At 71.7% G+C, this 330,201-nt stretch carries 266 protein-coding genes, 4 tRNA genes and 2 riboswitches (2 of these 272 running past the window's edge); of the genes, 139 read left to right on the top strand and 131 right to left on the bottom strand.

Annotated features, from left to right (window positions below; translation table 11 throughout):
- Positions 1-4,724, top strand: partial view of an Lhr family helicase gene (locus WMF11_RS22050; RefSeq protein ID WP_437978796.1) — the 3' portion only. The gene continues 178 nt to the left of window position 1, outside the view; only the last 4,724 of its 4,902 coding nucleotides appear in the window; its start codon lies beyond the left edge, outside the window; it ends in the stop codon at positions 4,722-4,724.
- Positions 4,725-4,969: 245 nt separating this feature from the next.
- Here WMF11_RS22050 and WMF11_RS22045 read toward each other — a convergent pair whose 3' ends face one another.
- Entirely contained in the window at positions 4,970-5,284 is a 315-nt protein-coding gene (locus WMF11_RS22045; RefSeq protein ID WP_437554545.1) for a KGG domain-containing protein, read from the bottom strand.
- A 733-nt stretch (positions 5,285-6,017) separates the two neighbouring features.
- On the opposite strand from WMF11_RS22045, the gene WMF11_RS22040 reads away from it, so the two are divergent.
- From WMF11_RS22040 to WMF11_RS22030, 3 genes are all read left to right on the top strand, one after another.
- Complete coding sequence (locus WMF11_RS22040; RefSeq protein ID WP_437978795.1) at positions 6,018-7,352, top strand: hypothetical protein; 1,335 nt, start codon at positions 6,018-6,020, stop codon at positions 7,350-7,352.
- A gap of 430 nt (positions 7,353-7,782) precedes the next feature.
- Positions 7,783-9,273 (top strand): pre-peptidase C-terminal domain-containing protein, encoded by a 1,491-nt coding sequence (locus WMF11_RS22035; RefSeq protein WP_437978794.1) that lies wholly within the window; start codon positions 7,783-7,785, stop codon positions 9,271-9,273.
- A 292-nt stretch (positions 9,274-9,565) separates the two neighbouring features.
- On the top strand, positions 9,566-9,838 hold the full coding sequence (locus tag WMF11_RS22030; protein WP_012236596.1) for a hypothetical protein: 273 nt from the start codon (positions 9,566-9,568) through the stop codon (positions 9,836-9,838).
- 86 nt (positions 9,839-9,924) lie between these two features.
- Here the strand turns inward: WMF11_RS22030 and WMF11_RS22025 are convergent, their stop codons facing one another.
- On the bottom strand, positions 9,925-10,563 hold the full coding sequence (locus tag WMF11_RS22025; protein ID WP_437554539.1) for a response regulator: 639 nt from the start codon (positions 10,561-10,563) through the stop codon (positions 9,925-9,927).
- Between the two features lie 360 nt (positions 10,564-10,923).
- Between WMF11_RS22025 and WMF11_RS22020 the strand changes: the two genes are divergently transcribed.
- Entirely contained in the window at positions 10,924-11,850 is a 927-nt protein-coding gene (locus tag WMF11_RS22020) for a lysophospholipid acyltransferase family protein (protein WP_437978793.1), read from the top strand.
- A 164-nt stretch (positions 11,851-12,014) separates the two neighbouring features.
- Here the strand turns inward: WMF11_RS22020 and WMF11_RS22015 are convergent, their stop codons facing one another.
- The 3 genes from WMF11_RS22015 to WMF11_RS22005 all read right to left on the bottom strand — a co-directional run bounded on the left by WMF11_RS22015 (position 12,015) and on the right by WMF11_RS22005 (position 15,922).
- Positions 12,015-12,752: an ABC transporter ATP-binding protein gene (locus WMF11_RS22015; RefSeq protein ID WP_437554535.1), complete on the bottom strand. Its 738-nt coding sequence runs from the start codon at positions 12,750-12,752 to the stop codon at positions 12,015-12,017.
- 76 nt (positions 12,753-12,828) lie between these two features.
- Positions 12,829-14,424, bottom strand: a complete 1,596-nt coding sequence (locus tag WMF11_RS22010; protein ID WP_437554533.1) for a hypothetical protein — start codon at positions 14,422-14,424, stop codon at positions 12,829-12,831.
- Positions 14,425-14,668: 244 nt separating this feature from the next.
- Positions 14,669-15,922 (bottom strand): alpha/beta fold hydrolase, encoded by a 1,254-nt coding sequence (locus WMF11_RS22005; RefSeq protein WP_437978792.1) that lies wholly within the window; start codon positions 15,920-15,922, stop codon positions 14,669-14,671.
- 551 nt (positions 15,923-16,473) lie between these two features.
- On the opposite strand from WMF11_RS22005, the gene WMF11_RS22000 reads away from it, so the two are divergent.
- The 6 genes from WMF11_RS22000 (at position 16,474) to WMF11_RS21975 (ending at position 22,731) form a co-directional block, all read left to right on the top strand.
- Positions 16,474-16,701, top strand: a complete 228-nt coding sequence (locus WMF11_RS22000) for a hypothetical protein (RefSeq protein ID WP_437554529.1) — start codon at positions 16,474-16,476, stop codon at positions 16,699-16,701.
- Positions 16,702-16,909: 208 nt separating this feature from the next.
- Positions 16,910-18,670 (top strand): serine/threonine protein kinase, encoded by a 1,761-nt coding sequence (locus WMF11_RS21995; protein WP_437910467.1) that lies wholly within the window; start codon positions 16,910-16,912, stop codon positions 18,668-18,670.
- Positions 18,663-19,277 carry a hypothetical protein gene (locus WMF11_RS21990; protein ID WP_437978791.1) on the top strand — a complete coding sequence of 205 codons (615 nt, stop codon included), beginning with the start codon at positions 18,663-18,665 and terminating at the stop codon, positions 19,275-19,277. Before WMF11_RS21995 ends, WMF11_RS21990 begins: the two co-directional genes overlap by 8 nt.
- Before the next feature lie 107 nt (positions 19,278-19,384).
- Positions 19,385-20,746: a glutamine synthetase family protein gene (locus tag WMF11_RS21985; protein WP_437978790.1), complete on the top strand. Its 1,362-nt coding sequence runs from the start codon at positions 19,385-19,387 to the stop codon at positions 20,744-20,746.
- Complete coding sequence (locus tag WMF11_RS21980) at positions 20,743-21,897, top strand: iron-containing alcohol dehydrogenase (RefSeq protein ID WP_437978789.1); 1,155 nt, start codon at positions 20,743-20,745, stop codon at positions 21,895-21,897. Before WMF11_RS21985 ends, WMF11_RS21980 begins: the two co-directional genes overlap by 4 nt.
- Positions 21,898-22,092: 195 nt before the next feature.
- Positions 22,093-22,731: a sterol desaturase family protein gene (locus WMF11_RS21975; RefSeq protein WP_437978788.1), complete on the top strand. Its 639-nt coding sequence runs from the start codon at positions 22,093-22,095 to the stop codon at positions 22,729-22,731.
- 252 nt (positions 22,732-22,983) lie between these two features.
- Here the strand turns inward: WMF11_RS21975 and WMF11_RS21970 are convergent, their stop codons facing one another.
- Positions 22,984-23,304: a hypothetical protein gene (locus WMF11_RS21970; protein WP_437910463.1), complete on the bottom strand. Its 321-nt coding sequence runs from the start codon at positions 23,302-23,304 to the stop codon at positions 22,984-22,986.
- Between the two features lie 290 nt (positions 23,305-23,594).
- On the opposite strand from WMF11_RS21970, the gene WMF11_RS21965 reads away from it, so the two are divergent.
- The 5 genes from WMF11_RS21965 (at position 23,595) to WMF11_RS21945 (ending at position 28,849) form a co-directional block, all read left to right on the top strand.
- Positions 23,595-24,137: a hypothetical protein gene (locus WMF11_RS21965; RefSeq protein WP_437978787.1), complete on the top strand. Its 543-nt coding sequence runs from the start codon at positions 23,595-23,597 to the stop codon at positions 24,135-24,137.
- Between the two features lie 166 nt (positions 24,138-24,303).
- Positions 24,304-24,376: transfer RNA gene (locus WMF11_RS21960), tRNA-Gly, on the top strand.
- A gap of 305 nt (positions 24,377-24,681) precedes the next feature.
- Positions 24,682-26,130: a flippase gene (locus tag WMF11_RS21955; protein ID WP_437910462.1), complete on the top strand. Its 1,449-nt coding sequence runs from the start codon at positions 24,682-24,684 to the stop codon at positions 26,128-26,130.
- 386 nt (positions 26,131-26,516) lie between these two features.
- Positions 26,517-27,893 carry a serine/threonine-protein kinase gene (locus tag WMF11_RS21950; protein WP_437978786.1) on the top strand — a complete coding sequence of 459 codons (1,377 nt, stop codon included), beginning with the start codon at positions 26,517-26,519 and terminating at the stop codon, positions 27,891-27,893.
- A gap of 233 nt (positions 27,894-28,126) precedes the next feature.
- A complete protein-coding gene (locus tag WMF11_RS21945) occupies positions 28,127-28,849 on the top strand; it encodes a hypothetical protein (RefSeq protein ID WP_437978785.1) in 723 nt (240 codons plus the stop codon).
- Here the strand turns inward: WMF11_RS21945 and WMF11_RS21940 are convergent.
- Positions 28,810-29,073, bottom strand: coding sequence for a GlsB/YeaQ/YmgE family stress response membrane protein (locus WMF11_RS21940; protein WP_437538714.1), 264 nt, complete (start codon positions 29,071-29,073; stop codon positions 28,810-28,812). The genes WMF11_RS21945 and WMF11_RS21940 overlap by 40 nt on opposite strands.
- A 489-nt stretch (positions 29,074-29,562) precedes the next feature.
- Positions 29,563-31,407, bottom strand: a complete 1,845-nt coding sequence (locus tag WMF11_RS21935) for a protein kinase domain-containing protein (RefSeq protein WP_437978784.1) — start codon at positions 31,405-31,407, stop codon at positions 29,563-29,565.
- Between the two features lie 252 nt (positions 31,408-31,659).
- Between WMF11_RS21935 and WMF11_RS21930 the strand changes: the two genes are divergently transcribed.
- Positions 31,660-32,739, top strand: a complete 1,080-nt coding sequence (locus WMF11_RS21930; protein WP_437910457.1) for a hypothetical protein — start codon at positions 31,660-31,662, stop codon at positions 32,737-32,739.
- Positions 32,740-32,765: 26 nt separating this feature from the next.
- Here WMF11_RS21930 and WMF11_RS21925 read toward each other — a convergent pair whose 3' ends face one another.
- Complete coding sequence (locus tag WMF11_RS21925; RefSeq protein WP_437978783.1) at positions 32,766-34,265, bottom strand: protein kinase domain-containing protein; 1,500 nt, start codon at positions 34,263-34,265, stop codon at positions 32,766-32,768.
- Between the two features lie 274 nt (positions 34,266-34,539).
- Between WMF11_RS21925 and WMF11_RS21920 the strand changes: the two genes are divergently transcribed.
- Entirely contained in the window at positions 34,540-37,071 is a 2,532-nt protein-coding gene (locus tag WMF11_RS21920; RefSeq protein ID WP_437978782.1) for a hypothetical protein, read from the top strand.
- Between the two features lie 25 nt (positions 37,072-37,096).
- On the top strand, positions 37,097-39,274 hold the full coding sequence (locus WMF11_RS21915; protein WP_437978781.1) for an ATP-binding protein: 2,178 nt from the start codon (positions 37,097-37,099) through the stop codon (positions 39,272-39,274).
- 37 nt (positions 39,275-39,311) lie between these two features.
- Here the strand turns inward: WMF11_RS21915 and WMF11_RS21910 are convergent, their stop codons facing one another.
- The 4 genes from WMF11_RS21910 to WMF11_RS21895 all read right to left on the bottom strand — a co-directional run bounded on the left by WMF11_RS21910 (position 39,312) and on the right by WMF11_RS21895 (position 42,680).
- Positions 39,312-40,499 (bottom strand): phosphodiester glycosidase family protein, encoded by a 1,188-nt coding sequence (locus tag WMF11_RS21910; protein ID WP_437910453.1) that lies wholly within the window; start codon positions 40,497-40,499, stop codon positions 39,312-39,314.
- A gap of 159 nt (positions 40,500-40,658) precedes the next feature.
- Positions 40,659-41,150 carry a hypothetical protein gene (locus tag WMF11_RS21905; protein ID WP_437910452.1) on the bottom strand — a complete coding sequence of 164 codons (492 nt, stop codon included), beginning with the start codon at positions 41,148-41,150 and terminating at the stop codon, positions 40,659-40,661.
- A complete protein-coding gene (locus WMF11_RS21900) occupies positions 41,147-41,653 on the bottom strand; it encodes a hypothetical protein (RefSeq protein ID WP_437910451.1) in 507 nt (168 codons plus the stop codon). The genes WMF11_RS21905 and WMF11_RS21900 overlap by 4 nt, the downstream gene beginning before the upstream one ends.
- A gap of 244 nt (positions 41,654-41,897) precedes the next feature.
- Positions 41,898-42,680 carry a hypothetical protein gene (locus WMF11_RS21895; RefSeq protein WP_437978780.1) on the bottom strand — a complete coding sequence of 261 codons (783 nt, stop codon included), beginning with the start codon at positions 42,678-42,680 and terminating at the stop codon, positions 41,898-41,900.
- A 136-nt stretch (positions 42,681-42,816) separates the two neighbouring features.
- On the opposite strand from WMF11_RS21895, the gene mutY reads away from it, so the two are divergent.
- Positions 42,817-44,133, top strand: a complete 1,317-nt coding sequence (gene mutY / locus WMF11_RS21890; protein WP_437978779.1) for an A/G-specific adenine glycosylase — start codon at positions 42,817-42,819, stop codon at positions 44,131-44,133.
- A gap of 381 nt (positions 44,134-44,514) precedes the next feature.
- A complete protein-coding gene (locus tag WMF11_RS21885; protein ID WP_020736650.1) occupies positions 44,515-44,670 on the top strand; it encodes a hypothetical protein in 156 nt (51 codons plus the stop codon).
- Positions 44,671-44,748: 78 nt separating this feature from the next.
- Here WMF11_RS21885 and WMF11_RS21880 read toward each other — a convergent pair whose 3' ends face one another.
- The gene (locus WMF11_RS21880) at positions 44,749-45,312 is read right to left on the bottom strand and encodes a hypothetical protein (protein WP_437554492.1); all 564 of its coding nucleotides are present in this window, start codon (positions 45,310-45,312) and stop codon (positions 44,749-44,751) included.
- 189 nt (positions 45,313-45,501) lie between these two features.
- On the opposite strand from WMF11_RS21880, the gene WMF11_RS21875 reads away from it, so the two are divergent.
- The 3 genes from WMF11_RS21875 to WMF11_RS21865 are packed head-to-tail and all read left to right on the top strand — an operon-like array spanning position 45,502 to position 47,617.
- The gene (locus WMF11_RS21875; RefSeq protein ID WP_437978778.1) at positions 45,502-46,179 is read left to right on the top strand and encodes a hypothetical protein; all 678 of its coding nucleotides are present in this window, start codon (positions 45,502-45,504) and stop codon (positions 46,177-46,179) included.
- On the top strand, positions 46,176-46,586 hold the full coding sequence (locus WMF11_RS21870) for a hypothetical protein (protein WP_437910446.1): 411 nt from the start codon (positions 46,176-46,178) through the stop codon (positions 46,584-46,586). Before WMF11_RS21875 ends, WMF11_RS21870 begins: the two co-directional genes overlap by 4 nt.
- A complete protein-coding gene (locus WMF11_RS21865) occupies positions 46,583-47,617 on the top strand; it encodes a hypothetical protein (protein WP_437978777.1) in 1,035 nt (344 codons plus the stop codon). Before WMF11_RS21870 ends, WMF11_RS21865 begins: the two co-directional genes overlap by 4 nt.
- Positions 47,618-47,660: 43 nt before the next feature.
- Here the strand turns inward: WMF11_RS21865 and WMF11_RS21860 are convergent, their stop codons facing one another.
- Positions 47,661-49,088 (bottom strand): sulfatase, encoded by a 1,428-nt coding sequence (locus tag WMF11_RS21860; protein WP_437978776.1) that lies wholly within the window; start codon positions 49,086-49,088, stop codon positions 47,661-47,663.
- A gap of 167 nt (positions 49,089-49,255) precedes the next feature.
- Here WMF11_RS21860 and WMF11_RS21855 point away from each other — a divergent pair, with 167 nt between their 5' ends.
- Together WMF11_RS21855 and WMF11_RS21850 are read left to right on the top strand one after the other, a co-directional pair.
- Positions 49,256-50,353, top strand: coding sequence for a hypothetical protein (locus WMF11_RS21855; protein ID WP_437910443.1), 1,098 nt, complete (start codon positions 49,256-49,258; stop codon positions 50,351-50,353).
- Positions 50,354-50,377: 24 nt separating this feature from the next.
- Positions 50,378-52,462 carry a hypothetical protein gene (locus WMF11_RS21850; protein WP_437910442.1) on the top strand — a complete coding sequence of 695 codons (2,085 nt, stop codon included), beginning with the start codon at positions 50,378-50,380 and terminating at the stop codon, positions 52,460-52,462.
- Positions 52,463-52,549: 87 nt separating this feature from the next.
- On the opposite strand, the gene WMF11_RS21845 is transcribed toward WMF11_RS21850, so the two are convergent.
- Complete coding sequence (locus WMF11_RS21845; protein WP_437910441.1) at positions 52,550-54,436, bottom strand: aconitase family protein; 1,887 nt, start codon at positions 54,434-54,436, stop codon at positions 52,550-52,552.
- 608 nt (positions 54,437-55,044) lie between these two features.
- On the opposite strand from WMF11_RS21845, the gene WMF11_RS21840 reads away from it, so the two are divergent.
- The 5 genes from WMF11_RS21840 to WMF11_RS21820 all read left to right on the top strand — a co-directional run bounded on the left by WMF11_RS21840 (position 55,045) and on the right by WMF11_RS21820 (position 61,848).
- Positions 55,045-55,404, top strand: a complete 360-nt coding sequence (locus tag WMF11_RS21840; RefSeq protein ID WP_012236555.1) for a roadblock/LC7 domain-containing protein — start codon at positions 55,045-55,047, stop codon at positions 55,402-55,404.
- Entirely contained in the window at positions 55,401-55,868 is a 468-nt protein-coding gene (locus WMF11_RS21835) for a type II 3-dehydroquinate dehydratase (protein ID WP_437748006.1), read from the top strand. Before WMF11_RS21840 ends, WMF11_RS21835 begins: the two co-directional genes overlap by 4 nt.
- Before the next feature lie 57 nt (positions 55,869-55,925).
- Positions 55,926-56,432 (top strand): acetyl-CoA carboxylase biotin carboxyl carrier protein, encoded by a 507-nt coding sequence (gene accB / locus WMF11_RS21830; protein ID WP_437554477.1) that lies wholly within the window; start codon positions 55,926-55,928, stop codon positions 56,430-56,432.
- Between the two features lie 21 nt (positions 56,433-56,453).
- On the top strand, positions 56,454-57,800 hold the full coding sequence (gene accC / locus WMF11_RS21825; protein WP_437554476.1) for an acetyl-CoA carboxylase biotin carboxylase subunit: 1,347 nt from the start codon (positions 56,454-56,456) through the stop codon (positions 57,798-57,800).
- Positions 57,801-58,017: 217 nt separating this feature from the next.
- Entirely contained in the window at positions 58,018-61,848 is a 3,831-nt protein-coding gene (locus tag WMF11_RS21820; protein ID WP_437978775.1) for an FAD-dependent oxidoreductase, read from the top strand.
- A gap of 136 nt (positions 61,849-61,984) precedes the next feature.
- On the opposite strand, the gene yhbY is transcribed toward WMF11_RS21820, so the two are convergent.
- Positions 61,985-62,287: a ribosome assembly RNA-binding protein YhbY gene (gene yhbY / locus WMF11_RS21815; protein ID WP_437554472.1), complete on the bottom strand. Its 303-nt coding sequence runs from the start codon at positions 62,285-62,287 to the stop codon at positions 61,985-61,987.
- A 371-nt stretch (positions 62,288-62,658) separates the two neighbouring features.
- On the opposite strand from yhbY, the gene WMF11_RS21810 reads away from it, so the two are divergent.
- The 3 genes from WMF11_RS21810 (at position 62,659) to meaB (ending at position 64,961) form a co-directional block, all read left to right on the top strand.
- Positions 62,659-63,453, top strand: coding sequence for an arginyltransferase (locus WMF11_RS21810; RefSeq protein WP_437300935.1), 795 nt, complete (start codon positions 62,659-62,661; stop codon positions 63,451-63,453).
- A gap of 62 nt (positions 63,454-63,515) precedes the next feature.
- Positions 63,516-63,818 carry a hypothetical protein gene (locus WMF11_RS21805; RefSeq protein WP_437978774.1) on the top strand — a complete coding sequence of 101 codons (303 nt, stop codon included), beginning with the start codon at positions 63,516-63,518 and terminating at the stop codon, positions 63,816-63,818.
- Positions 63,819-63,884: 66 nt separating this feature from the next.
- The gene (meaB, locus tag WMF11_RS21800; protein ID WP_437978773.1) at positions 63,885-64,961 is read left to right on the top strand and encodes a methylmalonyl Co-A mutase-associated GTPase MeaB; all 1,077 of its coding nucleotides are present in this window, start codon (positions 63,885-63,887) and stop codon (positions 64,959-64,961) included.
- Positions 64,962-65,012: 51 nt separating this feature from the next.
- Here the strand turns inward: meaB and WMF11_RS21795 are convergent, their stop codons facing one another.
- The 3 genes from WMF11_RS21795 to WMF11_RS21785 form a co-directional block, all read right to left on the bottom strand.
- Positions 65,013-65,309, bottom strand: a complete 297-nt coding sequence (locus WMF11_RS21795; RefSeq protein ID WP_437978772.1) for a hypothetical protein — start codon at positions 65,307-65,309, stop codon at positions 65,013-65,015.
- Positions 65,310-65,450: 141 nt separating this feature from the next.
- Complete coding sequence (nth, locus tag WMF11_RS21790; protein WP_437978771.1) at positions 65,451-66,212, bottom strand: endonuclease III; 762 nt, start codon at positions 66,210-66,212, stop codon at positions 65,451-65,453.
- Between the two features lie 160 nt (positions 66,213-66,372).
- Entirely contained in the window at positions 66,373-67,566 is a 1,194-nt protein-coding gene (locus WMF11_RS21785; RefSeq protein WP_437978770.1) for a Fic family protein, read from the bottom strand.
- Between WMF11_RS21785 and WMF11_RS21780 the strand changes: the two genes are divergently transcribed.
- Positions 67,547-68,584 carry a hypothetical protein gene (locus WMF11_RS21780; RefSeq protein ID WP_437910432.1) on the top strand — a complete coding sequence of 346 codons (1,038 nt, stop codon included), beginning with the start codon at positions 67,547-67,549 and terminating at the stop codon, positions 68,582-68,584. The two genes, WMF11_RS21785 and WMF11_RS21780, sit on opposite strands and share 20 nt — an antisense overlap.
- On the opposite strand, the gene WMF11_RS21775 is transcribed toward WMF11_RS21780, so the two are convergent.
- Positions 68,521-73,818 (bottom strand): protein kinase domain-containing protein, encoded by a 5,298-nt coding sequence (locus WMF11_RS21775; RefSeq protein ID WP_437978769.1) that lies wholly within the window; start codon positions 73,816-73,818, stop codon positions 68,521-68,523. The genes WMF11_RS21780 and WMF11_RS21775 overlap by 64 nt on opposite strands.
- A gap of 319 nt (positions 73,819-74,137) precedes the next feature.
- On the opposite strand from WMF11_RS21775, the gene WMF11_RS21770 reads away from it, so the two are divergent.
- The 4 genes from WMF11_RS21770 to WMF11_RS21755 all read left to right on the top strand — a co-directional run bounded on the left by WMF11_RS21770 (position 74,138) and on the right by WMF11_RS21755 (position 79,891).
- Complete coding sequence (locus tag WMF11_RS21770; protein ID WP_437300928.1) at positions 74,138-74,437, top strand: FtsB family cell division protein; 300 nt, start codon at positions 74,138-74,140, stop codon at positions 74,435-74,437.
- A 279-nt stretch (positions 74,438-74,716) separates the two neighbouring features.
- Positions 74,717-76,351 carry a hypothetical protein gene (locus WMF11_RS21765; protein WP_437910430.1) on the top strand — a complete coding sequence of 545 codons (1,635 nt, stop codon included), beginning with the start codon at positions 74,717-74,719 and terminating at the stop codon, positions 76,349-76,351.
- A gap of 489 nt (positions 76,352-76,840) precedes the next feature.
- A complete protein-coding gene (locus tag WMF11_RS21760; RefSeq protein ID WP_437978768.1) occupies positions 76,841-78,409 on the top strand; it encodes a pre-peptidase C-terminal domain-containing protein in 1,569 nt (522 codons plus the stop codon).
- Positions 78,410-78,721: 312 nt separating this feature from the next.
- A complete protein-coding gene (locus WMF11_RS21755) occupies positions 78,722-79,891 on the top strand; it encodes a DUF1566 domain-containing protein (RefSeq protein ID WP_437978767.1) in 1,170 nt (389 codons plus the stop codon).
- Between the two features lie 97 nt (positions 79,892-79,988).
- On the opposite strand, the gene WMF11_RS21750 is transcribed toward WMF11_RS21755, so the two are convergent.
- From WMF11_RS21750 to WMF11_RS21740, 3 genes are all read right to left on the bottom strand, one after another.
- The gene (locus WMF11_RS21750; protein WP_437978766.1) at positions 79,989-80,867 is read right to left on the bottom strand and encodes a class I SAM-dependent methyltransferase; all 879 of its coding nucleotides are present in this window, start codon (positions 80,865-80,867) and stop codon (positions 79,989-79,991) included.
- A 45-nt stretch (positions 80,868-80,912) separates the two neighbouring features.
- Positions 80,913-82,481, bottom strand: coding sequence for a serine/threonine-protein kinase (locus WMF11_RS21745; protein ID WP_437978765.1), 1,569 nt, complete (start codon positions 82,479-82,481; stop codon positions 80,913-80,915).
- 365 nt (positions 82,482-82,846) lie between these two features.
- A complete protein-coding gene (locus WMF11_RS21740) occupies positions 82,847-85,249 on the bottom strand; it encodes a DEAD/DEAH box helicase (protein WP_437978764.1) in 2,403 nt (800 codons plus the stop codon).
- 642 nt (positions 85,250-85,891) lie between these two features.
- Between WMF11_RS21740 and WMF11_RS21735 the strand changes: the two genes are divergently transcribed.
- From WMF11_RS21735 to WMF11_RS21715, 5 genes are all read left to right on the top strand, one after another.
- The gene (locus WMF11_RS21735) at positions 85,892-86,245 is read left to right on the top strand and encodes a DUF4398 domain-containing protein (protein ID WP_437554450.1); all 354 of its coding nucleotides are present in this window, start codon (positions 85,892-85,894) and stop codon (positions 86,243-86,245) included.
- Positions 86,246-86,271: 26 nt separating this feature from the next.
- Positions 86,272-86,739, top strand: a complete 468-nt coding sequence (locus tag WMF11_RS21730) for a DUF4398 domain-containing protein (RefSeq protein ID WP_437910423.1) — start codon at positions 86,272-86,274, stop codon at positions 86,737-86,739.
- Between the two features lie 191 nt (positions 86,740-86,930).
- On the top strand, positions 86,931-87,614 hold the full coding sequence (gene lspA / locus WMF11_RS21725; RefSeq protein WP_437554446.1) for a signal peptidase II: 684 nt from the start codon (positions 86,931-86,933) through the stop codon (positions 87,612-87,614).
- Positions 87,615-87,881: 267 nt separating this feature from the next.
- A complete protein-coding gene (gene lspA / locus WMF11_RS21720) occupies positions 87,882-88,553 on the top strand; it encodes a signal peptidase II (RefSeq protein ID WP_437978763.1) in 672 nt (223 codons plus the stop codon).
- Between the two features lie 2 nt (positions 88,554-88,555).
- Positions 88,556-89,494 (top strand): prolipoprotein diacylglyceryl transferase, encoded by a 939-nt coding sequence (locus tag WMF11_RS21715; protein WP_437910421.1) that lies wholly within the window; start codon positions 88,556-88,558, stop codon positions 89,492-89,494.
- Between the two features lie 271 nt (positions 89,495-89,765).
- Here the strand turns inward: WMF11_RS21715 and tatC are convergent, their stop codons facing one another.
- From tatC to rlmN, 3 genes are read right to left on the bottom strand one after another with little or no spacing between them, the layout of a single operon-like run.
- Entirely contained in the window at positions 89,766-90,656 is an 891-nt protein-coding gene (gene tatC / locus WMF11_RS21710; RefSeq protein WP_437910420.1) for a twin-arginine translocase subunit TatC, read from the bottom strand.
- A complete protein-coding gene (tatB, locus tag WMF11_RS21705; protein WP_437978762.1) occupies positions 90,653-91,363 on the bottom strand; it encodes a Sec-independent protein translocase protein TatB in 711 nt (236 codons plus the stop codon). The genes tatC and tatB overlap by 4 nt, the downstream gene beginning before the upstream one ends.
- A 44-nt stretch (positions 91,364-91,407) precedes the next feature.
- A complete protein-coding gene (gene rlmN / locus WMF11_RS21700) occupies positions 91,408-92,649 on the bottom strand; it encodes a 23S rRNA (adenine(2503)-C(2))-methyltransferase RlmN (RefSeq protein ID WP_437978761.1) in 1,242 nt (413 codons plus the stop codon).
- A gap of 51 nt (positions 92,650-92,700) precedes the next feature.
- On the opposite strand from rlmN, the gene WMF11_RS21695 reads away from it, so the two are divergent.
- The gene (locus WMF11_RS21695) at positions 92,701-93,003 is read left to right on the top strand and encodes a hypothetical protein (protein ID WP_437910417.1); all 303 of its coding nucleotides are present in this window, start codon (positions 92,701-92,703) and stop codon (positions 93,001-93,003) included.
- Positions 93,004-93,077: 74 nt separating this feature from the next.
- Here the strand turns inward: WMF11_RS21695 and WMF11_RS21690 are convergent, their stop codons facing one another.
- The 3 genes from WMF11_RS21690 to WMF11_RS21680 form a co-directional block, all read right to left on the bottom strand.
- Positions 93,078-93,605: a hypothetical protein gene (locus WMF11_RS21690; protein ID WP_437978760.1), complete on the bottom strand. Its 528-nt coding sequence runs from the start codon at positions 93,603-93,605 to the stop codon at positions 93,078-93,080.
- Positions 93,602-95,194 carry a hypothetical protein gene (locus tag WMF11_RS21685; RefSeq protein WP_437978759.1) on the bottom strand — a complete coding sequence of 531 codons (1,593 nt, stop codon included), beginning with the start codon at positions 95,192-95,194 and terminating at the stop codon, positions 93,602-93,604. The genes WMF11_RS21690 and WMF11_RS21685 overlap by 4 nt, the downstream gene beginning before the upstream one ends.
- Before the next feature lie 76 nt (positions 95,195-95,270).
- Positions 95,271-95,627 carry a DUF6531 domain-containing protein gene (locus WMF11_RS21680; RefSeq protein ID WP_437978758.1) on the bottom strand — a complete coding sequence of 119 codons (357 nt, stop codon included), beginning with the start codon at positions 95,625-95,627 and terminating at the stop codon, positions 95,271-95,273.
- Positions 95,628-95,674: 47 nt separating this feature from the next.
- Here WMF11_RS21680 and WMF11_RS21675 point away from each other — a divergent pair, with 47 nt between their 5' ends.
- Positions 95,675-97,138, top strand: a complete 1,464-nt coding sequence (locus WMF11_RS21675) for an alkaline phosphatase D family protein (RefSeq protein ID WP_437910413.1) — start codon at positions 95,675-95,677, stop codon at positions 97,136-97,138.
- 103 nt (positions 97,139-97,241) lie between these two features.
- On the opposite strand, the gene WMF11_RS21670 is transcribed toward WMF11_RS21675, so the two are convergent.
- The 3 genes from WMF11_RS21670 to WMF11_RS21660 form a co-directional block, all read right to left on the bottom strand.
- The gene (locus tag WMF11_RS21670; RefSeq protein ID WP_437978757.1) at positions 97,242-98,624 is read right to left on the bottom strand and encodes an OmpA family protein; all 1,383 of its coding nucleotides are present in this window, start codon (positions 98,622-98,624) and stop codon (positions 97,242-97,244) included.
- A gap of 238 nt (positions 98,625-98,862) precedes the next feature.
- The gene (locus tag WMF11_RS21665) at positions 98,863-99,780 is read right to left on the bottom strand and encodes a trypsin-like serine protease (protein WP_437978756.1); all 918 of its coding nucleotides are present in this window, start codon (positions 99,778-99,780) and stop codon (positions 98,863-98,865) included.
- Between the two features lie 195 nt (positions 99,781-99,975).
- Positions 99,976-100,104: a hypothetical protein gene (locus WMF11_RS21660; RefSeq protein WP_437978755.1), complete on the bottom strand. Its 129-nt coding sequence runs from the start codon at positions 100,102-100,104 to the stop codon at positions 99,976-99,978.
- Positions 100,105-100,215: 111 nt separating this feature from the next.
- Between WMF11_RS21660 and WMF11_RS21655 the strand changes: the two genes are divergently transcribed.
- Positions 100,216-100,428 (top strand): hypothetical protein, encoded by a 213-nt coding sequence (locus tag WMF11_RS21655; RefSeq protein ID WP_437978754.1) that lies wholly within the window; start codon positions 100,216-100,218, stop codon positions 100,426-100,428.
- A 63-nt stretch (positions 100,429-100,491) separates the two neighbouring features.
- Here the strand turns inward: WMF11_RS21655 and WMF11_RS21650 are convergent, their stop codons facing one another.
- Positions 100,492-100,632, bottom strand: coding sequence for a hypothetical protein (locus tag WMF11_RS21650; RefSeq protein ID WP_437978753.1), 141 nt, complete (start codon positions 100,630-100,632; stop codon positions 100,492-100,494).
- Between the two features lie 158 nt (positions 100,633-100,790).
- Positions 100,791-101,017, top strand: a riboswitch (cobalamin riboswitch).
- 243 nt (positions 101,018-101,260) lie between these two features.
- Here WMF11_RS21650 and WMF11_RS21645 point away from each other — a divergent pair.
- Positions 101,261-103,255: a TonB-dependent receptor gene (locus tag WMF11_RS21645; protein ID WP_437978752.1), complete on the top strand. Its 1,995-nt coding sequence runs from the start codon at positions 101,261-101,263 to the stop codon at positions 103,253-103,255.
- A complete protein-coding gene (locus WMF11_RS21640) occupies positions 103,249-104,481 on the top strand; it encodes a hypothetical protein (RefSeq protein ID WP_437978751.1) in 1,233 nt (410 codons plus the stop codon). Before WMF11_RS21645 ends, WMF11_RS21640 begins: the two co-directional genes overlap by 7 nt.
- A 34-nt stretch (positions 104,482-104,515) precedes the next feature.
- Here the strand turns inward: WMF11_RS21640 and WMF11_RS21635 are convergent, their stop codons facing one another.
- Positions 104,516-105,472: a ribonucleotide-diphosphate reductase subunit beta gene (locus WMF11_RS21635; RefSeq protein WP_437555444.1), complete on the bottom strand. Its 957-nt coding sequence runs from the start codon at positions 105,470-105,472 to the stop codon at positions 104,516-104,518.
- 59 nt (positions 105,473-105,531) lie between these two features.
- Positions 105,532-107,994: a ribonucleoside-diphosphate reductase subunit alpha gene (locus WMF11_RS21630; protein ID WP_437978750.1), complete on the bottom strand. Its 2,463-nt coding sequence runs from the start codon at positions 107,992-107,994 to the stop codon at positions 105,532-105,534.
- 252 nt (positions 107,995-108,246) lie between these two features.
- A riboswitch (cobalamin riboswitch) is annotated at positions 108,247-108,454 on the bottom strand.
- 127 nt (positions 108,455-108,581) lie between these two features.
- On the opposite strand from WMF11_RS21630, the gene WMF11_RS21625 reads away from it, so the two are divergent.
- Entirely contained in the window at positions 108,582-109,448 is an 867-nt protein-coding gene (locus tag WMF11_RS21625; protein WP_437978749.1) for an NAD-dependent protein deacetylase, read from the top strand.
- 42 nt (positions 109,449-109,490) lie between these two features.
- On the opposite strand, the gene WMF11_RS21620 is transcribed toward WMF11_RS21625, so the two are convergent.
- Positions 109,491-110,066 (bottom strand): prolyl hydroxylase family protein, encoded by a 576-nt coding sequence (locus WMF11_RS21620; RefSeq protein ID WP_437910396.1) that lies wholly within the window; start codon positions 110,064-110,066, stop codon positions 109,491-109,493.
- A 123-nt stretch (positions 110,067-110,189) separates the two neighbouring features.
- On the opposite strand from WMF11_RS21620, the gene WMF11_RS21615 reads away from it, so the two are divergent.
- Positions 110,190-113,093 carry a helix-turn-helix domain-containing protein gene (locus tag WMF11_RS21615; RefSeq protein WP_437978748.1) on the top strand — a complete coding sequence of 968 codons (2,904 nt, stop codon included), beginning with the start codon at positions 110,190-110,192 and terminating at the stop codon, positions 113,091-113,093.
- Between the two features lie 193 nt (positions 113,094-113,286).
- On the top strand, positions 113,287-114,603 hold the full coding sequence (gene traA / locus WMF11_RS21610) for an outer membrane exchange protein TraA family protein (protein ID WP_437978747.1): 1,317 nt from the start codon (positions 113,287-113,289) through the stop codon (positions 114,601-114,603).
- A gap of 60 nt (positions 114,604-114,663) precedes the next feature.
- On the opposite strand, the gene WMF11_RS21605 is transcribed toward traA, so the two are convergent.
- Positions 114,664-115,152 (bottom strand): type II toxin-antitoxin system RatA family toxin, encoded by a 489-nt coding sequence (locus WMF11_RS21605; protein ID WP_437978746.1) that lies wholly within the window; start codon positions 115,150-115,152, stop codon positions 114,664-114,666.
- Positions 115,153-115,201: 49 nt separating this feature from the next.
- Here WMF11_RS21605 and WMF11_RS21600 point away from each other — a divergent pair, with 49 nt between their 5' ends.
- The 5 genes from WMF11_RS21600 to WMF11_RS21580 all read left to right on the top strand — a co-directional run bounded on the left by WMF11_RS21600 (position 115,202) and on the right by WMF11_RS21580 (position 123,280).
- On the top strand, positions 115,202-115,795 hold the full coding sequence (locus tag WMF11_RS21600) for a Uma2 family endonuclease (protein ID WP_437978745.1): 594 nt from the start codon (positions 115,202-115,204) through the stop codon (positions 115,793-115,795).
- A 401-nt stretch (positions 115,796-116,196) separates the two neighbouring features.
- Entirely contained in the window at positions 116,197-117,582 is a 1,386-nt protein-coding gene (locus WMF11_RS21595) for a serine hydrolase domain-containing protein (protein WP_437978744.1), read from the top strand.
- Between the two features lie 227 nt (positions 117,583-117,809).
- Complete coding sequence (locus tag WMF11_RS21590) at positions 117,810-119,258, top strand: serine hydrolase domain-containing protein (RefSeq protein ID WP_437978743.1); 1,449 nt, start codon at positions 117,810-117,812, stop codon at positions 119,256-119,258.
- 186 nt (positions 119,259-119,444) lie between these two features.
- Positions 119,445-120,956 carry a metallophosphoesterase gene (locus WMF11_RS21585; RefSeq protein ID WP_437978742.1) on the top strand — a complete coding sequence of 504 codons (1,512 nt, stop codon included), beginning with the start codon at positions 119,445-119,447 and terminating at the stop codon, positions 120,954-120,956.
- A gap of 239 nt (positions 120,957-121,195) precedes the next feature.
- Positions 121,196-123,280, top strand: a complete 2,085-nt coding sequence (locus tag WMF11_RS21580; RefSeq protein WP_437978741.1) for a hypothetical protein — start codon at positions 121,196-121,198, stop codon at positions 123,278-123,280.
- A gap of 63 nt (positions 123,281-123,343) precedes the next feature.
- Here the strand turns inward: WMF11_RS21580 and WMF11_RS21575 are convergent, their stop codons facing one another.
- Both WMF11_RS21575 and WMF11_RS21570 read right to left on the bottom strand, forming a co-directional pair.
- Complete coding sequence (locus tag WMF11_RS21575; protein WP_437554370.1) at positions 123,344-123,733, bottom strand: response regulator; 390 nt, start codon at positions 123,731-123,733, stop codon at positions 123,344-123,346.
- Positions 123,730-126,660, bottom strand: a complete 2,931-nt coding sequence (locus WMF11_RS21570; RefSeq protein WP_437978740.1) for an ATP-binding protein — start codon at positions 126,658-126,660, stop codon at positions 123,730-123,732. The genes WMF11_RS21575 and WMF11_RS21570 overlap by 4 nt, the downstream gene beginning before the upstream one ends.
- Positions 126,661-126,739: 79 nt before the next feature.
- Between WMF11_RS21570 and WMF11_RS21565 the strand changes: the two genes are divergently transcribed.
- The 3 genes from WMF11_RS21565 to WMF11_RS21555 are packed head-to-tail and all read left to right on the top strand — an operon-like array spanning position 126,740 to position 129,686.
- A complete protein-coding gene (locus tag WMF11_RS21565) occupies positions 126,740-126,862 on the top strand; it encodes a hypothetical protein (RefSeq protein WP_437538562.1) in 123 nt (40 codons plus the stop codon).
- Positions 126,859-127,845, top strand: coding sequence for a hypothetical protein (locus tag WMF11_RS21560; RefSeq protein WP_437978739.1), 987 nt, complete (start codon positions 126,859-126,861; stop codon positions 127,843-127,845). The genes WMF11_RS21565 and WMF11_RS21560 overlap by 4 nt, the downstream gene beginning before the upstream one ends.
- Positions 127,842-129,686, top strand: coding sequence for an ArnT family glycosyltransferase (locus WMF11_RS21555; RefSeq protein WP_437978738.1), 1,845 nt, complete (start codon positions 127,842-127,844; stop codon positions 129,684-129,686). The genes WMF11_RS21560 and WMF11_RS21555 overlap by 4 nt, the downstream gene beginning before the upstream one ends.
- 6 nt (positions 129,687-129,692) lie before the next feature.
- On the opposite strand, the gene WMF11_RS21550 is transcribed toward WMF11_RS21555, so the two are convergent.
- The 4 genes from WMF11_RS21550 to WMF11_RS21535 all read right to left on the bottom strand — a co-directional run bounded on the left by WMF11_RS21550 (position 129,693) and on the right by WMF11_RS21535 (position 133,193).
- Positions 129,693-131,162 carry a hypothetical protein gene (locus WMF11_RS21550; RefSeq protein WP_437910384.1) on the bottom strand — a complete coding sequence of 490 codons (1,470 nt, stop codon included), beginning with the start codon at positions 131,160-131,162 and terminating at the stop codon, positions 129,693-129,695.
- Positions 131,163-131,226: 64 nt separating this feature from the next.
- Positions 131,227-131,442 carry a hypothetical protein gene (locus WMF11_RS21545; RefSeq protein WP_272099673.1) on the bottom strand — a complete coding sequence of 72 codons (216 nt, stop codon included), beginning with the start codon at positions 131,440-131,442 and terminating at the stop codon, positions 131,227-131,229.
- A 118-nt stretch (positions 131,443-131,560) separates the two neighbouring features.
- Positions 131,561-132,577 (bottom strand): tetratricopeptide repeat protein, encoded by a 1,017-nt coding sequence (locus tag WMF11_RS21540; protein WP_437554358.1) that lies wholly within the window; start codon positions 132,575-132,577, stop codon positions 131,561-131,563.
- Between the two features lie 163 nt (positions 132,578-132,740).
- Positions 132,741-133,193, bottom strand: coding sequence for a hypothetical protein (locus WMF11_RS21535; protein WP_437554356.1), 453 nt, complete (start codon positions 133,191-133,193; stop codon positions 132,741-132,743).
- Between the two features lie 183 nt (positions 133,194-133,376).
- Here WMF11_RS21535 and WMF11_RS21530 point away from each other — a divergent pair, with 183 nt between their 5' ends.
- Entirely contained in the window at positions 133,377-133,709 is a 333-nt protein-coding gene (locus WMF11_RS21530) for a hypothetical protein (RefSeq protein WP_437554354.1), read from the top strand.
- A gap of 121 nt (positions 133,710-133,830) precedes the next feature.
- Here WMF11_RS21530 and moeB read toward each other — a convergent pair whose 3' ends face one another.
- A complete protein-coding gene (gene moeB / locus WMF11_RS21525; RefSeq protein WP_437554352.1) occupies positions 133,831-134,994 on the bottom strand; it encodes a molybdopterin-synthase adenylyltransferase MoeB in 1,164 nt (387 codons plus the stop codon).
- 198 nt (positions 134,995-135,192) lie between these two features.
- Positions 135,193-136,743, bottom strand: a complete 1,551-nt coding sequence (locus WMF11_RS21520) for a hypothetical protein (protein ID WP_437978737.1) — start codon at positions 136,741-136,743, stop codon at positions 135,193-135,195.
- Between the two features lie 97 nt (positions 136,744-136,840).
- On the opposite strand from WMF11_RS21520, the gene WMF11_RS21515 reads away from it, so the two are divergent.
- Positions 136,841-137,554 (top strand): cob(I)yrinic acid a,c-diamide adenosyltransferase, encoded by a 714-nt coding sequence (locus WMF11_RS21515; RefSeq protein WP_437910382.1) that lies wholly within the window; start codon positions 136,841-136,843, stop codon positions 137,552-137,554.
- Positions 137,555-137,575: 21 nt separating this feature from the next.
- Here the strand turns inward: WMF11_RS21515 and WMF11_RS21510 are convergent, their stop codons facing one another.
- The 3 genes from WMF11_RS21510 to WMF11_RS21500 form a co-directional block, all read right to left on the bottom strand.
- A complete protein-coding gene (locus WMF11_RS21510; RefSeq protein WP_437978736.1) occupies positions 137,576-138,373 on the bottom strand; it encodes a CDP-alcohol phosphatidyltransferase family protein in 798 nt (265 codons plus the stop codon).
- A gap of 240 nt (positions 138,374-138,613) precedes the next feature.
- The gene (locus WMF11_RS21505; RefSeq protein WP_437978735.1) at positions 138,614-139,759 is read right to left on the bottom strand and encodes a hypothetical protein; all 1,146 of its coding nucleotides are present in this window, start codon (positions 139,757-139,759) and stop codon (positions 138,614-138,616) included.
- A 356-nt stretch (positions 139,760-140,115) separates the two neighbouring features.
- Positions 140,116-140,532: a MarR family winged helix-turn-helix transcriptional regulator gene (locus WMF11_RS21500; RefSeq protein WP_437910379.1), complete on the bottom strand. Its 417-nt coding sequence runs from the start codon at positions 140,530-140,532 to the stop codon at positions 140,116-140,118.
- A 319-nt stretch (positions 140,533-140,851) separates the two neighbouring features.
- Between WMF11_RS21500 and WMF11_RS21495 the strand changes: the two genes are divergently transcribed.
- Positions 140,852-143,599, top strand: coding sequence for a transglycosylase SLT domain-containing protein (locus WMF11_RS21495; protein WP_437978734.1), 2,748 nt, complete (start codon positions 140,852-140,854; stop codon positions 143,597-143,599).
- 207 nt (positions 143,600-143,806) lie between these two features.
- On the top strand, positions 143,807-145,177 hold the full coding sequence (locus tag WMF11_RS21490) for a hypothetical protein (protein ID WP_437978733.1): 1,371 nt from the start codon (positions 143,807-143,809) through the stop codon (positions 145,175-145,177).
- 111 nt (positions 145,178-145,288) lie between these two features.
- Here the strand turns inward: WMF11_RS21490 and WMF11_RS21485 are convergent, their stop codons facing one another.
- Complete coding sequence (locus WMF11_RS21485; RefSeq protein ID WP_437978732.1) at positions 145,289-149,719, bottom strand: protein kinase domain-containing protein; 4,431 nt, start codon at positions 149,717-149,719, stop codon at positions 145,289-145,291.
- A 258-nt stretch (positions 149,720-149,977) separates the two neighbouring features.
- On the opposite strand from WMF11_RS21485, the gene WMF11_RS21480 reads away from it, so the two are divergent.
- Both WMF11_RS21480 and WMF11_RS21475 read left to right on the top strand, forming a co-directional pair.
- Positions 149,978-150,424, top strand: a complete 447-nt coding sequence (locus tag WMF11_RS21480; protein ID WP_012236479.1) for a response regulator — start codon at positions 149,978-149,980, stop codon at positions 150,422-150,424.
- 103 nt (positions 150,425-150,527) lie between these two features.
- A complete protein-coding gene (locus WMF11_RS21475) occupies positions 150,528-151,298 on the top strand; it encodes a carbon-nitrogen hydrolase family protein (RefSeq protein ID WP_437978731.1) in 771 nt (256 codons plus the stop codon).
- A gap of 60 nt (positions 151,299-151,358) precedes the next feature.
- Here the strand turns inward: WMF11_RS21475 and WMF11_RS21470 are convergent, their stop codons facing one another.
- Positions 151,359-152,300: a pyridoxal-phosphate dependent enzyme gene (locus tag WMF11_RS21470; RefSeq protein WP_437978730.1), complete on the bottom strand. Its 942-nt coding sequence runs from the start codon at positions 152,298-152,300 to the stop codon at positions 151,359-151,361.
- Between the two features lie 81 nt (positions 152,301-152,381).
- Positions 152,382-153,629, bottom strand: a complete 1,248-nt coding sequence (gene hemW / locus WMF11_RS21465) for a radical SAM family heme chaperone HemW (protein WP_437910373.1) — start codon at positions 153,627-153,629, stop codon at positions 152,382-152,384.
- A gap of 259 nt (positions 153,630-153,888) precedes the next feature.
- Here hemW and WMF11_RS21460 point away from each other — a divergent pair, with 259 nt between their 5' ends.
- Positions 153,889-156,063, top strand: coding sequence for a RelA/SpoT family protein (locus WMF11_RS21460; protein ID WP_437554329.1), 2,175 nt, complete (start codon positions 153,889-153,891; stop codon positions 156,061-156,063).
- Positions 156,064-156,073: 10 nt separating this feature from the next.
- Here the strand turns inward: WMF11_RS21460 and WMF11_RS21455 are convergent, their stop codons facing one another.
- A complete protein-coding gene (locus tag WMF11_RS21455) occupies positions 156,074-156,676 on the bottom strand; it encodes a YkgJ family cysteine cluster protein (protein ID WP_437910372.1) in 603 nt (200 codons plus the stop codon).
- Positions 156,677-156,965: 289 nt separating this feature from the next.
- Between WMF11_RS21455 and amrB the strand changes: the two genes are divergently transcribed.
- Positions 156,966-158,234 carry an AmmeMemoRadiSam system protein B gene (amrB, locus tag WMF11_RS21450; RefSeq protein ID WP_437978729.1) on the top strand — a complete coding sequence of 423 codons (1,269 nt, stop codon included), beginning with the start codon at positions 156,966-156,968 and terminating at the stop codon, positions 158,232-158,234.
- A gap of 112 nt (positions 158,235-158,346) precedes the next feature.
- Here amrB and WMF11_RS21445 read toward each other — a convergent pair whose 3' ends face one another.
- A complete protein-coding gene (locus tag WMF11_RS21445) occupies positions 158,347-159,576 on the bottom strand; it encodes an FHA domain-containing protein (protein WP_437554323.1) in 1,230 nt (409 codons plus the stop codon).
- Positions 159,577-159,987: 411 nt separating this feature from the next.
- On the opposite strand from WMF11_RS21445, the gene WMF11_RS21440 reads away from it, so the two are divergent.
- Positions 159,988-160,062 (top strand) — tRNA-Gly (locus WMF11_RS21440).
- Positions 160,063-160,237: 175 nt separating this feature from the next.
- Positions 160,238-161,401, top strand: coding sequence for an AAA family ATPase (locus tag WMF11_RS21435; RefSeq protein ID WP_012236471.1), 1,164 nt, complete (start codon positions 160,238-160,240; stop codon positions 161,399-161,401).
- On the opposite strand, the gene WMF11_RS21430 is transcribed toward WMF11_RS21435, so the two are convergent.
- From WMF11_RS21430 to WMF11_RS21420, 3 genes are all read right to left on the bottom strand, one after another.
- Positions 161,313-162,452: a pseudouridine synthase gene (locus WMF11_RS21430; RefSeq protein WP_437978728.1), complete on the bottom strand. Its 1,140-nt coding sequence runs from the start codon at positions 162,450-162,452 to the stop codon at positions 161,313-161,315. The two genes, WMF11_RS21435 and WMF11_RS21430, sit on opposite strands and share 89 nt — an antisense overlap.
- A 227-nt stretch (positions 162,453-162,679) precedes the next feature.
- Entirely contained in the window at positions 162,680-163,459 is a 780-nt protein-coding gene (locus tag WMF11_RS21425) for a hypothetical protein (protein ID WP_437978727.1), read from the bottom strand.
- A gap of 1 nt (position 163,460) precedes the next feature.
- Positions 163,461-164,318: a hypothetical protein gene (locus tag WMF11_RS21420; protein WP_437554316.1), complete on the bottom strand. Its 858-nt coding sequence runs from the start codon at positions 164,316-164,318 to the stop codon at positions 163,461-163,463.
- Positions 164,319-164,632: 314 nt separating this feature from the next.
- Between WMF11_RS21420 and WMF11_RS21415 the strand changes: the two genes are divergently transcribed.
- The 11 genes from WMF11_RS21415 (at position 164,633) to WMF11_RS21365 (ending at position 177,817) form a co-directional block, all read left to right on the top strand.
- Positions 164,633-164,842, top strand: coding sequence for a ribbon-helix-helix domain-containing protein (locus WMF11_RS21415; RefSeq protein ID WP_012236467.1), 210 nt, complete (start codon positions 164,633-164,635; stop codon positions 164,840-164,842).
- Between the two features lie 255 nt (positions 164,843-165,097).
- Positions 165,098-166,900, top strand: a complete 1,803-nt coding sequence (gene lepA / locus WMF11_RS21410; protein ID WP_437554314.1) for a translation elongation factor 4 — start codon at positions 165,098-165,100, stop codon at positions 166,898-166,900.
- An 80-nt stretch (positions 166,901-166,980) separates the two neighbouring features.
- A complete protein-coding gene (locus WMF11_RS21405; protein WP_437554312.1) occupies positions 166,981-167,628 on the top strand; it encodes a hypothetical protein in 648 nt (215 codons plus the stop codon).
- Between the two features lie 23 nt (positions 167,629-167,651).
- A complete protein-coding gene (locus WMF11_RS21400) occupies positions 167,652-169,094 on the top strand; it encodes a M16 family metallopeptidase (protein ID WP_437978726.1) in 1,443 nt (480 codons plus the stop codon).
- A complete protein-coding gene (locus WMF11_RS21395; protein WP_437910365.1) occupies positions 169,091-170,455 on the top strand; it encodes a M16 family metallopeptidase in 1,365 nt (454 codons plus the stop codon). The genes WMF11_RS21400 and WMF11_RS21395 overlap by 4 nt, the downstream gene beginning before the upstream one ends.
- Before the next feature lie 334 nt (positions 170,456-170,789).
- Positions 170,790-171,794, top strand: a complete 1,005-nt coding sequence (locus tag WMF11_RS21390) for a collagen-like protein (protein ID WP_437910363.1) — start codon at positions 170,790-170,792, stop codon at positions 171,792-171,794.
- 65 nt (positions 171,795-171,859) lie between these two features.
- Positions 171,860-172,384 carry a hypothetical protein gene (locus WMF11_RS21385; protein ID WP_437978725.1) on the top strand — a complete coding sequence of 175 codons (525 nt, stop codon included), beginning with the start codon at positions 171,860-171,862 and terminating at the stop codon, positions 172,382-172,384.
- A gap of 100 nt (positions 172,385-172,484) precedes the next feature.
- The gene (locus WMF11_RS21380) at positions 172,485-173,885 is read left to right on the top strand and encodes a tetratricopeptide repeat protein (protein ID WP_437978724.1); all 1,401 of its coding nucleotides are present in this window, start codon (positions 172,485-172,487) and stop codon (positions 173,883-173,885) included.
- A gap of 167 nt (positions 173,886-174,052) precedes the next feature.
- Positions 174,053-175,588 (top strand): protein kinase domain-containing protein, encoded by a 1,536-nt coding sequence (locus WMF11_RS21375; RefSeq protein ID WP_437910357.1) that lies wholly within the window; start codon positions 174,053-174,055, stop codon positions 175,586-175,588.
- 37 nt (positions 175,589-175,625) lie between these two features.
- The gene (locus WMF11_RS21370) at positions 175,626-176,612 is read left to right on the top strand and encodes a hypothetical protein (RefSeq protein WP_437978723.1); all 987 of its coding nucleotides are present in this window, start codon (positions 175,626-175,628) and stop codon (positions 176,610-176,612) included.
- Entirely contained in the window at positions 176,612-177,817 is a 1,206-nt protein-coding gene (locus WMF11_RS21365) for a lipoprotein receptor (RefSeq protein WP_437910353.1), read from the top strand. The genes WMF11_RS21370 and WMF11_RS21365 overlap by 1 nt, the downstream gene beginning before the upstream one ends.
- Before the next feature lie 54 nt (positions 177,818-177,871).
- On the opposite strand, the gene asnB is transcribed toward WMF11_RS21365, so the two are convergent.
- The 7 genes from asnB to WMF11_RS21330 form a co-directional block, all read right to left on the bottom strand.
- Positions 177,872-179,884 carry an asparagine synthase (glutamine-hydrolyzing) gene (asnB, locus tag WMF11_RS21360; RefSeq protein ID WP_437978722.1) on the bottom strand — a complete coding sequence of 671 codons (2,013 nt, stop codon included), beginning with the start codon at positions 179,882-179,884 and terminating at the stop codon, positions 177,872-177,874.
- Position 179,885: 1 nt separating this feature from the next.
- A complete protein-coding gene (locus WMF11_RS21355; RefSeq protein ID WP_437873186.1) occupies positions 179,886-181,475 on the bottom strand; it encodes a class I adenylate-forming enzyme family protein in 1,590 nt (529 codons plus the stop codon).
- Between the two features lie 19 nt (positions 181,476-181,494).
- Complete coding sequence (locus WMF11_RS21350) at positions 181,495-181,755, bottom strand: acyl carrier protein (protein ID WP_012236454.1); 261 nt, start codon at positions 181,753-181,755, stop codon at positions 181,495-181,497.
- A 383-nt stretch (positions 181,756-182,138) separates the two neighbouring features.
- The gene (nadE, locus tag WMF11_RS21345; RefSeq protein WP_437554291.1) at positions 182,139-183,113 is read right to left on the bottom strand and encodes an NAD(+) synthase; all 975 of its coding nucleotides are present in this window, start codon (positions 183,111-183,113) and stop codon (positions 182,139-182,141) included.
- Positions 183,114-183,302: 189 nt separating this feature from the next.
- The gene (locus WMF11_RS21340; protein ID WP_272099608.1) at positions 183,303-184,268 is read right to left on the bottom strand and encodes an aspartate carbamoyltransferase catalytic subunit; all 966 of its coding nucleotides are present in this window, start codon (positions 184,266-184,268) and stop codon (positions 183,303-183,305) included.
- Between the two features lie 8 nt (positions 184,269-184,276).
- Positions 184,277-184,840: a bifunctional pyr operon transcriptional regulator/uracil phosphoribosyltransferase PyrR gene (pyrR, locus tag WMF11_RS21335; protein ID WP_437554289.1), complete on the bottom strand. Its 564-nt coding sequence runs from the start codon at positions 184,838-184,840 to the stop codon at positions 184,277-184,279.
- Positions 184,841-185,005: 165 nt separating this feature from the next.
- Positions 185,006-186,358, bottom strand: coding sequence for a hypothetical protein (locus WMF11_RS21330; protein WP_437910347.1), 1,353 nt, complete (start codon positions 186,356-186,358; stop codon positions 185,006-185,008).
- A gap of 107 nt (positions 186,359-186,465) precedes the next feature.
- On the opposite strand from WMF11_RS21330, the gene WMF11_RS21325 reads away from it, so the two are divergent.
- From WMF11_RS21325 to ribD, 9 genes are all read left to right on the top strand, one after another.
- The gene (locus tag WMF11_RS21325; protein ID WP_437910345.1) at positions 186,466-187,197 is read left to right on the top strand and encodes a YceD family protein; all 732 of its coding nucleotides are present in this window, start codon (positions 186,466-186,468) and stop codon (positions 187,195-187,197) included.
- 4 nt (positions 187,198-187,201) lie between these two features.
- Positions 187,202-187,396 (top strand): 50S ribosomal protein L32, encoded by a 195-nt coding sequence (gene rpmF / locus WMF11_RS21320; RefSeq protein ID WP_012236448.1) that lies wholly within the window; start codon positions 187,202-187,204, stop codon positions 187,394-187,396.
- A gap of 88 nt (positions 187,397-187,484) precedes the next feature.
- Entirely contained in the window at positions 187,485-188,480 is a 996-nt protein-coding gene (locus WMF11_RS21315; protein ID WP_437554284.1) for a beta-ketoacyl-ACP synthase III, read from the top strand.
- A gap of 159 nt (positions 188,481-188,639) precedes the next feature.
- Positions 188,640-189,581, top strand: coding sequence for an ACP S-malonyltransferase (gene fabD, locus WMF11_RS21310; RefSeq protein ID WP_437554282.1), 942 nt, complete (start codon positions 188,640-188,642; stop codon positions 189,579-189,581).
- Positions 189,582-189,587: 6 nt separating this feature from the next.
- The gene (locus WMF11_RS21305; protein WP_012236445.1) at positions 189,588-190,334 is read left to right on the top strand and encodes a 3-oxoacyl-ACP reductase family protein; all 747 of its coding nucleotides are present in this window, start codon (positions 189,588-189,590) and stop codon (positions 190,332-190,334) included.
- Positions 190,335-190,480: 146 nt separating this feature from the next.
- The gene (gene acpP / locus WMF11_RS21300; protein WP_012236444.1) at positions 190,481-190,735 is read left to right on the top strand and encodes an acyl carrier protein; all 255 of its coding nucleotides are present in this window, start codon (positions 190,481-190,483) and stop codon (positions 190,733-190,735) included.
- A 127-nt stretch (positions 190,736-190,862) separates the two neighbouring features.
- Entirely contained in the window at positions 190,863-192,107 is a 1,245-nt protein-coding gene (gene fabF / locus WMF11_RS21295) for a beta-ketoacyl-ACP synthase II (protein ID WP_437910342.1), read from the top strand.
- Positions 192,108-192,131: 24 nt separating this feature from the next.
- Positions 192,132-192,593, top strand: coding sequence for a transcriptional regulator NrdR (gene nrdR / locus WMF11_RS21290; RefSeq protein WP_012236442.1), 462 nt, complete (start codon positions 192,132-192,134; stop codon positions 192,591-192,593).
- A 16-nt stretch (positions 192,594-192,609) separates the two neighbouring features.
- A complete protein-coding gene (gene ribD / locus WMF11_RS21285; protein WP_437978721.1) occupies positions 192,610-193,755 on the top strand; it encodes a bifunctional diaminohydroxyphosphoribosylaminopyrimidine deaminase/5-amino-6-(5-phosphoribosylamino)uracil reductase RibD in 1,146 nt (381 codons plus the stop codon).
- An 18-nt stretch (positions 193,756-193,773) separates the two neighbouring features.
- Here the strand turns inward: ribD and def are convergent, their stop codons facing one another.
- Positions 193,774-194,286 (bottom strand): peptide deformylase, encoded by a 513-nt coding sequence (def, locus tag WMF11_RS21280; protein ID WP_437978720.1) that lies wholly within the window; start codon positions 194,284-194,286, stop codon positions 193,774-193,776.
- A 135-nt stretch (positions 194,287-194,421) separates the two neighbouring features.
- A complete protein-coding gene (locus WMF11_RS21275) occupies positions 194,422-196,632 on the bottom strand; it encodes an ATPase, T2SS/T4P/T4SS family (RefSeq protein ID WP_437978719.1) in 2,211 nt (736 codons plus the stop codon).
- 921 nt (positions 196,633-197,553) lie between these two features.
- On the opposite strand from WMF11_RS21275, the gene WMF11_RS21270 reads away from it, so the two are divergent.
- The gene (locus tag WMF11_RS21270; protein ID WP_012236438.1) at positions 197,554-197,760 is read left to right on the top strand and encodes a cold-shock protein; all 207 of its coding nucleotides are present in this window, start codon (positions 197,554-197,556) and stop codon (positions 197,758-197,760) included.
- 165 nt (positions 197,761-197,925) lie between these two features.
- Here the strand turns inward: WMF11_RS21270 and WMF11_RS21265 are convergent, their stop codons facing one another.
- Together WMF11_RS21265 and WMF11_RS21260 are read right to left on the bottom strand one after the other, a co-directional pair.
- Positions 197,926-198,870: a metallophosphoesterase family protein gene (locus tag WMF11_RS21265; protein ID WP_437554272.1), complete on the bottom strand. Its 945-nt coding sequence runs from the start codon at positions 198,868-198,870 to the stop codon at positions 197,926-197,928.
- Between the two features lie 132 nt (positions 198,871-199,002).
- Entirely contained in the window at positions 199,003-199,968 is a 966-nt protein-coding gene (locus WMF11_RS21260) for a formylglycine-generating enzyme family protein (RefSeq protein WP_437554270.1), read from the bottom strand.
- 213 nt (positions 199,969-200,181) lie between these two features.
- Between WMF11_RS21260 and WMF11_RS21255 the strand changes: the two genes are divergently transcribed.
- The 3 genes from WMF11_RS21255 (at position 200,182) to fxsT (ending at position 205,802) form a co-directional block, all read left to right on the top strand.
- Positions 200,182-201,681, top strand: coding sequence for an SIR2 family protein (locus WMF11_RS21255; protein WP_437554268.1), 1,500 nt, complete (start codon positions 200,182-200,184; stop codon positions 201,679-201,681).
- 26 nt (positions 201,682-201,707) lie between these two features.
- Positions 201,708-202,784: an ATP/GTP-binding protein gene (locus tag WMF11_RS21250; RefSeq protein ID WP_437554266.1), complete on the top strand. Its 1,077-nt coding sequence runs from the start codon at positions 201,708-201,710 to the stop codon at positions 202,782-202,784.
- Between the two features lie 147 nt (positions 202,785-202,931).
- Complete coding sequence (gene fxsT / locus WMF11_RS21245) at positions 202,932-205,802, top strand: FxSxx-COOH system tetratricopeptide repeat protein (RefSeq protein WP_437554264.1); 2,871 nt, start codon at positions 202,932-202,934, stop codon at positions 205,800-205,802.
- Position 205,803: 1 nt separating this feature from the next.
- Here fxsT and WMF11_RS21240 read toward each other — a convergent pair whose 3' ends face one another.
- From WMF11_RS21240 to WMF11_RS21225, 4 genes are all read right to left on the bottom strand, one after another.
- Positions 205,804-207,123: a pyruvate dehydrogenase complex dihydrolipoamide acetyltransferase gene (locus tag WMF11_RS21240; protein ID WP_437554262.1), complete on the bottom strand. Its 1,320-nt coding sequence runs from the start codon at positions 207,121-207,123 to the stop codon at positions 205,804-205,806.
- A gap of 39 nt (positions 207,124-207,162) precedes the next feature.
- Complete coding sequence (locus WMF11_RS21235; protein WP_437554261.1) at positions 207,163-208,146, bottom strand: pyruvate dehydrogenase complex E1 component subunit beta; 984 nt, start codon at positions 208,144-208,146, stop codon at positions 207,163-207,165.
- A complete protein-coding gene (pdhA, locus tag WMF11_RS21230) occupies positions 208,143-209,120 on the bottom strand; it encodes a pyruvate dehydrogenase (acetyl-transferring) E1 component subunit alpha (RefSeq protein ID WP_437554259.1) in 978 nt (325 codons plus the stop codon). The genes WMF11_RS21235 and pdhA overlap by 4 nt, the downstream gene beginning before the upstream one ends.
- Before the next feature lie 198 nt (positions 209,121-209,318).
- Complete coding sequence (locus WMF11_RS21225) at positions 209,319-210,725, bottom strand: protein kinase domain-containing protein (RefSeq protein WP_437910331.1); 1,407 nt, start codon at positions 210,723-210,725, stop codon at positions 209,319-209,321.
- 179 nt (positions 210,726-210,904) lie between these two features.
- Between WMF11_RS21225 and WMF11_RS21220 the strand changes: the two genes are divergently transcribed.
- On the top strand, positions 210,905-211,960 hold the full coding sequence (locus WMF11_RS21220; RefSeq protein ID WP_437910329.1) for a hypothetical protein: 1,056 nt from the start codon (positions 210,905-210,907) through the stop codon (positions 211,958-211,960).
- Positions 211,961-212,077: 117 nt separating this feature from the next.
- Here WMF11_RS21220 and WMF11_RS21215 read toward each other — a convergent pair whose 3' ends face one another.
- On the bottom strand, positions 212,078-212,650 hold the full coding sequence (locus WMF11_RS21215) for a hypothetical protein (RefSeq protein ID WP_437978718.1): 573 nt from the start codon (positions 212,648-212,650) through the stop codon (positions 212,078-212,080).
- 366 nt (positions 212,651-213,016) lie between these two features.
- Between WMF11_RS21215 and WMF11_RS21210 the strand changes: the two genes are divergently transcribed.
- Positions 213,017-213,892 carry a M48 family metalloprotease gene (locus WMF11_RS21210; RefSeq protein ID WP_437747267.1) on the top strand — a complete coding sequence of 292 codons (876 nt, stop codon included), beginning with the start codon at positions 213,017-213,019 and terminating at the stop codon, positions 213,890-213,892.
- Between the two features lie 116 nt (positions 213,893-214,008).
- A complete protein-coding gene (locus tag WMF11_RS21205) occupies positions 214,009-214,338 on the top strand; it encodes an FKBP-type peptidyl-prolyl cis-trans isomerase (protein ID WP_437978717.1) in 330 nt (109 codons plus the stop codon).
- A 104-nt stretch (positions 214,339-214,442) separates the two neighbouring features.
- Here the strand turns inward: WMF11_RS21205 and WMF11_RS21200 are convergent, their stop codons facing one another.
- Together WMF11_RS21200 and WMF11_RS21195 are read right to left on the bottom strand one after the other, a co-directional pair.
- A complete protein-coding gene (locus tag WMF11_RS21200) occupies positions 214,443-215,678 on the bottom strand; it encodes a Stp1/IreP family PP2C-type Ser/Thr phosphatase (RefSeq protein ID WP_437978716.1) in 1,236 nt (411 codons plus the stop codon).
- Positions 215,679-215,731: 53 nt separating this feature from the next.
- The gene (locus WMF11_RS21195; protein WP_437978715.1) at positions 215,732-216,529 is read right to left on the bottom strand and encodes a hypothetical protein; all 798 of its coding nucleotides are present in this window, start codon (positions 216,527-216,529) and stop codon (positions 215,732-215,734) included.
- Between the two features lie 148 nt (positions 216,530-216,677).
- Between WMF11_RS21195 and WMF11_RS21190 the strand changes: the two genes are divergently transcribed.
- The gene (locus WMF11_RS21190) at positions 216,678-218,129 is read left to right on the top strand and encodes a sigma 54-interacting transcriptional regulator (protein WP_437978714.1); all 1,452 of its coding nucleotides are present in this window, start codon (positions 216,678-216,680) and stop codon (positions 218,127-218,129) included.
- Between the two features lie 36 nt (positions 218,130-218,165).
- Here WMF11_RS21190 and WMF11_RS21185 read toward each other — a convergent pair whose 3' ends face one another.
- Both WMF11_RS21185 and WMF11_RS21180 read right to left on the bottom strand, forming a co-directional pair.
- Positions 218,166-219,533 (bottom strand): hypothetical protein, encoded by a 1,368-nt coding sequence (locus tag WMF11_RS21185; protein WP_437910317.1) that lies wholly within the window; start codon positions 219,531-219,533, stop codon positions 218,166-218,168.
- 1,540 nt (positions 219,534-221,073) lie between these two features.
- Positions 221,074-221,490, bottom strand: a complete 417-nt coding sequence (locus WMF11_RS21180; RefSeq protein WP_437910313.1) for a YbjN domain-containing protein — start codon at positions 221,488-221,490, stop codon at positions 221,074-221,076.
- A 213-nt stretch (positions 221,491-221,703) separates the two neighbouring features.
- On the opposite strand from WMF11_RS21180, the gene WMF11_RS21175 reads away from it, so the two are divergent.
- Entirely contained in the window at positions 221,704-223,515 is a 1,812-nt protein-coding gene (locus tag WMF11_RS21175) for an N-acetylmuramoyl-L-alanine amidase (protein WP_437978713.1), read from the top strand.
- A 55-nt stretch (positions 223,516-223,570) separates the two neighbouring features.
- On the opposite strand, the gene WMF11_RS21170 is transcribed toward WMF11_RS21175, so the two are convergent.
- Both WMF11_RS21170 and WMF11_RS21165 read right to left on the bottom strand, forming a co-directional pair.
- Entirely contained in the window at positions 223,571-224,158 is a 588-nt protein-coding gene (locus tag WMF11_RS21170; protein WP_012236418.1) for a response regulator, read from the bottom strand.
- Positions 224,159-224,161: 3 nt separating this feature from the next.
- Positions 224,162-225,154: an NUDIX hydrolase gene (locus WMF11_RS21165; RefSeq protein ID WP_437978712.1), complete on the bottom strand. Its 993-nt coding sequence runs from the start codon at positions 225,152-225,154 to the stop codon at positions 224,162-224,164.
- Positions 225,155-225,606: 452 nt separating this feature from the next.
- On the opposite strand from WMF11_RS21165, the gene WMF11_RS21160 reads away from it, so the two are divergent.
- Positions 225,607-225,969, top strand: a complete 363-nt coding sequence (locus WMF11_RS21160; protein WP_012236416.1) for a TraR/DksA family transcriptional regulator — start codon at positions 225,607-225,609, stop codon at positions 225,967-225,969.
- A 126-nt stretch (positions 225,970-226,095) separates the two neighbouring features.
- On the opposite strand, the gene uvrA is transcribed toward WMF11_RS21160, so the two are convergent.
- Positions 226,096-229,089, bottom strand: coding sequence for an excinuclease ABC subunit UvrA (gene uvrA / locus WMF11_RS21155; RefSeq protein ID WP_437910308.1), 2,994 nt, complete (start codon positions 229,087-229,089; stop codon positions 226,096-226,098).
- A 245-nt stretch (positions 229,090-229,334) separates the two neighbouring features.
- On the opposite strand from uvrA, the gene WMF11_RS21150 reads away from it, so the two are divergent.
- The 10 genes from WMF11_RS21150 (at position 229,335) to WMF11_RS21105 (ending at position 239,408) form a co-directional block, all read left to right on the top strand.
- A complete protein-coding gene (locus WMF11_RS21150; RefSeq protein WP_437978711.1) occupies positions 229,335-230,393 on the top strand; it encodes an SUMF1/EgtB/PvdO family nonheme iron enzyme in 1,059 nt (352 codons plus the stop codon).
- Between the two features lies 1 nt (position 230,394).
- Positions 230,395-231,384, top strand: a complete 990-nt coding sequence (locus WMF11_RS21145; protein WP_437978710.1) for a formylglycine-generating enzyme family protein — start codon at positions 230,395-230,397, stop codon at positions 231,382-231,384.
- Between the two features lie 279 nt (positions 231,385-231,663).
- A tRNA-Ile gene (locus tag WMF11_RS21140) sits at positions 231,664-231,737 on the top strand.
- Positions 231,738-231,772: 35 nt separating this feature from the next.
- Positions 231,773-232,528 (top strand): zinc ribbon domain-containing protein, encoded by a 756-nt coding sequence (locus tag WMF11_RS21135; RefSeq protein ID WP_437554222.1) that lies wholly within the window; start codon positions 231,773-231,775, stop codon positions 232,526-232,528.
- A 13-nt stretch (positions 232,529-232,541) separates the two neighbouring features.
- Positions 232,542-233,813, top strand: a complete 1,272-nt coding sequence (locus tag WMF11_RS21130) for a serine/threonine-protein kinase (RefSeq protein WP_437978709.1) — start codon at positions 232,542-232,544, stop codon at positions 233,811-233,813.
- Between the two features lie 162 nt (positions 233,814-233,975).
- On the top strand, positions 233,976-234,497 hold the full coding sequence (locus WMF11_RS21125; RefSeq protein ID WP_437718717.1) for a hypothetical protein: 522 nt from the start codon (positions 233,976-233,978) through the stop codon (positions 234,495-234,497).
- A 153-nt stretch (positions 234,498-234,650) separates the two neighbouring features.
- On the top strand, positions 234,651-236,924 hold the full coding sequence (locus WMF11_RS21120; protein WP_437554216.1) for a PrkA family serine protein kinase: 2,274 nt from the start codon (positions 234,651-234,653) through the stop codon (positions 236,922-236,924).
- Between the two features lie 8 nt (positions 236,925-236,932).
- The gene (locus WMF11_RS21115) at positions 236,933-237,727 is read left to right on the top strand and encodes a TatD family hydrolase (RefSeq protein ID WP_437910300.1); all 795 of its coding nucleotides are present in this window, start codon (positions 236,933-236,935) and stop codon (positions 237,725-237,727) included.
- A 66-nt stretch (positions 237,728-237,793) separates the two neighbouring features.
- A complete protein-coding gene (locus WMF11_RS21110; protein ID WP_437978708.1) occupies positions 237,794-239,182 on the top strand; it encodes a TonB family protein in 1,389 nt (462 codons plus the stop codon).
- Positions 239,183-239,331: 149 nt separating this feature from the next.
- Positions 239,332-239,408, top strand: a tRNA-Met gene (locus tag WMF11_RS21105).
- Between the two features lie 59 nt (positions 239,409-239,467).
- Here the strand turns inward: WMF11_RS21105 and WMF11_RS21100 are convergent.
- Positions 239,468-241,027: a L,D-transpeptidase gene (locus WMF11_RS21100; protein WP_437978707.1), complete on the bottom strand. Its 1,560-nt coding sequence runs from the start codon at positions 241,025-241,027 to the stop codon at positions 239,468-239,470.
- 293 nt (positions 241,028-241,320) lie between these two features.
- Here WMF11_RS21100 and WMF11_RS21095 point away from each other — a divergent pair, with 293 nt between their 5' ends.
- A complete protein-coding gene (locus tag WMF11_RS21095) occupies positions 241,321-241,935 on the top strand; it encodes a protein-tyrosine phosphatase family protein (RefSeq protein ID WP_437978706.1) in 615 nt (204 codons plus the stop codon).
- Here WMF11_RS21095 and murJ read toward each other — a convergent pair.
- Positions 241,904-243,559, bottom strand: a complete 1,656-nt coding sequence (gene murJ / locus WMF11_RS21090) for a murein biosynthesis integral membrane protein MurJ (RefSeq protein ID WP_437978705.1) — start codon at positions 243,557-243,559, stop codon at positions 241,904-241,906. The genes WMF11_RS21095 and murJ overlap by 32 nt on opposite strands.
- A 60-nt stretch (positions 243,560-243,619) precedes the next feature.
- Positions 243,620-245,134, bottom strand: coding sequence for an alkaline phosphatase family protein (locus WMF11_RS21085; RefSeq protein ID WP_437978704.1), 1,515 nt, complete (start codon positions 245,132-245,134; stop codon positions 243,620-243,622).
- A 78-nt stretch (positions 245,135-245,212) separates the two neighbouring features.
- Between WMF11_RS21085 and WMF11_RS21080 the strand changes: the two genes are divergently transcribed.
- The 3 genes from WMF11_RS21080 to WMF11_RS21070 all read left to right on the top strand — a co-directional run bounded on the left by WMF11_RS21080 (position 245,213) and on the right by WMF11_RS21070 (position 248,529).
- Positions 245,213-245,473: a hypothetical protein gene (locus WMF11_RS21080; RefSeq protein ID WP_437978703.1), complete on the top strand. Its 261-nt coding sequence runs from the start codon at positions 245,213-245,215 to the stop codon at positions 245,471-245,473.
- Positions 245,474-245,596: 123 nt separating this feature from the next.
- Positions 245,597-246,520: a hypothetical protein gene (locus tag WMF11_RS21075; protein ID WP_437978702.1), complete on the top strand. Its 924-nt coding sequence runs from the start codon at positions 245,597-245,599 to the stop codon at positions 246,518-246,520.
- A 308-nt stretch (positions 246,521-246,828) separates the two neighbouring features.
- Positions 246,829-248,529 (top strand): sigma 54-interacting transcriptional regulator, encoded by a 1,701-nt coding sequence (locus WMF11_RS21070; RefSeq protein ID WP_437978701.1) that lies wholly within the window; start codon positions 246,829-246,831, stop codon positions 248,527-248,529.
- Between the two features lie 9 nt (positions 248,530-248,538).
- Here the strand turns inward: WMF11_RS21070 and WMF11_RS21065 are convergent, their stop codons facing one another.
- Together WMF11_RS21065 and WMF11_RS21060 are read right to left on the bottom strand one after the other, a co-directional pair.
- Positions 248,539-250,053 carry a phytoene desaturase family protein gene (locus tag WMF11_RS21065; RefSeq protein WP_437978700.1) on the bottom strand — a complete coding sequence of 505 codons (1,515 nt, stop codon included), beginning with the start codon at positions 250,051-250,053 and terminating at the stop codon, positions 248,539-248,541.
- Positions 250,054-250,069: 16 nt separating this feature from the next.
- Complete coding sequence (locus WMF11_RS21060; protein ID WP_437554197.1) at positions 250,070-250,966, bottom strand: isoaspartyl peptidase/L-asparaginase; 897 nt, start codon at positions 250,964-250,966, stop codon at positions 250,070-250,072.
- Positions 250,967-251,236: 270 nt separating this feature from the next.
- Here WMF11_RS21060 and proS point away from each other — a divergent pair, with 270 nt between their 5' ends.
- On the top strand, positions 251,237-252,793 hold the full coding sequence (gene proS, locus WMF11_RS21055) for a proline--tRNA ligase (RefSeq protein ID WP_437978699.1): 1,557 nt from the start codon (positions 251,237-251,239) through the stop codon (positions 252,791-252,793).
- An 87-nt stretch (positions 252,794-252,880) separates the two neighbouring features.
- Here proS and WMF11_RS21050 read toward each other — a convergent pair whose 3' ends face one another.
- The 10 genes from WMF11_RS21050 to WMF11_RS21005 all read right to left on the bottom strand — a co-directional run bounded on the left by WMF11_RS21050 (position 252,881) and on the right by WMF11_RS21005 (position 262,152).
- A complete protein-coding gene (locus tag WMF11_RS21050; protein WP_437978698.1) occupies positions 252,881-253,966 on the bottom strand; it encodes a hypothetical protein in 1,086 nt (361 codons plus the stop codon).
- Complete coding sequence (locus WMF11_RS21045) at positions 253,933-255,576, bottom strand: serine/threonine protein kinase (protein WP_437978697.1); 1,644 nt, start codon at positions 255,574-255,576, stop codon at positions 253,933-253,935. Before WMF11_RS21045 ends, WMF11_RS21050 begins: the two co-directional genes overlap by 34 nt.
- Positions 255,577-255,713: 137 nt before the next feature.
- Positions 255,714-256,361, bottom strand: a complete 648-nt coding sequence (locus tag WMF11_RS21040; protein WP_437554190.1) for a hypothetical protein — start codon at positions 256,359-256,361, stop codon at positions 255,714-255,716.
- Between the two features lie 97 nt (positions 256,362-256,458).
- Entirely contained in the window at positions 256,459-257,385 is a 927-nt protein-coding gene (locus tag WMF11_RS21035; protein ID WP_437910273.1) for a PfkB family carbohydrate kinase, read from the bottom strand.
- A gap of 232 nt (positions 257,386-257,617) precedes the next feature.
- A complete protein-coding gene (gene mtnP / locus WMF11_RS21030) occupies positions 257,618-258,505 on the bottom strand; it encodes an S-methyl-5'-thioadenosine phosphorylase (RefSeq protein WP_437910271.1) in 888 nt (295 codons plus the stop codon).
- Positions 258,502-259,140: a guanylate kinase gene (gene gmk / locus WMF11_RS21025; RefSeq protein WP_012236392.1), complete on the bottom strand. Its 639-nt coding sequence runs from the start codon at positions 259,138-259,140 to the stop codon at positions 258,502-258,504. The genes mtnP and gmk overlap by 4 nt, the downstream gene beginning before the upstream one ends.
- Positions 259,141-259,149: 9 nt before the next feature.
- Positions 259,150-260,019 carry a YicC/YloC family endoribonuclease gene (locus WMF11_RS21020; RefSeq protein WP_437555443.1) on the bottom strand — a complete coding sequence of 290 codons (870 nt, stop codon included), beginning with the start codon at positions 260,017-260,019 and terminating at the stop codon, positions 259,150-259,152.
- A gap of 27 nt (positions 260,020-260,046) precedes the next feature.
- Positions 260,047-261,093 (bottom strand): SDR family oxidoreductase, encoded by a 1,047-nt coding sequence (locus tag WMF11_RS21015; RefSeq protein WP_437978696.1) that lies wholly within the window; start codon positions 261,091-261,093, stop codon positions 260,047-260,049.
- Between the two features lie 23 nt (positions 261,094-261,116).
- Positions 261,117-261,434 (bottom strand): hypothetical protein, encoded by a 318-nt coding sequence (locus tag WMF11_RS21010; RefSeq protein WP_012236389.1) that lies wholly within the window; start codon positions 261,432-261,434, stop codon positions 261,117-261,119.
- A gap of 205 nt (positions 261,435-261,639) precedes the next feature.
- Entirely contained in the window at positions 261,640-262,152 is a 513-nt protein-coding gene (locus WMF11_RS21005; protein WP_012236388.1) for a DUF507 family protein, read from the bottom strand.
- 232 nt (positions 262,153-262,384) lie between these two features.
- Here WMF11_RS21005 and WMF11_RS21000 point away from each other — a divergent pair, with 232 nt between their 5' ends.
- Positions 262,385-263,125, top strand: coding sequence for a Crp/Fnr family transcriptional regulator (locus WMF11_RS21000; protein WP_272099495.1), 741 nt, complete (start codon positions 262,385-262,387; stop codon positions 263,123-263,125).
- A gap of 250 nt (positions 263,126-263,375) precedes the next feature.
- Here the strand turns inward: WMF11_RS21000 and WMF11_RS20995 are convergent, their stop codons facing one another.
- From WMF11_RS20995 to WMF11_RS20970, 6 genes are all read right to left on the bottom strand, one after another.
- Positions 263,376-264,467 carry a TIGR04552 family protein gene (locus tag WMF11_RS20995; RefSeq protein ID WP_437978695.1) on the bottom strand — a complete coding sequence of 364 codons (1,092 nt, stop codon included), beginning with the start codon at positions 264,465-264,467 and terminating at the stop codon, positions 263,376-263,378.
- A 93-nt stretch (positions 264,468-264,560) separates the two neighbouring features.
- Positions 264,561-264,740, bottom strand: coding sequence for a hypothetical protein (locus WMF11_RS20990; RefSeq protein ID WP_012236385.1), 180 nt, complete (start codon positions 264,738-264,740; stop codon positions 264,561-264,563).
- 507 nt (positions 264,741-265,247) lie between these two features.
- Positions 265,248-265,691, bottom strand: a complete 444-nt coding sequence (locus WMF11_RS20985) for a hypothetical protein (protein ID WP_437978694.1) — start codon at positions 265,689-265,691, stop codon at positions 265,248-265,250.
- A gap of 6 nt (positions 265,692-265,697) precedes the next feature.
- Positions 265,698-266,147, bottom strand: coding sequence for a c-type cytochrome (locus tag WMF11_RS20980; RefSeq protein WP_437978693.1), 450 nt, complete (start codon positions 266,145-266,147; stop codon positions 265,698-265,700).
- 218 nt (positions 266,148-266,365) lie between these two features.
- Positions 266,366-266,989, bottom strand: a complete 624-nt coding sequence (locus WMF11_RS20975; RefSeq protein ID WP_437554177.1) for an OmpA family protein — start codon at positions 266,987-266,989, stop codon at positions 266,366-266,368.
- Between the two features lie 466 nt (positions 266,990-267,455).
- Entirely contained in the window at positions 267,456-268,529 is a 1,074-nt protein-coding gene (locus WMF11_RS20970; protein ID WP_437910265.1) for a hypothetical protein, read from the bottom strand.
- Positions 268,530-268,773: 244 nt separating this feature from the next.
- On the opposite strand from WMF11_RS20970, the gene dnaE reads away from it, so the two are divergent.
- Positions 268,774-272,412: a DNA polymerase III subunit alpha gene (gene dnaE, locus WMF11_RS20965; protein WP_437978692.1), complete on the top strand. Its 3,639-nt coding sequence runs from the start codon at positions 268,774-268,776 to the stop codon at positions 272,410-272,412.
- Here dnaE and WMF11_RS20960 read toward each other — a convergent pair.
- The 5 genes from WMF11_RS20960 to WMF11_RS20940 all read right to left on the bottom strand — a co-directional run bounded on the left by WMF11_RS20960 (position 272,405) and on the right by WMF11_RS20940 (position 276,528).
- Positions 272,405-273,406 (bottom strand): AAA family ATPase, encoded by a 1,002-nt coding sequence (locus WMF11_RS20960; protein ID WP_437978691.1) that lies wholly within the window; start codon positions 273,404-273,406, stop codon positions 272,405-272,407. The genes dnaE and WMF11_RS20960 overlap by 8 nt on opposite strands.
- Positions 273,407-273,484: 78 nt before the next feature.
- A complete protein-coding gene (locus tag WMF11_RS20955; protein ID WP_437978690.1) occupies positions 273,485-274,096 on the bottom strand; it encodes a D-glycero-alpha-D-manno-heptose-1,7-bisphosphate 7-phosphatase in 612 nt (203 codons plus the stop codon).
- A 7-nt stretch (positions 274,097-274,103) separates the two neighbouring features.
- Complete coding sequence (locus tag WMF11_RS20950) at positions 274,104-274,724, bottom strand: D-sedoheptulose-7-phosphate isomerase (protein ID WP_012236377.1); 621 nt, start codon at positions 274,722-274,724, stop codon at positions 274,104-274,106.
- A 65-nt stretch (positions 274,725-274,789) separates the two neighbouring features.
- Positions 274,790-275,785, bottom strand: coding sequence for a GHMP family kinase ATP-binding protein (locus WMF11_RS20945; protein ID WP_437910258.1), 996 nt, complete (start codon positions 275,783-275,785; stop codon positions 274,790-274,792).
- A complete protein-coding gene (locus tag WMF11_RS20940) occupies positions 275,782-276,528 on the bottom strand; it encodes a nucleotidyltransferase family protein (RefSeq protein ID WP_437910256.1) in 747 nt (248 codons plus the stop codon). The genes WMF11_RS20945 and WMF11_RS20940 overlap by 4 nt, the downstream gene beginning before the upstream one ends.
- Positions 276,529-276,652: 124 nt before the next feature.
- On the opposite strand from WMF11_RS20940, the gene WMF11_RS20935 reads away from it, so the two are divergent.
- The 6 genes from WMF11_RS20935 (at position 276,653) to WMF11_RS20910 (ending at position 281,530) form a co-directional block, all read left to right on the top strand.
- The gene (locus WMF11_RS20935; protein ID WP_437554164.1) at positions 276,653-276,925 is read left to right on the top strand and encodes a hypothetical protein; all 273 of its coding nucleotides are present in this window, start codon (positions 276,653-276,655) and stop codon (positions 276,923-276,925) included.
- A gap of 344 nt (positions 276,926-277,269) precedes the next feature.
- On the top strand, positions 277,270-277,866 hold the full coding sequence (locus WMF11_RS20930; RefSeq protein ID WP_437910252.1) for a hypothetical protein: 597 nt from the start codon (positions 277,270-277,272) through the stop codon (positions 277,864-277,866).
- A 305-nt stretch (positions 277,867-278,171) separates the two neighbouring features.
- Positions 278,172-278,747 carry an ATP-binding protein gene (locus WMF11_RS20925; RefSeq protein WP_437554160.1) on the top strand — a complete coding sequence of 192 codons (576 nt, stop codon included), beginning with the start codon at positions 278,172-278,174 and terminating at the stop codon, positions 278,745-278,747.
- A complete protein-coding gene (locus tag WMF11_RS20920; RefSeq protein ID WP_437554158.1) occupies positions 278,744-279,310 on the top strand; it encodes a SpoIIE family protein phosphatase in 567 nt (188 codons plus the stop codon). Before WMF11_RS20925 ends, WMF11_RS20920 begins: the two co-directional genes overlap by 4 nt.
- A 7-nt stretch (positions 279,311-279,317) precedes the next feature.
- Positions 279,318-279,884, top strand: coding sequence for an STAS domain-containing protein (locus WMF11_RS20915; protein ID WP_437910248.1), 567 nt, complete (start codon positions 279,318-279,320; stop codon positions 279,882-279,884).
- A 140-nt stretch (positions 279,885-280,024) separates the two neighbouring features.
- Positions 280,025-281,530, top strand: coding sequence for an HAD-IG family 5'-nucleotidase (locus WMF11_RS20910; RefSeq protein WP_437554154.1), 1,506 nt, complete (start codon positions 280,025-280,027; stop codon positions 281,528-281,530).
- A gap of 27 nt (positions 281,531-281,557) precedes the next feature.
- On the opposite strand, the gene dusB is transcribed toward WMF11_RS20910, so the two are convergent.
- Positions 281,558-282,559: a tRNA dihydrouridine synthase DusB gene (dusB, locus tag WMF11_RS20905; RefSeq protein ID WP_437978689.1), complete on the bottom strand. Its 1,002-nt coding sequence runs from the start codon at positions 282,557-282,559 to the stop codon at positions 281,558-281,560.
- Positions 282,560-282,997: 438 nt separating this feature from the next.
- On the opposite strand from dusB, the gene WMF11_RS20900 reads away from it, so the two are divergent.
- On the top strand, positions 282,998-284,653 hold the full coding sequence (locus tag WMF11_RS20900) for a serine/threonine-protein kinase (protein ID WP_437554150.1): 1,656 nt from the start codon (positions 282,998-283,000) through the stop codon (positions 284,651-284,653).
- Between the two features lie 378 nt (positions 284,654-285,031).
- Here the strand turns inward: WMF11_RS20900 and WMF11_RS20895 are convergent, their stop codons facing one another.
- The 9 genes from WMF11_RS20895 to WMF11_RS20855 all read right to left on the bottom strand — a co-directional run bounded on the left by WMF11_RS20895 (position 285,032) and on the right by WMF11_RS20855 (position 295,367).
- The gene (locus tag WMF11_RS20895; protein ID WP_437978688.1) at positions 285,032-285,538 is read right to left on the bottom strand and encodes a hypothetical protein; all 507 of its coding nucleotides are present in this window, start codon (positions 285,536-285,538) and stop codon (positions 285,032-285,034) included.
- Between the two features lie 936 nt (positions 285,539-286,474).
- The gene (gene leuB / locus WMF11_RS20890) at positions 286,475-287,539 is read right to left on the bottom strand and encodes a 3-isopropylmalate dehydrogenase (RefSeq protein WP_437554146.1); all 1,065 of its coding nucleotides are present in this window, start codon (positions 287,537-287,539) and stop codon (positions 286,475-286,477) included.
- Positions 287,536-289,182 (bottom strand): citramalate synthase, encoded by a 1,647-nt coding sequence (gene cimA, locus WMF11_RS20885; protein ID WP_437910240.1) that lies wholly within the window; start codon positions 289,180-289,182, stop codon positions 287,536-287,538. The genes leuB and cimA overlap by 4 nt, the downstream gene beginning before the upstream one ends.
- Before the next feature lie 83 nt (positions 289,183-289,265).
- Entirely contained in the window at positions 289,266-290,960 is a 1,695-nt protein-coding gene (locus tag WMF11_RS20880; RefSeq protein WP_437554141.1) for a 2-isopropylmalate synthase, read from the bottom strand.
- A gap of 34 nt (positions 290,961-290,994) precedes the next feature.
- Positions 290,995-292,008, bottom strand: coding sequence for a ketol-acid reductoisomerase (gene ilvC / locus WMF11_RS20875; RefSeq protein WP_012236362.1), 1,014 nt, complete (start codon positions 292,006-292,008; stop codon positions 290,995-290,997).
- A 93-nt stretch (positions 292,009-292,101) separates the two neighbouring features.
- Entirely contained in the window at positions 292,102-292,650 is a 549-nt protein-coding gene (gene ilvN / locus WMF11_RS20870) for an acetolactate synthase small subunit (protein WP_437554138.1), read from the bottom strand.
- 137 nt (positions 292,651-292,787) lie between these two features.
- Positions 292,788-294,497 carry a biosynthetic-type acetolactate synthase large subunit gene (gene ilvB, locus WMF11_RS20865; RefSeq protein ID WP_437554136.1) on the bottom strand — a complete coding sequence of 570 codons (1,710 nt, stop codon included), beginning with the start codon at positions 294,495-294,497 and terminating at the stop codon, positions 292,788-292,790.
- Positions 294,498-294,590: 93 nt separating this feature from the next.
- The gene (locus tag WMF11_RS20860) at positions 294,591-295,031 is read right to left on the bottom strand and encodes a hypothetical protein (RefSeq protein WP_437554135.1); all 441 of its coding nucleotides are present in this window, start codon (positions 295,029-295,031) and stop codon (positions 294,591-294,593) included.
- A 105-nt stretch (positions 295,032-295,136) separates the two neighbouring features.
- Positions 295,137-295,367, bottom strand: coding sequence for a hypothetical protein (locus WMF11_RS20855; RefSeq protein WP_437554133.1), 231 nt, complete (start codon positions 295,365-295,367; stop codon positions 295,137-295,139).
- 412 nt (positions 295,368-295,779) lie between these two features.
- Here WMF11_RS20855 and WMF11_RS20850 point away from each other — a divergent pair, with 412 nt between their 5' ends.
- The 4 genes from WMF11_RS20850 to WMF11_RS20835 all read left to right on the top strand — a co-directional run bounded on the left by WMF11_RS20850 (position 295,780) and on the right by WMF11_RS20835 (position 300,285).
- Positions 295,780-296,814, top strand: a complete 1,035-nt coding sequence (locus WMF11_RS20850) for a hypothetical protein (protein WP_437978687.1) — start codon at positions 295,780-295,782, stop codon at positions 296,812-296,814.
- A 148-nt stretch (positions 296,815-296,962) separates the two neighbouring features.
- Positions 296,963-298,423, top strand: coding sequence for an amidase (locus WMF11_RS20845; protein ID WP_437910233.1), 1,461 nt, complete (start codon positions 296,963-296,965; stop codon positions 298,421-298,423).
- A gap of 37 nt (positions 298,424-298,460) precedes the next feature.
- Positions 298,461-299,657: a saccharopine dehydrogenase family protein gene (locus WMF11_RS20840; RefSeq protein ID WP_437910231.1), complete on the top strand. Its 1,197-nt coding sequence runs from the start codon at positions 298,461-298,463 to the stop codon at positions 299,655-299,657.
- 43 nt (positions 299,658-299,700) lie between these two features.
- Positions 299,701-300,285 carry a gamma-glutamylcyclotransferase gene (locus tag WMF11_RS20835; protein ID WP_437978686.1) on the top strand — a complete coding sequence of 195 codons (585 nt, stop codon included), beginning with the start codon at positions 299,701-299,703 and terminating at the stop codon, positions 300,283-300,285.
- Between the two features lie 21 nt (positions 300,286-300,306).
- On the opposite strand, the gene gyrA is transcribed toward WMF11_RS20835, so the two are convergent.
- The 5 genes from gyrA to WMF11_RS20810 all read right to left on the bottom strand — a co-directional run bounded on the left by gyrA (position 300,307) and on the right by WMF11_RS20810 (position 305,642).
- Positions 300,307-302,955, bottom strand: coding sequence for a DNA gyrase subunit A (gene gyrA, locus WMF11_RS20830; protein WP_437978685.1), 2,649 nt, complete (start codon positions 302,953-302,955; stop codon positions 300,307-300,309).
- A 435-nt stretch (positions 302,956-303,390) separates the two neighbouring features.
- Positions 303,391-303,966: a hypothetical protein gene (locus WMF11_RS20825; RefSeq protein WP_437978684.1), complete on the bottom strand. Its 576-nt coding sequence runs from the start codon at positions 303,964-303,966 to the stop codon at positions 303,391-303,393.
- A gap of 224 nt (positions 303,967-304,190) precedes the next feature.
- On the bottom strand, positions 304,191-304,607 hold the full coding sequence (locus tag WMF11_RS20820) for an HNH endonuclease (protein WP_437978683.1): 417 nt from the start codon (positions 304,605-304,607) through the stop codon (positions 304,191-304,193).
- A complete protein-coding gene (locus tag WMF11_RS20815) occupies positions 304,604-304,837 on the bottom strand; it encodes a hypothetical protein (protein WP_044965251.1) in 234 nt (77 codons plus the stop codon). Before WMF11_RS20815 ends, WMF11_RS20820 begins: the two co-directional genes overlap by 4 nt.
- Before the next feature lie 79 nt (positions 304,838-304,916).
- Positions 304,917-305,642, bottom strand: coding sequence for a hypothetical protein (locus WMF11_RS20810; protein ID WP_437978682.1), 726 nt, complete (start codon positions 305,640-305,642; stop codon positions 304,917-304,919).
- A 134-nt stretch (positions 305,643-305,776) separates the two neighbouring features.
- On the opposite strand from WMF11_RS20810, the gene WMF11_RS20805 reads away from it, so the two are divergent.
- Together WMF11_RS20805 and WMF11_RS20800 are read left to right on the top strand one after the other, a co-directional pair.
- Positions 305,777-307,327 (top strand): protein kinase domain-containing protein, encoded by a 1,551-nt coding sequence (locus tag WMF11_RS20805; protein ID WP_437910219.1) that lies wholly within the window; start codon positions 305,777-305,779, stop codon positions 307,325-307,327.
- Positions 307,328-307,413: 86 nt separating this feature from the next.
- On the top strand, positions 307,414-308,352 hold the full coding sequence (locus tag WMF11_RS20800) for a sugar phosphate nucleotidyltransferase (protein ID WP_437978681.1): 939 nt from the start codon (positions 307,414-307,416) through the stop codon (positions 308,350-308,352).
- A gap of 53 nt (positions 308,353-308,405) precedes the next feature.
- Here WMF11_RS20800 and WMF11_RS20795 read toward each other — a convergent pair whose 3' ends face one another.
- The 3 genes from WMF11_RS20795 to WMF11_RS20785 all read right to left on the bottom strand — a co-directional run bounded on the left by WMF11_RS20795 (position 308,406) and on the right by WMF11_RS20785 (position 311,600).
- Positions 308,406-308,702, bottom strand: a complete 297-nt coding sequence (locus tag WMF11_RS20795; RefSeq protein ID WP_437978680.1) for a lipoprotein — start codon at positions 308,700-308,702, stop codon at positions 308,406-308,408.
- Positions 308,699-310,264: a phytoene desaturase family protein gene (locus tag WMF11_RS20790; RefSeq protein WP_437910214.1), complete on the bottom strand. Its 1,566-nt coding sequence runs from the start codon at positions 310,262-310,264 to the stop codon at positions 308,699-308,701. The genes WMF11_RS20795 and WMF11_RS20790 overlap by 4 nt, the downstream gene beginning before the upstream one ends.
- 241 nt (positions 310,265-310,505) lie before the next feature.
- The gene (locus WMF11_RS20785) at positions 310,506-311,600 is read right to left on the bottom strand and encodes a DUF72 domain-containing protein (protein WP_437978679.1); all 1,095 of its coding nucleotides are present in this window, start codon (positions 311,598-311,600) and stop codon (positions 310,506-310,508) included.
- Positions 311,601-311,724: 124 nt separating this feature from the next.
- Between WMF11_RS20785 and WMF11_RS20780 the strand changes: the two genes are divergently transcribed.
- Together WMF11_RS20780 and WMF11_RS20775 are read left to right on the top strand one after the other, a co-directional pair.
- Positions 311,725-313,005: a hypothetical protein gene (locus tag WMF11_RS20780; RefSeq protein ID WP_437910211.1), complete on the top strand. Its 1,281-nt coding sequence runs from the start codon at positions 311,725-311,727 to the stop codon at positions 313,003-313,005.
- Positions 313,002-313,640, top strand: a complete 639-nt coding sequence (locus tag WMF11_RS20775) for an ATP-binding cassette domain-containing protein (protein WP_437910209.1) — start codon at positions 313,002-313,004, stop codon at positions 313,638-313,640. Before WMF11_RS20780 ends, WMF11_RS20775 begins: the two co-directional genes overlap by 4 nt.
- Before the next feature lie 42 nt (positions 313,641-313,682).
- On the opposite strand, the gene WMF11_RS20770 is transcribed toward WMF11_RS20775, so the two are convergent.
- Positions 313,683-314,435 carry a class I SAM-dependent methyltransferase gene (locus WMF11_RS20770; protein ID WP_437978678.1) on the bottom strand — a complete coding sequence of 251 codons (753 nt, stop codon included), beginning with the start codon at positions 314,433-314,435 and terminating at the stop codon, positions 313,683-313,685.
- 2 nt (positions 314,436-314,437) lie between these two features.
- Positions 314,438-315,301 carry a bifunctional methylenetetrahydrofolate dehydrogenase/methenyltetrahydrofolate cyclohydrolase FolD gene (folD, locus tag WMF11_RS20765; protein WP_437978677.1) on the bottom strand — a complete coding sequence of 288 codons (864 nt, stop codon included), beginning with the start codon at positions 315,299-315,301 and terminating at the stop codon, positions 314,438-314,440.
- Positions 315,302-315,447: 146 nt separating this feature from the next.
- Between folD and WMF11_RS20760 the strand changes: the two genes are divergently transcribed.
- Together WMF11_RS20760 and WMF11_RS20755 are read left to right on the top strand one after the other, a co-directional pair.
- Positions 315,448-316,830, top strand: a complete 1,383-nt coding sequence (locus tag WMF11_RS20760) for a nicotinate phosphoribosyltransferase (protein WP_437978676.1) — start codon at positions 315,448-315,450, stop codon at positions 316,828-316,830.
- Positions 316,831-316,896: 66 nt separating this feature from the next.
- The gene (locus tag WMF11_RS20755; protein ID WP_437978675.1) at positions 316,897-317,580 is read left to right on the top strand and encodes a cysteine hydrolase family protein; all 684 of its coding nucleotides are present in this window, start codon (positions 316,897-316,899) and stop codon (positions 317,578-317,580) included.
- Between the two features lie 54 nt (positions 317,581-317,634).
- On the opposite strand, the gene WMF11_RS20750 is transcribed toward WMF11_RS20755, so the two are convergent.
- Positions 317,635-319,641, bottom strand: coding sequence for an EAL domain-containing protein (locus tag WMF11_RS20750; protein WP_437978674.1), 2,007 nt, complete (start codon positions 319,639-319,641; stop codon positions 317,635-317,637).
- 298 nt (positions 319,642-319,939) lie between these two features.
- On the opposite strand from WMF11_RS20750, the gene coaE reads away from it, so the two are divergent.
- From coaE to WMF11_RS20735, 3 genes are all read left to right on the top strand, one after another.
- Complete coding sequence (gene coaE / locus WMF11_RS20745; protein ID WP_437555441.1) at positions 319,940-320,590, top strand: dephospho-CoA kinase; 651 nt, start codon at positions 319,940-319,942, stop codon at positions 320,588-320,590.
- Positions 320,591-320,655: 65 nt separating this feature from the next.
- Entirely contained in the window at positions 320,656-322,209 is a 1,554-nt protein-coding gene (locus tag WMF11_RS20740) for a ribonuclease H-like domain-containing protein (RefSeq protein ID WP_437978673.1), read from the top strand.
- Positions 322,210-322,333: 124 nt separating this feature from the next.
- Positions 322,334-322,984 (top strand): DUF72 domain-containing protein, encoded by a 651-nt coding sequence (locus tag WMF11_RS20735; RefSeq protein ID WP_437554090.1) that lies wholly within the window; start codon positions 322,334-322,336, stop codon positions 322,982-322,984.
- Between the two features lie 191 nt (positions 322,985-323,175).
- On the opposite strand, the gene lnt is transcribed toward WMF11_RS20735, so the two are convergent.
- A complete protein-coding gene (gene lnt / locus WMF11_RS20730) occupies positions 323,176-324,891 on the bottom strand; it encodes an apolipoprotein N-acyltransferase (protein WP_437978672.1) in 1,716 nt (571 codons plus the stop codon).
- A 386-nt stretch (positions 324,892-325,277) separates the two neighbouring features.
- Between lnt and WMF11_RS20725 the strand changes: the two genes are divergently transcribed.
- Together WMF11_RS20725 and WMF11_RS20720 are read left to right on the top strand one after the other, a co-directional pair.
- Entirely contained in the window at positions 325,278-326,549 is a 1,272-nt protein-coding gene (locus WMF11_RS20725) for a hybrid sensor histidine kinase/response regulator (RefSeq protein ID WP_437554086.1), read from the top strand.
- Positions 326,549-327,721: a cysteine desulfurase family protein gene (locus WMF11_RS20720; RefSeq protein ID WP_437910192.1), complete on the top strand. Its 1,173-nt coding sequence runs from the start codon at positions 326,549-326,551 to the stop codon at positions 327,719-327,721. The genes WMF11_RS20725 and WMF11_RS20720 overlap by 1 nt, the downstream gene beginning before the upstream one ends.
- Before the next feature lie 476 nt (positions 327,722-328,197).
- Here the strand turns inward: WMF11_RS20720 and rlmB are convergent, their stop codons facing one another.
- The 3 genes in view from rlmB to WMF11_RS20705 are tightly spaced (at most 19 nt apart) and all read right to left on the bottom strand, a layout consistent with a single transcriptional unit that may run on beyond the window.
- Positions 328,198-328,944 (bottom strand): 23S rRNA (guanosine(2251)-2'-O)-methyltransferase RlmB, encoded by a 747-nt coding sequence (gene rlmB / locus WMF11_RS20715; protein ID WP_437910190.1) that lies wholly within the window; start codon positions 328,942-328,944, stop codon positions 328,198-328,200.
- The gene (pyrF, locus tag WMF11_RS20710; protein ID WP_437910188.1) at positions 328,941-329,723 is read right to left on the bottom strand and encodes an orotidine-5'-phosphate decarboxylase; all 783 of its coding nucleotides are present in this window, start codon (positions 329,721-329,723) and stop codon (positions 328,941-328,943) included. The genes rlmB and pyrF overlap by 4 nt, the downstream gene beginning before the upstream one ends.
- Before the next feature lie 19 nt (positions 329,724-329,742).
- Positions 329,743-330,201, bottom strand: the 3' portion of a protein-coding gene (locus WMF11_RS20705; protein WP_437554078.1) for a hypothetical protein. 306 nt of this gene lie beyond the right edge of the window; 459 of the gene's 765 nt are visible here — the last part of the coding sequence; its start codon lies beyond the right edge, outside the window; its stop codon occupies positions 329,743-329,745.

Here is a 330,201-nt window from a genome sequence, read left to right as displayed (position 1 = left end):
CCGCCTTCCTTGCGGCCATCGACCGGCTCATGGCGTCGCCCGAGCCCGAGGCCGCCGAGCGCTGCCGCGTCGTCTACGTATCGCCCCTCAAGGCGCTCGCGATCGACGTCGAGCGCAACCTGCGCGCGCCGCTCGCCGGCATCGCCGCCGCCGCCGAGCGCCTCGGCCTGCCCTACCGCGTCCCCCAGGTCGGCGTGCGCTCCGGCGATACCGCGCCCGAGGACCGCGTCCGGCTCGCCAAGAGGCCGCCGGACATCCTCATCACCACCCCGGAGTCGCTCTACCTCCTGCTCACCGCGGCCGCGCGCGATCGGCTGCGCGCCGTCGAGACCGTCATCATCGACGAGATCCACGCGCTCGTCGCGACGAAGCGCGGGGCGCACCTGGCCCTGTCCCTCGAGCGGCTCGAGGCGCTCCGATCCGCGCCGCGGCCGATGCAGCGCATCGGCCTTTCCGCCACGCAGCGGCCGCTCGACGAGGTCGCGCGGCTGCTCGGCGGCGGCGAGACCGACGGCGCCGGCGGGCGCTTCGCGCCGCGGCCGGTGACCCTCGTCGACGCGAGCGCCCCGAAGGCCCTGGAGCTCCGCATCGAGGTGCCCGTCGAGGACATGACCAAGCTCGGCGAGGCCGCCCGCGCTGGCGAGGGCCCGAGAGGGGCGCCCGCCGAGCCGGCGCAGCGCTCGATCTGGCCGAGCATCCACCCGCGCCTCGTCGAGCTCGTCCGCGCCCACCGCACCACGATGATCTTCGTGAACAGCCGGCGCCTCGCCGAGCGCCTCGCCGCGGCGCTCAACGACACCGCCGGCGCCGAGATCGCGCTCGCGCACCACGGATCGATCGCCCGCGAGCAGCGGCAGCAGATCGAGGAGCGGCTCAAGGCGGGCCTCCTGCCGTGCATCGTCGCGACCTCGTCGCTCGAGCTCGGCCTCGACCTCGGCTCCGTCGACCTCGTGATCCAGCTCGAAGCGCCGCCCTCGGTCGCCGCCGGGCTCCAGCGCGTAGGGCGCGCGGGGCACGAGGTCTCCGGCACGTCGCGCGGCGTCGTCTTCCCGAAGCACCGCGGCGATCTGCTCGCGTGCGCCGCCGCCGCGTCCCGCATGCGCGAAGGCAAGGTCGAGGCGACCCTGTACCCGAGGAACCCGCTCGACGTCCTCGCCCAGCAGATCGTCGCCATCGCCTCGATGGACACCCTCCACGTGGACGCGCTCTTCTCGCTCGTTCGCCGGGCGGCGCCCTTCGCCGAGCTGCCCCGCGCGAGCTTCGAGGGCGTGCTCGACATGCTCTCCGGCCGCTACCCCTCCGACGAGTTCGCCGAGCTCCGGCCCCGCATCGTCTGGGACCGGGTGGGCGGCGCCGTGCGCGCCAGGAAGGGCGCGAAGCGCCTCGCCGTCGTCAACGCCGGCACCATCCCCGACCGCGGCCTCTACGGCGTCTTCCTGGACACCGGCGGCGACGCCGCGCGCCCCGGCCGGCGCGTCGGGGAGCTCGACGAGGAGATGGTCTTCGAGGCCCGCGAGGGCGAGGTCTTCCTCCTCGGCGCCTCCTCGTGGCGCATCACCGACATCACCCATGACCGCGTCCTCGTCGTCCCCGCCCCGGGCGAGCCGGGCAAGATGCCGTTCTGGCGCGGCGACCAGGCCGGGCGCAACGCCGAGCTGGGCGCCTCCATCGGCGCCCTCGCGCGGCGCCTCGCCGCGCTGCCCGACGGCGAGGCCGAGCGCACGCTCGCGGACGAGCATGGCCTCGACGAGCGCGCGGCCTCGAACCTCGTCCGGTACGTGCGCGACCAGGCCGCGGCCACGGGCGACGTCCCGAGCGACCGCACCCTCGTGATCGAGCGGTTCATCGACGAGGTCGGCGACCACCGCATCTGCCTCCTCTCGCCGTTCGGCGGCCGCGTCCACGCGCCGCTCGCGACCTGCATCTCCGAGCGGTGCCGCCTCGAGCTCGGCCTCGCTGTCGACACCGTGTGGACCGACGACGGCATCGTCCTGCGGCTGCCCGAGTCGGAGTCGCCCCCCGACGCGAAGCAGCTCCTGCCGCAGGCCGACCAGGTGGAGGAGCTGCTCGTCCGCGGCCTCGGCGACACCGCCCTCTTCGCCTCGCGCTTCCGCGAGTGCGCGGGCCGGGCGCTGCTCCTGCCGCGCAAGTTCCCCGGCAAGCGCTCGCCGCTCTGGGCCCAGCGCAAGCGCGCCGCCGACCTGCTCGCCGTCGCGTCGCGATACGGCTCGTTCCCCATCCTGCTCGAGACCTACCGCGAGTGCCTGCGCGACGTCTTCGACCTCACGGCGCTCGAGGATCTCCTCAGGCAGATCGCCGCCCGAAAGGTCCGCGTGGTCACGGTCGACGTCCGCGCGCCGTCTCCGTTCGCGGCCACGCTGCTCTTCACCTACGCCGGCAATTTCATCTACGAGGGCGATCTGCCGCTCGCCGAGCGAAGGGCGCAGGTGCTCACCATCGATCACAGCCGCCTGCGCGAGCTGCTCGGCGAGGCCGAGCTGCGCGAGCTGTTCGACGCGGACGCCGTGCTGGCCCTCGAGGCGTCGCTCCAGCGCCTCGACGGCCGAGCGCCGCTCAAGCACGAGGACCAGGCGCACGATCTCCTGCTCTCGCTCGGCGATCTCACGCGCGACGAGATCGCCCGGCGCGCGGTCGGTCATGACGCCCCGCCCGAAGCGGCCCGCGAGCGCGCCGCCGCCTGGATCGACGAGCTCGTCCGGGATCGGCGCGCCATCGAGGTCCAGATCGGCGGCGAGCGCCGCGTCGCCGCAGCCGAGGACGCGGGCCGGCTGCGCGACGCCCTCGGCGTTGTGCCGCCGCTCGGCCTCCCGATCGCGTTCCTCGAGCCCGTCGCGGACCCGCTCGGCGAGCTGGTTGCCCGCTACGCGCGCACGCACGGGCCCTTCCGCGCCGACGACGTGGCCCGGCGCTTCGGCCTCGGCCCTGCGCCGGTGCTGGCCGCGCTCGCGCGCCTCGCCGAGCGAGGCCGCGTGGTCGAGGGCGAGTTCCTCCCCGGCGGCCGTGGCCAGGAGTTCTGCGACGCCGAGGTGCTGCGCTCGCTGAAGCGCCGCTCGCTGGCCCGGCTGCGCGCCGAGGTCGAGCCGGTCCCGCCGGAGGCCTACGCCCGCTTCCTCGCCGACTGGCACGGCCTGCACCGTCGCCGGCGCGGCCTCGACGGCTTGCTCGCGGCGCTCGAGCAGCTCCAGGGCGCGCCCCTCTCGGCCTCCGCCCTGGAGGCCGAGATCCTGCCCGCCCGCGTCGAGGGCTACCGGCCCGGTGATCTCGACGCGCTCTGCGCGGCCGGCGAGGTCCTCTGGCGCGGCGTCGAGCCGGTCGGCGACGGCGATGGCCGCGTCGCGCTCTACCTGGCCGAGGCCTTTCCGTACCTCGCCCCGCCGCCTGGCCGCGCCGAGGGGGCGCTCGCCGAGGGCATCCGCGCCGCGCTCGCGCGCCGCGGCGCGCTCTTCTTCTCCGACCTGTCGCGCGAGACGGGCGCCTTCGGCGCCGACCTGCTCGCCGCGCTCTGGGATCTCGTGTGGGCCGGCGAGGTCACGAACGATACGCTCGCCCCGCTGCGCGCCCTCGGCCGCGCGTCCGGATCGAGCGGCCGGCGGCGCGACCGCGATCGCGCTGCGTCCAGCCGCGGCCTCGCGGCGCTGCGGGCGCGCCGGATCGGCCCGCCGGGGAGCGAAGGGCGCTGGTCGCTGCTGTCGTCTCCCGGCGCGTCCGGCGCTGCCGGCGGCGCGCCCTCCGGCGCGCCTGGCGAGACCGAGCGACGCGCGGCGCTCGCCCGCGCGCTGCTCGAGCGCCACGGGGTGCTCACGCGCGAGGCGGCGGCGGTCGAGGGGCTCGCCGGCGGCTTCTCCGCCGTGTACGACGTGCTCCGCGCCATGGAGGAGGCCGGTCAGGCGCGGCGCGGCTATTTCGTCGCCGGGCTGGGCGCTGCGCAGTTCGCGTTGCCCGGCGCCGACGATCGCCTCCGGGCCTGCCGCGAGCCGTCCGACGATCCCCGGACGCTCGTCCTCGCTGCCACGGATCCGGCGAGCCCCTGGGGCGCCGCCGTCCGCTGGCCCGAGCTCCCCGCGCCTGTCGACGGCGGCACCGAAGGCGCCGTCCGCGGCCCGGTCCGGCCGCAACGGGCCGCGGGCGCCCTGGTGATCCTGCACGACGGCCGGCTGCTCGCCTGGATGGGCCGCACCGAGCGGAGCCTCACCACGTTCCTGCCGGAGGCCGAGCCGGAGCGCGGCGACGCGATCCGGGCCATCGCCTCGGCGCTCGGGGCGCTCGTCGACGAGGGGCGGCGGCGCGCCGTGCTCGTGGCCACGATCGACGGCGAGCCTGCGCACAGCTCCCCCCTCGCGCGCGCGCTTTCGGACGTGGGCTTCACCTCCGGAGCGCACGGCTACCTCAAGCGGGCCATCACGCCCGAGGGGGGCGGGTGGCGGCCGCGGCACGCGCCGCCCGCGAACGCGCCCGACTGGGCTCGCCGCGCGGCGGCGGCGGGCCTCGATGCGCCGGAGGACGAGGTCGACGGCTTCAGGCCGCCGCCCGGGCTCCGCTCGTGGCCATCCGGCCCTCCGACCGGTGGATGGAGGATGTCGCCCGCCAGCGCGACCGAGGGCGGCGCGCAGGCGGCGGACGGCGGCGCGCCGGACGAGAGCGACCTCGACGACGACCCGGCGATGTTCGAGGACGGTGCGGGGATCGACGACGGCTCGGAGTAGCCGAGGGGCTGGAGTGGCCCTCTCCGAACCAGTGATTCCGGGTACTGGCGTCTGGGTTAAAGCCATCACCCACCGTCGACCGGGGGGCGGGCGCGGCGGAGGGAGCGCTGCGGCGTCGCGCGTCTCGACAGCGCCAAGAAGGACCGCCGAGCAACCGTGAAAGGGGGAATACCTTTCGTGGTTCCTCGGCGGCTCTTCGTGGTCCTCGCGCCCTCGGGCGATCCCGAGCGGCGCGCCGGGACGGTCTAGTTCTGTTGGGGTTGTTCGTCCGCCTTCACCTGTTGCTCATGGCTTCCGCCGCGGCCCTTCCGGCTCCGGCCCTCGCCGTTCGTCGCCAGACTCCGCGCCTCGGCGCCCTTGCGCCCGATCTCGGCCATGTGTTCGCGGTTCTGACTGACAGCCTCGCCCCCCTTGCGGCCCGCTGCGCGCGCCTCCTCGGACGTGAACTCGTGCGCCGTGCCCTTCTCATGAGCTGCCTTGCCGCCCTGACTCGCGATCTGGCGCTGCTGATCCGCGTTCATCGCTGCGAAGCCTCGCTTGCTCTCGCTGGTCTGTCCCATGAATCACTCCTCGGATGGATTGCCTCGTGAACGCCACTCGACGACCGTGGCTACCTGCTGCTGCTTGGCCACATCAGGCCGGCGGTGCCGGCGACGCCGGGGCCATGCTGCAACGCGGGTGCCAGGCCGGGGAGCTCGGACGAATCTGCCGATGCGTCGAGGCCGGACAATTGATGACCATCGGGTCGCCAGGGTGTCGTCTCGAGGGCTCGCTGTGGCAAATTGCCTCACTGTGCGCTCCGCCGTGTCTGGTCGCCCCAGTCTGCGGGCTCCGTCGTGACAGGCTCACTGGAAGCGGCCGGTCGTCCGGATCGTCTTCTGTGGCTATCCTCTGATCGAACGAACCAGCGAGACCACTGCTACCATCGCGCAACACAAGAGCTCACGGTGGCCCTTTCAGGGTTCACCTGCGCGGCCGCCGCTGCTCACGATCGAGCGCCCGGCACCTCCGATGGCTCCCTTGCGCTCTGTCGACTCAGGCGAACCCGCTGGATTCTCGTGTGGTTGTTATTCTGCTGTGACATGGCTGAATCTGGATGGCCGAGGGGCCACCTTGACGGTCTTGTGACGGGCAGCCTTCAGGCGGGGCGTCGAAGGGCCGCGGCGCTGGCGCGTCGCGTCTTGACAACACGATGCCGCTGCCGCTCTCGTTGCACTGCATCATCACCTTCAGCGCCCGGCCCGACGACGAGGCTTCCGGGCGGCCGGGGTGACGACATTGCAGGAGATTCACATGGCGCTTGCGATCCAGGGGGCTCGTCTCGATGGGGGCCAGCTCTGCTCACCGAACATGACATCATGGCCGCGCCGCGCGCGCGGCCGCGCTCCGGGCTACGCGCGTGGCGCGGGCCTGGTCGCGCTCTCGCTGGCGCTCCTCGCGGGCTGCGGCGGCACCAGCGGCGCGGCGCCCGCGGAGAGCCCTGAGCCGGGCCCCGCGCCCGCGGCGAAGGAGCCTTTCGACATCGAGGAGGCGCTCGCCCGCGAGACAGGCGAGCTGCCCGCCCGGGAGCTCCGCGCCGCGGACTGGTCGGCGCGCGCGTTCGGGGCAGGGGAGGCGAAGATCGAGCCGAAGGAGAAGCTCGTCGCGATCTCCATCCCCCTCGGCACGGACACCCATGTCGAGTGCTTCGTTTACAACACGATGCTCGACTCGGGCGAGGTGATAAGGAACTTCATCGAGCTGCTCGACCCTGCGAAGGTGGAGGTCGCTCGCGTCGTTCCCTGGGAGGTGAGCGTGCACCGGGAGAGCCCCGCGGTGTTCGTGCAGGCCCTCTACCTCGTCCCGACCGCCGGCGGGAAGGCGGCCGGCCTGCTCAAGATCGCGCTGCACGCGGACAGGGCGCGCCCCATCGCCTGCCTGCATGACGAGGTCGGGTATGTCCGCACGTTCGAGCGGCTCGCCAAGGGGCTCTTCGACTCGTTCGAGTCGAAGAGCGCCGCGCCGAAGCCCGAGTACACGGACACCGTCATCCTGCGCCTCGACAAGGTCCCTGTCGGCTTCGAGACGAGCGATCTGCTCAAGGACGAGGGCGGCCAGCGGCGATGGTTCTCCCGCTCGGCCACCTTCCTGCCGCGTGACCCCAAATCTCTGCACATCGAGGATGAGGCGTCGAACGTGCTCATCGATCCTCAGGGGCAGATCAAGGAAGGCGTCTGGATCGAGACGTCGGGAGGCAAGGCGAACCACCGTATCGAGCTGTCCCAGAAGAAGAACTTCGAATACGAGTACTCGGGAGAGGTCGAGGGCAAGAAGGTCCAAGGGACGTTCACGCCGGCGGCCAAGGCGTGGCTCGCCTCGCCCGTCGCCACCGCCTCGGCGCTCGCCCGGCTCCTCAAGAAGAAAGGCTCCTTCGACCTGAAGCAGCAGGAGTACATGCCCAGCGTCGATCCGACGAAGCCCGTCGACGTCCAGTACCTCCGCGACGCCTCGGGCGCCGTCACCGTCTCTCTGAAGACGATGCGCCTCGTGGGCAGCCTCGCTCCGGACGGCCGTCCGGAAGCGTTCGAGATCTCCGCCGGTCCTCCCAAGCTGACGATCCAGCGAGCCTACGTCAGGGGCAAGCTGTAAGATCGCCCGCGGATGCGCTCCCGGGCCTGTCCGGGAGCGCCAAGGCGCTCGCCGACGGCCATGCGCGGCGGGCCTTGCCGGTCGGACACCATCGAGCGCAATCGCCAGCCGGCGCCGTCGGGGGGATTTTTGTGGAATTGGAAAATTTCCGTACCAACAAAACGCTGTCGGTTGCGCTGGATGGCTGCAGCGCTTGAGTATCGTCGTCATTTTTATTGATTCATGACGATTTGGTGATCCTGCCTCGCTCGGATCAGGTTATATAACCTCCCGGTCGGCCGAACGACTCTTCGCTGGAACAAAGAATCATTTTTTCGAGCGGAAGGAGCTCTCAATGCGCTCTGTGAGATCGCGTAGATCGCGTGTCTGCGGCTCGGCCAGCTTCAAGCTTGGCGTAATGACCGCGGGTGTATTCGCGCTTACGGCCTGCGTGTCGGATCTCGAGGATGAGCCGGTCGAGGACGTCGGCAGTAGCCAGGAAAGCTTCGAGGCGTTCGAGAGGGCCGCGTTCCGCGAGCCTGGCTCTGGTGTTTACATTGTCGATGGGGACACGCCCGTCGCCGACATCAAGCATCTCCAGGAGTTCTGGGAGACGTACGTACGAGATGGCGCTCTCAGCGTGCAACGCAGCGGCGGCAGCGATGTCGTCTGGTCGGCGGTCCAGAAGAAGAGCATCACCTACTGCGTGAGCACGACCTTCGGCGCGCGCCATGCCGCCGTCGTGGCGGCCATGGCTGCCGCCACGGCATCCTGGGAGAGCGCCGCGGATGTCGATTACATCTACCAGAGCGCTCAGGACGCGACCTGCACTGCGGGCAACAGCAACGTCGTCTTCGACGTGAGGCCGACGAACTCCGGCGGCCAGTACATCGCGCGGGCGTTCTTCCCCAACGATACGCGATCGGTGCGGAACGTGCTGATCGACTTCAACGAGCTCCAGGTCTCTGGCGTCGCGCTCGAGGCAGCCCTGCGGCACGAGCTTGGCCACACGCTCGGCTTTCGGCACGAGCACACGCGCCCCGAGGCGGGGGTCTGCTTCGAGGACAACGCGTGGCGCGCGCTGACCACCTATGACTCGGATTCCGTCATGCACTATCCCCAGTGCAACGGCACCGGCGACTGGAACTTTGTGCTGACCGCAAGAGACATCCAGGGCGCCCAGGCGCTCTACGGCCCGCCTGGCGGCGCCGGTGGCGCCGGCGGCAGCGGCGGAAGCGGCGGCGCTGGTGGCGGCAGCGGCGGTAGCGGCGGCGCTGGTGGCGGCAGCGGCGGCAGCGGCGGCAGCACGACGGTGACCGAGAACTTCACCAGCAGCGTCAACGCAGGTGCATTCGTGGACATCGGATCGAGCGCCGGTTTCGCTGTCACGCCGGGGACGGGCCTCAAGGTGGTGATGACCGGCACCGGCGATCCCGACCTCTACGTGAAGTTCGGATCGGCGCCGACGACGGCCTCGCACAACTGCCGCCCGTACCTCTCCGGGGCATCCGAGACGTGCACGTTGACCGTGCCGACAGGGCAAACCAAGGCGTACGTCAAGGTCAGAGGGTACACCGCGGCCACCTGCAACGTGGCGGTGACCTATACCCGACCGAGCGGCACCAGCAGCGGCGGCGGTGCGGCCACGTCGGCCACCTTCAACGGCAGCGTCGCGGCGGGCGCATCGGCGGCGCACGGGCCCCTCTCGGTGGTTCCTGGCACGAGCCTCCGGCTTGTGATGACCGGCACCGGCGACCCTGATCTCTATGTGAGGTTCGGCGCGGCGCCGACCCTGACCTCGTACGACTGCCGTCCGTATCTGGACGGCGCCGCTGAGACCTGCAATCTGACGGTCCCGGCGGGGCAGACGCAGGCCTTCCTCTCGGTGAACGGCTTCGCGGCCAGCACATATCAGCTGAGCGCGACCTACACGGCTCCTTAGAGCGGAGCCCCGCTGGCGCGCCGAGCCATCCGAGGGCATGGATTGGCCGAAGGGTCGCCCAACCGGGTGTGCCCGCACCCATCGAGGGCGTCATTTCGGCGTGACGCGACGCGCCTCTGCTGGCGGCGACCTGGACACCACCGCTGACGAGCCCTCGATACGGGGAGGTGGGTATCAGGCGCAGGATGAGCAGAGTACGGAGAGCCCATCGTCCAATCTGCGAGCGACATCTCGCACAAAAATCGTCGCCGAAAACTGGGCACCTCAAGGGAACCCTTCCTAGGGTGCTCTCATGGACAAGAAAATTTTAGCCGCAACTCTCCTGCAGGCTCTGGCCATGGCGCAACGCGAAGGACGCTCCGAGACACTCGACTCGCTGGTCGAGAAGCTGCGCGTTCGCCGCCGGGATATCCGCGGCACGCTGACCCTGCTCCACCGCCAGGGCATGCTGGACGTGCTCCACATGCGACTCACGCTCTCCGGGTTCGCCATCGGCTCGGCGCTCATCGGAAAGACGCTGCCGGCGCTCCGGGCAGCTCCGCGGGCTTCCACCGCGGCGGCGTGAGCCAGCGCCGCGCTGCACGCCGCGCGCGGTGACGGCGGCGCGCGAGCTCCCGGCGCTCGCCGGGCGCTCCCGCGCGACGGCGCCGCCTAGGCCTCGACGAGGCCGGCTCGCACGGCGAGGCGGGTCAGGTCGGCCACGCTGTGCGTCGCCACCTTCGCGCAGAGGCGCGCCCGGTGCGTCTCGACCGTCTTCACGCTGATCGAGAGCTGGGCGGCGACCTCCTTGGCCGAGAGGCCCATCGCGAGCAGCCGCAGCACCTGCCGCTCCCGGTCGCTCAGCGCGGCCACCATGTCGCCCCTGGCGGCGGCGTCGCGCCGCTGGAGCGCGCGCACCATCGCGGCGCTCACGTCCGGCGATACCGCCGTGCGCCCCCGGACGACGGTGCGCAGCGCCTCCACGAGATCGGCGAGCCGGCTCTGCTTCGAGAGATATCCATCGGCGCCGGCCCGCATCGCCTCGGCTACCCGGAACTCGTCGCGGTGCATCGAGAGCACGATGACGCGGAGCTCCGCGACGCCCTTGAGCTCCCGGATGAGGTCGACGCCGCTGCGGTCAGCGAGGCCGAGCTCGATCACCGCCACCTGACAGCGGTGGATCTCCTGCGCTCGGAGCGCCTCCTGCCCGCTTCCAGCCTGAACGACCTCGCTCACCCCCGGCTGCGACGTCAGCGCGTACGCCAGCGCTTCCCGGACGACGTTCTGGTCATCGACGAGCAGGATATTCATGTCGAAGGCCCCCCTTATCAAAGGGCCTTGTAACAGACTACTTTGAGCTCCATGAACCTGTTTTATCGGTAAGGATTCGCCTGGCGACGGCGATTCGGTTCCTGTGATGCTGGACTGGGCTCCTCGCAGAGCGCCTTGGACGAGCGCAGGAGAGAAATCGGCGTCGGGCCGATGGCCCTGGAACGTCGTTTCATCCGAGCGGGGCGTTGTGCCTCGGTGGGGGCGCATGCGCTCCAGCAGCTCGCAGCCCGCAGCCCGCGCGTCTCGTGACGAGCCCTCGGCAGGCTCGCGAAGGCGGCGCGGGGCCCGCGCCCGATGCCTCTCCCTCGGCCGTTATGTTTGCGGTAGATAGGCTGCCGCATGCCTCGCCCGCGCGGAGCGCTCTTCTCCGGTCTACGCCATGACTCGGCCTTCTGGCGCCGCGCCCTCGCCGCGGGCGTCAGGCGCGGGCCGGAGCCCTTGGTGCGCCATAGCCCGCCGGTCTTCGGCGTGCTCTTCGCGGCCGCGCTCCCCGAGCTGCGCCGGCGCGTCGAGCAGAACCTCCGCCGCGTCCGCGGGCCGCGGTCGCGCCTCGTCGACCTGCTCGACAGCAGCGCGGTGTTCGCCGCCTACGGATGCTGCATCGCCGAGGCGCTGCTGCTCGCGAGCGATCGCGGGTACACGGTGGCGCGGCGCTCCCGGGGCGTCGAGCACTACCACGCGTGCGCTGCAGCGGGCCGGGGGGTCATCATCGTCACCGCGCACACCGGGGGCTGGGACATCGCCGGCCAGATCCTCGGCGCGGTGCATCCGGCGGGCGTCATGCTGGCGATGCAGCGGGAACGGGACGCCGAGGCGCGCGCGATCCAGGATGCGGCCCGGCAGCGCGCTGGTGTCCAGGTGGTGCACATCGGCGATGGACCGCTGGACGCCCTGCCGCTCCTCAAGCACCTGCAGCGAGGCGGCGTGGTCGCGATGCAGATCGATCGCGCGCCGCCCGGGATGCGCAGCCGGGAGGTCACCTTCCTCGGCGGCCGCTGGCGGGCGCCCGAGGGGCCGATCGCGCTCGCCGCGATGAGCGGCGCGCCGATCTTGCCCGTGTTCACGCACCGCCTGGGCTTCCTGGACTACGAGGCGGTCGTGGCGCCGCCGATCCGGCTCGCCCGCCGGGCTACCGAGGAGGAGCGGGACGCGGCCGCGGCCGAGATGATGGGCGCCCTGGAGCGCTTCGTCCGGGCTCACCCGACACAGTGGTTCCACTTCACCGGCGGCGGCCCGGTCGCGCCGGCGGAGGACGGGACGGGTTGAGCTGAACAGCGGAGAAGACCGCAAGTGGGCCGATCAGCGCAAAGGCGGAGAGGCGGAGGCGAGCCGAAAGAACGCCAGAGACATCGAGAGAAGAGATTTCTCTCCGTGTCCTCTTGGCGTCTTTGTTTCTTGTCCCAGCGCGCCTTGCGCGGCGCGGCGCCGCTCTACAGCGGCCCTTCGGTCAGCCCGTGGACGAATTGCTTCACGCGCGGGTCGTCGCTCGCCTTCGCTTCTGCGGTGGTGCCGTCGAAGATGAGCCGCCCGCGGTAGAGCATCCCCACCCGGTCGGTGACCGTGAGCAGCCGGTCGAGATCGCTCGAGACCATCACCACGGTCGCGTTCATCGCCCTCTGCTCGGCGCGGAGCAGGTCGAAGATGCGCTGCGACGTGACCGGGTCGAGGCCGGCCGCGGGCTCGTCGTAGAGGACGATCTCGCCGCGCGCGATCGTGGCGCGGGCGACGCCGACGCGCTTCTTCTGGCCGCCGGACAGCCCCGCCGGCGTCCGTCCCTCGAAGCCCGCGAGAGACACCGCGCGGAGCCGCTCCGCGACCCGCTCCTCGATCTCGTCCTCGCTGAGATCGTAGAGCCGGCGCAGAGGGAACGCGATGTTCTCCCCGACGGTCATGTAGTCGAACAGCGCGTTGTTCTGGAACAGCATCCCGAACTTGAGACGGAACGTCTGGAGCTCGAGGTCGCTGAGCGCGTGGACGTCCTTCCCGTCGACGAGCACGCGCCCGCGATCCGGCCGCAGGAGCCCGGTGATCATCTTGAGCAGCACGCTCTTGCCCGAGGCGCCCGGCCCGATGAGCCCGTAGAGGCAGCCGGCAGGCACGTCGAGGTCGACGCCCCGGAGTACCGGCATGCCCCCGAAGCTCTTCGTCAGCTGCTCGATCTGGATCATCGGTCGCGTGGACACGGTCGCCGGGGAGGGGCGCGCCGGCCTCGTTGCTCGGCGGGGAGGGGCGCGCGGGCCTCCTTTACTTGAACGTCGTCCGGGCGACGTCGAGCCGCGGGTGGGACGGGAACGACATCCCGCGGATTTGCCCCGAGATGCACGAGGCGACGCTCGGGTTCGACGGGCTCGTCGTGACGGTGACCCCCACGGCGCGGCCGTTCTGCACCGCGGCGCAGACGTTCACCTCCATGCTCGAGGGCACGTTGCACGCATTCAGGTACGTGCCGCGGTTCAGCACGTTGCCGTAGGCGCCCGCCGTGAGGTCGGCCGGGCCGTTGTTGCCCATCTTGTACTCCTCGACATAGCGCGCCTGCGCCGCCTCACAGCTCAGGCCAGTGCCGAGCGTCGGGTAGCTGCCGCCGCCGCTCGGCCGCGCCCCGCCCCCGGCGCGCCCGGTCTTGCCGCTGCCGAGGCCGGCGTCGACCTCGATCGCGACGCGGTCGGTGGCGCCCTGCACCGCGAGCTCCTGCTCCTTGTGGCTGCGTTCGCGGTACCACCAGCCCGCGCCCGCGGCGAGGATGACGCCCATCAGGGCGAGACCGAGCAGCGCCTTGTACTGCGTGCCCTGCTTCTCGGCCGACACGACGGCGTCGAGCGCGCGCTTCTCCTGCACGATGTCCCGGTTCAGCTTCGCCTGCTCGGCGAACGGGGCGAACTCCTCCCAGTCCTGGATCGCGCGCTCCTCCGCGGAGAACGTGTCGCGCAGCACCTGATCGCCTGTGAAGGAGCCGGACGCGATCTGCTGGAGCAGCTCCACGGACGAGAACGGCCCATGGTCCATGCCGTCCTTGATGACGACGTACCGCGGCCGAGGATCGGACTCGAGCGCGGCCTTGAGATCCGCGAGCTTGCGGGTCGGATCGTTGCCGTGCAGGCGCTGCGGCTGGTTGATCGGGATGGCGACCGCGAACGGTCCGTCCCCGGAGACCGCCTGGATCCTCGGCACGGACGGCGCCGACGGGACGCGCGCTTCCTCCTGGTGCCCGGTCGGCGGCATCATCGAGAGGTTGACGTCGACCTCGAACTCGCCGTCGGCATCGAGGTGCGACGTGTCGGCGCTCGGGGGCATCGACGAGGCGCTCGGGACGATCTGGTAGAGCGCCTGCGCGAGGGCGGCGAGATCCGCCGGGCGGTGCTTCGGATCGGCCACGAGCGACTTGCCGAGCACCGTTTCCAGCGCGGGCGGCAGGTCCGGGATCACGTCCGCCGGACGCCGCATCCCGGGACCGACGCTGCTGTTCGTGAGCATCTCGTAGAGGATGGCCCCCACCGCGAAGACGCTCGCGCGCGCGTCGCCTTCGTTGCCCTTGCGCTCCTCGGGCGCCAGGCAGGCGCGGTCGCGCGGTAGCAGAGGAGGGGTGTGGGCGAGCTCCTCGATCAGCTGGATGGTGCCGTTCGCGCCGTGACCGAGGCACGAGGGGTGCACGAACATGGTCCGCCCCTGCGCGTGCAGCTCGTGCAGCTGGGTGCAGAGCGGCACGGCGAGGCCGATGGCCTCACGGATGTCGAAGCGGCGACCGGTCGCGCGGCGCGACTCCATCTCGGCGCGGAGCGTGCCGGCGGGGATGGACATGCCGGCCGGCAAGGGGGTGAGCAGGGGCTGGACCTGAGCGGACATCGGGGACGAACACTACGACAACACGCCGGGTCCGCTCAACGCCGCACCGCAACGTTGCAGTGTCGACGTGCGGCGAAGCCAGGTGCATACGTGGGACGAGCAGTGCGGGCGTGCGCTTGCGGCGTCAGCGTTCGTCAGCGCTCGTCAGCGCGTGTTTGCGTTGGCTTGCGTCCGCTGGTGTCGATCAGCGTCCGCGCGCGTCGGTCAGCGCGCGTTTGTGTTGGTCTACGTCCGGGTGCGTCGGTCAGCGCGTGCTGGTGCCGGTCTGCGTCCGGGGGCGCTGAGCGGCCTCGGCCGCGGCGGCGTCCGCGCCGAGCGCAAGGACGTGCCCTGCGAAGAAGCGGAGCAGGTCGGTCTCGCGCGACTTCGGCCAGCGGGCGTGGTTGATGGCGCCCTTCTTGGCGGAGCAGCGGTTCCGGAGCGCGCAGTGGGGCTCGTCCCTGCCGGCCTCGTCGAGGCGCAGGAACGAGGTGTGCGCGGAGAGCGCGTCGCGCGCGCGCAGCCATCGCTCGACCGACTCACACGGGAACGTGTCGTCGCACGCGCGGTAGACCGCCATCGCGGGCGGGGGAGGGCCGGGGCACGCCCACTCGGCGGGCGGCGCGTCGCTGCCGAAGGTGGCGAACGCCGCGACGCGGTCCGCGCGCATCATGGCGTACGTCGCCGCCATGTGGCCGCCGTAGGAGCCTCCGAGCGCGTAGACGCGCCGCCGGTCGACGAGCTTCTTCTCGAGCAGCTGGTCGACGAAGGCGTCGACGGTCGCGACGTCGACGTTGCCCTCGCCGGTGAACTCGACGTCGAACGGCGCGGTCGGCGTGTACATCTTCGTGCCGCGCTCGCGCTCGGCCTGGCTCGGCGTCTTGAAGGCGCGGCCCTGGGGCGCGAGGACGATGAAGCCCGCGTGGGCCGGGTCGCCGGTCAGGTTCCACGTGGCGCCGAGCTTGCGCAGGCCCGTCTCCTTGTCGACGCTCGTCGGGTTGTCGCCGTCGGCGTGGAAGAAGACGATGAGCGGCAGCGGCGCGCGCGTCTCCACGCCGCTCGGCGCGATCACGCAGGCGTAGCGGGGCGACCCCTCGGCGTCGCGCGTCTCCAGCACCTGGGCGCCGCGGCACGGCGGCCTGCCGAGCGTCTTGCGGAGCTCTCGCCCGGGGCGCCCCTGCTCGGCGACGCAGCTCCCTTCGCTGGGAAGCCTGGCCTCGGGCGGCTTCGTCGGCGGCGCCGCCGCGCTGGCCGGACCGGCCGCGCGGGCGCCTGCGTCCTGCCGGGCCGCCGAGGGCCGCGGCTGCCCGCCGTCGGCCACGGCTGCGCCGGCGTCCTGCTCGAAGACGCCGAGCAGGTCGCCGCCGTCGACCCCCGACGACGGCGTGGAGCACGCCGCCGCGATCCACGCCGCGGCGCCGGCGAGCGCGGCGGCGAGAAGGGCGCGGCCGCGCCGGAGGCCGGGAAGGTCCAGCGTCGAGGTTCGGTGCGGGCGGCGCCGGGGCTGGGGTTGAGGCACGCGCGCACTGTAGTACGTGCAGCTGTCGCGCTGAACCAGCCCGGCATGGCTCGACGGGTCGAACCGGGGCGCGAGCCGAGGTACACCGGACACCTCACGGCGCATCCCGCGGCTCAGCTGGGTTCGGCAGAGCCGCTTCCATCCCGAAGACCGGTGTCGCGGGCATCGAGCGCCTCATCGAGCTGGCCTCGCCACATCACCCGTGAAGCAGACGAGATCGATCGGTATCCCATCCTTCGCAAGATCATCGAGGTTCCTGGTTGTCTGGATACGGTCAGAAGGAGCAGGCCGCGGGCCGCAGCGGAGGCAGGAAGTGCCACTGAAGGCGATCGGAGCGAGTTGGAATACGGCGCGGTGACCCCGGGCGGCCATCGAAGTAAGATGTCTTACCTATCGAGCGCTGCCGGGAGGTGATCGGAGCGAGCTGGAGCGGCGAGTCGCCCCAGCCCTCCGGTGCGTCGGCTCCGTGCCCGCCGGGGACGAAAACGCGACGGCAGACGCCGCTGCCTTGCGGGGAGGCCCTTCATGGCTAGGCTGTCCGCGGCCCACCCATGACGCTCTTCGATATCCTCGTCGGCGCCGCGCTCGCGGCGGTCCTTGCTTTCCAGGTCTACGTCACCGTGCGCGTCTTCCGGAGCCGCGTCTACGAGCCCAAGCAGAAGGTCTGGCAGGCGCAGCTCGTCTGGCTCCTGCCGATCATCGGCGCCGGGCTCGTGTTCACGATCCTCCAAGAGGAGGACCGGGCCCACCGCGACGCCTCCTCGCACCTCCGGAGCTGAGCCGGCGCCTCCCGGCCGCGCGGCCGCCTTGCGGCCACGTGCGGTCACGCTGAACCGTCGACCTCGCTCCCTTCTCCGTCCTCTACGCCCATCTGGTCACCCCGGCCCCTCCCCAACGCGGGGGGACCGGCAGACCTGGGACGATCGAACAGGAAAATTAGGTTTCACCCTTCGGTCCAGCGGCCCCGTGCGCTATGGCTCAGGGAGCATGGCGGACGACGTCTTCGGCATCGTCGGGACCACGCAGGCGGGTAATTTCCACGTCGAGCAGGTGGTCGCGGAGGGAGGATTCGGCGTGGTGTACCGCGCGCTCCACGCCGGCTTTCGTGCGCCTGTCGCCTTGAAATGCCTGAAGGTGTCCGAGGCGAAGACGCCGCGCGAGCGGCAGCTCTTCCTCGAGAAGTTCCGCGAGGAGGCCCAGCTGCTCTTCCGGCTCTCGGCCTCGATCCCGGAGGTCGTCCGCCCGCTCCACGTCGACGTGCTGCACCTGAAGCGAGGGGAGTTCGTCCCCTTCCTGGCCCTCGAGTGGCTGGAGGGCGAGTCGCTCGACAAGGTCATCGATCGACGGAGGCTCAAGGGAGAGCCGCCCATCCCGCTCCACAGGCTGATGAAGATGATGCGCCCCATCGCGCAGGCGATCGCGCGCGCGCACCGCTTCCCGAGCCCGAACGGCACGGTGTCGATCATCCACCGCGACCTCAAGCCCGAGAACATCTTCATCACGACGCAGGAGGGGACGGAGCGGCTGAAGATCCTCGACTACGGCATCGCGCAGGCGAAGACGCTGGCCGAGCAGGCGGTCGGACGGGTGACGAACGGCGACCCGCTGAACGCGTTCTCCCCGGCGTACGGCGCCCCGGAGCAGTGGGCGCCGAAGCGGTTCGGGCAGGCGGGAACTTGGACCGACGTCTGGGGTCTGGCGCTCACCATGGTCGAGGCGCTCGTAGGGCGGCAGGTGATCGACGGCGAGGCGCAGGCGATGATGGGGACGGCGCTCGACGTGAAGCGCCGGCCCACGCCCCGGGCCGAGGGCGCCAACATCCCGCCCGAGGTCGACGCGGTGTTCGAGCGCGCGCTCGCGGTGAGCCCGCGCGACCGCACGCGCGACATCGAGGCCTTCTGGACGGAGCTGGAGGCGGCGATGGGGCTCCCGGCCACCTTCGGGCGGACCTCCGCGCAGGACGACGCGTACTCCGTTCCGCCGCCTCCGTCGTCGTCGATGCGCGCGGCCCCGCAGGTCAAGCGCGCCGCGCACGTGTGGCTCGACACGCCCAGCGACGCCGGGTCGCTCGAGCTCGACCTCGACGTGGCCCCGGCCTCGATGCGCTCGCCGAGGGGAGGGCGCCGCGAAGGTCCCGCGAGCAGCGTGCGCCCGCCGCCGCCCTCGGATTCGGCCGGGCTCGAGATGGACCTCCCCGAGGCGCCGCAGAGCGCGCGGGGCAGAGGCATGGGCGTGATCGTCCCGGAGAGCATGCCGACGAGCGCGCGAGGCCGCGCCGGCTTCGCGGAGTCGACGCCCGTGGGCGCGCTCCCGCGCGGCGGCGGCATGGAGAGCGCCCCGCCGAGCATGCTCGCGCGCGGGGGCGGGATGATCGAGAGCACGCCGCCGCTCGAGATGGCGCTCAGCGTCGCGCCGCGCACGACGTCGGTCGCGCCGGCCGCGGTGCGCGCGCTGTCGGACATGCCGTCGAGCAGGTACCGGCCGACGGCGCGTCCGCCGGCGGACGTGCGGCCGCGCCCGCCGGACCCGAAGCCGCTCGGCGGGCCGACGCTCCTCCAGCAGCTCGGGCTGCCCGTGGCCTGCATCGTGTTCGCGTGCGTGGTCACGGTGGCCGACCTCATCATGAAGCAATCGGGCGAGGCGCTGAGCTTCGGCCCGGTGCGCTCGTTCTGGGTCGCCGGCGTGCTGCTCCTGTTCGGCGTCGGGCTGTTCTTCTGGCGCATGCTCGGAGATGCTGGAGATGCCTGATCTGACGCACGGGAGCGCCGCCGCGGGCGAGCGCGCCGATCAGAGCGTGTCGGCCCGCTTCACGCGGCTGATGAACGCGTCGACCTCGCGGTGGGGCGTGCTCACCGATCCCCCGCTCGTGGCGCTCGCCTCCGGCGTGTTCCTGCTCGTCTTCCTCGGGGCGCTCGGCCGCGACGCGGGCCCCGAGGTCGCGCGCGCGCTCGGGGTCCTCGTGTTCGCGCCGATCTCGGTCGCGCTCGCCGTCAGCGTGGCGCTGCGCGGCGCGCGTCGCGCCGTCGTCGCGTGGCTCGCGCGCCAGCCGTTCCCGGTGGAGAACCTGAACGCCGTGCTGAACGGCCTGGGCGAGGCGCTGGAGGTCACCTTCGTCGGCGCGGCGCCGGAGGCGGCGGAGCTCAACGTCGAGCTCGACAAGGTGCACCCGGACGCGTTCGTGACGGGGGGCGTCGAGGACGCGCGCACGCTGGACATCCGCATCGGCGTCGTCGACTCGAAGCGCAATCCGGCCGCGACGAACCACCAGCGCTACGCGCGCGTCCGCGAGCTCGTCGAGCGCGTGCTCGTGCCGCTCGCGGAGCGCTATCCGATCCAGGTCGTCCGGGTGAAGTGAGCGCGCGCCGGACGCGCGCATCCAGACGGCGGGGCGCCCTGCGGTCGTCGCGCGCCTCGCGCGGGCGCTTGCCATGTCGCCCCGTTCCCCTGCTATCGTCGCGGCCCATGACCGCCTCGACCTCCGAGAAGCTCCTCTCCGATCTGGAAGCGCGGGGCATCACCCGCGCCAAGATCGGCGGCTTTGACATCGACGGCATCCTGCGCGGGAAGTACGTCTCCATCGAGAAGCTGAAGAGCGCGCTCAAGAGCGGCTTCGGCTTCTGCGACGTCATCTTCGGCTGGGACATCGCCGACGTCCTCTACGACAACGCCAAGGTGACCGGCTGGCACACCGGCTACCCGGACGCGCACGCCGTCCTGGATCCGAGCACGCTGCGCGACATCCCGTGGGAGCCGGGGACCGTCGCGATGCTCGCCGACTTCCGCGACGAGCGCGGCGGCCCGCACCCCGCGTGCCCGCGCTCGCTCCTCCGGAGCGTCATCGCGAAGGGCGAGCGGATGGGGTTCTCGGCGAAGTTCTCGTGCGAGTTCGAGTTCTTCCTCTTCGAGGAGACGCCGCGCTCGCTGCACGAGAAGCGGTTCGCCGGCCTGACGCCGCTCAGCCCCGGCATGTTCGGCTACTCGTGGGTCCGCGAGGGGCAGAACAAGAAGCTCATGGCCGCCATCCTCGATCAGATGCAGGCCTTCGACGTCGAGATCGAGGGCCTGCACACCGAGACCGGCCCGGGCGTGTACGAGGCGGCGATCCGCTACGACGACGTGCTCCGCGCCGCGGACAAGGCCGCGCTCTTCAAGGTCGCCATGAAGCAGATCGCCCACGAGCACGGCCTGTCGGTCACGTTCATGGCGAAGTGGAACGCCGATCTCCCCGGATCGAGCGGCCACCTGCACCAGAGCCTCTGGAAGGATGGCCGCAACGTCTTCGAGGACGCGTCGTCGCCCGATCGGATCCCGGCGGCGCTGCGCCACTACGTCGGCGGCCAGATCGCCCTGATGCCGGAGCTCACGGCGATCTACTCGCCGACGATCAACGCCTACAAGCGGTACGTGCCCGGCGTCTGGGCCCCGCTCACCGCCAGCTGGGGCGTCGAGAACCGCACGGCCGCGATCCGCCTCATCGGCCTCGGCACGCCCGGCGCGCGCGTCGAGTACCGGCAGACGGCGGCGGACATCAACCCGTACACCGCCATGGCCGCGTGCCTCGGCGCGGGGCTCCACGGCATCGAGAACGGCGTCGAGCCGCCGGCGCAGGCCGCCGGGGACGCGTCGTCCGCCGAGTCCTCGCGCCTGTCGCTGCCCCGTACGCTCGCCGACGCGACCCGGATGCTCGCGGGCAGCAAGATGGCCCGCGAGATCCTCGGGGAGAGGTTCGTCGAACACTATGTCCTGACGCGCGACTGGGAGGTGCGGCAGTACGAGCGCGCGGTCACGGATTGGGAGCTGAAGCGTTACTTCGAGGCGGTGTGATCATGAGCCAGTTCACGGTTTGGAGCTTTCCCACACGCATCCTCTTCGGCGCCGGCGTCGTCGAGCAGACAGGCGCCGAGGCGCGCCGGCTCGGCGCGGCGAGGGCGCTCGTCGTCACGGACAAGGGCGTCGTCCGCTCGGGGCTGCTCGAGCCCGTCGCCGCGTCGCTGCGGAAGGAGGGCCTCGAGGTGGCCGTCTTCGACGACGTGCTCGGCAACCCCATCGAGAAGAACGTGCACGACGGCGTCGCCGCGTTCCGCGCGGCCCGCGCCGATCTCGTCGTCGCCCTCGGGGGCGGCTCGCCGCTCGACGTCGGCAAGCTCGTGCGGCTCGGCGTGAACCATGATCGGCCGCTCGTCGACTACGACGACGCCACGGGCGGCGACCGCTTCATCACGCCCAACGTCCCGCCGATGCTCGCGATCCCCACGACGGCCGGGACCGGCAGCGAGGTCGGCCGCTCGGGCGTCGTGACGCTCGACGTGAACCACCGGAAGACGGTGATCTTCTCGCCGCACCTGCTCGCGAACGCCGCGCTGCTCGATCCGGTGATGACGCGGTCGATGCCGGCCTTCCTCACGGCGGCGACGGGCTTCGACGCGCTCACCCACTGCATCGAGGCGTACGTCGCGAAGGGCGATCACCCGATGGCCGACGGCATCGCGCTCGAGGGGATCCGCCTCGCCGCCGCGCACCTCTCGCGGGCGGTCACGAACGGCGACGATCTCGAGGCGCGGGGCGGCATGATGAAGGCGGCGATGATGGGCGCGGTCGCGTTCCAGAAGGGGCTCGGCGCGTGCCACTCGCTCGCGCACCCGCTCTCGAGCGAGTGCGGCCTGCACCACGGCCTCGCGAACGCCCTCTGCCTCCCGCCGGTCGTCGAGTTCAACGTCGCCGCGGCCGCGCCGCGCCTCGCGCGCGTCGCGGCCCTGCTCGGCGCGCCCGAGGACGCCGCCGCGTGCGCCGACGCGATCCGCGCCTTGCGCGCCCGGATCGGGCTCGCGGCCGGCCTCGAGAAGGCAGGCGTTCCGCGCGACAAGCTCGACGCGCTGGCCGACCTCGCCGCCCAAGACGCGTGCCACACGAGCAACCCGCGCCCCTGCTCGCGCGACGATCTCCGCCATCTCTACGAGGCGTCCTTCGCGAGCTGATCGCGCGCCTGCCCCGGGCCGGGCGCGGCTCGCGGCGGACGCCGGGTTGACGCGCACGCGTCGCCGCCGCGGAAAGATCGCGCCGGCGAGCGCCTGCCGTGACGGGATCATGGTCATTTCCCGGTGTCCAGCGGGCCGTTGGGCGCCGGCCTACCGCTGGCCGACAATGGATAAATGCGGTACCAGGGGTGCACGATGACCGTCACCTCCACCGAGCGCACCGCGCGTCCAGCGACATGCCAAATGTTCGAGACGCCGCTCATCGAGCGGTTTTCGCGGATCCATCCGATCACACCGTTCGTCTTCTGGCTGCCGGTCTACGGCTATCTGGGCCTGCGCGCCGCCCGGCATGGTGTCGGCCTCCTGACCGGGCTCGGGCTCGTGCTGGTCGGCCTGTTTCTATGGACGTTCGCCGAGTATGTCCTGCACCGATACGTGTTTCACTACGTCGGGCCGCGCCTATGGCAGCGCCGGATGCATTTCGTTCTCCACGGGGTGCACCATGATTTCCCGCAAGATGCGGACCGGCTGGTGATGCCGCTCGGCGCGAGCATCCCCCTCGGCATCGTGTTCTACACGCTGTTTCGCGTCGTCTGTGGCCCTGTTCCGGCGGATCCGCTGTTCATCGGCTTCGGCCTCGGATACCTGGCATACGACGGTACGCACTATGCCATTCATCACTTCCGGATGAGCTCGCGCTGGGGGAAGTGGATCAAGCGTCATCACATGGTCCATCACCACACGGGAGAAAATGCCCGGTGGGGCGTGTCGTCGCCGCTCTGGGACTGGGTCTTCGGCACAATGGGCACGTCGCAGGCGGGAAAAGGCAGCTGAGCGGGACAGCGGCGCGCTCCGGAGCGCGCCGGCGCTGATCGTCGACAGGGTGGGAATGGGCCCGGAGCGCGGCGGGTTGAGGGGCCATGAAGCGGTCGCGCCCGGACGCTGGTGCTTGCGCGGGAGATGCTGCGCAGCAGCGCCGCGCGGGGCCGCGCGGCCGCGATCGCACGGCGCCTGCCCAGGCTCAGGCGCGCGGCGGATGGATCTGCTCGACGCGCGGACCGAGGAGGTCGCGGCGCGTCGCGGGCCTCACGGCGAGGAGGCGGTGCCGGGAGGAACGAGCCCTGCCGCAGGCGAGGCGCTCGCCGCAGGCAGCCGCCTCATGGCGCCCGCATCGAAGGTGCGGAGCGTGTTGCGCCCGCAGTAGGGGCACAACCACGCCACGTCGAACCGGTCGAGGTGAGCGTTGATGCTGTGCGCCGGCGCGAGCTCCTTGTCGGCTTCACCGGCGGCCGACCGGCCGCGGGGACTCCGGGTGGCCCACCCGGCGGTGACGTGCCGGTGCTCGTCCAGGGTGGCTGACAGGCTTGCCTGGCACTCGCAAGGAGTGGAGATGAGAAACCGACTCATGCGTGACCGTCCTTCGTAGATGTTTCCGTAGACCTTGCTGGCATGCCGCATCGCGGCGTGCTTGCGGGCGCCGCGGCTGCGAACCGCGAACGAGACGCGGCGAACGAGAACCGAGACGAACGAGAACCGAGACGAACGAGAACCGAGACGAACGAGAACCGAGACGAACGAGAACCGAGAACCGGCGACGAGGAAAGAAGCGCGCCCTCATATAAAGGTTGATCAGTTTGAGCTCAAGGGGTGTTAGTCTGGGGCACGGTTGCCCTGATGTAGCTGAGGAAGGGGAGTCCATGACCGTTCGACGTGCACCTCGTGAGCGCGAGACGCCGCCCTCGGGCAGGTTGCAGGTCGTCGAGGCCCGCCGGCCTGGGCCGCGCTCGGTGCGCGGCTTCAGGATCCTGCTTGCGCACGACGCCCGCGCCGCGACCTGCGACGCGCTCGCCCGCGCGATCGAGGGTGCGCTGACGAACGTCGAGATCGTGGACGCTTCGTCGATCGACGACGCCCTGCTCGCGTCGGCGACCGAACGGTTCGACGCATGCCTCGTCTGCCTGGATCTTCCGCCGGCCCCGCTCGGCGGCGCGCGCCTCGCGAGCGAGCTCGTGGACAGCAACCACCCGGTCGTGCTCGTCACGCGGAGCCTGCGCTGGCTGCCGCCGGACAGGCCCGTCCTGCACCAGCTGCCCTGGATCCCGCCGGACGCGGGCACGATCGAGATCTCCAGCGCGATCGCGGCGGCGACCAGCGACTGCGACAGCGCCATCCGCGTGCGCTCGCCGCTGCCGGGCGAGACGCGCGGCGCGCCGGCGCTCCGCGCGCGCGCGCGCCGGTAGCTGCGCGGCTGGGCCGGGCGCGGCGTGGAGAGGGCGCCGAGCCCCGCCTCCGGTCGAACCGGGCGAAGACGTTGAAAACGCGAAGACGTGAAGACGTCGGGATCGAAAACGAAATGAAGGGGTTGCGAAGCGGCCCCGGATTCGGTAGAAGCTTCCTCCACCTCGCGCGGGACTAGCTCAGTTGGTAGAGCATCAGCTTCCCAAGCTGAGGGTCGCGGGTTCGAATCCCGTGTCCCGCTCCGAGGATCGCCGACCCCCTTTTGCGCTGGCGATCCTCCTGCACCTCGGGTGCTTCGAGGTTGAAGGACGTCTCGCGTTGGAGCGCCGTTTCAAACGGCACTTCGTGAGCGAACGGCCTATCGGACGGCGCTTCGTGCCGAGCTCGGGCGACGGCGCTCGCTGAGCGAGCGCCTACGCTCGCGCCGCCGGGCAGCGCTCGCTGCGCGAGACGGACGCGCTCTGGGGGCGCACGACGCTCCAATCGAGGCCGGTCCCGCTGCGCGGACAGCGGCGCCCGACAGCATGGGGACACCGGGAGGTGTTCATGAAGGATGGCCGGCGCATCGCGCTGAACGCGGCGCTGATGCTCCTGAAGCAGGCGATCATGGCCGTCCTTGGCGTCGTGTTCGTCGGCTATCTCGCGCGGAAGGTGGGGGTCGCCGCCTGGGGGGAGTTCCAGGCGTCGCTCGCGATCGCGGGGATCGTGACGATCGCCGCCGGCGTCGGGGTGAGGGGATACCTGGCCCGGGAGGTCGCCGTGAAGCCCGAGCTCGGGCCGCGTCACCTCGGCGCAGCGCTCGCCATCCGGGGCGTGACCGGGACGGTGGTGCTCGGCGCGACCGTGGCCGTCGTGCTGGCGACGCGCTCGGGGCTCGGCGCGCAGCTCATCGTGCTCGCCGCGGCTTCCCAGCTGGCGACGCTGCTCTACTCGACCATGTGGCTCTCGTTCGAGGCCCACGAGCGGTTCCAGTACATCCTGTACGCGGAGCTCGGCGCGCGGCTGTTCGTCATCGCGCTCTCGGCGGCCTTGCTCGCGCTCGGCTTCGGCGTCGTCGCAGCGGCCGTGGCGTTCCTGCTCGGCAACGTGCTGGAGCTCGCCATCACCTCGCATTATCTCCGCGCCCGCCTCTACCGGCCCGAGCTCACGACGCCGCCCGCCGAGCTCTGGCAGATCGCGAAGCGCAGCCTGCCGATCGGCGCGCTCGGGGCGCTCTCGAGCGCGCTGCTCCAGATCGACCGCGTCATGCTCCGCGCCCTCTGCGACGAGCAAGCCGTCGGGGTCTACAGCGCCGCCTTGGTGCTGAGCGAGAACTTCAGGATGCTCCCCGACGTCCTGCTCGGCGCCGCCTTCGCGGCGGGCATGCGCCTCTACGCCCAGGATCGCGACGCGTTCGGGCGCCTCTACGGCGGTTGCATGCTCGTCGCCGCGCTCTTCGGGCTGCCCGTCGCCGCCGGCATCTTCCTGCTCGCGCCAGACGTCATCCAGCTCGTCTACGGAGGGGCGGGCGACTACGCCCCGGCGGCCGACGTCCTCCGGATCCTCGCGTGCGGCGTCCCCGTGACGTTCGCGTTCCAGGTCGTGACGCTGCCGCTGCTCGCGGCGAAGCGCGAGGTCGCGATGGTGAAGCTGCTCGCGCTGGCGCTCGTCGCCGACGTCGCGCTGAACCTGCTCCTCCTGCCGCGCTACCGCGCCATGGGCGCCGCGTGCGCGACGCTGGCCGTGAGCGCCGGCGCGCTGATCGCGTCGTGGGGGATCTCCGCGCGCTGGGCCCACGTCGTGGAGCTCGGCCGCATCCTCGCGGTCCTCGCCGCGACGGCGGTCATGGTCACCGCGGCCTACGTCGCGCGCGTCCTCGCCGGCATGTGGGCGTCGATCGCGGTGGGCGTCGCTGTCTACGCCGTCCTCCTCCTCGCGTTGCGCGTCGTCTCCTTCCGCGAGCTGCGCGCGCTGCTCGCGCGCCGCGTCCGCGCCTCACCCGCCACCGCGGCTTGACCTGCGTTCCATCGCGGGCGGGCCCGACGCTGCGCGCTCTTCTGCGCCGCTGTGTGGAACGCGGGGCCATCGAGTTTTCCGCATTTTCCGCCGGGAGCAGCGCTCGCCGTGGCTCTCCAAGGCTGCCGACATGCGCTCTCATCCGGCGGGATCGACGCAGAACCGCGCGATGCCCATGGCTCGGAGGTGACGCTGCCGCGGCACTTTCCGTGGCATGCAGCGTGAATAGCGAAGGCGCGATGTGGCGGCGCGGGCAAGTCCGGGGGCTGGCCGGGGTGGGGCGACTCCGGCAGTGGATGGCGCGGCGGCCGTCCTCGCTTCGTGCGTTCGGGATGCCGGCGCGAAGCGAGGGGGGCGCGGCAGGGCTGCCGTGGAGATATCGAGAGATGGACCTGCCCATGGGCGACGGCGGCTATGCGTTGCTCGCGCGCCTGTCGGCAGGCGGCATGGCGGAGCTGTTCCTCGCGTGCCGGCGCGGGTCGGCAGGTATCGCCCACCCCGTCGTCGTGAAGCGTCTTCGCCCCGAGGCGAGGCGAGATCCGTCGATCGTGCGGATGTTCCTCTGGGAGGCCTGGATCAGCGCCCGGCTCCAGCACCCCAACGTGATCCGGTTCCACGACTTCGTCGTTCACGAAGGACGCCATCACCTCGTGATCGAGTACGTCCCGGGCTGCGATCTGGCCGCCGCCGCGCGCTCTCTCTTCGCGGAGGGGCGGCCGTTCCCGCTCGAGGCGGCCATCGAGATCGGCCTGGGCGTGCTGCGGGCGCTCGGGCACGCGCACGGGCTCCGCGACGACGGCGGGAAGCTCGTCGGCCTCGTGCACCGCGACGTGAGCCCGCAGAACGTGCTCCTCTCGCTCGAGGGTGAGATCAAGCTCATCGACTTCGGCGTCGCGCAGATGACGGCGATGAGCGGCATGGAGGAGGCCGGCCCATTCGGCTCCCCGTGCTCGTCCGACGACGCGGCCCCGTCGAGCGGCGGCGGCACGGTGAAGGGAAAGCTCGGCTATGTGGCGCCCGAGCAGCTGCGCGGGCAGAGGGTCGACGCGCGGGCCGATCTCTTCGCGGTCGGCGTGATCCTCTTCGAGCTGCTGACGGCGCGTCGCCTCTTCCACCGCAAGGACGACGGCGCGACGATGGGCGCGGTGCTCTCCGGCGAGGTGCCGGCGATCGCGCCGCTGCGCCCCGCGTGCCCGGCGCTGCTCGAGGAGGCGATCCGGCGCGCGCTCGCGCGCGATCCCGAGGGCCGCTTCGAGACCGCGGCGCAGATGGAAGAGGCGCTCGCCGAGGTGCTCGCCTCGCTGCGCCGAGCGCCGAGCGGCGGCGACGAGCCGAGCTCGAGCGAGCGCGGGCTGCTCGCGGGTCAGGAGATCGCCGCGCTCGTGCGCGAGGTCGCGAGCGGGCGCGATCGGCACCGGTCGCTGCTCGTGCGGGGCTGCCGGAGGTCCGTCGGGGCTCGCGGGCGCACGGGCGCGCGGCGGATCGCCGCGGGCCGCTCAGGGGACGATCGCGGCGAGGTGACGCCAACGCTGCGCGGGACAGACGCACGCCCCTCTGCGCCGGAAGGAGGGAGCGAGCGCAGCGAGGCCAGGAGCGCCGTCACGCCCCACTGGAGGGACGCGCGCCCGCTGCGGCGCGTTCGGCTCCTGCCCTGGCTCGTGATCGCGGCGGTGACCTTCGCCGCAGGGGCGCTCGCGGGCAGGGCGATCGGCGCCTTCGACGGCGGCGTTGCGCCGGCGAGCCGCGGCGCGCCCCGCGACTGACGAGCGATCCGACGCCGGCGCCGCGGCGCGGAGAGCCGCGAGACCTGGGAGATCTCCATTCGGCGCCCCGGTCGTGAGGCGTCGAACGCGAACGGCCGTTGGTGTTGGCGCGGATAGCGACGGGCTCGCTAGCCTTGTCCGGCCTGATGCCCGTCCGGAATCTCCTGAGTCGTTCCCTCCCGATCGCTGCGCTGGCTGTCCCGCTCCTCGCGAGCTTCACGAGCAGAAGCGCGGTGCCGTGCCCGGTCGCCGGTGCGCCGGCGGAGCCGACGGAGCTCGGCGCGGCCATCGAGCGGCAGCCGATCTGTGTCGGATCGACGGTCGCGAGCGCGGGCGAGCTCGGCGACGTCCTGTACTACCGCAGCTCGGTCGGAGAGCACGGCGAGGTCTCCGTCGGGTATTACGCGTTCTTCTCGGAGGAACGGCCGTGGGGCAACAACTGGCTGACCTGGACCGTGCTGCCCGCGCTCGCGGTGGACCTCGTCTACACGCACGCGCTGCTCTTCGCTCCGGGAGTCCAGCGCGCCGTCTACGGCAAGGGCGATGTCGAGGGGTTCAGGATCGTCTACAGCGTCGGCGAGGGGGGGCAGCTCACCGCCAAGCACGGCGCAGCGGACCGCGGTGATCACGGCGAGGTGCAGCTCGAGCGCTCGGATCTGCTCTCGATCGATCCCGAACGCCCTACCGTCTACTCGCGGTGGTGGAGCCACCAGCTCGGCGGGCGGGGCGCGGGGCCGGGCGATCTCGTCTATCACCGCTGCTTTGGCGCGGGCGCCATCCGGCCGCTGCCGCCGGAGGTCGCGCTCGATTTCCGTCTGGATCGCCGCGCCGCGCCGGCCCGCGTGGTGCCTGCCGCCGCGCTGCTCGGGCGGCGCTCTGCCTCGCGGCGGGGCGAGCCCGTCGAGGGCGGGAGCGATCAGGGCCTCGTCGCTCGCCGGCCGATCGTCGCGTTGTAGATGGCGAGGATGACGATGGCGCCCAGGATCGACGTGAAGAAGCCGCCGCTCGACTGATACGACGGATAGAGCCCCAGCGCCCTGCCGACGAAGCCGCCGAGTAAGGAGCCGGCCACGCCCAGCAGCGCTGTGACCACGAAGCCACCCGGGTCGCGGCCAGGGGTCAGCAGCTTGGCGATGACGCCGACGATGAGGCCAAACAGGATCCACAACAGCACGGACATGGTTCGCTCCTCTCGACACCGCGTGACGCCGAGGCCCGTCCTCCCGCGTCGACGTGGAGGCCAGCGTCCAGCGTTTCGTCCGGCTCAGCGTCTGCAGACGACGTGCCGCGCGCGGTGAGCTCCGTTCGCACCGCCATGAAGCGGAGACCCGGTGGCCAGCGTGAACTGCGTCGCCATCGGGCGCGCTGCGCTGGGCATCGGCTGTACATCGGCGCGCAGCGGCGCGCGCGAGATCGAGGTTCGCGGCGCGCTCGGCGCGCTCGGGGCGCGGGGTGAGCGCTTCGTTCGCACCGCGCGCGCCTCAGCCCTCGCCGTCGGTCTGCTTGTTGTCGTTCCTCGATCGCTCCGAGCTCGATCCGGGCGTCGCGTCGGCAGGCGCTGGCGCGTCGCCCGGGCCCGTTGGCCCGCCGTGTCCCGGTGCGCACCCGCGCCCGCAACGCGCGCACACGAGCAGCGCCGCGGACCCGGCGTGCGGCCCGGCTGGGGCGTTCACCGTGGCGGTCCCGCAGGGCAGGTGGGGTCCGGCTCCGGGGCGCGCACCGGCGATGCGCGCCCCTCGGCGGTCGGGGGCGCCTCGCCGCCGCGCTCTGGCGATGGCGAGGTGAGCGTGGCGAGCGCGGCGCTTGCAGCGTTGAAGAGCAGGCACAGCGATCCGCCGAGCACCGTGGCAGCGACGGTGCCGATCACGACCGGAGCGAGACGCCCGCGCCGACGTCGGCGCAGCGCGACCAGGCTCCGCGATCCGCTGGATCGGTGCGCTCGAAGCAAGAAGAGCGGCTCGAGCGTCGGAGTGCGCTGGGCGCTGGCCGGAGCGTGCGCGGGAGGCGACGCCTCGGCGGGCGGGGGTGCCGCGTGCACCGGCGGCGCGCCGTCCGGCGCCGGGGGCGAGGCCGCCTCGACGAGCGCGGCCGGGGGGCAAGGCGTGGAGCGATGGCCGACCCACGTTGGAGCGGGCGAGTCGTCTCGCCGCGTCGTCGGCGGAGAGCAGGGCCGATCGAGGTGCGCGCTCTCTGGCAGAGACGGCGAGCGATGGCCCACCCATGTCGAGGCTCCCGCGGAGCGCGCCGTGGCGGCGTCCTCCGCGGAGGACCTCCAGGGCGACGAGGACGCCGTCGCTTGGCGCGCGCCCTCCGACGGGCGCGGAGAGCGGCTGAGCGCGGCGTGCTCGTCGGCGGCGGAGCGCGCCCGGCGAAGCGCGATGTACCCGAGCGCCTCGCGCAGAGCGCGCGCGCTCTGCGGGCGATCGTCTGGATTTTTGCGCAGGCACTGGAGGATCAGCGCCTCGAGATCCGGATCGAACGCCGGACGGAGCGCGCTCGGTCGGGGCGGCGGGGACTCGACGTGCGCGGCGGCGAGCGCGACGGGCGTCGGGCGCTCGAAGGGGAGCCGCCCTGTCGCCATCTCGAAGAGCAGCACGCCGCACGCGTAGACGTCGCTCCGCGCATCGACACGCTGCCCTGCGGCTTGCTCCGGGCTCATGTAGGCGGGGGTTCCGATGACGAGCCTGCCGCCGTCCTCGTCGGGTACGGGGAGCAAGGGCGAGCCGCCGAACGCGCCGGACCGGTCGTCGTGGATCAGCTTTGCCGTCCCGAAGTCGAGGAGCTTCACCTGCTCGAACGGCGCCCCGTCGTCGTCGATGCGGGGCACAAGGCGGATGTTCTCGGGCTTGACGTCGCGGTGGATGACGCCCGCGTCGTGCGCGTGCTGCAGCGCGGAGCACAGCTGGCGCATGATCGAGACGATGCGCTCCGGGGGCAGGATCGGCGTGGCGTTCAGGAGGTCGATGAGGTCCTCGCCGTCGAGGTGCTCGGTGACCAGGTACCAGAGGCTGGGCGGGGCCGCCTCGTGGCCGCCGGAGGTCGCGCCGGGCGCGCCGTGTAGAGTCACCGGCTCGCAGCCGAAATCGAGGACGCGCACGATGTTCGGGTGATCGAGCCGGCTCGCCGCCAGCGCTTCGACGTGGAACCTCAGCACCGCGTCTCCGGCGCGGACGCCGCCGGAGCGCGACCTCTCGTCGGAGCGCGACCTCTCGCTCACGCCGCTCGATCCTCGGTGGCTGGCGCCCTCTCCGCGCGGCGACGCCGCGACGCGCGTCGTGCAGACGCGGTGGCTCGCTCTGCCGCCGGCGCGCGGCGCGGCGACGCGCTCGTGGATGACCTTCACCGCGCACGCGCGCCCGAGCCCGAGGTGCCGCGCGCGGTAGACGCGCCCCATCGCGCCGGCGCCGATCATCTGCTCGACGAGGTACCGCCCCCCGAGAAGGCGTCCCCTGAGGAATCGCTCCGAGGACGGGAGTCCCGCGTCGAGGGGCGCGGAGGCGCGGAGGCAATCCATGGCGCGTTCCACGCAGCAGAATGGGTGCCATCGCGCTGTGCGGACGGTTCACAGCGGCCGCGACACGGAGCGTCGGGCGCGGCCGCGCCGCGGGCGCCCTGCGCCGGCGCTCGCGGCGCGGCTCCGAGCGGACCGCGCGCCGCGCGCATTTCGCCCGGGAAAACCCCGCCTCCGCCCGGGCAGCGGCGCCGCGAGGGCTGATTTGTTCCGTTGTCGACGGCGTGTGATAGCGTGGCGCGCGAGGAGGCCTGAGTGCTCTTGAGACGATGCGTTCCGTTCGCTGCGGCGCTGTTCCTGCTGCTCCCGACAGGCGAGGCACTTGCGCAGTCGGACCAGGACAGAGCAGCGGCCCGGTCGCTGGCCACGCAGGGCGCCGAAGCGTTCACGTCCGGCCGCTTCGAGGAGGCGATCGATCTGTTGGGTCGCGCCGAGGCGCTCGTGCACGCTCCGACGCACCTCCTGCTGACGGCGCGCGCACAGGTGCGCCTCGGTCGGCTCGTCGCTGCGAAGGAGACCTACCTGAGGATCGTCCGCGAGGAGCTCCCGCCCACCGCGCCGTCTCCCTTCAAGAGGGCGCAGCAGGACGCGCGGGAGGAGCTCGCCGCGATCGATCCCAGGATCGCGTCGCTGCGCATCGCGCTGGAGGGCGCCGCCGGCCGGAAGATCGGCGTGAAGCTGGACGGCCAGCCGGTCGCGGACGCGCTGCTCGGCGTGCATCGCCCGATCGATCCGGGGAATCACGTGGTCACCGTGGTTCCGCCGGGCCTCGCGCCGATCGAGCAGGGGGTCACCATCGGCGACGGGGAGCGGAAGGAGCTGAAGATCCCGGTCCCGGAAGGCCCGGCCGTGGTCCCCCCGCCGGGAGGCTCGGTCGAAGGGCAGGGCACCTGGGGCGGTGGGCAGACCGAGGTCCCCCCTGTCGCCCCGCCTGGCACTTCGGAGCGAAAGACGAACGCGGCGATGCTGGGCGGAGGCATCGCGGCCACGGCGCTCGGGCTCGGCGGTGTCGTGGTGGGCTCGGTGTTCCTGGCCAAGAGCAGCGGGACGCAGAAAGAAGCGAACGACCTCAGCGCCGAGCATGGGTGCGAATCGCAGAGCATTGCCGGCGGGGAGTGCAGCCCGGCGATCCAGGCCCAGATCAAGTCGCTCGACGCCAATGCTGCGTCACAGCAGACGATCGGTGCGGTCGGCCTCATCGGGGGCGGCGTGCTGCTCGCCGGCGGCGTGACGCTGCTCGTACTGGAGCTGACGTCCAAGCCGGAGCCCTCGAGCTCGGCCTGGATCGCCCCCTACGTAACGCCGACCGGGCTCGGGGTGCGCGGCGCGTTCTGATCCGATCGCTCTGCGTGGCGCCGGCGTCAGTAGCCGAAGTCGCCCGGTACCCCCGGCTTTTGCGGCTTCGAGGTGCTCGGCTTCGTCGACGGCGTCGTCTGCGGCGGCTTCGTGACGGGCAACGGCTTCGTCTGAGGAGGCTGTGGGCGCGGCGGGAGCGGCTTCACCTGGGCCGAGGAGGACGTCGGCGCCGCGACGGGCTCGGCGGTGACGGGCGGAGCGGGCCCTGTGGCCGTGGCGCTCGCGGTGACGATCGGCTCGGTCGGCGGGGCGGTCGGCGGCGTGGGCGGCGGGGGCGTGGGCGCCGGGATGGCCGTCGCGCCGACCGCGCTCGGATCCGCGGTCGCCGCGCCCGTCGTCCCGCTGTGTCCGAAGGCGAGCCAGACGGCGACGCCCGCGCCCAGCAAGCTGACCGCCCCGGCGAGCGCGGCGAGGAGCGGCATCCTGGACGGCGGGCGCGTCGAGCGGCCCGTGACCCCTGACGAGGCGCCCCACGAATTCGCGGTCAGCTGCGGCGTCTGGCCCATGCCGGGCATGGCCGGCGCATTCTGGCCACCCCACGGCGTCTCGGTGCGGGTGGGCGGAGGGGTGGCCGTCTCGGGCTGGGACGGGAGCGACAGCCGGGGGAAGGACGTCCGCCCCGTGGTCAGCAAGGCCAGGCTGGGCCGCGCTGCGGCCCAGGCGAGGAGCGCGTTCTTGAACTCCGCGCAGCTCTGGAAGCGGCTCCCCGGCTCGCGCGCCATCGCCTTCTGGATGATCCCGGAGAACTCGGCGTCGAGGTCGGGCACGAGCTGCTGGGGCAGGGGGGCCGGCTCGAGCACGATCTTGAAGAGCAGCTCGTTGAAGGTCGCCGCATCGAACGGCACCTGCCCGGTCGTCGCCTGAAAGAGCAGAACGCCCATGGCGTAGATGTCGGTCCGCTGATCCACGGGGCTGGAGCCGCGCGCCTGCTCCGGCGACATGTAGTACGGCGTCCCGACCACCGCGCCCGTGCGCGTCATGCTCATCTCCGAGCCGGCGAGCTGCGAGAACTTCGAGACGCCGAAATCGAGCACCTTCACGAAGTTGCTGAGGCCGGCCTTCGACGGTATGACGAAGATGTTGTCGGGCTTGAGATCGCGGTGGATGATCCCCGCGGCGTGCGCGGCGCCGAGCGCCTCGAGCACCTGCACCATGAGCGGCACGGTGAGCTCCGGCCCGAGCCGTCCCATCCGCTCGATCTTGGCCCCGAGGGTCTCTCCCTCAAGGTACTCCATGACCATGTACCGCGTGCCGTCCGGCAGCACGCCGAGGTCGAGCACCTCGCAGATGTGATCGGAGCCGATGCGCGCCGCGGCCTGGGCCTCGCGCTCGAAGCGCGCGACGGACTCGGCCTGGCTCGAGATGTTCGCGTGCAGCAGCTTGATGGCGACGCGGCGCCGGATGCGCAGGTTCTCGCCTTCGAAGACCGCGCCCATGCCCCCCTGGCCGAGCAGCCGGACGATCCGGTACTTGCCGTCGATGATCTCGCCGACCAACGGATTCATGACAGCGTTCCCGGTCCGGAGAAGCAAATCACGCCGCCAGGCTAGCACGGTCGCCCGAGGCCGGCCTACGCCCTCGCAGGGCGACGACGGGCGTCGCCTTCACCCGCCGCCGTGCGGCGTGGACGCCCCCACACGAGGAACGAGGATCGATGGCGTCGGCGCGCGGCCGCCTGAGCGCCTGAGCGCCTGAGCGCCTGAGCGCCTGACAACGAACGCCCCGCTGCCGCGATCCCCGGGCCGGCGCAGGGGATCTTCGTGATAACGTCGCCCACGTATGCCGGTTTACGAGCTGTCCGTCGATGGTGCGCTGGTCCGCGAGGCAGAGAAGATCGTCTCCCTCGAGGGCCGCGCGTTCCCGACGCTCGTCATGCGCTGGGAATCGCGCCTCTTCGACCAACCTTGGCTCACGACGCTGGTGCTCGATTACGTGATCGCGTTACCGCCGCTCATCGTCGGGCAGGCGACGTTCAACGAGGTCAGGATTGCCGCCTTCACCGGGGGCGCCGGCACGAAGTTCATGTACTTCGGCACCGAGATGAGCGCGAGCGTGCCTCGCATCGCGCCCGAGATGGAGAACACGATCGCCCCGACCGCGCTCTACCAGGAGTTCCGCCTGGACGAGCAGACTTGCCCGATCCCCTATCTGAAGCTGATCCAGGTCAGTCCGCGCATCTACGGTGAAGGGCTCCAGAACTACTACTCGCCGCCGATCAAGGTCGAGCGCTACGACGGCGTGGCCTCGCCGGAGCAGATCGCGGACTTCTTCCCGAAGGTCGTCGCGAACCTCGATCCGGTGAAGGGGACGACGCTGGTCGATCCCGCGCAGGGCTTCTGGACCGGCGCGCGCTTCCTCGGCGCGACGTCCATCGCCATCCTCCGACAGGGCCGCGTGGTCGGGCTGCACCGCCGCACCGGAAAGACCGACAAGGATCCGATCCCGCCCGAGGTGAAGCGGCGCGATCCGCGGCTCGACGTGCGCGCCGACTGGGTCGCCGTGGACGTCGGCGCGGCGTCGACGGTCGTCGCCGTCCGGGGCGAGCGCGGGGGCGCCGAGTTCGTCCGGATCGGCGCCGACGCGCCGATCCGGGTGTCTGCCGACAACGAGAACCCGAGCGAGGTGGCGTTCGAGGCGCTGGCCCGGACGACGAAGGCCTGGCGCGATCGGGTGATCCTGCCCATGACGCGCTGGGGCGACGTGCTCGTGGGGCACGCAGCGCGCGACATGCGCGTCCGGCCGGGCGCCGACGTCCACGAGCGCGCCGCGGCCTCCCTGCCGGCCCTCCCGCTCCTGCGCGAGCGGACGGAGCGCGGCGAGCCGTTCCGCCTCCGGGGCAGGAGCGACCCCGACACGACCGAGGCGCTGAAGAAGCCGGCGCCGCCCATCATCGACGAGGAAGGGATCGGCGCGCACGACCCGTTCGATCCGCTGGAGCTCTACGCGTACTACGTCGGCCTGCACCTGAACCAGCGCTCGCGGGGGCTCTCCACGCGCTACGCGATCACGATGCCGACGGGCTGGTCGCCCGAGCGCCGCGAGAGCGTTCTCGTCGCCTTCCGCCGCGGCATGTTCCGGAGCCTGCCCGCGGGCCTCTGCGAGTACCACGACCTCGACGGCCTGCAGGTCGTCGACGGGGGGCCGTCCGCGATCGCCTATGCGGTGCAGGCGTTCCGGATGTTCGGGATCCAGCCGCGGGACGGCGGCGTCCCGTTCTGCGTCATCGACGCCGGAGCCAGCGAGGCGGGGCTCGCCTTCGGCATCCTGCGGAGCGCGAAGGCGCACGAGGCCGCCCAGGGGCTTGAGCGGATGGTCGAGTACCTCGAGCCCACGGCGATCCCCTGGCTCGGGGGCGAGCGGCTCCTCCACCGGATCGCCTACAGGGTGTACTCGTCCAGCCAGGCCGCGATGCGCGATCGCCGGATCCCCTTCGAGCGCCCGCCCGAGGAGGAGCCGATCGACGGCGCGGAATGCCTGCTCGCTCCGTCCCCCGATGGGCGCGCCAATGCGTGGGCGCTCAAGGAGCTGCTGCGGCCTCTCCTCGAGGGGGGGCCGAGCGCGACGGTCGCGGAGCGGCTCTCGCTGGTCGGGCTCGACGGGGAGCCGGTCGTCGTGCCGCTCTCGATCGACCGCGGCGCGCTGAGCGGCGCGCTCGACGCGTGGTTCCGGGACGGGGTCGAGGTGGTCCGCCGGCACCTCGAGGGCGCGGTGGCGAAGATCGGGCGGGAGCCGGATCCTTACCAGGGGCTCAGGATCCTGCTCGGCGGGCGCCTCGGGATGAGCCAGCGCTTCGCGGAGCTGCTCGCAGGCGTGCTGCCGGCGGGGGTGCAGGTGCACCGCTTCAAGGAGCCGGACAAGGCCAACCTGGGCGCCCCCACAGTGAAGATGGCGGCCGCGCTCGGCGCGCTGTCGCTCCGGTTCGATCGGATCGGGGCCACGCTCCGCGCGGAGAAGCGCGACGCGTTCCGCTACCGCGTCGGGCGCGCCCGCCACGGGCAGCTCGCGGACGTCCTGGATCCGTCCGTCGACTACGACGTCTGGCGGGAGGTCGGCGCTTGCTTGAAGCCCGAGGTCGAGCTCCTGTTCATGGCCGCCGACGACGAGGGGGAGGTCGCGGCGGACGATCCACGCGTGCGCCGCGCGGTCTGCGCGCTCGGGCGCGGCGCCGTCGGACAGCGGCTCTATGTCCGGGCCGTCGGGCCGGCCCGCGCGGAGATCAGCGTGGGGCCGCCCGGCGGTGAGCCGGCCTCCGGCGCCGTCTGCTGGACGGTCCACCTCGATAGCGGCGCCGCAGAGAAGACCGGCGGCTGAGCGCATGGGGGCTCCGCGGCTTCACGTGCCACACGACGATCTCGATCCCGAGGGACAGGTCCACGCCGGTGCAGCGCCAGGCGGCCTGGCCGAGGTCCATCAGGCCGAGGCCCGGCTGGCCGCGCACCTCGCGACGACGAGCGCGCTGTGCGAGGCGGCCTCGCTGGCGGAGGCTGCTCCGCGTGTGCTCGCCGCGCTGCTCGACCACCTCGGCTGGGACGTCGCCGCGCTCTGGCTCGCGGAGCCGGAGCCGAGCGCCGCGGGCGACGCGCCGCGGTCCGCGGCGAGAGCGAGCGCGCTCCGCTGCGTCGCGGCCCGGTCGGCGGCGCACGGCGATCGCGAGGCGCTCGCGGAGGTGCTCCGCGATGGGTCGAGCCTCGCCGCCGAGTCCGATCTCGTCGGCGACGCCTTCCGGCGCGGCGCGCCGGTGTTCCGCGCCAGCGTGGGCGACGTCGTCGAGCATGCCGCGCGCGCGCCGGGCTGGGAGCGCGCGGCGTGCGCCGTCCCGATCCCGTGCGGCCCCCGCGTCGCCGGGGTGATCGAGCTGAGGAGCCGCGCCCCGCACCGCGGCGACGAGCAGCTGCTCCGCGTCCTTGCGTCCGTGGGCAGCCAGATCGGGCAGAGCATCGAGCGGTGGCGCGCCGAGCGGGAGGGCGCGCGCGCCGCGGGCGAGCTCCGCGCGCTATTTCAGGCCATCCCCGATCTCTGCTTCCGCCTCGACGCCGAGCTGCAGATCGTCGACTACAACCAGCCGCGGCTCTCCGAGCTCCACGTCGCGGCGGAGGCGCTGTCGGGCAAGCGCATGACCGAGGTGCTCCCCCTGGAGCTCGGGGAGCGGCTCGAGCGCGCGAGCCAGGAGGCTCACGAGGCGGGCGCCGTGGTCGCGCTCGAGCACGCCGTCGCGAGCGCCGGCGGAGAGCGGCACGTCGAGGCGCGGGTGATGCCGTTCCTCGAGGGGCACGTCCTCGTCCTCGTCCGCGACATCACCGAGCGGCGGCGCACCGAGGAGGCGCTCCGGCAGCGCGAGGAGCGCTCGCGCGAGTCGCAGAAGATGGAGGCGCTCGGCCGGCTGGCCGGCGGCATCGCCCACGACTTCAACAACATGCTCATGGTGATGCTCGGCTACGGCGAGCTCCTCATTCGCCGCCTCGGGCCCGACAGCGCGCTGCGGCGCGACGCCCTCCAGGTCACGAAGGCCGGGGAGCGCGCCGCGGCGCTCACGCGGCAGCTCCTCGCGATGAGCCGCCGCAAGGCGCTGCAGCGCGAGGTGCTCGACGTCAACGCGGTCGTGCTCGACATGCAGACGATGCTGCAGCGCCTCATCGGCGAGGACATCGATCTGCAGACGAACGTCGGCCGGGATCTCGGCTCGATCAAGGTCGACAAGAGCCAGCTGGAGCAGGTCGTCCTGAACCTCGTCGTGAACGCGCGCGACGCGATGCCGAGGGGCGGCAAGCTCGTCGTCGAGACCTCCCTGGGCGAGCCTGGCGAGAGCCCAGCGGCGAGGTCCTTCGCGCCAGCGGAGCGCGACGACGACGACGCGCCCGCCGCTGGAGGCCCCCCCTACGTCGTGCTCTCGGTGACCGACAGCGGCAACGGGATGGATCACGACACGCTCTCGCACCTGTTTGAGCCGTTCTTCACGACGAAGGCGCGAGGCAAGGGCACGGGGCTGGGCCTCGCCACGGTGTACGGGATCGTGAGCCAGAGCGGCGGGCTCATCGAGGTCGAGAGCGAGCTCGGGCGCGGCACGACGTTCCGCGTCTACCTCCCGCGCGTCGAGGAGCGCGCCGAGGTGGCGCCCGCTCGGGCGCGGCCGTCGCCCGCGGGCGGCGACGAGACGGTGCTCGTCGTCGAGGACGACGACGCCGTCCGCAAGCTCATCGTCGATGTGCTCGAGCGGCGTGGCTACGGCGTGCTCTCGGCCGCGAGCGGCGAGGAAGCGCTGGCGATGCTCGCGCGGGAGGGGGAAGACGCGGTGGACCTCCTGCTCACCGATCTCGTGATGCCGGGCATGAACGGCCGCGAGCTCGCCGAGCGCGCCGTCGCGATCCACCCGCGCGCGCGTGTGCTGTACATCTCCGGCTACGCCGAGGACGTCCTCGCGGGCGCCGAGCCCGATCGCGAGCTCGCGCTGCTGCAGAAGCCGTTCACCCCCGAGACCCTCGCGCACCGCCTGCGCGAGGTGCTCGATCGCCGTTAGCGACGCGCGCTCTCCCGGGCGCGGCGAGGGCCGGTGGTCACCGCCCGCCGCGCTCGAGGGCGTCGCTTTCGGGCGCCGGATCGGCGATCCCGAGCGGCGCCGAAGGCCGACGGCGTCGCAGGTAGAAGAAGTCGCGCTGCGCCGGCTCCGCGACGTACTCCTCGGGCTTGAACTGCACGTCCGGGATCAGCGCCGAGCTGGCGCGTGGACCCGCTCCGTCCGCGCCGCGACCGTACAGGAGGAAGCGCGGGTAGGCGTGGTTGACGTCGAGCTCCGCCACGTCGTGCGCGCCCGCGGCCTTCATCCCGCGGGCGAGGCTGCGGGCCGTGACGGCCTCGCCGAGCCCGTAGAAGAGCAGCTTGCCCGTCGCGTCGACGCCGAGCGCCGAGCGCCGGATCACCGTCTCGCCGCTCACCGTCGCGCCCCAGTCCCGGTTCGAGTCGTACAGCGCGTGGTGGAGCTCGCCCTGCTCGACCAGGCAAGGCGGCGTCTGCCGGTACGCGGCCATGCGGGCCTCGCCGTCGCGCAGCTCGGGCCAGGTTCGGATCCGCACCGCGCCGCTGCGGTAGAGCGCGATCGTGCACGCCCTGTCGCGCGGCGGCAGGAACGTGTCGCCGTCGAGCATCATCCCGTAGTGGCCGTGCATCGCCTTGAAGCCCCCGTTGAAGGCGGCGACGAGCTCCGCGGCGTGGCCTCCTGGCACGAGGCCAGGGCGTCGCTCTGCCGGGATGTCCGGCGAGAACGGCTCCTTCGTGCCCGCGACCAGCCGGAGGTCGACGCGCCCGAGATCGATCGCCACGACCGCGATGGCCGCGAACACGCGCTTCGGGTCGGGGTGCACGACGCTCTTCCAGAGCACCTGCGCCTCGCCAGGCCGGGCGGCGCTGTCGGCGATCGGCGTCCAGACGCCGTCACCGGTGGCCGCGACCTCGGGGAAGGGCGGCTGGAACGAGGCGGGCGACGTGACCGTCTCGGCCTCCGGGCCCTCGGCGCCCTGCACGGCCTCCGCGGCGGCGGGCGGGGGCTCCCAGAAGGTCTTCGGGGCCGCGTCGCGGTAGACGGCCCGGTTCAGCCGATCGGCGACGCCGTAGGCCACGTCCTCGGCCCACGCGACAGGCGCAGGGCCGACCACGGCGCGCACGCCATCGGCGAGGGCCGGGCCGAAGCCGCGGACCTCGTGGATACCGTACCAGAGCGCCTCGACGGCGATCGCGCAGATCGCCACGCAACGCAGCGCGCGCTCGGGCCAGCGAGCGCGGGATCGCCGCCTGCGGAGGGACCCGCTCGCAGAAGGGGGCGAAGGGTTGTCCAAGGCGATACCGAGGTTACCCGATCGCGCGGGCAGCCCCAAGTTTCGGGCTTCGAGCGAGCGCCGCGGCGCTCGTTACGGCTGCCCGTGCGCCATCGTCCGAGGGCCATCCTTGAACAGGATCTCGATCTTGCCCCGATCGATGACCTTCGCGACCACGCCGTCGCCGAACTTGCTGTGGTGGATCAGCTCGCCCTCGCCGAAGGTCAGCGTGATGCGGTACGGCTTGAACGCCCCGGACGGCTGTCCCGCGATGGCGCGCTCCCACGCGAGCGTCTGATCGCGCTCGGCGCGCTGTGCGGCCGTGAGGCGCTCCGCGCCGCCGCCGCGCGGCGAGCTCGACGCCGCCCGCGGCTCGTTGCTGCTCCGAGCGGCGGCGCGCGCCGCCGCGCGGTTCTCCCGCTCGCTCTTCGGCTGGCGGTAGAGGTGGTGCGACATGCACGTCTTGCACTCGACCTTCTTCACCACGTCGCCGACCATCGCGATGATGCGATGGGTGAGATCGAGGCGGCACTTGGTGCACCAGGCGTCGACTTCGCCGCCCGTCCTAAGCTTTTTCGTCGTCACTTCTCCTCACGGCGCCGGTCTCGCCCGGTCTCTTTGCTTCGGTCTTTGACGTTCACCTGAGCGGTGACCTCCGGCTTCGGCAACCCGGTCCTCGGCTCGTCCTGGCTGTCGTCTCTCTTGGCCGCTTCGTTGGGAATGAAGCGGATCTCGGTCTTGATCTCGAAGGAGAGCTTCGTCAGCACCTTCGTGATCTCGTCCGCAAACTGGGTGTGCTCGAGCACGTCCCGGATCTCCTTCGCGACGACCCGGTAGAGACCGTTCTTGGTCTCATCGATCTGGGTGTAGAGGTAGTGGAGGACCTCTTTGGGCAGCTTGAGGTCGCCCACGAAGTGTCGGAGGTTCTCGGGCCCCTCGCTGAGCTTGTCGATGCCGCTCTCGACGGCGCGCTCGACCACGCGCTTGAAGAGCTCCGGGATAGCGCGCTCGAAGAGGCGTTTCTTCTCGCCTTCGCCTTCCACCTTGTCCCCTTCGTCCTCGCGGAGCGGCTCGGTGTCGTCGGCCATGGCTCGGGCTCCCCTAGCGGGACGGGGCGGCCACGTCAATGCAGGGGTGCGTGCAGGGGGCCGGCGTCGCGCCATGGTCCATGGATCTGCCGGATTTTGATGACGATGGGGAGCCTTTCGCGCGCGTCCGGCAGACGAGAAAGCTCTGCCTTTGATCGCTCGGCAGCGGACACTGCAGTGACCCGGACGGAAACCGTGCGTCCGCGATGTGCGTGGATCGGGCGATGGTCGAAGCGGCGCCAGCTCAGAGCTCCTCGTAGGCGTCCGTCTCGCTGTTCATTTCGTACGTCTCGTCCTCTCCCGCTTCCGTGCCGGCATCGCCTTGGCGCGCTCGTTTGTAGGATTTCAGCATCCAGACCTCCGCTGCGAACCGGCCGCTGCCGCGGCGGGCGCTGATCTCCACGGTGGCGTTGTCGTCCTCGAGCGGGCAGAAGGGCCGATCCGGCTGGACGATCGGCCATGCGTCCTCGGTGCCGTCGCTCGCGATCATCGCCCCGCGGCTGCTCCGCACGGCGACGTCCAGGTTGAGGACCCCCGGTCCGCCGACGGCGAACACCCGGTAACACGCGCCCCGGACCGCCTGCAGCTTCTCCGTGACGATCGCGCCGCCTTCGGCCACCTGCCCTTCGATCGGCTTCGGCGAGATCCGGCGCATGCCGTTCTCCGGGCCGCAGAGCAGCGACAGGCGCGTCACGTCCTTCAGCGGATCGCCGCTGATCCTGAAGTTCCCATAGCAGCGTACCCAGGGACCTCCGACGCGCACCGGGAGGACCGGCAGATCGAGATCCGTGCGCGCGCCGGCGTCGCCCTCGCCCTGTCCCGCGTCGGCGTCCGCGAGCCCGCCGGTCCCGATCGTCGCGGCTGGGTGCGGCGGCGCTGCCGAGAGCACGACCGCGGGGCCTGGCTTGCCCTCCCAGGGGCGCGGCTCGTCGCGGCACCCAGGCGCGACGAGCCCGAGGAACAGCGCGGCGCAGAGGCGCGCTGCCCGAGGGAGCAGCTGGGGTGGGCAGGGGCGCCGGGACGACACCGCGGTCGGCTCTTGCGCTAGAGTCCCGCGCGATGGAAGCGTTTTCTGAGCACCGCGAGCGGCAGCCGCGCAACCTCAGCGATCCGTGCGACCTCGGCGATCCGCGTCGACAGCGCAGAGGCAGGGCCTTTCGCGCGTGAGCACGACGTCCCGGCCGCCCGCGCGCAAGCGCGCGGGCGCAGACCAGCAACAACCCGCGCGCAAGCGCGCGGGCGCAGACCAGCAACAACCCGCGCGCAGCCGTGCGAGCGGGGGCGAGGATGATCAGGCGCGGCAGCGCTCCCCGCGCCGCCGCGCCTCGTCCGGTGAGCAGGGCGCGGCCGCCCCGCCGCCCGCCGCGCCGGACCCGGGCGAGCGCGACCGGGAGATCGCGGCCGCCCTCGGGGCCTGGTTCAGCCGCGTCGCGCGCGACCTGCCGTGGCGGAGGACGCGCGACCCCTACGCGATCTGGCTGAGCGAGGTGATGCTCCAGCAGACCCGCGTCGAGACGGTGATCCCGTACTACGAGCGCTTCCTCGCCCGCTACCCCACGGTCTTCGCCCTGGCCTCCGCCGAGATCGACGACGTGCTCTCGCTCTGGAGCGGCCTCGGTTACTACCGCCGCGCCCGCGTGCTCCACCTCGCCGCGCGCGAGGTCACCGCGCGCCACGACGGCGCGCTTCCTCGCGACGTCTCCGCGCTGCTCGCCCTGCCCGGCGTCGGCGCATACACCGCGGGCGCGATCGCGAGCATCGCGTACGATCAGCCGGTGCCGCTCGTCGACGGCAACGTCGCCCGGGTGCTCTCCCGCATCGAGGGCATCGACGACGACATCCGCAGCGCCTCGGGCACGCGCAAGCTCTGGTCCACGGCCGAACGCCTCGTGCGGGGCTCGGCGGACCACGTCCATCCCGGACGCTTCAACCAGGCCTTGATGGAGCTCGGCGCCACCGTGTGCACGCCCCGGAATCCCCGCTGCGATGCCTGCCCCGTCGACGGCGCGTGCGTCGCGCGCGCCACGGGGCGGCAGGCGGAGTTGCCGGTGATTGCCCCGAAACGCGACGTCCCGGCGGTCGCGATGGTCGCCGCGGTGGTGCGGTCAGGCGATCGCGTGCTCTTCGTCCGGCGCGCCGAGGGAGGTCTCTTCGGCGGGCTCTGGGAGCCGCCCATGGTCGAGGCGCGCTCGCTCGCGGACGCCCGCGCGCTCCTGGAGCTGGTGGGCGTCACACGTGACGCGGCGCTCCGCGAGGTCGGCCGCGTGCGCCACATCCTCACGCACCGGCGCCTCGACGTGACGGTGGCGCGCGCCGAGGTGGCGGCCCCCTGGCGCTTCCGGGCAAAGCTTGCCTCCCCCTACGAGAAGTCGGCGTGGCTCGATCCGGGCGCGCTGGATATCGGCGTTTCCAAGCTCGCGCGAAAGGTCCTGTCCGTGGCATCGGCGCCGGACGCCGGAACGGCGCGAAGACCGCGATGACCGCGCGCGGGCGGGCTGAACGCCTGCGCGCCTCGCCCGTCGGCGAGGCCGGAGACGGCTCGAAATCGCGGTGTTGCGGCGCTCCCGGCGCGCCGCGCTCCGCTGCGGGCGTGGAGCGGCGCCGCTTGCGGCCGAGCCGCAGCGACGCAGCGGCGCGGGCCAGGGCGAAAGCCATATGTCGCCGTGGAACGCCGCGGACCCGGGCGCTGCTGCGCCAACGTTGTGGCATGGAAGGCGCTTGGTGAGATGACGGGCAGGCCCTCTAGCCTCGCGGCGCCGGCGGTGGCCGGAGCTCGATTCAAGCCTGGGAGCTCAAGCGACATGGATGCGCGACGACGGACCACAGAGACGCTGCCCACGGCGAGCGCACCTGTGCGATCCATGACGGTGATGGCGGACGACGGCGCGCTGTACGTGCTGCCGCTGTGCGAGCGGATCGTGCTCGATGTGCTGGCCTACGAGGACGAAGGCCTGCTGGCCTTCATCCGCATCGACGGAGAGGTGGTGGCGGAGCTGCCCGTGCTCGGTCAGGCGTGACCGGGTCGGACCTCGTCGCGCGCCGCGCGTGACGGCGCGCCGCGACCTCGCGCGGTCACGCGCGGCGCGCGCTGCCTGTCAGCCCGCGTGCCGCCGCATCCGCTGGGTCACCGGTTGCTCGTCCTCTGCTTCGGCGTCCGGTTCCACGGACTCGACGTCCTCGTCTTCCAGGAGATAGGGCAGATCGCCGTCGTCGTCGTCGTGCGACATCACGACGTCGCTGATGTCCTGGCCCCTCGTCGCGCCTTCCAGGAACTCAGCCCCGAGGTCGCTCGCCAGATCCGCGGCGGCGTCGGCGGCGTCGGGGTTCACCTCGAACTCGGTGCTGCCGGCGTCGTTGGGGTGGTGGTGGTAGCCGCGGACCTCGTCGTCGAGCGTCGGGATCACGTCGCTGATCTCGCTGCGCGGGTTCACCTTGCCCCGCAGCGGCGGCGCCGCCGCCGCGTCGAGCATGTCGACGAACGGATCGTCCAGCTCGCTCGCGCCGGCCCACGTCGCGGCCTCATGGGCCGGCTTGCGCGGCCTTCCCGGTTCGCTTCGATCTTCTCGTTCTCGACGCCGCGTCGTGCTGGCGCGCGGCGCGCGCAACGCCGACGGCTGTGCGGCGGTGCCTTGCCTGCCTCGGGTGCTTGAATTGCTCACGGTGGTCTCACCATGCAGGGTCCGGTCCGCAGGTGAAGCGGGCGGATACGCAGCGGTGGCGAGCGCCGTGCCGGGGGCGCGCGGCGCCGTCGCCGGGCGGCGATGCCGTGGAGAGGCTCGCGCGGCGCGCGGCCGGGACGCAATTGAGCGTGCCAGCGGGCGCTGCCTCGGGGTAGAAGGCTCGTGGCCATGCTGGAACTCCGGACCGGGCTCGCGCTGGTGGCGGTTCTGCTCGGGGCATCCTCGGGGCGCGCCGCCGCGGCCCAGCCAGCCGCAGACCGCGGCGCCGAGGGGGCTGCGGCGCCGCTGCCCGGCGAGGATCGCGGCGGCGCCGAGCTCGACGCGTACCGCGCGCTCGCGCGGCCACCGGGGACGGCGGGCCGGGTCGTGTCGACCGTCGCGATGGGGAAGGGGATCCGGTTCAACAACCCCTACCGCCTGCAGACGCAGCTCGGCGAGACGGCGGAGTCGCTCTCGCTCACCGCGGGGTACCTCGATCTGGGGGTCGCGCTCGCGCTGGGGCCGGCCGACGGCGTTCAGCACGGCGGGGCGCTGCGCTTCTCGGTCGCCGTCGGCGGCGTCCCGCAGGAGTCGCTCACGCCGAGCTACTTCGTCGCTTACCGCGGCCTCTCGCGCGTGCTCGGGTACGGGCGGCTCGGCCCGGCGATCCTGATCGAGCCCGACGTGAACGTCGGCGGCGAGCTCGCCCTGGGGCTCGGGTATTCCCTGCTCGCGGGCGTCGCGCTTTCGGGCGAGATCGTCGGGGATCTCTTCTATGGCGCCGCGACGTACGACGCGGCGTACACCGTCTATCCCGTCGTCTCGGCGCAGCTCGGGCTCATGATCGATCACGAGCTCTTGCCATGAGCTTGCCGGAGCGCGAGCGTCGAGGCGGGCGCCCCCGGGCGAAGGAGATCGCCGGCGTGGCGGCGCTGCTGCTCTTCGTGGGCATCGCGCCGGTGGTCGGCGACATCGGCAGCTGCGGGCAGGCGCCGGAGGAGCTCGACCCGTACAAGTTCTTCGCCCTGAAGGCGCAGATCGACTGCGCCCGGTGTGACGAGTGCGGCCTGCTCACGCGCGCCTGCGACGCCGCCTGCGCCTTCGAGGCTGCGCCGGAGCTCCCGGCCGGCTGCTATCCGCTGGTCCACGACGGCGAGGTGTGCCTGCACAAGCTCAAGTTCGCGAGCTGCGACGAGTACCGCGGCCACATGGCCGACGAAGGCGCGTCGACCCCGACCGAGTGCAATTTTTGCCCACTGGAAGAGGCGCCATGAGCGGGCGTGGCGCAGTCGCTTCCCGCCGGCGCCTTGCGATTTCCGCTCGGAGCTTCTCGTTCGCGGCGCTCGTCGCGGTCCTGTCCGGGTGCGCCTCGAAGCCGGCGCTCCTGGCGAGCTACGACGACTACGCGGCGTACCGGGCGACGCGCGTCTCGAGGACGCTCGAGGGGCGGCTCTCGGCGGCGTCGGCCTACCTGGAGCGCCATCCGCGCGGGGCCTTCGCCGGCGAGGTACGCGCGTACCTCACGCGGGCCGAGCCGATCTACTACGCAGCGAAGCGCAGGACGGCCGCGGGCCTCACCGCGTACCTCGCGACGCTGCCCAGGGGCGCGTTCCGCGATGAGGCGACCCACCGGCTGCGCGAGCTCGTCCGCGAGCGCAGCGCCGGCGACGTCCTCTCGCGCGCCGCTCAGGAGACGGAGGCGCAGCTCGCGACGCAGCGCGCGGATCGCGCGCGGGTCGGCGAGGAGGTCACCGCGTGGCTGCGCCGGTTCCTGGACAGGGGGGCCTGGGGGCGGCCCCTCGCAGAGGCGCCGGCGGAGGTGATCGTCCCGTTCAGCCTGGCGCTTCCGCCTCCCCGCTGCGCGCCCGCCGACGAGCGCGCAGGCCCGGGCGCAGCGGTCTGCGCGAAGCGGATCCCGCTCTGGTTCGTCGTGACGGCCGAGGGCGAGAGCGCGCCGCGGCAGGCGGAGATCGAGGTCGCCGTCCTCGAGGACGCGGCGGGCCGCCCGATCGAGGTCGCGATCCGCGGGCCTGCGCTCTTCACGCGTCTCGAGGAGGCGCGCTCGGCGCGCGAGGTCGCCCCGGACGACGCGATGGGCCGCATCGGAGGCATCGCCCTTGCGGTCGAGCTCGCGCGCAGCGCCTTCGCGGCGCGCGTCTCGAGCGATCCGTCGTGCGGCCGCCAGGCGGTGGCGCCCGTCGTGCTCCACCTCGAGTGCGAAGGCGCCCGCCTCGTGGCGCGCGCCGGGATCGAGGAGGGGGAGGACGACGTCGTGACGCTCACCGTCGCCCCGCCGGCGCGCTAGCGCTGCTCCTCAGCGGTGGCAGCGCGCGGCGCGGCGCTCCGCGCTAGCACCGCTTGTTGCTCTTCTTCCCCTTGAGCTTCGCCGTGTTCTTCGGGCACACGTCCTTGATGGCCGCGGAGCGCTCCTTGTAGAGCGCCTTCATCTCCTCGAAGACCGGCGCCTGCGTTCGCTTGAGATCCTTCGTCTCCCCCGGATCCGCGACGACGTCGAAGAGGTCGAACGCGTCGTCGTCGCCGTACGCGATGAGCTTGTACTGCCCGTGGATGAGCGCCCTGCGCCGGTCGTTGTCGCTCGTCCGCGGAAGGTCGACGATGACGTCGCGCGGCTCCGGCGTCGCGCCGTGGAGCTCGGGCACCAGGCTCTTGCCGGGGAAGGACGGCTCTGCCGGCGCGCCGGTCAGCTCCAGGATCGTCGGCGCCAGGTCGATCGAGCTGCGAGGCACGTCGATCCGGCGCGGGGTGATCCCGGGCGCCTGGATCATCAGCGGCACGTGGGTGAGCACGTCCCACACCTCGAAGCCGTGGCGGAACATCTTGTGCTCGCCGAACGCCTCGCCGTGGTCCGCGGTCACGATGATCGCCGTGTCCTTGCCCCACGGCTGCTGCGCGACGAAGTCGAGCAGCTTGCCGACGTGCATGTCGGTGAACCTGACCTCCCCGTCGTACTTGTCGCGGGCGCGCTTGCCGAACGTCGGGATCCCCTCGTGCGTCATGTACACGTCGTGCGGATCGAGGAAATGGAAGTACGCGAAGAAGGTGCCCGAGGTGTTCGCCTTGTCGGAGAGCATCTTCATCGCGAGCTCGAGGTGCCCCGGGCTCGTGACGTTCCGGTCGGTCGTGTTGTCGGCCGAGAGCCCCGGCACGATCTCGTACACGTCGAAGCCCTGACGGAAGCCCGCCTTCTGGTCGAAATAGAAGTGCGCGTGCGCGCTCATCGTCCGCACCCCGGCCTTCTGCAGGAGCTCCGGGAACATGAGGACGCTGTCGGGGTAGTTGCCGAAGAAGTAGCCGCTGCGATCGACCTCGCTCGGGTACCGCCCGGCGAGGAAGCCGCCGACGCTCATCGAGGTGTACGACGAGATCGCGTAGTGGCGGGTGTAGCTGACCGACTTCTTCTCGAACGCGGTGAGCACGGGCGCGATGTCGCGCTCGTAACCGTTCCACGGCATGTCCGCGCGCAGGCTGTCGATCGAGACCACGAGGACGTTCAACCTCTCGCGCTGCCCTGCCGGCGCCCCCGCGGCGCCGTCCTTCCTGTCCGTCGCGGCGGTCGTCCCGGCGGTCTCTGCGGTGGCGGCCGGCGCCGCCGCCGCGGGCTCCTGCCGTGCCGCGGGCTCCGGCGTGCGCGCGGGCGGCGGCTGTCCGTCGCCGTCGCGAGAGCAGCCCGCTCCGGCGCTGGCGAGCGCGAGCGCGAGCGCCGCCGCGAGGCGCGCCGCCGCGAGGCGCCGGTGATCCAGGCGCGGGGGCGCCATGGACGAGAGGGCCGGCGAGGAGGGCGCCCGAGGGCCTTCCGGTCCCGAGGCGCACATGGGTGAAGCGAGCGTGTGCATGGCCGCGTGCATGGCCGCCGTCTTACTCCGACTCGCGCCGCTCCGCCAAAAGCGCACACCACGGGCGAGTTCCGCTATGCTGTCGGGTCATGGCCCCGGTCCCTCGGAACCCTCCGCCGCTGCCGCCCTCGGGCCGATCGCAACCGGGGGGGAGGCCGGCGTACGAGCCGCCGAGGCCGCTCCCGCCCGACGCGCCGCGGCGCGTCGGCGAGCACGTCAGCCAGGCGCTGAAGGACCACATCACCGAGATGGCGCTCGGCCTGCTCGAGGAGCAGATGCAGGCGCGCATCGTCCACTACCGCGCCGATCTCGAGACCAACCCCGAGCTCGACGCGGTCACCGCGCAGGTCGTCGCCCAGCTGAAGGTGATCCAGGCGTCGGCGGGCGCCGCGGATCGCGGGGCGAAGAACCGCGATGCGATCCGCGACGCGCACGAGAAGACCCTCTGCGCCCTGCTCGAGCGGGTCATCCGCGAGGACGGCATCTCGCTGCTCGTCGAGCGGCGGCTCAAGAAGATCCACAGGAACCTCGCCCGCCTGTTCTTCCAGTCCGAGCTCCACGAGAAGACGCGCGGCCGCGACGGCGCGCCGAAGGTGATCCACCACGGCGAGCAGGCGCTCTTCTACGTGCTGACCCGCTACAAGAACCGGATCGAGGTCGAGCTCGACGGCTTCGAGTTCGCGTCCGAGGACGCGCGGGAGCAGTCGTTCGAGCTGCTCGCGAAGCTGACGAAGGACATGCAGGACGCCTTCCTCGCGCGCCGATCCAGCGAGCTCAGGCGCATCGTCTCGGTGGTCCACGCCGTGCTCGTCGACTTCTTCAGCGTGCAGCTCGCCCAGAGCCTCGGCGAGATCTCCGCGCGGGTCGTGCAGGACGCGCGGACGTTCGAGGGCAGGGCGTACTCGTACAAGCTGACGAGCGAGGCGTTCCCCCGCTTCCGCGCCGCGTTCGAGCGCCACCTCATGGTGATGCTCGTCGGCTTCGCCGAGGACGAGCTGGTCGCCCAGCTCGCCGACACCGCGGGCGCCGAGCGCGACGAGACGATCCTCTTCATCACCGATCCCCACCTCTTCAGCATGATCTGCGGCGAGGTCTGCGAGGGGCTCTACGAGTTCCTCTGCAACGAGGGCTTTCTCGACCTGCCGCCCGACTGGCGCCGCGCCTCGGCGGCGCCCTCCGACAGCTGACGCAAGCAAAACCCAGGGACATTCATGAGACGGTACGACGTCGCGCGGGCGGGCTCCGGCCTGCTCCTCGCTCTCACGCTGCTCGCCGGCTGCGCGCGCGGCCCCGATGTGGACGCCTCGGGGCTCGCGCTGCGGCGCGTGGTCATCTACAGGAACGGCGTCGCGTATTTCGAGCGGCGAGGGCTCATCGACGCCGATCAGGTGACCTTCCGGGTCCGCAAGGAGAAGGTCGGCGACTTCCTCGCGACGCTCGCGGTCATCGAGGCCGGCGGCAGCAGCGTCCGGAGCGCGTCGTTCCCTGTCGAGGTCGACGACGGATCCGGCGAGGACGAGGCGCCGGAGGAGCTCGAGCCCGAGGTGACGCCGACGCCGGCGCCGAAGGACAAGGGCGCGGCGGCGGCGAAGAAGCGCGACGACGAGCACGAGAAGGTGAAGCTCACCCTCGACGGACGAGAGCACGATCTCGTGGTCGGCTACGTGGCGGAGACGCCGGTGTGGAGGCCGTCGTACCGGCTCGTGATGGGGGCCGGTGGGGCGCAGGGCGCAGCGCCCCGCGCGGACTCGAAGCAGGCGCACCTCCAGGCGTGGGGCATCGTGCAGAACCTCTCGGGCGAGGACTGGAAGGGGGTGAAGCTGTCGCTCGTGGCGGGCGCGCCGCTCGCGTTCCAGGCGACGCTCGACCAGGCGGCGATCCCGCCGCGCCCTGTCGTCAGCGACCAGGGCGAGGTGATCGCGTCCGTGCCGACGAGCGAGACGACGCTGGCCACCGAGGCCGCGCCGCCGCCACCGCCGCCCGTCGCGCCTGCGCCCGCGGCGCCGGGCGACGACGGCGAGGGGTACGCGTTCGCCGACGAGGTCCAGGCCGAAATGGAGAAGGGCGGCGGCAGGCTGCGGTCCACGAGGCCGAGCGCGGCTGCCACGGCGCCCGCCGCGAAGCCGATGCCGAAGCTGAGCGACCGCGACGAGGCGCGCGCCGCCGGGCAGCACGCGGGGCCGCAGTTGAAGCGGTCAGCGGCGGCGCAGGCGCCGCCGCCCATGGTGATGAACCCCTCTCCGCCGCGCAACATGAGCGCGCTCGCCGCGGTCGCGATGGAGGCGGGCACGACCCGTTACGACATCCCGTTCCCTGTCGACATCCCCGACAAGAGCGCGACGATGGTCCTGCTCCTGGCCCGGCAGGTCCCCGGCGAGTCGATCTTCCTGTTCGCGCCCGACGGCGGCGTGCCCGCGTCGAGCTCTCACCCGTTCCGGGTGGCGCGCTTCACGAACGACACGAAGGGGCTGCTGGAGCGCGGCCCCATCGCCGTCTTCGAGAACGGCGCGTTCCTGGGGCAGGGCATGGTCGAGCCGCTGCCGCCGGGGGCCACGACGACGGTGCCGTTCGCGCTGGAGCGGGGCCTCGCCGTCGACACGACGCGCGACGAGAGCGCGGAGGGGGCGCGCCTCGCGAAGATCGAGGGCGGCGCGCTCGAGATCGAGCGCGACTGGGTCACGCACACGAAGTACGCCGTCCGCAACGGCGGCGACCTCGCGGCGAGGACGCTCGTGAAGCACCCCCGCTTGCACGGGACGCGGCTGCACGCGCCCCCGAAGGGCACGGAGGACAACGTCGGCACGGGCAGCGCGCTCGTTCCGATCGACGTGCCGCGGCGGGGGACGGCCGTGCTCGACGTGGACGAGCGACGGCTCTTCCGGCAGCAGATCGACTGGCTCGACCAGCTCGCCGACGACGCGGTGCAAGGCTACCTGAAGGACCCGCGCGCCGACGCGGCCGTGGCCAAGCAGCTCGGTCAGGCCTGGGACATCCGGGGCAAGCTCCGCCCCGCGATCGACGAGCGCGACAGGATCCTCGCCGAGCAGCAGCGCCTCGAGCAGCAGAGCCACGAGCTCCGCCAGAACCTCAGGGCCATCGAGAAGAACAAGACCGCCGACGAGCTCCGCCGCGACCTCACCGATCGGCTCGCGAAGGCGTCGGCGCGCCTCGACGAGATCACGAAGCGCGTCATCGTCCTCGAGATGCAGATCAACGAGCAGCAGATCCGCTTCCGCGATCTCACGAACGAGATCAAGCTCCTCGCCCCGCTGGCCCCGGTGCGCGCGGCTCCCTGAGCGCTGCTGTCCGGCTCCCCGGTTCCCGGTGGAAGGCGGCTCCTCGCTCCTGCGGGGGGCTGCCTCGCCACCGGGATCCCGGCCCGGCTACCTCGCTGGTTTGCCCGCGCTGGGCGGCTGCCGCACGGTGCCTGCGTGGGTCCAGCTCCGCTCCATACCGGTCGCGAGCCAGGCGATCTCGACGCGCTCGCTCCCGAAGATCGCCGCGACGCGATCGCCCCACTGCGCGGGGGCGGGGAGCTCCACGCTCTTCTGGTCCTTGATGCTGCCGAGGGCCTCCGTGCCGACGAGGAACGTGGCGATCCCCTCGCTCGCGAACGCCGACACCGCGGTGCTCGGGACGAAGGGCGCGACCACCGCGCGCACCGTCGAGAGATCGGTCGCGCGCTCCGCGACCGCCCGCACCTCGTCGAGCGTCGACAGGACGAGCGCCACGCCGCCGGCCGCCTTGCCCTCGGCCGGCGCTGCCTGCCCCTGCGGGTCCGCGGCGGCCGCCGCGGGCGCCTCGGCCGGCGCAGGGGCGGCGCGCCCGCGCGCCCCGACCGCGGCGTGCCCGTTCACCTTCGGCACGCCGGCGAGCACGTCGAGCGTCAGCGGCCCCTTCCACGGCACCGCCGCGGGCGCCGGCGGCGGCTTCTTCGTGCTCACCTGCTCCCCCTTCTTGTCGCGGAGGATCAGCACGTCGTCGGTCGGCAGCGCCCGCGGCACGGTCACCCGCACCGGCCGCTTGAACGACCGCGGATCGCCGACCGCGCCCGTCGCCACCGCGTAGGCCAGGGTCTCCGCCGAGGCCACGACGAACGACGGCGCCCCGGCGATGCGGGGCTCCGGATCCGCGGTGCGCAGCGACAGGCTGCCGGGCGGCGGCGGGTAGATCTCCGACGTGACGACGCGCCTGTCCGGCTCGACGATGCGCGCGCCCGTAGCGACGAGATCGACGAGCGCGCCCGACTGCGCGAGCACCTCGAGCACCTGCCGCGACGGCGGCGCGACGAGCAGGTCGAGCCGCGACGGGACGCGCTTCGACTTGAGCAGCAGCGCCGCCGCGAGCATGTCGCGCAACGTCACGCCGGAGTCGCCCCCGAGGACGACCTGCGCCACGGGCTTGCCGGCGAGATCGCGGACGGGCCGGACCACGCCCTCCTCGTCCATGAGGAGCGGATCGACCGTGCCGAGATCGATCGAGACGACCTCCTCGCACGGCGCGCCCGGGTCCGGCACGAGCGCGCGGTGGGCCTTCGATCTGCGCTGATCGCGGAGGAAGACCTCCGTCTTCTCGTCGCTCACGAACAGCGCCGCCGCCGCGCCGACCTGGGGCGCGATGCCGCAGAGCACCGCGCGGTCGCCCACGGAGAGCAGCCGCGCGCTCGGCCCGGCGAACTCGAGGATCACCGGCGCGTGGTGCTCGCCTTCGATGCGGCGCACCACCTCGTCGAGGTTCCTGCGGAGCAGCTCGAGGGCGACGTCCCGCGCGCAGACGAAGGGCCGCACCCTGCCCGAGAGGTGGATCTGCACGCTGCGGGGCGGCCGGAGCCAGACCGAGCCCGTGGCGAGCGCCTGCCCGAGCTGGCTCGGCGAGACGACGAGCGACAGCATGCCGATGCCGCCGACGGTCGTGAGGCGCGGGTCGTCCGTGAGGGCGAGCCGCGCCGGCGCCGCGAAGCGCTCCAGGTGAACGGGCGCAGGGAACCCGATGCCGGGCCGCGCGATCGGGATGTTGTAGGTCGGGAACTCGGGCGACACCGAGTGCGGGCTGCCCTCGTCGATATCCGCGAGCGAGCTCGCGTCGGCCACGCAGGTGCCGTCGTAGGCGACGGCGACTTCGACCGGCGTCTTCTTCATGCCCGTGGCGATGGCCTCGGCCAGCGCGCGCGACGGCGCCCTGGAGAGGATCACCTGGTCGACCTTGACCTGGACGAGATCACCGCGCAGCTGAGGATCCGTCGCCCGCCCGGCAAGGATCTTCTGGGGCATCGTGCGGGGGGGATCCCCGGCTCGAGCACGCATAGATGTTGGGCCGTCCTTGTTTTTCTTGATGAGATGGCGGGTACGGCGCACGCCGCTCCCGACCACGTTTGACGTCGGCCCCCCGGCGAGACGCGCCGGTGGGATCCGCCTCCGGACCTTGCCGCGAGGCGAAAGAACGGCCGCACGTTAGCCGCTCGCCTGGACGAGGGTCAAGGCGTGCTTTGGAGCGGGCCCCCAGGGGCGGGAATCGCCCGGCTGGGACCAGGATGCAAGAGGCAAAGCGCCCGCCCGGTCCAACGTTTCGCCGCGCTTCGCCTGTCGCGTCGTGTCGCGTCGTGTCGCGTCGTGTCGCGTCTGTTGCGCTGGTCCACGATGGCAGGCGGCCGGTACGAGCCTTCGCGGCGCTGCCGCGCAGTGCCATCTGTCGTCGACGCCGTGCGCGCCCGTCTGCCATGGGCCTGGCCGCGTGCGTCCGGCTGCCATCGGCTCGGGCGCGCGCGGCCGAGCGGGTCGGGCGACGATGAGGAGCGCCGGCTCTCCCGCGCCGCGGCGCGAGATGCCGGGCCAGGTTCGTTTGTTTTCCCGATCGTGCCGCGCTTGGGTAATCTCGGCGCATGTTCCAGGCCGTGCTGAAGGAAGTCGTAGAGAACACCGAGGGCGGCATCGCGACCCTTCTCATGGATTTCGAGGGGATCCCGGTCGACAGCTACTCCAAGCCGGGGGCCGCGTTCGACATCACCACCATCGGCGCGGAGTTCAGCGTCGTGTTGAAGTCGATCCAGCGCGCCGCCGAGATGCTCGACGCGGGCAACGCCGCCGAGATCGCGATCCAGGCCGAGAAGGTCACGACCCTGATCCGCGTCGTGAACAACTCGTACTTCGTGGCCTTCTCGATGACGCCCGACGCGAACATCGGCAAGGCCCGGTACCTCCTGCGCACCAAGGTGCCCGTGCTGCTGAAGGAGCTCGCCTGAGCGGCTTCAGCATCTCGGTCATCTCCGGGCCGAACCTCGATCGACTGGGCAAGCGCGAGCCAGCGATCTACGGCACGGCCACGCTGGATGACGTTCACCGCGCCGTCGAGGAGGCCGCGAAGGCCCGCGGCGCCTCGGTGTCGTGCATGCAATCGAACTGCGAGGGAGAGCTCGTGACCGCGATCAGCCACGCTGGCGATCGCGGCTTCCACGGCATCCTCCTCAACGCCGGTGCCTACACGCACACCTCCATCGCGCTCTATGACGCGATCCGCGCGAGCGCGCTTCCTACCGTCGAGGTGCACATCTCCAACCCGGACGGCCGTGAGCCGTTCCGCCGTCGCTCCCGCATCGCGCCTGCGTGCATGGCGCGCGTCGCGGGTTTCGGTCCGAGCTCGTATGTCCTTGGGCTGATCGGGCTGCTCGGGCATCTGGAGAAGCTGCGATCCGACGAAAGAGGTTGAACATGCGCCGTCACTCTGGTTGAAAGGCGGCAAACATCGATGGCCGAACGTCCTTCCATGAACATCAACCTCAAGCAGTTGCGGGCGCTGGTACGCATCTTAGAGAAGCGCAACGTGAACGACTTCGAGTTCGAGGACGAACACGTTCGCATTCGCCTCACGCGCGGAGGCGTCATCCCGCAGGGCGCGGCGCCGCATCTCGCGCCCGCCGCCTTCCAGCTCCACAGCGCGCCGGTCGCGCCGCCGCCGGCGCCGCCCGCGGCGGCACCTGCGCCGGCCGCCGCGCCCGCGCCGGCGGCCCCTGCGGCGGCGAGCGACGAGGGGATCTCCTATGTGACGTCGCCGTTCGTCGGCACGTTCTACCGATCGCCGTCGCCCGATGCGCCCCCGTTCGTCGATGTGGGCAGCGCGATCCGCGTGGGTCAGGCGCTCTGCATCATCGAGGCGATGAAGCTGATGAACGAGATCGAGGCGGACTCTCCGGGCACGATCGTCGAGATCCTCGTCGACAACGGCAAGCCGGTCGAGTTCGGGCAGCGTCTCTTCAAGGTGCGGGGCAGCTAGCGCTGCCCTGGCGAGGGTGCCGTGTTCCAGAAGATCCTGATCGCCAATCGCGGCGAGATCGCGATGCGTGTCATCCGCGCCTGCCGCCTGCTCGGCATCCGCACGGTAGCCATCCACTCCGAGGCGGACGCAGCGGCGCTGCACGTCCGGTTCGCGGACGAGGCCGTGTGCGTCGGTCCGGCCGAGGCGTCGAAGAGCTACCTCAACATCCCGCAGATCATCGCGGCGGCGGAGGTCACGGGCGCCGACGCCATCCACCCAGGCTACGGGTTCCTCTCGGAGAACGCGAAGTTCGCCGAGCTTTGCAAGAAGTGCCGCCTCACCTTCATCGGGCCGACCGCGGAGGCGATGCGGACCTGGGGCGACAAGGTGTCCGCGCGCGAGGTCGCCAAGCGCTTCGGCATCCCCATGCTCAGCGGCACGGGCGTGCTCAAGAGCGCGGCGGACGCGGCCGAGCAGGCCGAGCGCGTCGGCTATCCGGTGATCCTGAAGGCCTCCGGCGGCGGCGGCGGCAGGGGCATGCGCATCGTCCGCGAGGCCGGCGAGGTGCAGCGCTCGTTCGAGATCGCGACGCAGGAGGCCCTGAGCGGCTTCAAGAACCCGGACGTCTACCTCGAGCGCTACGTCGAGGCGCCGCGCCACATCGAGTTCCAGGTGCTCGCGGATCAGCACGGGGGCGTGTGGACGCTCGGCGAGCGCGAGTGCTCGCTCCAGCGCCGGCACCAGAAGGTGATGGAGGAGTCGCCCAGCCCGGCGATGGACAACGAGAAGCGCTCCCGGATGGGCGACATCCTCCGGGGTGCGATCCTCGAGACCGGCTACACCGGCCTGGGCACGCTCGAGTTCCTGATGGATGAGCGAGGCGAGCTCTTCTTCATGGAGATGAACACCCGCGTCCAGGTCGAGCACCCGGTCACCGAGATGGTGACCGGCGTCGATCTCGTCGCGCAGCAGATCCTCGCCGCTGCAGGCGAGCGCCTCTCGCTCCCCGACACGCGGCCCTGGAGCTTCCGGGGCCACGCCATCGAGTGCCGGATCAACGCCGAGGATGCGCGCTCGTTCGTGCCGTGGCCGGGCCTCATCACGGAGTACCACTCGCCCGGCGGCGTCGGGATCCGCGTCGATTCCGGCGTGTACGGCGGTTTCCGCGTTCCCAGCTCCTACGATTCGCTGGTGGCGAAGGTGATCGCGCACGGCGCGAACCGGGCCGAGGCGATCGCCAGGCTCCGGTGCGCGCTCGACGAGTTCATCATCGGCGGCATCCGCACGAACATCCCGCTGCACCAGGCGTTGCTGCGAGATCCAGAGGTCGTCGCCGGCAACATCTCCACGCATACGATCGAGCGCGTCGTCTCGCAGGGATTCTGACGCGACGCACCGGCGCGGTTGACGTGTCGATGCGCGCAGCGGTTGCGTGATCGAGTGCTCGACGCGCTGACCAGCGCAGCGCGAGCTCGATTGAATGTTGCTCGAGCACCAGGTCGAAAGTGCGACCTGGTGCTACTTTACGTCGCTCTCGAGGCTGCGCGGGCAAGCCCTCGTCGGGTGAGCGAACCCCTTGAACTAGAAAGCATTTGCCGCGGGTATGGAAGCGAACGCTGGAGTGCAGGCTGACTTCTCTTCGTGGGTGCAGGCGACCTCCGATGCCTCCGAGCTCGAGCTCGGGCTCCCTGGCTTCGGCTACGCCGATCTCTTCGACCCTGCGAAGCTCGCCGAGCTGACGGAGCGGTTCGAGGAGTATTTCCACGCAGCAGACGAAGGCGCCTACGCGCGCTTCGACGCTTACCGGGCCTCGCTGCGCGCGGCGCAGGCGGACGCCTCCGGCGCCGGCGCGGGCCGGCCTGCGCTCACGCCGGAGCAGGTCTCCGAGGCGCTCCTCGCGGCGGCGCCCCACGTCGGCCGCTTCGTGGCGACGCTCTTCCGGGTCGAGCGGGAGACGCAGGCGCAGATCGACGCGACCCTCGAGCGGAGCGCGCTCTGGGACTTCAAGCGCGAGTTCTCGAAGAAGCGCCTGTTCAAGCCGAACCCGGGGAAGTCGTGGCGGGGCACGCACGTCGAGGCGGCGCACGCGGCGCGGCGGTCGCTCGCGGCCATGGGCGCGCCTGCGAGCGCGCTCGACGGCGGCTCCGCCGCGGAGGAGCTCGCGATCGCCCGCGCGACGCTCGCCCTGATCGAGGTCGACGAGATCGCCCGCAAGGCCGCGAAGGCCGGCGGCGCGAAGTGGACGGACGAGCTCCGCGAGCGGGCGGCGAAGGTGCGCGCGGCGCTGCGGGAGGACCCGGCGCTCGCCGAGGGTGTGGCGCCGGCGGCGGCCGTCGCTGGCGCGGAGCCGACCGAGGCCGAGGACGGGGCGGTCGTGGCGCTCGCGCTCGACGCCGTCGAGGCGTGGCTCGCGGCGCGCCGCGCGGACGAGCACGATCCGGCGCGTCGGTGGCCGACGCTGAAGGCGCCGCGCACGCTCGACTACCAGGAGCTCGTGCAGCTGCAGAGGAAGGGCGCGAACGGCAGCCCGGGCGCCGCCGAGCTCCTCGTCGGCCCCGAGCACGAGCGGAGGGACCGCGACGGCTTCACGCTGACGGACCGTCGCGCGCCGCCCCGCGAGGTCGAGAGCCAGGTCGACTACTGCCTCTTCTGCCACGATCGCGACAAGGACTCGTGCTCGAAGGGCCTGCGCGACAACAAGACCGGGGCGATCAAGGCGAACCCGCTCGGCGTCGAGCTGAACGGCTGCCCGCTCGACGAGAAGATCAGCGAGATGCACACCATGCGGGGGCGGGGCGAGTCGATCGCCGCGCTCGCGCTCGTCTGCCTCGACAACCCGATGTGCCCCGGCACCGGCCACCGCATCTGCAACGACTGCATGAAGGCGTGCGTCTTCCAGAAGCAGGAGCCGGTGGACATCCCGCAGATCGAGACCGCGGCGCTCACGGACGTGCTGTCGCTCCCGTGGGGCCTCGAGATCTACGGGTTCCTCACGCGCTGGAACCCGCTCGACGCGCTGCGGCCGCACGCGCTCCCGTACAACGGCAAGAACGTGCTCGTCGTCGGCCTCGGCCCGGCCGGCTACACGCTCTCGCACCACCTCACGCGGCAGGGCTTCGCGTGCGTGGCGATCGACGGGCTGAAGATCGAGCCGCTGCCGGTCGAGCTCACGGGCGACGAATCGCGCCCGCCGCGCCCGGTCAAGGATTTCAAGCGGCTCTACACAGAGCTCGACGAGCGCGTCCTCCTCGGCTTCGGCGGGGTGAGCGAGTACGGGATCACGGTGCGATGGGACAAGAACTTCCTCACCGTCCTGTACGTCACGCTGGCCCGGCAGCGGCTGCTCCGGATCTACGGCGGCGTGCGGTTCGGCGGGACGATCGATCTCGACGACGCCTTCCGGCTCGGGTTCCACCACGTCGCGATCGCGGCGGGCGCGGGGCGCCCGACGATCATCCCGCTCAAGAACAACCTCGCGCGCGGCATCCGCAAGGCGTCGGACTTCCTGATGGCGCTCCAGCTGGCCGGAGCCTACAAGCGCTCGGCGCTCGCGAACCTCCAGGTGCGCCTGCCGGCGGTGGTGATCGGCGGCGGCCTCACGGCGATCGACACCGCGACGGAGCTCGCCGCGTACTACGTCGTGCAGGCCGAGAAGACGGCCGACCGGCTCGACGCGCTGATCGCGGAGCGCGGAGAGGCCGCCGTCCTCGCGATGTTCGACGAGGAGGAGCGGGAGTTTTTGGCCGAGCAGCGGCGCCACGCGGAGGAGATCCGCGACGAGCGCGCGCGCGCCGCGCGCGAGGGGCGCCCGCCGCGCTTCCAGGACCTGATCGACGCGTGGGGAGGCGTCTCGCTGGTCTACCGGAAGCGGCTCATCGACTCGCCGGCGTACCGGCTGAACCACGAAGAGGTCGCCAAGTCGCTCGAGGAAGGGATCCGCTACGTCGAGAACCTCGCCCCGGTCGAGGCGGTGCTCGACGAGCGCGGGTGCGTCTCCTCGCTCGTCTTCGATCGGCAGGAGATCGTCGACGGCAAGTGGCGGAGCGCGGGGCAGGCGGTCTCGATCCCTGCCCGCACCGTGTGCGTCGCGGCCGGGACGAGCCCCAACGTCACGTACGAGAAGGAGCGCCCGGGCTCGTTCGTGTTCGACAAGTGGCGGCAGTTCTTCCAGCCGCACCGCGCCTACGTCGATGAGGGCGGCGCGCTCAAGGTGGAGCCGGCCAAGCCGCGGGAGGGCTTCTTCACGAGCTACAACGACGGCGAGCACGCGGTGAGCTTCTACGGCGACAACCACCCCCACTACGCGGGGAGCGTCGTGAAGGCGATGGCGAGCGCCAAGGACGCGTACCCGTCCGTCGTCGCGCTGTTCCGCCACGACATCGCCCGGCTCGGCGAGGAGCCGCAGGCCGCGCGCGACGCGCGGCGGCGCGACCTCTTCGCCCGCCTCGATCACGACCTCGGCGCGGTGGTCGAGCGGGTCGAGCGGCTCACGCCGACGATCGTCGAGGTGGTCGTGCGCGCGCCCGCGGCGGCGCGGAAGTTCGAGCCCGGGCAGTTCTACCGGCTGCAGAACTACGAGGTGCGCTCGCCCGTGATCCGCGGCACGCGGCTCGCGATGGAGGGCCTCGCGCTCACGGGCGCGTGGGTCGACAAGGAGAAGGGGCTGCTGTCGCTCATCGCGCTCGAGATGGGCGCGTCCTCCCGCCTGCTCGCCGCGCTGCGCCCGGGCGAGGAGGTCGTCGTGATGGGGCCGACCGGGACGCCCACGGACATCCCCGAGGGGGAGACCGTGCTGCTCGCCGGCGGCGGGCTCGGCAACGCCGTCCTGTTCTCGATCGCGAAGGCGCTGAAGGCGCGCGGCGACCGCGTGATCTACTTCGCCGGCTACCGGCGCGGCGAGGATCTCTTCAAGCAGGACGAGATCGAGGTGGCGACCGACCAGGTCGTCTGGTGCACGGACGGCGGCGCCGAGATCCCGCCGCGGCGCGCGACCGACCACCACTTCCGCGGCAACATCGTCCAGGCGATGAGGGCCTACGCAGAGCGCCAGCTCGGCGGCGAGCTGGCGGCCCTCTCGGAGGTCCGTCGCATCATCGCGATCGGCTCGGACAAGATGATGAACGCCGTGCGCGAGGCGCGGCACGGCGTGCTGGCGCCGCACCTGGATCCGAAGCACGTGGGCATCGCGAGCATCAACTCGCCGATGCAGTGCATGATGAAGGAGGTCTGCGCGCAGTGCCTCCAGCGGCACGTGGACCCGGAGACGGGCAAGGAGACGCTGGTCTTCTCGTGCTTCAACCAGGACCAGCTCATCGACCACGTCGACTTCAAGAACCTCGCCGCGAGGCTCCGGGCCAACACGGTGCAGGAGAAGCTGTCGAACGCCTGGCTCGATCACCTGCTGGCCGAGCGCCCCACGCTCCGGCACGTGTGACGCAGGCTCGGGCCTCGGCGACCCGAGGCCTCGCCCCCGCGGAACGCGGGAAGGCGGCCTCGGCAGCGCCTCGTCGACTCGAGGCGCCCGAGGCCGCGCAGGGTGGGGGTGCGCGGCCGCGCGCGGCCGTTCGCGGTCAGCTGCCCGCGGGCAGCTTGATCTTCGGCTCCTTGGGGTGGCGCCGGTACAGCAGGATCGTCCGCCCCAGCGTCTGCGCCACGGCGGCGCGAAGCCGCCCGGAGAGGGTGTCGGCGACGTCGTCCAGCTCGTCCGGGCACTCGGTGCCCAGGCGTACCTTCACGAGCTCGTGCCGCTCCAGGGCGGCGTCGACGGCCGCGACGACGCCGTCGGTCAGGCCGGCCTTGCCGAGCTGCACGACCGGTTCGAGGTGATGCCCCAGCGCGCGGAGGTGGCGGCGCTGCTTTCCTGTCAGATCCAAAGCGTTCGGCCTTTCTTGAGGCGGTCGCGCGATTCGGGCGCTCGATGGTCGAGGGACGTCCCTGTCGCGGTCGCGCGCGCGGTCATACTGGCCTCCGGGCCAAGCGAAAAGGGCGCGCCGCGCGGGCTCTTCGCACAACGCGTGATCGCTCAGGCGCCAGCGCCGGTAAACCGGAGCATGCAGCATGTGTGGGGTGCACGTGGGTTTTCATGGGTAGATGTGCGATAAGGCCCAGCGCGGCGCAAGCGGTCGGAGCTCCCAGGGGGACCCGGGCGCTCTGGGTTTTGCTTGACGTGGCCATGCAACAGGCATCCCCTTGATCTAGTGGCCGGCAGCTCGAGGGGGGCTCGAGCGCTCGGATCGACACCGACATGGGCTCATCGAGCGAGCGAGATGCGGTAGCGGGGCAGGACGCCGAGCTCCCTCGGCTGGATGAGGGAGCGGACCCGATCGAGCTCACGGTCCATGACGAGGTGAGCCCCTGTCCGTACCTGCCTGAAGCCGAGGCGCGGATGCCGCTGCGCGTGCCCATCCGTCCGCTCACGCGCGCGGAGTTCGACCAGCGGCTCGTCGCGGGCAACCGCCGCCATGGCAAGCTGCTCTACCGCACCCAGTGCCCCTCCTGCCGGGCGTGCGAGCCGATCCGGATCGTCGTTCGTGACTTCGTCCCCGGCCGCACGCAGCGCCGGGTGCTCCGCCGTGGAGAGCGGGTGGTGGACGTCGAGATCGGCCCGCCCGTGACCACGCGGGAGAAGATCATCCTGTACAACCGGCACAAGCACGGCCGGGGGTTGATGCGCGATGACGGTCCGCTCGGCGCCGAGGGGTACGAGGCGTTCCTCGTGGACAGCTGCTGCGAGACGTTCGAGATGCGCTATCGCGTCGGCGGCCGTCTCGTCGGGGTTGCCGTCGTGGATCGGGGGCAGGATTCGCTGTCCGCGGTCTACTCGTTCTACGAGCCCGAGCTTGAGCCGCTGAGCCCCGGTGTCTTCTCGATCCTGAAGCAGCTCGAGCTGTGCCGTTCCTGGGGCCTCCGGTACCTGTACCTCGGCCTGTACGTCGAGCGCTGCTCGCGCCTGGTCTACAAGGCCCAGTACCTGCCGCACGAGCGGCTCATCGATGGCCGCTGGCGGCGCTTCGAGCGGCAGCCGCCTGCGGCGCCATGACAGGAGCACGCCGCTGGATTTCGCGAGCGCGCCGCTCGGCGTCTCGTGGCAAGGACGTACCCATGTGGAATCGCGCTCTCGCTTTCACCTCGTGCGCTGCGCTCTGGGCTCTCTTCGTCGTCGCGTGCGGCGACACGAGGCCGATCTTCGACACCGCCGCCGGGGGCGCCGGGGGCGCCGGCTCGTCGGCAGGCGGGGAGGGCGGAGCAGGCGGCGGTGAGGCCGGCGGCGGCGGTGAGGCCGGTGGCGGCACGGCCGGCGGCGACGGTACGGCCGGCGGTGGCGGTACCGGCGGCGGTGGCGGTACGGCCGGTGGCGACGGTACGGCCGGCGGTGGTGGCAGCGGCGGTGGCGGGGCAGGGTAGGTAGGCCGGCGCCGCGTTGCCCGCGGGCCGGTTGTGTTCCGGCATCGCCGGGCCTAAGCCGCTCGCGTGCATCCGCTTGCAGACAAGGTCCTCGCCCGCGACATGCGCGCGACGGCGCGGGCCTGCCGGCTCGTCGACGACCGCGTCGGCGACCATGCCGCGATCCTGAAGGATCTCTTCCCCCATACCGGCCGCGCCTGGGTCCTCGGCGTGACGGGGAACCCGGGGGCAGGCAAGAGCACGCTCACCGATCGGCTGATCAGCGTATTCCGGGGGCAAGGTCGCCGGGTCGCCGTGGTGGCGGTCGATCCCACGAGCCCGTTCACCGGCGGCGCGATCCTCGGCGACCGCATCCGCATGCAGGCCCATTTCGACGATCCCGACGTGTTCATCCGGTCGCTGGCGACCCGGGGCGCGCTCGGCGGGCTGTCGCGCTCGGTGGTGGACGTCGTGCGGGTGCTCGACGCCTGGGGCGCGGACGTCGTGGTGGTCGAGACCGTCGGCGTCGGGCAGGACGAGCTCGAGATCACCCGGATGGCGCACACCACCCTGGTCGTCGCCGCGCCGGGGATGGGCGACGAGGTGCAGGCGATCAAGGCGGGCATCCTGGAGTGCGCCGACGTCTTCGCCGTGAACAAGGCCGACCGGGACGGGGCCGACGCGGCGGTGCGCGATCTGGAGCTCATGATCGCGCTCGGCGGCGAGGTGGCTGCGGCCTCCGGACGGGCGCGCGGGCACAGCGCCGCGGCGCTCCACGCCCGCGCGCAGAGGGCGCCCTCTCCAGGTGGCGAGCCCGTCGAAGGTCCCTGGGAGCCCGTGATCGCGCGGACCGTGGCCACACGTAACGAGGGCGTGGCGGCGCTCGTGGACAAGCTGGAGGGGCACCGGGCGTGGCTGTTCGGGACCGAGGCCGGCGCTGCGCGCCGAGAGGAGCGCCTGCGCGAGGCGATGCACGTGCAGCTCCGCGACGCGCTCACCGACGCCGCGGTCGCCGCGCTCGGTCCCGCGCTCGAGGCCGCGGTGCATGCCGTCGCGCGGCGCGAGGTCGACCCCTACACCGCGTCGGAGCGGCTCGTCGCGGCCTTCCGCAGCGCAGGCGCCGTCACGGCTGGCGCCGCCGTCGCGCCCGGCGGCGAGACCTGAGCGGCGGCCAGGAGGCCGGGGCGGCCAGCTCAGATCGGCCGCGCGGCAGCGCTAGTCGATGCAGCGATCCAGCGCGTCTTTCTCGGGTTTACAGGACGTACTCCACTTGTCGTCGCGGTTACACATCCCGGTGTCGTCCTCGCACTCCAGGAGAGCGTCGTACTGGTCGACGCAGCCGCGGCGGTCGGCGTCCACGTACCTGTCATCGTAGCGATCGAGGCAGTCGCCGTACTCGCGGTCGCTGCACCCCTCGCAGTCGCATTTGTAGTCGCAGAGATCGTCCTCCAGAGGGCTGCACGCCGCGGTGAAGAGGCAGGCAAGGCTGAGGATCATGTGCGAGGCCTTCATCGGCCCAAGGTTATCCCGCGTCCTCGGCTCCAGCGCGATAAACAGCTCGCTGGGCGCCGAGCGACGATGAGCCGCGCTCGCCTGCTTCCCACCTTCCGCCGGTGCGCTCGACACCCACTTTGCGCGCAGCGCGGCTGGCGCTCACGGCGCGGCGCCGCGGCGGCGTGGCGGCTTGCGCCCCACGTTCTCTGCGCGGAACGCGCTCGGGCACGCGTCGCTGATCCCGCAGCCTCCGCACGCTGGCTTCCTCGCGAAGCAGATCCGGCGGCCGTGGAAGATCAGCGTGTGGGACAGCATATCCCAGTCGCGCCGCGGGAAGAGCGCCACGAGGTCGCGCTCGATCTGCTCTGGCTTGTCGCTGGTCGTCCACCCGAGCCGCTGCGACAGGCGCTGCACGTGGGTATCGACCACGACGCCCTCCGGCGCTTCGAAGGCGACGCCGAGCACCACATTCGCCGTCTTGCGCCCAACGCCAGGCAGCTTCACGAGCTCGGCGAGCGTCCTCGGCACCTCGCCGCCGTGCCGCTCGATGAGGCCTCGCGCGAGACCCACGATGTTCTTCCCTTTCTGGTTGAACATGCCCATCCCGAGCCGCTTGAGGAGCGCGCCCACCTCGGCGGCATCGGCGCTGGCGAGGGCGCGGGCATCGGGATACGCGCCGAACAGGTGGGGGGTCACCTTGTTGACCAGCACGTCCGTCGTCTGGGCGCTGAGCACCGTCGCGACGAGAAGCTCGAACGAGGATCGATGAGCCAGCTCGCAGTGGGCGTCCGGGTGCAGCGCCCGCAGCCGCGCGAAGGTGGCCGGAGGCGTGCTCGGCGCTGCGCGCGCCGGCCTCGGCCGAGCCGCGTCGGCGAGCGCTGTCGCCTTCTTGGACCTCGACGCGCGCGTCGTCGCCGCCATCGGAGCACCCCCGCGAGCCGCCTTGTCCGGCCGCTTCACCGGGGGTGCGACGCCCTCGTCTCGATGTTTGTCTGCGGGATCGACAGCGACGGACGCGGGCGGTCGGCGCGCGCCTCGCCCCGTCAGGACGAGGTCTCGCGCGCGACCGCCCTCTGCCGTTTCAGCTGACGAAGGCGCGCTTCCGCGTCTCATGCTCATCGAGGAGCTTCTCGACGCTCGCGAGCGCGTTTTCCACCGACTCTTGCACCATCTGCAGCACCGTCGTCGCCGAGCCCTTCAGCGCCTCGTAGTAGCGCTGCCGCTCGGTCGAGTGGATGATCGACGGAGGCAGGCCCGTGCGGAGCAGCAGCATGTTCATGAACAGCCTCGCGACCTTGCCGCTGTCGTTCGGGAACGGGTAGACCCGCAGCAGATCGTAGTGCGCGCGCGCAGCGATCCGGATGCCGTTCCGCGTCTTCCGCGTCTCGGGGTCGTTCAGCCAGTCGATGATCTGACGCACCTTGTAGGCGATCTTGTCCGGCGGAGCGTACTCGTGGAAGTAGAGCCGGTGCTGGGGGATATCCTTGCGGTATTTCACCGTCTTGAGGTCCCCCTCCTCCGGATGGAGGATCAGGTACAGCTTCTTCATGCAGTCGAGCGTGAGCGGGGCCCGCTTGTTCTCGCCCTGCTCGCGCACGTACGCGATGGCCTCCTTGTGCCGCCGGATGTCATCGTACGTCGGCTGAAGGCTCGAGTCCGTCACGAGCGGCGCCGGGCCGGCGAGGGCCGCGCGCAGCTCGTCGAACGTGTAGACCACCCCTTCGAGCGCGCTGTCGTGGTAAATCCACGACATATCGAGGCTGTCGATGTAGCGCCGCCGGAAGTCCTCCGACTGCGCGCTCAACCGCTGCTCGATGATCGCGCTGCGCTCCTCGATGGTGGCGCGCCGAGGCGGCGGCAGCATCGGCAGCGGCAGGGTGACCACCCGCGGCGCCTCCCGGAGCGGGGCGCGACCCGGACGGCGCTCGATCGACGCCCCGGCGCTCTTCCCCTTCGCCACGCCCGGCCGCGCGCTCTTCTTGTCGACGACCGGCTTGTCGCTCGTGCGTGACGGCCTGTCGCTCGTGCGCGACGGCCTGTCGCTCGCCCGGCGCGGTCGCTCGGCCTCACCCGGCTCGGCCTGCTCCCTGACGTCCTTGAGCTTCAGCTTCTCCTTGAGCTTCAGCTTCTCCTTGGGCTTCGGCTGGTCGTCGAGCCTCAGCTTCAGCTTCTTGCGGAGCTTCGTCGGCTCCGCCGCCGGCGCCGCGAGCGCCCGCTCGGAGCGCGCCGCGATCTTTCTCCGGACGAGCCTCGGCTTGGCGGCCTTGACCCGCACGAGCCTCGGCTTGGTGGCCTTGGCCCGCGCGACCTTCGTCTTCGCGGCCTTCGCCTTCCGCGCGCGCCCGGCGACCGCCCTGGTCTTCGCGGCCCTGGCCTTCGCGGCCCTCGGCTTTGCGACCCTGGCGCGGGTCACCCTGGCCTTCGTGGCCTTGGCCCTCGCCGTCTTCGCCCGCGTCGCCTTGGCCTTCGCCGCCCTCGCCTTGACCTTCGTGGCCCTGGCCTTCGCCCTGGCCTTGGTGGTCCTGAGCTTGGCGGCGGCGCGCGTCGACCTGGCCTTCGTCCTGGCCGCGGCCTTCTTCGCCTTGGAAGCGCTTGTTCGCTTCGCGGCCGCGCGGGTGGCCTTCTTCGCCCTCCCGACCGCCGTTTTCTTCCTCGCGCCCGCACGGGTTGCCCGCGCCGGTGCGCGCGCCGCCTTGCGCCGCGCCGGGGCCGCCGACTTGCGGGCGGTCGCCCGTTTTGTCGTGGTTTTCCGGCGCTTTGCCGCCTTCACGGCAGCGGTGCGTCGCGCAGCAGGACGAGAGGACGCGGCCTTCCGCTTCGGCTTGCGCGCGGCTGAGCGGGCGGCAGGCTTTGCCTTCCGCGTCCGCGCTGTCGAGGCTGCTCGCCTCGAGCTTGCCGCGCTGGCCTTGGTCGCTCTCTTCCGGTCTTTTTTCGAAGTTTTTCGGGTCTTCTTTGCCGCCATGGGCGTGCTTTCACACAATCGCTCAGGCTGCCCGCTGCCACGCTGCGGCGAGCTAACATACGATCGAAAAGGCCTAATGCCGGCCAGCAGCCTAGCAATTTGGGGATTTATCCGTCAACCAGTCCGGTGCGGAAGTGGGCAGGAAGCGACATCCCGCAGCTGGATCGTCAATGATCCAGTTGACCGGCTCTGCCAGATCGCGCGCGCGGTCCTGCCTGGCGTAGCTCGAGGCCGGGCGCGAGCGCTCCGCGACCGAGGGGCCGGCCCTCAGCTGTCGATGTTGATGCCGAGCCGCTGCCGGACGGCGAAGTATTCCTCGCTGGCCGCGTAGAGCGTGAGCTCCTTGAGCCTCTCCTTGTGGGGGAGGGCGGCGCTCGCCTCGTCGGTCGCCTTGATCATCTCCTGCGCCAGCTCGAGGTCGTTGGCGAGGAGGAAGCCCGCGCGGTCGGCCGTCAGATCGACGCCGGACACCCAGCGCTTCAGGTCGATGGCGCCGGCCTGGAGCAGCTTCGTCACGGCGCTCGCGAGCTGATCGCGCGCAGGCCCGACGAGGATGGGCTCCAGGACCGCCAGGTCCTCCATCACCGGCCCCTCCAGCTCCTTCGCGATCGGGAACGTGGGCGAGATGAGCTTGATCGCCGCGAACAGCCAGGCGCGCAGGCCGGTGCCCGTCGGCACCAGGTGCCGGAGGTACATGCCCGGGCGGTAGTAGGTGAGGTGGCGGGCCGCGATGAACGCGGCGGCCTGCGTGGGCAGGTCCATCTGGAGCGCCGCGGCGCCGAGCACGATCGCCGGGACGTGCGCGTGGAGGAACGAGACGCCGCCGCCGTCGTTCGGATCCTGGAACGTGAGCGGCGGCGCGAGGCCCAGCACACCCGCCGCGTAGTAGAGCGTCTGCGACATCGGGTAGGGGTGGCGCGAGAGATCGAGCTGGTAGGCGAGCTGGTAACCGAGCTCCTCCAGCGGCTGCCCGTTCTTCCTGAGCACGGCCGGCTCGATGACGCCGAAGACCGCGGTCAGGAGCGGATCCGCGTCGGGGTGGACGAGCGTGGTCGCCCACGCGTGGTCGTCGAGCGGCTGCTGCGCCGCCGCGGCCGTGTCGGGGCGCAGGCGCCGGAAGAAGCGCTCCTCGTCCGGCTCGGCGGCGCTGAGGCAGCAGAGCACCTGGCACAGACAGAAGGCCGCGTCGGCGCGCTTCGCCTCGGTGTACATCTTCCGGAGCAGCCGGTACGCGTCCGGCTTGTACGGGTTGCGCCGCAGGATCGGGGCCTGCGCGGCCACCGCCTTGTCCAGGTACTCCGCCGGGTTGCTCGCGTAGAGGTTCGCCAGGAGCTCGTTCCGCGCCTCGCTGTCCGGATCGAGCGTCTGCGCCGCCTCGTAGGCGTCGATCGCCTCGCTGATCCAGCCGAGCTTGTCCTTGTAGACGGCGCCCAGCCGGTCGAACGTCTCGAGCATCTTCGCCGTGTCGTTCTCCTCGGTCGCCCTGTCGAGCTCGACCTTGAGCAGGCGCTCCACCTCCTCGTGGTCACCCTTCTCGCCGCGGAGGTCGATCGCCTCCGCGAGCGCCCGGGTGAGGGACGGGTCGAGCGCCAGCACCTCGTCGTAGAACGTGGCGGCCCGGTCGAGATCGCCGAGCTGCCGCGCGCTCACGATCGCCGCCGTGTGCAGGTACTTCGCCTTCTGCCGGCTGTCGTCGATCTTGGCGGCGAGCTTGAGGACGATGTCGACGAGCTTCGACCAGTCCTTCTCCTCGCTGTAGAGCTGCATCAGCTTGGTGAGGATCTTCCGGTCGTCCGGGCGCTCGTCCAGCGCTGCCACGTAGCTCTTCGCGGCGCGCGCCCGGTCGTGGAGGTGCGCCGCCAGCAGGTCGCCGATCTCGAGCAGGAGCGCGCTCCGCTCCTCGCCGGTCACCACGTCGAGCCGCCGGTGCTTGACGCGCACGACCTCCTCCCAGTCCCCCTTGGCCTCGAAGACCCTGGAGAGCAGGGCGAGCGGGGCAGGGGACTCCGGGAGGAGATCGGCGGCGCCGTTCAGCGCGGCCACCGCGCCGTCCGGGTCGCCGGCCGCGAGCCTCGCCTCGCCGAGCCCGAGGAGCGCCTCGGCCCGATCGCGCTCCGGCAGGCCGGCGCCGAAGCGGTCCACGAGGCGGCCGTAGAGCTCCGCGGCCTCCTTCTCCCTGCCCGCGTCGAGGTTGACCCTTGCGGCCCGCGAGAGCGCCGCCGGATCGTCCGGCGCGAGCGCGAGCAGCGCCTTCACGGTGCCGATCGCCTTGCCGCTCGAGCCGCTCTTGCCGAGCGCATCGACATAGCGGAGCAGCAGCTTGAGCCCCTGCTCCTTCGGCAGGACGTCGACCCGGCTCGCCAGGAGCTCGTAGTGCCGCGCCGCCTCGAGGAAGCGGCCCGCCTCGAACGCGAGATCGCCCGAGATCATGAGCCCGAGCACGCCCGTCGGATCGAGATCGACCGCCCTCGTCGCCGCCTCCGCGGCGCGCCCGTCGTCCTTGAGGCGCTCGCGGAGGAGCAGCGCCATCTCGCCGTACAGGCGGCCCTTGGCGAGGTTGCCCTCCGCGACCTCGGCCTCGCGCGCGATGAGCTCGACGGCGCTCGTCGCGTCGCCCCGGGCGAGGTAGGCCGCGCGCAGCGCCGAGGACGCGCCCGCGTTCTGCGGCTGCGCTTCGAGGGCCATCTTGTAGCGCTCGATCGCCCCGTCCCGATCGCCCTTCTCCTCGAGCAGCTTCGCCGCGCGGATCCAGAGATCGGCCCTGCTCTCCGCGGTCTTCGCCGTCGCCGCGAGCGACTCGATCGCGCTCAGCGCCGCCGCGGCGTCGCCCGTCGCGGCCCGCACGTGCGCGAGCGACTCCAGGGCCCCGGCGTGGTGGGGATCGATCGCGAGCACCCGCTCATAGGCCTTGCGCGCGCGCTCGGGCGAGCCGACCTGATCGAGGAGCACGCGCCCCATCGCGAGCAGCAGCTCCTCCCGGCGCTTGTCGTCGGGCACGATGCCGAGCTGCCGCTCGTAGAGCGACACCACGTCCTCCCAGCGCTCGAGGGCGCGGTAGTGCCGCCCGAGCGCGGCGAGCGAGCCCTCGTGCGCGCCGTCGATCCTGAGGATCGCCTCGAGGGCCTCGGCCGCCTTCGCGTGATCGAGGAACTCCTCGTCGTGGATGCCGGCGATCCGCTCGTAGAGGTTGATCTTCTGGCGCGGCGTCGCGCTGACGTCGATCTGTCGCGCCAGGTTCTGGAGGAGCGCCGCGTAGCTGCCGGCGCGGCTGTGGATGCGATCGAGCCCGCGCAGGGCGGTCAGGCTGGCCGGATCGAGCTCGAGCGCCGCCTCGTAGCGGCGCGTCGCCTCGCCCAGGTCGCCGAGCCGGTCCTCGTAGAGCTCGGCGAGCTTGCACATCGTGTCGACGCGCTCCTCGCCCCGCAGCGCCTCCGCGCGCCGCTCGAGGATCCTGGCGTAGCCCGCGTGATCCTCGGCGCGCCGGTAGATCCTGAGCAGCGCCTCGCACGTCCTCGTGTGCCCGGGGTCCTCGGTGAAGATCTGCTCGTAGAGGTCACGCGCGCGGCCCGCGTCGCTCAGCTTCGTCTCGAGGAGCTCGGCCGCCGCGGCGCGGAGGTCGCGCGCCTCCCCCGGGGTCGCGGCGCGATCGGCCCGCGAGAGCAGCACCTGGACGAGCTCCTGCCACTGCTGGGCGCGGCGGTAGACCTGCGAGAGCCCCTCCAGCGCCTCCTCGTTCGCGGGGTCGAGCCCGAGCACGAACTGGAAGCACGGGATCCCGAGGTCCGCCCGCGCGATCTTCTCCGCATACCAGGGCCCGAGCCGGTTGAAGAGCGCGAGCTTCGCCTCGGCCGGCATCGCCTCGTCGGTGCTCGCCTGGCTCAGGATCTGCAGCGCCTCGGACCAGACCTTCATGTCGTTGCCCGCCGCGCGCTCCAGGTCGACGGCGTACGCGTCCTGCTCCGGATCCTGGGCGAGCGCCTGGGCGAAGGCGAACACCCCCTGGTCCTTGTCGTCGAGCTCCCGCACGTACAGGTGCCCGATCTCGTTGAGCGCCCGGGCGCGCTCGCCGGCGGTCTCGGCGCGCTCGCTCCGCTGGAGGAGCATCTCCACGAGCTCCTCGTGCTTGCCCAGCGCCTTGCGGAGCTCCTCGAGCGCGCTGAAGGCGATGTCGTCGCCCGGGGCGAGCTCGAGGAGGCGCAGGTAGACCGCCTCCGCCTTGTCGTGCAGCCGCCCCTTCTCGTAGATCCTGGCCGCCCGGAAGTGCAGGAGCTTCTTCGCCGCGACGGCCTGGTCGTCGCTCTGGCCTGGCGCCGAGCCCGCGTCGATCTGCTCCGAGGCCATCACGAGCGCCTCGGCCACGCGCCCCGGGTCCGCTCCCCGATCGACGGCCGCCTCGACGGCGAGCGCGAGCTCGGTGTCCGTGGGGCTCGCGACGAGCCGATCGATGAGGTCGTTCAGCTGCGCGCCCTCGATCGCCGACTCCTGCTGCTGCGGCTTGCCCAGCGGCTCGATCGCGTCGAGCACCGCGCGCGTCCCCCTCGGCCGGGCGTCCTGCGCTTTCGCGAGCAGGCGCCCCGAGAGCTCGTCGATGTCCTTGCCCACCCAGCCGCGCGGCGCGACCGCGCTCGGCGGCGGCGGCGGCTCGATGAGGTGGGCGACGGCGATGTCGACCGCGGCGGCGCCCGAGAACACGGGCTTGCCCGTGAGGAGCTCGAAGAGCAGCGCGCCGAAGGCGTAGAGATCGCTCGCGGGGCCGACGCTCTCGCCGCGCAGCTGCTCGGGGCTGGCCGCCTCGACGAGCTCCGGGCTGGACCACCCGGCGCCGAGCCGATCGCCGCCGACGTCGACGAGGATCGGGAGCGGCTCCCCGTCCTCGCCGCGGGCCACGACGACGTTCTCGAGCTTGAGCGCGCCGTGGACGAGGCGCTGCTCGTGGAGCGCGGCGAGCCCGCCGAGGATCCCGCGGAGCAGCGGCTTCGCCTCGTTGATGTGGAGCGGCCCCGAGCGCGCGAGGCGCGCCGAGAGCGGCAACCCGTCGACGTGCGCGTACGCCACGAACGCCCGGCCGCCCACGATCCCCGCGTCGATGCCGCTCGCCAGGTTCTCGTGGTGCACCTGCGCGGCCAGGCGGACGTGGGTGAGGTACCTGCGCACCGCCCGGCTGTCCCGGGTCGCCTCGCGCCGGAGCACCTTGAGCGTCCGCGGCTCGGTCCCCCGGGTCGCCGCGTAGACGAGGCCCCGGGGGCCCTCGCCGATTTTTCTCGTGACGATGTAGTCGCCGAACGCCTCGCCGGGCCCGATCTCCTCGGGCAGGCCGAGCCCATGGACGCCGAGGGCGCGGACGCGCGCGTCGACCTCTGCGCGTGAGGCGATGACGGCATCGATCAACGCATCGATGGCGTCGCGCTCGACGCAATGATCCGTGAGGGCGCGCGCGAAGGAGGCCTTGGAGGCGCTGCCCCCGATCTCGGCCGGGCTGAAGCCGAGGAGGTCGGACGACAGGGCCATCAGTTCATCGAGCGAAAAGAGGCGCTCGAGCTCGCCTCGGACGATATCAATCGACATGGGACTCCTCGGGCCGAGCCCTCGTGCCGGCGTTGCGCGCGCAGCGGACCTGCCGGACGGCGGGGGACGTGGGTCATGCTAGCGAAGCTTGGGGCTCCATGCGACATCCGACGAGCGCCTGTTTTGCAGGGGGATCCGGCCGCGCGCGGCGCGACGGCGGCGCTCGACGTGGGCGCAATCGACGTCGATCGACGTGGCGTGCGGGGCCCTGCTCACCGCGCCTGCCCCGCCGGGAGGCCGGGTAACCGGGTAAAAGATAACGCGGAGTTGCAGGAACCCTGGAGGAAAGTTGACAGGAGCGCGGAGGACGTGCGAGCGGATGTCTGTGCGTCGAATAGCCCAGTTCCTGGAGCGGACCCTCCCCATCGCGGTGCTCATCGTCGCCGTCGTGGGCGCACCGATCATGATCTTCTCGCCGCAGGGGCTGCCCCGCCTGCGGGAGCTCGAGAGAGAGCTCGCCGACGTCGAGGAGGAGAATGCCGAGCTCGGGCGGCAAATCGAGGCGCTCCGCGGCAAGGTGGCGCGCCTGCGCGACGATCCGACCGCCGTGGAGAGGATCGCGCGCGACAACCTGGGTCTCGTGCGGCAGAGCGAGGTGGTCTTTCAGTTCTCCCGCTGAGGACTCCGGGTCTCTCGGTCCTCCCCTGGCCTGCTGTCCTATCGGCCACACGGCTCCGCCGCGGAGGCGCTCGGCGCCAGGACGTGAGCCAGCGCTCGGCGCGAGCCCATGAGCTCGCCTGGCTCTCTCCCTCGCCCAGCGCGCGCCACCCGGCCGCCTGGGGTGGTGAGGGAGCGGGCCCGCTGGCCGCTCGCCGCCCGTCCAGAAGGAGCAGCGTCCGTCGTGATCGGATGCGGGGCGCTGCACGCTGGCAGCGTCCTTTCTGGTATTGTGCAGCGAGTGTCGCTAGACCTGGGCCGCCTCCTCATCGCCGCCGGCGCCGTCTCCAAGGCTGAGGTCGAAGCCGCCCTCTTCGTGGCGGTCCTGCGGGGCATCCCGTTCCCTCGCGCCCTGATCGACCGCGCCGCCCTCAGCGAGCGCGCCCTGGAGGAGGAGCTCGATCGCAACGGCGGCCTCGCGCTCCGGCAGGTCGTCGGCGCCCGCGATCTCGTCGCGCGCTTGCCGCGCGCCATGTGCCGCCGCCTCGGCGCCGTCCCGATCCGCATCGATCCCGGCGTCGGCACCATCGACGTCGCGGCGGCCGATCCGCTCGATCGCCACATCGCCGACGAGTTCAGCTTCCACCTCGGCGCGCCGGTGCGCATCTTTCGCGCGCCGATCACGGCGATCGAGGAGGCCATCCGCGCCCTCGATCTCGACGAGCGGGAGCAGGTCCCCGCCCGCGCGCGGCGCGCGACCCCGGCGTTTCCGCACGGCGCGCCCCAGTCGACCATCCCGCCGCCGCCGTCGTCCGAGGTGCCCATCCCGCTGATCCGTCGCTCCTCGGTCCCGTCGTTCGACGAGGCGAGCCTGGTCGATGCGCCGAGCGGCAAGCATGGCCACCGCGGAGCGGCGCAGAACGGTCACGCTCAGCGCGCGGACACGCCGGCGGCGCACGAGGACGCGATCCTGCCGCTCCGCCAAGCCAAGGCGGCCCCCGGCGCGCGCGGCTCTCCCTCGAGCGCACGCCGCTCAGCGGACGCCGAACGCGGCGCCGGCGGGAGGGCGACCGGGCGTCAGGCGGCCCTGCGCGCGCCGGCGGTCGAGCCGCCGGCCGTCTCCTTTCCGCCGCCGCCCGTGGAGATCTCGCCGCCCTTCAAGCTGCTCGCCTCGATCCTGCCCCAGGCCTCGCCCGGCCCCGACCGCGCGCCGGACAGCGCCGGGCGGGAGCCGGCCCCCTCGACGCGGCGCCTCGGCCGGCTGCCGCTCGACGCGCCCTCCGGCCTCGCGCCGCGCTCGCGCCGCCGCTCCGTCGATGCGGAGGCCCCGTCGCCTGGAAGCGGCAGGGCTCGCCCGGAGAGCGCCGCGCCGCCGTCGAGCAGGCGCTCCGGGCGGCTCCCGGCGCTGCCCCCCGCGCCCGAGCCGGAGCTCGGCGATCCTCTCGACGACGATCCGCCGCCGCAGCCCTTCGTCGATCTGAGCGACGTCATCGACGCGCTGTACCTCGCGCGCACGCGCGACGACGTCATCCGGCTCGCGCTCCGGGGGCTGCGGCTGTTCGCCGGGCGTGTCGCCATCTTCGCCGCGCACCGCGGGGTCTTTCGTGGGTTCGCGTGCAACGCGGAGTTCGGCGACCAGGAGGCGCTGCGCAAGCTCTCCCTCCCGATGGATCAGCCGAGCGTGCTCGCCACGGCCGTGGCGACCCACCTCTACGTCGGCCCGATCCCCGGCACCCCCACCCACGCGCCGCTGCTCGACGTCATGGTCAACCCGAGCCTCGACGTCGCCGCCGTCGCCGTGCAGGTCGTCGGCCGGCCCGCGATGATCCTGGTCGCCGATCGGATCCTCGACACCTCGAGCGGCTCGCGCCGGATGGTCGAGCTCGCGCGCGCCGTCGGCGAGGCCTTCAGCCGGATCCTGTCGGCGCGCGGGTGAGCGCCCGCCGTCCTCCCGCGCGACGAGCGCTGCGCGCCGTCCCGACGCTGCCCTGAAGGATCGCGCCGCGCTCGGCGCCCGCGGAGGTGCCCGCGCGCCGTCGGCTGCCGCGGCGCTCGCAGCTGCGCCCGCGCTCGCCGCGTTGCAGCCGTCGCGTTGCATGCGTGCGTTCCGCGCCTTTCATCGGCGCAACGGAGGCAGGAGGATCCTGATGCCGCCCTGGTGCAAGTACGCGTCGCCCGATCTCAAGATGTGTTGTTTTCCAGTGTGTCTGTCCGACGTGATCTGTTCGCTTCGCGTGTTACGGGAATTTTCTCGTACCAAGGGAACCGTGTCCGCTCTCTTCGAAATTTTTTACAACCCTGAACCCTTTTTATGAACGGCGGTCAGATTTGGCTATCCGACTGAGGGTCAAATCGGGTTAAGGCATTTGGGTCTCATCGAGTTCGCGTGGACAGCGTGATTCGCCTCCCCCGAAAGGAGCTCCAAATGCATCCTGCAAAGACGCACGAGAGCAATGTGATCGCCCGTAAGCTCGTTCTGGTGATCGCTGGTTTGACCGCTGCCGCGGCCGGTTGCTCGGCAGACGTCGGCGGCGCCGACACCGAGGAAATTGGCACGAATCAGCTGGGATTTGAGCGATTCGAGCGGACGGTGTTCCGGGAGCCGGACACCGGCATCTACATTGTTAACGGGGACACGCCGGTCGTAGATATCAAGCATCTGCGCGAGTTCTGGGAGGCGCATGTGCGCGGTGGTGCGCTGATCGTCAACCAGGAAGGCGGGGAAGACGTCATCTGGACGGCGGAGCAGCGGCACAACCTCTCGTACTGCGTGAGCACGAGATTCGGGGACAAGTACGAGGAGGTCGTGACGGCGATGGCGGATGCCGTCAAGGCATGGGAGGACGTCGCGGACGTCGACTTCATCCATGTCGAATCTGCCGACTCGCGCTGCACCTCGAGCACCAGCGAGGTCCTGTTCGACGTGAACCCCGTCAGCGCCGGCGGCCAGTACCTGGCGCGCGCCTTCTTCCCCGGCCAGTCGAGGTACTCGCGGAACGTGCTGATCGACAGGACCGCTTTCGACAGCACGCGGCCCACGATCACCGGCATTCTCCGCCACGAGCTCGGCCACACCCTTGGCTTCCGTCACGAGCACACCCGTCCTGAGTCGGGCACCTGCTTCGAGGACGACAACTGGCGTTCCCTCACCGAGTACGACGGCGCGTCCGTCATGCACTATCCCCAGTGCAACGGCACAGGCGACAGCACGCTCGTCCTCACGGAGAAGGACGTCGCGGGCGTCCGGTCGCTCTATGGCACGTCGAGCGGAGACGGCGGAGACGGCGGAGACGGCGGAGGCGGCGGGGAGCCGCCGACCGGGGAGCCGCCGGCCGGGGAGCCGACCACCGAGAACTTCAGCGGCCGCGTCGCCCGGGGAGCCTTCGATGCGGTCGGGCCCGCCGAGGGGTTCGAGGTCGTGGCCGGGACGACCCTCACCGTCGTCATGACCGGGACCGGAGACCCCGATCTCTTCGTGAAGTTCGGTGATGCGCCGACGGCGAGAGCGTTCGATTGCCGGCCCTACCTCAGCGACGCCAACGAGACCTGCACGCTCGATGTGCCCCAGGGCCAGACGAGGGCCTTCGTCAAGGTGCACGGCTTCACGGCCTCGACCTACGACATCGAGGTGCGCTACTCCGCGCCGAAGGCGCCCGGAGGCGAGCCCGGAGGTGAGCCCGGAGGCGGCGGCACCGAGACGTCGACGAGCTTCGACGGCAGCGTCTCGCGGCGCGAGACGGCGTCCCACGGGCCAATCTCGGTGGTCCCGGGCACGACCTTCCGGGCCGTGATGAGCGGCAGCGGGGATCCCGATCTCTACGTGCGGTTCGGCGAGCAGCCCACCCTGAGCGCCTTCGACTGCCGGCCTTACCTCGACGGCGCGGATGAGACGTGCGAGCTGACGGTCCCGGAAGGGCAGTCGGAGGCCTTCCTCCTCGTGCAGGGGTACGCGGAGAGCACGTACGCGGTGAAGGTCGACTACACGACGCCGTGACGCGGCGGACCCTCGGCCCGCAAAGGCGGAGAGGGCGCCAGACGCAACCTGCGTAGAAGAGGTCGACGCGGCGGAGAGGCACCGAGGTGCACGGGATCAACCCCACTCTCCGCCGCGCGTCGTTCTTCCATCATGCTCGCTTCGCCTCTCATGGACTGACCGGCCCGCGCGGGCGGCGCGAACGCCGCCGACGCGGGCGCGGGCGCAGGCAACCGCGCGCGGGGGGGAACGAAGCGGCGGGCGGGCGGCGGGCGGCGGTGATGCGAGCCTGCAGCGCGAGGCGCCTGCGAGGAAGTCGACCCCCGCGCCCCGGTGAATGATAGGCTGCTGGCCCGGATCCTCTCCTGGCGCCGCCGCTTGCCCATGCCGAACGAGACCCCTCACGCCCTTCGCTTCACCTGGCTGTTGGCCGCGCTGCTCGTGGAGTCCGTCACGCTCGCCGGATGCATCGGAGAGCCCTTTCAGTTCGGCAGCAGCGGCGGCGGCGAACCGATCGGCGGTGGCGGCAGCGAACCGATCGGCGGCGGCGGCGGCGAGCCGATCGGCGGCGGGGGCGCCGGGGGAGGGACCGGCGGCGGAGGGCCGCCGCCCGTGCCGGTGACATGGCCGGACTCGCCGACCACGCGCTGCTCGAACGGGACCACCGTGCTCGAGGCGTGCCCAGGGCCCTCGGCGCCCTTCTTCGGACAGGACGGGAACTACGAGATCGCCGTCCCCTCCTACACAGAAGCCGACGGCGCGGTGGAAGACTCGGTGACCGGGCTCACCTGGGAAAAGGTGGTGGAGAACGGGATGTTCACGCTGGTCGGCGCGCAGGAGCACTGCGCGGCGCTCAGCGCTCAGGGCATCGGCGGCCTCTCGGACTGGCGCCTGCCGACGCGGCTCGAGCTCGTCTCCATCCTGGATTTCGGCCATGCCACGGCGTTTCCCGATATCTTCTTCACGTCCACCCAGGACAGCTTCTACTGGTCCGCGACCGACGTCGCCGCGGACAGCTCGTTCGCCTGGGGGGTGCTGGCCAGCGATGCGTCCCTCGGCTTCTTCCCGAAGGACGACACGGCCGCCGCGCGGGCGCTGTGCGTCGGAGGTGTGAAGGGGATCGCGCCGGCCGATCTCTCGCCCGGCGAGGACTGGGTGCTCGATCGCTCGACGGGGCTCGTCTGGCAGCGCCACGCCTCCCAGACCCGGTTCATCTGGAGCGACGCGCTCGCGCACTGCCAAGACCTCGGCCTCGCCGCGAAGAGCGACTGGCGGCTGCCGAGCGCGAAGGAGCTGCTCTCGATCGTCGATGATCGGCGGTCCGGGCCGGCGATCGACCTGGCGGCCTTCCCGGGGACGCCGTCCGACGTCTTCTGGTCGTCGACGCCCGCCATCGGCAGCGCGGAGAAGGCCGTCCTCGTCAACTTCACGAACGGCGCATCGCAGGACCACACGGTCCGCGATCGGCGGCTCGTGCGCTGCGTTCGCTCCGACGACGGGTGAGCGCCGCTCAGGCGCCGAGGGGCGGGGCCGATGGCGGATGGCATGCGCCGCCGCCGCCCCCCCGCTGCCCGCGATGAGCCCAGGCCGCGGCGGCGGCTCAGCCCCCGGGCTTGACGAACTTCAGGACGAAGCGGTCGCTCGTGCCCCGCTTGTCGCCAGCCACCATCGGCGAGGCGTTCCAGTCGCGCGTGTCCGCGGGGCTCCGGAGGAAGGTCGCCTCGGCCGCGAGCCGGAAGCCCGCCCGCTCGATCTCCTCGCGCACGATCTTCTCCTCGATGCGGTGGAGCGTCTTCACCTCGGTGACGCCCGTCCCGGCGCGCCCGGCATGATCGACGATCGCGAACACGCCGCCGGGCTTGAGCGCGCGGAAGACCGCGCGGTTCATCGCGGCCCGGCCCGCCTCCATCCACACCGTGTCGTGGTAGAAGAGCACGAGGAAGACGGCGTCGAGATCCCGCGCCTCGGGCGGCAACGGGTCGTCGAGCTCGCGATCGACCCGGACCACCGACTTCATCACGGGCTTCCTGAGCCGCTCGCTCCACGGCTTCTCGGCGAAGCGCTCGAGGACGAAGCGGTTGTTCTGCGCATAGACGACCCCTCCCGGCCCGACCGCCCGCGCCAGGAGCTCGGCCGAGTAGCCGCCCCCCGCCGCGAGCTCCGCGACCTTCATCCCCGGCTGAATGCCGAAGAATGCGAGCGTCTCCGCAGGCTTACGGCCGGCGTCGAGCGCCCGGTCGGCGTCCGCGCGATCGGCGGCATCGACGACGGCGCGCAGGGCAGCAGGCACCTCGACCGAGGCGACCGATAGCGGCGCCGGGGCGACCGCGTCGCCCGGGGCGGGGGCCGCGGCAGCGGGCGGCGCGTCGGGCTGAGCCGGCGGCGCGGCCGTCGGAGGCGGCGGAGCTGCGGGCGGCGAGGCGCTACACCCGGCGAGCGCGGTCAGGGCGAGGACGAGGAGAACGTGAGGGCGTCGCATGCCGCGCTGCTAACCGAGCGGACCGAGCGCCGCAAGCGATGCGGCTCACGGGGGGGCCGCGGCCGGCGCGGTGGCGGGGGCGGTGCCCGCGGCCGGCGCGGCACCTGCGGTAGAGCCCGCGGCCGGCGCAGCGCCCTCGGCGGGGCTCGCGGGAGAAGGAGCTCTTCGCAGGGGCAACAGCGCGGCGTGCACGGCGGCGGTGATCTGCGGCTGCACTGCCCGAACGGCGCGCTGCACGGCCGCGGGGGAGGCTGCGCTCGGTCCGCCGCGGCCGACGCGCACGCTGGCGACCGCGATCCCCGCCAGCGCTGCGCAGGCGATCGCCGCCGCGAGCAGGCGCTGCCGCGTCGCCCCGGCCGGCGGCAGGACCGCGCCCGGCGCCGAGGAAGGCGGCCGCGCCTCGTCGCGCGGCCTCGGCGTCAAGGAGACCGCCCCCCTCAGGCTCGACGCCTGGAGCGGCTCGAGCGAGCTCTCCTCGACGGACGCCGGCGCCACGGCGTGGAACCCGCCGCTCACCGGGGCGCTCGACGGCGCCGGGAGCGCCGCGTCGATGCCATCGAGCGCATCGAGCGCCTCGGCCTCACCACCGAGCACCTGCGACGCTGGGCCGGGGCGTCGCGTCGCGCGCAGGGTGAAGGGGCTGTCCGCGTCGGCGCGCGTCAGCTCGCCCCCCTCCAGGTCGTCTTCGTCCTCGGGGAGCTCGGGCGTGTGGGGGCCCGGCGGACGCGACTCCGGCGACTCCTTCAGCGCGGCGCTCACGAGCGCCCCGAGGTCCTCCGGCGTGCCGATCTCGTGGCCTGCCTCGCGCAGCGCCTCGATCGCCTCCAGCATCGCGCGCGCGTCGGGGAAGCGGTCGTCCCGGCGCGGCGCGAGCGCGCGCGCGAGGATCGCCTCCAGCGCGGGGCTCACCTCGGGGCGCAGCTCGCTCGCCCGCAACATCTGCCCCTCGCGCGCCGCCGCCATCCGCGAGGCGGCGCTGCTCCCGGGGAAGGGCCGCGTCCCGGTGAGCATCTGGAACAGGACCACCCCGAGGGCGAACACGTCGGCGCGCGCGTCGACGCGCTCGCCGTCGAACTGCTCGGGCGGCATGTAGCTCGGCTTCCCGACCAGGTCGCGCCTGGCGGTGTCCCCCACGTCGCCCCGCGTGGCGATCGCCACGCCGAAGTCCGCGATCTTCACGACGCCGCTCAGCGAGATGAGCACGTTTCCAGGGCTCACGTCGCGGTGCACCATCAGCCGCCCCTCGGCGGCCGAGCGCTCGTGCGCGTAGCCCAGCCCCTCGAGCACCTGGGCGGCGACGAAGAGCGCGATCGGCACCGGGACGGACTCCCCGCGCGCCCAGAGCCCCTTGCAGAGCCGCCCGAGATCCGTCCCGGACACGAGCTCGAGCACGAGGTAGAAGTCGCCCGCGTCGTCGACGCCGAAGTCGAGCACCTCATCGATGTTGGGGTGCTTGAGGCGGGTCATCATGCTCGCCTCAGCGATGAAGAGCTGCCTGAGATCGTCGCTGCCGGCGTGCATCGGGACGATTCGCTTGATGGCGACCGGGACCTCCTCGCCGTCCGGCCCGAGCGCGACCGCGCGAAACACCTCGCCCATCCCGCCGCGCGCCATCCGCGGTCCAATGGCGTAACGCCCCAGAACAACCCCCCTCGATGGCGCGCTCTCCACGGTGCCCCGACTCTAGATTGCACCGAGGGGCGGGGTAAAGGGGCGACAGCGCTCAATCTCCAGAGACGCTGCGGTCGATTGCAGAAATCGACTCGTGGTGTTCCCCTCTGCGCCGAAACATGGCTGTCACATCGCCAGCGCGGGCGGCGGCGACACGTCCACGACGAGCGCCCATCGCGAGCGTGGCAGGGCTCAGGGGCGCAGAGCGAGGTGGATGTCGCTGGATCTGCGTGGGCCGGGTACCCGTCCGCTCAGGACATGACGCGTGGCGCGCCGCTGCGAGCGCCCGGAGACGCTCGGCGCCGGGCTCACGCCTGGTGGAGCAAGATCGCGAGGAGCCCGAGCGACGCGCGCTTGCGCTTCGCGTCGATGCTCTCCGTGGCGCCGACGCAGAGCGGACAGCCGGCCTCGTCGCAGCGGCAGCCGGCGATGAGCTGCCGCGTGCGCGCGAGGAGCTCGTCGCGCTGCTCGTAGATGCGCTCGGAGAGCCCGACGCCGCCTGGCACGTTGTCGAACAGGAACAGCGTCGGATCGAAGACCCCGGCCGCCTCTCCGCCGGCCGGGACCTCCCGCGCCTCGCTCCCGTCCTCGAGCGTCTGGCCGATATCGCGCGGATCGCACATGAGCGAGAGCGTCGCGACCGTCTCCAGCGCCCGCGCGATCCCGCGCAGGCCGTCGATGGCGGTCGCGCGGCCGAGGCCGAGCTCCTCGCAGAGCGGCTCGGGCACGGTGAGCCAGAACGAGGTCGTGTGCATCTGGATGTCGGGCAACCGCACGTCGCCGTATCCCGTGTTCTCGTGCGTGTAGAACTTGATCTTCTTGTACCCGACCACCTTCTCCACGATGCTCACCTCGCCGAAGGCGGCGGTCGCCCGGCCGAGCGGGGCGGCCGCGCTCTCGTCGAGGATGCTCACCTTCCGGTGGGTGAGCGCGGTCGTGAAATAGTCGGGGACGACCTTCGTCACGAAGGCCTTGTGGTTCTCGTAATCGAGCCGCTCGACCTGGTACTGCTCTCCGTCGTGCTGGTAGATGGCCTGTTCGTGGAGCATCGTCGGCGCCGCGCGCCAGTCGAGCTCCGCGAGCGTCTTGCCAAGGGCCTTGTCGATGATGACGAAGTTGTCCCAGCCCACCGAGCGCAGGCTCACGTGGTTCGCCGGATACGCGTCGGTCGCCCAGTGGAAGCGATCGTTCGACTCGTGCACGACCCCGTTGTCCTGCAGGAAGCGGAGCGCCGCCACGGTGTCGTCCGGCGGCATCGCCGCGTAGGGCTCCCCCTTGAGGAACGGCAGCTCGAACGCCGCGCACTTGAGGTGCTGCACGAGGATCTCGGTGTTCTGCGGATCGATCCGGGCCGACTCGGCCCCGCGCTCCAGCAGGTAACCCGGGTTCCTCGCGAGGTACTGGTCGAGCGCCGCGCTGGTGGCGCACAGGACCGCGATGCTCGTCTTGCCGCGCCGGCCCGCGCGGCCGAAGCGCTGCCACGTCTCGGCGACCGACCCGGGGTAGCCGGCGCAGATCACCGCGTCGAGCTCGCCGATGTCGATGCCGAGCTCGAGGGCGTTCGTGGCCACGACGCACAGGATCTCGCCCTCGCGCAGCCCCCGCTCGACCCGCCGGCGCGTCTCCGGGAGGTAGCCGCCGCGGTACGCCATGATCGCGTCCTCCGCCCCGATCTCCTTGCCGACGCCCTCGCGCAGGTACTTCAGCATGATCTCGACCGAGTTGCGCGACTGGCCGAACACCAGCGTCGGCACGCGGGCGCGGGCGAGATCCCCGGCGAGGCGCACCGCGCTCTTCAGGGTGCTGGCGCGCACCCCGAGCTCCGCGTTCACCACCGGCGGGTTGTACAGGAAGAAGCGCCGCGGCCCCCGCGGGGCGCCTGACTCGTCGATGAGCTCGAGCTCGTCCTCGGCGATGCCCAGCAGGCGCGCGGCGTGCGCCCGCGGGTTGCCGATCGTCGCCGTCGCGCATAGGAAGGTCGGGCTCGATCCGTGGAACGCGGCGACCCGGCGCAGCCGGGCGAGGACGTGGGCGACGTGCGACCCGAACACGCCGCGGTAGGTGTGGAGCTCGTCCAGCACGACGTAGCGCAGGCGCTGGAATGTCCGCGCCCAGTGCGCGTGGTGCGGCAGGATCCCCGCGTGGAGCATGTCGGGGTTGGTCATCACGATGGGGCTGCGCTCGCGCGCCGCCCGCCGGGCGTCGCCCGGCGTGTCCCCGTCGTACACGATCGCCGGGATCGTGAGCCCCGCCTCGCGGATGAGGGCGTGCAGGCCGGCCTCCTGATCCCGGGCGAGCGCCTTGGTGGGGTACAGGTAGATCGCGCTGCCGCCCTGGCCCGACGCGGCGCCCTCGGCGAGCGCGTCGAGCACCGGGAGATGGAAGCAGAGGCTCTTGCCGCTGGCGGTGGGCGTCGCGACGACCACGTGCCGCCCCGCCCGCGCCGGCTCCGCCGCGGCGCTCGGGCCTGCCGGCGTCGCGCGGGCCGCCGCGAAGGCCCGCGCCTGGTGGTCGTAGAGCCGATCGATGCCGCGCCGCTCCAGGGCGCCACGGAGCGCCGGCGAGAGCGCGTCGGGCATCGGCGCGGTGCGCGCGTCGGCCGGCGGAAGCTCGCGATCCGCGGTGAAACAAGGGCGGACATAGCCGGAGGCAAGCCACGACGAGATGACGGTCTCGACGCCGGTCTCGATCTTCCAGGGGGGCGACGGCATGACGCAGGTATACTAAACAGATGCGCCGTGTCACTCAACCGGATCGGGCGCGACGCACACGTCGGCCGCCGTGGCGCGGCGCTGGCCTGCGCGGCCGGGATCTCGGAGGCGGCGCGCGGGTGAGGGGAGGGCGGCGCGCCGCGGGTGAGGGGAGGACGGCGCGCGGGTGAAGGGCCGGCGCGGCAGGCGCGGCGGATCGGCGCGGCAGGCGGGCGTGGCGGGCCGGCGCGGAACGCGGTCGCGGCGGGCTGCCGCGGCAGGCGGGCGTACAGCGGAGAGGGGGCATCTCCCGTCCTCGAACGAGATCCGGTGTCTTGGGCTCTCCTGTGGTCCAGTTGCCGCACGCGACGCACACGGGGGCTCCGGCGAATGGCTCGTTTGCGCGCAACGGATGGGAAGCGCGGATACGGCGCGTGAGGCGATGTCTCAGTGTCGTCGTGATTCCTTCTGCACCGACGGACGCAGGGCGGCGCCTCTCGCGTGCGCGCTCAGGCGCCGCCCCGAGGCCGTCGGCCCTGGTGTGCTGGTTGCCTGAGGACGAGCCGATCGACGACGGAGATCCGGAGTCGATGATCCCATCCGCTCTCTCACCCGCCTTCTCCGGGCGACCTCTCGTCCGGGGCTGGCAACGAGGTGTCGCACATGAAAAACGCAGTGTTCTTGACGCTCTTCGGCGCGTCGCTGGCGGGGTGCGCCGCGTACGCTCCAAGCTTCGGCGAGCGGCTCGGCGCGTCGGAGGCGATGATTCGAGCCGCCGAGGAGGTCGGAGCCGACGAGGAGCCGCGGGCGGAAGCCCACCTCCGCCTCGCCCGGGAGCAGGTGCAGCGGGCGACGCGGCTGTCGGAAGGCGGCGTGCCCGACCGGGCGCAGCGCATGCTCCTGCGCGCGCAGGCGGACGCGGAGCTCGCGCTCGCCCTCACGCGCGAGGCGCAGGCTCAGGCCCGCACGCACGAGGCGCTCGAGGAGGTCGGATCCATCCAGCGGCAGCTCCGCTAGGGCTCGCCGAGAGGAGGCGCGGAATCATGCGAACCAATCACGGGACAGTGGCCATTCTGCTCGTCGGCGGTCTCCTGGGGTGCGCGAGCGCCCCGCTCCCGCCGAAGGAGCTCATCGAGGCGAGGAAGAGCTACGAGCGCGCCCGGGCGAGCGCGGCGGCAGAGCTCGCGCCCGCGGACCTGCGCGGCGCCACCGAGGCGATGGAGCGCGCGGAGCGGGCGTTCGCCGGGGGGAGCGAGCTCGCCGAGGCGAGGGATCTCGCGTACCTCGCGGGGCGCCGGGCGCAGCTGGCCGAGTCGCTGGGGCGCGCGGCGGCCACGGAGCGGCAGCGCGGCGCGGCCCTCCAGGCGTACGGTGAGGTGCACCTCGCGCTGCGAAGGAGGGGGGCACCGGCGGTCGACCCGGCCGGTCCGACCGATCCTCCCGGACGGGAAAAGGCGCCGGTGCGACCGCGCGCCCCGGAGCGTCCGGTGGTGATCCTGAACCAGCGGTGAACCGGCGCGGCGATCGGCGGAGGAGGCGCGGGCGAGCGCGGAAGACGGAACCGGAAGGCGCGAGGGGGAAAGCGGACGAACAGACGAACGGACGAACGGACGAACGGAAGAGCAGAAGACGACCGCCGCCGGGCATCGCTCTGCTCGCGGCTGTTTGCTCCGTGCCACGCCATCGCGTAGAAGCGAAGACGATGTCCTCGGACGCACCGCAAGCGTCGCCCGTCGCGCACCTTCCCGACGACCTCCCCAGCGAGGAGCGCGCCTCGCTCCGCTTCTTGGCCGTCGTGGCGCTCGTCTCGTGCGCCGCCGACCTGGTGACGAAGGGGTGGGCGCACGCGCGCCTCGCCGGGTTCGACCCGAAGCGGTCGGGCGCGAAGGTCCTCACGATCATCCCGGACCACCTCGATTTCATCTTCGCGCAGAACCCCGGCGGCGCCTGGAGCTTCCTGCGCGGCCTCCCGGACGGCCTGCGGCGGCCGTTCTTCCTGTTCGTCTCCGCCGCGGCGATGGTCTTCATCTTCTCGATCTACCGGCGCGTCCACAGGGACCAGACGGGGATGAAGTGGGGGCTCGCGCTGGCGCTCGGCGGCGCGATGGGCAACCTGGTCGACCGGATCCGCTACGGCTGGGTCATCGACTTCATCGACGTGTACGTGATCCGCGGAGGCCGGGAGTTTCACTGGCCGACGTTCAACGTGGCCGACATCGCGATCGTCGCGGGGGTCATCCTGATGTCCAAGGACATGATCGTCGCGACCCGCAGCGCGAGCGCGCCGTCTCCAGACACTCGCGGCGCCTCGGAGGGCCCGGCGGGCGGCGACCCCACACCTCCGCTATCGACGGAAGCGCCTCCGCCTGTGCCGCCGGCCAGCTGAAGGACGCGAGCGGGCGGCTCGGCCGGAGCAGACGGCGCGCGGCGCGGTGCCCGGGGGTGGCGCGGCGCGGCGCGCCCAAGTCACGCACGTCACGTGACACGCGCAAGGCGTGAAAGACGCGCGCGGCGGCGCCTGCGGAGGGAAGCCTTTGCCGGAGCGCTCGGTTTGTCGTAGAGGAACGCGCTCCGCATGACTGAAGACGCGACGCCGCGAGACGCTCCCGTTGAGACCGAAGGTGCCCACGCGGAGTCGCATCGCTCCGCGCCCGTGAATGCGCCGGCCGGCGAGCCGCCGGCCTCCGCCGGGGAACGCGACAACGAGGGGCGCGGCTCCTCGCAGGAGGGGGACGCCGACGACGTGGTCGCGCCGACGAAGCCCGCCTACCGGCCGTCGTACGTGTTCCTGATCGTCGTCGCGGCCATCACCCTGGCCGCCGATCTCGGCACGAAGTGGTGGGCCAAGGACCGGCTGGAGCCGCAGGCGCTCACGGACCTCACCGCCGCGCGGCCGCTCTCGTTCCGGAAGATCGAGGTGATCAAGGATCACCTGAACATGATCTTCGCGAAGAACCACGGCGGGGCGTGGGGCATCCTGGGCGACGAGAGCGAGGCGATCCGCCGCCCGTTCTTCCTGGTGGTCTCGCTCGCGGCGATCGTCTTCATCGTCTCGCTGTACCGCAAGCTCCACCCCTCCCAGATCGCGCTCAGGTGGGGGCTGCCGCTCGTGCTCGGCGGTGCGCTCGGGAACCTGGTCGACCGCATCCGTTACGGGTACGTCATCGACTTCATCCAGGTCCGGCTCACCTCGACGTTCGTGTGGCCGACGTTCAACGTGGCCGACATCGCGATCGTCGTCGGCGTCGGGCTGATGGCGATCGACATGTTCTCCCCCCACCGCCCCGAGCTCAAGGCGTCCGGCGCGAAGGCGTCCGCGGGCTGATCATGCGGCCCGAGCTGTTCCGCCTGCTCGACGTCGCGTTCCCTGCCTACTTCCTTCTGCTGCTGACCGGCTTCCTCTTCGCGACGGCCATCGGCGCGCTGTGGGCGCGGCGGATCGGCGAGAACCCGGATGTGATCGTCGACCTGGGGCTCGCCTGCCTGCTCGCGGGCGTCGTCGGCGGCAGGCTCCTCCACGTCGTCGCCGACGGATACTTCTGGGATTACGTGCACCTCTGCACCGACCCGTCGCTTGTCGACTGGAAGGTCGAGCAGGCGCTCTGCGCGTCGCGGTACCACGGCGTGTGGGACGCGGCGAAGGGGGTATGCCACCCGATCGAGCGCGATTGCCTGGCGTGGGCGAAGTTCTGGGCCGGCGGCCTGACGTACTACGGCGGCTTCGTGGGCGCGTCGGCGATGGCGTACTGGCTGCTCAAGCGCGATCGGTTCCCGTTCTGGAAGGCAGCGGACATGGCGGGCTTCGCCGTCCCGCTCGGCCTCGGGTTCGGCCGGATGGGCTGCCTGCTCGCCGGCTGCTGCTTCGGCCTGCGCACCGACGGGGCGTTCGGGCTCTCGTTCCCGCCGAACAGCCCCGCGAGCGAGGCGCAGTTCAAGCTTCTCGAGCTCACGAGCCCGCGCCTGCCGTCACACCCGGTGCACCCGACGCAGATCTACGAGTCGGCGATGTCGTTCGCCATCGCGGCGATCTGCCTGCTCTACGTGCACGGGCGCAAGCGGTACGACGGGCAGGTCTTCGCGACGTTCCTCGGCCTCTACGCGCTCGGGCGCTTCGTGCTCGAGTTCGCGCGCGCCGACGACCGCGGGGGCTTCGTCGGCCTGTCCACGTCGCAGCTCATCGGGCTCGCGATGGCCGGCGCCGCGGTCGCGATCCACGTGGCGCGGAGCCGGAAGGCAGCGCCCGCGGCGGCCGCGCCCGCCGCCTGACCTGCGCCGCGGCGGAGGACGGCGCGCGGAAGGAGCAGCGCAGCGGTCTGCTGTGCGCCACGCCGCGGCGGAGGATGGCGCGTGAAGGAGCCTGCGCCGCGGCGGAGGACGGCGCGCGGAAGGAGCAGCGCAGCGGTCTGCTGTGCGCCACGCCGCGGCGGAGGACGGCGCGCGAAGGAGCAGCGCAGCGCTCTGCCGTGCGGCGCGCCGCGGCGGAGGACGGCGCGCAGCCGACGCCGCGCAGGAGGCCCGGCCGGCGCCGCGCCGCCCGTCAGCCCTTGGTGACTTCCTTCTCCTTGCGCGCCTTGTACGCCGCGCGCTGGGCGTCGGTCGGCGGCTTGCCGAAGAGGTACGCGAGGCCGATCGAGAGCACGTAGAGCAGGCACATCGGCACGGCCATGACGAGCTGGCTCGTGATGTCCGGCGGCGTCAGGACGGCGGCGAGAATGAAGGCGCCGAACACGAACCAGCGGCCGAACAGGATGAGCTGGAGGTAGTTGACGATGCCGGCGATGGAGAGAAAGAGCACGATGAGCGGGATCTCGAAGATGATCCCGAAGCCGAGCAGGAGCTGGGCGACGAAGTCGAGGTAGTCGCCCATCATCACGGTCGGCGTGATCGTCACCCCGTCGCCGCCGACCGTGCCGGCCAGGCTGAGGAAGTAACCGAACGAGATCGGGAAGGCCGCTCGCCAGCCGAACCAGCCGCCGCCGACGAACAGGATCGTCGAGAACAGGACGAACGGGATGACGTACCGCTTCTCTTTGGCGTAGAGGCCGGGCGCGACGAACGACCACAGCTGGTAGAAGATGAACGGCGAGGCCATCGCCGCGCCGCCGATCATCGACAGCTTGAAGTAAGCGACGAACGCGGCCGCGGGCGCGCCGAAGTGGAGCGAGGGGTTGCCCGACAGGTTCTGCTCGCGCCACGCCTGCACGAACGGGACGGTCAGGAAGTGCAAGAGCTCCTCGCGCACCTCCCACCCCACGACGCAGGCCGCGAAGAAGACAAGGATGCTCCGGACGAGCCGCTTTCTCAGCTCGTCGAGGTGCTCCCAGAACGACATCGGCTTGTCTTCGCCCGGATCCTCCGCGGCGTCGCTCGGCGCGCCCTCCGCGCCCGGGGAGCCGCTCTTCACCGCCGCCGCCTGCTCCTGGCTCATGACGTCGCTCCGTTTCCGGTCGCCACGCCCTGCGTCGCCGCGGCGGTCTGTGCGGTCGCGGTCGCTGTCGCCGCGGTGGTCTGTGCGGTCGCGGTCGCTGTCGCCGCGGTGGTCTCTGCGGCCACGGGCGTTGTCGCCGCGACGATCTCTGCTGTCGCGGGCGCTGTCGCCGCGGCGGTCTCTGCGGCCACGGGCGCAGTCGACGCGGCGGACTCGACGCCGACCGTGGCGTCCGCCTCGTTCGCGGTCTCCGTGGGGGTCGCGCTCTCTGGTGTGGCCGGCAGGCCGGCGGCGCCGTCCAGGGCCGCGTCCAGCGTCACTCCGTAGGCGTCACAGCCGAGGACGGGGTACTCGCGCTCGCGGGGCGGGTTCACGACGGGCGGCGGCGGCTCGGGATCCGGCGGCCTCACGCGCGGCGTGGACGAGGCGATCGCACCGGCGGTCACGGCGCCGACGACGGGGTTCACCAGCGTCTCGATCACATTGACCCGCGACAGGGCGCGGAGCTCGCGGAGCTCACGCTCGAGCCCCTCCTGGCGGATCAGATCGTCGATGCCGCTCTGCGTCCGGAGATCCGTGCTCAAGCGGCGGAGCTTGGCGATCCAGCTCCCCGCCGACCGCATCATGGCAGGCAACCGCCGGGGACCGACCACGATGATGCCCACGATGGCGAGCACCATGATTTCGCCGAAGCTGAAGCCGAACACGCGCGCAAGCTAGCGCGCGTGGGAGCAGGGATCCATAGCGACGCTCACGCTGGCCTGGGCGGCGCGCTCGGCCCGACGTCGGCTGCGCCCGCGGTCGCCCCGGCGCGGGGCGGCGCCCGGCGGCCGCCCGGTCGCCGCGCCTCCGCCGAAGGCCGCGCGAGCTGCCCGCACGCCGCGCCGACGTCGCCCCCGCCCGAGTAGCGCACGATCGAGCCGACGCCGGCGGCGGAGAGGACCGCGCGGAAGGCGTCGAGCCGCGCCGAGCGCACGAACGGATCGGCCGACGCGCCGCGTTCATCGCCGCCGTCCGGCGAGGGCAGGGGATCGTCGGGCGCGCCGATCGCGTTGTAGGGGATGAGGCTGAGCCGGGGAGAGATGCCGTGCTGCGCCGCGAAGCCGCGGGCGAGCGCGGCCAGGCACGCGGCGTCCTCGTCCGTGTCGTTCTGGTCCGCGAGGAGCGTGTACGCCCACATCGGCGCGTGCCCACTCGCGCGCGCGTGCTCGCCCACGGCCGCGAGGACCTCCTCGAGCGGGTGCGCGCCGTCGATCGGCATGAGAAGGCGCCGTTTGCCGGGGCGCACCGAGCCGAGCGACAGGCCGAGCCGGACCGCGGGGACCTCGGCCGCGAGCCGCCGGATGCCGGACGGGAGCCCCGCCGTGCAGACGGTGATGTTGCGCATGTCGATGGCCTGCGCGCTCGGCTCGGAGAGCACCCGGATCGCCTGGATGACCCGGTCGGCGTTGGCGAGCGGCTCGCCCATGCCCTGGAACAGCACGCCGTGGACGCGCGCGCCGCCGCCCACGGTGGCGTCGAGATCGCGACGGATGAGCCGCACCTGCTCGACGATCTCCCAGGCCTCCAGGTTGCGCGTGAGGCCCATGCGCCCGGTGGCGCAGAAGGCGCACGCGAGCGCGCAGCCGACCTGCGAGCTCACGCACGCCGAGTACCGGCCCGGCCGCTCGAGCGGGATGCGCACCGACTCGACCGTCGCGCCGTCCTCGAGGCGGAAGGCGTACTTCACGAACGGATCCTCGGCGCTCGCGCGCCGCTCGACGAGCGCGAGCGTCCTGATCTCGCCCGCCGAGCGCGCCGCGTCGAGCGCGGCGCGCCGGACGGTCGCGGGCGCGCGGGCGGGCAGCTCGCCGAGGCGGTGCGCCAGGGAGACGATGCGGCGCGCGTCGGTGAGGTCGATGCCGCACGCGCCGGCGAGCTCCTCCGGCAGCACGGCCTGGAGCGCGAGGCGGGGGCGGCGTTCGTCCGGGCTGCTTCGAGGGCTGGGATCCACGGCGGATACCGACTAGCGCGCCAGGGCGGCCCAGTCTACGGCCGCGCGCGCATGTTTCGGCGGATCCACCGGAGGGGGCGCGGGGTCGCGCCGTTCCTTACGTCGGGGCTCGCCCTCGCGCGGCGCGGCGCGAGCTACGACGTCGGCGCCTTGTCGCTGGGGGTGGGCGTCGTCCTGAACCGGCCGCTGGAGGAGCTGCCTGGGTCGCTGGGGATCGACCTGCACGGGCAGCTGTCGGTGCTGCCAGAGGTGGCGGTCGAGAACGACAACCCGGCGGATTTCGTGGGGGATTACCGGGCCGACGGGACGATGCTGAATCTGGGGGGCGACGGTGACGGCGGCGTTCTGAGGTGATGTTGTGCGAGGAGCGAGCCTCTGCGGCATGCCCGTCGGCGTGCCAAGACGATTGAGCGCAGGCCCGTACTACCTCAATTATCCCAAAAGGTCGTCGCCTTCCATCCCCCTGTCTCGCCGTCCAGAACCTGGATGTGCTCGTGGCGGGCCGTGTCGCTCAGCTCAGTCAAGGCCTCGTCGCTGCCAGAAATCGCGACCTTTGTGGTTGTCCAATGTCGCTTTGCCCATTGGACAACAGGGATCAGCTCGCGAGAGCTGCGCGCCCGTAGCTCGACTACGGGCGTACTGTGTGGTGGGGCGGACTCCCAGACAGTGTATGTTGAGGAGACATACAGTCTTGCTCTCGGATCGCTGCACTCTGGCACGAGCGGGACGTTGAAGTGCCCAGGGAGATCGTGCCATGCTCTGAGCGGAATCGTCAGGAGCGGGCTCTCGTGTGACATCGCGTCGAGATGAGAGTTGAACGCGATGCGCTCTAGCCATGAGATCGTACTTCCGCAAACAAAGCCGAAGTGGCCGTAGGCTACGTCGCAGAGCCAGATCGCCCCGGTGGCGTCGCGCAGGTAGGATTCAAACTCCGGGCCACCTCCGAGACAGATCATGTCGATATTCTCCCACGTGTAGAAGGGCCATTCGACCCGAACGATCCGAGATGATCCAGGCGCGACGACGACGTTCTGGGGAGCCGCTTGCCGCGCGGCGCGCGGAAGATCCTCGAGGCACCAGAGCCCAAGCCACATGTCCCCCTCGCCAGGTCGAAGGAGCAGGGTTCGCCCGAGCTGCCGCACATCTTCGGGCACGCTTGATGTTCCCCCACCCACGCAGGCTCGCCCGGCCGCACCACCGGCCCTGCCTGCGGGCTCATCACCCTCACCCCCGCGACGAGCCCATCCGGTGTCACGTCCTCGGCGATGCGTCCGCCTGCCGGCAGCGCCCGCTCCACCAGGTTGCCCGCCGGATCGTAGGCCAGGCGCAGGGCCCCCGCCGCGCCCAGCACGACCTCGACCACCCGCCCCGCCGCGTCGCGCGCGATGTCCATGGTCCCGAACGGACCCGCCGTTCGCATCGCGTTACCGAGGGCGTCGTACGCCGTCTCCGTCATCGTCCGCTGGTTGCCGCGCGGGACGGTCTCGCGCACCACGCGCCCGCGCGCGTCACGCGTGTACTCGCAGCTGACCTCTCCGCTCGTCACGTACTCCATCCGGCCGAGCGGGTCATAAGCGATCTCGTCCCTTCGCCCGTCCGAGAAGCTGCGCTCGATGAGCCGCCCGCACGGGTCGTAAACGAGCTCCACGTGACCCGCGCCGTCCCGGATCTCGGTGATCCGACCCATCGCATCGTGGCGGTAGGTGATCCGTCGTCCATCGAACGTCTGCTCCTCGACGATGCGCCCCTCGCCCCGGCGCACGTACCGGTGCTCGTCGCCTGCCTCGTTCACCACGCGCACGAGATCCTGCTCGCGATCGTGGAAGTACCGCACCGAGCTGCCATCGGGCCGGACCACCTCGGTCACCACCCCGATCCCTCCCCAGCGCAGCGTGGTCACGCGCCCGTCGGCGTCGACGATGCGCGAGAGGCGGCCGTCGGCGTCGTGATCATAGCGCTCCGTCGCGCCGCTCGGCCGCCGCGCGGACACGAGCCGCCCGCACGCGTCGTAGGCGTAGGCCGTCTCGAGCCCCCGCTCGTCCACGAAGCCCGTCACCCGTCCCAGGAAATCGTACCGAATCCGCCGCGTCGACCCGTCGGGTTCGATCACGGTCACGCGGTTGCCGAGCGCGTCGTACTCCATCCGGGTCACGCCGCCGTTCGGGAGGGTCGCCTCGACCAGCAATCCCCGCGCGTCGTAGCGGAACGCCGCCACCAGCCCGAGCTCGTCGGACACCTCAGCGACATCCCCTTGCGCGTTCCGCTCGTAGCGGGCGATCCCTCCGAGCGCGTCCCGCACCTCGGCGATGCCGCCCAGCTCGTCGTAGGCGTAGTCCGTCTTCGCGCCCATCGGATCCACCTCTGCGCGCAGCCGCCCGATCGCGTCGCGCTCGCAGCGCCACGCGTGCCCGAGGGCGTCGCGGTACTCGAGCACGTTGTCCGCGGCGTCGAACCGGTACGAGTGCAGGCCCCCCTGCCACACGACCTTGTCCGCCTTGTCCAGGGGATTGCCCTCGATGCGCCGCTTCGACCGCGAGGTGATCACCTCGGTGAAGACGCCGTGATCCTCGATCTTGACATGGCAGAACCCCCTCGCCCTGGTCTCGCCGTCATCCAGGGTGTCAGGCAGCTCGCGGTCGAGCGCGTCGTTGCCGGGTCGCTCGCACCACGTCTCGACGCAGCGGCCCCGGTCGTCGTAACGAAATTGCGCGACGAGCCCCCCGGGCTCCCGGCGCCGGATCAGCCGGTGCTCCTCGTCGTGCTCGTTCCGACGAGTAGCTCCGCTCGATGAACAGCGGGATGGGCCCCGGCAGCGCGAGATCGACGACCTTGGCCGTGTAGACGCGCCCGGTCACGGGATCGACCGGATCCCCCGCCGACGTGCCTCCGCCGCGCCTCGCGAGCGCCTCGGGCGAGCCGAAAAACTTGCGTCCGGCCGCCCGCGACGAAACATAGGGGAGAGTGCCCGCCAGGACCACGACGCCTCTTCCCTCAGCCTGACGAGCTCTCGCCAGAGAGGCGGACCATGGCGTTCAAAAGCGCAGTCATCGGACACACGACGCAGACAACCAGCAGGATCTTGGCCGTCTTCGAGAGGCCCAAGGGGAGGGCGAGGCTGGCGTTCGCGGACGACAACGGCGTTCGCACGCTCGACGTGCCGATCAACAGCGCGCCGCCCTTCGGGCTCGCCACGTTCGAGCTGAGCGGGCTGAGCGGCGAGAGGGTTCGTTATGGCATCGTGGAGCACGACGCAGGAGATCCGCTCCCCACACCCGCCGACAACCTGAGCATCAACGGCTCCGCCTTCCGGACCGTCACGAACGGGCCGATTCGAATCGGCCTCGTGAGCTGCAACGACATCGACAACCACGAGTTTCCCAAGGAGCGGCGCGGGGCGATGTGGCGGGCGCTCAAGGCCCTCGTGGACGAAGGGAAGGTGAACCTCCTGGTTCACGCCGGTGACCAGATCTACGGCGACGGTGATCCCACGGGCTGGTCGGCCTCGGAGGGGCGCACCGCCGCGTACCGCAGGCACTACGTGCAGACGTGGTCGCACCCTGACGTGGCGGCGGTGCTCGGGAGCTGCCCGAACGTCATGATGTGGGACGACCACGAGATCTACGATGGCTGGGGGTCGAACAACAACGACGGCACCCCGCAGGCCGTGGAGCGCTACAGGGCCGCGGAGCAGGCGTTCAAGGAGTTTCAGGTGGCGCTGAGCCCGAGGGACCGCTTGAGCAGCTCGGGGTTCGGCTGGATCGCGAAGCACGGCGACATCGCCATCCTCGCGGTCGATGGGCGGTCGCAGCGCTCGTGGAAGAACGGGGCGATCCTCGGCAAGCAACAGCTCGACGACCTCGAGCTCAGGCTCAACGAGCTCGCTGCGCTCGATCTCAGGCACCTCTTCGTCGTGGTCGGCACGCCCGTCGTCTATCTGCCGCTCGCGGCCGCCGAGGCCCTCACGAACACGTTCAACATGGCCTCCATCGACGACATCCGGGACGGCTGGGCTGCCTCCAACAACCAGAACGAATGCAGGCGTTTCCTTATGTCTCTCATGAATTTCGCCGGCTTCAGCCCTCGCACCCAGGTGACGCTCATGGGCGGCGACATCCACGTCGGCACGATGGCGCACATCGACACGGTCCTCGGATTCGGGAAGCCGCGCTCGCGACCGCGCCTCTATCAGGTGACCGCATCCGGCATCGCGCGCCCTGCCCCCAAGGGGATGTCCCGCATCATCCTCTCGCTGCTGACGAACGGCGGCAGTCAGAACCTGTTCAACGGCGACATCAAGGGATTCCTCCGGGAGATCTCGGGGGCCGATCACAGGTACTGCGTCACCCATCGCAACTTTGCGATCCTCGATCCGAGCGACGGCGCAGACGACTGGGACAAGAACAACAACCTGGTGGTCCGCTTCCACGTGGAGAAGGACAACGGCGGCGTCGGCGTCCTCGAGCAAGTCCTCCCGAGAGTGCACACGTAGGCGCCGGCCGGGCATGCGCCGGCCTTCTGACGGCGCCGGTACCCTGCTTCCGCAGGCCGGCGCCGGTACCTTGCTCCTTCCGTGGAGGGGGTGAGTCGCCGCTTCAGAGGCTCAGGACCATGACGTCGATCCGGCGGTTCTGCGCGCGTCCGCCGGCGGTGTCGTTCGACGCCACCGGTTGCTCGGCGCCCATCCCGGCCACCTCGATGCGATGGGGAGCGATCTGTCGCGCGGTGAGCTCGTTGCGCACCGCCTGGGCTCGCGCCAGCGACAGCGATCTGTTCCCCTCGGCGCCGCCCACGGCGTCGGTGTGCCCTTCGATGCGCACCCGCGCGGAGGGATAGGCGTCGAGGATGACGGCCAGCGCTTCGAGCTTCGGCCGCGAAGCTTCGGTCAACTCCGTGGTCCCGAAGCGGAAGCTCACGCCTTCCATCGAGAAGCGCTTGGGGCCATCCGTGGCTCCGGCGTCGAGGTACCGCGCGATCTCCGCCTCGGAGCCGTGCTCGTCGACGGAGAGGACCTTGCCGCCCGGGAGCGTCATCTCTCCGGCCGTGATCCTGAGCTGCTCGACGATCTCCGGCGCGTTGGACGGCGCCTCGCCGGGCGCCTCGGCGCGCGGCGCCTCGACCTGTGGCGGCGGTTCGGCCTGCGGCGGCGCGGCAGGCTGAGCGAGGTCCTCCCTCGGAGCCGCCGCGATCGGGGCTTCGTGCGTGGGCTCGGCGGCGGCGCGCTCCGCCCTGCGTTCGCGGGCGAACGCCCAGAGGCCTCCGAGCACCGCCGCTGCCAGCAAGGTCGGGAGCAGCCATTCTCGCGTCTGACGCTGACGGGCAGGCCCTTCGCGCGAGGGGAGCGGCGTTGACGACTCCGTCGTTCGGGACGGGACGGGCGATACCGCATCGTGCGGCCGTTCGCGCGCCGCCGCCGCGACGAAAGGAGCGCTCGCCGCCATCGAGGGAGCGAGGAACCCGGCGAGGCCCGCGGGGGCGCGCGGATCGTCCTTGAAGGATTGCTTGTGGTGAGAGAGCAGATCGGCGAGCCCTCGCGCGGTCAGCCCTCTCGACCTCACCTCGCGGCCGAGGACGCACGCGACGATCGGAGCGACCAGGCCGAGCATCGCGGTCGAGCACCGCTGCTCTGCGCCGGAGGAGCGGGAGATGAGATCGATCATCCCGCTCGCGCGGTCGCCGAACAGGCGGGCGATCATCGACTGCCCATGGTGCGAGAGCTCCTCGGCCTGCTCGGCGCGGAGGGGACCTGCTCTCCCGAGCAGACCTTCGTAGTCCCGCTCGGTGATCATCCTGAACAGCTGCGCTGCGCCGCTCTCCGAGGAGGCGACCTGAGCCATTCCGGCGAGCAGCGTCGGCACCGAGCTCTCCGCGGCGCCGCGCACGTTCGTCGGCGATTCATCGCTCAGGCCCAGCCCCTTCGTTGCGGCCGAGATGAGCTCGGGCGTCAAGAAGCCCCTGGTGGTGTCCAGCAACGACATGGTTCCGATCCCTCCGGGAAGTGGTCATCGGCGCGGGCGAGGCAGCGTCATCGCGCACGCGACCCTGCCCGCATGAGCGTCGATGCCGTGCCTGTCTTCCGCTGACTCCGCGCGATGCGAGCGACGTGCCGGCACGCCCGCGCATCGCGCGCTGTGCCGCGGGTGCACACGGCCTGCACCTGCCGCGTCCTGCCCCTCGCGCTCGGCGAGGCGAGCCGGCGGCGATGGCGCGCGGCGCTCAGCGTCGTGCGAGCGCGGCCGTGCGGGCCTCGGCCGTCAGCGCGGCGAAGGCGTCCGTGCGCGTATACACGTGGTTGCCAGCCGCGGTGCACCCCGCGCCTCGCGACGTGACGCCCACCACGTCGCCGCGGTCGGCGTCGATCACCGGACCTCCCGAGTCGCCGGCGCAGGTCGCCCCCTCGATCTCGAACTCGCGCGGACCGAGGACCTTGCCCGTCGCCGGATCGGCGCGGGGCCCGACGGCGGCGACGAGGCGCGGACCGCGCGCGGCGCGGACGCCGAGCCGATTGGACGCTCCGCCGCCGTACCCGACGGCGACCACGCTGTCGCCTGGATCGAGCGCCCCGACCTCGCGCATCCGCAGGGGCGCCACGTCGGTGAGGGGCCGATCGAGCACCAGATAGGCGATGTCCGCGTCGCAGAGGACGCGCTCTTTCCCGTGCAGCGTGGCCACCGCGCGCGCCCGCGCGGCGTCGCGGGAGACGTCGATATGGTCCCCGGTGTAAATGGCGATCTCGGAAGGATCGATGTCTCCGCCGACGTGATCGCCGTTGTGCGACTTGCCCGAGCGATCGCAGCGAGGGGCCGCCGTCAGGTTGCGCGAGATGCAGTGACGCGCCGTCAAGACGAGGTTGGGCTCGACGAGCGCGCCGCTGCACAGGCTCACGCGTCGCTCGCCGCCCCGGGGATCGCGGTGCGATACGGCCACGGCGACGACGGAGCGCGCGGCGCCGTCGATGAGGGGCTCAGGCGCGCCCTTCGCGCGGGGCGAAACCTCGGTGATCGGCGCGACCGCCGCCGCCGGAGGAGGCGAGGCTTCGGCCGGGATGACGGCGACGACGATGCGTGGGACGAGGGCCGCGACGAGGCAGCCAAGGCATCCCGCGAGGCGCGGGACGACAGACGGAAACACCATGGATGAGGTCACCGACAAAGAGCATGCGAGGAGCGGCCGTGCAAGCCGACCCTGGAGCTTTTCTCCAGCATCAGAAGGGGAGGTGCCCCCGATGGGGTGTTGTTCCCACAGGGGAGAATCAGAGATGGAAACCAGGTCAGTCAGGTGAGCGGCGCCCGGCTGGAGGCGCGCTCTCTGGACTCTCGCGCTCGTCGACTAGCCCCGGCCCTCCAGCGCGGGCGCGGCGCCGGCGCCGCTCGACGCGCCGAGGGCGACGTGTCGCTCGATCACGAAGATCAAGCACGACGACGCGAAGGCGGCCGTGACGCCCGAGCAACGCTCCATGGACGTCGTGAACGCTCTCCGGCGGCTTTTGCTTGACAACGTTGTTGGTACCATGGCAGGTTCCGGATTGAAAGTGAAAGTGACTTTCATTATTGAAAGTGGGGTTCCACGATGGACAACGTGATGTCGAAGGCGACGGCTCCGCTCGACCGCCGGTGTGATCACTGCGGCGTTGCTGGACGTGCCGAGCCCAATTCCGTGCGCTGCGGCTGCGGCAGCCTGCTCGCCCGGTATGTGCCCGGCGGCGTCGAGCTGAAGTGCCGGCGGTGCAAGCGCGTCGTCGTCGTCCCGGTCCCGGCGGCGACGGAGGACGTGAGCGGCTGAATCCCCCAGAGCGCTGACATGGCAGGTCGCGGCGGCGAACTCTGGCCAGCGCGGTTCGCGCCATCACCGCATCAGGCCCACCGCCGTCTCGACGCCGCGCACGTAGTCGCGGGGCTCGGGGACCTGGCGCAGCTCCTGGATGGTGATCGGCAGGTGCGATCTCGGGGATCCCGACGTGCGGTTGACAGGTCTCGGGTCGCTCATTATTGATAAAGAAAATCAATTTTAAATTGTGCGTGATACGCGCGTGCAAGACTGTCAAGGGACTCCCGATTCTGTCTCGGGTGTGCGTCGCCGGTGGGCTCGCGGACGGGGCGCTCCGGGCCTTCGCTTCAGCATTGACATCCTGCGTGACGGGTGCGACGAGTCGCCCCGCCATCGGTGCTCGTCCGGCCATCCCCTGGCGAGCTGAAAAGGGAACCCGGTGAGAATCCGGGACTGCCCCCGCAGCGGTGAACGGGAACGACCATCACCAAGAAGCACTGGGCATGCACCAGAGCAGCCTGGGAAGCGGTGATGTGTAGGAGAGCGACCGGCGACGGCCGCAGCGCCCGTGAGTTCGAAGACCTGCCGAAGGTGCGCGCGCCGGTGCTCTGGCGCGCGCTGACCTGAGCCTTCGAGGGGAAGGCGTCCAGGCTCTCGACCACCTCGCTCGCGCGCGGTGCCGTGGCCCGTCACGCAGCCCCCTCGCTTCGGCTCTCAGCTCACCCGGAGCAGCGCTGGGTCGACGCGGGCAGGCGGCGCGTGAATGGTTGATTCCTCTGATCGTCGGTCGCGTCGGCGCCGGAGCGCCGGCGTGGCGTGCTGGCTCGCGCTCGCCGCCTGCAGCGCAGTGGCAGCCTCGCCTGCCGCCCGCGCCGAGGATCCGCGCCGGCCTGCGGGCGCGCCGGGGGATGATCCCGCTGCTGCTCGACCGGGGACAGACCCGCTGGAGGTGCACGTCGAGGGGGATCGCCTGCGCGCGCCCGCGCCGCCCAAGGACAGGTCCGTCGCGGGGTCGGTGCTGGGCCGCGAGCGCCTCACCGGCGCGGGGCTCGGGGCGGCGGACGTGCTCCGCACGCAGCCGGGCGTCCTCATCATCGAGTCGGGCGGCTTCGGCGGGCCGGCGACAGCGGCCCTCCGGGGAGCGACCGCCACGCAGACGCCGGTGTACCTCGCCGGCGTCCGCCTGAACGACGACGTCGTGGGGACGGCGGATCTCTCCCTCGTGCCCCTCTGGCTCATCGAGCGCATCGAGATCTACCGCGGCCACGCCCCCATCGAGGCCGACCGCCTCGGCCCCGGCGGCGCGATCTTCTTCGAGCCGCGGCGGCCTTCCCGGACGACGGGCGGCGCAGGCGTCATGGCGGGCTCGCTCGGCGCGCGGCGCGGGTGGGCGTTCGCCGGCGCCAGCGCGGGCCCGGTGAGCGCGATCGTCGGGGTGAGCGCCGAGGCCGCGGAGAACCGCTACACGTTCGTCAACGATGGCGGGACGCTCTTCGACGAGAGCGACGACACCGTGGAGCGCCGGCAGAACGCCGACGTGCGCACGATCGACGCGTGGGCGCTCGCGCGCGTCGAGCTCGGCGGCGGCGCGATCGTCGACGTGATCGCGAACGGCACAGGCCGCGAGCAGGGCGTGCCGAGGCTCGCGCTCCTGCCGTCCCGCGAGGCGCGGGGGGAGTCGCGGCGCGTGCTGGCGTCCGTCGCGGCGCGCGTGCCTTTCGGCGGAGAGGCGCAGCACACGCTCGAGGCGCGCACCTCGTTCATCGAGGCGCGGTCGGAGGTCCACGACCCGCTCTTCGAGCTCGCGCTGCAGACGCCTGAGCTCCGCCTCGCCGGCCGCCGCCTGGAGCAGACGCTCGGGGCGACGCTCTCCTTCGCCGACCGGCTCCGGGTGCGGCCCGTGCTCTCGGTCGCGCGCGAGGGCATCTCACGCGCGCCGGACGACGTCCCGCTCGCCCGGGCGCGGCGCTCGCTCGCGCGCGGCGCCGTCAGCGCGGAGGCGCGCCTCGGCGAGGGGCTCGCGCTGCACGCCCTCGCGAGCGGGGAGTGCCACGCCACAGGGGCCGACCGCGAGCGCCCGTGCGACGTGCTCGTCCCGACCGGGCGGGTCGGCGTCGAGGCGGGGAGCGACAGGCTCCGGCTCCTCGCGACCGTGGGCCGCTACGTCCGCGTCCCGACGCTCGGCGAGGTGTACGGCGTCTCCGGCGTCGTCCACGGCAACGCGGAGCTCGAGCCGGAGTCGGGCGCCACGATCGAGGCCGGGATCCGGGCGCAGACGGGGCGCGGCGCCGTGCTGCGCGGCGCCTTCCTCGACGTGTTCGCGTTCGGGAGCGCGGTCTCCGGGCTCGTCGCGTACGAGAAGTCCGGTCAGGGCTACGTGAGCCCGTACAACGTCGGCCGCGCCCGCGTCGTGGGCGCGGAGCTGCTGGCCGGGGTCGAGGTGACCCCGTTCCTCCGCGCCGAGATCGCGGCGACGCTGCTCGATCCGCGGGACACGACGCCGGGGCGGACGACCAGGAACGACCTCCTCCCGTTCCGCTCGCGCCTCGTCGTCGCGCCGCGCCTGCACGCCGAGTGGAAGCGCCCGGGCGGCGCCGTGTTCTCGGGCGCGTCGGGCGAGATCCGGGCCGTGTACCAGTCGAGCCGGTACGCCGATCCCGCCGGGCTCGGCGTGATCGCGGAGCAAGCGACCCTCGACCTCGACGCGGAGGCGAGGTGGCTCGGCGGGCACCTCGCGGTGAGAGGTCGCGTCGCGGACCTCCTGGACGCGCGGCGCACGGATGTCGTCGGGTTTCCGCTCCCGGGGCGGAGCGTGTTTTTCACACTGGAGTCAACATGGTGAAGATCAGTCTGTTTGCGTTCGCGATCTCGATCCCGATCCTCGGGTGCAACGTGGATTCGCCGCCGCCGTCGACGGGCGGCGTCCACGGCGGCGGCGACGGCGACGCGTGTGAGAGCGGCGTGGTCATCGTGACGAGCGACTACCAGTCGACGAACATCGCTGTGTCGGAGCTCGACGGGACCACCCTGTCGCCCTCCTTCGTGTCGAGCGGCGCGGCGAAGCCGGGGCTCAGCCTCGCGCTGTCCGGCGACGTCGACGTCCCGAGGGCGGCGCCGCCGTCCGGCCGCGTGGTCCTGCTCGATCGGTTCGGCACGAACGTGATCACCTGGATGGATCTCGAGACCGCCGGGGTCCTCGCGCAGCTCCCGGTCGGGCAGGGGTTCGAGTCGAACCCTCAGGACTACATCGAGGTGGGGGCGGACCGCGCGCTCGTGTCGCGCTACGGGAGCAACCCGAGCCCGGGCGTGGAGCCGTTCGACGAGGGCGGCGATCTCCTGATCGTCGACACGAAGGAGTACTCCATCGTCGGGCGCATCGCCCTGCCGGAGGAGGAAGAGGGGCTCCTGCCGCGCCCGTCGGGGATGGCGCGCGTCGGTGACGACGTTGTCGTGGCCCTCGGCCGGCTCGCCGCGGACCTCTCGACCGTGGGCGAAGGGCGCTTCGTGGGCGTCTCGCCGGAGCAGGGCGCTGTCACATGGACGGTCGACGTGCAGGGGCTCTACGGCTGCGGGCGTCTCGCCGTGTCGCCCTCGGGAGAGCGGCTGGCGGTCGCCTGCTCGAGCCGCTTCGACGCCGAGGCGATGGAGTACGATCCGGCGACGAGCGACGTCGTGATCTACGACGCTCGCACCTCGCCCCCGGAGGAGATCAAGCGGCTCGGCGTGGCCAGGGCGCTCGGCGCAGCGGTCCAGCCCACGCTCGCGTTCGCCTCCGAGGACGTGCTCCTCGGGGCGGCCTACGCGGGCAGCGCGTCCGCCGGGGACCGCGCCTTCTCCGTGAGCATCACCACGGGCGAGGTCACGACGCTCGCCCAGGCGACCCAGCCCTACGCCTTCGGCGGCGTCCACTGCTCGCCCGGCTGCGGCGATGTCTGCCTGCTGAGCGACGCGGAGAGGAGCAAGCTCCGCCGCTGGAAGGTGGCGGCGAACGGCGCGCTCGAGCCGCTGGAGGACGCGACCGTCGACACCGAGATCGGGCTCCCGCCGCGAGGGATCGGCGGGCTCTGATCGGCCCCGCGGGCGGTGCGTCGGTTGATCGGCGTCAGAACGCGGCGTCGAGGACGACCTCCCCGGAGACGCCGACCTGGTACGCGGAGACGCGGCGCTCGAAGAAGTTCGTGACCTCCTGGACGTCTTGCAGGTCCATGAACGAGAACGGGTTCTTCGCCCCGTAGCGCTTCGGCATGCCGAGCGTGGCGAGCCGCTGGTCGGCGCAGAACTCCAGGTAGCTGCGCACGTCGCGCGCCGACATGCCCGCCACGCCGGCGCCGAGGAGATCCTCTGCGAACCGGGCCTCGCAGGCGATCGCCTCATCCATCATGTCGAGGATCGACCGCGAGAGGCCGGCGTCGAAGAGCTCGGGCTCCTCGCGCCGCGCCGTGCTCACGACCTCGAAGGCGAAGCGCATGTGCGCGCTCTCGTCGCGGAAGACCCAGCTCGTCCCCGCGGCGAGCCCGTGGAGCAGGCCGCGCGAGCGCAGGAAGTACACGTACGCGAACGCGCCGAAGAAGAAGAGCCCCTCGACGCACGCGGCGAAGCAGATGAGGTTCAGGAGGAACCGCCGCCGCTCGGCGCGCGACTCCAGCCGCCCGAGCGACTCGACGGAATCGAGCCACCGCATGCAGAAATCGGCCTTCTGGCGGATCGAGGGGATGTTCTCGACGGCCGCGAAGGCGCGGTGACGGTCCTCGGGATCGGGGATGTACGTGTCGAGGAGCGTCAGATAGAACTGGACGTGGAGCGCCTCTTCGTAGAGCTGCCGTGACAGGTACATCCGCGCCTCCGGGGCGTTGATGTGCCTGTACAGGTTGAGCACGAGGTTGTTCGCCACGATGGAGTCCCCCGTGGCGAAGAACGCGACGAGGCGCTGCACGAGGTGCCGCTCCGCGTCGGTCATCTTCCGCAGGTCGCCCACGTCCGTGGAGAAGTCGACCTCCTCCACGGTCCACGTGTTCTTGATGGCGGAGCGGTACATCTCGAAGAAGGCCGGATAGGCCATCGGGCGCAGGGTGAGGCACTGGCCCGGATCGAGGAGGCGCGCGGGGCGGCTGACGCGGCTCACTGGCAGGCCTCGCACGCCTCGGGGTTCTCGAGCGCGCACGCCACGTCCGCGGCCGCCTTCGCCGGCGCCGCCTCCACGGTCGCCTTGGTGATGCGCGTCGCGGGGCGCGATCGCAGGTAGTACGTCGTCTTGAGCCCCTTCTTCCATGCGTGGAAGTACATGCTCGAGAGCTGACCGATGGTGGGGTTCTCGATGAAGAGGTTCAGCGACTGGCTCTGATCGATGAAGGCCCCGCGATCCGCGGCCATGTCGATGAGCGAGCGCATCGGGATCTCCCACGCCGTCCGGTACACGGCGCGGAGCTGCTCGGGCAGCTCGTCCATGCCCTGGACCGAGCCCTCCGCGAGCTTGAGCCGGGCGCGCACCGCGTCGTTCCAGGCGCCGAGCCGCTTGAGCTCCGCGACGAGGTAGCGGTTCATCTGCAGGAAGTCCCCCGAGAGCGTCTCGCGCTTGAAGAGGTTGGACACCTGCGGCTCGATGCACTCGTAGCAGCCCGCGATCGACGCGATGGTGGCCGTCGGCGCGATGGCGACGAGCAGCGAGTTCCTGAGCCCCTCGGCCTGGACGCGCGCGCGGAGCCCCTCCCAGCGCGCCGCGTCCTCCGGGACGGCGCCCCACGCGTCGAACTGGAGCTCTCCGCGCGCGGCGCGCGTCTCGTCGAACGCCGGATGCGGCCCCTTCTCCGCCGCGAGGTCCGCGGACGTCGAGAGCGCGTGGTAATACACCTCCTCCGAGATCCGCCTGGAGAGCTCCCGCGCCGCCGGGGCGTCGAAGGGCAGGCGCATCTGGAAGAACACGTCCTGCAGGCCCATGAGCCCGAGCCCGACGGGCCGCCAGCGGAGGTTCGATCGCCTCGTCGAGGGGATGGGGTAGTAGTTGAGGTCGATGACGCGGTCGAGCTGGCGGACCGCGGTCCGCACCGTGCGCGCGAGCTTCTCGAAGTCGAACGCGATCGCGCCGTCCGCCAGCGTGACCGTGTGGCGAGCGAGGTTGATCGAGCCCAGGTTGCAGACGGCCGACTCCTCGTTCGAGGTCACCTCCAGGATCTCGGTGCAGAGGTTCGAGAGGTGGACTACCCGGCCCGGCAGCGCCGTCTGGTTGCAGGCGCGGTTCGACTTGTCCTTGAACGTCATCCAGCCGTTGCCTGTCTGCGCGAGCGTGCGCATCATCCGCGCGTAGAGCTCGCGGGCCTTCATCGTCTTCTTGGCGAGGCCTGCCCGCTCGGCCTCGACGTACCGACGATCGAACTCCTCACCGTAGAGATCGGGGAGATCGCGCACGTCCTTCGGGTCGAACAGGCTCCATTCGCCGTCGGCCTCGACCCGCTTCATGAAGAGGTCCGGGACCCAGCTCGCGAGGTTCAGGTTGTGCGTGCGCGCGGCCTCGTCGCCCGTGTTGTCGCGCAGCGAGAGGAACTCCTCGACGTCGGCGTGCCACGGCTCGAGGTAGACGCAGCAGGCGCCCTTGCGCTTGCCGCCCTGGTTCACGGCCGCGACGGACGCGTCGAGCGTCTTGAGCCACGGCACGATCCCGCTGGAGTGCCCGTTGGTGCTCTCGATGAGCGAGCCGCGCGAGCGCACCCGGTGGTAGGCGAGCCCGATGCCGCCCGAGAACTTCGAGAGCATCGCGACGTCGGTGTAGCGCTGGTAGATGGTCTCGAGGTGATCGTCCGGCGAGTCGAGCAGAAAGCAGCTCGAGAGCTGCTCGTGGCTCGTCCCGGAGTTGAACATCGTCGGTGAGCTCGGCAGGTAATCGAGCGACGAGAAGAGCCGGTAGAGCTCGATCGCCTGCGCCGCCGTCTCGGAGAGCGCGCACGCGATGCGCAGGAAGAACTGCTGCGGCGTCTCGATGACGAGGCGCGTCTCGGGGTGCTTCAGCAGGTAGCGGTCGTAGAGGGTCCGCAGGCCGAAGTACTCGAGCTCGTGATCGCGCCTCGGCTCGATGGCGTCGTTCAGCTTGCGGGCGTTCTGCGCCACGAAGCCGTGGAGCCGATCGTTGATGAGGCCCAGCCGCCGCCCCACGGCGATGGACTGCGAGAAGGCGTGGATCTCCTGATTGCGGACTTCCTTGTCGATGTACGTGGCGAGCAGGCGCGCCGCGAGCTTCGCGTACTGGGGTTCATCCGCGATGAGCGACGCCGCCGTCTGGATGGAGAGCTGATCGAGCTCGCGCGTCGTCGCGCCGTCGTAGAGGCCGCTGATGGTCTTCGTCGCGACGCGGAGCGCGTCCACGTCGGACAGGGCCGCGCAAGAGCGGCTCACCGCCCGGACGATCTTGTTGACGTCCACGGGCTCGCTCGACCCGTTCCTCTTCTTCACCCGCATCGTCGTGTGCGGGGGCGCCTCCTCCGCGCCGGCGCTCGTCATGGCGGGCGCATCAGGTGCGTGGGGTGCGTGGCGTGCGTGGAGCGCGCGCAACGGCGCCGCGCCGTTGCTCTTCATCAACGGTTCGTTCAGCATGGCATCCTCCTCGTGCTCGTTCCGAGCGGTCCCGGACCGCTCGCGTCGATGCCGCGAGAGCGAAGAGGCCAGCCGATGCGCACGGGTGCGCCAGGCTCTTTGGAGGAGCCCTCGGACCGACCGCTCGCCCCCGCGGGCGAAAGGAAGACAGCGCGGGAGGGGGTCGGAACCGGGACAAGCGCGAGAGTCTGCGCCAGCTCGGACCTACCCGCCTCCCTCGAGGCTTCCAGGTCAAACCGGCGCCGGATGTCTCCCCAGCGCAGGATGTTGGCAGGTCTTCGGGCTCACGAGCGCTCCGGCTCTCGCCGGATTCCTACGGTCCACCGCTTCCCAGCCCGGGGGCCAGTGCTCGTCGTGGAGATCGTTCTCGCTTACCGCTGCGGGGCAGCCCCGGATTCACACCGGGTTCCCTTTTGAGCCCCGGGCCGAAGCCCGAGGCACCAACACGGGCACTACATATGGTGGTGCAGTGAGCCGGTCAAGCGAGATGTTGTGGGGGAGCTCCGTTGCTCGGTTGCTTGCGTGGTTACGCGGTCGACACACGCTGGCCTGGCGGTGCCCGCCGTGGCGGGCCACAACCCGGGCCTATGCCGCTCAGCGAAGCGCGTCCGGCCGATCCGCTCGACGACCTCATCGCGCTCCTGCGCGGCAAGCGGATCGTGGCGCTGACGGGCGCGGGGTGCAGCACCGAGTCCGGCATCCCCGATTATCGAGGGCCCGAGACGCGGCGCCGCGCGCGGAACCCGATCCAGGGGCGGGAATTTTGCCGCTCGGCCGAGATCCGGCAGCGCTACTGGGCGCGCGCCGTGATCGGCTGGGAGCGGTTCTCCAGGGCCGAGCCGAACCCCGCTCACCGCGCCCTCGCGCGGCTGGAGCAGGCGGGGCAGCTCGATGGCCTCATCACGCAGAACGTCGACGGGCTCCACCAGGCCGCGGGCAGCCGCCGCGTCATCGAGCTGCACGGGACGCTCTCCGAGGTCGCCTGCCTCGCGTGCGGCGCGATGGAGCGGCGCGCCGCCCTCCAGGAGCGGCTCCTCGCCCAGAACCCCGGCTGGCTGCGCCTCGCGGCCGACGTCGCCCCCGACGGCGACGCCGACCTGCCCGCCGAGCACGTGGCGGGCTTCCGTGCGCCGCCGTGCCTCCGCTGCGAGGGGCCGCTCAAGCCGCGCGTCGTCTTCTTCGGCGAGAACGTGGCCCGGCCGATCGTCGACGCGGCGTTCGCGCTCGTGGACGCGGCGGACGCGCTCCTCGTCATCGGCTCGTCGCTGGCGGTCTTCTCGGGCTACCGCTTCGTGCTGCGCGCCGCGCAGCGAGGCATCCCGATCGCCATGATCAACCTCGGCTCCGCGCGCGGCGAGGAGCTCGGCGCGCTGAAGATCGAGGCCCGCGCCGGCGAGGTGCTGCCGCGCCTCGCCGAGGCGCTCGGCGCCGGCGCGACCGCGGCGCCGCGCTGAGGCGTCGAGGCGCTCGGCGCCGGCGCACGCGCGGCGCTGGCATCACCCGCGCCGGTACATCACGTCGCTGCGGAGGACGTACTTGCTCCCCCGTGTCACGGCGGCGCCGCGGTGGAGCCGGCGGTGCTCGAACAGGAGCGCCATCCCGCGCCGCGGGGCGATGCTGCGGCCGCCCCAGAAATCGGTCGTGCCGCCCTCGAAGTCGTCGTTCAGGTAGACCATCGCGGTGAACAGGCTCCGCTCGCCGTCGGATCGCACGAACGACCCGTCGCCGTGCCAGTTGAAATATTCGCCCTCGGTGTAGCGATAGTAGCGGAAGCGCTCGTTCAGCCCGACGGCGCGGTGGAGGCCGAAGCTCGGCGGCATCCAGGGCGCGAGCCGCTCCCAGAGGTTCGCGGCGAGGCCCGGATCGTCGATCATGACGCGGCCGTTCCTGCGCACCTCGAGGTTGATCACCTCGCCGCCCCCGATCGGCGCCTGCTCGAAGCCTCGCGCCTCGGCGAGCGCGATGAAGCCCTCGCACTCCTCGGGCGACAGGACGTTCGTCACCGTGAAGATGCGGAGATCGTCGGTGTAGTCGGTGCACTGGGCGGTCCGTTCGGCGTGCAGGGTGCTCATGCGTGAAGCGTGGGTCCGGGCGGCCCGGATCCGGAAGGGCGGGACCCGGGCAGGACCGGGCAGGACCGGGCAGCGCGGTGGACAGGAGAGCGCCGCATCGCCGATGATCGAGCGCTCGCACCGATGGCACGGGTCTCCAGGGCGGGCCGCAGCGCGGAGCCCGCGGTCCGCTTCAACCACACGCTCCTCCAGCGGGCGCGGCTCGATCTCGACCTGACGCAGGAGCAGGTCGCCGCGTCGATCGGCGTCGACGTGCGGACCTACCGCCGCTACGAGTCGGGCGCCGTCAACGATCCGCGGCTCGGCTTCTCGGTCCGGAGCCCGTCCCGGCGGCGCATCATCGAGCGGCTCGGCGCCGAGCTCGGCCTCGCCGAGGCGGAGCTGCTCGTCGTCGAGGCCGAGGCCGATGCCGCGCCGGCGGATCGCGCCGCAGAGGGAGCGGGTGCGGCGAGCCAGGCCGTGGAGGCGCCCGACGAGGCGGGGGAGGCGCTCGCGGGGGAGGAGAGGGCGCTCGCGGGGGCGGGGAGGGCGCCCGACGAGGAGGCAGGCGAGAAGGCGCCCGCCGGCGCGCCCGCGCCGCCGCAGGGAGCCGCCCCGGCGTGGCGCCCGCTGCACGCGCACACGCTCCAGCGAGCGCGGCACTTCGTCGGGCGCGCCGACATCGTCGATCGGCTCGCCGCGTGGGCCGACGGCTCGCCGCCGTCCCCCCGGGTGATCGCGCTCCTCGGCGTCGGCGGGGCGGGCAAGACCGCGATCGCCGAGCGCTTCCTCCAGGGGCTCGGCGACGCCCCGCGGCCCGGTGGGGTGCTCGTCTGGAGCTTTTACGACGACCCCAGGACCGAGGCGTTCCTCGACCAGGCGGCGGCCTACTTCGCGCCGGGCGCGGGCGCCTCGGGCCCGGCGGCGCCGCGGCCTCAGGCGGCGCCCGGAGAGCAGCTCGCGCGGCTGAAGGAGGCGCTGGGGCAGGGGCCGCCGCACCTGCTCGTGCTCGACGGGCTCGAGACCGTGCAGGCCGAGGGGGGCGCAGGGCGCGCGCACGGCGAGCTCCACGACGCGCTCCTCCGGCGGCTGCTCTGCGCGATCGCGTCCGGGCTCGGCGGCGCGCGGGCGCTCGTCACGTCGCGCTTCGCGCTCGCGGATCTGTCCGCCTGGGCCGAGGGCGGGCTCGCGACGATCCGGCCCGAGCCGCTCTGCGAGGGCGACGCCGCGTCGCTCCTGCGCCGCTGGGGCATCCGCGGCGACGACGGCGCCCTCGAGGCGCTGTTCGAGACGACGGGAGGGCACGCGCTCTCGGTCGCCGTCGTCGGCTCCTACGTGGGCGCGTTCCTCGGCGGCGACGCGGGGCGGCTCTCCGCGGCGCAGGCGGCGCACCTCGCCGAGGCCGAGCAGGACGACGTCCTCGCCCGCCGCCTGAGCTCGGTGCTGTCGGCCTACGCGCGCGCGCTGCCGCCGGGCGAGCGGGACCTGCTCGCGCGCCTCTCGGTGTTCCCCGGCGGCGCGGGCGAGGAGGCGCTGCTCCAGCTGATCCGGGCCGGCGGCGAGATCGCGGGCGCCATGGCGGGGTGGGGCGCCGCGGAGCTCGCGCGCGGGCTCGCCCGGCTCGAGCGGCTGGGGCTCGTGTTCGCGGCGCGCCCGGGCGAGCGCTGCTACTCGACGCACCCCTTCGTGCGGCAGCACTTCAAGTCGCTGCTCGGCGTGCCACCGGAGCGCGTCCACGCCGCGGGGAGCGCCGCGCCGCCGCGCCTCGACGAGGCGCCGCGCCGGGCGCCGCGGGAACGCGAGGCCGTCGACGCGTACGAGGCCATCCTCACCGAGCTGCTCGGCGCCGGGCGCGCGGGCGAGGCGTACGACATCTACGCGCTCGCCCTCGGCGGCTTCGCGCACCTCGGGCTCAAGCTCGGCGACATGGCCCGCGGCGCCCGCATCCTGCGCGCGTTCGCCGGCGGCGACGACCCCCGCGGCATGCCGGCCTCGCTGCCCGCGCGGGTGCGCGCGTCGCTCGCGTACGACGCGGGGCTCTACGCGGGCGCGCTCGGGGATCTCGCGTTCGCCTGCGCCTGCTACGAGGCGCACAACGAGATCGCCGGGGCGCTCGCCGACCCGGCCCCGATCGCGACCGGCCTGCGCACGCTCGCGTACACGGAGCGGCTGCGGGGCGACCTGACCGGCGCGCGCCGCCTGCTCGAGCGGTCGGCCGAGATCGCCGGCGGCGCCGCGGGGAGCGCCCGTCGCGCCGCGGCCCACGTGGACCAGGTCCACGCCGTGCGCGCGCTGGCGCTGCTCGCCGCGGTGCTGCACGACCTCGGCGAGGTCGACGCGGCGGGCGAGCGCTTCGCGCGCCTGCGGGCGCTGGGCGACGCGCCGGTGGCGCGCCGCGCGCTCTGGGAGGCGGAGCACGCGCTCGCGCTCGGGCGCCGCGGCGAGGCGCGCGAGGCCACGGAGCGGAACATCGCCGAGTGCAGGCGGCGGGGATGGGAGGGGCACGTCGCGCACGGCCACACGCTGCTCGGCCTCGCGCTGCTGGACGGCGGCGAGGGCGGCGACGGCGACGTCACGACGGCCGAGGCGCACCTCGTCGAGGCGCGCCGCTGGGCTGCCGCGACGGGCGAGGTGGAGGTCGCGCTGCGGTGCCACGAGCTCGCGGCGCGCATCGCGCTCGCCGCTGGCCGGCTCGACGACGGCGCGCGGCAGGCGCTGGAGGGGCTGCATGTCGCGGAGGCGTGCGGGTTCGGCCCGTTCCGCGCCCGGCTCGCGGTCGTGGCCGCGCGGTGCGCGCTGGCGCGCGGCGCGGGCGCGGCGGCGTCCGCGACGGCGCTCGCCGACTCGTCGGTGGCGTGGGCGGGTGAGGACGCGTGGGCGAGGGCGGACGCGCTGCACTGGGCGGGCGTGGCGCGCGCGGCGGCGGCGCGCGGCGAGGAGCGCGCGCGAGGGCGGGAGCTGCTCGCCGAGGCGGCGGCGCTGCGGGCGCGCCTGCGCCACCCCGGCGCCGGAGCGTCGCGGGAGGCGCTCGCGCGGCTGGGCGGATGAGGGCCGGGCGTGCGGCGCGCGCCGGCGAGTGGAACGGCGAGGGCGGACACTCCGCTGCTCGCCGTCGGGATCGTGCCGTGAGGGGGATTTCCGGGCTCCGCGTTACGAGCGCGGGATAACGTGACGTGACGTCCGCCGCGGGTCGCATGCGAGCGGCCGCGTAGTTGCGCGGTTTTCCTTGCCAGGAGCAACCATGTTCCACCGACGTCCCAAGCTGACGATCTCTTTCGTGCTCGCCCTCTCCACGGCGCTGGGAGCACCGGTGTCCGCGAACGCCGAGCCAGTGATCATCGAAGGCGGTCCTGTGGCTCCGCTCCCCGCCGAGGGAGGAACGGGCCTGTGCGGCGCGCAAAGGTTATCGTCCGAGCCAGATGTCGACTTCTGGGTTTCAACGGGCGACAGCGCGGACTTCATCGAGAAGATGAGCACGTTCTTCGACGCGGGGCAGGAAGAACTCGTGAGCTCCGTGGTGCGCACACCGCTCGATCTCTCGAACAAGTACGACGCCGGGAGCGGGGCGAGCTTCGGCGATTTTCTGGACGCTGTCTCCGACTGCCCGGCAGGAGGGTGCGACTTCGACGCGAACGAGCCCGACGTGGCGTTCGGCATGCGCCTGCGCGGGTACCTGGCCGTGCCGTCCGACTACGTCGAGCAGCCTGTCCACTTTGGCATTTACGCCGACGACGCCGTGGCCCTCGTGATCTACGACTCGGCGCAGGCCGCCTATCCGGTGCTGGTGCAGCCACCCGCGCTCGGCGCACCCAGCTGGCGAATGACGAATACCGTCACGTTCGCCGAGGAGGGCCTGTACCCCGTCGAGATCCTCTATGCCGCGATCGTCGAGCATTCAGAGCTCGAGGTGTCGGTTCTGGTAGGCGAGTTCCAGGATTTTCAGCTCAATGCCGGCCAGGTCGGCAGCCCGAACCTCGCCGGGTCCGGCTTCACGCTCCTCGAGCCGGCGGCGTTCCATCGGAGCGTGGCGGGCGACGCCTCCGCGCCGGACGAGGACGCCTGTGCGCAGTGCGGCCGCGAGCTCGTCGGCCAGAGCGAAAACACCGGCTGCGAGGCGGGCTCCTACTGCAACGACGCCGCGCTGTGTGCGCCGTGCGTCGTCGACGCTTTCTGCGGGCCTTCGTGCAACCCGTGCAGCGCGCAGGCGCCGCGCTGCGCCCTCGTGGAGGGGACGCCGGCGTGCGTCGCGTGCGTGAGCGATGCGGACTGCGATGACGGCGAGGCCTGCGACCTCGAGGCGCACGCCTGCGCGGTGCCGCCCGGCCCCGACGCGGGCGCCAGCGGAACCGGCGCGGGTGAGGGCGGCGCGGGTGGGGGCGGCGCGGACGCGGGCGGCGGTGGCGCGGCGTCCGGGCCAGACGCGGAGGGCGACGACGGTGGCTGCGGGTGCCGGGTCGGCGGTGAGGGGCGGCAGGGCGGCGGGCTCGCCTTCGCGCTCGCGGGGCTCGGGCTCGCGCTCGCGGGCGCTCGTCGCCGGACGCGCGCGGCCTCACGGTGAGCGGGTCCACCACGGAGCGCGGCTCGCGCTGAGCTTCCTGCGGCGCGGCCTCGCCGCGCGTCAGACGGCTGCCGGGCCGCGCCTCGGCAGCCGCAGCAGGATGTCCGTCGTCTCGGCGCTCTGCTTGAGCCCGGCGAGGCGCTGCTCGATGTCGCGCCTCAGCACGGCCGCCATCATCGGCTCCAGCACCGGGGCGAGGGCCTGCGGGCGCGCGGTGAAGTTGTAGCGGAACGTGACGCGGGTCCGCTGCGGCGACAGCGCCTTGAAGAGCCATGCGCCCGAGAACTGGCGGAAGATCCGTGGCCCCTCGACCATGATGATGGCCACCTGCTCCGGCGGGTTCAGGGTGATGTAACGGGCCTCCATGGACAGCCCGTTCTTCGCCCGCACCCACACCCGCACGCCGACGGCGGGCTCGGTCGCGCCGTCGCGGTAGCGCATCTCGCGGAGGAACGGATCCCACTCGAGCCGGAGAGCGTAGTCCTGGGACAGCGCGAAGAGCTCGTCGGAGGCGGCGTCGATCTCGGCGGTGCTCTGGATCGTGGGCATGGCGCTGAGGATAGGGGCGCGACGCGCTGGCGTGGCATACTGCGGGACCATGAACGAGGCGGCGCGCAGGATCGTCTGGACATGCGCCGAGTATCTCGAGCAGGAGCGGGCGAGCCCGACGAGGCACGAGTTCCTGAACGGCGAGATCTTCGCGATGACCGGCGGGACGCCGGAGCACGCGCGCCTGTGCCTGAGCGTCGGTGCCGAGCTCCGGGCGCAGCTCCGCGGGCGGCCCTGCGCGGTCTACTCCGCCGATCTGCGCGTCCGCGTGCAGGCGACCGGGCTCGCCACGTACCCTGACGTCAGCGTCGTCTGCGGGAGGCTCGAGCGCGATCTCGCAGACAACGACGCGGCGCTCAACCCGATCGTCCTGGTCGAGGTCCTCTCCGAGAGCTCGGAGGCCTACGACCGTGGGCAGAAGTTCGCGCACTACCGGCGGATCCCCTCGCTCCGGGAGTACGTGCTCGTCTCGCAGCACGAGCAGCGCATCGAGGTGTTTCACCGCAACGAGGACGACTCGTGGACCCTCCGGGAGGCCCGCGCTGGAGAGGGCGTGCACCTCGAGGCGATCGGGTGCGCTCTGTCGGTCGATGAGGTTTACCGAGACCCGTTCGCCGAGGTCGCGACGAAGGCAGAGGGGTGACTCCAGTATTCGTGATGAGCCTCGCTGCATCGGCTGGATGATCGGCTTGAGCGAGTGGTTGCTCGACACCCTCAACCCCGAGGGGGCTCGCGCGTCGTCGCCGTAAGCGGCGCGCGGCCTGCCGCGCCGCGCGGCCGAAGTCCTTGCGCTGCGGCGAGGTCGATGGGGAACCTGCCGCGGTGATGCGCCATGGCGCGGAGGGCGTTCCAACGTCCATCACCCGCCATCGACGGCATCCTGAAGAGAAATTTCGTCTCCGGACGTGAACGAACCTCACGAGGCCGGGAACAGAGCTCCGAAATCGAGCGGCGCTCTTCGATCAACGTGGCGATGCCCGGGGGCGTGAGCCGCCGGTCCGCGACGGTGATTCGAGGGAGCCGGCACACGACCAGGAGCCCATCGTGAACTTTCCACACCATCGCTTCGCTTCCCCGACAACGTCGATCGCCCGCGCAGCATCCATGCGCCTGCGAAGCGCGCTCTCGACGGTCCTTGTCTCGGCGCTGCTCGGGTCTTCAGCCCTGCTCGCGGGCTGCTCCGACGGCAGCGGGGCGCCGGCGACGCCGGACGCCGCGAGCGGCGCGGGCGGCGGTGGCGCCGGCGGTGCGGGTGGAGACGAGAGCGGCGGTGGCGGCGAAGACGCCGGCAGCGGTGGAGACGGAGGCGGAGGAAACCCGTCAGGTGAGTGCGCCGGCGATCCCACGCTCCACGCCAACACCGATCCCGACGACGTCGTGCAGCAGGGCGCCGACCGTCTGGTGCGCGACGACGAGTTCCCCGCCGTCCTGGTCGCGGTCCTTGATCGCGACGGGCAGACCCGCCACTACACCGCCGGCGTCGGCGACCTGGAGACCGGCGCGAGCGTGCCTGTCGACGGGCAGGTGCGCATCGGCAGCAACAGCAAGCCCTTCACCGCGGTGGTCGTCCTGCAGCTCGTCGGCGAGGGCAAGGTCGACCTCGACGCGCCGATCGAGACGTACCTGCCGGATCTCGTCCGTGGCGATGGCATCGACGGCCGCGAGATCACGGTGCGTCAGCTGCTGCAGCACACGAGCGGCCTGCCCGATTACGTCGGGCTGGCCCTGGGCGACGACGTCTTCGAGGTCCTGCACACCTACTTCCAGCCCCGCGCCCTGCTCGACCTGGCGCTGACGCAGCCGGGGAAGGCCGCTGGCGCCGAATGGGCGTACAGCAACACCAACTACATCGTCGCCGGCTTGATCGTCGAGAAGGTCACCGGCCGCCCTCTGGCCGAGGAGATCACCCGGCGGGTCATCGATCGCATCGGGCTGCGCAGCACCTATATCCCCGACGTCGGCGAGCAGGGCATCCGGGGGTGCCACCCGAAGGGCTATCACGCGGCGCTCGGTGAGCCGCTGCGCGACGTCACGGAGCTCGACCCGTCCCAGGCGGGGGCCGCCGGAAACATCGTCTCCACGCCGAGCGACGTGAACCGCTTCTTCTCGGCCCTGCTCGGCGGCGAGCTCCTCGACGCGGCGCAGCTCGAGGAGATGCGCGCGACCGTCGACGCTTCCAGCATGTGGCCCGGCTACCGGTACGGGCTCGGCCTGAGCAGCAGCCCGCTGCGCTGCGGCGGCGTCCTCTGGGGTCACGGCGGCGACATCTTCGGCTACGAGACCAGCGGCGGCGTCACCGAGGACGGCCGCGCCGTCACCGTCGCCGTCACGGCGCTGCCCTCGGCCGTGCCGAGCGTCCACACCCGCGAGGAGGCCTACGCCGCGTACGCCAACGTCCTCGCGCTCGCCGACGCTGCGCTGTGCGAGTGAGCCCCGGGCGCGCCCCCGCGCCGGTGGTCACGACCGCCGCGTCGGCACGATCCGGAGGATGAGTTCTTGCGACAGACTCGCAGGAGGCATGAACGAACCTCACGAGTCCGGGAACAGCGTTACGAAAAAGAGCGGCGCTCTCCGATGAACGCGGCGATGCCCGGCGGCGCAAGCCGCCGGCTCGCGGCGGTGAACCGAGCGCGCCCGCACGCGACCAGGAGCCGATCATGAGATCTCTGCACCGTCATTTCACTTCTCCGAGAACCCGGGCTGCCAGCGCAGCAGCGATGAGCTTGCGAAACGTCTTCTCGATGGTCCTCGTCTCGGCGCTGCTCGGGTCCTCAGCCCTGCTCGCGGGCTGCTCCGACGCCGGTGGGATGCCGGAGAACACGGGCGGCGGTGCCGGCGTGGGCGGAGACGCCGGCAGCGGCGGTCAGGACACCGGCAGCGGGGGTCAGGACACCGGCAGCGGGGGTCAGGACGCCGGCAGCGGCGGCCAGGACGCCGGCAGCGGGGGCCAGCACGCCGGCAGCGGCGGCGAGGATTCGGGCAGCGGCGGCGGAGGCGATCCGTCGGGCGAGTGCACCGATGGTTCCACGAGCGGCGCCAACACCGATCCCGACGATCCGGTGCAGCAAGGCGCCGATCATCTGGTGGGCGACCTCAAGTTCCCCGCCGTCCTGGTCGCCGTCGGAGATCGCGACGGGCAGACCCGTCACTACACCTCAGGTGTCGGCGATCTGGAGACCGAGGCGAAGGTGCCTGTCGACGGGCAACTGCGCATCGGCAGCAGCAGCAAGACCTTCACCGCCGTGGTCGTCCTGCAGCTCGTCGGCGAGGGCGATGTCGACCTCGACGCGCCGATCGAGACCTACCTGCCGGACCTCGTGCGCGGCGACGGCATCGACGGCCGCGAGATCACCGTGCGTCAGCTGCTGCAGCACACGAGCGGGCTGCCCGACTACGATGATGTGCTCCTGGCCGAGGGCGTCTTCAAGCTCCAGCACACCTACCTCGATCCCCACGCGCTGCTCGACATGGCGCTGGCGCAGCCGGGGAAGGCCCCCGGCAGCGAATGGGCATACAGCAACACCAACTACGTCCTCGCCGGCATGATCATCGAGAAGGTCACCGGCCGCCCTCTGAACGAGGAGATCACGCGCCGGATCATCGAGCGCATCGGGCTGCGCCACACCTACCTCCCCGGCGTCGGCGAGCAGGGCATCCGCGGGTGCCATCCAAAGGGCTATCACACGGACGTGCCCGGCGAGCCGCTGCAAGACATCACCGAGCTCGACCCGGGATGGGGATGGGCCGCCGGCCAGGTGATCGCGACCCCGAGCGACCTCAACCGCTTCTACACCGCCCTCTTCGGCGGCGAGCTCGTCGAGCCCGCGCAGCTAGAGGCGCTCCGCACCACGGTCGACGCCCCCGCCATGTGGCCCGGCGCCCGGTACGGGCTCGGCGTGATCAGCACCCCGCTGAGCTGCGGCGGCCTCGTCTGGGGCCACGGCGGCGACATCCCGGGCTACCACACCCGCGGCGGCGTCACCGAGGACGGCCGCGTCGTCACCGTGGCGATCACCGTTCTCCCGTACTTCGTGTTCTGCGAAGAGGGCGCCGAGCAGGCGTACATGGACGTCCTCGACCTCGTCGATACCGCCCTCTGCGAGTGACCGCCCGGGGGCGCTCGCGCACGCCGAGCGGCGGCGAGCCGGCGGGCGAGTCGCTGCCGGCTGAGCCGTCCGCTCGACCGGCGCTCGCCCGCCTGCGAACCGTCGCGGCACGCGGCTTGCGACGCACGCGGGGTGGGGGACGCGGCCGCCTCTCATGGCGGGATCGCTCGACCCTGGAGCAGGGCAATGCTGGATGTCGCAGCCAGGGATATCTTCGTCATCAGCGATCTGCACATCGGTGACGGCGGCGCGCGCGACAACTTCGAGGCAGGCAAGAAGACGTCGCAGCTGCGTGCATTCCTCGACCACGTGGGCAGCGAAGGAGGCGAGCTCTTCATCCTCGGCGACCTCTTCGAGCTCTGGCAGATGAACCTCAGCCTCCTGTTCGTGAAGCGGCGGGCGCTCCTCGACCAGCTCGCCGCGCTGAGGCTCGTCTACGTGCCCGGCAACCATGACGTCGATCTCGTGCACTTCATCGACACCGACCTCCTCAAGCACCCCTTCTTCGCGTGCATGCGCGTGCCGTTCACCCGAGCGCTCGGCGGCAAGCGGTTCCGCTTCTGCCATGGGCACGAGACCGATCCATTCAACGCCGGGGACGAGCCTGGCTTCGGCCGCATGTTCTCCATCCTGGCCGGCGTCGCCGAGGACGAGAACGGCTCTCCTCTCCTCAAGGGCGGCGAGAGCGTGGAGGACGTCCTCGAGCAGTTCGGCGACTCGATACTGACGATCTGGAAACGCACCCTGGCGACGATGAGCCAGCGCGCGACCGAGGGGGACCCGTCCCCCCCCGGGGCATTGACGCCGGCGCAGAACCCGGACCGGCTCGGCGAGCACGTGGTCGGGGTCCGCGCGGAGCTCGACACGGGCGCCTACGACGTGGCTGTCCTCGGGCACACCCACAAGGCAGGCTCCATCGGTGACTGGTATTTCAACAGCGGTTCATGGGCTGGGCCTCTCAACTCGTTCCTTCGCATCTCTCCGGACGGACATGTCCGCTATCTGGAGTGGAAAGACGGTCGCGCCGTCGAGCGCGGGATGCCCCTCGTGCTCCCGGACGCGAAGCCCGATCGCGCACGTCCGGCGACGAAGAGCCCGGTCGCCGCGGCCCTCTCCGCCGCGAGGACGATCTTCCCGAAGCCGACGCGCCCGGAGCGCTCCCGGTGGATCCTCATCGCGCAAGGCGCCCTCGCGCTCTCGGTGGGCGCCGGCGCGCTGACGATCTCCGTCGGTCAGGGTTCCTCCGCGGGGTGGCGCCTGCTCGTCCTGGCCTTCGCTGCCTACGCGCTCGTCGATGGCGCCCTGTCGCTCGTCGGCGCGTTGCGGGAGCCGCCCATCCGACGCCTCCTCTCCCGCGTGCGCGGCGTGGCGAGCCTCCTTCTGGGCCTCGTCGTGCTTCGTCGCGGTTACGTGGTCGAGATGTTCGTGGTCCTCGTGGGGTTCTTTGCGTTCATCTCCGGCGCGCTGCGCGTCGCGGCGTCGATCGTGCTCAAGGGAATGGTGGAGTCGAAGTGGCTCTTCGTCGTGGGCGCTGGCTCGACGCTCGCCGGCCTCGTCCTGCTGCTCTTGCCCGCGTCGGCGGTGCCTCTCAAGTTCGTGCTGGCCGGCTATCTCTGTTACTACGGGGCAGGGGAGCTCCTGGCAGGCGTCTTCGGGCAGCGGCTGCCCAGGGCGGCGGGCGTCCGTCCCTCCTCATGAGGCCGCTCCCGCGCCGCCGGACAACGCTCCTTCCTGCCCGCGCGTAGAAACACCCCCTCTCCGGGCGTCCTTGATCTACGCTCCTGCGCGTCTGGCAGTCCGGCGGCCGATCGCGCGGGGAGGCGTTCTCGCGGCGCGACCAGGGTGCCGGGCGCTCTCGCGGCGCGCCTCCTCGCTCTCGCTGGCCTCCCGGCCGCCCCGCGCGCATCGCAGGTCAAGGGCCCCTCGGAGCTCCAGCCATGAAGATCTCCCTTCCGATCCCGCCGTCCCGCCGCGCCCCGCTCGCCGCCCTCGCCGCGGGCGCCGCCCTCGCCGCGGGCGCCGCCTGCTCGGCTCCGCACCCGCCTCTGCCGCCCGAGCCGCCGCCGGTCGCTCCCCCTGCGCCCACGCCCACCCAGGCCGCGCCCCAGGCCCCGCGCTTCGATCAGATCCCCCGGATCGAGCTCAACCGCATCGCCGTGGAGCTCGATCTCCCGCTGTTCTGGATCGCCGATCGCAACGGCTCGGGCGCCGTCGACCCCGACGAGGTCTCCGCCCTCTGGCGCCACACCCCGGCGCCGGCCTGGGTCGCCTCCGGGGCCTTCACCCCGGCGTTCACGTCGGCGTATGCCGCGATGACCAAGGTCAAGGCCGAGGGCCACCTGCGCGCTGGCCTCGACGAGGCCGAGGTGCGCCGCCGCGATGCCGTCCTCGCGGAGCTCGCGGCCGGCCGCCCCTCGCTCCTCCGGTCCGACTTCCGCGGCGCGCCGGCCGAGGATCGCGCCATCGTCGGCCACCTGCTCAAGGTGGCCGAGCTCATCGAGCAGATCCACGCGAAGCAGCTCGGCTCCGCCGGCATGGCCGACAAGATCCCGGCCGACGACCCCGCCAGCCGGGCGTTGTTCTGGCGCAACCAGGGGCCCTGGTGCCAGCAACCCAGGACGCGCGACGATCCGAGCTGCAGCGCGCTGCCGAGCAGGCCGCCCCGCGTCACGGGCGTCTATCCGGCGCGCCTCCAGCAGGACAAGAAGTTCTGCGCCGCGCTCGAGGCGCGCCCGGATCAGAAGGCGCTCCTCTCTCCCTTCACCGTGGTGGTCGAGGAGCGCGGCGCCCTCAAGGCCGTGCCTTACAGCGAGGCCTACAAGCCCGAGATGGAGGCGGTGAGCCGGGAGCTCAAGGCGGCGGCCGAGGCGATCCAGAGCCCGAGCGAGGCCGCCTTCAAGGCCTACCTGCTCGCGGCGTCGCAGGCGTTCCTCGACAACCGCTGGGAGGCCGCGGACGAGCCCTGGGCGAAGATGAACGCCGAGAACTCGGCGTGGTACCTGCGCGTGGGGCCGGACGAGACCTACTGGGAGCCGTGCAGCCGCAAGGCGGGCTTCCACGTGAGCTTCGCGCGGATCAACCAGGAGTCGCTGACCTGGCAGAAGAAGCTCGATCCGGTGAAGTCCGACATGGAGACGGCCTTCGCGGGCCTCGCGGGCGCGCCGTACAGGGCGCGCAAGGTCGCTTTCCACCTGCCCGATTTCATCGACGTCCTCCTGAACGCCGGCGAGTCGCGCGCCGCGACCGGCGGGACGTCGGGGCAGAGCCTGCCGAACTGGGGACCTGTCGCGACCGAAGGCCGCGGCCGCACCGTGGTCATGGTGAACCTCCTCCAGGACGACGACAGCCGCGCCGCGCTCCGGGAGGCCGCCGCGTCGCTCCTCTGCAAGACCACGATGGAGAGCGTCTCCCTCGAGCGCCCCGTGGCCGCGCTCGGGACGGTGCTGCACGAGGCGGCCCACAACCTGGGCCCGGCGCAGGGCTACAAGGTGCAGGGCAAGACCGACGACGAGCTCTTCGGCGGGCCGCTCGCCGTGATGCTCGAGGAGCTCAAGGCCCAGACCGGCGCGCTCTTCTTCACCGGCTGGCTCGCGCAGAAGGGCGTCCTCGACCCGGCGCTCGCCCGCATGTCCGAGGTGAGGGACGTGATCTGGGCGCTGGGGCAGGCGGGGCAGGGCATGTACACAGCGGGCGGCGAGGCGCGTCCTTACGGCCAGCTCGCCGCGATCCAGCTCGGCAGCCTGCTCGACGCAGGAGCGATCGGCTTCTACCGCGGCGAGACCGCGGCGAACGGCGCGGACAAGGGGTGCTTCTCGATCCAGTCGGACAAGATGCCCGCCGCGGCGGAGGCGCTCGCGAGGACGGTGCTCGGGATCAAGGCGCGCGGCGACAAGGCCGGCGCGCTGCGCCTCCGCGAGACGTACGTCGAGAAGGCCGGCGCCTGGAAGGCGCTCCGCGGCGTGATCGAGGAGCGCATGCAGCGCATGCCGCTCGGCAGCGTCGTCTACGCGATCGAGCTGTAGCGGGTCGTCCCCCTGGGCTGCGCGCTGGCATCCATGCCGAGCCGCGCGCTGCCTGCCGCGCGCTCAGCGGACCGCAGCCCTGACCAGCCGCAGCAGATCGTCGAGATCGACGGGCTTGCGGACGATCCAGAGCGCTCCCTCCTTCATGCAGCGCGCGGCGGCCGTGTCGGAAGCGTGCGCCGTCACCACGATGACCGGCAGGTTCGGGTGGAGCCGCTTCAGGGCGGCCAGGGTCTCATCGCCGCCCATGCCTGGCATCCGCAGGTCGGTGATCACCAGATCGAACGGCTCGCCCTGGACCTGCTCGACCGCCGCTTCGCCGGTCGCTGCGGTGGCGACCTCGTACCCTTCGAAGGACAGGAACGTATCCAGCGTCTCTCGGATGTCTGGCTCATCGTCGATCACCAGGACCCGCGGCCTGTTGCCCTGGGGCTCGCTCAGCTGGTTGTTCACGGCGTGTCCCCGTCGCGGCCTTGCACGTGAGATGCGGGCAGCCACATGCGGATCGTCGTCCCCGCGCCGAGCTCGCTCTCGACGCGGATGTCGCCGCCGTTTTCCTGGATGAACCGATGCGTCAGCGAGAGCCCGAGGCCGGTCCCCTTTCCCGGCGGCTTGGTGGTGAAGAAGGGCTCGAAGAGGCGGTCCAGGTGTTCGGGGCGGATACCAGAGCCGGTGTCGTGCACCTCGATCTGCACGCCCTCGATGTCCCTGTGGCGGAGGGGGTGAGCCTCGACCTCGACGGTGCCGCCGCGCGGGGTCGCGTCGATCGCATTGCCGATCACGTTGAGCAAGGCGGAGTCCAGCTGCGCCGGATTCACGAGCACGGTGGGCAGCGGCGCCGCGGTGGAGCTGTTCACCTTGAGGTGGACGGCGCGCCCGCGCGCCCGCGGCGTGGAGAGCTCGTACGCGCGGCGGAGCGCGGTGGACATGTCGCACGTCTCCCGGCCGATCGTCTTGCCGCGCGAGTAATCGAGCAGCGCTCGCGTGAGGTCGGAGCAGCGGTGGGCCTGCTGCTCGATGGTGCGCAGGACCTTGAGCAGCAGGCGCTCATCGGGCATCCCATGGCCGTCGCGCTGCCGCTTGAGGACGAGCTGGGCGTTCATCAGGATGATGGCGACCGGGTTGTTCAGCTCGTGCGACAGCCCCGCGACCAGGGTCCCGATCGCCGCCATCTTGCCGGCCTGGACGAGCTCTTCCTGCGTCTCCGAGAGCCTCTTCAGGGCCGTCGCGAGCTCGATGTTCTTCGCCTCGAGCTCCTGGTAGGCGCGGTGCAGGCGCTCGGCCGCGCGGACCCGCGCCTTGAGCTCCAGCGGATCGAACGGCTTGACCAGGTAGTCATCGGCGCCGACCTCCAGCCCCCCCACCGTTTCGGCGCGGCTCGCCTTGGCCGTCAGGAGGATGATCGGGATAGAGCGGAGGCCGGGCTCCCGCTTGAGCCGCCGGACCAGCTCGAAGCCGTCCATTTCCGGCATCATCACGTCCGATACGATGACGTCGGGCCGGCTCGCCTTGACCGCTTCGAGCGCCTCGCGGCCGTTGGTCGCCAGCGCGATCTCGTACTCGGCCAGCAAGATGTCCTCGATGTAGGACCGCATGTCCGGGTTGTCTTCCACCACGAGCAGGCGCGGCGCGGGCTCGGTCCGCCGCACCCCGGCGCCGCTCGCGCCCATGGCGCGCAGCTCGGGCTGTTCGAAATCGCCCGCGCTGGCAGGCGCTCCATTCGCGCTCGTCCGCGCCGGCGAGCCGGGGGGCGGCGGCGCGATCCGAGGGCCCGCAGCGCGCGGCAGGCGCACGAAGAAGCGAGAGCCAACTCCGGGCTCGCTCTCCACGCCGAGGGTGCCGCCCATCAGCTCCGTGAGCTCTTTGACCAGCGACAGCCCGATCCCGGTCCCCTCGTGCTTGCGCGTCATCGACGCGTCGATCTGCTGAAACCTCTGGAACAAGAGGTGCATCTTGTCCGACGGGATGCCCGGACCGGTGTCCTCGACGCAGAGCTCGACTACGCCGTCGCGCGGCCGCAACCCGACCGTGACCCGACCGCCCGGCGGGGTGAACTTGAGCGCGTTGCCCAGCAGGTTGAGCGCGATCTTCTCGAATTTACGCCGATCGAGGGGGACCGTGCCCAGCGCGGGGTCGACCTCTAGCGCGAGCTGCAGGAGGCCCCGCTCCGCCGCTGGCCGCGCTTCTTCCACCAGGTCGGCGACGAGCGTCGTCACGTCGACCGCCTCCCAGTCGAGCAGCATCTTGCCGGCCTCGATCTTCTGGTAGTCGAGCACGTCGTCGACAAGCCGGTGCAGCCGCCGCCCGCTGCGCTGAATGCGCTCCAGGTGCGTCCGCACCTTCGGCGACAGCGGCTCGTCCGGGCTCGACAGCAGCGACTCGAGCGGCCCGAGGATCAGCGACAGCGGCGTCCGCAGCTCGTGGCTCATCATCGTGAGGAACTCTCCCTTGGCGCGGGCAGCGGCGTCCGCGGCCTCCTTGGCCTTGTGCAGGTCGAGCTCCATCTGCTTGCGCTCGGTGATGTCGGCGTAGATCCCGAGCAGCCCCGTCACCTCGCCGCTCTCGTCGCGGATGGGCACCTTGCTGGTGAGCAGGACCCGCCGCTGGCCGTCCGGGCGGAGCAGGGGCTCCTCGATGTCGAGCATCGGGACGCCCCGCTCCATGACCTCGCGGTCGATCTTCACGAAAGCGGCCGCGTCCTCCCCCGTGCCCCAGACGTCGAAATCGGTCTTGCCCAGCAGGTTCTCCAGGACCCTTGTGTGGGTGTCGTTGAGGAAGTTCTGGTTTCCTCCGAGAAACCGGCCCTGGCGATCTTTCCAGAAGATCGCGTGCGGGACATTGGCGATGACGTATTTCAGCACCGCTTGTTGCTGGTCGAGCGCGTCCAGCGCCCGCTGTCGTGCGGTGATATCGATGCACGTGGCGAGGGCGCCAGTGACCTTGCCGGCCGGGTCCCGCAGCGGGATGTAGCGAGCCTCCAGCCAGCCTTCCGGCATCTGCCCGACGGTCGTCACCGCTCGTCCCTCGAGGGCATGGCGCGCGTTCTCGGTGACGCACGGGTAGGCGGCGAACACGTGGAACACCGAGCGGCCCACGCGCTCGCCAGGCTTCAGCCCCAGGGCCTCGAGCCCGCGCCCCTCGAAGAGGGTGATGATCCCGCGCTCGTCGAAGGAGAAGAGCGCGAGCGGCGCATGGGTGAGCACCGTGCGCAGCCGCGCCTGGGCATCCACCGGCGTCGGGGCCCGGGAGCTCGGTCCACGGGCGGCGCGCGTTCGGGGGGGGTCGAGATGGCCGACCTCGGCGGGTTGGCGGCAACGGTACGACATGGTTTGTGGGGCAACCAACATAAGGCCGGCGCCAGGGACGTTGAAGCTCCACACCGCCAGAAAACCGGCCGCGGGGCCGGCGCCATCCGTCGCGTTTCCTCCATGATTTCCATCGTGTAGGGCTACCGACGGGATGGATCTCATCCGCCGCGCCGCGCTCGCACCGTCGTGCTACAGGCCCGAGCCGGTGATCGCCGTCTCCGCGCTGCTCTTGCCGGCGGCACGCGCCGATCGGCTCGCCCGGAGGACGGCGTGACCTCGGCGCAGCTCCATGAGACGGCCTCGCCCGCGGGCGAGGCGGCGAGCGCGCGCGGCCGGCGCCGCGCCCTCGGCCTGCTCGCCCTCCTCGGCCTGCCGGCGCTCGGCCTCGGGGAGCTCGTGGCGCACGTGTACTTCAGCGAGAGCGCTCCGGATTTCGACGCCTGGCGCGAGGTGGGGGCGCCCCTCGCGGCGATGAAGCAGCCGGGGGACCTCGTGGTCGTCGCGCCCGGATGGGCCGATCCGGCCGCGCGCCGCGCGCTCGGGGACGAGCTGATGCCTTTGCGCGACGCCGCCCGGCCCGACGAGAGCCGCTACGCGGCCGCGGTCGAGATCAGCGTCCTCGGCCAGCGCGCCGAGGAGCTCGCGGGCTTCCGCGAGGAGGCGCGGCAGGAGCGCGGCCCCTTCGTGCTCCGGCGCCTCGTGAACCCGTCGCCCGCGCGCGTCGTCTACGACTTCGTCGACAACGTCGCGCCGGCGTCGGCCGACGTGCGCGTCACGGATCCTCCGGCCGCGTGCCGCTGGAACCCGCGCGCGCGGATCGCCGCCGGCGGGCTCGGCGGGAACCCGACGTTCCCCGCCGAGCGCTTCGAGTGCCCCGGCGGCCCGTTCTTCAACGTGGGCGTCACGGTGATCGCGGACGAGGAGTTCCGCCCTCGCCGGTGCATCTGGTCCCACCCGCCGAGGGACGGCGAGATCGTCACGCGCTTCCGCGGCGTCCCGCTCGGCTCGGTGATCCGAGGGCACGCCGGCATGTACTGGATCATCGAGCGGGAGCGGCGGGGCGCGCCGGTCACGCTGTCCGTGCGCGTGAACGGCGAGACCGTGGGCGAGGCGACGCACGCCGACGGCGACGGGTGGGCGGCGTTCGAGTTCCCGCTCGCTGCCCACGCGGGCGCGGCCGGGGCCGAGGTGGAGTTCGCCGTGAGATCCGCCGACTTCACGCACCGCCACTACTGCTTCGAGGCGGACACCCGATGAAGCGCTCGGCGCCCCTCGCGCCCGCCGACGGCCTGATCGCGCTCGCGTTCGCGGCGGCGTACGTCGCCCTGCTGCTCGCGACCGCGGGTGATCTCGGCTACGCGCGCGACGAGGGCTTCTACTTCTTCGCCGCGGACCGCTACGGCGCGTGGTTCCAGGCGCTCCTCGAGGCGCCGCGCGCGGCGCTCGATCCGCACCGCGTCGACGCCGCCTGGTCGGTGAACCACGAGCACCCCGGCCTCATCAAGTCGCTCTTCGCGCTCTCCAACCTCGTCCTGCACAAGCGGCTCGGGCTCTTCGCCATGGAGGGCACGAGCTACAGGTTCCCCGCGATGGTCCTGTCGGGCGTGGGGGTGGCGCTCGTGTACCTCTGGGGCACACAGGCGCGCGATCGGCTCGCCGGCGCGTCCGCGGCCGTGCTCTTCGCGATGCTGCCGCGGTACTTCTACCAGGCGCACCTCGCGTGCTTCGACGCGCCGATCGTGACCGTCTGGGCGCTGTGCGCCTACGCCTACTGGCGCTCGCTGCGGGACGGCGGGGCGCTGTGGCCCGTGCTCACCGGGGTCGCCTTCGGCCTGGCGCTCGACACGAAGCACAACTCCTGGTTCTTGCCGATCGTCTGCGTCTCGCACGCCGTCGGCATGGAGCTCAGGGACCGGATCGTCGCGCGCGCGATCGCGGCGAGGGCGGCGCCCGCCGCCGCCGCCGCGGCGTCGCCTGCGCGGCCCGGAGGCGCCCGGCGACCTCTGGCCGCGCTCGCCGCGATGGCGACGATCGGCCCTCTCGTCTTCTACGCGCTCTGGCCGTGGATCTGGCGCGACACGCTCCCGCGCCTCCGCGAGTACGCGTCGTTTCACCTGAACCACGAGTACTACAACATGGAGTTCCTCGGCCGGAACTACTGGACGCCTCCGATGCCGAGGGCCTACGCGCCCGTGATGACGGCGGCGACGGTCCCCGTCGTGACGCTGGTCCTCTTCGTCGCCGGGCTCTGCGCGGCAGCGCGTGAGCGCCTCCTCTATCCGCTCGCGTGCGCGGCGGCGCGGCTCGCCCCGGGAGGCGGGCGGCTCGCGCTCGCCGCGGAGCGGGCGCTCGCCGCGCGGCTGCGTCCGCCCGCGGACGACCCTGGCGGCACGGCGCTCCTCTGGTTCCTCGCCATCGCCGCGGTGTACGGCGCCTGGCTCTCCCCGAGCACGCCGATCTTCGGCGGCACGAAGCACTGGATGACGGCCTACCCGTTCATCGCCCTGTTCGCCGGCGCCGCGTTCTCCGGCGCCGTGCGGCGCGCGCGCGTCGGTCTACGCGCGCTGCTGCTTTCCCGGCGCGCGCGCGGACCCCGCGCGCGGGCCGGCGCGAACACCGCGCGCGCGGCCGCGCTCCCACGCGGCCCGCTGGTCCCGGCGCTGCTCGGGGCGGCGGTGGTCGCGGCGCCCATCGCCGAGACGCTGCACGCGCACCCGTGGGCGCTCTCGAGCTACACGCCGCTGGTCGGCGGCGCGCCGGGCGCGGCGAACCTCGGGCTGAACCGCACCTTCTGGGGGTACACCACGGGCGCGGTCGTCGCGTACCTCAACGAGCACGTCCCGCCTCGAGGGACTGTGTACATCCACGACACCGCTGGCCCGGCGTGGGAGATGTTGCTGCGCGACGGGCGCCTGCGAGAGGACATCCGCGGCGTGGGGGCGGTCGCGGGCGCGGACTTCGCCCTCTACCACCACGAGAAGCACATGCTGGGGCAGGCGTACCAGGCGTGGGTCGCGTTCGGGACCACGAGCCCGGACCACATCGCCGGACCCGATGGCGTCCCGGTGATCCTGGTCTACCGCAACTGCGCCCGCTGAGCGCGATCAGCGCTTCTTCGCCGCCGCCTTCTTGGCGGGCGCCTTCGCCGCCTTCTTGGCGGGCGCCTTCGCCGCCTTTTTGGCGGGCGCCTTCGCCGCCTTCTTCACGGAGGCCGGCGCCGCGGCCTTCCCGGTCGCCGCCTTCTCTGCCGGCGCGCTCGCCTTCTTGGTCGCGGCCGCCGGCTTCTTCGCCGGCTCCTTCTTCGCGCCTCGGACCGCCACGGCCCTGGGCTTGCTCGCCGCGGGTTGCTCCGTCGCCGGCTCGGCCGGCTTGCGGGGCTTCTCACGCGGAGCGGCCTTCTTGGAGGGCGCCTCCTCGAGGTCCTCGTCCTCCTCTTCGTCGAGGTCCTCGTCCTCCTCCTCGTCGAGGTCCTCGTCCTCGTCGTCGAGGTCCTCGCCCTCGTCCTCCTCGTCGAGGTCCTCGTCCTCCCCTTCGTCGAGGTCTTCGTCCTCCTCGTCGAGGTCTTCGTCCTCCTCGTCGAGGTCTTCGTCCGCCACCGCCACCGGAGCAGGCTCGCGGCGTCGTGACGGCGGGGCGTCGTTGCGCAGGGGAGCGGCGGCCGGCTTCCGGGCAACGTCGAGCTCGTCGAGCGGGTCGCCGAGCACCACCGCGATCTCACGCTTGAAGTCGGTCATGTGGCTGTCGACCTCGAGCGCATCCTGCTCGGACAGCGGCGTGAGCTTGAGCTTGAGGACCCGATCGCCCGCGAGCTCCCACGACGCGGCGCAGCCGCCCTCGCGCAGCATCCTCGAAGCGATGGAGTCGATCCGCTGGCGCAGACCGCCGCGCGCCCCGGCCTCGATCTTGCGCTGCAGCTCGAAGCGGCGCTCCATCATCGGGAGCGTCACCACCTTCGCCTCGACGAGATCGGAGAGCTCGTCGGCCACCGCCTCCTCGATCTCGAGCCGCGCGTCGGGGTCGCTGCTCTCGAGCGAGAATATCGCCTCGCGGAGCTCGGGATCGTAGCCCGTCAGCTTGCCGCCGGCGCTCTGGGCCGCGCGCGTCAGCGACTCGTGCAGCACCTGCGCCGGCGCGCGCTTGCCGACCGTCGAGGCGACGTACCCGAGCGTGTCCAGGCGCACGTGCACAGGGCCGTCGTCCTCGAGGGCGAGCTCGGGCCGCGGCCCGAGCAGCGCGTCGCGCATCACGCGGAACACGTCCCGCTTGATCACGTTGTCCTCGGTGAAGATGTCCTCGACGTGCTCGGACTCCATCAACGTGCTCGTGAGGCTCGCCACGAGCTCCTCGACCTGGTCGTCGATCTCGTCGGTGCCGAACGTGGTCGTGGGCTCTCCGTCGACGAGGGCCCACGGCTCGAGCCGAGGCGTGATGGCCGCGATGTCCGCAGCCATCTTGTCCTCCAGCTCGCGCGCGAGCGCCGTCGCGCCGCCCCTGGCCACGAGGATGTGCCCGTGCGCCTTCAACGCGTCAACGATGCTCGTGGAAAGTCGGCGGGAGAGATTGCGCTCGTTCACGAGGCGCGCAGCTTACACGGTTTGCGCGGCCTGGCGATATTTGAAGACCGCGGATCGGCCGTACTCAGGGGTCGTTCTCGATCACCTTGATCAGCACGCCGCCGATGCGCTCCGGGATGACCGCGCGCGCCGCGTCGGCTCCTCCGGACCGGATGCTGACGCGGACGATGAAGCCGACCCCGTCCTCCCGCTCGACCCCGATGCCGACACACCACGGCTCGCCGCTGATCTTGGCCTTGAGCTCGTCCTTGGCCCGCCGGGCCGATCCCACGTCGCTCATCTCGTTCACCTCTCCTGAATGGGAGCGCGGTCTGGCAACCTCTCGCGCTCACTCGCTGGTTCCGACCGCCAAGACCTGCCACGTCGCGGGCGCGTCGGCGACGCCCGCGGCGCCCGCCTCAGAGGTGCCTGCGCGCGATCTCGGCCCACGTGCCGGTCGGCTCGATCTCGAGGTACCTGCGCCAGCACGGGCGCGCCTTCGTCGGATCGCCGATCTGCTCGTAGGCCATCGCGAGGTTGTAATAGGCGTCCGCGAAGCGCGGATCGCTCGCGATCGCGCCCTGAAAGTAGCGGATGGCGTCGGCCGCCTGGCCGCGCTCGAGCATCACGTAGCCGAGGTTGTACTGCGCCTCCGGCTGGGCCGCGTCGAGATCGAGCGCCTTCATGTAGAGCGCCTCCGCCTGCTCCTCGGCGTTGCGCCGGAAGCAGATGTTGCCGAGGTTCGTGTAGGCGATGGCCAGCCACGGGTCGATCTCGAGCGCGCGGCGGTAGAGCGCCTCGGCCTCGTCCATCGTCGCCGGATCCTCATCGAGCTGGCTGGCCTGCATGTAGAGCTCGTAGGCCGTGCGCGCGCGCTCCCGACCCACCTTCGGGCGGAGCACCCGCACGACGTCGTCGCGCAGCTCCTTCACCTCGAAGTCGAGCACCATCTGCCCCGTGAGCGGCTCGAACGCGCCCGACGCGCCCCGGACCACGACCGCCTTGCCGTCGAAGGCGACGCGGAGCTCGGCGAGGGGGCGCGTCACCTTGGGGAGCGCGGTCCGGATGTTGTCGATCGCCCGCGCGACGTCGCGCAGGCGCACCTTGCGGGCGATCAGGTCGCGCGCGGCGCGCAGCGCGATCAGGTCCGAGAAGGTGTACGCGCGCCGCCCCCGCCGCCGGCCGCTCGGCGCCGCGATGCCGGCGCGATCGAGCGAGCGCAGTCGCCCGGGCGAGATGCCGAGCAGCCGCGCGACCTCGGTGCCGGTGAACATGTCGGTGACCGGCTCGCGGGCGCCCGGCGCAGGGAGCGGCGCCTCCGTCGCGCCCGCCTGCGGCGCGGGCGGGGGCTGCGACACCCGCCCCCCACCAGGGCCGAACACGACGTGGATCACCTTGTCGGAATTTCCGGAGGCGGAACGGTCCTTGTTGCTCATCGCAGCGTCACCGGCTCCGCGCCGACGATCGGCGGAGGCAGAGCGCGTCGTGGGGAGCGTACCCCGCCTCGCGCCGGAGTGCTCCCGTTCTCCACGTGGACACGCGCGTCAAGGGGGCGCGGCCCGCGGTCGCGGTCTCGTCGGGAAGGTCCTTGCATCGCCATCACGCGCGCGCCGTCCTGTCCGTCGTTATCAGCACGCGCGCCGTGACGTCCACGGTCAGCGCGAACGAGACCGCCGCGGCGCGCGGCGCGAAGCCGCAGCGGATCTCGGCCTGCATCGGCCCGAGCGGGCCCCCCGCGCGCGCGGCGGCCTCTCGGTGCGCCACGCGGAGCGCCCGCAGCCTCAGGTGAGGGTCGAGCGCGAGCGCCCGATCGAGCAGCGCCGCCAGCGGCGCGTCCGGCGGCAGCGCGACGTGCACGCTGGTCGACCCGTAGTAGACGAGCGCGCCCCCCTCGTCGCGGGTGCTGCCCTCGCTCAGCACGTCGGCGCTGTCGAACAGCGCGTGGAGGGGCCCCGTCGAGCAGGTCACGAGCTCGATGTGCCTCCGCTGGAGGAGCGGTGGACGCTGGACCTTCGCCAGACCGGGACCGGGTAGACGCTCGCTGCGCGACATGGCGATCGCGATCGTGGCACCGCTGCGCGCTGCGTCCCAAAAGCGCGCGGAGATTCGCACAAAGTTGCTGCGGCACCTGATTTCGTGCGGGACGCCGGGGGCCGCGCGGCCGCGACGAATTTGGCCACGCGAGGCGCGCCTTGCCACGATGCGTGCCGCGCCGAAGGGCGCGAAGGAGCGAGCATGGACTACACCGGCACGGAGCGCCGCAAGCACCGGGTCTTCATCACCCGCAACACGGAGTATCACGTCCGCGACGACATCTGCGTCGCGGTCCGCGATCGGGCCGCGCGCAAGTTCAGGCCGGCCCACCTCGCGCTGCACCTGAAGCTCCAGGGCGCGGTTCGGATCAACCCGAACGGCGTCGTGATCCCGGAGCCGCAGAACGCGCGCGTCGGCAGCCCCATCTATTTCACCCAGATGGATCACGACGGGATGGAGCGGCAGATCGTGACGAGCCGCGTGGAGGCGATCGAGCGGCCCGAGAAGGCCACGGTGCTCCAGTACCCCTCGTGACACAGCGGAGCGCCCGGCCGCGCGGCGCGGGCGCTCGTCGTGGACGTGGTCTTGGTGGTCGTCGTGCGCGCCCCGCCGCGCGGGCGCTCGTCGTCGAGCGCGCAGGGCGTGGCGTGTCCGCTCAGCCGAGCGTGCAGAAGCCTTCGTAGTCGATGTAGCTCGTGATGGTCGGCGACTCGCCGCAGACGGGGCAGTTCTTGTCGCGGCGCAGCTTGAGCTCGCCGAACTTCATCCGCAGCGAGTCGTACGTGAGGAGCCGGCCGATGAGGGGCGCCCCCTTGCCGAGGATCAGCTTCACCGCCTCGGTCGCCTGGATCATGCCGATCGTCCCCGGCAGGATCCCGAGCACGCCCGCCTCCTGGCAGCTCGGCGCGAGGTGGGCGGGCGGCGGCTCGGGGTAGAGGCACCGGTAGCAGGGGCCGACGCCCGGCATGAACGTCGTCACCTGGCCCTCGAAGCGGAAGATCGAGCCGTGCACGACCGGCTTCTTCTTGAAGACCGAGGCGTCGTTCACGAGGTAGCGCGTCGGGAAATTGTCGCACCCGTCGACGATGATGTCGAACTGGTCGAAGATGCGGTCGACGTTGCCGCTGTCGACGCGCTCCTGGAACTTCACGACCTTCACGTCGGGGTTCAGGTCGCGGATCGCGATCTCGGCGCTGTCGACCTTGGGCTTGCCCACGCGCGAGGTCGCGTGGAGGATCTGCCGCTGGAGGTTCGAGTTGTCGACGACGTCGGCGTCGACGAGGCCGAGCGTCCCCACGCCGGCGGCGGCCAGGTAGAGGGCCGCCGGGCTGCCGAGGCCGCCGGCGCCCAGCAGGAGCACCTTGGAGGCGAGCAGCTTGGCCTGCCCCGCCTCGCCGACCTCGGGCAGGAGCAGGTGCCGGGAGTACCGATCCCGCTGCGCGTCCGTGAGGTTGGGCGGCATCTCGACCGGGTAGGCCATGTCCTTCCAGCGGGAGAAGCCCGGGTTGGCGCTCTCCACGTTGGTGTAGCCGAGCTCCTGGAGCGTCTTCGCGGCGAGCGCCGAGCGCGTGCCGCCGGCGCAATAGGCCACGATGTGGGCCGACTTGTCCGGCAGCTTCTGCTCGACTTGGATCTCCAGAAAGCCTCGCGGGATCGAGATCGCGCCCGGGATGAAGCCGGCGCGGTACTCCTCCTTCTCACGCACATCCAGGAGCACCATCGGGACCTTGTCGTCGAGGCGGCGCTTGAGCTCAGTCAGCGAGAGCTCGCGGATGGACTTGCGGACGTCGGAGATGAGGTCGCTATAGGTCGTAGGCATCGTGGCTCCTCAGGGATGGAGAGACTTAGGTGCCCGGCGCTACGAGTCAACGACGGACGGCCGGCGGTCGAGAATTGTGGCCACGCGGGCAGAGCGAGCGCCGCGCCGGCAGACGCGAGGCGCGTCGGATCGGTCTGCCGGCGCGGCGCAGCCGGCCGCTCGGCTGCGGCGGGAGGGCTGGGCTCCGCCAGGGCGGCGCTAGCGGCTGCGGGGCAAGAGATCGGGCCGCGAACGGAGCGAGGCGAGGGGCTCCTCCTTCTGCATGCCCCCCTCGCACTGGATGCGCGCGACGCGACCTGCGGGCGGCACGTCGATGATCGTCGCCGGCTCGTTCTCCGACTTGCAGAGCGCGAGCACCTTGGTGCCCGGGGCGAGGCGCCCGCTGCGGAGCTGCTTGCGCGACAGCTTGATCTCGGCGTCGTCGGCGAGCCGCCGGACGGTGATGTCGGCTCCCTGGACGTCGCTCACCACGCCGAGCTCGAGCGTCGGCTGCTTCTCCCGGAGCGGGCCCCACACGCGCTCGCCCTTCAGCTGGTCGTTCGGCGGCAGCCAGTCGACGGTCGGCTCCTGGGCGAGGCGCGCCAGCGGCACCCACCCGATCGCGACGTCGAACGCCGCGGTGACCACGGTCGTGCCGGGGTCGACCTCGGTCACAAGCGCGCGATCCTTGGTCTGGCCGATGACCCACACGGGCGTCGAGGGCAGGAGGCTGCGCGTCGGCTCGCCGTCGCTGTCCGACGCCGGCGAGACAGCGACGGTGCCGTGAGACCAGCGCTTTTCCGGCTTCTTCATGGGCTTCATCCGGACCGTCCGCGCCTCGACCCACGCCGCGAGGGCGGCGCGCTTCCGCGCGAGCAGCTCGGGCAGCGCGCCGCTCCCTGGCAGCTCGGCCCCGTCGGGCGCGAGCGCCTCCCAGCGCAGGAGCGCGATGGTGGCGTCGAGCTGTTCGAGCGTGGCTGCCGCGTCCTGGGTGCCGAGCGCCCTGCCGGCGAGCTCGGCCAGCCGTGGCGCCGCGGCCGCGCGGACCCGCCCGAGGATCGCGCGCCCTTGCTCCTCGGAGGTGTCTCCCCGCTTCACGGCGGCGTCGAGCTTCTCGACCACGCTCGCCCAGCGTCCGGCCGAGACGTCCGCCTCGACCTGACCATACAGGACCTCGGCGATGGTGGCGTCGAGCTCCGCCGTGAGCCGGTCCGTGGCGGCGTCGCCGACGACCGCCCTCGTCGGCGGGGCCGCGAGGAACGCGCGCGCCTCCGCGAGCTTGCCGGCGATGGTCGCGTCGTCGACCTTGCTGCTCGCGCACGCCGCGGCCTGCGACGCCACGAGCCGCCGGACCTCGTGGGTGAACGCCTCGCTCTTCAGCTCGTCGATCCGCGCCGACAGCTTGTGGAACGCGGCCTCGCACTCCTTCTTGTCGAGCAGATCGGCGGCGTCGTCGGCCCAGACCTTCGCCTCGCGCCTGTCGACCTTCTCGCGCAGCTCGCCGATCTGGTACCGGTGCGAGTCGACGCCGAGCCCGCTCGCCTTGTCGAGCAGCCCGCGGGCGTCTGCGTACCGCTTGTCGGACAGCGCGCGGCTCGCCTCGTCGACGCGGCGCTGGCTCTCCGCGATGCGCGCCATCTCCGCCGTGACGGCGGGCTTCGGCGCCGGTCGCGCGGCCGGCTCGGCGGCGCAGCCCGCGGCGACGGGGATCGCGGCGAGGACGAGGGCGATGGAGACGGGATGACGGAGCAGCGGCCCTGCTGAGCGCATAGGGACAGGACTCTTCCACTTCCCCCGGAGGATCGTCAACACCGCCTCCGGCGGCGTTTCTTGACCCTCGTACGCCGAGGCCTTACGTGAGCTCCCCGTGAGCGACGACGATACGCGCGGGACGGGCGACCACGAGCCGGACGGCGGGGAGAGCGGCGGCGCGCGCGTCTTCAAGGCGCCGAAGATCACGATCAACCGCGTCTACACGCGGCAGGGGGACGGCGGGCTGACCCGGCTCGTCGGCGGGCAGCTCGTCCCGAAGGACGACGCGCGGATCGAGACCTACGGCACCGTCGACGAGCTCAACGCGCTCGTCGGCGCCGCGCGGCAGACGTTGATCGAGCTGCTCCCGGGGGCGCCGCGCGAGGGCGCCCAGCGCCTCGCGGAGCTCGGGCGCACGCTGCTCCGCGTCCAGCACGAGCTCTTCAACCTCGGGTCGATCCTCGCGACGCTCCCGGAGGACGTCCACCCGAAGCAGCCGCGCGTGACGCAGGCCGAGATCGATCTCCTCGAGGCCGAGATGGACCGCTGCCAGGCCGATCTGCCGCCGCTGCGCTCGTTCGTCCTCCCCGGCGGCTCGCGGCTCAACACGGACCTCCACGTGGCGCGGACGGTGTGCCGCCGGGCGGAGCGCTGCTGCGTGCGCCTCGCCCAGGCCGGCCACGCCGATCCGCACGCGGTCCGCTACCTGAACCGCCTGAGCGACGCGCTCTTCGTCTGGAGCCGCTGGGCGGCCGCGCTCCTCGGCACGCCGGAGCTCCTCTGGGAGCCCGACGCCTCGGCGAGCGGCGGCAAGGCGCCGCCCGCCTGAGCCGCGCCGCCCTGGCCGGCGTCACAGGGGCGCGCTCGTGGCCTTCCCGCCGCGGAGCAGGCGCGGGTGCTCTCCACCGGAGCGCGCCGTCGTCCTCGGCTCGCACGGCGCCGCCGCGTCGGCCGCCGTGAGGGCGGCGCGCGTGCGCTGCACCAGCCGCAGGCCCGCGGCGAGGCCGACGCCTGCCACGAGGGCGAGGCAGGCGATCGTGATCGGGAAGGGGAGGGCGCCGGTCAGCCGCGTGGTCGGCACGGCCGGACCGAAGACGAGCGCCGCGACGAGGTAGGCGAGCCGCTCGTGCCGGCGCATCAGCCCGTCGGGCAGCGAGATCCGGTAGGCGTCGGCCTTGGCGCGCGCGTAGCTCACGAGCGACGAGGCGACCATCGCGACGAGCGGGATCGAGAGCGCCGCGGGGTGCTCTCGGTAGAAGACGGCGAGGCCGATGAGCGGCGCGGCGTCGGACAGGCGGTCGAGGCACGAGTCGAGCACCGCGCCGGCGCGCGACGCCTTGCCGCCTTCGCGCGCCACCATGCCGTCGAGCGCGTCGAGGACGGCGCCGGCGATGAGCAGCGCGGCGCCGGACCGGAAGCGGCCGGCCGCGAGCAGCGGCGCGCAGGCGAGCGACAGGCCGAGCGAGAGGTAGGTGAGCGCGTCCGGCGAGACGCCGAGGCGCGCGAGCGCGCGCGCGGGGGCGTGGAACGACCAGTAGAAGGCCTCGACCACCGGCCCGGGGAGCAGCGCGCTCCCAGGAGAGGCGCCGAGCCGCGGCATCGCGGGTCGGCCGCGGCGCGCGACGCGCACGGCGTAGGCGCCGAGCACGGCTGTGCAGATTAGGATCGCAAAGGCGCAGGGGAGGACGGCCACGCCGAGGGCGGTTGCAGGGTTCGATCCGGGGCCGCGGCGGCGACGCGGGCGCATCGCCGCGGGCGATCGGGCTGCGCCGCTGCGCGCGATGATCTCGCGCCGTCGGGGGCGGCCAGGCCGCGTCCCCGCGCGCCGCCCGTGCGGGCGGGATGCGGTGAACGGTCGCGGAGGATCGCGCCGCGTGGGCGGGCGGAGCTAAGGGCAACTGGCGCGCGAGAGCCGGATGCCCTGGTCTTGCTCCGTGTAGGCGATACCGAGCTCCTGGCCTGTCCAGGCCAGCGCCGGGTACCGCGCGGTCGCGGCGCCGCTCGCCTCGATCTCGTCGCCCATGGGCTCGAGGTCCCGGCTCAGCAGCGTGACGAAGACCCCCGGGGGACCGTCGCGGAACTGGTAGTACGCGACGGCAAGGCCGCGCCCTGTCCACGCGAGCGCCGGCCAGTTGGCGCTGCCTTCGCCGCGCGAGGCGATGGCCTCGGGCGACAGCTCGTCCTGCGCGGAGATCCGGAGCGCGCGGATCTGCTCCGCGCCGCTGCGGGTGTCCTCCCAGACGAGGAAGGCGTCGTCTCCGCCGAGCACGACGCGCGGCAGCTTCGCCGTGACGCCCTGGTGCGCGATCGGATCGAGCGGAGCGCTCTCCTGACCTGGCCTGGCGAAGTCGAGCGCGTCGCCCTGGGTCCAGACCACCGCGGTCTTCTCCCCGTCCGAGGCGACGGCCGGAAATTGCGCCTGATCCAGCGGCATCGAGCTGCTCAGCGCGCCGCCGTCGAGGTGGCCGAGCTGCGACCCGCCCGCGTCCATCCACGCGATGAGCGTCCCGTCCTGGCTCGCCGCCGCGGTGGGCCAGGACTCGGCCGCTCCGCTCCTGGCCAGATCGAAGGCCGCGCCGTCGGCGACGCCTTCCAGCGTCGCGCGGCGGCCGCGCACGACGCTGCCCGCGCCGTCCTGATCCTGCCAGAGGACGAGCAGGCCCTGCCCGTCGCGGTGAACGCTCGGGTGGCTGGAGACGCCCGGCCCGTCATCGATCACCTCCTCCCGCAGCTTGTTGCCCTCCGCGTCGACCGTGGCGAGGAGGATGTCGCCCTCGTCGGCTGCGCGCTCGTGCCACGCGATGGCGAAGCCCGATCCGGTCCACGCGATCGACGGCGTGATCCCGCGGCCGCTGCTCACCTTCAGGCCCTCGGCCGCGATCGTGCAGGCCGCGGCATGGCTCCCGGTCCCTCCGCCTCCCGCCGCTTGCCCTCCGCCTCCCGTGTCTGCTTGCCCGCCTCGCTCTCCGGAGCCGCAGCCCCATGACGCTGCGATGATCGCCGCGCTGATCGAGCCAAGAACCCAGTGCCTCATGGTTCCCCCGTCGTGCTGATGGGAGGCGCTCGGCGCGGCGCGCGCCGCGCGGAGATCGCGCCGAGTGCCTCGATTCACGGGTCCGGCGCGGCGACGTCCTCCGTCTCGGAGACGGCGAGGCGCGGATCGCCGTGCGGGACGACCGCTGTTTCTCTGTTCGATGTCCGGAGGGGCCGCGGGTCGCGGCCCAGCCCTGCGCTTCACGCAGATCACGCAGCGCGCGCCGCGCTTCGGGCCGCGAAGCGCCGTTCGCTCAGCGCGCCGCGGCTCCAGCGCCGTGCGCGCCTGCAGGCATTCTCCGATCGGCGCTGCCCTGACTGGATCGCGCGCCGCCCGCGCGGATCCGACCGGCGGCGCTACTCGTCGCCCTGCTGCGGCTGCAGCGCCTCGGCGACGGCCGCGAGCACGTCCTGCGCGGCGTCGAGCTTGCGTCGCGGCACCGACTTTAGCGCCTGCCGCACGGCCGCCTCCACCGTGCCGGTGCGGAGGCTGTCGAGCTCGCGTCCGCGCGCGGTGAGGCCCAGGAGCGCGCGGCGCCCGTCCTTCGGGTCGACCCGGCGCTCGATGATCCCGCGCTCTTGCAGCCGCTTCAGCACCCCCGTGAGGGTGCTCGGGTGCAGCTGCATGATCTCGGCGAGCTGCCCGGCGGAGATCCCCGGGTAGCGCCCGACGATGCGGATGACGAGCCGCTGCGGGCCCGTCACGCCCATCTTCGCCTCCATGCGCTTCGACGTCGACTGCAGGCCGTGATCGACGGCCCACAGGAGCTTCATGAAGTCGAGCACCTCGCCCAGCCGAGAGCTCTTCTCTGAAGGGGGTCCGGCTGGAGACGAGCGCATCGCCGATGCTTGCTAGCTCGCCCGGACGCGGGCGGCTAGTGCTGGTCGCGGCGAGGGCCGTCGGCCCCGGGCAGGCGCGGGGCGCGGCGCCGGGGCAGATCGCCGAGGAATTCGGGCGGGAACATCGCGGGGCGCCGCGGGCGCGCCGGGGCGCGCCGGGAAGCGTGGCGATGTCGAGCAACCCACGGCGCCGCCGTTGTCTCCGCGCTTTGCCGTAGCGCTCGCGGGCGGTTTCGGAGCAAGATCCACGTCGATGAGCTGGGCACGGCGAGCCGCTCTGTGGACCGGGCTCGGCGCGCTGCTCTGCATCTCGGGCGCGGCCGTCGGCCAGGCGCCGTCGGTGCGCGCGTCCTTCTCGGCGGCGTACCGCGCCTTCCGTGATCCCGGCCTGCTCGATCGCGCGCCCGCCCTCGCGCCGACGGCCGACGCCTGTCCTCCGCCCGCTGGCGATGCGCCGCCCGCCCTCACGGCGCTCCTCGTGCACGAGTTCCAGCCCGCGGCGGACGAGGATCTCGAGGACCCCGACGGGGCGGTGCTGGCCACGCTGGCGATGCCGGACCTCGACGTGCCTCTCACGCGCCGCACGATGCGGTTCGTCCGCTTCTTCGCCCAGTCCGACGAGGGGCGCGCCCTCTTCCAGCGGCGCTTCCGGCGCGCCGGCGCGTACCGCGAGATCATCGAGCGCTCGCTCCGCGAGGCGGGCCTCCCGGAGGATCTGCTCTGGGTCGCGGCGATCGAGAGCGGCTTCGACCCGCGGGCGGTCTCGCCGGCCGGCGCGGCGGGGCTCTGGCAGTTCATGCCGAGGACGGGCGAGGCCTACGGCCTGGAGCAGTCCGAGTGGATCGACGCCCGCATGGGCATCACGCGGGCCACGGACGCCGCGACCGCGCACCTGCGCGACCTGTACGAGCGCTTCGGCCGGTGGGACCTCGCGCTGGCGGCGTACAACCTCGGCCACGACGGCGTCCTCCGCGCGCTGTCGAAGGTCGCTGCGGCGCGCGATCCCGAGGCCCGCGGGCCCGTCGGGCTCGCGGAGCTCTCGCAGGCCGGCGCCATCCCCAAGGAGACCGCGGACTACGTGCCGCAGATCGTCGCCTTCGCGATCGTCGCGGCGAACCGCGGGCGCTTCGGGCTGGACTTGCCCGACGTCGCGCCGCTCCCGCCGCTCGACCTCGGCGAGGTCGCGGTGCCGCCGGGGACGCGGCTCCGCACGATCGCGCGCGCCGCCGGCATCTCGACGGCCGTGCTGCGCGAGCACAACCCCGAGCTCCTGCGCGACCGTGTCCCGCCCGGCCGTGTCGACCACCTGATCTCGCTGCCCGCCGATCGCGTCGCGCGCGCCATGGCCCTGTTCCCCGCCTACCTCGACCACGAGGAGCTCGACGAGGACGAGGGCGACGGCGCGAGCGCTGGGCTGCCGCAGCGCGCCGCGATCGGCGAGCTCGCGCTGGACGGCGCGTCGCTGCCGCCCCGCCCCGTGTCGCTCGGTCGGAACCGGCTCCCCCTCTTCACCCCGCCCGGCCAGGCGCCGGCGCCCATGCCGCTCCTCGGCAACCCGGAGGCGCTCGATGCGAGGCTCCCGATCGTGATGATCGGCGGCGGCGTCGGCTTTCGCCCTGCCTTCGAGGACGACCCGCTCGGCATCCGGAGCGGGCGCCTCGTCCCGGCGTCGCCTTTCGACGACGTCGGAGGCCCGAGCGCGCGCCGCGCCCTCAAGGGGCGCGAGGCGGCGATCGAGAAGCAGATCGGGCTCCTCGCGGGCGTCGGCCAGGAGCAGGTGCAGCGCTTCCGCCTCCCGAACGGCATCGCGGTCGACTTCCGGGAAGATCCCGCGGCGCCGCTCGTCTCGATCAGCGCGGCCGTCGCCGTCCCGGCGCGGTCCGCGAGCGACGCCGGCGCGGCGGGGCCCGCGCTCGCCAGCGAGGCGCGCGTCGCGATCACCGTGCCTCCGCGCGATCTCGACGTCGGCATCGACCTCGTCGCCGCGCGGCTCAGGATGCTGCTCGGCGAGGCGAGCGACGCGCGCGTGGCCGAGCTCAGGCGGCAGGCCAGCGCGGCCTCGCGGGGCGCGCTCGAGCGGGCGCCGTACGGCCCCTCGTGGCTGGCGCTCGGGGACGCGCTGTTCCCCGCCGGCCACCCGCTGGAGGGCACCTTGATAGGGGCGCGCGGCGACGCAGGCGCGGCGAGCGAGCTCCTGCTCACCGAGTCGCTCCGGCGCGAGCGCGCCGCGGCGCAGGCGACGATCGCGCTCTCTGGCGACGTCTCCCGCGCGGCGGTCGAGCAGGCGCTCGCGCGCTCGCTCCAGCGCGCCGTCGAGGGGCCGGAGCGGCCCATCGGGCCGCACCCGCGCGAGGAGCGGATCGTCATCGAGGACGCGGTGCCGGCGCCGCGGCTGCTCTATGGCTGGATCGCGCCGCCGGAGGGAGGCGCGGACGAGGCGCCGCTCCGGGTGGCGATGGAGATCCTCGTCAGCCCGCGCGTCGCGCGGCTCGCGAAGGCCCTCGTGGCCGAGGGGCAGCTCGCGTCGGAGGTGACGGGGCGCCTGTCGCTCGGCGCGCAGGCGAGCGTCGCGGCGGTGGAGCTCACGCCCGCGCCGTCGCGCAGCGCCGCCGAGCTGGAGCAGCGCCTCGACGCCGAGCTCGCGTCGCTCGCGACGTCCGGGCCCACCTGGAAGGAGCTGGCCCTCGCGAAGGCCTTGCTCAAGCTGGATCTCGAGAGGGAGCTCACCCGGCGCGCGACGGTCGCGCCGCCGCCCGCGTCTCCTCGGCCGATCACCGATCTGCGGCTGCGCGCTGCGCTCGACCCGGGCAGCTTGCCGAGGCTGCTCCGCGCGCTCGAGGAGGTCGAGCCGGCCGACGTGCGCGCCGTGGTCGCGCGGACCTTCGGCCGAGAGCGTCGGGTGAGCGTCACGACCTGGCCGCGCGGCGGGAGCGGCGGAAGCGCCGTGGCGACCGCGGCCCCCCCGACGCTCCCGCCGCTCGCTCCGCCGCAGCAGCCGTGAGGCCGCTGGTGCTCGTTCAATCGGCCGAACGCGGCCGAACGCGGCCGAGCGTGCCCGAGCGTGCCCGAACGTGGCCAGACGCCGCTGAACATGCCGGTGTGTAACCGGCGTCACATGTTCAGCACCCCGCGTGCCAGCCGGCCTTTTTCAACATGAACTTATGGACAGGTATGGACAGCTGGTAGCGATCGGAGATAGCACGGGAGAATGACGACCCCTGTGAAGCCGCTGATGGCTGCGGTACCGGCGAGCGAGCACTCCGGCCATTTCCAGGATGGTGTCTATCGGCCCTCCCTCTCGTCGCCCGCGGAGGCGCAGGCGCTCCGGACGCGGAGCGGCGTCGTGGAGCGCGCGACGCGGACCACCGCGAGGACGCACTCCGGCGTGCGGTTCTCGGAGGCGTCCGAGCTGCCTTCGCTGCTCGACCACGTTCCCGCGGTCATCGCGCTGGAGCGGCAGCCGGTGCTGCGCAACCTGCTCATCACCCAGTGCTACTACGAGATCTCCGCGGAGCTCGTGAAGCTGCTCGGCGGACGCAACGCCCACTGGTGCACCTTCGCCACGTGGGCCTCGAAGACCGCGGGGCGGTTCATCCGCAACGAGGAGGTGCCGGCGGTGCTCCGGCAGCTGATCCTCTCGGACGAGGACGAGCGGGAGGTGATCTCGCAGCGCGCCGGCATCGCGACGGGGCGCGGCAAGGGCGAGCCCGAGCGCTTGCCGCTCGTCAGCGGCGTCAACCTGCTCACGCCCTGGTGGGGTCATGGACTCGACCTGATGGAGATCCCAGAGCGGATCTTGCGCGAGCTGAGCTCGGACATCGCCCTCGGCAATCTCAAGGTCTTCGAGGAGCTCGGACCCCTGTTCGTCCGCATGATCCACCTCTATCGAGAGTGCCCGCGGCCCGGCGACGCGCAGCTCGCCGCGCTGCTCGACGGGCTGCAGACAGGGCAGTCTCGGGAGGGGGGACAGGGGCTGCTCCGCAGCGCCGTGGCGCGCTACCACGAGGCGATGCTCACGGAGGAGAAGGACAGGAAAGCGGAGCTGGTCCTCCTCGCCAACGCGCTCGTCGGGCTGCACGAGCAGGTGCGGCTCCAGCCGTACATCGCGAGGGCGCTCAACGCGCCCGTCCGCTGCCTGCGCGACTCGATCGGCGTTTCCGGACGGCACCTGCCCGAGGCGCTCAGGTCCGTGGTCCGCGAGCAGGCCGAGAAGGTGCAGGCGATCTGGCGCCTGATGGCCACGAAGGAAATGATGACCATGCGCCTGCCGGACGAGCTCCTCGATCTCGGCTACGACCTGCCCGCGCCGCCCGGCTTGCCGCTCCACTGCGCGGAGCTCGCGACCATCGAGGATCGCGAGCTCTTCGACCTCCTGAGCGAGTACAACGCGCACGATCAGACGACGCACGGCTGCGGCGCAGAGGACTGGGCGTCGCTGCCCGAGCGCATGGGCTACATCCTCGAGCTGTTCCGCTCACGGCAGTCCTGCACGCGGCTCCTCGAGCGGCCCTTCAGCCGCGAGCAGCACGCCGAGATCGTCGCCTGGCGGGTGCCGATGCGCACCCACGGCGAGCTCTAGCGCCGCGCTCCGGAGCTCCTGCGGCGTCTCCCGCGGTCACCTCGCGGCGGGACGCGCCTCGCGCGCCGCCGAGGCGCGCTGCTTCTTCTCTTCCAGCGCGCCGCCCTCCGCTCAGGGGCGGGCCGCGCGGCGCTCGGAGAGCTGCGCCAGGAGGCCGAGCGCGCCCTGACCCTCCGCGATCTCGCGCCCGCGCCGGAAGGCCGCCTCGGCCCGATCCCGCGCCTCCGCGGCCGTCGGCGCGCCGCGCACGAGGGCGATCTCGCCCTCGAGGCGGTAGAGCTCTGGCTCGAAGTAGCGTTCGTCGCTCTTCTCGACGAAGGCCAGCGTGTCGGCGAGCAGCGCGCTCGCCTCGTCGACGTTGCCCGCGCCGAGCTCCGCCTCGATGAGCGCTGACCGCCAGTAGGTGAGCGACACGCGGCTGCCGATGCCCGTCAGCATCGCCAGGCCTCCGCGGATGCGCGCGGCGCCCTCGGCATACCGCGCGCGCGCCGCCTCGCCGGCCGGCCCCTCGGCCGCGCGCGCAGCCGTCGCCCAGCCGAGGTCGATCTGGCTGAGCGCCGCCCAGTGGGGCATGCCCACCTCCCCGGAGAGCTTGCTGAGCGCGTGCGCGTGCGCCTCCGCGCCCGCGAGATCGCCGAGCAGGCAGCACAGCACGGCCGCGAAGTGCTCGACGAAGCCGCGGCTCACGGGCTGGTTGAGCTCCTCGCACAGCGCGATCGCCTCGTCGACCGAGGCCCGGGCGCGCTCCGGCTCGCCGAGGTGGAACGCGATCCAGGCGAGGTGAGACAGGGAGAACGCCGCGGCGTCCTGGCCGAAGAGGAAGGCGAGCGGGAGGTGACGCGCGGGATCGTAGAGCGCGAGCACCTTGTTGAAGTGCTCGCGGGCCTCGCGGAGGTGCCCTCGGAGGAAGCGCGTCGCGCCGAGCGCCTGGTGGGCGCCCAGCGTGATGCCGGCGTCGCCCGTGCTCTCGGCGAGCGCGAGCAGCTGCTCGCCGTGCTGCTCCGCCAGCGCGTAGTCGCCGCGGACGTGGAAGAAGATCCAGAGCCCCCACAGCGCGGGGAAGAGCTGCGGCGAGGAGCCCACCTCGCGGCAGAGCGCGTGCGCGCGCGCATACGTCGCCTCGACCTCCGGGGCGGCGTAGCCGCGCGTGATCATCAGCGGGACGCCGAGCGTGGTCTGCAGCGTGATCTCGTCGCGCGCCCGCTCTTTGGTCTCCGGGAGCTGCTTGAGGAGCTCTAGCCCGCGGCTGAGCTGGCTGATCGCCTCGGCGTGCGCGGACGAGAACAGCGAGGCCTCGCCCGCGCGCTGCCACGCGGCGACGGCGGGGCCGAGCAGCGCGGCCTCGGTGTAGTGCCGCGCGAGCAGCTCGGGCGGCGTATTCGTGGTGCGCTCGGCGAGGACGGCGGCGATGCGCGCGTGGTACACCTGCCGGGTGCCGCGGAGCAGCGACTGGTAGGCGGCGTCCTGCACCAGCGCGTGCTTGAACGTGTACGTCGAGCGCGGGGGGCGCCCCCGCTGGAAGAGCAGCTCGGCGTCGACGAGCTGCGCGAGCGCCTCGCGCAGCGCCTCGGGGCTCGACGCCATGAGCAGCGGCTCCGCGCCCGCGCTGCCCGCCGCGCACAGCTCGAGCGCCTCGTAGCCGAACGTTCGGCCGAACACCGCGGCGAGCTGCGCGACCTCCTTGGCAGGGCCCAGGCGATCGAGGCGCGACGTCAGCGAGTGCTGGAGGGTGGTCGGGATCTCGAGCGCGCCCACCCCCTGGCGCGCGGCGCTCGGCGCGCCGGTCGACTCCCCTGCGGCGGCTTGCGCGGCGGCCGACTCGACCACCATGCGCGTGAGCTCCTCGGCGAACAGCGGGACGCCATCGCTGCGCTCCGCGAGCGTCCGGATCACCTCGTCTGGCAGCGACGCCTTCATGCCCGGCGCGCCGCTCGTCGTCGCGTACGCGCCGGCCAGCTGCTGGACGAGCGCCCGCATTCGCTCAGCGCTGAGCGGGGCGAGGTAGAGCTGGGTGAAGTGCGAACGCACGGGCCACGGCGGCGCGAACGTCGGGCGCGCGGTCAGGAGAAGCAGCAGCGGAGACGGCCGCCCCTCGTCGATGAGCCGGCCGAGCAGCTCCAGGGTCGACGGGTCGGCCCAGTGCAGGTCCTCGGTCGTGAGCACGAGCGGCTGCCGATCGGCGAGCCCGAGGAAGAGCTGCAGGAGCGAGGAGATGGTCTCCTGCCGCTGGCGCTGCGGGCTGAGCGCCGGCGCGGGGTGGCGTCCCTCGGTCGGGATCGACAGCAGCGCGGCGAGCAGCGGCACGGCGAGCGGCCCCGCCTCCGCCTCGGCGAGCAGCTCCTCCAGCCGCGCGAGCCGGTCTTCGCGCGGCTCGATCCCTGCGCCGCGCTCCGTCGACGGCGCTGCGCCGCTCAGCGTGCTCGCGCGCTCGCGGTCGCCCGCGAGCAGCGCGTTGAGCAGCTCGATCACCGGATAGAAGGCGCTGTTCTGGAGCTGCGGCGAGCAGCGCGCCTCGAGCCACAGGTGGGGCGTCCCCGCCAGCCGATCGCGGAAGGCGCGCACGCTCCGCGACTTGCCGATCCCCGCCTCGCCCGTCATCAGCACGACCTGCCCCGCGCCGCTCGCGGCCCGCGTCCACCGGGCCGCGATCTCGTCGAGCTCGCTGTCTCTCCCGACGAGCGGCGTGAGCCCGTGTTGCATCCTCGCGTCCAGCCGGTCCCGCGCGGTCGTGCGCCCGTGCACCGCGAAGACCTCGATCGGCTGGCGCCCCTCCTTCGGGCTGATCTCGCCGAGCGCGTCCACGTGGTAATAGCCCTCGACGAGCTTCAGCGTCGCGCGGCTCACGAGCACCGTGCCGGGCTCCGCGTGGGCCTTCAGCTGCGTCGCGGCGTTCAAGGTCGGGCCTGCGAGCGAGGGCGCGGCGTCGCTGTCCGCCACGACGACGATCCCGGTGTGCACGCCGACCTGCACGGACAGCGGCACGGACACGAGCTCGCGCGTGTTCAGGCTGGACATGTGCTCGACCAGATCGAGCGCCGCCTGCACGGCGCGGAGGGCGTCGTCCTCCCTCGCGACGGGGTGGCCGAAATACGCGATCGTCTCCTCGCCCGGGGAGCGGAGGAACACCCCCTCCTGCGCCCCGATCACCTGGGCGCACACCGCCTGGTACATCTGGACGAGCTCGTGGAACGCCTCGCTGTCGATCGTATCCGCGATGCGCTCGGCGCCGGCGAGCCCGCAGACCAGCAAGGTGAGCTGGCGGCGCTCGCCGCGGCCGGTGGTCGACATCGGCCGCGTCCCGGGCGCGACGCTGGGGCGGGACGTGAAGTTCGTCGCCGGCGCCGTCGGCGGGCTCCCCGAGGCGCCGAGGTGGATCGACGCGTTGCGGATCGGCCTCGCCGGCGCCGCGGCGGGCGCGACATTGCGGCCTGGGATCGCGAGCGTCGGCGCGGCGCCGAGCCGGTCGTCCTGCCGCTGCTGCTCGGGGGATTTGCGCACCGTGCCCGGCGGCGGCTCGGGTTGCTCGGAGGGCACGAGCTGGGTCTCCTGCTCGGCCTCGACCTGCCGCGCCGGTCGCGTCGCGATCGCCCGCTGCTCCAGCGCGCCGCCGCGCCCTTTCACCGATGCGGCGGGGCCAGGATCGGGCGGCAGCGGCCACGGGATCCCCGACACGTCGCACTCCTCCAGCAGCTCGTAGGCGTCGCGGGCGGACCGGAAGCGGTGCACCGGCGACTTGGCGGTCGCTTGCTCGAGCAGCGCGCCGAGGGGGTGGCCGCGGAGGGCGCGCGGGATCGGCACCGGCTCGGGGCTCAGCTGGCGGAAGATGACCTCGGCGACCGTCGCCTCGTGCATCACGGGCGCGCCGAGCAGGCACTCGAGAAAGGTGAGCCCCCATGCATAGATGTCCGCCGCTGTGGTCGGGGTGGACTGCACGAGCTGTTCCGGGGCCATGTAGGCCGGGGTCCCGTTGAACTCCCCGGTGGGGGTGAGCGCGCGGTAGTCGGCGGAGCGGGCCTCGCCGATGAGCGCGGCGATGCCGAAATCAAGCACCTTGGCGTGCGTCCGCTTGCCCGACCCGGCGACCATGATGTTGTGCGGCTTGAGGTCGCGGTGAACGACGCCGCGCTCGTGGGCGAAGCCGATGGCGTCGAGCACCTGCAGCATCAGCCGCTTCGCCTCGTTCGGCTCGACCCCCCTCGTGCGCTGGCAGCGCGCGGTCAGCGTCTCGCCGTCGACGTACTCGAGCGCCAGGTAGAGCTCGCCCTCGGGCAGGCGCCCGGCGTCGAGCAGGCGAACGATGTTCGGGTGGCTCAGCTGGGCGATGACCTGCATCTCCCGCTCGAAGCGCGCTTCCTGGGAGCTCGACTCGCGCGAGCGCCGCAGCACCTCGGGTCGAAGCAGCTTGAGCGCCACGCGCTGGGTGGTCACGATCTGGCGCGCATCGTAGACGACGCTATGGCCGCCGCTCCCGAGGTGGCCGAGCACCTGATACCGGCCGTCCACGAGCGCGCCGACCTCGAGCAATCCATCGCGAGCGGGCATCTCCTGATCTCTTACCGCCGAACGCCGCCGGAGTGGATCGTGAACGCCGCTGCCGGTCCAGGTTGATCGCTCGCGGCGCCTCGAGGCCCGCTGAAGCGACGCGAGACAGGGCGCCGGGGCGAAGCGGCGCTCACATCTGGCGGCCTTTCCGCTGTGTCGCACGCCTGGCTGCCCTTCGCTGGGCGTGATGCAGGCAACCAGATCACCTCGGCTTGAGCGCGTGGTGCAGGAGAACGAGGTCTGATACCCTCGCGCTTGATGGGCAATGCCCCGCACTCCGGCAGCATGCCGCCACCTTCGAGTGGTCGGGGCCAAGGAGCCCTCCTCTACGCCGTCGACGATGAGGAGCTCAACCTGGACCTCATGGATCGGGCGCTCCGCTCGGGCTACCAGGTCCGCACCTTCGGGGACCCTCGCCGCGCGCTGGCGGCCGCGGTGAAAGAGCCGCCCGCCGTGGTCGTCGCCGACTACCGGATGCCTCATTTCAGCGGGCTCGCGCTGCTGCGCGAGCTGCGCCGGCAGGGGCTGAGCTACGTCCCGGTGCTGGTCTGCGCCCCGACCGACGTCGAGCAGATCCAGAAGATCTCCCGGGAGAGCGCGGCGTTCCGGATCATCACGAAGCCCTGGATCGCCTCGGATCTTCGCCGCCAGGTCGACCTGGCGGTGAGCCTCCACCAGCTCCAGGTCGCGCGGAACCACCGCTGAGCCGAGGGCGCGCCGTGGCTTTGCCGTGCGCTGTCCGGGGCGATGCGACCGGATCGCCCGCGGGCGGCGCGCGAGCGTGCCCGCGCCGCGGGGGCGTCCGGTGGTGCCCTTGAGCGATCGCTCCCTCGACGTGGTCGCGCTCGAGCTGCCGCAGCGCTTCGGCGACCGAGGGGGAGCGCTTGCCGAGATCGACCGTCTCCTCGGATCGCCAGCGCTTGCGGGGGCAGACCTGGTGCTGCTGTCCGAGCTCATCCTCACGGGCTATGTCTCGCCGCGGGGGGACAGCGATCTGCGCCGCTTCGCGGAGCCGATCGACGGGGAGTCGGCGGAGCGGCTCGCCGAGCTCGCGCGAAGGCACGGGATCGCGCTGGCCGGCCCCCTCGTCGAGGCGAGCGGGGGCCGCTTTTACAACAGCTTGCTCGTCTTCGACGGCGAGGGACGGCGCGTGGGCCATTACCGCAAGCGTCATCCGTGGTTCCCGGAGCGCTGGGCGGCGCCGGGGGATCTCGGGACGCCGGTCCTCGAGCTGCGCGGGGTCAAGCTCACCGTCGCCATCTGCTTCGATGTTCACTTCGTCTCCGACGACGCGGGCGACGCGCTCGATGAGGCCGATCTGCTGCTCTTCCCTACGGCGTGGGTCGACTCGCCCGGGGAAGGGGACATGCGCGCCGATCTCCTGCCCGTGCTCGCCCGGCGCCATCACATCTCGATCGTGAACGCCAACTGGGGGCCCTCCCGCCCTGCGCTCGACGGCCAGGGCGGCTCGCGCATCCTCGACGCGCAAGGGCGGTCGATCGCAGCGGCGCCGCCCGGCCCAGGGCCGAGCGCTGTACGCGCCACGTTGCGCTTCGCGCGAGAGCGGCGCGCCACGTGAGCCTGGGCGCGCGGAGCGCCAGCGCGCCCTCGCGGGTTAGGCTCGAACGCCCGAGCGCGCTCAGGCGAACGGGAGCCGGGTCAAATCGACGTTGCCTCCGCTCACGATGACGCCGATCCGCGCCCCTTGGATCAAGCGCCGCAGGACCGCCGCCACCGGGACGGCCGCGCTCGGCTCGATGACGAGCTTCATCCGCTCCCAGACCACGCGCATCGCCTTGACGATGTCGTCTTCGCTCACGGTGACGATCTCGACCCCGCGCTCGCGCAGGACCGCGAAGGTGAGCTCGCCGAGCGAGGTGCGGAGGCCGTCGGCGATCGTGACCGGGTCGTTCGAGGGGACGATCCTCCCTTCGCGCATCGATCGCGCCGCGTCGTCCGCGGCCTCGGGCTCGGCGCCGATCGTGCGCGCGCGCGACAGCGAGCCGGTGGCGATGGCGGTCCCGGAGAGCAGCCCGCCGCCGCCCACGGGCGCGACCACGGCGTCGAGATCGTCCACCTGGGCCGCGAGCTCCAGCGCGGCCGTGCCCTGGCCGGCGATGATGCGCGGGTCGTTGTAAGGAGGGACGAAGATCGCGCCCGTCTCGGCGATCACGCGGGCGACCGTCTCCTCGCGCGAGCGGAGCGTGGAGGCGCAGCTCACGACCCGGGCGCCGTAGCCCTCCACGGCGGCGCGCTTCACGGCGGGCGCGTTCTCGGGCATGACGATGTACGCGGCGACGCCGCGGATTCGGGCCGCGAGCGCGAGCGCGGCGGCGTGGTTGCCCGAGGAGTGGGTCGCGACGCCGCGCCGCGCCTCCTCGTCTGAGAGGGACAGGACCGCGTTGCACGCGCCGCGGAATTTGAACGCCCCGACCCGCTGCAGGTTCTCGCACTTGAAGAAGACGCGCGCCCCTGCGATGCCGTCGATCGTCCGGCTGGTCATGACGGGCGTCACGTGGGCGTGGGGCGCGATGCGCACGGCGGCGCCGCGGATGTCCTCGACAGTAGGCAAACGGCTCATGGGACGCTCATCGGAGCGCGCTCCCGGCCCGGCGTCCACCGCGAGCGCCGCGCGCCCACGTGACGCCCTCGCGGCGCTGCTTCAGAACAGGTCGGCCGCGATGCCGTCGGCGAAGACCCAGGCGGCTCGCGGGACGCGGATCCGCCCGCCCGCCACCTCCAGGCGGCCGGCGCGCTCGAGCCGCTCCGCGGCCCTCCGCCGCGAGGGCGGCCACGCCGGCACCCCGAGCGCCGCCGCGGCGGCCTCGAGATCGAGCCCCTCGCGCAGCCGCAGCCCGAGCATGATCCGCTCGGACAGCCTTGTCTCCGGCTCGAGCCGCTCCTCGCTCTCCACGGCGATCGCGTCGCCGCCTTCGGCCGTCGCAGCCATGTACCGTTCTGGACTCACGATGTTCCGGTACCGGACCGCGAACGCTTCTCCGTCATGGCCCTCCGCGCCGGCCGAGCGCAGGCCCCAGCGCGGATCGGGGCGCGACACCGTCCCGTAGGCGGCGCACCCGAGACCGACGTAGTCGACGCCTTGCCAGTAACCCAGGTTGTGGCGCGCCTCGTGACCCGGCCTCGCGTAGTTCGAGACCTCGTAATGGGCGAGCCCCTCGGCCTCGAGGGCCTCGTCGATGGCGAAGAACGTGTCCGCAACGCCATCGTCTCCGGCGAGCGGCAGGCGACCGCGCCGCGCGAGCTCTCCGAACGAGGTGCCGGGCTCGACCGTCAGGCTGTACGCCGAGATATGGGTCACCCCCGTCGAGGCCACGGCGCGCGCCTCGGCGGCGGCGTGCTCGGGGCGTTGCTCCCGCGCCGCCTCGACCGTTCCGACCGCGACACCGTAGATGAGATCGCCGCTCACGCGCGGCATCCCTGACCGGATCGCCGCCGAGAGCGCGCCGAGCCCGCCGTCGGGGTCGTGCAGGCGCCCGAGGAACCGGAGGCGCTCGACGTCGAGGCCCTGAACTCCGACGCTCAGCCGGTTCACTCCGATCGCTCGGAACGCTCGGGCCCGCTGCTCATCGAGCGAGGTCGGGTTGCACTCGACGGTCACCTCGAGGTCGGGCGACAGCCGGCCGGCAGCCGCGGTGATGGCCGAGAGCACCCTGCCCATCTCGTCCGGCTCCCACAAGGACGGCGTCCCGCCGCCGAAGAAGATGCTCCGGAGCTCGCGCTCGCCCAGCAGATCCTCCCGCTTCCGGAGCTCGGCCAGCACGGCGTCGGCATAGCCGCGGTGGTCGATCGCCTCCCGCGCCTTCGCGAAAGACACGAAGTCGCAGTAGGGACACTTCTTGAGGCACCAGGGGAAGTGGACGTAGACGGTGATCGGCTCCATGGTTTTCATGAATCCGCAGCAACATTCGACCCGACGCAAGCGGGCGAAGCGGAAACTCCGAGATGAACCGAGATGAGGACGAGGACGACGTGGATGGCGTGGATGACGACGAGGACGCGCGACGGAGCGCGCGTGCCCTGCGCCGGGCAACGCGCCTGGGCACCTTGCTCTGCGCGCGCGCGCCGCGCATGGTGACACAATTGCGGGGTCTAGATCGCGGTGTTAGCGTGCGAAAGGGAGGGGGCGCATTGCGCCCACCGAACTCTTCATGCTGACGTTGACGGAGCTTGTCGATCGCGTCCGGACCTATCAGCCGGCGGCAGACGTCGATCTCATCGCCCGGGCCTACGCCTACAGCTCTGACGCTCACAAGGGGCAGACCCGCAAGAGCGGTGACCCTTACTTTTCCCACCCGGCCAGCGTCGCCGCGATCATCACCGAGCTCAAGCTGGACACGGCGAGCGTCTGCGCCGGGCTCTTGCACGATGTCGTCGAGGACACGCTCGCGACGACCACCGACATCGAGAACAGCTTCGGCCAGGAGGTGGCGTTCCTCGTCGACGGCGTGACGAAGCTCTCGAAGATCAACTTCGCTTCCAAGGAAGATCGGCAAGCCGAGAACTTCCGCAAGATGCTGGTGGCGATGGCGCGGGACATCCGCGTGCTCCTCGTGAAGCTGTGCGACCGCCTCGACAACATGCGGACGCTCGAGTTCATGAAGCCCGAGGCGCAGGACCGGATCGCCCGGGAGACGATGGATATCTACGCGCCGCTCGCGAACCGCCTCGGCATCGCGCGCTTCAAGAGCGAGCTCGAGGACCTTTCGTTCAGGTACATCGAGCCGGAAGCCTGGTCGGACCTCTCGCAGAAGGTCAAGACGACAGCGAAGGAGCGGGACAAGTACATCCACGAGGTCTCGAAGGTGCTCGCGGGCAAGCTCGCGGAGCAGGGGTTCGCGGTCGACGTCACCGGCCGCGCGAAGCACCTCTACTCGATCTGGCGCAAGATGCAGGCGCAGCAGTGCGATTTCGATCAAGTCTACGACGTCATCGCGTTTCGCGTGCTCGTCGAGTCGGTGGCGGACTGCTACGCGACGCTCGGCGTGATCCACTCGCAGTGGACCCCGGTACCCGGCCGCTTCAAGGATTACGTCGCGCTGCCCAAGCCGAACATGTACCAGTCGCTGCACACGACGGTCATCGGGCCCGGGCGCGAGCGGATCGAGATCCAGATCCGCACCCACGAGATGCATCGCGTCGCGGAGCAGGGCATCGCGGCGCACTGGAAGTACAAGGAGAACAACTCCGGCGGCATCGACCCGAAGGACGCCGCACGGTTCGGTTGGCTCCGCCAGCTGATGGAGTTCCAGAAGGAGCTCAAGGATCCGGCCGAGTTCCTGGAGAGCGTCAAGGTCGACCTGTTCCAGGACGAGGTGTACGTCTTCACGCCGAAGGGGGACGTGCGCGTCTTCCCCCGCGGCTCGACGCCCATCGACTTCGCGTACGCGATCCACACGCAGGTCGGCGAGCACTGCTCGGGGGCGCGGGTCAACGGCGCCATCGTCCCGCTCCGCTCGAAGCTCCGGAACGGCGACGTGGTCGAGGTGATGACCAACCCGAGCCAGCACCCTTCGAAGGACTGGCTCGATTACGTCACGTCCAGCCGCGCGCGCTCGAAGATCCGCAACTACCTGCGCACGGAGCAGCGGGAGAAGTCGCTCAAGCTCGGCCGTGAGCTCCTCGAGAAGGAGATGCACCAGCGGAGCATGAGCCTGAGTCGCCTCACGAAGCACGAGGGCGAGCTGCGCAAGGTCATGGAGCGCTTCGGGGTCACCTCGGCCGACGAGCTCTTCATCTCGGTCGGCTATGGCAAGGTGAGCGTCCGCGCGGTGTGCGAGTTCCTCGCGCCCACGCCCAAGGAGAACGAGAAGGGCACGCCGACCCCGCCGCCCGAGTCGATCAAGGAGGGGCGCATCGAGTCGCTCGTCCGCAAGGTCACCGGGCGCGACAGCCACGGCATCCGGCTGAACGGCATCGACGACGTCCTCGTCCGCTACACGAAGTGCTGTAACCCGCTCCCAGGCGACGAGATCGTCGGCTTCATCACGCGCGGCCGCGGCATCACCGTCCACCGCCGCAACTGCGCCAAGGCGTTCGACACGGACCCGGAGCGCCGCGTGGAGATCTCCTGGGACGCGCGCGCGAAGATCAACCGCCCCGTGCAGATCAAGGTGATGACGGCGAACCGGCCGGGCATCCTCGCGACGGTCGGCCACACGTTCCACGAGCAGGGCATCAACATCAGCGAGGCGACCTGTCGCGCGGGCGACGACGGTCGGGCGATGAACACGTTCACGTTCCTGTGCTCCGACCTCGCGCAGCTGAAGAGCGTGATCCGGCGGCTGCAGCGGATCCCCGGCGTGATGGCCGTCGAGCGGACCTGAGCGGCGGGCCTCAGCGGCCGCGGCGAGCGCGCGCCGCGCTGCTCGTCCTGGGCGGCGCGCCCGCGGCGCTCGGTCCAGCCTCCGCCAGGGCGCGGGTGAGCGGACGGCCGAGGTCGCCCCCCGGCTCGTGTCGCGCGGCGATCTCCTGCACCTTGCGGACGAGCCGGGTCACGTCGTGGTGGCGGACCGGGGATCCAGCGGAGGCGCGATCACAAAAGAACGTGCGACACCCGAGGGGCCTCGCGGCGTAGATCGCGCAGCGGCCGGCGTCGGTGAGCATCGGGCACCGCCGCTCCGACGCCTGCGGCAGCGCGCGTCGCCGGCTCGGACCGCTGGCGGGCGCCCCCGACTCAAGCGCTCCCGCCCCGTCCGCTCGCACGATCCCCTCGAGCGCTCGGCGGCCCCCGCGAGCCGCGATCGCGCGCCGGACGGCAGCGAGCTCGACGGACGTCACGTACGGTTCGCGGCCCGTGATGCCGAACCGACAGCACTCGGTCGAGGCCTCGCACGTCCAGCCACTGAAGACCTCTTCCGCCTCGCGGTACACGGCCGAGAGCTCGATGAGCAGATCGGCTTCACGGACGGGTGGATCGAGGGGCGTGGTTCGACGCATTCGTTCGGAGGCGCTCTCGTGGTGATCGGACGTACTGCCAGCCCGAAGCGGCCGCGATGCCAGGGGAGGGGTGCGGAGCAGGGCGGAGCTTCAAGCAGCGACCCTAGTGCCACGCGGCGCCGCTGCGAAGCAGCAATCCGCCATCCTGACGGGCGCTCTGACGCAGGGCACCAGCGCCGTCCGTTCTGGAGCGAGCTGCCGCTGCGACCGCGGGGGGCGTCGGCGCTGTTCTCGGATGCGCGAGGCCGCGCGCTGGGCGGCGAGCGCGCACGCGCTATTCTCGCGCTGGATGCCGGTGCTGCGCCCGAAGCTTCGAGCCCTTGAGATCGTCGTCATCCAGGATGAGCGCCATGGCCGCGCGTTGACGTTGCGCGACACCGAGGGCATCGCGCCGTCTCCGGTCGTCGTTCCCGCCGCGAGCGCTGCCGTGCTCGCGCGCTTCGACGGGAGGCGATCGATCGACGAGATCGCGCGTGACGTCGCCCGGTCGACGGGCCAGCACGTGGACGCCGCCCACGTGTCGCAGCTGGCCGACGAGCTGGAACGCGCGTGGATGCTCGACAGCCCGCGATTCCACGCGCGCCGGCGGAGCGTCGTGCAATCGTTCGACGCGGCGCCGATCCGGGTGGCCGCGCACGCGGGCGGCGCGTACCACGGCGATCGACGGAAGCTCGCCGACTTCATCGAGCGAAAGTGCCTCCAGGTCGCGCGGCCGCAGGGCGGAGCGACGCGCGCTGCAGCGTCGCAAAGCGCGCCAACACGCATGGTCGGGCTCTGCGCGCCGCACATGGATCTCTGGCGCGCCGCGGCGGGCTACGGGCATGCCTATGCTGCGCTGGAGCAGGCGCTGGCGGGTCCAGGGCTCGAGCAGGTCGACACGTTCGTTCTGCTCGGGACGTCGCACGCCGCGATGCGCCGTCCGTACGCCGTCTGCGAGAAGACGTTCGCGACGCCGCTCGGTCCTCTCGATCCGGATCGAGAGATGATCGCGGAGCTCGCGGCGGCGAGCCGCTTCGACGTGCGCGAGGACCAGTACCTGCACAAGAACGAGCACTCGATCGAATTTCAGGCCGTGTTCGTGCGGCACCTCCTTGGCGGCCGCGCGGCGTCGATCGTACCCATCCTCTGCGGCCTCTCGGAGTGTCAGGCGCGGCGTCGCGACCCCGCGCAAGACGATGGTGCCGAGTCGTTCCTGAGGGCGCTCCGCGACGCCCTGGCGAAGCGCCCCGGTCGCGTCCTCGTCATCGCAGGAGCGGACCTCGCCCACGTCGGCCCGCGCTTCGGTGATCCCGCGCCCCTGGACGAGCGGCAGCGGACGGCGCTGCGCGACCGCGATCTCGCCTCGATCGAGCGCGCGACGTCGATCGACGCGCCGGGCTTCTTCGTCGACGTTGCTCGGGACCTCGCCAGCCGTCGCGTCTGCGGCCTCGGCCCCATCTACACGTTGCTGCGCGCGCTCCCGCCGTCGTCGCGCGGCGAGATGCTGCACTACGAGCAGTGCGTCGACCCCGAGGAGGGATCGATCGTCAGCCATACGTCTCTCGGATTTTACGGTTGAAGAGCCGCGCCTGGATGTCCGCCTGGCGCGCGCTGGCGCTTCGTCATCGAGCGCGCCGAGAGCCCCCCGCGCTGGCGCGACGCAGGGCTCCCGGTCGTGAAAGGGGCGTCACTCAGCCGCGCGGGACCCTGCGGCGCGCGATGTCGAGGCCGAGCCGGTCGGCCTCGCGGTAGATCGCCTGCCGCGACATGCCCAGGGCACGCGCAGCCGACGCGACGGAGCCGTTGGCCCGGGCGAGGGCGTCCTCGAGGCGGGCGCGCGCGAGCGAAGGATCCGTCGCGGGCGGGAGGTTCGGCTTCACCCGCGGGCCGCGCGCGAGCGATCCCGCGATCGGCGTGACGGAGAGCGGGCCGTCCGGCGCAGCCTGGGCTGCGGTCACGATGGCGGACTCGAGCTGCGGCACGCCGCCCGGCCAGCCGGCGCGGACGAGCGCCTCCAGGAGCTGCGGGGTGAAGCGGTCGAGGCCGATCGCGTTGCGCTCCGCGATGTCGCGCACGATGAGCGGCACGTCCTCGCGCCGCATCTCGAGCGTCGGGATCGTGATCCGCTTGCCAGAGAAGAGCGAAGCGAACCACGGCGCGACGCGCCCGTCGCCGGCGGCACGGTCGAGCGGCTGTCCGGTCGTCGCGATGATGCTGACGCCGTTCGAGCGACCGACCGAGTGCGCGATCTCCAGCTGCTGCGGGCGCGGCAGGCGATCGGCGTCGAGGACGAGCCATGTCATCGGTCGCGCGCCCGGCGGAATGGCCGGCTTCGTCTCGGCGCTGCCGTCGATGACCAGCGTCTCACCCAGGCCCTCGCGCACCGCTGCGGCGAGGCGAGCCAGCGTCCGCTTCCCGACCCCGGGCGCGCCCTCGATGCAGACGCTGGAGCCCGACTGCACGAGCTTCATCACCGGGTCGATCCAGTCCTTGCGCTGCTTCGAGCCGAACACCAGCGGGCCGAGCCGAGACGGCGCGCCGTCGTACAGCGCGAGGTGCCGCTCGACGAAGACCCCGAGCTGATGCCCGAGGCGCACCACGTCGCCGTGCATCACGCCGATGCGCCGGGCGCGGACGCCGTTCACCCACGTGCCGTCGTGGGTGTCCATGTCCTCGATGTAGCAACCGTCCGAACGGACGCTGATCTTCGCGTGCTCCGGCGCGATCCCTTCGCCCTCGATGCGCCCGTCGCGCGCGGCGCTGCCGATCACGGCGCCGTCCATGAGGCTCACGATCCGCGGCGGAGCGTCGAGCCCGATCAGGACGAGCCCCCACCCGCCGTCGTCATCCTGTCGCTTGGCGTGGACTCCGGACCGGTACTCTTTCTGAAGGACCGGCGCCGTTGTCTCCGCAACGTCCACTCGCAAAGCAGTCTGTTCGTTCATGCTCCCCCCAAGTCCAAAGGACCTGCCTGGTCGACCCAGGCCAACCAAGAGCGCGCCGAGTGGCGGGCACCCTTATGATGTAAGAGCCCCCCACACGGTGCCGCTGTCGCGAACGCGAAGGCTTTTGTGAGCGGCACCGTGCGCGGTGCTGCTTGGCGAGCCCCCTCGCTCGCAATGGCCACACAATACTCGACCAGAGCGGCCGTGCAACCTGCCGGCGACGGAAGTTTTGAGGTTTTGTTGTTGAGAGCTTGACTCCCACCACGCCGATTGGTACTCATCCGCCACGCATCGACGGAGCGAACCTCCGGTGATGACCCGGCGCGAATCAGGATTTTTCTGACAAACGCCGTCAGATGTGGTTTCTGAATTAAGTGATTGACATCTGCGGGAGTAACTCAGTGGTAGAGTGCAACCTTGCCAAGGTTGACGTCGCGGGTTCAAATCCCGTCTCCCGCTCCACGACATAGGCTCTGCGACAGCGAGCAGACCCTGCGAGGCCGGTGTGACCCACCGGCCTCTGTGTTTTGTTCAACGTTTCGCTCAACGTTTTGCTCAACCGCTCGGCGCGGTGGCGTCGTGGGAACGCACGGGGCGATGCGCCAGGCGGCGGGCCTGTGATACGAGGATTCGCCTCATGTCCGCTCCGCTCCACGAGCGCCTGCGCCTGCTTGCCCATAGCCTCGAGCGGCAGTTCCTGGGCAAGGACGAGATCATCCGCCTGCTCATGATCGCGGTCGTCGCGGGCGAGCACTGCGTGCTCCTCGGCCCGCCGGGGACCGCGAAGAGCGCGCTCATCCGCACGCTCGCAGAGCTGATGCAGGCGCGGTACTTCGAGTACCTGCTCACGCGCTTCACCGAGCCGAACGAGATCTTCGGTCCGGTCGACATCGGTGCTTTTCGCGAGGGGGTCTACCGCCGGAACACCTCGGGGATGCTCCCCGAGGCGGAGATCGTCTTCCTCGACGAGGTCTTCAAGTCGAACAGCGCCATCCTGAACGCGCTGCTCACGCTGCTGAACGAGCGCAAGTTCGCGAGCGGCGGCCAGGTGCTCCGCTGCCCGCTCATCAGCGTCTTCGCTGCCTCGAACGAGGTGCCCGGCGACGAGACGCTGACCGCGATCTTCGACCGCTTCCTCCTGCGGGTGCAGTCCGACAACCTCGACGCCTACCACTTCAGCGAGCTGCTCCAGCGCGGCATCCAGCAGGAGATCCGGCACATGGCCGGCGAGCCGCTTCGCCCGCTCGTCGCGGCGCGCGAGCTCGCCGAGCTCGGCCGAGGGTTCGGCGCGCGGATGAACTTCGGCGATGCGTTCCTATCGGCCTACAAGGGGCTGGTGTTCCAGATCCGCGCCGAAGGGATATCGCTCTCGGATCGTCGTGTCGTGAAGATGCTCAAGCTCTTCGCGGCGAGCGCTTACCTCGATGGCCGCCAGACGACCGACGCGAGCGACTTCTTCGTGCTCAAGCACATCTGGAACAACCAGGATCAGGCGGCGATCCTCGAGGGCATCGTGCAGCCGGTGCTCGAGGCCTTCTTTCGCGAGCACCCGGATCGCCGCCGCGTCGGCGCGCTCGGCGTCGGGGTGGAGGCGCTCGCCGCGGAGATCGATCGGATCCGGCAGATCCTCACGGGCGGCGCCTCGCTCGGCGACGTCCAGCTGTTCAGTCAGCTGAAGGCGCTCGGCGAGATCAAACAGGCGCTCGCCGGCATCAACGACGCTCGCGCCCGCGAGCTCGAGGCGCGCGTGTCTCAGCTGCTCGAGGCTTCGTTTCGGAGCGGACGCTTCGCGCAGATCTAGCGGCGCCCGGTCCGGGCGCGGCCGGCGCGGCGACGTCCGTCCTGGAGCGAGCCGTCCTCCCGGCCGGGCTCCGGGCAGGCGTGCTCGGAGCGGCGTCGGTCCTGGAGCGAGCCATCCGCCCGGCCGGGCCCTGACCAGGTGCGCTCGGGGCGTCGGCGTTGGCTCTGGAGCGAACCCTCGGCTGTGCCGGTCCCCGGCCGCGCGCGGCCGCACCACCGGCTTCCTGTGTAGGCCGAGGTGACGCCTTCGCGCCTGACCGGGCCGAGCTGGCCGTGCGGCGGTGGTCGACCGGACCCGACGACGCGCCCATCATCGCGCCGCGGATCCGCTTGGGCACGCCGAACGCCTCGCGGATGTGGAGGAGCTCATCCACCGTCAAGGCGCGCCACTCTCCCGGCCGGAGTCCTTCCGAGCTCACGCCGGCGAACGTCGTCCGGGCCAGGCGCATCACGGGCCAGCCGGTCGCCTCGCCCATGCGCCGGATCTGCTGGTTGCGGCCCTCGCGGAGGGTCACCTCGATCCACGTCTTGTCGCCCTCGTGGCGGAGCAGCCGCGCCTCGGCCGGCAGCGTGACGCCATCTTCGAGTCGGATCCCCTCGCGCCACGGCGTGAGATCGTCGTCGCTCATGACGCCCTGGACCTTCAGGACGTAGGTCTTCGGCACGCCGCCGCGCGGATGGAGCAGCGCGTTGGCGAAGTCGCCGTCGTTCGTCATGAGGAGGATGCCGCTCGTCGCGAAGTCGAGCCGACCCACGGGGTAGAGCCGCGCGCCCGTGCCGCGCACGTGGTCGGCGACCGTCGGGCGCCCCTCGGGATCGCGCAGCGTCGAGACGACGTTCCGCGGCTTGTGCAGCGCGACATAGACCGGCGCCTCGGAGACGAGGCGCTTGCCGTCGACCTCGATGCGGTCCTTTTGCCGGTCGGCCTTCAAGCCGAGCTCGGTCACGACGCGCCCGTTCACGCGCACCCGCCCGGCGAGGATGAGCTCCTCCGATGCGCGGCGCGAGGCGACGCCGGCGCGCGAGATGATCTTCTGCAGACGTTCTTCCATGGTGTGCTCGGGGACCTACGCCGACGCGATGGTGTCGGCCGACGGCACTGATAAGCACGCCCCTCGCGCCGCGTCGACCGACCTGGGCGGTACGCACCTGGGATCCGAGGCCTACGCCGGCGCGCCTGCCCTGGCGAACGCCTGCGGCGGCAGGAGCACCTGTGCGCGCTTGCGCCGTCAGGGCAGGGGGCGAGGTTGACCCCACCTCGGCTCGAAGGAGGCGCGCTCTATTTCTTCTTGTCGCTGGGGGGCGCCGCGCTCCCGCTCTCGCCCGCGGCCTCGTTCGCCTTGTCCGCGGCCGCCTGATCTTCCGCAGCCTTCTTCGCGGCTGCAGCGGTGGCCTCCTCTTCTTTCTTGCGCTCGTCGTCCTCGAAGCGGCGCTTCAGCTCGTTGTCGTGATCCCACCGATCGACCCGCTCGTCGGCGTCGATGTCCACGCCCATCCGCTCGAGCCGCCCCATGCGGTAGATCTCCCAGACGTCCGGCTTGCCGTCGCGGTTCGTGTCGCGCTTGATGCGCGCGAGCTTGCCGCCGCTGTAGTACTTCCACTCGTCGGGGTTGCCGTCGCGATCGGAGTCGACCTTCACCTCGGCCAGCCTTCCACCGGCGAACGTGAGCCATGTGTCGATCCGGCCGTCGTAGTTCGAGTCGGACTCCTCGTGAAGGCTCTCGCCCTTGTCGTTGTACTTGCGGACGACGTCCTTCACCCCGTCGAAGTTGGTGTCGATCTCGCGGCAGACGAGCGCCCTCTGGCGGTCTTCGCCGGTGCCCACGATCTGCCAGACGCGCCTCACGTTGGGCTGGATCGCGCCTGGCCCGGCGGTCTCGCTCGTCTCGCGATCTTCTTTGCCCTTCCAGTCGCACATCGAGCGATCGTCGATGCTGCCGTCGGCGTTGCGAGCCGCCTCGACCCTCGGCGCCTTCGCGCCTTCGAACCCTGGATCCGAGCCGCACGCCACGCCGAGCAGGCTGAGCGTGGCCAGCGCGATGTGCGCTTGTCTCCTCATGTCACGGTCCCTTCTTGGCGGCCGGCTGGCCAGGCACGGAGCCCGCGGGCGCTGTGGTCGCCGATGCAGCCGCGCCGGCGGGGGCAGCGGTGGGCGCGGCGGTCGTCGATGCAGCCGCGCCCGCGGCGGGGGCAGCTGCGGCGTTCGGCGCCCCGGCGGCCGCAGGCTGCCCTGCGCCCGCCCCACCCTCCGGGGGCGTGGCGCCGCCCGGCGGGGGCACGGGCGCTCTCGGCGCGCCGTACGATTCGGCGCAGAGATCCACCACGCTTCCGGGATCGGCCTTGCCGTCGGCGTTCTGATCGCTCGCCACGACCGCGCACTTCGCGTCGTTCGGGTTGTTGAACTGCCACCACTGGTCGACGATCCCATCGCCGTCGGAGTCGCGCTCGCGGCGCGCGAGGCGCGGACCCTCGTAGTAGTCCCAGGTGTCGAGCTTGTCGTCGAAGTTGGTCTCGCGCTCCTTCAACACGACGGCGCCGCGCTCGTAGTGAGCGATCTCGTCGGCCCGCCCGTCGCGGTCGAAGTCCGATTCGCGCCGCCGCTCCACCCCCTTGCCGTCGTAGTAGATGAAGGCGTCGATCGCGCCGTCCAGGTTCAGATCGACGACCCGACAGACCTCCCGGCCGTCTTGCTTCACGTGGATGATGTCGGGTATCCGGTCGCCGTTCACATCGACCTTCTCCGCAGAGGCGGAGTCCTTGTCGCAGGGCTCGTGGACGACCGCCGTGTCCCGTTCGCTGGCGGAGCCCTTCGCGCTCGAGGGTTCCGGCGTCGAGGACGCGCAGGAGGCGACCGAAATGGTGATCAGGGCCACAAGCGAGCACCTGGACGACCGCCAGGTGAGCGGGAATCGCGTCATCAAGAGATTCCTCCGGCCAGCCCGGAACCCTCGGGACAGAAGCTCGACGCGCCGGGCGAGCCGTCCCGACGCGGACCAGCTTCAAGCCGCAGTCTAGACCGCGGCCCGCGCGCACATCAAGAAGCCCACTAAACGCGACGGACGCGACGGACGCGACGGACGACGGACGCGACCCGCGGCCCAGCCCGGCCGATCCCCGAACCCCGGCGAGCGCGGTGGAGCCATTCCGATTGACATCATACGTACCGGCATCTAGGGTAACGTCTTGTCAGTCGTACCCTTCGAGACTGGCGGGTTACCCCCCCGGGCGTGACATGTCGCGGAAGAAAGTCTCGACGACCATCTACATCACGCCCGAGCAGGCCGAGCGGCTGAAGATCCTGCACGAACGCACCAAGGTCCCGATCGCCGTCTACATCCGCGAAGGGATAGATATGGTCCTCAAGCACTACGAGCACGTGCTGCCAGGGCAGATGTCCCTGGAGAGCCCGCCGGTCGCCGCGCCGCCGATCCCGAAGAAATGACCGGCGCCGGGGGCCGCAAGGCTCTGGGCCTGGGATGCTGGGCGCCGGTCGCTCGTGGATAGCTTCGCGGCGCGGGTCGCGCTAGGAGCAGCCACGCCGCGGTCCACCATTTCCCGCGGCGCTCGTAGAGCCGCGCGCCGCGGCTCGCTCCCCCCGGAGGGGCCCGGACGTTCCCGTCCGCTCCCTCGCATTTCGATCGAGGCCGCGTGCTGCGGCCGCTAACGCTGGTCAGGTCGCCGCGCCCTGAAGCTCGCTATGCCTGTTGATTCCAAGCTCATCCGCAACTTCTCGATCATCGCCCACATCGACCACGGCAAGTCCACGCTCGCCGACCGCATCCTCGACGCGACCGGGGCGCTCACCGCCCGCGAGCAGAAGGAGCAGTTCCTCGACAAGATGGACATCGAGCGCGAGCGGGGGATCACGATCAAGGCCCAGACCGTTCGCCTGGATTACACCGCGAAGGACGGCCAGACGTACCGGCTACACCTCATCGATACGCCCGGGCACGTCGACTTCAACTACGAGGTCTCGCGCAGCCTCCAGGCGTGCGAGGGCGCGCTGCTCGTCGTCGATGCCACCCAGGGCGTCGAGGCGCAGACCCTCGCGAACGTCTTCCTCGCCCTGGACAACAACCTCGCGATCCTCCCGGTCCTCAACAAGATCGACCTCCCCTCGGCCGACGTCGAGCGGACGACCCGCGAGATCGAGGACGTCATCGGCCTCGACTGCTCCGGCGCCATCCCCGCCAGCGCCAAGACGGGGATCGGCATCGCGGAGATCCTCGAGGCGGTGGTCGCGCGCATCCCGGCGCCGAAGGGCGACCTGAACGCGGCGCCCCGCGCCCTCATCTTCGACAGCTGGTACGACAGCTACCGCGGCGCGGTCGTCATGGTGCGCGTCGTCGACGGCATCATCCGGAAGGGCCAGAAGGTCCGCTTCATGGCGACCGGCCGCGACTACGAGGTCACGGAGATGGGCGTGTTCACGCCCCACGCGACCGCCATCACCGAGCTCGGGCCAGGGGAGGTCGGCTTCCTCGTCGGCAACATCAAGAGCGTCGTCGACACGAAGATCGGCGACACGGTGACCGACGCCGTCCACCCGGCGACGACGCCGCTTCCCGGCTTCAAGGAGGTCAAGCCGATGGTCTTCGCCGGGATCTTCCCGACGGACTCGGCCCAGTACGAGGACCTCCGCGACGCCCTGTCGAAGCTCCACATGAACGACGCCGCGTTCGTCTTCGAGCCCGACACCTCCGAGGCGCTCGGGTTCGGCTTCCGGTGCGGCTTCCTCGGCCTGCTCCACATGGAGATCATCCAGGAGCGGCTGGAGCGCGAGTACAACCTCGACCTCATCACGACCGCGCCGAGCGTCGTCTACCACTGCTACCTGAACGACGGCTCGATGAAGTCGATCGAGAACCCCGCGAAGCTCCCGCCGCCGAACCTCACCGATCGCATCGAGGAGCCGATCTTCCGGATGACCGTCCACGTTCCGTCGACGTACGTCGGCGCGGTCCTCGCCCTGTGCCAGGAGCGGCGCGGGGAGCAGAAGTCGATCCAGTACGCCTCGTCCGACCGCGTGATCATCACCTACGACATGCCCCTCAGCGAGGTGCTCTTCGACTTCCACGACAAGCTGAAGAGCGTGTCGCGCGGCTACGCGTCGATGGACTACGAGCTCGTCGGGTACCGCGCCGACGATCTCATCAAGCTGGACATGCTGGTGAACGGCGACCCGCTCGACGCCCTCAGCGTCATCGTGCACCGCGACAAGGCGTACGCCCGGGGCCGGGATCTCGCGGTGAAGCTCAAGGACATCGTGCCGCGCCAGCAGTACGAGGTCGCGATCCAGGCGGCGATCGGGTCGAAGGTCATCGCGCGGACGACCGTGAAGGCGATGCGCAAGGACGTGACCGCCAAGTGCTATGGCGGCGACATCAGCCGCAAGCGCAAGCTCCTCGAGAAGCAGAAGGAGGGCAAGAAGCGGATGAAGATGGTCGGGAGCGTCGAGATCCCGCAGGAGGCGTTCCTCGCCATCCTGAAGATCGACTGACGCGCGGGGGCGCCGGTCACCGCGCGCCGCGCGGCCACGCGAGCGTGGCGGCGCGCGGCGCGCGCTCGTATAAGCCGCCCATGCAGCCCGCCCCCGTCCGGCCGCGCGAGCTCCGCGCGGCGTCCCCTGCCTTCGCCCTCGCCCTCGGCCTCGCCGTCCTCGCGTGCGACGATCAGCGCGCCACGGCGCCTCAAGCGTCCGCCTCAGCCTCCGCGCCGTCGGGCGCGGACAGCGCGGCGCCGGCCCCGAGCGCCGCGGCGGCCCCCGCGGCCACGGAGGCCGCGAAGCGGGATTTGCCGCCGCGGCCGATCCCGATCGGGTCGAGCGGGCCGATCCAGCCGAGCGCGCCGGCGGAGCAGCAGATGATGGCGATCCAGTACACGCTCGCCATGGTGTCGCCGCGGTCGACCGACCCGCTCGTCGACAAGGCCTACCTCGAGGGCATCCTGCCGAAGCTCGCCGCGGCGGTGCGCACCGCCGACAAGGGCAAGACCCCGCCGAACCCCGCCAAGGCGACCAAGGGGAACAGGAAGATCGAGGTCGACATGGGCAAGGGGTGCACCGAGCGCACCCCGTCCAACCTGCTCGCGCAGCGGGCAGGCTCCTCTCTGAAGGAGGCGTACGACGCGGGGATCCTCGTCGTCTCCTGCCACGACGACCGATGGGAGTGCCACCAGTCGACGCGGGATCCGAGCGACGTCCTGTGCCACGCAGCGCCGCGGCGCTGAGCGTGGTATGGGCTGCGCCTGCCATGCAGGAGACGCTTGCCTACTCGGTCCCCGACGCCAACACCCTCCCTCGAATGGGTCCGCTCGCCGAGATGCTCGTCGAGCTGAACCGCGAACGCCCGCCGCTCGCCCGGCTCCACCACGACGCCACCGTCGCGTTCGGTCCGACGATGCGCGTCGAGCGCTTCGCCCTCGGGAACGGGCTCAAGGTGCTCGTGCTCGTCGACCCCTCGGCGCCCGTGGTCTGCCTGCAGACCTGGTTCGGCGTCGGCTCGCGCCATGAGCGCGTGGGCAAGACCGGCATCGCCCACCTCTTCGAGCACCTCATGTTCGGCGAGACGGAGAGCGTCGCCCACGGCGCGTTCGACCGGATGCTCGAGGAGGCCGGCGCCGAGACGAACGCGGCGACGTTCCTCGACTGGACCTACTACCACACGAACCTGCCGAAGGACGCGCTCGCGCTCACCCTCCGCCTCGAGGCGGAGCGCATGGCGCGGCTCGTCCTCCGCGATCCGCAGGTGTCGAGCGAGAAGGAGGTCGTCGCCAACGAGCGGAGGCAGCGGGTCGACGACGACGTCGACGGGGCGGTGAGCGAGCTGCTCTACAAGGAGGCGTTCACCAAGCACGCCTACGGGTGGCCGACCATCGGCTGGATGGAGGACATCAAGGGCTTCACGACCGAGGACTGCGTCGAGTTCTACCGGACGTACTACGCCCCCAACAACGCGGCGCTGGTCATCGTCGGCGACGTCGCGCTCGACGAGGCGCTGCGCGGGGTGCAGGACCACTACGGCGCGCAGGAGCCCTCGAAGATCCCGGTCGAAGAGGTGTGCCCCGAGCCGCCGCAGATCGCGGAGCGCCGCGCCGAGGTGGTGAAGCCGACCGCCACGCACAAGGTCGCGATCGGCTATCACTCGCCGGCGCTCGGCGATTTCGACCACGCGCCCCTCGCCCTGCTGAACGAGATCCTCTTCTCCGGTCGGTCGTCGCGCGTGCACCGGGCGCTCGTTCAGGAGCAGGAGATCGCGAGCGAGGTCCGGGGCTGGGTCGGCTCGTTCCGCGATCCTGCGCTCTACGACATCTATCTCTCGGCCCGCGGCGAGCACACCGGCGAGGCGCTGCTCGCGGCCCTCGAGCCGCTCCTGGAGGCGGTGCGCCGCGCCCCCGTTACCGAGGCGGAGCTCGATCGCGCGAAGGCGCGCATCGAGCTCTCGGTCCTGCAAGGGCTCGAGACCGTCGCCGGCAAGGCAGAGCAGATCGGCTTCTACGAGACGGTGCTCGGCGATCCCGCCGCCCTGTTCGAGCGGCTCGCCGCCTACCGGCGGGCGACCGTGGGGGATCTGCTGCGTGTGGCGCGGCGCTACCTGGTGAGCTCGGCGCGGACGGTGATCCACGTGATCCCGGACGGGACAAGCGACGAGGACGACGAGGACGGGACGGACGCGGAGAGCGAGGAGGCATCGTGAGCCAGAGCGTGAAGAGCGGCCTCGCCTGGGGCGCCGAGGGGCAGGGCAGGGGAGCGACGGGCGGTCGCGTGGCGCCCCGCGACGGCGCGGTGCTCGTGGAGACGAGCCACGCGCTCCCCATCGTCAGCATCGTGGTCGCGTTCTCCTCCGGCTCGGCGCACGATCCGGCCGGGCGCGAGGGGCTCGCGCGCATCACGGCGCGCATGCTCCGCCGCGGCGCGGAGGGCTACAGCGCGAACGAGATCGAGGAGACGATCGACGCGCTCGGCGGGGAGTTCGGCACCGACGTGGCGACGAGCGCGACGACAGTGCATTTCGAGGTGATCAAGCGCTCGCTCGATCGGTTCGTCGAGCTCGGGGCCACGCTCCTCGCGCGCCCCACGTTCTCGCCGCCCGAGCTCGCGCGGCTCCTGCGGGAGGCCGAGGCTGAGCTCATCGAGGCGCGCGACAGCGATCGCTCGCTCTGCAGCCGCGCCTTCCGGCGGACCCTGTTCGCCGGGCACCCCTACGGCCGCCGCATCGCGGGGACCATCCCGACGCTGCGGGAGATCACGCGCGACGACGTCGCCGCGTTCTATGCGCGGCACTACACCCGGCGCAACGCCATCGTCGCCATCTCGGGCGACATCGAGCCCGGCGAGGCGCATGGGGTCGCCGAGCGCCTCCTGTCCGGCCTGCCCGAGGGCGAGGCGATCCCGGATCCGGTGACGGATCCCGGAGCGAGGCCCGGGCGTTGCCTCGTGTTCGTCGACAAACCCGAGCGGACGCAGACGCAGATGGTCATCGGCGGGCTCGGCACCGACGCCCACGACCCCGATCACATGGCGCTCCTGGTCGCGAACACCGCCTTCGGAGGCACCTTCTCGTCGCGGCTGATGCAGGAGGTACGCGCGAAGCGTGGCTGGTCCTACGGCGCCTCGTCGCGCGCGGGCTTCGATCGGCACCGCGACGCGTTCACCATGTGGACCGCGCCCGCGGCGCAGGACGCCGCCGCCTGCCTCTCCCTGCAGCTCGGGCTGCTCGAGGCGCTGCGGCGCGATGGGATCACCGAGGACGAGCTCACGTTCGTGAAGCGCTACCTCGTCCGCTCGCACGCGTTCGAGATCGACACCGCGAGGAAGCGCGTGCACCAGAAGCTCGACGAGCTCCTGTACGATCTGCCGGAGGGGTACCACGAGACCTACCTGAAGCGGATCGAGGACGTCACGCTAGCGGAGGCGAACGCCGCGGTGCGGCGCCGGATCTCGGAGGACGATCTGGTGATTGGCGTCGTCGGCACGCATGAAGAGATCGGCGAGGCGATCGCCGCGGCCGTCCCGAAGCTGGCCGAGGTGAAGGTCGAGCCGTACGATCTCGAGTAGCCGGCGCCGCGCCGAGGGCGATCACGTCGCGGCGCGCAGGCCGCGAGACCCGGGCGCGCGCCGTCTCGGGCGGTCTCACCCCGCGGCGGCGAGGCCTCGGCGCTGGCGACGCCGGCGGCCTGTCCGAGCGGCGTCGGACGACCGGGAGCGCGATCGGAACCGCCCATCGGCCGCTGGCATCCAAGGCGCTGCTCCTTCGCGAGATCGCGGCAGGGATCGCGGCCCGCTCCAGGATCACCGGCGCCTCCGGCCGCGATCGCTCAGCGCGCGCCGCGCGATGCCTGCCACGGCGCACCTTGCGCCGGCTCGCGAGGGCGAACGAGGGGAGCTCGCGATGAAGGCACGAACCATCCACGCGCCGGTCCTTGCGGCGGTGACCGCGCTGTCCGGGCCCGCTGCCGCGGCGGTCCCCGTCACGATCACCCACCAGGGTCGCCTCTTCGATTCGGTGGGCCAGCCCATCGACGACACGCTCGACGTGGTGTTCGCGTTCTACGACGCGCCCGACGCGCCCGTGCCCGTCTGGAGCGAGCTCCACACCATCACGTTCGACCAAGGCTATTTCTCGGTCGACCTCGGCGAGCTCGCGCCCGTCGACAAGCCGGTCTTCGACGGCGCGGCGCGCTACCTGGGGATCACCGTGGGGGACGACCCCGAGATGGTGCCCCGCGCCAAGATCGCGAGCGTTCCGTATGCGCTCCAGGCCAGCAACGTCGCGGGGGACATCACGCCGAACTCGATCTCCATCGGCGGTCGCCTCGTCATCGACAGCAGCGGCGTGTGGGTCGGCGATCCGATCGGCCTGCAGGGCGCGCCGGGGCCGGCGGGCCCGCCCGGCGCGGCCGGCCCGCTCGGTCCGAGCGGTCCGGCTGGGCCGCCTGGGCCGCCTGGGCCGCCTGGCGCCGCCGGGCCCCCGGGGGCGGAGGGGCCGCAGGGACCTCCTGGTGTCATCTCGAGCACCTACGTTTCCGCCGCGGGTGCCGCCCCTCAGAAATCGCTGCAGTTCCTGGCTGCGCCCGCGACCGTGAGCGTGACCGCCTCGGGGCAGCGCGTCGTCGTCGTCTCCAACAAGGCGCTCGGCGCCGCGTCGACCCCGGCGGACCAGCTCCACCTCTGGATCTGCTCTCAGCAGCTCTCGCCTCTCGGGGAGCTCAGCCCAGAGGGGACGGGCGTCTATGCGGTCCAGGTCCCGGCGCACACCCGCATCACCATGGGGCTGAGCGCAGTGCTGTCGCCGCCCCCAGGCCAGTACAACGTCGGCCTATGCGGGAAGTCCGATAGCCCCTTCTGGACCAACAACGACTATTCGTACACCTCCGCTGTCGTCTCGATGCAGTAAGGTCGGGCCGGGCGGCCAACCTCGCGCGCCGCGAGGCGGGCGGCGCCTGCCCTCCGATCGCCACCATGCAGAAGGAGCTGATGATCCCGGCGGCGATCCTGCTAGGCAGCCTCTTCATCGCAGCAGGGCTCTACCTCGGGCTGCAGCGTCCGCCGCCGCCACCTGCGCTTCCGTCGGCCAGCGTGGAGCCCTCGACAGCGCGCGCGGGCGCGCTGCCTGCGACCGCGGGCGCGCCCGCTCCTTCGCTGCCTGTGCCTCACCCCGCGTCGGTAGGGGCCTCGCCTGTGACGAGCGAGCTCTACAAGCGTGTCGAGGGGGATGCCGCCAAGGGGCTCGAAGGGCGCCGATCGCTCTTCGTGAAGCAGTGCTGGGAGCCTTCGCTCAGGAAGAACCCGGCTCCGGCGCGCGCCAGGTACATCTTCAACATGACCTTCGATGCGTCCGGGAACGAGATCGCCCGCGGCATCAGCGAAGTACGAGGGATGGATCGTCCCGACGCGGCGCAATGCCTCCGGATGATGCCGCTCGAGCTCGTCGTGCCGCCGCCCGGAACGCGCGTCTCCGTCGAGATCGAGATGACCCTGCCGTGAGCGCGCCGTGGCTGTGAGCGCGCCCTCGCCACGGAGGCCGTGATGCAACGATGCCTCTCCGCCGTTTGGTCCGCGATGGGCGGTGGGCTAAGGTCACGCCGTGCCTTGGCTTGCCGAGCTCGCCCTGCACCTCTCCCGCGCGCTGCACCTCGTGGTCCTGGCGATCGCGCCCACGTGGCTCTCGCCTGAGCCGCTCCCGGCCGGCGCGCTCGCCCTCTCGGGATCGCTCTCGGCGGCCGCGCTCGCCGCGGCGCTCGGTCTGTCGGCGTGGTTCGCCGTGCGGCTCGATACCCGGCTCGCCAGGAACGGCGCGGCGCTGCTGTGGATCGCGCTCGCCGCAGCGCTCGCGGCCACGCTCTACTACCGCGGGCCTCGCGCGCCGCTCGCGCAGGGGGTCGTGTTCGTCGCCGTTCCCCTGTGGGCGGCGCTCGCGACCCTCGCCGCCGCCGCCGCGGAGCGCTGGCTCGGATCGAGCTTCAAGCACCGGCGCATGGGGGCCGCGATCGCCGTGATCGGCCTCGGCGTCGTCCAGCTGAACGGCGCAGCGCCCCTGCTCGGGTCGCGCGAGCGGATGTGGTGGGCGGCGCTGCGCCGCGACGGCGCACACCTGCGCGCGATCGACGAGCTCACGAGGCCGCTCCGCGAGCGGCGCAAGCTCGACGAGCTCGACGGCGTCGCGGCGCGCTGCCTGAGGATGCACCCCGCCGCCGCCGCGCCCGCCGCGCCGGCCACGTGCGCCTGCCTCGCGCTGCGCGCCGAGGCGAGGCTGCACGCCCGCAACGCTGGCGCCGCCCTCCGCGACGCGGAGTCCGCGCGCGAGCGGTGCCCGGAGCAGAGCGGCACGCGCGCGGTCCTGGCCGAGGCGCTCGCCGTCGCCGGCCGCCCCGAGCGTGCCGAGGCCGAGGCGCGGGCCGCGCTGGAGGAGGGCGGCGACCCGTCGCGGCTCCGCTATGCGCTCGCGCTTGCGCTCGAGCGCGCGGGTCGCCAGGCCGAGGCCAGGGCCGAGGCGGATCGCGCGATCGAGGCCGGCGCCGGCCGGAAGGCGCAGCTCCTCGCGGGGGCGCTCGCGATCCTGGCCGGAGATCTCGACGGGGCGAAGGCGCGCCTCACGCCGCTCGCCGAGCAGGATCCCTCGGACGCCGAGGTGCTCTACAACCTCGCGCTCATCGCCGACAAGCGCGGCGACTACAACAGCGCACGTCAAGGCTACCTCGCCGCCCTGAAGGCCGAGCCCAGGAGCGCCGATGCGCGCTACAACCTCGCGCTCCTGACGTTCCGTGCGGGCATCGCCGAGGAGTCGCGCCACCACGTCCGCAAGTTCCTCGACGCGTTCCCGGACGATCCGCGGGGCAGCCAGCTCGCGCAGGCGACGGGCACGCCGCTCGGCAAGACGTACACGACCGACAAGACGGACAAGGCCGACGGCGGCGCGCTTCCAGGCCGGCCGGCCGAGCGGCGGTCTCTGCAGGAGCCCGCCGCCGCGAGCTCGGGTCCTCGCTAGCTTTCGCCGCGAAGCGTCGCAAACGTCGCAAACGTCGCAAATGCAGGGCGCGGGGGATGGCGGGGCTTCTACGCCATTTCATGCCGTCGGTCCCCGTTCACTTTTGCATGGCGCGAACGTGACCCTGGACGACGACCTGTGTTATTCCAGAAGGTCTGGGAGGCTGCGTGACACCCGCCGCGGGGAACACCGTTGCCGATCGCTTCCGCCTGGTGCGTCCGCTCAGGCAAGGCGGGATGGGTTCGGTGTGGCTCGCTCAGCACCTCGGCCTCGACATCCCGTGCGCGATCAAGTTCATGAACGCGCAGGGCGTCTCCAAGGAGGTGCGGCACCGGTTCGAGCGTGAGGCGAAGGTCGCCGCGCAGATCCGCAGCCCGCACGTCGTGCAGATCCTCGACCACGGCGTATGGCAGGGGACGCCGTACATCGCGATGGAGTACCTCGAGGGGGAGGACCTCGACACCCGCATCCAGCGCGTGGGGCGGCTCGACCCGCACGACACCATGGCGATCACGGCGCAGGTGGCGCGCGCCCTCACCAAGGCTCACGCGAGCGGCCTGGTCCATCGCGATCTCAAGCCGGCCAACATCTTCCTCGTCCGGGACGACGACAGGGAGATCGCCAAGGTGCTCGATTTCGGCATCGCGAAGGACAGCACGCCGCAGGTCACCTCCACCACGAAGACCGGCTCGCTGCTCGGGACGCCCGCGTACATGAGCCCGGAGCAGGCGCAGGGCACCAAGCGCATCGATCACCGCTCGGATCTCTGGTCGCTGGCCGTCGTCGTGTTCGAGTGCCTCACCGGCAAGCTCCCGTTCAACAGCGAGGCATTCGGCGATCTGCTCCTCAAGATCATGGTCAAGCCGCTGCCCGTGCCGTCGCAATTCGCGCCCGTGCCGCCTGGCTTCGACGCCTGGTGGGCCCGCGCGGCGTCGCGCGAGCCCGACGCGCGGTTCCAGAGCGCGAAGGAGTTCTGCGACGCGCTCGCGCTCGCGCTCGACATCGCGAGCGAGAGCTTCGAGTCCAGGACGAGCATCGTCGGCCCGTTCCGCGTGTCCGGCGAGCGCATCTCGGTGGAGCTCGGGTTCGCGCCACGATCGAGGGAGAGCGCGGCGCTCCCCGACGCGGGGCCCGACAGCGCGGCGCCTTCGTTCGGGGACGCGGTCACGCTGATCGCCTCGGCGGACGGCGAGGCTGCGCGGACCTCGGCTGGGCCCGGCGCGACGGTGGCCTCGCCGGGAGCCGCGGAGGCCGCGTCCGCGATGGCCGGCCGCCAGATGCGGCCGCAGACCACCAGCGCGCTGGTCTCGGTGGTGTCTCCCCCGGCGCGACGGCCGGTCGTCGGACGCGCGCTCGCCGCCGTGGCGGCGGGCGCGGTCGCTCTCATGGCCGTCGCGTTCTTCGCCCTGCGCGGCGGGAGCCCTGACGCGACGGGGCAACCGCTCGCGCAGCCGGCTCCCACGGCTTCGGTGGCCGATGCGCCGCGGGGGCCCGACGTCGTGGCGCCGGCCACCGCCTCCGCGCAGGCGCCGGAGCCGCCCCCCTCTGTGGCCTCGACGGCTGCGGCCTCGGCGACGGCGTCTGCGACGCCGGCGAGCGGCCCGCGTGCGCCATCGGCTCAGCCCGCTCAGGCGAAGCCGCGCTCCCCCGCGCCGCCGGGGAGCGTCCGCCGCAAGCCGAAGCCGACGGACTTCGGCATCTGACGTTCACCTGCAGCACTTCGCCCGGACCTCCTTACGTATGGCTCGTCGACTCGGGATCGCTTCCTTGCTGCTCGCCCTGACCTTCACGCCCGCCGCGCTGGCGCAGGTCTCGGACGCTGATCGCGCGACCGCGCGCTCGCTCGCCGTGGAGGGGCAGGAGGCCCTCGAACGAAGGGACTTCGCGGCCGCGCTCGATCGGTTCAGCCGCGCCGACGCCATCATCCACGCGCCGACGCTGTTGCTCGGCGTAGCCCGCGCCCAGGTGGGCGTGGGCCAGTGGATCGCGGCCCAGGAGTCGTACAGCCGCATCCTCCGCGAGGGGGTGCCGGAGAAATCGCCCGAGCAGTTCTTCGAGGCGATCGCGGCCGCTCAACGCGAGCTCGACGCGCTCACGCCCCGGATCCCGCAGGTGCTCATCTCGGTGATCGGGCCGGACACCACCGCCGTCACGATCGACGATGCGCCGGTGCCGCGCGCCGCGCTCGGGGTCCGGCGGCCGGTCGATCCAGGCGACCACGTCGTCCGGGCGGCGGCCGCGGGGTTCGCTCCGCTCGAGGTGAAGGTGACGCTCGCCGAGGGCGCCAGCGAGACCGTCGCGCTCGAGCTCAAGCCGGTCGCGCCGCCTCCGGTCAAGCCGAGTCCGCCGGTGGCGCCGCGGCCAGACCAGGGCGCTCCTGCTTCCGGTTCCGGCGGCAGCAGCCGCACGGTGCTGGCGATCGCCGCGTTCGGGCTCGGCGGCGCAGGGCTCGCGGCCGGCGCCGTCGGCGGCGTGCTCGCGCTCGGCAAGCACGGCGATCTCTCGGGGCGCTGCCCTGCCAGCCGGTGCGACCCGTCGCTCAAGGGCGATATCGACAGCTACCACGCGATGGGTACCCTCTCGACGATCGGGTTCGCGATCGGCGCGGTGGGCGTCGGCGCGGGGGCGTTCCTGCTGCTCACAGCGCCGAGATCGCCGCAGCGCGCCGGGATATCGATCACGCCCGTGATCGGGCTCGGCTCCGCGGGAGCGAAGGGGAGTTTCTGATGCGCCAGGCGTTCGGAATCGGCTCGATGGTCTGCGTTGCCATCATGACCGCCGCGGCATGCACCAGCGTGCTCGGGGACTTCACGGTGAGCGAAGCCGGCGCGAGCTCGGCCGGTGGATCCGATGCGTGCGCGACCGGCACGGCGGACTGCGACGGCAACCCCGACGACTGCGAGGTGAACCTGCTCGACGACCCCCAGAACTGCGGCGCTTGCGGCGCGGTGTGCCTGGACGGCGGGACGTGCAGCGCGACCGGCTGCAGCGGGGCCACGGAGATCGCGCGCGGGTTTCCCACCATCGAGGCTCCGAACGCGAACCTCCTCACCGTCTACCAGGGCGAGGTCTACTGGACCGCCGGCGAAGGCACGGACGGCAGCGTGCAAAAGGTGTCGGTCTTCGGCGGAGCCGTCACGACGCTCGCCGTCGGCCAGAACGCTCCGTACGGGATCGCCGTCAACCAGCACGGCGTCTTCTGGTCCAACCTCAACGACAAGGACGTCTTGATGGTGGACCGCAACGGAGCACGCGCGCCAGAGGTCCTCTTCGACTCGGACTTCGCGACCCTCGGCGTGGCTGCGGACGACAACGCGGTGTTCTGGGCGCAGCGCGCGGCTGGCATCGGCACGCCGGGCGACGGGAGCCTCATCGGCCAGATCCTGATGCCCGGCGAATGGGCGGACGACGAGTTCCTCGAGGTCAGCGATGCTTCGCCGCACCTCATCGCGCTCGATCAAGAGCACGTGTACTGGGTCGACAGGAGCCTGCGCGGCACGGTGAACCAGACGCATCGGCAGACCGGCGACACGAAGCGGCTGGCCGACGAGCAGCTGTTTCCGTACGCCATCGCCGTGGACGACGACCACGTCTACTGGACCAACAGCCCGCGCGGGGATCACGCGAGCGAGCTGTCTGCCGTCATGAGGGCGCCAAAGGACGGCTCGGAGGACGCGGTGGCCGTCTGGACGGCCGTCGAGGATGATGACGTGGCGCATGCGTCCCCCGACTGCATCGCCGTGGATGGGCTCGATGAGTTCGTCTACTGGACCGATCAGGGGTCCCCCCGCGTGATGCGGAAGCGCAAGGACGGCATGGCAAGGGCGCGGCCGCTGTACGAGGGCGGCACCCCGCGCGGGATCGCGGTCGCTGGCGGGTTCGTGTACTGGGCAGACGAGAGCAGCGGCACGATACGCAAGCTCCCCCGCTGAGGGGCGGCCCGCATGCGCCCCGCGCTTGCTCAGCGCGGGGCCGAGCGCGCCCGCTCAGCCTGCGGCGTCGCGCACCCGATCGACGTCGACGCCCAGCCGACCTGACGTGTCGTCGGCGGCCGAGACGACGCGCGCGCCCTGGAGGATGTCGCGCGCCATGAGCTGCGTGGAGAGGATCGCGCAGAACGCCATGTCGTCGGTGTTGCTCATCGATTTGCCGCCGGTCTTGCGGCACTTCGCGACGAGCGCCGCGACGGGCTGCGCCTGCCAGATGCCGGCGTCCTTGATGGCATCCGGCGACAGGCACGCCTCGACATAGTCCGGCGTCCCGCTCCCGAAGAAAGGCTGCACCACGGGCGCGCGGTACGGCTGCTTCTTCCGCGCGAGGACGCCGGGCGGCAGGAGATCGCCCATCGCGCGCTTCAGCACGTGCTTCTCGTCGAGGGTGCGGAGCTTGAGCGCGTCCGGCAGCGCGTCCGCCACGTCCATCACGTTGGGATCGAGGAACGGGAAGCGCCCCTCGACCGAGTTCGCCATCATCATGCGCTCGCCCTGCGAGGAGAGCAGGTAGCCGGAGAGCAGCGTCGTGATCTCCAGGTACTGCGCGCGCGCGAGCGGCGTCCAGCGCATGAAGTCGCGCGGCAGCTGCTCCCTCAGGCGATCGGCCGCGGCGGTGTCGCCGATGCCCTCGCGCATCGCGGGATCGAGCATCAGCTTGATGCGGCTCGTGGCGTCCCAGCGCGGGCGGTGGGAGTAGAACGGGTCGTCCGTCTGCGCGAGGTTCCTCCCGAAGAAGGCCTTGGCCATCTCGACCTGCGCGACAGGCGACCGCTGCAGGTAGGGGTAGAGCCGGAGGAGGAGCTGCGGCCTGAGCTTGCTGTCCGGGTGGCGCGCCCAGAAGCGGCGTACCCGGTCCTCGCGGAAGATGTCGTACCCGGCGAAGAACTCGTCGGCGCCCTCGCCCGTCAGCACCACGCGGTAGCCGCTCTGCCGGACGAGGCGCGCCAGGATGAACAGCGGCGCCGGGGCGGTGCGCAGGAGCGGGGCCTCGGCGTGGTAGACGACCTCCGGGAAGACGCCGGCGATGTCGGCGTCACCGCACTGGATCGACGCGTGCGACGTGCCGAGGTGCGCCACGGCGGCGCGCTGGTACTCGGCCTCGTCGAACTCGCGCTCGGCGAACTCGACCGAGAACGTGCGCAGCGGCACCTCGCGGTTCGAGGCGATGAGCGCCGCGACGATCGTGGAGTCGAGCCCGCCGCTCAGGTAGCTGCCGACGGGGACGTCGGCGCGCAGGCGGATCGTCGAGCCGCCGCGGACCGCCTCGCGCACGCTGGACACGAGCCCCGCCTCGTCGCCGCCGGGCGCGCGCCCGACGGGGAACTCGGGGCGGAAGCGGACCGAGACGCGCGGCGCCACGTCGCGATCGAGATCGAGCGTCGCCACCGCGCCCGGCGGGATCTGCTGGATGCCCTCGTACGGCGTGAGCGGGGCGATCGGCGCCCAGAACGTCAGCGCCTCGTCGAGGCCCTCGCGGGAGATCGCGCGGGGGATGGTGGGGTCCTGGAAGAGCGACTTCACCTCGCTGGCGAACCGGAGGACGCCGCGGTGGACCGTCCAGAAGAGCGGGTTGATGCCGACGCGGTCGCGCGAGAAGAACGCGCGCCTCCGCTGGACGTCCCAGATGACGAACGCCCACTGGCCGTTCAGCCGATCGACCATGGCCTCGCCGTACTCGGCGTAGGCGTGGATCAGCGCCTCGGTGTCGCTCTTGGTCCGGAAGTGATGGCCCTTCGCCGTGAGCTCCTCGCGGAGCTCGATGTAGTTGAAGATCTCGCCGTTGAAGCAGACCCAGAGCGTCTCCTCGGCGTTGGCCATCGGCTGCCAGCCGCCGTCGAGGTCGATGATCGACAGGCGCGAGTGGGCGAGCGCGACGTGGCGATCGCGGTAGATGCCGAAGCCGTCAGGGCCGCGGTGGCGGAGCGCCCGCGCCATCTTGAGGGCGAGCTCGCGGTCGGGGTTCGGCGCGTCGGTGCGTAGGTTGATGAGGCCGGCGATACCGCACATATCAGATGAGCTCGCTCTTCTTGACTTTGCCGCTCGCCGTCTTGGGGAGCGAATCCATGAACTCGACGAACTTGGGCACGGCGACCTCGTCGAGCTCGGACCGCACCTTCTTGCGGACGTCGTCGGCGGTCACCGCGGCGTCAGGGGCCTTCACCACGGCGGCCTTCACCGCGACCCCGAGCACCTGATCCGGCACGCCGACGACCGCCGCCTCGACGACGCCCGGGACCTTGCAGATCACCGACTCGACCTCGAGGGGGCTCACCTTCTCGCCGCGGGTCTTGATGATGTCGTCCTTGCGCGCGACGAAATAGAGGTACCGGTCCTCGTCCATCTTGAAGAGGTCGCCGGTGTGGAGCACGACCTCGCCCGGGAGGGGCCCCGGCCGGAGCGCGCGCGCGGTCGCGTCGGGGTTCCTCCAGTAGCCGCGCATCACGTTCGGCCCGCGCACGACGAGCTCGCCCACCTCGCCCGGCTCCGCGTGCGTGCCGTCCTCTCGCTCGATCCAGAGCTCCTCGTTCGGCATCGCGATGCCCACGGAGGATGGCCGCTCGAGCGCCAGGGAGGGCGGCAGGTAGCAGACGCGCGTGCACTCGGTCTGGCCGTACATCGCGAAGAAGGAGACGTTGGGCAGGAGCTCGCGGAGGCGCAGGAGCTGCGGCGCCGGGAGCCCGTACGCGGCGTTCGTCATGTACCGGAGCGCCGAGAGATCGGCCTTCGCGAAGTTCTTGAGCGAGAGCATCGACGCGAAGATCGTCGGCACGCCCGCGAAGCCGGTCGCCCGCTCCTCGGCCATCCGCTGGACGATGGGCCACGGCATGGAGAAGCCCTTCTCGAGCACGACGGTCCCGCCGAACGCGTGGGTCACGAGCAGCTGGAAGAGCCCGTAGGTGTGCGACAGCGGCAGCACGCAGAGGATCACGTCGTCCGCCGTGTGCTCGAGGTACGCGCCGATGGCCGCGGTGCTGTTGCGGAGGTTCTGGTGCGTCAGCATGACCCCCTTCGACTCGCCCGTGCTGCCGCTCGTCCAGCAGAGCGTCGCCAGGTCGAGCTCGATCGCGCGGCGCGCAGGGGGCTCGCCAGGCGCGCCGGCCAGGGCCTCCTGGAAGTCGCGCCCGTCGGGCGGGGGCCCTGCAGCGGCCGGGGGAGCCGCGCCGCTCAGGAACGTCGCCGCCGGCCTCGCGCCGGGCGGGAGCTCGGCCACGGCGGCGAGGCTCTCGCGCATGCCGCGCGCCGCCACGAGCACGCGGGGGCCCGCGAGCTCCATCACCTGGCCGAGGCGCCGCGGTCGCATCGCGGTGCCGAGCAGCGACGGCACGCCGTCGGCCCGGAGCGCTCCGTAGTACGCGACGACCGCGTCCACGCCGTTGTCGAGCGCGACCATGACGCGATCGCCGCGCTGCACGCCCGCCTCGCGGAACAGGGCGGCGCAGCGATCGGCCAGCGCGTCCAGCTCCCGGTACGTGATCCGCCGTCCCTCGCAGACCAGCGCGACGTGGTCGGGGCGAGAGGCGGCGAACGATCGCAGCGCGGAGTCGATGAGGAAGCGATCCGAGCGCGGATCGCGACGAGCGGTGTGCTGCGTGCTCATGCGCCCCCCGGGGTTCGGGCTAGTTGCTGCTCTTCTTCCCGCTCACGTAGGTGACGAGCCTGGCGATCGAGCCGAAATTCTCCGGCACCATCTCCTCGTCGGCGACCTGGATGCCGAGATCCTGCTCGAGGAACTGAACGATCTCGAGGACGGCCGTCGAGTCCAGGATCCCTTGATCGAGCAAAGCGACCTCGGACCCGAGATCGGCGGTAGCGCCCCGGTATCCGAACGAGGTGACCAGGAAGTTGCGAATCGTCGATTCGATGCTGGAAGTGCTCATGGAGGTAGTCTCCACGTCTATCACCCCCCCGGCTTTCCTGTCGAGAACACTCCGCGGAGCGACGGCCAGCGCGCGGATCGCGGCAGGACGCGGTTGCGGCTCATCGTTCACGCACGCACGTCACGCACGCGCGCACGCGTCCGTGCTCGTTCGCGTTCGGTGTTCCCCGTGCCGTCCGCGTTCGAAAGCCGCCGCCAGGGCGCGCCGCGGAGGTGAGATTGGCGACTGACGATCTCGCTGCGAGCCCGTCCGTCGCCGTCGTTAACGTGAGTGGATGTCATCGAGGCTCCGCGCTGTTTCCGGCGGGTTTCACGACCGGGGCACGGCGTACCAGGCTGAGAATGCCGTTGACAGCGGCGCGCGTCGTCCGACGGCGCGGCTCGTCAGGCGTGGCCCTGATCGCGGACGAGCTGCGGCTGCGCGTGGAGGTACTGCGCCACCCGGCGCTTGGCTTCGATGTCCTTGAACACGCGCTCGACCTGCTGCGGCGTGATGCCGACGGCAGACGCCGCGTCCGCGGCCGGGACGTTGTTGTTGTAGGCGTACAGGCAGAGGTCCATCTTGTCGTAGGGGAGCGCGAAGTAGAACTCGTCCTGCCCCTGCGGCATCGAGAACGTGTCCGTCGTCGGCGCGCGCCTGCGGATGTCGGCAGGGACGCCGATGTACTCGGCGAGCGCGTAGACCTGGCTCTTGTACAGGTGCGCGATCGGCTTGAAGTCCGCGGCGCCGTCGCCCTGCTTGACGAAGAAGCCCTGATCGTACTCGAGCAGGTTCGGCGTGCCGGCGACGGCGTAATTGAGCCTGTCCGCGTGGTAGTACTCCATCATCTTGCGGATGCGCTGCTTGAAGTTCGTCGCGGCGACGAGCTGCAGGTACGCGTTCAGGGGCATCCGCTTCACGCGCGGCTCCTCGCCGGGCGGCTGCGCCGTCAGCTGCGAGACGTTCAGCCTGTCGCTCTCGAGGATCGAGGGAAGCGTGATCTTGAACTTCCAGCTCTCGTTGTAGTCCGGGTAGACCATCCGGATCGCCTCGTCCTGCCGCTCGTAGCAGCGGAGGCCGGTCAACGCGGGCTTGATGTTCTCGATGACCGCCTCGATGCCGAGCCCCTCGGCGAGCAACTTGCCGAGGCGGAGCGCGTCATCGGAGGTGTCGCGCTCGGGCATGAAGATGCCCAGCACCTTGTCCTTGCCGAGCGCGCGGACGCACAGCGTCGAGACGACGGAGCTGTCGATCCCGCCCGAGATCCCGACCACGGCCCCGCGCCGCCGCAGCGTACCGAACACCTGATCCCGGATGGCCTGCTCGATCTCTTGCGCTACCGCCGGGGCATCGATCCTGAGGACGTCTCGCGAAAACATGGTTGGCTCCACCCTTTCAAAAAGATGGACCAGCCTATTAAAACGAGACGCAACAGGGAACCCTGTTCGCTGCGAGCAGGCGTATGCCGGGGAGGAGCCGCGCGCGGGGCCGCGTCTTTCATGGTTCGGTGGGCCAGGGCGTCCGCCTGCCCCGGCTGCGCCGCCGCGCCCGGACGGCTGGGGCGGTTGTCAGGGCGCGGGCCGTGGCTCGCCGGTCGCGGAGAACTCGTTGGCCTCCGCGGCCAGGATCCAGAGCACGGCCATCCTGACCGCGACGCCGGCCTCGACCTGGTCGAGGATCACGCTCTGTGCGCCGTCCGCGACGCGCGGATCGATCTCCACGCCGCGGTTCATCGGCCCCGGGTGCATCACGATCGCGTCTGGCTTGGCGAGCGCGAGCCGGGCCGGGTTCAGCCCGAACGTGCGGCTGTACTCGCGCGTGCTGGGCAGGAAGCTGCCGCTCAGCCGCTCGCGCTGCACGCGCAGCATCATGACCACGTCGGCCCCTTCGAGGGCGGGCTCGATCCGATCGTAGACCGTCGCGCCGAGCGACTCGCCCGCGATCGGCAGGAGCGTGCGCGGGCCGGCGAAGCGGACCCGCGCGCCCATCGTCGTGAGCAGGTGCGCGTTCGACCGGGCCACGCGGCTGTGGACGATGTCGCCGCAGATGGCGACCTCCAGCCCTTCGAGTCGGCCTTTGGCGCGCCGGATCGTGAACGCGTCGAGCAGCGCCTGCGTCGGGTGCTCGTGCGTGCCGTCCCCCGCGTTGACGACCGCGGCGCGCGTGTGCGCGGCGACGTGGTGCGGCGCCCCCGACGCGGCGTGCCGGATGACCAGCACGTCCGGCTGCATCGCCTGGAGGTTCTGCACCGTGTCGAGCAGCGACTCCCCCTTGACCGCGCTCGAGGTGGAGACGCTGATGTTGATGACGTCGGCGCTGAGCCGCTTGCCCGCGAGCTCGAACGACGTCCGCGTGCGCGTCGACGGCTCGTAGAAGAGGTTCACGACCGTCTTGCCGCGGAGCGTGGGCACCTTGCGCACGCTCCGCCGGGAGACGTCGAAGAGCGACTCGGCGGCGTCCAGGAGGGCCACGATCTCGGTACGCGAGAGACCCTCGATGCCGAGCAGGTGTCGGTGCGGGTAGATCCTCCTCATGCGCTGGCTTACGTTCCTTCCGGTGGCGGGGGGGGCTCCGAGAGCTTTGTGCCGGCGGCGGTGACGAGAGCCCAGAGCTCGCCCGCGCGCTCCACGACGTCGATGCGCTGCCCGGGGGCGAGCTCGACCGCGCGGACGATGTAGTCGGGGTGAATCGGCAACTCCCTGCCGCCGCGATCGACGAGCGCGACGAGCTCGATCCGCTGCGGTCGCCCGTAGTCGAGCACCGCGTCGAGCGCCGCGCGGATGGTGCGACCGGTGTAGACCACGTCGTCGATCAGCACGATGCGCCGGCCGTCGACGGGGAAGGAGATGTGACTGGGCCCGATGCGCGGGTTCGGCAGGGCGGTCGCGGCGTCGTCGCGGTAGAGCGTGATGTCGACGGCGCCGACCGGCGGCGCGTGCCCCTCGATCTCGAGGAGCAGCGCGGCCAGCCGCTTGGCCAGCGGCTCACCGCCCCGTCGGATCCCGATGAGCGCCAGATCTTCCACGCCGCGGCCGCGCTCGGCGATCTGGAGCGCGATACGCCGCAGGCCGCGCCCGATGGCGGCCGGGTCGAGCAGAGCTTCCATGGCGCGGCGAGGGCTAGCACGGCGAGCGCCCTGCACCCAAGGCCCGCGTGCGCCGCCCGCCGGAACGCCCGCGCGCCCGAGGGAGCGCGGGCGTTCCGGCCGTGCTGAGGGGGAGGAGCGCGCTCGGCGCGGCGTCGCGGCAGCGTCGCGGAGGCGCGGGCGGCCTCAGTCGGGCTGGTGCAGGACCCGCTGGGTGCGCTCGACGAAGTAGAACCGCTCGAAGCCCGCGCGCTGGAACGTGAGCGCGCCGAACCCGTTGACGGCGATCGCGGCCGCGCCGAGCGCGTAGAACGGCGCGCTGAAGCGGCGTCCGGAGACGGCGATCATCGCGAAGAGAAACGGGGCGAAATCGTTGGAGAAGCGGTAGCCGAACTGGAGCCAGCCGGTGTTCTGGTAGAGGAGGCTCGGCAGCGCGACCGCGGACACCGTGGCGGCGAGCGCCCAGAACGGGGGCGGCGTCCGTCGGGGCCAGAGGGCCCACGCGTAGATCGGCGTGGTCACCCAGAGCGCGAGCCCGTGCGCGTTGATCTGGAAGGGGGCGCCCTGCACGTGGGTGTACGGCAGGCCGGTGAGCACCACCGCGAGGTTGCGCGGCAGGTAGTGGTACGAGAAGAGCCCCCACTTCTCGATCCGCGCGCGCCACGCGATGTGGAGGTACCGGTGGCCGAACTCGGCCGCGTCGCCGAAGCGCGCGTGGTTGTGCCAGAGCAGCGCCGAGAGCACGAGCGCCGCCGGCGCGGCGAACAGGGCGAGCCGGCGCACGAGGGCGCGCGGGTCCGAGCGGTCCACGCGGAGCGCCTCGAACAAGAACAGCGGCAGGGCGAAGCCGAGCGGCGTGCGGGTCGCGAAGCCGAGGCCCAGGGCGAGGCCCGCGGCGAGCGGATGGGCGGCCTCGAGCGCGCAGTAGAGATAGACGCACGCCAGCGCGACGCCGACGACGTGCGCCGCGAACCACACCGTCCCTTGCACCGCGCTGAACCAGTAGACGCTCCCGAGCGCGAAGAGCAGCGAGAGCGCGACGTTCTCGGCCTGCGTGCGGTGGCTGCGGCGCGAGGCCGAGAGCTTCTCCAGCGCGAGGAAGAGGACAGCGGGCCCGACGCCGGCGAAGGCCAGGAAGAATTGCCCGTCGCGCACGCGCTCCGCGCTGCCGGCGAGCTTGACGAGCGGCGCGATGAGGACCGCGGGGAAGGGGGGGAAGCTGACGTAGTAGCGGTCGTCGAATACGGCGAAGTCGTTGCCGCCCGCGTGCGCCGGCGGCGGTCCGCCGAGATCGAGGCGGCCGTGGAGCCACGCCTCCGCGAGCAACGCGTAGTGGTTATAGGGCGTGTGGGCCGCGAAGATCTCGCGGGAGGAGCTCACGGCGTACGCGAGCGTCACGAGCGCGTAGAGGGCGATCGCGACCGCTGCGCGGCGGCCTGCGCGCCGTGCTTCCCCTGAAGGTTCCGGCCGCCGATCGGCGGAGCCCGGCGGCGGCGGCGGCGGCTGGCGCCGGGCCTCGGGCGTGGCGCTACGGTCCATGCGCGGGCGACGCTACCATGCAGCCTGATGTGACGGCGGCCGCCGGTCGTTCTTGCGAGCCAACGCACCCCGCGCTAAACGCTCCGCTTTCACTGGCCCGGAACCCCATGTCCCAGTTTGCCGTCTCTGCCAATGACATCGACATCTCCGGTATTTCGCTGGACATGCCGCTGCCACTCGACTGGATGAACGCGGCGCTCGCTGACGCCGACGTCACCGGGCGCGCGCCAGGTCACCTCTCGGCCCGCCTCTCGCGGACGGGGAACGAGATCGTCGTGCGCGGCCGCGTCAAGGCGCCCGTCGCCACGCCCTGCGCGCGGTGCCTTGCCCCTGCCGCGCTGGACGTCGACGCCGAGCTCTCGCTCCTCTTGCGTCCTGCCCCGAAGGCGGACGGCCACGGTCACGGCCACCGGCGGGACGACGCTGCCCGCAACGGCGCGGCGAAGCCTGGGGCCAGCAAGGTCAAGGAGCCGGAGTACGAGTTCACGGCGGACGAGGCCGACGTCGACACGTACGACGGCGAGACGGTCGCGCTCGATCCGTTCATCCGCGAGGCCATTCTCCTCGAGATGCCGAACTTCCCCTTGTGCTCGGAGGCTTGCCCGGGTATCGGTCCTGCCGCGTCCCGAGAGGACCGCGAAGGCGGCTCCTCGTCCCTCGTCCGCGGGGCGGCGGAGGAGGATGAGGCCGCTCCAGGCCTCGACCCGCGGCTCGCGCCGCTCAGCGCGCTCCGAGAGAAGCTTGGACAGAAGCCCAGCGGCTCTGACAGGCGCGCGCAACCTGCATCGTCCCCCCCGGCCAAGGCCGGGACACCGAAGAAGAAGACCAAGAAGGAGTAGTTCCGTGGCCGTCCCCAAGAGGAAAACCACCCCCAGCAAGCGCGACATGCGGCGCGCCAACCACGACAAGGTGACCCCCGTCCAGCTCGTCTCTTGCGAGAACTGCGGGGAAGCCCGGCTCCCGCACCGCGCCTGTGGCGCATGCGGGCACTACAACGGGCGCAAGGCGAAGGCGACCAAGGCGACCGCGGCCTCATGACGGGCGCGGGTGCGCCGGCGCGCGCGAACGCTGCGCCCGCGCACCTGGGCGCGGCGCCGGCTCGCGCGGACGCGCGAGGGGCCGTCGCATGAGCTCCCCGCAGCCGAGGAGCCGCATCCTCGGGACGGGCAGCTACGCGCCCGCCCGAGTCGTGCACAACACCGATCTCGAGAAGATCGTCGACACCTCCGACAGCTGGATCAGCGAGCGAACGGGGATTCGTCGACGTCATATCGCTGCCGAGGGAGAGCTCACGAGCGACATGGCCGCCGCGGCCGGCCGCTCTGCGCTGGAGGCCGCCGGGCTCTCGGCGGCTGACCTCGACATGATCATCGTCGGGACGATCAGCGGCGACACCCCGATGCCCTCCTGCGCCGTGTACGTGCAGCAGAAGCTCGGCGCTCAGGAGATCCCCGCGTTCGACATCTCGGCGGCCTGCGCGGGCTTCGTCTACGGCCTCACGATCGCCGATCAGTTCATCGCGAACGGAGTGGCCCGGCACGTCCTCGTGATCGGCGTCGAGCTGCTCTCGCGCATCCTGAACTGGAAGGATCGCACGACGTGCGTCCTGTTCGGCGACGGCGCGGGCGCGGTCGTGCTCGGGCCTGCGTCGGGCGACGGCAGGGGCATCATCTCGACGCGGATCTTCAGCGACGGCACGCTCGCGAACTCGCTGGTCATCCCGGGCGGCGGCACGGCCGAGCCGCTGACGCCCGAGGGCATCGAGCAGAGCCGCAACAAGGTCCACATGGTGGGGCAGGACATCTTCAAGGTCGCCGTGAAGAACCTCTCCAGCGCCTCGCTGATCGCGCTCGACACGGCGGGCATGGCGGCCGGCGACCTGGACTGGGTCGTCGCCCATCAGGCGAACCTGCGGATCATCAGCCAGGTCGCCGCGCGGCTCAGCCTCCCTCTGGAGAGGTTCGTGCTCAACATCGAGGAGTACGGCAACACCTCGAGCGCATCGATCCCCATCGCCCTCGACGAGGCGGTGCGCGACGGGCGCATCAAGCCGGGGCAAAACGTCCTGTTCTGCGCGCTCGGCGCCGGCATCTCCTGGGGCGCGTCCGTCATCCGGATGTGAGCGGGCCATGCGCGTGTGCCCGCGTTGCGGTCGAGGTCTGCGCGTTAGCTTGAGCTCGCCGGGCGATCCGGCCTGAGGTAGTCTCGCGCGCGCCGGCCGCATGACGTGGTTCGGGGGACGGACGACGTCCGCCTCCCTGGCTTGGAATTGAGGGCAAACGTGAAAATCGCTTGGCTGTTTCCAGGGCAAGGGGCGCAAGAGGTGGGGATGGGCAAGGCCCTCGCGGAGGTCTCGGCGGCCGCGCGCGGCGCGTTCGCGCGGGCGGACGCGGCGCTCGGCGAGCCGATCTCGCGGCTTTGCTTCGAGGGGCCGATGGAGGCGCTGACGCAGACGAGCAACACCCAGCCCGCCATCGTCGCGACGAGCTGCGCCGTGGCCGCGGCCCTCATCGAGCACCTGCCCAACCTCGATCCGCCGCTGTACGCGGCTGGCCACTCGCTCGGCGAGTACAGCGCGCTGGTCGCCGCCGGCGCGCTAGAGATCGAGGACGCGGTAAGGCTCTGCCGGATCCGGGGCAGCGCCATGCAGGAGGCCGTACCGGCGGGCGAGGGGGCCATGGCGGCGCTCATCGCGCTCGACCAGGAGGTGGTGCTCGCGATCTGCGCCGAGGCGGCGCAGGGCGAGGTGGTCGCTCCGGCGAACTACAACGGGCCGGGGCAGATCGTGATCGCCGGGCACGCCGGCGCGGTCGCGCGCGCGGGCGAGCTCGCCGTCGCCCGCGGCGGCAAGGCCATCCCGCTCAAGGTGAGCGCTCCGTTCCACTGCGCGCTGATGCGGCCTGCGGCCGAACGCTTGCGCCCCGAGCTGGAGCGCACGCAGCTGATGCCGCTCGCCTTCCCCGTGATCGCGAACGTCGACGCCGCGCCGAACGCCGATCCGGAGCGGGTGCGGTCGCTCCTCCTGCGCCAGATCGATGGCACCGTGCAGTGGATGCGCACGATCGAGCGCATGGCAGAGGATGGCGTGACGCACGCCCTCGAGATCGGCCCTGGCAAGGTGCTGGCCGGGCTGGTGAAGCGGATCACGAAGCAGATCAAGGTGCTCAGCGTGAGCGACATGGCGGGGATTGAGCGCGTTAGCGCGTTCCTTTCGGAGGCATAGGCATCGATGTTCGACCTTACGGGCAAAGTTGCGATCGTCACGGGTGGATCGCGGGGAATCGGGCGTGCCGCGTCGGAGGCGCTCGCGGCGCAGGGCGCGCACGTGATCGTCAACTACGTGCGCGGAGAGGCCGAAGCGCGCGCGGTCGTCGATGCGATCACCGCGCGCGGCGGGAAGGCCGAGGCGCTCGGGTTCGACGTCGCGGACCTGCCGGCGACGGAGGCGGCCATCGCCGAGGCGGCGAAGCGCCTTGGCCGGCTGGACATCCTCGTCGCGAACGCGGGGATTGCGATCGACGGCCTGCTCCTGCGGATCAAGGAGGAAGACCTCGATCGCCTCTTCGCCGTGAACGTGAAGGGCTCGATCGCGTCCGCGCGCGCGGCGACCAAGGTCATGATGCGCGCGCGCACGGGCCGCATCGTCTTCCTCTCCAGCGTTGTGGCGGAGATGGGCAACGTCGGCCAGGCGGCCTATGCCGCGACGAAGGCGGCCCTGCTCGGCGTGACGAAGTCGCTCGCCCGCGAGTACGCGGGGCGCGGCATCACGGTCAACGCCGTGGCGCCCGGGTTCATCGACACCGACATGACGACGACGATCAGCGCGGAGATGAAAGAGGGGCTGACGAAGATGGTCCCGCTCGGGCGCACGGGCCGAGCCGAGGAGGTCGCCGCGGCGATCGCATTCCTATGCTCCGACGAGGCAAGCTACGTGACGGGCGAGACGCTGCGCGTCAACGGCGGGATGTACGTGTGAGAGCGCTGGCTTGAGGACCCCGGCTGCCAGGCGTCACGCACAGCGGCAAACCAGGCGCACACGAAAAAAGCGGTCGCAGGTAATTCGATGGTGCAACGCTGATGGCGATGGGCTACTAGGGGTTCCGTTTTCCCGGGAGGAATACCATGGCTGAAGGTCGCGACATCACGGCCGAAGTAAAGCGGATCATCAAGGAACAGCTCGACGTCGACGAGAAGGACATCAAGCCTGAGGCGAGTTTCATCGACGATCTGGGCGCCGATTCGCTGGGCCTGGTGGAGCTTGTCCTCGCGTTTGAGGAGGCGTTCGAGATCGACATTCCGGACGAGGACACGGAGAAGATCCGGACTGTCCAGGACGCGATTGACTACATCGAAAGGAATGCCAAGGACAAGAAGTAGCGTCCCCACCGCCCTACCGGACGCGGCGTCACCATGGAGGTGGGTTGGCGCGTGAGCCAGCGAAGGCTCTGCTCTTCGCCGATGCACGTGCTCTCACCTCTGTGGTGGCGCTAGGGCAAGAAGAGCCATGGAACGCGTTGTCATCACCGGTATCGGGCTCGTCACGCCCAATGGCCTCGGCACCCAGGCCACCTGGCAATCTTTGCTAGCTGGTCAGTCTGGTATCGCACCCATCACCCTCTTCGACGCGAGCACGTTTCCCACGCGCTTCGCCGGCGAGGTGAAGGGCTTCGTGCCGGAAGAGTACATCCCCAAGAAGAAGGTGAAGGAGATGGGCCGCTTCGCCCAGCTCTCCGTCGCCGCATCGCAGATGTGCATGCAGGACGCGGGGATCGAGCTCACCGACGAGGACCGCGATCAGTGCGGCACGTTCATCGGTGTCGGCCTCGGGGGCCTCGAGTACCTGTTCCAGCACTCGATCACGCTGCACGAGAAGGGCCCCCAAAAGGTCAGCCCCTACTTCATCCCGACGGTCATCGCCAACCTCGCCGCAGGGCAGGTGGCGATGGCGCTCGACCTGCGGGGCGCGAGCTACTGCAACACGAGCGCGTGCTCGTCGAGCGCGCACTCGCTCGGTGAGGCGTTCGAGTGGATCCGCCGAGGTCGCTCGCACATCATGCTCACGGGCGGCGCGGAGGCGACGATCACCGGCCTCGGCATCGGCGGCTTCTGCGCGATGTTCGCCCTCTCGAGGCGCAACGAGGAGCCGCAGCGGGCGAGCCGCCCCTGGGACAAGGGACGCGACGGCTTCGTCTGCGCCGAGGGCGCCGGGTCGCTCCTGCTCGAGTCGCTCTCCCACGCGAAGAAGCGCGGCGCGAAGATCTACGCAGAGGTCGTCGGGTACGGCGCCTCGTGCGACGCGTACCACATCACGAAGCCGGCGCCCGACGGCGCTGGGGCGCAGCGAGCGATGAAGATGGCGCTCGACGACGCCAAGCTCGCGCCCGACGCGATCGACTACATTAACGCTCACGGCACCTCGACCCCGCAGGGGGACATCGAGGAGACCCGGGCGATCCTCAAGACCTTCGGCGATCACGCGGCGTCGAAGCGCCTCTGGGTGAGCTCGACGAAGTCCGCGATGGGCCACCTGCTCGGGGGCGCAGGTGGGGTCGAGGCGGCGGTCTGCGCCCTCGCGCTGCGCCACGGCGCGGTGCCGCCGACGCTCAACCTGGACGATCCCGACCCCGAGTGCACCCTCGACTACGTCCCGTTCACCTCTCGCGAGCGCCGCATGAAGCACGTGATGTCGAACTCCTTCGGCTTCGGCGGCACCAACGTGTCGCTCGTGTTCTCCCAGTTCGACGGCTGATCGCGCGCCGCGCCGGATGGCTCGATGAAGTGCCCATTTTGCGGCCATCTCGAGGACCGGGTCATCGACTCCCGCGCTGGCGGCGCGGGTGAGGTGATCCGGCGCCGGCGCGAGTGCGCCTCGTGCGAGCGCCGCTTCACGACGTACGAGCGCGTCGAGGACATCCTGCCGACGGTCGTCAAGAAGGACGGTCGGCGCGAGTCGTTCGACCGGCAGAAGCTCGTGCGAGGGCTCCGGATCGCATGCAACAAGCGGCCCGTGTCCACCGACCAGATCGAGGCCATCGCCGACGCGATCGAGCGCGAGGCGCAGGAGTCCGAGCGGCGGGAGATCTTGTCGACCGAGCTGGGCGAGCGGGTGATGAACCACCTGCGTACCCTCGATGAGGTCGCCTATGTCCGGTTCGCAAGCGTTTATCGTTCCTTTCGGGACATTGACCAGTTCATGGTCGAGCTTGGCAAGCTTGTGAAGGCCAAGGCGCCCTAGTAGATCCGGCACTTCGATGTCTGCGAAGCCCCCCAGCCCCGATCCCGAGCTCGACGTCGCGATGATGCGCCTCGCCATCGAGGAGGCGCACAAGGCGATGCCGTCGCCGAACCCCCCGGTCGGCGCGGTGGTGCTGAACGCTGCGGGGGAGGTCGTCGCCGTCGCGCACCACGCGCGCGCGGGTGAGGACCACGCCGAGGGGCTGGCGCTCGCGGCCGCCGGCGACGCGGCGCGTGGGGGGACGCTCTACGTCACGCTGGAGCCCTGCAACCACGAGGGGCGTACGCCGCCCTGCGTGGACGCGATTCTGAGCGCCGGCATCAAGCGCGTCGTCGTCGGCGCGCCCGATCCGAACCCCGCGGTGGTCGGCGGCGGGGCGCAGCGGCTCAGCGACGCCGGGCTCGCCGTGGAGCTCGGCGTCACCGGCGCCGAGGCTCGCGCGCTGATCGCGCCCTGGACCAAGTTCATCACGACAGGCATCCCCCACATCGCGCTCAAGCTCGCCCTGTCGCTGGACGGCCGCATCGCGACCCGCACGGGGGCCTCGAAGTGGGTCACCGGCCCCGAGGCGCGCGCCAAGGTCCAGGAGCTCCGCTCGCGGCACGACGCGGTGGCGATCGGGATCGGCACGGCGCTCGCCGACGACCCTCGGCTCACCCTGCGCGAGCCTGCGCTCGCGCCCGGTGGGCGGAGCCCCATCCGGCTCGTCTTCGACACGCGGCTCAGGCTGCCGCTCCACACGCGCCTCGCCCAGACGGCGCGGGAGGTGCCGACCTGGGTGCTCACGGGCGCCGACGCGCCCGAGGAGGCGGAGCAGGTGCTCGTCGACGCTGGCTGCATCGTCCTGCGCGCCCCGACCTCAGCCGAGGGCCGGGTCGACGTGACCGCCGCGATGCGCCTCTGCGCCTCACAGGGGATCGTCTCCATCCTGGTCGAAGGAGGCGCCGAGCTCGCCGGCAGCCTGCTCGCGTCGCGCCTGCCCGACGAGCTGCACGCCTTCGTCGCCCCGATCCTGCTCGGCCCCCGCGGCCGGCCGGGCGCGGTCGACTGGGCGGGCCCGGACACGCCAGGCGACGCGCCCCGGATCGTCGATCCACGCTGGGAGCTCTGCGGCCGCGACGCGTACGTCAGCGGCCCTCTCGCCTTCCCGGCGCGCAGCTGATCGGCGCGCCCGGGCAGGTCAGCTCGCGGCTTCTGCTCCGCGCTTCTGCATCTTCCGCTGGACGATGCGCTTCTTGAGCGTGCCCATCCGGTCGATCATCAGCACGCCGTCGAGGTGATCGAGCTCATGCTGGATGGCCACGGCGAGCAGGCCGTCGGCCGCGATCTCGAACGTCTCGCCGTCGCGCCCGCGGGCGCGGACGGTGACGCGCTCGGCCCGCTTGATGTCCTCGCTGATGCCAGGGAACGAGAGGCACCCTTCGGGGCCGGTCAGCTGCCCCTCTTGCCGCACGATCTCCGGGTTGATGAACACGAGGAGGTTGCTCGGCTCGTTGTCCGCGGCGATGTCAACGAGGAAGACGCGGTGTGGCTCCCCGATCTGCGTGGCCGCAAGGCCGACGCCGGGCGCCGCGTACATGGTCTCAGCCATGTCGTCGATAAGCTTCGTGATTTCGGGCGTGATGTCCCCGACCGGCTGTGCCTTCTGACGCAGGCGCGGGTCGGGATAGTGGAGGATGGTGCGGATGGCCATGGCTACTGAGCATCATAACCTCCGTTCCTAGCTGGCGCCCGTCAAGACGCTCTCCTCTCGCGTGTTGCGTGGGTTGCGCGTCGGTTGCGCGTACTTCGCGCTGGCCACGCTGGCCAGCCTTCGCGCGGCCAGCCGCTAGCGATTTCGCCGGAACGAGGTCGACGTATCGACGCTGACCCCGCGGGACTGAAGATCTTCCACGATGTCCGGCACCAGCCCGGAGGGGTGAAATGTCCCCTCGAGCGCGCCGCCGGCGGCCGTCCGCTCGACCACGAAGGTGAAGACGTCGCGAATGGCGATCTGCCCGCCCTCCACCGCGAGCTCCGCGATGCGGAGCACCCGGTGGCGACCGTCGCGGAGCAGCGCGATCTCGATCGCGAGGTCGAAGGACGAGACCAGCCACTCGCGCGCCGTCTCTGGCGTGATCCCGGGGCGGGTCGCGGCGATGTCGGCGGGGAGCCTCGTCACTGCCTGCCGCAGCGTCGGCGCCCGGGAGGCCGCGAGCACGCCGTCCATGCCGCCGCCGATGGCGTCCACGATTTCGGCCGCGACGTGGCCAGAGAACGAGCTCACCACGACCCGCTCCGGCCGGATGCGTACGGCCGCCCGCACGGCCCGGGTGCGTTCGTCCGTCGTGGCCCCGAGCGCGATGGACAGCGTGTTCGGCTGATCGAGGGCGAGCTCGTCCTCCTCCTGGAGCACCACGAACCGGTCGTCGGGCTGCGCCGCGGTAGCGAGCGCGCCGAGCAGCCAGCCCGTCCCGGCGTCCCGCGTCCCGGTGACGAGGAGGTTGCCGCGACCGAGCACGCACTGGGCGAGCAGCCCGGCCATCGCGCGCGAGATCGTCCCGTTGCGCACCAGGTCGTCCAGCGTGACGTCGGGGCGCTGCGGCTTCCGGATCACCAGGGTGGAGGTCGCGGCCGGCGGCAGCACCGCGAACAGGCGGCGCCCTTTCGGCAGGGTCCGCTCGACGAAGCTCGCGCCCGCCTCGATCGGCTGGCCGGCCGCCATGCAGAGCCGGCGGATGGCCCGGCCGACCGCGCGCTCGCTGCTGAACCCGACCTCCGCGATGACGCGCCTGCGCCCGTGCATCGCGATCACGTGGTCGTACCGGAACACCTGGATCTCGCTCACCTCGGCGTCTTCGAGCAAGCGGTCGAGCGGGCCGAGCGAGAGGAGCTCCCGCTGCGCGTCGGCTACGAGCGCCTCGACGTCGATCTCGGGGGGGAGCTCGCCTGCCGCGCGGAGCGCCTCCGCGCCCGCGGAGGTCGCCTGCGCGATGCGCTGGGCGAGCGCGCTGTCCGGCGGCGCGCCGCTGTCGAGCGGCGTCAGATCGACCACGTCGGCGAGCCGGTCCATCAGGCGCCCGAGCGCCCGGCGGTGCGCCACGGCTTGCGTCGAGTCGCCCTGTCCCCGGTCGACCCGATCCGAGACGGGTGGGATGGCGCGCCGGCTCGGGATGGGGACCACGCTCGGATGGACGGCGACGTTCGAGGCGCCCTGCGGCGACACCGCGGCGGTGCTCGTTGTGCTCTGTGCAGGCAGCGGGGTCGCGGTCGCGTACGGGCGCGGCGCCTGGGGGGGCGGGGTGGCGGCGTTGACGGCGCGGCCGTCGCGCGCCGGCGGTGCGGTGGTCATCGCCGGGTGCGCAGGCAGCGGCGGGACGGACGCACCGCCCTGCGGGCCCGGCGTGAGCGGCGGACGAGGCGAAGGGATGCGCGGCGGACCGGGGACAGGGATGGCCGCGGCCGCGTCGACCGACTCGTCCGGATCGTTCTCGAGGGGAAAGTGGCTGATCACGCCCTGGCTGGTGCGCGACGGCTCGCCCCTCTCGTTGATCAGCGGCAACGGCGCCGACCGGTGCAGCCCTTTGTCGGCGGACGGCGGCGGCCCGCGATCGGGCAGAGGTCCCGGCTCGCCGGACATCTCTTCCGGCGCGCGCGGAGGCGCCGTGCTGTCCGGAGGGGCCGTTCCGGCCGTCGCCGTCTCGATCCGCAGCACGAAGTCGCCGATGTAGATCTTGTCGCCTTCGCGAACGATCGTCGCCTGAGCGATCTTCCGGCCGTTGACGTACGTGCCGTTCGTGCTCTTGAGATCGGTGACGATGAAGCGCCCGTCGCGGAAGAGCAGCCGAGCGTGTCGCTTCGACACGTTGCCCTTCGGCAGCATCAGGTCGTTGCCCTGCACGCGGCCGACGTTGATCTCTGTCCGGTCGAAGGTTTCGCGGCGCTCCGCGCCCCCTTTCTCGCTGATGATCACCGAGAACATCTCGTCGCCTCGCGGGGCCAGGGCGGAGGTGAGACCCGATGCCCTCGCCACGCCATACGAGCAAGCTCGAACAGACATGTCAACGAGATGCCTTCGATTCCTGCTCCCGGGCGGCGAGCGGCCTCGAGCCCGGGACTGCGCCGCCTGCGCCCCCTGAGCGCACGGGGCGCGGTGCAGGTCGAGCGCGCGATGCCGGTCCCGGGATCGAGCCGCCGCGCTGTCGCGCCAGCGCGCGCAGGAGAACGTCGGCGAACAGGCTGAGCCGGTGCCGCCGGGTGCGTGATGTCCTTCGAGCAGGTCGCCTGCTCCGCTGCGACGCTCGATCGATGTTCTCGGCAAAAGCTCGGCGAGCGCCTGGCCTGCGCTCGGAAAGCGCCCGGAGCGCGCTGCGTCGCTCGCTCCCACGGCGCGCGCAGCACGAGGAGCGCGCCCGAGTCGCCGCGCCATTGCGGCGGAGGCCAGGAGCACGGCTGCCCGACGTGCGAGGCTCGTTGCGTGACATGCCGAAGCCCTCACGGACCACGACACGCCCTGCGCGGGCCGAAGGACAAGGTTCTTCGATAAGAGCGCAAATCTTGACGGCTGCGCGAATTCTGCTTCGCACCCCACGGCGCGCCGACACCGCGCGTGATCGTGTACTCGCCGTCAGGATCCGCTGTACGGCGCGAAATTCTCATCGGCGGCTGCTGCAACCGGAGACTGCCGGTGAAGCGGTACTGCCTCGCGCAAGCGCTCGCCGAACCATCATCGCTGCTTGACCTTGGCGCATCGAGCCGTTTACGTTGGCGCCCGCTCGGACCGGGGAGAATCGTCGAAGTCGCCGCGCATGCACATCAACCAGCGGCTGGGCAGCCGCCCTGCGCAAGCTGGATCTGTCTACGAGGGGGGTTTGCTGCATGCAGCCAAGCCCGCATCGGAATCAGGGACCGCAGCCGTGGTCACCTCCCGACTGCCAGCTTGCGCGCCTCGGGTATCGACGAGCTCTGAAGTGGAGGAAATATGGCAGTTGGCAAGGTTAAGTGGTTCAACGACGAGAAGGGTTGGGGCTTCATCAAGCAAGAGACTGGCCCCGACGTCTTCGTTCACTATTCGCAGATCAACGGGGAGGGGCGCCGCCGTCTGTTCGAGGACGAGACCGTTGAATTTGAGATCAAAGAAGGTCCCAAAGGTCTGCAGGCGGTCAACGTGATCCGCGCCACCGCCTGACTTTCCTCCTGACCAGAGCCCCACCGGACTGCCCGCGCTGCGCCCCCGCTGCGCTCGAGTCACGGCATTGCCGAGCCCCGAACATCGCGCGCCCGCCTGGACGGTCCTGCGTGCGGCGGATGGATTGCGCGCGGCTCCGGTGGGGCGCTCGGCCGAGCGCCGAGCTCATCGCTCGGGGACCGGGACCTCGCGGAACGCGTCTTGACCCGGGACGAAGCGGTGCGACGTGATGCCCCCGATCGTCCCCGCGTCGTCGATCTCGTAGACATTGAACCCGGCCATCCGTTCGTCGCTGTCGTGAAGGAGCGAAGCGCTGGTGGCGCCCACGGCGTCGATGTGACCCCGCTCGGTGTGCAGCTTGCGGTGAATGCGCCGGTGCAGGTGCCCGTGCAGCAGCAAGCCGCGGCGCACCTGCCGCAGCAGCCGCCCCTCTGCCGCGGCATCACCCAGGCCTTCCAGCAACGTCTTCGCCCGGCTCGCCGGGTTATGGAAGGGGTGGTGCTGAAGCACGACCGGCGTTCGCCGCCGCACCTCCGGGTGCGCTAGCGCTCGCTCGAGCGCGCGCAGCTGGACCGGGCCGAGCCGCCCCGATGCCACCAGCGGGGGACGCGGCCAGGCGGTCGAGAGGCCGATGATCGCGACGGGCCCGCGCAGGTGCACGAAGGGGAACGCCGAGCCTCCGCCATCGCGGGTGGCCTCACCGTCGTCGCTCTTCCCAGGCGCGTCGAGGACGAGGTCGGAGCGCAGGTACGGCGCGAAGTACTGAGAGAAGCGCTGCGAGCGGTGCGCGCCCTTCGTGTACGCGTCGTGGTTCCCCGGGACGATGCTCACCCGCTCGGGCGGAAGGCCGAGACCGCTCTGCAAGAAGTCGCGGACCAGGACGAACTCTCGTTCGAGCGCGAGGTTCGAGACATCGCCGGTGATGACGACGTGGTCCACGCCGAGCCGCCGTATCTCCCGCGCCGCTGCGTGCACCGCGTGCGGCTTGTGGATGGCGTGGCGCCGGAAGCGGAGGTTGAGGTAGCCCGTGAGACGCTTGTTCAGGAGCCGGAACGGGATGGCCCCCTCGAGGGAGAGGAGGTGCAGGTCAGAGAGGTGCGCGATCCTCACGGGCGCAGTATGGGCTCTTCCGGCGCGGCGGCCAACCGCCGCGCGCCTCGGCCAGCGCAGCGGCCAACCGCCGCGCTCCTCGGAGCGCTCGTCGCGCGCCCGCGCCTCGGCTCGAGCGTCGCCCGCCGCGGCTCAGGCGTCGCGCGCGCAGCGGAAGCCGCGCCACGCGCGGCGGCTTGTCGGCGAGTCGTGCCCCCGCGCGGCGCCACGCAGCCAGGGCCGACCCAGGATGTAGCTTCCGCCGCGCAGCACGCGCTCCTCCCCCATGTCGGGCCCCCGCGGGTTCTTCGCGCTGCCGCTTGGATACTCGGGATGGTAGTAGTCAGCGACCCACTCCTCGACGTTGCCGGCGAGGTCGTCGATGCCGTCGGGCGTGCGGCCGGCCACGAGCGATCCGACGGGCGCGAGCTCGAGGAAGCCGTCGCCGTCGTCGAGCTCGTCGAACGACAGCCTTCCGTGGTTCGCGTGGAATGGGTTGTAGACATGGCCCCAGGGGTAGCGGCGCCCGGCCACGCCCCGCGCGGCCCGCTCCCATTCGGCCTCGGTCGGCAGGCGACCGCCGGCCCAGACGCAGTAGCGCTGCGCGTCGCTCCACGAGACGAGCACCACCGGAACCTCGGGCCGATCGAACCGCTGCCCGCCGGAGGCATACGGAGGTTCGGCGCAGACGCCGGCCGAGACGCACCGGCGGTAGCTCGCGACGGTCACCTCGGTTCGGTCGATCCAGAAATCCGACAGGTACACCTCGTGGGGCACGAGCTCGTTCGCGAAGCTCGCCTCGGTCTCGTCGACGCACAGCTCACCGGCCGGCTCGAGCTTGCAGAGCGTCACCGCGTGCGCGATCTCGACCTCGCTCGATCCCATCATGAAGCTCCCCGCGCGCACGAGAACGGCAGGCGGACCGGGCGCGCGCAGCGCGACGACGCTCGCGGGCGAGCGCGCGGGCTGGCCCGCGGCGGCCGCCGAGAGCGCGGCCTCCGCCCGCGCCGGGAGGCGCGGGGCGCGCCGCGCGCGGGGGGGTGGAGCGGCCACGCCGGCCAGGGAGAACGCGACGAGCGAGGCCACCGTGGCCAGCGTGAAGAGGGCCGCCGGACGCATGTCGGAGACGTAGCATGCTCCAGCCTCGCGGACTGTTTTCGCCTCTTCCGACTTCGCTCGATGCGGCGGTCAGTCGTCTCGGACGTGATGACCGCAGCGGGCCGCCTGGTCGAGCATTCGACCCTGCGCCGCGCGGCGCACTTTTGCGGCGCGCCGCGCGACGCGCCGCAAAAGTGCGCTGCGCGCCGAGGAGCGATAGACTCGAGGGGCTCGATGTCAACCCTTATGGACAACGCGAACACGGTGAGCGCGGAGGTCGACGCCGCGGTGATCGAAGCGCTGCATGAGGCGCTCGAGAGCGGAGAGCTCGTGCTCTTCGTGGGGGGAGGCATCTCGGCCGCGGCCGGGCTGCCGACGTGGCGTCAGCTCGTCGACCTGCTCGTCGAGAGGGTGCGCGAGCAGACCAGCGACGAGGTCGCGATCGCCGAGGTCGCGTCCCTCGCGCGATCGCAGCGCTACAGCGAGGCGCTGGGCGCGGCGGAGCAGGCGCTCGGCCCAGCGGAGTTCAACGCGTTCGTCGAGGATGCGCTCGACGACGAGGGGCTCGAGCCGCCGCGGATCGCGATCGCGATCGCCGCGCTGCGAGACAAGCTGCGCGCCGTGCTCACCACGAACCTGAACCACCTGCTCGAGCGCGCCTTCGGCTTCGAGTGGGACACCATGTGGCGCGTCACCGACGAGGTCGCGTGGCGGCGGCGGTTCATCCTCAAGCTCCACGGCACGCTGAAGGAGCCGCACAGCTGGGTGTTCGCGCGCGAGCGCTTCCTCGCGTCGATCGCGCCGCCCGACGTGCGCAAGTCGCTCACGACCGTGCTCTCGCGGTGCCCCGTGCTCTTCATCGGCTTCGGGCGCGCCGACGGGAACTTCGACGAGATGCTGGCGGACATCCACGCGCTCTCGGGCGCCTCGCCGCCGCCCCGCTTCGTCATCGCCCCGGGCTCGAGCCTGACGCCGCTCCGCCGCAAGACGCTCGCGGACATGGGGTTCCTGCTCCTGCCTTACGACACCCCCGACGGCAGCCACGACCGGGTGCTCGCGATCCTGGAGCGCACGTGCGCGCCCCGGCCGCGCGCGATCACGTCGCGCGGCCGCTCGATCCTTCCGCCCCCGATCCCCGATCTCGAGCTCCCGCCCTCGTCGTCGCCGCTCGGCGCGCCGTACGATCTCCCGCCGGACTCGGCCGCGTACGACGACACGGTCACGATGACGGGGGCGCTCGGAGCGTCGCGGCGCGAGCGGGTCTCCGAGCCTCCCGCGAGCCCGATCGAGGTCTTCTTCTCGTACTCGGAGAGCAACCGCGAGCTGCGCGACAAGCTCGAGACGCACCTCGCCATCCTCAAGCGGAAGGGCGTCATCCGCGGCTGGCACGACGGCGAGATCGGCGCTGGCGAGGAGCGCGACACGGCGCTGGCCGAGCACCTCGAGACCGCGAAGGTCATCCTCCTGCTCATCAGCGCGGACTTCCTCGCGTCGGACTTCTGCTACGACGTCGAGATGCAGAAGGCGATCGAGCGCCACGAACGGGGTGAGGCGCGCGTCATCCCCGTCATCCTCGACGCCTGCGACTGGGAGGGCGCGCCCTTCGGCAGGCTGGGCAGCTTGCCGCGGGGCGGGCGCCCGGTGACGAGCTGGGTCAACCAGAGCGAGGCGTTCACGGACATCGCAAAGGGCATCCGAAAGCAGGTCGAGCAGCTCACCCAAAACCCCTCCTGAGCTCACCGAGCGCCGGCGCCCAGCCGGTGAGCCATTCAGAGGTGCCACCGCCGCCCGGGATCTGGAGCGTCCCCGCGTCGACCAGCCGGAACCTGGCCGCGCGCGACGATCTGCTCGCCGAGATCGGCGCCGCGCTCGCCAGGCGCGGCGTGGCGCCGCTCTGCGGGCTCGGCGGCACCGGCAAGACGAAGCTCGCGATCGAGTACGCGTACCGCAACGCCGGCGCCTACGACACCGTCTTCCTGATCGACGGTCAGAGCCAGGCGACGATGGACGCCTCCTTCGTCACGCTCGCCGCGGAGATGAGGCTGCCCGAGCACGAGCAGCTGGATCCCGCGCGCGCGGTCGGCGTGGTGCGCAGCAAGCTCGGGCGCCGCGGTCGCTGGCTCCTCCTCTTCGATGGCGTGCGCGACCCGAGCGAGGTCGAGCCCTACATCCCGAGCGTCTCCCACGGCGGCCACATCCTCACGACGTCGCAGAACCCTATCTGGCGCGGTCTCGCGACGGTGAACGTCCGCGGCATCGAGCGCGCCGAGTCGGTGCGCTTCCTGCTCCAGCGCACGGGCGAGACCGACGCGGAGTCGGCCGACGCGCTCGCAGAGGAGCTCGGCGATCTGCCGCTCGCCCTGGCGCAGGCCGGCGCTTACATCGAGGAGACCGGACGCCCGCTCGCGGAGTACCTCGCCCTGTTCCGGCAGCGGCCGGCCGCGCTCCTGGAGCGCCCCGTCAGCTTCCCGGTGACGGTCGCGACCGCCTGGGAGAGCTCGCTCGCGGCCGTGTTCAGCCACCAGGCAGCGGCGGAGCTCCTCAGCTTGTGCTCGTTCCTGCCGATGGACGCGATCCCTCGGCGGTCGCTCGGCGAATACGATCCGCTCGCGCTCGACGACGCCATCGCGATGCTGCGCCTGCACTCGCTGATCGAGGTGCGGCCGCACGCGCTCAGCGTCCACCGCCTCGTGAAGATCGTCGTCCGCAACCAGCTGCGGCGGGACGATCGGCGGCGATGGATGGAAGCGGCGCGCCGCATCGTTCAGGCTTCCGGCCGGATCTCCCCGAGCACGGAAGAGGAGCGCGAAGGTAGGACGGAGCCGGAGTCGGGGTAAGGCAAGCCCCCCACGAGACGATGGAGGTTCGACCCGCATGTACCCGCCGAGTGCGACAACTACCGTCTCTTCCTGGGTCTTTTCCGACCGCGTATTCTCGTTGCGCGTCAGGTCCGTCGTGAGACTTTAAGGCCCGCGAGAGGAACTATGGTTGCCTTGGCGACGAGCCCCGCCGATGTGTTCTTCTCCTACTCACCGAGGGACGAGGACCTGCGGCCCAAGATCGAGACCCACCTCGACGCGCTGAAGCGGCAGGGGGTCATCCGGAATTACCAGGGCTTCGCGCTCGGCGGAGGGAGGGAGCGGCGAGAGGCGACCGCGGCGAGGCTGCGCGAGGCGCGGGTCGTGCTGCTGCTCGTGAGCGCGGATTTCCTCTCCACCGACGCGTGGCTCTCTCCGGAGATGCGAGACGCGATCGCTCGCCACGAGTCCGGCGAGTGCCGGGTCATCCCCGTGATCCTGCGGCCCTGCGCCTGGGAGAAGACGCTGCTCGGCGAGCTGCAGCCGCTGCCGAGCCGCGCGCGGCCCGTGACGAGCTACCCCAACCAGAGCGAGGCGTTCACGGAGATCGCGAAGGGGATCCGGAGCGCCGTCCGCGAGACGGAGCCGCCGACGCAGCGGCCGACCGCTCGAAGGCCGTCGAGCTCGCCCGACGCGGAGCCTCACATCAAGAAGCTGCCGCCGCGGAACCCGGGCTTCACCGGTCGCGACCAGCTCCTGAGCGAGCTGCGGAGCACGCTCACCACGGGGGGGCCCGCTGCGCTCACGCAGTCCATCAGCGGCCTCGGCGGCGTCGGCAAGACGCAGCTCGTCGCCGAGTACGCGCACCGGTACGCGAGCCAGTACAGCGTCGTCTGGTGGATCCGCGCCGAGGAGCCGGCCACGGCGGCCGAGGACTTCGCGCGCCTCGCCGCGGCCCTCGACCTGCCAGAGCAGAACGAGGCCGACCAGCGGATCGCGATCGAGGCGGCCCGGTCGTGGCTGTCGCGCAACGACAGGTGGCTCCTCATCTTCGACAACGTGAACGACCCGCAGGACGTCGCCCCGTACCTCCCGCACCCGCGCACCGGGCACATCCTCATCACCTCGCGCAACCCGAGCTTCCGCGGCATCGCCACCCCGCTCACCGTGCCGGCGCTCGATCGCGCCGACTCGGTGAAGTTCCTGCTCGATCGGGCCGGGCAGAGCGACGCGCGCGCCGCGGAGAAGCTCGCCGAGACGCTCGGGGATCTCCCCCTCGCGCTGGTGCAGGCGGCGGCGACCATCAAGGAGACGGGCTCGTCCATCGCGACCTACCACGCCGCCTTCGGTGATCACCAGCGCGGGCTCCTGCTCCGCGGCATGCCGATGGACTACCCGACGCCGATCGCCACGACCTGGGGCCTCGCGTTCCAGGAGGCGCAGCGCTTCTCGCCCGTCGCGGTCGACCTCTTGAGCCTGTGCGCGTACCTGGCGCCCGATGACATCCCGCGCGAGGGCCTCGCCGACGCCGCGCCGCACCTGCCGGCGGCGCTCGCGGAGGCGCTGAGCGATCCGCTGATGCTCGACGAGGCGGTCGCCGCGCTCCGCCGCTACTCGCTCATCGACGTGCACGAAGGCGCGCTCTCCGTGCACCGGCTCGTCCAGGCGGTGGTCCGCGATCGCCTCTCGCCCGAGGATCGGAAGGTGTGGGCCGAGGCGGCGGTCCGGCTCGTCGACCACGCGTTCCCGGAGAGCAGCGACGAGGTGGAGACGTGGCCCTTCTGCGCCCGATGGCTGCCGCACGCGCTCGCCGCGGCGAGCCAGGCCGAAGCGCACGACGTCGCGCGGGAGGTGCGCGGGCGGCTCCTCGCCCGGTTCGCCGTCTACCTGCAGGGGCGCGCCGCGTTCGCGGAGGCGAAGGGGTACCTGGAGCGGGCGCTCGCGCTCCACGAGGCGGTGTTCGGCCACGACGATCCGAAGGTCGCGGCCGTGCTGCGCAGCCTCGGCAGCGTCCTCCACGACCTCGGCGATCTCGGCGGCGCGCGGGCGCACCTGGAGCGCGCGCTGGCCATCGACATCGCGAGCTTCGGCCCCGATCACCCGGACGTCGCGCGCGACGTGAACGACCTCGGCAGCGTGCTCATGGATCAGGGCGATTTGCCGGGCGCCCGCAAGCACCTGGAGCGCGCCCTCGCCATCGACGAGGCGACGTACGGCCCCGACGATCCGAGCGTCGCGATACGGCTCAACAACCTGGGCGCCCTCTTCCGCGACCTCGGCGACTTCGCGGGCGCGCGCGTGCACCTCGAGCGGGCGCTCGCGATCGACATCCGCGCCTACGGCCCGGACCACCCGACGGTCGCGATCGGGCGCACGAACCTCGGTCGGCTGCTCCACGATCTCGGCGACCTCAAGGGAGCGCGCGAGCAGTTCGAGGAGGCGCTCAAGATCGATGAGCACAGCTACGGCCTCTACCACCCGCGCTTCGCGCTCGCTCTGAACAACCGCGGGCGCGTGCTGCGCGATCTCGGAGACCTGGCCGGGGCGCGCGCCGACTTCGAGCGGGCGCTCGCGATCGTCGAGGACACCTACGGGCCGGATCACCCGGACGTGGCGCGCGACATCAACAACCTCGGCAGCGTGCTGCGCGACCTCGGCGATCTCGAGGGCGCGCGCGCGAACTTCGCGCGCGTGCTGAAGATCGCCGAGGCGACGTACGGCCCGGACCACCCGGCGGTGGCGATCGGCTGCAACAACCTCGGCAGCGTGCTGCAAGCGCTCGGCGAGCTGCCCGGGGCGCGCGAGCAGCTGGAGCGCGCGCTCGGCATCGCGCAAGCCACGTACGGTCCGGATCACCCGGTCGTGGCGAGCATCGTGAACAACCTCGGGCGCGTCTTGCAGGCGCTCGGCGATCTGTCGGGCGCGTGGCAGCAGATCGAGCGCGCCGTGGCGATCGCCACGAAGGCGCTCGGGCCGTCGCACCCGTCCGTGCAGATCTTCTCGCGGAACCTGGCGCGCCTCGGCGACGCCCTGGGGAGCAGCGCCGAGGCGACCTGAGCTAGCCGATCAGGATCTGCGTCGGGTGCTCCAGGAGCTGGCGCAGGACCTTGAGGAAGGTCGCGCCGACCGCGCCGTCGACGACGCGATGATCGCAGGAGAGCGTCATGCTCAGGCGGCGGCCCGGCACGATCTGCTCGCCGCGCACGACGGGCTCCCGACGGACCTGGCCCACGGCGAGGATCGCTCCCTCGGGCGGGTTGATGACGGCGCCGAAGTTGTCGATCCCGTACATGCCGAGGTTCGAGATCGAGAACGTGCCGTTCGCCATCTCCTCGGGCCGCAGCTTCTTCGCCTTGGCGCGCCCGGCGAGCTCGCGCACCTCGGCCGCGATGTCGAGCACCTGCTTGCGATCGACGTCGCGCACCACCGGCGTGACGAGGCCCTCGGGGACGGCGACCGCGACCGAGATGTCGACGCGCTGGTGAACGAGGATCGCGTCCGGCGTGAACTGCGCGTTGCACTCCGGGACGCGCACGAGCGCGATGGCGCACGCCTTGACGAGGAGATCGTTGAAGCTGACCTTGGCCGGCTTCTCCCCCTCGGCGGCGGTCGCCGCGAGATCCGCGTTGATCTGCTCGCGAAGCGCGTTCAGCGGATCGGCGTCGACGTCGATCGACAGATAGAAGTGCGGGACCGTCTGCTTGGACTCGGTGAGGCGCCGGGCGATCGCCTTGCGCATCATGCTGAGCGGCCTCACCTCCGGCGCGGCGAGCTCGCCGGGGGCGGTCGCCTTGGCCGCCCCGGCGGCCGGCGCCGGCTTCAGCCCATCGAGGTCGCGCGCGACGATGCGCCCGCGCGGACCGCTGCCGGCGACGCTGCTGAGGTCGAGCCCGCGCTCTCGGCCGAGCTTCCGCACGTAGGGCGACGCCTTCACGCGTCCGTTCGACGACGGCTGCGGCGCGGCCGGCTGCGTGGGCGGCGAGACCGCCTCGCCGCGCGCCGCGGGCGGCGGGCTCGTCACGGGCGCGTCGCCGCCGGCCGGCGGCGCGGGGCGCTCTCCCTTGGGCTGAGCCTCCGCCGCGCTCGGCTTCGCCGCGGCAGCGCCGCCGCTCCCGCCGGCGAGGGCGCTTACGTCCTCGCCCGGGGTGCCGATGATCGCGACAGGCTGGCCGAGCTGAACCACGCTGCCCGCAGGCACGAGGATCTTGAGCAACGTCCCTCGATCGAAGGACTTGTACTCCATGGTCGCCTTGTCGGTCTCGACCTCTGCGAGCAGATCGTCGATGTCGATCGCGTCGCCTTCCTTCTTGTGCCAGGCACTGATCTGCCCCTCCTCCATGGTCGGGGACAGCTTCGGAAGTTCCAGAACCTTCGCCATGGGTCTATCAACCTTGATCGGGGATGTGGGTCCGCTCAGTCAGCTTTTGTAAAGAACGCGGTGAACATTTTCGATGATCCGCGACGCCTGCGGGATCACGTACTGCTCCAGCCGCGCGTTGTAGGGCATCGGGACGTCGAGCGTCGTCGCGCGCAGCACGGGCGCGTCCAGGTCGTCGAACGCGAGCCGCTGGATGCGATCGGCGATCTCCGCGCCGACGCCGCCGTACGGCCAGCCTTCGTGCGCCACGACCGCGCGGTGCGTCTTCGTGACGCTCTTCACGATCGTCTCCTCGTCGAGCGGGCGCAGCGAACGCAGGTCCACGATCTCCGCGCTGATGCCCTCTTTCTCCAGCTCCGCGGCCGCCTCGAGCGCGACGTGCACCATCCGGCTCCACGCGATGATCGAGACGTCGGTCCCCTCGCGCACGATCGAGGCGACCCCGATCGGCACGATGAAATCAGGGTCGTCGGGCACCTCGCCCTTCACGCCGTAGAGCGTCTCGCTCTCCATGAAGAGCACCGGGTTGTCGTCCCGGATCGCCGACTTCAGGAGACCCTTGGCGTCCGCCGGCATCGCGGGCGCGAGGACCTTGAGGCCGGGGACGTGCGCGTAGAAGTGCTCCATGGAGTGCGAGTGCTGCGAGCCGACCTGCTTCGCCGAGCCGTTCGGCGCCCGCAGCACGAGCGGGATGCTGAGCTGCCCGCCGGACATCTGCCGGAGCTTCGCCGCGTTGTTGAGGATCTGGTCGAACGCCACGGCGGAGAAGTTCCACGTCATGTACTCGACGATCGGCCGGAGCCCGACCATCGCCGCGCCGATCGAGATGCCGGTGAACCCGCTCTCGGTGATGGGCGCGTCGATCACGCGCTTGCTCCCGAACTTGTCGAGCATCCCCTCGGTCACCTTGTAGGCGCCCTGGTAGTGCCCGACCTCCTCGCCGACGAGGTACACCCGCTCGTCGCGCTCCATTTCTTCGACCATGGCGGCGCGAACCGCCTCACGGAATCTTAGGACGGTCATCGCGCAAAAGGTCCTGCATAGGTTGTGGGCTCGAGCACCTCGGGCCCGGGTTCGGGGCTCTCCTCGGCGAAGCGGATCGCGTCGGTGATCTCGTCTTCCACCTCTTTCTCGATCGCCTCGAGGGCGGCCTTGTGGCCCTTCTCCTCGAGCTCGATGCGCGAGCGAAGGAGCACGTCCTTCTTCTTGCGCTCGTCGAGCTCCTCCTTCGTCCGGTACTTGCCGGGATCGCTCATCGAGTGGCCCCGGAAGCGGTACGTCCTGATCTCGACAAGCGTCGGCTCCGAGTTCGTGCGCGCCCGCGCGACGGCCTCGGCGAGGCGATCGCGCACCTGGAGGACGTGCTCGGAGTTGAAGCGATCGCGCTCCATCCCGTAGGCGAGCGCCTTCAGCGAGACGTCCTCGACCGAGAGCGTCCGGGAGAGCGGCGTCCCCATCGCGTACTCGTTGTTCTCGCAGACGAACACGATCGGCAGCTTCCACAGCGCCGCGAGCGACATCCCTTCGTGGAAGTCGCCGATGCTCACCGCGCCCTCGCCGAAGAACACCATCGAGACCCGGTCCTCGCCGCGGTACTTCGACGCGAACGCGGTCCCGACGGCGATGGGGATGTGCCCGCCGACGATGCCGTAGCCGCCGAGCATGTTGTGCTCCTTGTCGAAGAAGTGCATCGAGCCGCCGAGCCCCTTCGAGCACCCGGTGACCTTGCCGTAGAGCTCGGCCATCGCGGCGCGCGAGCTCATCCCGCGGGCGAGCGCGAGGCCGTGATCGCGGTAGGTGGTCATCACGTAGTCGTCGGGGCGGAGCGCCGCGGAAGCACCGACGGCGATGGGCTCCTGACCGATGTACAGGTGAAGGAACCCGCCGATCTTGCTCTGCGCGTACGCGCGGGCCGCTTCTTCCTCGAAGCGGCGTATCTGGAACATCTTTCGGTAGAGCGACAGATGGAGATCGTCGCCGTTTGTCAGGGTAGTCATCGCGGGGATCTCAAGGGGCAGAACAGCAATTCAGACAGTCGCTAGGGCAGCGATCGGCGTGATTCCAGGGCCTCTCCGGAGCTTGCGACGGACCCAGCGAGGCGCTTGACGTCGGCCGTGCAGGACAGCGACGGTGCTTACTCGGGCTCCTTTACGGGAGTTTTTTCCGCGTGACAACGCATCCGCGATGTCACCCGTTCAACGCGCAGCAGCATCGGCACCACCGGCGTCCTGCGTGCCGGGCTCTGTGGTCTCTGGCACGTCGAGATCGTCGGTCTCCGGTGTTCCGGCGTCCGCGCCTTGCTCGTCCTCGGGGAGCGCGGTCGGCGCGGGCGAGGTCGTGGCGCTGCCCGGCGCGCTTGCGCTGGGCTCCGCGCTGACCGTCGCGCGCGCCGTGGTGTCGGCGGGGTCGTGCTTCGGGCGCGCAGGCCGCGTCGACGGCACAGGGCGCGGTCGGGGCGCGGTGGCGGCCGACGAGGCGATCGGCGCTGCTCCGACGGCGGGTTCCTCGGCGGGCGCGTCTGCAGATCGCAGCGCGGTGTGGAGGAGCAGCGCGGCCGTGGCCACGACCACGGCCGCGCCCACGGCGATCTGCCCCGCCTTCCGCTCGCGGGGAGGGAAGTCGGCGTCGAGCGGATCTGCGCGCACCGCCGCTGGCTCGGCGGGCGGCGCCGGCGTCGCCGTGACGGCGCTGTCCAGCATCCGCCTCGGCATCTGGCTGGAGGCGGCCCACTCGAGGCTGTTCGCGAACGCGGCGCCGAACTCGTCGCAGCTCGGGTACCTGTCCTCGGGTCGCTTCGACAGCCCGCGCGCGAGCACCTGATCGAGCGACGGCGGGAGGCCGAGCTCCTTCGCGATCGGCGGCGGCTCGTCGCTCGCGATCTTCGAGGCGACCGAGACCGCGTCGTCGCCCGGGAACGCGCGGCTCCCGGAGATCGCCTCGTACATGACGGCGGCGAGCGAGAACTGATCGCTCTCGGGCGAGAACTTCCCGACGCGGAACGTCTCCGGCGCGCTGTACGCGGGCGTCCCCATGAGCCCTCCCTGGTGCGTCAGCGTCGAGTCCGGGATCCGCGCGATGCCGAAGTCGGCGATCTTGCCGCCGTTCGCGGAGAGGATGATGTTCTCCGGCTTGATGTCGCGGTGGACGATGCCTGCCCGGTGCGCGATCGTGAGCGCCTCGCCGAGCTCGCACGCGAGGCGCGCCGCCTGGGACGCCGAGAGCGGCCGCTCGAGGAGGTGCTGCTTGAGCGTCGGCCCCTCGACGTACTCGAAGACGAGGTAGAGCCCGAAGTCCGGGTCCTCGCCGACGTCGTGGAGCGTGACGAGGTTCGGGTGGGTCACCCGGGCGGCGGCGCGCGCTTCGTGGCGCATCCTCACGATGAGCTGCTCGCGGACGTCGCGCGGGATGCGCAGGTCGTCGCGCAGGTGCTTCAGCGCGACGTCGCGATCGAGCAGCGGATCGTGCGCGAGCAGCACGCGCCCCATCGCGCCCTCGCCGAGGAGGCGCTGCACGTGGTAGCGGCCGAGGGCGGCGGGCAGCACGGAGCTATCGCTCGGCTGTGCGAGCGCGCCGCCGCCATCGGAGGACGAGGATCGAGGCACGTCGCGTCGGTTCTATCCGGCCGGCGGCCCCGGCGGAAGGCCTGGCCGGCGTCTCGCTTCCGGTTATGCTCTGCCGCAGCGCGCCCCGGGTCCACGAGCGGCGCTTGTGGTTCTGCGGAGGCGGTTCCCGCAGGGGCCTGGCGGCGCGCGGCATCCCAGAGAGGGCGCAGCGAGCACAGATGAGCACCGAGAGCGCGTCGAAGCCGGTCCAGGTCGCCGGAGCTACGAAGAAGCGAGGCAAGGCCAAGTACATCGTGCTCGTCGGCCTCGTTCTCATCATCGTCCTCGCCCAGCAGACCGGGCTCCTCGGCTTCGGCGTGGCGCACCTCCGCGCCGCGACCTTCCCGAGAGACGAGTCGCTGCTCGAATATGTCCAAGGCAACGTCCCCGGCGTGGTGATCGTCGACCCTCACCAGATCGACCTGCAGGCGCTCGGCGCGGAGGGGGGCGCGGTGCGCCTGCACATCGAGCGCACCCGTGACGACATCAAGAAGGCGACGGGCATCGATCTCGGGTTCGACGTCGACAAGCTGGTCGTCGCCCCGTCGCTCGTGGTCGCGCGCGGGCGTTTCAACGAGCAGAAGCTCGCGGAGCGACTGGCGACGCACAGCTACGTCCAGGCAGAGTACAAAGGCGTGAAGTACCTGCTCCGCGCCGGCGAGGACGCGATCGCCGTGCGCGACGGGTCGATCCTGCTGTATGGCGCCGAGCCGGACATCCGCGCGAGCATCGACGCCGAGGAGGCGGGGACGTCGCTGGCGAGCCGGGACGAGGCGACGTCGCGCCTCGCGCACATCGGGTGGGATCGTCCCCTCCTGGGCGTCGCCCTCCTTTCCGAGAGCAAGCCGAGCCTCCGCGCGATCCTGACCGGCTCCACGGGCCCGCGCGCCGTCACCGTCGGCGTCGCGACGAAGGGCGGGCTCTCGGCGACCGTCGCGATCGACGCCGCGTCAGCCGAGGCGGCCGAAGAGCTCCGGAAGCTCCTCGAGGAGAAGCGCGCGAACGTCGATGCGCTGAAGGCGCTCGTTGGCCCGGAGTCCGGGGCGGCACTCGTCGAGATCGCGAAGCGCGCCACCCTCGCGGTGGAGCCGGGCGCCGGCCGGCTGACGGTGCAGGTGGAGGTGCGCCCCGAGGAGCTCGAGCTGCTCGCGAAGGCCGGCCATGCGGCGGCAGGCTCGCTCGGGGATATGTACAAAAATGTGCGGCTGCTTCAGCTCCTCGCGCCGGGCCCGTGAGGCCGTCGTCTGAGCGGAAGGCGCGCTCGGCCCGTATCGAGGTGGGCACAGCTGTGCGCGACGGCAGCGCCGCTCATGTCGAACTGGAGCGGAGGGCGGTGCGTCCCTGGTCGAGGCTCAGGGCTCGGCGCAGCGCGGGCACCGCGCCTCGACCCGGTCTGTCGCGCTCTTGACCCGGGCGCGTGCGGAATCGCACCGCTGGTCCGCATCGCCGGCGAGCCCGCAGAGGTGCTGCGCCGCGCGGCTCATGGACGCGAGCGCGCGGCACGCGGTTTCGCACGGCGGCGCGGACGTCGGCTCGGCCCCGATCTTCTTGGCCGGGGGCTCGCCGCCGGCGGCCGTCGCCCGCGGTGACGGCGCGGCGCGGCTGTCGGGTACGCTCGGACTCGGCGGTGAAGCCGCCGGCGGCGGCGCTCCCGGCTGCGCCGCTTCCGCCACGGCCCGACCCTCGTCGCGCTGCGCGGGCGCGCCGATCGCCTGATCGAGCTCGTCCTCCGCGCGCTCGAGCTCCGCGAGCGCATCATCGGCGGTCTCGACGGCGCTTCCCTTGTGCGGCGACATCGAGGTCGCACTGGCGGGCTCCGGCGCCACCGGGGCTTGCGCGACGGAGGCCCCGCCGCAGCCAGAGAGCGCGGCGGCGCTGATCCACAGGGTGGCGGCGGCGGCAGACCAGGCACTGTGTCTGTTCATCGGTCCTCCTGCGCCTGACGCCCGGCGCCCGGCTTTCGGCTCATCGCGGCGCCGCGGCGTGCGCCACGGACCGCGACCGCGCGACGAGATCTTGCGCGCGGTGCGACGAGGTTGACCCCCTCGCCGTGCGCTATGCTCGCGGCGATGAATCTGCTTCGACCGATCGGCGCCCTCGTTCTGGCTCTCGGACTGGTCGCAGGCTGTCAGCGAGGCAGCTCGCGCCGGCCTGCGTCTCAGCCGTCGTACGGCCAGGCCTATCCTCCGTACGGCGCGCCCCAGCAGGGTGCTCCTCCACAGCAGCCCGGGTACCCGCAGCAACCCGGGTACCCGCAGCAACCCGGGTACCCGCCGGCGCAGACCGGGCCTGTGCCGGCGCCTACCTTCAACGTGCCCACGATGCCGGGGCTGCCGGTGCTCGGCGATCCCATCAACGACATCAACGTCAGCTGGCTCCAGTCCGAGGCCGGCGTCGTCATGGGCGCGTTGATCGGCGCGCTGCCGGCGGCCTCGCAGCAGAAGGTGAGGGGCATCCCGTTCATCGCCGATCCGACGGTGGGCGAGGTGAACGCGTTCGCCGGCTGTGACGACCAGCGGATGCCGTTCATGGCGATCACCGACGGGCTGCTCGAGGTCGAGGCGCAGATCGCGCAGTTCAAGGCGACCGACGAGGTCTTCGGGACGAGGAAGCTCGACGAGTTCCTGCGGATGCTCGCGCAGCGGCAGCGGCCTGGGCAGCCGATCGTCCGGCCGCCGGTGGGCTTCGTCGATCCGGTGCAGCACACGGACGCGCGCAAGGTCGAGCGGCAGCGCCAGCTCTACCACGAGCAGCTCGCGTTCGTTCTCGGCCACGAGCTCGGCCACCATCACCTCGGGCACACGGGCTGCGCGAACGGGCAGGGGGGGAGCCGGGGCGTCACGCCCGCGGATCTCGGGCGGATGCTGTCCCGCACGCTCCCCATCTTCAACCAGCCGAACGAGATCGCCGCGGACGTGGCGGGGGTGAACAACCTGCTCGCCGCTGGCGCGCGGCAGCAGGGGTACCGCTGGACCGAGGGCGGCGCGATGCTCACGCTCGGCTTCTTCGCGTCGCTCGATCAGCTCACGCCCGCCACGATCCTGTTTGCCTTCGAGCAGACGCACCCGCACCCGCTGCTGCGGCAGCCCGTCGTCCAGCAGACCGCCAACACCTGGCGGATGACCGGAGGCGCGCCCGTGTTCACGTTCCCTGGTTTCGGCGGCTGAGCCACGATTCCCCGGGCGTCTTAGCGCTCGCGGGCGCTCGTCCGGAGGGCTCATCTGCTGCTTCGGCTTGACGCGACCGTGCAGCGCTCCTCCCATCGCGCCGAAAGGAGTCGACCATGCAAGCAGAGCTCGGGATCGAGGACCTCAAGGAAGGCACAGGCGCGGAGGCGAAGCACGGCCAGCTCGTGACGGTGCACTACGTCGGCACGCTGACCAACGGCGACAAGTTCGACAGCTCGCGCGATCGCGGCCAGGGATTCTCGTTCAAGTTGGGGGCCGGGCAGGTGATCAAGGGATGGGATCAGGGGGTCGCCGGCATGAAGATCGGCGGCGTCCGCAAGCTGACGATCCCGCCGGAGCTCGGCTACGGCGCTCGCGGCTTCCCGCCCGTGATCCCGCCGAACTCGACCCTCGTCTTCGAGGTCGAGCTGCTCGCGGTCAAGTGACGTGCGGCGTCGGCCCCGCTGCGTCGGCCGCTGCTAGCGACCGGCGCTCGGGGCGGCGCAGGTCGACGCCGACGCGGCCGTCCCGATGACGCCCGCGGCGCGGCTCACGGCTTGATGGGGGCGCCACACTCGACGCAGAACCGGTTGCCGATGAAGAGCTCGTGCTTGCAGTGCGCGCACCGCGCGACCCGCACCTCGGTCGCGCGCTTTGCGGGCTTCGATGGCGGGGCTTCCTTCGCGGGAGGCCTCGCCGCCGTCGTCACCGCGGTGTAGCGACCGGAGCCAGCGGCGGCCCGCGAGCGCCGATCCGTGAGCGGCGCGGCGGCCATGCGCGCCACCGTGCCTGGCGCGCTGTGGGCCTGGCTCCGCAGGCTGCTGTCCGCGATGGAGTGGACCTGCTGCGCCGCGACGTCGCGATCGACCTCGTCGACCTGGAGCTGTCCCTCGTGGACCGCCGCGGGCGGAACCGTCTCGCCGAGCTCATCGACGTGGAGGGGCCGGGTGTCGTCGAGCTCGGCGCTGTTCGGTTGCCGCTCGTCCTGCGCGTCGAGCTGGATGCGGACGATCAGCGCCGAGATGTTGTCGGTCCCGCCCGCCTCGTTGGCCATCTCGATGAGGAGCTCGCAGGCCTCGTGTGGATCCTGGGTGACGTCGAACACATCGAGCATCTGCTGCTCCGAGATCATCCCGCTCAACCCGTCCGAGCAGAGCAGGAAGACGTCGCCGGGCTGGGTGTGCTCCGAGCGGATGTCGACCTTCACGGCGTCCTTCATGCCGAGCGCGCGCGTGATGATGTTCTTCGGGAGCCTCGCCAGCTCGTCCTGGCTCAGGTCGGGCTTGAGCGCGAGGGCGTCGTTGATGAGCGAGTGGTCCTTCGTGAGCTGCTCGATCTCGCCGTGTCGGATCCGGTAGCAGCGGCTGTCGCCGACGTGCCCGACGTGGATCTGCTCCGTTTCGCACGACACGTAGGCGGCGACCACCGTCGAGCCCATGCCCTGGTGCTGGGTGTACGTGTTCGAGATGACGAACACATCGTGGTTCGCCTTGCGGATCGCCGCGACGACGCGCCGTGCTTCCGGATCGAGCTCCTGTTCGTCGGCCGGGACGGGGCCTGGCAAGCTGCCGGCGCGGGTCGCCTCGAAGAAGTTGTCGAGCGACTTGGTCGCGAGCGCGCTGGCGACGTTGCCCGCGTTGTGCCCGCCCATGCCGTCCGCCACGACGAAGAGGCCGAGCTCGGACTTCACGAGGACGTTGTCCTCGTTGTGCTTTCGCTGGCGACCTACGTCGGTCACGGCAGCCGCGACGGGTCGGGTGCGGCTGCTCGTCCTGAACTCGCCCATTCGCGGCAGATTATACCTGCCCCTCGCTCTGGACCGCCCACATTCCGGCTGCTTTAGCGGCGGGCTGCTCCCTGGGAGCCGGTCGCTTGAGCGGCAATCCTCGGTGACGTACCGGCCGAGGCTGCCGGTGGTCGCGTGCCCCGGGGTAGGGGATCCAGCGCGAGGCGCACACCGAACTGGAAGAATCCGTAAGCCGTGGGGTCGGAACCCTCGTCAGGGCGGGAGAGGTAGGTGCCGGCGTCGAGCTCGGCGAACACGCCGACGCCAAGGATCGGGGCCGGGTAGAAGTCGGCGCCCAGCGCGATGCGGGCGACATCGAGACCGTGGAACATACGATCGGTCGCTGTCGAGCCGGCCGCCGAGGCCTCCGGCGATGTGAAGACCGTTCGCCGGTACCCCACGCCGTAGCTGATCCAGGGGTCTACCGCGATCCCCTGGGCAACGTGGTAGACGAACCCCAGACCCAGATCGAGGCTTCGGCCGGAGCAGTCGCTGCAGCCTGCCGCTGCCGGGAGCAGGGTGTAGGAGCCGCTTGCTTCCAGGACGGTCACGCGGCTCAAGCCGATGCCGAGGTTGGCGCCGAAGGCGAACCCGCCCGAGACCGTGTCGGTGACCGGTTCACCGGCGGCCATGCCGCCGAAGGGCTGGCTGTACCCGGCCCGGCCCTGGAGCAGGAGGTGTCCGCTTCGCTCGTCGGGCCCGGCGGGGCGCTTCACCCCGGCTTCCGGTCCGGACTCCTCTTCTTCCTCGGCTGCGGCCGTCTCCTCGGCTGCGGCCGTCGTCTGATCTGCGGGCTGGGCGAGGGCCTGGTTGGCCGAGAGCACCCAGCCCGCTGCCGCCACGCCGAGCATCGGCGCGGTCCACCTTGTCGAGCGCGATCTCACGAACGGCCTCTAGAACAGCGCGGTCCAGAGCGCAAAGGGGGCGCGTGCCGACGAGCAGGAATGTCGTCCGGGCGACGCAACTGCGCCTCGCGTGCCGACGACAAACCTCCTGGACATGGACGACGCACAGATCCGCAGCGACCACGACAGCGCTTTTAGACCCCTCACCTCGGCTCACGGCGATAGGGCGGCGTCCGCGCCGCCTGCGACGCCGGCCGCGCCCCTCGTGGCGCTGCCGGGAGCGCTCGTCGGAGGGCCCGGCGGTCGATCGGACCCCGGCGCGCGCGGCGGTGAGCCCCTCTCGATCCGGGACGTCACCGTGGAGATCGTGGACGATAGCGACGCGCTCGCCACGGTGTGGCTCCGCTGCGAGCATCCCGGCGGAGGCGCTCCAGTGCGCATCGCCGTCGCGCCGGGGGCCGAGCTCATCCTGGGCAGCGCTCCGGCTGCCGACGTGAGGCTCGACGATGCCGCGGTGAGCGCCCGGCACTGCCGCGTCGCGCACCGCGGCGCATCGATTGAGGTGACGGACCTCGGCTCTCGCAACGGCGTTCGCGTCGGCGGCGTCCGCGTGCGTCAGGCGCTGCTCGTTCCTGGCGGCTGCTTCGAGATCGGTCGCACGGCGATGTGCGTCGAAGCGGCCCGAAAAATCCCGGTGATCGAGGAGGATGGGCCGCCGCTCCCCGGGCTCATCGGCCGCTCGCGGCCCATGCGGCAGCTCGCCGCGGCGGTGCGGCGGGTGGCGCCGCTCCAGCTCCCCGTGCTGCTGCGCGGCGAGTCGGGCACGGGCAAGGACCTCGTGGCCCGGGCGATCCACGCGGAGAGCCCCCGGGCCGACCGGCCGTTCGTCGTCCTCAACGCCGCCACGATCCTGCGGGAGCTCGCCGAGTCCGAGCTGTTCGGCCATCGTCGGGGTGCGTTCACCGGCGCGGTTCGGGAGCGTCAGGGGGCGTTCGTCGAGGCCAGCCATGGGACGCTCTTCCTCGACGAGATCGCGGCGCTCTCGCTGGAGGTCCAGGCGAAGCTGCTGCGCGTCGTGGAGGAGGGGATGGTCCGCCCGCTGGGCGCGGAGAGGGCGACGCAGGTCAACGTGCGGCTCGTCGTCGCCACCTGCGAGCCCTTGGAGACCCTCGTCAGTGAGCGTCGCTTCCGCGCGGATCTCTACGAGCGCCTGGCGGTGTGCCGTCTTCAGCTCCCCGCGCTGCGCGATCGGCCCGACGACATCCCGCTCCTGGCCGAGCACCTCCTGGCGAGCTCCGAGATTGGCCGGCGCCAGCTGTCCCCTGGGGCGCTCGCCGCGCTGCGGGCGCACCGCTGGCAAGGCAACGTCCGAGAGCTCCGCAACGTGCTCATCCAGGCCGCGCTGCGCGCGCATGGTCGTGTGCTGCCCGAGCACATCACGGCGGTCATCGCCGATCGCGAGCCCCCGGTCCGCCGGAAGATCACGCCCGCCGATGCGCTCCGCGCCTTCGAGGAGGTGGGCGGCAACGTCAGCGCCGCTGCGCGGCTCGCGGATGTCCCGCGCTCGACGATGCGGGATCTGCTTCGTGCCGCGAGGGATACGTGAGCTCGATCCGCGGCGCGAGCGCACCGGACCTCAGCGCTAAAAGGCGCCCGCGACGCTGAGCGTGGCCTGACCTGGCGCCACGAACGGCGCGATCGCGGTGATGCGCGGCCCGTCGGCCGCGGTCTGCTGCTTCTGCGGGTACCAATCGATCATGGCGTAGGTCGCGGTGCCGACGACCCCGACGCCGAAGAGGACCCACCCTGTGATCGCCAAAGGGACCGCGCCGTCAAAGCGGTCGAGCTTCTCGCGGAGCTTTCCGCACGCGTTCCTGAAGTCGGGGAGGTCGCCCGACGGATCTTCGCGCGCGCCACAGGGCTGAGACCTGCGGTTCACGGGGATCGCGCTCTGGTGACCCGCGACGTACGTCTCGATCTGCTGCCCGATGTCGTCGGCGCTGCTGCGCGCGTCCACCGTGATGGCCGAGCCGACGATCCCCATGATCAGGCCGACCCCGGCGACGCCGGTCCCTGCCCAGGCGAGCGGCTTGCGAGCGTACCAGTGGAAGAACGGCTCGCGTCCGCCGGAGGCCTGCGCCGAGCTCATCGAGCCCATCGTGCTGCTCGTCGAGACGCTGACGGCGCCCGAGCTCGTCGGCGCGGCTGGTGACGGTGAGGGGCTCGGCGCGGCGGCGCCCGGAGCCATCGCGCCGGGAGCGGTCGCGCCCGGCGCTGGCGGCGCGGTGTTCGTCGCCGGAGGCTGTGCTGGCGCTGGCGGCGCGGCGCCCGGGGGTGCTGATGTGGGCGCAGCGGTCGGCGTCGCCGGGGTGGGCGCGCCGACAGGCGGCGTCGCGGGCGTCGCACCGGTCGTTCCGAGGGTGAGCGTCGCGGGCGTGGCTGTGCCGATCTTCGCGTCCACCTGCGTGGTCGCTGATCGGTCGAGGTAGGTCGCGAACAAGGTGTGCTTGCCGGGCGTCACGAACACCGGATCGAGCAGCGGCGCCTTGCCGATGAGGACGCCGTCAACGCTGATGTCCGCGCCATTCGCGTCAGCGGTCACGACGAGGAAGCCGGTCTTCCGTTTCACATCGGCGATCGCCTTCTCCGCTGCCGCGCGCTGCTCCGGCGTCGCCGCGGCGTGCTCGCGCAGGAACTGCTGCAGGTGCTTGCCGGCGTCTTGGAGGTGATTGGAGCGAAGCTCGCTCTGGCCGAGGTTGAGCAGCACTGCGGGGTGTCGCTTGAGCGCGTAGACCTGAAGGAACGCGGTGCGTGCCTCCTCGAACCGACCGGCGTCGTACGCCTTGACCCCTTCCTCGTAGCGCTGGCGCGCGACCTCGGTCACGGGATCGGACGGTTGCGCGAAGCTCAGCGGCTCGCTGAAGAGAGAAGGGGGGAGCCCGGCCTCCGTGAGCACGGCGGGAGCGATCAGCGAGAGCAGGAGGACTGGGGCGCAGGCGCGTGTTTTCATGGCTCCTCAGATCGGGCTTCGCCTCGTCGGCGTCCGCGAAAGGATACGATTGCAGCAGGCCTCGCTGCCGAGGCGAGAGAGAGGTGCGCTTCAGAACGGCGCATCGCGGATGATGCCGCCGCCCTTGCTGCCTCCTGTCGAGCTCGTGCCACGCTGCGCGGGTGCTGGAGGCGCGGGCCTCTGTGCAGGGGGGGCTGCCTTCGGGCTGGTCGCTGGCACCGCGGGCGTCGCTGCGCTCCCGGCGGAAGCAGGTGCCGTGGCCGATGCAGGCGCCGTGGCCGCAGGAGGCGTCGTGACAGAGGGAGGCGCCGCCGCGGCGGCAGATGCTGTCGCCATCGGGGCCGGAGGCGATGCTGAGGCGCTCGGCGCCGGCGAGGCGCCGTCGTCCTTAGCGGTGGCGGCCGTCGCTGCCGCGGGAGGCGCATGCGAGGCGGCAGGGGGCGTGGTCGCTGCGGCGGGTGTCTCCGCCATCGACGATGCCGCTGGGGGCCCTGGATCCTCTCCGGCGTCGTCTTGACGCAAGGTGCGAACGACGAAGACCAGCAAGGCCACGCCCACGAGGGCGAGCACGACCCGCAGCGCCGTCTTGTTCGGCGTCGACACGGGGATCTCGATGGGATCGTGGTCTTCCGTGCGGACACCGGATGCGGCCACGGTATCCGCGCTCTCCCTGGGCAGATGCGCCGTACGGGAGCCCCTGCGCGCCGGACGCGTCCGTGCCGACGGCGGTTCATTCTCCGGGGGCGGGGAGGGGGACCGGTCCACCCGCGGTTGCGGCTCAGCGGCGTGCGCGCCGGCCGCAGCGTCTGGCGCGCCGGCCGCGGCCGCCGGCTCACCCATTCCTACCTGGGTTTTCCCTGCCGGCGCGGGGGGCTGGTCCCGCGTCACCGAGCCGCCGTCCAGCGCGATCGGGGCACCCGCATCCGCCGCGCCGCCGGCCGTCCGGGCGTCGATGAGCGGCTGAGGCGAGGGGCTGGCCTGCTCACCGGCCCCCGCCGCTCCCGCGTCGCGGGAGTTGGCCCCCGCCGCGGGCGGCCCCGGCGGGTCCTCGCCGATCGCGATGGTCGGGACCCCCTCGATCACGGTGTCGGACACGCCGGACGCGCCGGCTGGTGGGGCCTCGATGACGCGCGTCGTGGGCGCCGCAGGTGCAGCAGGAGAAGGCGCCACCGCGGGTCCAGGCTTCACCGCCGGCGCTTCGGCGGGGGAGGCCGCCTGGGCTTCCGACGATTTCGCAGCGGATGCGCCGGGCTCCTGACCAAGGGCGCCGCCGCGCGCGTCGCCTCGGGCGCCCGACAGCTCGTCGAACCCCTCCCAGGATGGCCGGATCGACGACGCGATCCGTTCCGCCTCCTCAGCAGAGAGGGAGCGCTCACCAGGTTCCGCGGTCGTCGGTTGCTCCCCCGCAGTCATCGCGGTGAGGAACTTACCACCCGCGTCTGCTGCACCGCAATCTCGCGACGGATCGGCGCATCACCAGCTGCCGCGTACGGCGGGAATGAGCACCCCCCTGGTGCCTCCGGAAACCATCGCGAACGGGTCATCCGCCGCGCGCCTCGCGCAGCAACGCGTCATCCCAGGTGTCGGCGACCTGGCTCACCGTCGTGACGATATCCTCGAACTCTTCGTACTCGAGCGCGCTGAGGCGCCGCAGGCAGCGTACCACGACCTCGTTGCGCGACTTGTCGATCGCGAAGGCCGCGTCGGAGGTGATGACGAAGCTGAGCTCCAGGAGACGCCTGTAGAAGGCCTCGCGCCCGCTCAGGGGGACGGCCATGATGGGAGAGAAGACCATCAGGACGCCCTGCGCCTCTAGCACGTTGACGCCGATCGTCGCGCTCCCGTGCTGAAGCTGCGCGTAGCCCGTCTCGTCGAGCGTGCTGTCGCCAGCGCCGCTCGGCGATCTGGCACCGCCTTGAGAGCTCGCGTTGTACCGGGCGAGATACGCGTTGACCATGCTCGTCGCGTCGGCAAACCTCTCCCCCGACGCGCGGTCCGCGTAGAGGGGTCCTGTGGATGAAGTGGGCGTGAGGTCGGGCACGTGAAACCTCCTGGACGCATCGCCAGTCGCTCGGCGCGCGGGGCTGAACTGGCGAACCGACAGCACACCAGCCCGGCGTGGTTGCATCGTAGCGCTCCGGCGTTCGCGGTGATCGCGCTTTTTGCAGTGGTGGCGCACGCCACCCTCGGGTGCAGCGCGGAGGGCAGCGCGCCGGCTGCGCCCGCCGGCGTCTCCGACGAGGAGCGCGCCGCCGCGCTGCTCGATCCGGCTGCCCTTCTCCCACCCCGCGCCGAGACGGTCGCCCTCGCCGATGCCGTCGCCATCGCGTCATCGCGGGCCGGGGCGCCGGCGCAGGCGGCCTCGCTCGCGGAGCTGGCCGGCGATCTTCGCGTGCGGCTCTTCCGCCTCGATCAGGCGGTCACCGACGCGCGCGAGGCGATGGAGCTCTACAGCGCGGCGGCGACGGCATTCCGCGCCTCGGCCGAGCCGGCCAACGTCGAGCGCGCGTGCCAGGCCGAGCGCCGCCGCGCGCTGCTCGCCGGCGAGCTCGCTCACGACGCGGCCGTCGCGTACCGCGAGCTCTACCTGGTCTCGCGGCGCTACGCGGCCCTCGCCCCGCCCGCGCCGTCCGGCGGCGCGCCGCGCTCGCAGTGCCTGGGCGCGCTCGCGCTCGCGCTCGCGCAAGCCGCTGCCTACCGGCCGAGCGGGGATGCGCTGCGCGCGCTGGAGCAGGAGGGACACCGCGTCGAGGGCGTCGCGCTCGCGCTCGCATCGAGCCCGGCGCCGGGCTCCTCCGCCGCGCCCGCCAGCTCCGCGGGCGCGGCGCCGGTGCAGGTGACGACCGCCGAAGCCACCGGCGATGTCGTCGTCGCCCCCCGTGCGCCGGCGGCGCCCACCGGCCCGGTGAAGATCACCTCGATCGAGCGGCACGGCTCGGACAAAGGGGCGCGCGTCGTTGTCGAGCTCTCCGCGCCGACGACGTTCGACGTCGGCACGCTCGCGGCGGACGAGAGCGCCGGCAAGGACGCGCGCGTGTTTGTCGACATCGCGAGGGCGACGTCGCGCGGCATCGCGAGGGAGATCGAGGTCGGCGGCGTCCTGCGGCGGGTGCGCGTCGGCGTCCAGCCGGATGGAACGCGCGTCGTCCTCGATCTCGCCGCCAACCTGCACCGCCGGATCTTCTACCTCCCCGATCCGTTCCGGATCGTCGTCGACGTGAGCACCCGCCCTCCGTTGCGCGATGACAAGGACAGCCCCGGCGGCGCGCGAGAGGTCCGGCGCGTCGCGATCGACCCGGGGCACGGCGGCAACGACACCGGCGCCGTCGGCCCCACCGGGTTGAAGGAGAAGGACGTGACGCTCGACGTCGCCCACCGCGTCGCCCCGCTCCTCGCGCGCGAGCTCAAGATCGAGACGCTCCTCACGCGGGACAGCGACACCTACGTCCCGCTGGAGCTCCGTACCGCGCGCGCGAACGCGTTCCACGCCGACCTGTTCGTCTCGATCCACTGCAACGCGAGCGAGAACGGCCGCGCTCGTGGGGTCCAGACGTTCTCGCTCGCGGCCCCTCACGACGGCGAGGCGACGTCGGCGCAGCTCGCGGCGCGCGAGAACGCCGCCCGCGCCGGGCGGGCAGGGCAGGGCGTGGACCCAGGTGATCCCGGCGCCCGCCTCGAGGTGGCGGCGATCCTGTCGAACCTCAACGTCGGCGACATGGCGGCCCGCTCGCGCCACTTCGCCGAGCTCCTCCAGCGGTCGTCGCTCGCCTCGCTCTCGCCCCGCTACCCCGACACGAAGGATCAGGGCGTCAGGGGCGCGGGCTTCTTCGTCCTCGCGGGCGCCGACATGCCGGCCGCGCTGTTCGAGACCGCGTTCATCTCGAACCCCGAGGACGAGGCTCGCCTCGCGACCGCCGACTTCCGGCAGAAGATGGCGGACGCCATCGTGAACGCGATCCGCGCCTACCGCGAGGGCAAGTGAGGGGCGCCGCTGGCCTGCGCGGGCGTCGCCCGCGCAGGCGTCACCCGCGCAGGCGTCACCCTCGCTCGAGGCCCATGAGCCGCTCGAGCGAGTCGCGCAGCTCGCCGGCCTCGCCCTTCTTGATGAAGTCGTAGGCGCCGGCCTCGGTCGCGTTCTTCTTCATGTCCTCGTGGTTCGAGTACACGATGCAGCGGATGTGCGAGGTCGCGTCGATGGAGCGGAGCCGCTCCAGGCAGCGCACGCCGTCGAGGCCCGGCATCATGATGTCCAGGATGAGCGCGTCGGGCTGGAGGTTGCCCACCGCGACGAGCGCGTCGAACGGATCCTGGAACGTCGTCAGGTCGAACCTCCGCGACAGCGTCTTGCGGAGCGCGGCGAGGACGGAGGGGTCGTCGTCGACCACGACGACCTTCGGCTTGCCCATCCGGAGGATCTCCGGGATCGGGTAGCCGTACTTTCGGAGGAAATCGAGCACGTCCAGCCGCCGGAAACGGAGGTGCCGTCCGGGCGTGCGGAAGTGGCGGATCTCCCCCTTGTCCGCCCAATTGTGGATGGTCTTGAGGTCCACCTGACAGAAGCGCGCGACGTCGCTCGCGGTGAACAGCTCGGGCTGCGTCGTGTTCTCTTTCGGGTTCGTTTCCATGGCTCACTCCTCGAGATCAGGCGTCGCCGGCACGGAGGGGGCATTCGTCTGGGGGGCGTCGAAGCTGGTCGGCACGGGTGGATCTGGCTCTCGTTCCTGTTTGATGTGGATCAGGGATCCATGTGCGCAGCATTCTTCGGCGACGAAGCGCCCGTTGCGCAGGACATAACGGGTCGGACCCTCGGCGCGCCGATCGCGCGTCTCGTGCGAAGGGTCACCTGGCAGCGCCAGGTAGGGCGGCTCGGCCCCATCGCCCGGGACGAAGCGCGGACAGATCGGCAAGAGCGACTGGCGTTCCGCGAGCGCCACGGCGCTGCGCACGTCCAGGGCCGCGGTGAGGAGCTCGAGCGTGCGTGAAGTCGGCGGAGCGAGAAGGATCTCCCCACGCGCGGCGCGCTCTAGGACCTCGGACGGCGCTGCCCAGAAGCTCATCGTCGTCTCGTGCCCGTCGTGTCGCCCGATCTGGCCTGGCGGTAGCGGTAACAGGAAGAAGCGCGCGTCGAAGCGCCGCTCCTCGGCGAGGGGCGTGATCCACCGCGCCCACGGGACGAGCGCCGCGAGCGCGAGCTTCAGGCCGCGCCGCGCGAGGACCGCATCGAGCGGCGCCCCGGCGGCGAGCTCCCGCCCCACCGCGTCGACCTCGTCGCCGGACAGCGGAAGATCGGTCGGCAGGATGCCCCCTTCCTCCAGCGTCTCGCGGCACGCGGCCACGCACAGCGCTCGCGCCGGCGTCTCGCCCGTCGCGAACGCAGCGGCGCGCGCCGGTGGCTCGGTCGCCCGATCCCTCCAGACTTCCGCGCCGTCCTGCGCGTCCACTTTCCCACCAGGGAACACCACGGCGCCCCCCATGAAGCTCGAGCTCGCGTGGCGGCGAACGCAGAACACCTCGATTCCAGCGCGACCGTCACGGAGGACGATCACCGTGGAGGCATCGCGGGGACGGACCGGGGTTCGGTTCTGATCGAAATCCAGCAATATGGGATAAATTTGTTCCACGTGAGCTGCCTTTCGTCAAACCGTCCGCTGCGTCTCATTTCCGGCGTGCTCTGGGGTGAGCATGCGGGTTTGAGGCCAAGTCCGCCGCCTTTTCCGGCGGCTCGGGGACTTCCCGCAGATGCTTTCCACGCTGTCCCGACAACCGATGCCGATTGATGCCGCAGCGTCCGGTCGGTCGCGGGCGTGATGGCGTTTGATGGCGACCGAGGGTGAATCGAGAGGCGTCGGCCGCAGTGAATTCGGGCGATCTCTGCCTGCGACGGAGGCGTCGTTGACGGGCTCGGCTCCCACGCCTAGAATCCCGCGCCTCGCAATTTCGGGGGGCTGTCTGGCCTCTCCGGACATGTCGCGGAGCCGTAAGTCCCGGCAGCCGGGGTCAGCGCCCCGCGGCTTGCATGCGCCAGGGAGCTCAGACGGCAGCGCCGAACGGCGCATTCGACGCGAGAGGACCTATGAACAAGGCCCAGCTGAAAAAGTTCAAGACCCTGCTTGAGACGAAGCGCGACGAGATCGTCAAGAAGGCCAAGCAAACGCTGACCGAGGACATGATGCTCGACGCGAACGATCTCCCTGACGAGATGGACCTCGCGTCGAGCGAGTACCTGCAGTCGTTCACCTTCCGGCTCCGTGGCCGCGAGAAGTCGTTCCTCGACAAGATCCAGAAGGCGCTCGTGAAGATCGAGGACGGCTCGTTCGGCAAGTGCGAGGAGTGTGAGGAGGAGATCTCGGCGAAGCGCCTCGAGGCGCGCCCCGAGACGACCCTGTGCATCCGCTGCAAAGAGGATCAGGAGCGGGTCGAGAAGGACTACGGCTGACGCTGCGCCGCGCGAGGAGGCCGGCCGCCGGTCGCCTCCTCGCGCGAGGGTGCCTCGGCGCCGTCGGGCGTGCGCTCCTGCTCCCGGTCCACGTCGCGCGGACCGGCAGGGGCCACGCCCGTTCTGCTATTTGCGGGCGGCCGCGCGGCTGCGCGGCTGCTGCGGGGTGCGACGCTTCGACGCCACGAGCACCTCGCGCAGGTACGCGCCGGTGAATGACGCCTCCTCCTGCGCGATGTCCTCCGGGGTGCCAGCGGCGACGATCGTCCCGCCGCGCTCACCGCCCTCGGGGCCCAGGTCGATCACCCAGTCGCTGCAGGCGATCACGTCGAGGTTGTGCTCGATCACGAGGACGGTGTTCCCGGCGTCGCGCAGGCTCATCAGGCTCGCGGTGAGCACCTCGATGTCGGAGAAGTGCAGGCCTGTCGTCGGCTCGTCGAGCACGTAGAGCGTGCGGCCGGTGGCCTTGCGCGCGAGCTCGCGCGCGAGCTTCACCCGCTGCGCCTCGCCGCCCGAGAGCGTCGTCGCGGGCTGCCCCAGCGTGATGTAGCCGAGGCCGACGCGCGCGAGCGCGGCGAGCCGCTCCCGGACGCGGGGGAGCGCCTCGAACTGGTCGATCGCCTGCTCGACCGTCAGGTCGAGCGCGTCGGCGATCGACATCCCGCGGTAGAGCACCTCGAGCGTCTCGCGGTTGTACCGGCGGCCGCCGCACGTCTCGCACGTCACGAAGATGTCGGGCAGGAAGTGCATCTCGATCCGGAGCACGCCGTCGCCCTGGCAGGCCTCGCAGCGACCGCCCTTCACGTTGAACGAGAAGCGGCCCGCCTTGTACCCGCGCGTCCTCGCCTCCGGGAGGCCCGCGTAGAGCTCGCGGAGCAGCCCGAAGACCCCCGTGTACGTCGCCGGGTTCGAGCGCGGCGTGCGGCCGATCGGGGCTTGATCGATCGAGATGACCTTGTCGATGTGCGAGAGGCCCTCGATGCCGTCGCACGCGCCGATCGGGGCGGAGCTCCTGTACAGCTCGTTCTTCGCGGCCGGCAGCAGCGTGTCGACGATGAGGCTCGACTTGCCCGAGCCCGACACGCCGGTGACCGTGCAGAAGAGGCCGACGGGGATCTCGGCCGTGACGTTGAGGAGGTTGTGGGCCCGCGCGCCGCTCACGCGGATGAAGCGCCCGTCGGGGCGCTGGCGCTTCGTGGGGATCGCCAGCTGCTTCTTGCCGCTGAGGTACGGGCCGGTGATCGACGCCGGATCGGCGCTCAGCTCCTCCGGCGTGCCCTGCGCCACCACGTTGCCGCCGTGCACGCCCGCGCCCGGGCCCATGTCCACGATGTGGTCGGCCGCGAGGATGGCGTCGCGGTCGTGCTCGACGACGACCACGGTGTTGCCGAGGTCCACGAGCCGCCTGAGCGCCTCGAGCAGGCGCGTGTTGTCGCGCGCGTGCAGGCCCACCGAGGGCTCGTCGAGCACGTAGAGCACGCCGACGAGCGCGGCCCCGATCTGCGTCGCGAGGCGGATGCGCTGGCCCTCGCCGCCGGAGAGGGTCTGCGCGGAGCGGTCGAGCGTGAGGTAGTCGAGCCCGACGTCGATGAGGAACCCGAGGCGGGCGATCACCGCCCGGAGCAGCGGCTCGGCGATCGCGCGCTCGCGCGGCGCGAGCGCCCCGTCGACGTGGGCCTCGCCCGCGGCCTGCCCATCGGCGGGGGCCCGCGGCGCGCTTCCCTTCGCGGCCAGCGGCGCCCCTTCCTTCGGCGGCATGAGGCCCTCGAGGAAGACGCGCAGCGTGCGCAGCGGCAGGGTGCCGACGTCCGCGATGTTGCGATCCCCGAGGCGCACGGCGAGCGCCTCCGGGCGCAGGCGCCTGCCGTCGCAGGCGTCGCACACGCGCGTGATGACGAAGCGGCCGATCTCGTCGGAGAGCGCGGCGCTGTCCTCGTCGGGATCGGCCTCCTCCTCGTCGGCGAGGGCGGGCTCGCCGCTGCTCAGCAGGCGCTCGAGCCGCGGGATGATCCCCTCGTAGGCGGCCTTCTTCTTCCCCCGGCCGCCGGCGCCCTGGGCGTCGCTCCCCTCGAGGATCGCCTGCCGCACCGCCGCCGGCAGCTTCGCCCACGGGACGTCCGGATCGCAGCCGAGCGCGCTGACGGCCCGCTCCGTCTCCGTGGCGAGCGAGAGCGAGCCGCGGCGCCCCCAGGCCACCACCGCGCCCTCGCGGAGCGTGCGCCGAGGATCGGGGACCACGCGGTCCGGATCGATGCGGGTCCTCGCGCCGATGCCGTCGCAGGCGGGGCACGCGCCGTGCGGGCCGTTGAAGGAGAACATCCGCGGCTCGATGGGCGGCAGCGAGATGCCGCAGTCGATGCACGCGAAGCGCTCGCTCATCCAGAGCGGCTCGATCTTCATGCCGTCGCTGGAGATGTCGACGAGCAACCTGCCCTCGCCCAGCTTGAGCGCGAGCTCGACGGAGTCGGTGAGCCGGCCCTTGATGCCGTCCTTGACCACGATCCGGTCCACGACCACGTCGAGGTCGTGCGCGCGCGTCCGGTCGAGTACGATCTCGTCGCCGAGATCGACGATCTCGCCGTCGATGCGCGCTCGCACGAAGCCCTCCCGGCGCAGCCGCTCGATGTCGAGCTTCAGCTCTCCGCGGCGGCCTCGCGCGATGGGCGCCATGATCGTGACCCGCGTCTTGTCGCCGAAATCCAGGATGCGGTCGACGATCTGCTGCACCGTCTGGGCCTCGATCCGCTTGCCGCACGCGGGGCAGTGCGGGGTGCCGACGCGCGCGAAGAGCAGGCGGAGGTAGTCCGAGATCTCGGTCACCGTGCCGACGGTCGATCGCGGGCTCTTCGCCAGCGCGCGCTGCTCGATGGCGATGGCGGGCGAGAGGCCCTCGATCGACTCGACGTCCGGCTTGGACAGCTGCTCGAGGAACTGCCGCGCGTAGGCGGAGAGCGACTCGACGTAGCGGCGCTGCCCTTCCGCGTAGATGGTGTCGAACGCCAGGGACGACTTGCCCGAGCCGCTCGGGCCGGTGATCACCACCAGGCGGTCGCGCGGAAGCGACACGCTGACGTTCTTGAGGTTGTGCTGCCGGGCGCCTCGAACGACCAGTCGATCCATAGGGGGAACCGGAGAGCTATCACACACGGAAGCGGGCGTGGCGCCGCTCCTGCTCGCCGCTCGCTGCTCTGTTGGCTCTGTTGTCCCCTGTTGCCCTCGTGGCCCCGCCCCGTCGCGCGCCGCGACGCGCCGCGCACGGCGCGCGCCAGGTCTTCCGGTTGTCTTGCAATTCTTCTCACGTCGCTGCGCTGCGAGCTGGACTATGAGAGGGCGCGCAGGTGGAAGCGCGTGCAAGGAGTGTCCTGATGGCGGTCGGCGCCGGCGCTGCGCTCGGCGTGGTCGGGCTCCTTGCGCGGTACGCCCCTGAGCTCGACGCGCTGCTGCTCGACCCGCCCTCTCCGTCCGGGCGCTCCGAGCCCGGCCCCGCTGCGGCGCCTTCTGTCGGGCCCGCGGCACCAGCATCGTCCACGCCTGCACCCGCCACGGCCGCTGGTCAGGGGGAGGCAGCAGCGCCCGCTCCGGGCTCGCCTCCCGGTGCGGCCCCGGTTCCGCGAAGCGCGAGCCAGCAGGCCGCCGCGGCGGCCCCGCTGGTCGATCCCTTCGCGGAGGATCCGGCGGCGCGCGCTGCGTGTCCCGCCGACATGAGCCTCGTGGAGGGCGATTTCTGTCCATCCCTCCCGTATGTCTGCACCCGCAGCGGCGATGGAGCCGGCCATGGCTGCCCCGAGTACGGGCGCGGCGCCCGCTGCCGGGCTCCTTTGGATCACCGGCGCTTCTGCATCGACCGCCACGAGTGGCCGAACCGGGTGGGCGAGCTCCCGCGCGTCTACGTCGACTGGTACGAGGCGAAGTCGCTCTGCGCCTCGATCGGCAGGCGGCTGTGCCGGCGCTCCGAGTGGATGCTCGCTTGCGAAGGACCGAAGCGCCTGCCGTATCCTTGGGGCTTCGTGCGCACGCCCAGCCCTTGCAACATCGACCGCGCCGCGATCGAGTTCGACATCGACGCCATGGTGGACGAGGCGACCCGCGAGGGCGAGATCGCCCGGCTGTGGCAGGCCGATCCCATCGGATCGCACCCGAACTGCATCAGCGCCTACGGGGCGTACGACCTCTCCGGCAACGTCGACGAGTGGACCGACAACCTCGCCGACGATCCGGGCACGTCGCGCCCGGCCACGCTCAACGGCGGCTACTGGGGTCCTGTTCGGAACACCTGCCGCCTCACGACCGGAGGGCACGGGCCGACGTTCAAGTTCTACCAGGTCGGCTTCCGTTGCTGCGCGGACACGGTCGACGGCGTCGTCACGCCGCCGCCGCGGCCCTTCATCGAGCGCGACCGCGAGAAGGACGGCGTGTACGACTGACATGCGCGAGCGCATCGCCTTCATCGCCGCCCTCGTCGTCGCCGCCCTGGTGAGCGCGCTCCTCTTCGCCCCGCGCTTCCAGAGGTCGCCTGGGCCGCTCGACGCGGCGAGCGCGGCCCCGGCTGCGAGCATCGCCCCGCCGGAGCCGGCCCCGCCCGCGCCCGCGCTGGCGCCTCCGGCGCCTCCGCCGCTGCCTGCGTACGTGCGCGTCGACCCGGAGAGCCGCACGGCGTGCCTCGGCGGGATGGTGCTCGTCGACGGCATCTATTGCCCGTACGTCGGGCACCACTGCGCCGCGTACATCGACGAGGAGAAGGACATCTGCGCCCGGTTCGAGCCGGAGGTGCTCTGCGAGGGGCGCCTCCAGCACCGGCGCTTCTGCATCGACGTCTTCGAGTACCCGAACATCGAGGGCGTCCGCCCGGTGGTGATGGTCAACTGGCTGGAGGCGAAGCGCGCCTGCGAGATCGAGGGCAAGCGGCTCTGCTCCGGCGAGGAGTGGGAGTTCGCGTGCGAGGGGCCGCAGATGTGGCCCTATCCTTACGGGATCGCTCGCGATCCTGACGCCTGCAACATCGACAGGAAGATCTCGATGCCGGTGCTCGAGACGTTCGCTGACCCATGGAAGATCTCGGCGGAGGTCGAGCGGCTCGATCGCCGGGTTGCGTCCGGGGAGATGCACCGGTGCGTCAGCCCCTTCGGCGTGCGCGACATGACCGGCAACGTCGACGAGTGGGTGAACAATGAGCTCGGCACGCTGGACGAGAAGCCGTTTCGATCGACGCTGAAAGGGGGCTACTGGGGGCCGATCCGCTCGCGATGCCGCCCGGTCACGTCGACGCACAACCGGTGGTTCCGCTTCTATCAGGTCGGGTTCCGGTGCTGCTCCGACGCGCTCGACGGGGGCAAGGCCGTGACCCCGGCGGCCAAGACAGCGCGCATCCCGCGCCGCAGCCCGATGGTCGATCCGGGCGGGCGGCAGGGGCCGTGAGGGGCCGCAGCCCGCGCGGGCCTGTGGCGAGGCCTCCGGCGTCGACTGACCGCGCACGCCGGCGCAATGTCCGTGCGCCATGCCCGGCGAGGCCTCCCTCGCGCTGCGCCCCGTCTGCGAACGGGCTTCCCTCACGGCCGAGCCACCCCCGACCGCCGTGGCGCCATCGTGGAACCCGGTCCGGCCGAACCGCTCCCCTTCCAACTGCGCGCCGCTTGGACTACGTTGTCCGCCGGTGCGAAAGTGGGCGGACCCGATCGGGGGTTCGCCCTTGTTCCAGGGCCTATAGCTCAATCGGTCAGAGCCCCCGGCTCATAACCGGGCTGTTCCTGGTTCGAGTCCAGGTGGGCCCACGAAAGCCACGAAACAGAAGGAGACAAGGAAGCACGTGAGCATCCGCGAGCAGATCGCATTCCTCGAAGAGCTGTCGGCCATCGACAGCGAGATCCGCCGCATCGATGAGCAGCTCGACAAGCAGCGCGGCAGCCTGGAAGGGATGCGGTCGGACCTGAAGCGGCTGGAGGAGCGGCTGAAGGGCGATCGGGAGACCCTGGCGGCGATGGAGAAGACGCGCTCCGAGCTCGTCGTCGAGCTCCGCCAGATGTCGAGCCAGATCGAGCGCTCGCGGGAGAAGCTGCAGCGCTCCCGGAACGAGCGCGAGTCCAACGCGGCGCAGCGCGAGATCGAGGAGCTGCGCAAGCTGCACCGCGATCGCGAGGAAGAGATCGAGCGGCTGAACTCGGCCTCCGAGGGGGCGCGCTCGGCGATCGATGTGGCGGAGGCGAAGCGCGTCGAGCTGGCGGGGGCGATCGACGGCAGCGCGCCGGGGACGCAGGCGTCGCTGGCTGCGCTCGAGGCCGAGCGCGCCCAGCGCGCCGAGGCGCGCGAGCAGGTGGTCGGCAAGCTGCCGGTCGTCCTGTACCGCCGCTACGAGTCGATCCGGACGCGCAGGCCCGTCGCGATCGCCCGCACGTACGACGGCACATGCCTCGGCTGCCACCTGTCCGTGCCGCCGATGATGTTCCAGAAGATGCGCCGCCAGGATGAGTTCGAGCGGTGCCCGAACTGCAACCGGATCCTCTACTACATGCCGCCGGAGCCCGCGTCGGGCAGCACGCCGGCCGCGGACCCCTCCCGCGCCTGATCCCGGGTGCGGCTTGAAGACGTGCTCCGCCTGTTTCAGGCTCTTCTCGCACGACAGCGGCTTCTGTCCGGTCGACGGGCAGCGCCTCATCCCGGTCGCTGAGGTAGCGCCGCCGGTCCACCCGGAGGACAGGCGCGTCGGCGCGACCCTCTGCGGCGGGCGCTACCAGATCTGGCGGATCGTCGCCGACGGGGGCATGGGGCGCGTCTACCAGGCGCTCGATCTTCGGACCGGCCGCAGCGTCGCCCTGAAGATCCTCCACCCCGAGGTCGCGCTCGACGAGGTGAGCGTCGAGCGCTTTCACCGCGAGTTCGAGGTCAGCGCGTCGCTGCCCCACGAGCAGATCGTCGACGTGCTCGCCTTCGAGAAGACCGAGGACCACAGCTTCGCGCTGGTCATGGAGTACCTCGAGGGCGAGGAGCTGCGGACGGTCCTCAAGCGCGACAAGGTGCTGCCCCCCGAGCGCCTGGTGCGGATGCTGTCGCAGATCGCGCTCGGCCTCGAGGAGGCGCACAAGCGCAAGGTCGTGCACCGCGATCTCAAGCCGGACAACATCTTCCTGGTCGGCACGCACGACGGCGACAGGGTGAAGATCCTCGACTTCGGCAGCGTGCGCGACAACAGCGAGGGCGCGAAGAAGCTGACCGTCGTCGGCACGACGATCGGGTCGCCCTTCTACATGTCCCCCGAGCAGGCGCAGGGGCTGCTCGCGCTGGACCATCGCGCCGACGTCTGGTCGGTCGCGGCGATCGTGTTCGAGTGCGTCACGGGGCAGGTCCCGTTCCACGCGCCGACCGGTCCGATGATCCTCGTGGCCATCATGGGCAACAATCCGCTGCCTCCGAGCGTGGCGGGCAAGGCGTACGGGGCGCCGGCCTCGCTCGATCCGGTGATGGAGGAGGCCTTCATGAAGAGCCCGGAGGCGCGCCTGCCCTCCGTCGGCCTGCTCGCCGATCGCGTGGGCCAGGCGTACGGCCTCGCGGGGTCGCACCGCGACTGGGCGCACCTGCCCCAGAAGGAGCTCGCGGCCCGGATCCGCGCCGCGCTGCCGTCGGTCCTGGCCCGCCAGCCGCATGCCTCGGCGAGCGTGGGCGCGGTCCCCGCCGGCGCGAGCGGCGGGTCGAGCGCCGCCGCGGTCATCGCGCCCTCGCCGGACGCTTCCGAGACGTTCGCCGAGGACATCGTGATGGGCGTGCCACAGCGCTTGCCGCGGTGGGTCATCCCCGCGGTGGCCGGCGCGGCAGTCCTGCTCTGTGCGCTCGTCGCGCTGCTGATTTCGCGCTGACGGCGGCGCCGGGCCGTGCGCTCGTGCGACGTTGCGCCTTACGCGCCGCAGCGGCGGAGGCGGCGGCGTATGGCGCGCGCGCTCCGGTTCAGTGCGCCATCGTCCTGGGCGCCGGGGCCCCGCGTTCGCGCTGGCGCTGCCGCTGTGTTATTTGTGTTGACCATGAGCACTCATCCTTCAACTCGGACCGGCAAGCCCCTCTCCGCCGCGATGTGCCTGATCGCGCTCTCCGGGCTCCCCGTCCTCGGCTGTAGCCAGAGCGAAGCGGCGACCTCTCGCGGCGCCACCGAGGCGGCACCTGCGGCCCCACCCCAGGGCGGAAAATCGAAGGTCGAGGATGCGGTCTACACCCTCGAAATGAAGCCGACAGGGACGTACAAGGCCGGCCAGGAGGGGCTCGTGGAGGTGTCGCTCCTGTCCAAGGGCGATTACCACATCAACGACAAGTACCCGATCAAGTTCAAGGTCACCGAGGCGGCCGCCGAGGGCGTTTCGTACCCGAAGCCCTTGCTCAAGCGCGAGGACGGCGCGTTCGAGGAGACCAAGGGCCTCCTCAAGGTCCCGTTCGTGGCGGCCAAGAAGGGCAAGACCAAGGTGGCAGGCGTGCTCTCCTTCAGCATCTGCAGCGCCGCGAATTGTTTGATGCAGAAGCAGGAGCTCGAGGCGGTCGTCGACGTGCAGTAGGCGGAACGGTAAACTCAGCCTCACGTGAACAACGACACCTCCGGTTGCCGGGGGGGCCAGCCCAGCGAGGTCGGCCCCAACCAGACGGTCCAAGGCAGTGCGGCTGAGCGGGCTCGAAAGGCCCTCTCCGAGCTCGATGCCATCGCCTCCTCGATGGCCAGGCGCTTCAACGAAGAGCAGCGGGTCCTCTCGTTCCAGCAGTACCTGGAGCTCTTCGCTTCCAATCCGGTCCGCTTCGGACGCGACGCGGCTCGCTACGTCCGCGACATGTTCGACCATTTCGGCACGCGGACGATCAAGAAGCCCTGGGGGGAGCTGACCCGGTTCCAGCTCTTCGATCTGCCGTGGGAGTTGCCCGCAGCCGAGCCCGCACAGCAGGGCGCGCCGGCCGCGGCCTCCTACCACGGGCGGGACTTCGCGCTGATCGGCCACGAAGAGCTGCAGTCCGAGGTCTACCGGGTGCTCTGCAACTTCGTGCGCGAGGGCAGGGCCAACAGGCTCGTCCTGATGCACGGGCCGAACGGCTCGGCGAAGAGCACGCTCGCCGCCTGCATCCTGCGCGCCCTGGAGCACTACTCGACCCTCGACGAGGGGGCCGTGTACCGCTTCCACTGGGTGTTCCCGAGCCGCAAGACGATGCGCGGCTCGATCGGCTTCGGCGGCGACGTGAAGGCGAGCGCCGCGGACGGCACGAGCTACGCCCACCTCGAGGACGATCAGATCGACGCCCGGCTCGTGATCGAGCTCAGGGATCACCCGCTGTTCCTGCTCCCGGTGCGAGAGCGGCGGGCGCTCATCCTGAAGCTCTACGAGGACGCCGGCGCGACGGAGCCGCCGCCCGAGTGGCTGATGAGCGGCAAGCTGTCCCACAAGAACCAGCAGGTCTTCGAGGCGCTCCTCGTCGCGAGCGGCGGCTCGCTCGTCGAGACATTGCGGCACGTACAGGTCGAGCGGTACTTCATCTCCCGCCGCTACCGCGTCGGCGCCGTCACGATCGGCCCGGAGCTCTCGGTCGACGCCGGCGAGCGGCAGATCACGGCAGATCGCTCGCTCGCCTCGCTCCCGACCTCGCTTCAGGCGACGACGCTCTTCGAGGCGCACGGTGAGCTGATCGAGGCCGCCGGGGGCGTGCTCGAGTTCAGCGATCTCCTCAAGCGACCGCTCGACGCCTTCCGGTACCTCCAGCTCACGCTGGAGACGGGGGAGGTCAGCTTGCCGCAGCAGACGGTGCAGACGAACGTCGTGATGATCGGCAGCGCCAACGACGTGCACCTCAACGCCTTCCGGGAGCACCCGGAGTTCCCGAGCTTCCGCGGGCGCTTCGAGCTCCTGCGCGCGCCCTACCTCCGGAGCTACCCCGACGAGCAGGCGATCTACGACACGCAGATCGTCCCGTTCGTGACCCGCCACGTCGCCCCGCACGCGACGCGCGTCGCCGCGCAGTTCGCCGTGCTCACCCGCATGCGGCAGCCGGAGGCGAAGCGGTACCCCGACGCGCTCGCGCCGCTCGTCTCGAGCCTCACGGCCGTCGAGAAGATGGAGCTGTTCGCGACGGGCACGGCGCCGGAGCGGTTCGACGCCGAGGCGCAGAAGGTCCTGCGCGCGGGCATCGAGGCGATCTACCACGAGAGCGATGCGTCCGTGGACTTCGAGGGGCGCCTCGGCGTCTCGCCGCGTGAGGTGCGGACGCTCCTGCTCGACGCGGCGCAGAGCGAGGATCACGCGTGCCTCTCCCCGTTCGCGGTGCTCTCGGAGCTCGACGCGCTCTGCAAGCGGCAGGCGGAGTACGACTGGCTCAAGGAGAAGCAGCTCGCGGGTGGCTACCACGATCACCGGCTCTTCCGCGAGGTCGTGCGCACGCGCCTGCTCGACACGACCGAGGAGGAGATGCGGACGGCCAGCGGCCTCGTCGACGAGACGCGCTACGCCGAGCTGTTCGATCGGTACGTCTCCCACGTCGGCGTCTGGGTGAAGGGGGAGAAGATCAGGAACCCGCACACCGGCGACTTCGAGAACCCGGACGAGCGCATGATGCGCGAGGTGGAGGGGCTCCTCGGCGTCCGCACGAAGCACGACGATCACCGGCGCGGCCTGATCTCGGCCATCGCGGCGTGGGCCATCGACCACCCTGGCCAGAAGATCGTCAACGCGGTCGTGTTCCCGCAGCAGATCCGCAAGCTGCGGGAGGCGGTGTTCACGGAGCGGCGCAAGGGCGTGGCGCTCCTGGTTCGCGATCTCGTCGCGCTCCTCCGCGACGCGCAGAGCGACGGCAAGTCCGAGAAGGGCTGGGGCGAGCTGCGCGAGGAGGAGCGCAGGAACGCGACGCGCGCGCTCGAGCGGCTGCGCGGGATGGGCTACTGCGACCGCTGCGCGCTCGACGCCGCGAGCGCGCTGCTCCGCGCGCGCTTCGCGGAGCTCGTCACCTGAAGCGAAGCATGCTCATCGACTCGCACTGCCACGTCGATCCGCGCCATTTCCGCGAGGGAGCCGACGCCGTCCTGGACCGCGCGCGGGCCGCCGGCGTGGACGCGTTCGTGGTCGTCGGCGTCGACGCGGATCTCTCCGCGGCGCGCTTCGCCGCGGATCTCGCGGCGCGGCGCGCTGACGTGCACGCCGCGGTCGGCGTCCATCCGCACGATGCCTCCGCCTTGGACGACCGGATGCTCGCGGAGCTCGAGGTCCTCGCGCGCCGGCCCGAGGTCGTGGCCGTCGGCGAGATCGGCCTCGACTACCACTACCTGCACTCGCCGAAGGACACACAGCAGCGCGTCTTCGCCGACCTCGTCGCCCTCGCTCGGAGGGTGGAGAAGCCCATCGTCATCCACACGCGCGAGGCGCCGGAAGACACGCTCGCGATCCTGGAGCGCGCCCAGGCGAGCGACGTGGGCGGCATCATCCATTGCTTCTCCGAGGATCGCGCGTTCGCCGAGCGAGCGCTCGCGCTCGATTTCGACCTCTCGTTCTCGGGCATCGTGACCTTCAAGACCGCGCGCGCGATCCAGGAGGTCGCTGCCTGGGCTCCGGGGGATCGGATCCTGGTCGAGACGGACAGCCCTTACCTCGCGCCGGTGCCGTTCCGGGGGAAACGGTGCGAGCCAGGGCACGTGCTGCACACGGCGCGCTTCGTCGCGGAGCTCCGGGGCGAGCCCTTCGAGGCGCTGGCCGCGCGCACCGCGGAGAACACCCGCAGGCGGCTGCGGCTTCCGCGGGACGGCGCGCTCGCCGGCTGAGACGAGCGCGCGCGTTCGCGCCTGTGGGCTCGCCCCAGGCACGTTTCGAGGCATAGTGACAGCACGATGGCGCAGAGGTCTCGCGACGGCCGCCGGATCGCATCCGCGTGGGCGCTCTCCGTCGCAGCCCACGCAGGGCTGGTGGGCGCAGGCGCGCTGGTCGTCGCAGGCTCGTTCTCGGGGCGAGAGGTAGCGCGCGCGCGGACGGTCGGATCGCCAGCCGCGATGAGCGCGCCGATCGAGATCGAGCTGCCCGTCGTCACGGACGGCACGCTCGACCGCGCGGCGGCGACCGCGTCCGAGCTGGGCGTTCGCGTTTCGCGCGGCGGAGGGGAAGACGCACCGCGGCCGGACACGGGGACGAGCGGGCGTGGAGGTACCGACGCGGCAGAGCTGCCTGCGTTGAACCTCGCCGACAGGGACGACGCGACCTTTCTGTCTCCAGAGATCCGCTCGCGCCTCGATAGGAGCCAGATCCAGCGCATCCGCTCGTCGTCCCAGCGGGCATCGCGCGAGGACTGGCGCGCCAGCCGGGAGCCCATGGAGCTCACGTTCCTCGCGGGGGGGCGGATCGGCCGTCGGGCCGAGCGACGCACGTCGGCCGAGCGCGATCCGTCGCTCGGGGCGCGCGATGGCGGCGCGCCCGAGCGTCGCGGCGGTGTGCTCGGCGCTGCGGCCCAGCCTGCAGGCATCGACGGCGCGACCGACGTGTCCGCTGCGCGCGACGCGACGCTTTCCCTGGGGGCGAGCCCGCGCGCCGCCGGCGGCGCCGTGGAGGGAGGCGAGCGCGCGTCGGCGGGGCTGGGCGTTCGCGACGGGCGGCCCGGCGAGGATCATCGCGAGAGCGCGGCGGTTCCGCTGGCGCGGCCGATGGTCGCGGTGGGCACGCCATCCGTCCCCGCGGACGCCGTGGGGCGCCCGAACGACACGGTGGACAGCGAGCAGGAGGTGGCGACGGCGATCCAGTCGCTCGTTCACGCCAGCTCGGCCGGAGGGGCGCGTGGGCTCGGGCCAGGCGGACAGGCAGGACCGGGCGCGACCGGCGCGGGCGGCGTGGCGGGCCGCGGTGCGCGCTCCAGCGCGCTCGGTTCAGGGCGCGGCCGGCTGCTCGACAACGATCCGCTCGATGGCAGGCGCAGCCACTACATGAGGCAGGTCATGGCCAAGCTGCATCCGCTGTGGGCCGACGCGTTTCCCAAGTGGGCCGCAGGCGAGGGGCTTCAGGGGACCGTGATCGTGACCTTCGTGATCCGCGCGGATGGGACCGTGGGGAGCGCGTCGGTGACGCGGCCGAGCGGCATCCCCGAGTTCGATGAGAACTGCCGGCGCGCGGTGCTGCGCGGTTCGCCGTACCCCCCGGTGCCGCCCGAGCTCGGCGAGAGCTTCCGTTGGTCGATGCCGTTCGAGGCGAGGAACCCCGCGGTCCTGCCGAAGCACCGACAGCGCGAACGGTGATCCCGAGCAAACTTTGGGGATGACTGCGATGACCGGGATGACCGGGATGACCGAGGAGGCGGAGATGAGCGCGACGATCACGCGTCGTAACGCGCACGACCTCGCTTGACAGAGTGGAGACGGAGCGGTACTAGTCCGCCCTCACTTTTGCCGAAGTAGCTCAGCTGGCTAGAGCAGGCGTTTCATACGCGCCGGGTCGGGGGTTCGATTCCCTCCTTCGGCACCAGCAATGGTGACAGTCGGCCGCTGGCCTCCCTCGGAGGGCCAGCGGTGGCTGCGTGAACATCAAGGCCGCACGTGGACGAGGGTTCCTTCCTCGTCGTTGCTGTACACAGCGTGCCAGCCTTCGGGGAGCTCCGGCTCGGCCCACAGGAAGATGCGCCGCGCATCGATGGGCGTCAGCGCGATGTCGTGGAAGCCTTGCGCTTCGCCGACCCCGGCGCCCCAGTACATGCCGGTGATCGCCTGGCCCGGAGCGAGGTCCATCACCCACGGGGCGTCGGTGACGTCGAAGCTGTCGGCGACCTCGCGCGGATCGATGTTGCGCGTGACGTGCTTGCTCCGAACACGGAAGGTGCCGCGCGCGGTGGACGCGGTCGATTCAGGGTCGCGCAGCTGGTCGCGTCCGGACGAGATCAGCGTGGCGTAGATGGGCTTCTGCCCCTCGTAGGCCGTCAGGGTCTGGTTCACCAGGCTGACGTCGAGCCAGCGCTGCGCGCCTTTGGCGAAGTCGGGGAGCTTGGTGCGACGCACGACGACGACAAGGTCCTGCGCGCGCAGCCAGAAGCCGTCGCGCGCCTCCTCGAAGCGGACGCCGTCCACCGTCCTGAACCTGCCCGTGAGCGGCACGCCCGTGTGGCGCTCGAGCTCCTCGTCGTTCTCATTCGCCTTACCGCGGCCGAGCGACCACCTGTGAACGTCGTAGCGATGGACGAACGCCACAGGCAGCCCGAGCTTCTCGACATCGAGGCCGTGCCACGGTGATCCGAGCGCGGCCTGGAGCCGGTCGGTCGGGATGAGCCGTCCCTCCGGCGTCACGCCGAACCTGCGTCCGTCGGTCGCTCCCGAGGTGAACGTGCGGGTGATCGCGACCCCGCTGCCTTTGCGCAGCGCCACCGTCTTCAGCGCCGCGCGCAGATCGACGCGGGCGCCGTCCTTTCCGCCGATGTCGATGCCGAGCGCGGCGACGGGCGGGAGCGGCGCGATCACGTCGGCGATCGGGAAGACGAAGTATCCAGCCTCGGTCCTGCGCCCGTCCTCGCCGATGCCGTCGCCTCTCGGCAGCAGCACCGGGGGCCCGGAGGAGACGCCGCGCGCGTCCAGCGGGACGTCGTTGGCTGACGCGCCGAGCTGCGCGTCGCTGCGCTGCACACGCTCGAGATGGCGATCGAGATCCGGCTCGGCGTGCTGCAGCTCCTCGCGGCTGGGCACCCCGAAATACACCGGGGCGCCCTGGGTTCGCGCGCGGCCATAGCGGTAGGGGAGGGGCCGCGATGTGTCGGGCAGAGCCGGCAGGAGCGCGAGCACGTCGGTGTTCAGCGTCGCGCCGTCGCCCGCGCAGACGAACCCGCGAGGGCGGATCGCATACCAACCGCCGCTGCACCCCGCGCGTCCGTACGGCTCCGAGGACCTCACGACGGCGGCGCCAGGATAGAGCTCGCCGAGCTTGCGTGCGCCCGCCTGCGGATGCGCGAGCACCGGCGTCCCTGCGCGAAGCGCGACCAGCTTGGGGCCGTCCGCTGGCAGCGCGGCGACCTCGATCGCGTCGTCGCTCGCCCCCTCCTTCGACAGCTCCACCGCCGCGCCTCCCGGCCTGCATCCGCACACGGTCAGCGCGACGAGCAAGGTTGCGAGCCGCCCATCGACGCGTCGCGAGCGGGGGCCGCGGTCGGGGCGCCGCGGCGCGCAGGGCAGCGGCGTCCGGAGGCGCGGAGGCGAGGCCGAGCGGGAGAGATCCGTCGGCAAGGAAGCGAGCGGCATCTGCCGACGCATGCCCGGTTCGCGCGCGCTGGGCCAAGTTCCGTGGCGTCGCCTGCGCATCGTCGGTGCGCTCGGCGCGCGTGTCGTGGGCGCGCGTCGTCGGCGCGCGTGCCGCCCGGCCGCTGGCGTGAAGCGAGCGTCGACGCCATGAGGTGCGCGTGCGCTTTCGCCCTGCGGTGGTGTTCCTCCTGCTCGCGCCGTATGCCCTCGTTTTCTATGCATTCCTGGCGTTGCGCCGCGCCTCCGCGTCGCTCCGGCTGCGGCACCCGTGGCGCACGTGGGTGAGCCCGAACCTCCTGATCGGGGGGTTCCTTCTTCCAGGCGACGTGGTCGAGCTTCGTCGCCTCGGCGTCCGCGCCGTGATCAACGTGTCGCGCGAGCTGTACGATCCGGTGCTCGCGCTGCGCGCGGCGGGGGTCGAGTACCTGCGCGTCCCCTGCTGGGACATGTGCGCTCCCACGCTCGAGGAGGCCGCGCGCGGCGTGGCGTTCCTCGAGCGGCATATCGTCGCTGGCCACCGTGTCCACGTCCATTGCGCGAGCGGCGTGGGCAGGAGCGTCACGCTCGCGCTCTGCTACCTCGCCACCCGCGGCGGCATCGAGGTGGGCGAGGCACTCGCCCTGATCGAGCGACGGCGCCCGCGCGTCGCGCTGCGCCCCGTGCAGCGCGCGTTCGTCGAGCGCTACGTCGCGTGGCACCATGCGCACGCGGAGGGCCGTGCGCGCGCGGCGCCGCCCATGATCACCTCCGGCGCAGGAGGGACTTCAGGCTGAAGAGCCCGAGCGCCGGCGCCGCAACGGCGAAGGCACCGCCGCACGCAGCGAGGATGAGCGCGGCACCCCACGGCGCCGCGGCCACCGCCTCGGGCAGCGCCGCCTTCAACGCGGCGCCGCAGCCGACCGATATCGCCGCGAGCAAGGCCACGCGGCCGATCCGGAGCTGATCCAGCCCGAGCCCGCCGATCTCGCGCCGCACGCGGTACCCGAGGGCGATCGCCTCGACCCACCCTGCGATGACGGCGCCGAGCACGACGCCGAGCACGTCGAGCCACTGCATCAGGAGGAGCGCGACGGCGGTGCTGACGACCACGCGATAGAGCGCGTAGCGGGCCGGGGTCCTCGTGTCCCCCAGCGCGAACGAGGCGGTGATCAGCACGCGCCCCGCGGCGTTCCCGAGCAGCGCGAGGCCGTAGGCGCACACGAGCGGCTCGACCCTCGCCGTCGATTCCTGGTCGAACGTCCCGGTCTGCAGCAGCAGCGTGATGAGCTCCCGCCCGAGCACCATGAACACGGCCGTGGCCGGCACGGTCAGCACCGTGATCCGCGCGAGCGACGCCCCGAGTCGGCGCGACAGCGCCTCGTTGCGCCGCGCAACGTCGGCTTCGGCCGTGTCGCGCGCCATCTCGGGCAACGCGACCGCGGCCTCGCCGACACCGAGGATGCTCATCGGCAGGAGGTAGACCGTCTGCGCGTAGCTGAAGGCCGCGTTCGCGCCGGCGCCGAGGAAGCTCACGAGGAGCGTGTCGACGAGCCCGGACACCTGGATGATCCCGCGGCCGAGCAGCGCGGCGGGCAGCTTGCTGCCGGCCTCTCGGACGCTCGGGTCGCTCGTGTCGAGGCGCGGCGTGAGCCTGCCGAGCAGCGAGCGCGCCGAGGGGAGCAACAGCGAGAGCTGCAGCGCCGCGCCCGCGAGCGCGCTCCACGCGAGCGCCTCGGCGAGCGGCTCCCCGCGCATGCCGAGCCACGCGCCGCACGCGAGCAGCCCCACGATCTGGGCGGCGCTCCACGCGACGGGCGCCGCATACGGGAGGAAGAACCGCCGGTGCGCGTTGAGCACGCCGAGCCCCCACGCGGACAGCACGAGCAGGCCGGTCATCGGGAAGATGATCCGGACGATCCGGGTCGTGCTGGCGAGCTTGTCGTCGTCGAAGCCCGCCGCGACCAGGAAGGACAGCCACGGCGCCGCGAGCACGCCGGCGAGCGACGCGACCGCGGCGGCGACGAGCAGGATCCCGAGGGCGGAGAGCGCGAAGTGCGCCGCGCGTCGCGCGTCGCCGGCCGCGCGGAGGCGCGCGTAGACGGGGATGAAGGTCGCGGAGAGCGTCCCCTCGCCGAGCAGGTTCTGGGTGATGTTCCCCGCGCGGAACGCCGCGGCGAGCACGTCGGCGAGCTCGGATGTCCCGAAGAAGTGCGCCGTCACCCGCTGGCGGAGCAGCCCGACGAGCCGCGAGAGGATGATCCCAGCGGTGACCATCGCCGACGAGCGCGCCGCGCTGGTCGCCTTCTCCTGCCCGGCCGCCGGCGGGCCTGCGCTGGTCGCCGGGGGCGCGCCCGGGGCTGCGCTCGCCGGCGTGGTCCCCGCCTGTAGGGCGGCGGGCGGATGGAGATCGGGCGGCACGGCGGCGCTTCTATCAGACCTCCCGCCCCCGGGCGACCTCGGCGCCGGCTGGCCGGCGCCTCAATCCCTGAGCCTCGCCGTGCCGAGCCGCTCCGCGTGCGCCAGCACCCGCCGGGCGATGGCCGGACCCTCGTCCCGGCGATCGAGGTGCCGCGGGATGAGCCCGCGTTCAGCGGCCTCCCACAGCTCCGGATGAGAGATCCCGGACTCGGTGCGCGAGCGCAGCCGCGAAAGGGAGATGTCCATCTCGGGCAGCAGGATCGGCTCCTGAGGATCGCGGAGGAGCGCCGGATCGATGCAGCATGAGAGATCGTTCGCGCCGGCGGAGCGCGCGTTCAGCGAGGGGAGATCGAAGCGCGCTTCCAGCGTGCGGATCACCGACGCGTGGTCGAGCACGGTGCTCACCGCGCAGCCCCTCCGGACGAACGGGCCTGCCACGAGCGACGGCACCCGGAACCCGAGCTGGGTGAACAGGGGGTCGTCGTCCGTGGTCGACGGCGGCGCGACGTGGTCGAAGAAGCCCCCGTGCTCGTCGTAGGTGATCACGAGGAGGCACTGGCCCCACTGGGGGCTCTTCGCCAGCGCGTTGTAGATGCTGGCGATGAGCACCTGCCCGAGCTGCACGTCGTGGTCCGGGTGATCGTCGTTCGCGGTGGCGCCGAAGAACTGGGGATCGATGACGGAGAACGAGGGGAGGATCCCCGCGGCCGCGTCCTCGAAGAAGCGCTCGATCCCGGAGACGCCCTTGAATTTGAAGTACGCACCCGAGCACCACGGGACGTCGTGGAAGTAGTTCCTGCTCGAGATCCCTGCGTCGCTCAGCAGATCGAACACGCTCGTGAAGCCGGTGACCGGCACGTTCCTCGAGACGCCCCTCGACGTGGCGCCGTGCAGGTAGAACCGGTTCGGCCAGGTCGGGCCGAGCACCGAGGAGAACCAGCGCTCGCAGATCGTCGACGCGTCTGCGAGCGCGTAGAGGACCGGCAGATGCTCCCGCACGTGATAGCCCATGACGTCGCGCTGGTGCGGCCCTGCGTGCGCGATGACGAACCCGTCGTTCATCCCTTGATTCCACTGCGTGTGGGCAGCGTCCCAGCTGTGCGGCGGGTCGGCGGGCGTGAAATTGTCGAGCTGGAAGGGCGAGATCCGCGTCCCATCGAGCGCTCGGTTCGACTCTGTGCCTGTCAGACCGTCGATCTGCCGGCCTTCTTTCAGCAGCAGCGAGCCGAGATAGTGGTCGAAGGAGCGGTTCTCCATACAGAGAACGACGATGGTGTTGATGGGCGCCAGCAGCTCCGCCGGGCTCAGACCTCCCGTCTCCGCGCAGCGATCCGGAGCGCCGCCGGCCTCGCCACCTTCCGGCCGTCCTGCGCCGACCGCGCCTTCTGAGCCACCCGCACCGCCGGCTCCGTCGCTCTCGTCAGCGCTGCCCGCGCTCGGCGGGGCGTTGCCGAGCAACATCGCGCCCTCTGGGGTGCTGCATCCGAAGGCCGAGGCGCCGAGCGCAGCGCCGAGCCCGGTCAGCACATGGCGGCGGGTCAGAGGATCACGGGTCGAACCATTCCGTTTGTTCATCACGCACAGGATTCCCACGAACGCGGGTCCGAGGAAGGAGTTTTGGTTTCCTCCAGAAGGTGACGAATCGTCCGCTGCGTGATCGATGAAGCGGACGTAGCGGACGTAACCGAAGCTGATGTAACCGCTGTAATGGACATACCTGGTGTGATGGACATAACAAGCGCTACGGATGTGACAGACATGACGGATGTGACGGATGTGGCTGACGTGAACGTAAAGGGATCAGCCGATGAAGTTGAAGTAGCGGGAGCAACCGGCGTAACCGGCGTAACCGGCGTAACCGGCGTACCGGAGAAGACCATTCTTTTCGCGAGGTCAGCGGGGTGGTATGGGTAAAAAACGTGGGGGTCTACGTCCGCAAACTGCCACCTTCCGATGAGCTCCAATCCACTTCCACCTACTCCCGGCCGGCAAGCTACCGTCGCGAACGGCCGGCCGCTGCGGTTGTGCATCGTGGACATGAACAATGGCCACGTGAACCAGGCGATGCGCTGTCTACGCGGGCTCGCCGCGGGGTTCTTCGAACGCGTTCAGGCGCGCAATCCGGGCCTCTCCTGCGAGGTCGTCGAGGTGTCTCCCAGAGACACCAACGCACCCATCCCTACGGACTGCGATCTGTACCTCGCGTCAGGGGGGCCCGGCTCTCCCTTTGATGGGGAGGGCGAGCCCTGGACGTGGGATTTTGCGCGCTTCGTGGACGGCGTGGTCGAGTCGGCGATCCAGGGGGGCGCGCACCGGCGTGCTCTCTTCGCGATCTGCTACTCGTTCGAGCTCGTCGTCCATCACTACAAGCTGGCCGACGTCGTGCCCCGCGCCGATCGCAAGTTCGGCGTCATGCCGATCTACACGACGCCCGTCGGCCAGCAACACCCGCTGCTGGCGCCGTTTGGGGACCGTCTCTTCGCGTTCGAGCACCGCAACTGGGAGGCGGTGAACCTCGACGAGCGCCAGCTGAGCTCCCTCGGCGGCCAACTCCTCGCCCGCGAGAGCCGTGACGGCATCTCCAAGGGGCGGGCGATCCTCGGGTTGCAGGTCGCGCCCGGCGTCGAGGCGGTCCAGTTCCACCCGGAGGCGGATCGCGCCGGCGTCATGAGCTGGTTGGCGCGCCCTGAGCAGGCGGCTGCCTTCAAGGCGACCTATGGAGAAGTGACCTACCTTGCGATGCTGCGCACACTGGACGATCCTCGACGGCTTGCGCGCACCTACGCGCTCGTCATTCCGGGCTGGCTCGGGCGCTGCTTCAACGAGATCGCCGGTCCCCGCGGTTATGCGGAGCTCCCGTCGCTCGAGGACCTCCCGTGCTCTCGCTTCAGCGCACACTGCAGCACCGAGCCATCCGCGCGATCGCTCGCCTCTGACGAGCGCGTTGTGCGCGAGATCTGAGCAAAGCGCCGAGGCAGCCTGCAGAGGATGCGTCCGAGGGCTACACTGCAGAAACGGAAGAGAAAGGACTGGGATGTAGAGGCAGCAAAGGCAAAGGCAGCGAGGGAGGGGAGGAAGCGGAAGCGGAGGAAGCGGAGGAAGCAGAGACAACAAAGCTTGCCGCCGCAGCGCCGACGAAGTGCTGCTCGCGCCTTGCGCGCCGGGCAACCTCTGGCTTATGGTCATAGGATTACGGGACGAGCGCGAGCAGGGCTCGCGGGCCAACATTTGGAGCCGGAGGCTCCTCGGGCACGCATGAGAGAGAACGCATGAATCACTCGCGTCCGGCCGCTCCGACGAGTCTATCTTCGCCGGACGTCCGCGCGCCGGGCGCGTCTGAGGAAGGCCACGCTGGCGTCGACTTGCCTGTGGAGCCCAAGGGCGTACGGCCAGCCATGCCGCACGACGACCTCGGAGCACAGGAGGTCCAGGTTGAGTCGCAGCTGGGCGTGACGGACCCGATGGCCATGTCGCAGGTCCGTGATGCGTTGACGCAGCTGAGCCGCGAGCGCGGGACGCAGCCGAACGTGCTGCTCATCATCTACCACCGGCAAGGCGCCGAGACGGTGCGGCTGATCGAGGGGGTCGGCGTCGTCATCGGCCGCGATCCGAGCGCCGATGTCGCGATCCCCGAGCGCAGCCTGTCGCGACGCCACGCGCGCTTCACGTTCCAGCGCGGCGACGTGCTCATCCAGGATCTCGGCTCCACGAACGGCACCTTCCTGAGCGGGCAGCGCGTCGAGCACGGCGTCTTGAAGCCCGGCGACGAGGTGATGCTCGGCGAGATCACGGCGTCGCTGCGCGTGATCGCGAGCGCCGAGCTGCCGGTGCTGAACCTCGACGCGTTCGACGGGCGTCGCGGCGCCTCGGGGCGGAGAAAGATGCCGAGCATCGAGAACCTGGTGGGCGGACCCACGCCGGTGGGTGGGCTGCGCACGGTCGGCGACGAGGGGCTCGTGATGCGCAGCCCCGCGATGCGCCCGGTGCTCGAGACCGCGATGCGCCTCGCGCGCTCGTCCGCGCCCGTGCTGCTCCAGGGCGAGACGGGGACCGGCAAGGACGTGCTCGCGCGGCTGATCCACGAGGCTGGCCCTCGCCACAAGATGCAGATGATCCGCGTCGGATGCAGCGGCGTGCCCGCCCAGCTCCTCGAGAGCACGCTCTTCGGTCACGAGGTCGACGCCTTCCCCGGCGCGGTCCACGCGCAAGAGGGCGTCTTCGAGACGTGCGCGGGCGGCACCCTGGTGCTCGATGAGGTCGGCGACCTCCCGCCCTCCTGCCAGGCCGCGCTGCTGCACGTCCTCGACACCGGTCGCATGGTCCCCGTCGGCTCGACCAAGGAGATCGAGGTGGACGTGCGGATCGTCGCGACCACGTACCGCGATCTCGAGGCGATGTGCGAGGCGGGCACGTTCCGTTCGGATCTGCTCTACCGGCTCAACGCGGCGCCGCTGCGCATCCCGCCGCTCTGCGAGCGGCGGGAGGACATCGGACCGCTGGCGCAGCGCTTCCTCCGGCAGGCGAGCGAGCTGCACCGCCGGAACGTGCGCTCGCTCGATCCGGAGACGCTCGCGCTCCTGGAGCAGTACCCCTGGCCGGGCAACGTACGCGAGCTGCGCAGCGCCATCGAGCGCGCCGTCGTCATCGCGCGGGGGCATGTCATCACCCCGCTCGACCTGCCGGAGAGCATCCACTCGCTCTCGGCGCCCAAACGCTCCACGCCGCCGCCCGATCGGACCCCCGTCGAACTCGCAGGGCCGCCCAGCTCCGCGCCGACGATCGGGCTCAAGGCGCAGATGGACCGTCTGGAGACGGAGATCATCCTCGATGCCCTCCGCGGCACCAACGGCAACCTGGCGATGGCCGCTCGGCGGCTCAGGATGCCGCTGCGCACGCTCCAGGAGAAGATCGCGAGCCACGGCCTGAAGCGCTCCGACTACCGGGACGGCCCGTCGTCGCGGTCGAAGTAGCGAAGCGCGCTAGCCTTCGTCCTCCAGCACCGCCAGGGCTGCATTGCGCCCGCACGCGCCGTGGACGCCGGCGCCGGGGTGCGCATAGGACGAGCCCAGATACAGACCGCGGAGCGGCGTGCGGTAGCGGAAATAGGGGAACACCGGCCGGAAGATGAGCTGGTGCCGGATGTCGGCCGAGCCTCCGCCGAGATCGCCGCCGATGAGGTTTGCATCCATCGCCTCGAGATCGTCCGGCGCCCAGATCGTCCGGGCGATGATCCTCTGCCGGAAGCCAGGGGCGAGCTCCTCGATACGCGCCTCGATGCGATCGGCGAAGCGCTCGCGCGAGCCCGCCCAGCCGCCCTCGATGGTGGAGGGGACGCGGGAGTAGGCCCACAGGGTGTGGCGGCCGGCCGGCGCGCGCGTCGGATCGACCAGCGACTGCTGCCCGATCACGAGATAGGGGTGCTCGGGGAGCGCCCCGGCGCGCACCTGCCGCGTGAAGGCCGAGAGGTCGTCGAGGCTGTCGCCCGCGTGCACGACCGCCGCGCGCGCGGGATCCTCGTGGGACCACGGCGTCGGACCGTCGAGCGCCCAGTCCATCTTGAAGGTGCCGAACCCCTGGCGGAACCGGCGCATGGCGCGCTGCACCCGCTCGGGGACCAGCTCCGACGCGAGCAGGCGGAGGTAGAGCGTCGGCGCGGCGAGGTCGGCGACGATCGCGCGGCGGGCGCGGAGCTCCTGGCCGTCCTCGAGCCGGACAGCGACCGCCCGTCCTTCCCGGGCGATGATCTGGTCGACGCGGGCGCCGCAGCGGAGGGCGCCCCCGCGCTCCTCGACGCGCCTGAGCAAGGCGCTCGTGATCGCGCCGGCGCCGCCCTCGGGTACCGCGAAGCCGCCGCTCGAGGCGAGCACGGTGAGCATGAAGCCGACGATCGCTCCGCAGGGATCGTCCGGGCCTACGTCGGTGTGGAGCGCGAGCCCGGGGACAATGCGCCGGGCCGCCTCTGTCCGGAAGGTCCGCGTCGCGAAGCCACGTCCGCTCGAGAGGGCCACCTGCGCGAGGCGGAGCAGGTTGAGGGGCCCGAGCCGGAGCAGCGGCCCGAGGGCGGGCGGCGTGGACAGGAGCGCGTTCAGCAGCCGCTCGCGGGTGGCCGCGTGCCAGCCGGCGATCCGGCGCCACGCGGGGCCGTCTTCGCCGAGCGACCGCGCCGTCGCCTCGACGTCCCGCGCGATCGAGGCGCAGGTCCCGTCGGGCGCCGGGTGAGCGCTGTCGATCGGCGCGTGCCGCCACACGAGGCCGGCCCCCGGCAAATCGAGCGGCACCAGCGCCGGGCTCGTCTGCCCGAAGGGGAAGAACGCCGCGCCGAGATCGTGGCGGAACCCCGGGAGGGTCACCTCGCGCGTGCGGACCGCGCCGCCCGGCTCTCGCTCGGCTTCCAGCACGAGCACCGAGAAGCCCGCGCGGGCGAGGTACGCCGCCGCCGTGAGGCCGTTCGGTCCCGCGCCCACCACGATCGCATCAGGGTCTCCACTTTGCATCGTCGTCTGCGGCTCCTCAGCCCACGAGCTGCGCGCTTGCCATGGTGCGGTTCGAGGCGATCGCCTGGCCGCTCCGCCCCACCACGAGCACGCCGACGGCGAGCACGTCGGGGAACATCGCGACGCCGCGCTGCGCGGCCCGCGCGGGCGCCACGCCATCGGCGAGCCAGTCATAGACTGTCCGCGCGAGGAAGCGGCGCGCGATCTCCTCGCCGACGCCGGTCGCCGCCACGGCGCCGTGCGGGCCGGCGTAGATCCCTGCGCCCAGGAGCGGCACGTCCCCGACGCGGCCGCGGAGCGAGTAGGTCGATCCGCCCGTCGACGCCGCGGCGGCGAACCGGCCGTGCGTGTCGCGCACGACGGCCCCGACGGTGTCGCACTCGATCGGCTCGGCGTCGAAGTTCCAGAACCGCGTCGCCGTGAGCGCATGGAAGCGCGCCGCGTCGTTCGTGGTCTCGTCGTCTCCGCCCTCGCCGCGCAGCGCGGCGAGGGCGCGGGCGTGCTTCCGGCGGGCCTCCTCGGTGACCGGATCGTGGTCGGCGAACCCCAGCCGGCGAGCGAACGCCGTCGCGCCGGCGCCGGCGAGGAGCAGGTGCGGCGTCTCCGTCACCTTCGCGGCGACCAGGACGGGGTTCTTCACCCGCTCGATGCACGCCACCGCGCCGAACCGTCCGTCGCTGGCCATCACGGCCGCATCCATCTCGACCGTCCGCCCATCGAGGCGGAGGTTCGAGCCCGTCCCGGCGTTGAAGCGCGGGTCGTCCTCGAGGCGCACGGTCGCTCCGATCGCCGCCGCGAGCGCCTCTCCGCCCCCGTCGAGCGCGCGACGCGCCTCGTCGGCGGCCCTGGCGCAGCTCTCCGAGCCGCTCTGCGGCGCGGTCACCCCGCCGTGCGTGAGGATGACGTAGTTCACGTCGTTCTCCTGCGCGTACCACGACGGCGCGCCGCCGCGAAGGCAGCCTGGCGCGCGGCGGCCGGCGAGGCGAGCGGCATCGCTCCAGCCCAGCGGGAGGGCGGCGCGGCTCCGGCGCTGGGACCGCTGCGCTCGACACCCTGCCGCGCTCCTGATACGTCGCGCGCTCAGCCCGGAGCGGGGCCGGCGCCAGCCGACCGTCCGCAGCGGGACGAAGGCGGCCCGGTCGAAGGCCGCCGGCCAAGCCGCCCATCGAGGAGAGCAGAGACCGTGGCCAAGAACGAAGCGCAGAAGACCGCCATTACGCCCACCCGCAACGAGGACTACCCGGAGTGGTACCAGCAGGTCGTGCGCGCGGCCGACCTCGCGGAGAGCTCCCCGGTCCGCGGCTGCATGGTCATCAAGCCATGGGGCTACGCGATCTGGGAGAACATCCAGCGCGAGCTCGACAGCATGTTCAAGGCGACCGGGCACAAGAACGCGTACTTCCCGCTGTTCATCCCGAAGTCGTTCCTTGAAAAGGAAGCGGAGCACGTCGAGGGGTTCGCGAAGGAGTGCGCCGTGGTCACCCACCACCGGCTCGTCCCCGGCCCTGGCGGCGGGCTCATTCCCGACCCTCAGGCCCGGCTGGAGGAGCCGCTCATCGTGCGCCCCACGTCCGAGACGATCATCGGCGCGGCGTTCGCGAGCTGGGTGCAGAGCTACCGGGATCTCCCCTTGCTGATCAACCAGTGGGCGAACGTCGTGCGCTGGGAGCTCCGGACGCGCCTGTTCCTGCGGACGGCGGAGTTCCTGTGGCAGGAGGGGCACACGGCGCACGCGAGCGAGGCCGAGGCGCGCGAGGAGACGCTGCGCATGCTCGGGGTCTACGCGACGTTTGCGCGCGACTTCATGGCGATGCCCGTCCTCGAGGGGCCGAAGACGGCGAGCGAGCGCTTCCCCGGGGCGGTCGACACCTATGCGATCGAGGCGATGATGCAGGACCGGAAGGCCCTGCAGGCCGGGACGAGCCACTTCCTGGGGCAGAACTTCGCGAAGGCGAGCGGCATCAAGTTCCAGACCAAGGAGGAGACCGAAGAGCACGCCTGGACGACGTCCTGGGGCGTATCGACGCGCCTCGTCGGCGGGCTGATCATGACCCACAGCGACGACGACGGCCTGGTGCTCCCGCCGCGCCTCGCGCCCGCGCACGTCGTGATCCTGCCCGTGTACCGGGGCGACGACACGCGCGCCAAGATCGACGAGTACATCGACGGGCTCGCGAAGGAGCTCCGGGCGCAGCGCTTCGGCGAGCGCCGCGTCGAGGTCGAGATCGATCGGCGGGACATCCGCGGCGGCGACAAGCAGTGGGAGTGGGTGAAGAAGGGCGTCCCCCTGCGCATCGAGATCGGGCCGCGCGACGTCGACGCCGGCGTGGCCATGGTGATGCGCAGGGACCGCTCGCCGAAGGACAAGTCGAGCATGGCGCGCCGGGAGCTCGTGGGCCGCATCACGGAGATCCTTGGCGACATTCAGGCGACCCTCTACGCGCGCGCGCTCGCCGTGCGCGACGGCAACACGCACGTGATCAACAGCCGCGCAGATTTCGACGCGTTCTTCGCGTCGACCGGGGGCAAGGAGGCGCAAGGCGGGTTCGCGCTGGCGCACTGGTCCGGTGATCCGGAGATCGAGACGGCGGTGAAGGATGCGCACAAGGTGACCATCCGCTGCATCCCGACCGGGGGGTTCGAAGGGGCGCCGTGGGCCGACGCGCTGACGGGTGAAGGGCAGTGCATCTTCACCGGCAAGCCCAGCCCGCGGCGCGTGGTGTTCGCGAAGTCGTACTGAGCCGCGGCGGTTCACAGGGCGCGCGCCGACGCGTCGGCGCGTTCCCTCACCGAGAAGGCGCCGCGCGCTTCTCGCAGCAGCGTCGCCTCAACGGCGAAGGGCGGGGAGCACGTGCTCCGCCAGGATCGCGGGGAGCAGCCGCAGCTGCGCGCAGTGCTCCCCGGGGCCCGCTCCGGCGTAGCCGCGCACGTAGAGGCTGCCGCCGTCGTACATCCGGGTGAGCCGCAGCGCGTCTCCTGCCTCCGCAGCGTGGTCGCCCGGCGCGCCGGGCGCAGCGGAGGGGGCCTCGTCCCCGCTCGAGGTCACCGCGATGGGGGTGGCTCCGAGCTCGCGAAGAAGGAACGTGGCCGCCTCTTTCGTGGACGCGTAGCCGCTGGTCGGGATGTCGGTGTGCGTCAGGTAGAAGACCGGCGCGCCGCGCGCGGCGGCGTTGGCCAGCGCGACGTACGGGGCGAGCTGCCCCTGCGCGAGCGACGTCTGCCCCGGCATGTAGGAGCCATAGAGGGAGTCGAGCAGGATCAGCGCATCCACGTGGCTGCTCCCGCGCTCGATGATCCTGCCGATCGCGCCGGACCCAGCGCTCCAGGACGACAGCACCAGGCGGCGCACGCGCGCGCCCACGCTCCCGGATGCGCTCTCGACCTCGCGGTCGATCGCCTGGAGCAGCGCGTCCCAGCTGCCGCCCTCGATCGCGCGCGCGTATTCGCTCGAGCGGGTCCCCACGTCGACCCCGGCGATGACCAGATCCATGCCCCTGGGAGCCAGCACCTTCCGGACAGGCTCGGCGCCGTGGAAGTGGATCAGAAGATCGTAGCCGCCATCCGAGCGAATCGCGTGCGCCGGCGGGACGAGGAGCTTTCCCAGCGGAAGCGGGCGCCATCGCTCGTAGACGCCGAACCCTTGGTCGGTAAAGCCGCACCCCGCTTGCGCTTCGTGCTGCGTATCGTGCTGATCAAGCGCCGCGCGCTCGGGCTCACCGCCCCTGGGCAGGGGCGACGGTTCCGCGGGCGCGCTCGCCTGCGCCGGGGTCGGCGAGGCGCTGGACGTTCGGCTCCGCCGCAACAGCAGGGCGCCGCCCACGACGCCCAGGCTTGCTGCCAGGAGGAGCGCGTCGCGGAGCTGCCGCGCCCTGCGGCCGCTCAGAACCCGGGGTTGGTCACGGTCGGTACCCACTTCGTCGAGGGACGCTTGCCCGGGGTTGTTCTGCGCGCGCTGGGGGCGCTCGATCCTGCAGCCGTCGCGCTCGGCGTCGCGGCGGCCGTTGTGCCTTTGGCCGTCGGGTCCGGAGCGCTCGCCCCGCGCCCCTCCGGGTCGCTCGCCTCGGGGGCGGACCGAGCGCCCACGCCGCCGTGGTCGGCCAGGAGCGAGGGCGCGCCGTCCGGCCTCGGCGTTGCGCCCGTCGTGGCTTCGGTCGCCGCCGGGCCGGCGCCGTGGGCGTGCACCGTGAGCTCCTCGGACATGCTCTGCTGCGGCGCGGGCCGCCGGATCCACATCACCCCGGCGCCCAGCAACGTGATGAGCGCGAGCGCAGCGGCTGCCACCCGCGTCCCCGCGCGGCGGCGCGCCGCCGGGACCTCGATCGGGCCCAGCTGAGTGTCCTGGCCAGGCGAGCTCGGGATCAGCGACTCGGATGGCAGCGATGGCAGCGCCGGTCGCGAGGGCGCGGGGGTTCTCCGGCGGGGCGCGGGGAGCTGGGCGCTCGGGTGACCAGGAGGGAGCTGCGTGAAGAAGAGCTCGCTGATGCTGTCGCGCACGAGCATCACCTCGGGCGGGTGGGAGGCGCGCTCGTCGAGCATGCGGACCGTGTCGCGCAGCGCTGCGCGCCGGCGCTGGTTGCGCTCTCCCAGGAGCCCGCGCACGAACGCCCCGACGTCGTGGTCCGTCACCGTCGGCTCCTTGGCCAGCACGGCCTCCAGGGCGCTCTCCAGCTCGAGCATCGTCTGGTATCGCCGCTCCGGCTCCTTCTGCAGGCACTTCATCAGGACCTGGTCCAGCTCGGGCGGGAAATCCGGGTTCTTCAGGCGAGGCGAGAGCGCCGGTCGCGAGGTGATGTACTTGAGCGTGAGGAGGTCGTTCTCTGCGGCGAAGGGGTGCTCTCCCGTCGTCAGCTTGTAGAGCACGATCCCCATCGCGAAGACGTCGGTGCGCCGATCGACCCGCTCGCCTCGCGCCTGCTCCGGGGACATGTACGGCACCTTGCCCTTGATCTGTCCCGCGGTCGTGTCGTTGTGCGTGCGGTTGGTGGCCTTGGCGACCCCGAAGTCCACGAGCTTCACGTGGCCGTCGTACGTCACGAGGATGTTCTGGGGCGACACGTCGCGGTGCACGAGCCCGAGCAACTGGTCGTCGTTCTGCGGGTCCCGGAGCTCGTGCGCGGCGTGCAAGCCGAGGCAAGCGCGGCCGAGGACGCGGAGCGCGATGCGCATCGGGATGGCCACGCCGCTCTTGTTCGCCGCCTTCGCGATGACCGACAGCGCCTCGCCGTCGACCCACTCCATCACGATGTAGAGGACGTCGTCCTGCTCGCCGAGGTCGAGGATCTCGGCGACGTTCGGGTGATGGATCCCCGAGGCGAGCCTCGCCTCCTCGAGGAACATCTTCTCGAACTGGGGATCATCCGAGAGCGACGGCAGCATCGTCTTGATGGCGACCGTCTTCTGGAAGCCACGACGACCCTTGTGGCGCGCGGCCCACACCGTAGCCATTCCCCCCTGCGCGATGGGCAGGAGGAGCTCGTAGTGCCCGAGCTCCTTTCCCGGCAACAGCTGGGGTTGGGGGATCATGACGTCGTGCGGCGCGCTCCTGACCGATACGCGTGGACCTCGGAAGCTCGATCAAGTCTAGCCATCCGGACCCTGCGGTCACGATATGTGGTACTGATTACAAATTTCCCAGCAGAGCTCCTCGCCGCGGGAGGGGATCACGCGCCGGGCGGGACCGCCTGTCCCCAGAGCTGCTGGTAGATCTCGCTCAGCTTCTTGTGGGTCTCGGCCGAGAAGCCGTTGGTCGCGTAAGGCCAGCGGAAGCCGTCTCCCATGGCCTGGTTGCACGAGAAGGAGATGAGCAGGTCGACAGGCGTGGGGTTGTTCGGCCGCACCATCGAGATGCCCAGGCCGGGATAGAAGCAGTTGCCGCGATCCGCGGTGAAGCTGTCCTCGTCGCCGAAGACGTCGAGGATCTGGTCCGTGAGCTCCGCGTCGGCGTCGCTGGTCGTGAGCTGACGCTGCTGGAGGATGACGAAGTTCTTGAAGCGCGGCTGCGCGGGCAGGACCGGCGTGCTGGCGGTCTGCCCCGGGATGAGGTTGGGCGGGATGAGCCCGGGCAGCGCCTGCTGCAGCCCCTGAAGGGCTGCCTGCCCCATCTGCTGGAGCTCGGGCGGGATGCCCGGGATGAGGGTGGGGGCCCCGGTCGTCGCTACGGGCGTCGGGGCCAGCTCCTGCCCCTGGAGGCGGAGGACCGTGATCTGCGCCTTGTCCATCTCGTCGAACGGCGCCGTACGGGCCGCGCAACCGAAGACGAGGGGGGCCAGCAAGGCGATGCCTGCGAATGTTCGGGTGGTGAGGTTCATGTTCACTTTGACGGTCGTCTAGCACGGCTATGCGCCGGAAGGTGAACAGCGACCGCACACGGCAGGCGCTCGGACCAGCGCCGCCCCCAGGCGGGCTTCACATGGTGCTTGCGCCGAACTCGTACAGCGCCCGGATCTCGGTCAGCCGCGCCGCGATCTCGGATCGAGTGACCGTCGCGATCCGCCGCGTGCCAACCGCTTCGACGCAGAACGAGGCCGTCGCCGTCGCATGGAGCATGCCGCGCCGGAGCGCGAGCGGCGTGATCTCCGGCTGGCACGCCAGGTAACCGATGAGCCCGCCGGCGAAGGCGTCGCCCGCGCCCGTGGGGTCGATGACGTCCTCGAGCGGGAAGCCGGGCGCGGCGAACACGCCCTCCTCGTCGAAGAGCAGCGCGCCGTGCTCTCCGCGCTTGATGATCAGCCGGCGCGGACCACGGGACAGGATCTCCTTCGCCGCGCGGCGGATATTGTATTTGCCCGAGAGCTGGCGCGCCTCCTCGTCGTTGACCACGAGCGTGTCGATGCGGCGCAGCATCGCCGCGACCGCCTTCGGCTCCCCCTCGATCCAGAAATTCATCGTGTCGGCGAGCACGAAGCGCGGCGCGCGGACCTGCTCGAGGACGTCGAGCTGGAGCGCGGGATGGATGTTGCCGAGCAGGAGGAAGGGCGTGTCGCGGTAGGTGTCCGGCAGCTTCGGCGCGAACGACGCGAACACGTTTAGCTGCGTGTCCAGCGTCGTGCGATGGATGAGATCCACGTCGTAGCGCCCGGCCCAGCGGAACGTCTTCCCGGGAGCGCGCTCGACGCCCTCGATCGAGATCCCTCGCGATCGCATCGCCGTGAGGGTCTCTTCGGGGAAATCATCGCCCACCACGGCCACGGTGCGCACCGGAGCGAAGCACGAGGCAGCGAACGCCGAGTAGGTGGCCGAGCCACCGACGACGTCTCTTTCGTTGCCGGAGGGGAGCTCGAGGTCGTCGAACGCCATCGAGCCGATGATGAGGATCGCGGATGAGGTCGTCACAGGACGCCTCTTAGCCAGGTTTGTGCGTAGCCGCTAGCCGCGCGTTTCGTTTCTGCGACAGCGCCGGTGCGCCGCGGCCGTACCCGACGCCAGCAGAGCCCGCCTTGCTCCTCGCGCCCGACGCGCCTCCTCCCGCCCGCTGCGCCCCCCGCGCCCCCCTCGTGCCCGCTGCGCCCCCTCGCGCCCGCTTCGCGGAGGAGCGGGCGCGCCGCCGAGGGGCCCTGAGGTCAGCTCAGTCGGCCTTGCGCCGAGGGCCGATGAGCCACTCGAGCCGCGCCTCTGCGTCGGGCGATGACGCGCCGGCCGTGGTCATGATGCACTTCTCAAGCGCATGACGGGCCGGGCTCTGAGACACGTCGGGGAGATTACGGGCGAGGGATTTCGCGACGTCCCGCGCATACCCGATATTGCGGTTGAGTACGGCGATGACCGCCTCGACGCTCACCGCCTCCTCGCTGACGTGCCAGCAATCGAAGTCGGTGGTGAGCGCGAGCGTGGCGTAAGGGAGCTCCGCTTCGCGGGCGAGCTTCGCCTCGGGCAAGTTGGTCATCCCGATGACATGCGCGCCGAACGTCCGGAACATGCGGCTTTCGGCTCGCGTCGAGAACTGAGGGCCCTCGATGCAGACATAGGTGCCGCCGCGGTGGACGCGCGCGCCGGTGGCGAGCGCCGCGTCGTGGACCGCGCTCGCCAGGATCGGGCACACCGGATCGGCGAACGGCACATGGGCGACGAGGCCTTCATCGAAGAACGTCGAGATCCGCCGCTTCGTGAAATCGATGAACTGGTCGACGACGACGAGGTCGCCAGGCACGATGTCCTCACGCAGGGAGCCGACGGCGCTCACGCTGAGCACGTGCGTGGCGCCGAGCATCTTCAGCGCGCAGATGTTCGCGCGGTAGTTGATCGTCGACGGCGAGAAGCGGTGGCCGCGGCCGTGGCGCGGCAGGAAGAGCACGGTCGCGTCGCCGTCCTTGACCCGCCCGCGGAGCACCACGTCGCTCGGCAGCCCGAAGGGGGTGGAGACCGAGACCTCCTCGACGTCCTCCAGCCACCCCATCTCGTAGACGCCGCTGCCGCCGATGATGGCGAGTACGTCGCGCGTCGCGCCGGCGCTCATCGCTCGAACCTCCGCTCCGAGAGCAGCCGCTCGCAGAGGGCCGCGCGCCGCTGGCGGCGGCACCGCTCGGCGAAGACGAGCGACCGCAGCTGCTCGTAGGCGCGGTTGATCTCGTCGTTCACGATCACGTAGTCGAAGAAGCCGTAATGCTCGATCTCGCCCTTCGCGTTGCGGAGGCGGCGGAGCGTCGTGGGCTCGTCCTCGGTGCCGCGCCCGCGCAGGCGCCGCTCGAGCTCGGCGAGCGACGGGGGAAGGATGAACACGGCGACCGCCTCGGGCAGGCTCGCCTTGATCTGCCGCGCGCCCTGGTGGTCGATGTCGAAGAGCACGCCGCGCGCGGTGGCGCGTGCGATCTCGATCTCCTTCAGGCTCGTGCCGTAGAGGTGATCGTGCACCCTGGCCCACTCGGCGAACGCGCCGATGCGGATCATCTGCTCGAACGTGTTCGGGTCGACGAAGTGGTACTCCCGGCCGTCGACCTCGTTCGGGCGCGGGCGCCGGGTCGTGTGGGAGACCGAGAAGCGCAGGTCGGGGAACTCGCTGCGCAGCCTCCCGCAGAGCGTCGTCTTCCCCGCGCCGGACGGGGACGACACGATGAGGAGGAGGAAGTCGTCACTGAGTGCTTCGGTCGACATGCTCTCCTGTCACTCGATGTTCTGGACCTGCTCCCGCAGGCGTTCGAGCTCCACCTTCATCGCCACGACGTGATGGGAGATGGCGGCGTCCTGCGCCTTGGAGCCCAGCGTGTTCGCCTCGCGTACCATCTCCTGAAGCAGAAAGTCGAGCCTCCTTCCGCAGGGGTCGCCGCTCGGGGCCGCGAGCGCGCCGCCGAACTGGTCGAGGTGGCTCCGGAGGCGGGTGACCTCCTCGGTGATATCGCTGCGCTCGGCGAGCAGCATCACCTCCGCCTCGATCCGCGTCGCCTCGAAGCCGGCCTCGACCCCCTGGAGCAGGCGCTCGACCCGCTCGCGCAGGCGGCGCCTGAGCGCCTCGCGCGCCTCGTCCGCGCGCGCCACGACCTCGGACGATAGCGCGCGCAACGTGGCCACCCGCCCGCGCATGTCGCTGGCGAGCGCCTCGCCTTCGCGCAGGCACATGCCCTCCATCGCGTCGATCGCGCGCTCGATGGCCAGCTTGAGCGCCGCGCGGACGGCCGCGATCTCGTGGCCGCCGGCGGGCGCGAAGAGGTCCGGCACGGCGCAGAGCAGCGAGAGCGGCACGTCGGCGCCCGGCGCGAGCTCGTCGCGGAGCTCCGCCAGGGCGCGGAACGCCGCGCGCGCCTTCGATTTGTCGAGCGTGCTCGGGGCCAGCACCGCGCCCTCGGTGCGCACGATGATCTCGATGCGCCCCCGCCGCAGGCGCTCGCGCGCCACCTGCTCGGCGAACATCGTCAGATCGACGAGCTCGCGCGGGAGCCGCGCGCGCACGTCGAGGAAGCGCTGGTTCACCGAGCGGATCTCGGCGACGACGCGCCCATCGGTGAGCGAAGCGTCACCGAGCCCGAAGCCGGTCATGCTCCGCACGAGCCGCCCCCGCTCTACCTAGCTCGCCTTTGGTCCGCCGTCCGAGGCCCCTTGGGCCTTGGGCAGCGGAACCTTGCCACAGGTCACCGTGGCCGACGCGGCCGCGGGGCCCTTCTCACGGAGCGTCCGCAGGTACGTGACCGTGGGGACGATGCCGTCCTCCCAGCGTACGCGGGGCTCGTACCCGATGAGCTCGGCCGCGCGCGAGATGTCGGCGAGCGAGTGGCGGATGTCCCCGGCGCGGGCGGGGAGGTGCTCGACAGCGACGTCCCGCCCGAGGGCCCGCGAGATCTCCTTGCAGAGCTCATTCAGCCCGATCCTGCGTCCGCCGGCGATGTTGATGACCTCACCCTTGAACTTCTTCGGCGACGTCGCGCCGAGGAGGTTCGCGAGCACGGTGTTCTCGATGAAGCAGAAGTCGCGCGTCTGCTCGCCGTCGCCGAAGATCGGGATCGGCCGGTTCTGCAGGGCGGCGTCGACGAACCGCGGGATCGCCGCGGCGTAGGCGCCGTCCGGGGTCTGGTTCGGCCCGAAGACGTTGAAGTAACGCAGGCTCAGGGTCTCGATGCCGTAGATGCCCGCGAAGACCTTCATGTAGTGCTCGCAGGCGAGCTTCGTGACCGCGTACGGCGACAGCGGCATCGGCTCCATGCCCTCGTGCTTCGGGAGGACGGGCGTCTCGCCGTACGCGCTGGACGACGCGGCGAAGAGCACCCGGCGCACGCCCTGGCGGCGCGCCACGTCGAGCACCGTGACCGTGCCGCCGACGTTGACGGAGTTCGACTCGATGGGCGACTCGACGCTGCGCGGGACCGAGCCGAGCGCGGCCTGGTGGAGGATGACCTCGACCCCCTTGGCCGCCGTCGCGACCGCCGCCGCGTCCCGGATGTCCCCCGTGATGCGCTCGATCTGCGACTGGTGGGGGAGCCCGTCGAGGTTCTCCCATCGCCCAGTCGCGAGGTTATCGAGGACGCGGACCCGCTCGCCGGCGGCGGTCAGCGCCGCGACGAGGTTGCTTCCGATGAACCCGGCACCGCCGGTGATCAAGTAGCGAGGCGTGGACATGTGCGTGCTCCCCCAGCGGGCGCCTACTTCTTCTTGAAAAGGTTGTCGAGCTTGGAGCGAGAATCCGCGATGCGCTTCGAGTTGTCTTCCGGTACGCCGTTCTTGAACGTGAAGAAAGTACAATAATTCGCTCTCTCCCGATCCGGGATGTACTCGGCGATGTGCTCCTTGCACTGGTTGTGCGCGGCCGGGTCCCAGTTCTCGCAGTTCCTGCAGCAGTGGAGGTCGACACCGCAGTGGGGACAGGTGTCCGCGCGCTGGAGCTTCACCTCGAAGATGAGCTCGTTCTTGCATTTATGACAGAAGTGGCGCTTCGCCTCGACCTTCGGAATCCAGCTCATGATGTCCTCCGGTACCACGACGAAGCCCGATCTGGCAGAAGGAACGCTCCGCCGCGGCTATGGTCGCAGATGGTGCGCGTTTGTCCTACAGGCAATGTCCCTGCAGAGCGGGCGCCGAGGCCATGGGCAGACGGCGTCTCGCTGGACCGGCAAACGCCGCAGACGGTTCGCTTGCTCGGTTGAGAGCCCGCCTGCCTGGCGGCGATTACAGCAGCCCCTTGCGCCGCTGGATCTCGCCCATGACCCGCTGGTATTCGATTTCCCAGGTGCGGGAGCCCTCCTGCACGTGGCGGAGCTTGCCGCGCACCTCGGTGTCGAGCGCCTCGTCCATCTCGAGGTACTTCCGAAGGATGGGCCTTATCCGGCGGCGCAGGTCGTGGTCCTCGACGAACACCTCCTCGACGTTGTTCGAGTGCATCAGCATCTCGAGCAGCTGGTCGAGGAGATAATCCATGGTTTCCTCGCCGGTCTTGATCCCTTTCTGCTCCGCGGCCAGGCGCTTGACTCGGTTGAACTCGCCCTGAGGCAGTCCGCGTGCCTGGAGGATCTCTTTCGCCCGCTCGGTCGCTTCCCGCTCTGCATGCAGGTAGCTCGTGAAGACCGACTCGACGTCGAGCGCGACCTCTTTCTTCGATTCGCACTCGATATCGCGGTTGTCCACGAGCGCGCGGACGAGTTCTTCTGTGAGGGGAGTAATTTTGCCGCTAAAGAGGCGCATCCAACGTCCGTAGCTGGAGGAGCGGTCGAACTGGCTCCCCCGTGCAGGGGTTCATTCACGGGGCGTGCCCGGCTCGAACCGAAAGGTACGGGCCGGGTATCCAGGATGTCAACGCAAGTGGGAGGTTCCGGCACAAGTCGGGCCCCCCCCAGCCGGTGGGGCCCCCCGGAACAGTAGGACCGCGACACCGCAAACCGCAGGAGCAGCCGCGATGATGATGGGTAAGGATGCGATGGCACGGAGCGTCAGGGTCCAGCCTGGCGCGCTCGGGAACGACGGTGGACTCGACCTGGACTCCCGCAAACGGCGGGTTGTCCGGCGCGGCGCGATCGGCAACGCGGCCTCCCCGGCCACGCAGTCGGCGCTGGCGGACGGAGGGACGATCCAACGCGTCGCGAAAGGGCGTCACCTGGTGACGCAGGGCGACGCAGCGACCGCGCTTGCCATGCTCAGCCTCGGCCGAGTCCGGCTGGTGCGTGGGATGAGCGACGGGCGCAGCCTGTCGCTCGGCTACAGAGGGGCCGGCGACGTGCTAGGCGAGGCTGCGCTCGGGGGCGTCACGGCCCACCGGGAGAGCGCGATCGCCACGGAGGACGTCGAGGCGCTCCTCGTCCCCCTCGCGACGGTGCGCAACCTGATGGCGAGCGACGCCAACTTCGCCGCCGCCATCGTGACCACGCTGGTCGAGCGGCACACGGACACCGAGGAGCGCCTGGCGTCCATGCTCTTCCGCAATGTGGAGGCCCGCCTCTGTGAGTTCCTGCTCAAGGCCGCGACGCGCTGGGGCATCCCCGATCCGCGCGGCGTGCTCATCTCCGCGCCGTTCACCCATCAGGAGATGGCGAGCATGATCGGCTCCACGCGCGAGACCGTCACGCTCACCCTGGGCGATCTCCGTCGCAAGGGGGTGATCGAGATCGATCGCCGCCGGATCGTCGTCCTCGATCGCGACGCGCTGAAGGGCCGCATCTGAGCCCGCTCGTCCGGCGGTGTCGTTGAGGGGCCGGCAGGCCTCCTCGATTGAGCGCCGTCGGTCACCGTCCAGGCTGTTCGCTCGGCGGCCTCTGCTCCGATAGCCCGACTGCTCCCGGCGTCGCAGCGGCGTTCGCCGCCTTGCTCACGCGTGCCGCTCTCCGGGGACCCACCCCGGATGTCTCGCGGATCTCTCCCGTCTGCCCGCTCGATTACGGCGTCTGGAAGGCGACCCGCGCCGACCGCGGCGCCTAGCGATCCCGCTTGGGTCCGCCGCTCGCCGGGTCACGGGTGGAGCGGACCCCGAGCTTGAGCCTGCGCATGACGGCCTGCTTCTGCCGTTCCTTGTACCTGGCGTGGCTGGCCTCGCCGACCTCGTTCGCCGCCTCGGTCTCGCGGTCGATCAGCTGGAACTCGCACAGGACGAAGATGATCGGCCCGAGCGCCCAGGCCGCGGGCGGCGCCATGTCGAGGATCTCGGCGGGGAGCCGCACCGGCAGATCGACGACGAAGTGGATCACGCGGTAGCTCCGATCGCTGAAGCTGTTGTCGCCTGCCGTGAGCCCGTCGTCGACGTCGGTCTGCAACGCGTCGAGCATCGGCTCAAGGAAGGGCCGCGTCTCGCAGTAGCTCCGGAACCGCAGGATCGTGTTGGTGCTCTCGCCTGGCACGACGTAATTGAACGGGAAGAGCCGCTCGGAGAGGTACAGAAGCACCGGCAGCAGATCGTCCACGGTGCGGCAGACGATGCGGAAGCGAAGCTTGTCGTAGATGGCCGCCGCGGTCGTGTCGGTCTTCGACAGGAGCTTCGTGTAGAGCGAGTCCTTGTTCTTCCGCCCGCCGATGAACTCGGTGATCGGGAAGCCCGCCGCCAGCATGCCGCCGATCACCCGGTACACCTTCTCCTCGACGAGGTGGAAGACGTCCTGGTCCGACATGGGGATCGAGAAGAGGAGCTCGCGCCCGGCCAGGTGATGGATGATGTGCATCGCCTTGAGGATCGTGCAGGCGCAGAGCTGGCGGTGGCCCTTGCCCGAGGCGAGCAGCAGGATCTCCTCGACCGAGGCGCGAGCGACCGGGCTCGGGATCGGGAACTCGAAATGGCGGCGCAGGTACGCGATCGCTTCGTTCTTGACGCTCTCGAGGTGGGCGCGATCCCCCGGCTCGTCCGGGCGGAACTCCTGCGCCAGCAAGAGGTCCCGCGCCGCCTGCTCGCCCTGCAGGTTGAGCCTCCTCCAGTCGATGACCGAGTCGCCGCGCAGGATGAGGTGCACGGACTCGAGGTCCATGAGCGTGAACTCTTCGAGCCGCTTGAGCCGGCCGACCGAGGCGTCTTGCGTCATGACCTCACGCTCTCCGAGCGTAAGCTCCAGCGCTGTCGCGCGCTCGGGAAACCCTCGCGTCGAGGTGCAGCAGGCGGCAGCTGGGCGAGAAAGTCAGGAGACAGGGGCGTTCGGCGGGGCGGGGCTCGAGCTCGGCGTGCGGCCGAGCGAAAGGGTCCCGAGGAAGATGCCGATCGTCAATGCGACGACAGCGGCGTGACCGAGGTACGCGCCACTGCAACCAATGGCGGCGAACGGGGCGAGCGCAGCCAGATACCACGGGGTGATCCTCATCGGTTCTCCTTCTCCGCCTCCAGCGGCACTGTACAGGCCGCATGGTCGCTCCCTCCGGGGGGGCACCACGATGCACCACGGTCGTCCCAGTCAGAGCGTGTAAGTGGTTGTAGGATAAGGTGCCACGCCCTGCTTCCGCGGGCCAAGAAGTAGCGGTTTCGGGGGGAACGCATCAAGGGAATTCGTTCTCACATTCCATTCCCACCCGAAACGCTGCCACTGGAAGAAGAAAAAAATCAACAATAACAATGACTTGTATTTAAGTGTGAAGGTTTTTCATCAAGGGCTGCGTGCGGCTTGCCGGACGCGAGGTGGTACCTGAGGGACACGCCTCCAACTCACGGCGCTGCCTTGCTTGTCGGTTTCCGGGCGTCAACGGTCTCATGCGCCGGGCGACCGCAACGAGCACCAGCAGGTCTCCGGCAGATCCGGCTGCTGTTGGGCTCGCTCCAGGAGCGCCGGCCGACGCGCGCTCCGCGAGGTCGGCGAGAACGCGCGGGGCGCCGTTCAGTGCACGAACAGCGTGATCCGGGACTCGTCCGCGAGCGTGATGGCCCGGCTCGTCACGTCGTGCCCGCCCTTCCTGCCGACCGTGATCTCCACCTGGTAGAGGCCATCCGGGAGCGACACCTTCGTGAGGACAGCCCGCGGGGCCGTGCCCTCGGCGAAGCGCCATGAGCTGTCGATGACCGTCGCCGTGTCGTCCGCACGGTCGCTCGAAGAAGAATCCGTCCACGTCACGCCGAGCTGCACGACCGTCGCTGCATCGTCGAGCCGCAGCTCGATCTCCCGCTCTTCGGGCAGGCGCTTGACGAGCGTGCTCCCCGCAACCAGCGCACCCACCAGGAGGATCGCTGGCGCGAGACGCCGGAGCCACGGCGGCCGGGCCTCCGGCTCCGCCGGCCTCTCCGCCGGCGCCTCATCGAGATCGTGCTGCGAGGTCGAGCTCATCAGGCTTCAGCGCGCTCGGTTGGTGCGGACGCGCTTCACGAGGCCCTCGATCACCGGCTGCGGCAGGTCGAACGCGGGCATCTTGTTCTTGCCCTTCCTGATCGTGTCGGCCATCTGGGCGTCGGTCACCCGATCCTGCCATGCCGCCTCGGTGAGGTCCGGGGCGCGGACCATCGGGCCTTGCGGGCCGTCGCCTCGCCCGGCCCTGCCGTGGCAGGTGGAGCAGTTTCGCTGCCAGGCGAGCTCGATCAGCCCTGGATCGGTCTCATCGGACGCGACCGGCCGAGCGGCTACCTTGCCGCCCTGGCCCTGCCCCTCGCCGGGGTTCGGCGGATCGTGGTCGTCCCGCGTCCACGGGCGGACGTCGCCCGCCCCGGAGTTGCAGCCGAAGAGGCCGACCGAGAGGAAGGCGATGGAAAGGAGGCGACCCAGGGCCCTGTCGTGACGTCTCCGCATGTCGTGGAGACGTACCGATAGTGAAGCTGGTGGGGGAGGCAAGAAAAGAAGGATCGCAGGGCGGCGTTGGCCGCCGGCGCGCGGAGAACGCAGCGGCTCCGGCGGCCGGCGTGCGCCGGCCACTGAGCTCCGCCGTCAGCAGAAGGGGAGCGCCCCGACGTGCCCGGGCCCGCGGTGATCGCGGCGCGCGTCACGAAGCGCGCCCGGGCGCAGCGGCGTCACTTGCAGGCGTCGCCGGCGACCTTGCCGCCGCCGTCCACGGGCTGCTTGTCGACCGCCTTGCCCTTGATGGCCGCGATGAAGAACCCGGTGCGGCGGTTCTGGGCCTTGCCCTCGGGCGTGTTGTTGTCGGCGACCGGCTTGGTCTCGCCGAACCCGACGGCGATGAAGCGCTTGCAGTCGTTCCCCTTCGCGACGAGCCAGCGAGCGACCGCCATCGCGCGCTTCTCGGACAGCGTCTGGTTCGCGGCGTCCTCACCGTCCGAGTCGGTATGGCCCTCGACGCGGAGCAGGCTGACATCCTCCCGCTGCTTCAGGAAGTCGTCGACGAGGTTGAGGACCTCGTCGCTCTCGGGCAGGAGCTTGTCGCTGTTCGTCTCGAAGACCACCGGGCCGGGGAGAGAGACCTCGTTGCCCTTGAGCTTGAACGTCAGCTTGAAGCGCGGGCGGGGCTTCTTCTCCTCCTTCGGCTCGGGCTTCGGCTCCGGCGGGGGCGGGGGCGGGGGCTCGGCCACCGGCTCCTTGCCGGCGTTGAACGAGGCGCTGGCCGTGCAACCCGCCGTCGCGGCGGCAGCGCCAATCATCATCACGGCGCACAGAACGGAAGCGACGTATCTACGCATGGACCTTGTTCTCCTCTGAGGGGCACGAGCCAGAGCTCGCATCGGCGACCCGCCGGGCTGACGCCCTTGGACGGCAGCTCGCCATGAATCTTCACCGCCATCGGGTACTTGCGTGGTGGACGCTCGAAGCGATGCCGACTTCTAGCGAAAAGTCAGGACGAACGAAACCAGGAAGAGGGCGCCTCGCGGCCCGCCCACCAGCGGGCGGACCGAGAGAGCGCGCTGGCAAGACGTCCCTTGCCTCAGCGCGTACCCTGGACGGGTGGGGTCGCTCCTTGAGACGCTCGCGGGGGGCGCGACGGCTCAAGCGCGAGCACGATCTTCGCGGGTGGCCGGACCCAGCGGAGCAGGTTGCACGTCGCAGGCTGTGGGGATTGCGGCGGGCGCGGGCACCCGGGAGGTGCCCCCGGAGCCCAGGAGGCGTGCGCGACGCGGTGGCCGCCGGTGGATGCGAGTCGCGCGGCGATCAGCCTTCGTCTGCGGGCGCCGGCTGGCACGGCACGCCGGTCGTCTCGGCAGGCGGCGCGATCTCGCCCAGCTGGACCGCTTTCGCTGTGAACCCGATGCCGATGGAGATGGCGTCGCACTGCTTGCTCGGGTCCTGGCTGCCATCCTTCATGATGTCCGAGGCGCGGCGGACCTGGTCGAGGATCGTCTCCAGCGCGGGGCCTTCGCAGAAATTCGGCTGTACGGCGCCGATGACGCCGCGGAGCTCCTCGACGAGGACAGCCGTCTCGAGCACGCCCGCAATGGTCCCTTTGACCACCGATTTGTGATCGGGCGCGAGATCCATCGCGATCCTCACGTTGCGGATCGTGAGACCGATGATGGTGTCCGAGACCGTCAGGTTCAGCTGGAACGTGACCTGTGAATCCGGGCCCGAAACCCATGTGTCGTCGACGACGTAGCTGGCCGGGAACACCACCTTGGAGCTCTCGACGTCCTGAGCGTCGTCGAGGAGCTCCGGTACGACAGGCCACCGGTCGGCGCCATCCCACGTGGGCGCCTCGCCCAGCGTGGCGCCGCCGTAGAGCTTCGCGGTGAGGGGGTTGTAGGACGACCGCTCGCCGAGCCCGTCGACCTTGAAGATCACCGTGAAATCGCCCTTGCCGATGGCGTCGCTGACCCGGGTCGACGGGTCGGTCAGGAGGTTGGAGATGAGGCCGACGAGCTTGCTGCCAAAGGCGTTGTCGATCCCATCGGCGCCGTCCGGATAGACCTCCGAAGGAGCGGTGTCATCCACCGGCTTGCACAGGTCCTGTGATACGGTGCTGGACACCTTGCCGTCGAGGTTGAATCCGTACTGCTTCCAGCTGCCGGCCACCTTCTTCCCATCGCGATCCGTATCACCGAGGAAGAGCCGGTCGATCGCGAACGCGACGCCCTCGCCATCCCCCGCCTGCTCCGGCCCCGGCGCGGGCGGCTGACCGAGGTCGACGTCTTGAACGACAGGCGCCGTGGCCTCGGAGCCACAACCGGCAGCGGACACGAGCGCGGTCGCCAAATACACCGCGACGGCGATACGGGATTGACGCATCATCGACCTCACTTTCTGGAAACCCCACCCCGGATCAGGCAAGTGCTCTCGGACGGGCGCACATGCTAGCGCCGGCCTGCGCGGCTCATCAAGGGCGATCCCCGCTGCGCAATGCGCTATATGTGAGCCCGCCGGTGAGCGCTGGTGGATTGTCCCAGCGCCTCCCGATCTCGCTCTCCGCGCCCTCTCCCCGATTACCGGTCTTTCCCGACTACCACCACGATGAGAAGCCCCCTGGAAGCCCGCTGTGACAGCTGAGTTCATCCACCTCCACGTGCATTCGCAGTACTCGCTCCTCGACGGCTCGCTGCGCGTCAAGGACCTCGCCGCGCGCGCCAAATCGCTGGGGATGCGCGCCGTCGCCCTGACCGATCACGGGAACATGTTCGGCGCCATTCAGCACTACAAGGCCTGCAAGGACCAGGGCATCGGCGCGATCATCGGCTGCGAGGTCAACGTCGCCCGCAGCTGGGGCGCGGCCGCGGGGCAGGTGTCGCGCTCCGGCGTGGACGAGACGCCCGTCGATCACCTCGTGCTGCTCGCCGCGTCCGAGGAGGGCTACAAGAACCTCGTCCGCATCGTCTCCCAAGGGCACGTCGATCCCGCGAGCGGGCTCGCGCCGAGCGTGCGGCTCGACACGGTGGCGCAGCACAGCGCGGGGCTCATCGGCTTGACCGGCTGCATGGGCGGCGTCGTCGCCCAGCGGATCCTCGAGCAGGGCGAGGGGGAGGGGCGCGAGGCGCTCAGCCGGCTCAGGGACTGCTTCCAGCCCGGGAGCCTCTACGTCGAGCTGCAGGACCACGGGCTCGTCGAGCAGTCGGTGCTCAACGGAATCCTGGCGCGGGCGGCGGGCGATCTGGGGCTCCCGCTCGTCGCGACCAACGACGCGCACTTCGGCGCGCGCGAGGACGGCGAGGGGCAGCTCTACCTGTCGTGCATCGCGGCCAACCGCACGTTCGCGGAGGCGAGCGCCGCGCACCACGGCAGCTTCGAGATGTTCCTCAAGCCCGCCGACGAGATGATGCACCTGTTCCGCGACCACCCGCAGGCGGTGCGGTCGACGCTCGAGATCGCCGAGCGGTGCTCGACGCTGAAGCTCAAGCTCGGCAAGCCGATGCTCCCGACGTTCCCCCTGCCGAGCGGGTTCTCGGACTCGGCGTCGTACTTCCGGCACGTGGCGCACGACGGCCTCACGAAGCGGCTCGCCCAGATCGCGCAGACGGGCAGGAAGGTGGACGAGGCGAGCTACCGCGCGCGGCTCGACGTCGAGCTCAACGTCATCGTCCAGATGGACTTCCCGGGCTACTTCCTCATCGTCTGGGACTTCATCAAGTACGCCAAGGACCACGGCATCCCGGTCGGGCCGGGCCGCGGATCGGGCGCGGGCTCGCTCGTCGCCTACGCGATGGAGATCACCGATCTCGATCCGCTCCCGTACAACCTGCTGTTCGAGCGCTTCCTGAACCCGGAGCGCGTGAGCATGCCCGACTTCGACGTCGACTTCTGCATGGACCGGCGCGACGAGGTCATCTCCTACGTCACCAAGAAGTACAGCAAGGAGGCCGACAAACCCTCCGTGGGGCAGATCGCGACGTTCCACGAGCTCAAGGCGCGGAGCGTGATCAAGGACGTCGCGCGGGCGATGGCGTTCCCCGCGAACGAGGCGCAGAAGATCGCGAGCCTCATCCCGCAGAAGAGCCCGGGGATCATGTACACGATCCCCGAGGCGCTCGAGATCGAGCCGAAGCTCAAGGCCCTCAAGGAGAGCGACCCCACGGTCGCGGAGCTCCTGAAGCAGGCGCAGAAGCTCGAGGGCCTGACGCGGCACGCGGGCATGCACGCCGCCGGCGTCGTGATCAGCGAGGGCCCGCTCTGGGACCACGTCCCCTGCTTCAAGAACGGCGAGCAGCTCGTCACGCAGTACTACAAGGACGACGCCGAGCTGGCCGGGCTCGTGAAGTTCGACTTCCTCGGGCTGAAGACGCTCACCGTCATCGACATCGCGGTGCGGCTGGTGAACGCGCGGCCCGACCTCGCGGGCAAGGAGGGCAATCGCTTCGACGTGAACACGGTGCCGCTCGACGACACCGCCACCTACGCGCTCCTCCAGTCGGGCGAGACCACCGGGGTGTTCCAGCTCGAGTCGAGCGGCATGCAGCAGCTCTTCAAGGACCTCAAGCCGGACGCCTTCGAGGACATCGTCGCCGCCGTGGCGCTCTACCGGCCCGGGCCGCTCGGCACCGGCATGGTGAAGGACTTCGTCGACTGCAAGCACGGCCGCAAGCCGATCGAGAAGATGCACCCGCTCGTCGACGAGCTCCTCCAGCCGACGTACGGCGTCATCGTCTACCAGGAGCAGGTCATGCAGATCGCGCAGAAGCTCGCGGGCTACACGCTCGGCGGCGCCGATCTGCTCCGGCGCGCCATGGGCAAGAAGAAGCCCGAGGAGATGGCGAAGCAGAAGGCGACGTTCGTCGACGGCTCGCTCAAGAACGGTGTGAAGGGCGAGGACGCCGAGCGCATCTTCGGGCTCCTCGAGTACTTCGCGGGCTACGGCTTCAACAAGAGCCACTCGGCGGCGTACGCGCTGCTGACCTACCAGACGGCCTACCTCAAGGCGCACTACCCGGTCGAGTTCCTCTGCGCGCTGATGACGGCCGACCGCGACAAGATAGAGAAGGTCGTCCGGATCATCGCGGAGGGGCGCGCGTGGGGGGTCGAGATCCTCCCGCCCGAGATCAACGAGTCCAAGACCGACTTCACCGTCGTCTACAGCGCGAAGCCGGCGACGAACGGCAAGCGCGTGACCGGCACCCGGCGCGGAGGCTCGCGGGTGAGGGACCCGTACGATCCGAAGATCCGCTTCGGAATGGGCGCGATCCGCGGCGTCGGCGAGTCGGCGCTCGAGGCGATCCTCGAGGCGCGCGACGCGGGCGGCGCGTTCGCGGACCTGTTCGACTTCGCCGAGCGGGTCGATCCGCGGCGGGTCAACAAGGGAGTGTTCGAGGCGCTCGTGCAGTGCGGCGCGTTCGACGCGAGCCTCAATGCGCGGGGCATCTCGCGGGCGCGGGCGTTCGCCGGCATCGACAGGGCGCTCGAGCGCTCGCGCTCCGCGAGCAAGGATCGGAACAGCGCGCAGATCGGCCTGTTCGCGGCGGTGGCGTCCAAGAGCGAGGTGAGGCTGGACGATTACCCGACGGCCGAGGACTGGGATCTGCGCGAGACGCTCTCGCGGGAGAAGCAGTCGCTCGGGTTCTACGTCTCGGGGCACCCGCTGGATCGGTACGGCGTGGATCTGAACCGCTTCGACGTGACCGCGGTGAGCGCGCTGGCCGGCATGGATGCCTGGGCCAGGGTGCGCGTCGGCGGGATGGTCGAGGGCTACCGAGAGCGCATCTTCAAGGGGGGCGGCGGCAAGATCGCGTTCTTCGTGCTCGAGGACACGACGGGCCGGGTCGAGGTCAAGGTGCGCGAGAAGCAGATCGAGAGCTACGCGGACCTCTTGAACCGGGGGGAGCCGGTCCTGATCTCGGGGAAGATCAGCTTCCCGATGGTGGACGAGGGGGCCGAGGAGGCCGAGGCCGCGCCGCGCGAGCCGACCCTGCTGCTCGACGAGGTGCAGCCGCTCGCCGACGCCATCCTCGCGCAGACCCGGAGCGTGGCGATCACGCTGAAGTCGCGCAGCGCCAGGCGCGAGCACATCGATCGGCTGGGGGCGCTCCTGCGGGCGAGCCCCGGGGTGTGCCCGGTGCAGCTCGTGATCCAGCTCGATGATGGTGCAGAGGCGGTGCTGTCGCTGGGGCGTGATCTGCGCGTCGAGCCGAACGACGCCATGCTCGGGCGGCTCGAGAAGCTGTTCGGCGAGAAGGTGGCCGAGCTCAGGTAACCGGCTCGTCCGCGCCCGCGTGCTCGGCGGCACGCACGAGGGTGCCGAGCTTCGCCTCCGCGTCGCCGCGGTCGCTCTGGTGCTTGAGCAGGACGCCGAGCGTGTCGCGCGCGAGCTCCGGCGTCACCGCGCGCTTGCCGAGCAGGAGCAGCGCGCGGGCCCAGTCGATCGTCTCGCTGATCGCGGGAGATTTCCGCAGATCCATGGCCCGCAGGGCGCCGACGAACGCCACGATCTGCGCCGCGAGGCGGGGCTCGATCCCCGGGAGGGCGACCCTCAGGATGGCGAGCTCGCGCGACGGAGGCGGGTAGTCCAGGAACGCGTGCAGGCACCGGCGGCGCAGCGCCTCGGTCATCTCGCGCGTCGCGTTCGTCGTCAGCAGGACGAGCGGCGGGTGCGCGGCGCGGATCGTGCCGAGCTCGGGGATCGTGACCTGCATGTCGGAGAGCACCTCGAGCAGGAACGCCTCGAACTCAGGGTCCGCGCGATCGACCTCGTCGATGAGCAGGACGACCGGCGCGGCGCTCCGCAGCGCCGCGAGGAGCGGGCGCGCGATCAAGAAATGCTCGCTGAAGAACGACGCCTCGCTCCCCGCGATCGCGCGCGCGGCCGCGGCGAGGCTCGCCGCGCCGGCGATCTCCTTCGCGACGGCGTCGCGCAGCAGCTGCGTGTAGAGCATCTGCTTCGCGTAGTCCCACTCGTAGAGCGCCTTCGCCTCATCGAGGCCCTCGTAGCACTGGAGCCGGATGAGCCCTCGGCCGAGCGCCTCGGCGGCGGCGCGGGCGAGATCGGTCTTGCCGACGCCGGCCGGCCCCTCGAGCAGCAGCGGCCGCGCCATCCGGAGGGCGAGCCAGAGCGCGAGCGAGGTCGCCGGATCGGAGATGTAGCGGGCCGCCGAGAGGCGGGCGTCGAGCTCGGCCGCGGTGGCCGGGGTGTCGTCGCGGGCGCCCCCATCGTCGAGCGCGCCGCCGTCGTGATCCGGAGGAGGCGTCACGGCGGGACGGTAGCACGCCGCGCGCGGGCTATCGGGCGTCGCGGCGCGGCGCGGCGCGGCGTGGCGCGCCAGAGCCCGCTAGCCGCGCGGCTCGGCGAGGATCTCGGCGGCGAGGAGATCGATACGCGGCGCCGCGCGATCGGGGCAGGGGAGACCAGCCTCGCCGCGGAGCGGGCACAGCTCGCAGCGGCGTCCATCCATGACGAGGCCCGCCCGCATGCCCGCCGCGCGCGCGGCCGCCACGTCGCTCGGCGCGTCGCCGATCATCCAGCTCGCCGCGACGTCGAGATCGAGGTCGCGCGCGAGCGCCGTGAGCATGCCCGGCTTGGGCTTCCTGCAATCGCACGGGCCGATGAGCGCCGGATCGCCGCCCGGCCCGCCCTCGGGGTGGTGAGGGCACACCGCGAGCGCCGCGATCGCGACGCCGGCCTCGCGGAGGCGATCGACGAGCGCGCGGTTCGTGCGCTCGATCGCCCCCCACGGGACCTGGCCCTTCGCCGCGCCCGGCTGGTTGGTCGCGATCGCCAGCAGGAACCCCGCGTCCGCAAGGCGCCGCAGGCCCTCGATCGCGCCGGGGAGGAGGCGTATCTGATCCGGATGAAACGCCGTCACGACGACGCCGAGCTCGTGATCGCGCACCACGTCGATGAGCGTACCGTCGCGGTCGAGCAGGATCCCGCGCCTCGCCACGCGGGGCTCAGCTCTCGGCCACGAGCTGGAGGAGCCGCTCGCAGATGAGGTGGTGGTAGACCTCGTGGAAGCCCTCCACGTGCGGCGTCGACGTGTAGCCCGCCCGCGTCCTCGGCACGATCACGCTGGCGTCGGCCATCTGGCGCAGGGCGCCGCCGTCGTAGCCGACGAGCGCGACCACCTTGGCCCCCGTCTTCTTCGCGAAATCCGCGGCGGCGACGAGGTTCTGCGACCATGGGCCGGCGCGATCGGCGCCCGAGCCGCCGTGCACGCTCAGGCACACGAGCACGTCGCCCGCGACCATGCGGCCGTCGAGCTGCTCGAGGAAGATCCGGTTGAAGCCGACGTCATTGGTGAGGGCGCTGAGGAGCGCTGCGTTGTCGCAGAGCGAGGTGCACTTGAAGCGCCGCTTGCCATCGACCCACGTGAACTTGGCGATGTCGCAGGCGAGGTGGCTCGCGTTGGCCGCCGAGCCGCCGTTGCCGCACGTGTAGATGGTGCGATCGCTCCGGTACGCATCGAAGAGGATCTCGATGACGCGAGCCATGTCGTCGGGGCTCGTCGCGAGGGCGATCTCGGACGTCTCGCGGAGGTACTTTTCGACGAAGTCGTGCGTGCTCTGAGGCATAGGGCCGATCTATAGCCAGAGTCCCGCTGAAATGCCCAGCAGGAGGGGGGCGCCGGCGCGCCCGCTCACGATCGGTGCAGGTTCGCGACGATGCGCGCGCCGTCGAGATCGAAGCGGAAGCGCAGGACGCGCAGGCCCTTCGCGGCGAGCGCTTCCAGCACCCGGCGCCGCTCCGCCGGCCGGACGTAGAACATGAAGAAGCCCCCGCCGCCGGCCCCCATCAGCTTGCCGCCGAGCGCCCCAGCGCCTCGAGCGAGCTCGTAGATCTCGTCGAGGACCTCGTCGGTCATCTTGGACGCGAGCTTACGCTTCTGGGTCCAGTGGGCGTGGAGGAGCTCGCCGTAGTCGTCGAGCCTGCCCGTGACGAGGATGCGGTGCACGTCGCGGCCGATCTCCTTGATGCGGTGCATCCGCTCGACCACCGCGGGCTCCAGGTCTTGCAGCCGCCGGCCCTGCTCCGAGAGCACAATCCTGGCCGGCCTTTCGACGCCGCTCCACACGATGAGCAGGTTGCTCTCGAGCTCGTCCAGCACCTCGTCGCGGACCGGGACGGGCTCGACGTGCACCGAGCCGTCCGGAGAGAACGTGAACGCCGTGACGTTGCCGTAGGCGGCGATGTACTGGTCCTGCTTGCCGATCGGCTCTCCGAGGCGCTCGATCTCGATGGAGCAGGCCTCGCGAGCGAGCTGCTCGGACGACACGAAGTCGCGCTTGTACGTGTGCAGGGCGTTGAGGAGGGCGACCGTGAACGAGCTCGACGAGCCGAGGCCCGAGTTCGCGGGGAGATCCGCGACGCTCGTGAGCTCGATCGAGTGCTCGATTCCCAGCATCCGGAGCGCTTCCCGGAAGATCGGGTGCTCGATCGCGTCGACCGAGGGGACGATCTCGGTCTTGGAGTACGCGAGGCGGATGTCCCGGTGGAAGCGCTTGTTGGCCGTCACATAGATGTACTTGTCGATGGCGGCCGACACGAGGTAGCCGCCGAAGCGGCCGGAGTACGCGGGCAGATCGGTCCCGCCGCCGCCGAGGGAGAAGCGGACCGGGGCGCGAGAGACGATCATCCCCGCTCCTCCGTCGCGGCCGCGGTCGTGAGGGTGGCCTCGAGATCGCGGAGGCCCTGCTCCGAGCCGATCTCGTGGAAGCGCGCCGCGACCGCGAAGGCCCGGAGGAGGCCGCGCGCCGCGAGGTCGCGCTGCACCACCTCGAAGCCGAGCGGCGCGTCGGCTGGCAGCGCCTCGACGACCTCACGGCGGAGCGCGGTGGCACCGTAATCGATGTGGTCGAGCGCAGGGTCGGGCGCCGCGCCCGCGCGCCGCTTCTCGTAACGCACCACCAGGTCGCCCGAGACCGCGGCGTTCGACGCATCGAACCGACCCTCGTTCCGGTACACGGCCATCGTGCCGAGCGCGCCGGGGTGTGTGCAGAGGTCCCGGAGCGGGGCCAGGTAGTCGAAGGGGAGGTAGGAGTCGCCGTAGGTCATGAGGAACACAGGAGCCAGCTGGGGCAGCGCGCGGCGCAGCGCGCCGGCCGTGCCCAGGAGATCGGGGCCGTCGTCGGCATAATGGAGCGGCAGGCCCGCGAACCGATCGCCCATCGCCCGTCGAACGGCGTCGCCGAGGTGACCCACGCAGAGGACCACCTCACCAAAGCCCGCTGCGGCGAGCCGCTCGAGGAGCCACGCCCCGAACGGCCGCCCGGCCACGGGCAGAAGGAATTTCGGGGTGCGCTCCGTCCGGGGGCGCATCCGGGTGCCGAGTCCGCCGGCGAGGATCACGGCTTGAGGAGGTGAGGCGTCGGCGTGCACGGGGAGGGCCTACCATAGACGACGGTCGCCTTCGGGGCGTCTCCAGCGCTCCCCGCAGGCGACCGGGAGAAAAACGTCGCCACAAACTGTACGGCCGTTCAGGAGGCGGTTTACGGTGCGCGCCATGACCAACAAGGACCTCGCTCCGCATCTCCTCCGGACGCTGGTTGCCCTCCAGAGCGAGGGCAAGACGGTGAACCTCGACACATTGACCACGGCCCTTCAGGTGCGTCGGACCGACGTTCGCCGGGCGATCACCGCCCTGCACCGCGAGGGGTATCTCGACGTCCTCTGCATGCGGCTGACGCTCCGCGGGCTCGCCCTCGGCGCGGCCTTTGCGGCGTCGCAGCTCCGCCCGTTGCGCCGCGCGTCGCTCCGCGCCGTCAAGGCCGCTTGAGCATACCCACAGCGCCGCCACCCTGGCGCGGCCGTGAGCGGCGAGTCGACCTCTGCCCGAGCGCGAGGCCCATGCGTGCAGACGGAGGGGCCCGACATGATCTCTCGATGCGTTTCAGATCTTGCCAGCATTTCATTTGATAAAACGGCAAATTCACACTGGACGCGCGCGGCCCCAGCCAGGGATCCGGCGCCCGGTCGCGAGCGCCGACCGGCACAGGAACACCTGGTTTCTACGGCCGGTGCGGGCCACTGTGCGTGGAAGACGTTGACATTCCGAGGGATTCATGAGACGGCGGCAGCGTGATATCCGATGTCGAGATCGAGAATGAGATTCGTGCTTCCGTGGCCGAGTTCCTGGAGGGCCTGAGAGCGCTGGTCCGTAAGGACGTTCTCCGGACCGCTGGGCGGTACCTGCAAGTCGACATCAGCGCCGCTGGGATATCGACCGGGCCGGCCGCGACTCCCGCCAAGCCGGTCCGGAAGGGCGAGCGCGCTCCGGCGCCGAGCCGCCCGGCCGCGCCTCCCCGCAGCGCCCCGTCGCCCAAGAAGCCGACGCGCGCTGCGCCGCGCAAGAAGGCAGCCGCGCCGCGGGCGAGCGGAGGTGGCGCGCGTGCGGCCGTCGCTGCGCCGAAGTCGCGCGCCGCGCGCACCCCGGCGCCCGCCGTCACGGCCCCCGCGAAAGCCGCCGAACAGGCCGCTCCGCCGAGCCCGGTGAACCCCGCGAGCCCGGCGAGCCTGTCGTCCGGGAGCTCCGGGGACGAGATCGCCGAGGCGCTGCTCGCCCATGTGGAGATCGAGCCTGGGCAAGGGATCGACGACCTTGCGCTGGCGATGGGGACCCCTGCGGCGGAGCTCCAGGAGCCGCTCAAGAAGCTCCTTGCGGAGAACAAGATCACCGAGGAGCTGCGTCAAGGCCAGGCGTCGTACTACCCGGCCTGAGCGACCACGGTGGGCCGGTCAGCCAGGCACGAGCGTTGCTTGGAGCCGGCCGTAGGCCGTCCGGTCGGCGCGGGCACGGGCCGGTCGACGCCCTGCGCGATGCGGGTGATGGACCGAGCGAGCCCTGCTGGCGCTGTCCGGCCGGAGCTCGGCGGTTTCCGCCTCACAGCTGGCGAACCCGGCGATGCCGTCGCCGCGCACTCGACGCGGACCCGGGGCCCCGGTACCCTGCCGGTCCAGGCGCTTTCCGGATGACTCCCGCGCACGAACAGATTCTCAACGTCCTGCTCGGCTATCTCTCGGCGATGAACGCAGAGGGAGTCCTGCTCCGGGCCATGCGGGAGGCGGAGATCCAGCCCGAGGCGTTCTCGCTCGACGACCTCCCCGACATCCTTCCGAGCATCGAGCGCCGAGCCCGCCTCTATGTGGATCCGACGCGACTCGGTCGGCTCCGGTCGGAAATTTCGGCGATTGGCGGCGAACGACCTTCGCGGCGCTCGAAGGTCATGGTCATCAACGTGGAGGCCGACATCAGCGAGGCGCGCCTGAGCGCGAAGGCCGTTTGCGATGCGGCCGGCGCAAAGAGCTTCACGTCGCACAAGGTCGCGACCATCGTCAGCGAGCTCGCGCGAAATATCGTCCACTATACCCCTGGCGGGACGATCGAACTCGCGGTGCAGCGCGACAGCCCGGTCCGCTTCCTCATCGTCGCCGTGGATGAGGGTGCAGGCATCCAGAACCTGCAGGAGATCCTCGCCGGGCGCTACAAGAGCAAGACCGGTATGGGGCGCGGCATCATCGGGGTCAAGCGGCTGGCCGATCGCTTTCATATCGACTCGGGGCCGAAGGGCACGCGGGTGGAGATCGAGGTCCACCTGTGAAGCTCTCCGTGGAGTACGCGATCCTCCCCAAGGACGGAGAGCTCGTGAGCGGCGACGCCGCGTTCGTGCGGGCCGGGGAAGACGGCGTCCTCTTCGCGGTCATCGACGCCCTCGGCCACGGCGAGCACGCGGCGGCCGCGGCGAACGTCGCGCTCAAGACGCTCGCCGACGCGCCGAGCGGCGAGGACGTCCGCGCCCTCATCGATCGTCTCCACGTGCGGCTCCGCGGCACCCGCGGCGCCGCCGGCATGATCTGTCGCTTCCGGGAGGGGCGGCTCCAGGGCTGCGGCATCGGCAACGTCGAGCTGATGTCGTACGGCACGCGCGTGCAGTGGCTCCAGAGCCCGGGCATCCTCGGCGCATCGCTCAGCAAGGTCCGGATCTTCGATGCGCAGCTCGCGCGGGGCGACCGGCTCGTCGTGTTCACCGACGGGGTGTCCCCTCGCTTCGATCTATCGCTGTTTCGTGGAATGAAGGCCGCGGATGCCTGCCGCGCCCTCATGAGCCGACACCGGCGCTCGCACGATGACTCAACGGTCTTGATCGCCGACATCGAACCTTAGGATGACCATGGAGCTCAAGCGCCTTCCCATCATCAACCTGTGGGACCGGATCCTGGTGCCCATCCAGGGGGACGTGACCGATGACCTCGCGGAGCAGCTGAACACCGAGGTGCTGCGGGCCATCCACGAGAGCGGCGCGAAGGGGCTGGTCATCGATCTCACGGCCGTCTGGATCATGGATAGCCACCTGTGCGCGGTGCTCTCGAACCTGGCCTCCGCCGCGCGGCTCATGGGCACACCGACCATCCTGTCCGGGCTGAGCCCCGAGATAGCGATGACGCTCCAGGCCATGGGGGTCGAGCTCGAGGCCGTGAAGACGGCGCTGACGCTCGAGCAGGCGCTCACGATGCTCGGGCTCGAGGTGCGCCGGGCCGAGGCGCGCGACGAGGACGACGACGACGAGGACGACGACGACCTGTTCGACGACGAGGACGAGGAAGACGAGGAAGACGACGGGTGGGAGGCGGACGACCGCGGCGACTCCCGCCGAGCGCCGACGAACGGGCGGTCCGCGCGGCCCACGACGAGCATCGATCGGCGGCAGAGCGCGAAGAGCCGGCTCAGGCGCCGCTGAGGACGCGCGTGCGCGTGCGCGTCTACGACGACATCGACACGCCGAACGCGCCCTCCTGACGGCGGGGTGACGGTGATTGTCCGGGTGGGCAACGCCGTGGGTCCCTGGTATGCCTCACGACCGCTCTCCGGGCGATCACCATGGACAAGCTGGATTGCCTCGCCGCCCCGCCGCCCAAGCAGCGGGGGATCTTCTGCAACCGGACGCTGAATCTCCGTTCGATCAAGGCGATCGGATACGACATGGATTACACGCTGATCCACTACCGTGTGGAGGCGTGGGAGCGTCGGGCCTATGAGCACCTCCGGCATCTCCTGGAGAGCGAGGGCTGGCCGGTCGGGGACCTGACGTTCGAGCCGGACCTCGTGATCCGAGGGCTCATCCTGGACACCGAGCTCGGCAATCTGCTCAAGGTGAATCGGTTCGGCTACGTGAAGCGGGCCTTCCACGGCACGAAGCCGATCGACTTCGAGACCCAGCGCGCGACCTACGCGCGGACGATCGTCGACCTTGCGGACGGGCGCTACGTCTTCCTGAACACGCTCTTCTCGCTGTCGGAGGGGTGCATGTACGCGAAGCTGGTCGATCTGCTCGATCAGCGCCGGCTGCCCGAGGTGCTCGGCTACAGCGACCTCTATCGCCGCGTGAAGGATCGCCTCGACGCGACGCACATGGAGGGGCAGCTGAAGGCCGAGATCATCGGGGATCCGGAGCGGTTCGTGCTGCTCGATCCGGAGATCCCGCTCACGCTGCTCGACCAGCGGGAGGCGGGCAAGAAGCTCGTCCTGATCACGAACTCGGAGTGGGTCTACACGCGCGCGATGATGAGCTACGCGTTCGACCGCTTCCTGCCGGGGGGCATGACGTGGCGCGACCTGTTCGACGTGGTCATCGTCTCCGCGCGGAAGCCGGAGTTCTTCTCGAGCCGCAGCCCGCTCTTCGAGGTGGTCACGGAGGATGGCCTCCTGCGCCCGGCCGGCCGGTTGCGCGTGGGCGGGCACTACCTGGGCGGCAACGCGGGGCTCGTCGAGCACCACCTGGGGCTGTCCGGCGACGAGATCCTCTACATCGGCGATCACATCTATGGGGATGTGCATGTGTCGAAGAGCGCGTTGCGGTGGCGGACGGCGCTCATCATCCGGGAGCTCGAGGACGAGATCCTCGCGATCGAGGAGGCGCGCGGGGCCGAGGCGCGCCTCGATCTCTGGATGCGGGAGAAGGAGGACGCGGAGCGCGTCTATGCCAGGCTGCGCCTGGAGCTCCAGCGGATGCGCGCCGGCTACGGGCCGGTGGCCGGGGCGACGGAGGGCGAGATCCAGGCGAAGATGAACGAGCTCAAGGCGAGCCTCGCGGCGCTCGACGCGCGGATCGCGCCGCTCGCGAAGGCGTCGGCCGAGACGTTGAACCCGAGGTGGGGGCTGCTCCTCCGCACGGGCAACGACAAGAGCCACCTGGCCCGGCAGATCGAGCGCTCGGCGGACATCTACACGTCCCGCGTCTCCAATTTCCTCCTGGCGACGCCTCACGTGCTGCTCCGCTCGCACCGCGGGAGCCTGCCGCACGATCCCATGGGCGCGCCGCCGGGCGCCGAGCGGCAGAACGGCGAGCCCGCGCCGGTCGACGACGCGACGCCCGTGGGCATGTAGGCGGCGCCGCCGCCGGCCTGCCACGCCTCAGGCTGCCGCGCCGCAGGCCGCGAGCCGCTGCGCGGCGCTGTCGAGGATGTCGAGGCACCCCGACAGGCTGTCGCAGAAGAGCAGCTCGCGCCGGAGGGCCGACGCGCCGGGGAGGCCGCGGAGATAGCCGGTCAGGTGGCGCCGGGTCACGCGCACGCCGTGCGGCTCGCCGCGCGCCTCGGTGTTCGCGATGAGGTGCGCGCGGCACAGGGCGAGCCGCTCCTCGGCCGTCGGCGGCGGGAGGTGCACGCCATCGTCGAGGAGGGCACGGGCCTCGCGGAAGATCCAGGGGTGGTCGATGGCGGCGCGGCCGACCATCACGCCGGCGCAGCCCGTCTCGCGGAGGGCGCGGGCCGCGTCGTCGGCGGTCTTGATGTCGCCGTTCACCACGACAGGGATGGACACGACCTCGCGCGCCCGGGCGGCCCAGCTCCAGTCGGCAGCGCCGCTGTGCCCCATCTGGGCCGTGCGGCAGTGGATCGTGAGCGCGGCGACGCCGGTGTCCTCGAGGCGCCGCGCGAGGTCGACGATCGGCATATGGGACTCCGGTCCCCAGCCGATGCGCGTCTTCACGGTGACCGGGAGCGCGACCGAGCGCGTCACGAGGCGGGCCATCGCCACCATCGCCTCCGGATCGCGGAGCCAGCCCGCGCCCGCGCCTCGTCCGGCGATCTTCGGCACCCAGCAGCCGCAGTTGATATCCAGGAACGCCGGTCCGGCCTGCTCGGCGACGCGCGCGGCCTCGGCGAGGCGCTCCGGGTTGGCCCCGTAGATCTGGATCGCCGTCGGCTGGTCGCCGTCGGCCAGGTCGAGCTTGCGCCGCGCGGTCTTGCACCCGCGCAGCAGCCCCTCGACATTGACGAACTCCGTCACGCACAGCTCGGCGCCGAGCTCCCGGCCGATGCGGCGGAACACGGCGTCCGTCACGTCCTCCATGGGCGCGAGAACGACGGGGCGGCTTGCGAACAGCCGGCGAAAGCTTTCGGGCGAGAGCGGCACAGTGGCGAGCTTTCAAGCATGGATCCGGCCGGTTGACCAGGGCGACCGCCGCGGCCCGAGGCGTAAGGGGCCCGCTGAGCTCGAGCCCGCGGCGCCGAGGCGCGAGCGGCGCCTTTCGCCTGACCGGCGCCGCGGGCCGGCGGCCAAGGCGACGAGCGAGACCCGAAGCCCCAGCCGTCCCGGTCACCTCGCCGCGCCTCGGCGTGCCGCCACGCCGCTCCCCCGAGGCGCTGACAGGATTCATGACCTCACGGGCATGTGTGTGCACGGCGGACGAACACGGCATGTGGGGCGGCGAACGGTCATGTTGGTACGACATCCGGGGTGGGAGACGGCGGGCAGCGCAGCCCGGCATCGTGGCCGAGGAAACCTGCCGCACGAGAAGCCAACAACGCTCGCTTGACGTTCGGCGTGGCTCTGGCGACCCTCGAGATTGCCATGAAGCGTGCGCTGCTCCGAGAGGCTCTCCGCGCTGAGCGCTCGGCCGCGGCGCGCACGCTCAGAGAGCGCGAGACTCGCCCGCTCGGCACGCGGCGCACCGCCCCGGGCGCCCACGACACGGAGAGCGTCCGGCGCGCGGTCCGGCGCGCTTTCCGGGTCGCGCTCTGGATATGGCCGGCGTTCACGCTTGTCGACGTGTTCATGGCGACCGTGCTGTACCCCGCGGCGCCGGTGTGGCGCTGCATCGTCCTGCGCGTCGTCGAGCAGGCGCTCTCCCTCGCCGTGTACCGGCTCTCGGGGCGCCCGACGCTCTCGGGGCGCGTCGTGCTCCTCGGGTACGAGGCCGCGTTCCTCACCGCCGCGATCTTCATCTCGCTGATGGCGCTCGATTTCGGCGGCCTGACGAGCGCGTACATGCACGGGCTCTCCATCGTCGTGCTGCTCCGCACGGCGCTCGTGCCCGCGCCGTTCAGCAAGGCGCTCCTCGCCTCTGCGACGATGTTCCTCGCCTTCCCGGCGACCATGGGCATCGCCGCGATCTTCTCCCCGTCCATCCAGGCGGCGTGGCTCGATCCGACGACGCTGCTCACGGCCGCGAGCCATTACATCTTCGTCCCTGCCTCGGGGGTGATCGGGGCGCTGTCGAGCCACGTCGTGTGGGCCGCGCAGCAGCAGGTCTATCAGGCGCGCAAGCTGGGCAGGTACCGACTCGAGGCGCCGATCGGCAAAGGGGGGATGAGCGAGGTCTGGCTCGCGTGGGACGAGACGCTCCACCGCGACGTCGCCCTCAAGCTCCTGAGGACGCGGGACGCGCCGGACCCGGCGGTGCCGAAGCGCTTCGAGCAAGAGGCGCACGCGGCGAGCAAGCTCAGCGATCCTCACACCATCCGGATCTTCGACTTCGGAGCGAGCGACGACGGCATCTACTACATCGCCATGGAGCACCTGCGCGGGGCCGATCTCGCCGCGATCGTGCGCAGCTACGGCCCCATGCCCGTGGCGCGCGCCCTGCGCTTCGCCCTGCAGGCCTGCCGCTCGCTCATCGAGGCGCACGAGGCCGGGATCATCCACCGGGACATCAAGCCGCAGAACCTCTTCGTCACCCGCGTTGGCGACGATCACGACTTCCTCAAGCTGCTCGACTTCGGCGTCGCGCGGATGGTCGAGGGCGGCCGCGACGCCGAGCTCACGAACAGCGGCATGCTCTGCGGGACGCCCGCCTACATGGCACCGGAGGTGTGTCGCGGCGATCGGGCGGATGCGCGCAGCGACATCTACTCGCTCGGGGGCACGCTCTACTTCCTGCTCACCGGGGAACTGCCGTTCGAGGGCTCGTCGTCGGGGCAGCTCTTCGCCGCCCACATGACGAAGGCGCCCCTCGCGCCGTCGGTGCGGCGCGGCCCGACCGTCCCTCGCGCGGTCGACCGCCTCGTCCTGCGGTGCCTCGCCAAGGACCCGCGCCACCGTTTCCAGAGCGCGCGGGCGCTGTCGGATGCGCTCCTCCCGCTGCTCGACGAGTCTGCCTGGACCGCGGCCGACGCGGAGCGCTTCTGGGTGACCGAGCGCGCGGAGAAGCTCGGCCGCCCGGAAGCGCCGCCCGAGCGCCCCACCGCGGCGCGCGGGGGCTCGACGCGGACGGCCTCCGCTCGATAGAGCCAGCGCGCCGTCGCGCCGCGCGCGCGGCCTCCTATCTCACCTGCATGGGGGGCACGTGGTGGTGCTACACGACGACTCGCTTCCTCGTGAGCCGCGTCCCGAGCCTCGCCGAGGCCGACGCCTGATCCCGGGTGCCCCGGGACCGCTCGCAGACCCGTGCGGGCGATCCAGGGGCACCGCGGTGGCGGTCGAGACCCCCTCCGCGGCCGCGTGAGGGAGCCTCGACCCGTCAAGGGGGCCCGAAGCGTCATCGTCCGCTCATGACCCCTTGCCAGCGTCTGCCGTGGCGAGGACCGAGCCGCGGCGGCGCCGCACCAGGGGCGCGAAGCGGGCGTCAGCAGGGCCTTCTCAAGCGAACCGTGCTAGCGCGGCGTCCTACCAGCCGCAGCCGCCGCCCCAGCCGCCCCAGCCGCCCCAGGGCCGGAAGCCCCAGCCGCCCCAGCCCCAGGGCCGGAAGCCCCAGCCGCCGCCCCAGCCCCAGGGCCGGAAGCCCCAGCCGCCGCCCCAGCCCCAGCCGGGCCGACCCCAACCCCAGCCGCCGCCCCACCAGCGCGCCGCATCGGGCTTCTCGCCGACGCCCTCCTCGCCAGTCGGGGTCGCCGAGCCGGGGTCCACGGCGCCGACATCGGGCGCGCCGGGGGCCGGCGCGCTGGCGCTTGCTGCGCTGGGGTCCGTGGCACTCTCGTCCATCGCCGGATTCGCGGTCGACTCCTGATCAGCGGAATCCGTCTCTTCGGCCTGGAACGCCTGCTTCGCCTCGTCGGTCTCGCTCATCACGTCGTCGGTGGGCGCGCCCGACGTCGTCGCCTCGGCCATGCAACCGGCCGCGGAGAGGGCCGTCGAGAGGGCGATGAGCGATGCGAACTTCGTCAATTGGCTCATGTTCCCGTTCTCCTGTGCACATCAATCCATGTCGAATGGAGTCATCGCCCGTCATGGCGACGAGCTTTGACACGCGGGGACCTGAGATCCCCCGCCGCACGATCATGTGTGGTGTTCGGGAGGTGATGTCGATTACCGCAGAAAGGACACCTGAGACACCATGGACGCTTTCTGCGGGGCCGTGCGCGCCGCGAGGGAAGCGTCACGCGCTCCTTCCGGGAGGGAGCGAGCCGCGGCCGCTCGAGAGAGCGCAAGCCGCGGCTGCGCGGCGCTCGCCGGCCTCCCACGTGCTCCGGGGGCTGCGCGCGCTCTTCGCAGATGCAGGGCGCCGGACGCGGCGCCGTCGCTCTGGTTGGCCAGCGCGGAGGAGCGCGAGCGCGCCGGACTGCGATGCTGGCGAGGACCGGGCGCGGGAAGGCCTGTCCTTATGAGGCTTCGGGAGCGGTGCCTCGAATGCGAACAGCTCGATCAACGGAGATGAATCGGATGGAGCGGAGCACCCGGGCGTCGGCCGCGATCGTGGCGTCCCGCGGCGCAGGATGCTTCATGAAGGCGCGCGCGATCGTGTCGTTCGCCAGGATCTCCAGCGTGGAGCGGGATGGGGGGAGATCCACGCGATTGCGTCTCCTGAGCCCATGCTCCCGCGGTTCGACCAGAGATCGTCAGGGCCACCCTCGGACCCGTCCACGACACATATCGTCCCGTCCTGGTCGATGGCCGGAGGCGAAGAGCGATGGATTCGAGCGAGGAAAGCGGTGGACTGGACAGCCTGGGAGCAACGCGTAGGAGCGGCCCGCGAAGGGGCCTTGTGTCCACGCGTCGATGGCCGTGCAGGGAAGGGGGCGAGAAGAGCGCGATCGCGCCGTCGAGCGCGCCGTAGATCGCGCGCGGCGAGCCCCGGTGAGGGGCTCGCCCGAGGCCGCCTGGAGGGGGCGCTCAGCCCGCGAGCTTCGCGCGGACCGCCTCGCCCATCCCCTGGGTCGACAGCTTGCCGCCGAGGTCCGCCGTCCGTGCGCCGCCGGCGATGGCTTGCGCCACCGCGCGCTCGAGCACGGCCGCCTCCTTGTCGAGCCGCAGCGAGTGCCGGAGCAGCATCGCGGCGCTCAAGATCGTCCCGATCGGGTTGGCGAGCCCCTTGCCGGCGATGTCGGGCGCCGAGCCATGGATCGGCTCGTAGACCCCGCGCGTCCCATCGCCCAGCGACGCGCTCGGGCAGAGCCCCAGCGAGCCGGCGAGCACGGCGGCCTCGTCGGTCAGGATGTCGCCGAACATGTTCTCGGTGACGATGACGTCGAACGCCGCGGCCGCGGTGATGAGCCGCATCGCGCACGAGTCGACGAGCTGGTGCTCGATGCGGATCTCCGGGTGGCGGGCGGCGACCTCGGTCGCCACCGTGCGCCAGAGCCGCGACGACTCGAGGACGTTCGCCTTGTCGACGGACGTGACGAGGCGCCTGCGCGACGACGCGAGGCGGAACGCGAGCTCGACGACGCGCTGGATCTCCTCGTCCGTGTACTCGAGCGTGTCGACCGCGCGCCGGCGCCCGTTCACCTCCTCGCGGAGGCGCGGCTTGCCGAAGTAGAGCCCGCCCGTCAGCTCACGGACGACCAGGATGTCGACGTCCGCGAGCCGCTCTGCCTTGAGGGGAGAGGCCTGGATGAGCTCGGGGAACAGGCGGATCGGCCGCAGGTTGGCGTACAGGCCGAGCCCCTGGCGCAGCGCGAGCAGCCCCTGCTCGGGGCGGACGCTCGCGCTCGGGTTGTCCCACTTGGGGCCGCCGACGGCGCCGAGCAGGACGGCGTCCGCCGCGCGGCACGCGTCGAGCGTCTCCTGCGTCAGCGCCGTGCCGGTCGCGTCGATGGCGCACCCGCCGATGAGGTGCTCCGAGTAGCTGAAGCTGTGGCCGAACTGGGCGGCGACAGCGTCGAGGGTGGCGCGGGTTTCGGCGACCACTTCGACGCCGATGCCGTCGCCGGGCAAAAGAACGATATTGGCCTTCATGCGACCTCGCTGGCAGGCAACGTGGATGTGTACTGCTGTGGCTCTCTCGCTGCGAGCGTGAGCCCATACTCGATCCCGTCCGCGAGCGCATGCCAGGACGCATCGATGATGTTCGTCGACGCGCCGACGGTGCTCCACTGGCGGTGCGCGTCGCGGCTGTTGATGAGCACGCGCGTCGTGGCTGAGGTGCCGTCGCGCCCGTCGAGGATACGCACCTTGTAGTCGACGAGCTGGATGTCACGCACGGCCGGGAACACGGGCGCGAGCGCCTTGCGGAGCGCGCCGTCGAGCGCGTTGACAGGGCCGGACCCCTCGGCCGCCGTGATCACCACCTCGTCGTCGACCGCGATCTTGATCATCGCCTCGGCGAAGGTGCCGACGCCCTCGCGCTGGCCCGCGATGACCTTGAAGTCGAGCAGCCGGAACGGCGGCTTGTAGCCCGGCGCGCTCCGGCGGAGCAGCAGCGCGACGGACGCCTCGGCCGCCTCGAACGACGAGCCGCGCGCCTCGCGCTCCTTGATCTGCTCCAGCACCTCGACCTCGGCGCCCGTCGGCACCTCGAGCCCGAACTCCTCGGCCTTGCTGAGGAGGTTGCCGCGGCCCGACAGCTCGCTGACCACGGTCCGCATCGCGTTGCCGACGAGCGCGGGATCGATGTGCTGGTAGGACGCAGGCTCGCGCCGCATCGCCGCGACGTGCACGCCGCCCTTGTGCGCGAAGGCGCTCCGCCCGACGTAGGCCATGTGATCGTCGGGGGAGAGGTTCGCCACCTCGGCGACGTAGTGCGAGAGCTCGGTGAGCCCGCGGAGCGCCCCGTCCGGGAGCGCCCGGAGGTCGAGCTTCAGCTCCAGGTTCGGGATGATCGCGCAGAGGTTCGCGTTCCCGCAGCGCTCGCCGTAGCCGTTGATGGTGCCCTGGACGTGGCGGGCGCCCGCGCGCACGGCGGCGATCGAGTTGGCGACCGCGCACTCGCCGTCGTTGTGGGCGTGGATGCCGAGCGGGTGGCCCAGCGCCGCCTTCATCTCGGCCACGATCGCCTCGATCTGCCAGGGCATCGAGCCGCCGTTCGTGTCGCAGAGCGTGACCACCTCCGCCCCGCCGCGCACGGCGGCGCGCAGCGTCTCGGTCGCGTACGACCGGTCGAGCGCGAACCCGTCGAAGAAGTGCTCGGCGTCGTAGATCACGCGGCGGCCGTGCGCGCGCAGGAAGGCGATGGTCTCCTCGATCATCCGGAGGTTCTCGTCGAGCGTCGTGCGCAGCACCGCCGTCACGTGCTGGACCGAGCTCTTGCCGAAGATCGTGCAGACGCTCGTCCCGGCGGCGAGCAGCGCGCGCAGCCCGGGGTCGTCCTCGGGGGCCAGCGAGGCCCGGCGCGTCGAGCCGAACGCGGCGATCTTCGCGTGCTTCCACTCGATGTCCTTCGCCCGCTCGAAGAACTGCGCGTCCTTCGGGTTCGAGCCGGGCCACCCGCCCTCGATGAAGGCCAGGCCGAACGCGTCGAGGTGGCGCGCGATGTGCAGCTTGTCCTCGCACGCGAGCGAGATGCCCTCGCGCTGGGTGCCGTCCCGTAGCGTTGTGTCGTAGACGTCGACGCGGTCCGAGGGGCGGGCGCCCTGCTCCGCGCCGTTATGAGGCGGATTCATAAGGTTCGACTTCCTTGTGCAGCGAGATCGGGTCGCCGAGCTCGTCGCCCCCCTGGGGGGCCTCCTGCGCTCGGCGCACGGCCCTACCTCGCGGTCTCGACGGCGGCGCCGTGGCCGCTCTGGTTGCTCTCTGACGCCGCCGCGTCGTCCTTGGGCTCGACGCCGTAGGTCGCGAGGAGCCGGTTCAGGGCGGTGAGGTACGCCTTCGCGCTGGCCACCAGGATGTCGGTGTCAGCGCCGTGGCCGTGGAAGACCCGCGCCGCGGCGTCGTGCTGCGGGTGCCGCTTGCTCGACGTCGCGTCCGCCCGGACGCGGACGCTCACCTCGCCGAGCGCGTCGATGCCCTCGGTCACCGCGTGCACCGAGAACTCGAGGAGGCTGCTCGGCACGCGGACGATCTCGTCGATCGCCCGGTAGGCGGCGTCCACCGGTCCGGTGCCGATCGCGGCGCGGACGTGCAGCGCCCCGTCCGGCCCGCGGAGGCGGACGGTGGCGGTGGGCATGCCAGTGCTCCCGCAGGCGACCTGGAGCGCGTCGAGCGTGTAGAGATCGTCGGCCTGCGCCCGCGTGGTCGAGACGATCGCCTCGATGTCGGGATCGGTGACGTGCTTCTTCTTGTCCGCGAGCGCCTTGAAGCTGGCGAACGCCGCCGCCAGCTGGGCCTCGTCGAGGTGGTAGCCGAGCTCCTCCAGCCGGTTGCGGAGCGCGTGCCTGCCCGAGTGCTTGCCGAGGACGAGCCGGGTCTGCGTCACCCCGACCATCTCCGGCCGCATGATCTCGTACGTCTCCTGGTGCTTGAGCATCCCGTCCTGGTGGATGCCCGACTCGTGCGCGAAGGCGTTGGCGCCGACGATCGCCTTGTTCGGCTGGACGTTGAAGCCCGTGGCCGCGCTGACGAGGCGGCTCACGGTGGCGATCTGGGTCGTGTCGATCCCGGTGCGCAGCCCGAAGACGGCCCGGCGCGTGGCGAGCGCCATGACGATCTCCTCGAGCGCGGTGTTGCCGGCGCGCTCGCCGATGCCGTTGATGGTCACCTCGGCCTGGCGCGCGCCCGCGCGGATGCCCTCCAGCGCGTTGGCCGTCGCGAGCCCGAGGTCGTTGTGGCAGTGGACCGAGACGATGGCGCGGTCGATCCCCGGGACGTTCTTGCGGATCCCGGCGATGAGCGCGCCGAACTCGCTCGGGATGGTGTACCCGACGGTGTCCGGGATGTTGAGCGTGGTGGCCCCGGCGGCGATCGCGGCCTCGAGCACCTGGTAGAGGAACTCCGGCTCGCTCCGGCCGGCGTCCTCGGGGCTGAACTCCACGTCGGCGCACAGGTCGCGCGCGTAGGCGACCATGGCCCGCACGCGGTCGAGCACCTCGGCCCGGGTCATCCGGAGCTTGTGCTTGAGGTGGATGTCGCTCGTGGCGAGGAAGGTGTGGATCCGGGGGTGCGCGGCCCGGGCGACGCCCTCCCACGCCTTGTCGATGTCGACCTTGGTGGCGCGGGCGAGGGCGCAGATGATCGGCGGGGTCGCGGCGGGGCGGCCGGGGACCGCGGCCGCGCCCACGCGCTCGGCGATCGTCTGGACGGCGAGCAGATCGTCGGGGGAAGCGGCGGGGAAGCCCGTCTCGATGACGTCGACGCCGAGCTTCGCCAGCGCGAGCGCGATCTCGAGCTTCTCCGACGATGTCATCGTCGCGCCCGGCGACTGCTCGCCGTCGCGCAGCGTCGTGTCGAAGATGCGGACGTAATCGGACGGGGGCATCGCTTGATTCGCAATCATCTCAGGCATGGTGTTCTCCGCCGCCTCCCACGAGTGGAGAGGCTCAGTCGCCGGGCTTGATGGTGACGGGATCGATGAACGGCATCATCTTGCGCAGGTTGGCGCCCACGATCTCGAGCCGCTGCTCCCGCTCCTTCGCCCGCGTCGCCTCGAACTTCGGCCGGCCCGCCTCGTTCTCCGCGATCCACTTGCGCGCGAACTCGCCGCTCTGGATCTCGGCGAGGATGCGCTTCATCTCCTCGCGCGTCTTGTCGGTGATGACCCGCGGGCCCGACACGTAGTCGCCGTGCTCGGCGGTGTCGCTGATCGAGTACCGCATGTAGTTGAGGCCGCCGCGGTACATGAGGTCGACGATGAGCTTGAGCTCATGCAGACACTCGAAGTACGCGATCTCCGGCTGGTAGCCGGCGTTGACGAGCGTCTCGAAGCCGGCCTTCACGAGCTCGCTCGCGCCGCCGCAGAGCACCGCCTGCTCGCCGAAGAGGTCGGTCTCGGTCTCCTCCGCGAACGTCGTGAGGAGCACCCCGGCGCGCGTCGCGCCGATGCCCTTCGCGTAGGCGAGCGCCTGGGCCTCCGCCTTGCCGCTCGCGTCCTGGTGGACGGCGAGGAGGGCCGGGACGCCGCCGCCGGCCTCGAACGTCTCGCGCACCCGGTGGCCGGGGCCCTTCGGTGCGATCATCGACACGTCGACCGACGGGGGGGGCGTGATCGTGTTGAAGCGGATGTTGAACCCGTGCGCGAACATGAGCGTCTTGCCCGGGCCGAGGTGCGGCGCGATCTGCTCGTTGTAGATGCGCGCCTGCGACGTGTCGGGGGCGAGGATCATGATGACGTCGGCGGCCTTCGCGGCCTCGGACACCGTGGCCACCTGCAGCCCCGCGGCCTGCGCCTTGGGCCGGCTCTTGCTGCCCTCGGGCAGGGCGACGATCACCGTGACGCCGCTGTCGCGCAGGTTCAGCGCGTGCGCGTGCCCCTGGGAGCCATAGCCCACGATCGCGACCTTCTTGCTCTGGATGAGCGAAAGATCCGCGTCGTTATCGTAAAAAATCTTAGCCATCTCTCTCTCCTTACAACCGGGACCCGCACCTCGCGGCTCCCGTCCTTCACGTCGTTCACGTCTCGCGCGCGCTATTTACACCGTCTCGCGCCGTCAGGTGGCGCCGTTCTCGGCCGTGCGCACGGGGATCGAGTCGAACCTGGCCTCGGCCTCCTCGGCGCCGCGGGTCATCACGATCATCCCTGTCCGCACCATCTCGATGATCCCGAACGGGCGGAGCACCTCGAGCAGGCCCTCGATCTTGTCGCCGGTCCCGGTGATCTCGATGGTCAGCGCCTCTGGGGCGACATCGACGGTGCGCGCGCGGAACACCTCGCAGAGCTGGAGCACCTGCGCCCGGCTCGTCGCGTCCGCCTTCACCTTGATGAGCGCGAGGTCGCGCGCGACCGAGGCGGTGTGGGTGACGTCCCGGACCCAGAGGGTGTTGACCAGCTTGTAGAGGTTCGCCTCCAGGCGCCGCGCTCCGTCCTCGTCCGCCTCGAGGACCAGGGTCAGGCGCGAGATCCCGGCGATGTGGGTGCGCCCGACGCTCAGCGACTCGATGTTGTAGGCGCGCCGCCGGAAGAGGGACGCGACGCGGTTGAGCACGCCGGGGCGGTCTTCGACGTAGGCGATGAACGTGCGCAGGATGGGTCGATCCATGGATGCCTCTTGAAAGTCCCTCTTGTCTGTGGTGCGCCCGGCTCCGGCCGCGGCGCGCTCGGGCGCGCCCCGCCCGTCCGACGGGCGCACGCTCACGCTGGAGCGCGCGCCCAGGGCGCGTGGGTCTGCTGGCGCGTTCACGGGTCCTCCCCGGTCTCCACGATGGGGCTCGGGCGCCGGATCATGTCGTTCAGGTCGGCGCCGGCGGGGACCATCGGATAGACGCTATCCTCCTGCTCCACGCGGAAGTCGACGACCACGGTGCCCGGCGTGGCGCGGGCGCGCTCCACGGCCGCGGCGATCTCCTCGCGCTTCGTGACGCGGATGCCGGTCAGCCCGTGGGCCTCGGCGAGCTTCACGAAATCCGGGCTGCGCATCGGGGTCGCCGAGTAGCGCCGGTTGTAGAAGAACTCCTGCCACTGCCGCACCATGCCGAGGTAGCCGTTGTTGATGACGGCCACGTGGACCTTGAGCCCCTCCTGCGCGCAGGTCGAGAGCTCGCACGCGGTCATCTGGAAGCCGCCGTCGCCCACGACGACCCAGATCTCGTCCTCCGGCTTCGCGAAGCGCGCGCCGATCGCCGCCGGCAGGGAGAAGCCCATCGTGCCGAGCCCGCCGGAGGTGATGAGCTTCCGCGGGTGATCGTGCTTGTAGTACTGCGCTTCCCACATCTGGTGCTGGCCGACGTCGGTTACCACAAGCGCCTTGCCGTCGGTGAGCCGCCAGAGGTCGTGCATCACGTGCGCGGCGTACAATTTGTCGTTGTACGGCAATTGTTGAATGTCACGGACCGCCGAGTCGCCCTTCAGCAGGTTGATGCGCTCGACCCACGGGCCCCGGTTGCGCTGCTTGCACCCGGGGATGAGCGACAGCAGCGTGTCCCGGACGTCGCCGATCAGGCCGACATCGATCTTGACATTCTTGTTGATCTCGGACCGGTCGATCTCGACGTGGATCTTCTTCGCTTTGACGGCGTAGGTCTTGAGGTTGCCGGTCACGCGGTCGTCGAAGCGCATCCCGAGCGCGATGAGGAGGTCGGCCTCCTGGATGGCGGTGTTCACCCACGCCTCGCCGTGCATCCCCATCATGCCGAGGCTGAGGGGGTGTGTCGCCGGGAAGCCGCCGAGGCCGAGCAGCGTGGAGGCGACGGGGATCCCTGTCTTCTCCACGAAGGCGAGGAGCTCGCGCGTCGCCTCGGCCCTGACGATGCCCTGACCGGCCAGGATGAGCGGCCGCTCGGCCTCGTCGATGAGGTCGATCGCCTTCTCGATGTCCGTCTGGACGGCGTGGTGCGAGGGGCGGTAGCCGGGCAAGCGGACCTCGCCCTTCGGCGGCTCGAAGTCGATCGACGCCTGCTGGGCGTCCTTGGTGATGTCCACGAGCACAGGGCCCGGGCGGCCCGAGCGCGCGATGTAGAACGCCTCGCGGAGGGCAGGGGCGATGTCCCGGACGTCGGTCACCAGGTAGTTGTGCTTGGTGATGGGCAGGGTGACGCCCGTGATGTCCGTCTCCTGGAACGCGTCGGTCCCGAGCAGCTTGGACGGCACCTGCCCGGTGATACAGACGATCGGCGAGGAGTCGAGCATCGCCGTCGCGATCCCGGTGACGAGGTTCGTCGCGCCCGGCCCCGAGGTGGCGACGCACACGCCGACCTTGCCCGAGGCGCGGGCGTACCCGTCTGCCATGTGCGCCGCGCCCTGCTCGTGCCGGACGAGCACATGGCGGATCGGGTAACCGAGGATCGTGTCGTAGGCGGGCATGATCGCGCCGCCCGGATAGCCAAAGACCACGTCCACGCCTTCGCGGACGAGGACTTCCCAGATAATCTGTGCACCGGTTCGTTTCATAATTCCCGACTCCATCGAGTCACGCGGGTGAAGGTGGGGCCCATGGGGGCGCCTTGGCCGCGGGGTTCCGCCGTTTCTCAGAGGCTCAGCAACTTAGGCGATCGCGCGCTGCAGATCCTCCCGAGGGCCGCCGCCGCTGCTCTCCTCGCGGCGGAGCGCGTCGAGCACCCTGCGCGCGTCGTCGAGCGACACGACGCGCGAGCTGCCCTGCGCGCTCGCCGGCTTGGCGCGCTGATCCACGTCGGAGCGCGCGGAGGGCGGGTCAGCGTGGAACTCGAACGAGGCCTCCGCGGCGTCGCCGTGCGGGCGCGCGCCCTTGAGGTGCGTCGAGGATCGCTGGGGCGCGCGGACGGCGCCCCCGCTGGCTCGGGCGCGGATCTCGTCGACGAGCGCCTCGAACTCCTCTCGCACGGCGCTCGACGCGACGGGCACCCCACATCCCGCGGCGACGAGCTCGGCGAGCTCCGCGATGCGCTGGCCGACGGCCTCGATCGAGGCGTCCTCCCGATTTTTCCTCGAATGTTCCTTGCTCACTGATCCTCCTTCGACGACGGCTGCTCTCCGTGAACCCTCAGGCCGGAAAAAACGAAAGCCCCCGGACCATCTCGGTGCGGGGGCCTATCTCCATGCTGTCTCAGCTCAGAGCGGCGGCCCGCAACCGTTCCCGACGCGAATCAGCCCGACGACGTCAACTAGGCTGATGAGCGCAGGAATGGCTAGGCCCGCTAGGAGCCCGACAGACACGCCGCCTTCGACGACGACGAACGAACGCGCCGTCGAGGACGCCAACGAAGCATTGTGCACAACCTTCTCAGCGAGGGTCCCATCGCCGGAGGCGTGGGCGCTGGCGGTGTACATCGACTTCTGCATGGCGTAGATGCTTCTACCCTACAGAGCTGCTGCGTCGCGTCAAGTTGTTTCTTTACAGATCGCTTGTTTCTGCGGCATTTTGTGCAGTTTTTTGTTCGAGCGCGCGCACGTGAACCGCGTGATGTTCAGCACGGACCGGCGCTGTCCGGGAGGTCGGTCCGCGGTGGATCGAACGGCGATGCACTGCGCTCGATGTGCACGGCTGCGTCGCTCGAGCGCGACGCCGGGCGAGTCGAGCGAAGCGCGCCGAGCGCGTCGCGTGGAGCGCGCGCAAGCGAGGGCGCGGCCAGGATGCTGGGGTGCCAGGGGAGAGGTGCGCAAACACCGGACGTCGGCTCATGCGCCCCCGAAGTGCAGACTGCTGTCTTGAACTGACTGCCGCCAGATCGCGCGACACACCCATGAACCCGGCATGCAAGCGCATCGCGTCGCGCAGGCGCGCCCTGCCGATCGGACGGTCTCGCCCTGGGGTCTGAAGCGCCGTCGCGTGGCCTCTCTCGGCACGGTCGGGCTCCTCGCGCTGAGCGGCGCCGCCGCGGCCCGCGCCGATCCTGCGCAGCCTGGGGATCCCACGGCGCTCGCCGGTGCACAGCCCGCGCGGCCGTCGCTTCCACCCGCGCCGCCTGCGCAGCCACCTGCTGCGCAGGAGCGGCCCGCCGCCGCGGCGCCCCGGACGCAACCGAGGGCGGCCGCCAACTTCAGCACGTTCCTCGAGCTCCGGGACGACTACTCGAGCGGCAAGAACGGCTTCTTCAACGCTGCGGTGCTCCGGGGGGACTACGCCTTCACCAGGACGTTCTCGCTGCGCGCAGACCTGCCGCTCGCGTACGCGGGTGACATCGAGGGCCGGCGCGACGCGGGGCTCGGCGACATCCTGATCCGGCCGCTCGTCCGCGTTGTGGGCACGCCGCGGTTCGCGCTGGTCGTCGGCACGGATCTCGTCCTCGACTCGGCGACGAAGCGCGCGCTCGGCGCGGGAAAGAACCAGGTGGCGCCCCTCGTCCAAGCGTACTTCCGCGTGGCGCGGCCCGCGCGGCTCGGCGCCCAGCTCCAGCACGCCGTGTCGTTCGGCGGCGACCCGGGGCGGAACCCCATCCAGAAGTCGACGATCAGGGAATTCGCGATCATCGAGCTGCCGCACGGGTTCTGGGTGAGCCCGGACCAGGCGTTCTCGATCGATCACCGCGGCGCGCACCGCGTCGTGTCGACGAGCGTGCTGGAGGTCGGCGCAGAGCTCAGCGAACGGGTGCAGGTGTACGTCGATCCCGGCATCCAGGTCGATGACCGGGGGGCGGTCGACTGGCTTATCACCGGGGCGGTGCGGTGGGCCTTCCCGCAGCGAGCGCGGGCGCGCGCGGTCGCCGCCGCGCCGGTGCAGCGCGCGGGTACGGAGCAAGCCGCGGGCGCGGGGCAGGCCGCGGGCGCGGAGCAGGCCACGGAGGAGTAGGCGGCTCGCGCCTCCGGCGTCCAGAAGGACGCCCGGCGAGGGCCGCGCGCGGCTCGCGCCCGGGATGGGGCGGGGGGCGATCGACGGATCCGGGGTGGCGGACCCTTGACCTGGGTCGTCGTCCCGAGCCTGATCCTCGGTCGCACGCATGCTGTCACGAGATCCGCTGCTCCTGCTCTCCGCGACCCGGCTCGCCGCGCTGATCCGCGAACGCGCCGTGACGTCGGCCGAGGTCGTGGAGGCCCATATCCGGCACATCGAGCGCGTGAACCCGACGCTCAACGCGATGGTGGCGGACCGGTTCGAGGCCGCCCGCGCCGAGGCGCGCGCGGCCGATGCTCTCCTCGAACAGGGCGGGCCCGCGGGCGCGCCGCCGTTCCTCGGCGTCCCGTGCTCCATCAAGGAGAGCTTCGCCGTCGCCGGCATGCCGAACTCCGCGGGGCTCGTCGCCCGCGCCAGCGTGCGCGCGGAGGAGGACGCCGTGACGGTCACGCGCCTGCGCGCGGCCGGCTTCATCCCGCTCGGCGTCACCAACGTGTCGGAGCTCTGCATGTGGATGGAGACGAACAACCGGCTCTACGGCCGGACGAACAACCCCTACGACCCGGCGCGCACCGCGGGCGGCAGCTCGGGCGGGGAGGCCGCGGTGATCGGCGCGGGCGGCGCGCCGGTCGGGCTCGGCTCGGACATCGGCGGATCCATCCGCATGCCCGCGTTCTTCAACGGCGTCTTCGGCCACAAGCCGACCGGCGGGCTCGTGCCGACCTCGGGCCAGTTCCCGCTGCCGGGCGAGCGGGGGCTCCGCTTCATGACGACGGGGCCGATCGCTCGGCGCGCCGAGGATCTCATGCCGGTGCTCCGCATCCTCGCCGGCCCCGACGCGCGCGATCCGGGCTGTGCGCCGCTGCCGCTCGGCGATCCGGCCTCGGTCGATCTCGGCACGCTGACGGTGCTCTCCGTCGAGCACGACGGCGTGCGCCGGGTGAGCGCCGATCTCGTGGCCGCGCAGCGGAGGGCGGCGGAGGCGCTCGCCGCCTGCGGGGCGAGGGTGATCGAGGCGAAGGTCGACCTCCTCGCGCGGGCGCTCGACATCTGGACGGCGATGGTGGGCACGTCCGGGGGCGTCACGTTCCGGGCGTTGCTCGGTGATGGCCGCCCGGTCAGCCTGCCGCGCGAGCTCGCCCGCTGGTCGGTCCGCCGCTCGCCGCACACGCTGCCGGCGCTGGGGCTCGCGTTGCTGGAGGACGTCGGCGGGCTGCTGCCGGCGCGCGTCGAGCGCGCCCTGGAGCTCGGCAAGGCGCTGCGCGCCGAGCTCGTGTCGCGCATCGGCGAGCAGGGCGTGATGCTCTACCCGTCCTATCCGAGCCCCGCGCCGCGGCACTACGCGCCGCTCCTGCCGCCCTTCCAGTGGACATACACCGCGGTGCTCAACGTCATGGAGATGCCGGCGACGCAGGTGCCGCTGGGCCTCAACGGCGAGGGGCTGCCGCTCGGCGTCCAGGTGGCGGCGATCCACGGCAACGATCACGTGACGATCGCCGTGGCGGAGCACCTGGAGCGCTCGTTCGGCGGCTGGGTGCCGCCGTCGCTCTCGTGGTGCCGGCGCTGACGTTCCCGCCCGCGGTCGTGGTATCAAGGCTGCCCCCATGACCAGCGACCGCGCGTACGACGTGATCGTCTTCGGAGCGACCGGCTTCACAGGTCGCCTCGTCGCCGAGTATCTCGCCACCAAGGGCAAGGACGCCTCTGCCCGCGGCGCAGAAGAGCGGCCCATCCGTTGGGCGATCGCTGGCCGGAACGCGGGGCGCCTCGCCGAGGTGAAGGCGGCGATGGAGGCGATCGATCCGGCGTGCTCCTCGCTGGGCGTCATCGAGGCGGCGTCGGACGACGCGGCGTCGCTCGAGCGCATGGCCCGGCAGGCGCGCGTCGTCATCACGACGGTCGGCCCTTACACGGCGCTCGGCGAGCCGCTCGTCGAGGCGTGCATCCGCGCGGGCACCGACTACGCGGATCTCACCGGCGAGCCCGGGTTCGTCGACCGCCTCATCGAGCGCCACCACGAGGCTGCCCGCGCGCGGGGCGTGAGGATCGTCAACTGCTGCGGCTTCGACAGCATCCCGCACGACCTCGGGGTGCTCTTCACGGTGACGAAGCTCCCCGCGGGCGAGCCGATCGTGGTGGAGGGCATCGTGCGCGTGCACGGCAGCTTCTCCGGCGGCACCTGGCAGTCGCTGCTCGAGATCATGGCGCGCCCCGGCCCCAGGAAGGGCGCCGCGCGCGGCGAGGACGCGCGCGGGGCGCGCAGGGTGCGGGGGCTCAAGACGCGCATCCGCTACGAGAAGGGGCTGCGCGCGTGGCTCTGTCCGATGCCCAGCATCGATCCGCTCGTCGTGCTGCGGAGCGCGCGGGAGCTCGACGCCTACGGCCCCGACTTCCAGTACAGCCACAACGTGCAGGTCAAGTCCGGGCTGCAGCTCGTGATGGGGATCGCCGGCTTCGGCGCGGTCACGGCGCTGGCCAAGGTGGGACCGACGCGGGAGCTGCTCCGCAAGGTGCGGAGTCCGGGGGAGGGGCCGAGCGCGGAGGAGCGGGCGCGCAGCTGGTTCCAGGTGACCTTCCAGGGGAAGAGCGCGTCGCGCAAGGTGGTGACGCGGGTGAGCGGCGGCGATCCCGGTTACTCGGAGACGGCCAAGATGGTGGCAGAGTCGGCGCTCTGCATGGCGTTCGACCGCGAGCGGCTGCCGGCGCGCGCCGGGGTCATCACGCCGGTCGTCGCGATGGGGGAGCGGCTCATCGAGCGGCTTCAGGCTGCGGGGATCCGGTTCGAGCTGCTCGAGGGGTGAGCTGCGGCGGCTGGCGGCCGGCGCGGTTTGGTACAATCGCCCCGTGCACCGCGAGACGTGGATCTTCGGTTACGGCTCGTTGATCTGGCGGCCTGCCTTCCGCTTCGAGCAGATGGTGCCCGGGTACGTCACGGGGTGGGCCCGCCGCTTCTGGCAGGGGTCCACCGATCATCGGGGCGTCCCCGGGGCGCCTGGGCGGGTGGTCACGCTGATTCCGTCGCCTGGCGCGCGCTGCTGGGGGATGGCCTATCGCGTTGGCGTGGCCGAGCTCGACGAGGTGCTTCGCGCGCTGGACCACCGCGAGAAGGGCGGCTATGCGCGCCACGACGTGCCGCTCCACCTGGCGGACGGGGCGTCGGCGCGCGCGGAGATCACGGCCCGATCGGCCATCGTGTACCTGGCCACGCCCGATAACCCCGATTATCTGGGCGCCGCGCCGCTCCCCGAGATTGCCGCTCAGGTGCTTGCGTCGCACGGCCCGAGCGGCTCGAACGTCGAGTATGTCCTTCAGCTCGCCGACGCGCTCGTCGCGATGGGCGCCCACGACGAGCACGTGACCGAGCTAGCGGCCCTCGTCGGCCATCGAGCTCCCCGTCCGGTCGACCCGACAACCACCGTAGGCCCCTAGCTCCCCGCCCGGGGTCGACCTCTAGTTGACCTCGCTGACCTCGCTGACCTCGCTGACCTCGCTGCTCCCGTTCCCGCCCGCGTGATCCGCGACCCCGTTGGTCCCGTCCACGCCCGCACCCGGCGGCGTCGACCCGCCCTCCTCGGCCTCGGCCGCGTCCGCCGCGAAGGCCTCGACGGCGACGACCCGCTCGTCCTGGCCGACGTGCATGATCCGCACGCCCTGCGCGTTGCGCCCTGTCTCGCGGATCTCGCTCGTCTTGGTGCGGATCATCTGCCCGCGATCGGTCACGATCAGCACCTCGTCGCTCGGGCTCACCATGGCGACGCCCACCACCGGCCCGTTCCGCTCGCTCGCGTCGATGAGGATGACGCCCTTGCCGCCGCGGCTCTGGAGCCGGAACTCCTCGAGCGGCGTCTGCTTGCCGTACCCGCGCTCGCACACCGCGAGCACCCGGTCGCGCCCGTCGCCGCTCACGCCGAGGCCCACCACCACGTCGCCCTCGTCGAGCTCGATGCCCTTCACGCCCATCGTCGCGCGGCCCGTCGGGCGCACCTGGTCCTCGGGGAAGCGGATGCTCATCCCGCTCCGCGTCGCGATCACGAGCTCGCGCTTGCCGTCGGTGAGCGCCGCCGTGAAGAGCTGATCGCCCTCCTCGATGCGCACGCCGATGATCCCCTTGTCCCGGTAGTTTTCGTACTCGTTGAGCGCCGTCTTCTTGATCTGCCCGCGGCGGGTCAGCGTCACAACGAACGTCTCGCCGTCGAAGCTCGGCACCGGCGTGATCGCCGCGACCTTCTCCCCCGGTTCCATCCCGACGAAGTTCACGATCGCCCGGCCCTTCGCGTTCCGAGGCGCCTGCGGGATCTCGTAGACCTTCTTGACGAAGACCTTGCCCTTGTCGCTGAAGAAGAAGACGTACGAGTGCGTCGACGCCACGAAGAGCTGGCTCACCCAGTCCTCCTCGCGCGCCTCCATCCCGACCATCCCCTTGCCGCCGCGGCGCTGCGCCCGGTACGTCGAGGTCGGCGTCCGCTTCAAGTAGCCGGCGTGCGAGATGGTCACGACCATGTCCTCTTCCTGGATCAGGTCCTCCATCTGGATCTCGGCCTCGGCCGGCACGATCTCGGTCCGCCGCTTGTCGCCGAAGCGCTCCTTGATCTCCTCGAGCTCCATCACGATCACGTTCATGAGCAGCCCCATGTCGGCCAGGATCGCCCGGAGCCGCTCGATGGTCTGCGACAGCTCGCCGTACTCCTTCGCGAGCTTCTCCCGCTCGAGGCCTGTCAGGCGCGACAGCCGCATCTCGAGGATCGCCTTGGCCTGCCGCTCCGACAGGAAGTAGTCGCCGCGCGTGTCGGCCTCGGCGCACTCGGGCTCCGGCCGGCCGGCCCGCCGGAGGAACTCGCCGAGCCCCCGGAGCGGCAGCTTCTGCAGGTTCTCTCGCGCGTCGTCCGGATCGCTCGAGGCCCGGATCGTCGCGACGATGCGATCGATGTCGCTCGTCGCCATCCCGAGCCCCTCGATGAGCTCGCGCTGCGCCTCGGCCTGCCGGAGCTCGAACCGACAGCGCCGCGTCACGACCTCGCGCCGGTGCTCGATGAAGTGCGAGAGCGTGTCCTTCAGGCTCAGCACCGCGGGGCGCCCGTTCGCGATCGACAGGTTGATGACGCCGAACGTCGCCTGGAGGTCCGTCAGCCGGTAGAGCTGGTTGACGACCACCTGCGGGAAGATGTCCTTCTTCAGCTCGATGACGATCCGCATCCCCTCGCGGTCGCTCTCGTCGCGCACCTCGCTGATCCCCTCGATGCGCTTCTCCTTCATGCACTCGGCGATCTTCGCGACCAGCCGGGCCTTGTTCACCTGGTAGGGGATCTCGGTGAAGACGATCTGCTCGCGGTCGCCCTTCATCGTCTTCTCGACCTGGTGGCGCCCGCGCATCGTGATCGAGCCGCGGCCGGTCGTGTACGCCTGCACGATCCCGCTCTTGCCGTAGATGAGGCCGCCGGTCGGGAAATCGGGGCCCGGGACGAGGTGGAGCAGCTCCTCCAGGGTGATGTCGGGGTTGCGGATGATGGCGATCGTCGCGTCGATGATCTCGCCGAGGTTGTGCGGCGGGATGTTCGTCGCCATGCCGACGGCGATGCCGCCGGAGCCGTTCACCAGGAGCTGCGGGAACTTCGCCGGCAGGACGCTCGGCTCGAGCTCCGAGTCGTCGTAGTTCGGGACGAAGTCGACCGTGTCCTTGTCGAGATCGGCGAGCAGCTCGACGGCCATCCGCGACAGGCGCGACTCCGTGTACCGCATGGCCGCGGGCGAGTCGCCGTCGACCGAGCCGTAGTTGCCCTGCCCGTCGATGAGCGGGTAGCGCAGGCTGAAGGTCTGCCCCATCCGGACGAGCGCGTCGTAGACCGCGAGATCGCCGTGCGGGTGGTACTTGCCGAGGACGTCTCCGACGACGCGCGCGCACTTCTTGTGCGAGCCGGAGGGGCCGATCTTCTGCTCGTTCATCGAGTAGAGGATCCGGCGGTGCACCGGCTTCAGGCCGTCGCGCACGTCCGGGATCGCGCGGCCGATGATCACGCTCATCGCGTAGTCGAGGTAGCTCGTCCGGAGCTCGTCCTGGATGCTGACCGGAACCTTCTGCTGGATGTTCGACGTCTCTTCCATGGGGGACCTGCACCCGAGGCGCGGGGGGCGGGCGCGGTGCGCGCTCGGCCCCCGTCGTAGAGGCCCATCCCAGCGCGGCTCGAGCGTCGAGCGGAGCAGCAGAAGCGGCCCTGACCTCGAACGACGAGCGACGAGGTGGAGTCCGGCCTTCGCCGCCCGCCCTATGACCCACGCTGTTCAGGGGATGCGACGGATGCGTTCAGGTACTCCAAGGGGCAGGCCGGCGCAAAGGGTTTGCCGGCCTCAGAGGGCGTTCCTGCCCGCGCGCGCGGGCGCGGATCGCGGCCTGCCGCCCGCTCCTCGGCGGACGCCGCGAGGCGCCGGCGAGGGCGCATCAGGGGCCGGACAGCGGGCGGGATCGCGGGAGCGTCCTGGGCGGGGGCGCTGGACAGCGCGGCGGGAGCGTGAGGCGGCGCAACGGGAGCGCCGGAAGGGTCAGGGCTCGACGCGGGTGGGCTTGGCGCACGTCCGGACAACGATTTCCACGTCCTTCTCTGCCACGATCGAGCCGGCGCCGCCCGGGGGGTCGGAGTCAGGGCCGGGGCACTCCCACGTCCAGGTCGGGTCGGCCTTGTCACCGTTGGGGAGCAGCATTTCGGGGTTCCCGGAGGTCTCGCCACCCTTGGGCGTGAGCTGATCGGCGCGCTCCCCCCCGTAGCCGTCGATCCTGACCGTGTACTCGTGCCCCTCGACGACGGAGGTGAACGACACGCTCCACGCACAGGAGATTGGCGGCGACGAGGCGAGGGGGGACGGCCCGCCCTCCGCGCTGTTGTCGGTGAGCGTGGCGACGTAGCTGCGGATGGCCTCCGGCTCGTCCGAGCCCGAGCACTGGACGTCGCCGCCCAGGAAGGCGAGCGGGTCGATGGTCACCGACGTCCCGAGCTGCAGGTCGTCGTCGCTGTTGGACCCGTCGGCGCAGGCCGTGAGCGCGAGGACGGCGAGCGCCAGGGCGCACCGGCCGGCCCGGGGTCGCGGGGAGCGCCCGCGCGCGCGATCCGCGGCGAACAAGGTTCCGAAACCAGCTCGAGCTCGGCCCATCGGCAGGGGGCACTAGTCCAAGCCGGGGAACGGCGCCACATGAAACGCGGCCCAGCTGCGCGCGCGGCGCGCGGCCGAGCGAGGCCCGCCAGAGGGGACGCCGCTGGCGGCGGCGCTCGCGGGCGAGCTGCCGGATGCGCCGCTCGCGCTCGCGAGGCGGTGATGAGCTCGCGGAAGCCGCGGGCGCCCGCCCTCTACGGGAACCGACCCCGCAACGCCTCTTCACGTCGAATCTCGATGACGAGAGGCCGATTCATCCGGAGCAGCGCGACCGTGGCGCGGCATGCCGGTGTCTTCCCGGCGATCGACAGCTCGCCCGTGACGTCGAAGTGGTCTTCCCAGCGACCCCAGCGAGGGTGGAAGAGGCTCGCGTGGTCGCCCGTGGTCGGGTCCTCTCCATGGGTCCGCGCTCCCTTGCGCAGGGAGCACGACACACAGGCGAGCGCCAGGTTCTCCAGGGCGGTCAGGCCACCTGCGTGCCGTGGCTGGATGTGATCGACATGGAACGTGGCCTCCTGGCTGACCTGGGAGAGCCGGCAATACTCGCATCGATCGGCAGCACGCTTGCGGACGCGACGCTGGAGCGCCGCGGGCACGCCGTCGCCGCTCATCGCGTCAGCGCAGGCTCCTTCCGCGATGCGCGGAGGCGCAGCAAGCTGAGCAGCTCGGCGAGATCGACGAGCCCCTCGGCTTCGATGGCCTCATCCGCCGATAGCTTCTCCCCGCGATCCTGCTTGTCCAGGAGCGCCTGCAGCCTGCGATCGACCCCCGCCGGGAGGCGGAGCTGTGCGAGATCGGAAGGGAGCTCCACATCAACGTGGACTGTTGCCGGCGTAGCCATCGTCGAAGCCCTCCCTGAACCTAGCAGGTTGGTGCGAGGCGGGCGATCCCTCAGTCCGAGGGAGCTTCCCGCAGCTGTATCAGGGACCGTCGGAGCCGCCGTTGCCCGCGCTGCCGCCGCCGGAGCCGCCGCTGCCTGCGTTGCCGCCGCCGGAGCCACCGCTGCCCGCGCTGGCGCCGCCGGAGCCACCGCTGCCCGCGCTGGCGCCGCCGGAGACATCGCTGCCGCCGCCGTTGCCCGCGCTGCTGCCGCCGGAGCCGCCGCTGCCCGCGTTGCCAGAGCTGCCGCTGCCGGCGCCGCCGCCGTTCGGGGCGACGAACGCGCAGGCCTCGAGCGCCTCCGCCTGCGCGGTGATCACCTCGCAGGGGGTGATCGCGCGGTCCACGCCCGCGGCGAGCGGCGCTGCAGAGCACTCCGCCATGGACGCGACCTTGGCGCTGGCGCAGGCGCGCGCCTCACCGACGGCGGCAACGCAGGCATCGACCTCGACGGTCGTCGGATCTGCCACGGTCTGGCCGCCGCCGGCGCCGTTCTCGAAGCCGTGCAGGCACTGGTCCCAGTAGAACTCGACGCAGGTGTTCACCCGCTCTTCGGCGTCCCCGGAGCCGATCCACTCCGGGCACACGGCGGCCGCCTCGCACCGGGCCTGCTCGATCCGCCGGCAGGCGTCGACGCCCACAGCGTCGTTGCCGCAGCTCGGCGCTGTGATGAGGGTCACGGCGCCGAGGCCGAGCAACGCGGCCGCGGCCCAAAGCGCGGAGCTCCGCCTCGCGGCGGAGAGGACGGCGAGCGCAGACGAACCCACCCGGCGGAGCTACCACGCGGCCGCCGGAGGCGTCGAGTTTTCCGGCACACCAGCTGCCCGCCCCACCTCGGGAGGCGCGAACGGCGACCGGACAAGGCCGGTCCGATCTATGCTCCCAGGGCCGCGATCACTCCATGGATCCGCCGAGCCTCGCGCAGCTCCGACCCGACACGCCTTTCCATGGGCGGTACCGCGTCGTGCGCCCGATCAAGACGGGCGGGATGGGGGCGGTGTACGAGGTCGTGGACGTGGTCACGGACCGCCGCCGAGCGCTCAAGGTGATGCTCCCCGGCTCCATCCAGGACCCGGCCCAGCGCGCCCGGTTCGCCCAGGAAGCCAAGATCACGGGCGGGATCGAGAGCGACCACATCGTTCACATCTCCGATGCCGGCATCGACGCCGACTCGGGGATGCCGTTCCTCGTCATGGATCTGCTCCAGGGCGAGGAGCTCGCGAGCCTGTCGGCGCGCCGCGGCCCGCTGCCGCCGGCCGAGGTGGTGCTCTACCTGGGCCAGGTCGCGCGCGCGCTCGACAAGATGCACGCGGCCGCCATCGTCCACCGGGACCTCAAGCCGGCGAACCTCTTCCTGACGAGGCGGGATGACGGCTCCCCCTGCGTGAAGGTCCTTGATTTTGGGCTGGCGAAGGTCGTGGCGCACCGCAGCATGGCGGACCGCACGGCGATGGTCGGGACGCCCCTCTACATGGCGCCCGAGCAGATCCGCGGCGACGTCGCGGTCGGGCCGAAGACCGACATCCATGCGCTCGCGCATGTCGCCTTCGCGCTGCTCGTGGGCAGCCCGTACTGGCTGACCGAGGCCAACGTCCTGCCGTCGGTCTACGCGCTCCTCCAGCGGATGGTGGCGGGGTTGCCCGAGCCTCCGAGCGCCCGCGCCGCGCGGCGCCGCAGCAGCATCCGGCTGCCGCCCGCCTTCGACGCGTGGTTCCAGCAGGCGACCGCGATCGACCCGAAGGACCGCTTCGAGCGCGCCACGGCGGCCGTCACGCTGATGGCGGAGGCGCTCGGCGCGCCCGCCCCGTCGACGCCGCCCCCGCCCGAGCGGCCCACGAACCCGCCACCGTCGTCTCGCCGCGGGGTCGAGAGCCGCGGGGGCGAGGCGGACGACCGGCGCGCCGCCGACGACCGGCGCGCCAGCTCGCCGTCGGACCCTGGGCCGAAGCCTCCGGAGCCAGGGCCCAAGGCCGGCGAGTCACGCCAGCGCGACGACGACCTCGCCGCGGTCGTCCACGAGGAGCGGCTCCGGGCCTTCCTGAAGAAGGAGGTGCAGCGCGCCAAGGAGCAGCGGACGAGGAGGCTCTCGCTGCTGCTGCTCAGCGTGGAGGGGCTCCAGGACGTCGAGGAGACGCAGGGCCGAGCCGGGGTCGATCGCATCCTCGGCGATCTCGCGCGCATCGTCAGGATCTACGTGCCGGAAGGCGGGCTCCTCGGGCGCTACCGCCGCGACACCCTCGCGATCGTCTGCCCCGGGATCGGCCGGACGCGGGCGTCCGCGTTCGCGAAGGTGCTCGGCGAGAAGGTGCGCCAGCACCGCTTCCGGCGAGCGGCCACGAGGCCTTTTCGGATGACCCTCCGCATCGGCGTCGCGCACGTCGAGGAGGGGGACGCGACGGGGCACGAGCTGCTCGAGCGCGCGTCGCGGGGGCTGCTCGAGCGGGGGGAGTGAGCTGAACGAGGGATCGGGCCGATGGCCGCGATCTCCGCTGGCTCCGTCGCACGGCTGCGCGGTCGCGCCGTAGCGACCTCGATTTCTTGAACGTTCCCCGTGAAGGGGTGATCCTCGCGGCCATGGCCTCTGCCATGATCCTCGCGGCGGGGCTCGGGACCCGGCTCCGCCCGCTCACGGACGAGATGCCGAAGCCGCTCCTTTGGCTCGGCGATCGGCCGCTCATCGCGCACATCGCCGAGCGGCTCGCCGCGGGCGGTGTCGTCCGCGTCGCGGTGAACAAGTCCCACCTCGCGGAGCGATTCTCGCGCGATCTGCTCGCGGCGTTCCCGATGCCCGTCGAGGTGCTGCACGAGCCGGAGCCCCTCGGCACTGCCGGGGGCCTCGCGAACGCGGCGGGCGCGCTCGGCGAGGGCGACGTGGTCCTCTGGAACGGCGACATCCTGATCGATCTCGATGTGGCGGCGCTCTCGGCGGCGCACGGCCATCACGGCGCGGGCGCGACGCTCGCGGTCGCGCCGCGGCCGGCCGGGGAAGGGACGGTCGGCGTCGGCGCGCGGGGCGAGGTGGTGCGGCTCCGTGGCGAGCGCTTCGGCGACGAGGTCGCGGGCGGCGATTTCGTGGGCGTGCACGTGGTCAGCGGGGCGCTCCGGCGAAGGCTGCCGCCGCGCGGGTGCATGGTGGGGGACGTGTACCTGCCGTGGCTGCGCGAGGGGTGCTCGCTCGCGACGTTCGCGGCGCCCGCCGTGTGGCACGACATCGGAACGGTGGCCGCGTACCTGGCGGCGAACGCGCGCTGGCTCTCGCAGCGCGGCCTGCGGAGCTACGTCGGCCCGGGGGCGTCCGTCGCCGAGGGCGTGGACGTGGCAGGCAGCGTCGTCGGGGCGGGGGCGCGGGTCGAGGGGGTCGGCGCGGCACGCGGGTGTGTGGTCTGGCCGGGCGCGCAGGTGGTCCTCGGCGTCGGCGCCCCGCTCGAGCGGGCGGTGGTGACGGCGAAGGGGACGGTCGCGCGCGCGGCCGGGTGAGCACGTGGGTGGAGAGGTCCGGAGAGGTCCCTGCGACCAGGGAGGGGCGAGCTTCACCGCGCTGGTGCGTCGGGGCGATTCACGTACTCGGTCGCAAACCTGTGGATCTCATCCGCCTTCCGGTGCTCGGACAGCTCGGGATAGACACCCCAGAGGACGTCCTTGATGAAGACGCCATACGCCGGAGTGCCAGGCCGGATGGCTGGATGATGTCGCTCCAGATACTCGCGCAGGAGCACCTCCGCCTCGCTGATCGCCGGCGCGCCCGGCGGGCCGCCTGGAGACGGCGGCTCCCTGCTGCACCCGGCCACCACGGCGAGCGCTCCCATCGCCACGAGGTGCCGCTTCATCTGCCGAGGTCGGCGAGCGCGGCCTTCGCGGCGTTGTGCCCCGCCGCGCCGATGACCGACCCGGCCGGGTGCGTGCCCGCGCTGCACGAGTACAGCCCGGCGAGCCCGAACCGGTAGGGCACGCGGTCGGCGAAGCCGAAGCTGTTGTCGATGTGGTGGATGTGCCCCTTCGTGATCCCGAAGTGCCGCTCGATGTCCGGCGGCGCCAGCGTGAACGTCTCCAGCACGAGATCGCTCATCCCGGGCGCGAAGCGATCGCAGATCGAGAGGAGGTGCTTCACGTAGCGCGGCGCAGCCTGGTCCCACGTCTCGCCGCCCGCGAGCGCGTAGGGCACCCACTGCACGAAGAGCGCCGCGTTGTGGTGGCCCTCGGCGTCGCGCAGGCTCGGGTCGATCGGCGTGTGGAAGTACCACTCGATCGCGGGGAACTCCGGGAGGCGCCCGCTCATCGCGTCGCGGTGGGCCTGCCGCAGCGTGTCCATCACGACGTCCTCGTCCGGCAGCAGGTGGATGGTCGGCCCGAACTGACCGCGATCCTGCGGGAGGCACGTGAACGTGGGCAGACCGGTCAGCGCCATGTTCACCTTGAGCGTCGAGCCGTCCTTCGCGAGCGCGTCGAGCCGCGCCGAGAGCGAGGCCCCGATCGCCGCCTCGCCGGCGAGCGCGCGGGTGCGGTACGGATCGGCGTTCGAGACGACCACCTTCGCGGCGATGCGCGTGCCGTCCTCGAGGAGCACGCCGGAGACGGCGCCCCCGGACGCCTCGATCTGCGCGACGCGGGCGCCGGTGAGGATCGTCGCGCCCTCGGCCCTCGCCTTCTCGGCGAAGAGGCGGGAGATCGTGCCCATGCCGCCCTCGACGATCATCCAGGTCCCGTCGGCGCCGGGGAGGCGGCACATGTTGTGGATGAGGAAGTTCATGCCGGTGCCGGGCGATTCGAAGCCGCCCGCGAGCCCCGAGAAGGCGTCGGTCACGGCGTACATCGCCTTGAGGAGGTCGCTCTTCCAGCCGAACCGCGCGAGGTAATCGGAGATCGTGCCCCGGCAGAGCGCCACGAACGTCTGCCGGAGGGCGGGCCGCACGTAGCGCTCCGCCGTCTCCTCGATGGAGAGCGGCTCCGCGAGCCACGTCGGGGCGATGTCGTCCCGGAGCGCGGCGAGCTCGGCCTGGAGCGCGCTGTTCGCGTCCCAGTCCGCCTGGGAGAAGAACTCGAGGAACTGCCGCTTCATCGCGGCCTGATCCGAGCCGAAGAGCAGGTAGCGCCGGTCCGTGGTCGGCAGGAAATAGTGCGGATCGCGCCGCCGGAGGGGGAGGGCGACGCCGACCTCGCGGAGCAGCTCGGGCGGGGCGAGCCCGAGCAGGTAGGCGCCGCTCGAGACGCCGAGGCTCGGCGCCTTCCGGAAGGGGTGCTCGGTCTTCACCGCGCCGCCGACCGCGTCCTTCTCCTCGAGCACCACCACGTCGAGCCCGCGGCGGGCGAGGAGGACGGCGGCGACGAGACCGTTGTGGCCGGCGCCGACGATGACCACATCGGCGCGGGCCGGAGCTTCACTGCGTTTCACTGGGCACCTCCAAGCGCTGTGCGCGTCGTCTGCCGCGGCCGGCGCGCCGGCGCTCGGGCCATGGCGCACGAGGTGTTGCACGGATGGTGGGGCGAGGAGAGCCCTTTTCGCGCGCGGTAGCGGGGAGGGGCGCGCCGCGCCGGCCCCGAGGCCGCCCGCACGGCGACCCTTTCCAGCCTGTCCTCTCCGCGGCGCTGGCGCGCGCGTCGCGCCGGCCCGCTCCGTCCTGCCCTGGTCGGGCTCACCCGCCGGCGGTCGTCGTGGGCGCCGTGGGCGCGCGCCACGCCGCGGCGACCTCCTCGGCGATGGCGCGCACGGTCAGGGGTGCCGAGCCCTCGGCCTTGTTGTTCACGAGCGTGAAGCTCTCGATGCGCAGCGCCGCGGCCTCGCAGAGGATCCGCGCGACCTCCGCGCGCATCTCGGGATCCGGCTCGACCACCCGGTTGAACGGGTGGAACCGGCGCTTCTCCGCCTCGTAGCGGCGACCGGGCTTGAGCGAGAGCCGGACGACCGCGAACGGGGCGTTCGAGACGGGCACCACCTCGGCCTGGGCGCCGGGAGACGGCATGTTGCGCCAGTAGCTGTAGGCGTGGGCGACGCCGTGCGCGCCAAGGATCTCCCGGTACTCGCCGGTGAAATAGGCGCGCTCCCTGAGCTCGACCGCGCAGGAGAGCTCGCGCGGCAGCGCGCCGAGGAACGCGTCGAGCCGCTCGAAGAACGCGCGCGGCGGGAGCCGGTGCGGCGGGCCGACCGGGGGAAGCTCGAGCAGCACCGGCCCCGCGTGCGCCCGGAACACCGTGAGCAGCGGCGCGGCGACGCGCGAGAGGAAGAGCGGCACCGAGAGGAAATCCGGGTTCGGCTCGAGGCGAGCGGGGCCCGCGCTGCGCCCCTCGTCCTCGTTCGGCGGGGTCTGCGATCGCTCGAGCGTCTGGGACACGACGGCGTGCAGCGCCTTCGATACGCAGCGGAAGCCCTCCGGCAGCTGCGCTGCGTAACGGCGGAAGTCGCTGTCGGGGACGGGGGCGTAGAAGCTGCGGTCGATTCCGACCGTCGTGAGCAGCGGGTGCCGGGCGTACTCGGCGAGGCCATCGCGCGCGAGCTCCTCCGTGCTCTGCCGCGCGGCGTAGACGAGGCCCTGCCAGCCGGGGAAGCTCCACGAGCTCGTGCCGAGGTGGAGCCCCGGCGGCAGCCGCGCCGCCAGGCGGGCGGCGTCGTCGTAGACCGCCGCCATCGCGTCGCGCTCGCGCGCCGCCTCGGCAGCGGCGGGCTCCGGCGCTGGACCGAACAGCGAGAGCTGCGATGGGTCGGGGCCACGGCGCCCAGGGGAGCGGCTCACCCGGTCGAGTCTACTGCTTCCGGCGCCCTCCGCGACACCGGCCACGCGGCCGGGGACGACCGCCGCGCTGGCCATGCGCTTCCGCGGGGAGCATCCGGCCGGCCGTGCGGTACAAGCACGTGACGTGCTGCGCCGCTTCGCCCTCGTCGTGCGCGTCCTGGTCTCGACGGCCGGGAAGGACGCCTTCGCGCGCGCCATGCCGCTTTACATGGGCATGGGCCTCGTCGCGGCGGTCGTGTTCGGCGGCAACGGGATGCACCCCTCGCAGCTCACGGGCATCGCGGGTGAGTCGCCCCTGTTCCGGGTCGCGCTCTGGGGGGCGTGGTTGCTCGTCGGGACGCCGGCGGCGCGCGCGCTGCTCCGCGCTCCGGCGACGTTCTTTCTCCGCGCGCTGCCGGTCCCGCGCCGGGAGCTGCTCTCGGCTCACGCGCTGCTCCTCGCCGTCGCGGAGCTCCCGTGGGTGGCGCTCTGGACGGTCGGCGCCGGCGCGCTCGCCGGATGCGCCGCCGGCGCCGCGGCGCTCGCGGCGCGCTGCATGCTCCTCGCCCGTCCGCGCGGCGCGCGCGAGCTCTCGGCCCTCGCGCTGCTCGCGGGCGCCATCGCGCTCGGGGCCCCGGCGTCGGTGCTGCTCGCGTGCGCCGCGCCCACGCTGGCCGTCGGGCTGCGCGCGGCCGTCGCCCGCGCGCCAGAGATCCCCGCCGGCCGCGAGCGCTCGATGATCCCACCGGCGGCGCCCGCGCTCGTCGCGCTCGCGCTCGTCTACCTGGCGGCGCTCGTCCGTGGCCACCGCGCGGTGCTCGTGCGGGGCCTCGCGCTCGCGGCGATCGGCGCGCTCGCCGCGGCGGCCTGGGCGCGGAACAGCGGGCGGCTCGGCGGCGGGCCGCTCGCCGCGGCGTCGCTCGTCGCGCTCGCGCCGGTCGCGCTCTGCGCGGGCGCTGGCCTCGCTGGTCCGGTCCTGCGCGAGGAGCGGCGGCTCGCGTGGCTCCTCGACGCGTGCGGCGCGGCGGCCGGGCTCCGCGCGGGCGCCGTCGCCGCGGCGGTGGCCGCGCCGCTGGTGGCGCTCGCGCTCGGGCACGGCGCGGTGGTCGGCGCGCTCACCGGCGCGGCCCCCTCGGTGACGTTGCGCCTGGTCGGCGGCGCGGGGCTCGCGGGGCCGCTCCTCGCCGCGATCGCGCTCGGCTGCGTCCGGTGGTCCGCGCGGCAGGACGGCCGCGACAGCAGCCGGGTGCTGCTCTCGGTGCTCGCGGCGATCGTGGCGTCGACCGCGGCCGCGTGGACGCTGGGCGATCTCGCGCTCGCGGCCTTCGCTCCGGCGGCCGCGCTGCTCGCGGGGCCCGCCGGGGCGCGCTGGCTCTCGCCGGGTCGCGGGCGCGGCGCGGCGGCAGGAGTGGGGAGGGCGCTGTGACGCTGGAGGCGACGGGGATCCACAAGCGGCTCTCGGGCAGGGACGTGCTCTCGGGCGTCGAGCTCCGCTGCGGACCTTCGGAGGTGGCGGTCGTGATGGGCGAGAACGGCGCCGGCAAATCGACCTTGCTACGGGTCGTCGTCGGGTTGCTGGAGCCGGATCGCGGCGCCGTGACGCTCTCGGGGGAGGCCGTCCACGGCGCCGCGGCCTCGGCGCGGCGCCGGCTCGGCTACGCGCCCGACGCGACCGATGCGCTGCCCGATCTCCAGGTCGCGGAGCTCTGCGCCCTCGTGCGCGCGCTCAAGCAGGCGCCGCCGCTCGACGGCGCGTGGCGCGCGTGGATCGAGCGGCTCGGCGCGGCCGCCTTCTACCGACAGCGGCTCTCCGGGCTGTCGTTCGGTCAGCGCAAGCGCGCGCTCCTTCTCGCGGCGCTGGTGGGCGATCCTTGGCTGCTCGTGATCGACGAGCCGACCAACGGGCTGGACGCCGAGGGGGCGCGCACGGTGCTGGAGCTCATCGAGCAGCGCCGCGCGGAGGGGAAGGCGACGCTCCTCACGACGAACGACGCGGCCTTCGCGGCGGCGATCGGGGGGCACGTGCGCCGGCTGAACGGAGGGCGGCTCGGCGCGGAGTAGGCGGCGCCTCGGCCCGTGAGGCGCCGCGCCTCCGGACGCCGCCTACCGGCCGGGCTGCCCCTCGTCGCGGCCCGGACGGTGCGGCAGCAGCCGCAGCACCCGCGTCTCGCGCTGCTCGCGACCTTCGAGATCGAGCGACGTGGGGACCTGGTACCGCGCGAGCTCCTCGACCGCCTTCGAGGGGCAATAGGCGCGCCCGGGATCGCCGACGATCACCGCGGTGGCGCGCGCGGCCTTCTGGCGCAGCCACGGGAGCACGCGGTCGACCATCGCGCGCTCGTAGCAGACGTCGCCCGCCACGATGACGTCCCACGCGGCCGTCGCGGCGCTCGCCGTGAGATCCTCGGTGATCACGTCGACGGTGACGCCGTTCAGGGCCGCGTTCAGCCGGAGCGCCGCCGCGGCGAACGGATCGATGTCGGCGGCGCTCACGCGCGCGGCGCCGGCGAGCGCGGCGGCGATCGCGACGACGCCGCCGCCGGAGGCGAGGTCGAGGACGCGCTTGCCCGAGACCGTCGCGGGATGATCGAGGAGGTACCGCGCGAGCGCCTGCCCGCCCGCCCACGCGAACGCCCAGTACGGCGGCGGCACGCCCGCGCGCGCGAGCGCCGCCTCGGTCGCGTGCCAGAGCGGCGTGACCTCGGTCGCCAGGTGGAGCTTGACCTCGGGGACGAACGGCGGGCAGGCGACGGCCGTCTCGCGCGCGACGAACGCCGCGGCGCGCTCGGGGGCGGAGGCGGCGTCCCCGTCGGCGTCGGGCTGCGGCGCGGGCGCGAGCCCCCTCGTCACGGCCATCGTCACCGCTTCGCGACGTGCGCCTCCGCGGCGCGCAGCGTCGTCTCGAGCAGCGAGGCGATCGTCATGGGGCCGACGCCGCCGGGCACCGGCGTGATCCAGGCGGCCCGCTCCCTGACGGCGTCGAAATCGACGTCGCCCACCAGCTTGCCCGCGTCGTCGCGGTTCATGCCGACGTCGATCACCGTGGCCCCTTCCTTGATCCAGTCGCCGCCGATGAGCTTCGCCTTGCCCGCCGCCGCCACGAGGACGTCGGCCTCGCGGCAGAGCGCCTTCAGATCGCGCGTGCGCGTGTGGGCGATCGCGACCGTCGCGTTCCGCGCGAGCAGCAGCTGCGCCATCGGCCTGCCGACGAGGTTGCTCCGCCCCACCACCACCGCGCGGGCGCCGGCGAGCTCGACGCCCGCCTCCGCGAGCAGGCGCATGCAGCCGACCGGCGTGCACGGCGCGATGCCGCCCGGGCGGCCCATCGCGAGCAGCCCTGCGTTCACCGGGTGGAGGCCGTCGACGTCCTTCGCGGGATCGATGGCGTCGAGCACGGCGTGCGCGCGGACGTGCGCCGGCAGCGGCAGCTGGACGAGGATCCCGTCGACGGTGTCGTCCGCGTCGAGCTCCGCGATGCACGCGAGCAGCTCGACCTCGGTCGTCGCGGCCGGGAGCGCGCGGAGCCGTCCTCGAATGCCGACCTCGTTCGACATCCGCTCCTTGCTCCGCGTGTGCGTCACGCTGGCCGGGTCCTCACCGACGAGCACCACCTCGAGGCCGGGGGGCCGACCGTGGGCGGCCACGAAGCGCGCCACCCCCTCCCGCACCTCGTCGCGGACCTTCTGCGCGATCGCCTTGCCGTCCAGGATCTTCGCCGCCATGGCCGCGGAGCTTAGTCCAGCCGCGGCCGTCGCGGGGGGGCTGCCCGCAGCGGCCCGGGGAGCGATCGTGAGGATGGCCGTCGCACCGCCTCACGCCACGCGATCTTCCGGTTGACCCGTACGTCCAGCGTCTCTAGCCATGATCTGTGGACGCGCTGCACACCGATCTCTACCAGCTGACCATGGCGGCGGGCTATTTCCACCGCGGCATGGCCTCGCGCGTCGCGACGTGCGAGCTCTTCGTTCGCCGCCTGCCCCGGCACCGGCGCTTCCTTGTCGCGATGGGCCTCGAGCGGGTCGTGCGCTACCTCGAGGAGCTCCGCTTCACCGAGGAGCAGATCGCCTACCTGAGCGCGCTGCCCGCCCTCGCGGACGCGATGACGCCGGCGTTCTGCGGCTACCTGCGGGACTTCCGCTTCCACGGCGACGTCTGGGCCATCCCCGAGGGGACCGCGTTCTTCGCGAACGAGCCGGTCCTGCGCGTCACGGCGCCGCTCATCGAGGCGCAGCTCATCGAGACGTTCGCCCTGTCCGCCATCAACCACGCCACCGCGATCGCGTCGAAGGCCGCGCGTGTCGTCCTGGCCGCCGGCGACGCGGGGGTCATCGAGTTCGGCAGCCGCAGGGCGCACCCGGAGGCGGCGATCGACGCTGCGCGGGCCGCGTACGCGGTCGGCTGTGTCGGCACCTCCAACGTCGAGGCCGGGATGCGCTTCGGCATCCCGGTGCTCGGGACGGCCGCGCACATGTGGACCATGGCTCACCCGACGGAGCAGGCCGCGTTCGAGGCCTACGTCGCCGTCTTCCCGAGCGCGGCGATCCTGCTCGTCGACACCTACGACACGCTCGTCGGCGCGGCGCGCGCCGCGGCGATCGCGCGCGACAAGCTGAAGGGGGTCCGGCTCGACTCCGGCGACCTCGCCGCGCTCAGCGTCGCCGTGCGGAGGATCCTCGACGACGCAGGCTGCGCGTCGGCGAAGATCGTCGCCTCGGGCGATCTGAACGAGCACCGCATCGCCGAGCTCCGGCGCGCCGGGGCGCCCATCGACCTCTACGGCGTCGGGACGGATCTCGTGACGTCGATCGACGCCCCGGCGCTGGGCGGCGTCTACAAGCTCGTGGAGATCGGCGACGTCGAGCGGGGCGCGGGCGCAGAGCGCACGCCCATCGCGAAGTTCTCGGAAGGGAAGGCGACCCTGCCCGGCGCGCACCAGGTGCACCGCTTCCGCGATCGATCGGGGAAGCTCGCCCGCGACGTGATCGCGCTCGAGGGCGAGCCGATGAGCCCCGACGCCGAGCCGCTGCTCGCGCCCGTGATGGCGCGCGGCGCCCGGGTCGCGCCGCCCGAGGGGCTCGACGCCGTCCGGCTGCGCGCGCGCGCGCAGCTCGCCGGGCTCCCGGACGCGCTCCTCTCCATCGACGACGAGCCCGAGCAGGGCGCGCCCTTCGCGGCCGACGTGTCGCCGCGGCTCGGCGCGCTCGTGGAGGCGGTGCGCGCCCGCGTCGTCTCTGGCGCAGGACAGCGGTAGCGAGCGAGACCCCTGGCGAGCGCGGCCGCGAGAGGCCGCGCGCCCCCCACGACAGGAGACGACGACATGGCGAGCGGTGAATGGCCCCGACAATCTTCGCCCCCGAGGGTGTTCGTCGACGTCGACGTCCAGCGGGACTTCTGTGACGAGACCGGCGCGCTGTACGTGAAGGGCTCGCCGAACGCGCTGTTTCGGCGGCTCACCGAGCACGCCGTCGCGCACGGGATCCCCATCGTCGGCTCGGTCGACTCGCACGCGTGGGACGCGTGGGAGTTCGCGTCGAACGACACGCCGGCCCCCGAGGGCGGCAAGCCGGGCTTCCCCGACCACTGCGTGAAGGGGACGCCGGGCTGGCTGAAGGTCGAGGGAACGCTGCCGCCGCGCTACCGCTTCCTCCCCAACGTGGAGCGCGCGCCGATCGACGCGGCGGTGCGCGAGCTCGCGGCGCGCACGAGCCACGCCGTCTACTTCGAGAAGGAGGTCTACAGCCTCTTCGCGAACCCGCTCGCCGAGGCGTTCCTGCGCGAGCTCGCCGCGGCGCTCGGCGACGCGCCGGAGCTCGTGGTCTACGGCGTGGCGACCGACTACTGCGTCCGCGCCGCCGCCCTCGGCCTCGCCCAGCGCGGCTACAGCACGGTGCTCCTGACCGACGCCGTCGCCGGCATCACCGAGGCCGGGGTCGCCGCCGCGCTCGCCGAGATGCAGGCCGCCGGCGTCACGCTCACGACGTCGTCAGCGCTTCTCTCCTAGGTAGGTGCCAGCGGATCGCGCGGCGAGCCCGCGCGGGCTCCCGCCCCGATCGCGTCAGCGGCCTTCCGGCGAGCCTGTCGTGTCCGGGATGCTCGGCTCGCCCTGGGCGCGCAGGGACCCGCACAGGTCCACGAGCGGCTGCGGCTTGTCGAAGTGCCACCCCTGCGCGTAGTGGATGCCCATCGACGTGAGCAGCTCGGCGATCTCCTGGTTCTCCACCTGCTCGGCGACGGTCTTGATGCCGAGCGTGTCGCCGATCCGGTGCACCGACTCCACGATCGCGCGGTGGAGCGAGTTGTCCTTCAGATCGCGCACGAACATGCCGTCGATCTTCACGTAGTCGACCGGCAGGCTCTCCAGGTAGCCATACGACGCGTGCCCGCTGCCGAAGTCGTCGATCGCGAACCGGCACCCCATGGCGCCGAGCTCCTGCATGAACCACAGCACCTCGCCGAGGTTGGCGAGCGCCGCCGTCTCGGTGATCTCGAAGCAGATCTTGCTCGGAGGCACCTGCGCCCGGTGCAGCTGCTCGACGATGAAGTCGAGCAGGCCCTCGCGCAGCAGCGACACGCCCGACAGGTTGATCGAGCACGTGTCGAGGCGCCTCAGCGCGTGCTGCGGCAGCGCGCCGATGAGCCGGAACGCCTGCCGCGCGACGTAGCGATCGATCACGTGGATCAGGCCGCTCTGCTCCGCCGCCTGGATGATGCCGACCGGCGAGTAGAACCGGCCGTCCTCGCCGAGCTGCCGGACGAGCACCTCGAAGTGCGCGCCGCGGGGCGTGTGCGCCGCGCCCGGCTTGATGAGCGGGTGGATGCCCTGCGAGTAGAGCCGGAGCCGCCCCTCGGCGAGGTGGCGCTGCAGGCTCGCGACCCACTGCATCGAGCGCCGGCTCGTCGTCATCTGCTGGTCGTCGAGGTAGACCTGCAGCCTCCCGCGCCCGTTCTCCTTCGCGATGCGGCACGCGTGATCGGCGGCGCCGAGCACGTCGACGGCCCGCTCGAAGTGCGGGGTCAGCACCACGAGCCCGATGCTCGCGCCGATCGAGAACGTCTTCTCCGCCCACCCGAACCGGAACTCGAGCAGGCAGATCTGCAGGTCGCGCGCGATCCGCTCCGCTTCCCGCTCGTTCTTGTCCGCGAGCAAGAGGACGAACTCGTCGCCGCCGATCCGCCCGGCCGCGTCCTTCGGGCCGACGATCTCGTGCACGCGCGTCGCGACCCACTGGAGCAGATCGTCACCCGCCTCGTGCCCGCACGTGGCGTTCACGAGCCGGAAGCGATCCAGGTCGATGTAGCAGAGCGCGTACGGCGTGTTGTTCGCCCTGCAGTCGTTCAGCGCCTCCTCGATGCGATCGATGATCGCGTACCGATCGAGGAGCCGCGTCAGCGCGTCGTAGCGGGGCTTGGCCGGGTGGATCGGCAACGGCCCCGGCGCGCCGAGCTCGCGGAAGAGGACGAGCTGCCCGGGGGCGGGCGGCGGCGGCCTCGAGTCGCGCTGGCTCTCGCGCGTGGGCCGCCCCGCGAGCGTGCCGATCGTGTGGACGACGGGGATGACCGAGCCGTCGCGGCGCTCGAGCAGCGCGGTGTACCGCGCGGACGTCGGTCGACTCGCCGTGGCCGCCTCGGGCGCGGCGAGCGGCGCGCCCGGCGTGCGCAGCGCGCCCTCGTCGATGATCACCGGCGCGAGCGGCGCCACCGGCTCGCGCCGCGGCGTGAGCGCGGGCGGCGCAGCGGCCTTCGCCGGCGCGCCCTCGTCGAACAGCTCGGTCATCTCTCCGACGTCGATGTCCGGATCTCCGCTCGTCGTCCCCGCCGCCGGGATCAGCCGGAGCACGCGATCGAGCAGCGCGCCGCGCGCCTCGACGATCGACCAGCCGGTCAGCCGCTCCGCTGCACCGTTGACGCGCACCACGCGCTGCTCGGCGTCGACTTCGATCACGCCGACGTCGAGCTCGGACAGCCACGCGGCGACTTGCTTGTTCGGCGAGCCGCGGTGCGCGTCCGAGCGATCGAACGCGGCGTGCAGGCTCGACTCCGGCCGGTCATCGATCTTTGCCACCACCCCGTTATGGTAGTTGCATTCCCGGAGAAGCGGACTTCTTAAGCGCCGACGGCGAGGAAACTCGACGGTCGCAGACCCCCCTTGGAGGTAGGCTCGGGTCGTGGTGGTCACGAGGCGAGCAGGCGCTCCGGGCAGACGTGGGCGCCGGCGCAGGTCGCACCCTTCTTCCGGCGCCGGCCGCGCTCGACCGCAGGTGCGACAGAGGTAGGTGTTAACGCAATGCGTTGTGATACTGGGTCGAGATCAGGCAGCGGAGAGGCGTGCTGGTCGCTCCAGGTAGGGGGTTGAGGCGGCCATGGGGATCGTCCTGTTCGGGCTCACCGGCGGCCTGGGCTCCGGCAAGAGCACGGTGGCGGCTCATTTTCGCGCGCGGGGGCTTCCGGTCATCGACGCCGACGCGCTCGCCCGCGAGGTGGTGGCGAAGGGAACCGAGGGGCTCGACGCGGTGGTGCGCGCCCTGGGCCCGGAGGTGGTCTCGCCGGACGGCTCGCTCGATCGCGCGCGCGTCGCTGCGGTGGTGTTCGCCGATCCGGACAAGCGCCGCCAGCTGAACGCGATCGTGCACCCGCGCATCACGGCGCTCACGCTGGAGCGCGCCGCCGAGCTCCAGGCGCAGGGCGAGCCGCTGGCCTGCTACGAGGCGGCGCTCCTCGTCGAGAACGGGGTCGCCGATGCGTTCCGCCCGCTCGTCGTGGTCGCTGTGCCCGAGGCGGTCCAGATCGCCCGCGCGATGGCGCGGGACGGCGCGGCCGAACACCACGTGCGCGCCCGGCTCGCCGCGCAGCTCCCGCTCGCCAGCAAGGTCGCGGTGGCCGACTACGTCATCGAGAACTCCGGCGATCGCGCCGCGACCGAGCGGCAAGCCGACGAGGTGCTCGCCTCGATCCGGGCGAAGCTCGGCGTTGGTCCCAGCGCCGCGCGGAAGGGGTCGGGCCAGGATCCCTGACGCGGCCTCCGCTGGACCACTGACTTGATGCGCAGTGCCCGGCGTGGAAACCTCGTGACCGGCCGATGACGTCGTTCAAGTCGAAGCTCGCGCGGCTCGGACCGCTCCCGGCGGAGCGCCGCGGCGCTCCGCCGCTCGCCCCCGCGCAGGCGTCGCTCGATCGCGGTCCCGCCGTGGACGGCGTCGGCCCGTCCGAAGCTCCTCCCGCACCGGCGGCCGCGGCGCCTGCTCCGACCGACGCGGCGCCGGCCGCGGCGGCGCCGGCCGCGGCGTCTGCATCGCCCTCGACGGGCGTCGCTCGACCGTCGCTCGACGATCTGCGCGAGCGCATCTCCCGCATCGTCGCCCGGGGCGCGCCGCCGACCCCCAGGGCCGATCCCGCGCGCGGCGAGCTCCCCTTCCATGTCGAGCAGACGCCGGGGGGGCCGCTCTATGCGAGCCGCACCCGCTCGCTCGCGGCGGCCCGCGTCGGCCGCGCGCCGCTCGTCGCCGCGCGCGACGCCGATCCGGCCATGCTCGCGCTCCTCTCGCTCGATCCGGGGCTCGCCGGCTGCGACGTGCGGCGGGCGCTGTTCCTCGATACGGAGACCACGGGCCTCGCGGGCGGCACGGGCACCGTGCCGTTCCTGATCGGCCTCGCCTGGTTCGACCCCGGGGCGGACAGCGCGGGGCCGCTCGGCGAGCCTTCGTCCGACGGCTTCGTCATGGAGCAGCTCCTCCTGCGCCGCCTCGGCGAGGAGGAGCCCATCCTGCGCCGCCTCGCCGAGCGCCTCGCCGGCGCCTCGATGATCGTCACGTACAACGGCAAGGCGTTCGACATGCCGCTCCTGCGCACGCGCTACGTGATGAACCGCCTGCCGCCGCCGCCGGAGCTGCCGCACCTCGATCTCGTCCACGTCGCGCGCCGCATCCACAAGGCCCGCCTGAAGAGCCGTACCCTCATCGCCCTCGAGCACGACGTGCTCGGTCGGGTGCGCGTCGGGGACGTGCCCGGCGGCGAGATCGTCGCGTGCTACGCCCACTTCCTGCGCACCGGCGACGAGGAGGCGCTGATCGGGGTCGTCGAGCACAACGCCGCCGACGTCCTCGCGATGGTCGCGCTGGTCGGCCTCTACGGCGAGCCGCTCGGCAGCCTCGCCGCCGGCGATCTCGCCGGGGCGGCCGCGACGCTGCGGCGGGCGGGCGCGCTCGAGCGCGCGGCCGAGCTCGCGGACGCGGCCGTCGAGCGCGGCGGCGGCGCGGTCGCGTGGCGGGCGCGCGGCGACATCGCGAAGGCGCGCGGGGACAAGGCGCGGGCGCTCGCGGACTACGAGGCCCTCGCGGCCGAGATCGACGATCCCTCGGTGCGCCTCGAGCTCGCGAAGCTCTACGAGCACCACGTGCGCTCCTTCGCCCGCGCCCTCGAACTGGCCGACCAGGGCACCGCGGAGCCCGAACCTGCGCAGGCCCGCCGCCGGGCCCGCCTGCAGCGCAAGGTCGATCGCAGCGCCGCGGCGCTCGCGCTGCCGTTCGGGCAATCCGTTGGCGCTGGCGCGGGCGCGGTCGACGGCGCTCCTGCGCGCCCGTGCTCCGAGCCAGCGGCGCCGCGGCGCCGCGGCGCGAGGGGGAGGGAGGAGTGAGCGGGCATGCACTGCCTCCACCACGTCCTCACGCCCCCGCGTCGTTCGGGCGTCCAGGCGAGCCGATCGAGAAATCCATCGGTCTGGCTTCTCGCCAGCGCGCGCGTGGGCTAGGGTGGGGGCGATGATTACCGTCGGCTGCGCCGGTTTTCCCGTCCCAGCGACGCGCTATTTCCGCGAGTTCATGTTCGTGGAGGTGCAGGAGACCCATGTGTCCCTCCCGGGACCTGGAACGATCCGGCGCTGGCGGCGCGAAGCTCCAGGCGGCTTTCGCTTCGCCCTCCTCGGTCCGCGCGAGATCGGGCAGGAGGGTTTTCGGGACGGCAAGGTGATCGAGACGGCGCTCAAGAGCATCGAGGCGGTCGCGGATGAGCTCGAGGCGAAGCTCGCCGTCTTCGTCGGCCCCCCGGAGTTCACGCCGACGCGCGCGAACAAGGCCATCCTGCGCGAATTCCTCGTCAACGTGAAGAAGCGCTTCGAGCGCGTCGTCTTCGAGCCTCCGCCCGGGTGGGATCCGGACGAGTGCGACGAGCTCACCCAGGAGGTCGGCGCGCTCGCCGCGCGCGATCCGCTGAACGCGGGGCTCTCGCGGCTGAAGGTGGCCTACTACCGCCTGCACGGTCCCGCGGGGCACAAGTCGCGCTACGAGGATCCGGCGATCGAGCGGCTCGCCGAGATCGCGCGCGGCGCGAAGCACGACGACGCGACGTACGTGTTCACGAACGTCGACATGTTCGCCGACGCGAAGCGCTTCAAAAAGGCGATGAAGCTCTGAGCGACGGTCGCCCGCTTCGGATACGGGCCCATCTCGACGTTTTCTGTGCTCAGCGTACGTGAGTACGCTTCCGCGCAGAAAACGCCGATCTGGGCCCGTCTCCTGTGCGGGCGACCGCCGCTCTTTGGGTGCTCCAGCGTCAACCGCGCCGCGGGCGGCGTCGGCGTGTGCCACGCGAATGCGCGGGCGGCTCAGCCTTCGGCGCGCCCGAGCCGCCAGCGCTTCGGCCGCGTGATCAGCGCCATGGCGGCGCTCGCGGCGGCGGCGACGTACCACGGGATGTCCTTCACGGTCCCGTAGACGGTCTTCGCGCGCATGAAACGGGCCTCGCCGAGGAGCGACTGCTCCTTGAACGTGTCGCTGTGCGTGACGACCCGCCCGACCGGGTCGACGATCGCGGAGACGCCGCTGTTCGTCGCGCGCACGAGGTAGCGGCGGTGCTCGATCGAGCGCATCTTCGCGAGCGCGAGGTGGATCCACGGCTCCGTCGAGTCGCCGAACCAGGCGTCGTTCGTGAGGTTGACGAGGAGGTCGGGGTCGCCCTGGGCGACCAGCTTGTTCACGAAGTGCGGCAGGATGTCCTCGTAGCAGATCATCGTCGCGAGCCTGTGGCCGTCCCACTCGAGCGGAGCGAGCGACGTGCCGGAGCTGAAGCGGCCCGAGTTCGGCGACAGCTTGTAGAGGTACGGGAACATCTCGCCGAACGGGAGGTACTCGCCGAACGCGAGCAGGTACTGCTTGTCGTATCGACCGAGGATCTCGCCGTCCTTGCCGGCCATGAGCGCCGTGTTGAAGCTCACGCCGCGCTCGTTCCGGTCAGCCGGTAGCCGGTGGATGACCGTGCCGACCACCGTGGGGACGCCGAGGCGGCTCGTGAGCGACCGCTGGACCTCGCGCTGGTAGGCCGACTCCCGGAACGCTTGCGGCACGCCCGCCTCGCTCCACACGACGAGCTCCGCGCCCTGCTGCGCGAGCTCCCGGGTCCGGCTCACGTGGATCTTGAGCGCGTTCCGCCGGTCGAAGAGCGCGAGGTTCGGCTGGACGATCCCGATCTTGATCGGCTCGGCCGCGGCGGCGGCCGCGTCCACGGCGCGGATCCGGAGGACGCCATACACGGCGGCGAGGGCGGGGGCGGCGATCCCCACCGCGACGACCGCGCGGTTCAGCTGGCGACCGCGTCGCGGCTGGCCGGCGTCGCGGCCGGCTTCGCCCGGCGCGAGGCTCGCGCGATCCAGCCGGAGCATCACGAGCTCGGCGATCGCGAGGTTCGCGGCGACCAGCACCAGGCCGACGAGGTAGGGGCCGCCGAGCTCCGCGACCTGGCCCATCACCGGCGCGTTGTGGACCGACGCGCCGTAGTACCAGGGGAAGAGGAGCGGAAAGACGAGCTCGCTCGTCACGAACGCGAGCGCGAAGGCCACCGGGCCTGGCCATCCGCGCGCCTCGGCCCGCCCGTAGAGCCAGCCGCACAGCGCGATCCTCCCGGCCTGGTAGCCGCAGAGGATGGCCATGAAGAGCGCGCAGAGGATCGTGGGGAATCCGCTGAACACCCGCAGCATCTCGAGCAGCCAGTAGAAGCCGGTCATCGTCATGACGAAGCCGGCGATCCAGCCGAGCAGCGCCGCGCGCCTGGGCGTCTGTCCGCGCAGCGCGACGATCAGCGGGACGAGGCCGAAGAACGAGATCGGCCAGAGATCCATCCCAGGAAACCCGAGGAAGTAGAAGAGCCCGCTGAGGGCCGCGAGCGCACAGGCGAGGCGCGCGGGCAGCGCGCGCGCTGCTCTTCCCGCGCTCGCCGGGGGGTCTCCCGCGCTGCGCGGCGCGTCCGGCAGCGGGAGGCTGGCGGTCTCTCCACCCCCGGCGTCTGCGACGGCAGCCTCGCTCTCTTGCTGGTGCGCGGTCGTCATCGGGAGCGCCCGGGGAAGGGAAGGCAGCGCGCCGTCGTGACGGCGTCGCGGTGGAACCTGGAAGGGCCGAGCATGGCGGCCCCGTATTGAAGGGACGCCGTCCCTCCGTCAACCCGCTCGGCGCGAGCCAGGCAACCCGCTCGGCGCGAGCCTGGCAACCCGCTCGGCGCGAGCCAGGCAACCCGCTCGGCGCGAGCCTGGCAACCCGCTCGGCGCGAGCCTGGCGACCCGCTCGGCGCGAGCCAGGCAACCCGCACCGCAAACGAGCGCTCCGAGCGGACGACCCCGGCGCAGGACGCGCCCGCGCAGCCTGGCCGGGTGGTGGAAGTTCGCGCAGAACGTGCCTGAACCCCCACGATCGCGACTACTATGCGCCCGCAGAGCCCATGTCGAAGATCCTTCACATCGAGGACGATCCCGCGAACCGCCTGCTCGTCCGCAAGCTGCTCCAGAACGCGGGCTACGAGGTCCTAGAGGCCGCCGACGGGCTCGAAGGGGTACGTCTCGCCTGTACGCAGCACCCCGACCTCGTCCTCGTCGACCTGAACATCCCCGGCCTCGATGGATTCGAGGTCACCCTGCGCCTGCGCGGCGAGGCGTCGCTCGCCGGCGTCCCCATCGTGGCGATCACCGCGGAGGGCGACCGGGACACGAGCCTCGCCGTCGGCTGCGACGGCTTCCTCCAGAAGCCGATCGATGCGCGCTCCTTCCCGTCGATCATCGCCCGCTACCTCAGCGGCGCGCGCGAGGAGCTCCCCGCGTCCCAGGGGCCGCTCCGGCTGCGCGAGCAGAGCCAGCGCATCGTCGCCCACCTGGAGCAGAAGGTGGCCGAGCTCTCGCGCGCCAACGCCCGGCTCCGCGAGCTCGACGCCGCGCGCACCGAGTTCTACCGCAACATCTCCCACGAGCTCGCGACCCCGATGACCCCGATCGTCGGGTACGTGAAGCTGCTCGCCGACGAGGAGCTCGGCCCGCTCAACAAGGCGCAGAAGAAGGCGCTCCTCGCGATGGAGGACTGCGTGCGCAGGCTCCGCTCGCTCATCGACAACCTCCTCGACGTCACCGGCATCGAGACGGGTCGGATGCGCTTCATGCACTCCGAGTACGATTTCCTCGACACCACCCGGCGCGCCCTCGCCCAGGTCGCCGACCGCTTCGCCGAGGGGAAGGTCCAGCTCGTCGAGGATCTGCCGCGCGGCCCGCTCCCCGCGTGGGGCGACGCAGGCCGCCTGCAGCGGGCGATGATCCAGCTGTTCGAGAACGCGGCGAAGTTCACGCCGGCCGGCGGCACCGCGGGCGTGCGGGTCACCGTGCTCCAGTCGGGGCACTACGAGCTCTGCGTCGCCGACAGCGGGCCCGGGGTCAAGGCGGACCGCCAGTCGCGCATCTTCGAGCCGTTCTATCAGGTCGACGGCTCGGCCACGCGCGCCTACGGCGGCGTCGGCGTCGGGCTCGCGATCGCCCGGCGCACCGCCCGGGGGCTCGGCGGCGACGTGCGCGTCGCGTCTCCCGGCAACGAGATCATCGAGGGGGAGACGCTGACCGGGGCCGCGTTCTACCTGACGGTCGCCCGGCGAGCGCCCTTCCAGGACGACGGCAGCTCCCCCGGACGGCTCGGCCCGCCCTCGTCGCCTCCCACCGATCCCTCGTCCATCTGATGCACCCGGCCGCTCGCGCCATCTACCTCGACTGGAACGCCACGACGCCGCCGCACCCCGAGGTCCTGGCCGCGATGCAGTCCGCGGCGGAGGTGGCCTGGGCCAACCCCGCGAGCGTCCACGGACCCGGGCGTCGGGCGCGCGCGTTCATCGAGCAGGCGCGGGAGGCGGTCGCCCGGCTGACGGGCTTCGACGCGCGCGACGTGATCCTCACCTCGGGCGGCACCGAGGCCAACAACCTCGCGCTCTGCCACGCGTTCGACGAGCGATCCGGGGCGCTCGTCGTCTCGCGGATCGAGCACCCGTCGGTGACCCGCGCCGCCGAGGCGCTCGCCGGCCGCGGCGTGCACGTCGCGTGGATCGATCCCGAGCCGTCCGGCCGGGTCGCGCCGGAGGCGATCGCTGCCGCCGTGGATCGAGCGGCGGCCGTCGCGCCCGTGCGGCTCGTGAGCCTCCAGGCGGTGAACCACGAGACGGGGGTCGTCCAGCCGATCGCCGAGGCGGCGGCGATCGTCCACGCCCGCGGCGCGCGCCTCCATGTGGACGCCGTCCAGGCGGTGGGACGCCTCCCGCCGGAGGCGTGGGCCGGGGCGGATCTCGCGTCGATTGCGGCCCACAAGATCCGCGGGCCGAAGGGGATCGGCGCCCTCGCGGTCCGGCCGGGCATCCGCCTCCGGCCCGTCCTGCTCGGAGGCGCCCAGGAGCGCGGGTTGCGGCCCGGGACGCAGGACCCGCTCGCCGCGGCCGGCTTCGCCGTGGCCGCCCGGCGCGCGATCGGAGGTCCTGCCCGCTACGCAGCGCTCGCCCCGCTCCGCGATCGCCTCGAGGCCGAGCTCGTCGAGATCGGGCGCGCGGCCGGCGCCGCGCCGATCCGCAACGGAGACGGCGACCGCGCCCCCCACATCACGAACCTCTCCTGGCCCGGCTGGCGCGGCGACGAGCTCTGCGCCGCGCTCGACCTGGAGGGGGTCGCCGTGTCCAGCGGATCGGCCTGCAGCGCCGGGACCGCCGAGCCTTCCCCGGTCCTCACGGCGATGCTCGGGCCAGAGCGCGCGGCGTCCGCCGTGCGCTTCTCGATCGGCGAGGACACGGCCGAGGCCGACCTCATCGAGGCCACGCGCCGCGTGGCCCGCGTGCTCTCCCGCCTGCGATCGCTTCGAGCCGGAAGCTGAGCCGATCCCGTCGCTTACCGGGAACCCGTCGATTCTTGAACCATCCCTCGAGCCATTCGGGATTAGCGCGCAGAGAAGGGTGAGTCCACAGGGGTATCTCTTCGCAGTGATTGAGCTTTTTGAGGGGGCTGTGGATTCTTTAGGTCGATCCATTGAATGGATCGAATCGGTCATCTCGCTGTGAGCCTGTTCAGCGTTCGGCGAGGTGCTCGACTTCGCTTCAGGTTCTGATTGTATCCATTCGAATTTATTGTCAATTTTGTTGATGTAAGGAGTCGGCCTGCGGCGCTGCCCGGCGATCTCGCGGCGCGCGATCACGCCGGCTCCGGACGCATCGATCGAGGGCCGTCCAGGCCAGCTCTCGGATGAGCTCGCGCTCGACGTGCGGTGGTGCTGCCAGGCCACGTCGCGGCGCGCGAGCGCGCCGGTGACCGGACCAGCGAGGCGCGCCGCGAGAGGCCGAGCGCGCTGTCCGGCTACGTGCTCGATGCGCGGCGCTGCCGGACGACTTCGTAGAGCGCGATCGCCCCTGCGACCGAGGCGTTCAGCGAAGAGATGGGGCCGGTCATGGGGAGCCGGGCGACGTGCTGGCAGGCGCGGCGGACCGAGCGGCGTGTGCCCTTGTCCTCGGCGCCGATGACGATCGCGACAGGGCCGGTCAGGGGCAGCTCGCCGAGCTCCACCGGACCCTGGGCGTCGAGCGCTATCGCGGCGACGCCTCGGGCGGCGAGCGCCTCGAGGGCGTCTGGCAAGGAGGGGACGCGGCACAGCCTCGCGTGCTCGATGGCGCCCGCGGACGCACGGAAGGTCGCCGGGGTGAGCGGCGCCGAGCTGTGCTCGGGCCACAGGATGGCCCGGGCGCCCAGGGCGACGGCGCTGCGGATCACCGCGCCGAAGTTCTGCGGGTCCATGACGCCGTCGAGCGCCACCGTGATCGTGCCGGCGCCGGGCTGGCCCTCCTCGACGACCGGGATCTCGTCGACACCGACGATCTGGAGCTCGGGCGCCGAGGCCACGGCCCCCTGGTGACGCCCGCCGGCGCTGCGGCGATCGAGCTCGTTGCGAGGCGCGCGCTCGGTCGGGATGCCCTGGCCCTCCGCGAGGCGCGCGAGTGCGTCGAGCTTCGGGCCGCCGTCGCGCTGGACAAGGACCCACCCGACGCGCGCGCCGTGCGCGCGGATCGCCTCACGAACCGGCTGGAGACCGTAGACGAGGCGGCTCACGGGCGCGGAGGGTGGAGCGTGTGCGCGATCTCCTGGACGATCGAGCGCGCCGTGGCGAGCGGATCGGCCGCGTCGCGGATCGGCCGGCCGACCACGAGGAGATCTGCGCCGGCCGAGATCGCGGCCGAGGGCGTGGCGATGCGCCTCTGATCATCGCCTTGTGCGCTGCCTTCGCCTGCACCGAGGCGGATGCCGGGCGTCACGATGAGCTCGCCCCGCCCGAGCGCCTCCCGCAGCACGGGCACCTCGTGCGGCGAGGCGACGAACCCGTGGACGCCCGCGCCGCGCGCGAGCTGCGCCAACCGGACCACGTGCTCGGACGCGCTCCCCTGCACGCCCTGCGCGGCGAGATCGCCGTCGTCGAGCGACGTGAGCACGGTGACGGCGAGCAGGATCATGTCCTGGGAGCGCGCCGCCTCGCTGGCCGCGCGCCTCAGCATCTCGGCGCCGCCTGCCGCGTGCACCGTCAGGTACCGGACCCCGAGCGCGGCGGCGCCCGCCACCGCCCGCGCCACCGTCTCGGGGATGTCGTGCAGCTTCAGATCGAGGAAGACGTCGAGCCCGAGCGAATTGCCGATCTCGACCGCCTTCGGTCCCTCGCGGACGAACAGCTCCAGACCGACCTTGAGCACGCCGATCGAGGGGGCGATGCGGGTCGCCGCCGCCCTGGCGTCGTCGAGGTTCGCGTAGTCGAGCGGGAAGACGAGCCTGCGGCGCGCCTCGTCGAGCGAGCCGCTGCCGAGGCTCGTTCTCTGCCTGACGGAGCTGAAGTTGGCCATTCAGGGACCCTGTTCCGCGTCAGAGGCAGCTGCAGAGCGGATCGCCAGGGGCACAGTTGCAGGGCGCCTTGGCGCCGCCGCCGCTCGCCGGCGCGCCGCCCGCGGCCGGGCGTCCGCCGCCGCCGCGGCGCAGCTGCTCCTGCTTCTGCTGCTCGGCCTCGAGCTGCTTCTGCAGGGCGAGGCGCGTCGCCTCGTCCTTGGCGGTCGCGAGCTGATCGCGCAGCCCGGCCATCTTGCCCTCGGACTCCTTGAACTGCGCCTCGAGGCGCTTGTTCGCCTCCTCGAGCTCGCGGGCCCTCGCGGCCTCGGCCTGGATGCGCGCCTCGTTCTTCTGCGCCGAGTCGACGGCGACGACCGTGACGATGCCGATCACCAGCACGCTGGCGATTGCGCCGCCGATGAGGAGCTTGCGCAGCTTCTTCTTCCCTTCGTCCTGCTGCAGCGCCGCGAGCGAGCGCTCGTGGTGCTGCTGCGCGGC

Origin of the sequence: Sorangium sp. So ce295 (genome assembly GCF_051527405.1) — a bacterium.
GTDB lineage: Bacteria > Myxococcota_A > Polyangia > Polyangiales > Polyangiaceae > Sorangium > Sorangium cellulosum_B.
The sequence above is the reverse complement of the archived record's forward strand: the minus strand, read 5'-3'. Positions and strand labels throughout refer to the sequence as shown.

Bases quoted from the DNA above. Each gene is read 5' to 3' on its own strand.
- lspA (WP_437554446.1), top strand. From the start codon at position 86,931: ATGTCCTCGGACGCACCGCAAGCGTCGCCCGTCGCGCACCTTCCCGAC.
- WMF11_RS21775 (WP_437978769.1), bottom strand. From the start codon at position 73,818: ATGTCGATTGATATCGTCCGAGGCGAGCTCGAGCGCCTCTTTTCGCTC.
- WMF11_RS21900 (WP_437910451.1), bottom strand. From the start codon at position 41,653: ATGGCCGACGACACCGAGCCGCTCCGCGAGGACGAAGGGGACAAGGTG.
- hemW (WP_437910373.1), bottom strand. From the start codon at position 153,629: ATGAAAACCATGGAGCCGATCACCGTCTACGTCCACTTCCCCTGGTGC.
- WMF11_RS21495 (WP_437978734.1), top strand. From the start codon at position 140,852: ATGAGCTGGGCACGGCGAGCCGCTCTGTGGACCGGGCTCGGCGCGCTG.
- WMF11_RS20720 (WP_437910192.1), top strand. From the start codon at position 326,549: ATGCACCCGGCCGCTCGCGCCATCTACCTCGACTGGAACGCCACGACG.
- WMF11_RS20795 (WP_437978680.1), bottom strand. From the start codon at position 308,702: ATGAAGCGGCACCTCGTGGCGATGGGAGCGCTCGCCGTGGTGGCCGGG.
- WMF11_RS21150 (WP_437978711.1), top strand. From the start codon at position 229,335: ATGGCGGTCGGCGCCGGCGCTGCGCTCGGCGTGGTCGGGCTCCTTGCG.
- WMF11_RS21425 (WP_437978727.1), bottom strand. From the start codon at position 163,459: ATGAGGAGACAAGCGCACATCGCGCTGGCCACGCTCAGCCTGCTCGGC.
- WMF11_RS21630 (WP_437978750.1), bottom strand. From the start codon at position 107,994: ATGCTGAACGAACCGTTGATGAAGAGCAACGGCGCGGCGCCGTTGCGC.
- WMF11_RS21045 (WP_437978697.1), bottom strand. From the start codon at position 255,576: ATGATCCCCCAACCCCAGCTGTTGCCGGGAAAGGAGCTCGGGCACTAC.
- WMF11_RS21260 (WP_437554270.1), bottom strand. From the start codon at position 199,968: ATGCGTCCGGCGGCCCTCTTCACGCTGGCCACGGTGGCCTCGCTCGTC.
- leuB (WP_437554146.1), bottom strand. From the start codon at position 287,539: ATGAAGGCCAATATCGTTCTTTTGCCCGGCGACGGCATCGGCGTCGAA.
- WMF11_RS21690 (WP_437978760.1), bottom strand. From the start codon at position 93,605: ATGATCTGTCTCGGAGGTGGCCCGGAGTTTGAATCCTACCTGCGCGAC.
- WMF11_RS21480 (WP_012236479.1), top strand. From the start codon at position 149,978: ATGGGCAATGCCCCGCACTCCGGCAGCATGCCGCCACCTTCGAGTGGT.
- gmk (WP_012236392.1), bottom strand. From the start codon at position 259,140: ATGTCGACCGAAGCACTCAGTGACGACTTCCTCCTCCTCATCGTGTCG.
- WMF11_RS21305 (WP_012236445.1), top strand. From the start codon at position 189,588: ATGTTCGACCTTACGGGCAAAGTTGCGATCGTCACGGGTGGATCGCGG.
- WMF11_RS21170 (WP_012236418.1), bottom strand. From the start codon at position 224,158: ATGGAAACGAACCCGAAAGAGAACACGACGCAGCCCGAGCTGTTCACC.
- WMF11_RS21340 (WP_272099608.1), bottom strand. From the start codon at position 184,268: ATGAGGAGGATCTACCCGCACCGACACCTGCTCGGCATCGAGGGTCTC.
- WMF11_RS21990 (WP_437978791.1), top strand. From the start codon at position 18,663: ATGCCTGATCTGACGCACGGGAGCGCCGCCGCGGGCGAGCGCGCCGAT.
- mtnP (WP_437910271.1), bottom strand. From the start codon at position 258,505: ATGAGCGCCGGCGCGACGCGCGACGTACTCGCCATCATCGGCGGCAGC.
- nadE (WP_437554291.1), bottom strand. From the start codon at position 183,113: ATGTTTTCGCGAGACGTCCTCAGGATCGATGCCCCGGCGGTAGCGCAA.
- WMF11_RS21415 (WP_012236467.1), top strand. From the start codon at position 164,633: ATGTCGCGGAAGAAAGTCTCGACGACCATCTACATCACGCCCGAGCAG.
- WMF11_RS21675 (WP_437910413.1), top strand. From the start codon at position 95,675: ATGGCGTTCAAAAGCGCAGTCATCGGACACACGACGCAGACAACCAGC.
- WMF11_RS21625 (WP_437978749.1), top strand. From the start codon at position 108,582: ATGCCGCTCAGCGAAGCGCGTCCGGCCGATCCGCTCGACGACCTCATC.
- WMF11_RS21540 (WP_437554358.1), bottom strand. From the start codon at position 132,577: ATGAGCAACAAGGACCGTTCCGCCTCCGGAAATTCCGACAAGGTGATC.
- fxsT (WP_437554264.1), top strand. From the start codon at position 202,932: ATGGTTGCCTTGGCGACGAGCCCCGCCGATGTGTTCTTCTCCTACTCA.
- WMF11_RS22000 (WP_437554529.1), top strand. From the start codon at position 16,474: ATGACGCTCTTCGATATCCTCGTCGGCGCCGCGCTCGCGGCGGTCCTT.
- cimA (WP_437910240.1), bottom strand. From the start codon at position 289,182: ATGAATCCGCCTCATAACGGCGCGGAGCAGGGCGCCCGCCCCTCGGAC.
- WMF11_RS21635 (WP_437555444.1), bottom strand. From the start codon at position 105,472: ATGGCCTATCCGGCCTTCTTCGAGATGTACCGCTCCGCCATCAAGAAC.
- WMF11_RS21995 (WP_437910467.1), top strand. From the start codon at position 16,910: ATGGCGGACGACGTCTTCGGCATCGTCGGGACCACGCAGGCGGGTAAT.
- WMF11_RS21670 (WP_437978757.1), bottom strand. From the start codon at position 98,624: ATGTCGTTGCTGGACACCACCAGGGGCTTCTTGACGCCCGAGCTCATC.
- WMF11_RS21975 (WP_437978788.1), top strand. From the start codon at position 22,093: ATGACCGTCACCTCCACCGAGCGCACCGCGCGTCCAGCGACATGCCAA.
- WMF11_RS20995 (WP_437978695.1), bottom strand. From the start codon at position 264,467: ATGACGCAAGACGCCTCGGTCGGCCGGCTCAAGCGGCTCGAAGAGTTC.
- WMF11_RS20770 (WP_437978678.1), bottom strand. From the start codon at position 314,435: ATGGCCGTGACGAGGGGGCTCGCGCCCGCGCCGCAGCCCGACGCCGAC.
- WMF11_RS21740 (WP_437978764.1), bottom strand. From the start codon at position 85,249: ATGCCGTCGCCCCCCTGGAAGATCGAGACCGGCGTCGAGACCGTCATC.
- WMF11_RS20815 (WP_044965251.1), bottom strand. From the start codon at position 304,837: ATGGCTACGCCGGCAACAGTCCACGTTGATGTGGAGCTCCCTTCCGAT.
- WMF11_RS20970 (WP_437910265.1), bottom strand. From the start codon at position 268,529: ATGATGCGTCAATCCCGTATCGCCGTCGCGGTGTATTTGGCGACCGCG.
- WMF11_RS21330 (WP_437910347.1), bottom strand. From the start codon at position 186,358: ATGGACCGTAGCGCCACGCCCGAGGCCCGGCGCCAGCCGCCGCCGCCG.
- WMF11_RS21115 (WP_437910300.1), top strand. From the start codon at position 236,933: ATGCTCATCGACTCGCACTGCCACGTCGATCCGCGCCATTTCCGCGAG.
- WMF11_RS20975 (WP_437554177.1), bottom strand. From the start codon at position 266,989: ATGCGTAGATACGTCGCTTCCGTTCTGTGCGCCGTGATGATGATTGGC.
- WMF11_RS21485 (WP_437978732.1), bottom strand. From the start codon at position 149,719: ATGCCCGCTCGCGATGGATTGCTCGAGGTCGGCGCGCTCGTGGACGGC.
- WMF11_RS21185 (WP_437910317.1), bottom strand. From the start codon at position 219,533: ATGAAAACACGCGCCTGCGCCCCAGTCCTCCTGCTCTCGCTGATCGCT.
- WMF11_RS21215 (WP_437978718.1), bottom strand. From the start codon at position 212,650: ATGAACAGACACAGTGCCTGGTCTGCCGCCGCCGCCACCCTGTGGATC.
- WMF11_RS21350 (WP_012236454.1), bottom strand. From the start codon at position 181,755: ATGAGCACTTCCAGCATCGAATCGACGATTCGCAACTTCCTGGTCACC.
- WMF11_RS21470 (WP_437978730.1), bottom strand. From the start codon at position 152,300: ATGAGCCGTTTGCCTACTGTCGAGGACATCCGCGGCGCCGCCGTGCGC.
- WMF11_RS21640 (WP_437978751.1), top strand. From the start codon at position 103,249: ATGGTGAAGATCAGTCTGTTTGCGTTCGCGATCTCGATCCCGATCCTC.
- WMF11_RS21585 (WP_437978742.1), top strand. From the start codon at position 119,445: ATGCTGGATGTCGCAGCCAGGGATATCTTCGTCATCAGCGATCTGCAC.
- accB (WP_437554477.1), top strand. From the start codon at position 55,926: ATGAACATCAACCTCAAGCAGTTGCGGGCGCTGGTACGCATCTTAGAG.
- WMF11_RS20850 (WP_437978687.1), top strand. From the start codon at position 295,780: ATGCAAGCGCATCGCGTCGCGCAGGCGCGCCCTGCCGATCGGACGGTC.
- WMF11_RS20935 (WP_437554164.1), top strand. From the start codon at position 276,653: ATGACCAACAAGGACCTCGCTCCGCATCTCCTCCGGACGCTGGTTGCC.
- ilvN (WP_437554138.1), bottom strand. From the start codon at position 292,650: ATGGATCGACCCATCCTGCGCACGTTCATCGCCTACGTCGAAGACCGC.
- ribD (WP_437978721.1), top strand. From the start codon at position 192,610: ATGTCTGCGAAGCCCCCCAGCCCCGATCCCGAGCTCGACGTCGCGATG.
- pyrR (WP_437554289.1), bottom strand. From the start codon at position 184,840: ATGGAAGCTCTGCTCGACCCGGCCGCCATCGGGCGCGGCCTGCGGCGT.
- WMF11_RS21885 (WP_020736650.1), top strand. From the start codon at position 44,515: ATGACGGTGATGGCGGACGACGGCGCGCTGTACGTGCTGCCGCTGTGC.
- WMF11_RS21715 (WP_437910421.1), top strand. From the start codon at position 88,556: ATGCGGCCCGAGCTGTTCCGCCTGCTCGACGTCGCGTTCCCTGCCTAC.
- WMF11_RS20990 (WP_012236385.1), bottom strand. From the start codon at position 264,740: ATGAGGATCACCCCGTGGTATCTGGCTGCGCTCGCCCCGTTCGCCGCC.
- WMF11_RS21845 (WP_437910441.1), bottom strand. From the start codon at position 54,436: ATGCCCCAGAAGATCCTTGCCGGGCGGGCGACGGATCCTCAGCTGCGC.
- WMF11_RS21355 (WP_437873186.1), bottom strand. From the start codon at position 181,475: ATGAGCACGCAGCACACCGCTCGTCGCGATCCGCGCTCGGATCGCTTC.
- WMF11_RS20855 (WP_437554133.1), bottom strand. From the start codon at position 295,367: ATGCAGAAGTCGATGTACACCGCCAGCGCCCACGCCTCCGGCGATGGG.
- WMF11_RS21665 (WP_437978756.1), bottom strand. From the start codon at position 99,780: ATGGTGTTTCCGTCTGTCGTCCCGCGCCTCGCGGGATGCCTTGGCTGC.
- WMF11_RS20895 (WP_437978688.1), bottom strand. From the start codon at position 285,538: ATGAGCCAATTGACGAAGTTCGCATCGCTCATCGCCCTCTCGACGGCC.
- folD (WP_437978677.1), bottom strand. From the start codon at position 315,301: ATGGCGGCGAAGATCCTGGACGGCAAGGCGATCGCGCAGAAGGTCCGC.
- WMF11_RS20840 (WP_437910231.1), top strand. From the start codon at position 298,461: ATGACCAGCGACCGCGCGTACGACGTGATCGTCTTCGGAGCGACCGGC.
- WMF11_RS21010 (WP_012236389.1), bottom strand. From the start codon at position 261,434: ATGAGCTGGATTCCGAAGGTCGAGGCGAAGCGCCACTTCTGTCATAAA.
- WMF11_RS21535 (WP_437554356.1), bottom strand. From the start codon at position 133,193: ATGTCGCGCAGCGAGCGTCTACCCGGTCCCGGTCTGGCGAAGGTCCAG.
- WMF11_RS21435 (WP_012236471.1), top strand. From the start codon at position 160,238: ATGTCCGCTCCGCTCCACGAGCGCCTGCGCCTGCTTGCCCATAGCCTC.
- WMF11_RS21870 (WP_437910446.1), top strand. From the start codon at position 46,176: ATGAGCTTGCCGGAGCGCGAGCGTCGAGGCGGGCGCCCCCGGGCGAAG.
- WMF11_RS21075 (WP_437978702.1), top strand. From the start codon at position 245,597: ATGAACAATGGCCACGTGAACCAGGCGATGCGCTGTCTACGCGGGCTC.
- WMF11_RS20915 (WP_437910248.1), top strand. From the start codon at position 279,318: ATGGAGCTCAAGCGCCTTCCCATCATCAACCTGTGGGACCGGATCCTG.
- WMF11_RS21920 (WP_437978782.1), top strand. From the start codon at position 34,540: ATGCCGGTTTACGAGCTGTCCGTCGATGGTGCGCTGGTCCGCGAGGCA.
- lepA (WP_437554314.1), top strand. From the start codon at position 165,098: ATGCCTGTTGATTCCAAGCTCATCCGCAACTTCTCGATCATCGCCCAC.
- WMF11_RS21490 (WP_437978733.1), top strand. From the start codon at position 143,807: ATGACGACCCCTGTGAAGCCGCTGATGGCTGCGGTACCGGCGAGCGAG.
- gyrA (WP_437978685.1), bottom strand. From the start codon at position 302,955: ATGGAAGAGACGTCGAACATCCAGCAGAAGGTTCCGGTCAGCATCCAG.
- uvrA (WP_437910308.1), bottom strand. From the start codon at position 229,089: ATGGATCGACTGGTCGTTCGAGGCGCCCGGCAGCACAACCTCAAGAAC.
- WMF11_RS21530 (WP_437554354.1), top strand. From the start codon at position 133,377: ATGGACTACACCGGCACGGAGCGCCGCAAGCACCGGGTCTTCATCACC.
- WMF11_RS21965 (WP_437978787.1), top strand. From the start codon at position 23,595: ATGACCGTTCGACGTGCACCTCGTGAGCGCGAGACGCCGCCCTCGGGC.
- WMF11_RS21590 (WP_437978743.1), top strand. From the start codon at position 117,810: ATGAGATCTCTGCACCGTCATTTCACTTCTCCGAGAACCCGGGCTGCC.
- WMF11_RS21660 (WP_437978755.1), bottom strand. From the start codon at position 100,104: ATGGAGCGTTGCTCGGGCGTCACGGCCGCCTTCGCGTCGTCGTGCTTG.
- WMF11_RS21430 (WP_437978728.1), bottom strand. From the start codon at position 162,452: ATGGAAGAACGTCTGCAGAAGATCATCTCGCGCGCCGGCGTCGCCTCG.
- asnB (WP_437978722.1), bottom strand. From the start codon at position 179,884: ATGTGCGGTATCGCCGGCCTCATCAACCTACGCACCGACGCGCCGAAC.
- WMF11_RS20925 (WP_437554160.1), top strand. From the start codon at position 278,172: ATGAACGCAGAGGGAGTCCTGCTCCGGGCCATGCGGGAGGCGGAGATC.
- WMF11_RS21735 (WP_437554450.1), top strand. From the start codon at position 85,892: ATGAAAAACGCAGTGTTCTTGACGCTCTTCGGCGCGTCGCTGGCGGGG.
- WMF11_RS21970 (WP_437910463.1), bottom strand. From the start codon at position 23,304: ATGAGTCGGTTTCTCATCTCCACTCCTTGCGAGTGCCAGGCAAGCCTG.
- WMF11_RS22045 (WP_437554545.1), bottom strand. From the start codon at position 5,284: ATGGGACAGACCAGCGAGAGCAAGCGAGGCTTCGCAGCGATGAACGCG.
- WMF11_RS20805 (WP_437910219.1), top strand. From the start codon at position 305,777: ATGGATCCGCCGAGCCTCGCGCAGCTCCGACCCGACACGCCTTTCCAT.
- WMF11_RS21205 (WP_437978717.1), top strand. From the start codon at position 214,009: ATGCAAGCAGAGCTCGGGATCGAGGACCTCAAGGAAGGCACAGGCGCG.
- fabF (WP_437910342.1), top strand. From the start codon at position 190,863: ATGGAACGCGTTGTCATCACCGGTATCGGGCTCGTCACGCCCAATGGC.
- WMF11_RS21240 (WP_437554262.1), bottom strand. From the start codon at position 207,123: ATGGCGAAGGTTCTGGAACTTCCGAAGCTGTCCCCGACCATGGAGGAG.
- WMF11_RS21545 (WP_272099673.1), bottom strand. From the start codon at position 131,442: ATGAGCGACGTGGGATCGGCCCGGCGGGCCAAGGACGAGCTCAAGGCC.
- WMF11_RS21695 (WP_437910417.1), top strand. From the start codon at position 92,701: ATGTTTCGGCGGATCCACCGGAGGGGGCGCGGGGTCGCGCCGTTCCTT.
- WMF11_RS21925 (WP_437978783.1), bottom strand. From the start codon at position 34,265: ATGAATCCGTTGGTCGGCGAGATCATCGACGGCAAGTACCGGATCGTC.
- WMF11_RS21850 (WP_437910442.1), top strand. From the start codon at position 50,378: ATGAGACGGTACGACGTCGCGCGGGCGGGCTCCGGCCTGCTCCTCGCT.
- WMF11_RS21795 (WP_437978772.1), bottom strand. From the start codon at position 65,309: ATGAAGGCCTCGCACATGATCCTCAGCCTTGCCTGCCTCTTCACCGCG.
- WMF11_RS21065 (WP_437978700.1), bottom strand. From the start codon at position 250,053: ATGCAAAGTGGAGACCCTGATGCGATCGTGGTGGGCGCGGGACCGAAC.
- def (WP_437978720.1), bottom strand. From the start codon at position 194,286: ATGGCCATCCGCACCATCCTCCACTATCCCGACCCGCGCCTGCGTCAG.
- WMF11_RS21855 (WP_437910443.1), top strand. From the start codon at position 49,256: ATGGCCCCGGTCCCTCGGAACCCTCCGCCGCTGCCGCCCTCGGGCCGA.
- WMF11_RS21125 (WP_437718717.1), top strand. From the start codon at position 233,976: ATGAGCACTCATCCTTCAACTCGGACCGGCAAGCCCCTCTCCGCCGCG.
- nth (WP_437978771.1), bottom strand. From the start codon at position 66,212: ATGGCGGCGACGACGCGCGCGTCGAGGTCCAAGAAGGCGACAGCGCTC.
- WMF11_RS21020 (WP_437555443.1), bottom strand. From the start codon at position 260,019: ATGACCGGCTTCGGGCTCGGTGACGCTTCGCTCACCGATGGGCGCGTC.
- WMF11_RS21070 (WP_437978701.1), top strand. From the start codon at position 246,829: ATGAATCACTCGCGTCCGGCCGCTCCGACGAGTCTATCTTCGCCGGAC.
- WMF11_RS21650 (WP_437978753.1), bottom strand. From the start codon at position 100,632: ATGAGCGACCCGAGACCTGTCAACCGCACGTCGGGATCCCCGAGATCG.
- nrdR (WP_012236442.1), top strand. From the start codon at position 192,132: ATGAAGTGCCCATTTTGCGGCCATCTCGAGGACCGGGTCATCGACTCC.
- amrB (WP_437978729.1), top strand. From the start codon at position 156,966: ATGCCGGTGCTGCGCCCGAAGCTTCGAGCCCTTGAGATCGTCGTCATC.
- WMF11_RS21820 (WP_437978775.1), top strand. From the start codon at position 58,018: ATGGAAGCGAACGCTGGAGTGCAGGCTGACTTCTCTTCGTGGGTGCAG.
- WMF11_RS21805 (WP_437978774.1), top strand. From the start codon at position 63,516: ATGTGGAATCGCGCTCTCGCTTTCACCTCGTGCGCTGCGCTCTGGGCT.
- WMF11_RS21235 (WP_437554261.1), bottom strand. From the start codon at position 208,146: ATGACCGTCCTAAGATTCCGTGAGGCGGTTCGCGCCGCCATGGTCGAA.
- WMF11_RS21420 (WP_437554316.1), bottom strand. From the start codon at position 164,318: ATGACGCGATTCCCGCTCACCTGGCGGTCGTCCAGGTGCTCGCTTGTG.
- WMF11_RS21270 (WP_012236438.1), top strand. From the start codon at position 197,554: ATGGCAGTTGGCAAGGTTAAGTGGTTCAACGACGAGAAGGGTTGGGGC.
- WMF11_RS22020 (WP_437978793.1), top strand. From the start codon at position 10,924: ATGCCTCGCCCGCGCGGAGCGCTCTTCTCCGGTCTACGCCATGACTCG.
- WMF11_RS20755 (WP_437978675.1), top strand. From the start codon at position 316,897: ATGGCGAGCGGTGAATGGCCCCGACAATCTTCGCCCCCGAGGGTGTTC.
- coaE (WP_437555441.1), top strand. From the start codon at position 319,940: ATGGGGATCGTCCTGTTCGGGCTCACCGGCGGCCTGGGCTCCGGCAAG.
- WMF11_RS21935 (WP_437978784.1), bottom strand. From the start codon at position 31,407: ATGGATTGCCTCCGCGCCTCCGCGCCCCTCGACGCGGGACTCCCGTCC.
- WMF11_RS21015 (WP_437978696.1), bottom strand. From the start codon at position 261,093: ATGTCCACGCCTCGCTACTTGATCACCGGCGGTGCCGGGTTCATCGGA.
- WMF11_RS21950 (WP_437978786.1), top strand. From the start codon at position 26,517: ATGGACCTGCCCATGGGCGACGGCGGCTATGCGTTGCTCGCGCGCCTG.
- ilvC (WP_012236362.1), bottom strand. From the start codon at position 292,008: ATGGCTAAGATTTTTTACGATAACGACGCGGATCTTTCGCTCATCCAG.
- WMF11_RS21040 (WP_437554190.1), bottom strand. From the start codon at position 256,361: ATGAACCTCACCACCCGAACATTCGCAGGCATCGCCTTGCTGGCCCCC.
- WMF11_RS21565 (WP_437538562.1), top strand. From the start codon at position 126,740: ATGGATCTCATCCGCCGCGCCGCGCTCGCACCGTCGTGCTACAGGCCC.
- WMF11_RS21085 (WP_437978704.1), bottom strand. From the start codon at position 245,134: ATGAACAAACGGAATGGTTCGACCCGTGATCCTCTGACCCGCCGCCAT.
- WMF11_RS20820 (WP_437978683.1), bottom strand. From the start codon at position 304,607: ATGAGCGGCGACGGCGTGCCCGCGGCGCTCCAGCGTCGCGTCCGCAAG.
- WMF11_RS21120 (WP_437554216.1), top strand. From the start codon at position 234,651: ATGGCCAGGCGCTTCAACGAAGAGCAGCGGGTCCTCTCGTTCCAGCAG.
- WMF11_RS21190 (WP_437978714.1), top strand. From the start codon at position 216,678: ATGGACGACGCACAGATCCGCAGCGACCACGACAGCGCTTTTAGACCC.
- WMF11_RS21745 (WP_437978765.1), bottom strand. From the start codon at position 82,481: ATGGCGCGCGGCGGGATGGGCGAGGTGTTTCGCGCGGTCGCGCTCGGG.
- WMF11_RS21580 (WP_437978741.1), top strand. From the start codon at position 121,196: ATGAAGATCTCCCTTCCGATCCCGCCGTCCCGCCGCGCCCCGCTCGCC.
- WMF11_RS21180 (WP_437910313.1), bottom strand. From the start codon at position 221,490: ATGGTCAACGCGTATCTCGCCCGGTACAACGCGAGCTCTCAAGGCGGT.
- WMF11_RS21385 (WP_437978725.1), top strand. From the start codon at position 171,860: ATGCAGAAGGAGCTGATGATCCCGGCGGCGATCCTGCTAGGCAGCCTC.
- WMF11_RS21730 (WP_437910423.1), top strand. From the start codon at position 86,272: ATGCGAACCAATCACGGGACAGTGGCCATTCTGCTCGTCGGCGGTCTC.
- WMF11_RS22010 (WP_437554533.1), bottom strand. From the start codon at position 14,424: ATGTCCGCTCAGGTCCAGCCCCTGCTCACCCCCTTGCCGGCCGGCATG.
- pyrF (WP_437910188.1), bottom strand. From the start codon at position 329,723: ATGGCCAACTTCAGCTCCGTCAGGCAGAGAACGAGCCTCGGCAGCGGC.
- WMF11_RS20910 (WP_437554154.1), top strand. From the start codon at position 280,025: ATGGACAAGCTGGATTGCCTCGCCGCCCCGCCGCCCAAGCAGCGGGGG.
- pdhA (WP_437554259.1), bottom strand. From the start codon at position 209,120: ATGACTACCCTGACAAACGGCGACGATCTCCATCTGTCGCTCTACCGA.
- WMF11_RS21195 (WP_437978715.1), bottom strand. From the start codon at position 216,529: ATGCTCGGCGTGGCGGCAGCGGGCTGGGTGCTCTCGGCCAACCAGGCC.
- WMF11_RS20735 (WP_437554090.1), top strand. From the start codon at position 322,334: ATGATTACCGTCGGCTGCGCCGGTTTTCCCGTCCCAGCGACGCGCTAT.
- WMF11_RS21520 (WP_437978737.1), bottom strand. From the start codon at position 136,743: ATGCGCTCAGCAGGGCCGCTGCTCCGTCATCCCGTCTCCATCGCCCTC.
- moeB (WP_437554352.1), bottom strand. From the start codon at position 134,994: ATGCCTACGACCTATAGCGACCTCATCTCCGACGTCCGCAAGTCCATC.
- WMF11_RS20950 (WP_012236377.1), bottom strand. From the start codon at position 274,724: ATGCCTCAGAGCACGCACGACTTCGTCGAAAAGTACCTCCGCGAGACG.
- WMF11_RS21875 (WP_437978778.1), top strand. From the start codon at position 45,502: ATGCTGGAACTCCGGACCGGGCTCGCGCTGGTGGCGGTTCTGCTCGGG.
- WMF11_RS21750 (WP_437978766.1), bottom strand. From the start codon at position 80,867: ATGCGACGCCCTCACGTTCTCCTCGTCCTCGCCCTGACCGCGCTCGCC.
- WMF11_RS21770 (WP_437300928.1), top strand. From the start codon at position 74,138: ATGTCTGTGCGTCGAATAGCCCAGTTCCTGGAGCGGACCCTCCCCATC.
- WMF11_RS21325 (WP_437910345.1), top strand. From the start codon at position 186,466: ATGTCCCAGTTTGCCGTCTCTGCCAATGACATCGACATCTCCGGTATT.
- WMF11_RS21555 (WP_437978738.1), top strand. From the start codon at position 127,842: ATGAAGCGCTCGGCGCCCCTCGCGCCCGCCGACGGCCTGATCGCGCTC.
- WMF11_RS22040 (WP_437978795.1), top strand. From the start codon at position 6,018: ATGGCGCTTGCGATCCAGGGGGCTCGTCTCGATGGGGGCCAGCTCTGC.
- WMF11_RS21000 (WP_272099495.1), top strand. From the start codon at position 262,385: ATGGCACGGAGCGTCAGGGTCCAGCCTGGCGCGCTCGGGAACGACGGT.
- WMF11_RS21160 (WP_012236416.1), top strand. From the start codon at position 225,607: ATGAACAAGGCCCAGCTGAAAAAGTTCAAGACCCTGCTTGAGACGAAG.
- WMF11_RS22030 (WP_012236596.1), top strand. From the start codon at position 9,566: ATGGACAAGAAAATTTTAGCCGCAACTCTCCTGCAGGCTCTGGCCATG.
- acpP (WP_012236444.1), top strand. From the start codon at position 190,481: ATGGCTGAAGGTCGCGACATCACGGCCGAAGTAAAGCGGATCATCAAG.
- WMF11_RS21940 (WP_437538714.1), bottom strand. From the start codon at position 29,073: ATGTCCGTGCTGTTGTGGATCCTGTTTGGCCTCATCGTCGGCGTCATC.
- WMF11_RS21605 (WP_437978746.1), bottom strand. From the start codon at position 115,152: ATGCCCACGATCCAGAGCACCGCCGAGATCGACGCCGCCTCCGACGAG.
- WMF11_RS21390 (WP_437910363.1), top strand. From the start codon at position 170,790: ATGAAGGCACGAACCATCCACGCGCCGGTCCTTGCGGCGGTGACCGCG.
- WMF11_RS21620 (WP_437910396.1), bottom strand. From the start codon at position 110,066: ATGAGCACCCTGCACGCCGAACGGACCGCCCAGTGCACCGACTACACC.
- tatC (WP_437910420.1), bottom strand. From the start codon at position 90,656: ATGAGCCAGGAGCAGGCGGCGGCGGTGAAGAGCGGCTCCCCGGGCGCG.
- WMF11_RS22015 (WP_437554535.1), bottom strand. From the start codon at position 12,752: ATGATCCAGATCGAGCAGCTGACGAAGAGCTTCGGGGGCATGCCGGTA.
- WMF11_RS21455 (WP_437910372.1), bottom strand. From the start codon at position 156,676: ATGCGTCGAACCACGCCCCTCGATCCACCCGTCCGTGAAGCCGATCTG.
- WMF11_RS21400 (WP_437978726.1), top strand. From the start codon at position 167,652: ATGCAGGAGACGCTTGCCTACTCGGTCCCCGACGCCAACACCCTCCCT.
- WMF11_RS20985 (WP_437978694.1), bottom strand. From the start codon at position 265,691: ATGAGCTCGACCTCGCAGCACGATCTCGATGAGGCGCCGGCGGAGAGG.
- WMF11_RS22025 (WP_437554539.1), bottom strand. From the start codon at position 10,563: ATGAATATCCTGCTCGTCGATGACCAGAACGTCGTCCGGGAAGCGCTG.
- traA (WP_437978747.1), top strand. From the start codon at position 113,287: ATGTTCCACCGACGTCCCAAGCTGACGATCTCTTTCGTGCTCGCCCTC.
- WMF11_RS21405 (WP_437554312.1), top strand. From the start codon at position 166,981: ATGCAGCCCGCCCCCGTCCGGCCGCGCGAGCTCCGCGCGGCGTCCCCT.
- WMF11_RS20900 (WP_437554150.1), top strand. From the start codon at position 282,998: ATGAAGCGTGCGCTGCTCCGAGAGGCTCTCCGCGCTGAGCGCTCGGCC.
- WMF11_RS20980 (WP_437978693.1), bottom strand. From the start codon at position 266,147: ATGCGGAGACGTCACGACAGGGCCCTGGGTCGCCTCCTTTCCATCGCC.
- WMF11_RS21220 (WP_437910329.1), top strand. From the start codon at position 210,905: ATGAGCACCGAGAGCGCGTCGAAGCCGGTCCAGGTCGCCGGAGCTACG.
- WMF11_RS20945 (WP_437910258.1), bottom strand. From the start codon at position 275,785: ATGATCGTCTCTCGCGCCCCGGTCCGCTTCTCCCTCGGCGGCGGCGGG.
- WMF11_RS21110 (WP_437978708.1), top strand. From the start codon at position 237,794: ATGGCGCAGAGGTCTCGCGACGGCCGCCGGATCGCATCCGCGTGGGCG.
- WMF11_RS21810 (WP_437300935.1), top strand. From the start codon at position 62,659: ATGGGCTCATCGAGCGAGCGAGATGCGGTAGCGGGGCAGGACGCCGAG.
- ilvB (WP_437554136.1), bottom strand. From the start codon at position 294,497: ATGAAACGAACCGGTGCACAGATTATCTGGGAAGTCCTCGTCCGCGAA.
- WMF11_RS20880 (WP_437554141.1), bottom strand. From the start codon at position 290,960: ATGCCTGAGATGATTGCGAATCAAGCGATGCCCCCGTCCGATTACGTC.
- WMF11_RS21370 (WP_437978723.1), top strand. From the start codon at position 175,626: ATGGCTCGTCGACTCGGGATCGCTTCCTTGCTGCTCGCCCTGACCTTC.
- WMF11_RS21840 (WP_012236555.1), top strand. From the start codon at position 55,045: ATGTTCCAGGCCGTGCTGAAGGAAGTCGTAGAGAACACCGAGGGCGGC.
- WMF11_RS21860 (WP_437978776.1), bottom strand. From the start codon at position 49,088: ATGGCGCCCCCGCGCCTGGATCACCGGCGCCTCGCGGCGGCGCGCCTC.
- WMF11_RS21365 (WP_437910353.1), top strand. From the start codon at position 176,612: ATGCGCCAGGCGTTCGGAATCGGCTCGATGGTCTGCGTTGCCATCATG.
- WMF11_RS21145 (WP_437978710.1), top strand. From the start codon at position 230,395: ATGCGCGAGCGCATCGCCTTCATCGCCGCCCTCGTCGTCGCCGCCCTG.
- WMF11_RS21955 (WP_437910462.1), top strand. From the start codon at position 24,682: ATGAAGGATGGCCGGCGCATCGCGCTGAACGCGGCGCTGATGCTCCTG.
- WMF11_RS20845 (WP_437910233.1), top strand. From the start codon at position 296,963: ATGCTGTCACGAGATCCGCTGCTCCTGCTCTCCGCGACCCGGCTCGCC.
- WMF11_RS20725 (WP_437554086.1), top strand. From the start codon at position 325,278: ATGTCGAAGATCCTTCACATCGAGGACGATCCCGCGAACCGCCTGCTC.
- WMF11_RS21985 (WP_437978790.1), top strand. From the start codon at position 19,385: ATGACCGCCTCGACCTCCGAGAAGCTCCTCTCCGATCTGGAAGCGCGG.
- WMF11_RS21600 (WP_437978745.1), top strand. From the start codon at position 115,202: ATGAACGAGGCGGCGCGCAGGATCGTCTGGACATGCGCCGAGTATCTC.
- WMF11_RS21760 (WP_437978768.1), top strand. From the start codon at position 76,841: ATGCATCCTGCAAAGACGCACGAGAGCAATGTGATCGCCCGTAAGCTC.
- WMF11_RS21200 (WP_437978716.1), bottom strand. From the start codon at position 215,678: ATGGGCGAGTTCAGGACGAGCAGCCGCACCCGACCCGTCGCGGCTGCC.
- WMF11_RS20740 (WP_437978673.1), top strand. From the start codon at position 320,656: ATGACGTCGTTCAAGTCGAAGCTCGCGCGGCTCGGACCGCTCCCGGCG.
- WMF11_RS21255 (WP_437554268.1), top strand. From the start codon at position 200,182: ATGTCAACCCTTATGGACAACGCGAACACGGTGAGCGCGGAGGTCGAC.
- WMF11_RS21005 (WP_012236388.1), bottom strand. From the start codon at position 262,152: ATGCGCCTCTTTAGCGGCAAAATTACTCCCCTCACAGAAGAACTCGTC.
- WMF11_RS21505 (WP_437978735.1), bottom strand. From the start codon at position 139,759: ATGAGGCACTGGGTTCTTGGCTCGATCAGCGCGGCGATCATCGCAGCG.
- WMF11_RS21615 (WP_437978748.1), top strand. From the start codon at position 110,190: ATGGCACGGGTCTCCAGGGCGGGCCGCAGCGCGGAGCCCGCGGTCCGC.
- WMF11_RS21655 (WP_437978754.1), top strand. From the start codon at position 100,216: ATGGACAACGTGATGTCGAAGGCGACGGCTCCGCTCGACCGCCGGTGT.
- WMF11_RS21865 (WP_437978777.1), top strand. From the start codon at position 46,583: ATGAGCGGGCGTGGCGCAGTCGCTTCCCGCCGGCGCCTTGCGATTTCC.
- WMF11_RS21315 (WP_437554284.1), top strand. From the start codon at position 187,485: ATGAGCTCCCCGCAGCCGAGGAGCCGCATCCTCGGGACGGGCAGCTAC.
- WMF11_RS21460 (WP_437554329.1), top strand. From the start codon at position 153,889: ATGCTGACGTTGACGGAGCTTGTCGATCGCGTCCGGACCTATCAGCCG.
- WMF11_RS21500 (WP_437910379.1), bottom strand. From the start codon at position 140,532: ATGAAGCTCCTGTGGGCCGTCGATCACGGCCTGCAGTCGACGTCGAAG.
- WMF11_RS21275 (WP_437978719.1), bottom strand. From the start codon at position 196,632: ATGTCTGTTCGAGCTTGCTCGTATGGCGTGGCGAGGGCATCGGGTCTC.
- lnt (WP_437978672.1), bottom strand. From the start codon at position 324,891: ATGACGACCGCGCACCAGCAAGAGAGCGAGGCTGCCGTCGCAGACGCC.